The sequence below is a fragment of the Campylobacter concisus genome, from assembly GCF_003049735.1.
GTDB classification, from domain to species: domain Bacteria; phylum Campylobacterota; class Campylobacteria; order Campylobacterales; family Campylobacteraceae; genus Campylobacter_A; species Campylobacter_A concisus_AN.
In genome coordinates, this window is sequence record NZ_PIRM01000001.1 from 1 (window position 1) to 461373 (window position 461373).

General features: G+C 38.1%; 452 protein-coding genes, 9 tRNA genes, 6 rRNA genes, 1 other RNA gene and 3 pseudogenes (1 of these 471 only partly in view). 281 read left to right on the top strand and 190 right to left on the bottom strand.

Going from position 1 to position 461373, the window contains the following annotated elements; genetic code table 11:
- Positions 1–192: 192 nt before the first annotated feature.
- The gene (rpsO, locus tag CVS97_RS00005; protein WP_004317763.1) at positions 193–465 is read right to left on the bottom strand and encodes a 30S ribosomal protein S15; all 273 of its coding nucleotides are present in this window, start codon (positions 463–465) and stop codon (positions 193–195) included.
- A gap of 146 nt (positions 466–611) precedes the next feature.
- On the opposite strand from rpsO, the gene CVS97_RS00010 reads away from it, so the two are divergent.
- Genes CVS97_RS00010 through CVS97_RS00040 form a run of 7 tightly spaced genes read left to right on the top strand, consistent with a single transcriptional unit; the run spans position 612 to position 7116 of the window.
- Positions 612–1016, top strand: a complete 405-nt coding sequence (locus tag CVS97_RS00010; protein WP_054196916.1) for an RrF2 family transcriptional regulator — start codon at positions 612–614, stop codon at positions 1014–1016.
- A gap of 2 nt (positions 1017–1018) precedes the next feature.
- Positions 1019–3211 (top strand): flagellar biosynthesis protein FlhA, encoded by a 2193-nt coding sequence (gene flhA / locus CVS97_RS00015; protein ID WP_107784649.1) that lies wholly within the window; start codon positions 1019–1021, stop codon positions 3209–3211.
- Between the two features lie 9 nt (positions 3212–3220).
- Positions 3221–4246: a DHH family phosphoesterase gene (locus CVS97_RS00020; protein WP_107784650.1), complete on the top strand. Its 1026-nt coding sequence runs from the start codon at positions 3221–3223 to the stop codon at positions 4244–4246.
- The gene (locus CVS97_RS00025) at positions 4243–4470 is read left to right on the top strand and encodes a hypothetical protein (protein WP_103648273.1); all 228 of its coding nucleotides are present in this window, start codon (positions 4243–4245) and stop codon (positions 4468–4470) included. Before CVS97_RS00020 ends, CVS97_RS00025 begins: the two co-directional genes overlap by 4 nt.
- 9 nt (positions 4471–4479) lie before the next feature.
- Positions 4480–4890: a tetratricopeptide repeat protein gene (locus CVS97_RS00030; protein ID WP_107784651.1), complete on the top strand. Its 411-nt coding sequence runs from the start codon at positions 4480–4482 to the stop codon at positions 4888–4890.
- 16 nt (positions 4891–4906) lie between these two features.
- Positions 4907–5836, top strand: a complete 930-nt coding sequence (locus CVS97_RS00035; protein WP_107784652.1) for an aspartate carbamoyltransferase catalytic subunit — start codon at positions 4907–4909, stop codon at positions 5834–5836.
- A 2-nt stretch (positions 5837–5838) separates the two neighbouring features.
- The gene (locus CVS97_RS00040; RefSeq protein WP_107784653.1) at positions 5839–7116 is read left to right on the top strand and encodes a dihydroorotase; all 1278 of its coding nucleotides are present in this window, start codon (positions 5839–5841) and stop codon (positions 7114–7116) included.
- Positions 7117–7199: 83 nt separating this feature from the next.
- Here the strand turns inward: CVS97_RS00040 and CVS97_RS00045 are convergent, their stop codons facing one another.
- Genes CVS97_RS00045 through CVS97_RS00060 form a run of 4 tightly spaced genes read right to left on the bottom strand, consistent with a single transcriptional unit; the run spans position 7200 to position 10155 of the window.
- Positions 7200–8489, bottom strand: a complete 1290-nt coding sequence (locus CVS97_RS00045; RefSeq protein ID WP_087578991.1) for a M28 family peptidase — start codon at positions 8487–8489, stop codon at positions 7200–7202.
- 16 nt (positions 8490–8505) lie between these two features.
- Positions 8506–8763, bottom strand: coding sequence for a heavy-metal-associated domain-containing protein (locus CVS97_RS00050; protein WP_087578990.1), 258 nt, complete (start codon positions 8761–8763; stop codon positions 8506–8508).
- On the bottom strand, positions 8756–9079 hold the full coding sequence (locus CVS97_RS00055) for a hypothetical protein (RefSeq protein WP_021090140.1): 324 nt from the start codon (positions 9077–9079) through the stop codon (positions 8756–8758). The genes CVS97_RS00050 and CVS97_RS00055 overlap by 8 nt, the downstream gene beginning before the upstream one ends.
- The gene (locus CVS97_RS00060) at positions 9076–10155 is read right to left on the bottom strand and encodes a transglutaminase-like domain-containing protein (RefSeq protein ID WP_087578989.1); all 1080 of its coding nucleotides are present in this window, start codon (positions 10153–10155) and stop codon (positions 9076–9078) included. The genes CVS97_RS00055 and CVS97_RS00060 overlap by 4 nt, the downstream gene beginning before the upstream one ends.
- 93 nt (positions 10156–10248) lie before the next feature.
- Here CVS97_RS00060 and CVS97_RS09275 point away from each other — a divergent pair, with 93 nt between their 5' ends.
- From CVS97_RS09275 to CVS97_RS00075, 4 genes are all read left to right on the top strand, one after another.
- Positions 10249–10416, top strand: coding sequence for a hypothetical protein (locus tag CVS97_RS09275; RefSeq protein ID WP_002942642.1), 168 nt, complete (start codon positions 10249–10251; stop codon positions 10414–10416).
- A gap of 1 nt (position 10417) precedes the next feature.
- A complete protein-coding gene (gene cmoB, locus CVS97_RS00065) occupies positions 10418–11287 on the top strand; it encodes a tRNA 5-methoxyuridine(34)/uridine 5-oxyacetic acid(34) synthase CmoB (RefSeq protein ID WP_107784654.1) in 870 nt (289 codons plus the stop codon).
- Between the two features lie 8 nt (positions 11288–11295).
- Positions 11296–11829, top strand: a complete 534-nt coding sequence (locus CVS97_RS00070; protein WP_107696375.1) for a thioesterase — start codon at positions 11296–11298, stop codon at positions 11827–11829.
- 196 nt (positions 11830–12025) lie between these two features.
- Positions 12026–13312, top strand: coding sequence for a major outer membrane protein (locus CVS97_RS00075; RefSeq protein WP_107784655.1), 1287 nt, complete (start codon positions 12026–12028; stop codon positions 13310–13312).
- Between the two features lie 173 nt (positions 13313–13485).
- Here the strand turns inward: CVS97_RS00075 and CVS97_RS00080 are convergent, their stop codons facing one another.
- Complete coding sequence (locus CVS97_RS00080) at positions 13486–14088, bottom strand: MBL fold metallo-hydrolase (RefSeq protein ID WP_107784656.1); 603 nt, start codon at positions 14086–14088, stop codon at positions 13486–13488.
- 120 nt (positions 14089–14208) lie between these two features.
- Between CVS97_RS00080 and CVS97_RS00085 the strand changes: the two genes are divergently transcribed.
- Genes CVS97_RS00085 through kdsB form a run of 6 tightly spaced genes read left to right on the top strand, consistent with a single transcriptional unit; the run spans position 14209 to position 19535 of the window.
- Entirely contained in the window at positions 14209–14946 is a 738-nt protein-coding gene (locus tag CVS97_RS00085; RefSeq protein WP_072594604.1) for an NAD+ synthase, read from the top strand.
- A gap of 10 nt (positions 14947–14956) precedes the next feature.
- Positions 14957–16087 (top strand): DegT/DnrJ/EryC1/StrS family aminotransferase, encoded by a 1131-nt coding sequence (locus CVS97_RS00090; RefSeq protein ID WP_021091466.1) that lies wholly within the window; start codon positions 14957–14959, stop codon positions 16085–16087.
- Positions 16080–17000, top strand: coding sequence for a tetraacyldisaccharide 4'-kinase (locus tag CVS97_RS00095; protein WP_107784657.1), 921 nt, complete (start codon positions 16080–16082; stop codon positions 16998–17000). The genes CVS97_RS00090 and CVS97_RS00095 overlap by 8 nt, the downstream gene beginning before the upstream one ends.
- A gap of 50 nt (positions 17001–17050) precedes the next feature.
- Complete coding sequence (cutA, locus tag CVS97_RS09555; protein ID WP_107784658.1) at positions 17051–17365, top strand: divalent cation tolerance protein CutA; 315 nt, start codon at positions 17051–17053, stop codon at positions 17363–17365.
- Entirely contained in the window at positions 17362–18825 is a 1464-nt protein-coding gene (thrC, locus tag CVS97_RS00105; RefSeq protein ID WP_107784659.1) for a threonine synthase, read from the top strand. The genes cutA and thrC overlap by 4 nt, the downstream gene beginning before the upstream one ends.
- The gene (gene kdsB / locus CVS97_RS00110; RefSeq protein WP_107784660.1) at positions 18822–19535 is read left to right on the top strand and encodes a 3-deoxy-manno-octulosonate cytidylyltransferase; all 714 of its coding nucleotides are present in this window, start codon (positions 18822–18824) and stop codon (positions 19533–19535) included. The genes thrC and kdsB overlap by 4 nt, the downstream gene beginning before the upstream one ends.
- Before the next feature lie 105 nt (positions 19536–19640).
- Here kdsB and CVS97_RS09280 read toward each other — a convergent pair whose 3' ends face one another.
- Complete coding sequence (locus tag CVS97_RS09280; protein WP_021091517.1) at positions 19641–19814, bottom strand: hypothetical protein; 174 nt, start codon at positions 19812–19814, stop codon at positions 19641–19643.
- On the bottom strand, positions 19815–20060 hold the full coding sequence (locus tag CVS97_RS00115) for a DNA-binding protein (protein WP_072594609.1): 246 nt from the start codon (positions 20058–20060) through the stop codon (positions 19815–19817).
- 347 nt (positions 20061–20407) lie between these two features.
- Between CVS97_RS00115 and CVS97_RS00120 the strand changes: the two genes are divergently transcribed.
- The 4 genes from CVS97_RS00120 (at position 20408) to CVS97_RS00135 (ending at position 24204) form a co-directional block, all read left to right on the top strand.
- Positions 20408–21202, top strand: coding sequence for an HrcA family transcriptional regulator (locus CVS97_RS00120; protein WP_072594685.1), 795 nt, complete (start codon positions 20408–20410; stop codon positions 21200–21202).
- Positions 21199–21741, top strand: a complete 543-nt coding sequence (grpE, locus tag CVS97_RS00125; protein ID WP_072594610.1) for a nucleotide exchange factor GrpE — start codon at positions 21199–21201, stop codon at positions 21739–21741. The genes CVS97_RS00120 and grpE overlap by 4 nt, the downstream gene beginning before the upstream one ends.
- A 31-nt stretch (positions 21742–21772) precedes the next feature.
- Positions 21773–23647, top strand: a complete 1875-nt coding sequence (dnaK, locus tag CVS97_RS00130; protein WP_072594611.1) for a molecular chaperone DnaK — start codon at positions 21773–21775, stop codon at positions 23645–23647.
- A 125-nt stretch (positions 23648–23772) separates the two neighbouring features.
- On the top strand, positions 23773–24204 hold the full coding sequence (locus CVS97_RS00135) for a trehalose-6-phosphate synthase (protein WP_072594612.1): 432 nt from the start codon (positions 23773–23775) through the stop codon (positions 24202–24204).
- A 51-nt stretch (positions 24205–24255) separates the two neighbouring features.
- Here the strand turns inward: CVS97_RS00135 and ppk2 are convergent, their stop codons facing one another.
- The gene (ppk2, locus tag CVS97_RS00140; RefSeq protein ID WP_087578978.1) at positions 24256–25065 is read right to left on the bottom strand and encodes a polyphosphate kinase 2; all 810 of its coding nucleotides are present in this window, start codon (positions 25063–25065) and stop codon (positions 24256–24258) included.
- A gap of 105 nt (positions 25066–25170) precedes the next feature.
- Between ppk2 and dsbD the strand changes: the two genes are divergently transcribed.
- Positions 25171–26901 carry a protein-disulfide reductase DsbD gene (gene dsbD, locus CVS97_RS00145; protein ID WP_107784661.1) on the top strand — a complete coding sequence of 577 codons (1731 nt, stop codon included), beginning with the start codon at positions 25171–25173 and terminating at the stop codon, positions 26899–26901.
- Here the strand turns inward: dsbD and nth are convergent.
- On the bottom strand, positions 26894–27526 hold the full coding sequence (gene nth / locus CVS97_RS00150; RefSeq protein ID WP_107784662.1) for an endonuclease III: 633 nt from the start codon (positions 27524–27526) through the stop codon (positions 26894–26896). The two genes, dsbD and nth, sit on opposite strands and share 8 nt — an antisense overlap.
- Positions 27527–27621: 95 nt before the next feature.
- Between nth and CVS97_RS00155 the strand changes: the two genes are divergently transcribed.
- The 7 genes from CVS97_RS00155 (at position 27622) to CVS97_RS00185 (ending at position 34894) form a co-directional block, all read left to right on the top strand.
- On the top strand, positions 27622–28440 hold the full coding sequence (locus CVS97_RS00155) for a peptidylprolyl isomerase (RefSeq protein WP_103589547.1): 819 nt from the start codon (positions 27622–27624) through the stop codon (positions 28438–28440).
- A 15-nt stretch (positions 28441–28455) separates the two neighbouring features.
- Positions 28456–29520, top strand: a complete 1065-nt coding sequence (gene fbaA / locus CVS97_RS00160) for a class II fructose-bisphosphate aldolase (RefSeq protein WP_009294115.1) — start codon at positions 28456–28458, stop codon at positions 29518–29520.
- Positions 29521–29524: 4 nt separating this feature from the next.
- Entirely contained in the window at positions 29525–30838 is a 1314-nt protein-coding gene (locus tag CVS97_RS00165) for a MotA/TolQ/ExbB proton channel family protein (protein ID WP_107784663.1), read from the top strand.
- Positions 30835–31926: an OmpA family protein gene (locus CVS97_RS00170; protein ID WP_107784664.1), complete on the top strand. Its 1092-nt coding sequence runs from the start codon at positions 30835–30837 to the stop codon at positions 31924–31926. Before CVS97_RS00165 ends, CVS97_RS00170 begins: the two co-directional genes overlap by 4 nt.
- Positions 31919–32764, top strand: a complete 846-nt coding sequence (locus tag CVS97_RS00175) for a pyridoxal-phosphate dependent enzyme (protein ID WP_107784665.1) — start codon at positions 31919–31921, stop codon at positions 32762–32764. Before CVS97_RS00170 ends, CVS97_RS00175 begins: the two co-directional genes overlap by 8 nt.
- Positions 32761–34053: a histidinol dehydrogenase gene (gene hisD, locus CVS97_RS00180; protein ID WP_107784666.1), complete on the top strand. Its 1293-nt coding sequence runs from the start codon at positions 32761–32763 to the stop codon at positions 34051–34053. The genes CVS97_RS00175 and hisD overlap by 4 nt, the downstream gene beginning before the upstream one ends.
- 85 nt (positions 34054–34138) lie before the next feature.
- Positions 34139–34894, top strand: coding sequence for a flagellin (locus tag CVS97_RS00185; RefSeq protein ID WP_199905974.1), 756 nt, complete (start codon positions 34139–34141; stop codon positions 34892–34894).
- Between the two features lie 283 nt (positions 34895–35177).
- Here CVS97_RS00185 and CVS97_RS00190 read toward each other — a convergent pair whose 3' ends face one another.
- A complete protein-coding gene (locus tag CVS97_RS00190) occupies positions 35178–35912 on the bottom strand; it encodes a HugZ family heme oxygenase (RefSeq protein WP_180996909.1) in 735 nt (244 codons plus the stop codon).
- A 234-nt stretch (positions 35913–36146) separates the two neighbouring features.
- On the opposite strand from CVS97_RS00190, the gene CVS97_RS00195 reads away from it, so the two are divergent.
- Genes CVS97_RS00195 through CVS97_RS00215 form a run of 5 tightly spaced genes read left to right on the top strand, consistent with a single transcriptional unit; the run spans position 36147 to position 40462 of the window.
- Complete coding sequence (locus CVS97_RS00195) at positions 36147–37130, top strand: FecCD family ABC transporter permease (protein ID WP_087577710.1); 984 nt, start codon at positions 36147–36149, stop codon at positions 37128–37130.
- Entirely contained in the window at positions 37127–37894 is a 768-nt protein-coding gene (locus tag CVS97_RS00200) for an ABC transporter ATP-binding protein (RefSeq protein WP_107784667.1), read from the top strand. Before CVS97_RS00195 ends, CVS97_RS00200 begins: the two co-directional genes overlap by 4 nt.
- A gap of 19 nt (positions 37895–37913) precedes the next feature.
- Positions 37914–38723 (top strand): ABC transporter substrate-binding protein, encoded by an 810-nt coding sequence (locus CVS97_RS00205; protein ID WP_107784668.1) that lies wholly within the window; start codon positions 37914–37916, stop codon positions 38721–38723.
- Positions 38724–38729: 6 nt separating this feature from the next.
- Positions 38730–39947 (top strand): radical SAM protein, encoded by a 1218-nt coding sequence (locus CVS97_RS00210; protein WP_107784669.1) that lies wholly within the window; start codon positions 38730–38732, stop codon positions 39945–39947.
- Complete coding sequence (locus CVS97_RS00215; RefSeq protein WP_107784670.1) at positions 39944–40462, top strand: flavodoxin family protein; 519 nt, start codon at positions 39944–39946, stop codon at positions 40460–40462. The genes CVS97_RS00210 and CVS97_RS00215 overlap by 4 nt, the downstream gene beginning before the upstream one ends.
- Positions 40463–40752: 290 nt before the next feature.
- On the opposite strand, the gene rpoD is transcribed toward CVS97_RS00215, so the two are convergent.
- Together rpoD and CVS97_RS00225 are read right to left on the bottom strand one after the other, a co-directional pair.
- Positions 40753–42609 (bottom strand): RNA polymerase sigma factor RpoD, encoded by a 1857-nt coding sequence (rpoD, locus tag CVS97_RS00220; protein WP_021091519.1) that lies wholly within the window; start codon positions 42607–42609, stop codon positions 40753–40755.
- A gap of 152 nt (positions 42610–42761) precedes the next feature.
- Positions 42762–45701: a TonB-dependent receptor domain-containing protein gene (locus CVS97_RS00225; RefSeq protein ID WP_107784671.1), complete on the bottom strand. Its 2940-nt coding sequence runs from the start codon at positions 45699–45701 to the stop codon at positions 42762–42764.
- 189 nt (positions 45702–45890) lie between these two features.
- On the opposite strand from CVS97_RS00225, the gene CVS97_RS00230 reads away from it, so the two are divergent.
- Positions 45891–46700 (top strand): flagellar hook-basal body protein, encoded by an 810-nt coding sequence (locus CVS97_RS00230; RefSeq protein ID WP_107784672.1) that lies wholly within the window; start codon positions 45891–45893, stop codon positions 46698–46700.
- 15 nt (positions 46701–46715) lie between these two features.
- Positions 46716–47504, top strand: a complete 789-nt coding sequence (flgG, locus tag CVS97_RS00235) for a flagellar basal-body rod protein FlgG (protein ID WP_021091447.1) — start codon at positions 46716–46718, stop codon at positions 47502–47504.
- A 185-nt stretch (positions 47505–47689) separates the two neighbouring features.
- On the opposite strand, the gene CVS97_RS00245 is transcribed toward flgG, so the two are convergent.
- On the bottom strand, positions 47690–48136 hold the full coding sequence (locus CVS97_RS00245) for a tetratricopeptide repeat protein (protein ID WP_107784673.1): 447 nt from the start codon (positions 48134–48136) through the stop codon (positions 47690–47692).
- A gap of 103 nt (positions 48137–48239) precedes the next feature.
- Here CVS97_RS00245 and CVS97_RS00250 point away from each other — a divergent pair, with 103 nt between their 5' ends.
- The 8 genes from CVS97_RS00250 to CVS97_RS00280 all read left to right on the top strand — a co-directional run bounded on the left by CVS97_RS00250 (position 48240) and on the right by CVS97_RS00280 (position 53352).
- Positions 48240–48902, top strand: coding sequence for an AzlC family ABC transporter permease (locus tag CVS97_RS00250; RefSeq protein ID WP_107784674.1), 663 nt, complete (start codon positions 48240–48242; stop codon positions 48900–48902).
- Positions 48899–49234 carry a branched-chain amino acid transporter permease gene (locus CVS97_RS00255; RefSeq protein WP_107784675.1) on the top strand — a complete coding sequence of 112 codons (336 nt, stop codon included), beginning with the start codon at positions 48899–48901 and terminating at the stop codon, positions 49232–49234. Before CVS97_RS00250 ends, CVS97_RS00255 begins: the two co-directional genes overlap by 4 nt.
- A gap of 115 nt (positions 49235–49349) precedes the next feature.
- Complete coding sequence (locus tag CVS97_RS00260; RefSeq protein ID WP_413784179.1) at positions 49350–50366, top strand: type II asparaginase; 1017 nt, start codon at positions 49350–49352, stop codon at positions 50364–50366.
- Positions 50367–50474: 108 nt separating this feature from the next.
- Positions 50475–50867 carry a LysE family translocator gene (locus tag CVS97_RS09495; RefSeq protein WP_265094254.1) on the top strand — a complete coding sequence of 131 codons (393 nt, stop codon included), beginning with the start codon at positions 50475–50477 and terminating at the stop codon, positions 50865–50867.
- Complete coding sequence (locus tag CVS97_RS09500; RefSeq protein ID WP_265094255.1) at positions 50782–51060, top strand: LysE family translocator; 279 nt, start codon at positions 50782–50784, stop codon at positions 51058–51060. The genes CVS97_RS09495 and CVS97_RS09500 overlap by 86 nt, the downstream gene beginning before the upstream one ends.
- A gap of 74 nt (positions 51061–51134) precedes the next feature.
- The gene (locus CVS97_RS00270; protein ID WP_072594648.1) at positions 51135–51494 is read left to right on the top strand and encodes a DsrE/DsrF/TusD sulfur relay family protein; all 360 of its coding nucleotides are present in this window, start codon (positions 51135–51137) and stop codon (positions 51492–51494) included.
- Between the two features lie 19 nt (positions 51495–51513).
- The gene (locus CVS97_RS00275) at positions 51514–52410 is read left to right on the top strand and encodes a DUF4299 family protein (RefSeq protein WP_107784677.1); all 897 of its coding nucleotides are present in this window, start codon (positions 51514–51516) and stop codon (positions 52408–52410) included.
- A gap of 186 nt (positions 52411–52596) precedes the next feature.
- Positions 52597–53352: a hypothetical protein gene (locus CVS97_RS00280; RefSeq protein WP_234401415.1), complete on the top strand. Its 756-nt coding sequence runs from the start codon at positions 52597–52599 to the stop codon at positions 53350–53352.
- A gap of 116 nt (positions 53353–53468) precedes the next feature.
- Here CVS97_RS00280 and CVS97_RS00285 read toward each other — a convergent pair whose 3' ends face one another.
- Positions 53469–54428, bottom strand: coding sequence for an SLAC1 anion channel family protein (locus CVS97_RS00285; RefSeq protein WP_107784678.1), 960 nt, complete (start codon positions 54426–54428; stop codon positions 53469–53471).
- Positions 54429–54511: 83 nt separating this feature from the next.
- Between CVS97_RS00285 and CVS97_RS00290 the strand changes: the two genes are divergently transcribed.
- The 13 genes from CVS97_RS00290 (at position 54512) to glyS (ending at position 64539) form a co-directional block, all read left to right on the top strand.
- A complete protein-coding gene (locus CVS97_RS00290) occupies positions 54512–55156 on the top strand; it encodes a Crp/Fnr family transcriptional regulator (protein WP_107784679.1) in 645 nt (214 codons plus the stop codon).
- 84 nt (positions 55157–55240) lie between these two features.
- The gene (locus CVS97_RS00295) at positions 55241–56578 is read left to right on the top strand and encodes an NAD(P)/FAD-dependent oxidoreductase (protein WP_107784680.1); all 1338 of its coding nucleotides are present in this window, start codon (positions 55241–55243) and stop codon (positions 56576–56578) included.
- 11 nt (positions 56579–56589) lie between these two features.
- Positions 56590–56751: a DUF2892 domain-containing protein gene (locus tag CVS97_RS00300; RefSeq protein ID WP_107784681.1), complete on the top strand. Its 162-nt coding sequence runs from the start codon at positions 56590–56592 to the stop codon at positions 56749–56751.
- Positions 56752–56755: 4 nt separating this feature from the next.
- Positions 56756–56938 (top strand): DUF2892 domain-containing protein, encoded by a 183-nt coding sequence (locus CVS97_RS00305; RefSeq protein WP_072594653.1) that lies wholly within the window; start codon positions 56756–56758, stop codon positions 56936–56938.
- A 123-nt stretch (positions 56939–57061) separates the two neighbouring features.
- Positions 57062–57541, top strand: a complete 480-nt coding sequence (locus CVS97_RS00310) for a 3-isopropylmalate dehydratase small subunit (RefSeq protein ID WP_107785184.1) — start codon at positions 57062–57064, stop codon at positions 57539–57541.
- Between the two features lie 3 nt (positions 57542–57544).
- On the top strand, positions 57545–58612 hold the full coding sequence (gene leuB / locus CVS97_RS00315) for a 3-isopropylmalate dehydrogenase (RefSeq protein ID WP_107784682.1): 1068 nt from the start codon (positions 57545–57547) through the stop codon (positions 58610–58612).
- Positions 58609–58854, top strand: a complete 246-nt coding sequence (locus CVS97_RS00320) for a hypothetical protein (RefSeq protein ID WP_021091490.1) — start codon at positions 58609–58611, stop codon at positions 58852–58854. Before leuB ends, CVS97_RS00320 begins: the two co-directional genes overlap by 4 nt.
- Complete coding sequence (locus CVS97_RS00325; protein WP_103623912.1) at positions 58851–59267, top strand: CiaD-like domain-containing protein; 417 nt, start codon at positions 58851–58853, stop codon at positions 59265–59267. The genes CVS97_RS00320 and CVS97_RS00325 overlap by 4 nt, the downstream gene beginning before the upstream one ends.
- Positions 59227–60414, top strand: a complete 1188-nt coding sequence (locus CVS97_RS00330) for a CCA tRNA nucleotidyltransferase (protein ID WP_107784683.1) — start codon at positions 59227–59229, stop codon at positions 60412–60414. The genes CVS97_RS00325 and CVS97_RS00330 overlap by 41 nt, the downstream gene beginning before the upstream one ends.
- Positions 60415–60488: 74 nt before the next feature.
- Positions 60489–60968, top strand: a complete 480-nt coding sequence (locus CVS97_RS00335; protein ID WP_072594657.1) for a tRNA (cytidine(34)-2'-O)-methyltransferase — start codon at positions 60489–60491, stop codon at positions 60966–60968.
- Positions 60965–62368 carry an endonuclease/exonuclease/phosphatase family protein gene (locus CVS97_RS00340; RefSeq protein ID WP_107784684.1) on the top strand — a complete coding sequence of 468 codons (1404 nt, stop codon included), beginning with the start codon at positions 60965–60967 and terminating at the stop codon, positions 62366–62368. Before CVS97_RS00335 ends, CVS97_RS00340 begins: the two co-directional genes overlap by 4 nt.
- 3 nt (positions 62369–62371) lie before the next feature.
- Positions 62372–62524, top strand: a complete 153-nt coding sequence (locus CVS97_RS09215; RefSeq protein ID WP_021091457.1) for a hypothetical protein — start codon at positions 62372–62374, stop codon at positions 62522–62524.
- Entirely contained in the window at positions 62521–64539 is a 2019-nt protein-coding gene (glyS, locus tag CVS97_RS00345) for a glycine--tRNA ligase subunit beta (RefSeq protein ID WP_107784685.1), read from the top strand. The genes CVS97_RS09215 and glyS overlap by 4 nt, the downstream gene beginning before the upstream one ends.
- A gap of 44 nt (positions 64540–64583) precedes the next feature.
- Here the strand turns inward: glyS and CVS97_RS00350 are convergent, their stop codons facing one another.
- The 6 genes from CVS97_RS00350 to alaS all read right to left on the bottom strand — a co-directional run bounded on the left by CVS97_RS00350 (position 64584) and on the right by alaS (position 72048).
- Positions 64584–66155 (bottom strand): phosphoethanolamine transferase, encoded by a 1572-nt coding sequence (locus tag CVS97_RS00350; RefSeq protein WP_107784686.1) that lies wholly within the window; start codon positions 66153–66155, stop codon positions 64584–64586.
- Between the two features lie 76 nt (positions 66156–66231).
- A complete protein-coding gene (locus CVS97_RS00355; protein WP_107784687.1) occupies positions 66232–66519 on the bottom strand; it encodes a ComEA family DNA-binding protein in 288 nt (95 codons plus the stop codon).
- A 9-nt stretch (positions 66520–66528) separates the two neighbouring features.
- The gene (locus CVS97_RS00360) at positions 66529–68457 is read right to left on the bottom strand and encodes a transglycosylase domain-containing protein (RefSeq protein ID WP_107784688.1); all 1929 of its coding nucleotides are present in this window, start codon (positions 68455–68457) and stop codon (positions 66529–66531) included.
- Positions 68454–68996 carry a septum formation inhibitor Maf gene (maf, locus tag CVS97_RS00365; protein WP_107784689.1) on the bottom strand — a complete coding sequence of 181 codons (543 nt, stop codon included), beginning with the start codon at positions 68994–68996 and terminating at the stop codon, positions 68454–68456. Before maf ends, CVS97_RS00360 begins: the two co-directional genes overlap by 4 nt.
- On the bottom strand, positions 68993–69493 hold the full coding sequence (locus CVS97_RS00370) for a hypothetical protein (protein ID WP_054196863.1): 501 nt from the start codon (positions 69491–69493) through the stop codon (positions 68993–68995). Before CVS97_RS00370 ends, maf begins: the two co-directional genes overlap by 4 nt.
- Positions 69490–72048 (bottom strand): alanine--tRNA ligase, encoded by a 2559-nt coding sequence (alaS, locus tag CVS97_RS00375; RefSeq protein ID WP_107784690.1) that lies wholly within the window; start codon positions 72046–72048, stop codon positions 69490–69492. Before alaS ends, CVS97_RS00370 begins: the two co-directional genes overlap by 4 nt.
- A 167-nt stretch (positions 72049–72215) precedes the next feature.
- On the opposite strand from alaS, the gene CVS97_RS00380 reads away from it, so the two are divergent.
- The 3 genes from CVS97_RS00380 to CVS97_RS00390 are packed head-to-tail and all read left to right on the top strand — an operon-like array spanning position 72216 to position 74550.
- Positions 72216–73085, top strand: a complete 870-nt coding sequence (locus CVS97_RS00380; protein WP_054196861.1) for a Gfo/Idh/MocA family protein — start codon at positions 72216–72218, stop codon at positions 73083–73085.
- On the top strand, positions 73085–74038 hold the full coding sequence (hemH, locus tag CVS97_RS00385; protein WP_107784691.1) for a ferrochelatase: 954 nt from the start codon (positions 73085–73087) through the stop codon (positions 74036–74038). The genes CVS97_RS00380 and hemH overlap by 1 nt, the downstream gene beginning before the upstream one ends.
- A 50-nt stretch (positions 74039–74088) precedes the next feature.
- A complete protein-coding gene (locus tag CVS97_RS00390) occupies positions 74089–74550 on the top strand; it encodes a hypothetical protein (RefSeq protein WP_054196859.1) in 462 nt (153 codons plus the stop codon).
- Between the two features lie 53 nt (positions 74551–74603).
- On the opposite strand, the gene CVS97_RS00395 is transcribed toward CVS97_RS00390, so the two are convergent.
- Genes CVS97_RS00395 through CVS97_RS00410 form a run of 4 tightly spaced genes read right to left on the bottom strand, consistent with a single transcriptional unit; the run spans position 74604 to position 78244 of the window.
- Positions 74604–75071: a phosphatidylglycerophosphatase A gene (locus tag CVS97_RS00395; RefSeq protein ID WP_107784692.1), complete on the bottom strand. Its 468-nt coding sequence runs from the start codon at positions 75069–75071 to the stop codon at positions 74604–74606.
- Positions 75072–75079: 8 nt separating this feature from the next.
- Entirely contained in the window at positions 75080–76261 is a 1182-nt protein-coding gene (locus tag CVS97_RS00400; RefSeq protein WP_107784693.1) for a sulfate adenylyltransferase, read from the bottom strand.
- Positions 76239–77129 carry a response regulator gene (locus tag CVS97_RS00405; protein WP_072594670.1) on the bottom strand — a complete coding sequence of 297 codons (891 nt, stop codon included), beginning with the start codon at positions 77127–77129 and terminating at the stop codon, positions 76239–76241. Before CVS97_RS00405 ends, CVS97_RS00400 begins: the two co-directional genes overlap by 23 nt.
- Positions 77126–78244: a bifunctional 2-C-methyl-D-erythritol 4-phosphate cytidylyltransferase/2-C-methyl-D-erythritol 2,4-cyclodiphosphate synthase gene (locus CVS97_RS00410; protein ID WP_107770192.1), complete on the bottom strand. Its 1119-nt coding sequence runs from the start codon at positions 78242–78244 to the stop codon at positions 77126–77128. The genes CVS97_RS00405 and CVS97_RS00410 overlap by 4 nt, the downstream gene beginning before the upstream one ends.
- A gap of 148 nt (positions 78245–78392) precedes the next feature.
- Here CVS97_RS00410 and thiC point away from each other — a divergent pair, with 148 nt between their 5' ends.
- From thiC to CVS97_RS00440, 6 genes are all read left to right on the top strand, one after another.
- Entirely contained in the window at positions 78393–79691 is a 1299-nt protein-coding gene (thiC, locus tag CVS97_RS00415; RefSeq protein ID WP_107784694.1) for a phosphomethylpyrimidine synthase ThiC, read from the top strand.
- The gene (locus CVS97_RS00420; protein ID WP_087577746.1) at positions 79685–80785 is read left to right on the top strand and encodes an Mrp/NBP35 family ATP-binding protein; all 1101 of its coding nucleotides are present in this window, start codon (positions 79685–79687) and stop codon (positions 80783–80785) included. The genes thiC and CVS97_RS00420 overlap by 7 nt, the downstream gene beginning before the upstream one ends.
- Positions 80786–80923: 138 nt before the next feature.
- Positions 80924–81190 carry an ACT domain-containing protein gene (locus CVS97_RS00425; RefSeq protein ID WP_021091480.1) on the top strand — a complete coding sequence of 89 codons (267 nt, stop codon included), beginning with the start codon at positions 80924–80926 and terminating at the stop codon, positions 81188–81190.
- A gap of 9 nt (positions 81191–81199) precedes the next feature.
- Entirely contained in the window at positions 81200–82537 is a 1338-nt protein-coding gene (locus tag CVS97_RS00430; protein WP_107784695.1) for a PFL family protein, read from the top strand.
- Between the two features lie 104 nt (positions 82538–82641).
- Positions 82642–83331 carry a cytochrome-c oxidase gene (locus CVS97_RS00435; RefSeq protein WP_103599771.1) on the top strand — a complete coding sequence of 230 codons (690 nt, stop codon included), beginning with the start codon at positions 82642–82644 and terminating at the stop codon, positions 83329–83331.
- Positions 83332–83502: 171 nt separating this feature from the next.
- Positions 83503–83955: a hypothetical protein gene (locus CVS97_RS00440; protein ID WP_107784696.1), complete on the top strand. Its 453-nt coding sequence runs from the start codon at positions 83503–83505 to the stop codon at positions 83953–83955.
- An 84-nt stretch (positions 83956–84039) separates the two neighbouring features.
- Here the strand turns inward: CVS97_RS00440 and CVS97_RS00445 are convergent, their stop codons facing one another.
- Entirely contained in the window at positions 84040–84642 is a 603-nt protein-coding gene (locus CVS97_RS00445; RefSeq protein WP_103559747.1) for a YagU family protein, read from the bottom strand.
- A 153-nt stretch (positions 84643–84795) separates the two neighbouring features.
- Between CVS97_RS00445 and CVS97_RS00450 the strand changes: the two genes are divergently transcribed.
- Both CVS97_RS00450 and CVS97_RS00455 read left to right on the top strand, forming a co-directional pair.
- Positions 84796–85995 (top strand): 2,3,4,5-tetrahydropyridine-2,6-carboxylate N-succinyltransferase, encoded by a 1200-nt coding sequence (locus tag CVS97_RS00450; protein ID WP_107784697.1) that lies wholly within the window; start codon positions 84796–84798, stop codon positions 85993–85995.
- A gap of 11 nt (positions 85996–86006) precedes the next feature.
- Positions 86007–86501 (top strand): hypothetical protein, encoded by a 495-nt coding sequence (locus CVS97_RS00455; RefSeq protein ID WP_103618462.1) that lies wholly within the window; start codon positions 86007–86009, stop codon positions 86499–86501.
- A 179-nt stretch (positions 86502–86680) separates the two neighbouring features.
- On the opposite strand, the gene CVS97_RS09560 is transcribed toward CVS97_RS00455, so the two are convergent.
- The 7 genes from CVS97_RS09560 to CVS97_RS00485 form a co-directional block, all read right to left on the bottom strand.
- Entirely contained in the window at positions 86681–86785 is a 105-nt protein-coding gene (locus CVS97_RS09560) for a Fic family protein (protein ID WP_103559757.1), read from the bottom strand.
- A gap of 88 nt (positions 86786–86873) precedes the next feature.
- On the bottom strand, positions 86874–87071 hold the full coding sequence (locus CVS97_RS09220; RefSeq protein ID WP_141081831.1) for a hypothetical protein: 198 nt from the start codon (positions 87069–87071) through the stop codon (positions 86874–86876).
- Positions 87072–87152: 81 nt separating this feature from the next.
- Complete coding sequence (locus tag CVS97_RS09565; RefSeq protein ID WP_087577754.1) at positions 87153–87380, bottom strand: DUF4172 domain-containing protein; 228 nt, start codon at positions 87378–87380, stop codon at positions 87153–87155.
- Between the two features lie 136 nt (positions 87381–87516).
- Positions 87517–87939 (bottom strand): gamma-glutamyl phosphate reductase, encoded by a 423-nt coding sequence (locus CVS97_RS00470; protein WP_107784698.1) that lies wholly within the window; start codon positions 87937–87939, stop codon positions 87517–87519.
- A 1-nt stretch (position 87940) separates the two neighbouring features.
- A complete protein-coding gene (locus CVS97_RS00475) occupies positions 87941–88729 on the bottom strand; it encodes a peptidoglycan-binding protein (RefSeq protein ID WP_103604823.1) in 789 nt (262 codons plus the stop codon).
- Positions 88730–88876: 147 nt separating this feature from the next.
- Positions 88877–90688 (bottom strand): glutamine--fructose-6-phosphate transaminase (isomerizing), encoded by a 1812-nt coding sequence (gene glmS, locus CVS97_RS00480; protein WP_107784699.1) that lies wholly within the window; start codon positions 90686–90688, stop codon positions 88877–88879.
- A 3-nt stretch (positions 90689–90691) separates the two neighbouring features.
- Positions 90692–93187, bottom strand: a complete 2496-nt coding sequence (locus CVS97_RS00485) for an HD domain-containing protein (protein ID WP_107784700.1) — start codon at positions 93185–93187, stop codon at positions 90692–90694.
- Positions 93188–93297: 110 nt separating this feature from the next.
- On the opposite strand from CVS97_RS00485, the gene mqnE reads away from it, so the two are divergent.
- The 11 genes from mqnE to CVS97_RS09570 all read left to right on the top strand — a co-directional run bounded on the left by mqnE (position 93298) and on the right by CVS97_RS09570 (position 104332).
- Entirely contained in the window at positions 93298–94362 is a 1065-nt protein-coding gene (gene mqnE, locus CVS97_RS00490) for an aminofutalosine synthase MqnE (protein WP_107784701.1), read from the top strand.
- A 12-nt stretch (positions 94363–94374) separates the two neighbouring features.
- The gene (locus CVS97_RS00495) at positions 94375–95667 is read left to right on the top strand and encodes an NCS2 family permease (RefSeq protein WP_072594681.1); all 1293 of its coding nucleotides are present in this window, start codon (positions 94375–94377) and stop codon (positions 95665–95667) included.
- 12 nt (positions 95668–95679) lie between these two features.
- Positions 95680–96120: a phosphoribosyltransferase gene (locus CVS97_RS00500; RefSeq protein WP_054196841.1), complete on the top strand. Its 441-nt coding sequence runs from the start codon at positions 95680–95682 to the stop codon at positions 96118–96120.
- Positions 96121–96129: 9 nt separating this feature from the next.
- Positions 96130–97347: a glycosyltransferase family 39 protein gene (locus CVS97_RS00505; RefSeq protein ID WP_107784702.1), complete on the top strand. Its 1218-nt coding sequence runs from the start codon at positions 96130–96132 to the stop codon at positions 97345–97347.
- Positions 97348–98049 (top strand): Tfp pilus assembly protein FimT/FimU, encoded by a 702-nt coding sequence (locus CVS97_RS00510; protein WP_107784703.1) that lies wholly within the window; start codon positions 97348–97350, stop codon positions 98047–98049.
- Positions 98050–98413: 364 nt separating this feature from the next.
- Positions 98414–99924: ribosomal RNA gene (locus CVS97_RS00515) — 16S ribosomal RNA — on the top strand.
- Between the two features lie 94 nt (positions 99925–100018).
- Positions 100019–100095 (top strand) — tRNA-Ile (locus CVS97_RS00520).
- A gap of 12 nt (positions 100096–100107) precedes the next feature.
- Positions 100108–100183, top strand: a tRNA-Ala gene (locus CVS97_RS00525).
- A 327-nt stretch (positions 100184–100510) separates the two neighbouring features.
- Positions 100511–103414: ribosomal RNA gene (locus CVS97_RS00530) — 23S ribosomal RNA — on the top strand.
- A 133-nt stretch (positions 103415–103547) separates the two neighbouring features.
- Positions 103548–103666: ribosomal RNA gene (rrf, locus tag CVS97_RS00535) — 5S ribosomal RNA — on the top strand.
- The 16S, 23S and 5S rRNA genes sit together here with 2 tRNA genes alongside, the layout of an rRNA operon.
- A 219-nt stretch (positions 103667–103885) precedes the next feature.
- Positions 103886–104332 carry a helix-hairpin-helix domain-containing protein gene (locus CVS97_RS09570; RefSeq protein WP_107784704.1) on the top strand — a complete coding sequence of 149 codons (447 nt, stop codon included), beginning with the start codon at positions 103886–103888 and terminating at the stop codon, positions 104330–104332.
- Between the two features lie 376 nt (positions 104333–104708).
- Here the strand turns inward: CVS97_RS09570 and truA are convergent, their stop codons facing one another.
- From truA to glmU, 7 genes are read right to left on the bottom strand one after another with little or no spacing between them, the layout of a single operon-like run.
- Positions 104709–105440 carry a tRNA pseudouridine(38-40) synthase TruA gene (gene truA / locus CVS97_RS00545; protein ID WP_107784705.1) on the bottom strand — a complete coding sequence of 244 codons (732 nt, stop codon included), beginning with the start codon at positions 105438–105440 and terminating at the stop codon, positions 104709–104711.
- Positions 105440–106468, bottom strand: coding sequence for an LptF/LptG family permease (locus CVS97_RS00550; protein WP_107784706.1), 1029 nt, complete (start codon positions 106466–106468; stop codon positions 105440–105442). Before CVS97_RS00550 ends, truA begins: the two co-directional genes overlap by 1 nt.
- The gene (locus CVS97_RS00555; protein ID WP_107785185.1) at positions 106461–107249 is read right to left on the bottom strand and encodes a prepilin peptidase; all 789 of its coding nucleotides are present in this window, start codon (positions 107247–107249) and stop codon (positions 106461–106463) included. The genes CVS97_RS00550 and CVS97_RS00555 overlap by 8 nt, the downstream gene beginning before the upstream one ends.
- A 7-nt stretch (positions 107250–107256) precedes the next feature.
- Entirely contained in the window at positions 107257–107928 is a 672-nt protein-coding gene (uppS, locus tag CVS97_RS00560; protein ID WP_107784707.1) for a polyprenyl diphosphate synthase, read from the bottom strand.
- Between the two features lie 3 nt (positions 107929–107931).
- Positions 107932–108618 (bottom strand): hypothetical protein, encoded by a 687-nt coding sequence (locus CVS97_RS00565; RefSeq protein ID WP_107784708.1) that lies wholly within the window; start codon positions 108616–108618, stop codon positions 107932–107934.
- The gene (gene coaBC / locus CVS97_RS00570) at positions 108615–109787 is read right to left on the bottom strand and encodes a bifunctional phosphopantothenoylcysteine decarboxylase/phosphopantothenate--cysteine ligase CoaBC (protein WP_107784709.1); all 1173 of its coding nucleotides are present in this window, start codon (positions 109785–109787) and stop codon (positions 108615–108617) included. The genes CVS97_RS00565 and coaBC overlap by 4 nt, the downstream gene beginning before the upstream one ends.
- Positions 109774–111081, bottom strand: a complete 1308-nt coding sequence (glmU, locus tag CVS97_RS00575; protein WP_107784710.1) for a bifunctional UDP-N-acetylglucosamine diphosphorylase/glucosamine-1-phosphate N-acetyltransferase GlmU — start codon at positions 111079–111081, stop codon at positions 109774–109776. The genes coaBC and glmU overlap by 14 nt, the downstream gene beginning before the upstream one ends.
- 136 nt (positions 111082–111217) lie before the next feature.
- Here glmU and CVS97_RS00580 point away from each other — a divergent pair, with 136 nt between their 5' ends.
- From CVS97_RS00580 to CVS97_RS00615, 8 genes are read left to right on the top strand one after another with little or no spacing between them, the layout of a single operon-like run.
- Complete coding sequence (locus tag CVS97_RS00580; RefSeq protein ID WP_021091276.1) at positions 111218–111985, top strand: motility protein A; 768 nt, start codon at positions 111218–111220, stop codon at positions 111983–111985.
- A complete protein-coding gene (locus tag CVS97_RS00585; RefSeq protein WP_107784711.1) occupies positions 111985–112764 on the top strand; it encodes a flagellar motor protein MotB in 780 nt (259 codons plus the stop codon). Before CVS97_RS00580 ends, CVS97_RS00585 begins: the two co-directional genes overlap by 1 nt.
- Positions 112765–112775: 11 nt before the next feature.
- Entirely contained in the window at positions 112776–113498 is a 723-nt protein-coding gene (gene fliP, locus CVS97_RS00590) for a flagellar type III secretion system pore protein FliP (protein ID WP_374048483.1), read from the top strand.
- Complete coding sequence (locus tag CVS97_RS00595) at positions 113498–114763, top strand: TolC family protein (RefSeq protein ID WP_107784712.1); 1266 nt, start codon at positions 113498–113500, stop codon at positions 114761–114763. The genes fliP and CVS97_RS00595 overlap by 1 nt, the downstream gene beginning before the upstream one ends.
- On the top strand, positions 114760–115503 hold the full coding sequence (locus tag CVS97_RS00600) for an efflux RND transporter periplasmic adaptor subunit (RefSeq protein ID WP_107784713.1): 744 nt from the start codon (positions 114760–114762) through the stop codon (positions 115501–115503). Before CVS97_RS00595 ends, CVS97_RS00600 begins: the two co-directional genes overlap by 4 nt.
- Positions 115500–118526, top strand: a complete 3027-nt coding sequence (locus CVS97_RS00605; RefSeq protein ID WP_107784714.1) for an efflux RND transporter permease subunit — start codon at positions 115500–115502, stop codon at positions 118524–118526. The genes CVS97_RS00600 and CVS97_RS00605 overlap by 4 nt, the downstream gene beginning before the upstream one ends.
- Positions 118523–119758 carry a TolC family protein gene (locus CVS97_RS00610; RefSeq protein WP_107784715.1) on the top strand — a complete coding sequence of 412 codons (1236 nt, stop codon included), beginning with the start codon at positions 118523–118525 and terminating at the stop codon, positions 119756–119758. Before CVS97_RS00605 ends, CVS97_RS00610 begins: the two co-directional genes overlap by 4 nt.
- Positions 119751–120614, top strand: coding sequence for an EamA family transporter (locus tag CVS97_RS00615; protein WP_107784716.1), 864 nt, complete (start codon positions 119751–119753; stop codon positions 120612–120614). The genes CVS97_RS00610 and CVS97_RS00615 overlap by 8 nt, the downstream gene beginning before the upstream one ends.
- Here the strand turns inward: CVS97_RS00615 and CVS97_RS00620 are convergent.
- The 7 genes from CVS97_RS00620 to CVS97_RS00650 all read right to left on the bottom strand — a co-directional run bounded on the left by CVS97_RS00620 (position 120611) and on the right by CVS97_RS00650 (position 127356).
- On the bottom strand, positions 120611–121885 hold the full coding sequence (locus CVS97_RS00620) for a ComEC/Rec2 family competence protein (RefSeq protein ID WP_107784717.1): 1275 nt from the start codon (positions 121883–121885) through the stop codon (positions 120611–120613). The two genes, CVS97_RS00615 and CVS97_RS00620, sit on opposite strands and share 4 nt — an antisense overlap.
- Entirely contained in the window at positions 121885–123297 is a 1413-nt protein-coding gene (locus CVS97_RS00625) for a replicative DNA helicase (protein ID WP_107784718.1), read from the bottom strand. Before CVS97_RS00625 ends, CVS97_RS00620 begins: the two co-directional genes overlap by 1 nt.
- A 10-nt stretch (positions 123298–123307) precedes the next feature.
- Positions 123308–124366, bottom strand: coding sequence for a flavodoxin-dependent (E)-4-hydroxy-3-methylbut-2-enyl-diphosphate synthase (gene ispG / locus CVS97_RS00630; RefSeq protein ID WP_107784719.1), 1059 nt, complete (start codon positions 124364–124366; stop codon positions 123308–123310).
- A 240-nt stretch (positions 124367–124606) separates the two neighbouring features.
- Complete coding sequence (locus CVS97_RS00635; RefSeq protein WP_107784720.1) at positions 124607–126460, bottom strand: primosomal protein N'; 1854 nt, start codon at positions 126458–126460, stop codon at positions 124607–124609.
- Positions 126460–126876, bottom strand: a complete 417-nt coding sequence (locus CVS97_RS00640) for a type II secretion system protein (RefSeq protein WP_107784721.1) — start codon at positions 126874–126876, stop codon at positions 126460–126462. The genes CVS97_RS00635 and CVS97_RS00640 overlap by 1 nt, the downstream gene beginning before the upstream one ends.
- A complete protein-coding gene (locus CVS97_RS00645; protein ID WP_054196819.1) occupies positions 126873–127109 on the bottom strand; it encodes a hypothetical protein in 237 nt (78 codons plus the stop codon). The genes CVS97_RS00640 and CVS97_RS00645 overlap by 4 nt, the downstream gene beginning before the upstream one ends.
- Before the next feature lie 13 nt (positions 127110–127122).
- Positions 127123–127356, bottom strand: coding sequence for a cell division protein ZapB (locus CVS97_RS00650; RefSeq protein WP_021091279.1), 234 nt, complete (start codon positions 127354–127356; stop codon positions 127123–127125).
- A gap of 125 nt (positions 127357–127481) precedes the next feature.
- Here CVS97_RS00650 and uvrB point away from each other — a divergent pair, with 125 nt between their 5' ends.
- Positions 127482–129458 carry an excinuclease ABC subunit UvrB gene (gene uvrB / locus CVS97_RS00655; protein WP_107784722.1) on the top strand — a complete coding sequence of 659 codons (1977 nt, stop codon included), beginning with the start codon at positions 127482–127484 and terminating at the stop codon, positions 129456–129458.
- Positions 129459–130017: 559 nt separating this feature from the next.
- Here the strand turns inward: uvrB and CVS97_RS00660 are convergent.
- The 3 genes from CVS97_RS00660 to CVS97_RS00665 are packed head-to-tail and all read right to left on the bottom strand — an operon-like array spanning position 130018 to position 133707.
- On the bottom strand, positions 130018–131016 hold the full coding sequence (locus CVS97_RS00660) for an MFS transporter (RefSeq protein ID WP_199905986.1): 999 nt from the start codon (positions 131014–131016) through the stop codon (positions 130018–130020).
- Entirely contained in the window at positions 130985–131137 is a 153-nt protein-coding gene (locus CVS97_RS09285; protein ID WP_199905984.1) for a hypothetical protein, read from the bottom strand. The genes CVS97_RS00660 and CVS97_RS09285 overlap by 32 nt, the downstream gene beginning before the upstream one ends.
- 29 nt (positions 131138–131166) lie before the next feature.
- The gene (locus CVS97_RS00665) at positions 131167–133707 is read right to left on the bottom strand and encodes a tryptophanyl-tRNA synthetase (RefSeq protein WP_107784723.1); all 2541 of its coding nucleotides are present in this window, start codon (positions 133705–133707) and stop codon (positions 131167–131169) included.
- A gap of 168 nt (positions 133708–133875) precedes the next feature.
- On the opposite strand from CVS97_RS00665, the gene groES reads away from it, so the two are divergent.
- From groES to CVS97_RS00685, 4 genes are all read left to right on the top strand, one after another.
- Complete coding sequence (groES, locus tag CVS97_RS00670; protein ID WP_072594386.1) at positions 133876–134136, top strand: co-chaperone GroES; 261 nt, start codon at positions 133876–133878, stop codon at positions 134134–134136.
- Positions 134137–134144: 8 nt separating this feature from the next.
- Positions 134145–134453, top strand: a complete 309-nt coding sequence (locus CVS97_RS00675; protein ID WP_084042163.1) for a monooxygenase — start codon at positions 134145–134147, stop codon at positions 134451–134453.
- Positions 134454–134475: 22 nt separating this feature from the next.
- On the top strand, positions 134476–136110 hold the full coding sequence (groL, locus tag CVS97_RS00680; protein ID WP_002940160.1) for a chaperonin GroEL: 1635 nt from the start codon (positions 134476–134478) through the stop codon (positions 136108–136110).
- A gap of 133 nt (positions 136111–136243) precedes the next feature.
- Positions 136244–137611 carry a phosphomannomutase/phosphoglucomutase gene (locus CVS97_RS00685; protein WP_107784724.1) on the top strand — a complete coding sequence of 456 codons (1368 nt, stop codon included), beginning with the start codon at positions 136244–136246 and terminating at the stop codon, positions 137609–137611.
- A 394-nt stretch (positions 137612–138005) separates the two neighbouring features.
- Here the strand turns inward: CVS97_RS00685 and CVS97_RS00690 are convergent, their stop codons facing one another.
- From CVS97_RS00690 to CVS97_RS00705, 4 genes are all read right to left on the bottom strand, one after another.
- Positions 138006–138866 (bottom strand): cysteine ABC transporter substrate-binding protein, encoded by an 861-nt coding sequence (locus tag CVS97_RS00690; protein ID WP_072594383.1) that lies wholly within the window; start codon positions 138864–138866, stop codon positions 138006–138008.
- A 93-nt stretch (positions 138867–138959) separates the two neighbouring features.
- Positions 138960–139697, bottom strand: coding sequence for an amino acid ABC transporter ATP-binding protein (locus CVS97_RS00695; RefSeq protein ID WP_107784725.1), 738 nt, complete (start codon positions 139695–139697; stop codon positions 138960–138962).
- Between the two features lies 1 nt (position 139698).
- Entirely contained in the window at positions 139699–140367 is a 669-nt protein-coding gene (locus tag CVS97_RS00700) for an amino acid ABC transporter permease (RefSeq protein ID WP_107784726.1), read from the bottom strand.
- Entirely contained in the window at positions 140354–141007 is a 654-nt protein-coding gene (locus CVS97_RS00705; protein ID WP_107784727.1) for an amino acid ABC transporter permease, read from the bottom strand. Before CVS97_RS00705 ends, CVS97_RS00700 begins: the two co-directional genes overlap by 14 nt.
- Positions 141008–141117: 110 nt before the next feature.
- On the opposite strand from CVS97_RS00705, the gene CVS97_RS00710 reads away from it, so the two are divergent.
- From CVS97_RS00710 to CVS97_RS00725, 4 genes are read left to right on the top strand one after another with little or no spacing between them, the layout of a single operon-like run.
- Positions 141118–141363, top strand: coding sequence for a CBU_0592 family membrane protein (locus CVS97_RS00710; RefSeq protein WP_107784728.1), 246 nt, complete (start codon positions 141118–141120; stop codon positions 141361–141363).
- Complete coding sequence (locus CVS97_RS00715) at positions 141360–142328, top strand: agmatine deiminase family protein (RefSeq protein WP_107784729.1); 969 nt, start codon at positions 141360–141362, stop codon at positions 142326–142328. Before CVS97_RS00710 ends, CVS97_RS00715 begins: the two co-directional genes overlap by 4 nt.
- Positions 142329–142330: 2 nt before the next feature.
- Positions 142331–143257: a cation diffusion facilitator family transporter gene (locus CVS97_RS00720; protein WP_107784730.1), complete on the top strand. Its 927-nt coding sequence runs from the start codon at positions 142331–142333 to the stop codon at positions 143255–143257.
- Between the two features lies 1 nt (position 143258).
- Positions 143259–144131 (top strand): carbon-nitrogen hydrolase, encoded by an 873-nt coding sequence (locus tag CVS97_RS00725; RefSeq protein ID WP_107784731.1) that lies wholly within the window; start codon positions 143259–143261, stop codon positions 144129–144131.
- A 26-nt stretch (positions 144132–144157) separates the two neighbouring features.
- On the opposite strand, the gene CVS97_RS00730 is transcribed toward CVS97_RS00725, so the two are convergent.
- Genes CVS97_RS00730 through CVS97_RS00745 form a run of 4 tightly spaced genes read right to left on the bottom strand, consistent with a single transcriptional unit; the run spans position 144158 to position 147370 of the window.
- Positions 144158–144823, bottom strand: coding sequence for a phosphate ABC transporter ATP-binding protein (locus CVS97_RS00730; RefSeq protein ID WP_107784732.1), 666 nt, complete (start codon positions 144821–144823; stop codon positions 144158–144160).
- Complete coding sequence (locus CVS97_RS00735; RefSeq protein WP_107784733.1) at positions 144792–145649, bottom strand: PstA family ABC transporter permease; 858 nt, start codon at positions 145647–145649, stop codon at positions 144792–144794. The genes CVS97_RS00730 and CVS97_RS00735 overlap by 32 nt, the downstream gene beginning before the upstream one ends.
- Positions 145636–146493 carry a phosphate ABC transporter permease subunit PstC gene (pstC, locus tag CVS97_RS00740; RefSeq protein ID WP_107784734.1) on the bottom strand — a complete coding sequence of 286 codons (858 nt, stop codon included), beginning with the start codon at positions 146491–146493 and terminating at the stop codon, positions 145636–145638. Before pstC ends, CVS97_RS00735 begins: the two co-directional genes overlap by 14 nt.
- 4 nt (positions 146494–146497) lie before the next feature.
- A complete protein-coding gene (locus CVS97_RS00745) occupies positions 146498–147370 on the bottom strand; it encodes a phosphate ABC transporter substrate-binding protein (protein WP_107784735.1) in 873 nt (290 codons plus the stop codon).
- 314 nt (positions 147371–147684) lie between these two features.
- Between CVS97_RS00745 and CVS97_RS00750 the strand changes: the two genes are divergently transcribed.
- Together CVS97_RS00750 and CVS97_RS00755 are read left to right on the top strand one after the other, a co-directional pair.
- Positions 147685–148626: a TAXI family TRAP transporter solute-binding subunit gene (locus CVS97_RS00750; protein ID WP_107784736.1), complete on the top strand. Its 942-nt coding sequence runs from the start codon at positions 147685–147687 to the stop codon at positions 148624–148626.
- A gap of 88 nt (positions 148627–148714) precedes the next feature.
- On the top strand, positions 148715–150781 hold the full coding sequence (locus CVS97_RS00755; protein WP_107784737.1) for a TRAP transporter permease: 2067 nt from the start codon (positions 148715–148717) through the stop codon (positions 150779–150781).
- Positions 150782–150945: 164 nt separating this feature from the next.
- On the opposite strand, the gene CVS97_RS00760 is transcribed toward CVS97_RS00755, so the two are convergent.
- From CVS97_RS00760 to CVS97_RS00770, 3 genes are all read right to left on the bottom strand, one after another.
- A complete protein-coding gene (locus CVS97_RS00760; protein ID WP_021091236.1) occupies positions 150946–151431 on the bottom strand; it encodes a tetratricopeptide repeat protein in 486 nt (161 codons plus the stop codon).
- 70 nt (positions 151432–151501) lie between these two features.
- A complete protein-coding gene (locus tag CVS97_RS00765; protein WP_199905985.1) occupies positions 151502–152164 on the bottom strand; it encodes a M48 family metallopeptidase in 663 nt (220 codons plus the stop codon).
- A complete protein-coding gene (locus CVS97_RS00770; protein ID WP_107784739.1) occupies positions 152140–153459 on the bottom strand; it encodes an MATE family efflux transporter in 1320 nt (439 codons plus the stop codon). Before CVS97_RS00770 ends, CVS97_RS00765 begins: the two co-directional genes overlap by 25 nt.
- Before the next feature lie 103 nt (positions 153460–153562).
- Here CVS97_RS00770 and abc-f point away from each other — a divergent pair, with 103 nt between their 5' ends.
- From abc-f to CVS97_RS00795, 5 genes are all read left to right on the top strand, one after another.
- Entirely contained in the window at positions 153563–155494 is a 1932-nt protein-coding gene (gene abc-f / locus CVS97_RS00775) for a ribosomal protection-like ABC-F family protein (RefSeq protein ID WP_107784740.1), read from the top strand.
- 1 nt (position 155495) lies between these two features.
- Positions 155496–155930 (top strand): hypothetical protein, encoded by a 435-nt coding sequence (locus CVS97_RS00780; protein WP_103579881.1) that lies wholly within the window; start codon positions 155496–155498, stop codon positions 155928–155930.
- Between the two features lie 73 nt (positions 155931–156003).
- On the top strand, positions 156004–157518 hold the full coding sequence (locus CVS97_RS00785; protein WP_103579882.1) for a DKNYY domain-containing protein: 1515 nt from the start codon (positions 156004–156006) through the stop codon (positions 157516–157518).
- Positions 157515–158960, top strand: coding sequence for a DKNYY domain-containing protein (locus CVS97_RS00790; protein ID WP_103579883.1), 1446 nt, complete (start codon positions 157515–157517; stop codon positions 158958–158960). The genes CVS97_RS00785 and CVS97_RS00790 overlap by 4 nt, the downstream gene beginning before the upstream one ends.
- A 125-nt stretch (positions 158961–159085) precedes the next feature.
- A complete protein-coding gene (locus tag CVS97_RS00795; protein WP_107784741.1) occupies positions 159086–161026 on the top strand; it encodes a BCCT family transporter in 1941 nt (646 codons plus the stop codon).
- Positions 161027–161383: 357 nt separating this feature from the next.
- On the opposite strand, the gene modD is transcribed toward CVS97_RS00795, so the two are convergent.
- The 10 genes from modD to CVS97_RS00845 all read right to left on the bottom strand — a co-directional run bounded on the left by modD (position 161384) and on the right by CVS97_RS00845 (position 168530).
- A complete protein-coding gene (gene modD / locus CVS97_RS00800; RefSeq protein ID WP_107784742.1) occupies positions 161384–162217 on the bottom strand; it encodes a ModD protein in 834 nt (277 codons plus the stop codon).
- 1 nt (position 162218) lies between these two features.
- Complete coding sequence (locus CVS97_RS00805) at positions 162219–162476, bottom strand: helicase (RefSeq protein ID WP_103625175.1); 258 nt, start codon at positions 162474–162476, stop codon at positions 162219–162221.
- A 12-nt stretch (positions 162477–162488) separates the two neighbouring features.
- Entirely contained in the window at positions 162489–163952 is a 1464-nt protein-coding gene (locus CVS97_RS00810; RefSeq protein ID WP_234401430.1) for an alanine/glycine:cation symporter family protein, read from the bottom strand.
- Between the two features lie 14 nt (positions 163953–163966).
- A complete protein-coding gene (locus tag CVS97_RS00815; RefSeq protein ID WP_413784176.1) occupies positions 163967–166057 on the bottom strand; it encodes a heavy metal translocating P-type ATPase in 2091 nt (696 codons plus the stop codon).
- Entirely contained in the window at positions 166026–166349 is a 324-nt protein-coding gene (locus tag CVS97_RS00820; RefSeq protein ID WP_087577962.1) for an oxidoreductase, read from the bottom strand. Before CVS97_RS00820 ends, CVS97_RS00815 begins: the two co-directional genes overlap by 32 nt.
- Positions 166349–166663, bottom strand: coding sequence for a hypothetical protein (locus CVS97_RS00825; RefSeq protein ID WP_021091246.1), 315 nt, complete (start codon positions 166661–166663; stop codon positions 166349–166351). Before CVS97_RS00825 ends, CVS97_RS00820 begins: the two co-directional genes overlap by 1 nt.
- A gap of 9 nt (positions 166664–166672) precedes the next feature.
- Positions 166673–167023, bottom strand: coding sequence for a hypothetical protein (locus CVS97_RS00830; RefSeq protein WP_021091243.1), 351 nt, complete (start codon positions 167021–167023; stop codon positions 166673–166675).
- Entirely contained in the window at positions 167016–167666 is a 651-nt protein-coding gene (locus CVS97_RS00835) for a ferritin-like domain-containing protein (protein WP_107784743.1), read from the bottom strand. The genes CVS97_RS00830 and CVS97_RS00835 overlap by 8 nt, the downstream gene beginning before the upstream one ends.
- Positions 167659–167982, bottom strand: a complete 324-nt coding sequence (locus CVS97_RS00840; RefSeq protein ID WP_021091233.1) for an HMA2 domain-containing protein — start codon at positions 167980–167982, stop codon at positions 167659–167661. The genes CVS97_RS00835 and CVS97_RS00840 overlap by 8 nt, the downstream gene beginning before the upstream one ends.
- A 101-nt stretch (positions 167983–168083) precedes the next feature.
- Positions 168084–168530 carry a Fur family transcriptional regulator gene (locus CVS97_RS00845; RefSeq protein WP_054196789.1) on the bottom strand — a complete coding sequence of 149 codons (447 nt, stop codon included), beginning with the start codon at positions 168528–168530 and terminating at the stop codon, positions 168084–168086.
- A 150-nt stretch (positions 168531–168680) separates the two neighbouring features.
- On the opposite strand from CVS97_RS00845, the gene CVS97_RS00850 reads away from it, so the two are divergent.
- A complete protein-coding gene (locus tag CVS97_RS00850; protein WP_002942234.1) occupies positions 168681–168890 on the top strand; it encodes a hypothetical protein in 210 nt (69 codons plus the stop codon).
- A 91-nt stretch (positions 168891–168981) separates the two neighbouring features.
- Here the strand turns inward: CVS97_RS00850 and CVS97_RS00855 are convergent, their stop codons facing one another.
- Positions 168982–169644, bottom strand: a complete 663-nt coding sequence (locus CVS97_RS00855) for a lipid-binding SYLF domain-containing protein (RefSeq protein ID WP_107784744.1) — start codon at positions 169642–169644, stop codon at positions 168982–168984.
- 117 nt (positions 169645–169761) lie between these two features.
- On the opposite strand from CVS97_RS00855, the gene CVS97_RS00860 reads away from it, so the two are divergent.
- The gene (locus CVS97_RS00860) at positions 169762–170370 is read left to right on the top strand and encodes a trimeric intracellular cation channel family protein (RefSeq protein WP_054196787.1); all 609 of its coding nucleotides are present in this window, start codon (positions 169762–169764) and stop codon (positions 170368–170370) included.
- The gene (locus CVS97_RS00865) at positions 170367–171353 is read left to right on the top strand and encodes an SAM-dependent methyltransferase (protein ID WP_107784745.1); all 987 of its coding nucleotides are present in this window, start codon (positions 170367–170369) and stop codon (positions 171351–171353) included. Before CVS97_RS00860 ends, CVS97_RS00865 begins: the two co-directional genes overlap by 4 nt.
- Here CVS97_RS00865 and ybaK read toward each other — a convergent pair.
- Positions 171342–171824: a Cys-tRNA(Pro) deacylase gene (gene ybaK, locus CVS97_RS00870; RefSeq protein ID WP_107784746.1), complete on the bottom strand. Its 483-nt coding sequence runs from the start codon at positions 171822–171824 to the stop codon at positions 171342–171344. The genes CVS97_RS00865 and ybaK overlap by 12 nt on opposite strands.
- Before the next feature lie 58 nt (positions 171825–171882).
- On the opposite strand from ybaK, the gene fliL reads away from it, so the two are divergent.
- From fliL to CVS97_RS09370, 3 genes are all read left to right on the top strand, one after another.
- Positions 171883–172419 carry a flagellar basal body-associated protein FliL gene (gene fliL / locus CVS97_RS00875; protein ID WP_084042196.1) on the top strand — a complete coding sequence of 179 codons (537 nt, stop codon included), beginning with the start codon at positions 171883–171885 and terminating at the stop codon, positions 172417–172419.
- Entirely contained in the window at positions 172416–172760 is a 345-nt protein-coding gene (gene acpS / locus CVS97_RS00880) for a holo-ACP synthase (RefSeq protein WP_107784747.1), read from the top strand. Before fliL ends, acpS begins: the two co-directional genes overlap by 4 nt.
- Before the next feature lie 144 nt (positions 172761–172904).
- Positions 172905–173675 carry a hypothetical protein gene (locus tag CVS97_RS09370; RefSeq protein ID WP_107784748.1) on the top strand — a complete coding sequence of 257 codons (771 nt, stop codon included), beginning with the start codon at positions 172905–172907 and terminating at the stop codon, positions 173673–173675.
- A gap of 138 nt (positions 173676–173813) precedes the next feature.
- Here CVS97_RS09370 and radA read toward each other — a convergent pair whose 3' ends face one another.
- The 4 genes from radA to CVS97_RS00905 are packed head-to-tail and all read right to left on the bottom strand — an operon-like array spanning position 173814 to position 176982.
- Positions 173814–175154, bottom strand: coding sequence for a DNA repair protein RadA (radA, locus tag CVS97_RS00890; RefSeq protein ID WP_107784749.1), 1341 nt, complete (start codon positions 175152–175154; stop codon positions 173814–173816).
- Entirely contained in the window at positions 175129–175491 is a 363-nt protein-coding gene (locus CVS97_RS00895) for a VanZ family protein (protein ID WP_107784750.1), read from the bottom strand. Before CVS97_RS00895 ends, radA begins: the two co-directional genes overlap by 26 nt.
- A complete protein-coding gene (gene ftsY / locus CVS97_RS00900; protein ID WP_087580700.1) occupies positions 175484–176350 on the bottom strand; it encodes a signal recognition particle-docking protein FtsY in 867 nt (288 codons plus the stop codon). The genes CVS97_RS00895 and ftsY overlap by 8 nt, the downstream gene beginning before the upstream one ends.
- The gene (locus CVS97_RS00905; RefSeq protein ID WP_107784751.1) at positions 176350–176982 is read right to left on the bottom strand and encodes a TlpA family protein disulfide reductase; all 633 of its coding nucleotides are present in this window, start codon (positions 176980–176982) and stop codon (positions 176350–176352) included. The genes ftsY and CVS97_RS00905 overlap by 1 nt, the downstream gene beginning before the upstream one ends.
- A gap of 49 nt (positions 176983–177031) precedes the next feature.
- On the opposite strand from CVS97_RS00905, the gene CVS97_RS00910 reads away from it, so the two are divergent.
- From CVS97_RS00910 to CVS97_RS09575, 11 genes are all read left to right on the top strand, one after another.
- Positions 177032–177676, top strand: a complete 645-nt coding sequence (locus CVS97_RS00910; protein ID WP_107784752.1) for a 5-formyltetrahydrofolate cyclo-ligase — start codon at positions 177032–177034, stop codon at positions 177674–177676.
- Positions 177597–179150 (top strand): ribonuclease Y, encoded by a 1554-nt coding sequence (gene rny, locus CVS97_RS00915; protein ID WP_035167447.1) that lies wholly within the window; start codon positions 177597–177599, stop codon positions 179148–179150. The genes CVS97_RS00910 and rny overlap by 80 nt, the downstream gene beginning before the upstream one ends.
- A gap of 9 nt (positions 179151–179159) precedes the next feature.
- Positions 179160–179756 carry a lipid-binding SYLF domain-containing protein gene (locus tag CVS97_RS00920; protein WP_107784753.1) on the top strand — a complete coding sequence of 199 codons (597 nt, stop codon included), beginning with the start codon at positions 179160–179162 and terminating at the stop codon, positions 179754–179756.
- Positions 179756–180322, top strand: coding sequence for a DedA family protein (locus CVS97_RS00925; protein WP_107784754.1), 567 nt, complete (start codon positions 179756–179758; stop codon positions 180320–180322). Before CVS97_RS00920 ends, CVS97_RS00925 begins: the two co-directional genes overlap by 1 nt.
- Positions 180319–181659: a DUF945 family protein gene (locus CVS97_RS00930; RefSeq protein WP_107784755.1), complete on the top strand. Its 1341-nt coding sequence runs from the start codon at positions 180319–180321 to the stop codon at positions 181657–181659. Before CVS97_RS00925 ends, CVS97_RS00930 begins: the two co-directional genes overlap by 4 nt.
- Before the next feature lie 265 nt (positions 181660–181924).
- A 16S ribosomal RNA gene (locus tag CVS97_RS00935) occupies positions 181925–183435 on the top strand.
- Between the two features lie 94 nt (positions 183436–183529).
- Positions 183530–183606: transfer RNA gene (locus tag CVS97_RS00940), tRNA-Ile, on the top strand.
- Positions 183607–183618: 12 nt separating this feature from the next.
- Positions 183619–183694, top strand: a tRNA-Ala gene (locus tag CVS97_RS00945).
- A gap of 327 nt (positions 183695–184021) precedes the next feature.
- Positions 184022–186925 (top strand): 23S ribosomal RNA (locus CVS97_RS00950).
- 133 nt (positions 186926–187058) lie between these two features.
- Positions 187059–187177: ribosomal RNA gene (gene rrf, locus CVS97_RS00955) — 5S ribosomal RNA — on the top strand.
- A 219-nt stretch (positions 187178–187396) separates the two neighbouring features.
- Positions 187397–187843, top strand: coding sequence for a helix-hairpin-helix domain-containing protein (locus CVS97_RS09575; protein WP_107784704.1), 447 nt, complete (start codon positions 187397–187399; stop codon positions 187841–187843).
- Between the two features lie 148 nt (positions 187844–187991).
- Here CVS97_RS09575 and CVS97_RS00965 read toward each other — a convergent pair whose 3' ends face one another.
- The 3 genes from CVS97_RS00965 to CVS97_RS00975 all read right to left on the bottom strand — a co-directional run bounded on the left by CVS97_RS00965 (position 187992) and on the right by CVS97_RS00975 (position 189623).
- Positions 187992–188408, bottom strand: coding sequence for an Rrf2 family transcriptional regulator (locus tag CVS97_RS00965; protein ID WP_107784756.1), 417 nt, complete (start codon positions 188406–188408; stop codon positions 187992–187994).
- 115 nt (positions 188409–188523) lie between these two features.
- The gene (locus tag CVS97_RS00970; protein ID WP_107785187.1) at positions 188524–189159 is read right to left on the bottom strand and encodes an NAD(P)-dependent oxidoreductase; all 636 of its coding nucleotides are present in this window, start codon (positions 189157–189159) and stop codon (positions 188524–188526) included.
- Positions 189160–189248: 89 nt separating this feature from the next.
- The gene (locus CVS97_RS00975) at positions 189249–189623 is read right to left on the bottom strand and encodes a cupin domain-containing protein (protein ID WP_107784757.1); all 375 of its coding nucleotides are present in this window, start codon (positions 189621–189623) and stop codon (positions 189249–189251) included.
- 247 nt (positions 189624–189870) lie between these two features.
- Here CVS97_RS00975 and CVS97_RS00980 point away from each other — a divergent pair, with 247 nt between their 5' ends.
- From CVS97_RS00980 to CVS97_RS01005, 6 genes are all read left to right on the top strand, one after another.
- Positions 189871–190848 (top strand): cation diffusion facilitator family transporter, encoded by a 978-nt coding sequence (locus CVS97_RS00980; protein WP_234401418.1) that lies wholly within the window; start codon positions 189871–189873, stop codon positions 190846–190848.
- A 117-nt stretch (positions 190849–190965) separates the two neighbouring features.
- Positions 190966–192756 (top strand): translation elongation factor 4, encoded by a 1791-nt coding sequence (lepA, locus tag CVS97_RS00985; RefSeq protein ID WP_107784758.1) that lies wholly within the window; start codon positions 190966–190968, stop codon positions 192754–192756.
- Positions 192757–192944: 188 nt separating this feature from the next.
- On the top strand, positions 192945–193175 hold the full coding sequence (locus CVS97_RS00990) for a 2-hydroxymuconate tautomerase family protein (RefSeq protein ID WP_103582888.1): 231 nt from the start codon (positions 192945–192947) through the stop codon (positions 193173–193175).
- The gene (locus CVS97_RS00995; RefSeq protein ID WP_107784759.1) at positions 193169–193891 is read left to right on the top strand and encodes a hypothetical protein; all 723 of its coding nucleotides are present in this window, start codon (positions 193169–193171) and stop codon (positions 193889–193891) included. Before CVS97_RS00990 ends, CVS97_RS00995 begins: the two co-directional genes overlap by 7 nt.
- Positions 193892–193902: 11 nt before the next feature.
- Entirely contained in the window at positions 193903–194460 is a 558-nt protein-coding gene (locus CVS97_RS01000) for a YajG family lipoprotein (protein WP_107784760.1), read from the top strand.
- The gene (locus CVS97_RS01005; protein ID WP_107784761.1) at positions 194460–195029 is read left to right on the top strand and encodes a ComF family protein; all 570 of its coding nucleotides are present in this window, start codon (positions 194460–194462) and stop codon (positions 195027–195029) included. Before CVS97_RS01000 ends, CVS97_RS01005 begins: the two co-directional genes overlap by 1 nt.
- A 96-nt stretch (positions 195030–195125) precedes the next feature.
- On the opposite strand, the gene CVS97_RS01010 is transcribed toward CVS97_RS01005, so the two are convergent.
- The 11 genes from CVS97_RS01010 to murJ form a co-directional block, all read right to left on the bottom strand.
- Entirely contained in the window at positions 195126–195764 is a 639-nt protein-coding gene (locus CVS97_RS01010; protein ID WP_199905976.1) for a YggS family pyridoxal phosphate-dependent enzyme, read from the bottom strand.
- The gene (gene rseP, locus CVS97_RS01015) at positions 195761–196870 is read right to left on the bottom strand and encodes an RIP metalloprotease RseP (protein ID WP_107784762.1); all 1110 of its coding nucleotides are present in this window, start codon (positions 196868–196870) and stop codon (positions 195761–195763) included. The genes CVS97_RS01010 and rseP overlap by 4 nt, the downstream gene beginning before the upstream one ends.
- 68 nt (positions 196871–196938) lie before the next feature.
- Entirely contained in the window at positions 196939–197835 is an 897-nt protein-coding gene (locus CVS97_RS01020) for a hypothetical protein (protein ID WP_107784763.1), read from the bottom strand.
- Between the two features lie 2 nt (positions 197836–197837).
- On the bottom strand, positions 197838–198383 hold the full coding sequence (gene pgsA / locus CVS97_RS01025; protein ID WP_107784764.1) for a CDP-diacylglycerol--glycerol-3-phosphate 3-phosphatidyltransferase: 546 nt from the start codon (positions 198381–198383) through the stop codon (positions 197838–197840).
- A 34-nt stretch (positions 198384–198417) separates the two neighbouring features.
- Entirely contained in the window at positions 198418–199206 is a 789-nt protein-coding gene (locus tag CVS97_RS01030; protein ID WP_107784765.1) for an enoyl-ACP reductase, read from the bottom strand.
- The gene (gene dapA / locus CVS97_RS01035; RefSeq protein ID WP_035167707.1) at positions 199206–200075 is read right to left on the bottom strand and encodes a 4-hydroxy-tetrahydrodipicolinate synthase; all 870 of its coding nucleotides are present in this window, start codon (positions 200073–200075) and stop codon (positions 199206–199208) included. Before dapA ends, CVS97_RS01030 begins: the two co-directional genes overlap by 1 nt.
- Before the next feature lie 26 nt (positions 200076–200101).
- Positions 200102–201343, bottom strand: coding sequence for a M16 family metallopeptidase (locus CVS97_RS01040; RefSeq protein ID WP_107784766.1), 1242 nt, complete (start codon positions 201341–201343; stop codon positions 200102–200104).
- 11 nt (positions 201344–201354) lie between these two features.
- Positions 201355–202428, bottom strand: coding sequence for a quinone-dependent dihydroorotate dehydrogenase (locus CVS97_RS01045; protein ID WP_107785190.1), 1074 nt, complete (start codon positions 202426–202428; stop codon positions 201355–201357).
- Between the two features lie 53 nt (positions 202429–202481).
- Positions 202482–204206, bottom strand: a complete 1725-nt coding sequence (locus tag CVS97_RS01050) for an ABC transporter ATP-binding protein (RefSeq protein ID WP_107785191.1) — start codon at positions 204204–204206, stop codon at positions 202482–202484.
- Positions 204199–205593, bottom strand: coding sequence for a cysteine--tRNA ligase (cysS, locus tag CVS97_RS01055; protein ID WP_107784767.1), 1395 nt, complete (start codon positions 205591–205593; stop codon positions 204199–204201). Before cysS ends, CVS97_RS01050 begins: the two co-directional genes overlap by 8 nt.
- Positions 205580–206980 (bottom strand): murein biosynthesis integral membrane protein MurJ, encoded by a 1401-nt coding sequence (gene murJ / locus CVS97_RS01060; RefSeq protein ID WP_107784768.1) that lies wholly within the window; start codon positions 206978–206980, stop codon positions 205580–205582. The genes cysS and murJ overlap by 14 nt, the downstream gene beginning before the upstream one ends.
- Before the next feature lie 123 nt (positions 206981–207103).
- Between murJ and CVS97_RS01065 the strand changes: the two genes are divergently transcribed.
- The 7 genes from CVS97_RS01065 (at position 207104) to CVS97_RS01095 (ending at position 213566) form a co-directional block, all read left to right on the top strand.
- The gene (locus CVS97_RS01065) at positions 207104–209017 is read left to right on the top strand and encodes a flagellar assembly protein A (RefSeq protein ID WP_107784769.1); all 1914 of its coding nucleotides are present in this window, start codon (positions 207104–207106) and stop codon (positions 209015–209017) included.
- A 17-nt stretch (positions 209018–209034) separates the two neighbouring features.
- Positions 209035–209589 carry a Holliday junction branch migration protein RuvA gene (gene ruvA / locus CVS97_RS01070; RefSeq protein ID WP_107784770.1) on the top strand — a complete coding sequence of 185 codons (555 nt, stop codon included), beginning with the start codon at positions 209035–209037 and terminating at the stop codon, positions 209587–209589.
- 11 nt (positions 209590–209600) lie between these two features.
- A complete protein-coding gene (locus CVS97_RS01075; protein ID WP_107784771.1) occupies positions 209601–210641 on the top strand; it encodes a D-alanine--D-alanine ligase in 1041 nt (346 codons plus the stop codon).
- Between the two features lie 64 nt (positions 210642–210705).
- The gene (locus CVS97_RS01080) at positions 210706–210936 is read left to right on the top strand and encodes a type II toxin-antitoxin system Phd/YefM family antitoxin (protein ID WP_021091404.1); all 231 of its coding nucleotides are present in this window, start codon (positions 210706–210708) and stop codon (positions 210934–210936) included.
- The gene (locus CVS97_RS01085) at positions 210926–211708 is read left to right on the top strand and encodes an alpha/beta fold hydrolase (protein WP_107784772.1); all 783 of its coding nucleotides are present in this window, start codon (positions 210926–210928) and stop codon (positions 211706–211708) included. Before CVS97_RS01080 ends, CVS97_RS01085 begins: the two co-directional genes overlap by 11 nt.
- Positions 211705–213129: a Mur ligase family protein gene (locus tag CVS97_RS01090; RefSeq protein ID WP_107784773.1), complete on the top strand. Its 1425-nt coding sequence runs from the start codon at positions 211705–211707 to the stop codon at positions 213127–213129. The genes CVS97_RS01085 and CVS97_RS01090 overlap by 4 nt, the downstream gene beginning before the upstream one ends.
- Positions 213126–213566, top strand: a complete 441-nt coding sequence (locus tag CVS97_RS01095) for a hypothetical protein (protein ID WP_107784774.1) — start codon at positions 213126–213128, stop codon at positions 213564–213566. The genes CVS97_RS01090 and CVS97_RS01095 overlap by 4 nt, the downstream gene beginning before the upstream one ends.
- A gap of 11 nt (positions 213567–213577) precedes the next feature.
- Here CVS97_RS01095 and CVS97_RS01100 read toward each other — a convergent pair whose 3' ends face one another.
- Positions 213578–214591 carry a hypothetical protein gene (locus CVS97_RS01100; RefSeq protein ID WP_107784775.1) on the bottom strand — a complete coding sequence of 338 codons (1014 nt, stop codon included), beginning with the start codon at positions 214589–214591 and terminating at the stop codon, positions 213578–213580.
- A 61-nt stretch (positions 214592–214652) separates the two neighbouring features.
- Between CVS97_RS01100 and CVS97_RS01105 the strand changes: the two genes are divergently transcribed.
- From CVS97_RS01105 to rnpB, 4 genes are all read left to right on the top strand, one after another.
- Positions 214653–215474: a thiamine-phosphate kinase gene (locus CVS97_RS01105; RefSeq protein WP_107784776.1), complete on the top strand. Its 822-nt coding sequence runs from the start codon at positions 214653–214655 to the stop codon at positions 215472–215474.
- Positions 215452–216576, top strand: a complete 1125-nt coding sequence (truD, locus tag CVS97_RS01110; RefSeq protein WP_107784777.1) for a tRNA pseudouridine(13) synthase TruD — start codon at positions 215452–215454, stop codon at positions 216574–216576. The genes CVS97_RS01105 and truD overlap by 23 nt, the downstream gene beginning before the upstream one ends.
- 432 nt (positions 216577–217008) lie before the next feature.
- Positions 217009–217626 carry a Type 1 glutamine amidotransferase-like domain-containing protein gene (locus tag CVS97_RS01115; RefSeq protein WP_107784778.1) on the top strand — a complete coding sequence of 206 codons (618 nt, stop codon included), beginning with the start codon at positions 217009–217011 and terminating at the stop codon, positions 217624–217626.
- A 151-nt stretch (positions 217627–217777) separates the two neighbouring features.
- Positions 217778–218104: RNase P RNA component class A (gene rnpB, locus CVS97_RS01120), an RNA gene on the top strand.
- Between the two features lie 14 nt (positions 218105–218118).
- Here the strand turns inward: rnpB and CVS97_RS01125 are convergent.
- Genes CVS97_RS01125 through CVS97_RS01140 form a run of 4 tightly spaced genes read right to left on the bottom strand, consistent with a single transcriptional unit; the run spans position 218119 to position 220878 of the window.
- Complete coding sequence (locus CVS97_RS01125; protein ID WP_107697659.1) at positions 218119–218346, bottom strand: hypothetical protein; 228 nt, start codon at positions 218344–218346, stop codon at positions 218119–218121.
- Complete coding sequence (gene fliS, locus CVS97_RS01130) at positions 218339–218710, bottom strand: flagellar export chaperone FliS (protein WP_072594313.1); 372 nt, start codon at positions 218708–218710, stop codon at positions 218339–218341. The genes CVS97_RS01125 and fliS overlap by 8 nt, the downstream gene beginning before the upstream one ends.
- Positions 218711–218719: 9 nt before the next feature.
- Positions 218720–220480: a flagellar filament capping protein FliD gene (gene fliD, locus CVS97_RS01135; RefSeq protein WP_107784779.1), complete on the bottom strand. Its 1761-nt coding sequence runs from the start codon at positions 220478–220480 to the stop codon at positions 218720–218722.
- Between the two features lie 2 nt (positions 220481–220482).
- Positions 220483–220878, bottom strand: a complete 396-nt coding sequence (locus CVS97_RS01140; RefSeq protein ID WP_107784780.1) for a FlaG family protein — start codon at positions 220876–220878, stop codon at positions 220483–220485.
- A gap of 120 nt (positions 220879–220998) precedes the next feature.
- On the opposite strand from CVS97_RS01140, the gene CVS97_RS01145 reads away from it, so the two are divergent.
- The 14 genes from CVS97_RS01145 (at position 220999) to CVS97_RS01210 (ending at position 232478) form a co-directional block, all read left to right on the top strand.
- The gene (locus tag CVS97_RS01145) at positions 220999–221343 is read left to right on the top strand and encodes an ornithine carbamoyltransferase (protein WP_107784781.1); all 345 of its coding nucleotides are present in this window, start codon (positions 220999–221001) and stop codon (positions 221341–221343) included.
- Complete coding sequence (gene rsmD / locus CVS97_RS01150; RefSeq protein WP_107784782.1) at positions 221340–221906, top strand: 16S rRNA (guanine(966)-N(2))-methyltransferase RsmD; 567 nt, start codon at positions 221340–221342, stop codon at positions 221904–221906. The genes CVS97_RS01145 and rsmD overlap by 4 nt, the downstream gene beginning before the upstream one ends.
- 67 nt (positions 221907–221973) lie before the next feature.
- Positions 221974–223026 carry a flagellar basal body P-ring protein FlgI gene (locus CVS97_RS01155; RefSeq protein ID WP_107784783.1) on the top strand — a complete coding sequence of 351 codons (1053 nt, stop codon included), beginning with the start codon at positions 221974–221976 and terminating at the stop codon, positions 223024–223026.
- Positions 223026–223325, top strand: coding sequence for a rod-binding protein (locus CVS97_RS01160; RefSeq protein ID WP_054196705.1), 300 nt, complete (start codon positions 223026–223028; stop codon positions 223323–223325). The genes CVS97_RS01155 and CVS97_RS01160 overlap by 1 nt, the downstream gene beginning before the upstream one ends.
- Before the next feature lie 58 nt (positions 223326–223383).
- Positions 223384–223587, top strand: a complete 204-nt coding sequence (locus CVS97_RS01165) for a flagellar biosynthesis anti-sigma factor FlgM (RefSeq protein WP_199905977.1) — start codon at positions 223384–223386, stop codon at positions 223585–223587.
- A 13-nt stretch (positions 223588–223600) separates the two neighbouring features.
- Complete coding sequence (flgN, locus tag CVS97_RS01170; RefSeq protein ID WP_072594306.1) at positions 223601–224032, top strand: flagellar export chaperone FlgN; 432 nt, start codon at positions 223601–223603, stop codon at positions 224030–224032.
- A 3-nt stretch (positions 224033–224035) separates the two neighbouring features.
- On the top strand, positions 224036–225907 hold the full coding sequence (flgK, locus tag CVS97_RS01175; protein WP_084107861.1) for a flagellar hook-associated protein FlgK: 1872 nt from the start codon (positions 224036–224038) through the stop codon (positions 225905–225907).
- Complete coding sequence (locus CVS97_RS01180) at positions 225904–226671, top strand: TIGR02757 family protein (protein WP_107784784.1); 768 nt, start codon at positions 225904–225906, stop codon at positions 226669–226671. Before flgK ends, CVS97_RS01180 begins: the two co-directional genes overlap by 4 nt.
- A 66-nt stretch (positions 226672–226737) precedes the next feature.
- Positions 226738–227274, top strand: a complete 537-nt coding sequence (locus CVS97_RS01185) for a superoxide dismutase family protein (RefSeq protein ID WP_087577114.1) — start codon at positions 226738–226740, stop codon at positions 227272–227274.
- A gap of 154 nt (positions 227275–227428) precedes the next feature.
- Positions 227429–228190 (top strand): TSUP family transporter, encoded by a 762-nt coding sequence (locus tag CVS97_RS01190; RefSeq protein ID WP_087577113.1) that lies wholly within the window; start codon positions 227429–227431, stop codon positions 228188–228190.
- A 65-nt stretch (positions 228191–228255) separates the two neighbouring features.
- Positions 228256–228939, top strand: a complete 684-nt coding sequence (locus CVS97_RS01195; protein WP_107784785.1) for a F0F1 ATP synthase subunit A — start codon at positions 228256–228258, stop codon at positions 228937–228939.
- A gap of 162 nt (positions 228940–229101) precedes the next feature.
- Positions 229102–230523: an Asp-tRNA(Asn)/Glu-tRNA(Gln) amidotransferase subunit GatB gene (gene gatB / locus CVS97_RS01200; protein ID WP_107784786.1), complete on the top strand. Its 1422-nt coding sequence runs from the start codon at positions 229102–229104 to the stop codon at positions 230521–230523.
- Between the two features lie 12 nt (positions 230524–230535).
- A complete protein-coding gene (locus CVS97_RS01205) occupies positions 230536–231426 on the top strand; it encodes an NAD(P)H-dependent glycerol-3-phosphate dehydrogenase (RefSeq protein ID WP_107784787.1) in 891 nt (296 codons plus the stop codon).
- Positions 231423–232478 carry a glycoside hydrolase family 3 N-terminal domain-containing protein gene (locus tag CVS97_RS01210; protein WP_107784788.1) on the top strand — a complete coding sequence of 352 codons (1056 nt, stop codon included), beginning with the start codon at positions 231423–231425 and terminating at the stop codon, positions 232476–232478. Before CVS97_RS01205 ends, CVS97_RS01210 begins: the two co-directional genes overlap by 4 nt.
- Positions 232479–232556: 78 nt before the next feature.
- Here the strand turns inward: CVS97_RS01210 and CVS97_RS01215 are convergent, their stop codons facing one another.
- From CVS97_RS01215 to rarD (CVS97_RS01235), 5 genes are read right to left on the bottom strand one after another with little or no spacing between them, the layout of a single operon-like run.
- On the bottom strand, positions 232557–233762 hold the full coding sequence (locus CVS97_RS01215; protein ID WP_107784789.1) for an McrC family protein: 1206 nt from the start codon (positions 233760–233762) through the stop codon (positions 232557–232559).
- Entirely contained in the window at positions 233759–235633 is a 1875-nt protein-coding gene (locus tag CVS97_RS01220; protein ID WP_107784790.1) for an McrB family protein, read from the bottom strand. The genes CVS97_RS01215 and CVS97_RS01220 overlap by 4 nt, the downstream gene beginning before the upstream one ends.
- Before the next feature lie 54 nt (positions 235634–235687).
- The gene (locus tag CVS97_RS01225) at positions 235688–236140 is read right to left on the bottom strand and encodes an aryl-sulfate sulfotransferase (protein WP_107784791.1); all 453 of its coding nucleotides are present in this window, start codon (positions 236138–236140) and stop codon (positions 235688–235690) included.
- Positions 236133–237020, bottom strand: a complete 888-nt coding sequence (rarD, locus tag CVS97_RS01230; protein WP_107784792.1) for an EamA family transporter RarD — start codon at positions 237018–237020, stop codon at positions 236133–236135. Before rarD (CVS97_RS01230) ends, CVS97_RS01225 begins: the two co-directional genes overlap by 8 nt.
- Entirely contained in the window at positions 237004–237891 is an 888-nt protein-coding gene (rarD, locus tag CVS97_RS01235; RefSeq protein ID WP_021091407.1) for an EamA family transporter RarD, read from the bottom strand. The genes rarD (CVS97_RS01230) and rarD (CVS97_RS01235) overlap by 17 nt, the downstream gene beginning before the upstream one ends.
- 144 nt (positions 237892–238035) lie before the next feature.
- On the opposite strand from rarD (CVS97_RS01235), the gene CVS97_RS01240 reads away from it, so the two are divergent.
- The 12 genes from CVS97_RS01240 (at position 238036) to lpxD (ending at position 250561) form a co-directional block, all read left to right on the top strand.
- Complete coding sequence (locus CVS97_RS01240) at positions 238036–239376, top strand: class II 3-deoxy-7-phosphoheptulonate synthase (protein WP_107784793.1); 1341 nt, start codon at positions 238036–238038, stop codon at positions 239374–239376.
- A 23-nt stretch (positions 239377–239399) separates the two neighbouring features.
- On the top strand, positions 239400–240356 hold the full coding sequence (locus tag CVS97_RS01245; protein ID WP_107784794.1) for an NAD(P)/FAD-dependent oxidoreductase: 957 nt from the start codon (positions 239400–239402) through the stop codon (positions 240354–240356).
- A gap of 2 nt (positions 240357–240358) precedes the next feature.
- Entirely contained in the window at positions 240359–242611 is a 2253-nt protein-coding gene (locus tag CVS97_RS01250) for a vesicular transport factor Uso1p (protein ID WP_107784795.1), read from the top strand.
- Positions 242608–243315 carry a tRNA1(Val) (adenine(37)-N6)-methyltransferase gene (locus tag CVS97_RS01255; protein ID WP_085657285.1) on the top strand — a complete coding sequence of 236 codons (708 nt, stop codon included), beginning with the start codon at positions 242608–242610 and terminating at the stop codon, positions 243313–243315. Before CVS97_RS01250 ends, CVS97_RS01255 begins: the two co-directional genes overlap by 4 nt.
- Positions 243312–243677, top strand: coding sequence for a YkgJ family cysteine cluster protein (locus CVS97_RS01260; protein ID WP_085657286.1), 366 nt, complete (start codon positions 243312–243314; stop codon positions 243675–243677). The genes CVS97_RS01255 and CVS97_RS01260 overlap by 4 nt, the downstream gene beginning before the upstream one ends.
- Positions 243656–244921, top strand: a complete 1266-nt coding sequence (locus CVS97_RS01265; protein ID WP_085657287.1) for a tetratricopeptide repeat protein — start codon at positions 243656–243658, stop codon at positions 244919–244921. Before CVS97_RS01260 ends, CVS97_RS01265 begins: the two co-directional genes overlap by 22 nt.
- Positions 244918–245703 (top strand): indole-3-glycerol phosphate synthase TrpC, encoded by a 786-nt coding sequence (gene trpC, locus CVS97_RS01270; protein ID WP_107784796.1) that lies wholly within the window; start codon positions 244918–244920, stop codon positions 245701–245703. Before CVS97_RS01265 ends, trpC begins: the two co-directional genes overlap by 4 nt.
- A complete protein-coding gene (locus CVS97_RS01275) occupies positions 245703–246185 on the top strand; it encodes an HIT family protein (protein ID WP_021091390.1) in 483 nt (160 codons plus the stop codon). The genes trpC and CVS97_RS01275 overlap by 1 nt, the downstream gene beginning before the upstream one ends.
- The gene (gene mnmH / locus CVS97_RS01280) at positions 246172–247179 is read left to right on the top strand and encodes a tRNA 2-selenouridine(34) synthase MnmH (RefSeq protein WP_107784797.1); all 1008 of its coding nucleotides are present in this window, start codon (positions 246172–246174) and stop codon (positions 247177–247179) included. Before CVS97_RS01275 ends, mnmH begins: the two co-directional genes overlap by 14 nt.
- Positions 247180–247449: 270 nt before the next feature.
- Positions 247450–249144, top strand: a complete 1695-nt coding sequence (locus CVS97_RS01285; RefSeq protein ID WP_234401421.1) for an acetolactate synthase large subunit — start codon at positions 247450–247452, stop codon at positions 249142–249144.
- Between the two features lie 2 nt (positions 249145–249146).
- A complete protein-coding gene (ilvN, locus tag CVS97_RS01290) occupies positions 249147–249608 on the top strand; it encodes an acetolactate synthase small subunit (RefSeq protein ID WP_234401422.1) in 462 nt (153 codons plus the stop codon).
- Positions 249608–250561 (top strand): UDP-3-O-(3-hydroxymyristoyl)glucosamine N-acyltransferase, encoded by a 954-nt coding sequence (lpxD, locus tag CVS97_RS01295; protein ID WP_107784800.1) that lies wholly within the window; start codon positions 249608–249610, stop codon positions 250559–250561. Before ilvN ends, lpxD begins: the two co-directional genes overlap by 1 nt.
- Positions 250562–250686: 125 nt before the next feature.
- On the opposite strand, the gene CVS97_RS01300 is transcribed toward lpxD, so the two are convergent.
- Together CVS97_RS01300 and pta are read right to left on the bottom strand one after the other, a co-directional pair.
- Positions 250687–251883: an acetate kinase gene (locus CVS97_RS01300; protein WP_107784801.1), complete on the bottom strand. Its 1197-nt coding sequence runs from the start codon at positions 251881–251883 to the stop codon at positions 250687–250689.
- A gap of 1 nt (position 251884) precedes the next feature.
- Positions 251885–253252 carry a phosphate acetyltransferase gene (gene pta / locus CVS97_RS01305; RefSeq protein ID WP_107784802.1) on the bottom strand — a complete coding sequence of 456 codons (1368 nt, stop codon included), beginning with the start codon at positions 253250–253252 and terminating at the stop codon, positions 251885–251887.
- A 68-nt stretch (positions 253253–253320) separates the two neighbouring features.
- Here pta and flgH point away from each other — a divergent pair, with 68 nt between their 5' ends.
- The 16 genes from flgH to hypA all read left to right on the top strand — a co-directional run bounded on the left by flgH (position 253321) and on the right by hypA (position 268611).
- Positions 253321–254028, top strand: a complete 708-nt coding sequence (gene flgH / locus CVS97_RS01310) for a flagellar basal body L-ring protein FlgH (protein WP_072594280.1) — start codon at positions 253321–253323, stop codon at positions 254026–254028.
- A gap of 345 nt (positions 254029–254373) precedes the next feature.
- A complete protein-coding gene (locus CVS97_RS01315; RefSeq protein WP_107784803.1) occupies positions 254374–255519 on the top strand; it encodes a hydrogenase small subunit in 1146 nt (381 codons plus the stop codon).
- 9 nt (positions 255520–255528) lie between these two features.
- Positions 255529–257247 carry a nickel-dependent hydrogenase large subunit gene (locus CVS97_RS01320; protein WP_107784804.1) on the top strand — a complete coding sequence of 573 codons (1719 nt, stop codon included), beginning with the start codon at positions 255529–255531 and terminating at the stop codon, positions 257245–257247.
- Between the two features lie 9 nt (positions 257248–257256).
- Positions 257257–257937, top strand: coding sequence for a Ni/Fe-hydrogenase, b-type cytochrome subunit (gene cybH / locus CVS97_RS01325; protein ID WP_021091370.1), 681 nt, complete (start codon positions 257257–257259; stop codon positions 257935–257937).
- Positions 257937–258479, top strand: a complete 543-nt coding sequence (locus tag CVS97_RS01330; RefSeq protein ID WP_107784805.1) for a HyaD/HybD family hydrogenase maturation endopeptidase — start codon at positions 257937–257939, stop codon at positions 258477–258479. Before cybH ends, CVS97_RS01330 begins: the two co-directional genes overlap by 1 nt.
- Positions 258476–259948 (top strand): hypothetical protein, encoded by a 1473-nt coding sequence (locus CVS97_RS01335; RefSeq protein WP_107784806.1) that lies wholly within the window; start codon positions 258476–258478, stop codon positions 259946–259948. The genes CVS97_RS01330 and CVS97_RS01335 overlap by 4 nt, the downstream gene beginning before the upstream one ends.
- On the top strand, positions 259932–262157 hold the full coding sequence (gene hypF / locus CVS97_RS01340; RefSeq protein ID WP_107784807.1) for a carbamoyltransferase HypF: 2226 nt from the start codon (positions 259932–259934) through the stop codon (positions 262155–262157). The genes CVS97_RS01335 and hypF overlap by 17 nt, the downstream gene beginning before the upstream one ends.
- A gap of 45 nt (positions 262158–262202) precedes the next feature.
- Positions 262203–262616: a nickel-responsive transcriptional regulator NikR gene (nikR, locus tag CVS97_RS01345; protein ID WP_021091291.1), complete on the top strand. Its 414-nt coding sequence runs from the start codon at positions 262203–262205 to the stop codon at positions 262614–262616.
- A gap of 16 nt (positions 262617–262632) precedes the next feature.
- The gene (locus tag CVS97_RS01350; RefSeq protein WP_107784808.1) at positions 262633–263010 is read left to right on the top strand and encodes a Na+/H+ antiporter NhaA; all 378 of its coding nucleotides are present in this window, start codon (positions 262633–262635) and stop codon (positions 263008–263010) included.
- An 87-nt stretch (positions 263011–263097) separates the two neighbouring features.
- A complete protein-coding gene (locus tag CVS97_RS01355; RefSeq protein ID WP_107784809.1) occupies positions 263098–264357 on the top strand; it encodes a DUF2157 domain-containing protein in 1260 nt (419 codons plus the stop codon).
- Positions 264354–264959 (top strand): GDYXXLXY domain-containing protein, encoded by a 606-nt coding sequence (locus CVS97_RS01360; RefSeq protein WP_107784810.1) that lies wholly within the window; start codon positions 264354–264356, stop codon positions 264957–264959. Before CVS97_RS01355 ends, CVS97_RS01360 begins: the two co-directional genes overlap by 4 nt.
- A gap of 170 nt (positions 264960–265129) precedes the next feature.
- Complete coding sequence (gene hypB, locus CVS97_RS01365; protein ID WP_103606744.1) at positions 265130–265942, top strand: hydrogenase nickel incorporation protein HypB; 813 nt, start codon at positions 265130–265132, stop codon at positions 265940–265942.
- The gene (locus tag CVS97_RS01370; RefSeq protein ID WP_103559617.1) at positions 265942–266181 is read left to right on the top strand and encodes a HypC/HybG/HupF family hydrogenase formation chaperone; all 240 of its coding nucleotides are present in this window, start codon (positions 265942–265944) and stop codon (positions 266179–266181) included. Before hypB ends, CVS97_RS01370 begins: the two co-directional genes overlap by 1 nt.
- Positions 266181–267269: a hydrogenase formation protein HypD gene (hypD, locus tag CVS97_RS01375; protein ID WP_107784811.1), complete on the top strand. Its 1089-nt coding sequence runs from the start codon at positions 266181–266183 to the stop codon at positions 267267–267269. The genes CVS97_RS01370 and hypD overlap by 1 nt, the downstream gene beginning before the upstream one ends.
- A gap of 8 nt (positions 267270–267277) precedes the next feature.
- Positions 267278–268270, top strand: coding sequence for a hydrogenase expression/formation protein HypE (hypE, locus tag CVS97_RS01380; RefSeq protein ID WP_107784812.1), 993 nt, complete (start codon positions 267278–267280; stop codon positions 268268–268270).
- Positions 268270–268611, top strand: coding sequence for a hydrogenase maturation nickel metallochaperone HypA (hypA, locus tag CVS97_RS01385; protein WP_021089151.1), 342 nt, complete (start codon positions 268270–268272; stop codon positions 268609–268611). The genes hypE and hypA overlap by 1 nt, the downstream gene beginning before the upstream one ends.
- 136 nt (positions 268612–268747) lie before the next feature.
- On the opposite strand, the gene CVS97_RS01390 is transcribed toward hypA, so the two are convergent.
- Positions 268748–271213: an AsmA-like C-terminal domain-containing protein gene (locus CVS97_RS01390; RefSeq protein ID WP_107785193.1), complete on the bottom strand. Its 2466-nt coding sequence runs from the start codon at positions 271211–271213 to the stop codon at positions 268748–268750.
- Positions 271214–271286: 73 nt separating this feature from the next.
- On the opposite strand from CVS97_RS01390, the gene mltG reads away from it, so the two are divergent.
- The 16 genes from mltG to CVS97_RS01470 all read left to right on the top strand — a co-directional run bounded on the left by mltG (position 271287) and on the right by CVS97_RS01470 (position 293459).
- Positions 271287–272231 carry an endolytic transglycosylase MltG gene (gene mltG / locus CVS97_RS01395; RefSeq protein WP_107784813.1) on the top strand — a complete coding sequence of 315 codons (945 nt, stop codon included), beginning with the start codon at positions 271287–271289 and terminating at the stop codon, positions 272229–272231.
- Positions 272232–272314: 83 nt separating this feature from the next.
- Positions 272315–274489 carry an NADP-dependent isocitrate dehydrogenase gene (locus CVS97_RS01400; protein WP_107784814.1) on the top strand — a complete coding sequence of 725 codons (2175 nt, stop codon included), beginning with the start codon at positions 272315–272317 and terminating at the stop codon, positions 274487–274489.
- Positions 274490–274493: 4 nt separating this feature from the next.
- Positions 274494–275387, top strand: a complete 894-nt coding sequence (locus tag CVS97_RS01405; RefSeq protein WP_103582827.1) for a lactate/malate family dehydrogenase — start codon at positions 274494–274496, stop codon at positions 275385–275387.
- Between the two features lie 8 nt (positions 275388–275395).
- Positions 275396–275707 (top strand): 4Fe-4S dicluster domain-containing protein, encoded by a 312-nt coding sequence (locus CVS97_RS01410; protein WP_021091402.1) that lies wholly within the window; start codon positions 275396–275398, stop codon positions 275705–275707.
- A complete protein-coding gene (locus tag CVS97_RS01415; protein WP_107784815.1) occupies positions 275704–276834 on the top strand; it encodes a 2-oxoglutarate synthase subunit alpha in 1131 nt (376 codons plus the stop codon). Before CVS97_RS01410 ends, CVS97_RS01415 begins: the two co-directional genes overlap by 4 nt.
- Positions 276824–277669 (top strand): 2-oxoglutarate ferredoxin oxidoreductase subunit beta, encoded by an 846-nt coding sequence (locus CVS97_RS01420; protein WP_107784816.1) that lies wholly within the window; start codon positions 276824–276826, stop codon positions 277667–277669. The genes CVS97_RS01415 and CVS97_RS01420 overlap by 11 nt, the downstream gene beginning before the upstream one ends.
- Positions 277666–278217, top strand: coding sequence for a 2-oxoacid:acceptor oxidoreductase family protein (locus CVS97_RS01425; protein WP_107784817.1), 552 nt, complete (start codon positions 277666–277668; stop codon positions 278215–278217). Before CVS97_RS01420 ends, CVS97_RS01425 begins: the two co-directional genes overlap by 4 nt.
- A 281-nt stretch (positions 278218–278498) precedes the next feature.
- Entirely contained in the window at positions 278499–280700 is a 2202-nt protein-coding gene (locus CVS97_RS01430) for a TonB-dependent receptor (RefSeq protein WP_107784818.1), read from the top strand.
- A 90-nt stretch (positions 280701–280790) separates the two neighbouring features.
- A complete protein-coding gene (locus tag CVS97_RS01435) occupies positions 280791–281630 on the top strand; it encodes a methyltransferase domain-containing protein (RefSeq protein ID WP_107784819.1) in 840 nt (279 codons plus the stop codon).
- Positions 281623–282633, top strand: a complete 1011-nt coding sequence (locus CVS97_RS01440) for a FecCD family ABC transporter permease (protein ID WP_107784820.1) — start codon at positions 281623–281625, stop codon at positions 282631–282633. Before CVS97_RS01435 ends, CVS97_RS01440 begins: the two co-directional genes overlap by 8 nt.
- Positions 282630–283406 (top strand): ABC transporter ATP-binding protein, encoded by a 777-nt coding sequence (locus CVS97_RS01445; protein ID WP_107784821.1) that lies wholly within the window; start codon positions 282630–282632, stop codon positions 283404–283406. The genes CVS97_RS01440 and CVS97_RS01445 overlap by 4 nt, the downstream gene beginning before the upstream one ends.
- Before the next feature lie 11 nt (positions 283407–283417).
- Positions 283418–284431: an ABC transporter substrate-binding protein gene (locus CVS97_RS01450; protein ID WP_107784822.1), complete on the top strand. Its 1014-nt coding sequence runs from the start codon at positions 283418–283420 to the stop codon at positions 284429–284431.
- A gap of 397 nt (positions 284432–284828) precedes the next feature.
- Positions 284829–286691: an 8-methylmenaquinol:fumarate reductase flavoprotein subunit gene (sdhA, locus tag CVS97_RS01455; protein ID WP_107784823.1), complete on the top strand. Its 1863-nt coding sequence runs from the start codon at positions 284829–284831 to the stop codon at positions 286689–286691.
- 9 nt (positions 286692–286700) lie between these two features.
- Positions 286701–287666: an 8-methylmenaquinol:fumarate reductase iron-sulfur subunit gene (gene sdhB, locus CVS97_RS01460; RefSeq protein WP_107784824.1), complete on the top strand. Its 966-nt coding sequence runs from the start codon at positions 286701–286703 to the stop codon at positions 287664–287666.
- 2 nt (positions 287667–287668) lie between these two features.
- Positions 287669–288526, top strand: coding sequence for an 8-methylmenaquinol:fumarate reductase membrane anchor subunit (gene sdhE, locus CVS97_RS01465; protein ID WP_087585917.1), 858 nt, complete (start codon positions 287669–287671; stop codon positions 288524–288526).
- Positions 288527–288752: 226 nt separating this feature from the next.
- Positions 288753–293459 carry a hypothetical protein gene (locus CVS97_RS01470; RefSeq protein ID WP_107784825.1) on the top strand — a complete coding sequence of 1569 codons (4707 nt, stop codon included), beginning with the start codon at positions 288753–288755 and terminating at the stop codon, positions 293457–293459.
- Between the two features lie 58 nt (positions 293460–293517).
- Here the strand turns inward: CVS97_RS01470 and htpG are convergent, their stop codons facing one another.
- The gene (htpG, locus tag CVS97_RS01475; protein WP_107784826.1) at positions 293518–295374 is read right to left on the bottom strand and encodes a molecular chaperone HtpG; all 1857 of its coding nucleotides are present in this window, start codon (positions 295372–295374) and stop codon (positions 293518–293520) included.
- Positions 295375–295682: 308 nt separating this feature from the next.
- Between htpG and CVS97_RS09580 the strand changes: the two are divergent.
- Together CVS97_RS09580 and CVS97_RS09585 are read left to right on the top strand one after the other, a co-directional pair.
- Positions 295683–296516 (top strand): annotated as a pseudogene (locus tag CVS97_RS09580) (Cache 3/Cache 2 fusion domain-containing protein); the annotation flags it as partial.
- Positions 296517–296543: 27 nt separating this feature from the next.
- Positions 296544–297596: pseudogene (locus CVS97_RS09585) on the top strand (methyl-accepting chemotaxis protein); the annotation flags it as partial.
- 144 nt (positions 297597–297740) lie between these two features.
- On the opposite strand, the gene CVS97_RS01485 reads toward CVS97_RS09585, so the two are convergent.
- Genes CVS97_RS01485 through CVS97_RS01510 form a run of 6 tightly spaced genes read right to left on the bottom strand, consistent with a single transcriptional unit; the run spans position 297741 to position 302636 of the window.
- A complete protein-coding gene (locus CVS97_RS01485; protein ID WP_234401445.1) occupies positions 297741–298415 on the bottom strand; it encodes a lysophospholipid acyltransferase family protein in 675 nt (224 codons plus the stop codon).
- On the bottom strand, positions 298396–299691 hold the full coding sequence (locus CVS97_RS01490) for an SH3 domain-containing protein (protein WP_107784829.1): 1296 nt from the start codon (positions 299689–299691) through the stop codon (positions 298396–298398). Before CVS97_RS01490 ends, CVS97_RS01485 begins: the two co-directional genes overlap by 20 nt.
- Positions 299685–300350: a phosphoribosylformylglycinamidine synthase I gene (gene purQ / locus CVS97_RS01495; RefSeq protein WP_107784830.1), complete on the bottom strand. Its 666-nt coding sequence runs from the start codon at positions 300348–300350 to the stop codon at positions 299685–299687. Before purQ ends, CVS97_RS01490 begins: the two co-directional genes overlap by 7 nt.
- Positions 300347–300583, bottom strand: coding sequence for a phosphoribosylformylglycinamidine synthase subunit PurS (purS, locus tag CVS97_RS01500; protein WP_087577064.1), 237 nt, complete (start codon positions 300581–300583; stop codon positions 300347–300349). The genes purQ and purS overlap by 4 nt, the downstream gene beginning before the upstream one ends.
- Positions 300584–300591: 8 nt before the next feature.
- Positions 300592–301302 carry a phosphoribosylaminoimidazolesuccinocarboxamide synthase gene (purC, locus tag CVS97_RS01505; protein ID WP_107784831.1) on the bottom strand — a complete coding sequence of 237 codons (711 nt, stop codon included), beginning with the start codon at positions 301300–301302 and terminating at the stop codon, positions 300592–300594.
- 17 nt (positions 301303–301319) lie between these two features.
- Positions 301320–302636 (bottom strand): S41 family peptidase, encoded by a 1317-nt coding sequence (locus tag CVS97_RS01510; protein WP_413784180.1) that lies wholly within the window; start codon positions 302634–302636, stop codon positions 301320–301322.
- A 207-nt stretch (positions 302637–302843) separates the two neighbouring features.
- On the opposite strand from CVS97_RS01510, the gene CVS97_RS01515 reads away from it, so the two are divergent.
- Positions 302844–305417 carry an ATP-dependent Clp protease ATP-binding subunit gene (locus tag CVS97_RS01515; protein WP_107784833.1) on the top strand — a complete coding sequence of 858 codons (2574 nt, stop codon included), beginning with the start codon at positions 302844–302846 and terminating at the stop codon, positions 305415–305417.
- A 103-nt stretch (positions 305418–305520) separates the two neighbouring features.
- Here the strand turns inward: CVS97_RS01515 and CVS97_RS01520 are convergent, their stop codons facing one another.
- Positions 305521–307059: an inorganic phosphate transporter gene (locus tag CVS97_RS01520; RefSeq protein WP_085657334.1), complete on the bottom strand. Its 1539-nt coding sequence runs from the start codon at positions 307057–307059 to the stop codon at positions 305521–305523.
- Between the two features lie 129 nt (positions 307060–307188).
- Between CVS97_RS01520 and CVS97_RS01525 the strand changes: the two genes are divergently transcribed.
- The gene (locus tag CVS97_RS01525) at positions 307189–308091 is read left to right on the top strand and encodes a disulfide bond formation protein DsbA (RefSeq protein WP_107784834.1); all 903 of its coding nucleotides are present in this window, start codon (positions 307189–307191) and stop codon (positions 308089–308091) included.
- A 30-nt stretch (positions 308092–308121) separates the two neighbouring features.
- Complete coding sequence (locus tag CVS97_RS01530) at positions 308122–308553, top strand: GatB/YqeY domain-containing protein (protein WP_021091309.1); 432 nt, start codon at positions 308122–308124, stop codon at positions 308551–308553.
- Between the two features lie 507 nt (positions 308554–309060).
- On the opposite strand, the gene CVS97_RS01535 is transcribed toward CVS97_RS01530, so the two are convergent.
- From CVS97_RS01535 to CVS97_RS01555, 5 genes are read right to left on the bottom strand one after another with little or no spacing between them, the layout of a single operon-like run.
- On the bottom strand, positions 309061–309552 hold the full coding sequence (locus CVS97_RS01535; RefSeq protein WP_107784835.1) for a flagellar protein: 492 nt from the start codon (positions 309550–309552) through the stop codon (positions 309061–309063).
- A 4-nt stretch (positions 309553–309556) separates the two neighbouring features.
- Complete coding sequence (locus tag CVS97_RS01540) at positions 309557–310903, bottom strand: TolC family protein (protein WP_107784836.1); 1347 nt, start codon at positions 310901–310903, stop codon at positions 309557–309559.
- Position 310904: 1 nt separating this feature from the next.
- On the bottom strand, positions 310905–312833 hold the full coding sequence (locus CVS97_RS01545; protein WP_107784837.1) for a MacB family efflux pump subunit: 1929 nt from the start codon (positions 312831–312833) through the stop codon (positions 310905–310907).
- Complete coding sequence (locus CVS97_RS01550) at positions 312834–314027, bottom strand: efflux RND transporter periplasmic adaptor subunit (RefSeq protein WP_107784838.1); 1194 nt, start codon at positions 314025–314027, stop codon at positions 312834–312836.
- A 54-nt stretch (positions 314028–314081) separates the two neighbouring features.
- Positions 314082–316115 carry an ATP-dependent helicase gene (locus CVS97_RS01555; RefSeq protein WP_107784839.1) on the bottom strand — a complete coding sequence of 678 codons (2034 nt, stop codon included), beginning with the start codon at positions 316113–316115 and terminating at the stop codon, positions 314082–314084.
- A 65-nt stretch (positions 316116–316180) separates the two neighbouring features.
- Between CVS97_RS01555 and pbpC the strand changes: the two genes are divergently transcribed.
- From pbpC to CVS97_RS01595, 8 genes are all read left to right on the top strand, one after another.
- On the top strand, positions 316181–318349 hold the full coding sequence (gene pbpC / locus CVS97_RS01560) for a penicillin-binding protein 1C (protein WP_107784840.1): 2169 nt from the start codon (positions 316181–316183) through the stop codon (positions 318347–318349).
- 1 nt (position 318350) lies between these two features.
- Positions 318351–323471, top strand: coding sequence for an alpha-2-macroglobulin family protein (locus CVS97_RS01565; RefSeq protein WP_107784841.1), 5121 nt, complete (start codon positions 318351–318353; stop codon positions 323469–323471).
- Between the two features lie 120 nt (positions 323472–323591).
- Positions 323592–326351, top strand: coding sequence for a valine--tRNA ligase (locus CVS97_RS01570; protein WP_107784842.1), 2760 nt, complete (start codon positions 323592–323594; stop codon positions 326349–326351).
- Positions 326351–327307, top strand: coding sequence for a methionine ABC transporter ATP-binding protein (locus CVS97_RS01575; RefSeq protein ID WP_107686347.1), 957 nt, complete (start codon positions 326351–326353; stop codon positions 327305–327307). Before CVS97_RS01570 ends, CVS97_RS01575 begins: the two co-directional genes overlap by 1 nt.
- Positions 327307–327981 carry a methionine ABC transporter permease gene (locus tag CVS97_RS01580; RefSeq protein WP_021086223.1) on the top strand — a complete coding sequence of 225 codons (675 nt, stop codon included), beginning with the start codon at positions 327307–327309 and terminating at the stop codon, positions 327979–327981. The genes CVS97_RS01575 and CVS97_RS01580 overlap by 1 nt, the downstream gene beginning before the upstream one ends.
- 260 nt (positions 327982–328241) lie before the next feature.
- Entirely contained in the window at positions 328242–329024 is a 783-nt protein-coding gene (locus CVS97_RS01585) for a MetQ/NlpA family ABC transporter substrate-binding protein (RefSeq protein ID WP_107784843.1), read from the top strand.
- 75 nt (positions 329025–329099) lie between these two features.
- Positions 329100–329879: a MetQ/NlpA family ABC transporter substrate-binding protein gene (locus tag CVS97_RS01590; protein ID WP_107784844.1), complete on the top strand. Its 780-nt coding sequence runs from the start codon at positions 329100–329102 to the stop codon at positions 329877–329879.
- A 137-nt stretch (positions 329880–330016) separates the two neighbouring features.
- Entirely contained in the window at positions 330017–330607 is a 591-nt protein-coding gene (locus tag CVS97_RS01595; RefSeq protein ID WP_107784845.1) for a DedA family protein, read from the top strand.
- A 71-nt stretch (positions 330608–330678) separates the two neighbouring features.
- Here the strand turns inward: CVS97_RS01595 and murI are convergent, their stop codons facing one another.
- Positions 330679–331467 carry a glutamate racemase gene (gene murI / locus CVS97_RS01600; RefSeq protein WP_107784846.1) on the bottom strand — a complete coding sequence of 263 codons (789 nt, stop codon included), beginning with the start codon at positions 331465–331467 and terminating at the stop codon, positions 330679–330681.
- Between the two features lie 91 nt (positions 331468–331558).
- Here murI and CVS97_RS01605 point away from each other — a divergent pair, with 91 nt between their 5' ends.
- Together CVS97_RS01605 and murG are read left to right on the top strand one after the other, a co-directional pair.
- Positions 331559–332719, top strand: a complete 1161-nt coding sequence (locus CVS97_RS01605; protein WP_021091312.1) for an FtsW/RodA/SpoVE family cell cycle protein — start codon at positions 331559–331561, stop codon at positions 332717–332719.
- Entirely contained in the window at positions 332716–333738 is a 1023-nt protein-coding gene (gene murG, locus CVS97_RS01610) for an undecaprenyldiphospho-muramoylpentapeptide beta-N-acetylglucosaminyltransferase (protein ID WP_107784847.1), read from the top strand. Before CVS97_RS01605 ends, murG begins: the two co-directional genes overlap by 4 nt.
- Here murG and CVS97_RS01615 read toward each other — a convergent pair.
- Positions 333730–334464: an imidazole glycerol phosphate synthase gene (locus CVS97_RS01615; RefSeq protein ID WP_107784848.1), complete on the bottom strand. Its 735-nt coding sequence runs from the start codon at positions 334462–334464 to the stop codon at positions 333730–333732. The two genes, murG and CVS97_RS01615, sit on opposite strands and share 9 nt — an antisense overlap.
- 71 nt (positions 334465–334535) lie before the next feature.
- A tRNA-Arg gene (locus tag CVS97_RS01620) sits at positions 334536–334612 on the bottom strand.
- Positions 334613–334722: 110 nt separating this feature from the next.
- Between CVS97_RS01620 and CVS97_RS01625 the strand changes: the two genes are divergently transcribed.
- From CVS97_RS01625 to CVS97_RS01635, 3 genes are read left to right on the top strand one after another with little or no spacing between them, the layout of a single operon-like run.
- Positions 334723–334908 (top strand): hypothetical protein, encoded by a 186-nt coding sequence (locus tag CVS97_RS01625; RefSeq protein ID WP_107686353.1) that lies wholly within the window; start codon positions 334723–334725, stop codon positions 334906–334908.
- Positions 334909–334958: 50 nt separating this feature from the next.
- Positions 334959–335789 (top strand): adenylosuccinate lyase, encoded by an 831-nt coding sequence (locus CVS97_RS01630; RefSeq protein ID WP_107784849.1) that lies wholly within the window; start codon positions 334959–334961, stop codon positions 335787–335789.
- A gap of 37 nt (positions 335790–335826) precedes the next feature.
- Complete coding sequence (locus tag CVS97_RS01635; RefSeq protein ID WP_107784850.1) at positions 335827–336570, top strand: hypothetical protein; 744 nt, start codon at positions 335827–335829, stop codon at positions 336568–336570.
- On the opposite strand, the gene CVS97_RS01640 is transcribed toward CVS97_RS01635, so the two are convergent.
- The 6 genes from CVS97_RS01640 to CVS97_RS01665 are packed head-to-tail and all read right to left on the bottom strand — an operon-like array spanning position 336571 to position 342143.
- Positions 336571–337821 (bottom strand): RNA polymerase factor sigma-54, encoded by a 1251-nt coding sequence (locus tag CVS97_RS01640; RefSeq protein ID WP_199905964.1) that lies wholly within the window; start codon positions 337819–337821, stop codon positions 336571–336573.
- A gap of 3 nt (positions 337822–337824) precedes the next feature.
- Positions 337825–338553: an LPS export ABC transporter ATP-binding protein gene (gene lptB / locus CVS97_RS01645; protein ID WP_002940487.1), complete on the bottom strand. Its 729-nt coding sequence runs from the start codon at positions 338551–338553 to the stop codon at positions 337825–337827.
- Positions 338546–338944, bottom strand: a complete 399-nt coding sequence (tsaE, locus tag CVS97_RS01650) for a tRNA (adenosine(37)-N6)-threonylcarbamoyltransferase complex ATPase subunit type 1 TsaE (protein WP_103567517.1) — start codon at positions 338942–338944, stop codon at positions 338546–338548. Before tsaE ends, lptB begins: the two co-directional genes overlap by 8 nt.
- Positions 338944–339189, bottom strand: coding sequence for an RNA-binding S4 domain-containing protein (locus CVS97_RS01655; protein WP_002940508.1), 246 nt, complete (start codon positions 339187–339189; stop codon positions 338944–338946). Before CVS97_RS01655 ends, tsaE begins: the two co-directional genes overlap by 1 nt.
- A gap of 33 nt (positions 339190–339222) precedes the next feature.
- Positions 339223–340050: an alpha/beta hydrolase gene (locus CVS97_RS01660; RefSeq protein ID WP_107784852.1), complete on the bottom strand. Its 828-nt coding sequence runs from the start codon at positions 340048–340050 to the stop codon at positions 339223–339225.
- A complete protein-coding gene (locus CVS97_RS01665; RefSeq protein WP_159070893.1) occupies positions 340044–342143 on the bottom strand; it encodes a TonB-dependent receptor domain-containing protein in 2100 nt (699 codons plus the stop codon). The genes CVS97_RS01660 and CVS97_RS01665 overlap by 7 nt, the downstream gene beginning before the upstream one ends.
- A 201-nt stretch (positions 342144–342344) precedes the next feature.
- Here CVS97_RS01665 and CVS97_RS01670 point away from each other — a divergent pair, with 201 nt between their 5' ends.
- The 16 genes from CVS97_RS01670 (at position 342345) to CVS97_RS09590 (ending at position 357913) form a co-directional block, all read left to right on the top strand.
- Positions 342345–343568, top strand: coding sequence for an argininosuccinate synthase (locus tag CVS97_RS01670; RefSeq protein WP_107784853.1), 1224 nt, complete (start codon positions 342345–342347; stop codon positions 343566–343568).
- A gap of 25 nt (positions 343569–343593) precedes the next feature.
- On the top strand, positions 343594–344040 hold the full coding sequence (gene rplI, locus CVS97_RS01675) for a 50S ribosomal protein L9 (protein ID WP_054196623.1): 447 nt from the start codon (positions 343594–343596) through the stop codon (positions 344038–344040).
- Complete coding sequence (hslV, locus tag CVS97_RS01680) at positions 344041–344574, top strand: ATP-dependent protease subunit HslV (RefSeq protein ID WP_002940451.1); 534 nt, start codon at positions 344041–344043, stop codon at positions 344572–344574. It abuts the gene before it with no gap.
- A gap of 8 nt (positions 344575–344582) precedes the next feature.
- The gene (hslU, locus tag CVS97_RS01685) at positions 344583–345905 is read left to right on the top strand and encodes an HslU--HslV peptidase ATPase subunit (RefSeq protein ID WP_103648962.1); all 1323 of its coding nucleotides are present in this window, start codon (positions 344583–344585) and stop codon (positions 345903–345905) included.
- Complete coding sequence (era, locus tag CVS97_RS01690; protein WP_107784854.1) at positions 345902–346771, top strand: GTPase Era; 870 nt, start codon at positions 345902–345904, stop codon at positions 346769–346771. The genes hslU and era overlap by 4 nt, the downstream gene beginning before the upstream one ends.
- A 59-nt stretch (positions 346772–346830) precedes the next feature.
- Positions 346831–348351 carry a C4-dicarboxylate ABC transporter gene (locus CVS97_RS01695; RefSeq protein ID WP_107784855.1) on the top strand — a complete coding sequence of 507 codons (1521 nt, stop codon included), beginning with the start codon at positions 346831–346833 and terminating at the stop codon, positions 348349–348351.
- Positions 348348–348995 (top strand): pilus assembly protein PilO, encoded by a 648-nt coding sequence (locus CVS97_RS01700; RefSeq protein ID WP_107784856.1) that lies wholly within the window; start codon positions 348348–348350, stop codon positions 348993–348995. The genes CVS97_RS01695 and CVS97_RS01700 overlap by 4 nt, the downstream gene beginning before the upstream one ends.
- Positions 348995–349408 carry a hypothetical protein gene (locus CVS97_RS01705; protein ID WP_199905961.1) on the top strand — a complete coding sequence of 138 codons (414 nt, stop codon included), beginning with the start codon at positions 348995–348997 and terminating at the stop codon, positions 349406–349408. The genes CVS97_RS01700 and CVS97_RS01705 overlap by 1 nt, the downstream gene beginning before the upstream one ends.
- Complete coding sequence (gene mshL / locus CVS97_RS01710) at positions 349386–350906, top strand: pilus (MSHA type) biogenesis protein MshL (protein WP_085657363.1); 1521 nt, start codon at positions 349386–349388, stop codon at positions 350904–350906. Before CVS97_RS01705 ends, mshL begins: the two co-directional genes overlap by 23 nt.
- On the top strand, positions 350899–351726 hold the full coding sequence (locus tag CVS97_RS01715) for an ATP-binding protein (protein ID WP_054196616.1): 828 nt from the start codon (positions 350899–350901) through the stop codon (positions 351724–351726). The genes mshL and CVS97_RS01715 overlap by 8 nt, the downstream gene beginning before the upstream one ends.
- Positions 351719–352597: a transformation system protein gene (locus CVS97_RS01720; RefSeq protein WP_107784857.1), complete on the top strand. Its 879-nt coding sequence runs from the start codon at positions 351719–351721 to the stop codon at positions 352595–352597. Before CVS97_RS01715 ends, CVS97_RS01720 begins: the two co-directional genes overlap by 8 nt.
- Positions 352594–353133, top strand: coding sequence for a hypothetical protein (locus tag CVS97_RS01725; RefSeq protein ID WP_107784858.1), 540 nt, complete (start codon positions 352594–352596; stop codon positions 353131–353133). The genes CVS97_RS01720 and CVS97_RS01725 overlap by 4 nt, the downstream gene beginning before the upstream one ends.
- A gap of 9 nt (positions 353134–353142) precedes the next feature.
- Entirely contained in the window at positions 353143–354894 is a 1752-nt protein-coding gene (locus tag CVS97_RS01730) for a GspE/PulE family protein (protein WP_087580060.1), read from the top strand.
- Positions 354891–356129 (top strand): type II secretion system F family protein, encoded by a 1239-nt coding sequence (locus CVS97_RS01735; RefSeq protein ID WP_107784859.1) that lies wholly within the window; start codon positions 354891–354893, stop codon positions 356127–356129. The genes CVS97_RS01730 and CVS97_RS01735 overlap by 4 nt, the downstream gene beginning before the upstream one ends.
- A gap of 21 nt (positions 356130–356150) precedes the next feature.
- A complete protein-coding gene (locus tag CVS97_RS01740; RefSeq protein ID WP_072594212.1) occupies positions 356151–356651 on the top strand; it encodes a PAS domain-containing protein in 501 nt (166 codons plus the stop codon).
- 494 nt (positions 356652–357145) lie between these two features.
- A complete protein-coding gene (locus tag CVS97_RS09590; protein WP_413784181.1) occupies positions 357146–357913 on the top strand; it encodes a methyl-accepting chemotaxis protein in 768 nt (255 codons plus the stop codon).
- Between the two features lie 9 nt (positions 357914–357922).
- On the opposite strand, the gene CVS97_RS01750 is transcribed toward CVS97_RS09590, so the two are convergent.
- The 3 genes from CVS97_RS01750 to CVS97_RS01760 all read right to left on the bottom strand — a co-directional run bounded on the left by CVS97_RS01750 (position 357923) and on the right by CVS97_RS01760 (position 360018).
- A complete protein-coding gene (locus CVS97_RS01750) occupies positions 357923–358420 on the bottom strand; it encodes a SixA phosphatase family protein (RefSeq protein ID WP_107784861.1) in 498 nt (165 codons plus the stop codon).
- Positions 358420–359229 (bottom strand): ferritin-like domain-containing protein, encoded by an 810-nt coding sequence (locus CVS97_RS01755; RefSeq protein WP_107784862.1) that lies wholly within the window; start codon positions 359227–359229, stop codon positions 358420–358422. Before CVS97_RS01755 ends, CVS97_RS01750 begins: the two co-directional genes overlap by 1 nt.
- A 108-nt stretch (positions 359230–359337) precedes the next feature.
- Positions 359338–360018 carry an NlpC/P60 family protein gene (locus CVS97_RS01760; RefSeq protein WP_072594208.1) on the bottom strand — a complete coding sequence of 227 codons (681 nt, stop codon included), beginning with the start codon at positions 360016–360018 and terminating at the stop codon, positions 359338–359340.
- 139 nt (positions 360019–360157) lie between these two features.
- Here CVS97_RS01760 and murA point away from each other — a divergent pair, with 139 nt between their 5' ends.
- The 15 genes from murA (at position 360158) to CVS97_RS01835 (ending at position 373051) form a co-directional block, all read left to right on the top strand.
- Entirely contained in the window at positions 360158–361426 is a 1269-nt protein-coding gene (gene murA / locus CVS97_RS01765; RefSeq protein ID WP_107784863.1) for a UDP-N-acetylglucosamine 1-carboxyvinyltransferase, read from the top strand.
- 2 nt (positions 361427–361428) lie between these two features.
- The gene (locus CVS97_RS01770) at positions 361429–362589 is read left to right on the top strand and encodes a molybdopterin molybdotransferase MoeA (RefSeq protein ID WP_107784864.1); all 1161 of its coding nucleotides are present in this window, start codon (positions 361429–361431) and stop codon (positions 362587–362589) included.
- A gap of 51 nt (positions 362590–362640) precedes the next feature.
- A tRNA-Gly gene (locus CVS97_RS01775) sits at positions 362641–362715 on the top strand.
- 65 nt (positions 362716–362780) lie between these two features.
- A complete protein-coding gene (gene flgA, locus CVS97_RS01780; protein ID WP_107784865.1) occupies positions 362781–363587 on the top strand; it encodes a flagellar basal body P-ring formation chaperone FlgA in 807 nt (268 codons plus the stop codon).
- Positions 363584–364135 (top strand): UbiX family flavin prenyltransferase, encoded by a 552-nt coding sequence (locus CVS97_RS01785; protein WP_107784866.1) that lies wholly within the window; start codon positions 363584–363586, stop codon positions 364133–364135. Before flgA ends, CVS97_RS01785 begins: the two co-directional genes overlap by 4 nt.
- Positions 364132–364602 carry a pantetheine-phosphate adenylyltransferase gene (gene coaD / locus CVS97_RS01790; RefSeq protein ID WP_107784867.1) on the top strand — a complete coding sequence of 157 codons (471 nt, stop codon included), beginning with the start codon at positions 364132–364134 and terminating at the stop codon, positions 364600–364602. The genes CVS97_RS01785 and coaD overlap by 4 nt, the downstream gene beginning before the upstream one ends.
- Before the next feature lies 1 nt (position 364603).
- On the top strand, positions 364604–365191 hold the full coding sequence (gene tmk, locus CVS97_RS01795; protein ID WP_107784868.1) for a dTMP kinase: 588 nt from the start codon (positions 364604–364606) through the stop codon (positions 365189–365191).
- A gap of 29 nt (positions 365192–365220) precedes the next feature.
- Positions 365221–366447 (top strand): histidine--tRNA ligase, encoded by a 1227-nt coding sequence (gene hisS / locus CVS97_RS01800; protein WP_107784869.1) that lies wholly within the window; start codon positions 365221–365223, stop codon positions 366445–366447.
- Positions 366444–368279 (top strand): biosynthetic arginine decarboxylase, encoded by a 1836-nt coding sequence (gene speA, locus CVS97_RS01805; protein ID WP_107784870.1) that lies wholly within the window; start codon positions 366444–366446, stop codon positions 368277–368279. Before hisS ends, speA begins: the two co-directional genes overlap by 4 nt.
- 11 nt (positions 368280–368290) lie before the next feature.
- A complete protein-coding gene (locus tag CVS97_RS01810) occupies positions 368291–369469 on the top strand; it encodes a pyridoxal phosphate-dependent aminotransferase (protein ID WP_107784871.1) in 1179 nt (392 codons plus the stop codon).
- Positions 369469–369672 (top strand): sulfur carrier protein ThiS, encoded by a 204-nt coding sequence (thiS, locus tag CVS97_RS01815; protein ID WP_021092363.1) that lies wholly within the window; start codon positions 369469–369471, stop codon positions 369670–369672. The genes CVS97_RS01810 and thiS overlap by 1 nt, the downstream gene beginning before the upstream one ends.
- Before the next feature lie 7 nt (positions 369673–369679).
- Positions 369680–370531 carry a sulfur carrier protein ThiS adenylyltransferase ThiF gene (gene thiF, locus CVS97_RS01820; RefSeq protein WP_107784872.1) on the top strand — a complete coding sequence of 284 codons (852 nt, stop codon included), beginning with the start codon at positions 369680–369682 and terminating at the stop codon, positions 370529–370531.
- Entirely contained in the window at positions 370532–371296 is a 765-nt protein-coding gene (locus CVS97_RS01825) for a thiazole synthase (RefSeq protein ID WP_107784873.1), read from the top strand.
- Positions 371296–372450, top strand: coding sequence for a 2-iminoacetate synthase ThiH (gene thiH / locus CVS97_RS01830; protein WP_107784874.1), 1155 nt, complete (start codon positions 371296–371298; stop codon positions 372448–372450). The genes CVS97_RS01825 and thiH overlap by 1 nt, the downstream gene beginning before the upstream one ends.
- The gene (locus tag CVS97_RS01835; RefSeq protein WP_107784875.1) at positions 372443–373051 is read left to right on the top strand and encodes a thiamine phosphate synthase; all 609 of its coding nucleotides are present in this window, start codon (positions 372443–372445) and stop codon (positions 373049–373051) included. Before thiH ends, CVS97_RS01835 begins: the two co-directional genes overlap by 8 nt.
- Before the next feature lie 36 nt (positions 373052–373087).
- On the opposite strand, the gene CVS97_RS01840 is transcribed toward CVS97_RS01835, so the two are convergent.
- From CVS97_RS01840 to CVS97_RS01890, 11 genes are all read right to left on the bottom strand, one after another.
- Complete coding sequence (locus tag CVS97_RS01840; protein WP_107784876.1) at positions 373088–373657, bottom strand: nitrogen fixation protein NifR; 570 nt, start codon at positions 373655–373657, stop codon at positions 373088–373090.
- Entirely contained in the window at positions 373658–374197 is a 540-nt protein-coding gene (mog, locus tag CVS97_RS01845) for a molybdopterin adenylyltransferase (protein WP_107784877.1), read from the bottom strand.
- A gap of 10 nt (positions 374198–374207) precedes the next feature.
- Positions 374208–375884 carry an ATP-dependent metallopeptidase FtsH/Yme1/Tma family protein gene (locus tag CVS97_RS01850; protein WP_413784177.1) on the bottom strand — a complete coding sequence of 559 codons (1677 nt, stop codon included), beginning with the start codon at positions 375882–375884 and terminating at the stop codon, positions 374208–374210.
- A complete protein-coding gene (gene mtaB, locus CVS97_RS01855; protein ID WP_199905960.1) occupies positions 375847–377088 on the bottom strand; it encodes a tRNA (N(6)-L-threonylcarbamoyladenosine(37)-C(2))-methylthiotransferase MtaB in 1242 nt (413 codons plus the stop codon). The genes CVS97_RS01850 and mtaB overlap by 38 nt, the downstream gene beginning before the upstream one ends.
- Positions 377085–378674, bottom strand: a complete 1590-nt coding sequence (locus tag CVS97_RS01860) for a mechanosensitive ion channel domain-containing protein (protein ID WP_107784878.1) — start codon at positions 378672–378674, stop codon at positions 377085–377087. Before CVS97_RS01860 ends, mtaB begins: the two co-directional genes overlap by 4 nt.
- A complete protein-coding gene (aroB, locus tag CVS97_RS01865; RefSeq protein WP_107784879.1) occupies positions 378671–379708 on the bottom strand; it encodes a 3-dehydroquinate synthase in 1038 nt (345 codons plus the stop codon). The genes CVS97_RS01860 and aroB overlap by 4 nt, the downstream gene beginning before the upstream one ends.
- 2 nt (positions 379709–379710) lie before the next feature.
- Positions 379711–381129, bottom strand: a complete 1419-nt coding sequence (locus CVS97_RS01870; RefSeq protein ID WP_107784880.1) for a COG3400 family protein — start codon at positions 381127–381129, stop codon at positions 379711–379713.
- A gap of 92 nt (positions 381130–381221) precedes the next feature.
- On the bottom strand, positions 381222–381782 hold the full coding sequence (locus CVS97_RS01875) for an ABC-type transport auxiliary lipoprotein family protein (RefSeq protein WP_107784881.1): 561 nt from the start codon (positions 381780–381782) through the stop codon (positions 381222–381224).
- Entirely contained in the window at positions 381779–382711 is a 933-nt protein-coding gene (locus CVS97_RS01880; RefSeq protein ID WP_087577005.1) for an MlaD family protein, read from the bottom strand. Before CVS97_RS01880 ends, CVS97_RS01875 begins: the two co-directional genes overlap by 4 nt.
- Complete coding sequence (locus CVS97_RS01885) at positions 382712–383452, bottom strand: ABC transporter ATP-binding protein (RefSeq protein ID WP_107784882.1); 741 nt, start codon at positions 383450–383452, stop codon at positions 382712–382714.
- Positions 383449–384555: an MlaE family ABC transporter permease gene (locus CVS97_RS01890; RefSeq protein ID WP_107784883.1), complete on the bottom strand. Its 1107-nt coding sequence runs from the start codon at positions 384553–384555 to the stop codon at positions 383449–383451. Before CVS97_RS01890 ends, CVS97_RS01885 begins: the two co-directional genes overlap by 4 nt.
- A gap of 79 nt (positions 384556–384634) precedes the next feature.
- Between CVS97_RS01890 and tgt the strand changes: the two genes are divergently transcribed.
- Together tgt and CVS97_RS01900 are read left to right on the top strand one after the other, a co-directional pair.
- The gene (gene tgt, locus CVS97_RS01895) at positions 384635–385765 is read left to right on the top strand and encodes a tRNA guanosine(34) transglycosylase Tgt (protein ID WP_107784884.1); all 1131 of its coding nucleotides are present in this window, start codon (positions 384635–384637) and stop codon (positions 385763–385765) included.
- Positions 385755–386453, top strand: a complete 699-nt coding sequence (locus tag CVS97_RS01900; RefSeq protein ID WP_107784885.1) for a CorA family divalent cation transporter — start codon at positions 385755–385757, stop codon at positions 386451–386453. Before tgt ends, CVS97_RS01900 begins: the two co-directional genes overlap by 11 nt.
- A gap of 168 nt (positions 386454–386621) precedes the next feature.
- On the opposite strand, the gene rplS is transcribed toward CVS97_RS01900, so the two are convergent.
- From rplS to CVS97_RS01985, 17 genes are all read right to left on the bottom strand, one after another.
- Positions 386622–386978 carry a 50S ribosomal protein L19 gene (rplS, locus tag CVS97_RS01905; protein ID WP_021090978.1) on the bottom strand — a complete coding sequence of 119 codons (357 nt, stop codon included), beginning with the start codon at positions 386976–386978 and terminating at the stop codon, positions 386622–386624.
- 8 nt (positions 386979–386986) lie between these two features.
- Entirely contained in the window at positions 386987–387679 is a 693-nt protein-coding gene (gene trmD / locus CVS97_RS01910; RefSeq protein WP_107784886.1) for a tRNA (guanosine(37)-N1)-methyltransferase TrmD, read from the bottom strand.
- On the bottom strand, positions 387676–388206 hold the full coding sequence (gene rimM, locus CVS97_RS01915; RefSeq protein ID WP_107784887.1) for a ribosome maturation factor RimM: 531 nt from the start codon (positions 388204–388206) through the stop codon (positions 387676–387678). Before rimM ends, trmD begins: the two co-directional genes overlap by 4 nt.
- Positions 388199–388441, bottom strand: coding sequence for a KH domain-containing protein (locus CVS97_RS01920; RefSeq protein ID WP_072594183.1), 243 nt, complete (start codon positions 388439–388441; stop codon positions 388199–388201). The genes rimM and CVS97_RS01920 overlap by 8 nt, the downstream gene beginning before the upstream one ends.
- Complete coding sequence (gene rpsP / locus CVS97_RS01925) at positions 388441–388668, bottom strand: 30S ribosomal protein S16 (RefSeq protein WP_009293992.1); 228 nt, start codon at positions 388666–388668, stop codon at positions 388441–388443. Before rpsP ends, CVS97_RS01920 begins: the two co-directional genes overlap by 1 nt.
- Before the next feature lie 72 nt (positions 388669–388740).
- A complete protein-coding gene (ffh, locus tag CVS97_RS01930) occupies positions 388741–390081 on the bottom strand; it encodes a signal recognition particle protein (protein ID WP_107784888.1) in 1341 nt (446 codons plus the stop codon).
- 62 nt (positions 390082–390143) lie between these two features.
- Complete coding sequence (locus CVS97_RS01935; protein ID WP_107784889.1) at positions 390144–390902, bottom strand: RluA family pseudouridine synthase; 759 nt, start codon at positions 390900–390902, stop codon at positions 390144–390146.
- On the bottom strand, positions 390899–392035 hold the full coding sequence (gene waaA / locus CVS97_RS01940; protein ID WP_107784890.1) for a lipid IV(A) 3-deoxy-D-manno-octulosonic acid transferase: 1137 nt from the start codon (positions 392033–392035) through the stop codon (positions 390899–390901). The genes CVS97_RS01935 and waaA overlap by 4 nt, the downstream gene beginning before the upstream one ends.
- An 8-nt stretch (positions 392036–392043) precedes the next feature.
- The gene (locus CVS97_RS01945; RefSeq protein ID WP_107784891.1) at positions 392044–392751 is read right to left on the bottom strand and encodes a zinc ribbon domain-containing protein; all 708 of its coding nucleotides are present in this window, start codon (positions 392749–392751) and stop codon (positions 392044–392046) included.
- A 16-nt stretch (positions 392752–392767) separates the two neighbouring features.
- Entirely contained in the window at positions 392768–393490 is a 723-nt protein-coding gene (locus tag CVS97_RS01950; RefSeq protein ID WP_107784892.1) for a Nif3-like dinuclear metal center hexameric protein, read from the bottom strand.
- Positions 393491–393496: 6 nt separating this feature from the next.
- Complete coding sequence (gene glyQ, locus CVS97_RS01955; RefSeq protein ID WP_021090594.1) at positions 393497–394357, bottom strand: glycine--tRNA ligase subunit alpha; 861 nt, start codon at positions 394355–394357, stop codon at positions 393497–393499.
- 18 nt (positions 394358–394375) lie between these two features.
- Positions 394376–395914 (bottom strand): AbgT family transporter, encoded by a 1539-nt coding sequence (locus tag CVS97_RS01960; RefSeq protein ID WP_107784893.1) that lies wholly within the window; start codon positions 395912–395914, stop codon positions 394376–394378.
- 5 nt (positions 395915–395919) lie between these two features.
- Positions 395920–396339, bottom strand: coding sequence for a GyrI-like domain-containing protein (locus CVS97_RS01965; RefSeq protein ID WP_107784894.1), 420 nt, complete (start codon positions 396337–396339; stop codon positions 395920–395922).
- A gap of 3 nt (positions 396340–396342) precedes the next feature.
- Complete coding sequence (locus tag CVS97_RS01970; protein ID WP_107784895.1) at positions 396343–396816, bottom strand: DUF3972 domain-containing protein; 474 nt, start codon at positions 396814–396816, stop codon at positions 396343–396345.
- Positions 396817–396828: 12 nt separating this feature from the next.
- On the bottom strand, positions 396829–397323 hold the full coding sequence (gene purE, locus CVS97_RS01975; protein WP_107784896.1) for a 5-(carboxyamino)imidazole ribonucleotide mutase: 495 nt from the start codon (positions 397321–397323) through the stop codon (positions 396829–396831).
- Positions 397320–398579 carry a peptidase U32 family protein gene (locus tag CVS97_RS01980; RefSeq protein WP_107784897.1) on the bottom strand — a complete coding sequence of 420 codons (1260 nt, stop codon included), beginning with the start codon at positions 398577–398579 and terminating at the stop codon, positions 397320–397322. The genes purE and CVS97_RS01980 overlap by 4 nt, the downstream gene beginning before the upstream one ends.
- A complete protein-coding gene (locus CVS97_RS01985) occupies positions 398579–399337 on the bottom strand; it encodes a chemotaxis protein (RefSeq protein ID WP_107784898.1) in 759 nt (252 codons plus the stop codon). Before CVS97_RS01985 ends, CVS97_RS01980 begins: the two co-directional genes overlap by 1 nt.
- A gap of 135 nt (positions 399338–399472) precedes the next feature.
- Here CVS97_RS01985 and CVS97_RS01990 point away from each other — a divergent pair, with 135 nt between their 5' ends.
- The 3 genes from CVS97_RS01990 to CVS97_RS02000 all read left to right on the top strand — a co-directional run bounded on the left by CVS97_RS01990 (position 399473) and on the right by CVS97_RS02000 (position 403723).
- Positions 399473–400252, top strand: a complete 780-nt coding sequence (locus tag CVS97_RS01990) for a histidinol-phosphatase (protein ID WP_107784899.1) — start codon at positions 399473–399475, stop codon at positions 400250–400252.
- 88 nt (positions 400253–400340) lie between these two features.
- Positions 400341–401771, top strand: coding sequence for a type I glutamate--ammonia ligase (glnA, locus tag CVS97_RS01995; RefSeq protein ID WP_054196569.1), 1431 nt, complete (start codon positions 400341–400343; stop codon positions 401769–401771).
- A 314-nt stretch (positions 401772–402085) separates the two neighbouring features.
- On the top strand, positions 402086–403723 hold the full coding sequence (locus CVS97_RS02000) for a DNA polymerase III subunit gamma/tau (protein WP_084108030.1): 1638 nt from the start codon (positions 402086–402088) through the stop codon (positions 403721–403723).
- Here CVS97_RS02000 and ccoS read toward each other — a convergent pair.
- Together ccoS and CVS97_RS02010 are read right to left on the bottom strand one after the other, a co-directional pair.
- Positions 403720–403950 carry a cbb3-type cytochrome oxidase assembly protein CcoS gene (ccoS, locus tag CVS97_RS02005; RefSeq protein WP_107784900.1) on the bottom strand — a complete coding sequence of 77 codons (231 nt, stop codon included), beginning with the start codon at positions 403948–403950 and terminating at the stop codon, positions 403720–403722. The two genes, CVS97_RS02000 and ccoS, sit on opposite strands and share 4 nt — an antisense overlap.
- Positions 403950–406331 (bottom strand): heavy metal translocating P-type ATPase, encoded by a 2382-nt coding sequence (locus CVS97_RS02010; RefSeq protein ID WP_107784901.1) that lies wholly within the window; start codon positions 406329–406331, stop codon positions 403950–403952. Before CVS97_RS02010 ends, ccoS begins: the two co-directional genes overlap by 1 nt.
- 300 nt (positions 406332–406631) lie before the next feature.
- Here CVS97_RS02010 and rho point away from each other — a divergent pair, with 300 nt between their 5' ends.
- Positions 406632–407972, top strand: a complete 1341-nt coding sequence (gene rho, locus CVS97_RS02015; protein WP_107784902.1) for a transcription termination factor Rho — start codon at positions 406632–406634, stop codon at positions 407970–407972.
- Between the two features lie 133 nt (positions 407973–408105).
- Here rho and CVS97_RS02020 read toward each other — a convergent pair whose 3' ends face one another.
- Positions 408106–408318: a transcriptional regulator gene (locus tag CVS97_RS02020; protein WP_107784903.1), complete on the bottom strand. Its 213-nt coding sequence runs from the start codon at positions 408316–408318 to the stop codon at positions 408106–408108.
- Between the two features lie 160 nt (positions 408319–408478).
- Here CVS97_RS02020 and CVS97_RS02025 point away from each other — a divergent pair, with 160 nt between their 5' ends.
- Positions 408479–409078: an outer membrane beta-barrel protein gene (locus CVS97_RS02025; protein ID WP_107784904.1), complete on the top strand. Its 600-nt coding sequence runs from the start codon at positions 408479–408481 to the stop codon at positions 409076–409078.
- A 55-nt stretch (positions 409079–409133) separates the two neighbouring features.
- Here CVS97_RS02025 and CVS97_RS02030 read toward each other — a convergent pair.
- Both CVS97_RS02030 and nusA read right to left on the bottom strand, forming a co-directional pair.
- Positions 409134–409613 (bottom strand): annotated as a pseudogene (locus CVS97_RS02030) (N-acetyltransferase family protein).
- A complete protein-coding gene (gene nusA, locus CVS97_RS02035) occupies positions 409613–410716 on the bottom strand; it encodes a transcription termination factor NusA (protein ID WP_107784905.1) in 1104 nt (367 codons plus the stop codon). Before nusA ends, CVS97_RS02030 begins: the two are co-directional and overlap by 1 nt.
- Positions 410717–410888: 172 nt before the next feature.
- On the opposite strand from nusA, the gene CVS97_RS02040 reads away from it, so the two are divergent.
- The 8 genes from CVS97_RS02040 (at position 410889) to CVS97_RS09300 (ending at position 416175) form a co-directional block, all read left to right on the top strand.
- Positions 410889–411131: an HP0268 family nuclease gene (locus CVS97_RS02040; protein ID WP_002941786.1), complete on the top strand. Its 243-nt coding sequence runs from the start codon at positions 410889–410891 to the stop codon at positions 411129–411131.
- Entirely contained in the window at positions 411131–412432 is a 1302-nt protein-coding gene (gene miaB / locus CVS97_RS02045) for a tRNA (N6-isopentenyl adenosine(37)-C2)-methylthiotransferase MiaB (RefSeq protein WP_103641429.1), read from the top strand. Before CVS97_RS02040 ends, miaB begins: the two co-directional genes overlap by 1 nt.
- On the top strand, positions 412413–413192 hold the full coding sequence (locus tag CVS97_RS02050; protein ID WP_107784906.1) for a lysophospholipid acyltransferase family protein: 780 nt from the start codon (positions 412413–412415) through the stop codon (positions 413190–413192). Before miaB ends, CVS97_RS02050 begins: the two co-directional genes overlap by 20 nt.
- Entirely contained in the window at positions 413182–413628 is a 447-nt protein-coding gene (locus CVS97_RS02055; RefSeq protein WP_103582729.1) for a hypothetical protein, read from the top strand. Before CVS97_RS02050 ends, CVS97_RS02055 begins: the two co-directional genes overlap by 11 nt.
- A gap of 60 nt (positions 413629–413688) precedes the next feature.
- Positions 413689–414693, top strand: a complete 1005-nt coding sequence (locus tag CVS97_RS02060) for a hypothetical protein (RefSeq protein ID WP_107784907.1) — start codon at positions 413689–413691, stop codon at positions 414691–414693.
- Complete coding sequence (locus tag CVS97_RS02065) at positions 414690–415211, top strand: hypothetical protein (protein ID WP_107784908.1); 522 nt, start codon at positions 414690–414692, stop codon at positions 415209–415211. The genes CVS97_RS02060 and CVS97_RS02065 overlap by 4 nt, the downstream gene beginning before the upstream one ends.
- A complete protein-coding gene (locus tag CVS97_RS02070) occupies positions 415204–415740 on the top strand; it encodes a hypothetical protein (RefSeq protein WP_107784909.1) in 537 nt (178 codons plus the stop codon). Before CVS97_RS02065 ends, CVS97_RS02070 begins: the two co-directional genes overlap by 8 nt.
- 93 nt (positions 415741–415833) lie before the next feature.
- Complete coding sequence (locus tag CVS97_RS09300; protein WP_199905959.1) at positions 415834–416175, top strand: hypothetical protein; 342 nt, start codon at positions 415834–415836, stop codon at positions 416173–416175.
- A 292-nt stretch (positions 416176–416467) separates the two neighbouring features.
- Here the strand turns inward: CVS97_RS09300 and CVS97_RS02080 are convergent, their stop codons facing one another.
- The 4 genes from CVS97_RS02080 to CVS97_RS02095 are packed head-to-tail and all read right to left on the bottom strand — an operon-like array spanning position 416468 to position 419419.
- Positions 416468–417091: a tetratricopeptide repeat protein gene (locus CVS97_RS02080; RefSeq protein ID WP_107784910.1), complete on the bottom strand. Its 624-nt coding sequence runs from the start codon at positions 417089–417091 to the stop codon at positions 416468–416470.
- Positions 417092–417745 carry a tetratricopeptide repeat protein gene (locus CVS97_RS02085; protein WP_084041410.1) on the bottom strand — a complete coding sequence of 218 codons (654 nt, stop codon included), beginning with the start codon at positions 417743–417745 and terminating at the stop codon, positions 417092–417094. It lies immediately after the preceding gene.
- A 10-nt stretch (positions 417746–417755) separates the two neighbouring features.
- Complete coding sequence (locus CVS97_RS02090) at positions 417756–419096, bottom strand: dihydrolipoyl dehydrogenase family protein (RefSeq protein WP_107784911.1); 1341 nt, start codon at positions 419094–419096, stop codon at positions 417756–417758.
- Between the two features lie 2 nt (positions 419097–419098).
- The gene (locus tag CVS97_RS02095) at positions 419099–419419 is read right to left on the bottom strand and encodes a hypothetical protein (RefSeq protein WP_021090811.1); all 321 of its coding nucleotides are present in this window, start codon (positions 419417–419419) and stop codon (positions 419099–419101) included.
- A gap of 77 nt (positions 419420–419496) precedes the next feature.
- Here CVS97_RS02095 and CVS97_RS02105 point away from each other — a divergent pair, with 77 nt between their 5' ends.
- The gene (locus tag CVS97_RS02105; RefSeq protein WP_107695229.1) at positions 419497–420048 is read left to right on the top strand and encodes a tetratricopeptide repeat protein; all 552 of its coding nucleotides are present in this window, start codon (positions 419497–419499) and stop codon (positions 420046–420048) included.
- Between the two features lie 24 nt (positions 420049–420072).
- Here CVS97_RS02105 and prfB read toward each other — a convergent pair whose 3' ends face one another.
- Complete coding sequence (gene prfB / locus CVS97_RS02110; protein WP_107784912.1) at positions 420073–421173, bottom strand: peptide chain release factor 2; 1101 nt, start codon at positions 421171–421173, stop codon at positions 420073–420075.
- A gap of 120 nt (positions 421174–421293) precedes the next feature.
- Between prfB and panC the strand changes: the two genes are divergently transcribed.
- From panC to tilS, 3 genes are read left to right on the top strand one after another with little or no spacing between them, the layout of a single operon-like run.
- Positions 421294–422115: a pantoate--beta-alanine ligase gene (panC, locus tag CVS97_RS02115; protein ID WP_107784913.1), complete on the top strand. Its 822-nt coding sequence runs from the start codon at positions 421294–421296 to the stop codon at positions 422113–422115.
- Between the two features lie 2 nt (positions 422116–422117).
- Positions 422118–423428 carry a 30S ribosomal protein S12 methylthiotransferase RimO gene (gene rimO, locus CVS97_RS02120; RefSeq protein ID WP_107784914.1) on the top strand — a complete coding sequence of 437 codons (1311 nt, stop codon included), beginning with the start codon at positions 422118–422120 and terminating at the stop codon, positions 423426–423428.
- Positions 423425–424414 (top strand): tRNA lysidine(34) synthetase TilS, encoded by a 990-nt coding sequence (tilS, locus tag CVS97_RS02125; RefSeq protein WP_107784915.1) that lies wholly within the window; start codon positions 423425–423427, stop codon positions 424412–424414. Before rimO ends, tilS begins: the two co-directional genes overlap by 4 nt.
- A 49-nt stretch (positions 424415–424463) precedes the next feature.
- On the opposite strand, the gene CVS97_RS02130 is transcribed toward tilS, so the two are convergent.
- Complete coding sequence (locus CVS97_RS02130; RefSeq protein WP_072594149.1) at positions 424464–425390, bottom strand: ribose-phosphate pyrophosphokinase; 927 nt, start codon at positions 425388–425390, stop codon at positions 424464–424466.
- A gap of 121 nt (positions 425391–425511) precedes the next feature.
- Positions 425512–425916, bottom strand: a complete 405-nt coding sequence (locus CVS97_RS02135) for a hypothetical protein (RefSeq protein WP_107686429.1) — start codon at positions 425914–425916, stop codon at positions 425512–425514.
- 130 nt (positions 425917–426046) lie between these two features.
- On the opposite strand from CVS97_RS02135, the gene CVS97_RS02140 reads away from it, so the two are divergent.
- Positions 426047–426406, top strand: coding sequence for a DUF488 domain-containing protein (locus tag CVS97_RS02140; RefSeq protein WP_107784916.1), 360 nt, complete (start codon positions 426047–426049; stop codon positions 426404–426406).
- Positions 426407–426415: 9 nt separating this feature from the next.
- On the opposite strand, the gene CVS97_RS02145 is transcribed toward CVS97_RS02140, so the two are convergent.
- The 14 genes from CVS97_RS02145 to gmhB all read right to left on the bottom strand — a co-directional run bounded on the left by CVS97_RS02145 (position 426416) and on the right by gmhB (position 439520).
- Complete coding sequence (locus CVS97_RS02145) at positions 426416–427240, bottom strand: pyridoxamine kinase (RefSeq protein ID WP_107784917.1); 825 nt, start codon at positions 427238–427240, stop codon at positions 426416–426418.
- Positions 427241–428107, bottom strand: a complete 867-nt coding sequence (locus CVS97_RS02150; protein WP_107785198.1) for a radical SAM protein — start codon at positions 428105–428107, stop codon at positions 427241–427243.
- Positions 428108–428153: 46 nt separating this feature from the next.
- Positions 428154–429176 (bottom strand): uroporphyrinogen decarboxylase, encoded by a 1023-nt coding sequence (gene hemE, locus CVS97_RS02155; RefSeq protein ID WP_107784918.1) that lies wholly within the window; start codon positions 429174–429176, stop codon positions 428154–428156.
- 92 nt (positions 429177–429268) lie between these two features.
- Positions 429269–429775 (bottom strand): YqhA family protein, encoded by a 507-nt coding sequence (locus CVS97_RS02160; protein WP_087578735.1) that lies wholly within the window; start codon positions 429773–429775, stop codon positions 429269–429271.
- 16 nt (positions 429776–429791) lie between these two features.
- On the bottom strand, positions 429792–430817 hold the full coding sequence (locus tag CVS97_RS02165; protein WP_107784919.1) for an aspartate-semialdehyde dehydrogenase: 1026 nt from the start codon (positions 430815–430817) through the stop codon (positions 429792–429794).
- A 49-nt stretch (positions 430818–430866) separates the two neighbouring features.
- On the bottom strand, positions 430867–432021 hold the full coding sequence (locus tag CVS97_RS02170) for a sigma-54-dependent transcriptional regulator (protein ID WP_107784920.1): 1155 nt from the start codon (positions 432019–432021) through the stop codon (positions 430867–430869).
- A gap of 12 nt (positions 432022–432033) precedes the next feature.
- Positions 432034–432426, bottom strand: a complete 393-nt coding sequence (locus tag CVS97_RS02175; RefSeq protein WP_107784921.1) for a hypothetical protein — start codon at positions 432424–432426, stop codon at positions 432034–432036.
- On the bottom strand, positions 432402–432902 hold the full coding sequence (locus CVS97_RS02180; RefSeq protein WP_107784922.1) for an LPP20 family lipoprotein: 501 nt from the start codon (positions 432900–432902) through the stop codon (positions 432402–432404). The genes CVS97_RS02175 and CVS97_RS02180 overlap by 25 nt, the downstream gene beginning before the upstream one ends.
- Before the next feature lie 44 nt (positions 432903–432946).
- Positions 432947–435568, bottom strand: coding sequence for a DNA gyrase subunit A (gyrA, locus tag CVS97_RS02185; RefSeq protein ID WP_107784923.1), 2622 nt, complete (start codon positions 435566–435568; stop codon positions 432947–432949).
- A 98-nt stretch (positions 435569–435666) separates the two neighbouring features.
- Positions 435667–436062, bottom strand: a complete 396-nt coding sequence (locus tag CVS97_RS02190; RefSeq protein ID WP_107784924.1) for an SseB family protein — start codon at positions 436060–436062, stop codon at positions 435667–435669.
- A 1-nt stretch (position 436063) separates the two neighbouring features.
- Positions 436064–436633, bottom strand: a complete 570-nt coding sequence (gmhA, locus tag CVS97_RS02195; protein ID WP_107784925.1) for a D-sedoheptulose 7-phosphate isomerase — start codon at positions 436631–436633, stop codon at positions 436064–436066.
- Positions 436608–438026, bottom strand: a complete 1419-nt coding sequence (gene rfaE1 / locus CVS97_RS02200) for a D-glycero-beta-D-manno-heptose-7-phosphate kinase (RefSeq protein WP_107784926.1) — start codon at positions 438024–438026, stop codon at positions 436608–436610. Before rfaE1 ends, gmhA begins: the two co-directional genes overlap by 26 nt.
- Positions 438019–439008 (bottom strand): ADP-glyceromanno-heptose 6-epimerase, encoded by a 990-nt coding sequence (rfaD, locus tag CVS97_RS02205; RefSeq protein ID WP_107784927.1) that lies wholly within the window; start codon positions 439006–439008, stop codon positions 438019–438021. Before rfaD ends, rfaE1 begins: the two co-directional genes overlap by 8 nt.
- Positions 439005–439520 (bottom strand): D-glycero-beta-D-manno-heptose 1,7-bisphosphate 7-phosphatase, encoded by a 516-nt coding sequence (gene gmhB, locus CVS97_RS02210; protein ID WP_107784928.1) that lies wholly within the window; start codon positions 439518–439520, stop codon positions 439005–439007. Before gmhB ends, rfaD begins: the two co-directional genes overlap by 4 nt.
- A gap of 91 nt (positions 439521–439611) precedes the next feature.
- Here gmhB and CVS97_RS02215 point away from each other — a divergent pair, with 91 nt between their 5' ends.
- A complete protein-coding gene (locus CVS97_RS02215; protein WP_107784929.1) occupies positions 439612–439914 on the top strand; it encodes a c-type cytochrome in 303 nt (100 codons plus the stop codon).
- Positions 439915–440078: 164 nt separating this feature from the next.
- A complete protein-coding gene (locus tag CVS97_RS09595; protein ID WP_413784182.1) occupies positions 440079–440492 on the top strand; it encodes a tyrosine-type recombinase/integrase in 414 nt (137 codons plus the stop codon).
- A 28-nt stretch (positions 440493–440520) separates the two neighbouring features.
- Here CVS97_RS09595 and CVS97_RS02225 read toward each other — a convergent pair.
- From CVS97_RS02225 to flgL, 4 genes are all read right to left on the bottom strand, one after another.
- A tRNA-Met gene (locus CVS97_RS02225) sits at positions 440521–440595 on the bottom strand.
- A gap of 26 nt (positions 440596–440621) precedes the next feature.
- Positions 440622–440696 (bottom strand) — tRNA-Gln (locus tag CVS97_RS02230).
- A gap of 107 nt (positions 440697–440803) precedes the next feature.
- On the bottom strand, positions 440804–442984 hold the full coding sequence (locus CVS97_RS02235; protein ID WP_413784183.1) for a DNA translocase FtsK 4TM domain-containing protein: 2181 nt from the start codon (positions 442982–442984) through the stop codon (positions 440804–440806).
- A gap of 41 nt (positions 442985–443025) precedes the next feature.
- Entirely contained in the window at positions 443026–445341 is a 2316-nt protein-coding gene (gene flgL, locus CVS97_RS02240) for a flagellar hook-associated protein FlgL (protein WP_107784932.1), read from the bottom strand.
- A 139-nt stretch (positions 445342–445480) separates the two neighbouring features.
- On the opposite strand from flgL, the gene CVS97_RS02245 reads away from it, so the two are divergent.
- The 6 genes from CVS97_RS02245 (at position 445481) to CVS97_RS02275 (ending at position 449969) form a co-directional block, all read left to right on the top strand.
- Complete coding sequence (locus tag CVS97_RS02245) at positions 445481–446224, top strand: YaaA family protein (RefSeq protein WP_107784933.1); 744 nt, start codon at positions 445481–445483, stop codon at positions 446222–446224.
- Positions 446225–446348: 124 nt separating this feature from the next.
- Positions 446349–446651, top strand: coding sequence for an HU family DNA-binding protein (locus tag CVS97_RS02250; protein WP_012001719.1), 303 nt, complete (start codon positions 446349–446351; stop codon positions 446649–446651).
- A 70-nt stretch (positions 446652–446721) separates the two neighbouring features.
- Positions 446722–446808, top strand: a tRNA-Leu gene (locus tag CVS97_RS02255).
- A 1070-nt stretch (positions 446809–447878) separates the two neighbouring features.
- On the top strand, positions 447879–448133 hold the full coding sequence (locus CVS97_RS09600) for a helix-turn-helix transcriptional regulator (RefSeq protein ID WP_413784184.1): 255 nt from the start codon (positions 447879–447881) through the stop codon (positions 448131–448133).
- A gap of 128 nt (positions 448134–448261) precedes the next feature.
- Positions 448262–449383, top strand: coding sequence for an AAA family ATPase (locus tag CVS97_RS02270; protein WP_107784935.1), 1122 nt, complete (start codon positions 448262–448264; stop codon positions 449381–449383).
- Positions 449376–449969, top strand: coding sequence for a TOPRIM nucleotidyl transferase/hydrolase domain-containing protein (locus tag CVS97_RS02275; RefSeq protein WP_107784936.1), 594 nt, complete (start codon positions 449376–449378; stop codon positions 449967–449969). The genes CVS97_RS02270 and CVS97_RS02275 overlap by 8 nt, the downstream gene beginning before the upstream one ends.
- A 24-nt stretch (positions 449970–449993) precedes the next feature.
- Here CVS97_RS02275 and CVS97_RS02280 read toward each other — a convergent pair whose 3' ends face one another.
- A complete protein-coding gene (locus tag CVS97_RS02280; protein WP_107784937.1) occupies positions 449994–450377 on the bottom strand; it encodes a hypothetical protein in 384 nt (127 codons plus the stop codon).
- 154 nt (positions 450378–450531) lie between these two features.
- On the opposite strand from CVS97_RS02280, the gene CVS97_RS02285 reads away from it, so the two are divergent.
- The 8 genes from CVS97_RS02285 (at position 450532) to CVS97_RS02320 (ending at position 458967) form a co-directional block, all read left to right on the top strand.
- Positions 450532–452301, top strand: a complete 1770-nt coding sequence (locus CVS97_RS02285) for a response regulator (protein WP_107784938.1) — start codon at positions 450532–450534, stop codon at positions 452299–452301.
- Positions 452302–452399: 98 nt separating this feature from the next.
- The gene (locus CVS97_RS02290) at positions 452400–453305 is read left to right on the top strand and encodes an AEC family transporter (RefSeq protein WP_107784939.1); all 906 of its coding nucleotides are present in this window, start codon (positions 452400–452402) and stop codon (positions 453303–453305) included.
- A gap of 62 nt (positions 453306–453367) precedes the next feature.
- Positions 453368–453622: a pyruvate kinase gene (locus CVS97_RS02295; protein WP_054196512.1), complete on the top strand. Its 255-nt coding sequence runs from the start codon at positions 453368–453370 to the stop codon at positions 453620–453622.
- 9 nt (positions 453623–453631) lie between these two features.
- Positions 453632–454294, top strand: coding sequence for a response regulator transcription factor (locus CVS97_RS02300; protein ID WP_107784940.1), 663 nt, complete (start codon positions 453632–453634; stop codon positions 454292–454294).
- Complete coding sequence (locus tag CVS97_RS02305) at positions 454287–455456, top strand: sensor histidine kinase (RefSeq protein WP_107784941.1); 1170 nt, start codon at positions 454287–454289, stop codon at positions 455454–455456. Before CVS97_RS02300 ends, CVS97_RS02305 begins: the two co-directional genes overlap by 8 nt.
- A gap of 127 nt (positions 455457–455583) precedes the next feature.
- Positions 455584–457059: an aldehyde dehydrogenase family protein gene (locus CVS97_RS02310; RefSeq protein WP_107784942.1), complete on the top strand. Its 1476-nt coding sequence runs from the start codon at positions 455584–455586 to the stop codon at positions 457057–457059.
- A 178-nt stretch (positions 457060–457237) separates the two neighbouring features.
- Positions 457238–457939, top strand: coding sequence for a metallophosphoesterase (locus CVS97_RS02315; protein WP_107784943.1), 702 nt, complete (start codon positions 457238–457240; stop codon positions 457937–457939).
- A 2-nt stretch (positions 457940–457941) separates the two neighbouring features.
- Complete coding sequence (locus CVS97_RS02320) at positions 457942–458967, top strand: hypothetical protein (protein WP_107784944.1); 1026 nt, start codon at positions 457942–457944, stop codon at positions 458965–458967.
- Between the two features lie 90 nt (positions 458968–459057).
- Here CVS97_RS02320 and CVS97_RS02325 read toward each other — a convergent pair whose 3' ends face one another.
- On the bottom strand, positions 459058–459879 hold the full coding sequence (locus CVS97_RS02325) for a YihY family inner membrane protein (protein ID WP_107784945.1): 822 nt from the start codon (positions 459877–459879) through the stop codon (positions 459058–459060).
- A 3-nt stretch (positions 459880–459882) separates the two neighbouring features.
- Positions 459883–460605: a plasminogen-binding N-terminal domain-containing protein gene (locus tag CVS97_RS02330; protein ID WP_021090557.1), complete on the bottom strand. Its 723-nt coding sequence runs from the start codon at positions 460603–460605 to the stop codon at positions 459883–459885.
- Positions 460606–460718: 113 nt separating this feature from the next.
- Between CVS97_RS02330 and CVS97_RS02335 the strand changes: the two genes are divergently transcribed.
- Positions 460719–461373 carry the 5' portion of a peptidoglycan DD-metalloendopeptidase family protein gene (locus tag CVS97_RS02335; protein WP_107784946.1) on the top strand. Its footprint extends 515 nt past the window's final position, so 655 of the gene's 1170 nt are visible here — the first part of the coding sequence; its start codon is at positions 460719–460721; its stop codon lies off the right edge, out of view.

The window sequence follows — 461373 nt, forward strand, 5'->3', positions numbered from 1 at the left end:
ATATAGAGATTTAGCTTTTTATATAAAATGAAGAAATTAATTTTAATTTTGCTTTGTTTAAAAAGGTTAGTCATATTGTAAGTAGATAAATTAATACTAAAGATGGAAAAATTTTAAAATTGAGCTGTAAATTTTGAATAAAAAAATAGATAAAAGAAATTTAGCAAGGAGAGCAGATCGCTCTCCGATGGATTATTTATCTCTTAAGCCAAGCTCAGAGATTAGTTTTGAATATGTAGTGTAGTCTTTGTTTTTAAGATACTTTAAAAGTCTTTTTCTTTGACCAACTAGTTTTAAAAGACCTAAACGTGATGAAAAGTCTTTTTTGAAAATTTTAAGGTGTTCTGTAAGTTCAGTTATTCTAGCTGTTAAAAGAGCTATTTGAACCTCTGGAGAGCCTGTATCTCCCTCTTTTCTAGCGAATTTCGCAACTATTTGAGCTTTTTTAGCCGAATCCAAAGCCATAATGACCTCCTGATTGGTGAATTTTGGAAGAGCGATTATAGCATTTAAAACATAAAGTTAGATAAAACTACGCTTTTTGAAAATTAATGAAAAATGCAGTAAAAATTTAATAAAATTAGGGCTATTTAAAGACTTAAGGAAGATAAATGCTTTTTACAAAGGCAAGCGAATACGCTCTACTTTCACTTATTTTAATATCTCAAAAATCATCTCCAGTTGATGTTGATACGATCTCAAATGAACTTAAAATTTCAAAAAGCTTTTTAGCCAAAATTTTACAAAATCTTGCAAAAGATGGAATTTTAAAGTCGTTTAAAGGGGCAAATGGCGGTTTCGCACTAAATAACGAACCTGAAAATTTAAGCATAAAAAAGATAATAGAGTGCGCTGAAAAACGTGAACTTAACGTCTTTGAGTGCTCATCTTCTGCGGATGGCTGCCCGTCAAATAAAGCCTCAAGCTGTCAAATTTGGTCGATGTTTAGCGGCCTTCAAAGCAAGATCGACGAGATGCTTGATGCGATCAAGCTAAGTGACATCGTTAAGAAGTAAAGTTGGCAAAGCAAAAAAATAATATCTTAACTCTTGTTGCGCCGTTTCTTGCGCCAATTGTTAAGTTTAAAAGTCTTAGCATCGTTGGTGTCATTGTTGCCATCCTTGCTATCATCATCGTACCGCTTCCAAGCGCGGTGCTTGACTTTTTTCTGGCACTTTCTATTTCTATTTCTGTGCTTATAATTTTAATTTCGATTTATGTGCCAAAACCAACCGATCTTAGTACATTTCCGACACTAATTCTTATCGTTACGCTTTTTCGCCTCTCGCTAAATATCGCAACCACGCGTATGATCTTAAGCGAAGGTCACAACGGCCCAGAAGCGGTCAGCGAGATCATCTCAAGTTTTGGAAATTTCGTAGTTGGCGGCAACTTTGTCATCGGCACCATCGTCTTTTGTATCTTAGTTCTCATAAATTTCATGGTCGTAACAAAGGGCTCAACCCGTGTGAGCGAGGTGCAAGCACGTTTTACACTTGATGCGATGCCAGGTAAGCAAATGGCGATAGATGCGGACCTAAATGCTGGCCTGATTGACGAAAAAACAGCGCGTGAAAGACGTCAAGCTATCATCGGTGAGGCAAATTTCTATGGAGCGATGGATGGTTCGTCTAAATTTATAAAAGGTGACGCCGTCGCTGGCATCATCATCACTATCATTAATATCATCGGTGGCTTTGCTATCGGCTCGTTTCAGCACGGCCTTGATATGGCGACATCGGCTCAGTACTATACGATCCTAACTATCGGTGATGGCCTTGTTAGCCAGATCCCAGGGCTTATCACATCAACAGCAACCGCTATCATCATCACAAGGGCTAGCAAGGACGACGAGGACTTTGCAGAAGGCACACTAAATCAGCTCTTAGGGGATTATAAAACCTTGCTAATAGTTGGCTTTATACTATTTATGTTTGCCCTTGTGCCTGGGCTTCCGACTCTTTCTCTTGGCTTTATTGCAGTGCTATTTTTGGGACTTGGCTACATCATCAAGCAGGCCAAAGATGGAGGGCTAAATTTAAGCCTTGCACCAAAAGACAAAACAGCTTCTAAAAAAACTGGAGCCGCTACGCAAAGCGGAGCAGGTGCAGCTGCTAGTGGTGGGGCTGCTAAGGCGCCAAAGAAGAGCGACGAAGAGATCGCAAGAGAAGAAGAGACGAAGATAAATGATATCTTGAAGCTTGAAATTTTAGAGCTTGATCTAGGATATGGCCTACTAAAGCTAGCTGATGTGGATCTCATTGAGAGGATTCGTGCTATGAGGCGAAATATCGCTTCAAGTCTTGGCTTTTTGATGCCAAAGATAAGGATCCGCGACAACCTTCAACTACCGCCAAACGAATACCGCTTTAAGCTAAAAGGCATCGTGATCGGTCAGGGTGAAATTTATGCGGATAAATTTCTAGCGATGGATAGTGGACTAGTTAGCGAAGATATCGAGGGGATTCCGACAAAAGAGCCAGCTTTTGGGCTAGACGCTCTTTGGATCGATGCTAGCGTTAAAGAGGATGCCATACTTAGCGGCTACACGATAGTTGATCCTGCAAGCGTCATCTCAACGCATATGAGCGAGCTTATCAAGCAAAATGCGGCTGAGCTTCTAACTCGCCAAGAGACGCAAAATTTATTAGACAAACTAAAGATCGACTACCCAGTTGTGGTCGAGGATACGCTAAGGATCGCACCTATAAATTTGATCCAAAAGGTTTTAAAAGCGCTGCTTAAAGACAATATCCCGATCAAAGATCTGCTTAGCATACTTGAATCAATTAGCGATATCGCTGAGGTTAGCAAAAACCTAGATATGATCATCGAGCACGTGCGTGCAGCGCTCTCACGTGTCATCACCTCGCTTTATGTCGATGAGAAAGGCCAGCTAAATTTTTACATTTTAGATAGTGCTGCGCAGCAAAAGCTTATGGACGCGGTGCAGTATAAAGATGGTGCGTATCATCTTATGATAAATGTGGCTCAAACTTCATCGATCGTTCAGGCTCTAAGGCATGAAAAAGAGAAACGTCCGATGAGTCAGCATGGCGAAATGGTGCTTTGCGTGGAGCCAAGTCTAAGAAAATTTATAGCAAATATCTGTGCAAATTTTGCCATCGACATCGTGGTGCTAAGCTTTGCTGAGATCTCGGCAAATACGCCATTTGAAACGGTTGGCGTCATAGAAATAGAAAATTTATAAAGGAAAACGATGAAATTTTATCACCTCTCGCACACCGATCTTGACGGATACGGCGCGCAATACATAACAAATTTTTACTTCAAAGATGTGAAATTTCTAAACTCAAACTACGGCAGAGAGATAGATGATAAATTTGCTCAAATTTTAGCTGAGATAGATGCCTCAAATGACGATAAAAACGTCATCTTGATCACTGATCTAAATTTAACTATAGCTCAGTGCGAGAGCTTTACTGAGATGATAGAGGGTAAAAATATAAAGTTATTTTTGCTAGATCATCATCAAAGCGGTGCCGAGTGTGCGAGCGCTTACTCATGGTATTTTTTGGATAGTTCAAGGTGCGCCACAAAGATCACTTACGACTTTTTTGCGGGCATTTTTGGCAAAAACAAAGAGCTTGAAATTTTTAGTGACGTCGTAAATGCCGTGGATATCTGGCTAAAAGATGATAAAAATTTCGAGATGGGAAAGGTCTGCTTGGGGCTTGTGGCAAATGCTAAAGAGATAAATAAAGTGATGTTTGAAGCTGAAAATAACCTCTATATGGATCACATCCTAAAAGAAGCAAGCAAATTTTTTAACGAGAAAAACGACTATATCGGCCTTGATATGCAGGTGCATGCTATTAAGAAGTCATTTTTCAAAGAGGATAAAGACGATACGCTAAGCAATCTAATTTCAAACTATGTCGTAAAAAAACTTAGTGAAAATAAAGAGAAATTTAGCATAAACTATAAAGATCATAAAGGAATTTTAACCTACAATATCGGCAATGTTTCGGTTATCGGCAACGACTTTTTAGTGGCAAATCCTGAATTTGACTTCTTTATCGACGTGACAAATAAAAAAACGCTAAGTTTTCGCGCAAATGGCAAGCTTGATGTTAGCGCCATGGCAAAACACCTAGTTGGCGGTGGCGGACACGTGAATGCAAGCGGCGGACTATTTGCAAATTTCAAAGATGGCTTTAGCTATGAGCCGATCAAGGCGCAGATAGTTGATCTAATAACTAAAAAAACACAGGAGGAGATATGAAAGAAGAAGAGGTAAGCGTAGAGGAGCTTAGCTACGAGCTTAGCATGGTGCTTGAGGCGATGTTTTACTATGCTGGCGTGAAAAAGGACAAGCTTGAAGAGGCGGCAAATCTCTATGTCGAGTGCATCGATGATGCGCTAGAAAACTCTGATGCTAGTGGTAGCGACGAGGTCATAGAGATAGTTGAATATATGAAAAAATACCATCCAAAGTTATTTAAATAAGGAGAAAATATGAAGAAAATTTTAGTTTTAGCGGCGGCGCTTTTTGCGTTAAATGCTATGGCAAATGAAAATTTAGACAAGGCAAACGAGCTTTATGCAAAGAAAAATTTCAATGAAGCTTATCTTTATTTTAATAAGGCTTGTGGAGAGGGCGAGAAAAAAGCTTGCACGATGAATGCGATCATGCTATTTAACGGAGACGGCGTAGCAAAAGATAGAGTTCAGGCTGAGAAAATTTTTACAAAAATGTGTGACGAAAATGAGGGCATGGCGTGCGAAAAACTAGGCGAAATGATCGCTTATGGCCTTGTAAAAGATAAAGACGCAAACGAAGCAAAGAACGAAGAAAAAGCAAAGGCTTTATTTAAAAAAGCTTGTGATAACGGCTACCAACCAGCTTGCGACTTTGTGACAAAATAAATTTAAGAGGCTTAAAATGGGCTACAAACATAAAGATTTGATAGGAACTAGAGAGCTTAGCAAGGAAGAAATTTTATATTTTTTAGAGGCGGCGAAAGAGTTTAAGGAGCTAAATTTAAGCCAAGTGAAAAAAAATGACTATCTTCGTGGAAAGACCACGATCAACGCATTTTATGAAAACTCGACAAGAACTAGAACATCCTTTGAGATCGCAGCAAAGAGGCTTGGGGCTGATACGATAAATTTCAGCTCATCAAGCTCTAGCGTGACAAAGGGCGAGAGCCTAAATGACACTATGAATAACATGGCTGCTATGAGAACTGATATCATCGTGCTTCGTCACCCAAGCTCTGGAGCGGCGAAATTTGCAGCTGATAGGACAGAGGCTAGCGTCGTAAATGCAGGGGACGGCACAAATGAGCACCCAAGCCAAGCTCTGCTTGATCTTTTCACGCTAAGAGAGCATGGTAAAATTTTGGATAAAAACCTAAATGTAGCTATCATCGGCGACATCGCAAGAAGCCGCGTGGCAAGGTCTGACATCTGGGCGATGAAGAAATTTGGCATAAATTTAAAGCTCTTTGCACCAAAGATGATGATGCCAAAAGATGCTGAGGTCTTTGAGTCTAAAATTTGCAAAAATATGGAGGAGGCTTGCGAGGGCAGCGACGTCATCATCATGCTTCGCATCCAACTAGAGCGTGGCGGTGCTGACGTGGCATTTCCAAGCTCGAGGGAGTACTCGAAATTTTTTGGACTAAATAAAAATAGAATAAAACTAGCCAAACCTGATGCGATCGTGTTGCACCCAGGACCGATAAATAGGGGCGTGGAGTTAAATTCAGACGTGGCTGATGGCACACACTCAGTCATACTAAATCAAGTTGAAAACGGCGTTGCTATAAGAATGGCGATACTAAATACGCTTGCAAAAAATAGGGGCTAACGATGAAAATAGCAATAATTAACGGCACTATCGTAAATAGCGACGAGAAATTTAAGGCAAATATCCTAATAGAAAACGGCAAAATAGCCAAAATCGGAAGTGAGAAATTTGAGGCTGATAAGGTCATCGATGCTACAAATAAGCTCGTTATGCCAGGACTTATCGATATGCACGTGCATTTTCGCGATCCTGGCCAAGAGTATAAAGATGACATCATCTCAGGCTCACAAGCAGCCGTGGCTGGAGGAGTGACCACCTGCCTTTGCATGGCTAACACAAACCCAGTAAATGACAACGCTTCAATCACAAGAGCGATGATAGAAAAGGCTAAAAACTGCGGACTGATCGATCTTTTACCAATCGCAGCCATTAGCAAAGGGCTTGGTGGCAACGAGATCGTTGAAATGGGCGATCTTATAGATGCTGGCGCAGTTGCATTTAGTGACGATGGCCTACCAGTGACTAGCTCAAGCGTTATGAGGGCGGCACTTGAGTATTCAAGCATGTTTGGTAGCTTTTGTATAAGCCACTCAGAGGACTGCTCGCTTTGCAGGCAGGGCGTCATGCACGAGGGTAAGGTCTCAGCCATACTTGGACTTCGTGGCATGGCAAGAGAGAAAGAGGAGATCGCAGTGAGCCGTGACATGCTTCTTGCAAAGCTCACCAAAGCGCACATCCACATCGCTCACGTAAGCTCGGAGTACTCGCTAAAGATCATCGAAATGGGCAAAAAAGAGGGTATAAACATCACTTGCGAGGCGACACCTCACCACTTTAGCTTTAGCGACGATGAAATTTTGAAAAATGCCTACGATACAAATTTCAAAATGTCGCCGCCACTTCGTGAGATAAGCGACGTAAAAGCCGTGAGAGAGGCACTAAAAAGCGGTCTTATAGACGTTATCGCCACCGATCATGCCCCGCACCACACAGACGAAAAGATAGTGGAATTTGACAAGGCGCCATTTGGTATCATCGGACTTCAAACCCTTGTGCCACTCACTCTAAAGCTCGTAAATGAGAGCGTTATAAGTTTAGAGCGCATGGTGGAGCTAACCTCTACAAACGCAGCTAAGATACTAAATTTAAAAGATAAAGGCAGACTTGCAGAGGGCATGCTAGCTGACATCGCGGTGATAGACCCTGAGATCGAGTATGTTTATGATGAAAAGATAAACCGCTCAAAATCGATAAATTCTCCGCTTTTTGGTAAAAAGCTAAAAGGCGCAGCGACTACCACGATAAAAAGTGGTAAGATCGTTTATGAGTTTGGGAAATAATATAAATTTGCTCGTGCTTGCGGGAAAATCCTAAATCTTCAAAATCCAAAATTTGCTAGAAATTTCTAGCAAATTTTATTTTTTTATGAGTTGTATTTTTTAACGATACCGCGAACTACTTTTTCTATAAAAAGTGCAGATTCAATCTCGCAGCATTCTCTTGTTGAGTGAGGTGAGTGGATGTTTGGTCCTATCGAGCAAGCGCTAAGACCCGCTTTTTTCTCCAAAAGCACGCCGCACTCTAAACCAGCGTGAACGGCTGTTATCCTTGCATTTGGCTTATAAATTTTTAGCTCTTCTAGGATATCGTTTGCAAATTTATCATTTATAGGCTTCCAAGCAGGGTTTCTATCTTTCGCAATGACGCTAAAGCCAAGCGCTTTTGCAAGCTCAGAAATTTCAAATTCCATCCTGTTTAGCCCGTCTTTGCTCATTGACCTAGCAAAAAACTCCACTTCAAGCGTGCCATCATCTTTGATTTTTGCAAGTGAGAGGTTTACGCTATCTTGTGGTATGCCTAGCTCGCAGTTATAGGCTCTTACACCTTGTGAAAATGAATTGATTAGTGCTAAAATTTTCTCGCCATTTTCTAAAATTTCTTCACCAGTGCCAAGCTTTTTCACGCTTAAATTTTCACACTCACTCTTTAGCTCTTTATCGCTTAAAACTAGTGCAGTTGCGCCACTTGGGATAGAGTTGCTTCGCTCACCACCTTCAAATTTGACAAGCTTACAGCCATTTTTAGTCACAAATGCCGCCAAAACCTTGATCGCATTTGGGATATTTTTATGTATCTCGTTGCCAGAGTGTCCGCCAGGTAGACCGCTTACTTTTACTTCATAAAGCGTGCTCTCCTTTGTTTTTTTGCTATTAAGCGAGATAGTGGCAAATAAATTTACACCGCCAGCACAGCCGATAGTGACTCTATCGTCCTCTTCGCTATCTAAATTTAAAAGCTTATCTGCTTTTAACTCGCCATTAAAGCCAGTGGCCCCAATCATGCCGACTTCTTCGTTGTTTGTAAAGAGGCACTCAATGTCATCAAATTCGCTTATCATCTGCATCATGATAGCCACGCCGATACCATTATCTGCGCCAAGAGATGAGTTTTTGGCTCTCATGTAGCCATCATCGCCGTAAACTATCTCGATCTTTGGAGCATCGCCCATGCAGACCATATCGTAGTGGCTTTGCAAGCAAATTTTTGGTTTGCCTTTAAACGCATGAATGTTGCCAAAGCTATCGACTGCGACCTCACAGCCCTTATCTTTTGCATAGCTAGCTAGAAAATCACGCATCTTATCAGTCTCATAACTGCAGTGTGGTATCGCAGCAAGTGTCTCAAATTTCTTTAAAATTTCACTATTTGACATATTTGCCTCCATAAATTTATTTTATCTCGCCCTTGTAGCCAGTCGCATCGACTGCTTTTAAAAGCTCTTTTTCATCGACCTTGTCATCTGCTGTAACGACAGCTTTTCGCTCTTTTAGCGATACATCTGCCTTTTTTACGCCCTCAACGCTAAGAGCAGCCTTTCTAACAATCGCTGTGCAAAGCGGACAGTGCATGCTAGGTACTGAAATTTCTATCTTTTTATCAGCATAGCAACTAAGTGCAAGAAGGGTTAAAACTAAAATTTTACGCATAAATTTCTCCTAAAAGCTCTGGGTATGTAAGGAGTAAAAGCAAAATCACTCCAAAAAGTATATATATAAGTATCCATTTTTTCTTTTTGTAACTTAGGTTGCAGCTTTTTGGCTTGTAAAATAAAGCAATGCCTGAGATCACAAAGCAAATGACCGCCACGACGCTTAAAGGGACGCGGTATTCGTATAAATTTTGTGTCCAAGATAGAAATGAAAATGATGTGCCAAAAAGCAGAAAAAGAAGTGCTGGCAAACAGCACAAGGTAGCGCCGATAGCACTACCTATGGATGTTAGTATCAGCCAAAAGGCTCTCATTTTAGCTCTGTTGAGACGTAGTCGTAGCTAAATTCTTTTGGCGAATAGTAGTTTTGTGTGTTGCCATCAACCTCAGCGTATGGATAGCCGAAGTTGTTTAGTGGAGTTTGCTCTGGAGTTGGCTTTAAGATAAAGTCGCGGCCGTAGTTAAAGCCTATCCAGCACATCTCCCAGTTGCCAAAGCAGTAATCTCTCACAGCTTTGATCTTAGCATCGTCATTTGTTAGCTTCTCGCCCAGTCTTACCTTTGTGACATCTGCTGGGTCAACCGGTATCCAACCATAGCCTTTTAGGTAAAACTCGGCCCTGCAGTGCTGTCCGCCTGAAATTTTAGCTACGCCATCTTTTGCGCTACCCATTTGATCTGAAAATCTAGACTGACCAACTCTGATACCAAAAATTTCTCTTGCTGGAATGCCAACTGATCTGCAAAGTCCCACGAAAACTGAGTTTATGTCGGTGCATTTGCCAACTAGTTTTCCACTTTCTAGGATGGCTTTAACGTCGCCTGTGCCACATCCTAGGATGCTGTTATCACGCTGCATAGTGTTTGCAACCCACGTATAGATCGCTTTTGCGCGCTCTAAATCGCCCTTTAAATTTCCAACTATCTCTAGCGCTTTTGCTCTTACGACGCCGTCAGTTGGGATGTGTGAAGTTGGTTTTAAAAACTCTAAAACTGCAGGGTCGACCTTCTCGTTTGGATCGTAATTTACCTTGCTAAAGTCAGTGTTACGCTCTGTTGTTTGGATTTTAAACTGCACATTTAAGATAGGTCTTGGCTCATTTTCTTCAAAATCAGCATACATTGTAGGTATTAGCGTATCTGAAATATAGACGTTTTTAGCGGTTGTGTTTATGACGTAGTCTTGAGTTAGTTGCTGATAAGTGGTGCTTAGTGGAAGTGGCAACCAAATTCTTGAGCTTTTGCCCTTTTCAAGTAAGAAATGTTTGAAATTTACATCGAAATTTCTAACTACTGGATTTGCTGGTTCATCGCTAGCTAGAGTGACACTTGGAAGCAGACTTGCTGCACCTAAAAAACTACTGAATTTAAAAAAATCTCTTCTTTGCATAAAATGCCTTTTTTGCTTAATATTAGCCAAACTTGGCTCTAAAACTGCCTGCTATTCTAGCATAAAATTTTTATTTATGATAAAATCCGCCACATGAAAAAGATTATATTTTTAGGCTTTATAGCGCTATTTTGCAATGGTTGTCTTTATATGAACGAGCGTGGAGTTTCGACTCAATATTATAATGATTGTAAAGAGTATTATGACGCGACTGGCACCTACCAAAAAGAGTGTCCGCACAACATCGTTGACTGGAAATAGCGTGGATCTTAGTAAATTTAATGAGCAGCAAAAGCAAATTTATAATAGGATAGAAAATTTAGCAAATTTTGACTGCGAGCTTGAGCTAAAAGATAGTGTAAATGTGAAATTTAAAAATTTAGACCAAGCCAAAAAAGATGAAATTTATGACCTCGCCCTTAGCCTAAAGCCTTGGCGAAAAGGGCCATTTTTACTTGATGATATATATATAGATAGTGAGTGGCAAAGTTTTATTAAATTTAATATCCTCACCCCACACCTAAATTTAGCTGGCAAAAGCGTGGCTGATGTGGGTTGTAATAATGGCTATTATATGTTTAAGATGCTTGAATATGCCCCAAAAAGCATAACCGGCTTTGATCCTAGTGTGCATACATATTTGCAGTTTAAATTTTTAAACAAATTTATCCGCTCAAATATTGCTTATGAGCTTCTTGGCGTTGAGAACTTGCCTGAGTATGGAGCTAAATTTGATACGATTTTTTGTCTTGGAGTGATATATCACAGAAGTGATCCTATCAAGATGCTAAAAGAGCTAAAAACTGCGCTAAATCCTGGTGGTGAGCTATTTTTAGATACTATGTATATTGATATGGAGGGCGACTTTGCGCTAAGTCCAAAGGATAGATACTTAAAAATTCCAAATATCTATTTTGTGCCGACACTCTCGGCACTTCAAAACTGGTGCGAGAGAGCTAAATTTAGGGATTTTACCTTGCTTGATACAAAGGCTACTGATCTAAATGAGCAGCGAAAAACGCAGTGGATAGATGGCGAGAGTCTTGGAAATTTCTTAGACCCAGACGATAATACAAAGACCATCGAGGGCTACCCAGCGCCAAAAAGAGCATATGTTAGAGTTAAAATTTAAGGATAAAAATGGCAGAAGAAAATATCTATGATACAAAAGACGAATCGCAAATAATCTTACCAGAAGATGAAAACCCACTAAGAAATGAGATCAAAACCGCTCCACTTACAAAGCTAAATTTTAGCGGAACGGCATTTTTACTTGAAAAAAATCACGCAAAGACTAGGTTTTTTACTACGGATGATATGGTGTGCGATACTGAGGGACTTATTCATAGTGGGTTTATTTTTATGGGAGCAAATCATGCTGCACTTTTAGCTATTAATGAAGAATTTTGCGTTAGTATCGGAGCTAGGATAAATTTCTTTGGACCGCTAAAGCTCGGTGATGTAGTAGAATTTGACGCGCAAGCAAGATTTGAAGAGAGCAGAAAAAGGGAAGTAAAAGTGCTTGGATATGTTAAAGATATAAAAATTTTTGAAGGAATATTTCAACTTGTTACACTTGAAGAGCATATCTTCTTGGCTCAACAAAAAAATATCCAAAAAGAAGCTGCTATAAGGCAAAAAAAAGAGCGAGAAGAAGCTAAGGCAAATAGCTAAAAGTAAGTAAAAATTTTTGATTTTCTTATATTTAATCCCAAATAAAACAAAATTTTTAAAAAGACAATCTTTATCTCATTATCCTATTTTGGTAAATAATTGGTAACATTTTTTAAATTTTTAAGGAAAATTAAGCAATAAAATTAATTTTCTATGATAACATCCTTTCAAAACTTTTTATCAAAAGGAGATTTAGATGAAAATTACAAAAGTTAGCTTAGCTGCTTTGGTTGCTTTAGGTGCATTTTCAAGCGTTGCAAGTGCAACTCCACTTGAAGAAGCTATAAAAAATGTAGATCTTTCAGGATTTGCAAGATATCGTTATACAAATGATCACTTTAAAAATAGTGACAAATCAGATACACAAAAATCAAGCATAGGAAACCATGCTTTTAGAATGGTTACATCATTTAAAGCTGCTATCGATGATAACTTCTTTGGCGTTTTAACACTAAGATATGCCCCAGAAACAACTGATGGATCTGGTGATAATATTGGTCGTAAATTCAGTAATAAATACCAAGTGACATCTACTGGAAATGGTGCAGATAAAACAGATACAACTAGTTCATTCACAGTATATGAAATGTATCTAGGCTACAAAGTAGCTAATACTACCATTACAGCTGGTAAACAACTTATAAAAACTTTTTATGATGATGGCGAGCTAGCCGGTACTGGTCTAAAAGTAGTAAGTACTGATATACCAGGCCTTACTTTGACTGCTGCTGCTTATGATGCTTTAGCAAGTGACCAAGATAATGATGGTCCTTTGGTTGGCAGAATAGTAGAAGGCAAAGACGGTAGTAAATTTAATGATGCTCCAGGTAACCTTTACTATTTAGGTGTAGCTGGTAGCTATGATCCAGTATCATTTAAGGCTGCAATTGCTAACCTTCAAGAGATAGCAACACTCTATGGTGCTGAAGCTGGTGTTAGCTTTAATGTAACTGATGATGTAAACCTAAACCTAAAAGGTCAATTTGTCCATAACGACTCAGATCACAAAGATGTAGCCGATGCAAATTTCTGGGCTATCCAAGCTGGCACAAAACTATTTGGTGCTAAACTTAACGCTGGCTACTTAGACTTTGATGCTAAAAACAAAGATAATAATAAATGGTCATTTGTTTCAATTGAATCAAATGGTCAACTAATCAACCCAACTAAGATCTTAAATGGTGTAATGAGTGGTGGTAAGCAATACTACAATAACATCAAGGGTAATAACGACTACTGGTTTGTTAATGCTGGATATGATATAGATAAATTTGGTTTTGGTGCCGGATATACTCAAGGTAAAGGTTATAGCTGGGATCTTGGCAAAGAGAGAGCAAAAAGAAGTGAATGGTCTCTTGACACTAGCTACAAGTACAGCAAAAAACTTACATTCCTTTCTTGGTATGCAGCCGCTAAGGACAAGAAGGATGGCGTAAGCTTTAAGCAAGACCGTATAAGATTTGAAGCAAAATATAGCTTCTAAAATCTTTATCCGAGCGAGCTTTCGCTCGGATCTTTTCAAAATTTAAAATAGACCCCATACAAAATTTATCTATCTTTTTTGATTGACTCTTAGTTTTATAAAAATATAAATTTTTAATAGTGATTAAGTGTACTTTAGAAGCTTGAAATTTGAAATTAATACCACCGAAATTTTTAGCTATTTTTTACTATACCTATCCAATAACCAATATTGTTTTGCTCGGCCTTTAGTGTACTACTTTCTCCGTGCCCTGGATAAAGCGTGAAGTTACCTTTTAAATTTTTACATTTTCCTAGACTTTTTAACATTTCATTTTTATCTGAAAAAGGAAAATCCCAGCGTCCTATGCTCCCTCTAAATAAAAAATCCCCACTAAACATCGTGTCATCTATCTCTATCATCGAGCAGCCTGGTGTATGTCCTGGAAAATGATGAAATTTGATGCAAAAATCATCAATGTTAAAATTTTCATCATTATCAACCAAAACATCTGGAGTAAAAGTATTTTTCATATAACCAAAAATGTCACTCTCGCACATGAAAGCATCAAATTTATTAATATAAACTGGAATTTCTAGCTCATTTTTTAGCTCGCTCACGTCAAAGATATGATCAAAGTGCCCGTGAGTGCAAAGGATAGCTTTTAAATTTTTAGCATTTTGCAAAACCCATTCTTTTGCCCCGTCTCCTGGATCTATCACTAAAGATGAATTATTTTTTGTAACGATGTAACAATTAGTGTCAAAATCTCCAAAACTTTTGTGTATTACTCTCATTTTTTACCTTAAATTTATTATTTCTTAAAATTTTACATCTTTTTACTTAAACTTAAAGAAAAATTTTAAATTTAATGAGTATAATTTTTGCAAAAGGAAGCAAATCTAGGCAAAGGAAGAATGAAGGAGTATCAAAAGATCGAAGAAACTTTAGTTTTAAGCTTAAAAGATAAAACTAAAGATAAAAATTTGTTGTTGGGTGTTAGTGGAGGTATTGATTCTGCTGTAGTAGCGACTTTGTGTGCAAGAGCAAAACCAAATGAAACTCATGCACTCATCATGCCAACAGCATCATCAAACAGACAAAATATGGACGATGCCTTAAATTTATGCGAAAAACTAAACATAAAATATAAGGTTTTATCCATAGAGGGCATTTTAAATGCCTTTTACGAAACGATAGATGTAAATTTGAGCAATTTAAGAAAAGGGAATTTAGCAGCTAGAGTTAGAATGAGCTTGCTTTATGATTATTCATCTAGTATAAACGCTCTAGTTATCGGAACAAGCAACAAAAGTGAGCTTATGCTTGGATACGGTACGATATTTGGGGATTTAGCATGTGCGATAAATCCTATCGGAGAGCTTTACAAAAGTGAAATTTTTGAATTTGCAAAACATCTTGGGGTTGATAAAAATTTTATCAACAAAGCACCTTCGGCTGATTTGTGGGATGGTCAAAGTGACGAAGGTGACATAGGTTACAGTTATGCTGTTATTGATGAGATTTTAGAAAATTTAGAAAATAACAAGGAGCAAGTCATCAAAAAGTTCGGATTAAAAGCAGTATCGGATATAGAAAATAGAGTTGTTTCAAACAGGTTTAAACGACAAATGCCGTTGATAGTGAAAATTTAAAGGATTAAAGATGAGAGAGATTCCGTTTTATAGACCAACTATCACTGAGCGTGAAAGTGAGCTTATTGAGGAGGCTTTGCACTCTGAAAATACTACTAATATCGTTGCTAGATTTGAAGAGAAGTTAAAAGAGTATTTTGGTGCAAAATTTGTAGTTACCACAAATAATATCGCAGCCGCACATCACTTGGCACTAAGCGCGCTTGACACTAAACGCGGAGATAAGGTCATTTGCTCCATAAATGCTTTTCCTAGCATTGCACAAGCTGTTAGACATTTTGATGCTGAACCTATTTTTGTGGATGTTGATGAAGAAGATTTTAACATCTGCCCAGACGCCCTTGAGAAAGTGCTAAAAGAGCAAAATCATAAAAAATTAAAATGTGCTTTTATCTCTCATATCGCAGGTCAAAGTGCCAGGATGGACGAGATAACGGCTATTTGTGAGAAATACGGTGTAAAAATTTTAGATGATGCAAACCGCGGTATGGGACTAACATACAATGGTAAAAAGGTTGGTTCAGACTCCTTTTTGTCATGCTTTCAAACACATTCTCGTGTACAAAATCCTATATCAACGGTTGGATTTTTTACGACAAACGATGAGGAAATTTATAAAAGAGCAAAACTACTTCGCAACTATGCCCTTGTAAATGGCATTGATAAATTCGGTAGTTTGAGTTATATTTATGATGTCGTAGATATTGGCTTAAAGTATGATATAAACTCGATAAATGCAGCATTTTCTATTGCGCAACTAGAAAGAACAGATAAGCTCATACAAAGAAGACAAGAGATCGCAAAAATTTATGATAAAGAGCTTGGTGAGTGCCACAATATAACGATCCCTGTCAAAAAACGCGAGCACATTTATACTCAGTATATTATTAAGATAAATAAAAATCGTGATGGCTTTGCTAGAGAGCTTTTGGAACACGGCATTCACACATCATTGCACTACATACCGATACATTTACTAAGCTATTACAAAAACAAATACTCGCTTAAAGTAAATGATTTTCCAAATGCTTTAAAAAATTATCAGCAAGTGTTGTCACTGCCTATTTATCATAGTTTGAGTGACGAAGAGGTGCAATACATCTGCAGCAAAGTAAAAGAAATTTCTAAAACTCGTGTTTAAGAAATTAAATATTTTCTTGCATGCTTGGGCGAACGATTACTTCTTTCGCCCAAATTTCTTTCAAATTTTACTAGCATTTTTACTTTTGCCACTAAGTTTTATCTATTTTCTTATTGTTATTTTTAAGAAATTTACTGCTAGAAAAATAGACTTTGGCATAAAGATAATAAGTGTGGGAAATTTGACACTTGGAGGAAGTGGTAAGACCCCGCTTTGCGTGGCAATTGCTAAAAATTTCGAGGGAGCTTTTATCATTCTTAGAGGCTATAAAAGAAAGAGCAAAGGCATGCAGGTTGTCGCTCGTAATGGCGAAATTTTACTTGACGTAGTAGCAAGTGGCGATGAGGCGATGATATACGCCACAAGCCTTAAAAACGCAAATGTGATAGTAAGCGAAGATAGAAAAGTAGCTATAGGCTACGCTAAAAAGCATGGCGCAAAGTATATCTTACTGGATGATGGATTTTCTAAATTTGACATAGCCAAATTTGAGATCTTGGTGCGCCCAAACCCTGAGCCAAAGCTTAAGCTTTGCCTGCCAAGCGGAGCTTATAGGTATCCGTTTAGCTTTTATAAATTTGGCGATTTTATCGCTAGTGAAGGACAAACTCACTTTAGAAAGAGTGAAATTTTAAATAAAACCAAAAGCATGGTGCTAGTTACAGCCATAGCAAACCCAGCCCGCCTTGAAGCGTTTTTTAGCGAGTGCGTAGGGCAGGTCTTTTTTCCTGATCACTACGACTTTTCAAAAGATGAGCTAAGTGAAATTTTGCAAAGTTACAGTGCGACCTCGCTTTTGATGACGCAAAAGGACTATGTAAAGGCAAAGGATTTTGGGCTGAGGGTATCGCTTATAACGCTTGAAGTTACGCTAAGTGAAGAGTTTAAAAAGGTTTTGGCGCAACAAATTTAAGCCCATTTTGTTATAATGAGCCACTTTTGAAAAGGAAAATTTAGATCAAAATGAGAATTTTAATCACCTCAGTCGCAAAGAAAAAAGAGGCAAAAAAACTAAGTAAAAAGCTCGTGAAAAAGGGCCTTACAGCTTGCGTGAGTAGCTTTAGTGCAAAAAGCGTATATATCTGGCAAGGGAAGCTTTGTGATGAAAAAGAGCAAATTTTACTCATAAAAACGGACGTGAAATTTAAAAAAGTAGCTAAATTTATAAGAAAGTACCACAGCTACAAAACACCAGAAATTTTGGCACTTAAGCCAAAAGAGGTTTTTAAAAAATACGAAACTTGGATAAAAAAATCAACCAAAAAAGGTAAAAAATGAGACTAACACCAACAAGAAGTGTGAAAGATGAAAAGGTAAAAAATGTAAATTTAAGTACAGCCATGCTTAGCCCAAGCTCCGCTCACGGCGGACTTTACGCGCCAAAAAAGTTACCAAAGATCACAAAGGCAAAGTGGCAAGAGCTCTCAAGCATAAGCTACGAAAAGCTCGCACTTCACATCATCTCGCTATTTAAATTTGACGTGCCAGAGGCATTTTTCAAAAAGGCGGTCAAAAGATATGCGAGCTTTGATGATCCAAAGCATCCAGTCATTTTTAAAAAAATAGATAAAAATTTATACGTAAATGAGCTATATCACGGCCCAACTAGGGCATTTAAGGATATGGCGCTTCAGCCTTTTGGCTCGCTTCTTAGCCAGCTTGCAAAAGAGAGAGGCGAAAAATATCTCATCATGTGCGCAACGAGCGGTGACACAGGCCCTGCAACACTTCAAACCTTTGCAAATGACGAAAACATAAGGGTTGTTTGCCTCTATCCAGACGGCGGCACAAGCGAGGTTCAAAAACTGCAAATGCAGACCATGCAGGGTGAAAATTTAAAGGTTTTTGGTATAAAAGGCGACTTTGACGACGCTCAAAGAGCGCTAAAAACGCTACTTGCAAATGATAAATTTAAGGCTGAACTGAAGAAAAAGCGCCTTAAACTAAGCGCGGCAAACTCAGTAAATTTTGGCAGGATACTCTTTCAGATCATCTACCACGCCTACGCCTACGCAAATTTGCTAAAACAAAAGGCGCTTAAGGCAAACGAAAGCTTTGACATCATCGTACCAAGTGGAAATTTTGGTAATGCGCTTGGGGCGTACTACGCTAAAAAAATGGGCGCAAAGATCGGCAAGATCAAGATCGCTTCAAACGCAAACAACATTTTGACGCAGTTTTTTACCACCGGCGTTTACGACCTAAGGGATAAAAAGCTAGTTAAAACGATAAGCCCAGCTATGGATATCTTGATCAGCTCAAACGTCGAGCGCTTGCTATTTGATAAATTTGGCAGCGAAAGAAGCAACGAGTTCATGCAAAGCCTAGCTAAAAATAAATTTTATAAGCTTAGCAAGCAAGAGCTTGAAGCGCTAAAAGAGGACTTTGAGGCTAGCTGGTGCGACGACAAAGAGTGCGAGGCATACATCGCAAAGCTCGCAAAGGATGGCTACGCGATCGATCCACATACGGCAACTTGCTTTAAGATGGTAGAGGCTGGCCGCATAAACGTCATCACATCGACCGCACACTGGGTGAAATTTACGCCAAGTATGATCAAAGCGTGCCAGATCAAAGATACGAAAGACGAAAAAGATGCGCTGGCAAAGACTGCTAAAATCTTAAACGACAGCGTGCCAAGCTCGATAAATTCGCTATTTAGCGCGAAAATTTTACACAAAAATATCATAAAAGAGGACGAGATCGAAAAGTGCGTCCTAGAATGGATCGAGCGATGATAATCATCCCAGCTCGCCTTGCTTCAACAAGGTTTAGTAATAAAATTTTAAAAGAGATAAACGGCGTGCCGATGTTTGTGGCGACGGCTCTTAGAGTAAGTGGCGTGGACGATGTGGCGGTTGCTGTGGACGAGCCAAGCGTGCTGGAGATCGCTAAGGTTCACGGCATAAAAGCTGTGCTAACTAGCAAAGATCATCAAAGTGGAACTGATAGGATAAATGAAGCGGCGCAAATTTTGGGGCTAAGCGAGAGTGAGATCATCATAAATGTTCAGGCCGATGAACCATTTATCGAGCCTGAAAATATCGCCAAATTTAGGGCTTTTTGCGAGCAAAATAGGGAAAAAGCCTTTATGTTTTCTTGCTATAAAAAGATGGATGATGAGTTTGCGGATGATAAAAATTTAGTCAAAGTAGTGACTGATTTTGAGGGATATGCACTTTACTTTTCAAGATCAAGGATACCATTTAACAGAAGTGAGTGCAAAAGCTACAAGGCTCACCTTGGCATTTACGGATACAGCGTAAAGAGCCTAAAAGAGTTTTGTGCTCTTATGCCTTCAAGCCTTGAAAATACCGAAAAGCTCGAGCAGCTCCGTGCCCTAGAAAATGGCAAAAAGATAGCGATGCTAGAGGTTGAGAGCCAAAGTATCGGTATCGATAGTGAAGAGGACTACCAAAGAGCGCTAGCTAAATTTGGCAAGAAATAAGTCGGCAAATTCTCTTTAAATAAAGTCAATATTTAAGGAGAATTTATCTAAATTATTAATCTTTAAATGCAGCAAAAAATATTTTTCTGCTCAAATAATATAAAACTAATTTTTCTTGATTTTTATTTTTTTAATTCTGTCTTTAACAACGTAAAATTTTAAAATTGCACTCGAGTAAAAGTCTTTATAGAAACCTAAAAATTTAGGCTCTTTTTTAGTGCAGATAGCTGCAAACACACTCTCAAGGTCTATTCTCTCTTTTTGTGTCAAATTTTCCATCTATTTTCCTAATAACTTTCTCATCTTATTGATAACAAATAATATTTCATCGTCGTCAAGCTCACAAAGAAGTTTGCAAACTGCAGCAGCAGCTTGTGGCTTTGAGTTGCCAAGCCTCCAATCTTGATATGTTCTCATTGGTACACCAAGCTCTTCTGCCATTTTTGCTTGTGAAATTTTCTTACCGATATTTTTTGCCTCAACTGCATTGTGAAGCAAATTAAATATATCACTTGTTTCAATCATTAAATTATTATACGGATTATTTTATTAAATATACATAAAATAATATATAAATAATAGTAATACGTATAAATAAATTAAAAAATATTATATATTATACTATAAAACATTATATTAATACGTAATAACGTATAGAAATATTAAAAAGTAGAAGCAATATAAAAGACTTTTAAGTTTATTTACTTGTTTATTATAATTTTATTTTCGGAAAGGCTTATGCAATTAATATTAAAAAAGCTTAGTTATATAGACTAAATATATATAAATAAATTATTTTAACTTAAATACTTGACATTGATAAACTAAAGTTGTATAATCCGCTTAGCAATTAAAAAGAAAGAGTGCTAAAAGTGAGTAAAACAAATAAACGTGATTTGATACTAAATTCTATCATCGAGGCTTATTTGCAGGACAATATGCCTATTGGTTCAAATGAGCTTGGTTCTCGTATGAGCGCAGCTATTCCGGCTTCTACGATACGCGTTTATTTCAAAAAGCTTTCAGATGAGGGCGAGATTACAAAGCTTCACATTAGTGGCGGTCGGATCCCAACAATTGCAGCGATGAGAAGATATTGGAGTGAAATTTTTGCTATAAGCGATATAAATTTAGAGATAAATGATGCCGAAGGGCTGAAAAAGCTATGTGATGAATTTGAACTTTATTGTATGATTTTTGGCACAATCGATAATGAATTGCTAGAAATTTTAAATTTAAATGATAGATATACGATCTTAAATTTTGGCGAAGATGAGATCGTTATTAAATTTGATGCTAGGATGTATAAATTTTTAAGTAATCTTGTTGGAGTTAGTTTAAACAAGCTTGAGCTTATCTGCTCTCAAGTTGGCTTAAGCGAACTAAAAAGTAAAATAAGAGAGCTTAAAAGGACTAAAATTTACTTCCAAGAAAACGAAATTTTAGCCTTTGATATGTTTAAGGATAGACGTTTTAAGATGGTTTTTGACCCAAGTTTTAGCTTACAAATGGATGAGAAACTTACATTTTCTCCTATGTTTGATGAAAATTTTATGGGCCTCAAATTTAGTGCGAACTATCTTGGCAACGAAGCACAGATGATCTGTGCTGGCAGTATTTATACTGATTATGTGAAATTTATAAATCTAATAAAGGAGGCTGCGTGAGCGAAGAGGTAAAAGAGCAAAACCTACCTGAGGTTGAGCCTGTGCAAGAACTAGCTAATGATAGTGTAAATTTGGACGCACTTGGCGATATTTCAAAGGTTGAAAAACTTGAAAAAGAGCTCGGGGAGATAACTGATAAATATTATAGAGCAAATGCTGAGTTTGAAAATATCAAAAAGCGTTATGAAAAAGAAAAGACAGACGTTGCAAGCTATGCAAATGAGAAATTTGCTAGGGACTTGCTACCAGTCATCGATGCTCTTGAGATCGCTGCAAATTTTGATCCAGAGGATGATGAATTTGCTAAAAAGATCAAAGAGGGTATTTTGATAACTATAAATCAGTTTAAAAAATGCTTTGAAAAGCATGGCGTGAGCGAGATCGCAACTGATACCGAGTTTGATCCAAATGTACATAATGCTGTTTTAAGGGTCGATAGCGAGGAGAAGCAAAGCGGTCAGATCGTGCAAGCTTTACAAAAAGGCTATATGATAAATGGTAGGGTTTTGCGCCCAGCTATGGTCAGTGTGGCAAACTAAATTTAAAAAATAAATCTAATAAAGGAAAAATATGTCAAAAGTTATAGGTATAGACTTAGGTACAACAAACTCTTGTGTGAGCGTTTTTGAGCGCGGCGAGAGCAAGGTTATCCCAAATAAAGAGGGTAAAAACACAACTCCATCTGTTGTTGCTTTTACAGACAAAGGTGAAATTCTAGTAGGTGACGTTGCAAAACGTCAAGCAGTTACAAACCCTGAAAAAACGATATATTCTATCAAACGTATCATGGGTTTGATGAGCAATGAAAAAAATGCTGAAGAGGCAAAGGCTCGCTTGCCATATCATGTCGTAGATAGAAACGGCGCTTGCGCGGTTGAGATCGCTGGTAAGGTCTATACTCCGCAAGAAATTTCAGCAAAAATTCTCATCAAACTAAAAGAAGACGCTGAAGCATATCTTGGTGAAAAGGTAACAGACGCGGTTATCACCGTACCTGCATACTTTAACGATAGCCAAAGAAAAGCTACAAAAGAGGCTGGAACGATCGCAGGACTAAACGTGCTTCGTATCATCAACGAGCCAACAGCTGCGGCACTTGCTTATGGTCTTGATAAAAAAGAGGCTGAGAAAATTTTAGTTTATGACCTAGGTGGCGGTACATTCGACGTTACAGTGCTTGAAACTGGCGATAATATCGTTGAAGTTTTGGCAACCGGTGGTAACGCATTCTTAGGTGGTGATGACTTTGATAACAAGATCATCGACTGGCTAGTAAGTGAGTTTAAAAACGAAACTGGTATCGATCTAAAAGGCGATATCATGGCACTTCAACGCTTGAAAGAAGCAGCTGAAAATGCTAAAAAAGAGCTAAGCTCAGCTCAAGAGACTGAGATAAATTTACCATTTATCACAGCTGATGCGACTGGTCCAAAACACCTTGTTAAAAAGCTAACTCGTGCTAAATTTGAGGGCATGATCGACTCACTTGTGGGCGAGACTATCACTAAGATAAATGAGGTAACAAAAGACGCTGGTTTAAATAAAAGCGACATCAAAGAGGTCGTAATGGTCGGTGGCTCAACTCGTGTACCACTCGTTCAAGAAGAGGTTAAAAAGGCATTTGGTAAAGAGCTAAATAAGAGCGTTAATCCAGATGAGGTCGTAGCTATCGGTGCTGCTATCCAAGGCGCTGTTATAAAAGGCGACGTAAAAGATGTGCTACTTCTTGACGTAACTCCACTTAGCCTTGGTATCGAAACACTTGGCGGCGTGATGACAAAGATCATCGAAAAAGGTACAACCATACCAACTAAGAAAAGCCAAGTCTTCTCAACTGCTGAAGATAATCAAAGTGCGGTTACTATTATGGTTTTACAAGGTGAGCGTGAGTTTGCAAGAGATAATAAATCACTTGGAAATTTCAACCTCGAAGGCATCCCAGCAGCTCCAAGAGGCGTACCTCAAATAGAAGTTGAGTTTGACATCGACGCAAACGGAATTTTAACCGTTTCAGCAAAAGATAAAGCAACTGGCAAAGCTCAAAACATCACTATCTCTGGATCAAGCGGCTTAAGCGAAGAAGAGATAAACAATATGGTAAAAGATGCTGAGCTTCATAAAGAAGAGGACAAAAAACGCAAAGACGCAGTTGAGGCTAGAAATCAAGCTGACGCACTAGTTCATCAAACTGAAAAGAGCATGAGCGAGCTTGGCGAGAAGGTCCCAGCTGAGGATAGAAGCAACATCGAAGCTGCGCTAAACGATCTAAAAGAGGTCTTAAAAGATGAAAATTCTTCAAAAGAGCAAATCGATGCTAAAGTAGAAGCTCTAAGCAAAGCTAGCCATAAACTAGCAGAAGCTATGTATAAAAAAGATGAAAACGCTGGAGCAAACGGCGGAAATAATAAAAAAGACGACGATGTTATAGACGCTGAAGTCGAGTAAAACTCCTAGAGCAGGGCACTTGCCTTGCTCTTTTATAAATTTATCTTCATAAATTCTTAAAATTGATTCAAAATAAGTATTTTAAATAGTTAAAATTTATATAATGCCAAACAAAAAGGCAAAAAATGTACTTATTTTTTCTGATTACTCATTTAATTTGTGCCATTGTATTTATAGGATACGTATTTTTCGATGTTTGTATATATCCATTTGCTAAAAAAACGGTTGATACTAAAACCCTTGAAATAGTTAAAAAAGCCTACACAAAAGGTAGTGCAAAGGTTTTTGGCACGGCATTTTTATTGCTTTTAATAAGTGGCGCTTATATGGCAAAAGACTATTTTGGAGGCGAGCTTGGCTGGTGGCAAAGCAACTTTCAAAAGCTATTGCTTGTAAAAATTTTTGTTTTACTCATAATGTGCCTTGTAACTTTTATCTCTGTTTTTAATGTCATTATTTTAAAAAAGCCTGATCCATTTGGTAAATTTTCACATTTAATAGCTCTAGTGCTTTGCCTAATAATGGTCATTTTAGCAAAAGTAATGTGGTGGGCTTAAAAATTTAGCTAGCAAATCTAAGCAAATCGCCAGCTAGAAGTTAAAAATTCTTTAATCGATACTCTTTAACTTATCTTTATTTAGCCCTTCTTCTATGCGTTTTATCTCTTCACTTCCATCTCTTACGACGTTTTTGTCAAATTCTAAGTAATCATTTATCTTTTTTGGATATTCAACGTGACTTAGGATAAATTTAAAGACATTTAGCCTAGCTTCTTTTTTGTTATCGCTTGAGACGATGACCCATGGTGAAATGCTATTGTGAGAGGCAAGAAGCATCGAATATTTAGCGATAGAGTACTGATCCCAAAGTTCTTGTGCTTTTTGATCAACGGGTGAAATTTTAAATTGCTTTAATGGATCATTTTGCCTCTCTTTGAAGCGTTTTTTCTGCTCATCTTTTGTGATTGAAAGATAAATTTTAAAGAAAATTATGCCGGAGTTTATGATCATCTCTTCAAATTTTGGCACTTCACGTAAAAATTCCTTATGCTCTGCTTGCGTGCAAAAGCCCATCACTGGCTCAACGCCAGCTCTATTATACCAGCTCCTATCAAAGATCACGATCTCTCCGGCACTTGGCAGATGAGTCACATATCTTTGAAAATACCACTGCGTTTTTTCGACATCACTTGGCTTAGCAAGCGCTACTATACGGCAACCCCTTGGATTTAGATGCTCGGTTAAGCGTTTTATCGTTCCTCCTTTACCGGCTGCGTCGCGCCCTTCCATTAGCATGAGCACTCTAAGGCCTTTTTCTTTTACGTAATTTTGAAATTTTAAAAGTTCAATTTGAAGCAGCCTAAGCTCTTCCTCATAGCCAAGCTTCTCGCTTTTTTGGTGTTTTTTGTCTTTTGACATCTTTGCTCCTTTAAAATTTCACATATTTTCACGATTTTACAATAAAATAGAATAAATTTAAGAATTTAGACTAAAATCATCTTTTTTAATTTAGCAAGGATTAGTATGTTTTTAAAATTTCTTTTTTCGCTCATTTTGTTTGCAGGCTCGCTTTTTGCTGAGGTTTTAGATGTTAGCAAAGCCTTTGTTTTAACTCCAAGCGTTGATAGTCAAAATGTTGAAGTGAAGTTTAACTTTGGTGAAAATATCTATCTTTATAAGGAGAGTTTTGAGATTAAGCTAGCTGGCAAAAAGATAAATGAGCTATTAAATTTGCCAAGTAGTGAAAATACGGGAGAATACGAAATTTATCCAAAAGATTTTTCGATTTTTATCCCATTAAATTTGGTAAAAGAAAATCTTTCAAATGGCAAAGCAATACTTGACATTAACTATCAAGGCTGTGCTAAAAACGGCATTTGCTACCGTCCACAAAGCAGAATTTATGAGATAACTGACCAAGCTGGAAAATTTAGTATCGCCACTTTTAAAAAAGAGCAAAAAAGCGATACCGACAGCTTTGCTGAAGAATTTTCTAGCGAGCAAGATATCGCAAATGGGCTTGGAGATAAAAATTTTTTTATCTCACTTCTTACTTTTTTTGGTTATGGTCTTTTGCTTTCACTAACACCTTGCGTCTTTCCGATGATACCGATACTTTCAAGCATAATCGTCTCAAAAGGTGCTAATTTAAATGCAAAAAAAGGCTTTTTATTATCATTTATTTATGTTGTCGCGATGAGTTTAGCTTACGCATTAGCTGGAGTGGCGGCTAGTCTGCTTGGCTTTGGTGTCGCAGGAGCTTTGCAAAACATCTATGTGCTCGGCGCTTTTGCAGCCATTTTTGTTATTCTAAGCTTTAGCATGTTTGGATTTTATGATATAAAATTGCCAGCAAAATTTGAAAATTTGATAAGTAAAAAATCGCAAAATAGCTCAGGCTATGTTGGAATTTTTATTATGGGTTTTGCCTCAGCTCTCATTGTGTCGCCTTGCGTTGCAGCACCATTAGCGGGCGCACTTCTTTATATTGCCCAAAGCGGAAATGTCTTTTATGGTGGCGTTATGCTTTTTGTCATGGGGCTTGGCATGGGCGTGCCACTACTTATTATCGGGCTAAGCTCTGGAAAGCTCTTGCCAAAACCTGGTAGTTGGATGGATGAAGTGAAAAAATTCTTTGGTTTTTTAATGCTCATCATGGCAGTTTGGATCCTTGCGCGTGTGCTCGGAGAATTTTTTGAGCTATTAGGATATGGCATTATAGGCGTTTTTATGGCGGTTTATTTTGGGGCATTTGAAGTAGCAGAGCAAAGCTGGGCTAAGTTTAAAAAAGCGTTTTTTATCTTGGTTTTTATATATTCAGTTATGCTAATAGTTGGTTCATTTTTGGGCTCAAAGGAGGCTTTTTCTCCACTTTCTGGACTAAATTTGGCAAAAAGTGATAGTGCGTTAAAATTTAATTCCGTTAAAAATTTAGATGAACTAAATGAGGTAATAAAAAACTCAACCAAACCCGTTCTAGTAGATTTTTATGCTGATTGGTGTGTAAGCTGCAAAGAGATAGAAAAGATCACTTTTAAAGATAGTGATGTTATAGATGCTTTGACAAATTTTACACTTATTCGTATCGATGTAACAAATGGCGGACCACAAAATGATGAAATGCTAAGAAATTTTGGGCTTATTGATCCGCCTGCACTCTTGTTATTTAATGGTGGCAACGAGCTAAAATTTCTTAGAACTATCGGTTTTATAGATGCTAAAAATTTTCTAGCAAAGCTTGAGAAAATTAAATAATCTTGTCCTTGCTGTTACAAAGATCATTTAAAATACACTCATGGCAAAGCGGTTTTTTGGCTTTACAGGTGTAACGTCCAAAGAGCACCATGGCTTGATGAAGCTTGCCAAGATCTGTTTTAAAGGCATGGCTAAGATCAGCTTCAGTAGCTTCTGGCGTTTTTGCATAGCTAAGATCAAGCCTGTGTGCCACTCTAAAAACATGCGTATCAACAGCCATAACATTTGCATTTGTAGCTTCTAAAAGCACGACATGAGCGGTCTTTTGTCCAACTCCAGCAAGCGCTTTTAGCTTCTCTTCATCAAGTGGAATTTCTCCATTATAAAGCTCAACCACGCTGTTTGCCATTTTGATCAAATTTGCAGCCTTGTTATTAAAAAAGCTGCACGAGTTTATCATGAGTTTTAGACTTGCTAAATTTGCACTAGCTAGCTCATAGACATCTTTATACGCTTCAAATAAAGCTGGAGTTATTAAATTTACTCTTTTGTCGGTGCACTGGGCTGAGAGCATGACACAGACAAGTAGCTCATATAAATTTCTAAATTTAAGCTCGCTTTTGGCGTCTTTAAACTCTTCTAGAAGTCTTCTTTTTATCTCTAAAATATCTTTTTTTGTTCTCATTTTCGTATTTTATCTTATTTTCTTAAGTTAAATGAAAAGTTATCGCTTTATTTGATATAATCTTGCCCATAAAATCAATTTTTTAAAGGATTTATATGAAAAAATTTTTGTTTCCAGCAGTTTTAAGTTTAGCGGCAGCTGTTACTCTAAATGCAGCAGTAGTTGCAACAGTTGATGGTGATGCTATAAGCGATAGCGATATTTCAAGCCTTTTATCGGCAGCTATGCCAGGATTTGACGCTAGCAAGCTTCAACCAAATGAGAAAAAACGTATAATCGACGATCTAATAAATAGAAAACTTCTTTTAAAAGATGCTAAGTCAAGCGGTATCGAAAAAGATGTAGAGTACATCAAAGCTGTAAAAGCAGCACAAGAAGGTATCGCAGTTGAGCTTTATATGAGAAAGCTTTTTGACGGTATCAAAGTAAGTGATAACGAGCTAAAAGATTTTTACAATAAAAACAAAGCAAGTATGAACGAGCCAGCTCAAGCAAAAGCAAGACATATCCTAGTTGAAGATGAAAAAACAGCAAACGACATCATCGCTCAACTTAAAAATTTAAAAGGTGAGGCGCTAACTAAGAAATTTGCAGAGCTTGCAAGCCAAAAATCAATCGACAAAGGCTCAGCTGCACATGGTGGCGCACTTGGCTGGTTTGGTCAAAGCCAAATGGTAAAACCTTTTGCAGACGCAGCATTTTCAATGGCCAATGGCACAGTTTCAACTAAACCAGTTAAAACTCAGTTTGGTTACCATGTTATCTTAAAAGAAGATGGTAAAGCTGCTGGTACTGTAAGCTTTGAGCAAGCAAAACCAGAGATCGAGCAAGCTGTAAAAATGGAGAAATTCCAAGCTGCTGTTAGACAAAAAAGTGAAGCTCTACGCCAAAAAGCAAAGATAGAATACAAATAAAATTTGGAGGATAAAATGGGCGTTTTAGATATCGTAAAACCTGGTGTTTTAAGCGGAGATGATGTAACAAAACTTTATGCTTATGCCAAAGAGCAAGGTTTTGCAATACCTGCTGTAAATGTCGTAGGCAGCGACTCGGTAAATGCTGTTTTAGAAGCGGCAAAGGTTGCTAACTCGCCTGTTATCGTTCAGTTTAGTAATGGCGGTGCAGGTTTTTACGCTGGTAAAGCCTGCGAAAATGCAGCCGTTCTTGGTGCGATCGCTGGAGCAAAGCATGTTCATTTACTAGCCAAGGCTTATGGCGTGCCAGTCATTTTACACACTGACCATGCTGCTAGAAAGCTTTTGCCTTGGATAGATGAGCTAGTAAAAGCAAGTCATGAGTATAAAAAAACTCACGGCGTGCCACTTTTTAGCTCTCACATGCTTGATCTTAGCGAAGAGAATATCAACGAAAATTTAAGCACGTGCGAGAAGTATCTAAAAGAGCTTAGCGAGCTTGGCATTAGCCTAGAGATCGAGCTTGGCGTCACTGGTGGTGAAGAGGACGGCGTAGATAACACAAGCGTTGATAACGCACTTCTTTACACTCAGCCAGAGGACGTCGCGCTTGCTTATGAAAGACTAAGCAAGATAAGCGATAAATTTAGCATCGCGGCTAGTTTTGGCAATGTCCATGGTGTCTATAAACCAGGCAATGTCGTGCTAAGGCCAGAAATTCTTAAAAACTCACAAGCCTATGTGGCAAAGAAATTTAATACAAAAAGCGACAAGCCAGTAAATTTTGTATTTCATGGCGGTAGTGGCAGCGAGCTAAAAGATATCAAAAATGCTGTAAGCTACGGTGTTATCAAGATGAACATTGACACCGATACTCAGTGGGCTTTCTGGGACGGCGTGCGTGAGTATGAGGCTAAAAATAGAGCATACTTGCAAGGTCAGATCGGCAACCCAGAGGGCGACGATAAGCCAAATAAAAAATACTACGACCCAAGGAAATGGCTAAGAAGTGGCGAGGAGAGCATGGTTAAGCGTCTTCAGACTGCTTTTAGCGACTTAAACTGCCTAAATAGGAACTAATCCTATGCAAAATCAAAATGATTTTAGTGAGCTAAGCGTACCAAAAGAGCGCCAAGCTCACTCTTTCTTTGTCTTTTTTAAAGTTATCTTTATTCCTTTAGTTATCTACATTTTGGCAATACTAGCGTATCTTGGCGTTATAAATTTTCAGATGAAGCTTCACACCATCGTGATGATGGGCGTTATACTCTTTGTTGCTTTTATATTTTCTCGCCACAGCGCCTTGGTCGCTTACTCAAATTTCTTAGCAAATGCTAAAGACTACAAGATAAGGCTAAAAGAATTTATCATCGCTCACCTTTTTGAAATTTCAAGCGTCAAAAAGGCAAACGCTAAATTTGAAGATTTTTTTGAGAGCTATACAAGAAATTTTAGAAATGACAACCTAGCAAATATCGGTCAAGCAGTCTTTCCTATGCTTGGAATTTTGGGCACATTTATCAGTATCGCTATCTCCATGCCAAGCTTTAGCTCAAGCACCGCAAACGGCTTAGAAAAAGAGATCGCTATACTGCTAAACGGCGTGGCTACAGCATTTTATGTATCGATATACGGCATATTTTTAGCACTTTGGTGGATGTTTTTTGAAAAGATTGGCATTAGTAAATTTGAGAGATTTTACAGCGAGCAAAAAGAGCTAAGCCGTGAGTTTTTCTGGCAGGAAAATGAGCTAAATGCAAATTTCATGAAAGCAAGTGTAGGCTACTTTAAAGACAGTAATGACGCCTTTAAAATGGTGCTTGATGATAAATTTGTAAAAGAGCTAAGCGAGCAGACAAATGAGAAATTTAACAGCTTAAAAGAGCTTTGCGAGGTTGAAAAAAATATCATCAATCAAAGCAAGGCAGAGCTTAGCGCAAGTCTAAAAATGCTAAATGAATCTGGGCTAAAACAAGATGAATTTGTAAAAATCCACTCCGATATATTAAAGGCAGTTGGCGCATTTTCTAATGCCTTTAAAGATATGGAGGTTAAAATTTTAACCGAGCATGCAAAGCTTGGCGAAATTTTTAGTAGAAATTTAAACGCCACAAAAGAGAGCCAGCTTAAATTTGAGCAGACCATAAAGAGCTTTGACAAGGTTTTAAGGGAATTTTCTTACTCGCTCATGAAAGAACAAAATGACGCACTAAAGGAATTTAGAGCCTCGCTCGTGGAGAGTGCGACGATATTTAAAGCCGCGTATGAGCAAGAGGGCAGGAGCTTGGAGCGTGAAAAAGAGCGTGAGAGCCTCATTGCTGAGCTTAAGAAGAACATAGACGAGATCGATAAAGAAGCAAATTCTGTAATAGAAAAAATCGAAAATCTAGTGCAATGAAAATAAACAAAAATAACGAGGATCAATCGAGCTTTTGGGTTTCGTACGCAGACTTGATGGCGGGTCTGCTCTTTGTTTTTATGCTACTAATCGGCGCTGTCGTCGTAAAATACGTCCTAACTCAAAACACCCTTGAAAATAAAGAGCAAGCCATCATCACAGCACTAGCAAATTTAAAAGATGCCCAGGGTAAAAATTTCACCCTTGAAGAGCTAAATGACGCCCTAAAAAGCGAGCTTTCAAAGATAAGCGACGAAAATATAAATTTGAAAAAATCAAATGAAATTTTTGTTATCCAAATAGACGCTCTAAAAGAAAAACTAGCCCAGCTCATAGAGGAAAACAAGGACGCAAACGCGAGCATAAAAGAGCTAAATGCTAGCGTTTTTGATCTAAATCAAAAGATGATCGTGCTAAATGATGAAATTTCATCAAAAGATAGAGCACTTAGTGACGCAAACGAAAGCAGTGAGAAAAATTTAGCTAAGATCGCCTTTTTGCTCGAGCAAGTGAGCCAAAGAGAGGCTAGATATGACGAGCTTTTAAGGGATCTAAACGTCACTCGTGATAGAGTGAAAAATTTAACCGGTATCAGAGTAAAAGTGATCTCAGCTCTAAAGGATAGGCTGGGATCTAGCATCGAGATCGATCCAAACTCGGGTGCGTTAAAGCTTAGCTCCTCAGTACTTTTTGATAAAGGAAGTGCGGTCTTAAAAGAAGAGGTCAAAGAGGAGCTAAAGGCCACGCTTAGTAAATATTTCGACGTGCTTTTAAATGATAAGGATATCGCGTCAAACATTGATCAAATTATAATTGAGGGCTTTACGGACAGCGATGGAAGCTATATTTATAACCTAGAGCTTTCACAAAAAAGAGCTTACGCGGTGATGGAATTTATAAATTCATTTAGCGATGATGCGCGCCTTAGAAAGCTACTCGTGGCAAGCGGACGAAGCTACAACGAGCTAGTTTTTAAAGACGGAGCCGAAGACAAAGACGCTTCAAGACGCATCGAGATCAAATTTTCACTCTCAAACAAAGAGGCTATCAACGAGATAGAGAAATTTTTGGAGTTTAAGGGTGATTGAGCGGGTTGTTCTTAGGGGGCGAGAGTTATGGCTTTTAAGAGATGATCTGCTAGGCGAGTTTAACGGTAACAAAGCAAGAAAACTAGAGTATTTTCTAAAGGCTGATCTAAGCGGCATCCAGGCCATCGTGTCTCACGGCTCAAGCCAGTCAAATGCGATGTATAGTCTAAGTCTTTTTGCCAAGCTAAAGGGGCTTAAATTTTACTACGTCGTCTCTCATCTAAGCTCAAATTTAAAGCAAACTCCAGTTGGAAATTTCAAATTTGCACTTGAAAATGGTATGGAAATTTTTGTAAAAGAGGAACGTGATAAATTTGCCAAAGAGCTGGCAAAGAGCCAAAATGCGCTCTTTATAAATGAAGGTGTGGCACAGAGCGAGGCCGAGCTTGGCTTTATCACGCAAGCAAATGAGATAAATGAGTGGAGCAAAAAAAGTGGCATAAGGCCTGATATATTTTTGCCATCTGGCACAGGCACTAGTGCATGCTATCTGGCAAAGCATACCGATCTTAGGGTTTTTACAACTCCTTGCGTGGGGGATGGAGACTATCTAAAAAAGCAAATTTATGAGCTAGATAAAGATAGCAAAGTGCAAATTTTAAATCCGCCAAAGAAGTATCATTTTGGAAATTTATACAAAGAGCTTTATGAAATTTGGCTAGAGGTTTGCAAAAGCGGCGTGGAATTTGACCTAGTGTATGACCCTGTTGGCTTCATCACGCTTTTTGCAAATTTAAATAAGCTTGGGGATCAAATTTTATACATCCATCAGGGTGGAATTTTAGGTAACATTACACAAAGACAAAGATATGAGAGAAAATTAAAGGAGCATAAATGAAATTTTTTCATAGTAGTGACGCTGATTTTGAGAGTAAATTTTTACAGCTGGTTAAACGAAGTGATAATGACATGAGTGCTGTAATGCCGGTGGTTGCTGGAATAATAGATGAGATAAGAAAAGATGGCGATAGTGCACTTTTTGCGCAGATAGCTAAATTTGATAAATTTAGCGTTATAAGTAAAAACGACATAATAATCGACGTTAAAGAGATGGAGGCCGCCTATAATTCGCTAGACAATGCTTTAAGAGTAGCTTTAAATTTAGCTCACGATAGGATAAAAAGCTATCATGAACGCACAAAGCCAAGCGACTGGACATATAAAGATGAGCATGATATCTTGCTTGGTGCAAAATACACAGCGGTTGACCGCGCAGGCCTTTATATCCCAGGTGGCAAAGCGGCTTATCCTAGCTCGCTTCTTATGAATGCGATCCCAGCGATCGTAGCCGGCGTAAAAGAGATTGTAGTGTGCACTCCAGCGCCAAATGGCAAGGTAAATACCTTGCTTCTTGCGGCAATGCACCTTTGTGGCATAAAGACAGCCTTTAAAATAGGAGGTGCAAGTGCTATTGCGGCGATGGCATACGGAACTGCAACGGTGCCAAAAGTAGATGTCATCACAGGACCTGGCAATATATACGTAGCGACTGCTAAAAAGCTAGTTTATGGCGACGTAAATATTGATATGATCGCTGGTCCAAGCGAGATAGGCGTCATCGCTGATGACAGTGCTGATCCTCGTCACATAGCTATCGATATGCTCTCTCAAGCTGAGCACGACGAGATCGCAAGCGCCTTTTTGATAACGCCAGTAGAAGCTTTCGCAAGGGCAGTACAAAGACACATCGAAGATGAGCTAAAGACACTAAAACGTGAGCCGATCGCAAGTGCAAGCATAAGAAATAAAGCTGCAATAATAGTGGCAAAAGATTTGAAAGAGTGTTTTGCCCTCATGAATGAGCTTGCTGTTGAGCACCTAGAGATCGCTACAAACGATGCTTTAAGTTATATCGATGATGTGACTCATGCGGGCGCTATATTTTTTGGACACTTTACGCCTGAAGCGATGGGAGATTATATCGCTGGACCAAATCACACATTACCAACTGGCGGAAGTGCGAGATTTTACTCGCCGCTTGGAGTTGAAAATTTCATGAAGCGAAGTTCGATCATTTCAGTGAGTAGAAAAGGTATCATGCATCTTGGCAAATCATGCATGCAGCTAGCTGAAGCTGAGGGGCTAACCGCTCATAAAAAATCAGTCGCAGTGAGGCTAGAAGAGTAAAGAAAAAATGGATTTTATAGAGATTTTGCAACTTTTTATAGAATTTATAGTAGAATCCATAGCGAATTATTAAAAAGGAGTTGTTATGAAGTTAGGAACTTATACTGCAAACCAGGCTTCAGGAAACTATTATTTAGATCAAGCAAAAAATAGCGAAAAGAAAGCGCTAAATGCTATCTCTGCAAACAGCGAGATCAAAGCTTCAGGTGCAAATTTACAAATCGCAGAGAGTTTGCTTTCACAAACAAATGTCTTGAACGAAGGTTTGGCAAATGCAAACGATATGATCGGTATGCTTCAAATCGCTGACTCAACGCTTTTAAATTTAAGTAAAAGCACAGATAGAATAGGCGAACTTTCAAGTAAGCTTACAAATCCTGCTCTCTCAGCAAATGAGCAAAAAGGCATAAAGGGCGAAATCAACGCACTAAGAAATGCTATGAATGATAGCGTAAAAGAGGCTAAATTTAACGGTAAAAACGTATTTGATGCTGAGCTTGGATTTTTCACAGGTGAGAGCACAAAAAATATAAATTTGGGCACAAATGCTCTTTTAGATGTAAAAGATGATGGATCAAATACAGGTGAAATTTTAAAAAATATAAATTCACTTCGCTCAGAGATCGGATCAACACAAAATGCTGTATTTAGAGGTATAAATGCTCTAGCCGCAAGAAGCGTGGCAAATGCTAATAGTGTAGAGAACCTTGATAGTAGTGATATCACAAAGAGCTTGGAAGAAAATTTACAAGCAAATTTAAAGCTACATGCTGCGAGCTTAGCTAAAGCTCATGATACTACGAGTTTGGCTGCAAAACTAGATAAACTTCTAGCTGAATAAATTTTTACCGGTCTTGCGCCGGTAAATTCTTTTTTAGTTTCTAATAAATTTTTTATAATGATCCTATCTTGTTTGGATGAAATATGTTTATAGTTTAGATTATAGGTATAGGCATATTGAGGAATTTCGATGCTAGATTTTCTCGAGTTCGGGCAAACCTAAACCATTTTTATGATAACAAGCAAAAATATTACTATTTATATCATTTAAATTTTTATAGTAAGACTAAAAAGAAATTTTAAGAGGTATAAATTTGTAAGACCAAATGGTCTTACAAAAGTAATTATTTTTTAGTGTGAGGGTTGTTTACTCTGCCACTATCGACAACTTGGAGTCCTACTGTGTCATATGCTGCGCCAAAGCCTTTTACATATCTACCTTTTGTTGGGGTGAGTTTTACTATATAGAAGTCTTTCATCTCTTTAATAAATGCAAGTGCTGATTCATTTGCAAAGGCACTCTCAAATTTTGATATAAATTCATCTCTTGCGCTGTCGCTCATAAACTCAGCTTTAGCTTCAAAGCTTACTCTTACACGAGCAAATAGACTTTTTGCGTCTTTTTCATCCTGAATAAAAAGGAGTGAAATTTTATCCGGGTTTTGTTTTATTGAGTGGTAGTGATCTGCTACTGATGATATACAGATATAAAACTCATCGTTTTCTTTTATGAAAGGTGAATACGACGAAACCGCTTGTCCGTCAAGAATGCTTGAGATCACAACAGTCTTAAAGCTATTTATAAATTTCATCATTCCACCTTGCACACTAGAGCTGTTTGTGTCACCCTTGATGCTCATATAAAGCTCGATGATCGACTCTCTAAAACCATCTCCGCCTGCTTTGCTTAAAAATGGTACAAATGTTTTTGCCTGATCACATGTTATTTCCATGCCATCTTCGTTTATATCGGTCATTTTGACATTTGTAGGCTCAGCTACACCGCTAAATTTCTTACAAAACTCGATCACTATATCCAAATGATCCTTATTCATGTGGTTTAATGCTCTTTGTTTCAAAACTGTTCTCCTTATAAAAATAAAATTAAAAATCGCAAAATCATACTAAAGAAAACTTAAAATTGATTAAAATTATCATTAATATTTTTAAAGCGAGAATTAAGCTTATTTTTTTAAAATTACGAGTTAAAAATAATATTTTAGAAAATTTATATCTTTTATTTAAAAATTATATTTTCTGCTTATTTTTATGCTTTTTTGTTGTCTTTAGCCATTTGTATTAAAAGGAAATTTATGCAGGGTAGTACCAAACTTGCCGTTTTGCTTATTGTGCTCATTGTTTTGCTCTCTTTTATCTCGCTTAGTATAGGCGGTTCTGATATAAGCATGAGTGAGATTTTAAATTTTATATTTAATAACAAAATAGACGAGATGAAAGAGACCATCTTGTTTGATATTAGACTACCAAGACTTGTAATGGCTCTGCTTATAGGTATGCTTTTGGCTAGCTCGGGTGTTGTAACGCAAAGCGTCTTTTTAAATCCGCTTGCAGACCCATATATCATCGGTATAGCCGCATCTGCGACATTTGGAGCAGTAGTAGCATATCTTCTTGGCTTATCTGAAATTTATTATGGTATCTTTGCTTTTTTGTCTTCTAGTTTGCTTACCCTTGCTATTTTTGGAGTTTACAACCGTAGTCGCTCTATTGCTACACTTCTTATAATTGGTATCGCTTTTTCATCATTTCTAGGGGCATTTACGAGTTTTGCGACATATCTTATTGGCGAGGATAGTTTTAAGATAGTGGCATGGATGATGGGTTATTTAGGTTCTGCTTCATGGCAAAAGGTCGGTATCATCGCTGTTCCACTTATCTTTTGTATGATATATTTTTATCTAAAACGCTTTGAGTTAACGATACTTTTAAGCGGGGAAGACGAGGCAAAAAGTCTTGGTATAGATGTCGATGCACTTAAAAAGCGTCTACTTGTTATAGCTTCGCTCACGGTCGCTTTTTCAGTCGCATTTACCGGTATGATAGGCTTTGTTGGGCTTATCATTCCACACTCTTTTAGAATGCTTTTAAATACTTCAAACAACGCTATTTTGTTACCACTTTCTACTCTTGGAGGAGGAGCGTTTTTGCTAGCTTGTGACGTGGTGGGAAAGAGTGTTTTAAGTCCGGTTGAAGTGCCAGTTGGCGTTATTAGTGCGTTTTTTGGAGCGCCATTTTTTCTATTTTTAGCACTTTATCTAAAAAGGAGTGTGCATTGAGCGTAGAAGTGTCAAACTTAAGCTTTTCATATGCGCAAACAAGTGTGCTAAAAAATATAAGCTTTACTGCTAAAAGTGGAAAATTTATAGGTCTTTTGGGCTCTAATGGATGTGGCAAATCAACACTTTTAAAATGTATCTTAAATTTGCTTTCTCCAAGCGCTGGAAGTGTCAAAATTTTAGAAAAAGATGTACAAAGCTATAGCACAAAGGAGCTTGCGAGAACGACTAGTTTTGTACCTCAAAAAAGCGCACTTACGATGCCATTAAGCGTTTTTGAGCTTGTTTTGATGGGTAGATATGCTCATCTAAAAAGCTCTTTTAGTGGTTATAGCTCTCATGATATTGCACTAGTTGATGAGGCTTTGCATACTTTTGGGCTGGCTAAATTTAAAGACCGAGTGGCAAACTCACTAAGTGGTGGCGAATTTGCTAGAGCTTTGCTTGCTCGTGCAATAGTTAGCGAGCCTAAAGTTTTACTTCTTGATGAGCCTACATCAGCCCTTGATCTAAGCCATGCTATAGAGATGTTAAAGCTTTGCTCGCGTCTTATTCGTGAGCTAAATTTAGTCACTATAGCTGTGCTTCATGATCTAAATTTAGCCTCACTGATATGTGATGAAATTTTAATGCTAAAAGGTGGTGTGATAGCTCACAAAGGGAGTGTCAGAGAGCTTTATAATCCAGAAATTTTAGATGAAATTTACGGTCTTAAGGCAGATATCATATATAAAAATGATATGCCATTTGTTTTACCAAAATGATAATTTTAAAGGAGATTTCATGAAAAAATTATTTTTAGTTTTTGCTTTTTTGCTTGGTTTTGGCGGTGTTAGCCTAAGTGCTAAAAATATCGTTGTGCTCGATCCTGCAGTGGTTGAGATGATGTATATGTTAGAGGCTGAAGATCAGATCGCAGCTATTTCTACTCTTGAGTTTGGCAAGATTTGGCCTGAGGATAAGACTGAAAAGCTAAAGAGCGTTGGCACTTATACAAAGCCAAATTTAGAGCGTATAGTCGAGCTAAAGCCTGATCTTGTAGTTACTAGCTTTCACTCTGATGGTGTAAACGCCGACCTTGCTAAATTTGGCATAAAGACACTTACGATGCAGGCAAATAGTGTAGATGATATTTGCAAAAATATAGAAAAAATGGGCGATATCACGGGAAAAAAAGAGCGTGCCAGCGAGCTTGTGGCTAAGATAAAGCAGGATTTTTTAAAATTTCAAAACTCAAATTTAAGCGGTAAGAAAATTTTAGGCGTTTATGCAGCTACCCCACTAGTTGCTTTTAACGATGCTAGTTTACCTGGTGATATGTTTGCTAAATTTGGTATGAAAAACGTAGCAGGTGGCCTAGCTGGAGCGATGCCGATCGTTCAAAGTGAATTTATCCTAGCGCAAAATCCAGACTTCATAATAGTTGTAGGCATGAAAGATGGCAGTGATTTTTTATCGCAAAATCCAGTGCTAAAAGCAACTAGTGCAGCCAAGAACTCTAAAATTTTAAACGTCCCATCAAGTCTTGTCTTGCGCGGTACGCCTCGCATAAATGAGGCCGCAAATGAGCTATTTAACATGCTTAATAAGTGAGTATAAATGTTTAACAAACGTATAAAAGGTCATAGCGTAGCTCCTTCAAAAAGACCTGATATGGTGAGTGAAGATGAGCTATGGGAATTTTTAGAGAGTGCACCAGATGAAAATGAAGGAGTGATCTACATTCATGTGCCGTTTTGTGATAACATCTGCTCGTTTTGCTCGATGAATAGGACAAAGCTTGAGGATGAGCTTGATGAGTATATAAAATTTCTACTAAGCGAGATAGAAAAATACTCCGCCACGAACTACTTAAAAAGCAAGAAAATAGGTAGTGTATATTTTGGTGGCGGCACCCCAACGATATTAAAAGAGAGACACTTAGAGCAAGTGATAAACGCACTTAAGGGTAGTTTCAACATCCTGCCTGAGTGCGAATTTAGCTTAGAAAGTACGCTTCATAACCTAAATATAAGCAAGCTTCGCCTTTTAAACGAGCTTGGCGTAAATCGATACAGTATCGGCGTGCAAACATTTAGTGAGGCTGGCAGAAAGCTGCTAAATCGCACACATAGTTCAGATGGAGCCGTAAAACATCTACGTGATCTGCGTGAGAAATTTAGTGGAATGCTTTGTGTTGATATTATATATAACTATCCTAATGAAAGCATAGATGAGGTGGTAAGAGATGCTAAGCTAGTGCGTGAGCTTGGCATTGACAGTGCGAGTTTTTATTCGCTTCAGTTTTTAGATGGCTCGGTACTTAGTAAGACCATAAGCGAGGATTACTATGACGTAGAAGTCGATAAGAGCTTGCACCACGCATTTTTAGACGAAATTTTAAGTCAAGGCGACTATGAAATTTTAGAGTATACAAAGGTGGCCAAAAAGGGTAGGGACCAATATAAATATATAAGACTATCTCACACGGGCGCTGATGTCTTGCCTCTTGGAAAAGGCGCTGGCGGTAGGCTAGGGGAGTTTGGTATCTATAACATGAGTCAAAAGATGAAAGTTATGGGTCGCATGACTGCTAGGCAGATGGAGTTTGATAGATTTGTAAATCTTTTTCAGTATCCACAAATAAGCCTTGAGCATGTTTTTAAATTTGTGAGCCAGACGTGTGCCAATGAGCTTATGGATCTTTTTAAAAAATGTGAGGAAAGTGGATATCTAAAAATCGAAAACGACTCTTTAAATTTTACAAAAGATGGCGTATTTTGGGGAAATTCTATCGCAAATGCAGTGATGGAAATTTCTAAGAAGGAGTTTTTATGAAAAGTATTGTGGTATATACATCAAAAAGTGGAAATACAAAAAAGATAGCAGAGGCTATTGCTGGTGAGCTTGGCTGTGAGGCGATAAATTTTGCCAATGCGGGCGAGATAAATTTGAGTGAGTTTGATTTTATCGCGCTTGGATACTATATAGATCAGGGCTCACCGGAGAAGGAATTTAAAAAATTTATCTCTCAAAGTGTAAAAAATAAAAAAGTAGGCTTTTTTATAACCCTTGGTGCTGATGTGCCAAGTGCGCATGCCACGCAGGCTATAGATCAAGGCAAAGAGCTATTTATGCAAAATGGCAATGAAATTTTGCGCACGTTTATCTGTCAAGGTGCGATTGCCACTGAAGTAATAGAGCAACTAAAAAAACTTGGTAAAGCTATGCCTGATGATCCGAGATTTGCTCTAACGCCTGAGCGACTAGAGCGATGGGAGCGAGCCAAAACGCACCCAGATGAGACTGATGTGAAAGCCGCAAAGGAAGCATTTAGAGGGGTTAAAATTTAAACTCATTTTGTGCCTATTTTTGCTCTAAAATTTTTAATGATCCTGTAAATTTTTATTTTCATTAGTGAGTGTGATGTGATTATGAGATGATAATCCATTCTCGCTAGTGAATAGAAAGCTAAAATTTACTACAACAATATGCTTTAAAAGTCAACTAGCTTTGTAGATTTTAGCTTTGTTGCTTTTGCAACTAAAATTTATGTGGGAGATATTTGCTTTAATGTGAGTATAAAATTTTGATTTTAGCTTCTAGCTCAAATTTGTGGGAAATTTGAGCTAGATTAAGGCTTTTAGCCTTCGATGTAGTTTTTGAGTTTTCTACCAACTTTTGGGTGTTTTAGTTTTTTGATAGCTGAGCTTTCTATCTGGCGAACACGCTCGCGAGTGACATTTAGAGCCTTACCGATCTCTTCAAGTGTGCGGTCGCTCTCATCCTCAAGCAAGCCAAATCTCATCGAAATAACTGCTTTTTCGCGCTCATTTAGCTGTGAAAGCACATCGTCGATCTGCTCTCTAAGGTCACTTTTTAAAATTTGCTCTATCGGAGAAAGTGAGCTTTTATCCTCGACAAAATCTCCAAATTTTCCATCCTCTTCGTTTGCGATCGGAGCTTCGAGGCTGATAGGCTCTTTTGTTATTTTGATGACTTGCTTTACCTTATCAACGCTTAGCCCAACCTCTTTTGCGATAACACTTACATCAGGCTCTTTTCCCTCTTCTTGGAGGTATTTGCGGTTTATTTTATTGATACGATTTATCGTCTCTATCATATGGATAGGTATCCTAATCGTCCTTGCCTGATCGGCGATCGCACGCGAGATAGCCTGGCGGATCCACCATGTGGCGTAGGTTGAAAATTTATAACCTTTTCTGTATTCAAATTTATCAACCGCTTTCATAAGGCCGATGTTGCCCTCTTGGATGAGATCTAAAAATGGTAAGCCCCTGTTTGTATAGCGTTTTGCGATACTTACAACTAGACGGAGGTTTGACTTAGCCATTCTAGCTTTTGCCTCGTCAGAAATTTTCTTACCACGTTTGATCTGCTCTAGAATTTCTTTTAGCCTTGTTGGCTCAAGATCAAAACCTTGCTTGCTCGCCTCTTTTGTAGTAAATAGCTTTTTGATCTCGACATAAGTTGATACCATTGTGGCTTCTGGCACGCGAGCTGCGATCTCCTCCTTGCTAAGCTTGATGATATCTTTTAGTATGCTTTTGTGATTTTTTTTAAGCTCGTCGCTAAACATTGGTAAGCGATACTCCAAGCGTTTTAGCTCTCTATCAAATTCATCGTCGCTTTTTAGCGCTGTCTCCATTGATTTTACGATCTCGCTAATTAACTTGCTTGTTGGGCCAAGATCCATTAGCTTCTCTTTTAAAATTTTCTTTTTAAATGCAAGAGTCATCTTTGAAGCCGTATCGTCGCTCTCAACTTTATCTTGTTTGTTTGCGGTCTTTAGCCACTCTTTTTTTGCCTTTTCGAGGGCCTTAAAACTCTCTATAACTTTTTCAGCACGTTTATCGTTTTTGGCTGATTTTTTAGGAGCTTCATTTTCTTCGTTCTCTTCATCTTCTTCATCTATATCGTCTTCGCTATCTTCATTCTCTTCGTTTTCACTCTCATCCTCAAAGCTCTTAAAAAGCTCTTTTACACGGCGTTCTCTATTGATGAGCGGCTCTTTATAGTCAAGTATGAAGTCAATCAAAAATGGCACAGAACAAAATGCGTCAATAATGATATCTTCGCCAAGCTCGATTCTTTTGCTGATCTCTACCTCTTCATCTTTTGTAAGAAGCGCGATCTGACCCATCTCTCTTAGATACATCCTCACTGGACTATCAGATCTTGACCACTCTAAAAGGTCGCTCTCGCCAGAAAGATCGAGATCCTCGTCGATATCTTGATCACTTTTTTGAGCATTTTCTTGGCGTTTTTTAGCATCGGCTAAATTTCTAAGCTTTGCAGCTTCAGCAGATGTGATGAGCTGGACTTTATTTGTTTTTGCTAGTTGTTCTATCTTTTTTACTATCGTAGCAGTCGGAGCTTTGTCTAATAATTTTACTAATTTTTCGTATGTCAAAAAGCCTTTTGCATTTTCAGCGAAAAGCTCTTCTATCTGAGAAAAAGAGTCTTTTGCGGCGCTCATAAATTTCCTTTCAAATCGTGTAATTGTGATTTAAGTATTGTTTAAAAGAAAGTGGATTATACCCAAATTTTTTAAAAAGTGCATCAAAACAGTGAAATTTTATCTATACAAAGCTACCGCAAAAGTCTAAAATTGCGGTAGCTATAAAATTATTAAAACGTCATTTCAAATGTTAGCTTGAAATTTCTACCAGGTGAGTAAAATCTAGCAAGGCCCCTGCCAGTTTCTTTATTTACCATATTATTTGTGCCAAAAGTCCTTATACTTCTTGCACTATCCCAGCTTGTGTATTTTTTATCTGTTATGTTATACACACCTGCTGTAAATGTGAAATTTTTCATCGGTCTGTAAAATGCTACAAAATCAAATAGACTGTATGTATTACTGACATATCTAACATACGTATTTTTTGCATCTGGATCGTCTTTGGCATAGATATTGTAAGTATCTTCTGGACGTTTTGCTTTTACGTGTGTCATATATAGATTTGCTCCAAATTTATTATTTTTGGTGTGATATCCGACGTTATAGACAAATTTTGCTGGCTGAATGGCATTCATTGGAGCGTCTAGCTTGCCGCTCTCATCTACTGACATTCTACCTTTTTGATATAGGTATTTATAGCCGACATTAAAGCCACTTAGTCCACTATAAACTTGCTCTAGGTCTAGATTTGCACTTAGCTCAACACCTCTTACGCGAGCCTTTGCTCTATTTACGTTTTGATATTTTTCTACTGGCATTCTACTACCGGCGTTACCGTATGTTAGCGTACCACGACCGATGTACTTTAGATCGATGAAATTTTTATAGTCAGTTTGAAAGAGATTTATCGTAAAAAAGCTAGGCGAGTTATGAAGAGTTACAGCAAATTCTTTTGTTTTTGCGATCTCAGGCTGAAGGGCTAAATTTGGAAATATCGTAAAATCAGGATGCTGAAAAGTAAAATAAATTTCATCAGATGTTGGAGCTCTAAAGCCATTTGCGTATTTTGCCTGAAGTCTTATGTGTTCAAATGGGTCAAAATTTGTCGCAAGTGAATACGAATGGTGTGTAAAATCTCTCTTTTGACTTGCTAGATATAGTGCATTTTCTTCAGCGTTTTTGGTTTTTATCCTTTTTGCTTCTTCTGGGCTAGTACCAGGTGGTATGGTAAAAGGTATAAAAACACCAGCAAAAAGATCAGTTGGTAACTTTGGTGTTTTGCCTGGTATGTAGCTTGGATTGTGTGTTATTTTGTCAAATCTATAGTTTAAATCAACGCTTAAAATTTCAGTCAAAGATATATCATCACCTAGATAAAATGCCTTTGTCTTCGTCTCAACAGGTATCAAAAAGCTAAATTTATCATCCTCATGTCTACAAAGCGTACTGTACTCATTTCCGCCGTGAGGCATACATTTGTCTGGTTGCCAGTTTTGAGATAAGCCTGTGCCTTTGTTTGCCATGCCAAAGAAATATTTCGCCCACCATGCCTTATTATACGCCTCATAGCCTTGCCTATTTACCATGCTTTTATCTGTTTGATTATAAAGCCCACCGTATTTTAAGGCGTGATCCATTTTAAATAGACTAAATTCCTTTGTTGCATCTAAATTTAGCTGTTTTGTATCTGTATTTAGATCCCTGTCTTTCCAGTTATTTTCAATGTATCCTGGAGCTCTTGGCAAAAGTAGTTCCTCAAATCTATTTTTTGGAGTAAGTTCTGCATATTTTCCATTGCCATCTGGCATATTTTGTGGAGTTAGATCGTAGGTTTCATATTTTTTAGTTGTTTTATTAAAAAGTGTTAAAGGTTTGGAACAATCATACTGGTTGCAATCAACAAGAAGTTTATCTACTCCACGATGTGTTCTTCCATAGAATGTTTCGTCTACTTCGTTTCCATGACTATCAAACACGATATCTTGAGGAAAAGTGAAGCCAGCTCCAGGCCAAGGCTCTTTTTCTACTTGTCTCATTTCTAAGTCACCACCATATTTATCTACCAGTTTACCTTCGTTATTTAACTTTAATCCTGATGGATTTAGCAGGCCCTGACAGTCGTTTTTATCGCAGTACTCATCAGTCCTTGCTTTTAGCTGGATCTTTTGTTTTGAGTAGGTTAGCTTCATGCTATCCCAAAGTGGATTTTCATCGTAGTTTTCGTATGTGTAAAAGATATTTTCGCGCTTATTTTTGTCATTTACGTGCCTTGTGTCGGTGCTATAGACTATGTCATTTGTATTACCACTTTGAAAAAGAGCAAATTTATACGACCAGTCAGTTCCCATTGTCTCTTTTGTGCTTCTGTCGATACCCACACTAAAGCGGTTTGTCTCATTAAAATTTACACCAAATTTAAATAGTCTACTGTCTGTTCTAATGGTGTAAGGATCTGGCTTTTCTCTCTCTTTGCCTAGTACGCTATCATCGTATGTTTTGTATCCCCAGTTTTTCATCTCATGACCATCTCTTTTTGTAGTGATAAAGAGTATGTCAAACCATTTTGCCCTCGCAGCCATCGTATGAGAAAATAGTTTTTCATCGTTGGCTGATGATTTTTGTGCTTTAAAGCCGTAAAACCAGTCTTTTTCTGTAAGATAGTCTCTGGCATCTTTTGTTTCAAACATTACAGAGCCACCAAGTGCACCTGAGCCGGTTTTTATACTATCTGCTCCTTTTGTGATATTAACTTGCTGGATGTTTTCTATCTCTACGCCATTTCTTGTATTGTTAAAATTTCCATATCCTTCAAAGAGATCCTTAAATCCCTGTGATGAAAGTGTTTCAGCTTGATTAAGTCCATCGATACTGATAGCTACGCGGTTTTCATCAACACCTCTTATAGCATATCCGCTAGAACCAAAGCGACCAGTCTCAACTACGCTGACACCAGTGTCATAGCGCACCATATCTCTAGTATCGCTTACTTGTTGTTTAGTAAGCTCACTTGCTGTCTTTTTTACTTCACTAATCTTTTTATTTTTTACATTTTCTTCTTCCGCCGTTACCTCTACTCCGCCAAGTTCAACTTCTTTTATATTCTCACTTTCTTGGGCCAACAAATTTAAGCCAGCACAAAGCAAAACAACTAGTGAAGTCTTTTTCATAATAATATGTATCCTTTTTTGTATTTTTATTGTTTTTAATAGTCATTATCTATATTGAAGTCGCGAATCTTAACATTAAATAAATAAATTATTTATTAAACTTTATGAAATATTTAATAATTAAAAAATTAAAATTTTGGAACAGCTATTGCTTTAGAATCATGACAATAATGAATTTTAGGAAATTGTATGCAAAATGGTTATTATCAAGCCACTGCTGGCATGGTAACGCAGTTTAACAGACTAAATGTCATCTCAAACAACCTTGCAAACGTAAATACGATCGGCTACAAGCGAAACGATGTGGTCATCGGTGACTTTGCAAGAATTTTTAAAGAGACACAAGATGAGCTCCCGCTTAAAAATCACACAAAAGATGGAGCTAAATTTTTAAATAGAACGCTTGATCGTGTACCTCAAGTGAGCGAAGAGTATACCGACTTTAGTGCTGGTGGTTTTAAGTACAGCTCAAACACGCTTGACTTTGCGATAAAAAGAGATGACGCATTTTTCTTAGTTGATACTCCAAATGGCGTAAAACTTAGTAAAAATGGCTCTTTTAGCCTTGATGGCGACGGCTACATCGTCACAAAAGAGGGTTACAAGGTGTTACCAAGTGGTTACGAGGCACAAAATCCAGGTCAAAGAGGTATCCAAGTACCACAAGGAGAGGTACTAACTGTTGATAAAAATGGAAATTTATACTCAAATAACAATCAATTTTCTAAATTTTTTATCGCCCAACCAAGGGAAATAAGAGACCTTAAAAAGGTCGGAGATAATCTCTTTGAGAGTAGAAATTTTGATGACATCACAGAGCTTGAAGAAGCTGATAGCGTGATGCAAGGATATGCCCAGATGTCAAACGTAAATCCAGTTTTAGAAATGGTGGGTCTAATAGAAACCCAGCGCTTAGTTGATATGTATCAAAAGGTTATGACAAGCCACATGAACGATCTTAACCAAGATGCTGTTCAAAAACTAGCCCTAAAAGCTTAATAAAAGGATAAAACTATGATGAGATCACTTTACACTGCGGCCACTGGTATGATAGCTCAGCAGACGCAGATAGACGTAACCTCACACAACATTGCAAATGTAAATACTTATGGATACAAGAAAAATAGGGCTGAATTTGCTGATCTTATGTATCAAGTCATGGAGTATGCAGGAACGGCTACAAGCCAGACTACCACAAGCCCAACAGGCATCGAAGTGGGTCTTGGTGTACGCCCAACAGCGATAAATAAAATTTTCTCTCAGGGCTATTTTAAAGAGACCAGCAACAACCTAGATATGGTAATAGCTGGCAATGGATTTTTTCAGATTCAGCTGCCTGATGGCACGACAGCCTATACTAGAAATGGCGCATTTAAGCTTGATGCAAACGGCACGATCGTAAATAGCGATGGCTATCAGCTCATCCCTCAGATCACAGTCCCTGCAAATGCGACGCAAATTTCTATCGGCACAGATGGCACTGTATCAGTACTCCAAGCAGGTGAGAGAGAGATGGCTCAGATAGGTCAGATCGAGCTAGCAAACTTTATAAACCCAGCTGGCCTTCACTCAATGGGCGATAACAACTATCTAGAAACAAGCGCTAGCGGTAATGTTGTAGTAGGCGTGGCAGGACTTGACGGACTTGGTACGATCAGACAAGGATTTGTCGAGATGAGTAACGTCCAGCTGGTCGAAGAGATGACCGATCTTATCACTGGTCAGCGCGCATACGAGGCAAACTCAAAGGCGATAACCACGAGTGACTCGATGCTTGAAATAGTAAATGGGCTTAAAAGGTAGGTAGTATGAACGCGACTCTAGCTATCGTTGGGCTTATACTACTTTCTTTTACGCTTGAGGTATTTTGCTTTTTAAATAAAACATCAAAAGGCAAGGACTCGATAAAATAGACTCATTAATTTGGGCGAAATTAAAATTTGGCACATCTCGTCTAAAATTTCTACTTTTAGGAGCAAGAATGAAAGTTACTGAGAAATTTTTAAGCTACTGCAAGCTTCTTCCAAATCTAGCTCGCAGGCTTTTTTATAGTAGTTTTTTGCTCTATTCTTATCTTTTGGTATACCAGCATCTCCGGTTTCGTAGATAAGTGCAAGAGTGTAGCAAGCAAATGCATTTTTTAGTTCGCAAGCTTTATTATAAAGCTTAAGCCCTTCTTCTTTTTCCTGCGCTAGAGCATCTTTTTGTAGATATATATTTCCTAAAAATAGACAGCTATGTGGATTGCCTAGCTCACAGGCCTTGTTTGCCATAGCTGCCATTTTATCGCGCTCATTTTTGTCAAGGTAGATATATATAAGATCGGTGCAGCTTTCTACGTTATTTAAAGCGCATTCATTTTCAAGCTTGGCGGTATCTAAATTTTTACTCCAAGAAAAAAGAATACAAAATAAAATTAGAATTACCTTTTTCATCTTTTGGTTCCATAAATTTTTATTATTTTATAAAATTAGCTCCATTTTTACTCTAAATTTTTCAAATTTTGCTAACATTTCGGCTTTTTATGAAGGTAAAAATTTGACATTTAACTACGTTTTTAAACTATCCACTCCTGTCTTTATGGGCTATTTTCCGCTTGGTGTCGCCTTTGGGATACTGGCTAAAAGCATGGGTGTTAGCGCCTTTATCGCCGTCGCTCTTAGCACGCTAGCTTACGGCGGCGCAGCGCAGTTTATGATGCTCTCGCTCTTTAGCGTTGGCACGAGCTACGTTGAGGTTTTTATCGTGAGCTATCTGGTAAATTTACGCCATACTTTTTATGGAATTTCACTTTTAAAAGAGTATAGCGGGATCAAATTTAGGCTTTTAAACATCGCTTTGCTAACGGATGAGACCTTTGCGATATTTAAAAATTTAGGGCTAAAAGATGCGAGTGATCGAAGCTTTGTCTTTACTTGGCTAAATATCCTTTCTTGGTCTTACTGGGCGGCTGGAACGCTTCTTGGTGCGATATTTGGCGATCTTATAAAAGCCGATACAAAGGGGCTTGAGTTTAGTTTGACAGCACTTTTTATAGTTATTGTGATTGAAATGTTTAAAAATGATAAAAACTATCGCGTGCTCTTTGCGGCGACATTTTTTGGTGTGCTTGGAGTGAGCCTATTTCCAGCTAAATTTGTGCTTGTTGGCTCAATGGCGCTTTGTTTTATATTTTTGCTTTTGTTCAAGGATAAAATTTGATAAGTGTAAGCTCAAGCGAGATGGTACTTTTTGTAGCGGTGCTTTTAAGTGCTCTAGCTACTTTTATAACGAGGGCAACGCCGTTTTATGTACTGAAAAACTATAAGCCAAACCCTTACTTAGACGCCATTGAGAAGCATATGGGTATGATGATAATGGTCGTTTTGGTCTGCTACGGCTTAAAAGATACGAAATTTAGCGAGTTTCCTTATGGCTTAAGCGAGATAGTAGCAGTTTTTACAGCTATTTTGATGCATTTAAAATTTAAAAATACCCTTCTTAGCATAGTTATTTCAACCGGAATTTATATGTTTTTGATAAGAATTTTTTAAATAAATATAAAATTTGGAAGTTAATAATTTTTTTAAATAAATGGCATTATAATGACTTTGCAAATTTTAATGCAAAGGAGCTAAAATGCGTTTAATCTTTAAGGCGGTGTTACTCATGATTTTAGGTGCTACTTTAGCGGTTGCTAAGCCAACCATCTACATCCTAGCTACTGGTGGAACGATAGCAGGAAGCGGCTCAGGATCGCTTGATTCGAGCTATACTTCTGGAACCGTTACGGTCGATAAACTAATCGCAGCCGTGCCAGATATAAACAAGATCGCTACCATAAAAGGTGAGCAAATTTCAAATATCGGTTCACAAGATATGAACAATGAAGTTTGGCTAAAGCTTGCAAATAGAATCAACGAGCTTCTAAACAGCGGCAAAGCTGATGGTATCGTCGTTACTCACGGCACAGATACTATGGAAGAGACGGCTTACTTTCTAAATTTAGTAGTTAAAAGCGACAAGCCAGTTGTCCTTGTAGGTGCGATGAGAAATAGCGGCTCACTAAGCGCAGACGGCCCACTAAATTTATTTAACGCTGTAAACGTTGCTATTAGCAAAGATAGCGTAGGAAAAGGCGTTGTAGTGACTATGAATGATGAAATTCACGCCGGTAGAGAGGTGACAAAGACCAACACAACAGGCGTTGATACATTTAAATCACCAAATAGCGGCAAAATCGGCACAGTCTTTTATGGCAACGTAAAATACTATATGAATCCGATCAGAAAACACACAGCAAAATCAGCATTTGACCTAGAGGGCGTAAAAGAACTTCCAAGAGTTGATATCATCTACTCTCATGCAAATGATAACCCTGACTTTGTAAAAATAGCTGTTAAAAACGGCGCAAAAGGTATAATTAGCGCTGGTCTTGGCAACGGCAACCCTTACTTTAGCGTGCTAGAGGCTCTTGGCGAGGCTTCAAAAGCTGGCATAGTGGTAGTTCGCGACTCACGTGTAGGAAGCGGCGAAACAACTATGAACGGCGAGGTAGACGACGCAAAATACGGCTTTTTAACAAGCGATAATCTAAACGCTCAAAAAGCCAGAGTGCTTTTAATGCTTGCGCTTACAAAAACAAGCGACAAAGCCAAAATTCAAGAGTATTTTTTGACTCACTAAAAAAGAGGCGGCTTGGTCCGCCTTTTAAATTTAAGCTATAAATTTGATCGCTGGATCAGATCTATAGCTTAAATTTTTATATTTGTTAGCTAAATTTCAAGGCTTTTTATGGACTTCTTACTCTTTTTCGCCACGCTTGCTCCTATCTCGCTAATGCCAGGCATCAACATGACCTATGCGATGAGTATCGGTATGAGCTTTGGCTATAAGCACTCGCTTATTATGATGACCGGACAGCTTCTTTCGCTTGCTTTCGTGGCATTTTGCTGTATGCTTGGCGTGGGCGCGGTGCTTCATCATTTTGCACCCGCATTTAAGGCGCTAAACATCATCGCAGGGCTTTATATGCTCTATCTTGGCGCGATGCTTCTTTTTGGCAAGGGCGAGCTTCTTAAATTTACCAAGCAAAAAGCAGATGTTTATAAACGGCCTCATCGTTTGCTTCACAAATCCAAAGGCATGGATATTTTTCTCGGCTTTACTGCCTACATTTTTGGATAAAGACGATCCCTTTAGTCTAACTCGTATGTGCGCGATCGCGGCAACGCTCGTTTTCATCGAGTTTTGCTCGCTAAATATCTACGCACTCGGCGGAGCTATGCTAAAGAAATTTTTACAAACGCACCTAAGGCTACTTGAAATTTGCACCGCCATTATCGTCTGCACGATCGGAGTACTTTTACTTTTTAGATAAATTTAGCTTCTTTTTATATAGCTTGGCTAAAATTTGCTCGGTTTGCGCTACATTTTTGGCAAAAGGAGAAAAAGATGAAAAAATTTCTATTTATACTTACAAATCAACCATACAACGGTACCGACAATGCTTACAACGCATTAAGGCTAGCTAAAACGCTAAAAGAAAAAGGCGAAGAGGTTAGAATTTTTCTAATGAACGACGCGGTCGATCTTGCGCGAAATAGCACCAAAAAGCCGGAAAACTACGACGTAGATCTAGTAGCGATGTTAAAAGAGCTTTACGCTAGCGGCGCTATGTTAAAGGTTTGCGGTAGCTGCCAAACGAGGTGCGGTTTGCATGCTGGAGAGCCTTATTTCGAGGCTGAGGTGAAAGGCAGCATGGATATCTTGTCCGAGTGGGTTAGGCAGTGCGATCAAGCGATGACGTTTTAGAGTAGGCGAAAGAGAATTTATGAGCGTAACATTTAAGGTAAAAAATAAAAAGAAGCTTTTGGGCAGATATGAAAAGGCGCTAAGCGAGCGTGAAATTTCAGAGTTTATAGATGGATTTTGCTTTTTTAATAGCCAAAACGACGAGCCGAGCGAGCTTTCGCTAAACGAAAACGTGATGATTGCTGGCGTATGGCAAAAGAGCGCTCGTGGCTTTGAGCTAAGCTATGAAGACGGTAAATATATCGTTCGAGTCTGTACTCCAAGCGGCGTTGGCGACTGGCAGACGGCGATTTTGTTTCTTTCTAAAATTTCAGCCAAAACCGGCTCGAAAATAGAGCGCGACAATGAAGAAATTTACGATAGCGAGCAAATTTTAAAATTTGATTATGAAGCCGACATAATGTGGGGACTCGAAGCTCTAAAGGAGGCAAAAGAGAAAAATCAAACGCTTTATATCTCTGGCCTGGAGCGCGACGTGGCGTTTGACGCGGTTATGATAGATGAAATTTTTGCAAGTGCTAGCCCTGCGGCTAAATTTGATGAGATGATGAGACATGTGCAGTATCTTGACGCTTATAGTGCAAGAGAGAATTTATACGAAGATAAAGACGGAAATGAAATTTTTGGCGCGTATACGCTTAGTGAAAATTTACCGACTATCTTGCCTTACGCTCCCTCTCCTTCGTGGCAAGCGCAAGAAGTTCTAGGAGAGAGAAAGGTCTCGCGCTGGATACTTACGCTAGTAGTCGGCGTAGACGATAAGGACGCGCACGTGCTCGGCGAATGCGAATATGGCGCTTTTATGGTAAATCTGCCAAAAGAAAAATATCGCTTCATAGACGCCGCAAATATACTGGTTGAGCCGCTTAGCGAAGAAGAGATGAGAGAAATTTTTAAAAAGGTAAATGAGGCTTAGGCTTAAGTTAATAAACTGCCGAAATGAAAATTCGCCTCAGGCTTGCTTAAAAATTTAAGTCGGTTTTAAGTGTGGATTTAAACTAGTAAAAGCTAGGATTTTACCGGTATTGCCGCTTTTGGGGCTAAATTAGGCGAAATTCAATCTAAAATAATTTATGATTGCTTGGTTTAAAAAAGGATAAAAGTGAAAATTTTAAAAGCTATTTTCGCGGCAGCATCGGCGGTTTGCTATCTAAACTCGGCCGTTTTACCCGAAAGCGACTGGAGCAAAAGAGAGCTAAAAGGCGAGGTTAAGAGCATGACGGCTACGGAGTACGAATACTCAATGGATGGCTCCGGCACGCTAGAAAATACGCGCGTGAAGCGAACGGAATTTAACGAAAACGGCTATATAGTGCAAGAAACCGAGCATATAAACGGTGCGCCGAACAGCTCGGTTTTGTTTGAGTACGGCAAAGACGGGTTAGTGCGCAAAAAATATCAAGATAGCGCCGTTTATCTCTACGAATACGAATTTGACGGCGAAAATTTAGTCGCGACGGCCAAAGAGCAGCATGTGGAGGATAGATTTTACCCCCGCACGGAGAAAATTACCTACGGCAAGGACGGCAAAATGATCGCTCGGGCGGCGTATTCCGGCGGGACGCTAGTGACGGACGATAGCTACGTCTACGACGAAAAGGGCGTTTTAACGCGGATAGAAAATAATATGGAGCCGCGTCACGGCATAGAGATAAGCTTCGAGCGCAAACCAAACGGCGAATACGAAAAAATCACGCAAGCCCCAAACTCAAAATGGGTTTATTACTACGCCGCAAACGGCGACGAGATGGAGTATACGTCGGTAAATTACTTCGGCTCTGAGGCAAAAATCTGGCAAATCTTGCAGTTTAAAGACATAATGAGGGACGAGCGGGGAAATTTGACGCGTAAAACCTAGGTCAAATTTAAGCCCGCGGACAAATACTACGAAAACGGCGACATAACGGAAATCGGCCTATATAAAAAGCTTGAAATCAGCTACGAATACTACTAAAGTGAATTTTTGAGCTAAGGCTATTTTTCCGAAAAAATTTCGCCGTTTATTATAGATTTAATCGTTAAAAACCCGACTACCAAAATCGAAGCGACTAGAGCCGCAAAAGCGCCGATGCCTAAAACTAAATAAAAATCGCTTTGCGTAATTTCGTAAGCTTTTAAAAACGCTATGGAGCTAGCGGCCGTCGGGAAGGTAAAAGCCCACCATGATAGGGCGAATTTGAGTTTAATAAATCTTTTATACGAAAAAAGTATAAGCGCCGCGAAAAATACGTTGATATTAAGCAGTATCGCCGCAAAAGCGTCGAATCGCTCGGTTAGTTTTACGTATCCCAAAAACGCCATAGCCGGCGGCGCTAGCGTAATGACTAGCGTCGGGACGAATTTATCGGCTAACTTATCGAAAAAGACTAATCTGTAAAATATAACGGCAAATAAAATAATCCAGAAAAATAGCCCCAAACTAAAATAATACCAGATCGCTTGAGATTTTTCGGCTATTATCGGGATTAGCAAGTTGCCCACTACGGGGATAAACCATGCCGGATTTAGCGTCGCGATATCGAATTTTTCGTCGATCCAAAAAGAAATTACGTAAAGCGTAAAAATCGTTTGCAAGCCTAAAGTCGCGTAAAAAAGCGAGTAGTATAGTCGCGGCGCGTCTTTGTAGGCTAGAGCTAAAAGAAAAAGCGAGATGATAAATCCGCCGAAAAAATTTATCTTTATAGGGTGCGAAAATTCGGCCTTTATCTCTTCTTTAAATTTTAAAAACTTAAAGAAGTAAAACGCCGAAAGTAGGCAAAATACCGTGCAGTCTAGCGCTCTAAGCGCCGAGAATATCTCGCCGGGTAAATCAAATATCTCGCTTAGTTTCTTATAGGCCGCGCAAAGCCCTCCAAGCCCCATAGTGCCGGCAAAAAGCATAATCGGCAGCGATTTTATTTTGCTTTGCGAGTCGTTTTTCTTAACATCGTGCATTGTTTTTCTTTTCGTATTAAATTTTTATGCAATATTACCTATAATAAGGTTAAATTTTTGTAACGAAGTCACGAAAGGGCAAAATGCTAAGCAAAGAGTTAAAAGAAATTTTGCGCGAGAGGTTTACGAATAATTTCGATCTAGCAAGCGAGGATCTAAATGCGATCTTTGCTAACGCGTATCTAAAAACCGTAAAAAAGGGCGATATATTTTACTCCGGAAACGATTGCTTCGGATTTATCCTTATACTAAAAGGCGTTTTAAGGGCGTTCGTATCGTCTAGCGCAAAGGAAATAACGATATTTAGACTAACTAAAGACGAGAGTTGCGTGCTGTGCGATACGTGTTCTATAAATTCGCTAGAAAATAAAGTAAGCGTCGAAATCGAGCAAGATAGCGAGATCATCGTTATTCCGGCGCGAATTTACAAACCTCTTAAAGAAAAATATCCGAGCATTTTAAATTTTACCCTAAAAATCGTAGCCGATCGGTTTGCCAGAACCATAAACGTTATGGAGCAGGCTTTGTTTTCGCCGCTTTCGGCGCGGATTATGAATTTTTTATCCCAAAGCATCGAAAATCTAAACGAAAATTTTATAAAAATAACTCACGAAGAGCTGGCGAATCATCTAGGAAGCGCTAGAGAGGCGGTATCTAGGGTGCTAAAAGAGCTTGAGAGAAGCGGGCAAATAACGCAAAGCCGCGGCGAAATAAGGCTAGTTTCTTAAAATTCTCGTTTTAAGGTAACTTTGTTACGGAGAGAGCGGCCTTTTTTAGGTAGCATTTCATAAACTCGTTTAAAAGGAGAATTTATGAAAGGACTGCAAAGAAGAGACGCTTTAAAGCTAATGGGGGTCGCGGGACTAGCCGCGAGTATGAGCGGTTGCTCGGCAACGGGCGGCGAAAACGACGATATAAATTCTAAAATCGTCATAATGGGCGCGGGACTTAGCGGTATCGCGTTGGCGGCTAAACTTAGAAGAGATATGCCTAACGCCAAGGTAATTCTTGTGGATAAAGACGAGAAATTTTACTACCAGCCGGGCTTTACGCTAATCGCCGTCGGAATTTACGAAGCTAGCGACGTCGTTTATGAAAAAGCGGATTATATCCCGCAAGGAGCCGAGTGGATACGCAAAAACGTATCGGAGATAAAGCCCGAAGCCAATCTACTCGTCCTAGACGATGGGAGCGAGCTGGGATATGATTATCTAATCGTAGCAAGCGGTGTGGAATACGACTTTGAAGCCGTTAAGGGGCTGAGCTTAGAGGATATTAACGATACGAGCGGCAACATATCCTCCGTCTACACTCTACAAGGCGCCGTAAAGAGCAACGAGTTGATGAAAAAATTCTCTCAAAACGGCGGCGCGGCGGTATTTTGCGATCAAAAAACCCCGATGAAATGCAGCGGCGCTAATAAAAAAGTAACATGCATGAGCGAAGATAGGCTGAGGTTGGCCGGTAACCGCGATAAAGGCAGCGTTAATCTTTACGTCGGAGGCGGCAAGCTTTTCGGCGATCCGACTTATGCCGCGGCGATGACTCAAATAATGATAAAAAGAAAGATAAAATTTAATCTTCGCCACCAAATCGTAGCCGTCGATAAAAGCTCAAATACAGCTACTTTCGAGTTTTGGACGGCGTATAGGCAAAACGGCGAAGATAAAATCGCGTCTGAGCTAATCGACGTAAAATACGACTGGCTTCACTTGCCACCTAAGCAAAAAGGAAGCGAAATTTTAGCTCGCGCCGGCCTAGCCAAAGAGGGCGACAAGCTAAATTTTCTAGCCGTCGACAAATACAGTCTGCAAAGTACAAAATTTAAAAATATATTCGGTATCGGCGATATTTGTGGATTTGCGTCCGGCAAAACGGGGGCTAGTGTTAGGAAAATGTATCCGATCTTGGCTAAAAATTTAGCCGATACGATAAAAGGACGAGAACCTAGCGAGAAATTTACCGGATATACGGCTTGCCCTTTTATTACCAAATACGGCAAGGCCATAATGGTAGAGTTCGACTGGGAGGGAACGGCTCCGACGTTAGAGTGCTTCGGCGCTACCAGAGAGAGCTACATGAGTTGGCTGGTTAAAATTTACGGATTTAAACCTATGGTTATGAACGGAATGCTAAAAGCTTTAGCTTAAAGGAGATAAAAATGAGCGTTTTAGATAAAACTATACGTTTGATTATAGCGGCGACTTGGTTTTTTATTTTCGGATTTATTTGCGACTGCTGGTTGTGGACGGTCGGACTAATTCCACTTTTAACGGGATATTACGGTTACTGCCCGCTTTATAAAATTTTTAAAAAAAGGTAAAAATATGGTAAGCGTAAAAAGTAGAATTATTAGGGTCGTACTGGGGCTAATTTTTACGGTAGCGGTTTGGTATTTTTACGAGAGCTACTGGGCGTTAATCGGGTTAATCCCGATTATCGTCGGCGTTACGGGTTTTTGCCCGGCGTGTAAATTCTTGGGCAGGTGTTCTTTAAATTTAAAAAAATAAAAGGGGCGTTTAACGCCCTTTGCCTTGCCCTTTAGCCGTTTGGGCCGCAAATTTTATTCGCCGTTTGATGAATTATTTAGCTACTTTTGGCTAAAATCTCGAAAATTTAAAAAAGGCGAAACGATGAATAAAGTTTGGAAATTCGGCAACAATATCGATACCGATATAATTATCGCCGCCAGATACTTAAATACTTCCGACGAAAATATCCTAGCAAAACATATAATGGAGGACGCCGATCCTAATTTTAGCGCCAAGATAGATAAGGGCGACATTATCGTAGCGGGCGAAAATTTCGGCTGCGGTAGCTCTCGCGAGCACGCTCCTATCGCACTTAAAGCTGCTGGCATTGGTGCGGTGATAGCTAAAAGCTATGCGAGAATTTTTTATAGAAATAGCTTTAATACGGGACTTTTGATACTGGAAATCAAAGAAACGGACGAGATAAACGAGGGCGACGAACTAAAAATAGACGTAGATAACGGCGCGATCGTAAATCTAACCAGCGGCAAAGAGTATAAATTTAGCCCTATACCGCCGTTTATGCAAGAGCTTCTAAACGCCGGCGGACTTATAGAATACGCAAAAGTAAAGTTGGATTAAATAATGAGAGAATATAAAATTTGTGTTATAAAAGGCGATGGTATCGGTCCTGAGATCATAGATGAGGCGATAAAAATTTTAGATGTCGTTAGCGCTGAGTTTGGGATAAAATTTGAGTACGACTACAAGCTTATGGGTGGTGCAGCTTATGATGTATTTGGTGTGCCTTTGCCAGATGAGACGCTTAACTCTGCTCTAAACTCTGATGCTGTGCTTTTTGGGGCGATCGGTGGCGAGAAGTGGGATAATTTGCCAAGACATCTAAGGCCAGAGAGTGGGCTTTTAAAGATTAGAAAAGAGCTTGAAGCTTATGCAAATTTACGCCCAGCCATCGTTTTTGATGAGCTAGTGGATGCTAGCACGCTAAAGCCAGAGGTTTTAAGAGGAGTCGATTTTGTCGTGGTTCGTGAGCTAACAGGCGGACTTTATTTTGGGCAGCCACGTGAAAAAGGCGAAGATAGAGCGTTTAATACGATGGTTTATTCTAAATTTGAGATCGAGCGTATAGCAAAGATCGCTTTTGAAACAGCAATGCTTCGCAAGAAAAAGGTATGTATGGTCGATAAGGCAAATGTGCTTGAGACAAGCCAGCTTTGGCGTGAGGTGACTAGCGAAGTGGCTAAAAATTACCCTGAAGTAGAGCTTAGCTTTATGTATGTCGATAACGCAGCGATGCAGCTAGTAAGAGCCCCAGCAAATTTTGATGTCATACTTACTGAAAATTTATTCGGCGACATCTTAAGCGATGAGGCGAGTATGGTCTGTGGCTCGATAGGACTTTTGCCAAGTGCTAGTATGGGCGGTAAAGTGGGAATTTATGAACCAATTCACGGCTCAGCTCCAGACATCGCAGGGCAGGGTATAGCAAATCCAATTGCAACAATTTTAAGTGCAGCGATGATGCTAAGATACGCATTTAGTGAAAATGAAGCCGCAGATGCGATAGAAAATGCTGTGAAAGAGGCGCTTGCAAAAGGTTACAGAACAAAAGATATCGCCGCTTTTAATGCAGTTGAAATTTGCTCAACTAGCGAGATAGGCGATGTTATCGCAGGATTTATCAAAAAATGAAAAACACAATCACTGAAGCACTGATCTACGAAGCTCAGGGGCTAAAAGATGATGCACTTGAAATTTATAAAAATATCTTAAAGCAAGATCCATCAAACAAAGATGCCCTTAGCGCGATAAACCGTCTGAGCGGACTTCGCAAAGAGCGAGCGATAAAAAACGAGCAGATGAAAGAGTTTTTTATAGCGATGAAAAGTGATGAAGAGATAAATGAATTTAAAAGGTGGTTGATAAGATTATGAAGCTTGATGATATCGCTAGAATGGCAATCAGTGAGGTTAGCGCTGAGCTTGAGAAAATAGAAGCATTGCAAAGTAAAAAGCAAGAAGAGCTCGAGCGTGAGAATCTAAAAAAAGAGCTTTTGGCCATAGAGAATAATGAAAATGCGCTAAATAACGAGCTAAAAGTTGAGGCAAATTTACAAAATGAGCAAGCATTTGAGGTAAAAGAGGAGCCAGTAAGTCCAATAAAAAATAGAGAGGTGAGCGAAGAGAAAATTTTCTTAGCAAACCTTGCTGAACGCATAGAAGTGCTTTTTGAAGGGCTTAAACAAACTAGTGAACAAAATCTTGCTTCAAGGCTTGAACTAACGACAAAATTTTTAGAATTTACCCTTGCAAATATCGAAAATAGACTCCAAAATCTCTCAAAATAAGCCATTAGACGGCTCAAAAAATGAGATAAAAATCAAAAATAAAATTTATAAAAATAGCGAGCTAGACTTTTTTAGATCGCTATTTGCCCCATTTACTTCACGTGTCTATCTAGTTGGTGGCTGCGTGAGAGATGCATTTTTGGGGCGAGAAATTTATGATTATGACATCGAGGTTTATGATATTGAGCCTACTAAATTTAATGAGCTAATGGCTAGCATAGGTGCTAGCGGAGTTGGCAAAAGCTACTTCATCTATAAATACAAAAACTACGACATTGGGCTTCCAAGAAGCGAGAGCAAAACTGGAAATTCACACAAAGACTTTGCAGTAAGCTATATTAACGATCCCAAAATGGCGAGCCTTAGGCGAGATTTTACGATAAATGCCATGATGATGAATATCTTTAATGGAGAAATTTTAGACTTTCATGGCGGCAAAAAGGACCTTGAAAGCAAAACACTAAGACACATCGATAGTGAGAAATTTAAAGAAGATCCGCTAAGGGTGCTACGTGGCGTGCAGTTTAGCGCGAGGCTTGATTTTAGCATAGCTGATGAGACGCTAGCTCTTATGAAAAGCCTTAGTTTGGAGCATCTAAGCAGAGATAGGATAAATACTGAGCTTATTAAATTTTTTCGCGCAAAGCATCTAGAAAAAGGAGCTTACTATCTCTTTGAGCTTGGACTTTTTAAAGAAATTTTTGGTATGCAAATTTCTATGGACGATGGGTTTTTAAGCGATCTTAAGAGTGCTAGAGAATTTGTGGATGATGAGAGGCTATTTTTGTATCTTTTGTTTGGCAAATTTGAGCTTGACGCAAAGGAAATTTTAGAGAAAATATGTCTACCAAAGAGCTATTTTTCTATCTTAAAGCAGCCTTATTTTAAGGACATGCCAAGCGATAAAGAGCTAATGCAAATAGCTCTAAATATGCCTATAAAATCATGGTTTGGAGCTTATAATAAAGAGCGGATAGAGCGTGCCAAGAAGCTTGGAATTTATGAGATGAAATTTGACGCGAAAGTTGATGTGGCAGAAATTTTATCAGCTGGTTTTAAAAACGAAGAGATCGCAAAAGAGATAAAACGTAGGCAAGAGTTTGAAATTTCAAAATATCTAAGCGAGCATAAGCCTAGAAAAGAGTAGTCTTTAAAACTCTTAAAAGCCCATTTTGGCTAAAATAGGCTAGTTTATAACACTTTTTAAGGCAAAGAAAGCTTATGTTTAACATAGTCTTAGTTCATCCTCAGATACCGCAAAATACTGGAGCTATCGGTAGAATGTGCGTTAATGCAAATTTAAAGCTACATATCGTTAAACCCACCGTGTTTGATCTGAGTGAAAAGGCTGTTAGACGAGCAGGGCTTGACTACTGGAAAATTTTAAATCCAAAAATTTGGGATAGTTTGGAAGAATTTTTAGAAGCAAACTTAAGCCACAAGGATAGATTTTTCTTCGCTACCACAAAGACAAATAGGCTTTACTATGAGGCTAGGTTTAAACCAGGAGATTTTATATTTTTTGGTGGTGAGAGTACTGGGCTGCCAAGAGAATTTATGGATATAAATTTTAAAAACGCCATAACCATACCAATGGGGAAAGAGGGCAGGAGCTTAAATTTAGCTATGAGTGCTGGCATTATCGCTTATGAGGCGATCAGGCAAAATATCACTGAATTTGACTTTAGGAGTGAGATTTGAGAGTAGTTTTTGCTTTGTTTTTTACCATTTTGGTGGCATTTGCGAGTGAAATTAGCATCGCAACTTATAATGTGCAAAATTTATTTGATTGCAAAGATGATGGTAGCGAGTATCTTGATTTTAAAGTAGGCGTATCAAAGTGGGACTGCGAGGCGGCTGATTCAAAACTACAAAGAACAAGACAAGTCATAAATGCACTAAATACAGACATTATCGCACTTCAAGAGATCGAAAATGAGCAGGTTTTAAAAGCTCTGGTAAGTGATAGCGAGTATAAATTCGTTAGTTTTACAAAGGAGAAAAATTCGCCTGTTGGGCTCGGGCTTATTTCAAAGTTGCAGCCAAGTAGCAGTGAAATTTTTAAAGTTCCAAACGTAAAGACGAGAAATATTCTAAAGGTTGTTTTTGAGGTAGAAGGTAAGAAATTTAGCATATTTGTAAATCACTTTCCAACTTATAAAAATGGCATAAATATGCAAAAAAAGGCTGAAAAAACGTTAAGAACGGCTCTGGGTAAAGAGAAAAATGCAATAATTTTGGGTGATTTTAACTCGCCCTTTGGACAAAAATCCATCCTAAATGGCATCATTGCAACGAGAAATTTTTATGATCTTTATAAAGAGCTTGAGCCAAAAGATAGATATTCTCACGCAGTACATGGCAAAAAAAGAGCGATCGATCATGTTTTACTTTCGCCTAGTTTTATGGAAAATGGCGATCTAAGCTATGTTGGTGGTAGTTTTGAAGTCTTTAAACCAAGCTTTGCAGTCGATGAAAAAGGCTTTGCAAAGAGCGACCTTTACTCAGATCACTTTGCGTTAAAGTTTAAAATTTCAACTGATCCAAGCCCAGCAAAAAAGAGCTTTGTAAGTAAAATTTTTAAAAAAGATGAAAACAAAGCTAACAAAAAAACAAGTGAGCAAAACTATAAGACGGCTGATGTGGATACGCTTTTTGATCACCCAGAGGCAGTGCCAGCAGTGATTGAAAAAGCGGTTGTTATCTTAAAAGATAAGCATGGCTTTATCTTCTCGAAAAATCACCGTGGAATTTATGTTTATGATCCTAAAAATAGCGTTATTGTAGGCGAAGAGCTAGATATTTTAGTAAGGCGAATGAAAATTTATAAAGATGCGCTTGAAGTCAGCTCTTATGAGATCATAAATGAGCATGGCACAAAAGATATTAGCGAAAATTTACTAGATGTATCGCAACTAAGTGAAGCTAGAAGTGGCGATGTCTTTGCTAAAATTTCGGGCAGACTAGAGAGGGGCTATCTGCATACACCATACGGTAAGATCAGGGTTTATAGCAAGAAAAAGCTAAAAGATGGCGAGTATAATTTTGAAAATGCGAGAGTTAAAATTTATAAGAGAGAAAACCAAATCGTTGTGGAGTAGAGAGTGCAAATTTTAGATATTTTTATGATTACGGCATTTGTTTTATTTCTTATTTTTATGATAAGAGGCGTCATTTTGCAGTCACAAGAGAAGGAGAGAGCAAGAAAAATGGTAAGAGAAAAAAGAGAAAATTTTAATAAAAAGAGTGAAATATGAAAGAGTTATTATTAGAAATTGGAGTTGAGGAGCTTCCAGCGATACCCTTTTTAAGGGAGCTGCCAAATATCAATGCTAAATGGCAGGCTGTGCTTGAAAAATATAATCTTGTAAGTCCTTTTAAATTTTATTATACGCCGCGTCGTTTGGTCTTTTTTCATGAGAAATTTCCACAATCTCAGCCTGACAGCGTGGCTAGCTTTATCGGTGCACCAAAGCAAGTTGCGCTAAAAGACGGAGTCTTTACGAAAGCTGCGCTTAGCTTTACAAATAAATGCGGTATAGACGAGAGTGAGCTTAAATTTAAAGAGATAGACGGCAAAGAGGTGCTCTACTACGAAAAAGAGGTAAAAGGCGAGCCGGTTGCTAGGATAATGGGCGACATGGTTGAAGAGTTTTTAAAGAGTCTTAACTTTGGCAAGTCTATGCGCTGGGGCAACGGCGAGTTTGAGTTTATTCGCCCGATAAGATCGTTTTTGTGTTTACTTGGCGATGAGGTTATAAAATTTAATAAATTTGGCGTAGAGAGCAGTGATTCAACCTATCCGCACAGAAGTATTAGCTATGACAAGATAAAAATTTCAAACATAAAAGAGTATTTTGAAGGCTCAAAGAGCCGTGGTGTCGTGCTTGAGGCAGATGAGAGAGAAAAAATAATTCTTGATGAGTTTGAAAAAATTAGCCAAAAAAGTGGGCTAAAGATCGAGATCGATAAAGACTTGTTAGCTGAAGTCGTGGCGATCACCGAGTATCCGACAGCACTTCTTGGCTCGTTTGAAGAGGAATTTTTGGAGGTACCAAGCGAGGTTATCATCACTTCAATGAAGGAAAATCAGCGCTACTTCCCAGTCTTTAAAGATGGCAAGCTCGCAAATGGCTTTGTAGTTGTTAGCAACGCCATAACGCAGGAGCATTCGCTAATCATCAAAGGTAACGAAAAGGTGCTAAGAGCAAGGCTAAGTGATGCAATGTTCTTTTGGCAAAGCGACCTAGCGCACGAATTTGGCCCAGAAAAACTAAAAAATATAACCTATCTAAAAGAGCTTGGAAGTATCTATGAAAAAGAGCTTAGAGAGTTAAAAGTGGCTAAAAAACTTGCTAGCAACTACGATGAGCTACTTAAAAAAGAGGTTGGCGAGTACGCGGCTAAGCTAGAGCGAGCTGTGATGCTAAGCAAGGCCGATCTTACAACGCAGATGGTTTATGAGTTTACCGAGCTTCAAGGCATCATGGGTGCTTACTACGCAAAGGCAAAAAATGAGGATGAAAACGTCGTTTTAGCTATAAAAGAGCAGTATTTGCCAGATGGTGAGGAGGCGCAGTGCCCAAGCAAGGTATTTAGCTCGGTTGTGGCGCTTTCAAATAAGCTTGATACACTAATGGGACTTTTTAGTATCGGTAAAATTCCAAGTGGCACCAAAGACCCATACGCTCTAAGGCGTGCGGCAAATGGCGTGATAAAGATCGTTTTGGCGCATAATTTGAAATTTAACGTAAAAGAAATTTTAGAAGATATCGCAAAAGACTACAAGAAATTTGACATTGAAGTGCTTATAAATTTCATCCTTGATAGGCTTTACACTTTCTTTGACGCAAATGCTTCTATCGTAAAAGCGTGCATAAAAAGCGGCGAAAAGGATATCTTGGAGCTAACAAAGATGATAGAAACACTTGCTAAAATTTCTAGCGAGCCAAGCTTTAGAGAGAATTTCTCTACATTTAAGCGCCTTGCAAACATTATAAAAGATGATAAATTTAGCAAGGTTGATGAGAGTCTCTTTGAGATAGATGCTGAAAAAACCCTAGATGATGCATTTAAAGCGGTCGATAAGCGCCTAGCGTATGAGCCAAGACTAAAAGCGCTATTTGCTCTAAAACCGCAGATCGATGAGTTTTTTGATAAAGTTATGATAAACGTTGAAAACGAGAAGGTACGAAACAACCGCGTCGCAATAATCGGTCAAATTTATAGCGAGATACTAAAAGTAGCTGATATAAAAGAGATCAGCTTTTAAATTTGTGCCAGCTTTAGGCTTTGCCTAGGCTGGCTTTAAATTTACTACCTAAAAATATCAAATTCTGGCTCATAAGTCTTAGTTTTTATTCCAAAATATCCAAGAACTGAGCTAAATATAAAATCATGCGAAAAGCTTTCGTTTCTTTTACTTTTTAGTCTTTTCAAAAGCTCACTATCGCTTGAAAAGATGATGGCTGGGATGTGTTTTTGTTCATCTGGAGCGATAGAGTAAGGTAGACCATGCAAATATATGCCATTTTCACCTAGGCTCTCTCCGTGATCTGAGAAAAAGAACATGGCTACTTCAAATTTATCTTTTCTTGCTTCAAGGGCATTTATCAGCTCGCTTTGTAGATAGTCCTCGTATAAAATAGTGTTATCATAGGTGTTTGCTATCTCATCTGGCGTGCATTTATTTAGCTCGACAGTATCACAAGTTGGGGTAAATTCTTTAAATTTGCTTGGGTAGCCTTTGTAGTAGATAGGGCCGTGCGAGCCTTGCAGATGTAGCACGATAAAGGTGGTGGAATTTACATCTTTGATGACCTTTTTGGCCTCATCAAATATCACTTCATCAAAGCCTTCTGCTCTATGATCTGAAGTATGGTTTTGATCAAGATTGTCGCAAACGCCCTTGCAGCCGCCGCTATTGTTGCCAAAAAAGTATGTTTTTATTCCAAGTTTGTTGATGATATCAACTAAATTTTCACGAGCTTTTGCTTCGCGGTTGCTAAAATTTTCTCGCTTTAAGTCTGAAAATAAGCAAGGCACGCTAGTCTCCGTGGCTGTTCCACATGAGTAGAAATTTGTAAAACTTACCACACCTTTTTGTTTAGTAAATTTATTCGTATCATTTTTGGCGTAGCCATTTAGTGAGTAGTTTCTGCTTCTTTGCGTCTCGCCAACTATCAAAACTAAAATTTTCTTTTTATCATCAGCTAGTACCGCATCATCTGCTACATAGGTAAAAGGTAGTGGTTTTTGTATGATCGATTTTACTAGTTTTATAGCTGAGTAGATGGGATAGTATGGGAGCAATGCGGTTCTTAAATTCGAGTGTTCTCTAAAAAATGGTATAAAAATTTTAGACGTTAATGAAAATATAATAGCTGTCACAACTATAGAAAATGAGATAATTTTTGCTCTTAATTTAAGCTCATTTTTGAAACTACCATAGTTAATCTTTACAAATGCTACATATACGCAAGGTAAGATGGTTGTAATAATTATCCAAAAAACTAAACCTGTGCTAAAGTAACTAAAGGCTTCTTTGGTATCGGTGTGTAGGACGTTTAATAACATATTTTTATCTATAATAACACCATATGCTTGCATAAAGTAAGCAGATATGCCACTTGCTAAAATCAAAATAATTGTAACTGGCTTTAGTAAAAAAGGTACAAATAAAATACAAAAAATACTAGCGAAAACTAAGATAAAGACAATTGCAAATATAAGAAAAAAGAATATAGAAAAAGAGAATTGATTATTTTGTAGAAAGCCTGAAAGAACGCCTTCGTATAAAAATATATAATTTATAAAAAATATGTAAGCAGTAAATAAAATCAGAAACTTTAAAAAACTGATACTTTTAAATTTATTAATATTTAGCATCTTTCTAACCTTTGTAAAAAGCCATAATAATAGTACTCAAATGTAAATGGCTAGAAATTTCAAATAAAAAATAAGATTATTTTTTCTTGCCTTTGGAGTTTTTTGCTTCAGTTTTTTTGACTTTTGCATTCTCTTTTATGTTAAGTTTTTCTTTAACTTTTTGCATATCGTTAAAGCCGATGCCTTGAACTTTCTCAAGTTCATCGATGCTTTTAAATTTATGGGCTTTTCTGTATTTTATAATGTTTAACGCCTGGCCTTTACTTAGCCCAAGTTCCATCAACTCATTTTTGCTGGCTGTATTTAGATTAGCGCCATATGCAATACTTGCGACTACTAAACAAAGTAAAATTTTAATCCTCATCTTATCTTCCTAAAATAATAATCCATCATTTTCTTGATCTTGTATGATGTCATTTGCCGGTATATTTTGAGGTAGTGGCGAGTCGTTTGTGTAGTATTCGTCACTGCCACCATAATAGCCTTTATAAACACCGTCTGGCTGCTCAAATGCACGTCTTAAAGTAGGATAAAGCTTAATGTAGCCTTCCATAAATTTCTTAAACACAGGTGCGGCTGTTCTACCACCGCCTTCAATCTTTTTCATAGGGCTATTATCGTCATTTCCGTACCAGATTATCGCTTCGATATCAGGCGAGTAACCACAAAACCAAGCATCGATGTTATTATTTGTTGTGCCGGTTTTGCCTGCTATTTGGATACCGTTTATTTTAGCGTTGCGTCCAGTACCGTTATTTACGACATTCTGAAGAAGTGTCGTCATCAAAAATGCTTGTTCTGGTTTTAGCACCTGCTTTCTTTGTGGTTCATAGTCCATCGAAGCCCCAAAGCCATTTTCTATATGCTTAATAAGTGTTGGCTCAACCATCTCGCCCTCATTTGGGAACATCGAGTAAAATTTTGCAAAATCAAGTGGCGAAATCCCAAAACTTCCAAGTGCGATAGATAAATTTTCTGGGATATCGTTAAAGCCCATATCAGTAAGCTGTTTACGAACTGAGCTAAGACCAAGGTCGTTTAGCAAATTTATGGTTGCGAGGTTACGCGACTGGGTTAAGGCTGATTTTATAGTGATATAGCCTTGAAAGCCACCACTATAATTCTTTGGCGTCCACTCTTTGCCATTTCCCATATCAAATGTCCTGGCAATATCAGCCACTTGAGAAACAACCGAGTAGCCACTATCAAGTGCTATTTGATAGATAAATGGCTTAAAGCTAGATCCTGGCTGGCGCTTGCTTTGAGTGGCACGGTTATAGCTACTTTTTGCGTAGTCAATACCGCCAATTAGTGCCAAAATTTGACCACTTTGTGGATGAGTGACTACTATAGCTCCATTTAGGATTTCTGCATTTGCTTTTTTATCGCGCTTTAAAATTTCATTGTAGCCATATACTAGAGCTTCTTGAGCGATCTTTTGAACATTTAGATCAACTGTGCTTTGTATCTTATAGCCACCAGTCTTTATATCGTCAAATTTCTTTGAAGCCTCTTTTATTATCTCATCGACTACATAAGGGGCTTTATTTCTTGTGAGTGTGTCATCAAAGACCGCTGGCTCTTCAAGCACGCCCTTGCGGTACTCGTCCTCATTTATCCAGCCGATGCTATACATTCTCTCAAGCACTCTGTTTGCACGGCTAAGCGATAGGTCAAGGTGCTTTGTAGGATCATAGGTGCTTGGCGCCTTTGGCAAGCCAACTAGCATGGCGACCTCTTTTATGCTTAGCTCATTAAGCTCTTTTCTAAAATATCCTTCAGCTGCTGTTTTTATGCCGTAGTAGCCATGTCCAAAATAGACGTGATTTAGGTATCTTTCGATGATATCTTCTTTGCTAAGCTCGCTTTCAAGCTTCATGGCAAGCACGATTTCCTTTATCTTTCTTGTAAATTTCTTCTCGCGGCTTAGAGCCAAATTTTTAATGAGCTGTTGTGTTAGTGTTGAAGCTCCCTCGACTAGTTTTCTGGCCTTGATATCTTTTATGGCAGCTCTTGCCATAGCTTCTACGTTTATGCCGCCGTGCTCAAAGTAGCTCGTATCCTCAATAGCCACAAGTGCTTCGATGACACGCGGCGGGATGTCGTTATATTTTACGTAAATTCTATTTTCTTCAAAGATATTCGCGATGAGTTCGTTGTTTCTATCAAAAATTTGTGTTGTAAGCTTTGGTTTATAATCAATAATAGCGTAAGCATCAAATCTAACTTGTGAATAAAAATATAAAAATGCTCCGCCAAGCGAAATGGCAACTATAAAGATAAATGCCAAGATATATTTCATAAAAATGCCTTTAATATTTTTAAATTTAGCCCCATGGCGGTGCTAGTTTCGCCGTGTTGGGAGATGATATATTTCCTATTAAAATTTTCTATCGTCATGGCTCCAGCCTTGCCTTGCCACTCATTATTTTTTATGTATTCATTAAGGTCATGCTCGTCAAATTTTTTAAATTTATACGTAGTCCTACTTACGTTTATAAGCTCAAATTCGCCTAAAAATATCATCGCCGTATAGACGCTGCATTCGTTGCCACTTTGTAAATTTAGCATAGCAAACGCCTCATTCTCGTCCTTTGCTTTACCTAAAATTTTATCTCCACACGCTACACAGCTATCTGCAAAGAGTAAATTTTTAAGAGCTATATTTTCTTTTAAAAATTGCTCTTTTTTGGCTTTTACGACGTTTTGGACATAAATTTCAGGCTTTACTTTTTTTTCTATCTTGCTCTCGTCAAACTGGAAAGAAATTTGAGTGAAATTTATGCCAGCATCTTTTAATAAATTTGCCCTTGTTGGCGAGCTTGAAGCGAGTGTTATCATAAAAACACCTTATAGCTTATGCCAAGATAAATGGCTGCTAGCGAAGCTAATAAATTTAGCGGTGTGAAGTAATAAATTATAACGATCAAACTCTCATTTAGCTCGATCATTTCATGCGATCTTAGTGCTTTTAAGGCCTTTTTATATCTATAAAATATATAACTTAAATTTAATAACAAAAATAGTTCTATTGCGCATTTTGTTGCTACCATTGCACTTGCCATAGGATTTGTCAAATTTGCATCATAAAATCCAAAAATTATAACTATGCTTGTCGCTATCACGCAAAGGATTAGTATGAAAATCGCAATGCCAAAGCGTCTTATAATGTGAAGTAAGATGTGATAGCGTTCCTTGTCTTCAAATTTATTTTTTATAAAGTAACTTCCAACAAGCACAAGACCGGCTTGTAGCCCCACAAAAAGAGCTACAAAGCATACATGCAAAAATAGTACTACTTGGTCAAATTTTATAAAAGCTATATCGTAATGACTCATTTTTCTAAGGCTTGCCTTGCGTACTCAAGTGAATCTTTTATCGCATCTTCTATCATTGATGCATCTTTGCCACCGGCTGTTGCAAAGTCATCTTTGCCACCGCCATTGCCACCTAGGATTTGTGCTGCAAATTTTACCCAAGCACCAGCTTTTAAAGGAGCATTTTTAACGCCAGCTGCAAGAGAAATTTTGCCACTCTCATCGGCTTGGATTAGCAAAATAGCAGCACTTTCATACTCATTTTTAAACTCATCTATCAAGGTTTTTATATCTCCACCATCTACGCTTGTGACGCAAAGCTTGGTTTTATTTATATCTAAATAGACTAATTCATGAGAATTTTTAGCATTTTTTAGTTTATCCTTTAAAACTCTTAGCTCATTTTTTAGCTTTTTGACCGCATTTAGTGGCTCGGTGCTTTTTAGCTCATCTTTTAGCTCATCAATCTCGGCTCTAAATGACTTTGCTAAATTTAGCGCAGCTCTTGAGCAAACAGCCTCGATACGCCTAACGCCAGCGCTTACGCCACTCTCTTTTGTGATGAAAAACGATCCGATCTCATCTATATTTTTAACGTGTGTACCGCCACAAAGCTCTTTGCTGACATCGCCAAAGCTAACGACTCTCACATCATCAGCATATTTTTCATTAAATAGTGCGATAGCTCCACTATTTTTAGCATCTTCAAGTTTCATAAGTTCTGTTTTTGAGTTAGCACCATTTAGTATCCACTCATTTACTAGATTTTCGACCTTTGAAATTTCTTCACTAGTAAGTGCTTTTGGATGTGAGAAGTCAAACCTTAGCCTATCTGCTTCTACACTTGAGCCAGCTTGAGCGATATGCGTGCCAAGCACGTTTCTAAGAGCTGCATGAAGCAAGTGTGTGGCGCTGTGGTGACGTGCGATCTCTACTCTATCGCTGCCAACTTCAAGCTCTACTTCATCACCAACTTTTAGCGCCGCATTAGTTTTTACTAAAGATAAATTTAGTCCATAAAATTTTTGTGTATCAAGTACATTTGCTTTGCCCACTATCTTACCGCTATCACCGCACTGACCGCCACTTTGAGCGTAAAATGGAGTGACATCAAACATCACCCAGCCCTCTTTGCCAGCATCTAGGCTATCTACATTTTTAAATTCTTCATCAAGTAGGGCTAGAATTTTACTTTTACTCTTAAGCTCTTCGTAGCCTATAAATTTATTCTCGCCAAATTTCTCAAGTAGCTCTTTAAAATCACCCTTCGCACTCTTGTCGCCACTGCCTTTCCAAGCAGCTTTTGCGCGTGCTTTTTGCTCGCTCATAAGCTCATCAAACCTTGCCTCATCGACTTTTAAGCCTTTTTCTCTAAGCATATCAGCTGTTAGGTCAAGTGGGAAGCCAAATGTGTCATAAAGCTTAAACGCAGCCTCTCCGCTAAAAATTTCTTTTGTATTTTTAAGCTCGCTCTCAAATAGCTCCAAACCACTAGCGATTGTTGCCAAAAATCTCTCTTCTTCAAGCTTGATCTGCTCTTTTACAGCCGCTTTTTTCTCATTTAAATAGGTGTAGTGCTCGCCCATAAGCTCGCAAACTTTATCAACAAGCTTATACATAAATGGCTCTTTTATGCCTAGCAAGTATCCATGGCGGATCGCACGGCGTAAGATACGGCGAAGCACGTAGCCACGGCCTTCTTTGTCAAATGTCGTGCCCTGAGCTAGCAAAAATGTGACTGAACGGATGTGATCGCTTATGACGCGGTAGCTAGCGCCACTTTCATAGATGTATGGTTTGCCACAAAGCTTTGCTACTTCGCTAATTAGTGGCATAAAAAGTGTGCTGTCGTAGTTGCTAAATTTACCTTGCAAGATAGCAGTAACGCGCTCAAGTCCCATACCAGTATCGATGCTTGGCTTTGGTAATGGGCTTAGTTTGCCATCACTACTTCTTTCATACTGCATGAAAACAAGGTTCCATATCTCTAAAAATCTATCTCCATCGCCACCCATGTAGTCTTCTGGTGTGTTAAAGTGTTCAGCCCCTTGATCGTAAAAAATTTCACTGCAAGGGCCGCATGGTCCAGTATCGCCCATCTGCCAGAAGTTATCGTGGTCACCAAAGCGGTAAATTCTCTCTTTTGCGATGTGAGTGCTCCAAATTTCAAATGCTTCATCGTCGCTTTCATGAACGGTTACATAAAGTTTGTCTTTTGGTAGTTTTAGTACTTCTGTTACAAATTCCCAAGCGTAAGCGATCGCCTCTTTTTTGAAGTATTCGCCAAAGCTAAAATTTCCTAGCATCTCAAAAAATGTGTGATGGCGCGCTGTGTAGCCGACGTTGTCAAGGTCGTTGTGCTTACCACCAGCTCTTATGCAGGTCTGACAGCTAGTGCGAATAGGTGGTGTTGGGCGTGGCACTTCGCCTGTGAAAATACTCTTAAACGGCACCATGCCAGCGTTTGTGAAAAGTAGTGTTGCATCGTTTGGCACGAGTGGTGCTGAAGCTACTACTTCGTGACCTTTTGATTTAAAAAAATCAAGATATGCCTTTCTTATATCTAAATTTTGCATTTTCATCCTCGTTAGTTTTAAATTTTGCTCGATTTTAGCTAAAAATCGTTTGTAAATTTATAAAAAAATACAAAATTAATTTTTGCTTAATATATTTTATAAATTTATTTGTTTAAAAGCGATTTGCAATTAAAATAGCCTAAAAATTTATAACTAAAAGGTCTTTAGTGAAACTCAAAATTGGCATTGTTGGATACAATCTGGTTGGCAAGCGGCACTATATGGAGCTGAGGCGTTCTGACAAATTTGAAGTTTGTGGAGTTTTTGATAAAGAAAATAGAGATGATGCTTGCAGAGCTCCGTTTTTTGATGAGTTTAAAAAATTTATAGAAGTAGCCCAGCCACAAGCTGTCGTACTTTGTTTGCCTCAACATGAGATCGTAGAGGCTTTTTGTCAGTGTGCAAAATATTGCCAAAATATCTTGATTTCAAGGCCAATATTTAAAAGTGTAAGCGAGCTAAAAGAGATAAAATATGCGTCGGTAGTAAATAAAGTCAGAGTTTGCACTGGCGTTGATGAGCGCTTTAACCCAACCATCGTTTCATTAAAAAAGGCACTTTTAAAAGAAGAAGAAATTTATAGCATTTCAATTGCGCATTTTAAACCACTTTGTGAGGGAAATATTATAAATGAGCTTTCGCTTTGCGATATAGACCTCGCAAAAAATTTAGTAGATAGTGAAATTTGCAGCTTTTTTTATACTCAAGCAAATAAAACAAATACCAAAATATGCGACAATGTTGGAATAAACATTAAAATGAAAAATCAAATTTTGGTGAGTATTACTGATTCTTTTTGTGGATCTTTAGAGCGTTTTAAAATAGAAGTAAATGCCAAAGAAGGTGTTTATTTTGGCGATCTTATCGATTATAAGCTTCATAGGGTTAATGAAAATGGACAGATGAATTTAAAAACCGATCCTATAAATAACGAGATAAAAGCTCAATACGATGCTTTTTATGATCTTTGTCAAAGCGGCGAAAGTAGCGAGCTTTCAAGCATTGATGATGCGATAAAAATCAAAGAGCTATTTTGATGAAAAAGGCACTTTTGCTTTTGAATATGGGTGGGGCAAATAGCCTTGCTGATGTAGAAATTTTTCTGAAAAATATGTTTAATGACCCTTATATTTTGGGTATAAAGAATAAATTTTTAAGAAAATTTGTAGCTTTTATGATCACAAAAGGTAGGCTAAAAACGGCTAAGCATAACTACGAACAAATAGGTGGTAAATCACCTATTTGCGAGCTTACAGCTAAGCTTTGCGATAAAATTTCAAGCTTACAAAATGAGTTTGATGCAGTTGATTTTGCGATGAACTATACTTCACCATTTGCAAAAGATGTGCTTAAAAAATACGAAAATTTTGATGAGATAGTGCTTTTGCCACTTTATCCTCATCATTCACAAACTACAATAACTTCGAGTTTAGATGATTTTAAAGAAGCAAAAGATGAGTTAGGAGTAAAGGCTAAAATTTTGCTTTGTGGACCATTTTATGATGATGAAATTTACAACAAAATCATAATCTCGCACATAAATGAAGCCATAAATAATATAGATGTAAGCGATGTGGAGCTTATCTTTTCGGCTCATTCGTTGCCTCAAAAAATTATCAATAAAGGCGATGTCTACGAAAAACATATAAATGAGCATGTGCAAATTTTAAGCAAAATGATAAAAGATAGCGGATTAAACTTCAAAGAGATAAATTTAGCCTACCAATCGCGCCTTGGCCCTGTAAAATGGCTAGAGCCCTCACTAAATGAAATTTTGGCAAAGTGCAAGAGTAAAAAGGCCCTTATCTATCCACTCTCTTTTTGTATAGATAACTCTGAGACCATTTTTGAGCTAGTTATTGAGTATGCAAAGATCGCAAAAGAGCTAAATTTTAGCTTCTACAAGGTTGTTTGGTGCCCAAATTTTAGTGATGAGTTTGCTGGTTTTATCTTACAAAAAGCAAAAACAGCCAAAGAGATTAACTTTTAGGAATAAATCTTGCTTATAAAATATATCTCAATACAGTAAAAAGGAGATATATGAAAGTACAAAATAACGACATAATCGATTATTTATTGCAATCAGGCTCAAGCAAAACTAAGGATAAAAAAAATAGTTTTGATGAAATTTTAAGCCTTGCTATGGATAAGATCGCAAGCGATGCAAAAATTTCAGACAAGATTGAACAGTTTAAAAAAAGACTTACTGAAATCGGTGCAGTTGGTTTTATAAGCGAGCTAAATTCTAACAAGATAGAAGAGAAAATAGCCCAAAAGAAAAAGGAGCTAACAGAACTTCTAGGCATAGATGATCCCGCAAAAACACAGGATCAAAAAAATGAGCTGCTTAAGATAATGGATAAAATTTTAAGTGATTATCGCAAAGAGCTAAATGTAGCACTTGCTAATCAAGCTCTGCTAGAGAAGCAAAAAAATCTTAATAGTAAGAGTAGTAGCTCAGTTAATTTAAGTTCTGTTTTAAATGAGCTAGGACTTGCTTAAAATTTATATAAAAGATATTTTAGCCTATATAACTTTGCCAAAAATCTATATTTTTACGGCAAAGTTATGCCAAATTTTATAGTAGCCCCGTATATTATTGCGCTAATTATTCCAGCAAAAAAACCAGCCACCATATCATCGCCCATTACGCCAAGGCCACCTTTTACATTGCGGTCGATCCTGCCTATTATCGAAGGCTTTTTAATATCAAGTACTCTAAAAAGTACAAGCGAGAGTATGAGTTGAGAGATCGTAGCTCCGCTAATGGCAATAGCAAGCCAAACTCCAGCAACTTCGTCTATAACGATAAAACTTTCATCGTGAGAATTTACCTTTTTTTCAAAATCATCTATAACGCTAATACTTATCAAAAAGAGCAAAATACTAGCTAGAAAAAGCGTGGTTGATGATAAAAAATAAAGCACAAAATAAGCTACAACAGCGCCAGCGATAGAACCCCAAGTGCCAGGCGCTTTTGGTAAAAGTCCAAATCCAAAAAAAGTTAAAAATAGTTTTTGCATAAATTTCCTTAAGTCATCGATGATGTTTGATAAAGCTTCATAAGCTCTTCGTAAAAGTCACGGTCAGTTTTGTTTTCAAGCAGTCCTGAATTTACAAAAAGGTCATCGCAAAGCTTTTGCACGTCTTTGAAGCGATTTGTAAAGAGTTTGCTTAAAACTAGTGCAGAAATTTCTGGCCTCACAAGAATGGCTGGTGGCATAATGCCGTTAAATAGCAGCTCCTTGATAACATCTGGATGATATTTGATCTGATGGTGTTGTCCGTGCGGGCAACTTTTGGTACTAACTAGCGTCTTGCATTTGTTGCAATAAACTAGCTCTGGCAGCACGATTACCTCTAAATTTAGGTCGTTTTTATAAATATCAAGAATCGTATGAGCTTCATTGTGATCAAAAAACATTCCAATTCCTAAGTGGTTTTGCCCGATGACTAGCTTATTTGCCCCAAATCTTGAAGCAGCGATACACTCAAGTGTTGGGTTTGCATGTGAGCTAAAAAGAGTCGTATTTTTTAGAGCAAAGACAAAGACCTTTTTTGTCGGCAAATAATTTTGTATAAAATAATCTAGTACTTGTTTTCTAATCTCGTAATCAACGTGCTTTTCTTCACGTGTTCGTATTAAAAAAATGATTACTAAATCAGCCTTGTCAATAGTCATTCTAACAAGGCGCTCGTGAGCTCTATTAAATGGATCAGCCGTTAAAAAGACAGCCGTTATCTTTTTAGCGCCATCTTCTTTTATTAGATCGTTTAGTGCATTTTTGCTTATTTGCATACTTTTATCATAAAGCTCAAATTCGCCACTAATGCCGTATTTACCTAAATTTAGCTCTTTATCATTGCTGGCTTCGTTTGCTAAAAATATATTTTTAGCTCTCATGCTCTCGTCAAATTTAAAAACCTTAGCAACATTGATGTGTCCAACGATCTTACCATCAAGACTTAGATTTACCTTTTGTCCAGGAGTAAGCTTGCTGGCAATATTTTGATTTAGCTCGCCAAATGGAGCAAATCCAAAAGAATACGGCATCGGCTCGCCATTAAAATAGCCTTTTTTACTCACCTCTTTTATTTGCTCATCATCCATAAGCGAGTCGTAATCTGAGAGAATTTTATTTTTTATTAGCTCCAAAGCACCAAAAACTTCGGTATTTATAGAAATTTCACTATTTTTTCTTGCTGACGTCATATTTCTTTCTCTTTTCCCAAAGTGATTTTCTAGAAATTCCAAGCTTTTTGCTAAGTTCTGTGTCAGGAAATTTATCTTGATAATTAACGATTATGTATTTTATATATTCATCGATCGTAACGATCTCATCGATATTGAAATTTTTATCGCGTCCTGAAAGTTCAAGCTCGTCAAATGGTGCTTTTTGTGCAAAATCGCTAGTTGAGATCGCGACCTTTTTCTTTTTGCAAATTTCTAAAATTTTCTCTTTTTCTTCTTGTTTTAGCTCCTCTAAATTTGTCATATAGATTAGCTCGTCACCATTTTTGGCTAGTGCCTTTTCAAGCTCAGAGAAACAGGCTTTGCCTAAAAATAAAAATGGCAATTTGCAAGCTTTTACGTAGCTAAAAATAAATTTATCGCTGTATCCGCTTTTGCTTGATTTTAAAAGCAGTGGAAATTTTATCTTTTTTGCCTCAAAGCTAGAAATTTCATACTCTTTTAAAGCGTAATTTACGTAGCTTTCATAGTTTTTGATCTCGTTTTTGAAATTTCTAAATTCCTCAAAATGCTTTATCTTTCTAACTAGCTCTTCTATCATAAATGGCTTTTGGATGTAATCAACTGCACCTGCCTGAATCGGTTTTAGCACAGTGTCACTGTTGATATAAGCGATTAGTAAGATGATGATAGAGCTTTTAAATTTCTCTATGACTGGGTAGAAGTCTTGCCCTGGGAGTGTGGTAGAAAGTAACACTACATCAAAATTTTCAAACTTCAATGCCTCTTTTACGCTTTTAGCGATCTCGCAGTCGTAGCCAAAATCAGCTAGTTTACTGGCCATCGAGCCAGCTAGGTAAATTTCATTTTCTACTATTAAAATTTTCATATTTGCTTCCAGTTGTAAAATTTAAGGCTTGCACTTGCCATGACAGCGATCCCTTCGCATCTGCCTACAAAGCCAAGCCCTTCAGTAGTCGTTGCTTTTACGTTTATGCGGCTCTGGCTTAAATTTAGAGCTTTTGCTATGTTTGCCTCCATTTTTGACTTTAGCTTTGAAATTTTTGGTTTTTGCGCCATTATCGTGATATCAGCGTTTGTTAGCACAAAGCCCACACTTTGCACCCTTTTGTAAGCTTCCTCAAGCAAGTAAATGGAGCTAATATCTTTAAATTTAGCATCTGTATCAGGGAAAAGCTCGCCTATATCGCCAAGTCCAGCAGCTCCCAAGATAGCGTCAGTCAGTGCATGAAGCGCCACGTCGCCGTCACTGTGAGCTTTTAGCCCAAACTCATAGTCGATCTTCTCGCCACAAAGAATCAAAGGACGACCTTTTTCAAACTCATGCACATCAAAGCCGTTTCCCACAAAGACTTCATTTTCTGGCTCTTTTAAAGCAGAAATTTTGGCAAGATCCTCTTTGTAAGTGATCTTTCTTGCCATCTCATCACCTAAAATTTGCCATACGCTTGCGCCAATGGCTCTCATAGCCGAGCTATCATCTGTGTAAATTTCACCGCTGCTAAGAGCTTTTTTAAGAAGTGCTGTGCGAGAGAGTTGTGGTGTTTGGATAAGCTTCACCTTATCTCTATCAACCACATTTTCGCCAAGATAAGCGGTGTCTGCGATCTTTAGCGCTGGAACTACACAATCAGCCTGAGATGCAGCTTCGATAATCTTATGAAAAAGCTCGCTTGAGATACAAGGGCGAGCGATGTCACTAACTAAGACAAATTCACTATTGATTAGCTCAAGTGCGTTTTTTAGGCTATCTTGTCTAGTTTCGCCACCTTCAACAAATTTATAATTTGGAGCAAATTTTGACATATATTTGCACTCTTTGCTAACGACAATGATCTCTTTAAATGTGTAAAAGTTACTCAAATTTTTAGTGGCAAATAGCCAAAGTGGATCGCTTCCTATTCGAAGCCATTGCTTCTTTACTGGTAGCTCAAAACGGCTAGAATTTCCTGCTCCAAGCATTATAAGTGATATATCAAGCAAGATAACTCCTTTGAAAATTGTTACAGAATTATACATCTCAAAACTTCAAAATTTCTTTTTAAAAAAGTAAATTTTTAAAAGCTTATTTAGTTAGTTTAAATCAAAAAAGGACTAAAATGAGGTTTTTAAAAATTTAAAAAGGCCTTATATGAGAGATAAGACGCAGATGTATTATGCTAGGCGCGGCGAGATAACGCAAGAGATGAGCTATGTGGCAAGGATCGAAGGGCTTGGTGAAAATTTGGTGATGGATGAGGTTGCAAAAGGTAGCATCATCATCCCATCAAATATAAATCATAAAAATTTAAAGCCAATGGGCATAGGCAGAAAGCTAAAGACAAAGGTTAATGCAAATATCGGCAATTCAAGCTTAAGTAGCGACATTTGCGCTGAGCTTAGAAAGCTTGAAATTTGCCTAGAATTTGGCGCTGATACGGTTATGGATCTAAGTACGGACGGCGATTTGGACGCTATTAGAAGTGCGATCATCGAGCATTCAAGCGTGCCAGTTGGCACAGTGCCTATGTATGAAATTTTAAAAGAGGCAAAAGAGGTTACAAATATCACAAATGAGCTCATTTTAGAGATACTTGAAAAACAAGCAAAGCAAGGAGTTAGTTACTTTACGATACATGCTGGATTTTTGCGTGAGTTTTTGCCACTTGTTAAAAAGCGAAAAATGGGCATAGTAAGCCGTGGTGGCAGTTTAAGCGCAAGCTACATGTCAAAGCTAAATAGACAAAACCCATTTTATGAAATTTTTGATGAAGTTTTAGAAATTTGCGCTAAATATGATGTCTCGCTCTCGCTTGGCGACGGACTTCGCCCAGGCTGCCTTTATGACGCAACAGACGAGGCACAGCTTAGTGAGCTAAAGGTGCTTGGAGAGCTTACGCTTCGTGCGTGGGAAAAAGATGTGCAAGTGATGATTGAGGGCCCTGGTCATGTGCCATTAAATCAAATTGAGTATAATATGAAAATCGAACAAGAGCTCTGTCATGACGCCCCATTTTACGTGCTTGGGCCGCTTGTCTCAGACATAGGTGCAGGATACGATCATATCACGTCAGCGATAGGCGGCACAATGGCAGCATATCACGGCGCTAGCATGCTTTGCTACGTGACACAAAAAGAGCACCTTGGCTTGCCAAATGAAAATGACGTAAGAGAGGGCATCGTAGCTCACAAGATAGCAGCTCATGCCGCAGACGTCGCACTTGGCAAGGCGGGAGCGATAGAAAAGGATCATGAGATGAGTGATGCGAGATATGCGTTTGATTGGAACAAGCAGTTTGAGCTTAGCTTTGATCCAAAAAAGGCTAGAGAACTTCACGATGAAAGCTTGCCAGAAGACGCGTTTAAGAGCGCTCATTTTTGTTCGATGTGCGGACCAAAATTTTGTGCATATAAAATTTCAAAAGATCTAGAAAAAGGAGAAAAATGTTAAATAAAGAAGAGGTCTTAAATAGGCTAAAAGGTGTTATCTATCCCGGTTTTGAAAAAGATATAGTTAGCTTTGGCTTTGTAAAAAATGTAGAAATCGGCGATAAAATTTTAATCGAAGTCGAGATAGTTAGCTCAAGCCCAGAAGTGGCAAATGAGCTAAAAACGGACATCAAACGTGTCATGGGCTCAAATGAGTACGTGCTAAATTTGATCCAGCCAAAGATACCTGAGGAGAAAAGTAACACTCAAAGTGGTAAAAACATCGCGCCTCAAGTTAAAAATTTCGTAATGGTAAGCTCTGGAAAAGGTGGCGTTGGTAAATCAACCACAACGCTAAATTTAGCCATCTCAATGGCAAAACTAGGCAAAAAAGTGGGAATTTTGGACGCTGACATCTACGGACCAAATATCCCAAGAATGCTTGGCGAAGTAAATACTCAGCCACAAGTCGTTGGCAACAAGCTAAAGCCGATACTTAGCCATGGTGTCGAGATGATGAGTATGGGCGTTTTGATGGAAGAGGGCATGAGCCTCATCTGGCGTGGCTCGATGATAATGAAAGCTATCGAGCAGCTACTAAAAGACGTGCTTTGGAGTGAGCTTGATGTCTTGTTTCTTGATATGCCTCCAGGAACGGGCGACGCGCAACTAACTCTAGCTCAAAGCGTGCCAGTAACAGCAGGTGTATGCGTCACAACGCCACAAGTTGTAGCGCTTGACGATAGCAAACGTGCGCTTGATATGTTTGAGAAACTTCATATCCCAATTGCTGGCGTTATCGAAAATATGAGCGGTTTCATCTGCCCAGATAATGGCAAAGAGTACGACATCTTTGGTAAAGGCACTACTGAAGAGGTAGCAAAAGCTTACAACACGCAAATTTTGGCTGAAATCCCTATCGAGCCAGCTGTTCGTGTGGGTGGCGATAATGGTAAGCCAGTTAGCTTTTACGAGCCAAACTCAGTCACTGCAAAACGCTATGAGAGTGCGGCTGCAAGGCTTTGGGAAGTGATAGAAAATATAAATAGTGATGGCGGAGCTGATAACTCAGCGATCCAGCCAGTAAATGACGGCAAGAGTGCTTGCTCGAAGTAAAATTTACAAAAGATAAAATTTAGAGCAAATTTTAAAATTTGCCAGTTTGAAGTTGGCTACCAAAATTTAGCTTTGCTTGATGCTTGGCTTAAATTTTGGAGCCAAAATGCAATCATTTAAAATTTAATAGGAGAAAACATGAAAGCGATCGTAACCGTAGTCGGAAAAGATAGAGTCGGCATCGTTGCTGGCGTCTCAGCAAAGCTTAGTGAGCTAGGGCTAAATATAGATGATATCTCACAGACTATTTTAGATGAGTTTTTTACGATGATGGCAGTGGTTTCAAGTGATGAAAATAAAGACTTTACGGCCTTAAGAGCAGAACTTAACGAGCTTGGAGAGAGCCTAAAGGTAAAGATAAATATCCAAAGTTCTGCTATCTTTGATGCGATGCATACAATCTAAGGAAAAACAATGGACATCAAAAATGTAACCGAAACAATCTCGATGATCGAAGAGCAAAATTTTGACATCAGAACGATCACGATGGGCATTAGTTTGCTTGACTGCATCGATCCTGATATAAACAAAGTTTGCGACAAAATTTATGCAAAAATTACCACTAAAGCCAAAGACCTAGTCAAAGTAGGCAACGAAATTTCTGCTGAGCTAGGCATACCAATCGTCAATAAAAGAGTGAGCGTGACGCCTATCTCTATAATCGGCGCCGCAACGGACGCAAAAGACTACGTAATGATCGCAAAGACGCTTGATAGAGCGGCTATTGAGGTTGGTATTGATTTTATAGGTGGTTTTTCAGCTTTAGTTCAAAAGGGATATCAAAAGGGCGATGAAATTTTGATAAATTCTATCCCACAAGCACTTTCCCAGACTTCAAAAGTATGCGCAAGTGTCAATGTTGGCTCAACGAAAACTGGCATAAATATGAGCGCGGTGCGTGATATGGGACGCATCATAAAAGAGACGGCGGCAGCTTCGGAGATGGGGTGCGCGAAGCTTGTTGTCTTTGCAAACGCAGTCGAGGACAATCCTTTCATGGCTGGTGCATTTCACGGCGTGGGCGAGGCTGATGTGGTGATAAATGTGGGCGTTTCTGGTCCAGGAGTAGTAAAAAGAGCCCTTGAAAAGGTGCGTGGCGAGAGTTTTGACGTAGTGGCTGAGACTGTTAAAAAAACGGCATTTAAGATCACGCGTATCGGCCAGCTAGTTGGCCAGATGGCGAGCGAGCGCCTTGGGGTGAAATTTGGTATCGTTGATCTCTCTCTTGCTCCAACACCTGCCGTGGGCGACTCGGTAGCTCGCGTGCTTGAGGAGATGGGGCTTGAGGCTGTTGGTACGCATGGCACGACAGCGGCACTTGCTCTGCTAAATGACGCTGTCAAAAAAGGTGGTGTCATGGCGTGCAATCAAGTGGGCGGCTTAAGCGGTGCATTTATCCCGGTCTCAGAAGATGAAGGCATGATAGCTGCGGTGCGCGCGGGATCGCTAAATTTAGAAAAGCTTGAAGCGATGACGGCGATATGCTCGGTTGGTCTTGATATGATCGCCATACCTGCGGACACGCCAAGCGAGAGTATAGCTGCGATGATCGCTGATGAGGCGGCTATCGGCGTGATAAATCAAAAAACAACGGCCGTTCGAATTATACCTCTTGGACGTGAGGGCGATATGATCGAGTTTGGAGGCCTTTTAGGAAGAGCACCTGTGATGAAGATAAACAAAGCCTCTAGTGCCGACTTCATCGCTCGTGGCGGACAAATTCCAGCTCCAATTCATAGTTTTAAAAACTAATCTTCGAAGTCCGCTTTAAATTTGCGGACTTTTTCTTAAATTTATCCTAATCTTTTTAACTGCTTTTAGTTAAAATAATAAAAATTTTAAGCCAAGGAGCTAAAATGAAAATTTTATCACTGCTTACGGCGCTACTTTTTGGAGCGGTATGTGGCTTTGCAAATGATGGCAAAGTAAGAAGTATCGACATCTACGTCACGCCATACTACTCAGCAAATGCTGGCAAGGTGGAGTACGTAAAGGTCTATGACAAGATAGATGAGCTTTTAAAAAGTGGCAAAGAAGAGGACTTTAAAAAGGCTGAAAAGATCGTGCAAGACGCCCCACAAATGGTCTCTCCGATAACTCTTTTTGTCCTTTCAGCTCGCGCATACGATCTTGGACTTCGCGATGATGCGGTATTTTGGTTTTATGCGGCAAAAAATCGCGCGATCTTGCTAAGAGGCGTTATAGACATGGAGGGCGAGAAATTTACTGACGTGGTGGCCGCGATAGGGGCGTTTATGAAGCTTGTTGGCGACGTGGTCAATCCTTATGCATTTTGCGATATCAAAAAGCAACAAGAGATCGCTGATAAAGCGCTTGGATGGACTAAGAAAAATGCCTATGAAGCGATGTTCTCGCCAGAATTTAGCTCGCCTCACGAAGATAGAAAAGCAGCCCTTGCAAAAGGCATAGAAAAGCTAGAAGCCCGCAATAAAAAAGAGAAAGATTACTTTTTAGATAAAGATAATCTTGCTAACTTTAAAGCTATGCGCAAGCAAAATGGCACTGATGAGAAATTTTGCTTCTAAATAGCGAGAAAAACTGAAAATTTGCTTGTAAATTTAACTTTTGCTTTATGCTAAAAGGGCAAATTTACAAGTTATCTTCATTCTAGATGATAAATTTTAGCTCATTACAAATCTGCTTAAATTTCGCTCTTTTTCGTAAGAGTAGCAAAACCATAAAAATGAGAATAAAAAATGACTTTGAAATTTGGCGAACTTGAAAAAGTTGCAACAGATGGGGGTTTTATATGGTATGCCCAGACGTGGCTAAAAAGCGAAATTTTTGGGCAGGTACTCTTTTGCCTTATCTCGGCAAATGGAGCAGATGTGGACGATGAGACTACTTTGCTAGCAGAGCGCATCGTCGGCGATATTGACCGGTATGTAAAAGAGGCACTTATCTTTTTAAAAGATGAGCTTAGGCGAGGATACTTTTTGAGCAAGGACGAGCTTAGAGCGCTTGATGTACCAGTTTGCGAACTGCCTTTTAGCTCACCTCAATGCACCTTTTATGCGCAAGATAAGCAGTGGCTGATGAGATTTGCTGAGGGTGCGCTTGATATTTGCGAACCTTTCGGTATTGGGGTGATTTTTGAAGGTGAAAAGCCACTTCGTTTAGAAAATTTAGAGCTTAGCCAGGAGTGCTAATCGCGGATAAATTTTGCTTTTAAATGGTGAGATAAATTTAGTTGCTGTTTTAGGTTTTTAGCCCAAAACAGCAAAAATTTGCATTTATGCGTTGCAGCAGCAATAATCACTTGGATCTTTTTCTTTTGTTATCCTAGCTCTTAGGTCGTGACGGATGATCTCTATCGACCAGAACCATATCATGTGGCCGACAAATTCAGATACATGCTCGTACCAAGGGAGTGTCCAAAGTGGTGGAGTAAGCCCTAAAATAGGTAATGTGATCACGTGAACAGCGATATTTACAATAATGCCAACTAGTAAGCCTTGCCATATTGTAATCTTTGGAAATTTTTCAGCCAAAACACAATAAGCAACCGCAAAAACGATCGAAAACAATATATGCGTCATCATTACGTAGTTAAACGCATGCCCTGCAAACTCGTAAATAGCGGCATTTGGATCGGCTACGCCCAAATAATCTCTCAAAAACACATAAGGCGGATTTAAGAAATTTCTAGAGCAGTCGATCGCATCAGCTGCTCTGATGGCACTCTCTGGTCCGCAAGCAGCGTTAAACATATCCATCGGACTTCTTGGAGGAAGTGGAAATTCCGCTCCCCATTTGACAAAGGCTGAGACAACGCCAGCGATAAGGCCGATTAACGCAGCCAGAGCAAATCTAGGTTTTGTTACTAAATTTGACATTTAAACTCCTTCTTTAAATTTGCGAAATCTTATTGCAATTTACTTTATGATAAGATTAATCATTATTAAAAATATTTAAAATTTTAATGGACTTAAAATCATAAAATTTTTAGCCATTTTTGGCTAGACTAAGAAAAATTTAAAGGAGAATAGATGTCTAAAGAGTTTAAAGATGCAAATGAATTTAAGGAATTTTTTGAAGAATTTAGAAAAAAAGATGGCTACAAAGATCCGCTTGCTTTTGGTATCGCTAGGATCGATCGTGGACAAAAAAATACAGACAAAATTTTGCAAGCGACATTCGCTGTTGTAAATTACAAAGAGAGCTTTTTAAGCGCTGCTGCTTATATCTATGCTTTACAAAAATGTGATGTTAAGGTTGATTTTAACGGCTCTGAATTTGTAGCTGATCTTACGCCAAAAGTGGTGAAAAAAGCTAGCAAGCTCTTTAGTGTCTTTGAAAAAGAGATAAGCTCTCATAAAAATGTACAAAATTTACATGCCGTAAAAATGGCATTTGATGACGATCTTGAACTAAATGAGAATAAATTTAAGCTTGTGTTTTTGTTTGATGATGCAAAACCACTTAGCGTGGAAGCTGTTTATCTCAAGCTTTACTTGATCTCACTTGGTAAAGTCGCACCTAGAACGATCATGCTTGATGGAGCTTTTGGTGTGTTACCAAATGTTGCATGGACCAGCCAAAATACGCCAATAGAGCTTGAATGGTTAAGAGAAAATGAAATTTCTCTAAAGATGTTTGGCGAATATCCAGCGATCGTTAGCGTCGATAAATTCCCAAGATTTTTAAGCCATATCATCCCAGCTGATAACACGAGAATTTTAGACTCAGCCAAGGTTCGCATGGGCGCTGCCGTGCATCCTGGCACAGTCGTTATGCCAGGTGCTGCCTACATCAACTTTAACGCAGGTACAACCGGTGGGGTGATGGTTGAAGGCAGAGTCAGCAGCTCTGTCGTAGTGGGCGAGGGCAGTGACGTAGGTGGCGGAGCTAGCATACTTGGCGTGCTAAGTGGCACAAACGGCAACCCTGTAAGCATCGGCAAACACTGCTTGCTTGGCGCAAACTCAGTCACAGGCATACCTCTTGGCGATAACTGCATCGTGGATGCTGGCATAGCAGTGCTTGAGGGCACAAAGGTCTATATATCAGCTAGCGAGCGCGAAAAGTTAGCTAAGCTAAATCCAGAGTTTAAATTTGAAGCTGAAATTTACAAAGCACTTGAGCTTGGCGGGCTAAATGGACTTCATTTTAGACAAAATAGCCAAACAGGTCAGATCACTGCAAGTGCGAGCAAAAGGGCGATCAAGCTAAATGAGGCACTTCATTAAAAGGAGCTAGCATGAAAGTTGGCATTTTGATGTTTGACAAGCTAAATCTACTAAGCTTTGCCAAAATTTATGATTTTTTACATAAATTTGAGGATTTTAATATCAAGACTTACGCACTAAAGCCTGAGGTTGTCGATGAATTTGGCGTCAGGCTTCATCCAGAAATTTATGCTGAGAGCCTTTATGGTGTGGATATCTTAGTCGTGCCAGATGGTGTTGGAGCACTTGGATTAAGATACGATGAGATATTTTTAAGCTGGGTTAAAAGCTCAGCGAGTGCGAAATTTAAGATAGGTTTTGACCTTGGCGTATTAATCCTTGGTGGGGCCGGATTTTTAGAAGACAGAGAGGCTTGTATAAGAGGCGGATACAAAAACGCACTTAGTGACTACTGCGATGTTAATGATGCTAAAATGTGCGAAAGTAGGGGTGTCATAAGCGTTAGTGAATTTGATGATAGAATCAAAGAACAGCTGGCAACGATACTAGGTAAAGATAAATTTTAATGGCTTTGACTCTTAAATTACGATAGAAATTTTATATTTTTAGTAAGCTTATAGCTTGTTTATAGCGCTATTTACCGCTTGTAGGTGTGCTACATTATCCACTCTGTGAAATCAAAATTTAAATTATTTCCAAGCTTTGTTATCTGCTCTAAAATTTCATAATAATTTTTTCTATTTGCTTAAATAATGCTAGAGATAGAAAATGGCTTAACACCATCTTCTCTTAAAAAGTAGTGCGCCAAAGCCCTTGTTATGCGTCCATTACCGTCATCATAAGGATGGATAAAAAACTAAAGATGTGCAATAAAACTTTTTAGATATGCGTTTTCAAGGCTTTTGTTGATAAAATTTTAAAAGTTCTCATCTCATCTTCTATACCTCTACTGGCAAGGCTTCATAGTGGATTTGCACATTTTCTGGAGAGCCTGAGACGACGCTCATCTCATCATCTCTAAACTTGGCTCGTTTTATCTTGTAAGTTTTGCTTTGGATATATTCAAACAAGGTATTGTGCCAGCCATGTAGCCGCTCGAGGTTCATATAGTCTTTGTTTAAATTTACTTCAAACATTAGCGAGACTAGATTAACACTGTGTCTAGTCGCATGAGTATCAGCTAGCCAGTCAAAATTTTCATCTAGCCTCTTTTTTATCTACGAGCGAATGCTTGATCTTTTAAGCCTTTCGCCCCCTATGAGAGATGAACTTATTATTTCATCTTCAAGTGCACTAATTTGCACCTTTAAAAGATCGTCTCTGCTGATATTGCTTGTTAGCTCTTTTAAATTTTTATGGTCTTGCTCTAGCTTATTTGTAAGGGTGTCTATTACTCTTTTGTCGAAAGAAAAATTTGGGTAGTTGGGATGTTGTCGTATCCACAGGTTTTGTAATTTTTAATCAATGCACTGAACTTATTTATAGCAGTAAAATTTGGTATATGTATTGTTTTTGATTTGCTATTTGTAGAAGTCGTTTTTTTGTTAGAAAAGAGCCAGTTAAAGTTAAGGCTAGATAAGATTATCTACCTAGCCTATAGTCTCTTCTAGCATCCTTATAACCACGTCTATATCCACGCTCAAAACCATCATCATAGTCGTCATCGTTATAGTAGCCTCCGCGGTAACCACGCTGAAATCTATCATATCTTTCGTACTCATTTCGATAGTATGGGCGGTAGTTAGGCGGATATGGCGCATAGTTTGGATCAACAGGATAGTAGCCATTTGTACGGCAACTATCCTCATCGAATTTTTCTATTCCATTACGAAATTTATAGCTTTCTATTTTTTTATCAAAGCTATCAATGCTTCTTATGTCGCCATAAAATTTAGCCATTTCTCTTTGATTTATAAGATTGCAAAGTCTAGTTTCAACTTTTTTTTCATAACTCATAGCAAGCAAAAAAGTCAATGAACAAAATAAAATGGCTAAAAATTTCATATTAATCTCCTACTTTTAGACTTCCGCCTTTGCCAAGACCGCCTTTTACATTTTGTGCTTTGTAATCTTTTAGAGCAATAACTAATTGATTCATTGAATCAAGGAAAGCATTTACAAGTGTTTTTCCCTCAGGTGTTCTTGAATATACGCCAAGTCCCGCGCCAAGAGAAGCGCCAGCACCGCCGCCCATGCCAAAGAAGTCAGTGCTAGAAGCTGAGCCAATAGCTGCTGCTAATTGAACACCTGAACGATTTTCTATAAGAACCAATGTGGTTTGTGTCTCTTTTGTTGAAAAACCACCAGCTATAGCACCTGCTACACTACCAAAAAGTGCTTCAACAAGAGCACCTGCACCGCCCGTATCTTCGTTACTAAAGAAAATTTCAGGGCGAATAGTATAATCAGCTGCTACCATTTTACCTTTACCAAAGCCGGAACCACCACGTAGTTCGCCTGATCTATCAAGTGCACGCTCTTGCATCATATTATCCATCATAGCGCCACGTTCAACTATAACAAAACAACCAGTTTGTTGCGCAAGAAGACGCAAAACCGGAATAGTTGATGTGAGCTTGTAGTTGTGTGTTAAATATGAATACCAATCAGAATTTTGGTCTTCATAAAACGCAAGTGTTCCAAGAGTGCTACTGCATTTTTCTATTTTTGTGTTAGCATTATTGTTATTGCTTCCAGCAGCACTACCAGTTACACCGTTGCTATTGCCAGTTGCACAACCGCTTAAAAGTAAAACTCCAAGGCCTACGCTTAGTAAAGATGAACTTAACTTCATTTTTATCCTTAATATTTAAGTTGGTCTTAGCATTATATATAAGCAAATATTATAAAAATATTAATATAAAATTTATGTTTAATAACATAAATGCAAAATTATTTTTCACAAAAATTTAAGCAGCCAGCAAGATGCCAGCCACATAAATTACTCAACAGTTACGCTTTTTGCAAGATTCCTTGGCATATCGACGTTGTTGCCAAGTCTAACAGAAATTTCAAGTGCAAGTAGCTGAAGCACTAGCATCATCTCAAAAAATTCGCTCATATAGTGATCTTGAACGCTTGTTTTTACGTAGTCATCGCTTAGCTCAAACTCAAGTGGACTTATAGCTAGGATGTAAGCATCTCTTGCGGCAAGCTCTTCTACATTGCTCTTTGTCTTTTCATAGAGTAAATTTTGAGGCATAAGCGCTATGGTAAATAGTTTCTCATCTGCAAGTGCGATAGGGCCGTGTTTCATCTCACCTGATGGATAGCCCTCGGCGTGAAGATATGAAATTTCTTTAAGCTTTAGCGCACCTTCAAGTGCTAGCGGATAGAAGATATCTCTACCGATAAAGAAGAAGCCATGACCGTGTAAATAGTGCTTGCTTAGGCGGTGAAGCTTCTCTTGAAGAGAGTTATTGATATTTAAAATTTGTGGAATGTGAAGAAGCGTTTTGATCTCGTGATCAAGCTCTTTTTTACTGATAGAATCTTTCGCTGCTGCCATTTGAAGCACAAGCATCCAAAGTACGATGATCTGCGTTGCAAAGGCCTTTGTACTCGCAACACCTTTTTCGATACCAGCACGAGTTAGAAGAGTATTGTCAGCTAGTCTAACGATAGATGAGTTATCGACATTGCAAATCGCAAGCGTTCTAAGCCCAGCTTCTTTAGCTATCCTAAGTGCTTCAAGAGTGTCAGCTGTCTCGCCACTTTGTGAGATTACGATGAAGAGTGAGTTTTTGTTTAGATAAGGCTTTCTATATCTAAATTCGCTTGCCACTTCGACCTTTGTTCTAACTTTAGCAAGCCTTTCAAAAAGATAGCTTGCAGTTAGTGCTGCATGGTAGCTCGTACCGCACGCACAAAGCACGATATCATCGATATCTTTTAGATATTCATCGTCTAAATTTTCAAGGGTAACTTTGTGGTTTTTGACTCTGCCCATGATGGTTTCAGATACGACCGCACCTTGCTCGTAAATTTCTTTCTCCATGAAAAATGTATATCCCTCTTTTTGGGCATAGCTCTTATCTTTTGGTAAAGCATTAAACGTTATGCTCGCCTTTTTGCCGTGTTTAAAAACGGCAATCTCGTCCAAGCTCACGTAGCCGTAGTTGTTATCATCAAGATATGCCACTTCTGTTGCATTGCCGATAAGTGGAGCATCAGATGAGGCAAAATATAACTCTTTTTTATCGCTTTTACCTATCGCCATAGGAGCGGCATCTTTTGCAAAAAATATCTTACCAGGTGCAGTTTTGGTAATAAGTAGCGTAGCGTATGCACCTTTTAGCTTTGCGATAGTCGCCTCATAAGCTTTAAATGGATCTTTTTTCTCTTTTAAAATTTCTTCAAAAAGGTGCACGATCACCTCAGTATCGGTTTGGCTGACAAATTTCACGCCCTTTGCTTCAAGCTCATCTTTAAGCTCTTTGTAGTTTTCGATGATGCCATTGTGAACGACAAATGAGTGCTCGCCAAGGTGCGGGTGAGCGTTTATCTCAGTTGGTTTGCCATGCGTCGCCCAGCGTGTGTGACCTATCGCCACGCCAAAGCCCTCTGATGTAAAGTCCTTTGTCTTTAGGGCTAAATTTTCAAGCTTGCCAACAGCTTTGAAAAAGTCGATCTTGCCATCACTCATCACAGCCATACCAGCACTGTCATATCCGCGATACTCAAGCTCTTTTAGACCGCTTAAAATGACCTCTTTTTTCTCTTTATCTCCGATGTATCCTACGATTCCACACATGTTTTACTCGCTTATTAATAAATTTAATATCTCTTCGCCTTTACTCTCAAGTCGCTCGTTTTTCTCGATCAAAAAGAGATTTCTCGTTCTATTTTTGACCGTTTGGATTCTAGCACTCGTGACTTGAAAATGAAGCCTGTCAAAAACACTCATCACATAAGCCATTAACCCACGCTGATCTTTTGCATTGATGCTAAGTTTGGCGTAATCTTTTGAGTGATTTAGCTCGAAGTTTATCTCATCTTTGTTAATGTTTGGTTTCAAAGGCTCTTTTAGAACCTCACTATTTAGGGATTTTAGAGCTAAATTTTTAGTATTTTCAAGCTCCTCTTTTTTAACATTTTGGTTAAAGTCAAGCCTGATATAAAATTTCTTCTCAAATAGCTCAAAAATTTCCATGTATGCAAGGTCAAATTTAGCAAATTCATAGAGTAGGGCACTTAAATTTAGACTCTTTTTTGTATAGATCTGAATGCTTAAATTTTTAGAGTTATTTATAAAAATTTCTGTCGTATCTAAGCTATCTGCAGCTTTGCTTAAATTTATGATCTCACTCGCACTATATTTTATAAGGACAAGATTTGATGTGATTTTAAAAATTTTTTCTTGCAAACTTGGTTCAAGCGCCAAAAACTCACTATTTCGTTTTATAGACTGCTCTTTTTTTACGCGCCTTGTCGCTTCATCAAGTAAATTTTCATCGCTAAATGCACTAAGAGAAATTTTATAAAGCTCTCTTAAAAGCTTTGCTGTGTAGGCATTATAGAGCCTCTCATTTGTGGCGTTTATCACGCAGTAGCTAAGGATGTAAAGCAGTTTTAAAACCTGCTTGTCGCCAAGCTTTGAGATAAAAGCAAATATAACGCGTTGTGAATAAATGTCCTCTCTGTTTGAGACGTTGCTCATTAGCGTGTGGTATTTTATCAGGATGACGCCGATATTTACGGCTTTTTGGCTTAAATTTAGCTTGTTTGCGTAGGCTCTAAAGATATTAGCACCGATATTTGCGTGATCTTTGCCAAGCCCCTTGCCAACGTCGTGCATTAAAGTCACGATCTTTAGCATCGTCTTGCCCTCCAAGCAAAGCTCGGTATAGAGATTTTTTATAAATTTATCTTTTATATTTTCAAGAAATTTTACACTTAAAATACTATGCTCATCGACCGTAAATTCGTGATAGCCGTCGTACTGAGCTAGCTGACTGATGTGCTCCATTGGTTTTATTAAAATTTGTATCATTTGCGCATCGAGCAATGATTTTAAAATTGCGTAGGAATTTTTTCTTAAAAATATCTTTTTAAACTCGCTTATAGCGTGCTCTAAGCCACTTTTTGTGATGATGGCTCGCTTGATGTAAAAGATCGCGCTTATATCAAATTTATAATCCACATCTTTTAGTTCCAAAAGCTCATTTATGAGATCCTCGATGAGAGCTGGCTTTTTATGAAGTGGCACGTAAATAACGCCATTTATCTCGTAAAAGCCATTTTTTAGCCTTGCAAATTTTCTCTGATCAAAATTTAGCTCACTTTTGAAAAATGGCCTGCAAAGAGAAGCGACGATAAACCTCGAATAAATGGCGATATTATTCATTGAGCTTAGCATTTTTTGGCTGATGACGCTTTCATTGTCTTGAAGCTTTTTAGACTTTGTTTGCATGAAATTTGTCGTGATCTCAACACTTGAAGCGCTAAAAGTATCAGAATTTTGCGTTAAATTTAAGGTGGTTAGTAGGCTTAGTAAAAAGTCCACATTTAGGTTAAAGCTAGCGATCTCTTTTTCATTCATCACTTTTAGGGCTTGTGATCTAACTGAAATGTCGCTATCTAGGCAGTTTAGTATGCAGTTTAGGTGATAAATTTCATCTATCCCGCCAAAGCCACTTTTTAGATTTGGCTCTTGGGCTAAGTAGCTGATGCTAGAAAACGGCAAAAACGCCTTTAAATGGTAGTTTAAAAAGGCTTTTTTATCAAATTCTTTTAATTTTACGATCTCGCTTTTTACTAAGCGGTAGAGGCTTTTTGAACCACAGATATATCGGACTTGCGATGTTTCGCTTTTAAATTTGAGATCGTCTTTGTAATTTGTAAAAATTTCATCTAACTCAACGCTTTTTATATAAAAATTTATTCCAGAGCTACTTAAAATTTCGCTAAATTCTTTTAAGAAATTCTTTATGTTGTAGCCTTTTAAATTTTTATAAACTAGTAAAATTTCAAGCTCGCTATTTGCGCTAAGCAAGGTTTGGGCGTATTTTCCAGTAGCTAAAACACTAAAGGCAAAGCTGTCATTTTGCGGAATAAAATCATCAAAAAAATCTCGCATAGTTTCATTTAAATAAGATTTTATAAAATCATCATATTCTTTGGCTAAAAAATTTGCAAAATTTCTACCCTGATTTTTTTGAAAATGTTTTGGCAAATTTGCCTTAAAATCAAGAAATTTCTCTTTGATTTTTAAATAATTGTCGCTATTTTTGGTACTTTTATCAGCCAGCATTTAATGTTTCCATTGTTAAAAATATCTTGGCAAATGTTACATAATTTTTGCAAAAACAAAGCTTTATTTGCTTATAATAAAGCCTTAAGTTCAGCTTTAGGACGATAAAGATAATGAATCTATTACAAAAACTAGAAAGTGGCGAGAGATTAAGCAAGCAAGAGGCTTTTTCGCTTTATGAGCTTGATCTTTTTACGTTAGCTAAATTTGCCGATAAAAAACGTAGAAAACTGCACGGCAACAAGGTCTTTTTTAATGTAAACCGCCATATCAATCCAACAAATATCTGCGCTGATATTTGTAAATTTTGCGCATTTTCAGCTCACAGAAAAAATCCAAATCCATACTTAATGAGCCACGAAGAAATTTTAAAGATCGTTGATGAGAGCGTAAGCCACGGCGTAAAAGAGATACACATCGTATCAGCCCACAACGCAAAAAGTGGCTGGCAGTGGTACTTAGAAATTTTTAAAAAGATAAAGGCAGCTCATCCAGAGCTTCATGTAAAGGCGATGACGGCAGCTGAGATTGACTTTTTATCAAGACATTACGGCTTAAGCTATGAAGAAGTGATAGAAAAGATGCTTGAATACGGCGTCGATAGCATGCCAGGCGGTGGGGCTGAAATTTTTGACGAAGAGGTCAGGGCTAAAATTTGCAAAGGCAAAGTAAGTAGCGAAAACTGGCTCAAAATCCACAAAATGTGGCATGATAAGGGTAAGCAAAGCAACGCGACAATGCTTTTTGGGCATATAGAAAGTCGCGATAATAGGATCGATCATATGCTAAGGATCAGGGACTTGCAAGATGAAACTGGCGGATTTAACGCATTTATCCCGCTAGTTTATCAAAGAGAAAATAACTACTTAAAAGATGTGAAATTTTTAGGATCAGCTGAAATTTTAAAGACCATAGCGATATCTCGCTTGGTGCTTGATAACGTCCCACACATAAAGGCTTATTGGGCTACTTCGACACTAAATCTAGCCATGATAGCTCAGGAATTTGGTGCTGATGATCTTGATGGCACGATAGAAAAAGAGAGCATCCAAAGTGCAGCTGGCGCAAATAGCGCAAACGGTGTTACACTAAAGACATTTTGCGATCTCATAAAGACATCTGGTTTTACGCCGGTTGAGCGTGATAGCTTATATAACGAACTTAAAATTTACTAAAAGGAGCTTGGGGTGAAATTTTTTGACTTAGCACAAAACAAAACGAGTGTGAAGCAGGAATTTGGAGCGGGACTTACGACGTTTTTGGCGATGATGTATATCGTTCCGGTAAATGCGATCATTATGAGCAAAACTGGCATGCCTTATGAGGCATTAATCACGGCAACTGCGCTAATTACCATCTTTTCTACTATATTAAATGGTCTTTGGGCGAACACACCAGTTGCGATGAGCGTTGGTATGGGGCTTAACGCTTATTTTACATTTGGTCTTTGCATCGGTATGAAAGTGCCTTGGCAAACGGCTCTTGGCGTTGTTTTTCTAAGCGGCGTGATATTTGTCGTTTTATCTTTTACAAATTTTAGGATGTGGATAATAAGATCCATCCCGCTTGACCTACGAAGAGCGATAAGTGCGGGCATAGGCACATTTATCAGCTTTGTTGCATTTCAGCAAATGGGCTTTATCGTAAATAGTGACGCAGTTTTGGTTGGCATAGGAAATTTCAAAGATCCAAATGTGCTTCTTGGTGTTTTGGGACTATTTTTAGTTATTTGCTTTTGGGCGTGGAAGATAAAGGGCGCGTTTATACTAGCTGTGCTTGCTACTTCAGTGATAGCTTGGGTGCTTGGTATCGCTCCTCATCCAACAGAAATTTTCTCAACTCCAGCCTCTATCTCTCCGATATTTTTAGAGCTTGATATAAAAGGTGCGCTTAGCCTAGCCTTGCTGCCAGTTGTTATCACATTTTTTGTGACCGATCTTTTTGACTCGATAGGCACATTAGCTGGTGTAGGAACGAGGGCTGGAATTTTTGACGAAAATAAAAAAGATGGTGTCGTAAAACTTGAAAAAACTCTTGAAGCTGACGCTATTGCTACGGCGGCTGGCTCGCTTGTAGGCGTAAGTACGACCACATCGTTTGTAGAGAGTGCTAGCGGTGTAGAAGAGGGCGGTAGAACTGGTCTAACGGCTGTATTTTGTGGACTTTTGTTTATACTTACGCTCTTTATGTTGCCACTTTTTAAAGCGATCCCTGGCAATGCCATTTATCCGATCCTTGTAATGGTTGGCGTGCTTATGTTTGCCGAGCTTGCTAGTATAAATTTCAAAGATCCAGCCATAGCTGTAGCGACATTTTTCATAGTTGTGCTCATCCCGCTTACTTACTCGATCACAAACGGCCTTGCATTTGGATTTATGTCATACGTAATAGTTAAGCTCATAAAGAGAGAATTTAGCGATATAAATTTAGGCGTAGTCGTGCTAGCGCTCATTAGTTTTATCGTATTTTTAGTGCATTGATAAGGAAGAAAGATGATATTTTATAGCTATGATGAATTTGCTGTTGATACTAAAAAGATGGCAAAACAGATAAAAGATGAGTTTGATCCAGAGGTGATACTAGCTGTGGCAAGAGGTGGTCTAACGCTTGGCCACTCGCTAGCTGTTGCGCTTAATAATAGAAATTTATTTACCCTAAATTCTATCCATTATGAAGATACAAACAAGCTTGATACGATTAATATCTTTAACGTGCCAGATCTTAGCAAATACACTAAAATTTTGCTCGTCGATGACATCATCGATAGTGGCGAGAGCATGGTCGAGATAAAAAGAGAGCTGCTTAAGCGTTATCCAAATTTAGATATCAAAATAGCGACCGTCTTTTATAAAGAGAAAGCTCTGCTTTTGCCAGAATTTAAGGTAAAAGAGGCTCACGATTGGATCGAGTTTTTTTGGGATATACATATTTAAGGAAAATTTTTGCTAGATAAATTTAGAGAATTTGTTGGACATCACGTCGCTTTTAGCGTATTTTTGATATGTTTGATTGATTGTATATTTTTACTTTATACGGCAAATTCTCTTAGTATAAGTTATAGTGAAGCTGAAATTTTTTTAAACAAACAAAATTTTCTTAGCCATGTTTTAAACTTAAGCGTTCAAATTTTTGGTCAAACAGATATTGCTCTAAGATCTGTGATGATCGCGTTTCATATTCTAAGCGTTATTTTAATGTATAAGATAAGCAAATTTTACATTAAATTAGAGTTTGACAGACTTATTGCGGTATTGCTTTTTATCTTACTTCCTGGCACGCTAGCTTCAGCTCTTATCGTCAATAATGCTGGGCTTTGCGTTATGCTGGCGCTCCTATGTATATACTTTTTTCATATTAAAAATAAAATTTTATTTGTAACATTTTTTTGTCTTTCTTTTTTTATAGATGGCGATTTTTTGATATTTTACGTAGGATTTTTTATATTTTCACTTTATAAAAGAAAGCCGCCACTTGCTTGGCTAAGTGCTATTTTATTTTTACTAACACTTTACTTTTTTGGCTTTGATACAAATGGTAGGCCAAGTGGGCATTTCATTGATACTTTTGGTATCTTTGCCGCTGTTTTTTCGCCGTTTATTTTTATCTTTTTTGTCTATACGATTTATAGAATTTGGGTTAAGGAAAAGAAGGATCTTTTGTGGTTTATTGCGATTTGCTCATTTTGCTTTTGTATGATAGTCTCAGTGCGCCAAAGGCTGGAACTTGAGCAGTTTTTGCCATTTTGCGTGATCGCAACGCCACTTATGGTAAGAGTATTTTTTAATTCGTATCGTGTAAGATTGCCAAAATTTAGAAAAGGCTATAAAATTTGTACGACCTTAGTGATGCTTTTTTTAGCCTTAAACTGGTCGATGATCGTATTTAATCAAATTTTTTACCTATTTTTAGATAACCCAACAAAGCATTTTGTCTATAAATTTGATATTGTAAAAGAGCTTGCTGCTAAATTAAAAGAAGTAGAAATTAAGGATTTATATACTGATAATAAAAAGCTTGCATTAAGGCTTAAATTTTATGGTATAGATGTAAGAGATGAGTCTAAAAATTTATTAGTAAGCGCCGATCTAGATAGAAAATCAAAATTTTGCATAGAAAAAATGGGAAAAGTAATTGCAAATTTTGATGTAAGAGGCAGGTAGATGAATAGAAACAAGGGTTTTACTGTTATAGAGCTTATCTTTGTAATCATTGCCGTTGGCATACTTGCAGCAATGATCATACCAAGGCTAGAAATAAACGGAGCCAGAGAGGCAGCTACACAGATGCTAACGCATATAAGGTACGCCCAGCACCTTGCCATGCAAGATGATAAATTTGTACATTCAGAAAATGAAAAATTTTGGTTTAAAATGAGATGGGGGATAGCTATTAATGACACTAGTTTGCAAGAGTGCTCTGTAGATGAGCCTGGGGTTAAATCTTGGAAATATAGTATTTTTTATGATAAAAGAGGTAGTGGTAATAAATTTAGTGGTAATCTAAATTCCAAAGAAGAGGTTGCCATCGATACACAAAAATCAAACAAATTCTTAAGTGCGGGCTGGAGAGGCATTCCTCAGTCCTATTGCAATAAAATTAATATAGATTTAAATATCGAGAAAAAATATGGCATAAAATCAGTTAAATTTGTCGGTAGTTGCGGAAAAGGCAAAATGCAAACTATTGATTTTGACGAATTAGGTAGGCCCATGAGAGTGGTGAGTGTTACTAACAATAAAGGAGCAAAAAGACCTTATTCAAGACTATTGAAAGGTGATTGCAAGATAATTTTAACAGATAAAAATAACAATGTAGCCTCTATAAATATAGAAAAAAGAAGTGGATACGCATATATAAACTAAACCCTATAAACCTAATAATAAAAATACACAATTTAAAATTTTTAAGCACCTAAAAAATTTTTCTAAAATTCCCTAATTATTTCAACTATATTTAAGTATTGCTCGTATATAATTCCAGCTCACGAAACGAGAAACCACCTTTAACTTCATTGGTTAATAAAGCCTTTTCTTTTTATCGTTGTTCTTTTAACTTACAATTGTTAAACTATTAGTCAATCTTTGAAATCTAAACAAGTGATCGATTGAGCCAGTCTATTATTTTATAATTTATAATAGATTAGACAAACTAATAAATAAAACTAAAAGTTTTTTTGATTAAAAACTTCATAATAAAATCCTATTAAATAAATTTTGATAGGTAATTAATATGGAGAGTTTGATCCTGGCTCAGAGTGAACGCTGGCGGCGTGCCTAATACATGCAAGTCGAACGGACAAGTAAGAGCTTGCTCTTATGAGTTAGTGGCGCACGGGTGAGTAATGTATAGCTAATCTGCCCTACACTAGAGGACAACAGTTGGAAACGGCTGCTAATACTCTATACTCCTGTCTTACATAAGTTAGATAGGGAAAGTTTTTCGGTGTAGGATGAGGCTATATTGTATCAGCTAGTTGGTGAGGTAATGGCTCACCAAGGCTATGACGCATAACTGGTCTGAGAGGATGATCAGTCACACTGGAACTGAGACACGGTCCAGACTCCTACGGGAGGCAGCAGTAGGGAATATTGCTCAATGGGGGAAACCCTGAAGCAGCAACGCCGCGTGGAGGATGACACTTTTCGGAGCGTAAACTCCTTTTGTTAGGGAAGAACAATGACGGTACCTAACGAATAAGCACCGGCTAACTCCGTGCCAGCAGCCGCGGTAATACGGAGGGTGCAAGCGTTACTCGGAATCACTGGGCGTAAAGGACGCGTAGGCGGATTATCAAGTCTCTTGTGAAATCCTATGGCTTAACCATAGAACTGCTTGGGAAACTGGTAATCTAGAGTGAGGGAGAGGCAGATGGAATTGGTGGTGTAGGGGTAAAATCCGTAGAGATCACCAGGAATACCCATTGCGAAGGCGATCTGCTGGAACTCAACTGACGCTAATGCGTGAAAGCGTGGGGAGCAAACAGGATTAGATACCCTGGTAGTCCACGCCCTAAACGATGTATACTAGTTGTTGCTAAGCTAGTCTTGGCAGTAATGCACCTAACGGATTAAGTATACCGCCTGGGGAGTACGGTCGCAAGATTAAAACTCAAAGGAATAGACGGGGACCCGCACAAGCGGTGGAGCATGTGGTTTAATTCGAAGATACGCGAAGAACCTTACCCGGACTTGATATCTAACAAATCATCTAGAGATAGAAGAGTGTCTGCTTGCAGAAATGTTAAGACAGGTGCTGCACGGCTGTCGTCAGCTCGTGTCGTGAGATGTTGGGTTAAGTCCCGCAACGAGCGCAACCCACGTCATTAGTTGCTAACAGTTCGGCTGAGCACTCTAATGAGACTGCCTTCGTAAGGAGGAGGAAGGTGTGGACGACGTCAAGTCATCATGGCCCTTATGTCCGGGGCGACACACGTGCTACAATGGCATATACAATGAGAAGCAATATCGCGAGATGGAGCAAATCTATAAAATATGTCCCAGTTCGGATTGGAGTCTGCAACTCGACTCCATGAAGCCGGAATCGCTAGTAATCGTAGATCAGCCATGCTACGGTGAATACGTTCCCGGGTCTTGTACTCACCGCCCGTCACACCATGGGAGTTGATTTCACTCGAAGCCGGAATACTAAATTAGTTACCGTCCACAGTGGAATCAGCGACTGGGGTGAAGTCGTAACAAGGTAACCGTAGGAGAACCTGCGGTTGGATCACCTCCTTTCTAGAGTACATATAGATATTCTCTCACAAGATATCTATAAGAAAGATATTCTCAATCATCCTTGTTTAGTTTTGAAAGATTGATAGACCTATAGGGGCCTATAGCTCAGCTGGTTAGAGTGCACCCCTGATAAGGGTGAGGTCACAAGTTCAAGTCTTGTTAGGCCCACCAGAGAATTTAATTGGGGAATTAGCTCAGCTGGGAGAGCGCCTGCTTTGCACGCAGGAGGTCAGCGGTTCGATCCCGCTATTCTCCACCATAAAATAGTTTAACTATATTAAGTCTAATTAGAGAGCTTAAAAATTTAAACTTTCTAATTAGACTTTTGTCTAAATGTTCTTTTAATTAATATTGTTAATAGTCACAAGCAAGTTTTAAAAACAATTTTACAGGACTTGTTAAAGATTTAAATTTCTATTCTCTTTGTATTTAATGCAAAAGTTTGACATCACAATCTATTTAGGATTTAAAACTTATCTAAATAGTAGTCAATGCTTTCCGTCTTGAGAGCTAGAATTTAAATATAGTAACATAAAGTTATCTTTAACAAGGAAGTGATGCGAATTAGAATAATCTAATATAGAAAAGGTAAGCTACAAAGAGCAAGTGGTGGATGCCTTGGCTAGTAGAGGCGATGAAAGACGTGCCAGGCTGCGATAAGTCTCGGGGAGCCGTCAAGGGGCTTTGATCCGGGAATTTCTGAATGGGGCAACCCAGTTAAGCGCGAGCTTAACTACCTAATATGGAGCGAACGAGGGGAATTGAAACATCTTAGTACCCTCAGGAAAAGAAATCAAAAGAGATTACGCTAGTAGCGGCGAGCGAACGCGTAAGAGGGCAAACCGTTAGTTTACTAACGGGGTTGTAGGACTGCAATATAGACTAAACTTAGCTAATAGAATAATTTGGAAAGATTAAGCATAGAGGGTGATACTCCCGTATATGAAAGCTTTGTTTTACTTAGCAGTATCCTGAGTAGGGCGGAACACGTGATATTCTGTCTGAAGCTGGGTAGACCACTATCCAACCCTAAATACTACTACTAGACCGATAGTGCACAAGTACCGTGAGGGAAAGGTGAAAAGAACTGAGGTGATCAGAGTGAAATAGAACCTGAAACCATTTGCTTACAATCATTCAGAGCCCTATGATTTATCAGGGTGATGGACTGCCTTTTGCATAATGAGCCTGCGAGTTGTGATGTCTGGCAAGGTTAAGGAAACCCGGAGCCGTAGCGAAAGCAAGTCTTAATAGGGCGTTTAGTCAGACGTTGCAGACCCGAAACGATGTGATCTATCCATGAGCAGGTTGAAACCGGTGTAAGAGCCGGTGGAGGACCGAACCCGCTAGCGTTGAAAAGCTATGGGATGACTTGTGGATAGGGGTGAAAGGCCAATCAAACATCGTGATAGCTGGTTCTCTCCGAAATATATTTAGGTATAGCGTCATGTAGTAACACTAGGGGGTAGAGCACTGAATGGGCTAGGGCATACACCAATGTACCAAACCCTATCAAACTCCGAATACCTAGTGTGTAATCATGGCAGTCAGGCGGCGAGTGATAAAATCCGTCGTCGAGAGGGGAACAACCCAGACTAACAGCTAAGGTCCCTAAATCTCATTTAAGTGGAAAACGATGTGGAGTTACTTAAACAACCAGGAGGTTGGCTTAGAAGCAGCCATCCTTTAAAGAAAGCGTAATAGCTCACTGGTCTAGTGATTCTGCGCGGAAAATATAACGGGGCTAAAATGAGTACCGAAGCTTTAGACTTAGTTTTACTAAGTGGTAGGAGAGCGTTGTATTTGCGTTGAAGGTATACCGGTAAGGAGTGCTGGAGCGAATACAAGTGAGCATGCAGGCATGAGTAGCGATAATTGGGGTGAGAATCCCCAACGCCGTAAACCCAAGGTTTCCTACGCGATGCTCGTCATCGTAGGGTTAGCCGGGTCCTAAGCAAAGTCCGAAAGGGGTATGCGATGGAAAATTGGTTAATATTCCAATGCCAACTATAATGTGCGATGGAAGGACGCTTAGAGTTAAGCAAGCTAGCGGATGGTAGTGCTAGTCGAAAGGTGTAGGTTAAGATCCAGGCAAATCCGGATCTTTTTAAGCCGAGACCCCACAGGCGTTTGAAGTTCTTCGGAACGGATAGCGAATTGCCGATACTGTCGAGCCAAGAAAAGTTTCTAAGTTTAGTTATAGTTGCCCGTACCGTAAACCGACACAGGTGGGTGGGATGAGTATTCTAAGGCGCGTGGAAGAACTCTCTTCAAGGAACTCTGCAAAATAGCACCGTATCTTCGGTATAAGGTGTGCCTAACTTTGTGAAGGATTTACTCCGTAAGCATTGAAGGTTACAACAAAGAGTCCCTCCCGACTGTTTACCAAAAACACAGCACTCTGCTAACTCGTAAGAGGATGTATAGGGTGTGACGCCTGCCCGGTGCTCGAAGGTTAATTGATGACGTTAGCTTTGCGAAGCGTTTGATCGAAGCCCGAGTAAACGGCGGCCGTAACTATAACGGTCCTAAGGTAGCGAAATTCCTTGTCGATTAAATATCGACCTGCATGAATGGCGTAACGAGATGGGAGCTGTCTCGAAGAGGGATCCAGTGAAATTGTAGTGGAGGTGAAAATTCCTCCTACCCGCGGCAAGACGGAAAGACCCCGTGGACCTTTACTACAGCTTGACACTGCTATTGGGATAAAAATGTGCAGGATAGGTGGGAGGCTTTGATCCATAGACGCCAGTTTATGGTGAGCCATTGTTGAGATACCACTCTTTTTTATTCTGATAGCTAACTAGCTTGAGTTATCCTCAAGTAGGACAATGTCTGGTGGGTAGTTTGACTGGGGCGGTCGCCTCCCAAAATGTAACGGAGGCTTACAAAGGTTGGCTCAGAACGGTTGGAAATCGTTCGTAGAGTATAAAGGCATAAGCCAGCTTAACTGCGAGACATACACGTCAAGCAGAGACGAAAGTCGGTCTTAGTGATCCGGTGGTTCTGTGTGGAAGGGCCATCGCTCAAAGGATAAAAGGTACCCCGGGGATAACAGGCTGATCTCCCCCAAGAGCTCACATCGACGGGGAGGTTTGGCACCTCGATGTCGGCTCATCGCATCCTGGGGCTGGAGCAGGTCCCAAGGGTATGGCTGTTCGCCATTTAAAGCGGTACGCGAGCTGGGTTCAGAACGTCGTGAGACAGTTCGGTCCCTATCTGCCGTGGGCGCAAGAAGATTGAGGAGAGTTGACCCTAGTACGAGAGGACCGGGTCGAACCAACCACTGGTGTACGAGTTGTTCTGCCAAGAGCACCGCTCGGTAGCTATGTTGGGATGTGATAACTGCTGAAAGCATCTAAGCAGGAAGCCAACTCCAAGATGAATCTTCTTTTAAGAGCTCATATAGACTATGTGTTTGATAGGCTGGGTGTGTAATGGATGAAAGTCCTTTAGCTGACCAGTACTAATAGCTCGTCTGCTTATCTTTTTATAAGCATCACTTCCTTGTTAAGGATAAAAACTTAATAAGATATGTTTTTGCAAAACTTTGTTTATGACTTTTAACTTTATCAAGTAGTGTTAAATAAGAGATTTATCTAATATATCTTTTATTTAACACTGCCCGTGACTATACAGACGAGGAAACGCCTTGCTCCATCTCGAACCAAGAAGCTAAGCTCGTCCTGGCTGATGATACTCTCCCTTACTGGGATGTTGGAAAAGTAGGTCGTTGCGGGCTTTGTTAATTTTAATCTTCTTTATCTAAGCAATCTTCTTTTAATATTATTTCTTAATTTATAACAAAATATCAAATCTTACATTTATTTATTTTTTAAATAATCAGACTTTTTATCTCTATGTTTATAAATATCTTTTAGTTTATGCTTTTATACAAGTGTTGACTAAAAACACCAAATATGATAGACTCCAAACCCAAATTTACCCAAAAAGGACAAAAATGAAAAAGATTATATTCTCACTATTAGCAGCAGCTTCTACATTACTAGCAGCCATAAATTTAAACACCGCCACAAAAGAAGAGTTAATGAGTTTAGATGGTATAGGATCTTCAAAGGCAGATGCAATAATAGAGTATAGAAAAGCAAATAAATTTAACTCAATAGAAGATATAAAAAATGTAAATGGTATAGGCGATAAGACATTTGAAAATTTAAAATCAGATATATCAGTATCAGGCACTACAAAAATAGACGACACAAAATCTAAAATAAAATCTAAAAAAGATGAGATAAAAGAAAAGGTAAGCAAAAAGAGTGATGAAGTAAAAGAGAAAAAAGATAGTGCTAAAGATGATAGTATAAAAGAGATAAAAGATAAGAAAGAAAGCCTAAAAGATAAAGCAGAGAAAAAGAGTAAAGCTAAAAAAGAGAAGAGCAAAGAGTAATAAATCTAGAAATTTATAAAAATTCTTACATAAAGTATATAAAAATAGTTAGGAGCGCATAGCGTTCCTAATAAATAAAATAGATTGGTTTTTTATATATCAGCCTACTTTTTAAATTCTATAACTTAGTTTGCCTGTTTTTTAAATTTTATAAATTAATAAGTTCATCTAATAGATCTTGTAAAGTAATACTCCTTAAACTATCCTCTAAAGCTTCTTGTGCTTTTAGGAGGGGAGGGGTTAAGGATTTTAGGGTGTTAGTTATAGGTGAGAGGGGACTTTAGGTGGGGCAATGTGCAAACTAGTTATAAATTCTGATTTATAAGATTCTCTATTTAATATTTTAAATAAGCTTACTATTGAATATTTTAAATACCTAGTTAAATTTATAAAAAACTCTATTTAGGTAAAGTCCTTCAGCTGGAGCTGGGATACGAGTTAGGGCAGAGCATCCATTAAGTGAAGCATTGATGAGCTCAGCACCATTTTTGATACTTAAGGCTTTAAGTAGATTTGCAACCATGAGCCGTACTTGAGCGCGTAAAAAGCCATTCGCTTTAAAAACTATGATAGTTTGGTTTTTGTATTCATAACAAAATGCCTTAAAAATTTCTCGCACTGGACTTTTTGTATCACTTCCTGTTTTCATATAGGAGCTAAAATCATGCTCGCCAACAAAATTAGATAAAATTTCATTTGCTTTTTTGATATCAAATTTTGGCAAAAAGACTTTATAGTTTGAGCTAAAAACATCAAATTCTCCATGATCTATAATGTATCTATAAGACCTTGCTACGGCATCAAACCTTGCTTGAAAATTTTCATCAACCAAATTTATATGTTTTATATGAATATTTGGATGCGCATGGCGGTTGATTAGCTCTTTTAAGTGCTCTAAATTTTTAAAATGATCGCCACAAATTACGCTTGAGCTTTGATTGATCGCATGGACGTTTTTGTCTGTACGTGAGCTAGAGACTATTTTTTCAAATATTCCAACGTGAGCTAGAGCGCATGAAAGCTCATCTTCTACGCCATTTTCATGTGGCTGAGTTTGCGAGCCTTGAAATTTGGAGCCATCGTAGCTATAAATTAGTTGGATTTTCATTAGTATCTTCGCATGATCTTGGCTTTAAAAAGCAAAATTCCTGTCAACAAAAAGACAAAAAATATGAGTGGAATCGCAAAAGCTGGCTTTGATGAAAATAGCATTATGAGTGTAAAATACCCAAATAAAACGCCAAATGTCCCAACATAAACCATGCCCTTTTCATATCTATAAGTAACGATGCCAAAGCTTATGGCAAAAAGTGTACTGGCAAGTGGAAATAGCGCAACAAGCACATATGTGCTAAGGTCTTTTCTTCTTTTTTCACTACTATTTGCCTCCGTCCAGTACTCTTTTATACTGCCTATATCGCTTATCTCTTCACTTTGGGCAGTCCTTATTTTCATGGATTTGAAGTTGCTTTGATGATAAATTTCATCTTTTATGTCATACATTTTTCCATCTACTAAAGAGAGTTCGATGCTTTGATTTGTATTAGTGATCTTTGCATTTTTAGCAGTGATTAAGCGTTGGGAGTCTTTAATGTAAGGATTAAACATCACAATATCTTTATAAGTAGTGCCGTTGTTATCTTGCATTTCACTGCCCACATAGACCATCCAGTCAGAGAATTTTTGTCCAAACTGAGTTGGCTTTAAATTTAGCTTTGCGACAGTCTTTTTATAATCAATAAAATTTGCATTTAGCTGTGCGGCTATTGGTATCATTATGGTAGCAATTACAAGTAGAGCAGTGCTTAAAAATGCTGAAAATATTAAGAAAAATTTAGCAATCTTATTTGGTGAGCCACCAAGCGTAAAAATAACGATACTTTCATTCTCTTTTGATAATCTAAAAAGAGTCATCGCAAGTGATACAAAAAATGCGATAGGCACGACAAAAAGTAGTACGCGTGGAAGCATAAATGAGTAGAGTTTAAAAAGCTCACCAAAGCTGATCTCAATGTAAGAAGTGATGCGCGCGATCTGGATGAAAAACACGATCGACATGATCAAAAAAAGCGTACTAAATAGCGACGCAAAAGTCCCTAGGAAGTTAAACAAAAGATATCTGTTCACTCTACTCATAAATAAACCTTAAAATTTCTAAAATTTGCTCTTTAAAAGCGTATGTAATAAGTAATCCAAGACTTAAAAACGGCACAAAAGCCAGCTCGTAGCTCTTTTTGTGAACGAGCGCATAGACTGGAAGTGTAAGAAGCGCTGCAAGATAGATCGCCACTAGAGCCAGTTTGACTGACAAGATAGCTCCGATGATCGCTGCTATAAAGATATCTGCGCTACCCATCGCTTCTTTTTTTATGGCAAGGCTTACGACAAATCTAAGCGCCCAAAAGATAAATGCAAAAAGGAATAAATTTAAAATCTGGGCAAAATTTCCTTTAAATATAAAAAGCATCAGAGCGTAGATAAATGCGAAAAATAGCGCCGCAAAAAGAAGCGGATCTGGCACAGCTTTATATCTTATGTCTATGACGCTAAGAGCTAGTAGCATAATAAAGCAAAGCCCTAAAAATAGCGCATAAAGCAAGGTTTCTACGCTTAAAATTTCGCCGCACTCTTTAAAAAAACAGATCAGAAAAAGTATCCCAGAAACTAGCTCGATTGCTGGATAGATGAGGCTTATTTTTTGCTTACAAAAGGCGCATTTGCCGCCTAAAAATAGCCACGAAAAAATTGGAACATTGTGATAAAAATTTAGCTTATGATCGCAGTTTGGGCAATGAGAAGCTGGAAAATTTATGCTCTCATTTCGTGGCAAGCGATATATCAGCACATTTGAAAATGAGCCCACGCAGATGCCAAAAACAAAAGCAAAAACGGCAAAAAAGATGACTAAATTATCCATTATCTCGCTAAACTCCGCCAAATCTTCGCTCTATGTTTTTAAATTTGCTAACGATATTTGCAAGCTCATTCTTGCCAAAGTCGGGCCAAAGTGTCGGTGTAAAAAATAGCTCTGCGTAGCTTGCCTGCCAGAGCATGAAATTTGAAAGCCTACTCTCACCACCAGTTCTAATGAGAAGATCCACCGGCTCGCTCTCATCAAGTGCTGCATTTAGGCTCGCATCGTTTATCTCGCAGCCTTCTAAAGTTAGCTTTTTCACAGCTCTAATGATCTCATCTTTTGAGCCGTAGTTTATCGCTAAATTTAATAATAAATTTTTATTCTCTCTTGTAGCGTTTTTGGTGATCTCTATCTCGTTTTTTAGCTCATCGCTAAATGGTGAAATATCGCCGATTGTGTTAAATTTGATCCCATTTTTTATAAAGTCAGCACGCTTTAAAATGAGAAATTTCTTAAGCAAATTCATCAAAAACTCGACCTCTTTTTGTGGTCTTTTCCAGTTTTCAGTACTAAATGCGTAAAGACTTAAAATTTTCACGCCATTATCGATACAAAATTCGCACATATCGCTTACTACATTTGCTCCGGCTTCGTGCCCATTTGTCCGTAAAAATCCACGTTTTTTAGCCCAGCGTCCATTTCCATCCATGATAATAGCAAGGTGGTTTAATTCATTCAATCTTTAGCCTTTTATATCAATAATTTGTTCTTTTTTGCTCCAAAGAGCACTTACATTTTGCACTGTTATGTTGGCGCTAAATTCACTTTTTAACAAGCTAGCTACATTATTAAATGGAGTGGCGATCTCGTATAAAACTTCATCTTTAAATTTAAAAATAAGTGGAGCAAAATTTGAAAATATTAAAAAAATTTTCATATCACTCTCCTCTTTTTTTAGCTGAAAAACGCCGTTTATGCCATTATAAATAAATGGTATATGCACGACATTTTCTTGCAGAGCAAAGAGTATTTTTGCTAGCACTTTCATCTCGTCTTTTGTTTTAGCTTCACTTAAACTTTTAAATAAATAGTCATAAAACCACGATAAATTCTCATTTTCTATCAAATTTTCGATAAGATTTAGCCCATCAGCCAAGATATCTTCGTCTAAAATTCTTGGCTTTTCGTATAAATTTTTTATGACGATATTTTCGCCCTGGCTTTGCACCTCGCCCCAGTATCTCGAGCCTACGTTTAGCTCTTTTGCGCTTTTTGTGTTTAAATTTCTATTTGCGAAATTTAAAATGTATCTGTTAAAACCGATCTTTTGGCTTACCAAGATACTAAGCGGAAGTGACGAATTTATAGCTACTAACGGTGAATTTGCATTTTTTGCTATTTTTTGAATGCGAGAAATTTTCTCTATCATAAATTTGCCGCTAGCTCCACGATATGTCTTGCGATCTCGTCTTTTGTGGCAAGCGGCAGCAAAGTTTCACTATTTTTCGTGATGAAATTTACCTCATTTTGCTCGCTTGCAAAGCCATTTTTCTCACCCAAGATATTTAGACAAACTGCGTCAAGCCCCTTTTGCTCTAGCATTGCTCTAGCGTTTTTGTGTGCGTTCTCACTTGAGATTTCAAGCTTAAAGCCGATCTTTTTACATTTAAACTCTTTTAAGCTTTGCAAAATATCGACATTTCTCTTTAGACTTAAGCTTAAATTTTCGCCAACGTCCTCTTTTTTTATCTTGCCATCAATTTTTGTCGGTACAAAATCACTCACCGCAGCACACATTACAAGCAAATTTGCACTCTCACACTCGCTCTTGCAAAGCTCTAAAAGCTCACTGCTTGAGCTAAATTTAAGGCACTCAAACGGCTCGTTACTAGTTTCAAAGCTAGCAAGCAGTTTTACCTCCGCACCTGCGTAGAAAAAGGCTCTAGCCAAGGCTCTTGCCATCTTGCCACTTGAGAAATTTGTAATGGCTCTAACATCATCTATCTTTTCAGTCGTTGCGCCACCAGTGATCACTACTTTTTTACCTGCAAAAAGAGGCCTACTAAGCCTTTTAATGGCGGCTTCTACTATCACCTCAGGACTCGCAAGACCACCCTTGCCAACGTCACCACAAGCTAGAGTTTTTAAAACCGGCTCAACCACTAAAGCACCGTTTTTCTTTAAAATTTCAAGCGAATTTTGCGTAGCGAAGTGCTCGATCATATTGTTATTTGCAGCCGGAGCTACAACTAAAGGCACGTGTGAGGCGGCGATTAGTGTTTGCATGAAGACATTATCACAGATACCAGCTGTTAGTTTATTTATCGTATTTACAGAGGCTGGAGCGATGAGAACTAGATCCATTTTAGAGTAGGCTATGTGATTTACGCCATCTTGCCAGTTTTGTGTTTGTGAGCTTAAAATTTTATGCTCACTTAGCGCCTCAAAGCCGCTTACACTGCAAAATTCAAGTGCTCCGTCACTTAAAGCCACATAAACATCAGCGCCTTGCTTTTTAAGCAGTGATAAAATTTCGAATGCCTTGTAAAAGGCGATACTGCCGCAAACGGCTATTAAAATCTTCTTATTTTTTAACATCGTCTTTGCCAAAGAATTTCTCAAAAAAGCCGCTTTTGTTCTCTTGTCGAGTTCTGCTAATCGCCAATGCACCGCTTTCAACATCTTTTGTGATAGTGCTTCCTGCTGCGATGATGACGTTATCAGCGATATTTACAGGGGCAACTAGTTGCGTATCTGAGCCAACAAAAACGTTTTTGCCGATTTTGGTTTTGTATTTTGCCTTGCCGTCGTAGTTGCATGTGATAGTGCCACATCCGATATTTGTGCCACTTTCTATCTCGCAGTCGCCAAGATAGCTCAAATGCCCAGCTTTTACGCCGCTCAAAACGCCTTTTTTTATCTCGACGAAATTTCCTATATGTGTGTCAGAAATTTCAGAATTTGGCCTTATATGAGCTAGTGGGCCGATGTCTGAGTTTTTGATGATGCTACTTTCGATCACTGATGAGCTTTTGATGATGCTCTCTGTGATGACGCACTCGCCAAGGATGCTTACGTTTTCTTCTAGCACGCATTCGCCTTCAAATTTAGCTCTGCTGTCTATGAAAATGCTCTCAGGCATGCGCATCAAAACGCCAGCTTTCATCAAATTTTGCTTGATCTCATCTTGCATTATTTTTTCAGCGATACTAAGCTGAAATTTATCATTTATGCCCATGAAATTTTGTTCATTAACATTTACTGCAACGCACTTTAAGCCCTTTTCATTTGCTATTTTTATGGCATCAGTTAGGTAGTACTCTTTTTGCGCGTTTTGGTTGCTTATGAGCGGTAAAATTTGCTCTAGCGCTTCGCGCTTAAAGCAGTAGCAGCCAGCATTTACGCTTTTTATCGCAAGCTGCGCTTCGCTAGCATCTTTTTGCTCGACGATACCTTCAACTTTGCCGTTTTTTATGATGACTCTGCCGTAGCCAAAAGGATTTGCTGCTTCAAATGAGCTCATAACCACGTCCGCTTCAGCATTTGCTAGACGCATTAGATCGGTTGATTTTACAAGAGGCATATCGCCACAAGTTACAAGCACCTTTTCGCCACTTAAATTTACGCTTTTTATCGCTCCAGCAGTACCTGGGAAATTTGTATGATCTTGCTCAAAAATTTTAGTTTGAGGGAAAATTTCTTTTATTTTTTGACTAATTAACTCTTTTTCGTAGTGAAGCACGACGCTAACGTCATTTGTGATCGCATAAGCTTGCTTTAAGATGTGAATGATCATTGGCTCACCGCAAAGTTCAAATAGGACTTTTGGACGTTTTGATTTCATTCTGGTGCCAAGACCAGCCGCTAAAATTATGATTGAAGTATTGTTCATTTTTAAGCCTTTTAACGTTAAAAATTTCGCAGATTGTAGCAAAAAATGCCAAACATTTTTTTTAATTTAACGATTGTTTCAACAAAAAGCTAATAAAATAGCAATTCTTAAGAATTTATAAATAAAGTGAGCTTAAATGGATTTAGGAACCGTCGTCGGCTGGGTTTTGACCCTGGTGCTTTTGTTTGGATCAATGGCGATAGGCGTTGGTATAGGACCATACATCGATATTCCTTCTGTGATGATCGTTTTTGGTGGTACTATCGGCGTTATGATGGTTGGCTTCAAGATGGAGACGCTTAAAGGAATTGGTAAATTTTATGGCATTGCTGTTAAGCCATCAGTCGTAGTAAATTTACCTGAGACTATAAAAAAAATAGTCGATTATTCAACTAAAGCTAGACGTGATGGTATCTTATCGCTCGAAAGCGAAGTAAATAATGAGACAAATCAGTTTTTAAAAAGAGGCCTCTCAATGGCGGTCGATGGCAATGAGCCAGATGCGATTAGAGCGCTTTTAGAGATTGATATCGATCAAACTAGCACAAGACATTCAAATAATATTAAAATTTTTGAGCAAGTCGGCGGTTTTGCGGGTGCTATGGGTATGATCGGAACGCTAATCGGTCTTGTTGCGATGCTTCTTAACATGTCAGATCCTAGTGCGATCGGTCCATCAATGGCGGTTGCCTTGCTTACGACACTTTATGGTGCGATGATAGGTAACATCATAGGTGCGCCTGTGGCAAATATCCTCTCTATTCGCGATGCTGATGAAGCACTTGAAAAACAAGTCGTACTTGAGGGAATCATGTCGATACAAGCAGGTGATAATCCAAGAACGCTTGAAGCTAAACTCTTAGCATTTTTACCACCAAAAGATAGAAAAAGTCAGTTTGAATAATGGGTAAGTTAATAAAACCAGAAGAGTGTCCAAAATGTATGCCTGAGTGGCTAGCTGCTTTTGGCGACCTCATGTCACTTTTGCTTTGTTTTTTCGTTTTATTGCTTTCTATGGCGACAATGGATGCTAAAAAGATGGAGGCTGCCGTTGGCTCACTAGCTGGTGCTTTAAGTGTGCTTGAAGGTGGCGCTAGACCTGAAAATCAGATAGAAAAAGAGACGGATCCAGAAAATACTCGTGCAAAAAAGGTAAGCAAGCAAAAGGGCTCACAAAGTGAGCTAAATATGAATGTTAAAAAGATAAATGAGCTGCTAGCTGCTAGTGGAGCGCCCGAGATTACGATGGAAGAGAGTGAAGATGGCTTTATCGTAAGGCTTCCAGCAGCTATGCTTTTTGATAAGGATAGTGCTGAAATTTCTGGCGAAGATGCGAAGCTATTTTTAAAACGAATAGGCATGATTGTGGCGAAAATGCCTAATGATGTAAAAGCCGATATTATCGGCCATACAGATAATATAGAACCAAGCAAAGACTCAGCTTATAAAAATAACTGGCAGCTCTCAACTGCAAGGGCTTTAAGCGTAGTTGAAGAGTTAATTAACGATGGCGTGCCACAAAATAGAATAATAGCTTCTGGCAAAGCTTCGTTTGATCCGATCGCTAGCAACGGTACAGAAGAGGGTAGAGCTAAGAATAATAGAGTAGAAATTCACTTCATATCGCTTGAGCCAAAAAATAAAGAGGCTACTAAGAAAAGTATCCTTGATATGAGGAATTAGTCGTGAAAGCACTGCTTGCTTTAGCGGTTTTACTTTGCACGGTTTTTGGGGCTGATCCTGCGCTACCAACTATAAATTTAAGTCTAAATTCTCCAACAAATGCCGAGCAACTTGTAAATTCTCTAAACGTTTTACTAATCCTCACCGCACTTGCACTCGCTCCTTCGCTCATTTTTATGATGACAAGTTTTTTAAGGCTTGTTATCGTATTTTCATTTTTACGCCAAGCGATGGGCACGCAACAAGTGCCTCCTTCAACAGTGCTTATCTCGCTTGCGATGGTTCTTACCTTTTTTATCATGGAACCAGTTGGGCAAAAGAGCTATAATGATGGCATAAAGCCTTATATAGCTGAGCAGATAGGTTATGAAGAGATGCTTGATAAAAGCTTAAAGCCATTTAAAGAATTTATGGTAAAAAACACAAGAGAAAAAGACCTTGCACTTTTTTTTAGGATTAGAAATTTACAAAATCCAGCAAATATCGAAGAAATACCGCTAAGTATCGCAATGTCAGCTTTCATGATAAGTGAGCTAAAGACATCTTTTGAGATAGCATTTTTGCTCTATTTGCCATTTCTTGTCATCGACATGGTCGTAAGCTCAGTGCTAATGGCTATGGGTATGATGATGCTTCCTCCTGTCATGATCTCACTACCATTTAAACTGCTCATATTCGTGCTTGTTGATGGCTGGAATTTACTAATAGGAAATCTTGTAAAAAGCTTTCACTAATGAAAAAATTTTTATTCATTTTTTTGCCGGTATTTTTGCTTGGTTCAAATTTAAGCGTGATCGCAAACAAGGCAACGCAAAATGAAATTTCAAAGATCAAAGAGCTTGAGTTAAAAAGAGCAAATTTAAGCGATGAAGCTACGTTAAGCTCATATATGCCAAGCCTTAGCCTAGAGGGCTCATACGGCAAAAATGCAAGCACTTTTCCAAGTGTAGTCGCTAAAGAGTCAGCCGGTGTGCTAGCTAGGATTGATTTTTTGCTTTATGACGGCGGAGCGAGAGAGGCTAGGCTAAAGATGAGCCAGCTTTTAAAAAACAAAGCCGCCATAGCAAGTGATGAAGCCAAAAACTACCTTGCACTTAAGGCTGTAAATTTATACTTTAATGCAGCTGCACTTGAAAATATAATCACAGCCAAGCAGGCTCAAGCAAATTTTTTAAAAGGCGTTTTAGACAAGCTTGAAAAGGCAAACGTTGCAGGCCTTGCCGCAAAAGATGAGCTTGAAAATGTAAGGGCTAAATATTACTTAGCAAATAGCACGCAGCTTGAATATAAAAACAAAATGGAGCAAATCTTAAATGAGATAAATTTGCTAACTGGTGAGCAAATTTTGCCAGTAGCTGGAGCAAAGATGGCTGATATTAGTTCAAATTTAGCTTCAAAGAATGCTGAGCTTGATAGACTAAGCCAAGATGTATTTTTAGGCGAGGCAAAGCTTATCGAGGCAAAGGCTGGTTTTTTACCCCAAATAATGCTTTATGACACATATGGATTTTATAAAAATAATTACGATATCGATCTAGGCAGGCTTAGCTCTTACCGCTCATACGTGGATAAATACTTAAAAGAAGATACTCATGGTAATAAATTTGGTATCGCTTTTAAATGGAAAATTTTTGATTTTTTCGCCACTAGTAAGATGAGTCAGGCTCAAAAGATCGCGCTTGATGAGGCAAGGCTAAATTTGGAGTACAAAAAGCGTGAAAATGAGACAAAGCTTAAAAATTTGCAAAGTGAAATCGTGGTGCTTACTTCAAAAATCGCTTCACTAAATGAATATGTAAGAGCAAGCGATTTGGCATTAAAAGCTAGCTATGAAAAGTATAACTCTGGGCTTTTGGGATATAGCGATCTGCTTGAGGCACTCTCTCAAAAATTTGATGCCATTAGCCTTTTTGAGAGTGCAAAAGATGAGCTTGAGATTAAAAAAGCGGAGTTCTTTTTTGAAAATGGTGAGAGCATTTTAGAGAGGATTAGAGATTGAAAAAGCTGATAATTTTGATGATATTTGGTATTTTTTCATTTGCTAGTGAAGAAATTTTTGCTGACTTTGAAGTCTATGCCAAGCAAAGCTCAAAGCTTGCATTTGAGAGCAGTGGTAAAGTGGATAAAATTTTTGTAGATGTTTCAAGTCATGTTAAAAAGGGCGACGCTTTAGCTAGCCTTGATCAAAGCAGCTTAGAAATCGCTCTTAAAAAGGCAAAAAATGATCTTGAGCTGGCAAAAAATGCTAGTGAATTTGCAAAAAATACTTTAAGTAAATTTACTCAAGTAAGGGATGTCACTTCAAAGCAAGAGTTTGACGAGGTAAAGTATAAATTTGACGAAGCGATACTTCGGGTTCAAAGTGCACAAATCGCCATTTTAAATGCGCAAGATCGCCTTAAAAAAGCTGTTTTAAAAGCTCCATTTGATGGCGTTATCGCTAGTAAAAACATTGAGCTTGGAGAGGGTATTTCGCCACTTAGTCCAGCTTTTGTTTTAAATTCAAATGAGGCAAAAATTTTAATAGCGATCGATGAAAAATATGTAGATTTGGTAAAGATTGGCGATACATTTAAATTTAAACTTGACGCAACAAGCAATGAAAAAGAGGTAAAAATCGCTCTCATCTATCCAGAGATCAAGCGAGAGACTAGAAAATTTTACGCCGAAGCTTACGATGTGGGGATGAAGCCAGGCATGTTTGGTCAAGGAAAAGTGATAATCGGCGAAAATAAATGATAAAAACAGCCATAAATCGCCCCATAACTACGCTTATGATTTTTTTAAGCCTCGTTGTCTTTGGTATCTACTCGCTAAAGACGATGAATGTAAATTTATACCCGCAAGTAAATATCCCAATCGTTAAGATCACGACCTACGCAAATGGCGATATGAACTACATCAAGACAAAGATCACGCAAAAGATCGAGGATGAGGTCTCAAGCATCGAGGGAATAAAAAAGCTTTACTCAACTAGCTTTGACAACCTAAGCGTGGTAAGCATCGAATTTGAGCTAAACAAAGACCTAGAGAGCGCCACAAACGACGTCCGCGACAAGATGCAAAAAGCACGCCTAAACGCAAACTACGAGATAGAAAAGCTAAATGGTCTCTCGTCATCTGTCTTTAGCCTCTTTATCACAAGGCTTGATGGTAATGAAACCAAGCTCATGCAAGAGATCGATGACGTGGCAAAGCCATTTTTAGAGCGCATAAGCGGCGTTTCAAAGGTCAAGACAAATGGCTTTTTAGAGCCAGCGGTGAAAATTTTACTAGATAGATTTAAGCTTGATAAAAACGCCCTTAGTGCAAACGAAGTGGCAAATTTGATAAAGGTTGAAAATTTAAAAGCACCTCTTGGTAAGATAGAAAATGAGCAGATCCAAATGGCGATCAAGTCAAATTTCAGCGCCAAAAGCATAGATGAGATAAGAAATTTAACGATCAAGCAAGGGGTTTTTTTAAAAGATATCGCAAGCGTTGATCTTGCTTACAAAGACGCAAATGAAGCAGCGATAATGGATAAAAAAAGTGGCGTCTTGCTTGGCCTTGAGCTAGCTCCAGACGCAAACGCTCTAACCGTGATCGCTCTAGCTAAGTCAAAGCTAGATCAGTTTAAAAGCCTACTTGGTGGCGAATACGACGTAAAAATAGCTTATGATAAGAGCGAAGTGATACAAAAACACATCGATCAAACCGCCTTTGATATGATCCTTGGCGTCTTGCTAACCATCGTGATCGTATATCTGTTTTTAAGAAATTTCTCGATCACTATCATCTCAGTCGTAGCGATACCAACTAGCATCGTAGCGACATTTTTCATCATAAATGCCCTAGGATACGACATAAACCGCTTAAGCCTCATAGCGCTGACCCTTGGTATCGGAATTTTCATCGATGATGCGATAGTTGTCACTGAAAATATCGCTAGCAAGCTAAAAGATGAGCCAAATGCCCTAAAAGCAAGCTTTGCAGGTATAAAAGAGATAGCATTTAGCGTCTTTGCGATCTCGCTCGTGCTGCTTTGCGTCTTCGTGCCTATCGCCTTTATGAGCGGCATCGTTGGCAAGTACTTTAACTCCTTTGCGATGAGCGTGGCAGCTGGCATCGTCATCTCATTTTTTGTGAGCATATTTCTCGTGCCAATGCTTAGTGCAAGGTTTGTAAATGCTAAACAAAGTGGCTTTTTTCTAAAAAGTGAGCCATTTTTTGAGGCACTTGAAAATGGCTATGAGAAAATTTTAGCTTTAGCGCTTAAATTTAAGCTCATATTTTTAGCTATAACGATTGCGGTTGTTGTTTGCTCGTTTGGGCTGGCTAAATTTGTAGGCGGTGACTTCATGCCAAGCGAGGATAACTCGGAGTTTAACATCTACTTTAAGCTCGATCCCTCACTTAGCCTGCAAGCTAGCAAAGAGAAGCTAAAAGATAAAATTTCACTCATAAATGCCGATCCTCAGGTAGCTTACGCCTACTTCATCCTTGGCTACACAGACGCCAAGCAGCCTTATCTTGTAAAGGCTTACGTTAGACTAAAGGAGCTAAAAGATAGAGCTAATCACGAGCGGCAAAACGCTATCATGCAAAGTTTTCGTGACAGACTAAAGAGCGATGATATGAGCGTCATCGTGGCTGATCTGCCAGTGGTTGAAGGTGGCGATGTGCAGCCAGTTAAGCTTACTATCACCTCTGAAAATGGCAAAGAGCTAGAGAAATTTGTACCAAAGATTAGCAAAATGCTAAAAGAGATAAATGACGCAACGGACGTAAATTCTCCTGAAGAAGATCTGCTAAAGCGTGTGCAAATTTCTATTGATGAAGATAAGGCAAAGAGGCTAAATTTAGACAAAGCCAGCGTTGCAAGCGCCGTTTATAGCGCATTTAGCCAGAACGAGGTCTCTGTTTTTGAAAACGAAAATGGCAAAGAGTATGAGCTTTATATGCGTCTTGATGATAAATTTAGAAGCGATACAGATGATATCTTAAAGACTAAAATAAGAAGCAACGAGGGCTTTTTCGTGACACTTGGCGATGTGGCGACGATTAGTTTTGAGCAAAAGCCAGCTAGTATTTCGAGGTTTAATAGAGCTGATGAGATCAAATTTCTAGCAAATACCAAAAATAACGCTCCGCTAAATAGCGTGGCAAATGAAATTTCAAAGAAGCTTGATGAAATTTTGCCAGCAAATTTCAAGTATAAATTTCTAGGATTTGTTGAGCTGATGGATGATACGAACGCCTCTTTTATCTTTACGGTGAGCGCTAGTGCGGTACTTATTTATATGGTGCTTGCTGCACTTTACGAGAGCTTTTTGCTGCCATTTCTCATCATGCTTGCCATGCCGCTTGCCTTTTGTGGCGTGGTGATTGGCCTTTTTATAAGCGGCAATCCATTTAGCCTTTTTGTCATGGTTGGCGTCATATTGCTCTTTGGCATGGTCGGTAAAAACGCCATTTTGGTGGTTGATTTTGCAAACCACTTTGCAAATAGCGGCATAGAGGCAAACGAAGCTGTGAAAATGGCTGCAAAAAAGCGCCTAAGGGCTGTTTTGATGACCACTTTTGCGATGATATTTGCTATGCTGCCACTTGCACTTAGCAGGGGTGCTGGCTTTGAGGCAAACTCACCTATGGCTATAAGCATCATCTTTGGGCTCATTAGCTCGACCTTACTTAGCCTGCTTGTCGTGCCAGTGCTTTTTGCATGGGTTTATAATCTTGATAAATTTATAAGAAAATTTTATGAAAGGGAGAGAATTTGAAGAAGATTTTAGCGGTTTTGCTCTTTGCTTTGCCTCTTTGGGCTGGAAATTTACTAGAGATCATCGCTCTAGCGCAAAGTGCAAGGCTTGAGAGTTTGAAAGAATTTAATAAAAATGAATATATAAATAAAAATAAGAGTAAAAAGCTAAATTTATCCCTTGATGGTAGATATACCTTTGTGCCTGATGAGATAAAGGGTGGATATATGACAAAGGCAGGCTCGATCACGGCAAAGGTTGAGTATCTTATCTTTGACGGCGGTGCGAGCGAGGCTGCTGATAAAATTTTAGACCACAAGGGCGTGGAGAAAATTTACAAAGATGAAGAGCTGATGAATCTCACTGCTTTTCAGGTCGCAAAGGTCTATTTTAACGCCGTTGCACTAAATTCGCTTATAAATTTAGAGACAAAATTTGTAGATAGCTTTGCTAAGGCTGCGGCTGAAAATGAGTTTTGGTTTGAGTATGGTGAGATCGATAAGAGTGAATTTGATGCGATAAATTTCACGTTAAATAAAAAAAGAGCTGAGCTTGACGAGCTTGGGCTTAAGCTAGCCGAGCTAAACTCAAGGATAAATTTGCTCTCAAACGGCGAGATCGGCTTTAATGCTGGCTCAAAGATAATGATGCCAGATTTTAGCAAAGATGATATAAGTGCAAAACTTGGGGCGATGGAGCAAGAAAAATTTATAAAAGAGCAAGAAAATGAGAAGCAAAAGAGTAAATTTGCTCCAAAAATTTACTTAAAAGATACGCAAAGTGTGAATAATAACAGCTTTAAAAAAGGTGAGAGGACGACTTCGCAGATGATAGGTGCTTACGCTGATGCGAACAAGCCTAGAGTGGAGTTTGAGTGGAAGCTGCCTGATAGCTTAAGTCTTAGCAAGCAAAGTCAAGTTAAACGCATTGAAGAGCAAAAGGCGGCACTTGATCTAAGCGATGAAGAAAATAGGATAATCACTCGCCTAAAAGAGCTAGAAAGCACGATCAAAGGCTTAAATGCAAAGTTAAATTTGCAAGATTTGAAGCAAGATAAGCTTGATAGTGATTTTATTGATTTGTTAAATGGCTATCTTGATGGCGAGATAAAATATGAAGAATTTTTGTTTGTGAGTGAGAAAAATTTTAGTGATAGGGCAAATTTTATACTTGATGGCGATTTGCTTGAGCTAAATAAGCTTGAGTATTTTTTTGAATGTGCAAGAAAAATAAATGAGGTGATAATTGAATAAACTGATCTTTGTAACCATTTTGTGGGCGTTTAGCTTTAGTTTGATAGGTGAGTTTTTAGCTGGCAAGGTTGATAGCTATTTGGCTGTTTTTATTCGGGTTGTGCTTGCGAGCTTAGTCTTTTTGCCATTTACAAAATTTCGTGGTATCAGTCCAAAGCTAGCATTTGGCATAATGGCGATCGGAGCGGTGCAAATAGGGTTTATGTATCTATTTTATTACAATTCATTTTTGTATCTAAGCGTGCCAGAAGTCGCACTTTTTACCATTTTTACGCCGTTTTATGTGACGCTCATCTACGACGCATTTAGCTTTAAATTTAGACCACTTTATCTATTTAGCGTTGGTGTTGCGGTTTTTGGAGCTTTGGTTATAAAATACGGCGCTATAAACGATGGTGTATTAAAAGGCTTTTTGCTAGTGCAAGCGGCAAATATCTGCTTTGGAGCAGGGCAGAGCGCATATAAGGCACTTTTAGAAAAATTTGACGTCGATCAAAAAAATGTCTTTGGCTACTTTCACTTTGGGGCATTTTTTGTAGCTGTCGTTGCGCTTCTTACCCTTGGCAATCCAGCCAAATTTTCACTTACTTCAACTCAAATTTTAGTGCTTCTCTGGCTTGGAGTGGTCGCTAGTGGGCTAGGGTATTTTATGTGGAACAAAGGTGCTTGCGAAGTTGATAGTGGCGTGCTTGCTATCATGAATAACGCTCTCATTCCAGCTGCCATCATCGTAAATTTAGTCTTTTGGCAAAAGGATACAGACTTAACTAGGCTAATTTTAGGCGCTGTCATAATGTATATATCTTTGATAATTCATAACAAGATAATGAAATTTTATGGTATGAAGATCGCTTAGGCGTAAATTTTATAGCCAGCAACGAAAAAGCATAAAAGCCCAAGTAGTGGCAAGATGTAGAATATGGATCTAAATTTTATAGCTAGAAGCGAAGCGATATTATAAAAGATAAAAATAATAGCTGGCACGAAAATTTTAGTCGAGCTTAGTCTAAAATTTAAAACATTATTTAGCAATCCATCAAAAATGTCGCCATACGAAGCCATATGAAGTATGGCGCTTAATGGATAAAAAACGCTAAAGATGTAGTTGATAGCAAGGACGCTAAGCTGCTGTAAGCTAATGAGCGGAAAGAAATAAAGCACGCAAATTTCCATTGCAAAGCAAACATATAAATTTAAAAGTATAAGATGAATGAAAGGTAAAAATTTATCTTTTAGGTGTTTAAAATATAAAAATATGTAAAAAACGCCCATAAGTGAAAAGTAAAAACCTACACTAAAAAGTAGCTGCGGAAAGAGCGATATGCTAACAAGCGCTACTATAAAAAGTGTCTTGAAGTTTAAAATTTTAACACCTTTTAACGTGCAATAAAATCCTAAAATGCTCATTAAGAACGCTCGCAAAAAGCTTGGTATAAAGCCTATTATAAAAAAGTAAAATGACAAGACTATAAAAACGATAATAGCTAGATCAAAGTTGTAGTTTCTAAAAGGTAAAAACCTCGCATATAAAAATTTTAAAAGCGGCCTAAATACAAAAAATATAACCGCACTTATGAAACCTAAATGATAGCCACTTATGGCTATAAGATGCGCTATACCAAGGTGCGAGACGTCATCTCTTAGCTTGCCGTCAATGCTTGTGCCTAAAAATAGAGCCGAGTAGAGTTGTGAAATTTTGCTATTTTCATGCTGGGCGTAGATTATTGATTGTAGTTTTTGGTTGATATTTAGCGTGGCTTTTTGTGGCAGTTTTTCGCGTGAAAAGCTAGGCATGTAAAAGGAGGAAGCAAGATAGTCTTTAAAACTAACGTCTAAATTTATGACGCTTAGAAATATATTATCTCCGGCTTTAAAGTCATCTGTTTTAGCCCCAAGCGTATAAAATGAAAACTCATCAGTCTTAAGCTTTAAAATTTGCCTTTTCTTGCCGTCATCTCCAAGCTTTTCGTAGCTAGAAATCACGGTTGCTGTTAGCTCTTGTTCGCCTTTGTCCATAAAAATTTGATATTTATGATAGTTAATAGCTAAATTTACAGAAAAAATACAAAGGCAAAACAGACAAAATATAGTAAAAATTTCTCTATTTTTTAAAGCTTTAAAACGCATCAGCCTTCAAATGAAACATCAGATACTGGCATTGCAGACATATCTTCAAACCTTGAGTGTTGCTTTTGAAAGAGCACATCAACTGAACCAGTTTCGCCATTTCTATTTTTGCCAACGATGATCTCAGCCTTTTCTTGAAGCTTATTAAAGACGTGATTGCTCTTGTACTCTTTGCCCTCGGCACTTGCGCGTTTTTCTTTCTCTTTTTCTTCTTGTTCTAGATAAAACTCATCTCTATAAACAAAAAGAATGATGTCAGCATCTTGCTCGATTGCGCCTGATTCTCTTAGATCGCTTAGCATAGGGCGCTTGTTTGCGCGAGATTCTAGGCTTCTATTTAGCTGAGAAAGGGCGATGATTGGCATATCTAGCTCGCGTGCTAAAAGCTTTAATCCACGAGAAATTTCAGCTATTTGGACATGACGATCAGCGTAGTTATTTGTACTCATCATAAGACCGATGTAGTCAATCACACAAAGTGAAATTTCAGGATGCATAGCCTTTAGTTTTCGCATTTGTGTTCTTACTTGATGGATATTTACATAGCCACTATCATGCACAAAAAGCTTGCTAGCAGCAAACTCCTCGCAAGCATCGCTAAATCTAGCCAACGCTTCATCATCCATCTTTGCAGTCATTATATCTTGAAGTGGGATAGAGGTCTTGCTTGCTAGCATTCTCATCATTATTTGCTCAGCTGGCATCTCGAGTGAGAAAAAAACAACTCCAGTATTATTTTTTAAAACCTGACTCATAAAATTTAAACAAAGCGTCGTTTTTCCCATGCCTGGACGAGCTGCGACGATGATGAGGTCTCCATTTTTAAAGCCCTTTATCATCTCATTTAGCTTTTTAAATCCAGTATCAAGTCCAACGATATCTTTTTCGCCAAGTAAAGCTTGAGCATTAATATGATCCATCATTTTCATGATGATCTCTTTGCCTTCTTTTATAACTCCAGTGCTTCCACCTTCTATCAAAGAGTAAAATTCCTGGCTAAGATCATCGACCATATCGCGGCTTGGCTTGTCTTCATTTACTTTGCTTGGTATATTGTGAGCGATCTTTACAAGACTTCGTTTTATAGATTTTTCTCTTAGTTCGTTTGCGTATTTTTGAATGTCTATTAGGGAGTTTGTGCCCAAAATATCTAGTATTAGCTCTTCGTCGTATTTTTCGCCAAGTCTATTTTTTAAAAATGGCATAGTTATAGGATCATCGCTATTTAGGCATGCTACCATTGCATCGTATATTTGCGAATGCCCTTTTAGATAAAAATCCTTTGCCTTAACAATGTCAAAAATTTCACCTAAAATATCGTTGTTTTGCAAAATGGAGCTTAGTATAGCTCGCTCCATATCAATGTCGTAAAGGTGGGTAAATTCTATCTCGTTAACTCTTTGCTTTGCCACAACTTTTCCTTTAGTCCCTACTTTTTATCTCGTCATCGATCTCTTGTAAAAATCTATCCACAAGCTCGCTCTCAGGCAGTCTTGCGACCACTTCGCCGTGACGCATGATCATGCCATTGCCTTTTCCAAATGCTATGGCAACATCTGCGCCCTTTGCCTCGCCGATCGCATTTACCACGCAGCCCATGACTGAAACGTTTAGCGGCTCTTTTATACCTTTTGTTTTTTCTTCTACGAGCTTTACTGCCGCCATTAGATCAGCTTGCAAACGCCCACAAGTTGGGCATGAGATGATATTTAGTCCCTCTTTTTGGCGGCCGCTATCTTTTAAGATCGCTTTTGCGACTTTTATCTCCTCTTCAAGCTCGCCAGTTATGCTAACTCTCATCGTATCGCCTATACCCTCAAGCAAAAGCCCGCCAAGTGCGATCGCGGACTTGATAGTCGCGTGAAAAGTGGTACCTGCCTCTGTTACACCAAGATGAAACGGATAGTTTGTCTTTGGTCGAAGCGCTCTATAAGCTTGCATCGTGCGCTCTACGTCGCTTGATTTGAGCGAAATTTTAATGTCCGTAAAGTCAAAATCCTCAAGAAGCTTGATGTTATACATAGCACTCTCCACCATCGCCTCCACCGTGCGGCCGTAGCGATCCTCAAACTGCTTTTCAAGCGAGCCAGAATTTACGCCTATGCGGATAGGCAGATTTCTCTGCTTGCAGGCATCAACGACTGCTTTTATATTTTTAGTGGAGCCGATGTTGCCGGGATTTATGCGGATAGCATCGACAAATTCGCTAACGATGAGTGCGTAGGTGTGGTTAAAATGAATGTCTGCAACGACTGGAATAGGTGAGCCTGCAACGATCTGCTTTAGCACGCTGGCATCCTCTTTGTCAAAAACTGCGCAGCGCACGATATCACAGCCGGCAAAATATAGCCTTTGTATCTGCTCAAGCGTGCCTTTTACGTCTTTTGTCTTTGAAAATGTCATCGACTGCACGGAGATCGGTGCGTCACCGCCTATTAAAACATTGCGAATTTTTATCTGTTTTGTTGGGTATCGTTGCAAAATTTTGCCTTTAAATTTTTATTGGGGATTATAAAGAAAAATGGCTTTTAAAAGGCTTGAAAATTTATTTTTAATAGTTTATAAAAATTAGTATTTTTATTGGATGTAGTTTCTAAAATTTTACTTACTCTTTATAGCCAACTTATCAAATTTCATAATGCTTTCATAAGCCTTAGGTTTCTCTATTATCTATTTTAAAATTTACCATGTCTTTGTTGGATGGTTTTTAGACTAGCATTTTTAACTAAAATTTACCGGGTCTATATCAATATCGCTAAGTTCACTTTTGCAGAGATTTGCAGCTTTTAAAAGAGGTATATGAGAGTTTGAGCGGAGTAAAATTTCATATCTAAATTTGCTTCCAAGATACTCTATCTGGCACTTTCCGTATCCTATGATCTCAAGCTCATCGCTTTTTAAAGGTTCTATTCTTTGTACAAATTCATTCATTGTATTTTTTACTATGTGTTCATCTTTATGTGAGATGATAATGCGAAGAAGCCTGGTAAATGGCGGATAAAGCTCTTTTCTATAATTTATCTCATCTTTTAAAAATGCGTCATAATCACTGATGTAGCTCTCAAAAAATTCTCTTTGTTTGCTTTGAATGATAACTCTACCAACCCCGTTTCTACCAGCTCTTCCAGCTACTTGCATGGCAAGAGCGAGCGTTCGCTCCCTGGCTTTATAATCAGGAAAATTTAAAAGTTCGTCAAATCCCATGATGACAGCAAGCTCGACGTTGTGGTAGTCATGCCCTTTGCTTAGCATTTGCGTACCAAGTAAGATATCTATCTTGCCGTCGTTAAATTCTTTTAAAGCCTTTACAAGCTTGTTTTGTGTCGTTATCTCATCTCTGTCAAATTTAGCGATTCTGGCGTTTGCAAACTCGTTTTGCAGTCTCTCAAGTAGCTCGCTAGTACCAATTTTTTTGGCCTCTATCATCTCGCTACCGCACTGATGGCAGGTCTTTGGCACTGCCATTTTATGCTCGCAGTATTGGCACTTTAGCACGTTTTGCTTTTTATAGTAGCTCATGCCGATGCTACAAAAAGGGCACTTTAGCGTTTCACCGCAGTTTTTGCAGACTAGATATTTAAAATTTGCCCTTGTTGGCAGGCAGATGACAGCTTGCCTTTTATTCGCGAGTGTTTTTGAAATTTCATCTTTTAAAATTTCACTAATTCCCGTCTCGCTCTCATCGAAAATGTAATTTTTTTGCGAATCAAAATATGTCCCTTTTAAGCGAAAATGCTCCTGCTTGTAAAAGCTAGTAAGGCTTGGCGTGGCACTTCCAAGCCCCACTTGTAGATCAAATTTACTAGTTAAAAAGAGGGCGAGATCTCTTGCGTTGTAGTGTGGCTTTGAGCCTGTATTTTTATAGCTATCGTCGTGTTCTTCGTCGATGATGATAAGTTTTAGTTTTTCAAGTGGTAAAAATAAAGCCGACCTCGCACCTGCAACGAGCCTAACTTTCCCATTTTTTATATCTTTTAAAATTTGCTCTTTTTTCTTTGATGTTATCTTTGAGTGCCAGACTGCTACTGCCTCGCCAAAGAAGCTCTCAAGGCGTTTTTGCATTTGTGGCGTGAGTGAAATTTCAGGCATTAAAAATAGCGCTTGGCTGCCTGCGTTTAAAATTTCTCTGATCTTAGCGATGTAAATCTCACTTTTTCCGCTTCCAGTGTCGCCAAAGATGAGTGAAATTTTACGTTTATTTATAAAATCCAAAGCCTCTTGCTGTTTTTCGCTTAGTTTGGGTGCCACATTAAAATTTTGATTTTCATAAAATTTATCTGCTGCAATAATGTTATTTGGTTCAAATAAATTTAGGCTGACGCCAAGCTCGCATGTGTAATATTTTGAGATAAATATTGCTAATTCGCTTTGCATTGAAGTTAGATTAATCGGTAGAATTTCTAAAATTTTGCTTGTTTTAAACTCTGGTTTGTCAGTCTCGTTTACGATAAAAGCAGTAAGAATTTTGCCTTTTAAAGAAGCCTTTACGCCTTGAAATTTTTCTAGTTTTTGATCGCTTTCATAAGTGAGTGGGGCTAAATTTAGCCCATAAAATGCGAGTATGTAATAATGCATTACTGAAGTGATTTGCAAATTTCATTTTCATCACTGCAACCAAAATCGCCAGTATTTTTGTCGTATTTGAAATTTGCTACTTTGCCATCTAGCCTAAATGTATATTTGTCATCGTTTATTCTGTGCCAGCCATTTTTGCTACCGCTATCTTTTATCGGTATATTTATAACATTTTTAAAGAGTTTGCTTGGATCGCCATCGTCTAGCTTTTGTGGAAATTCTGGCTTTGCTTGCAAGATGTTGTCATTGTATTTTAGTGAAATTCCGCTTCTTATGGCAGCAAGTTGAGTTTTGGCATTTGAGACGGTAGCATCACTTCTAGAAAAAAATAGCCTAGGTATAGCGACTGTGCTTAAAATACCTAGTATAACTACTATAAATATTAGCTCAAGCAAGGTGTAAGCTCGTCTTTTCATCTCTCTTCTCGCTTTAATATCTCATCAACATTGCCAGTTAAATTTTTTACTGCCTTTATCACAGCATAATTCTCATAACATTTTTCTATAAAGGCGTTTAAAAGCTCTTTTGGCTCGATAAATTGGCGTCCGCCCATTAAATTTTGCCAGTCATCTTCAAAGAATTTAGCAAAATCATCATCAAGCGTGATCGTGTAGTCGCGAGATGATATCGTGAGCGTAATTTTTTTCATATTTTAACCAAGCTTATCTGCCAAGGACAGCTTCGATTTTTCTCATTACATCGTCAGCTTCAGTATTTTTCTTGTCAAGATCCTCTTCTAAACGCATGATTTGATTGCTTTTTGCCTCATTTTGTGCTTTTAAAGTTACGATCTCATTACGCAACTCTTCGTTCGTTTTGCAAAGTTCGTCATATTTTGTGATCAGGTCATTTACTTTATCGCTTAGTGTGGTTAAGATCGCATTATCTTCAAACATAAAAGTTCCTTTAAAATAATAATTAGGCTCGTATTCTAACACGCAGAGGCTAAATTCTTATTAAAATTCTCATTTGACAAAGCACTATCTTTGCTATAAAATTCACCCAAATTTAAAGGCAATCAATGAGTAAATTTGAAATTTCATCTAAATTTAGCCCAAGCAGTGACCAAGCAAGAGCGATAAAAGAGATAGTAAAAAGCATAAAATCAGGCAATAAGTACCAAACTCTTCTAGGCGTGACAGGATCTGGCAAGACCTTTACCATGGCAAACGTCATACGTGAGCTAAACATGCCAACGCTTATCATGACGCATAACAAATCCTTAGCCGCGCAGCTTTATAGCGAATTTAAGGGCTTTTTCCCAAAAAATCATGTCGAGTACTTCATAAGCTACTACGACTACTACCAGCCAGAGGCCTACATCCCAAGAAGTGACCTATATATAGAAAAGGATAGCTCGGTAAATGAGGAGCTTGAGCGCCTGCGCCTCTCTGCGACGGCTAGCTTGCTAAGCTTTGATGATGTCATCTGCGTGGCTTCAGTCTCTGCAAACTACGGACTTGGTAATCCAAGCGAGTATAAGGGGATGGTGGCATATCTTAGCGTGGGTGAGAAGATAAGTCAAAGAAAGCTTTTAGAGCAGCTTGTGGATATGGGCTATAAGCGCAATGACAACTATTTTGATAGGGGTGACTTTCGCGTAAATGGCGATGTGGTGGACGTTTATCCAGCTTACTATAACGACGAAGCCCTAAGGATCGAGTTTTTTGGCGATGAGATCGATGCGATGTATCATTTTGACGTGCTTGATAACAAGAGGCTAAAGGACATCTCTAAATTTACGCTTTATGCGACAAGCCAGTTCATCGTGGGCGCTGATAGGCTAAAGATCGCGATGAAAGAGATCGAAGAGGAGCTAGATATTCGTTTAAAAGAGTTTAACGAGCAAGGCAAGTTAGTCGAGGCGCAGAGGCTAAAGCAAAGGGTAGAGTTTGACCTTGAGATGATGGCAAGTACAGGTATGTGCAAGGGCATCGAAAACTACGCGCGCCACCTAACCGGACAAAAGCCTGGAGAGACGCCGTACTCGATGTTTGACTACTTTGAGATAAGTGGCAAAGACTATCTGGTTATCGTCGATGAGAGCCACGTGAGTTTGCCGCAGTTTAGAGGTATGTACGCGGGTGATAGGAGCCGTAAAGAGGTGCTTGTGGAGTATGGATTTCGCTTGCCATCAGCTCTTGATAACAGGCCGCTTAAATTTGACGAGTTTATAAGCAAAAAGGCGAAATTTCTCTTTGTCTCAGCCACGCCAAACGAATACGAGCTTGGCATCAGCCAGGGGCATGTTTATGAGCAAATTTTGCGTCCTACCGGGCTGCTTGATCCTTTGATTGAGATAAAAGATAGTGACAATCAAGTTGAGGCGCTGTTTGACGAGGCAAAGGCGGTCATCGCAAGAGGTGAGCGTGTGCTGGTTACGGTACTAACTAAAAAGATGGCCGAGGAGCTAAGCCGCTACTACATCGAGCTTGGCATAAAGGTCAAGTATATGCACTCAGACATCGACGCGATCGAGCGAAATGAGATCATTAGAGGGCTTAGAAGTGGCGAATTTGACATGCTAATAGGCATAAATTTGCTTCGTGAGGGGCTTGACCTGCCTGAAGTGAGCCTGATAGCGATAATGGACGCCGATAAAGAGGGCTTTTTGCGCTCGACCACGAGCCTTATACAGACGATGGGGCGCGCGGCTAGAAATGTAAATGGCAAGGTATTAATGTTTGCCAAAAAGGTAACAAAATCCATGAAAGAGGCCATCGATACGACGACTGCTAGGCGTAAATTTCAAGATGAATACAACAAAGCTCACGGCATTACACCACACTCTGCAAGTAGAAATATCGAAGAGAGCTTGCATGTCGAAGATGATGGTGAAATTTACAAGCGTGGTAAAAATTTAGAGAAGATGCCAGCAAGCGAGCGAGCCGCGATAGTAAAAGAGCTAAGAAAGCAGATGCTTGAAGCGGCGGCGCAGCTGGAGTTTGAGAAGGCGGCGGCGTTAAGAGACGAAATAGCGAAGATGAGAAAATTATAAGCGTTGTCTTTTGTGTATCTTTAAATGAGCTTGCTAAAATTTTGCTCGACAGACCATGTGTCTAGTCTGCGCAAATTTTAACCTCACAACATTTAGATATACAATAAAATATTGCCGTCAAGTGCCATGGATCAGCTCTTTTACGTCGTAAAATTTTTACCTAGGTTTAGCAAAAAATACTGCATCTTGGGTTTAAAATTACTAAACAAAACAAAAAATTCTTGTCTTGGTGGCTTAAATTTATTTGCTTTATCTTCAGTCGAAAATTTCTTCGTAGCATTTAAAATCATCACAAGATACTTTGCCTTGATGCTTTATTAATCAAAATTTAAATTTTCTATTTGTCTAGTCTGCGCAAATTTTAACCGCGCAACATTTAAATATATCACAAAATACCGCCGCCCAAAAGCCATGGCTCGGCTCTTTTACGTCTTAAAATTTCGCTTATTTCCCCGCAGCGAAGTCTCGTTGCGAGTAGGGCAAAATAAATAGAAATTAAAATTTACTCGTAAATTTCCTTACGTAATTTTTATATAAAAATGAAGTAGGGGATATAAATTTAAGTTCTACTAACTGACTTTAAAAAATAGCTCGATGTTGCACAAATAAGTGATACTGTGGCAATAAAGTAAAACGAGTGCGTTAGGCTAAAGATGTCGGCGATCTTGCCGATGACCGTTGCGAATATGCCACCGATCGTGATACTAAGGCCAAGCGTTACGCCTGAGGCTAGGCCGATTTGATTTGGCAAATAAAGCTGCGCAAGGGCGATTGAGGGGCTAAAAGATAGGCTGATGCAGGCGCTCACACACATAGAGGCTGCGAGAAATAGCGCATAGCTGTCGATAAAGAGCATTAGCACGACTAGTGGCGCGGCGATACTTAGGCTTATTTTGATAAGCCTAACTAGGCCGTATCTATCCGCTAGCGCTCCGCCAAATAGCGTAGAGATCGCACCTGCAGCAAAAAATAGGCTTAAATTTACATTTGCAGCTTCTTTGCTAAGGCCAAAAATTTTGATGAGGTATATGCTAAAAAATGCTGAAAAGCCAAAAGCGACGATCGAGCGTGAAAATATATACAGAGAAAGCCTTAAAAACGCGCCCAGATCGTCTTTTAGGACGCTTGTTTTTTGTGAAATTTGCTTTTTGTGATTGCCTTCTAGCGCTTTTATAAATTTGCCCTTTTTAAGGTATAAAAGTGTCAGAAAAATTTGAGGGATTATAAAGACCAGCGTCCCTTTTAGGCCAAAATTTCCCACAAAAACGGCGACTAAAATGGGTCCAACCGCAAAGCCCACATTGCCACCAAATGAAAATATACTTATGCTTTTGGCTCTATTTTTGGTGTTTGAGGCGTAGTTTACGATCCTTGCAGCGCTTGGATGAAAGAGCGCGGCGCCGATACCGCTTATCATCACGCAAACCAAGATGAGGTAGTAGTTTGTGACAAAGCCAGTGAGGCTTATGCCCCCGCCAGCAAGTAGTAGCCCAAGCGGGATGATGTATGGCAGCTCTTTTTGTCTCTTAGGCGGCCGATAAGTGGTTGGATGAGCAATTTGTGGCGGTCACAAGCGAGGCGGCTGTGGCATAGTCGTAGTGGTAGCTTGCGATGAAAAATGGCAGCATCGCGCCAAGGGCACTTTGGTTTATGTCGCTACAAAATTGCCCAAGCCCCATTAGATACTTTAAATCCTCTGCCTTTTTATCTAAAATAGCCCCTTTAAAAGCCCTTTTAAATTTTGCTTTTCGCTGCTTGCGTCATCATCTTTGCCAAGCTTTTTATCTAAAAATCTACCTATCTCTTTTTTGACCTTATTTTCGAGATATTGTGATCTGACGTCGTATTTTAGCTTATCTGTCGTGCCTGAAATTTGCACGTTTAGATCGGTCTTTTCTAGCCTGCAAACAAGCGGTGCGTTAAGCATTTTTGTCGCGGTATTATAAGTGCCGTTTGCAACCTTTATGTCGCTTTTTGGTGAGCTTAAATTTACGTTAAAAACTACATTATCGCCTTTTATATCGCCATAAATTTTGCCGTCTTTGTAAATCTCTTTTGTGATGTCCTTGCCAGTGAAGGTTTTGATGCTGTTTGTGAGATTTGTGCTGGCTAGGTGACCCTCTTTTAGTAAGATGTCAAATTTGCCGAGCTTTTGCTTTGTTTCGTAGTCAAATTTAGCATCGCCGTTGCCGTCATAAAGATGCTCTAGCCCCAAAGTCTGCGTTAGCCCTTTAACCTCAAAGTTTTTTAGCGCCGCATCAAGCGCGCCGCCTTTGTAGTTTGCCTCGAGTTTACCCTTAAATAGATCATCTGAAGTGGCTTTTACTACAAGGTCGTCCACTTTGCCATTTGCCTTTATGAGGGCTGCAAATTTACCGTGAAGCTCGCGACCAGCTAAAAATGCAAGCTTATTTAGCTCTGAAACTACCGCTTGAAGCTTTAAGTTTAGCGTGTTTTTGCCCGCGTCAAAGCTGCCGTCTATGCCCTTTATATCAGCTAGCGAGCTAAGAAAGTCGCCACTAAATTTTGCCATGTCGCCTTTGTAGTCTAGGCTCAAATTTGAGCTAAATTTCTCATTTTCAGGGAATTTTTTATCAAGCATTTTGCTAAGCGCTGCGGCGTTAAATTTACCATCATTTAAAGCGATCGTTGCGGTAACGCTTGGGCTTTTACTAAAGATATTTTGCCCCTTTGCTTGGACATTTGTCTTAGCATTTGCCAGCCTGTCGTTGCCGCTAAGTGCCAAGATCTCTCCTAACTGCGCCTCTTTTAGGCTAAGATCAAGATTTTCATTTTTTATGGTGACGTTTAGCTTGCCAGCAAAGGCATCGCCGCCTAAATTTAGCTCATCTATCTTGCTCTCTTTAACCTTCACGTCGCCCGCAAGCGCCATCTTTGAGCCAACCTCAAAGCCGCTAACCGCTTTAAATTTCTCATGGTCGCTAATGAGCAGAGCAAATTTGCTAAAAATTTGACTGTTTTTTAGGCCAAAAACGCCCTTTACATCCTTTAGCTCGCCAAGGTCGCTAAGCACGCTTGCGTCAAAATTTACAAGCTCACCTTTTGCGGTGGCGCCGCCTTTCAGCTCAAATTTAGCCGCGTTTTTAAGCTTTGCAAGACCATTATTTATAAGGCCATTTTTTATCTCAAATTTAGCCTCGCCTGCAAGCTTTTTTAGCTCGTCAAAGCCGCTAAAATTTGCGTTTAAATTTATCTCTCCGTCTGCGTAGCTAGGCTGCAAGGCAAGCGCTAGAAGCTTTTTTAGCTTTATGCTGGCCGCATTTAGGGCTAAGTTTTTACTATCAAAATTTGCATTTATCTTGCCACCAAGCCCGTTTATCTCAGCTTTTAGGTTTTTAAGGACATTTTCTTGCATTGTAATTTCGCCGTTTGCATCCACAGCGCCGCTTAGTTGTTGATTTATGAGCTTGCCAAAAAGGGCAAGATCAGGCACGTTTAGCGAAAAGTCGCTCTTTAAATTTTTGCTAGCTAGATCATAAGTCGTCTCATTTGCTTTTAAAGTGGCTTCAGGTGCGATGATGAGGGCTTTTGCCACTACTTTTTCATTTGCAAATTTAGCATTTACGCCGCCTTTAAAGCTTATATCTTTTACCAAATTTAGCCCAAATTCGTTTTTAAGAATTTCTTTGTTTATCACTGCACCACTTGCTAAAATTTGAGCGTTAATGATTGGCTCATTTTTCTCATCAACCCCTTGCATGTTGCTCGTTAGATCAAGCTTGCCACTAGCTAAATTTGGCTTTTGTGCAAGGGCTGATATCTCGGAAAGTTCGATATTTTTAGCGTCAAGATTTAGAGCTTTTGGCAGGTAGTCTTTTAAAATTGCATTTAAATTTATGTTTGAGCCAAGCGCCGTGCCAGTTGCCACTAGCTTGAAGTCGCTAAATTTACCAGCCACGTTTGCTTTAAGCGCTACATCTCTTTTTAACCCAAGCTCGTTAGCCTTTGCCTTGTCGGCATTTATATCTATGTTTAAATTCATGCTTTGAGTAAACAAGGAGAGGTCGCCATTTGCTTTTAAATTTATGGCATTCATCACGGTTGCTTCTAAATTCAGCGTGCTAAATCCTAGGCTAAAATCTTTAAATTTGACATCAATACCACGAGCGAGTGCCTCTTTTTCTATTTTGTTGGCTATAAATTTATTGCCAAAAGAGCTAAAGATAAAGCCAAAAATGCAAAGGATTATCAGCGCCAAAGCCACTACTAAATAGGCTATTTTTTTCATAAATTTCCTTTATATTAGTTTTATATATCATAAATCTTTAGTGCAAGTGACTAAAGTTTTAATAAAATTTAACTATAAATTATTGACTTTTTTAGAAAAAAGTGCTAGGATCTCATCACTCAAAAATAAAGAGTGCTAAAAAAGACAATTAAACCAAAAGGATGAACAATGAACTTTCAACCATTAGGCAAGCGTGTTCTAGTCGAACGCGTAGAGGAGACAAAGACCACAGCTTCGGGCATTATTATACCTGATAACGCAAAAGAAAAACCTTTAAGCGGTGAGGTAAAAGCAGTTGGTGCTGAAGTAGAGGGCGTAAAAGTTGGTGATAAAGTTGTATTTGCAAAATACGGTGGCACTGAGATAAATTTAGATGATAAAACATATCTTGTTTTAAACATTGATGATGTTTTAGGTGTTTTAAAATAAGGCTGCAGATGGCTGCGATTATGTATGTTGATTTTCCGCAAGAAGGTCTTTTTGGAGACGAGATGTCAAAAGCTTTTGAGGATTTGGCTAAAAGTATCAACCAAGAACCCGGTATGATATGGAAAATTTGGACTGAGAATAAACAAACAAAAGAAGCCGGCGGAATTTATCTTTTTGACAATAAGGAGAATGCGGAAAAATATCTGAAAATGCACAGTGAAAGACTAGCTAAAAACGGCTATTCAAATATTCGCGGTAAAATTTTTGATATTAATATGCCTTTGTCAATGATAAATAAGGCTGATTTTTTAAAATAAATTAAAACCGAAAGGAAAAACAATGGCAAAAGAAATTTTTTACTCTGATGATGCAAGAAACCGCCTATACGAGGGCGTAAAAAAACTAAATGACGCTGTAAAAGTGACAATGGGACCAAGAGGCAGAAATGTCCTTATCCAAAAGAGCTTTGGTGCTCCAAACATCACAAAAGACGGCGTTAGTGTGGCTAAAGAGGTTGAGCTAAAAGATACTATCGAAAACATGGGTGCAAGCCTAGTTAGAGAAGTAGCAAGCAAGACAAACGACCAAGCAGGTGACGGCACTACAACAGCAACCGTGCTAGCTCACGCTATATTTAAAGAGGGCCTTAGAAACGTAACTGCTGGCGCAAATCCTATCGAAGTAAAACGCGGTATGGATAAAGAAGTAGCAGCTCTTATAGATGCACTAAAAAATATCTCTAAAAAAGTATCAGGCTCAAAAGAGATCGCTCAGATCGCTACTATCTCTGCTAACTCAGATGAGAGCATCGGTAAACTAATCGCTGATGCGATGGAAAAAGTCGGTAAAGATGGCGTCATAACAGTAGAAGAGGCAAAATCTATCCAAGACGAGCTAAGCGTTGTTGAGGGTATGCAGTTTGACCGCGGATACCTAAGCCCATACTTCATCACAAACCCTGAAAAGATGCAAGTTGAGCTAAGCAATCCATTTATATTGCTATTTGACAAGAAGATCACAAATTTAAAAGACCTGCTTCCAGTGCTTGAGCAAGTACAAAAGAGTGGCAAACCACTTCTAATCATCGCTGAAGATATCGAGGGCGAGGCGCTTGCAACGCTTGTTGTAAATAAACTTCGCGGCGTACTAAACATCTCAGCTGTAAAAGCTCCTGGTTTTGGCGACAGAAGAAAAGCGATGCTTGAAGATATCGCTATTTTAACAGGTGGCGAAGTTATCAGTGAAGAGCTAGGCAGAACACTTGAAAGCGCTACTATAAATGACCTTGGACAAGCTTCAAGCGTAGTTATCGACAAAGATAACACAACTATCGTAAATGGTGCAGGCGAGAAGTCAGCAATAGACGCTAGAATAACTCAGATCAAAGCTCAAATCGCAGAAACTACAAGCGACTATGACAAAGAAAAACTACAAGAGCGTCTTGCAAAACTAAGCGGCGGCGTGGCAGTTATCAAAGTAGGTGCTGCGACTGAAACTGAGATGAAAGAGAAAAAAGACCGCGTTGATGATGCTCTAAGCGCTACTCGTGCAGCTGTTGAAGAGGGTATTGTAGTAGGTGGCGGTTCAGCTCTTATCCTTGCTTCAAAGAGTGTAAATCTAAATTTACAAGGTGATGAGGCAATCGGCGCTGAGATCGTCAGAAGAGCGCTTCGTGCTCCACTTCGCCAAATCGCTGAGAACGCTGGTTTTGACGCAGGCGTAGTAGCAAACGCAGTTGAGACAAGCAAAGATGCAAATTTTGGCTTTAACGCTGCAACTGGCGAATATGTAAATATGTTTGAAGCTGGCATCATCGATCCAGTGAAAGTTGAGAGAGTTGCGCTTCAAAATGCTGTTAGCGTGGCTAGTTTGTTGCTAACGACTGAGGCAACTATCAGCGAGATAAAAGAAGAAAAAGCAATGCCTGCAATGCCTGACATGGGCGGAATGGGTGGTATGGGCGGCATGATGTAGCAGCCCTTTTCGAGCTAGAGCCTTCTAGCTCGAATTTATATTTAAACTTTAACCTCACTAAATTTATAAAATTATTTACTCCTTTTTAAATTTATTCTTGTATCATTTTGCTTTCTTTTATGGAGAATTTACAATGAAATATGATGAAATTTTTAGAGAATATGACATCCGCGGTATTTTTGAAAAGGACTTGACAGAAGATAGCGTCAAGGCTATAGGGCTTGCTTTGGGTAAGAAATTTAACGAATTTGGCGTGAAAACTTTAAGTGTTGGTTTTGATGCAAGGCTAAGTGCTAGCACGCTTTTTAGGTATCTGCTAAGTGGTCTAAACAAGGCTGGTGGCTTTAAAATTTATAACATCGGCTTGCTTCCAACTCCTGTTGGCTACTTTAGCGTTTATGCTGATTATTTTGACGCAAACATCATGATCACGGGCTCTCACAACCCAAAAGATTATAACGGCTTTAAGATCACTATCAAAAAAGATAGTTTTTTTGGCAAAGATCTGCAAATTTTAAAAGATAAGGTGAATGAGATAATCGCCTCTGGTGAGCAGATTGCAGACGATGAAAGCTGTGAGAAATTTAATATCTTAGAAAAATACGTTGAGTTTTTTGTACAAGAATTTAGTGAGCTTAAAAATTTCAAAAAGCCCTTTGTTATTGACTGTGCAAATGGCGCTGTTGGCGTAAGCTTGGTGCCCATCGTCAAAGCACTTGGGCTAAATGCAAAAATTTTATATGAAGATCCAGACGGAAATTTCCCAAATCACCACCCAGATCCAAGTGAAAAAGAGAATTTAAAAGAGCTATTTTCGCTCATCGAAAAGAAAGAATTTGACCTTGGATTTGGCTTTGACGGAGATGGCGACAGGATCGCAGTTATAACGCCAAAAAGAGATATAAAAGGCGATGAGCTAGCCTATCTTTATGCTCTAAATATGAAACATCCAAAGGTACTTGGTGAGGTTAAATGCTCGCAAAACATGTACGATGAGATCGCAAAGATCGGCGAAGTTTTCATGGGAAAAACAGGACACAGCAATATAAAAAAGATGATGAAAGAGCTAAATGTCGATCTTGCGGCTGAAGTTAGCGGTCATATCTTTTTTAAAGAGCGCTATTTTGGCTTTGACGACGCACTTTATGCGATGATGAGGGTGCTTGAGCTGGTTCACAAGGGTTTTGATCTTGATGGTGAGCTTGATAAGATGCCGCTTGTCTTTAGCACTGATGAGATCAAGGTAAAGACGACTGATGAGGCTAAATTTAAGATAGTTGCCAAGCTAAAAGAGTGCATAAAAAACGAGAGTTGCGACCTGCCAAAGATAAAAAATATCATTGATATTGATGGCATAAGGATTCAGTTTGAAAATGGCTGGGCACTGGTGCGCGCATCAAATACAACGCCAGTTATCGTCACTAGATTTGAAGCAAAGAGTAAGGAATTTTTAGAAGAGATCGAGCAAAAAGTGACAAATTTGCTTAAGAGCTTAATGTAACCAATAAAAGCATTTTGGGTTAAATTTACTCCAAAATGCTCTTTAAAATTTTTGTTTAAACATTTAAAAACTAAGTTGTATCTTTCTCACCTAGCTTTCGTGGATTTTTTGGAAACTTTGCATACATACCATCCATCTAGAATTTAAATTTATAAAATAACATGCGGCTTAACTTTTTTGAACCTTCATGTGGATAATGCAATTTAAATCCGCAAGTAGTCTATCTATAGCTCATTATTTTGCAAGGGGTCGTCTACTAGTTTGCTACTCAGGTATGTAAGATATCCGCCCTTTATGGATTTTATGCAGTGTAACCTACCGGCAAAAATTTTTACAAACGTATTTGTTAAATTTAAAAAAAGAGAGATGGCGTAAAAATTTACGCCATTAAATTTTAGAGTTTGCCACCTTCAACGACAAGTGATTCTGGATTTACGCTATCACCATAGATTGGTTTTAGTGTAGCATCATAGTCTTTGTGGAAGAAATTTTCTTTTCCGAGCTCAATGATCTCATTGTTTAGCCAGTCAAGTAAAACTTTGTTACCTTTTTTAACAGCTGGTGCTATCACGTCCACATCACCAAGTGCCTCAACGCCTACAACAAAGCCTGGAGTTTCTTTCGCCCAGGCAAAAAGTAGTGCGTTATCATGTGCTAGTGCAGCACCTCTTTTATCAACCAAAGCCGCAAATGTTTCAGTATTTTGGTCGTATTTTGCAAGCTTAATGTCAGGATAATTTTTTGTAAAAAACGCGTCCGCAGTCGTGCCCTTATTTACGATTAGGGTTTTATCTTTTAGCTCATCGATGCTCTTTATCACTGCACCTTCAGGGCTTACGATGCCAAGCGAAACCTTCATGTATGGAAGCGCAAAATCAACAACTTGTGCGCGCTCAGGTGTCTTTGTAAAATTTGCAAGCGTAATATCTACTTTATCAGCTACTAAAACTTCAACTCTACCAGCAGCCTCGACTAGCTCAAATTTTACCTTGCTCTCATCGCCTAGTAGGTCTTTTGCGATACGTTTTGCAAAGTAAATATCATAGCCTTGGTTTTTGCCGTCTTTATCGACATAGCCAAATGGTGGTTTGTCGCTGAAAACGCCAATTCTTACAAATCCACGCTCTTTGATCTTTGCGATCGCATCAGCTTCGTTTGAAGCAGCTTTTGCCGTGTCGGCACCTTTGTCATTACCACAACCCGTTAGAAAGACGGTAGCGATTAATGCTAATAAGAAAAATTTAAATTTTCTCACTCTTTCTCCTTGTAAAAAAGTTAAATAAATAAGAGCGTTAAAATTTCGCTCTAAACGCATTTTGAAAAAACGGCAAATTATCTCTTATTTTTTCTAAAACGAGAATAAATTTAGAAATTTCTTAGCGCGATCGCTCTTTGGGTTGGTAAAAAATTCCTCTGGTTTGCTGATCTCCACGATCGCCCCAGCATCCATAAATACGATCTTGTTTGCAACTGCTCTTGCAAAGCTCATCTCGTGTGTGACTATTAGCATCGTCATGCCATCTTTGGCTAAATTTAGTATCACATCAAGCACTTCTCTAACGATCTCTGGATCAAGCGCAGCCGTAACCTCGTCAAATAGCATAATTTCAGGGTTTAAACAAAGGCTTCTTACTATTGCTATGCGCTGCTTTTGGCCGCCACTTAGCTCCTTTGGATAGGCAAATTTCTTATCAAGTAGCCCAACCTTGCTTAACCACATATCAGCGGTCTTTTCGGCCTCGACCCTATCTCTTTTTTGCACCTTTAAAGGCCCAAGAAGGACGTTGTCTATGACGTTCATATGATCAAACAGCTCATAGCTTTGAAAGACCATGCCGACTTTTTGGCGGATCCTTTGCCAATCATTAAATTTAGCATCAATTGCTTCACCATCGATTATTATCTCACCGCTTGCGATACTCTCAAGGCCGTTTATGCACCTAAGAGTTGTGCTTTTGCCACAGCCTGATGGGCCAAGAAGCACGACCACCTCACCACTTTTTACCTCTAAATTTATATCTTTTAAGGCGTGAAGCTCTCCATAAAATTTGTTTATTTTTTTAAGTTCTAATATGTTTTCGCTCATTTTAACTCCATTTTTCTTCTAGTTTTTTTGATAGTTTTGAGACTGGATAGCAGATCACAAAATATAAAAAGAATATGAGCGCGTATATCCAAAATGGTGCCATAGGATTTGTAAATACATTTCGCTCGATGATCTGCTGACCGACCTTGACTACCTCTACAACGCCAATTAGCACGACGATAGAGGTCGTTTTTATCATACGGCTTAGTAAATTTACAGCCCCAGGCACTAGCCTTCTCGTGGCAAGTGGGATGATGACGTGAGAGTAAATTTGAAATTTACTAAGCCCAAGCGAGGCGGCTGATTCAAATTGATGTTTTGGTATCGATGTTATTGCACCACGCACGATGTCCATCATTTCAAAAATTCCCCACAAGCTAAAGACGATGAGTGAGGCTGTAAATGCTGAAATGTGAATATCAAACGCCTTACTAACACCAAAATAAAATAAAAATAGCCAAACGATCTGAGGCATTATACGAACGATTTCTAGGCAAATTTTTAAAATAAAATAGATAAATTTATTTTTCATGCTCATAAGTACGCCAAGCACTAAACCACCGATTATAGAGATAAATATAGAGATAAATGAAATTTCTGTGCTAACGACTAGACCGTCAAAGAGCCTTAGTAAATTTTGCGTATCAAATAATATACTAACTCCTTGCATTTCTCACCCTTTTTTCGACATAGCTAAGTACCAGCGAGACTGGCAAGATGATGATGAGATAGCTAATTACTAGCATAAAAAGTGCCTCATCTGTTTTGTAATAAAGCCCGATAAGATCCTTTGCGACGTAAACTAGATCAGCAAGTGCCACGATACTAACGATGCTTGTTTCTTTTAGTAAAAAGATAATATTTGCACTAATGCTTGGCACCGCTACACTAAATGCTTGAGGCAAGATAACATATCTTAAGAGCTGATTTTTGCTAAGTGCGATGCTTAGTCCCGCTTCTATCTGTGACCTTCTCACCGCCTCAAAGCCAAGCCTAAAGCTCTCGCTCATATAGCTACCACCAAGAAAGCTAAGACCAGCGACCGCACAGGCAAAGCCACTCATTGACACTCCAAGCTTTGGCAAGCCATAATATAAAAAGAAAAGCTGTATAAGAAGTGGCGTATTTCTTGAGAGCTCGACGTAGCAGTCAATCACTTTTGATAGAAATTTTAGCTTGTAAAATTTTACAGCCATACAAAAAATACCGATCAAAATAGAAAAAATGATCCCTAAAAAGGCGATCTCACAGGTAAGCACTCCGGCCTTAGCATAAAGCGGATAAAATTTCTCAATAAACTCAAAATCCATAAAACTTTAATCCAATCTGAAAAATGGAGTTATTTTATCTTATAATCATAAATTTAAAACTAATTAGATATGATCTTGCATTAAATTTAAGCTTGCAAAAAGGATAAAATTTGATCGATCTTTTTCAGATCATCGGCTTTTTAGGGATGATTTGCATCGTGATGGGCTACTTTTTACTTCAGATCGGCCGCCTAAATAGCCTCGATCTAGCCTATCAGATAATAAATTTAGTAGGTGCGGTGCTACTTATAATCTCGCTTTTTGTGCACTTTAACCTCGGTTCATTTTTGATAGAGGTCTTTTGGATATTCATCACGATTTATGGAATTTATAAAATTTATAAGGAGAGAGCGTGAGAGCTTACGCAGAGTGGGAAGAGCAGGAGCTTTTGTTTTTATCGCTGCCACATAGTAAGAGCGACTGGGAGCCCTATTTAGAGGAGATTTTGGCGAGCTATGAGGAGCTAGTGGCTGCTATTACGCCCTTTGAAAAGGTGGTACTAATCTGCCCAGATGAGACAAATTTTGCTAGGTTTAAGAAATTTAAAAATGTTGAGTTTGTAAAGCTTGATACTGATGATACTTGGATCAGAGACTACGGCATGATCGATGTTTGCACCAAGGACGGCGTAAAGAGCTACGACTTTAAATTTAACGCTTGGGGCGGTAAATTTAAGAGCTCAAAAGATGATGCGATAAATTTGGAGCTAGCTAAAATTTACAAAACTAAGCTTGAGCCAGTTGATATGATACTAGAGGGTGGGAGTGTTGAGTTTAACGGAGATGGCGTACTTTTAACCACCTCAAAATGCTTGCTAAATGAAAATAGAAACAAATCGCTTAGCAAAGAGCAGATCGAAGAAAAACTAAAAAATTTATTTGGCTTAAAACGTATCATCTGGCTTGAAAATGGCTTTATAAGAGGCGATGATACAGATAGTCACATCGACACTTTAGCGCGTTTTATCACGCCTGATACGATAGCTTACGCATCTTGCGAAGACAAGAGTGATGAGCACTTTGATGAGCTTAAAAAGATGGAGGATGAGCTTAAAAAAACTGGCTTTAAGCTACTTGCTCTGCCGCTTCCTAAGCCTAAATTTTATGAGGGCAAAAGGCTTGGCTGCACCTATGCAAATTTCATCTTTATAAATGGTGCCTTGATCGTGCCAGCATATAACGACGAAAACGATGAAAAGGTGCTAAATTTACTAGCCAAGGCACTGCCAGATAGAAAGATCATCGGTGTAAATTCGCTAGTTTTTGTGCGTCAAAATGGCTCGCTTCACTGCTCAAGCCAAAATAGATATAAAAGGTCTTAGTCTTGTCAAGTCCGTTTGATTATGAGTTTAACCGTATAAATAAGCAGGAGTGCACTCAGGGCGAAAACAAGGCAGTTATCGCAGCTGGAGCTTGCGCCTTTTTGCTCGCACTTGTGAAATTTACAGCTGGGCTTTTTAGCGGCTCGGTCGCTGTGCTTGGCTCGGCGATTGACTCGATGCTTGATTTTATAGTCTCGCTTTTAAATTTATTTGCGCTTAGAAAGTCAAGAAAACAAGCTGATGAGAGATTTAACTTTGGCTACACAAAGCTGGAGGCCTTGGCAGCGCTATTTGAGTGCGTCATCATCGTTGTGGCCGCTGGATATATTTTTTATGAGAGTATTAAAAAATTTAGCGAGCCAAATTTAGAGATAGACCTTGGCTTAAGCCTTGGCGTGATGGTCTTTTCGGTCGTAGTAACGCTATGTTTGGTGCTATTTTTAAACCAAATTTCTAAAAAAAGTGGCAATCTTATCATAAAAGCAGACGCACTGCACTATAAGATCGACCTTTTTAGCAACCTTGCAGTCATTATTTCTCTTCTTATCATTAAATTTAGCGGATTTGTGATGATAGATGCGATCTTTGGTATCGTGATAAGTGGCTACATCGCTCAAAGCGCTATAAGCCTTGGCAAAGACGCCCTTGGTATCTTGCTAGATCATGCAGCAAGTCCTGAGGTCACAGAGGGGATCATCAAGATGATAAAGGCAAAGCAGAGAATTTCAGACTTTCACTATCTAAACACAAGACAGAGCGCAAATACCATATTTTTAACGCTGCATTTAGTTTTTGACAAAGATATCTCGCTTTACGATGCACACGAGGTGGCCGACTCGCTTGAAGCTGAGATAAGAGAGAAATTTAGGGATTATTCGTGGCAGATAACCACGCATTTAGACCCATATAACGACAAAGAAGGGAGATGAGATGAAAGTAGCACTACTTCAACAAGAATTTAAAGGGACAAAAGAGGCGACTATCGCAAAGACGCTTGAGCTAATCGCCGAGGCAAAAAAAGGTGGCGTTGATCTAGCTGTCTGCCAAGAGCTGCACCAGACGCAATACTTTTGCCAAAGCGAGGATACAAATTTCTTTGATCACGCAAACGACTGGCAAGAGGACGTCGCTTTTTGGGGCAAGGTAGCAAAAGAAAATGGCGTAGTTTTAGTCACTTCGCTTTTTGAAAAGAGGGCTAACGGACTTTATCACAACACCGCCTTTGTCTTCGAGCGTGACGGCAGCGTGGCTGGCAAATACCGAAAAATGCACATCCCTGATGATCCTGGATTTTACGAGAAATTTTACTTCACGCCTGGCGATATTGGCTTTGAGCCTATTGAAACCAGCCTTGGCAAGCTTGGTGTTTTGGTGTGTTGGGATCAGTGGTATCCAGAGGCAGCAAGGCTGATGGCGCTAAAAGGGGCAAAAATTCTCATCTATCCAACGGCTATTGGCTGGTTTGATGGCGATAGTGATGATGAAAAATCAAGACAGCTTGAAGCGTGGGTGGCGGTGCAAAGAGGTCACAGCGTTGCAAATGGCCTGCCGGTTGTTGCGGTAAATCGTGTGGGCTTTGAAAAAGATGATAGCGGCGTGATGGATGGGATAAAATTTTGGGGAAATAGCTTTGTTTTTGGGCCACAAGGCGAGCAGCTTTTCCGCGCAAATAGCACAGATGAGCTTTGCAAGATCGTTGAGATAGACATGAAAAGAAGCGAAGAAGTGCGTAGAATTTGGCCATTTTTAAGAGACCGCAGGATCGATGCCTACTCAAATATCACAAAGAGGTTTATCGACTAAATTTAGAGCTAGAAATTCTAGCTCTTTTAAAATGTAAATTTCTTATCTACGATGCGAACTATTCTGCCGCCAAGCCTTTTTGCCTGCTCTTCATTGTGCGTGGTGATGATGATCGTATATTTTTGCGACAAGCTTTTTAAAAGCTCCTCTATAATCAAGATATTTTTCATATCAAGCGACGAACAAGGCTCATCAAGCATAAGCACTTCAGGCTTTGTGGTTAGCATCCTTGCGATGCAAAGTCTTTGCTTTTGACCGCCGGAAAGTTTGCTAGCTGGCATGTCAAGGTCACTGATCTCATCAAGTAAATTTACGCTTTTAAGCAGCTCCTCTACTCTTTTTTGCTTATCTTTTATGCTGCCTTCATAAAATTCCATCGCATAGGTCAAATTTCTTTCTACACTAAATGGAAAGAGCGTGGCGTCTTGAAAGAGTATGGCTAGCTTTCGCCTTAGCCAAATTTCGTCTTTGGTTTTGATATTTTCACCTTTAAATAATATCTCTCCGCTATATCTGCCGCCCTTTTGCTCCAAAAAGCCATTTAGCGCTGATAGAAATGTCGATTTGCCACATCCTGAGCTGCCCATTAGACAGATGATCTCGTTTTGAGCGATGTTTAAATTTAGATCTTTTAAAATTTCATTATCTTGATAAAAAATACTAAGATCTTTTATGTTTAAAATATCTGGCAATTTTCTCTCCTATATCAAATAAAACTACGGCTGAAAGCAGGTGCAAAATGATCAATATAAAAATGAGCACAAGCGCCGTGGCGTAGGCATTTTGCGTTGCGACTGACTGGCTTAGGAGCATGTGCAGGTGAAAAGGCAGTGCCATAACTGGCGAGAGCAGGCCTTCTGCCTTTGCCATAAAAACGACCCCTGTTAAAAGTAGCGGTGCGGTAGCCCCTATGGCGTAGCTGCCAGCAAGTATCAAGATAGATATGATATTTTTTCTAATAGTTGGCAAAACTAGCTTTCTAGCCATGAAATTTTTATCAACGCCAAGTGCAAAGCTATCTCTTAACATCTTTTCATCTATCTGCGAGATCACCTTTTCTGTGCTAACTTCCACAAATGGAAAGACCATCAAAGCAAGCGTAATGCTAGCTGTTAGCAGGCTCTTTGGGATATCAAGGCTAACTATAAAAAGCCCATAAACAAACATCCCAAGCAAGATAGAGGGTATGGAGGCCATCGTTTGGATGATAAATTTAAGTCCAAGCTTGATCGTGCCAGAGGTGCAGTAAATTTGCCTATAAATGGCGCAGCTAACGCCAAGAAGTGCAGAAAATATCATAGATAGTAGCATCAGCAAAAATGAGCCTATGATAGCGTCTCTTATGCCGCCACTCTCACCTAAATTTAAACCTTGCGGATTTTTGATTAGAAAGTCTAAATTTATCTGAGAGATGCCATTTGCAAAGATGAAATAAAATATCCAAAATATCACCGCAACCACTATAAATACGCAAAGATAAGCGTAAAATTTGACTAGATGATCTTTAAAAGCGTTCATTGTTTTTCTCGAATTTAAAGATAAAAATATTTAGCAAAAATATAAAAACAAGCAGGACAAATCCGCTTGCAATAAGGGCGTGATAGTGTAGGCTACCAGCCTCGCTCATACCCATTTCAAGAGCTATTAGAGATGGTATGGTCTGAGCTTTTGAGAGTAGGTGCGGAAAAAGCGGGGTGTTGCCTATGACCATCATCACAGCCATCGTCTCGCCAGCTGCCCTTGAAAATGCTAGTATAAAGCCTGAAATGCTAGCTTTTATAGATTTCCTAAAAATTATTTTTCTTATAAAATATCCTGTGCTTACGCCAAGCGCGTCTGAGTTTGTTTTGAAATTTTGCTTTAGCAAATCGACACTTTGGAGCAAATGCGAGGTAAAAAAGGGCAGTATCATGACGCTAAGGATGAGGCTAGCTGCCAAAACTGACTCGCCAGCGGACATTTTTAGCCCTGACTCTAAAATTTTTACAACCGTGTAAAGCGCAAAAAATCCATATATGATAGAGGGTATGCCAGCTAGTATTCGTATCATCCAGTCTAGCACGTGCCTAAGCCAGGCGCTCGCAAAAAAGCATATAAATATAGTAACGCCAAGCGAGATAAAAAATGAAAATATGCAAGCTAAAAACGCAACTGCAAAATTTGCGACTAGGATATTAAATAGTCCAAAGCTAAAAGGCTCTGTGCTAACGTCCCAGTCGCCATTTAGTAAGAAGTCAAAAATGCTTACTTTTGCAAAAAAACTCGTGGAATTTAGCAGTAAAAACCCCACGAGTAAAAGCAAAAGCATGGCGGATAAAAGTGTGAAAAGATATATCGCGCCTTTAAAAATTTGCCCCGTCATTGGACTATTTTACTGGTATAAATCCCATTTTTTCGATAGTCTTTTGACCTTCGGCTGAATTTAACACATCAACAAAAATTTGCTCGCTCTTGCTTAGATCGCCACTTTTTACGATGATGAGCGGGCGAGAGATGTAGTATTTGCCATCAACTATATTTTTAACAGTTGGCTCCACACCGTCAACATTTAGTGGTATTAGCTTGCCTTTGTTTTGGTTTGTGATACCAAAAGATGCGTAGCCAATAGCGTTTTTATTTTCGATTATTTTTGAGACAAGCGCGCCCATTGATGGTGATTGGATGACGTTTTTACTAACTTTGACATCTTTCATTATCTTTTTTTGAAATACCTCGTGAGCACCGCCACCAAGATCCCTTGTAACTACGACAATTTCGTCATTTGGTAGGGATTTGTCAAGGTCACTCCACTTTTTATATTCGCCTGAGAAAATTTTTACGATCTCATCTTTGTTTAAATTTCCGCCTTTTAGCTTTATCACCTCATTTTCTGGATTTACAGCTACGCAAAGTGCATCTATGCCAAGCGTGTAGGCTTTCATATCTTTGATCTTAGCTTTTTCGCTATCTTTTACGTCGCGAGCTAGCATGCCAAAGTCAGCGACATGATCAAGAACGGCTTTTACGCCAGCACCAGAGCCACCAGCTGAGACAAAAATGGTGATATTTTTGTTTGGCAAAGAGCTATCTACCTTGTCCCAAGTCTCGTACTTTTCGATAAAGTCAGTTGAAATTTTAGCGATGACTGGAGCTAGAGTAGATGAGCCACTAAAGCTAACTTGCGTTTTTTCATCCGCACCAGAAGCAAAATTTAAAGATAAAAGCAGCATAGAAGCAGCCAACATAAGTGATTTTTTCATAAAAACCTCCAAAATTTGATTGTTATTAACATTTGTAAAAGCTATTGGTTATGTTGTAAATTTGCAACAGTTTTTCTAAAACTTAGAACTTTGCCGTCATTATACAATAAAAATAACATTTAAGTTGTGATCTGATTAAAATCAAATTGACCTATAAATAAATATAAATTTATTCTTAAGAAAATATTTTTTTAAGTCTTGATTGTGTAGAATGGTTGCAACTTTACAAAAATGGCATAAAAATATCATAACAAAAAGATACAAAGCTAAATTTATAGAATAAAATAGCCTTAAATTTTTTGAAAGGATTTTAGATGAAAACTACTTCTTTGGCACTTGCTGGCTTGCTTTTGGCAACTACTCTTTCAGCAAAAGAATTTATCAGTATCGGTACTGGCGGTATGACAGGTACGTACTATCCGATAGGTGGAGCGATCTGCCGCTTAGCAAACAAAAACACTGATGTAAAATGCTCAGTCCAATCAACTGGCGGCTCGGTTTATAACGTAAATAACGTCCTTAAAAAAGAGCTTACATTCGGCTTTGTTCAAAGTGACGTCGTCTATGATAAATTTAACGGCACTGGCAAATTTGACGGAGCAAAAGATGAAAATTTACGCTCAGTAGTTGCTATCTATCCAGAGCTTCTTGCATTTGTCGTGGCAAAAGATAGTGGTCTTACAAGCGATCTTTCTTCATTTGCAGGCAAAAAATACAATGTCGGTAACCCAGGCAGCGGCAACGAAGTGAGTACACTTGAAGTCTTCAAAGCAAAAGGCTTTGACGTCTCAAAACTAGGCTACCGCGGCGTTTTAACAGTTGGCGAATGCCCACACGCACTAAAAGATAAAAAAATAGACGGATATAGCTTTGTCGTCGGCCACCCAACTGCAAATATCACTGACGCTGCGACATCTTTGCCTATTGATATCCTAAACATCGAAGGTAGCGAGATCGACAAACTTCTTGCAGAGAAGCCATACTTTGCAAAAGGTGTGATCCCAAAAGGCTCATATGACGGCGTAGATCACGATGTAAATACTATCGGCGTAAAAGCTGTTTTGGTAACCAATAAAGATACAAAAGATGAGGCTGTAAAAGCTGTGATAAAAGCTATTTTAGACAACTTTGATGAGTATAAAACTCTTCACCCAGCACTAAAATCAGTAAATAAAGAAGATCTCGTCCAAGGTCTTTCAGCTCCGCTTCACCCAGCTGCAGAGGCTGCGTTTAAAGAGGCTGGTATCTTAAAATAGTTCAAATTTCCAGGGGCTTTTGCCTCTGGATAAAATTTAAATATGCAAATTCTTTTAAATTTATATATTTAAATTTTAAAGGAGAGAGATGAACGAAGTCAAAGACAACGAAGAACAATTTGTCGAGGTAAAAACAAGGGAGATAAATAGCAGTTTTTACAACTATTTCATTGCGATTGTATGCTTTTCTTGGTCAGTTTTTCAGCTTTATATAGCTTATTTTCCGCTAAACACTAACATTTCGCGCTCTATTCACCTAGCCTTTGCGGTTGGGCTTGTATTTTTGCTCTATCCAGTCACTTTTCATAAAAAGGCCCACTCAAGTTTGCCGTTTTATGACCTAGTTTTTTGCGTGGTAGGCGTTGTTGCCGTGCTTTATCCAGCGGTTTATTTTTACGAGCTAGCTGATAGGACAGGGGACTACATCACTCAAGATATCGTCATATCGTTTTTAGCGATCATTGTTTTGCTTGAAGCCGGCAGGCGTGTCATGGGACCAGCGCTTCCTATCATTTGTATATTATTTTTGATATATGATCACTTTGGCCCTTATATGCCAGACATCATCGCTCACCAAGGCGCTAGCTTTGAAAAGATCGCAGGTCATATGTTTTTAACGACCGAAGGTATCTTTGGTGTGCCTATCGGAGTTAGCGTTAGCTTTATCTATCTTTTTGTTCTTTTTGGCTCATTGCTTGAGAGGGCAGGAGCTGGGCAATATTTCATAAATTTAGCTTTCTCTCTTCTTGGCAAATATAGAGGCGGTCCAGCTAAAGCTTCAGTCATCGCAAGTGGTCTAACTGGCATGGTTTCAGGCAGCTCCACAGCAAATGTTGTAACCGTTGGTACATTTACCATACCACTTATGAAAAAAGCTGGTCTTTCGCGCACAAAAGCTGGAGCCATCGAGGTTGCAGCTGGCGTAAATGGCCAGCTTATGCCTCCGATCATGGGCGCAGCTGCTTTTATTATCGCTGAGTTTTTAGGCATGACATATACAAATGTCATGATGGCAGCGGTTATCCCAGCGTTTGCTTGTTATTTGTCACTATTTTTTATCGTTCATTTGGAGAGCGTCAAGCTTGGTTTAAAAGGTATAAACCAAAGCGAGTTTCACTCAAGATTTAAAATTTTTGTAAGCGGACTTCACTATATAACTCCGATTTTAATTTTGCTTTATACACTATTAATCGCAAAAGAGTCAGCTATCGCTGCGGCGTTTAATGCGATTGGATTTTTATTTTTAATAATGATCTTTCAAGAGCCAGTTAAAAAACTAGCAAGTGGCGAAAAAGTTGGAATAAATGATGTATTAATAGGCTTTGAAGATATATTTTGGGCGATGGTCGCAGCCGCAAAAAGTATGACAACGATCGCCATTGCAACCGCACTTGCAGGTATCATCGTGGGTTCTATCTCTCTAACTGGCCTTGGCCAAGTACTTTCAGATCTAGTTGAGCTACTTGCTGGTGATAATATAGTTATGATATTGCTTCTTACTGCGATGATGTCACTTATACTAGGAATGGGCCTTCCAACGACGGCAAACTACATCGTAGTTTCAAGCCTTGTGGCACCTGTTATTTTATTTTTGGCGCACAAAAATGGCTTTTTAATCCCAGCCATTGCTGTGCATCTTTTTGTCTTTTACTTTGGAATTTTAGCTGATGACACGCCACCAGTTGGTATCGCGGCTTATGCGGCAGCTGGTATTGCTAAAGCAAATCCTATAACCGTTGGCGTTCAAGGATTCTTTTACGATCTAAGAACGGCGATCTTGCCATTTGCCTTTTTCTTTAACAACAAACTTATGCTAATAGAAAGCGTAAATGAGGGCGACCCGCTTGATTCAAAAGGAATAATCTGGATGAGTAATCCGCTTGAAATTTTACTTGTCTTTGGTATGGCGATCGTGGGAATGTTTGCTTTTTCAAGCTTACTTCAAGGCTACTATGTCACAAAGCTTAGGATCTGGGAGCGTATTCTTTTGATCCCTGTTGTGCCACTAGCTCTTGTACCAAATATATGTGTGAAATTTAATCTTATACCAAACGAATACACTGCTTATATCGTAGCTGCTGTACTTTATGGGTTTGTTTTTATGACTCAATGGGGTATTAAAGACAAACCACTTGATCAAATAAAAATAATCTAATCTTAGGCAAGAGTACTCTTGCCTAAATTTCTAATATAAATTTTTAGAGCTACTTTTGTATTTTGAGTAATTCCTATTTAAAATAAGTGTGTTTTTGATTTTTTGTTTAAGGATATTGGTGTAATAAATTAAATAAGAAATTTTTAGGCTCGTAAGCCTAAAAATTATAGTTGTTTTGAGCGTCTTAGATCGCCTGCAAATTCGCAAGACATCTTATCGCCTAATTCGCAGCCTTTTACTAAAAATTCGTAAGCTTTTTTAAATTCTTTAGCTTCTATCAAGATAGAACCTACCATCTCGCAAGAATATCCATCATTCTTATCACAAGCTTTGTTAAAAAGTTCTCTTGCTTTTTGTGGCTCAGTGTTTAGATAAAGTCCACCAGCTGCCGAGCAACCTTCAACCTCGCCAGCTTCGCAAGCTTTGTTATAGTACTCTAAAGCCTTGCTTGGATTAGGTAGAGCTGTTTTTCCTAGTTGGTAAATCGCTCCAACTTTTACGCAAGATTTTACGTCATTTGCCAAACATCCTGCTTCAAATTTAGCCAAAGCTTCTTTGAAATTTGAACCAGCATACGCTTTTAAGCCATCTTCAAAATCGCCTGCGAAAGCACAAGCAGCTAAAAGCGATACAAGAATCATTTTTTTCATTTAAATTTCCTTTTGTAAAATTTCTCGCAATTTTATCATATTAAATTTACACTTACTTGATGAAAAATAATTACACTTTTAAAATTTGCTCTTGCTTTCTATAATCAGGCATGATTTTTTCTATAAAATCGTAAAAACTTTTTTGATGATGTGGATAGAGCAGGTGTGTTAGCTCGTGAAGAACGACGTAGCGCACAGCTGAGAGCGGCTTTTCTATGAGTCTTAGGCTTAGGTTTATGTAGCCTTTTTTGTGATTGCAGCTGCCCCAGCGAGTTTTGCTATTTCGTATGACTATACGCTTGATTGGTTTGTTTATAAAAGGCTGAAAATGGCTTATAAGCTCTAAAAATAGCTCTTTTGCCCTTACTTTTTTAAAACGCTCAAGGCTTTTTAAATTTGGCGTAAAGACAAACTCGCCATCAAAAAATGGCTCTTTAAAATTTTCATCAAATTTTATCTTATAAATTTGTCCAAGAAATTTCATCTCATCATCTTTTGGTAAATTTAAAAGAGCTTTTTTGTAAGTATTTTCAAGCCAAATTTTATGCATCTCAAGAAAGCTAAGAGCCATCTTTTGTGTGCTGTAAAATGGCATAGATAGCGTGATCTTAGCGTCCTTGCCAACTCTTAGACGCATGGATTTTACATTTGTTTTAAAATTTATTAAAACGCTTAGCCCATAAAAGTCTAAATTTATGCTCTTTTGCTTTAAACTAGGCGTTTTTCTTGCCATTTTTTGCTTCTCCAACGCCACGTATTTGCAAGGCCTCTTAGCCATTCATCAGCACAAAATCCTATCCAAACGCCGATAATTCCCCAGCCAAGATAGATACCTAAAAAATATCCAAGTGGCAGTGAAAGCCCCCACATGAAGATAAGGCCAGTCGCAAGAGGAAATTTTGCATCACCGCTTGCACGAAGGGCGTTTACGATGACTATGTTAAAGGTTCTGCCAGCTTCAAGAAATATCGAAAGTGTAAAAAGCGGTAGCATGATCGCACGTAAATTTTCGTTTAAATTCAGTGCGTCCATGATTTGATACTTTAGCGCATAAGCTATAAGCACGACTACAAGCGTTATAAAAACTCCAAGTCTTAGCGCCCTAAATGTCCTTGTGTAGGCCTCGTTAAACTCGCTTGCTCCAACTAAATGCCCAACGATGACCTCGTTTGCCACACTGATGCTCGCTCCACAAAGCAAGATAAGAAGCGTGATCTGAAAGTAAATGGTCTGCACGCTAAGGCTAGCCTCGCCCATGCTTGCCACAAAGCCAAAAGCGACCATGTATTGCGCCATCCAGAGTAAATTTTCGCCTGCGCTTGGAAGGCCAATTGAGAGGATTTTCTTTAAAATTTCAAATGGCACGACAAGTAGCTTTTTAAAATAAATTTTAACTTTTGCTTTTTGACTTAGCATATAAGCTAGCACAAAAATGCCTACTAATCTGCCAACAAGTGTCGAGATAGCGACACCTTGTAGTCCTAAATTTGGCAGATCAAACCAGCCAAAAAGGGAGATAGCATTGCCTAAAATCGTAATTACGTTCATTAAAACCGAAGTTAGCATAACAGCAGTTGCTAGATTATAAACACGAAGCACCGCAGCTAGTACCATGCCGATACCATCAAAAAGTAGGGCAAAGCCAAGGATATGAAGATATGAGAAGCTATCATTTATAAGCTCTTTTGGCACGTTTAGTAAATTTAAGATATTGTAGCCAAAGACGTAGATAATGATAGCTGAGAAGATACCAAAGAGCGTATTTGACGTGATGCTTGCGTGTATAACGCTTGATGCAAGATCGTTCTTTTTAGCTCCTAGTGCTTGGGCGACGACAACTGAACAGCCAATGCTTAGGAAGTTAAAAATGGTCATAAAAAGATCCATCACTTGATTGCCAGCACCCATTGCACCAACTAGATGCACACTTACTTTTGTCACCATGTAGGTGTTGATGATGAGCGTAATGAAGTGTAAAAACATATCCAAAAATATCGGAACTACGAGTTTTCTCATAGATAAGTTCATTAAATTTTCCTTAATTATTTTAAAAATTTTGGCGATTATAGCCAAAATTAGGTTTTAGCTCCCTTTTGATATAATCGCGAGAAATTTAAAAAATGAGATAAAAATGGCATTAATCGACCTGATAGACGTAAGTAAAAAATTTGGCGCAAATGAGATTTTAAACGCTGTAAATTTTAGTGTAAATGAAAATGAAAAAATAGCGATCATCGGTAAAAATGGCAGCGGTAAAAGCACGCTTATGAAGATCATCTCTGGCGAGGTGGCAGTAGATAGTGGTAGACGCATAGTGCAAAACTTAATAAGCGTCGAGATGCTAGCTCAAACTCCAAATTTTAACGCAACTTTTACCGTAAGGCAGGCACTAAATAACGAGCTAAAAGAGATATTTGATGCGATAAGCGAATATGAAAAGAGCGGTGTTTTGCTAGCAAATGACCCTGAAAACAAAGAAATTTTAAAAGAACAAGAGAGACTTTTAAAATTTATAGAGGCAAAGGATGGCTGGAATATCGAGCACAAGATCGAGCGAATTTTGCAAGAATTTAAACTAAAAGAGTATGAAAACAGGCCTATTTGCTCGCTAAGTGGCGGCGAGATCAGACGCGTGGCACTGGGTGCTCTCATCCTTAAAAAGCCTGATGTCTTGCTACTTGACGAGCCGACAAACCACCTTGATGTTTACATGGTCAAATTTCTTGAAGATATGCTAAAGGGCTCAAATCAAAGCATAGTTTTTATAAGCCACGATAGGTATTTTATCGATGCGCTGGCAACTAGGTGCGTTGAGGTCGAGGAGGCTGGGCTTAGAAGCTTTGATGGTGGATATGCAAACTATCTAACAAAAAAAGAGGAAATTTTAGCAAGCCTTGCAAAGTCGCATGAAACGCTACTAAAGCAGCTAAAAGCTGAAGAGGAGTGGCTAAGGCGCGGAGTAAAAGCTAGACTAAAACGAAATGAAGGCAGAAAAGAGCGAGTGCTCGCCATGCGCGAAGAGGCTAAGAAAAATCCAGGTGTGATAAGGCGCGTGAGGCTTGAGCTGGAGCGTGCGAGTAAAAATTTCAACCAAACGCAGAGCCAAAACCGCAAAAAAATGCTCTTTGAGTTTAAAAATTTAAGCAAAAGTATAGACGGCAAGGTGCTTTTTGAAAAATTTGACGCAAGGGTCTTACAGGGCGAGAGGATCGCCATAGTCGGACGAAACGGTAGCGGTAAAAGCACGCTGCTTAAAATTTTGCTAGGGCTTGAAAAGCCAAGTAGCGGCGAGATAAAAAGAGGCGAGGTAAGTATTGGCTACTTTGATCAAGCTAGAAATGTCCTTGATGATGACAAGAGTCTAATAGAGACATTTTGTCCAAATGGCGGCGATCACGTGCTGATTCGTGGGCGAAATATGCACGTCTATGGCTATCTTAAAAATTTCCTCTTTCCAAAGGAATTTTTAGATAAAAAGATAGGCGTTTTAAGTGGCGGCGAGAAAAACCGTGTCGCACTTGCGATGCTTTTTACTAAAACTTACGATGTGCTGGTGCTTGACGAGCCGACAAACGACCTTGATATCGCAACTATCAACATCTTAGAGGACTACTTGCAAAGCTTTGAGGGAGCTATCTTGCTAGTTAGCCACGATAGATATTTTGTCGATAAGATGGCAAACAAACTTTGGGCATTTGAGGGCTCAAAGATAAATGTCTTGCATGAAGAGTATAGCGTCTATTTGGAGCTTGAAGATGAGCTAAAAGAGCTTGATAAATTTGAAAAAGAGCTCTCAAATAGCCAAAATGAAGCCAAACAAAAGAGCAAAACCGGCGTAAAGCTAAGCTACAAACAAACACAAATTTTAAATACATATCCAGATAAAATTTCAACCCTTGAAGCAAGAGTGACCGAGCTAAACGAGGGGCTTAGCGATCCAAAAATTTATCAAGAAGTGGGACTAACTAAGCTTTATGAAGAGCTTGAAAGTGCAAAAGCTGAGCTTGAAAGCCTAGAAAATGAGTATTTTGAAGTGCTTGAGATCGCCGAGGAGCTAGAGTAGCTTGAAAAAGATCGGTAGGATAAGCGCGCTAAATACGAGAGTTGTTAGACAAAATTCTGTTGTAAGCCTTAGCATTATCGTTGATAAAATGAGGTTTAGTGAGACATTTTCGCCTAAAATATATAAATATGAAGTGGGCGATCTAGTCCAGATAAAATATAAGAGGGTTGGATTTTTAAATAAGATAGAGACCATTAGGCTAATCGCAAAAAGCAGCGAAGAGTCAGGGTTTTTTGCAAGGATTACAAATTTGATCTTCATGCTTGGTTGTTTTTATTTTTGCTTTATTGCGTTAGTTTTTATTTATTATGGGGTTACGTTGGAATTTAATATTATTAGGCTTACTATTACATTAGCAGCCGCTTGTTTTTTGTTTTTGATGGGTAAATTTGCATATCTTAAGTTTTTGATATTTAGATATTTTATATTTGGATAGAACTTTGAAATTTAAATATATGAAAGGTTTGCGGCTTGATGAGGTCGCTAAATTTGTTTGAAATGGGGCTAAAATGCTAAAAAAACATCCGCTAATCTCTGTAGTGATAGCTATTGTTGTGATATTTTTTGCTACCTACTTTTTTATCTTTGGGTTAGTTTCTATTTTAGATGACGACATTGGCGATAGTAAAGAGTTAAATAATAGCTTTTTTTACGTCAAAGATGACAAAGTCTATGCTATGGTGCCAAGTGGCGGTAAATTTGAGCTAATAGGCGTGAGGGCCAGCAAATTTAGATACATTGACACCGGCAAATACGACAACAGAAACGTTGGCTCTAGCGATGAGGCGGTATATTGTGGCAATCTCGTGATGAGCGGGCTTGATCCAAATGGCGTTAGAGCGCTTGGCAATGGCTATTTTGGTGATGGCAAGATAACATATTTTTGCGATAGCGTAAGCGAGACGAACCTCGAAATATCCGCACTTAAAGAGTTTTGGGACATCGTCTCACATAAAATGTTTGATACGCCAAAAGCGCAAACTCATATCTATAAATTTAGACAGGTTGATAACGCTAATTTAGCTGCGATCTTGGGCTTTGGCTATGCAAGCGACGGAGTAAAGGTCTATCATGAGGGCAAAGAGCTAGAGGGCGCAAATGCCAGCAAAATGCGATACATCGAGCAGGCATCTGGCAGAAAGAGCGTGCATTTTACGACTGACGGAGAAAATGTCTATTATGACAGCACAAAACTAGGGATCAAATTTAGCCCGCAAATGCGTGATATCGGCGAGATATGGCGCATTCACTATCTTTATGAGCCAAATTCTGGCATGGTCTATGCAAACGATCACGAATTTGACCCACAATTTGCCCCATACGAGCCACTTTTTAACCTAAAAGATGAGCACTCCTATCATGCTCTTTTTCGTGGCAAAGGCGGTATCTATCACTGGGAGCGAAAGTGGCAGTGGTATAACAGCATAGATGAGGGCGAGTTTGTAAGAGATGGAGACGATCCTTTTAAAGGCGAGATAACGCCGCTATATGGTGATGTGGTGATAAGTGATGGCAAGACATATTTTCTAAAAACCTATGAAATTTGGCACAACACGAAAAATGATCACAGCCTAAGCTCACGCCACACTTGCATCGTAAGGCTTGATACAAAAGAGCAGTGGCGAAAGATAGGGCTTGTAAGAAACGATGGCTACGGAGCGGTTTATGCAAACGGAGATAAGACATATTATTTTGATAACGTCGGCTACGGCTGGCATTTTAACAGCAGCGTTTATGATATAAACGACCTTGGCGTGGTTGAAATTCTCACTCGTCCTTATGGCCCAAATGTTAAGAATTTAAAACTTGATGAGATAGTAAAAATGGTAGATCAAGGCGCTATGACGCCAGCTGATGGTGAGGTGGTGATCGATGCGATAAGCGACTTTGATGATTACTCGCAAAAATATGCCTACTGGATATTTCTTGCCATTGCATTTGTGGCCTCGGTAGTTGGCGCTATTTTTAAAAATAAAAAGCAAGCAAACAAGCTTAAAAAAAGGGTAGATGATTATAGATTATGAGAAAAATTGCGACTAAGATACTTTATCTTTTTGTCATTTTGACACTATTTTTTGTTTTGGCTATGCTTTATCTGTGGCGTGAGGGCGAGTATCAAAGAGGCTTTGCAAACATTGATAGTAGCGAGTTTTACCGCTCGCCTGAGGGTAAAATTTATGTTCAAATTTCAGGCAGTGGCAAGTATGAGCTAAAAGGAGTTGATGAGGCTAGTTTTAGGGTCTTAAAGCTAAAACACGCATATGATTACTCAAATGTGGCGGCTGATAAAAACAGCGTCTATTGCTCTAGAGAAATTTTGCCTGGGCTTGATCCAAACAGCACCAAAGTGCTTGGCAATGGCTATCTAAGTGATGGCAAGATAAGCTATTATTGCAGCTCTAGAAGTGAGAAAAAGGCGGGATTTAATGAATTTATCGCCGTCATGAAAAGCGTCGCTCACATCTTTATAAAAAGCTATGATGATAGCCCTTATTTTTACAGGACAAAAAGGGTTGAAAGCACAAATTTAGAGCCTATCTTTGACGCTGGCTTTGCAAGAGATGGGGGCACGCTTTACTACAAGGGCGAAAAGCTTGACGCACAGCCTAGCGGGCTAAGATACATCACGGCAGAAAATGGCGCTCCTAGCGGATATTACACAGACAGCAAAAGCCTATTTTTAGGCTTTTATAAGCTTGATACAAGCTACACAGATGAGACGCGCCGGATATGCTATGACCAAAAGCATGATATAGAATATCTTTTTGAGCCAAAAAGTGGGGCGGCGTTTGCAAATGAGCTCAAATTTAGCACCCAAAATATGCCTTATAGTGCCATTTATAGCGTGGATAACGTGCATTCGTTTTGGCCTCTTTTTGCCAGCAAAGATGGAATTTACTTTTGGGATAGCACGAAAAACGAGCAGGCTAAAATTTCAGACTACCAGCTAAAAGGCGAGCTAAAAAGGCTCTATGCTGACGTTTTTGTAGATGAGAGCTCAGCGTATTTCTTACAGCAAGGCGAAGAGTGGCGTCGCTCAAAGCACGGCAGGCACTTAGAGGCGCAAACAGTCTCTTTATATAAATTTGCCCCAAGCAGCTCTTGGCGTGAGATAGGGCTAGTAAAAGATGGCGAGTATGGCGCAGTATATGCAAACGGCGAGAAGGTCTATTTTTTTAGCAAGATAAAGCCATTTTACGGCATAAAGCATAGCGTTTATGAGGTGGCGGGTCCTAGCGTCATAGAAATTTTAACAAGAGCGTCTAAAGAGCTTAGCGCAAAAGATATCAGCGAGATGATAAAGCGCGGTGAGCTAGTGGAGGCAAGCGGCGAAGAGGTTGCAAGATCGAGGATAGAGTATGACTCGCCAAAGATCATTTTGTATATCACATTTGGCATCGCTTTTGTCGTCATAGTGCTAACAACTCTTGCAAAACCAAAGAGAGATGAAAGAGACTTGAGATAAATTTCGAAGTGGCTATTTTTGGTGGCTAGAGCTTAAAATTTCATAAAAATTTAAAGAGAAAATTTGGCCTATTTACTCTTTTTTGTTATTTTAAGGCAAAACTGAAATTTATAAAAAGGAGAAAAATGTTTAAATTTCAAAGGTCAAAATTTAACAATTCAGTATTTATCCCATCGCTTATTGTCATATTTTTAATAGCGGCATTTGCAGCGATATTTCCAAATTTCTCAAATGAGTTTTTTAAGGGTATGCAAAACTACATCGCGGCCAAATTTGGCTGGTTTTATATCCTAGTTGTTGCCGTCATACTGCTAAGCGTCATCATTCTTGGCTTTAGTAAGCTTGGCGAGATCAAGCTAGGAGCTGATCACGTAAAGCCAGAGCACAAAAATATTTCGTGGTTTTCTATGCTTTTTGCCGCTGGCATGGGCATAGGTCTAGTATTTTTTGGTGTGGCCGAGCCGCTCATGCACTATCTAAACCCACCAGTTGGCGACGCGCAAACTATCGCAGCGCAAAAGCTTGCGTTGAATATCACATTTTTTCACTGGGGCATGAGCGCATGGTCAGTTTATGCTATCGTAGCGCTAATTCTAGCCTTTTTCTCGTATAGACACGGCTTGCCACTAACGCTTAGATCGGCGTTTTATCCGATCATCGGAGATAAAATTTATGGCAAGATAGGTAGCGCCATCGATACATTTGCCGTCGTGGCGACCCTTTTTGGCGTGGCGACATCGCTAGGATACGGCGTGCTTCAGGTAAATGCTGGCCTTACGCACGTTTTTGGCCTGCCAACTATGCATATCACGCTTTTAATAGTGCTTTGCCTAGCTGCGACCATCTCAGCGGCAAGTGGCGTGGATAAGGGCATTAAGATCTTATCAAACGCAAATATCGCGCTAGCTATTTGTTTTATGTTTTTGATACTATTTTTGGGCGATACGACACAGCTTTTAAAGTCGTTTGTGCAAAACAGCGGCGACTACATCTCTACGCTCATCTCAAATACATTTAACCTCTACGCCTACGAGAGGCAAAACGAGAGCTGGCTTGGCGGCTGGACGCTGCTATACTGGGCTTGGTGGCTATCTTGGTCGCCGTTTGTGGGGCTTTTTATAGCTAAAATTTCAAAAGGCAGAACGATCAGAGAATTTGTGATCGGCGTGCTTCTCGTGCCAACTGGCTTTACCTTTGCTTGGATGAGCTTTTTTGGTAACTCAGCGATTGCGCTTGTTCAAAATGGCTTTAGCGAGCTAGCAACGACTGTAAATTCCGACTCAGCCTCAGCACTTTTTATGTTTTTAGAAAAATTTAGCTTCTCAGGTGTGCTAAGCACGATCGCAGTCTTTATGATCGTCATATTTTTCGTCACTTCCGCCGACTCTGCGGCGATCGTTATGAACATGCTCTGCTCAAACGGCAAAGACGATACGCCAGTTTGGCAAAAGGTCTTTTGGGGCGTTGCAGTTGGCGTCGTGGCGGCATTTTTGATGCTAGCTGGCGGTCTTGGCTCGCTTCAAGCGCTTACTATCACCACGGCGCTGCCATTTGCGATCGTGCTACTTGGCGCTATTTACGGGCTATTTAAGGCTTTGCGCGTGGATCTAACCAAAAAAGAGACAAATAACTTTAGTAACATGCCTCTTAGTGATCTTTCAAAGCCGTGGCAAGAGCGCCTAAGTGCGATCATCACGCTTCCAGGCAAGAAAGATGGCAAGAAATTTTTAAACGAAGTCGCACTAAAAGCGTTTAATGAGCTAAAAGAGGAATTTGCTAAAAACGGCCTTGAAGCAAAGGTCACAAATGGTGAAAATTTTGTAAATTTAAACGTTGGACTTGGCGATGAGATGGACTTTAGATATGGCGTCTATCTCACCAAAAGCCAGAGCCCAGACTACACCAGAGAGCTTGACGGCGATGATCTTTACTATAGAGCTGAAGTCTATCTAAAAGAGGGCGGTCAGGACTACGACGTGCTTGGCTGGAGCGAAGCCACGCTGATAAACGACGTCATCGAGCAATACCGCAAACACATGCAGTTTTTACATGTTGTTAGAGAGTAAATTTGAGTGAAATTTGCCTGGAATTTGAAAATTTCTAGGCAAATTCTAAATTTTACTCACTCGTTATCGTTTGTTACTGAATTTAAAAGCGTGATATACTTGTTTGTAAATTTTAAAATTTGATTGAGTTTTATGCACGTGGTGTAAAGCAAGATATGAGTGTCCTTATTTTTTAGAGAAAACAAATTAGAAAATTTAACTTTATTGGTTTGTATTTTTGCTTGTAGCTATGAGATAAATTTGAAATAAAAAATGTTAATTTTTTGTTGCGTATCGTTCAAATTCCAGAGCCAAAATGCATTTTCTGTAAATTTTTAACTTTGATAGATGTTTTGCTGTATCGGTCATTGTAAAAATTTATAAAATCTCAAGTCTGGTGCTGATATCAGCAACGCCTTTTGAATACATCGCTGATGTTACTATCGCATCGGCATTTGCGTAATCTTTTGCATTTGATAAATTTATACCACCGGCTGCTAGGATAATGGTATTTGGCGAAATCTCATCTCTTAAAGAGAGTACATTTTCGATGAGCTCTGGACTAAATTTATCGCACTGCACGACGTCGCAATTTGCTTTTAAAAGCTTGCTTACTTCGTCTAAATTTTCAGCTTCAATGCATACTTTTCGCTCAGCCATTTTTGCTTTAAACTCTGGCAAATGCGATAAAAATTTATCAAAGCTACCGTAGGCTTTCATGTGGTTTTTAAAAAATAAAATACTATCGCTAAGCCCAAGCCTATGGATGCCACCACCGCCTTCAAGTACGGCTTTTACGCAAAATTTCTTAGCAAACGGAAAACTCTTTCTAGTTGCCAACACTTCACATTTTTTATTGACGCACTTTGTGGCATTTACCATTTTGTTTGTATAAGTTGCGATGGCACTGGCATATTCTAGTGCGACTTGAGCTAGTTTCCAAGCTTTATGCACATCTTTGTAGCTGCCATAAATTTTTATGATTACATCGCCAGCCTTGCAAATTTGAGAATTTTGCACAAAAATTTTACTCTCGCACCCAAGTAGCTTTGCAACACTTGCGGCTACATCAACGCAGCTAACGCAAATTTCATCACGTGAATAAATTTCAAGTAAGGCATTTTTATCGATATTTTGAAGCGACGTAGTAAGATCAAAGTAAGGTATATCTTCGTTTATATAGCTTAGAATTTCTGCGTCGCTAAGTATCATTTTATGCCTTTTTTGCCTCATTTTTTGCTTTTATTATCATTTTTTTAAAGATTCCATTGTCATAAAGCCCAGCATGATAAAGAGCAAAGCAAGTAAATGCAATGCCTGAAACTGTGTGTAATTTTTTCATACCTCTGCCATTCATGCAAAGTGCCGTTAAGCAAACTGTCGCTAAAGTAACGCCCATACCGACCTTTGCTACCTTTCTGTGAGTATTTATGTCAAGTAGTTTGCCACTTATTTTTGTATCGTTTTTCAAATTCTTCTCCATTTAGTTTTTATTCCAGCAACTTGTATTTTTGATGCCAAGACTTTCTGGGTCAAATTCTGGATTTATCCCAGCTTTTCTTTGAGCTTCGTAGTCTTTGACTGCTATTATCACTACTTTTGAAAGTAAGAATATAGCGATAATATTAATAGTTGCCATTGCAGCCATTGTGATATCAGCGATATTCCAAGCGAGCTTTAAATTCATCTGAGCACCAATAAATATCATAACGACAGCTGTTATCTTAAATAGCAATGTAAACTTGTGGTTTTTGGTTAAAAATTTCATATTTGCCTGAGCGTAGTAGTAGTTGCCAATAAGCGAAGTGATGGCAAAAAGTACAACTGCAAGAGTAGTAAAATGAACTCCAAATTCACCAAAATACTCTTTCATTGCGGCTTGAACGAGAGGAAGGGCGGTTAGCACCTCGCCACTTGATCCAGTTTGCTTTGTAAGATATGCCTGTGAAAATAGTACGATCATACCAGAAGCGATACATATAGTCATGTCTATAAAGACTGCCATTGCTTGAACTAGGCCTTGTTTTACTGGGTGGCTAGTATGTGCTGCGGCTGCTGCGTTTGGAGCTGAGCCCATGCCAGCTTCGTTTGAGAAAAGGCCTCTTTTGATGCCTATTACGATCACGCTGCCGGCAAATCCACCAAATATCGCTTTAAAATCAAAGGCATTTTCTAAAATCATCTTAACAACATCAGGAATTTCTTTGAAATTTAAAACGATAGCAATAAGTGCTAGCGAGATGTAGGCAAGTGCCATGAAAGGCACGATATATGAGCTTACTTTACCGATGATGTGACTTTTGCTAAAAAACATAACCGCCGCAAATGCTGTAAGGATAAGGCCGATGCCAACAGGTAGGCCACTTTGTGCAAAGCTAACGTTGCTACCAGCTTTGTCATAGTAAATTTCAAAAGCTGATGTCATGGTGTAGCTTTGAAGGCCGTTAAAGCCGTATGCGTAGGTGATGATGAGAATCACCGCAAAAAGCGAAGCCAACCACTTTATGCCAAGGCCATTTTTGATGTAATAAGCTGGACCACCTTTAAATCCAAAAACGTCTTTTGTCTTATAAATTTGTGCTAGCGTACTCTCTATAAAAGCTGAAGCTGATCCTAAAAATGCCATCAAGCACATCCAAAAAAGAGCACCAGGACCGCCCGCAACAATGGCAGCTGAAATTCCAGCGATATTGCCTATGCCAACGCGTGAAGCAGTCGAGATCATAAGTGCTTGAAATGGTGTTAAATGGTGCTTATTATACTTGTCCTTTTTTTCTACTAAGACTCTGCAAGCCTCAAAAAACATCCTAAACTGCACAAAACGAGTCAAATAACTAAAATAAATTCCCGTAGCCACAAGAATAATGACTAAAAAATATCCATATAAAAAGTCGTTGGCTACGTCCATTTTGCCGTTTAAAAAATTTAAGAAACTATCAAGCACCATCTACCCTTTCAAATTTATTTTGATTTGAATTTTACGCCCTTCATTGAATTTAATAAAAGCCAAATCGTTGTGCCATTATGAAGCATGGCAGTTGCTATTGGATTTAACATACCAAGTGTCGCAGCGCTTAGTATAGCTGTGTTTACGCCAACTGTTGAGCGGAAATTTGAGCTAATTAAATCCATTGTTTTATTTGCAAGCTCTTTTACGAGAGCTACGCTCATGATGTCGTCTTTTAAAAGACTTATGTCAGCCGTCGCTTTAGCTATATCAGCACCTTTGTGCATGCTTATGCCCACATTTGCCTTAGTTAGACTTGGAGCATCATTTATGCCATCTCCCACAAAGGCTACTTTTTTGCCCTCACTCTTTAGCTCTTCGATGATAGCTGCTTTATCTGTTGGTAAGCACTCTGCATAGACCCTATCAAGTCCAAGCTCACGTGCTACTTCTTCAGCCTTGCTTTTGATGTCGCCGCTTAGCATGACGACCTCTTTTACGCCAAGGCTTCTTAGCTTTTTAACCATATCTTTTGCGTTTTCTCTCATATCATCTTTCATAGCGATGACGCCAACTAGCTCTTTATCATATCCTACATAGAGTAAGGTTAGTCCGCTATTTAATGCTTTGCTTATTAAAGCTTCATGAGCTTTAAAGCTTATCATCTCGTCATCTTCTAAAAAGTGTCTACTGCCGATAACCACCTCTTTGCCGTGCATCGCAGTTTTTACGCCGTGAGCTACGATAAATTCAACTTCATCGTGATGAATATGGTGGAAACCACGCTTATTTGCAGCTTCAACTATTGCTTCGGCTACTGGATGAAAGTAGTGCTCTTCGGCACTTGCAGTTAAATTTAATATATCATTTTGAGAAAAGCCCTCTTTAAATGAGTAAATTTCAACTACGCTTAGGCGCCCATGTGTCAGAGTGCCGGTCTTATCAAATACAAAAGTATCAACTGAGCTTAAAGCTTCGATCGCCTTTGCGCCTTTTACAAGAATGCCGTTTCTACCAGCTTTTGAAATACTTGATTTAAAAGCAACTGGTGTAGCAAGCTTTAATGCACAAGAGTAGTCCGCTTGAAGTACGCTAGCAACGCTATTCATATTTTTATTTATAATGTATGAAAGTCCAGCAAGCGAGAGTGTAACAGGCACAAGTTTATCGGCTAGTTTTAATGCTTTTACACCAATGGCTGATTTTTCATTGAGTGAAGTTTGTATGTACTCTTTGATCCTAGCTGTTGCTGTATCACTACCTACATTTTCAGCCCAAATTTTTATCCTACCTTCATCGACAACAGTGCCACTTATAACACGGTCGCCTCTAGCTTTTGGTATAGGTTCAGCCTCTCCAGTCATTGAGACTTGATTTACATCGGCGTTACCTTCAACGATATAACCATCAACGCCTATCGTCTCACCAGCTCCGACTACTACGATGTCGCCTTTTTTTAAATTTTCGGTTTTTACTTTTTCAAGCGTCTTTTCACCATTTAAATTTCTCTCGACCCAGACTTCTTCAATATTTGGTTTTGCTAGCTCTTTGATGAGATCATCACTTCTGTGACTAGCACTTTCTTCCATATATTCGCCGATATTTATCATCAAATTTGTGCTATTTGCTGCTAAATGATCGCCCATTGCTAGGCTAGTGCCAATAGCTGTTGCTTCAAGCACTTTTGAAGTAACGCCCTCATGCCTTAGCTCTTTTGCACCTTCTATTAAATTTGGTGCTGTGGCGTAAAGAGTCACGGCTGATTTTAGAGTTTTATTGCTCATAAATGGCGTTATACCAAGTGCGGCAGCAGCCTTATAGATATTTGCCTTGCTTGGCAAATTTGGATCTTTTGCCTTTGTTGGAAATTCATAGCTCTTTATAAAGTTTAAAATTTTATCGTAGTTTTTATTGTATTCAACGATAATACTTTTTGCGTATTTATTTACACGAACACTTAGTGCATCAGTTCGCTCTGAGATCGCAGCCTCGATAGCGCTGACGTCGCTTCTAGCGTTTAGGCTCTCGCAAATAAACCTCGCTCTATTTTTACTCTTGTGAGCTAGAGTGATCTTATTTTTGTGAGTCAAGTTCTGCTTTGACATCTTCAAAACGCTCTTTTAGTTCTTCTATGCCAGCATTTATAAGCTCGCCACCTTTGATAATCGCTTTAAATACGCACTCTTGTGCTTTTGGATTAGTCAGTACATAAGCTGCGATACCACCTAGAACTAGACCTTTTACAAAGCCAGCAGCATTAAAATTTTCAGGTACAAATGGTAAATTTTGAGCTGCATTGTTTATTGCATTATCGATTGCGCTTGGTTGAGTAGCTGCTGCATTGTTAGCCGCAGTTTCACTTGCTACGTTTTCTTCATTGATGTAAGGGTTATTCATTATTTACTCTCCAATTTTATTAGTTTTTCTGCTATCAAAAGACCGCCAATGCCAGCTGCTGTAAAAGCTGCTGCATTTAGATATTTTTTTTGTGCTATTAAATTTGAAGCATGAATACCAACAGCACCTACAAAACCACCAGTTACAGCGTATTTCGCTATCTTTTTAGCAACATCTTTTTTAGTTGCTCTATTATTTAGATAGTCGCTAAAGCCAAGTGCAGCTGCACCCATGCCAGCGATTAAAGCACCGCTGATGAAGTGATCAAATGGAAGTCTTGTGCTTGAAAGTGTAAAAAGACTATTTTCTTGCATTCTCTATCCTTAAGCTATATCGTTTGGTGTGATAGCTTTTGGAGCGGCTGGCTTTTTAGCGCGTGGTTTTCTTGTTTTCTTTACCACTTTTTCAGCCTCTTTTTCTACTTTTTTAGCACCGCGTTTTGCTTTTTTCTCTTCTTTTACTATAAAGTCTTTTGCATCTTTTGCAACGCTTTTACCTTTTTTGTAAAGATCTTTTGCGGCTTCTTTGCCTTTATCAAAGCCATCTTGGGCGTACTCTTTGATCTTATCTCTTTTATTCCAAGCAGCTATTGCTAAACCGCCTACTGCTAAACCTGCTAAAAATGGTAATGCCATTTTAAATCCTTTCTTTGTTTGATTTTGTAAATTATTCATTTTCTTCATCCTTATTAAAATTTTTACTAACTACTGAAATGCCTAATGCCCCAAGCGCAAGTCCGCTAAAAAACGAGAAATTTGGATTATTAGTTATCTTTGCTAACTCGCTTTTATCAGCCTTGCCACTTGCGATATTTTGCAAGCTTTTAGTTATCTCATTAAAGTCATTTTGATAGTTTTCTAAAATATTTGTTATGCCATTTTGCTCAAAATTTTGTGAAATTTCATTTAAATTTAGCTCATTTTTTATTTCACAGCTACTATAAATTTCTTTTAAGCATTGCTTTAAAGAGGCGATGTATTCGTTATTTGAAGTAGCCCAAAGTCTAAAAAATAGATCTTTTAGCTCTTCATCATCTAAGCTTTCACAAAATTTTTCATACATTTTATTTAGCTCTAACTCATAGTTTAAAGCTTGTATCAGCGCATCTTCTTTATTTTTTGCCGGCAAAAATATAGCTTCATTTTCGCAAGCAAGCTCATAATCATGTGTGCTCGCAAATTTTTCTATTAAGATGATCGCATTTTTTCTGATATTTGCGATCTCGTTAAAAACATCACCAAACGAAGCTAAATTTTCATATAAGCTAAGTGCGTTCTTTTCGCTGGTATATGATGCATTTAAAAGTTCATTAAGCATATTTCACTTCTTTTGCAACTTCATTTACTCTAGTTGAAATCTCTTCTAAATTTTGCCCTTTTAAAAGATCTTCCCAAAGATTTTTTGGAAAAATTTCATGATCGTATTCGATCGTTACAGAGCCGATTAGCTTGTTAAATTTTACATTTTTTATACCATTTATCTGAGCTATCACATCATCTAGGCTAGCTAAATTTACGCTGCTACTTAGCTCTTTTATCTTTGGGCTAACTCTTACTCTTAGTCTGCCGTTTGTGTGAGCTATCATTGAAAAATAGCTTGCAACTTGTGCTAAAGTTTGTGTTTTTATATCCATTTTCATCCTTTTTTTAATTGTGTATTATCTATTTCACAGCTTAAATAAATCTGAAATTTTTTTGTTTTTCATTATCAAAAAGTAAAATGAAATGATAAAATTTAATTTCCATTTTTCTCTTGGCAATCACTACAAATACCATAAAGTATCATTGTATGCGACTGTTCACTAAAATTTTTTTCTTTGCAAATTTGCTCTTGTCTTTGCTCTATCATCTCATCTTCAAAATCAACTATCTTTTCACAAATTTCACATATCAAATGATCGTGCGAGGATTTTAAATTTAGTTCAAATTTTTTTACTCCATTTTCTTCAAAACAATTTGCAAGATGATGCATTTCGAGAAAATTTAAAAACGAGTAAATTGATGTCATTGAAATTTCATTCTTGTGGATTTTGTAAATTTCTGAAGAAATTTCTTGAGCACTTAGATGAGAGTTGCTAATGAAAAGTACATGCAAAATTTGTTCTTTTAACTCTGAGCTTTTCTGCCCAAAGGCTTCTAAAAATTCTTTAAAATGCTTATAAAATAGTTCAAAATTATCCACAAAAACCTAACTAAAATGATAATGAATATAAGGATTTTACAACTTTACTTATAAAAAAAGCATAAAATTTCTTACGAATTTCAAGTAAAGTATTTTATAAGATTGTTTTGGTATAGTGTCGCATTTTTTAAATCAAAATTAAGGAATAAAATGACTTACGACGAGCTTGAATTAGACGCCGTTTTGTTAGAGGTTTTAGAAAATAGAGGCAGCTTTGATTCTATGGACGATGAGGAGCTTTATGAGCTTATCGAACAAGTTGCACAATATACAGATGGCGATTACGAAGAAGCGTTTGAGTATATGACTCAATTTTCTCCAATCCCTAAAAAACGCTTTGTTTCACTATTTATGGTTTAGCAAAAAGCTAAGCCATAACTTCTATAAAATTAATCAAAAAAGTAAAAATAAAAAGAGCTCTTGACCCACTTAATGAGCCAAGAAATTTGAGCTATAAGAAGTATTTTGAGATTATTTCTTTAAATTTTAGTGTGTATTTACTAGCTTTTGGGCTATTGTTGTAGATATTCTCAAAATCATACATTCGCTCATAGTAATCATTTGTATCTTGTATATTTATTTTAAGCCTTGCCACATCTAAGCTAACGCCTATAAAGGCACCACTTGTCTTGCCACGCTCCTCAGCAAATGCTGAAATTTCAGGCAAATCACTTGTGATCGCTACCTCATTACCAACGCCACCAGTTGCTTCTGCTTTTAGGCTGATCGTATCTTTTGCATTAAATAAATTTGCATAAGCTTCTGAATTTTTAAATAAGATGATCATGTCAGCTGAGCTGTAACCAAGTTGTAAGCCTATGCTTCCAGATGTGTAATTTACAAAAAATGGACTTGACCATTCACCATCATCGTTTTTAGCGATAAATACGCCTTTACCTGTTGAGCCAGTTACAACAGCGCCTGCTTTTGTCACATCAGGGATTATGGCGATCGCTTTTATGCCTTCAAATTTAGTGTTTGGCTTTAAATTTCTTGCACCAAAAGCATTTAAAATATTTATTGCATTTTTTAGCTTTTGATTTTGGACCACATCAGCATTTAAGTGTGGCGTGAAAAATAAACCAGCAAGAAATATGATTAATAGTTTTTTCATTAAAATTCCTTCCTTAAATTTTTCGTTATTATAGCCTAAAATAAACTAATGGTAAAAATATTATTAATGATTTTTTATGAGAGTTCATTATAAAATGCGACCTTTTAAGGGAAAAATATGAGTTTAATACTTTTTGTCGAATACGTCGGTATCGCATCAGCTGCACTTAGCGGGTTTTTATTTGCAGTAAAAAAGGAGTGCGACTGGCTTGGAGTCTTTTTGTCTGCATTTTTGACCGCACTTGGTGGCGGTATCATGCGTGATATGCTTGTTGGTAGGGCGGTTTATTCATTTACGCACTATATGCCAGTAAGCGTTGTTATTTTTATGTTGATTGTTTCAAGAGTGGCAAATTTACACATAAAAAGAGAAGGCTTGGAGCGAAAATTTGTATTCATCTTCGCCGATGCGATCGATGTTATCTGCTTTTCGATCGTTGGTGCGATGGTTGCTATTGAGTACAACTACAACATCTTTGGCGTGATGATGATCGCCTTTTTTAACGGCGTTGGCGGCGGTATCTTAAGAGATATATTGCTAAATGAAATTCCATGGTTTTTACGCACTGGACTTTACGGCACGATAAGCCTTGGTGTGGGGCTTGCTTACTTTGTGCTATATCATCTAGGTCTTACCAATATATTTTTTACCATGCTCTTGCTCGCTGCTGGCATTACAGTTAGGATGTTTGCATTTTATAGAGGCTGGAAGCTACCTGATCTATGAAATTTAGCGAGTTTTTTGATATCTGGGTCAATGAAAACTACTATAAATTTGGCGTAGATATCGGTAAAAAGGGCGATTTTTATACAAATGTAAGCGTTGGCTATCTTTTTGGTGCTTGCCTTGCGAACTACTTTTTAAAGCTGCTTAAAAACGGCGAAATTTCTAGCTCTTGCAAGGTCGTGGAGATCGGTGCGAACTCAGGCGATATGCTAGCTGACTTTGCGCAAGGAATTTTTACACTTGAGCCAGAAATTTTGCCAAATTTGGAGTTTATAATCATCGAACCTCATGAAATTTTACGCAAAAAACAGCTTGAAACCTTTAAAAATCGCTTTGGTGACGAGGTTAGAGTAGGGCACTATGAAAATTTGGACGAGTGCTCGTTTGATGAAATTTTTGTCATCTCAAATGAGCTACTTGACGCATTTGGTTGCGAGGTGATAGACGGACAAAATATACTTTTTGTGGATGATGATCTAAAATTTCACTGGCAAAAGGCGGATCAAAATTTACTAGCTCTTGCAAAAAAATTTGGCATAAAAAAGGGCGAGATATCAACTAGCTACGCTAAATTTGCGCTCCAGCTTGCAAATGCGGCAAAAAAGGTGAGATTTTTAAGCTTTGACTACGGCGAATTTGAGCCAAAAAATGAATTTAGTTTAAGGATTTTTAAAGACCATCAAGTATTTTCTTTATTTGAAATTTCAGATCTTGAGCCATATTTTAAAAGATCGGATCTAACATATAGCCTTTGCTTTAAGCAAGTAAAAGAGGCTTTTAGTGAGGCTGGCTTTAAGATGCTTAAATTTAAAAAACAAAACGAAGCTTTAGTTTGCGATCTTGGTGTGGATGAAATTTTATCTTTAGTACTTGAAAAAGGTAGCAAGCAAGCCTATGAAAATGCAGCCAAACAGGCGAAATTTCTACTCTCGCCCGAGTTTTTAGGCGAGAAGTTTAAATTTATAGAGTTTTTAAAGAGCTAGCCTAGCGATATTGACAAAACTTGCCTCGCAAGCCTTTAAAAGATCATTTGGTGCTATTTTTATCTGTTTGCCTCTTACTCCAGCACTTACTAACACGTATTCTTGCTCTTTTGCACGTTCATCGATAAATGTTGCAAAGTGTTTTTTCATAGCAAGCGGTGAGCAGCCGCCCCTGATGTAGCCAGTGATCTTTTCTAAGTCTTTTAAATTTATAAGCTCGCAGCGTTTGGCACCACACGCGTGAGCAAGTGCTTTTAGATCAAGCTCCAAATCGCCCTGCAAGCAAGCAACAACGAAATTTTTAGGCTCACACTCACAAACGATAGTTTTATAAATTTGCTTTATATCTTGCTTAGTGCTAGCTGCTACGTGGAGGGCTGAAAGATCGTTTAAATCGACCTCATACTCTAAAATTTCATAATTAATTTTTAGCTTGTCTAAAGCTCTAGCAGCATTTGTCTTATGTATCATTTTTTCTCATTTTTGCGAATTTTTTGTATAATTATAGCCAAAACTTAAAGGAGGAAAGATGGCTGAAGAAGTTGAAGAGAAAAAGGCAAAAAAAGGTGGCAATGGTGCATTAATGATAATTATCATTGCGATATTTGTTTTGCTGCTAGTTATTGGAGGGCTAGTCGCGTTTTTGATGCTTAGTTCTGACGAGCCAAAAGAGGCAAATATGATGCAAGCACCAGCTCAGACTCAAACGCAGTCCATGCCAGCTCAAAACAAGGCAAAGCATGGTAGCAACGACTATTCAAATATGGGGCCGATATATCCGCTTGATCAGTTTATTGTAAATTTGCTTAGCGAAAATGGCTCAAGATTTCTTAAAACAAAGATCGATATGGAGCAAAGCGATGAGTTGCTAACTCCTGAGCTTGATAAGAAAAAAGCACTTTTAAGAGATATTATTATCAGAACACTTTCATCAAAAACCTACGAAGAAGTAAGCACTGCAAAGGGCAAGGATAGGCTAAAAGACGAGATCGTCGGCAAGCTAAATGAAGTGCTAAATGATGGCTACATCAAAAACATATTTTTTACTGATTTTGTGGTGCAATGATAGGCATTGATATCGTTAAGATAGATAGAATTTCAAAACTTAAGGCTCGTTATGGCGAGCTTTTTTTAAAAAAATTTCTTAGTGATGACGAGATCACGCTAGCAAAAAACGATGCGACTTTGGCTGGATTTTGGGCGGCCAAAGAAGCAGCTAGCAAAGCCCTTGGTGTGGGCATCAGCAAAGAGTGTGGCTTTTTGGACATTGAGCTTAGCAAAGACGCAAAAAACGCACCAAAGATAAAATTTAGCACAAAAATTTATACAAATTTTAATATCAAAGAAGCAAGCCTTAGCATAACTCACGATGGCGGATTTGCCGTAGCTGCAGTGATGATTGTCTAAAATTTATGCATTTTTACAAAGCTTTTTAATATCTTTTAACTACTTCTGATAAATTTAAAAAACGTATTTTTATAAAATTTTTTAAAGAAAAGACGATATCTTTAATTAAGATTTAATGGAGCTAAAGAAACTAAGGATAGTAAAATGCAAATTTCTAATAATCTCCCAACTTCTAACTATCTCTCAAGAGAGAACATAGCAAGAGAGATGGGCTTTAAATTTAATGATATAAACGAGATACTTAGTAACGATATGGGTCATGGCATGGCATTTCCTAAGTATATGAGCCTAGACGATAAAGCTAAAGCAAGAGAATACGACAGATATGAGCACTCACTCACTGGCTTCGTAAAAGGTGAAGGAGATGCGAGAGTAAGCATACTTGGCAAGCTAATGGGCTATGACGACTCTTTTTCAAAAGATGAGATAGATGAGCTAAAGAAATTTATAGATGATAGTAGTGCTTTAGGGCTTGAGAGAGCTTTTGGTGACTCAGAGACTTTATCCGTTAATGAATTTATAAAAAGATATACCAGAAAGCATGGTTTCTCTGACTTTACCTTTGGTGGAACAAAAACAGCCGAGTTACTTGATAGCGATATGAGCGTTGATGAGTTTAAAGCTAATTGGACTAAATTTGCACTAAAAAAGCGCTTTGGTTTAGAGCTTGATGAGGAGCTAGCAAAAGAGACTATAAATTCCATCAATGATCTTGAAACACAAAACGAAGAAGATAAAAAAGAGAAGAAATTTACACCTATACAAGTTACTAAAAAATCTCACACCTATAAGCTTGAAGCCGATGAGAGATTTAAAGAGCTTTATAAATTTATAAAGAGTGAATTTGATAGTGGCAAGAGCATGTTTGAAATTTTAGAAAAAGTGACAAAGCTTAAAGTGGATAAGAGGGCATAGGTATTTTATAAGCAAAGAATGGAATTTTTATAATTTAAATTTCAAAGAAAAAAGCATAGATATCCTAAGACTTATGCAAAAGATAAAAATATGGTTTAGCCAGCAAAGTATTGATATTAAGTCGCTAGCAAGATAAATTTACATCCACTCAAGCACTTGCGTGATATCTTTGGCGTAAAAGCACTTTAGACCCTGCGTGTCAAGCGGCTTGTTTGGGATGATCGCATTTTTAAATTTCTGCATTTTTGCCTCTTTTAGGCGCTGATCTAGGTTGAAAATTTCTCTTATTTCGCCGTTTAGGCTTAGCTCACCGATGAATACACTATCCTTGCTAATAGGGCGGTTTTTGAAGCTACTGATTATCGCTGCAATGACGGCTAGATCGGCCGCAGTTTCGCTTATCTTAACTCCACCTGAAACGTTTATGAAGACGTCGTAGTGCCCAAGTGGAATTTCTAGCTTTCGCTCAAGAAGTGCTAGCAGCATATCTAGGCGGTTTCTCTCAAAGCCAGTCGAGCTTCGTTTTGGATAGGCGCTTTCGCAAACAAGTGCCTGAATTTCGATGCTAAGTGCCCTTGAGCCTTCCATTATGATGGTGATCGCACTGCCACTCATCGCTCCGCCACGTGTGAAAAATTTACTAGAAACCTCATTTGCGCTCACCAGTCCATGCTGACTCATCTCAAAGATGCCAACCTCGCTTGTTGAGCCAAAGCGGTTTTTAAACCCACGCAAAATTCTTAGCTCTCTGCTCGCGTCACCCTCAAAATAAAGCACCACATCGACCATATGCTCAAGTACCCTTGGTCCTGCGATCGAACCCTCTTTGGTGATGTGACCTATGATAAAAACGCAGATATTTTGGCTCTTTGCAAGCCTCATCAGCTCAAATGTGATCTCACGAACCTGCGTGATAGAGCCAGGGGCGGAGCTTATATTTTGGCTATAAAGTGTTTGAATAGAGTCGATTACTAGCACTTTGTAGTCGCTCTTTTGCACTTCAAGCAGGATATCTTCTAGACAAATTTCAGTTAGTAGGTATAAATTTTTATCCACCGCATTTAATCTGTCGGCTCTCATTTTTATCTGGCTTTGACTCTCTTCGCCACTTACATAGAGCGTTTTTTTACCGTCTTTTGCTAAATTTGAGCCAATTTTTAGAAGCAGGGTTGATTTGCCAATTCCTGGACTACCGCCTATTAAAACGAGTGAGCCTTCGACAACGCCACCACCAAGAACGAGGTCTAGCTCGCTATCTTTGGTGCTAAATCTCGTGAAATTTTGAATTTCTACCTCGTCGATACTTACAGCCTTGCTAGGCACTCCGGTGCTTTTTGCTATCTCTTTGCTTATCTTTATCTCTTGCTGACTAAGCTCGACAAAGCTATCCCAAGCCCCACATTGTGGGCATTTGCCTAGCCATTTACTCTGCTGATTTCCGCACGCTTGACATTCAAAAACTGGCTTTGTTTTTGCCATAAATTATCCTTTTTAAAATTTCAACTACTATCACTCCAAAAGCCGCTCCTATCATGTCAGTCACGATGTCAAGTAGGCTAAAGCTCCTGTTTGGTAAAAATGCTTGAACGAGCTCTATTTGCACACCGAAGGCTAAAAGTAGGGCTAAATTTTTAAAAATTTTAAACTCATAGCCAAGATAGAGCAGGATGTATAGGACGCAAAAAGCTAAAAAATGATTTGCTTTATCCCACGAATTTTCGATGATCATGGGACTTTTTGGAGTAAATGCAAGAAAATCAATCGCCAAAAGAGCGATAAAAAAGCAAATTTTACTAAGAAATTTTACCCTACTCAAAAATGGCGTCCATCAGCTCGTCTAAAAACTCGTCTGGGTTAAATTTGATGATATCGTCCATGCTCTCACCAACGCCTATATAAAATATAGGTAGCTCAAGCTCTCTTGCCACACCAAATAGCGCTCCGCCCTTTGCAGTGCCGTCAAGCTTTGTGATGATGACGCCATCAAGAGAGACGATCTCGTTAAATGCTTTTGCCTGCGCGACACCAGCGTTGCCCTGTGTGCCATCAAGGATGAGGATCTTGCGGTGAGGCGCCTTTTCGTAGGCTTTTTTGCTGATACGAACGATCTTATCAAGCTCGTTTGCTAAATTTGTCTGGTTTTGAAGTCTACCAGCTGTGTCAAGGATGACTCGGTCGATACCTTTTGCAAGGGCTGAGCTGATCGTATCGTAAGCAACAGCCGAAGGATCATGTCCTTGCTGTGTGGCGACTATTGGCACATTTAGTCTAATTGACCATTGGCGTAGCTGCTCGATCGCTCCAGCTCTAAATGTATCACAAGCACCCAAAATGACGCTTTTACCGTTATTTTTATATAAATTTGCAAGCTTTGCGATTGTGGTCGTCTTGCCAGCGCCATTTACGCCAAGGATGAGATCGACAAATGGCTTATCAGGCTCGATCACACGTTCGTTTTCGTAGATGAAATAGCTACTCATAACGCGCCTAAGATCAGCTCTGCTCACTTCATCTTGTGGCGGTAAGTAGTATAAAATTTCTTCCACGATCTCGTAAGCTACGTCGGCCTCAAGTAAAATTTCTTCTAAGCTTTCTTTGTCTATCTTTTTTGACTTCTTCGCTGAGCTTATCGCTCCAAAAGTCTTCTCAAGGCCTTTTTTTAGAAAATCAAGCATTATTTTGTTGCCCTATTTATGTCGTTTTCAAGCATCTCTTCAGGTACAAGACCGATGTAGCCCTGAACGTAGTCGCCATTTGCTTTAAAAAGTGCTGACGCAGGCAAGCCTTTTATACCGCCCATCGCTTTTTCAAATAAAAAATTTCCCTCGCCGACTGCGACTTCGTATTTTATTTTATATTTTTGAGCAAAATCTTTTACTTCATCTTCACTTTTGTCTTCAAGTAGCACACCAACGATATCTAGCTCGTTTTTAAATTTCTCGCTTAGGTTGTTTAAGTGTGGGATCTCAGCCTTGCAAGGAGGGCACCAAGTGGCAAAAAATACGTAAAGAGTTGCTTTTTTACCATCTTTTACGTCAAAGCCATTACTTCTTTTTGTAATCTGCATAGTTGCTCCACTTAGCAGCTTTAGATTTATCTCTTTTATCTCGTTGTCTTGGGTACTTTCACTCATTTTTGGAGTGAGTGAGTCTTTGCTTAAATTTTCATCTTTGCTAGCATTTTTATCTAAAATTTTGCCCTGCGTTTGTTCGCTTGTATTTTGCTCTTTTTTTTGCTTGTTATCGTCGCCGCATCCAAAAAATGCAAAAATGCAAAGTGATGTTATAATTGCTCGTTTTAATGTCATAAATTTCCTTTTGAATAAGATTTCAGGATTATACAAGAAAGAGCATAAAATGAGCGTTAATTTAGAAAAAAATGAATTTAGAAAAAATGCAAGAGCAAATTTGATGAAACTTACTAAATTTAAGGCCAAATGCTCGCACTATAAAGCTACGAAAACTCTTTTAAAATTGATAAATTTTACAAATTCTAAGAAAGTATTGTTTTATTTGCCACTTAACTACGAAGTCGATGTGCTTAAAATAAGGCGAAATTTATCACATAAATGTGAAATTTTTGCCCCTTTTATGGTAGGTCTTAGCTTAAAGATGGTAAGATTGCGACTGCCATTTATAACTTATAAATTTAACGTCAGACAGCCATCTGGCAAAAAAATGGATAATGTTAGACTTGATATGGCGGTAGTTCCAGCGATTGGGGTTGATGGAGCTATGGCTAGGATAGGGCACGGAAAAGGATTTTATGATAGATTTTTTGACTCTTTGCCCATTAAGCCAAAACGGATAGTTTTTCTTGAAATAAAAGACTTTTACACCAAAGATGTGCTTTCAAATGCACAAGACGCGGTAGCAGACTTTTATATAACCCCAAATAAAAATTATATAAAAAGAGGAATAAATGATAGAGGTTTTAATAGGCTTAGGAGCCGGTGTGGCGGGCGTTGGAGCAGGGTATCTATACGCCAAAAAGATAAATGATGCAAACTACAACATCTTCTTAGAACAAGCAAAAGCAAAAGCAAAAGCAATAGAATACGAAGCTGAACTAACGCTTAAAAATTCTAAAATTTCAGTACAAGAGGCTGAATTTGAGGCTAAAAAAAGATACGACGATAAGACTACAAAGCTTCAAAAAGAGTATGCAAGTAAATTTGATGAACTAACCAAAAAAGAGAAAATTTTGCTAAATGAGCAAGAGCTCTTAAACGAAAGTAAAGAGCTTTTTGAAAAAGATAAGCAAGATGCAAAGATAACTTACGAAGAGGGCTTAAATTTAAAAGCGACTTATCAAAACAAAGTAGAAGAGGCGATAAGAGTGCTTGAGCACGCTGCTGGCTTAACGGAAGAAGAGGCAAAAGAGGTCGTGCTTAAAAAGGTCGAAGAGAAGTCACGTGCGGATATCGCTCACATCGTTAGAAAATATGAAGAAGAGGCTAAAAGAGAGGCTAAAAAGAGAGTTAATTACATCTTGGCGCAGGCTACGTCAAGATTTGCTGGAGAATTTGCGGCTGAGCGTCTGATAAATGTCGTAAATATCAAAAACGATGAGCTAAAAGGTAGGATCATTGGTAAAGAGGGACGTAATATCAAGACCCTTGAAATGGTGCTTGGCGTTGATATCATCATCGACGACACGCCTCACGCGATCATACTAAGTAGCTTCAACCTTTACAGACGTGCTATTGCAACAAGAGTGATCGAGCTTTTGGTAGAGGATGGAAGAATCCAGCCTGCGAGGATAGAAGATCTTCACAAGAAAGTGACTGAAGAATTTGAGCAAAGTATACAAGAAGAGGGCGAAAATATCGTCATGGATCTTGGTCTAAATAAAATTCATCCAGAGATCGTAAAACTAATAGGCAAGCTTAAATTTAGAGCAAGCTACGGACAAAATGCCCTTGCGCACAGCCTTGAAGTAGCTCACCTTGCTGGCATCATTGCAGCTGAGTGTGGCGGAGATGAGAAGCTTGCAAAAAGAGCTGGCATACTTCACGATATCGGTAAGGCGCTAACTCACGAGTATGAGGGTAGTCACGTTGATCTTGGAGCTGAAATTTGTAAACGCTATAAAGAGCATCCAGTAGTTATCAATGCCATTTATGCCCATCATGGACACGAAGAAGCAACAAGTATAGAAAGTGCAGCTGTTTGCGCAGCTGACGCACTAAGTGCAGCTCGTCCAGGTGCAAGGCGTGAGGTGCTTGAGAGCTTCTTAAAGCGTGTCGAAGAGATCGAAAACATCGCAAAAAGCAAAGATGGTATCAAGCAAGCTTATGCGATCAACGCTGGCCGCGAAATTCGTGTCATCGCAAATGCTAAACTCATAAACGACGACGAGGCCGTGCTTGTAGCAAAAGAGATAGCTCAAGAGATTGAGAGCAAGGTGCAGTATCCTGGTGAGATAAAGGTAAGTGTCATCAGAGAGACTCGTGCTGTTGATTTTGCAAAATAACGGCAGAATATGAAATTTCTTTTTTCAATTTTATTATTTTTCTCACTTGGCTTTGCCAGTGAGGAGCTCGTGCTGGACTCGGCTAACTCGTTTATAACAACGATGAGAGGCGCTAGAAACGCTCCTATAAAAGAGCTAATCGAGCAGTCAAAAGCGACTATCATCTTTCCAAGTGTTAAAAAGGTCGGTTTTGTAGTTGGTGGTATGGGTGGAGATGGCATCATGGTTGTTGGTAACATTAACTCGCCAAGTGAAATTTTACCAGTTAGCATAAGTGGCGGCAGCATCGGTATACAGCTTGGTTATGAAGATAGTTCACTTGTGCTTTTTATATTTAAAGATAGCATTATCCACGATATTAAAGATGCCAAGATTACGCTTGACACGAAGCTTTCAGTAGCTTTTGGTGACATTGGACGCAATTACAGTAAAGTAAGCGATTTTAAATTTTCAAGTGATATTTACGCATATGCCGCAAATGATGGTTTTTTTGCGGGAGCTAGCTTTGGTGGAGCAGTCATCAGTGCAAGGGAAGAAATTTTAAAGCAAAGTGGCTATGCCTATGAACAGCTAATAGCCTCAGCATCTAAACTTTTAGGATATTAATGCAAGATATCATAAACTCAGTTTCAACATACGGCTATATTGTATTGTTTTTTTATAGTCTTGGTGGCGGTATGGTTGCATTAATCGCCGCTGGAATTTTAAGTTTTGCCGGTAAGATGGATATCACTCTTAGTATAATTGTCGCTGCTGTGGCAAATACAATCGGCGATACGCTAATTTTTTATGTCGCAAGATTTAATAAAGACTCACTTATGCCTTATATCAAAAATCATAAAAGAAAGCTTGCTTATGCAGGAATTTTGGCCAAAAAACACGGCGATAAGATAATATTTATCAAAAAATTTATCTACGGAGTTAAAACTTTGGTCCCTATCGCGCTTGGACTTACGAAATACTCTTTTTATAAATTTAGCATTATAAATTTGATCTCGTCAGTGCTTTGGGCGATCATTATTGGGTTTGCTAGCTTTAAAGCGGGCGATTATTTTGTAGGTGCAAGCGACTATCTTGGCGAGCATGGATATATTATGCCTCTTGCTATGGTTTGTTTGTTGCTTGGAATTTGGTTTTTTTTACAACATATTACAAAAAGGAGAAAAGCATGAAAAAGGTGATATCTGCTTTAATCGTAGTTATCGTGGTAGCCATTGGAGCGGTTTATTTTGCTTCAAATGAGGTAGAGAAAAACTATCAAAGGATAGTGAATGATCTAAATAATATTAAGGGCTTTAAAATTTCTAATAACAATTACAAAAAAGGTTTTTTTGGTTCAAAAGGATCATTTGATTTTAGTGTTTCAAAAGATCTTTTGGAAAATATATTTGGTAAAAATGTAAATGAGGATTTGGTTTTTAAAGTAGAAAATGAAATTTCTCATACAGTGCTTGCTTTTATAGATGGCTTTGAAATAGACTCAAAAATTTCTATCCAAAACGATATGATTAAAAACATTATCGCAACATTCATGGGTTCAAATGTTATTGCAACGACTAAAACAAAAGTTAGCCTAACTGGCGATAAAGATGTGGATATCAAATTTAGCAATATTGAATTTAACGATAAGCAGAAAACTGCCGTTAATACAAAAGATATAAAGATTGGTATGACGCTTGATTCAAAAGATAGTATAAACAGCTTAAAGGTTGAAGCAGATAAGATTGTTTTGAAAGATTTTAGTGAGTACAACAAAGTTGATCTAAATATCGAAGGATTTTATATCGACTCAAGCTATAAAGAGCCAGTTAAGATTTCAAAAATTTTAGAGAGTCAGCTTGTGCCTTATTTAGCAAAAGTTAAATTTAAAAGGGTGTCTTTCGCATCTAATGATGTAAGTAATATTTTGATAGATGACTTTAAGTATGACTCAAAATTTGAAATCTCAAATGATCTTGGAAGATCAGACGATGTTATAAAAATAGGTATAGTAGCAGTTGATAAAGTAAAATATACAGATTTTGTCTTTGATAGCAAAATCGCAAATATCAATGTGCCTGCATTAAATAATGTATTAGACAAGCTTAATAATTTAAATAATGAAGAAAATTATAATGTTTTAGCTGGATTAAATTTTGATGAGACAATAGATCAAATCTTAGAAAAGAATCCAAGTATAAAAATAGATACATTAAGCTTTAAAAAAGGAGATAAGACTTTAAAGCTAAATTTGGATGCAGCAGTAAATGGCTTTAAAAAGGGAACAAATCAGTCAGAAATTTTTGATAAATTATCTCTTAGTGGAAAAATAAGTGTCGATGAAAGTCTGACGAATTTTTTTGATACACTAGTGCCAGAAGTAGCTTTTGTTGAGCCTACTTTGATATCTGCTGGATATTTTAAAGAAGAGGACAAAAAAGTAATAAGTGAATTTAAATATGATCCAAACAAAAAAGATATTATATTTAATGGAAAAGTTGGACTTCAAAATTTCTTTATGGGTTTTTAAAAAATTAGCCTGATTTTTATCTGTATTTAAGCATCACTTCTATATACTTCACTTTCTGTTTTGCAAAACGCAGAGCAGAAAGTTCTTTTAACTTACAATTGTTAAACTATTAGTCAATCTTTGAAATCTAAACAAGTGATCGATTGAGCCAGTCTATTATTTTATAATTTATAATAGATTAGACAAACTAATAAATAAAACTAAAAGTTTTTTTGATTAAAAACTTCATAATAAAATCCTATTAAATAAATTTTGATAGGTAATTAATATGGAGAGTTTGATCCTGGCTCAGAGTGAACGCTGGCGGCGTGCCTAATACATGCAAGTCGAACGGACAAGTAAGAGCTTGCTCTTATGAGTTAGTGGCGCACGGGTGAGTAATGTATAGCTAATCTGCCCTACACTAGAGGACAACAGTTGGAAACGGCTGCTAATACTCTATACTCCTGTCTTACATAAGTTAGATAGGGAAAGTTTTTCGGTGTAGGATGAGGCTATATTGTATCAGCTAGTTGGTGAGGTAATGGCTCACCAAGGCTATGACGCATAACTGGTCTGAGAGGATGATCAGTCACACTGGAACTGAGACACGGTCCAGACTCCTACGGGAGGCAGCAGTAGGGAATATTGCTCAATGGGGGAAACCCTGAAGCAGCAACGCCGCGTGGAGGATGACACTTTTCGGAGCGTAAACTCCTTTTGTTAGGGAAGAACAATGACGGTACCTAACGAATAAGCACCGGCTAACTCCGTGCCAGCAGCCGCGGTAATACGGAGGGTGCAAGCGTTACTCGGAATCACTGGGCGTAAAGGACGCGTAGGCGGATTATCAAGTCTCTTGTGAAATCCTATGGCTTAACCATAGAACTGCTTGGGAAACTGGTAATCTAGAGTGAGGGAGAGGCAGATGGAATTGGTGGTGTAGGGGTAAAATCCGTAGAGATCACCAGGAATACCCATTGCGAAGGCGATCTGCTGGAACTCAACTGACGCTAATGCGTGAAAGCGTGGGGAGCAAACAGGATTAGATACCCTGGTAGTCCACGCCCTAAACGATGTATACTAGTTGTTGCTAAGCTAGTCTTGGCAGTAATGCACCTAACGGATTAAGTATACCGCCTGGGGAGTACGGTCGCAAGATTAAAACTCAAAGGAATAGACGGGGACCCGCACAAGCGGTGGAGCATGTGGTTTAATTCGAAGATACGCGAAGAACCTTACCCGGACTTGATATCTAACAAATCATCTAGAGATAGAAGAGTGTCTGCTTGCAGAAATGTTAAGACAGGTGCTGCACGGCTGTCGTCAGCTCGTGTCGTGAGATGTTGGGTTAAGTCCCGCAACGAGCGCAACCCACGTCATTAGTTGCTAACAGTTCGGCTGAGCACTCTAATGAGACTGCCTTCGTAAGGAGGAGGAAGGTGTGGACGACGTCAAGTCATCATGGCCCTTATGTCCGGGGCGACACACGTGCTACAATGGCATATACAATGAGAAGCAATATCGCGAGATGGAGCAAATCTATAAAATATGTCCCAGTTCGGATTGGAGTCTGCAACTCGACTCCATGAAGCCGGAATCGCTAGTAATCGTAGATCAGCCATGCTACGGTGAATACGTTCCCGGGTCTTGTACTCACCGCCCGTCACACCATGGGAGTTGATTTCACTCGAAGCCGGAATACTAAATTAGTTACCGTCCACAGTGGAATCAGCGACTGGGGTGAAGTCGTAACAAGGTAACCGTAGGAGAACCTGCGGTTGGATCACCTCCTTTCTAGAGTACATATAGATATTCTCTCACAAGATATCTATAAGAAAGATATTCTCAATCATCCTTGTTTAGTTTTGAAAGATTGATAGACCTATAGGGGCCTATAGCTCAGCTGGTTAGAGTGCACCCCTGATAAGGGTGAGGTCACAAGTTCAAGTCTTGTTAGGCCCACCAGAGAATTTAATTGGGGAATTAGCTCAGCTGGGAGAGCGCCTGCTTTGCACGCAGGAGGTCAGCGGTTCGATCCCGCTATTCTCCACCATAAAATAGTTTAACTATATTAAGTCTAATTAGAGAGCTTAAAAATTTAAACTTTCTAATTAGACTTTTGTCTAAATGTTCTTTTAATTAATATTGTTAATAGTCACAAGCAAGTTTTAAAAACAATTTTACAGGACTTGTTAAAGATTTAAATTTCTATTCTCTTTGTATTTAATGCAAAAGTTTGACATCACAATCTATTTAGGATTTAAAACTTATCTAAATAGTAGTCAATGCTTTCCGTCTTGAGAGCTAGAATTTAAATATAGTAACATAAAGTTATCTTTAACAAGGAAGTGATGCGAATTAGAATAATCTAATATAGAAAAGGTAAGCTACAAAGAGCAAGTGGTGGATGCCTTGGCTAGTAGAGGCGATGAAAGACGTGCCAGGCTGCGATAAGTCTCGGGGAGCCGTCAAGGGGCTTTGATCCGGGAATTTCTGAATGGGGCAACCCAGTTAAGCGCGAGCTTAACTACCTAATATGGAGCGAACGAGGGGAATTGAAACATCTTAGTACCCTCAGGAAAAGAAATCAAAAGAGATTACGCTAGTAGCGGCGAGCGAACGCGTAAGAGGGCAAACCGTTAGTTTACTAACGGGGTTGTAGGACTGCAATATAGACTAAACTTAGCTAATAGAATAATTTGGAAAGATTAAGCATAGAGGGTGATACTCCCGTATATGAAAGCTTTGTTTTACTTAGCAGTATCCTGAGTAGGGCGGAACACGTGATATTCTGTCTGAAGCTGGGTAGACCACTATCCAACCCTAAATACTACTACTAGACCGATAGTGCACAAGTACCGTGAGGGAAAGGTGAAAAGAACTGAGGTGATCAGAGTGAAATAGAACCTGAAACCATTTGCTTACAATCATTCAGAGCCCTATGATTTATCAGGGTGATGGACTGCCTTTTGCATAATGAGCCTGCGAGTTGTGATGTCTGGCAAGGTTAAGGAAACCCGGAGCCGTAGCGAAAGCAAGTCTTAATAGGGCGTTTAGTCAGACGTTGCAGACCCGAAACGATGTGATCTATCCATGAGCAGGTTGAAACCGGTGTAAGAGCCGGTGGAGGACCGAACCCGCTAGCGTTGAAAAGCTATGGGATGACTTGTGGATAGGGGTGAAAGGCCAATCAAACATCGTGATAGCTGGTTCTCTCCGAAATATATTTAGGTATAGCGTCATGTAGTAACACTAGGGGGTAGAGCACTGAATGGGCTAGGGCATACACCAATGTACCAAACCCTATCAAACTCCGAATACCTAGTGTGTAATCATGGCAGTCAGGCGGCGAGTGATAAAATCCGTCGTCGAGAGGGGAACAACCCAGACTAACAGCTAAGGTCCCTAAATCTCATTTAAGTGGAAAACGATGTGGAGTTACTTAAACAACCAGGAGGTTGGCTTAGAAGCAGCCATCCTTTAAAGAAAGCGTAATAGCTCACTGGTCTAGTGATTCTGCGCGGAAAATATAACGGGGCTAAAATGAGTACCGAAGCTTTAGACTTAGTTTTACTAAGTGGTAGGAGAGCGTTGTATTTGCGTTGAAGGTATACCGGTAAGGAGTGCTGGAGCGAATACAAGTGAGCATGCAGGCATGAGTAGCGATAATTGGGGTGAGAATCCCCAACGCCGTAAACCCAAGGTTTCCTACGCGATGCTCGTCATCGTAGGGTTAGCCGGGTCCTAAGCAAAGTCCGAAAGGGGTATGCGATGGAAAATTGGTTAATATTCCAATGCCAACTATAATGTGCGATGGAAGGACGCTTAGAGTTAAGCAAGCTAGCGGATGGTAGTGCTAGTCGAAAGGTGTAGGTTAAGATCCAGGCAAATCCGGATCTTTTTAAGCCGAGACCCCACAGGCGTTTGAAGTTCTTCGGAACGGATAGCGAATTGCCGATACTGTCGAGCCAAGAAAAGTTTCTAAGTTTAGTTATAGTTGCCCGTACCGTAAACCGACACAGGTGGGTGGGATGAGTATTCTAAGGCGCGTGGAAGAACTCTCTTCAAGGAACTCTGCAAAATAGCACCGTATCTTCGGTATAAGGTGTGCCTAACTTTGTGAAGGATTTACTCCGTAAGCATTGAAGGTTACAACAAAGAGTCCCTCCCGACTGTTTACCAAAAACACAGCACTCTGCTAACTCGTAAGAGGATGTATAGGGTGTGACGCCTGCCCGGTGCTCGAAGGTTAATTGATGACGTTAGCTTTGCGAAGCGTTTGATCGAAGCCCGAGTAAACGGCGGCCGTAACTATAACGGTCCTAAGGTAGCGAAATTCCTTGTCGATTAAATATCGACCTGCATGAATGGCGTAACGAGATGGGAGCTGTCTCGAAGAGGGATCCAGTGAAATTGTAGTGGAGGTGAAAATTCCTCCTACCCGCGGCAAGACGGAAAGACCCCGTGGACCTTTACTACAGCTTGACACTGCTATTGGGATAAAAATGTGCAGGATAGGTGGGAGGCTTTGATCCATAGACGCCAGTTTATGGTGAGCCATTGTTGAGATACCACTCTTTTTTATTCTGATAGCTAACTAGCTTGAGTTATCCTCAAGTAGGACAATGTCTGGTGGGTAGTTTGACTGGGGCGGTCGCCTCCCAAAATGTAACGGAGGCTTACAAAGGTTGGCTCAGAACGGTTGGAAATCGTTCGTAGAGTATAAAGGCATAAGCCAGCTTAACTGCGAGACATACACGTCAAGCAGAGACGAAAGTCGGTCTTAGTGATCCGGTGGTTCTGTGTGGAAGGGCCATCGCTCAAAGGATAAAAGGTACCCCGGGGATAACAGGCTGATCTCCCCCAAGAGCTCACATCGACGGGGAGGTTTGGCACCTCGATGTCGGCTCATCGCATCCTGGGGCTGGAGCAGGTCCCAAGGGTATGGCTGTTCGCCATTTAAAGCGGTACGCGAGCTGGGTTCAGAACGTCGTGAGACAGTTCGGTCCCTATCTGCCGTGGGCGCAAGAAGATTGAGGAGAGTTGACCCTAGTACGAGAGGACCGGGTCGAACCAACCACTGGTGTACGAGTTGTTCTGCCAAGAGCACCGCTCGGTAGCTATGTTGGGATGTGATAACTGCTGAAAGCATCTAAGCAGGAAGCCAACTCCAAGATGAATCTTCTTTTAAGAGCTCATATAGACTATGTGTTTGATAGGCTGGGTGTGTAATGGATGAAAGTCCTTTAGCTGACCAGTACTAATAGCTCGTCTGCTTATCTTTTTATAAGCATCACTTCCTTGTTAAGGATAAAAACTTAATAAGATATGTTTTTGCAAAACTTTGTTTATGACTTTTAACTTTATCAAGTAGTGTTAAATAAGAGATTTATCTAATATATCTTTTATTTAACACTGCCCGTGACTATACAGACGAGGAAACGCCTTGCTCCATCTCGAACCAAGAAGCTAAGCTCGTCCTGGCTGATGATACTCTCCCTTACTGGGATGTTGGAAAAGTAGGTCGTTGCGGGCTTTGTTAATTTTAATCTTCTTTATCTAAGCAATCTTCTTTTAATATTATTTCTTAATTTATAACAAAATATCAAATCTTACATTTATTTATTTTTTAAATAATCAGACTTTTTATCTCTATGTTTATAAATATCTTTTAGTTTATGCTTTTATACAAGTGTTGACTAAAAACACCAAATATGATAGACTCCAAACCCAAATTTACCCAAAAAGGACAAAAATGAAAAAGATTATATTCTCACTATTAGCAGCAGCTTCTACATTACTAGCAGCCATAAATTTAAACACCGCCACAAAAGAAGAGTTAATGAGTTTAGATGGTATAGGATCTTCAAAGGCAGATGCAATAATAGAGTATAGAAAAGCAAATAAATTTAACTCAATAGAAGATATAAAAAATGTAAATGGTATAGGCGATAAGACATTTGAAAATTTAAAATCAGATATATCAGTATCAGGCACTACAAAAATAGACGACACAAAATCTAAAATAAAATCTAAAAAAGATGAGATAAAAGAAAAGGTAAGCAAAAAGAGTGATGAAGTAAAAGAGAAAAAAGATAGTGCTAAAGATGATAGTATAAAAGAGATAAAAGATAAGAAAGAAAGCCTAAAAGATAAAGCAGAGAAAAAGAGTAAAGCTAAAAAAGAGAAGAGCAAAGAGTAATAAATCTAGAAATTTATAAAAATTCTTACATAAAGTATATAAAAATAGTTAGGAGCGCATAGCGTTCCTAATAAATAAAATAGATTGGTTTTTTATATATCAGCCTACTTTTTAAATTCTATAACTTAGTTTGCCTGTTTTTTAAATTTTATAAATTAATAAGTTCATCTAATAGATCTTGTAAAGTAATACTCCTTAAACTATCCTCTAAAGCTTCTTGTGCTTTTAAAAAGTGACCAGTTAAGAGTCCCTCGATCTTGCTACCAAGCGGGCAGGCTTTGGGCGAGTCAGAGTGGATCTTAAAAAGTTTTTCTTTATCATTTACTGCGTTAAAAATTTGAAGGAGGGTTATATCTTTTGGCTCTTTCGCAAGACTCACACCACCAACTCCAGCTACGACATTCACGAGTCCTGCAGCCTTTAGAGTGCCAAGCAGACGCCTAACTATGACAGGATTTGTGTTTATACTACCTGCTATAAATTCGCTCGTGACTTTCTCGCCTTTGAAAAAACAAGCTGCTAAAACTACATGGATCGCGGTTGAAAACTTGATCCCTACTTGCATAACTGTCCTTGAAATTTTTTCTGATTATACTTTAAATTTTTACTAAAAGCAGTTTATTTTCAGTTTAGATTTGACAAGCCGACTTTTTGTGCCAGCTATGTCAAATCTATAATTTTTATGCTCGCTCGCCAACTGCTGTGAAGCGTTTTTGTATAATTTTTTTGTTTTTTAGCTCGTCTATGATCGCAAGCGCAAGGTCTGCATAGCTTATATAGCTCTCATTTTTTGAGTTTAAGATGAGATTATCTCCACCAAGCACGTATTTACCAGTACGAGCACCATTTGGGTCATAGTCGCCTGCTGGGCTTACGTATGTCCAAAGCAAATTGCTCCTATCTTTTAGCTCAAAATAAGACTCCGCGGTCGCCTTTGCCACGCCCATATATGCAGCCGGGAAGTCTGGCGTATCCATGACCATAGTGCCGTTGTCATCAACAAATAACGTGCCAGCGCCGCCAACTACGATGAGTCTTGTGCTAGTGCCTTCTAGTAAATTTACTAGGTGAGCGGCCACTTTTTTGTGAAGCGGGAAAGTCTCTTCGCTCCATGCTGCAAATGCGCTGATAACCGCGTCAAAGCCAGCTAGATCGGCCTTTGTAAGCTCGAAAATATCTTTATAAACAACCTTAACGATTTCGTTTTTATACTCTTTGTTTCTAACGATCGCTGTGACATCGTAACCTTGTTTTAGCGCTTCTTTTACTAAATTTGCACCGCTTTTGCCGTTTGCACCTATGATTGCTATTTTTATTATTTCTTCTTTAAATTTGATTTGTTTGATCGCACAGTCGATAGACATTTTAAATTTACACTCGCACTTTGTGCCTAGCCTCGCTAAATTTACAGCCAGCTTGGCTTTACGTCATCAACTATCACGCCGTCACTCATGGTGTATTGCTCTAGGCTACCGCGTTTTGTCTGGATACAGATCATTTTGATGCCGTTTTTGCCAGCTCTAAAGCACCTTTTGCCCTCTGGATCTATGCGCACCGCGTCTCCTTTGCTTACTTTTAGCACCTCACCGTCGATGAAAAGCTCACCCTCACCATCTAGAATGATGTAAAGTTCCTCGTTTTGCTTATGTGCATGGACAAATGGCACGCTCACATTTGCCGGAAGCTCGTTTATAGATACCTCACAGCCAGTTAAATTTAAAGCCTCTTTTAGCTCGACTCTTGGCTCGTTTGCGATCTTTGCAACTTGATAATTTTTCATTTTGTTCTCCTTGTCTTTGTGTTGTAATATTTTTATTTACAACTGATGAGCGAAGTATAATATTTTTTTGTTGTAATGTCAAGAGTTACAACAAAATTTTTATCATTTTTAAAATTCAATCTTTAAGCGGCACTAAAGCAGATACAGGGCATATTTATACAGTTTTTAGCTTGCTTAGCCTCTAGTCAGGTGGCGCCAGAGCTAGCTAGGGACACTTAAATTTAATAGTAAAAGGTGGTCATTTTAGATGCAAGAGACTTACTCTCACCACTCTCACGCCGAGCATGGCGGTATGCACATTCACACGAGCAATAAAACTGTTTTAAGAAATTCATTTTTTCTAATTTTCACATTCATGGTGGTCGAGGCGGTCTTTGGCTTCGTTTCAAACTCGCTTGCGCTTATTAGCGACGCATTTCACATGCTCTCAGACGCTGCGGCTCTCTTTTTGTCGCTGGTTGCTTTTAAGATCGCAGAAAAAAGGGCAAATTTACAAAAGACCTTTGGCTACAAAAGGGTCGAGATCATCGCTGCTTTTATAAACGCCATAGCTCTTGTCACACTTGCTATTTTTGTCATAGTTGAGGCGATTGTGAGATTTTTTAATGAGCCACAGATCGAGTCAAAAACGATGCTTTTTGTTAGTATTTTGGGGCTTGTGGTAAATTTAGTCGTAGCTATTTATATGCATAAAAGCGCTGATACAAAAGAAAATTTAAATATGAAAGGTGCTTATCTACACGTGCTTGGTGATACGCTTGGCTCAGTTGGCGCCATCGTTGCAGCGCTTCTTGTAATGAAATTTAACTTCACGCAGGCCGATAGCATCGCAAGTATCTTTGTCTCGCTACTCATCATAAAAAGCGGCGCTAGCTTGCTAAAAGATAGCTTTAATATCCTGATCGAAGCCGTGCCGCTTAAGCTTGATACGGATGAAATTTTAGGCGTTATAAAGGGTGTAGATGGCGTTAAAATCGTGCATGACCTGCATATCTGGGCGATAAATGCTGGCACGAATGCGCTCATAGCCCACGTGGTGGTGGATGATGCGCTAAGCGTGGCTGAAATTTCAAAGATGATAAAGCGCATAGAACACGAGCTTTCTCACGCAGGCATCGGTCACGTCACGCTTCAGTTTGAGAGCGAGAGCCTTGGGCACAAAGCTGGTCTCATCTGTGAGCTAAATGACGATGAAGGACATGAGCACTTTGGACATTGTCATTAAAATTTTTAAGAATAGAGCCAAGCTCTAGTGGTGGGCTTATGAAAAAATATATTTATTGGCATTTAAATCAACTTTAGGCAAAATAAAGCCCAAAATTTAGTAAAAAGTAAAACTTATATGAAAAACATCAGAAATTTTAGCATCATCGCTCATATAGACCACGGCAAAAGTACGCTTGCTGACCGCCTTATTCAGGAGTGTGGCGCCGTCAGTGACCGTGAGATGAGCAGCCAGATTATGGATACGATGGATATCGAAAAAGAGCGTGGCATCACGATAAAAGCCCAGTCTGTGCGCCTAAACTACGCACTAAATGGCGAAAATTTTGTTCTAAATTTGATAGACACCCCAGGACACGTCGACTTTAGCTACGAGGTGAGCCGCTCGCTAGCTAGCTGCGAGGGTGCGCTGCTAGTAGTGGACGCTAGTCAAGGTGTGGAGGCACAAACCATCGCAAACGTCTATATCGCGCTAGAAAACAACTTAGAGATTATCCCAGTGATAAATAAGATTGACCTACCTGCGGCTGATCCTGCTAGAGTAAAAGACGAGATCGAGCATATCATCGGACTTGACTGCTCGGGAGCGATCGAAGTGAGCGCAAAAACAGGCGTTGGCATAAAAGAGCTGCTTGAAGCGATCATCACGAGAATTCCAGCGCCAAATGGTGATGTAAATAAGCCAACAAAGGCGCTCATTTATGATAGTTGGTTTGACAACTACCTTGGAGCACTTGCACTTGTGCGTGTTTATGATGGTGAAATTTCAAAAAATGATGAAATTTTGGTTATGGGCACAGGTAAAAAACACATCGTGCTTGACCTCATGTATCCAAATCCTATCGCGCCGATTAAGACCAAAACGCTTAGCGCTGGCGAAGTTGGTATCGTTGTTTTAGGACTTAAAAATGTTAGCGACGTGCAAGTTGGAGATACGATAACGCAGTCAAGAAATCCCCTAAAAGAGCCAGTTGGTGGCTTTGAGAGGGCTAAACCATTTGTTTTTGCAGGACTTTATCCGATAGAAACTGATAAATTTGAAGATCTGCGTGACGCGCTGGATAAGCTAAAGCTAAATGATAGCTCGATAAGTTACGAGCCAGAGACCTCGGTCGCACTTGGATTTGGCTTTAGGGTTGGCTTTTTAGGTCTTCTTCATATGGAGGTAGTTAAAGAGAGGCTGGAGCGTGAGTTTGACCTTGATCTCATCGCCACAGCGCCAACTGTGACTTATGAAGTCATCCAAACTGATGGGCTAAATTTAAAGATACAAAACCCAAGCCAGTTGCCGCCTGTAAATAAAATAGACTCGATCCTTGAGCCATACGTGAAAGCGACTATCATCACACCAAGTGAGTTTTTGGGCAACATTATCACGCTTTTAAACAACCGCCGTGGCATACAAACAAAGATGGACTACATCACGACTGACCGCGTTTTGCTTGAGTACGACATACCGATGAACGAGATTGTGATGGACTTTTATGACAAGCTAAAATCAAGTACTAAAGGCTACGCGAGTTTTGACTACGAGCCTAGCGACTACCGCGTGGGCGATCTAGTAAAGCTTGATGTAAAAGTGGCTGGCGAGACGGTCGATGCACTATCTATCATCGTGCCTGAGAGTAAGGCGCAGACAAAGGGCAGGGACTTTGTAAAGGCGATGAAAGAGATCGTGCCACGTCAGCTCTTTGAAGTGGCGATACAAGCTAGCATCGGCAATAAAATCATAGCTAGAGAAACCGTAAAATCAATGGGTAAAAACGTCACAGCTAAGTGCTACGGCGGCGACATCACGCGTAAGAGAAAGTTGCTTGAAAAGCAAAAAGAGGGTAAGAAACGCATGAAGGCGATAGGTAAGGTGAATTTGCCGCAGGAGGCGTTTTTATCCGTCCTAAAAATAGACTAATGCGTTGTCTCGCTTTGTCATACTTTGTTGTGTCTAAAATTTACTCGGTCATTACCTATCATGGTAACTCCCGTCGTAAATTTCACCCACGTCTCGTTTGACTTTGCGATACCGCCGCAGCAAGGATATTGTTTTGGTGGATAGGTTTTGATTAAAATTTAAGTACTAAATTTATAAAAAGGAGTGCTATGCCGTTTGTGAAAATTTGCGTGACAAAAGAGGGTGATAGCCCAAGTGTGGAGCAAAAAGAGAAGATGATAAGCGGAGTCACTAAACTAATAAGCGAAATTTTAGGAAGAAATGCTCAAAATACTGTTGTTATCATTGACGAGATAGACACTAATAATTACGGTATAGCAGGAGAGAGTGTGAGAAATCTTCGTAAAAAACAAAACGAGCAAAAGGAAGTGAAATGCTAAGAGCGACATTATTAGCAGTTTTTGCAGCTGTCTTTCTAACTGGCTGCGTGGCTAAAGCTAGCCTTTGTCTATCGTGTGAGGGAATAGATGGTGTGCAAAGTGCGAGCATAAACAGCGAAGATAAGATGTATTTTGAAGAGGTTATGAGGATACCGGCTGACTGCAGCGCTTGTAAAGGCAGAGGCGATGGTCTTTTTATAAATGGTGTCAAATATAAAAGTGATGTAGCAATAAACTGCTGCTTGGAAAAAAATATGATCGATACTAATGTTGGGCTAAAAAAGGTTTATTTCCACAGGATCGTCGATGCTAGAAGTAGCGCAAGATCGATATATTACACAGGTGTTGAAGGAAATACTGCAGTTTTTAACTCAAATCCACGCCTTGAAGTGCTTTTTTACATGTTTTTGCAACGTGAGTTAAATTCTCGTGGAATCGTTGTTGTCGATACTCAAACATCACCTTATACGTACAGGCTTGATTTTAGATTTGACGAGCTTAGAGGAAGCTATTCGGGAAGTTCAGAAATTTTAAATGGACATCTAAATGGGCTTCTTATTCTTTCAAATATAAATTTCAAAAAAACGTTACCAATCTCGACTAGACACCATGTGGAGAAGCTAGAGGTTTCAGAGTCTGGTCAGTTTGACTTTTTTATCGCACTTTTAGTTAAACAAGCTGCGATAAAAGTAGCCGATGAGATCACTAAACTTTAAAAGGAAAAACGATGAATAAATTTAAATTTTTAGCTATTTTTGGACTTTTTGTTTTATTTTTAACTGGTTGTGCACCAAGTCAAAGTGTTGTCGCATTTGATCCATATAAGGCTGCTGCGAGCCAGCAAAATAGCGGTTTTGAGGCCTACATAAGCGCAGTGCATGATAACCGCAAAAATAAAAGTACCATTGCTACGATCACTGATAGCAAAGGTACCGTAAAAGAATATGTCGTGCTTCAAAACGATCTTGCTACTTATTTTAGTGATTCGCTCAAAAAAGAGCTTATGGCGCGCGGTGCAAATGTAAATGGTATGGGCGGCGTCGTAGTTGAAATTTTTATCAACGAATTTGAAGCAAATATGAGTGGATACGGCACTGATAATACAAAAGGTAATATTAAGATTACACTTAAGATCCAAAAAGGCGATCAAAGCATCGTTAAAAACATTTCAAATAATCAAACCAAATTTGAGTTGATTCCCACAGGTGGAGCATTTAAATCATTTTTGACTGAAATAATAAATGACGCTATCAAACGCACAGCAATTGCTATTTTAAATAGCTAATGTTTTGTGCGTTTTGCAAGAGCTTTACGCTAAATACATTTTGTAAAATTTGCTCACAAATTTTAAGCGAGCCAAGCCCGATAGTAAGAGAACTAGAGGGCTTTAAAATTTATAGCTTTTACGGCTACTCTGAAATAAAAGAACTCATCCACTCCAAGCACCAAATGCACGGATATTTTATATATAAAAACTTAGCCAAATTTGCATTTAATCAATTTGCTAAAAGCTTTAGCTTACCGGAGAAAGTCTATGCTCTGCCGATAGATGATAGAGTGCATCACGGCTATTCGCACACGGCTATTTTGGCAAATGCGCTAAGGGCTAAAAATCTAAAGCCCATATTTCACGCACTGCATGCAACCAGCAAGATCAGCTATAGTGGTAAGGATTTGCAATTTAGACAAAATAACCCAAGAAATTTTAAAATCCTAAAAAAGATCACTGCGCCAGTTATTTTAGTAGATGACATCGTAACCACTGGCACAACGATACTTGAGGCTAAAAACACTCTAGAAAAAGCTGGCGTAAAAGTACTTTTTGCTCTAGTTTTGGCTGATGCTAAATATTAAATTTAATTTTTTTCTTAAGTCTCTTTGGGCAGAAATTTACATAGTTCCAGCAGTGATCTATTTCGTTAGCAGTAAGAGCATGCAAAAGCAATAAATTTATAGATAAAGCATAGTGCCAAGGCGAATCATATTTGAGCCACATTTTATCGCTAGCTCGAAGTCACTACTCATACCCATCGAGCAGATAGTCGCACCTTTTGGCTTTAGGCTCTCGTAAATTTTATAAGTTAGCTCAAAGCTCTTTTGAATCTCTTTTAGCTCATCCACATGCGCTCCGATACTCATCACACCTTTTAAATTTATATTTTTGCACTCGCTTTGTATGCGTTCATAAATTTCAGCCGCATTTGCCACGCTCACACCTTGCTTTGTATCCTCCTCAGCCGAGTTTATCTGAAGCAGAGTATCGAGCCGATAACTAAGCCTTTTATCGACCTCTACGGCTCTTTCAAAGCTATCGCAGCTTTGCCAAAGCACAGGTTTTAGGCTTATCATTTGATTGATTTTGTTATTTTGCAAGCGGCCGATCATATGCCATTTGATGTCAGTGAAATCTTGTAGCTCTAGCTCTTTTTTGGCCAGCTCTTGGACTCTGTTTTCGCCAAAATTTCTCTGCCCTTGTGCATAAAGCTCCCTTACCTCAGTGCATGTGACGTTTTTGCTAACGGCTATTAGCGTCACGTCTTTGCTTAAATTTTCGATCTTTTCAAGTAGCTCACTTAAAACTATCATCATAAACCTCCGCTTAGTTTCCTGATATCATTAAAGGTCGCAAGAACCATTATGCAAAGTAGCAGTACCCAGCCGCAGTATGTGAGTAAGGCAAGTACCCGCTCATTTACCTCGCGTCTAAAGATCAGCTCGTAAAGGTTAAAAAGTATGTGTCCGCCATCAAGCGCTGGGACTGGAAATAAATTGAAAACGCCTAAATTCACAGAGATGAGAGCTGTGATGAGAAGTAGCACGCTGATGCTGATCTGAGCGGCTTTTGAGGTGACATCGGCGATCTGCAAGATACCGCCGACCTCTTTTAGTGGCACAGCTCCACTTACTATCTTAGTGACGCTTTTAAAGATGAGTTTTGAAGCCTCGATAGTCTCGCCTAAGGCAAATTTAAGGCTCTCTAAACCTGTGTGATAAATTTTTATCACTTCGCCGTTTGATCTAATACCGATTAGTGGTTGCTGTACCTTTTCATTAAATAAATTTATCGTCTCGCCTATCTTTGGTGTTAAATTTATAGTTAGTGACGAACCGTTGCGGTCTATCAAAATGGTGCTTGGCTCAAGTTTTACGTTTTTACTGATCTCGTCCCACTCGGTTATTTTTACGCCATTTATCTCTAAAATTTTATCGTTTATTGCTATGCCAGCGCTCGCGGCTGCTGAACCTTCAACTATATATCCAACTATTGGCGCACGTTTTTCAACACCGATAAATCCAAGCAAAATGTATATAAAAAACGCCAAGATAAAGTTAAAAAATGGTCCTGCAAAGAGAATGTAAATGCGCTTTAGCGGACTTAGCACGTTGTAGCTGTCCGCGTCGTAGTTTTTGGCTTTTGGGTCGGTGTCGTCTTGTCCTTTTAGCTGCACATATCCTCCAAGTGGGATAGCGCTTAGGCAGTAGTCGGTGCCGCCAACGTTTTTGGTGTAAATTTTCTCGCCAAAGCCGATGCTAAAGGTATTTACTTTGACGCCTAGCGATCTTGCTGCCAAAAAATGGCCAAGCTCGTGAAAAAATATGAGAAAACTAATGGCTAAAACGGTCACTAAAAAATAAAACGAATACGCATAAAGCCCAAGGCAAAGCAGGGCTAGCGTGAAGAAAATACCTTTCAAAACTTACCTTTTTTGAAAAAATTGATGAGATTTTAGCCAAAGTTTATAAATTTACTCTCAAATGGTTTTTAGCTAAAAATTTCCCTTAGCCAAGATGTGACTTTACCTTTATTTAGACCTTTGCTTGCGCTTATATTGGTCTTGTCTTTGTTGTCTATGTCAAAATTTATATGAAAATAGGACTTCGCTTGATCGATAAATGGCTTTAGATTTAAAATATCAGGGCAGGGCAAAACGTCGCTTGGCAACTCTTGCAAAAAGCTCATGCCGCCATCGTTAAAATTTATTCTAGCCCTTGGCACAGCGTCGTTTCTAAGCTCTATCTCAAATGTATGGTCATTTATAAAAGGGGCAAAAAGGCGAATTTCTAAGTGAAATTTACCGGCTAGCTCATCATGGCTTAGTCCTTGGTTGCTAAACCAGTAGCCAAAATTTACAGCATTTAGTGAGATATTAAAATCATAAGGATCAGCAGGGCTTACGCCTATACTGCGCAAAAGCTCATATATGGGTAGCTTTGTTTGCAAGCCACCATAATAGTCATAAAGCTTGGCAAGTAGCGGATGTGTGCGACCAGCCTTCTCTTGTAAGCGTAAAATTTCAAAGATGTATCTGTGCGCAAACGAGCGGTGTGATATTGAGCGAGTAGCTTGCATGCTTAGATAGTCAAAAATTTCTGGGCTTTTTGAAAAGCTCATCGCACTCCAAATGCCACGCAAAGTCTCTATGTCGTTATCAAACGTATCAAATTTATCTGCATGGGTTTTGTCGTATTCTAAAGCGCAGCTTGATAAAAATTCATTTAGCTCAGGGCTGATCACAGCGCCAATTTTTTCTAAATTTTTAGCATCGTGATAAAAATTTGTGTTGACGATCTTTTGATTTAGCTTTTTAGCTTGTTTTTGCAGAGCTGGCTCTAAATTTGCAGTGCGTTTTAGAATTATCTCTTTTAATTCGTAGCTCAAATTTAGCTCTTTTTCATCGCTTTTATGTAGGCAAAAATGTACTCAAATCCAGAATAAAGCGTAAGCGCAACAGCCATCCATAGCAAAAGCTCTCCGCCTGGCCAGCTCATCAGTAAAAATCCAACCGCAAACATCTGCGAGACTGTTTTTACTTTGCCTGCCATCGAGGCCGCGACCTCTACGCCGTCACTTGCCATCACGACACGAAAGCCAGTTATGAAAAATTCTCTTATCAAGATAAGATAGACAGCCCAAGCGCTAGCCCTTCCAAGCATCATGAGGCCTAAAAATGCAGCAAGAATTAGCATCTTGTCTGCCAATGGATCAAGGATCGCTCCAAGCTTAGTTTTTTGATCCCAGCTCCTTGCGATGTAACCGTCAAAAAAGTCAGTTACCGAGGCGATCACAAAAATAAGAGCTGCAAAGTAGTTTATCCAGCTCATGTGAATTTGCGTAAAAATTCCTGGCGCATTTACGAGCATAAAAAACATAAGTGGAGCCAGAAGTATCCTAAAAAACGCTAAAGAATTTGGTAAATTTAAACTCACAAATGTGCCTTTATGCCTGTAAATTTCAAATTTCTCATTTAAATGTCGTGCCGCCGTCGATCACAAATGTATGCCCAGTCACCCAGCTAGCCTTAGACGAGCATAAAAATAGACACGCTCCGGCTAGGTCTGTCGGCTGTCCCATGCGGTTTAGTGGGCTAAGCTTTGCTGTCATATCGCGCACCTCTTCGTAGTTTGTAAAGGCTCTTAGTGCATCTGTCTCGATAGGGCCGCCGCTTACGACGTTTACACGGATATTTTTCTCGCCAAGCTCGGTTGCAGCGTATCTTGCCATAGCTTCAACGGCTGCTTTTGCTGTGCCGTGACCTGCGTAGTTTTCGATATATACCAAATTTCCAGTCGATGATAGGCTGATGATGCTACCACCACCCACTTTTTCCATGCGTTTTGCAGCTTCTTGAGTGCCTACGACAAAGGCATTTACTGTTGCTGTAAAGATATTGTTTATGCCTCTTGGTTTTAGCTTCATAAATTTAGTGTATCCACCAGCTACTGCACGACCTGATATAATTGCATTTGATATAAAAAAATCAATCCTATCAAAGTCCTCGTCTATCTTTAAAAATAGTTCTTTATAAGTTTCTGGCTCTAGGATATTTAGCGCATATGCTCTGGCTTTTATCTTAAAATTTGCCTCAAGCTCTCTTGCTTGCTCATTTGCAAGTTCTTCGTTTGAGTTATAGGTAAATGCTATGTTTACGCCAGCTTTTGCAAATTCTTCGACTATGGCTCTGCCAATGCCTCTAGTGCCGCCACTGATAACTAGCGTTTTACCTTTAAATTCGTTTAGTGTGTCCTTCATTAAAAACCCTTTATTTCGTAATTTTTTATTACTTCTTCTATCTTTTTGAAATTTTCTTTACTTGGTTTGCAAAGTGGCAAGCGATACTCCAAAGAGTCGATGAGTCCAGCTAGATACATCGCTGCTTTGATCGGTATTGGATTGCTTTCGCAAAAGAGCGTTTTATTTATAGTATATAGATTGTCGTTTATTAGTTTTGCTTTTTTGTACTCTTCGTTCATTGCAAGGTGTGTAAGCTGTGAAATTTGATCTGGTAAGAGGTTTGCAGTAACTGAGATAACGCCTTTGCCACCATTTGATATGATAGGATAGTTGATCGCATCTTCACCGCTAATGACTACTAAATTCGGCTCGTGAGCTAGTAGATCTACACATCTATCGATACTGCCTGTAGCCTCTTTGATGCCGTAGATATTTTTGCACTCTTTAAAAAGTCTAAAAACGGTCGCTGGCAAGATATCCACGCCAACTCTGCCAGGAACATTGTAAAGAAGCACAGGGATTTCAATGCTATTTGCAATGGCTTTGTAGTGCTCGTAAAGCCCTTCTTGTGTTGGTTTATTGTAGTAGGGCGCAACTGATAGGATGCCATCAGCGCCATGAGCTTGAGCAAATTTTGCGATACCAATAGCTTCGTGAGTCGCGTTACTGCCAGCACCAGCTAGTACTTTTACATTTGTGCCTTTACATGCATCTACGGCTATTTCGATACAAATTCTATGCTCATCATGCGTCAGTGTTGCACTCTCGCCAGTGGTTCCAACTGGCACAACAACATCTATGCCGTGTTTTATCTGTCTTTTTATTAGCTTTTCAAAACTAACTTCATCTACTTTTTGATTTTTAAATGGCGTAATGAGTGCGGTCATCGCACCTTGAAGCGAATTTTCCACGTTTATTCCTTTTTTAATATTATTGTTGTGCTGGTTTTTTCATTAAAATATCTATTTGCTATATCTTTTAAAAGTTTTACATCAATTTTATCGATATTTTTTTCAAGCTCGTAAAGAGGCTTTATGTCGCCTCTAGCAAGGTATGAGCCATATAAATTTGCAACCTTGCTTGCACTCTCAAATGAGTAAATAAAATCAGTTTTTATCAAATTCTTAACTCTTAAAACATCATCTTTATCGATTGGCTTATTTTTTAAATCATCTATGATCTTTAAAATTTCAGCCTCAACCACGTTTGCTTCGACATCTGGGTTGCAAACTGCTAAAAATATAAATAAATTTTCATCAACACAGCTCATATTATAAGCATAAATTTGGTTTACAAGCATTAGCTCATCGACTAGGTGCTGCTGCAAAATAGAGCTTTTGCCAGTGGCTAGATACTCGCTTATCGCGTTTAGCCCCACTTGATCAGCGTGTTTAAAATTTGGGATTTTGTAAGCAATCGCTAGCATTTGTGTTTGGCTATCTTTGTAGATGATAGCTCTTCTTGCGCCGTCTTGTTCAGGTTCTTTACAGTGAGATTTTGGGATGGCTCTTTTGTTTTTTATACCGCTAAAATTTTTCTTAGCCAGTTTAAATGCCTCATCCTTGCCGATGTCGCCACTTATCATCAAAATCGCATTTTTGGGCTGATAATACGTAGCGTGAAATTCTTTTATGTCGGAGATATTCCAGTTTTCGATATCTTTTATAAAGCCTATCGGTGTCCAGTGATATGGATGATAGATAAATGCGTGGTTGTAGAGTCTAAAGTAGAGGTACCCCATAGGGTTATTATCTGTTCGCCACCTGCGTTCTTCATGCACCACGTCTCGCTCTGGCTGAAATTCTTTATCTTTTAGGCTTAAATTTTTCATAAGCTCAGCAAAAAGACCAAGCGTTTTGTCTAAATTTTCATTTGACGCTTTTATAAAGTAGTGGGTATAATCAAAGCCTGTACTTGCGTTATTTACGCCGCCAAAGCCTTTTACTATTTCGTCAAATTCACCAGCTCGTAAATTTTTGGTTGATTTAAAATTTAGATGCTCTAACATGTGAGCGATGCCGCTTTTGCCCATCACTTCGTTTCTTGATCCAACTTTATAAAAGACATCGACGCTTATCACTTTTGAGCCAGGATTTACTGGTACGTGATAAATTTCTAGTCCGTTTTCTAGTTTTGTTTTATTAAATTTTATCAATCTTTTGCCTTTTATTTTTTAACATCTATGCCGACCGCTTCGCTAATAGAGGCAAAGCCATCTCTTTTTAAAAGTTCTAAAATTTCTAAATTTATATCTCTTGCGATCATTGGCCCTTTAAAGATAAAGCTTGTAAAAATTTGCACTAAATTTGCTCCCATTTTTATGCGCTCATATGCCTCTGCGCCGCTATCTATGCCGCCACATGCTATAAGCGTCGTCTTGCCGTAAAGCTCATCTGCCACAGCTTTAAATATCTCTTTTGACTTTTGAGCGACTACTTTGCCACTTAGTCCACCAAAATCCTTCAAATTTGACGAGTGAGAGAGTGAATAATCAACGCTTGTATTTGAGACAAGCACGCCACTAGCGCCGTTTTCTACCGCGCAGCTACAAAGCTTGATCGCATCTTCGTGGCTCATATCAGGAGCGATTTTAAAGATAATTGGTTTTTTAGTAAGTGGCAAAATGACGCTAAAAAGTTCTTTTATGAAGCTCTCATCTTGCAAGGCTCTTAAATTTGGCGTGTTTGGTGATGAGACGTTTATGACAAAGGTGTCGCAAATTTCGCTAAATTCTTTTACTAAAATTTTATAGTCTTTTATTGCATCTTCGTTTGGTGTAACCTTGTTTTTACCGATATTTGCCCAGATAGGTAAAGTATAAGGATAAAGTTTTTTGACTCTATTTTTGATAGCCTCGCAGCCATCGTTGTTAAAACCCATCGCATTTTGGATACTCTCTTCATCTATGAGTCTAAAAAGCCTTGGTTTGTCGTTGCCGGGCTGTGGCTTTGGTGTAAATGTACCAAATTCTAAATACCCAAATCCAAGGGCTGTTAGTGCCTCAAACATCGTGGCGTTTTTATCAAAGCCACCTGCTATGCCAACTGGGTTGTGATAAGTGCTTGAAAATAAATTTTGTTTTAGCGCATTGTCATCGACCACGCACTTATTTGCTACAAAGCTTAATGATCCTGGAAAAATTTTATTTGCTCCGATCATTGCAAGTTCTGCGATTTTATGGGCAGTTTCAGGATCGAATTTAAAAAATATAGATTTTAAAGTTTCGTAGTTTAAGCTCATTTTAACCTCTTTAAAATGCCTAAAAATTTGTGCAAATCTTAGCAAAAATCGCCTTAAACTAAGGCTTTGCCTTTAAGTTTTGCATAAATTTCATTTCTCTTGCTAAGTTCTTCATCGCTTCCGATATCAACTATCTTTCCATCACTTAAAACCGCGATCTTATCAGCACTTTCAACTGTGCTTAGACGGTGAGCGATGACAAAGATGATCTTTTTGTTTCTTAGGTTGTTTATAGCCTTTGTGATCTCTTTTTCACTCTCGTTATCAAGCGCTGAAGTGGCCTCGTCAAAGATAAGAATTTGTGGGTTTTGATAAAGTGCCCTTGCTATTGCGATGCGTTGTCTTTGACCGCCTGAAAGGTTTGTGCCAAATTCGTTTAAGATAGTGTTTATGCCGTTATCTAGTTTGTTTACAAACTCATAAGCATTTGCCATTTTTAGTGCATTTATCACGGCTTCTTCGTTAAATTCTCTGCCGTAAGCCACGTTTTTAGCGATTGTATCGTTAAAGATATAGACACGCTGCGTTACAAGTCCGATGTTTTGGCGAAGTGAGTGGATTTTGATATCTTTTAAATTTGTATTATTTATTAAAATTTCTCCGCTATTTACGTCGTAAAATCTCATGAGCAGATTCATGAGCGAGGTTTTTCCGCCACCACTTGAGCCAACAAGGGCTATAAATTCTGACTTACGAGCCTCTAAATTTATCCCTTTTAAAACCTCTTTGTCACCGTAGTTTAGGCAGACACCCTTAAATTTGATTAGGTTTATCTCTTCGCTTAATTCTTTTTCACCATCTTTTATCTCACTCACTTTATCCATCAAGAAAAAGGTTCTCTCACTTGCGGCGATCGCATCCTGCATTTTATTGTATATATTTACGATACGTTTTAGTGGGGTGTAGAGCATAAAAAGCGCGGTTAAAAACGAGAAAAATGCACCCATATTTATATTTCCGTCGATGACGTCTTTGCCTCCTACGATAATAACGGCTGCGACACCAATAGAGCCTATCGTTTCCATAAGCGGACTTACTAATTGCTCAATTTTTACGGTTTTAAGATTTAGCTTGAAAAATTTGTTATTTTCTTCAACAAAACGTGAATGCTCGTATTTTTGGGCATTATTTGCTTTAATTATCTCGATATTTGTAAAAATTTCACTCAAGGCTGAAGTGATATCGGATGTCTTTTCTTGCGACTGCTTTGAAATTTTTTTCATCTTTTTAGCAAGGCGCGAGATCGGATAAATGGCTACTGGCATGACCACAAGTGCAAAAAACGCCAATTTAGGGCTTTGATATATGACTACACAAAGCAGGCCTATGATAGTTACAAGCTCTCTAATAAGCTCAGGTATGAAACTTGAAACAATAGATCTTATGCGCTCTATGTCGTTCGTGGTTCTGCTTATTAGCTCGCCTGTTCTAAAATCATTAAAAAATTTTATGTCCAAATTTAGTAAATTTTCGACCATCTTTTCACGAAATCTTCTAATCGTATCTTGGCCGATATATGCCGTAAAATAAGCCTGCATAAATGTGCCTATATTTTTTAACAGATAAATAGCGATGATCGCACATGGTAACAAATAAAGCAGTGTTTCGTTTTTTTCAACGAAAATTTTATTAAGTACTGGCTCCACCAAATACGCACTGACCGCTGTTCCGCCACTTGCAAGCCCCATGCCAATGAAGGCTAGGATAAAGTGTGGAATGTAGTCTTTAAAATATGGGCCAAAGCGTTTTAGCACATCTTTTAAGCCAAAGTTAGTCATTATTTTTCTCCCAAACTGCGCCATTTGGTGTATCCATGATAGAGATATTCATCTTTTCTAGCTCATCTCTTATCTCATCAGCCATTGCAAAATTTTTCTCTTTTTTAGCTACCGCGCGCTCATCAAGAAGTCTTTGGATGTGCTCTTTTTGCTCGTCACTTACGCCAAACTGAAAATACTCAACATAATTTGTGCTAGCAATGCCTAAAATTTCACTTATAAGCTCCAAATTCGCCACTACTTCGGCCTTGTAGGCTTTATCTTTTGGGCTATTATCAAGCTTTTCGTTTGCTGTTTTTACAAACTCATCAACGCTTGCAAGCGCCTTTGAAGCGTTTAGATCATCGCTTAGCGCCTCAAGTAGCTCACTTTTAAAGCTCTCATTTATTGCACCTGCTTGCACGCCATCAACCCTTTTTTTGAGGCGATAAATTTTATCAAGTCTCTTTTTTGAAGCTACTAGATCTTCATCTGAATAGTTAAAATGAGCTCTGTAATGGCTTGTAAGCAAGTAATATCTAAGCACTTCGCCATGAACATTTTTTATGGCGTCCTTTACGAAAAAGCTGTTATTTAGACTCTTACTCATCTTTTCGTTATTTACTTTTATAAAGCCATTATGCATCCAGTATTTGCTCAAATTTTTATGATAGGCGCATCTGCACTGACTTGCTTCATTTTCATGGTGTGGGAAGAGTAAGTCAATGCCACCAGCGTGGATGTCGATCTCAAATTTATCATTTTCTTTGTCACTTAAAAATTCTCTTATCATCGCTACGCACTCGGTGTGCCAGCCAGGGCGACCCTTGCCAAATGGGCTCTCGTACCATTTCTCATCAAATTTCCAAAGCACAAAGTCTTTTTCGTCTCTTTTCTCGCCAAAACTTGCCACACGCGCGATTAGATCGGTATTGTTATCCTTGCCGCTAATGCTAAAATATCCACTATCCTTGCTCGTATCAAAGTAAATTCCATCGCTCGTTTTATACGCGAAGCCTCTATCCATAAGTATCTTGATGTAGCTAATGATCGCCTCCAAACACTGCGTAGCCTTTGGCTTAAAGTCTGGATCAAGCACGTTTAAAGCGTTCATGTCGCTCTCATAATGCGCTATATACTTGTTTGTGATCTCCTCTAGGCTTTGGCCAGTTTGCCCCATTTTATTTAAAATTTTATCGTCGATATCGGTGTAGTTTCTTGCAAATTTGACCTTGTAGCCAAGCGCTTTTAAGACCCTTCTTAAAAGATCAAAGCTAACGGCTGACTTTGCATGCCCCAAATGCGCGTCGTCATAGACCGTTGGACCGCATAGGTAGATGCTAACTTCACCATCTTTAATAGGGCTAAACTCAACCTTTTCTCTTTTAGAAGTATCAAAAATTCGCATTAAATATATCCTTTAAAAATGTTAAACCAAAATAGAGCAAAACCGCCAAAATAGCGATGGCGGCTATAAATTTAGGCTCGATTATAGCTAAAAATCGCTTAGCTCCAAAGGCTCTTATATATAAAATAAGCTGTAAAAATCCCCCAAGTGAGCTTGCAAATGCAAGGCCAGCTGCTCCAAATTTCTGCATCAAAATGACTGCTAGGATCAAATTTATCACAAGGCAGATGATGGAAATTTTGGCTGCCTCTTTTTGCTTCATATTTGCATAAAGCCAAAGTGAGAAAATTTTAGCCAGACCAAATGGCGTAAGCCCCACCAAATAGGCGCTTAGCACCTTGGCACACTCGGTCGTATTTGCCCTTACGAAATTTCCTCTCTCAAACAAGAGCCAGATGATAAATTCGCTTAGAACAATGCCTGTGATCGTAGCGGCTAGCAGAGCGCTAAGGAGCAGATAAAAGCTCTTTTTCGTCCAAACTAGGGCGTTTATTTCATCTTTTTGCTTTAAAAGTCTGGTAATCTTTGGGAATAGCGCCTGAGAGAGCGCGATCGCAAAGATGGCAAGTGGGAGCTGAAAAATTCTATTTGCATAAAAAAGGTAGCTTATCGAGCCACTTACCAAAAAGCTAGCTAGCCAAGTGTCCATAAATGCGCTTATCTGCATAGCACTTGAGCCAAGTAGGCCGTGATAGAAATTTATAAAAAAGCCTTTACTCTGCGCTCTTTTGCCTTTAAAATATCCGCTTAGACCGCCCCAAAAAATTTTATTTAAGGCGTTAAATTTCATAGCAACTAGATGCACCAAAACCTGCAAAACACCTCCTGCAACGACACCAAAGCTAAGATAAAGTGCGACCACGCTCTCGCTCTTGCCACGAGCTAAAAGTAGTGAAGCGATCATGGCTAAATTTAGCAGCGCAGTAGAAAATGCAGTCGTTGCAAAGTGCCCTTTATACTGAAGCAGTGCACCCATGAAAGTGACGATATAAACAAGGGCTAGATAGTAGAAATTTATACGCACAAGCGGCACTGCATCTGTGATATTTTGCTCGCTTAAACCGCTTGCGATGATCTTTATAAAGTAAGGCGTAAATAAATTTACAAGAAGCGTTAATGCGCCTATAAAAAGTAGAAATTTGATGAAAATTTCAGCTTGAAAAATCGCTTTTTTCTTGCTATTTGTAAAATTTGGCAAAAATGCCTGTGTAAAGGCACCTTCTCCAAAGATACGGCGAAATAAATTTGGTATTTTAAAAGCGATAAAAAAAAGATCACTAAATATGCCAGCTCCAAGGATAGAAGCTGTTAAAAGGTCTCTTATAAGTCCAAGAATTCTTGAAACCATAATGCCAACTGAGTTTGAAAAAAAACCTTTTATAAACATCGCTCACCTAAATTAAATTTGAAAACGCAATAGTAACAAAAGATGCTTTAAAGCTTACATAACCCAAATTTAATAAAATTTTAGCGATAATAAGAGCCAAATTTTATGTGAAATGGATCAATTTTGAGCGAGAACGTGCAAGAAAACGAGAGATTTTTACCGCCAACGCAAATTCAAACTTCAACGCCTTATATATCGCTTAAAGAACTAAGCAAACAATACAGCGTACCGGTAGAATTTATAGATTTTAAAATTTTAGACATTTTGACTTATTATAAAAATAAAGATAATGAAGAGCCAGTTTTTGTCCCTGAAGAAAATTTAGACTTTTTTGATGATAATACTTTTTATCTTGACGAGACGCTAGAGATCGAGCAGGTCTATGATGTGGAATTTTTTGATGTTAGGCTAAATGCTGTGCCAAAGCTTCCAAAGATAGAGATTGGTGTAAATTCAACGGTTACAAAAGTAGTCGCAAAGGTAAAAGCCACAAAAGATTGTGAATACGAACAGCATTACGAAGATAAACTTTTTGAATATATCGCCAAACAGCTTATGAAAGCTCAAATTTTAATAGGTATAAGGATCGGCAAACTAAAAGACGAGCTAAAACAAATCGCCTCGGTTGTGCATGTAAAGGGCGAACTTGATAAAGACTACATACTAAACATAACACAAGGTATAAATCCAAAAAAAGCTACCGATGCAAAGATACTTTACTACTACAAAGATAAACTTGATGCGATAAAAGAGGAAGATAAGGTTGATTACGCTGATAGAGGTTTTGTTTTTGGCGTGGCACAAGATGAAGTAATAATGGAAGAGAAAAAGTCTCACGAAGGGCAAAATGGCCGTGATGCGAGAGGTAAATTATTAGCAGTAGAAAAGCCAAAAGAAGATACTGGCAAAGAGATAAGTATAAGCGAAAATATAGAGAGAGTAGAAAATGACGATAGCATAATATACATCGCTAAAAAATCAGGATATGTAGTTGAGAAAAATGGCTCATTTGACATTGAAGAGCGTATAGAGATAAATGAAGCAAATTTTAAAACAACTGGCTCTATTCAAGCAGGCACTGATACAAATGTGACTTTGGTGGTTAGGGAAACTGATACTATAAAAGACGCCATCGGCACTGGCATCATCGTGGAAGCTGACGAGATCGAGGTTAAAGGAAATGTCGGCGCAAATGCGATGGTTAAAGCAAATGAAGTAATAATCGGCGGTCAAACACACCAAAAGGCTAAAATTTATGCAAAGAATGCAAAAATTTCTATCCATATCGGTAAGGTTGAAGCTGAAAATGTCGAGATAGATAGGCTAGAAGGCGGAAATGTCGTAGCAAAAAGGGTTAAGATAAATAGCGTCGTTGGTGGCTCTATAACCGCTCAAAATATCCAAATAAATACGCTTGGCTCAAACTGCACTATCACAGCTTCACACTTAATAGACGTAAGATATCTAAGAGGCACTGACAATAAATTTATAATCGATACTAGCAAAATGCCTGAGAGTGCTGAGGCTACGCAAGAGCAATTAAATAAGATCGAAAATACAAAAGCAGAGCTTGCCTCTCTTCTAAAAAATATTGAAACAAAGAAAAATGTCATAAATGAAAATAAAGACTCGATTTATACCATAAAAGCAAAGGTAGAAGAGCTCTCAAAAGCTAAAGTGATACCGCCAGTTACCTTTATGAAAAAGCTAAAAGAGTATCAAGGTTTAGTCAATGAATACAACACTTTGCTAAAAATTTTTAAAGATAAAAAAGATTTGTTAGCTACTCTAAAAGATGAGCTTGAGATCATGCAAAATGGAATATTTTCTGCAAAAGTGATAAATAGAGGCAACTGGGTTGAACTAAATGAGATTAGATTTGTTATCGTTGATCCTCCACAAAATGTCACTTATATCTCAAAGCAAAATGAAACCGCTCATGCTATTACTTTAGAGAAGATCGGCGATGGCGATGAGGCTGAGTATAAGATCAAAAAGTCAAATAGATTAGAAGACTACACAGATACAAATTTTTAAGAATAAAAGGTTAAATGATGATAAAAGCGATCGAAGGTGTCGTCAGCAAAAAAGATCCCGCATTTGTGATACTTAAAACAAATAGTGGCGTAAGCTATGGAATTTTTATCTCACTTTTTTGCTCAGCCAAGCTTAGCAAGGGCGAAAAAGTCGAGCTTGCCATAACGCAGATCATAAGAGAGGACGCAAATTTACTTTACGGCTTTTTGGATGCAAATGAGCAAAAGATGTTTGAGATGCTAATAAAGCTAAATGGCATCGGAGCTAGTACGGCTATGGCAGTTTGCTCAAGTCTTAGCTCGCAAGCATTTACAAACGCCATAATAAGCGGCGATGCAGATACTTTTAAAAGTGTGCCAGGTATCGGACCAAAGACTGCTAGACGCATTATAGCTGAGCTAAGTGATGCAAAACTAATAAGTGATGAGAGTGTGCCAAGCTATCAAAATGAGGCACTTTTAGCACTTGAAGCGCTTGGCTTTAAGCGTGAGAAGATAGTGAAAATTTTGCCTGAGTGCAAGAGTGAAAATACGAGTGATCTTATAAAAGAAGCATTAAAGAAATTAGGATAAGGATTAAAAAGATGAATTTAGGTGTGGTATTTGGAGCAAAGAGCTATGAACATGAGATAAGCATAGTTAGTGCGATAGTTTTAAAAAATGTCCTAAAACAAGAGCTAAAATTTATATTTTGCGACGCAAATAGAGATTTTTATCTTATCGAAGAGAAAGATATGAGAGCAAATTTCTTTAGCTCAGGCAAGTACAAAAATTCAAAAAAGCTCATTTTATCTAAAGGTGGATTTTTCATACACTCTCTCTTTGGCGATAAAAAAGTAGAGTGCGATGTCATTATAAATTTGATCCACGGCATGGACGGCGAAGATGGCAAGATAGCGGCACTTTTTGACTTTTACGGCATAAAATATATAGGTCCAAGGCTTGAAGTAAGTGCGCTTAGCTACAATAAAGAATTAACCAAATTTCTAGCGCAAAAAGCTGGCGTAAAGGCGCTTGACTATGAGATGCTAACTCGTCAAAGTGAGCCAAAATTTCACTATCCTATTATTTTAAAGCCAGCAAGACTTGGAAGTAGCATCGGCGTAAATATAGTGCATGACGCCAGTGAGCTAGCTTATGCAAAAGACGTGGCATTTGAGTTTGATAAAGATGTGCTTGTCGAGCCTTTTATAAAGGGAGTAAAAGAGTACAACCTCGCAGGCTGTAAGATAGATGGAAAGATAAAATTTTCTATCATCGAAGAGCCAAAAAAGAAAGAATTTCTTGACTATGAGCAGAAATATCTTAGCTTTTCAAATGAAAACAAGGTAAAAGAGGCTGAAATTTCTGAAGAGTTAAAGCAAAATCTTAAATTTAATTTTTCAAAAATTTATGATTGTGGATTTGACGGAGCGATCATTAGATGCGACTTTTTTGTGATAGATGATGAGGTCTATCTAAATGAGATAAATCCAAATCCAGGAAGCCTTGCAAACTATCTATTTGAGGATTTTGAGAGTACTTTAAATGCTCTTGCAAACTCACTTCCAAGAGAGCGTAATATAAAAATCGATTATAGCTTCATAAACTCGATCACTTCAGTAAAAGGTCGCGGGAAAATTTAGACCATTTAGTAGATTATAAAGTAGTTTGTGATATTTTACGTAAAATTTTACACAAAGAGCGACAATGGTAACTTTTACAAAAGATGAAATTTATACAGCAACTGAAGTGGTTAGAAATTTTAGTTCAGTGCTCTCTCGTGTGGGAGCTAATGAATTAAAAAGAGCGGTTATTGTAAAAAATAATAAATTTGAAGCAGTGCTTTTAAATATGGAAGAGTATGAACGCCTTTGCGAGGCAGTAAGCGTGCTTGAGAGCATTTATACTGCAAAAAAAAGAGAGAACGATGGCGAGTAGGGCGGTAAAGTACGGCTCAAATGAGTATGAGATCAGCTACGAAGTAGTAAATCCAAAATGCAAAAAAATAGTGCTTTTTTTGCACGGCTGGGGCGCAAACAAAGAGATAATGAAAAAGGCTTTTGGGCGCTATCTAAGCGAGTTTTGCCATGTTTATATCGATATGCCAGGCTTTGGTAAAAGCTCCATTACTGATCCGTTAAAAACAAGTGATTACGCAAAAATCGTTGAAATTTTCTGTGATGAGCTTGGCATAAAGCCAGATATCATCGTAGGACATAGCTTTGGCGGCAAGGCTGCAACGCTTCTAAAACCGCAATATCTTGTGCTTTTGAGCTCAGCTGGCATAATTGTCAAAAAGCCATTTATCGTGCGCGCAAAGATCGCTATTTTTAAAATTTTTAAGCTTTTTGGATTTGGAAAATTTTATAAACTCTTTGCCACAAAAGATGTAAGCGGTATGAGTAGAGTGATGTATGAGACCCTAAAAAACGTAGTTGATGAGGATTTTACAAAGCATTTTGCCAGCTTTGGTGGCAAGGCTTTGATATTCTGGGGCGAAAATGACAAGGCAACGCCTATAACAAGCGGAGAGAGTATACATAAGCTCATTAAAAATAGTTCATTTTTTCCGCTTAATGGTGATCATTTTTTCTTTTTACTTCACGCTAAATTTATAAGTGACGAGATAGAAAAAGGGATAAAATTTGAGCCAAATGAAGCAAAAAATGTCGTGCTTGACGATGAGAGCGGTATCGAGGAGATAAGATGAATATTTTTTTAAGCATAAGCACAGTTTTATTTATCTTTGCACTCGCTTTTTATGTAATCACTTGCTTTCAGTGGTTTTCATATAGGCCTGAGCGCGTGCTCTTTCACTTCACAAAGCCTGCTTGGCACGTCTTTTTCTTTATTGTGCCGTTGGTGCTTTTTTACACGACTGGCAAGTGGTTTTTTATCTATTTTTACTTTGCTCTTTTGCCAGCCCTTTATCTTTGGCACAAAAAACTTGATAAAAAGCTAGTCTTTACCGCCAGGATCAAGCACTTTTTTGCGATCCTTGCTTGCGCTATCATCTTAAACTACGCTCTAAATTTTATCATTCACAAGGTATTTTTAGCTCCGATGCCACTTTTTGTCTTGGTTGTGAGCCTATTCTTTAGTGAAATTTTAGAAAAGATCAAATTTCAAGGCTTTAAAAACAAGGCGCTTAAAAAACTGGGTGCAAATAAAGATCTAAAAATCATCTTGATCACAGCAAGCTACGGCAAAACGAGTATCAAAAATTTCTTATTTGAAATTTTAAAAGATAGCTTTGACTGCTATAAAACACCACGCAGCGTAAATACAATAGCTGGCATCATCAAAGATATTAATGAAAACTTAAGCGAGCAAACGCAAATTTACATCGCAGAAGCAGGCGCTAGGCTAAAGGGCGACATCCTAGAGATCACAAAATTTCTAAATCCGCAAATCGTCATCGTAGGCGAGATCGGCGCGCAACACATTGAGTATTTTAAAACGCTTGATAATATCCGAGCCACCAAGCTAGAAGCACTTCAAAGCACTCGTTTGCAAATGGCATTTTTACATAGTTCGACAAAAAAAGAGCCAAGCCAAAATATAGAAATTTATGATGAAAGTCTAAAAGATATCAATGCAAATTTAGATGGAATTTCGTTTACGCTTGGTGACAAGAGCTACGCCTCGCCGCTACTTGGCAAATTTAACGCTACAAATTTAGCCGTTTGCATCAAGGTGGCAAAATACCTAAAAATGAGCGATGAGGCGGTAGATAGAGCGCTATCTAAGATGAAAAACGTAGAGCACCGCCTAAGCAAGATCGAGGCTGGTGGCAAGCTGATAATCGATGATAGCTTTAATGGAAATTTTTCAGGCATGAGCGCAAGCTACGAGCTTGTAAGCACCTACGCTGGCAGAAAAGTGCTGCTAACACCAGGCATTGTCGAGAGTGATGCGGAGCAAAATGCAAATTTAGCCAAGGTGATAAATGAAATTTTTGACCTTGTTATCATCACAAGCTCACTAAATGCTGAAGTTTTACTAAAGTACATCATAAAGCCAAAGATCATCATCTTAAAGGATAAAAATAAAATGCAAGAAATTCTAGCTCAAAATACGCGTGCTGGCGATCTTATACTATTTTCAAACGACGCACCGAGCTTTATATGAAAAAGATAGTTTTTTTAATCCTAGCTTTAAATTTAGTATTTAGCTTTGATATTGATGATTATGACAGAGGCATTGAGGCGCTAAATGCCGGAGATTACGTAGCTGCGTATGAAATTTTCTATGATGGCTGTGAGCAAAAAGATGTGCTTTCGTGCGAAGCTTTGGGCGATATGTTTGTAAATGAAGAGATAAATGAGCAAATGGATAGTGATCTAAAAAAGCACTCAAATATCGAGCTTGGCGTGAGTTATTATATGAAAAGTTGCGACCTTGGCTACCAAAATGCTTGTGATGATGTGATGAGCTTAAGGGATGATTTAAACATAAGCCTTCCAGCTGGTGTTTATGAAAACGCCAAAGCAAGGTACGATGAGATAAGACAAGAAGACGAAAAAGAAGAAGCCTTAAGCGAGCAAAATGCGACTTTGCAAAAATAAATTCTCTAGTTTTAGACTAGATTTGCTTTTAGTATATGCTCTTTTAGGCTTGCTGGAATTTTGCTATTTTCAAGCTCAATCAGTTCGCTAACTCTTAAAATATAAAAATCCTGCAAACTTCTGTTTGCAAATTTTTCAAGCTTTTTTGAAAGCGTGTCAAACATATAAAACTCAGCTTCATTGCTAGCTAGTAAAAAATCAGCCCCACTATCAAACGCATTAAAGATGGTCTTACTTGCAAGTGCAAATGCAAGCTTTTCGTTTACTTTTAAAAGTTCAAATCCACAAGGAATTTTGATATTTAGATTTATAAAATTTGCTCTAAATTTATCTAAATTTACAGGGATTTTATCGCTTACGGCTATTTTGAACTCTTTAAATTTATCCAAACTCTTTATCTTTTCAAGCTCGTTTTTTGAGGTTTTATCCTCTTTTATTCCTAAAATTTCTTTAAAAAACCTAATTGCTTCGGTATAAATTTCGCTTCCGCTAAAGATAAAATCATCAATCTTGCAAGCTATTAAAATACCATTTTCATTGTTGATAAGCCTCATGATCTCATCATTTTTTTCTTTCTTATAAAGATGATGAGCCAGTATGATAGTAGCTGCACCTATAAAATTTGGCTCGTAGTCTCTCACAAAATCAGCATAAAAATATGGCTTTAAGCTTGCATAAAATTCTTTGCCTGCTTGATCACAAAATTTCTCAAATGGTTTAAATTTCTTCCAAAAGTCATCATCATTTATCTCAAGATCTAAAACCGCTCGTTTTTCATCAAGTGGCGAAATCACAAGCTCGCCTGCAAATTTTTCATATAAATTTACTAATGGTTCAGCAGTGCTCACTACGACATCATTTACTTTCACAAAGCCGGTTATTGGTTGAAAATACGGATCAATTTTTTTAACATGCAAAAATAGTTCATCAAGGTTTGCGTAGTCTAAAATTTCTAAAAAATATGGTTTAAAATACGACAAAATATCCTTTTTTGCATTAAATCTAAAAATTTCTATTTTTTGCATTTGGCTCCTTTTTTGGCTTATTTTATCCTAAAATTAAAAGGAGTTTCATTATAATGGCTCGATGGATAAAGAAAATTTCACGATTGAATGCTTTGGTAACGCTTATATTGGCGATGATGCGGCTGTGCTTGGCAAGCAGGTCTTTAGCAAGGACATCTTTGCTGAAAACTCGCACTTTAAGCATGGCTGGCTAAGCCTTGAAGAGATCGGCTACAAGGCGATGATCGTAAATTTTTCAGATACGATCGTGATGAATGCTAGGCCAAAATTTGCGCTTCTTGGACTTAGTTTGCCAAAGAATTTTTCGCCACAGCAAATCAAAGAGCTAAGCGCTGGCATAAACAGAGCGTGCGAGGAGTTTGGCGTAAAGATAATCGGTGGTGACACGATAAGTAGCAAAATTTTAAATATAAGCGTTAGTGTAATTGGCGAGCTAAATGGTAAAGCTGTGCTTAGAAAAAATGCAAGATACGGTGATCTGGTAGCTTTTACTGGCGAGCTTGGAGGTAGTAAAAAGGGGCTAAATTCACTTCTAAGGCTAGCTCAAATTTCAAAAAATTCACGTTTTAAAAAGCCTACTTTAAGAGATAAATTTTTCTACAAAGCAGCTCATCTTGTAAACTCAGCTATGGATATCTCAGATGGGCTAAATGCCGATCTTGCTAAGCTTTTAAAGGCTAGCAAAAAGGGTGCTAAATTTACAAAAAAGCTAAGTAAATTTGAGCTTAGTAGCGGCGAAGAGTATGAAATTTTATTTACTTTTAGTCCTAAAAATTTAAACGCCATCAAAAGGATCGCCGCAAAAACACGGACAAAGATTAGCATCTTTGCAAAAATTTCAAATAAAAGGTTAAAACAAAATGCAAGAAACCACCACTTTTAAGCCACTTTATGCACTCACTCATGCACCTATTGAGGCTTATTTTTCTAAAAATTCAGATGATTTTGTCGTGCGTGAGATACCACTTTACGAGTTTAGCGGTGACGGTGAGCACTTAATCGTTGAAATTTCTAAAAAAGATATGACGACACAAGAGGCCTTGCATGTCTTAAGCGAGGTTACAGGAGCTAAGATGCGTGATTTTGGCTACGCTGGGCTAAAGGACAAGCAAGGTATGACGACTCAGTTTATCTCTATGCCACGTAAATTTGAGAGCAATTTAGCGAATTTTAGTCACGAAAAGATTAAAATTTTAAGCCTAAATGCGCATAAAAATAAGCTTTGCATCGGACATCTAAAGGGAAATAGCTTTTTTATCCGCTTAAAAAAGGTGCTACCAAGTAATGCCAAAAAGCTAGAGCAAGCATTTATTAGTATTGACAAAATGGGCTATGCAAACTACTTTGGCTATCAGCGTTTTGGTAAATTTGGCGACAATGCCGAAACTGGCCTGGAGCTACTTAAAAACGGGACAATAAACGGCAAAAAGAGCAAAAATGTAAAGCTAAACGACTTTTTGATCTCGGCATATCAGAGCGATCTTTTTAACCGTTGGCTTAGCAAACGCGTGGAGATTTCGAGATTTGCGCAGGATTTTAGTCTCTCTGAGCTAGCTCAAATTTACCCGTATCTGAGCGGCGAAAATTTGAAAAATTTAAAATCTCAAAAGAGATTTTTTAAGCTAATTGAGGGCGAAGTTTTGGGCCACTACCCGCACGGCAAGTGCTTTTTGTGCGAAGATTTGGACGCGGAGGGCACGCGCTTTGACGCTAGAGATATCACTAGCTGCGGGCTGATCCCGGGCGCGAAGGCGTATGAGGCACAGGGTGCGGCGAGAATGATAGAGGATCAAATTTTCGCGCAGGCAAATGAATACAAAGCTAAAATGACGGGATCTAGGCGCTTTGCGTGGTGCTACTTGGAGGATACAAACTATAAATACAACGAGGAAAAAGCGCACTTTACGATAAATTTTACGCTGCAAAAAGGAAGCTACGCAACTGTTGTGCTAGAAGAAATCTTGCATAAAAATATCTTTGAGTAGGGCGGCGGCTTGTCTTGCGAGCGCTTTTAAATGATTTTTGCGTCTATGCCGGTAACTGCAAGCAGAGTATAAATTTTGCTCCGCGATAGGCTGTATACCTTATCTTGGGACGAAATTTATTTCTTTTGTTTAGCTACGAGCATAGTGGCACATAAAACATTTAAAACCATCTCACAAGACTTTGCCTTAACTTTCAAGTTTAAATTTTGTAAGTCAAAATCCGCCTAGCCTAACGCTCTTTAAAAGTTGTGAGCGAAGCGGTGCAAAAACTTTACCTTGTCGTTTTAAGCTCAAATTTGCGCACTAAGACCCGTACCTTAACATCACTAAATTTTACCCGTGGAGCAAGACGCAAGCGACGTGAAACACGAGCGTTTTTGGGCTCGGTTAGATATAATGGGTTTGCAAATTTATATTTTAAAAGGATTAAAAATGGCAAATATTTTTCTTTGCTCTTATTTCGCGGAGGTTGCGAGCAAGATTGATGAAGTGGTAAATTTTCAAGGTAAAGATATTGTTTTTATCGATACGGCAGCAAAATTTGAAGAAGTGAATTTTTACGTAGACGAAGCGGCGGAGATTTTAGAAAATTTTGGTGCGAGGCTAAGACACCTTGACGTCTCTTGCGCCAAGGATTCGGCAGCGCTAGTATCTAGCCAAGATGAGCCATCTTGTGAAGATAAAATTTTATCTACCATTAGTCAGTGCGACATCATTTACGTTAGCTGCGGAAATACATTTTATCTGCTTAACGAGCTGCGAAAATCGTGTGCCGCCCAAGCTATAAAAAACGCAGTGAAAGCGGGTAAAATTTATATCGGTGAGTCAGCAGGGGCGATCGTGGCCGCACCAGATATAAGATATGCTACGCTTATGGATGAAAATAGCCCAAATATGAGCGATTTTACAGGGTTAAATTTGGTGGATTTTTACGTCGTACCGCACTTTGGCTGCGAGCCTTTTGCAGAGGCCACGCACGAGATAATGGAGAAATTTGGGGACTTGTACGATTTACGACCTATAAACAATGCTGAGTTTATCGCGCTTTGAGATAAAATTTTATACGTTCTTTGATGAAACATACGCTAAATATTTACTCAAAGCACTCTATCTGCCTGCAAATTTACCTTTTAAATAAGAGAACATAAAGTTTAAAGTTTTAAAAGCTAGAAATTTAAGCCAAAGCCGCTATAATTTCGCTCTGGCACGGTAAGCGATCGCTTTTGATTTTTGAAAAAGAGGAAAGTCCGAGCTGCGATAAGACAAGGTTCCATCTAACGGATGGCTAGGGAAACTTAAGGGATAGTGTAACAGAAAGTAGACTTCCGCTTCGGCGGTAAAGGTGAAACGGCGGAGTAAGAGCCCACCGGCACGCTTGGTAACTTGCGTGGCCATATAAACCCAACCTGCAGCAAGAAGGGATGGTTTTGGTCTTATATTAAAACCCTTCGCTAGAGCTTGTTTGTAAAAGCAAGCGTAGATAAATGATCGCTCAAGACAGAACTCGGCTTAACGCCGTGCCTTTAAATTTATAAAAATTGATTAGTTTGTTACGTATTTTTGAGCTTTTTGTAGTTTTATAAGCTCATTTTGAATATGTGAAGACTTGCTTTTTAAAAGCTCTATTGCACCGCCGATTAATGCTTGTGCTTCTTGCGCTAGAGCTAGGCTAGTAAACATATCCTCACTAAAATTTTCTGACAAAGCAGCTATTTTGCTAGTATCTTCGTTTATCAATGCTAATTTAAACTCATTAATCCAGCTATTCACCTGAAGTTACCTCTCTCCATGCTTCTGATAGTTGCTTTACGACATTGGTTACTTCATTTAAAGCCGCGACATCATTTTGTATATTTGCCATAGCAAGAAGCTGCATCTGTCTTGTATAAAGGCCGCTAAGATAGTGAGCTACGTCGCCTTGAGAATAATCAAGCGAATTTAAAAGCTCAACAAAAATAGCGTTTGTCCTATTAATATAATAAACTTTTTTCTCTATATCTCCAGCTTCTATCGCCTTTTTGGTACGAAATATAAATTTTAAAATTCCGTCATAAAGCATTTCTATTAATTTAGTTGGGGACTCAATGCCCCCAAAACTAGACTGTGCGTATGCACTATATGCACTTTGATTCATCTTTCTCTCTTATTTTCTACTATTTATCTCTGCATCTATTATTGATTTTAGTGTTGAGAACTGATTTTCTAAGCTTGCGATGATAGCGTTGTACTTTATAAAGCGCTCTTGCATTGTTGTATATTTCTCATCTAAAAGCTTTTGTGTGCTCTCTTTATTTTTTGTGATCGACTCGTTTTCGTCTTTTAGCTGATTTTGCATAGCGATCATTGTGCCTTTTTTACCAACGACACCATCAAGCATTTTAGCTAGCTTTGTAAATAGCCCATCTGTTTTTTTAGTTACTGAATTTACAGTTGCTTCGCTCATGCCTAGAGTCGTTAGAGCAGGAGCTTTACCTTTTACTTCGATATTTTCACCATCGCTTCTTTTTAAGACGATTCTTTTGCCACTGTTATCAAGACTGGCTGTAACTCCAGTTATGCCAGCGTCATTTATGGCTTGTTGAAGTTTTAGTGCATTTTCTTCGGCTGTGGCTGTGGCTGTAGTTGAGAATGTAACTGACTTACCGTTTATTGTAAGATCACCAGCTTTTATGTCTAATGCTCCAGCACTAACAGTCGATGCTCCCATATAGCTTATTGGCTCGATCTTACTTGATCCCATGAAAAATTTCTGAATCTCTTCAGGATCTTTGCTAAGAGCTGCGTTAAATTTATTTAGATCAAGCTGAAGCTGACCGTCTTTATCAGGCACTATGCCATATTTACTTAATGCTTTACCTTCGCTGTCTTGTCCATTTACAAGACGACCAATGTTTGATCTTAAGCTTGAAATTTCGCTAACACCTTGGAAAGTGCCAGCTCCCTTTTCCTCGTCATATTTTGTGGCTATACCAAGGTTCATGGTCATTAGGTTGTAGTCTTTGATAAATTCTTCAACCGCTTTTATTACCTCTTTTGTATCCTGAGAGACGCTTACGTTTGTTTTACCAGTTTCATTTAATGTAATAGAAATTCCCGGTCTTAAGTCGTTGAAGGTATTTTTGCTTCTTTTTACATTTACTCCGTTATATGTAAATTCCGCATCTTGTGCTTTCAAAATTCTATTCTTTTCAAAATTTGATGTCATCTTTGGTGTGCCATCAGGATTTGTTAGTAGAGTGCCATTTGCATCTTTATCTTGAAACTGCGTACTATCCCAGCCCAGCTTATCTAAAACACCAGCCGTATCATTTGAAAATTTAATAGTCTGCGTTGCACCAGTATTGCCTGATTGAAGCATGATTTGATTTGGCTTATCTCCGCCAACATTTAAAATTCTAGCTTGCAATTTACCACGACTAATATCATTTATCTTGTCTACAATATCTTGATATGTGGTTGATCTAGTTACGCTAATAGAAAATTTTTGTCCATCGATCTCAACATCAAAAGAGCCGTTGCTTGTCGCACCTACTAAGTTTGAAGCGTTTTTGAAATTTGAGCTTTGAAATGTATCTTTTTGAGCAAGTTTTTGCACATCTATACTAAAATTTTGAACGCTAACGCCATTTGCTGCTGAGGCTGTTACGCTTTTGCCAGCATTGTTTGTAGTTCTTTTTAGATAAAGTGCCTCTCCGCCAAGTGTTTTGCCACTTACGTTTACGTTGCTAACTAGAGTTTTTAGCGCTGCAAGGTCTTTTTGCTTTAGATCATTTCTTTCTAGCCTTTTTGTTAAAGGTTTGATCTGTCCTGCTTCATCTGCTTCTTTTAGCTTTTTGATAAGATCGTCATTTAGCCCGCTATTTTTTGTACCGATTCCTAAATTTGTTACGTTACCTACTGCCATTTTTAACTCTCCTTGTCAAAAAGTATTCCGATACTTTCCTTGAAATACTCGCTTATTCTTATAGCTTCTTTGCTTGGAAGTTGTGTTATCTCTTCGCCAGTTTTAGCATCTTTTACTTGCACAACCATTAAATTTAGCTTCTCATTGTAAGCAAATCTTACATTAGTATCGAGCTGCTGCATTTGATAGTTTAATCTGTCAGTAACTTCTCTTGTTCTTTTGGCAAACTCTTCGTTGCTAAGTCCGTCTAGCTCGTTAATGTCTTTTGTTTCGTTATTTTTATCAGCACTTAATTTAACATCAGAATGCTCGATAGGTCTGCTATCTATTTGACGTTGAGCGGATGTGCTCATGCTCGTATCTAGTACCTGATTTGCTGCTACCTTAAAGATTTCCATAGTTTTACTCCTTAAAACTTACGTTAGTTTCTACATCGGTAAAATTTTAAAATCCTTTAGTGTTTATATAAATTTTTGATTATTTAGGCTAAAATCGAGCAAAAATTTATAGGAAGAGATATGAAAATTTCATTTGAGTGCGAGTGTATTTTACTTCAAAAGACACTGCTGCTTTTTTGTGGAAATTTAGCTGCTCATCATAAGGATTGTGATTTTGTAGTGAGTGACCGCGAGATTGCGACAAAAAAACCGCTATTTATAATAGGTAAAAATGCTCATCTTTCTCATCCTTTTACCAAGACAACACTTCTTGATACGCTTGAAGAATTTTACTCAGCTATGCAAATTTCAAAAGCAAATGAGCTAAATGAAGCTAAAAATGAAAAGAGCTTAGAAGAGAAAATTTCACTTTTGATAGATAAATTTAAAGCTGATCTGCTTGAAATTTTAAGGGCAAATCAGTGAAGCTTTACACTAAAATCTCAAGTGGTAAATTTAAAGGCAAAAGGCTTGAGCTGCCAAGCCTAAGCACGACTAGAAGCACAAAAAGCATCGTAAAAGAGTCTTTTTTTAATGTCATTAGAGATGAAATTTACTCACTTACATTTATAGAGGGTTTTGGTGGAAGTGGCGTGATGGCAAGCGAGGCCGTTAGTAATGGAGTACGTGAGGCTATCGCTATCGAAAAAGATAGAGCCGCTTTTAAGATCACGCAAAGCAACCTTGCAAGCCTAGAGTGCTCGAATTTAAAAGCGATAAATGGCGATACCTTTTCTGTCTTGCCCGATATTATAAATTCTCAAAGTGGTAAGGTCTTGCTCTACCTTGATCCACCGTTTGACATAAGAGCTGGCTTTGATGGCATCTACGAAAAACTTGTAAATTTAATCTCACAGCTAAAAAAAGAGAAAATTTATATGATAGTTTTTGAACACAACAGCAACTTTAAATTTAGTGATGAAATTTCTACATATAAACTTGTAAAATTTAAAAAATTTGGAGCTACTTCGCTCTCTTACTTCCAATAAATTTTTATAGTAAATTTGGAACATCTTTTGCTTTAAAACCTAAAATAGCTAAATTTTAGGAAAAAATATGAAAAAAATTTTATCTTTTGTAGCAGCTTCAGTGATAGCTACTTCAGCCTTTGCTACGCAGATAAAAGAGCTTGCAAACATCGTTGGCGTAAGGGATAACCAGCTAATAGGCTACGGCCTTGTTGTCGGACTAAACGGCACAGGTGATGGCTCAACGTCAAAATTTACTATCCAGTCTCTATCAAACATGCTTCAGGGTGTAAACGTAAAGATAAATCCAGATGATATCAAGTCCAAAAATGCAGCTGCTGTTATGGTAACAGCCAAGCTTCCAGCGTTTGCAAGACATGGCGACAAGCTTGATGTTGTGATCTCATCTATTGGCGATGCAAAAAGCTTGCAAGGTGGCACCCTTCTCATGACGCCACTAAAAGGCGTTGATGGTGATATTTACGCTTTGGCTCAGGGTGCTTTAAGCATCGGCGGAAAAAGCATGGGTAGATCAGGTGGCAACCACCCAACCGTTGGCTCTATTCTAAATGGAGCTTTGGTTGAGCGAGAAGTTACTTATGACATTTACAATCAAGATAGCATAAGACTAAGCCTAAAAGATACAAATTTTAAAACCGCTCTTGATATCCAAAATGCTATAAATGCAAATATCTCTGATGATGCTGCAAAGGCGATCGATCCAAGAACGGTTATCGTTAAAAAACCAGATGATGTTAGCATTATCGAGCTTGCAAGTGCTGTGCTAGATCTTGATGTGGAGTATAAGCCAGATGAAAAGATAGTGGTTGATGAAAGAACTGGCACGATAGTAAGTGGCATAAATGCCGTAGTTAGTCCAGTTGTCTTAACGCATGGTGCAATCACAATAAAAATAGAGCCAAATAGCTACGATGAAGCAGCGCAAAACGATGTAAATATAGGAAGCGATACATCTGTCGCACCTAGCCAAAATTTACTTAAAATTTCAGGCGAAAAAACAACCGTTGCAAATGTAACAAGAGCGCTAAACAAGCTTGGGGCAACACCAAGTGATATCATATCGATACTTGAAAATTTAAAGCGAGTTGGTGCGATACAAGTTGATTTGGAGATAATATAATGCAAATAGACAACACATTAGCGCTAAATTCATACAATGAAATTTCTACAAATAAGATAAAAAATGCAAATGCCAAGCAAGACGCGCTTTTGAAAGAGCAAACCGATGCGTTTGAGGCATATATGGTAAAGGCTGTGCTTGATATTGCTTTAAAAGAAGATGAGCACAACTCGCTATATCCAAAAGCTGCTGGTAGCGATATCTATAGGTCAATGTATAACGATGCAATGAGTAAAGCATTGAGTGGAAATCTTGGTTTTTCAGAACTTTTGTACGATTTTTTAAAGAGAGACTCTTAAGTAAATTTATATTCTGCCGATGTAGTGATATAAATATTTTATTTTAAGAGGTATGAATATGATAAGGCCTTTGAACCAAAGACCAAATTTTCAGGCAAATGCGCTAAATAAAAATAGTGATGCCAAGGTCGAAACTCAGAGTAAAGAAGTAAGAACAAACGAAAACGCAAAGCTAAAAGAGATAACTGATGCCATAGAAAATGGTACTTATCAGGTTGATATCTCAAAAACGGCTAGGGCTGTGGCTGATGCGTTGCTGTAATTAAGGAATTTAAATGATAAAAAAGCTTTTGGACGAGGCTATAGGCGAGCTTGATGAGCTCATAAATTTAACCATACAAGATATCGCAAATATAAAAGAAGCTAAGCACTCAAGTGTTGATGAGAGTGTAAAGAAAAAAAATGCCTTAGTTCGTGCATTTGAAGATACAAAAAGAGCACTAGATAAAGAGCTTTTAAAGGTATCAAAAGAGAGCGGTACGACTACACTTGCTAGTGTTTTAGACGATGAAGTGAAGTCAAAGCTTGTTCTTATGCGTTCAAAGCTTGAAAATTTACATAAAGTTAATAAAGAATATGCAAGACATGTTGTTGCTGTTAAAGAATTTTTTGACTCACTTAATGAAAAAATTTTTGGAACTAAAACAAGTGAATACGGCCAAGATGGAAACAGCATAGATAATAATTTTTATAAATCAAGGGTTTAAAAAATGGCTAATATCTTTATGTCATTAGGCACGGGTGTTTCAGGACTAAATGCAGCCCAGCTTCAAATAAGTACAACCGGAAATAATATCGCAAATGCCGATAGTAACTACTATACAAGGCAGCGTGTTGTCCAGTCTGCTTCTCCAGCGATGAATACAGTACCTGGTGGAGTTGGCACAGGCACACAAGTAGATACTATAACAAGACTTCATGATGAGTTTGCCTACTCAAGACTAAAATATTCATCGTCAAATTTAGAAAATACAGCCTATAAACAAAGAATTTTGCAAGAAGCTACAAAATATTTTCCTGACCTAAAAGATAATGGAATGGTGAAGGATATTCAGGAGTATTTTTCCGCGTGGAATAACTTTGCTTCAAACCCTAATGCAGGTGCTCAGAAAGTAAATTTGATAAATAAAGCAAGTGTATTGACTGCAAGTATTAACCGCTCATCAAAGATGCTTTATGATATGCATGAAAAGATTGATGAAACGATAAAAATAAATATAAATGAGATAAATTCTCTAGGCAGACAAATAGCAAACATTAATAAGCAAATCCAAAGAATAGAATCAGGCGCAGACGCTGGTATAAAAATAAATGCAAATGATCTTCGTGATAAACGTGATGAGCTTGAGCTTGCTATGTCAAAGCTGGTAAATACAGCAGTTTATAAAAGCGATCTAAAGAGCAATTCTAGGGTAGATACAGGAATAACAGATCAAGGAAAATACTACAATCTAAATATTGGTGGTGTAAGTATCGTTGATGGTGTAAATTTTCATGAAATTTCTATGAGTTCAACCGAAAGTGGAAGATATACAAAAATTTATTATGAAAGAGAAGATGGCAGAAGAATCCCAATGGAAGAAAAGATCACAGGCGGTAAAATCGGTGCTGCGCTTGATCTTAGGGGTCGAAACTACGAGCCAGATAATGATAAATTTAGCGACGGAACGATCCAAAAATACATTGATAATTTAAATACATTTAGTAAAACCTTGATAACAAGTACAAATAATATCTATGCCGAATCCGCAGTTGAAATTTCTAACTCAGATCCGATAAGTTATTTAGAAGGCGATAAGACGTTGATGAATCATGATAATAGTATAAGAAACGGAAGTTTTGAAGCTATTGTTTATGATAACAAAGGCAATGTCGTGGCCAGAAAAACTATAAATGTAAATGGCACGACGACAATGAATGATACAAGATATGGCAACTCTATTGTCAAAGACTTTAACTCAAACTCAGATGACAATAAAGATAATAATATGCTAAATGACGTTGATGACTTTTTTGAGGCGTCATATTTTTATGATAAAAATACTAAAAAAGGCACATTTTCTCTCATTCCAAAACAAGCTCAAGGGCTTTATAGCATATCGATAGTCGATCACGGCACAAATTTCCCAGGTGCTGTTGGCATAAATAGATTTTTTTCAGGTACTGACTCAAATAGTATCGGCATAAATCAAAATTTTACCCAAGACCACACAAAGCTTCGTGCCTACTCAAAGCCAGTTATCGGAAATAATGAAGTTGCAAATAAAATGATCCAGCTTCAGTATCAAAAGCAGACCTTTTACTCAAGTGGCATAGCGCTTGATAGAGATGAGACGATCGAGGGATATTACCGCTATCTTACGACTGACATGGCGAGTGATACAGAGGCGAATAATACGATCCACGATACAAATACGTCTTTGCAAAAGACAGCTGAAGAGGAATTTCAATCAACAAGTGGCGTAGACACCAATGAAGAGCTTACAAATTTGATCCGCTTTCAAGCAAGTTACGGCGCAGCTGCAAAGATCATCACGACCGTTGATCAAATGCTTGACACGCTTCTTTCATTAAAACAATGAGCGAGCTAAAGAGCCTTTTAGACTCGCACGTACTTAGTAAAAATACAAATCTGGGGCTGTTTGAAGCCCCAGATCCACTTCAAGTAGCTACTAAATTTAAAGAGCCAAACATAGCGCTCATTTGTGCGTTATTTGCTTATGGCAACGCAAAAATGATAGTGAAATTTCTAAATTCGCTTGATTTTGGTTTGCTTGATGAGAGTGAGCAAAATATCAAAAAAAATTTATCAAATTTCAAATACCGCTTTCAAAATGAAAATGATGTAAGAGAAATTTTTATCACTCTCTCACGTCTTAAAAAAGAGGGTGATATAGAAGAAATTTTACGCCAAGGTCTTGCAAAAAATGGCGAAATGATAGATGGCGTAAATGAGCTTATTAAATTTATTTACGGGCTAAATTCTTACCGCTCTGACGGATATGAGTTTTTCTTTGGTAAGAGTTTTGACAAAGAGCCACAAAGCCCATATAAACGCTATAACATGTATCTTCGCTGGATGGTAAGGGGTAGCGACATCGACCTTGGGCTATTTAAAAATTTACCAAAAGATAAACTTTTGATGCCGCTTGATGTTCATACGCATAGAGTTTCTTTAAATTTAGGACTTATAAACAGAAAGAGCTACGATTTCAAAGCAGTCATGGATCTTACAAAAAAACTTAGAGAATTTGACGAGTTTGATCCGATAAAATACGACTTTGCACTTTATAGAATAGGGCAGAGCAAAGAGCTAGAAACTATCGTAAAAAATCTTAATCAATAAAAATTATTGCTAAATTTTTAAATTTAGGGTAGACTTGCCGTACAATTTTATCCACAAGGAGCTTGTATGAAAAAAATCGTTTTACTAAGTGCAGTTTTAGGAACTTTGCTTTTTGCTCACGAAGGTCATCACTTTGATGCAAAATCTGGTGAACATCTAGTTATACCTGTTAATGAGCTAAGCGAGAAGGGCGATAAGAGTGTCGGCGAAGTAGTAGCTGTTAAGACAAACTACGGCGTTGCATTTTTTCCAAATTTAAAAGGACTTACTGCAGGGCTACACGGCTTTCACATCCATGAAAATGCTGACTGTGGTGCGACTGAAAAAGGCCTTGGTATGAAAGCAGGCGGCCACTGGGATCCAGCCGGCACAAAAATGCACTCTTTTGCATGGGATGATAAGGGTCACAAAGGCGATTTACCGGCACTTTACGTAGATGCTGAGGGTAATGCGAACTATCCAGTACTAGCCCCAAAGATAAAAAGTCTTGACGAGCTAAAAGGTCACTCATTAATGGTTCATGTTGGTGGCGATAATCATAGCGACAACCCAAAAGCACTTGGCGGTGGCGGTGCTAGAATGCTTTGTGGCGTTATTAAGTAGTCACTTTAATAAACGAGTCTTTGAGCTAGATCCAAAGGCTCGTTAAAATTTATAAATTTTAAAAATCCCTCATTTCAAATATAAAAAATTTACAAAAAGATAAGTACAAATAAAATACAATCTGCTTTTATTTCAATTATCAAAAGAGCAAAAAATGGAATTTGATCTACTTAGCTATGTCGTTTTTTTTGTAGCTGCGTTTTTAGGTGGTTTTATCGATTCTATCGCTGGTGGAGGTGGGCTTATAACGCTTCCAGCTATTATGGCGATGGGCGTGCCACCACACCTTGCACTTGGCACAAATAAGCTTCAAGGTGTCTTTGGTAGCTTTACAGCGACTCTAAATTTCACAAAACGGGGATTAATTAATTATAAAGAGTGCTTTGTAGGTATCGTTTTTACTTTCATTGGAGCTATCATTGGAGCGGTGGTTATCTTATTTTTAAATACAAATTTTTTAAAGATAATTATCCCATTTTTACTGATTGCTATTTTTATCTACACGCTTTTTATGCCAAAAGTCGGTGAAAATGATAGAGCTGCAAAGATGAATGAAAAGCTATTTTATGTAGTTTTTGGACTAATGCTTGGCTTTTATGATGGTTTTTTTGGTCCAGGAACAGGATCTTTTTGGACATTTGCGATAGTGGCATTAATTGGGCTAAATTTAAAAAAGGCTGTCGCTCATACAAAACTCTTAAATTTTACTAGCAATATCGTTGCTCTTGGCATTTTTATAGCCGGCGGACAGATGCTTTGGGCTGTTGGACTTTTGATGGCAGTTGGTCAAATTTTAGGCGCATATTTTGGATCAAATCTTGTCATTAAAAAAGAGGTAAAATTTATTAGAACAATGTTTCTAGTGGTAGTTGCAGTGACTATTTGTAAATTGATTTTCGATTATTTCAGAGTTTAAAATTAAAAATGTTTTAACAATAATTTTGTTACAATCACGCAAAATTCTAAATCCAAGGTAAATTAATGAAAGATTTGTTTCTATTTTCAAATTTCCTAAATAGCTCCCACGCCTTTATCTATGCGTTTCACTTTCTATTTGTAGCTTTGATTGTTATCATAGTTGCTTATATAGCAAGGAGTAAGATGCAGCTTGTACCAAGAGGTCTTCAAAATATAGTTGAAGCTTATTTGGAGGGCGTTATATCTATGGGAAGAGATACTTTAGGTAGTGAAAAACTAGCAAGGAAATATCTTCCACTTGTTGCAACTATCGGTTTTATCGTATTTTTTTCAAATATTGTAGGTATTATTCCTGGATTTGAGTCGCCAACATCAAGTCTAAATTTAACCCTAGTTTTGGCTTTAGTTGTATTTGTTTATTACAACTTTGAGGGCATTAGAGAAAATGGATTTTTTAAATACTTTGGACACTTTATGGGGCCGAATAAATTTCTAGCTCCTATTATGTTTCCAGTTGAAGTGATCTCGCATCTTTCACGTGTAGTTTCGCTATCATTTCGTCTTTTTGGTAATATCAAGGGAGATGATCTATTCTTGCTAGCGATGCTTACACTTGCACCTTGGTTTGCTCCGCTTCCAGCTTTTGCGCTTCTAACGCTTATGGCTGTTTTGCAAACATTTATCTTTATGATGCTAACTTACGTTTATCTAGCTGGTGCCGTTGCTATTAGTGAGCACGAGCATTAAAATTTAAAGCCATATTTTTATATGGCTTTTTCCTTTTTAAAACTATTTAAATTTTAAATCACCTTCTTTATTTTCCAGTCAAAACGCTCATTTTTAGATATTTTAAAAGAAAGTATCGCTAAAATACGCCTTAAAAATTTGTATAAATTTAAAGGTAAAAATATGTTTGAAGTCGTTATCGGTTTAGAAGTTCATACTCAGCTTAATACAAAAACTAAAATTTTCTGCTCTTGCTCGACTAGCTTTGGTGACGAGGCAAACACTCATGTTTGTCCGACCTGCTTAGCTTTGCCTGGAGCACTGCCTGTTCTAAACAAAGAAGCTGTTAAAAAGGCGATTAGTTTTGGTACGGCGATAAACGCTAAAATCAATAAAAAATCAGTATTTAATAGAAAAAACTATTTTTACCCAGATCTTCCAAAGGCCTATCAAATTTCACAGTTTGAAATCCCTATCGTTGAAGGTGGCGAACTTATTATAGATGTTAATGGCACTAAAAAACGCATCGGCGTAACCAGAGCCCACCTTGAAGAGGACGCTGGAAAGAACATCCATGAAGAAACCGAGAGTTTGGTTGATCTAAATAGAGCCGGTACGCCACTTCTTGAGATAGTTAGCGAGCCAGATCTTAGAAGTAGTGATGAAGCGGTTGCTTATCTTAAAAAACTACACTCAATCCTTCGATTTTTAAATATAAGTGACGCAAATATGCAAGAGGGCAGCTTTCGCTGCGACGCAAACGTCTCTATCCGCCCAAAAGGTGATACGAAGCTTTACACGAGAGTTGAGATAAAAAACCTAAACTCATTTAAATTTATCCAAAAAGCTATCGACTACGAAGTAGAGCGTCAAAGTGCAGCTTGGGAAGATGGCAAATACGACGAAGAGGTCTATCAAGAGACGAGGCTGTTTGACACGACAAATTTAGTGACAAGATCTATGCGTGGCAAAGAGGATAGCGCGGAGTATAGGTACTTTCCTGATCCAGACTTGCTGCCAGTTGAGATCCCAGAAGATATGTATAATGAAGCGATAAAAATTCCAGAGCTTGCTGAGCAAAAGGTCGCAAGATATGTTAGCGAGCTAGGCGTAAAAGAGAGTGATGCACTAAATTTAACTCAAAGCGTTGAGATGGCTAGATATTTTGAAGAGCTGATCGCCGCTGGAATTGCTCCAAAGCTTGCTACTACGTGGCTTATAGTCGAGTTGCTTGGTCGCTTAAATAACGGCGTAACGATCGAGACAAGCCCAGTTAATAGTACTAAAATGATAAATTTACTAAAACGCATAGAAGATGGAACGATAAGCGGCAAGGCTGCAAAAGAGGTTCTGGACTACCTAATGGAAAATGATGCGGACGTTGATGGTGTCATCGAAAAGCTTGGCTTAAAACAAGTGAGTGACGACTCAGCGATCATCGCGATCATAGATCAAATTTTGGCTGCAAATACCGACAAAGTCGAAGAGTATAAAAACGGCAAAGATAAGATGTTTGGCTTCTTTGTCGGTCAGGTGATGAAAGAGGGCAAGGGTGCCTTTAACCCAGGCAAGGTCAATGAGCTTTTAAAGGCCAAAATAGGCTAAAAAAGGGCTAAAATGAGCATAGCAGTCATCGGAGCTGGCAAGTGGGGCAGTGCGCTATTTCACGCATTTAGTGAAAATAACGAGTGTGTCATCAGCTCAAGAACACCAAGAGAGATGTTAAATTTTGTAAGCTTAGAAGAGGCTTTGGAGTGCGAATATCTAGTCTGCACGATCCCAACGCAAGCTACAAATTTATGGCTAAAGCAAAACTACAAAAACAAAGGTCAAAAGATCCTAGTCGCCAGCAAGGGCATAGACACGGCAAATCTCAAATTTTTAAATGAAATTTATGAAGACTTTGTGGATAGAGAAAATTTGGCTTTTCTCTCTGGGCCGACCTTTGCAAAAGAGATCATGCAGAAGCTTCCTTGCGCTTTGGTGGTAAATTCTAAAAATGAAAATTTAGCTTTAAAATTTGCTTCATTTTTCCCAAGCTACATGAAAGCCTACACCTCAGATGATGTGATAGGCGCTGAAGTATGTGGGGCATATAAAAACGTGATCGCCATAGCTGGCGGCATCTGTGACGGCCTTGGCCTTGGCAACAACGCAAGGGCGAGCCTTATTTCACGTGGGCTTGTCGAGATGGCTAGATTTGGCAAATTTTTTGGCGCAAAAGATGAGACATTTATGGGGCTAAGCGGTGCAGGGGATCTGTTTTTAACTGCCTCATCGATACTTTCACGCAACTACCGCGTAGGTCTTGGTATTGCAAGGCACGAGAGATTAGAAAAAATTTTAAATGAGCTTGGCGAAGTGGCCGAGGGCGTCGATACCGCAAGAGCTATTAGTAAGATCGCCAAAGAAAAGGGCATATATGTGCCGATCGCTAGCGAGGTTGAAAATATGCTAAATGGCAAAGATGTTTTTGAAAGCGTTAAATCGCTTTTGGGAAGAAGATGAGAGCTTTAAAATTTATACTTTTTGTGGCCATTTTTGCTCTGGAGCTTAATGGCGTAGAAGTGAGCCTAAGAGCTAAGGTCTCGCAGATGATAATGGTTGGCTTTAATGGAGCTAGCACAAAAGATGCTGCATTTCGCGCGATGTTAAGCGATGCTGGATACGAGAGATTTGGCGGAGTGATGCTACTTGGTAGAAACGTGACTAGCAAAGCCCAGCTAAAAGCTAGCATAAAAGCGATCAAAGAGAAAAATCCCAAAATTTTCATCGCTATCGATGAAGAGGGCGGCAACGTGAGCCGCATGAAGGATAAGAGCTTTGATGGCCCATATCCTAGCGCATACGAGGTCGCAAGCACACTTGATATCAAAAGCGCATACGATCTCTACTCAAAAATGGCTATAAATTTAAAAGAGTGCGGCATAAATTTAAATTTCGCCCCAGTGGTCGATCTGCACGACGAAAACTCTCCGATCATCGCTGCTAAGCAAAGGGCGTTTAGCGAGTATGCAAGCAAGGTTGTGATCTACGCCGATGCTTTTATGGACGCATTTAAAGAGCAGGGCATCCTAACAACACTTAAGCACTTCCCAGGACATGGCAGCTCAAAAGAGGACTCGCATAAAAACAAGAGTGAGATCACGCTAAGCAAAGATGCGCTACTACCATACAAAGACGCTATAAACACAGGTAGAGCGCAGATCATCATGGTAGGGCACCTTTTTGTAAAAGGTATCGACGAGGACAATCCGGCCACACTTTCTAAAAAAATAATAACTGATCTCTTGCGAAATGAGCTTAAATTTAATGGCGTGGTCATCAGCGATGATATGCTGATGAAAGGCGTTGGCGACGAAGCTTTAGCACAAAAAGTGGTGAAATTTATAAACGCTGGTGGCGATATCTTGCTCTTTAGCGAGTTCAAGATAAATAACCAAAGAACGGCCGATCTAGTCGCTCAAATCATAGTCGATGCAGTAAACGAGAAAAAGATCAGCAAAGAGCGAATCGATGCTTCATATAAGAGGATAATGGCTCTAAAAGCGAAGCTTTAATGGTTATCCTGATGAGTTGCAATCCACTTATTAAGAAATAGAAATTTAGTGGAATTTTAAGAAACTTTAAAAAGTATTTTAGACTAGTAAATTTCTATCAATCTCGTCTTTTTCTAAATCAAAGTATAAAACATTAAGCCACATATTGTTTTCATATTTAAATTTCATAGCTTTTTGGTCAACGCCGCTTATTCTTGGGTATACGAGATAAAGCCTGCCGCACTCGTATTTCTTACCATAAGCATATAGCTGATATAAGTCGGCTTGTGAGATATCATCTCTTGACTTGACGATCTTCCATTTTGTGTCGGCTATATAATTTTGGTTTTTATATCTTAAAAATATATCTGGTTTTAACCCGAAGTCTCTTCTTGGTTCTTCAATAAGATATTTTCCTCGATGCTGCAATATGGCACCGGGAAGCTTTTTCTTTATAAAATTTCCAACATAGCTTTCAAAAAGCGTATTCATATCAAATAGCAAGGCAAAAGCCACATCGCTACCTCTATACGGACTAAACGACTTATTTTGTAAAAATATCTTACTCCATAAAAGCGCTTGCTCATAGTGTTTTGTTTGGCGATTTAGTTTTAAGCGGTTAAAGTCCGCGTTTATATCGGAGCTAGATGAAATTTCGTCAAAGATAAATAAATATTCCCTAATAAGCCGTTGATTTTTGCTTGATTTTGAGCGTCTGTATAAAAACTCGAGTGCGCTTTTTATGAGGTGATTTTCGGCTCTATCTATGGAAAATTCCTGATAGCAAACGTAAAATCTCTCTTTATGCACGATATTTTTACGTATTTGCTCTGATATTTTTAGCTTTCCTTTTAAAAATTTTAGATTATCTTCTAGCTCCACATAGTCGCTTTTTATGCCTATTTTTATGAGTTTCGATACTTCATCTAAGAACATCGATATAAAAATTTCAAGAAGCGGTAGATTCAAGCTTTTTAAATTCGCAATGTTTATATTTTTAAATGGATGGTTTTTTAAAGTTTTTAACATTCTCAGTAAAATCCTTTTAGAATTTTCTACTGCTTCTTTATTGCTGCCATTGTCGTTATCGTGGATCTTTGGAAGTATCTCAAGACTATCGCCACTTTTTGTCTGGATGATACCGACATAGTTTTGAGCTTGTAAAAAATCGCTCTTTTTGTCTCTGCCGGGCTTTAAAAATTCTACTGCGGCAAAATTTTCTCTAGTAAATGCATCTACGGCGTTAAATAGGTCTTGGTCGTCTTCTGGGCGAAATTTTTCAAACTCTATTAAGTATTTAGTCATTGCTCTTGCGTTTTGTTTTGTTTGTAAATTTTTATATAACTTTGAGGGTTGTTGAAAGTTTCTTGGTTGTTTATCTCGTATAGGACTTTATCGTCTATATCGTCGATCTTTGATCCAAATAATTCTTTTGCAACCATATTTTTCTTGACTTTAACAAACTGAAGGTCTTCGTTTTTCTGATTATCTCCTAGAACTAGCCTGATTTTCTCCCAATCGTCGTAAAAATACTCTTGTAGTAGCGGTAAAATTTTGTTTTTAAAGACATTTGCAAGCGTTTCCATGTCTGACACATTTATAAAATAAGCATGTCCTATCGTGTGGTCTCTGTCGTAAATATATTCTATACGCTCGTTTATCATTTTTAGCATTTTGCCTATATTTATATCTTCGATATTTATTTTGTTTAGTTCGTCATATTCTGGCATCATCTCCACAAATTCAAACCTTCTTCTAAGTGCCGTATCCATAAGGGCTATGCTGCGATCTGCTGTATTCATCGTGCCTATTATGTATAGATTTGACGGTACTCCAAATTTCTCTTTTGAATATGGCAGCTCGACCTTTATCTCATCATCTGCACTGAGTCTTTTCGATGGCTCTATGAGCGTTATAAGCTCGCCAAAAATTTTGGATATATTTCCGCGGTTGATCTCGTCGATGATTAATACTCGTTTTTTTGTTTTTATGCTTGATTTTTCCATATAGTATTCAACTAAATACGTGAACAAATTTGTATAACCATTTACTATATATTTTTCGAGTATTTCTGGATTTTTTTCTGCTGCACTCCTATTTTTAATATCTTCTATTGTAATAGACCCATTTTTTAATAATCTTACTAATTCTTCTATTAAATAGATTGGGACAGGAATTTCTCCTTCTATATTTTTTTTCTTTAGTTTTATGAGTTCACTTCCAACATAAGAGATTGTATATCCTTCTATCGTATCTCCTACATTAAAAATTGCATTTTTGCAAATATCTTTAAAAACTCCATTTGTTATTTTGTATTCTAATCCCTTATCTTGGTTAAAAATAGGTTTTATACCCTCAACAAATTCCTCATATCCATAGCTTTGATGAAATGTTACGAATTTTATTTGTCCGCTTTCAATATACCTTTTAAATTTAGACATATCATCTGACGCATTGCCTTCTATAATTTCTAGTGCTTTACGAACAACGTTATATGTTTTTCCAGTTCCAGGAGGACCGTATAAAATTTGATTAAGGGGATAAGTTAATTTTTTGTCATCATTTGTCATTTCATATCCTTTGTTATCACTATTATTTTGTCTGTTGTTTTCTATGTTTTTATAAAATTTGTCATATGCCAGCTTATATACATTTGTTAGTGCATTAAGTAAGCTTGTGTAGTCAAGAGTTGTAAAAGTATATATATTTTCTATGGTAAAGTATATATACTTTTCCCATGCAAGTTTATCAAGTTTGAAACCAGATATATGTATCTTTTTGCATTCTGACTCTAGGAAGTTATATATTTCATCTTTTAGATTTTCTTCTGTATCGCTTAGTTTTGTGTCAGTTAGTCCTATAGATACATAAAAATTACTTGGTTCTGCTAAAACGGCAAAATAAACAACCAAATGAGACTCATTCTTAAAAGGTTGATATCTATTCCATATATATCTTGCAATAGTTTTACCATCTGCTTTTAGCCAATTTCCATTACGCTCACTTATAAAATTTTTAAAAGTATTATCTGTAAATTTGATCAAATTTTCACGAAAATTACTTAATTTGTCACGTGTTATTTTTTCGTATTTGCTGTATTTTGTACCCTGAACGTATCTATTTGTAAAATATTTAAACCCATCTAAAATTTCATTTTTTAAATTATCGCTTATCATATTTCTATCCTTAGTTTTTGTTATTTTATATCTTTTAGCCTTTTGGTTGTCTTTTTACAACCCATCAAATTCTCTCTTTAGTTCCTCTCTTAACTCCTCTGCTCTATCTTCGCCGTCTTTGAAATTTGCCCTTACAAAGCCATCAAGCTTGTCCAAGATCGCAAAGAGTTCGCTCTCCCAGCTTAAATTCTCTTGCTTTGATAAAGTTTCTAATTTTTCTCTTATTTGCTCTAAGGCATCTAATGCTTGATCTTTTTCAGACTCACTATTTAGCGCATCTTCAAATAAAATATCTTGCCTTAAGGCGTTTATTTTTTTAAATATTACGTTGCAAAATTTTGGATATTTTTCAGCATTGTTTAAATTTTCTAAAACCTCCTGTGCGGCTTTTTGATAAGCTGGCACCGCTCCCTCTTCGTCGAGCTTTCTGGTTAGTTTTTGTATCTGAAAATATAAAATAAGCGCTGCAAAAAACGCAAGCAGCAAATAAATCGTCACATTATTCATTTTTACTCCTTTTTCTAAATTTATCTATGCTAATTATCGCGAGTGCCAGCCAGATCATGCAAAACGAGATGACCTTGTAGCCGTCCAAATTTTCGCCGTAAATGAAGACTGCACAAAGGATCGCGATGGTCGGCGAGATGTATTGCAAGTAGCCAATCGTTGTTAAATTTATCCTTGTTGCAGCTGCGTTAAATGCGACAAGTGGCACGATGGTTACGATACTTGAAGCGATCATTAAAAGTGAGTTTTCATTTAGCCCAAAGTGGCTTTTACCTAAAAATGCTATGTAAAGGACGTAAGCAAGTGCAAATGGGAACATAAAAAATGTCTCTATAAAAAGCCCGTTAAATGCGCTAATCTTTGCCATCTTTCTAACTGCCGCGTAAAATCCAAATGAAAGCGGCAAGATGATGGAAACTAATGGTAATCCGCCTTGGGCATAAATTTGTACGCTAATGGCTAAAACGACTATACAAATGGCTAAAATTCCGCTTTTATTTAGCCTTTCTTTAAAGATGATAACACCAAGAAGCATGCTTATTAGTGGATTTATAAAATAGCCCAGGCTTGTGTCTAAAATTTTGCCATTGCTAACTGCATATACATAAACGCCCCAGTTTGTGGTGATAAATATACCACTCAAAAATAAGGTTTTTAGCGAACGAATATCTTTAAGTAAAGTAAAAATTTCGCCCATTTTGCCACTAAAATAAAGCACTCCAGCCATTAAGAAAAATGACCAAATGACTCTGTGGGCTAAAATTTCATAAGCATCGATATCTTTGCTAAAGAGGTTGAAATAAACCGCCAAAAACCCCCACATAAAAAAGGCGCTAAGCGCGAGAATAACGCCTTTTTGGCTCTCATTTAGTCTTGGTATTTTTGTCGCCTTTTATAGAATTTATACTATCTATCATCAAAAGTGTGACCGAGATGGCTAGGCAGATCATTAAAAAGTATGAGCTTTTCTCCAGTCTCTCGCCGATAGCAAATGAGACAAAAAGCATCATTATAGGCTCAAAATATGTAAGCAAACCTAGTACATTTATCGGCACGAGCGTGCTTGAGAGGATCTGGGCGATGAGGGCTATGCCGCTGATAGCACCAAGCAAGATGAGCAGATAGTAGATGTTTGGATTTTGGCTCATCACGTAGTTCATATCGGCTGTGAGCGCAAAATAAAATGAGAATAAAAACATAAAAATTATCTCTATAACAAAGCTTGAGAAATTTGCAAGGTTGTAGTACTTTCTAATGGCAAAATAGACTGGATAAAGGCAAAAAACTACAGCGCTCTCCCACGAGATGCCGCCGCTTAGTATAGCTGTGCTAAAGACGCCAAGGGCTGCAAAAAATATCGAGGCTAGCTTTGTTTTAGAGAGGTGCTCTTTAAAAAATATCCGTCCAAAAAGGACCATGACTATTGGCATGATGAGGTAGCCGATAGAGACTTTTAGCGCTGATCCGTTGCTTGGAGCCCAGAGATAGAGCCACATCTGAAATGAGACAATGAGCGAGGTAGCTAGTAAAACTAGTAAAATTTTAGGTTTTAGCTTTATTTTTAGAAGTAAAAATTTGAAATTTCGCTGCTGTTTTAACAAAAAAATGGCTGCGATGACAAAAGGCATGGCAAAGATCATGCGGTATCCAACAAGAGCTTGCGTGCTGATGGGGTTCATGAGCACTGACATGTAGTAGATGCAGTTAAACAAAACAGATGCCAAAAGCGAATAAAATATGCCTTTTATCATGAAAAAATTCTGCTCCTTTTTGGGTAAATTTAAAGTAGCGATTGTAGGCAAAATATCTTTAATAGCCCATTAATGGCTTTTATTTTTTTAAGTTTGCCGTGATATAATCAGCGTTTAATTAAGGCAAAAAAGATAGGAAAATAAATGACTTGGAACCGCGATAGCTGGAGAGAATTTAATATCTTGCAACAGCCAAATTATCCAGATTTAAAAGAACTTAAAGAGGTTGAAGAAAAGTTAAAAGGACTTCCTCCTTTGGTGTTTGCTGGTGAGGCAAGAAGTTTAAAAGAAGAGCTTGCAAAAGTTTGTAACGGTGAAGCATTTTTGCTTCAAGGTGGCGACTGCGCTGAGAGTTTTACAAATTTTAATGCAAACAACATCAGAGATATGTTTAAAGTCCTACTTCAAATGGCGATAGTTTTGACATTTGCAGGTGGCTGTCCAGTGGTCAAAGTGGGCCGCGTGGCAGGGCAGTTTGCAAAGCCAAGAAGTAGTGATTATGAAGAGATAAATGGCGCTAAACTCCCAAGCTATAGAGGCGACATCATAAATGGCTTTGAATTTGATGAAAAAGCTAGAGTACCTGACCCTAAACGCATGATCGAGGCGTATTATCAAAGTGCATCTACGATGAACTTACTTAGGGCCTTTTCAAGAGGTGGTTTGGCCGACCTTCATCAAGTACATAAGTGGAATTTAGGCTTTGTTAAAAAGCCAGAGATCGGCGAGAAATACGCAAAACTAGCTGATGAGCTAACAAAGACGCTTTCATTTATGGCAGCTTGTGGCATCACTTCAGCAAATACGCCAGTCATAAATCAAACCGCGGTTTATACATCTCACGAGGCACTTTTACTGCCTTATGAGGAGGCTTTAACTAGAGTTGATAGTCTTAGTGGTGAGTGGTACGACTGCTCGGCTCATATGCTTTGGATAGGTGAAAGAACGCGTGGTATAAATGACGCTCACGTGCATTTTTTAAGCGGTGTGAAAAATCCTATCGGCGTAAAGATCGGACCAAGTGCAAAGGCTGAGGACGTCGTCGCGCTTGCAAATAAGCTAAATCCAGAAAATGAAGCTGGCAGACTAAATGTGATAATCAGAATGGGTGCAGATAAGATAGGCGAAAATTTACCAAAAATTTTAAGAGAGCTAAAGCGAGAAGGGCTAAATATCGTTTATAGTATCGATCCGATGCATGGCAACACTGTAAAAACCTCAAATAACTACAAAACCAGAGAATTTGACAAGATAATAAGCGAAGTTAGAAGCTTTTTTGAAATTCACAAAGCTGAGGGCACAAGGGCTGGCGGCGTACATCTTGAGATGACAGGACAAGACGTGACTGAGTGCACGGGTGGGGCATTAAATATCACTGAAAGCTCGCTTGAGCAAAGGTATGAAACACAATGTGATCCAAGGCTAAATGCTGATCAGGCACTTGAGCTTGCGTTTTTGATGGCTGATCTAGTTAAAAAAGCTTAAAATTATAAAATTTGGAGAAAAAGATGGTAAATTTTTATGATCTAATCGTTGTTGGTGGCGGACCCTGTGGAATTGCTAGCGTAGTTGAGGCAAAAAGAAATGGCTTAAACAACGTTTTGCTTCTTGAAAAAGGCGATAATCACAGCCAAACGATAAGAAAATTTTATAAAGATAATAAACGCGTAGATAAAGAGTATAAAGGGCAAGATAGTACGATACATGGCGTAGTTTCATTTGAGGATGGCACGAAAGAGAGCACGCTTGATTATTTTGACAAGCTGCTTGATACTGAAAGGATTGAAGCTTTTTTTAATTCTGAAGTAGAGAGCGTGAAAAAAGATGGAGAAATTTTTAAAGTAACTACCTCAAAAGCCGTATATGAAGCTAAAAATGTGATGATTTCTATCGGTAAAATGGGACGACCAAATAAGCCTGATTATAAAATCCCGCCTTCACTAAACTCGGTTGTAAATTTTAACCTTGATAGCTGTACAAACGGCGAAAAGGTGCTTGTCGTAGGTGGCGGAAACTCAGCAGTTGAGTATGCGATCGAGCTTTGCCAATACAATAAAACCACAATCGCTTATAGAAAAGATAATTTTAGCCGCGTAAATGAGACAAATTTAAGCGCACTTTGGGAGTTAGAAAAGCACGGCAAGATAAAAGTTAGGCTAAATCACGATATAAAAGAGATAGATAACGAATCAGGCAAAGTTAGAGTGCATTATGAAAATGGCAAGATCCGCGTTTATGACAGAGTTGTCTATGCAATAGGTGGCTCAAGTCCGGTTGATTTTTTACAAAAATGTCAGATAAAAATCGATGAAAAGGGCACTCCAATAGTTGATAGTAACTACCAAAGTAGCGTGCCAGGACTTTATGTGGGTGGTGACATCGTGCTAAAAAATGGTGGCTCAATAGTCGTTGCTCTAAATCACGCTCATCACGTCATAAAAGACATTTTAAAGGGCAAGGCATAAGCTTGATAAATAAAATTTTACTAGCTATTTTTTGTTTGATAGTTGGCTTTTGCCTATCGTTTTTTAAATCCCCAAAAGAAGATGAGACACCAAAAGATACTAATCAAACGATTTATTCTATAAATTTTGATAATTTGCCAGAAGAAGAGAAACAAAAATACATCAGTAAAGATGATCTTTACGAATATGGCGGATATATAACTCCAAAAAGCTATATCCAAAATTTTACTGAAACGAACGATCAAAATTTATCAAATGATGTAAATGAACTTCAAGAACAAGTTCGTGAGCTAAGCAAAAAAAATAAAATTTTAGCTACTGATAATGTTGATATCAGCGAGAAAAATTTGGACTTTATAAGCAAAATTTCAGAGATGAAAAAAAATATCGAAAATGAAAAAAATGAGATAGTTGAGAAAAACCAAAAGACGCTTGGCGAGCTTGAAACACAACACTTTGAAAACATACAAACTCTTACAAAACGGCTAAATGAAGCTCAAGCTGATATGATTGAGAGCTCAAAAGCCTATGAAAAAAAGATAATAGACCTTGAAAATGCGATAAATGAGGCAAAAAATGGCGATGAAAGTAAGGTAAAAGATATCGAAGCAAATTTTGCTAAATTTAAAGAGGCAGCTGAGGCAAATTACACAGCTTTAAAAGAGCAAAATATAGAGCTAAATACGACACTGGCTCAAAAAGAAGCACTAATAAAAGAGTATGAAAATACTCAAAATGAAAAAGATAAAAACGAAAAAAAAGAAATTTTGCTTTTAAAAGAGGAGATTGAGCGAGCAAAAAGTGATGCTAAGACACAAAAATTTAGCTATGAAAAAGAGATAAATGCACTAACTGATGGCTTTGAAACGCAAAAGAGTGTTATGGAGGATGAGCTTTCAAAAAAAGCAAATAAGATAATTGATCTTGAGGAAGCACTTGAGTCAAGCAAGACCGCCTTAAAAGATAGAATTTATGAACTTGATGAGATAAAGAAAAATTTAAACTCAAAAGATTTGGCAGTTGAAAACTATAATGGTAAAAATTTAGAGCTAAACGCCTCTCTTGCAGCACTTCATAAAAGTTTTAATGATCTAAAAGAAAAAAATCTTAAAAGCGAGCAGGAAAATAAACTCGCAAATGAAAATATAAGCTTGCTTAAAAAAGAGCTTGAGCGAGTAAATTTGATAAATAAAAAGCTAGAGAAGCAAAATTTAGATACAAATACAAGTTTAAGTGAGCTAAATAAAAAGCTAAATTTAAGTGAAGAGAGCTTTAAAAATGCACGAGATGAGCTAAAGACGCTTGATGCAAAGACGAATAAATTTTTAAAAACTTTGTTTGAGCAAAATCAAACTATCTCTTTGCAGACTCAAAAGCTTGGTTTGAATGACAGCGAGTTAAAAAATTTAAGTGCAAAGATAAATTTAAAAGATGAAAAGATAAAAGAGCTGGAAAATAATCTCACACAAACAAGTCAAATGCTAGCAGCAAAGCAAAGTGAGCTAGAAGCTCAAAAAAGGACGCTAAAGATCGATATGCAAAACTATGAAATTTTGCGTCAGCAAATAAATATTTTGCAAAAGAAGATAGCTGATACATCAGCTCTTTTTGCCGATAGCAATAAAAGTGGTGGTAAAAATTTACTAAGCTTACAAAATGAGCTTGAAAGCGCAAAACATAAGTTAAATGAGAGCAATAAGACGATTGAAAGGTTAAATTCTAAAATAAACGAACTTAGCTCATCTAGCGTAAAAGGAAGTCCGGTAAATGCCAAAATCATCGAACTTCAAAAAGATATCGAGCAAAATTTAAATAGACAAGATGAGCTCGAAAATGAAAATGTAAATTTAAAAAATATTTTGCAAGCTACGACAAAACCTGAAACTCCAACAAAGCTAGTTTTGATCTCTAGTCTTGAGTGTGATGACATGGATGCAAAAGATAAGATTAGCGTGATGTGCAAGAATAGAGTGAGCGAATTTTTGCAAAGATTTAACTCAAACTACCTTTATGAGATAATTCCGATCGTAGATAAGAAAAATTTTGTCATCCCATCAAATGTGGCTCAAAGTATCAAAAAAGACGATCTTGGCAGGCTAAATAACTATGTAAATTATGGCGTTGGTAAAGAGCGCGCAAAGGCAGCAGCCGAGCTTATAAAAGAAGAATTTGGCGATTTTGCAAGGATCAGCTTTAGCTCCGAAGTGATCGTAAAAGATGTCACGCGTGGCTTTATCATCAAGGTTTATAGATGATCTTGGCTCAGCTAAAAAGTGGCTATCGCTACAACAGCGATACGCTGGTACTTTATGATTTTATAAGCTCAAGTTTGAAAAATTTTTCAGGCAGAATTTTAGACGTTGGCGCAGGGTGCGGGATACTTGGGCTTTTGCTTAAACGCGACTTTAAAAATTCCAGTCTAAGCTTGCTTGATATCTTGCAGATAAATGGTGAAATTTCTAAATTTAATGCCAGTAAGAACGGCTTGGAGGCAGAAATTATAAATGCTAATTTTGCAGATTTTAAAGATAGCGAGAAATTTGACCTCATCGTATCAAATCCGCCATTTTATCACGAGGGTGCAAAACAAAGCAAAGATGAGCATATAAAGGCTAGCAGATACACAAGCTCTTTGGGCCTAAAAGACTTTATAAAAGGTATAAGTGTAAATTTAAAACCTCACAAAAGGGCGTTTTTTTGCTATGCGCCTGATGATCTTAGCCAGATCGTAATGTATCTAAAAGAGTTTAAGCTAAATTTAGTAAGCCTAAAATTTATTTATACAAAGGCTGATAAGCCAGCAAATTTGGCCTTGTTTGAAGTAAGAAATAATTCAAACTCAAAGCTAAAAATTTTGCCACCTTTAGTGATGAGTGAAAATGGCTCGCATACAAAAGAGGCGATTGAAATTTTTAAAAAAGCTGATACAAACAGCGTTGATTATCAGGAGCTAACGTGAGAGTACAAGGCTTTAACTATGAGTTTGATGCCAGCTTTTGCGAGAGCTGTGGTGGTAAGTGTTGCACGGGAGAGAGCGGATATATCTGGATAAATGAAGAAGAAATTTCAAAATTTTGTACTGCATTTCATATGAGTAAAGATGAGTTTGAAAAGCAGTTTTTAATAAGAGTTGGGCTAAGGTGTAGCATAAAAGAGAAGCCTTATGAAGATGGCTTTGCTTGTGTATTTTTTGATGAAAAAAATAAAAACTGCTCAGTTTATGAGCTAAGGCCACAGCAGTGTAGGACTTTTCCGTTTTGGAATTATTTTAAAAAAAATTTCAAGGAGCTAAAAGCAGAATGTATTGGCGTAAAATTTTAGTATTTTTTATGAGCGTATTTTTTAACTCGCAGCTACTTTTGGCTGACGATAATAAAAGTATAAATTTACGTCTAATGCAGGCTTTATTGTTTCAAGATAGCGGAGATGTGAATGCTAGCATTCAAGCTTACTCAAACATTTTTAAAGATACAAATCAAAAAGCTTATTTAAAAGAGGCGATCAAACTCGCCTTTGCTACAAAAAATGAAAATTTAGACGCTTTGATAAGTGAAGGCGAAAAAAGCTTAAAAGACGACAGCGATTTTATTCGTATAAAGGTGGCAAATTTAGTAAATCTTTCAAAGCTAAATGAGGCTAAAAGTTTAATGCAAGAGCTTGCTACAAAAGAGCCAAATGCCCAAAATTTACTCATGCTTGGCACAATTTGTATGATGCAAAATGAAACAACGACTGCACTAAAATACTTTGAAGAGGCATACTCACTAAAGCAAGAAGAAGAAAATTTGCTCCGTATCGTTGATATTTTGATAAATCGCATGGATAAGATAAAAGACGCTACAAAATATCTTGAAAAATTTAGAGATGAACAAGGCTGCACGCTAAAGACTTGCGAGCTTTTGGCTGAAATTTACTCCCAGCAAAGAAATTTCCCAAAGGTGATCGAACTCTTTGAAGAGCTTTATGAGCTAAATCACGATACTTCGTATATTGATAAGATCGTGCAGTTTTTTATCTATGATAAAAATTACAAAGCAGCAATTGAAATTTTAAAAAAATATAGCTACAACGATATAGCGCTCATGGATCTTTATGCGGCAACTAGTAATTTTGGTGACGCATACATACTTGCTGTTAAAATTTATAACGATAGCAGGGATTTAAATTTTTTAGCAAAAGCCGCGATTTACGAATACGAGATGAATAAAGATAGTTTGAATGAACAAAAAATGGCTGAAATTTTAGATAAATTTGAAGCTAGCGTGCCAAAGCTAGAAAATGATATGTTTTTTAACTATTATGGCTACTTGCTGATAGATCATGATATAGATCCTAGAAAGGGTATAGAGCTTGTGCAAAAGGCACTTGCCATCTCACCTGAGTCGCCTTATTATGAGGATTCGCTAGCGTGGGGATATTTTAAGCTTGGTGAGTGCAAAAAGGCAAAAAGCATTATGCAGCACGCGATGAAAGATGTTGATTTTAGGACTTCAAAAGAGGCAAAAGAGCATTTGCACCTAATAGAGCGCTGTATAATAAATCTAAACAAAAGGCTTAAAAAATGATACTTGATGAGATAATAAAAAAAACTAAAGATGATCTTGAAAAAAGAAAGGCAGACTTCCCTGAGGAGTGGCTTGGTCGCTCGCTCGCGTACAATCCATACGTGCCAAGAGATGTTTTAAATGCACTTAGAGCAAGCCAAAACGAGCCGATAAAAATCATAGCCGAGATCAAAAAAGCAAGCCCAAGTAAGGGCGTGATAAGAGAGGATTTTGAGCCTATAAAGATCGCTCAGGAATACGAGCCATACGCAAATGCCTTTAGTATCTTGACTGAACCACATTGGTTTAAAGGCAACATCGAGTATATCACGCAAGTTCGTCGCTATGCCTCAAGGCCGATCCTTAGAAAAGACTTTATTATTGATAAGTATCAAATTCTTGAAGCTCTTGTTTATGGAGCGGATTTTATCTTGCTTATCGCAAAAGCACTAACTCAAAATGAGCTAAAAGAGCTTTTAGACTACGCTCATCATTTAGGGCTTGAAGTTTTGGTTGAAACTCACGACGCGAGTGATGTGAAAAAGGCTATCTTTGCAGGAGCAAATATAATAGGTATAAATCACAGAAATTTAGATGATTTTACGATGGATATGAACCTTTGTGAGAAGCTCATACCGCTTTTACCAAATGGCAAGATAATAGTCGCTGAAAGCGGTCTTTACCAGCATGAACAGCTTAGAGAGCTAAGTAAAATAGGCGTAGATGCTTTCTTGATAGGAGAGCATTTTATGAGACAAGATGATATAAAAAATGCCGTCAAAAAGATAAAGGAGGGCGAGTGATGCAGCACCTTTGTGCTCCTTGGAGAAGCGAATACTTTAGCGCTAAAAAAGATAGTTGTGTTTTTTGTGATGTTATAAACTCAGATGATGATGATAAAAATGGCGTACTTTTTCGAGCCAAACATTGTTTTGGGATTATGAATTTATATCCGTACTCTCCAGGTCATTTTATGATAATACCAAATCAGCATACCGACAAGATCGAAGAGCTTGATGAGCAGACTTGGTTTGAGATGAGTAAATTTGTAAGGCTTGGAGTTGAAATTTTAAAAAAAGAGCTTTATGCTAATGGCGTAAATATAGGTATGAATTTAGGCAAGGCTGCAGGAGCTGGCATAGCTGAGCACGTGCATTATCACCTTGTGCCAAGGTGGAGCGGAGATACAAATTTTATAACCACCATCTCTGATGTGAGAGTAAATGGCACGCCATTTCATCCGCTTTTTGAGAAATTAAAAAAGGCATTTAGTGCCGTTATTTGAGCTTGATGCAGAGCAGTGGCTAGAGAAAAGAAGCTCTTTTGAAATTTTAATAGACGCAAGATCGCCACATGAATTTTTATATTCACACATAAAAGATGCCATAAATTTATATGCTTTAAATGATGCGGAACATAAAGAGGTAGGCACGATCTATAAAAGCGATAGATCCCTAGCAAAGAGTCTTGGTGCAAAGTATATCTGCAAAAATTTACAAAATATCATTGATGAGGTTTATAAAAGAGCCAAGGTTGGTTCAGCTATTGGCATCTACTGCGCTAAAGGTGGGCTTAGATCAAATTCTGTTGGCTATGTGCTAAGCATGATAGGATATAGAGTTTTTAGGCTTAGTGGTGGCTATAAAGCTTATAGAAATCACGTTTTAGAATTTCTAAATCGACCTTTGAGCACAAAATTTATCACTCTTTTTGGAAATACTGGCTGCTACAAAAGTAAGCTCATAAGGGCTTTAAGTCCATCAATAGACCTTGAAGCGATGGCAAATCATTTAGGCTCAGTCTTTGGCGCGATAAATGGCGCGCAGCCAAGCCAAAAAAGCTTTGAAGATGCGTTGTTTGAAAAGCTCATAACGCTAAAAGATAAAATTTGCTTTATTGAGGGTGAGAGCAGAAGGATAGGCTCATTAAGTTTGCCAAAAAGTCTTTATGAGGCGATGCGTAGTGGCATAAATGTCGAAGTAAGTGCAAGTTTAGAAAAAAGAATTTCTTGCATAGTAGATGACTATAAAAGTGTGGATAAAGCCTTTTTTGACGAGTGTATGAAGAAAATTTCGCCATTTATCGATAAAAAAGCTAGAGATGAAGCTGTGGCTAAATTTAATGAAAATGACATTGCTAAAGTAGCTGAAATTTTACTCACAAAATACTACGATAAAGTCTATAAGAAAAATGAAAATATTAATATTTTTATAAATTCTGATGACTTTGACGAAGCCGTTAAAAAGCTAAATGATATAAAAAATGAAGCAAAATTTTAGGCTTATTTTAATTAAAAAATTAAGCCAAAAATTTATACAAATGAATTTTGTCTCTTAAAATTTTATAGTCTTTGCTCACTTAAATTTATCAATTTTACTAAAAATAATATGTTTAATTTTATGTAAAATATTTTGTACTATTTTTCTAAGATGGTAAAAAATTTTTCAAGAAAATCAAAGTAACACCTAAAATTCGCTAGAAAGTTAAAATGGATTTAAAATGCTTTGGGATATAATTTGCGATAAATTTATCAAAAGGCTAAAGTGATGATAAAACAAATTTCTGGTTCACAGATGATAAGCGAGGCCTTGCACGAAGAGGGCGTTGAGATAGTTTTTGGCTATCCTGGCGGTGCAGCTTTAAATATCTACGACGAAACATATAAGCAGACTTATTTCAAACACGTTTTGGTTCGCCACGAGCAAGCAGCCGTTCACGCGGCCGATGGATACGCTAGGGTTAGTGGTAAAGTTGGCGTTGCTTTTGTGACAAGTGGCCCTGGCTTTACAAATGCAGTCACTGGCCTTGCAACAGCTTATAGCGATAGTATTCCGATCGTGCTTATAAGCGGCCAGGTGCCAACATTTATGATCGGTACAGATGCTTTTCAAGAGATCGATGCGGTTGGCATTTCACGCCCCTGTGTTAAGCATAACTTTTTAGTTAATAGCGTCGAAGAGCTACCTCGTATCATAAAAGAGGCCTTTTATATCGCAAGATCAGGCCGCCCAGGACCAGTTCATATCGATATCCCAAAAAATATCACATCAAGACTTGGAGATTTTGTATATCCAAAAGAAATTTCTATTCCAAGTTACAAACCGACCTATAAGGGCAACTCAAAACAGATAAAAAAAGCAGCAGTTGCGATAAATGAAGCTAAAAGGCCGCTTCTATACATCGGTGGTGGTGCAGTCGCATCAAATGCAAGCGAGATCATACGTAAATTTATGAAAAAAACTGGCATTCCAGCAGTTGAGACACTGATGGCTCTTGGTGTACTTGACGCAAAAGATGAGCTAAATTTAGGCATGGCAGGCATGCATGGTAGCTACGCTTCAAATATGGCACTTAGTGAGTGCGACCTTCTCATCTCGCTTGGAGCTAGATTTTGTGACAGGATCACTGGCAGGACGGATGAGTTTGCCAAACATGCAAAGATAATTCACATAGATATCGATCCAAGCTCCATCTCAAAGATCATAAACGCTCACTATCCGATAGTTGGTGATCTTACAAACGTGCTAACTGAGCTTTACGAAGAAGTCAATGCAAAGCCTGAAAACTACGCACCTTGGAGAGAAATTTTAGATAGATATTCTAAACTAAATCCACTTGGCTACACAGATAGCGACAAGGTCTTAAAGCCACAATGGGTCATCAAAGAGACCGCAAAGATAGCAGGAGCTAATGCGATAATCTCAACAGATGTCGGACAGCACCAAATGTGGGTGGCGCAGTTTTATCCGTTTAACCGAGCAAGACAGCTTGTCACAAGTGGTGGACTTGGCACAATGGGATACGGCCTCCCTGCAGCGATTGGCGCAAAATGTGCAAAACCAGACAATCTTGTTATAAATTTTACAGGCGATGGCTCAATACTTATGAATATCCAAGAATTAATGACTGCTCATGAGATAAATATGCCCGTTATAAACATCATTTTAAATAACAATTTCTTGGGCATGGTGCGCCAGTGGCAGACATTTTTCTATGAAAAACGCTACTCATCAACTGATCTTAGCTTGCAGCCTGATTTTGTAAAGATTGCTGAAGGATTTGGCGGTGTTGGCTTTGTTTGTAAGAGTAAGGATGAGTTTAGAAAGGCTCTAAAAGAAGCGATCGATAGTAAAAAATCAGCGATGATTGACGTTAGGATTGACCGCTTTGAGGACGTGCTTCCTATGGTTCCAGCAGGGGCTGCGATTTATAATATGATATTAAAGAGCAAGGAAGAAAAATGAGTATCAGAAGAACGATTTCGGTTATAGTTTTAAATGAACACGGCGTTTTGGCTAGAATTTCTGGGCTTTTTGCGGGCAGAGGTTACAATATTGACACGCTCACCGTTGCTCCAATACCTGAGAGCAACTTCTCAAGACTAAGTATCGTAACAAGTGGCGATGAGAGAGTTTTAGAGCAGATCGTAAAACAGCTTCACAAGCTCATACCAACGTATAAAGTCATAGAAAGTGGCGAATTTGTCGAAAAAGAGATGGCTCTTGTGAAAATTCCGCTTGGTGAAAATTTTGCCGGTCTTGAGGCGATACTAAAGTCGTATAATGGTATCGTTACAAATACAAATGAAAACTACATCGTTGTCATGGTGGCTGACGATGCGAGTAGGATAGATAACTTTTTAAAATCGATAAAGAAATTTAACCCAGTTGACGTCGTACGCGGCGGATCTGTGATAATGGATATATGATGAAACTAAGTGAAATAGCCTTAAAAGTAAATGCTACTTTTGGCGGAGAAGATATAGAAATTTTTGCTCTAAATTCTTTAAAAAATGCAAATAAAGCTGAGCTAACATACTGTGATGGCGAGAAGAATGCAAAATTTATAAGTACGTCAAACGCTGGAGCAATTTTGGTGACAAAATCGCTTTTAGGCTTGGTGCCAGCTGGCATGGTCGCACTTGTCTGCGATAACCCACACCTTGCATTTGCCTTGCTTAGTAAAGATTATGCTAAGCCGCTTTTTTGTGAGCCAAAGCCATCAAATATCGCCAAGAGCGCAAAGATAATGCCAAATGTCTACATAGGCTCAAATGTGAGCATTGGTGAAAATACGATAGTCATGGCTGGAGCATTTTTGGGCGATAATGTAACTATCGGCAAAAACTGCATCATTCATCCAAATGTCGTCATCTACAATGACTGCGTCATCGGTAACGAGTGCCATCTGCTGGCAAACTGCGTTATAGGCAGCGATGGCTTTGGCTATGCGCATACAAAAACTGGCGAGCATGTGAAAATTTATCACAATGGCAATGTAGTTTTAGGCGATTTTGTCGAGATCGGTGCTTGCACGACGATAGATCGTGGTGTTTTTGAAAGCACGATGATCGCAAACTACACAAAGATAGACAATCTCGTTCAAATAGGCCACAACTGCGAGCTTGGAAATGGCTGCCTAATAGTCTCACAAACTGGCCTTGCTGGCTCAACAGTGCTAGGCAGAAACGTTGTAATGGGCGGACAAAGCGGCTCAGCTGGTCACGTGAGTGTCGGAGACTTTGCGCAGATCGCAGCACGTGGAGGCGTTAGCAAAGACCTACCTGGTGGCAAAAAATACGCTGGAGCTTATCCGATAATGGAGCTTTCAGATCAGTTTAAACTCCAAGCAAAAATTTTGAGATTTTTTAAGAAAAATTGATTGCAAGCTTTTGCGAGCTTAAAATCGCAAAAGCTTTTTATCTAGTAGTATAAAAATAATGCTAATTCTATTTTAAAACGAATTAGGCTTAAAATTTATATATCAAGTCTGGCTTAAACATCTATTTATTTGGCTTTGCTCTCTTTTATTACTCTAGCCGTTTCTATCGCGATTTCTAGCTCTTCGTTTGTTGGGATGATGAATGTTTTTATCTTAGCGTCATCCCCGTCTATACATCTCTCGCCTCGCATGTCTTGGAAATTTAGATCGTGATTTATGTGAATGCCAAGATGTTTTAATTCATCACAAATTTTTTGCCTTGTATTTGGTGCATTTTCGCCGATACCGCCAGTAAATATAAGTGCATCAACGCGTCCTAAAATGGCGTAATATGAGCCAATATATTTTTTCACTCGGTAGCAAAACATCTCAAATGCAAGCTTTGCTCGCTCATCGTTTTGCATCTTGGCTACGACCTCTCTCATGTCACTTGAGCCACAAATTCCAAAAAGTCCGCTTTTTTTGTTTAAAAAGTTATCGATCTCGTTCCACTTTAAAACGCCGATATTTAGCAGGTAAATGACCACGGCTGGGTCCATATCGCCGCTTCTTGTACCCATTATGAGTCCTTCAAGTGGGCTAAGCCCCATCGAGGTATCGATACTTTTGCCGTTTTGCACCGCACATGCTGAGGCGCCGTTACCTAGATGAAGTGAGATAGCGTTAAATTTATCAAACTCTATGCCAAGCATTTTTGCCGCTTGCTTGCAGACATATCTGTGCGAAGTGCCGTGAAAGCCGTATTTTCTGATGTGATGAGTCTTGCAAACGTCATAAGGTAGAGCGTAGCGGTAGGCGTACTCTGGCATGCTTTGATGAAATACCGTGTCAAAAACGACCACGTGAGGCACATTTTTGCTCTCTTTCATTGCGTTTTTAATGCCAGCAAGATGCCCTGGGTTGTGAAGTGGGGCAAGCGGGCTTATCTCCTCGATCTTTTTTATGACGCTCTCATCAACGATCATTGAACTAAAAAAGCTCTCGCCGCCGTGAACTATCCTGTGTCCGATACCATCAAGCTCGCTTAGATCGTGCAAGGTGTGTGATGTGACAAAGAGTTCGTTCATCGCCTCAAGTCCGTCATGATGGTCTTTTATGAAGCGTTTTATCTCGTAGGTTTCGCCATTTGCTTTTAGTACCGCTCTTGAGCTGGAGCTACCGATTTGCTCGACTAGACCGCTTGCTAGACTGGTTTTGGTATCCATTGCAAAAAGTTGAAATTTTATTGAGCTACTACCCGAGTTTAAAACCAAAATTCTCATATTATTCTCCTGCTTGTATGGCGCTGATTAAGATAGTATTTACCACGTCTTCAACGAGGCAGCCGCGACTTAGGTCGTTAACTGGCTTTTTTAGCCCTTGAAGGATCGGACCCACAGCTAGGGCGTTTGCGCTTCGCTGAACTGCTTTATAGCAGATGTTTCCGCAGTTTAAATTTGGAAAGATAAAGACATTTGCATGCCCAGCCACATCAGAGTTTGGCATTTTTTTGCCAGCGACACTTGGCTCGATAGCTGCATCAAACTGAATTGGCGCTGCGATTTTTAAATTTGCATCAAGCTTGCTCACCTTTTTGGCAGCCTCTTTTATAAATTCTACATCAGGCCCGCTACCACTATCAGCCGTAGAGTAGCTTAGCATGGCTATCTTTGGGTTAAGACCAAAGGCGCTTGCCGTTTGAGCGCTGCTTAGCGTTATGCTAGCTAGCTCATCTGCACTTGGATTTAGCGTGACGGCGCAGTCGGCAAAAAGCAAAATTTCTTCTTCAAGCGCCATAAAAAATGCCCCGCTTACCACACTTACATTTGGCTTTGTTTTTATGATCTGCAAAGCTGGGCGGATCGTATCAGCCGTGCTCATCGTAGCGCCGCTTACCAAGGCATCGGCTAAGCCTTCATGAATTAGCATCGTAGCAAAGTAAATTTTATCTTTTGCAAGCGCATTTGCCTTGGCTTCGTCCACGCCTTTATGTTTTCTAAGCTCATAAATTTTCTTTGCAAATTCCTTTGTTAGCTCGTTTTGTGCTGGGTCGATCACTTTGGCTTTGCTTAAATTTAGCCCCAAAGCGGCCGCTTTTTTCGAAATTTCATCTTCAAGTCCTAGCAATATGATATTTGCCGCATCTTTTTCTAATACGATGTGGGCCGCTTTTAAAATTCTCTCATCGTCACTCTCTGGCAAAATAACTGTTTTGTTTGCAGTTTTGGCTCTTTTTAGAAGCAGGCTTTGAAATTTAAATGGTGTGATTATGTCAGCCTTGTAGCTCAAAATTTCATCAAAATCATCGGTTATTAGAAGCTTTGAGTTTAGATTTAGTGCTTTTAGCTCGCTTGCGTTTTTGTCAAAAATTGGAGCGTTTAAATTTCTTGCTAGTTTTAAATTTAGCTCGCTTTTGCCAAAGACACTAAAGCTCTCACAGCCAAGAACTATGACAAAGTCGCTTTTGGCTTTTAACTCTTCAAATTTATCTATAAATTTTAGAAAAAATTCTTTTTCATTTGAATTTATTAAGTTATTTTTATCGTTTTCATCTGGGATTATCTTAAAAATCTCAACTTTTTTGAATTTTGTAGCTATAATTTCTTGCAGATGTGCTAAATTTTTGTCTGTAAAAACGTAACAACTTTTCATTTGCGACCTTTTTAGGAACTTAAATTGCTTAATTCTAGCACAAAGATACTTATTTTAAGGCATTTTTTATGAACCATAAAACGATTTGGCTCGTCTTATCTGCGGGCATTATTTGCACTGGCTGCACACCAAGTGCTGATCCTCATATCAATATGAAACCCCCAGTTTATGTCGAGCAACTCCCTTCAAAAGATAGTGGAACCGGACAAAGTAACGCCGGTAGCCTCTTTGGTAAGGGCGAGAATCCGCTATTTTCAGATAGAAAGGCGATGAATGTAAATGATATTGTGACTATCGTTATCTCAGAAAATGCAAGCCAAACTTCAACTGGTAGTAAAAGTACAAATAAGGATAGTACCATCTCGCTTGGTGGCGGTGTATTTACGGCTGGAGCTGCTCCACTTTCAAATATAGCTGATAATCTAAATAAATACGGCGATATTGGCTTTAAAGCAGGTGGTGGCAATAAATTTACAGGAAGTGGCACGAGCAACAGAAGCGAGAAATTTACCGCAACCATTTCAGCCAGGATCATAAAAATACTAAATAACGGCAATTACTTTATCGAGGGTAGCCGGGAGCTACTTATAAATGGCGAAAAGCAGATCATGCAAGTAAGTGGTGTCATCAGACCTTACGACATCTCGCAAAACAACGAAATCGACTCAAAATACATAGCTGATGCTAAAATTTTATATAAAACAGAGGGTGAGCTAGACAAATCTACCAAAAAACCTTGGGGTACAAGGCTCATGGAAGCTATCTGGCCATTTTAATGCAACTTTAAAAGCCTAAAATTTAATCAATTTGGGCTTTTAAAAATTTTTATCTCAAAAATTTCTCTCGCCTTAAATATACTAAATTTTTAAAAATTTTTAAAAATTATAATTGATATTTACTTTCAGAATAATATGCTTAAAATATTGAAAATTCATCAAAACAAAATAAAATTTCTCAAAATATTATTTTTTATATTTTGAAAATATATCGCAAAAAAGGGATTTTAAATTTTTTAGTTAAAATTCATTTAATTATAAATATTAATTTTATAAAATAATTTTTTACTTCTTTAAACAAAGATATTATTAATAAAAGTAAAATTTTCAAGCAAAGGAGCTTATATGAATAATGACTTGCGTCAAAAGATAGATAGACGCTTAAGTGAGCTTAGTACGTTGCCTAAGATGAAAAGCGACTCGAGTATTGCGCAGCTTTTAAAAGATAAAGGCTTTACGAGGCGTGATTTTATGAAGTGGGCTGGTGCGATGACAGCTTTTATGGCTCTACCAAGTGCGATGACACCGATGGTTGCTCGTGCTGCTGAGCTTAGCGATAGGCTTCCTGTGATATGGCTTCATATGGCAGAATGCACAGGCTGTAGCGAGAGCTTACTAAGAACCGATGCTCCAAGCATAGATAGTCTTATATTTGACTACATAAGCCTTGAATACCACGAAACTATCATGGCAGCTTCTGGTTGGCAGGCTGAAGAAAATTTAGAGAGCGCGATCGAAAAATACAAAGGCAGATACATCCTACTAGTTGAGGGTGGTATCCCAACTGGTGCGACTGAAAATTTCTTGACAGTTGGACCTCATGGCACAACAGGTAAAACTCATGCTGTAAATGCTTCAAAAGACGCAGCTGCTATCTTTGCGATCGGCACCTGTTCTAGCTTTGGTGGCATTCAAGCTGCAAGGCCAAATCCATCAAATTCAGTGGGACTTTCAAAGGTAACTGATAAACCAGTTATTAATGTTGCGGGCTGTCCACCAAGTGAGAAAAATATCGTTGGCAACGTGCTTCACTTCTTACTTTTTGGCACACTTCCAGCACTTGACGTTTATAATAGACCAAAATGGGCTTATGGTTTAAGAATTCACGATCTTTGCGAAAGACGTGGTCACTTTGACGCTGGCGAGTTTGTCCAAAACTTTGGCGATGAAGGTGCAAAAAATGGCTACTGCTTATACAAAGTAGGTTGTAAAGGTCCATATACATTTAATAACTGCTCACGCGAGAGATTTAACCAGCACACATCATGGCCAGTTCAAGCAGGTCACGGCTGTATAGGCTGCTCAGAGCCAGACTTCTGGGATACGATGGGACCATTTGAAGAGCCTATGGCAGATAGACTCTTTGATACTGTTTTAGGTCTTGGAGCTGATAATGTCAGCGATAAAGTTGGCATTGGAATTTTAGCTCTTACAGGCATTGGCATAGCAGCTCACGCTGTTATAGCTTCTATGAGTAAAGATAAAGAATAAGGCGAAAAAATGAGTGAAAAAAGAATAGTAATAGACCCTATAACACGTATCGAGGGACACTTAAGAATAGAAGTTGTCGTAGATGAAAATAATGTCGTAAAAGAGGCTTACTCTGGCTCAACTCTTTGGCGTGGCTTAGAGCAGATCGTAAAAGGCAGAGACCCAAGAGATGCTGGCTTTTTCATGCAAAGAATTTGTGGCGTTTGTACATACTCACACTACCGAGCAGGCATCATCGCGGTTGAAAATGCTCTTGGCATCAAGCCTCCGCTAAATGCAGAGCTAACTAGAACGCTTATGAACGCAGCTTTATATCTTCATGATCACATCGTGCACTTTTATCAACTTCACGGCATGGACTGGGCAGATGTGGTCTCTGCACTAAGCGCAGATGTGCATAAAGCTAGCGAAGAGGCGTTTAAATATACTGATCTTCCGTTTGCCACGGGAGCTGACAAGCTAAAAGAGGTAAAAGAGAGGGTTGAAGCCTTTGTTAAAAAGGGCAACCTTGGACCATTTGCTAACGCATACTGGGGACATAGCACATATAAATTTACGCCAGAGCAAAATTTAATCGTCCTCTCTCACTACTTAGAGTGCTTAAGGATTCAAAGAACAGCGGCTCAGATGATGGCTATCTTTGGTGCGAAAAACCCACATCCACAAAGCCTAACAGTAGGTGGTGTGACCTGCGTGATGGACCTTATGGATCCAGCTAGAATGGGCGAATATATGAGCAAATTTGCCGAGATTAAAGAATTTGTAGATAGAGCTTACTATCCAGATATCTTGATGGCAGCTAAAGCTTATGGTAATGAGCCAAGCGTTCTAAACGATGTTGGTGTGGCAAATTTACTTTGCTACGATGAGTTTTTAATAGGCAAAAATGATCATCTATTTAAAGGTGGCTATATCTTAAATGGCGATCTTAGCAAGGTTTATGATATCGATGAAAATAAAATCACCGAAGAAGCTACTAGGTCTTGGTATAAAAACGACAAAGCGCTTCATCCATACGACGGTGAGACTGAGGCAAACTACACAGGTCTTATTGACGGTGAGAGCATAGATGCCGAGGGTAAACTAGCTCACAGTAAGCTTTTTGATACAAAAGGCAAATATAGCTGGATCAAAGCACCAAGATATGATGGCTTGCCTATGCAAGTAGGACCGATTGCTAGCATCGTCATAAACTACGCTAGAGGCAACGAGAGAGTTAAAAAAGTAGTTGATGAATTTTTAGCAAAGAGTGGCTTGCCATTAAGTGTGGTTTTCTCAACTCTAGGCAGAACCGCTACTCGTATGCTTGAGGCAAAAGTAGTTGCAGAGCATACAATGGATGCATTTAATGCTTTAATCGAAAATTTAAAATCAGATCAAGAGACCTGCGCAAAATATGTAATCGATAACAAAAAAGAGTACAAAGGAAATTTCCAAGGCAATGCTCCAAGAGGTGCGCTTAGCCACTGGTGTCGCATAAAAGATGGCGTTATCACAAACTGGCAAGCAGTCGTGCCAAGCACTTGGAACGCCTCTCCAAAAGACGCACAAAATCAAATGGGCAGCTACGAAGCGTGCTTAGTTGGTTTAAAGATCGCTGATCTTTCAAAGCCACTTGAGATAATACGAAAAATTCACTCTTATGATCCTTGTATCGCATGCGCTGTGCATGTTATGGATACAAAGGGAAATGATTTGAGTACTTATAAGATAAATCCAAATTTGTAAGGAGAGAATATGTCACATAAAAATGCTGACAGGATCAGCGAATACGAATTCTCCATCGGCGTTAGGCTGACACACTGGATTAGATTTGCAGCGATCACACTTTTAGTTGTGAGTGGCTACTATATCTCGTACGTTTTTGTGAGTCCAGAGATCACGAGCGAGCCTACAAATTTTATGCAAGCAAAGTGGCGTATGGCTCACCAGATCGCTGGTTTTGTGCTAATAGCGGCGTTTATCTTTAAATTTTATCTATTTGTCTTTGATAAACATAGCAAAAAAGAGTGGATGAGCGTGGTTGATTTTCTAAATCCAAAAATTTGGATCGCGCAGATTAAGTATTATCTTTTTATGGGGCCACATCCGCATTTAAGGGGCGTTTATAATCCTTTGCAGTTTGCCTCATACTTTTTCTTTTATCTTATTTTGACTCTTATTTGCCTAAGTGGTCTTGTGCTTTATGTTCATGTTTATCATGAGGGACTTGGCGGAGCGCTTTATGAGCCAGCTAGGTTTTTTGAAGAGCTTATGGGCGGACTAGCAAATGTCAGAACGATACATAGAATTTGCATGTGGGTCATTATGATATTTGTGCCGATTCATGTTTATATGGCGGTATTTAACGCTGTTAAAGGCAAAAATGGAGCGATGGACGCCATCGTTAGTGGTTATAAATTTGTAAAAGAACACTGATGAGAGTGCTAGTTCTTGGTATTGGCAACGTGATGTTTGCTGATGAGGGCATAGGTGTTCATTTTGTAAATTTGATGGCTAAAAACTATAAATTTATAAGTTCTATAAACGAGCTTACTCTAATGGACGGGGGCACTTTAGCCCTCGCTCTAACTCACATCATAAGCGAATTTGACTATCTTATCGTCGTTGATTGCATTAGCGCAAACGGTGCAAGCGTGGGCGATGTTTATTTTTTTGACTTTCTAAACGTACCAAATTTTATCAGCTGGGACGGCTCGGCTCACGAGATAGAGATGCTTCAGACCCTTCATCTAATGGAGCTTGCAGGCGATAGGCCTACGACTAAAATTTTAGGTATCGTGCCTAGCCGCATAGAATCATCAAATTTTAGTCTCTCAGATGAGGTTATAAACGCTTCTATAATTTTAGAAAAAACGCTGCTTGATCACTTAAAAGAGCTTGATTTTGAGTGTGAAAAGGTGGCAAATTTTACCCTAAACGATATCGTTGATGAATACGCTAAAAAAGGTTTAAAATGATACTTGCTTTTAAATTTACTTGCCACAAGGACGCTTCGTTTCTAGCGCCATTTTTACACTTGCTTGCTGGCGATCTAGCTCATAGTCTAAAGTGCAAAGATGATGAAATTTGTCTAAAGGTAAGTGGAGATGCCAGTGAGCTTGAGAGCGTGGCAAATAAAGCAAGCGCGCTCTTGCCATTTAGTCTTTTTATAAAGCACAGTGAGGTCTTGGCTACAAGTGAGCTTGACGAAGATAGCAAGATAAATGAGATAAAATTTGGCGGTCTAACTCCGACTCAAGCGAGTACCTTTTTAGCCAGCGAAAGGGCTATCTTAAATGAAAGTGGCGTGCTTGCTTGGAGTAAATTTGATGGCGAGATAACGCTTGGTAATTTTAATGAAAAGCTCAAAGCTTGCCTAAATTTATTAAAAAACGGCAAGGGCGTTTGTGTAGAGCAAGATAAAAAATTATATGAAATTTCTCTTGGCGTAAATTTTGATGCAAATTTCTTGATGCCTGTAAATTTAAAACAGCTACCAAAAATTTTTATTGCTGATGATAGAGCTTTGACATTTCTGGCTAGTTTTGAAAAGCCACTTTTAGCACTAAAGACGACAGCCATTTATAGGCAAAATCACGAGGATGCACCGTTATTTTTTGACGTGATGGCACCAAATGATCTTTTTCTTTATGCCATTTGCGAGCAGCTAAATAAAGAGGGCTTTAGCTTTTTAAGCGTTAAAGTAAAGGAGCAAAAAAATGCTCTTTCAAGACTAACTTTGCTTGAAAGTAGCGCAGTTTTAAGCCCATTTTTCTATACAAAAGATGAGGAATTCGAGCTTAGTAATTTTGGCGATATAGCTTTGGGATTAAAATTTAGCAAATTTAGTGATGATGAAATTTGCCTGCTTTCAAAATCAAGCAAAACGCAGCTTCTATTTTTGCCAAAATTTAGTAGCTTTGAAGAAATTTATAAGCTCATAAGAGCCGAGGAGGGCGGCGAAAGGCTACTTGAAAATTTTAGCAAAGAGCGCGCCTTGCCGAGCGGTAAATTTAGCTCAAATGCTAGCTTTTTCTCGCTATTTTGCATAGCTGGGCGCATACTTGGCTTAGGCGATGACTTTAAAAAAGCAGGGGAGAATTTGCTATTAATGGCAGCTGATTTTAGCGGTCAAAAGGGCGTTAGGATCGATTACAAGATGAAAGATGACTTTGGTTTAGACGGGGTTAAGTTTGTAAAAAGTATCATTTCGTTTGTCCTTGCTGGCGCTGGAGAGAAGAACATCAGCTTTGGTTGCACCGAGTCTTTGGCGCATTTTTTGAGCGATTTTAGCTATGAAAAACGAGATAAATTTAACATCAAAAATGTTACTTTAAGCGGGGATTTATTTTATAATAAGGTAGTTAGCAACTTGATAAAAAAGCACCTAAACCCAAATATAAAAACAAATTTTGACCCCGGATTTGGCGTTGAGATCAAGCTTTAGATATGAGATCAAAGGCTTAGTCCAAGGTGTGGGCTTTAGACCTTTTGTCTATACTTTGGCGCATAATTTTAAGCTTGTTGGTGAAATTTACAACGATGACGAGGGCGTGAAGCTAAATTTTAGTGGCGAAGAGGCCAGCTTTTTGGCTTTTGAAAAAGAGCTTTATGAGAAGCTGCCAGCCCTTGCTAGGATTGATGAACTAAAGAAATTTAAGATAGATAAAATTTATGAAAAGCTTGAGATCATCGCTTCAAAAAGAGCTACCAAGCAAGCGCCAATTTTGCCTGATTACGCGCTTTGCGATGACTGCTTACGCGAGTTTTATGACCCCACAAATCCACGCTACAAATACCCATTTATAAACTGCACCAACTGTGGACCGAGATTTTCTATCATCAAAGCATTGCCTTATGATAGGGTAAATACGACGATGAACGAGTTTAAAATGTGTAAATTTTGTGAGAGCGAATACAAAGATCCGCTTAACCGCCGCTACCACGCAGAGCCGATCTCTTGCCCAAACTGCGGACCAAGGCTCTATCTAAAAGATAAATTTGGCAAAGTCTTGGCTAGTGGGAACGAAGCAGCTAAAGAGGCGGCTAGGCTCATAAACGAAGGCAAAATTTTAGCCATTAAAGGGCTTGGCGGCTTTCATCTAGTCTGCGACGCGACAAATGAAGCCGCAGTTTGCGAACTAAGAGCTAGAAAACACCGCCCAAGCAAGCCCTTTGCTCTGATGAGTAAAAATTTAGAGAATGCTAGAAAAATAGCGCAAATTTCAGAGGCGGAGGCAAAGCTTCTTAGCTCAAATTTAAAGCCGATCGTCTTACTTGAAGCAAAAAACGGCTCAAATATCGCAAAAAGTGTTGCGCCAAATTTAAACAAGCTTGGCATCATGCTCGCATTTAGTGGCATACATCTTTTGTTATTTGACTATTTAGAACACGACATCATCGCAACTAGCGCAAATATCTCAGGCGAAGTTGTGATAAAAGACGAGAGCGAGCTAAGAGAAAAACTAGGTGATGTCATAGATTTTTACCTTGATCACGACCGAGAAATTTACTCTCCAAGTGACGATAGTATCGCATTTTGTGTTGGTGATGAGACAATTTTCACAAGAACGAGCCGTGGACTAAATCCAAATTTCATTCATACAAATTTCAAGCAAAAAGGGACATTTTTAGCCCTTGGAGCGGAGCTAAAAAGTTCGTTTTGTATCTACAAAGACGGACTTTTGATGTTTAGTCCATATATCGGCGATCTAAAAAACGTGGCGACTTTTGATAGATTTAAAGATATTTTTACCCTTTTTGAAACGACTTATAACCTAAAAATCGAGAAGGTCATAGCCGATCTGCATCCAAATTTTTTAAATACAAAATGGGCAAAGGATCAGGGCTTCGAGCTAGTTCATTTGCAGCACCACTACGCGCATCTGCTAAGCGTGATCTTTGAAAATGATCTAGCAGATAAAAAGCACCTTGGCTTTTGCTTTGATGGCACTGGATACGGGGAAGATGGCAAAATTTGGGGTGGCGAGGTCTTTAGGCTAGATAAAAAGAGTTACGAGCGAGTTTATCATTTTGATGAATTTAGCCTATTTGGGGGCGAAAACAGCATCAAAAATATTTATCTAATCGCATATTCTATTATTTTAAAATACTCTCTTGAGGACGAAGCTGGTAAATTTTTAGTAAATTTTGATGAAAAAATGCTTGCAAATTTTAAAAAAATGGAGCAAAAAGGATTAAACTTAGTAAAGACTAGCTCGGTTGGTAGGATATTTGACGCATTTGGGGCGATTATTTGTGGACTTTTTCACTCGAGTTTTGAGGGCGAGAGTGGTATGAGGCTTGAAGCACTTTATGATAAAAATTTAGATGCGTGTTATAAATTTAGCCTAGATGATGGAGTGATTGGCTTTAAAGAAGCTTTTAAAAGTGCTTTAAAAGATGAGCCAAGAGTGGCTGCAACGGCATTTATAAATGGCTTGGCTGATATTATTTTTGAAATTTCAAAAAAAGAAAAAATAGAAATTTTACTAAGCGGTGGAGTTTTTCAAAATAAGACTTTACTCGAACTTATTTACAAAAAATTTATTAAAGTAAATTTGAAATTTTATATCAATAAAAAATTCTGTAGCAACGATTCTAACGTAAATTTAGGGCAAATTTATTATTATTTATCCACATTTTCTAATAAGTGATGTATAATGATTATAAACGGTAATCAAACGAGAAAGGAGCAGAAAATGGATAGCGTTATACGTTTTAGTGTTTCTTTACCTAGTCAGTTACTAGACGAACTAGATAAAAAGGTTAGCGAACAAGGCTATGCTTCTAGGAGCGAATTTACGAGGGATTTGATACGCGAAAAGATCGTAAGTGATAGCTGGAAGGACGCTAGTGAGGAGTTGATCGGGGTTTTGACGCTCATTTATATGCATCATCACAACGATTTGGTGAATAAAAAGATGGATATAGAGCATAGCTCTGATGTGAAAATCATCTGCACAAACCATGTTCATGTCGATCACCATAACTGCTTAGAAACGATTTCAATAAGAGGCGAGGCTGGCAAAATTGAACGCTTTGCTGAAAGGATCGCCGGCTTAAAGGGCGTAAAATTTTCTAAACTCACAAGGGCAGCTATTCCTAGGTTTTAGTTTTTTAAGGGTCTTTATGGGTTTTAGGAATTTTTGGGATTTTTTTATAGGTGAAGCTAGCGGTGGTATCTTTCTTATCGCTGCTGCTTTAGTGGCATTTATCTTTGAAAATATTTTTTTAAGCAGTTTTTATAACTCATTTTTACAAATCGATACAAGGCTAAATTTTGGCAGATCGCCGATACAAAAGCCCCTTATCCTTTTTGTAAATGATAGTTTGATGGCCGTTTTTTTCTTTTTACTTGGGTTTAGACTTAAGCGAGAAATTTTTAAAGCGAAGCTTAGGAGTCTGGCCCAAGCTACCTTGCTAAAAATTTTTATCATCGGTAGCATTTTAGCTTCTGTATTTTTTTATATTTTAAATCACAATTATATTTTTTTGTTGAAAGACTAAGGCAGTGTCAATGGACATAAATACGGCATTTAAGACACTGGCTAGAAATTTGGTGTTTTGTATATCTTATAAAAGAGAGTGTGAATAATGAACTTTTTAAATAGAATTTTTCTAACAAAAGAGCTGGATCGGTGGCAAAGTGACGGCATAGTCGATAAAGAGACCGCTATAAAAATAGCAAATTTATATGACATCGACCCTGACGCTCATAGTGACAAGATAAGTTTTGTCCTAAAGCTCGTAGCATATCTATTTTTTGCACTAGCCTTTTTTACGCTCGTTGGTGCAAACTGGGAAGAGATACCAAGACTAGGACGTTTAGCACTTGTGTTGTTTGTGCTTGGGCTTGTAAATTTTGGTGGAATTTACTATCTCACAAAGGGAAAGGAAAATCTATCAACAGCGATGTTTTTTCTTGGAAATTTCTGCTTTGGTGCGGCGATTGCTCTTATTGCTCAAATTTATAACATTAGCGATGAGCCAAGTGGCGGTATCTTGCTTTGGAGTATCGGAGCGTTTGCGGTTTCTTTTGCTAGTAAAAAAGGTATATTGGTAGCCCAAAGCCTTATCTTTGCGACAGTTTGGTTTTTTATGATAGCTTATCAGGGTGATTTTGGCTTTGGCTTTATCATTTTTATAGCACTTGGCGCATATACGCTTTACAAAGACGACTCAAAATGGCTTGCTTTTGTGCTTTTTATAGATATTTTTATATACATCATTTCATTTTGCGGCTACATTAGTGGTCTTAGAGCGATATTTGATTATGGATTTTTGTTTGGACTTCCGATGGTTGCGATCGTATCGCTATCTTATGCGCTTTTACTTATTAGCATTTCGCCGCTACTAGATAAATTTAGAGTAGGGCTTGGCGCATTTACGAAAGAATTTGGTAAAAATTTTGGCGTTTTTGTGTTGTTATTTTGTCTATTTTTATTTGAAGAAAGAAATTTATTTGAGGCTGGAGATGAAGAGCTTTGGTTTGTAAAGTCGTTTTTTAAAAGCAACTTTGGCTTTGTCTTTATCTTATTTAGTGTTGCTTATTTTGCACTATTTTTTAAAGAAAAAAATAAGAGCGGCTTGCTGCTTGGGGCGCTGCTCGTGTCGTTGCCATTTGTCTTTAGCTACGGGCCTGGATATGCAAATATATTTTTCTCGCTTGCAAATATCATAACAGCTGCGGTTCTTATCAAAAAGGGTGAGTTAAAACTCGGTCTTTGTATGATATTTTTGGTTGCAGCCGTGAGGTATTTCCAACTCATAGGTGATTATATCGGTGCTACGGCGCTATTTATTGTGTTTGCTTTCATAGTGCTAGTTGTGGCTAGAAAAGGACGTAAAAAATGAAGATAAAAGTATTAATAGTAGCTGTAGTTTTTCAAATTTTGCTTATTGGCATTATGCTTGGCTACGCACTTATGCCACTTTATTTTGGACAAGAGGTAAGAGTAAGGGTAAATCTTTACGATCCAAGAGATCTTTTTCGCGGAAACTATGTTGATTTAAACTATGAATTTTCAAATTTTCATTCAAGAAATTTTGACGAAAATGATAAAGATGACCGCTATATCGACCAATATGATGAGAGAGTAAGAGATGGGGCTAGGGTTTATGCTGTTTTAAAACCAGATGTTAATGGCACCTACAGCTTTGCTAAATTTAGTATAAGCAAGCCAGATAATGGAGTGTTTTTAGCTGGTAGATATGATGGCTACTCGCTTGTAAAATACGGCATAGAGCACTTTTATATGTCGCCTGATAGTGCAGCTAGTACCGAAGATGAAATGAGAGAAGAAGACGTTCATGCATATGCGGTTTTGATGGTGATGGATAATGGCAAGGCTAGACTAAAGGATCTAATAATCCAAAAGAATGCCCAAAAAAATAGTAAAAAACTACTTGGTGATGAAAATTTTGATAAGTTGGATGAGATTAGGCAAAAAGAGTAAAGTAAATTTAGTCAAAATTCTTTTGCAAATTTCATTTATATTTTTAAATTTAAATAAAAATTTAAATAAATTAATTAATTTTGATCTATTTGCAAAAACTCCTAAATTTTAATTTTATTTTTAAATTTAAGAGTTAAAATCTCCATAAATTAATAAAAAAGGATGAAAAAATGTGTAAAGATTGCGGTTGTTCAATGGGTAATCACGCCCACACTCACACTCACACTGATGGCACCACTCACTCGCACCCACACACTCATGATGGACATACAGATCACGCTCATGACGCACATGAGCATAGCCATGAGGCTCACGCACATCCAGTGCTAAACGAGAGTAAAACCATAGACGTGATAGAGAAAATTCTCTCAGAAAACGACAAAGAGGCCGCTCACAACAGAGCGCATCTTGATGAGAAAAAGATACTTTGTGTAAATTTGATGAGTAGCCCAGGCGCTGGCAAGACGACGCTTTTAGAAGCTACGATAAAGGCTGGTAAGTTTAAAATAGGCGTTGTTGAGGGCGATCTTGAGACAAATCAAGATGCTGATCGCATAGTAAAAGCTGGCGCAAAGGCTCATCAGATAAGCACAGGTCAGACCTGTCACTTAGACGCATTTATGGTACATGAAGGGCTTCATCATCTGCCACTAAACGAGCTTGATCTAGTCTTTATAGAAAATGTTGGAAATTTAGTCTGTCCTGCAAGCTACGACGTTGGCTCACATTTTAACGCTGTGCTTCTTTCGGTACCAGAGGGCGATGACAAGGTGAGCAAATATCCAGTGATGTTTAGGGCTGCTGACGTGCTTCTCATCACAAAAGCATCGCTTGCGCCACACTTTGACTTTGACATCGAGCGAGTGAAAAACGACGCTAGAAAGCTAAATCCAAAGGTTGACATCTTTGTTGTAGATAGCAAAACAGGTGAGGGCATCGATAAGTGGATAAGTTATTTGGAATTTAAAAAAGAGCTAAGATAATGTGTCTCTCAATCCCTTCAAAAGTAATAGAAATAGATGAAAATAACGTTGCTACCGTTGAGACTTTGGGCGTTACTAGAAAGGTAAGCCTAGATCTCATCTCTGAAGAGGTAAAAGTTGGCGAATACGTGCTAATCCACGTTGGATACGCCATGCAAAAGATCGATACGCAGTTTGCGCTTGAGAGCTTGGAGGTCTATCAAAAGATCGCTGATGATATGGATGCGGGGAAAATTTGATGGATCTTATCAATGACTTTCGCGATAAAAATTTAATCCTAGCCCTTTCAAAACTTATCCAAAAAGAGAGCACAAAGCCCCTAAATATCATGGAAATTTGTGGCGGTCACACGCATAGCATTATGAAATTTGCACTGCCAAGCTTAGTAGGAGAGCATATAAATTTCGTCCACGGCCCAGGCTGTCCAGTCTGCGTGATGCCAAAAAGCCGCATAGATGAGGCCTGTAAGCTAGCTAGTATGGATAATGTGATCTTTTGCACGCTAGCTGACATGCTAAGAGTGCCTGGCTCAAAGACAAGCTTGCAAAAGCTTCGCGGCGAAGGACACGACATAAGGGCACTTTACACTCCACTTGATGCGCTAAATATAGCTAAGCAAAATCCAGAAAAAAAGGTCATATTTTTTGCGATCGGCTTTGAGACAACGACTCCGATGAGTGCAAATTTGGTTGAAAAAGTGGTGCAAGAGGGCATTAAAAATTTATACTTTCATATAAATCACGTAACTGTTCCAGCCCCAGTTAGAGCCATAATGAGCGATGAAAACGTGAGGATAGACGCATTTTTGGGTCCAAGTCACGTAAGCGTCATTACTGGAAGTAAAATTTATAAAGAGCTAGCAAGCGAATTTAAAAGACCTATCGCCATTAGCGGTTTTGAGCCGCTTGACATCATGGCAAGTGTGCTAAATTTAGTCCGTCAGCAAAACGCAGGCACTTATGAAGTCTATAACGAGTACGCAAGGGCTGTCAAAGAAGAGGGCAACGTCAAGGCAAAAGAGCTCATAGCTAAGTACTTTGAGCCGTGCGACTTTGTTTGGAGAGGCCTTGGCGAGATAGCGCAAAGCGGCATGAAGCTAAGAGATGAGTTTGCCTATCTTGACGCCAGAGTGCAGTTTGACTGCAGCGTAGAGAGCGCTAGTGAGAGCAAGGCTTGCATTTGTGGGCAAATTTTAAGAGGGCTAGCAAAGCCGACTGATTGTAAGGTCTTTGGCAAGGTCTGCAACCCACAAAATCCGATAGGATCGTGCATGGTCTCAAGCGAGGGCGCTTGTGCGGCATATTTTAAATACGCAAGAGTTGGTTAAGGAATTTAATGAAAAAGATAATGCTAAGCCACGGCGGCGGCGGCGAGGAGATGAACTCGCTTATAAACGAGACGATATTTAAAATTTTCGATAACGAAATTTTAAGGCAGAGCAACGACTCGGCGATATTAAATTTAAACGGCAAGATCGCATTTAGCTCTGATAGCTTTGTGATAACTCCCATTTTTTTCAACGGTGGCGACATCGGCAAGATCGCAGCTTGCGGCACGATAAACGACCTTACGATGGTTGGAGCAAGCGCAAAATACCTAAGCTGCTCGCTCATCATCGAAGAGGGGCTTAGTATAGAAGAGCTTGAAACGGTACTTGGCTCGCTTGCAAAAACTTGCAAAGAGAGCGGTGTAAGCGTAGTTTGTGGCGATACAAAGGTCGTGCCAAAGGGCAAATGCGATAAAATTTTCATAAACACAGCAGGCATCGGCGAGATAGTTTGCGAAGGCGTGGAGCTTAAAAATTTAAAAGCTGGGGCAAAAATTCTCATCTCTGGAGATGTTGGCAGGCACGGCGGTGTGGTGCTAGCTGCAAGAGAGGAATTTGAGCTTGGACTTGATCTAAAAAGTGACTGCAAGAGCTTAAAAGAGGTTGCTTTGAGGCTATTTGAGGCTGGTATAAAACCGCAGTGCATGCGTGATGCGACAAGAGGCGGACTAAGTGCAGTGCTAAATGAATGGACTAAATTTGCTAAATTTGACATCTTGGTTTTTGAAGAAAATATCAAGGTCGCAGACGAAGTGATGGGCGTTTGTGAGCTATTTGGTTTTGAGCCTTATGAGCTTGCAAATGAGGGCACTTTTGTGATGGCTGTTGATGAGAGTCAGGCCGAGGACGCGCTTAATATTTTAAGAGAATTTGACAAAAATGCGATGATAATAGGCGAGGTAATGGAAGCAAAAAACGAGCGTGTCATTATCGAAAACGCCTATAAATCAAGAAGATTTCTCGAGCCGCCAAAGGGCGAGCTACTACCAAGGATCTGCTAATGCACGAGCTTAGTATCGTTCAAAATTTAGTTAGCCTTTGCGAGAAAAATGCCGCCAAAGAAAATGCCAAAGAGATAAGCAAGATCGAGATAAAGGTTGGCCGTTTAAGCGGAGTGGAGCCTCATTATCTAGAGAGTGCCTTTGACGTTTATAAGGCTGGTACGATCTGCGAAAACGCCGAGCTTGTCATAAATTTACAAGGCATTGTGATCGAGTGTTTGGATTGTGGATTTGGCGGGGAGCTTAGCGAAAATGACTTCACCTGCCCAAAGTGTAAAAGCCAAAATTTAAAGGTGACTGACGGCGAGGATATGTATCTCATGCGCCTTGAGATGAAGTAAATTTAAATCGCAGTTTAATTTAATCAAGCCTTGCCAGCAAGCAAAACAATAGCTATAACTTGTCTAGACTACTAATATGGCACTATAAAAATTCTCTTTTATGATTTTGCCCCCTTAAAAGCATAAAACTACTTCTTTATTCAAATATCAAAAACGGAGCCTGAATCACGTTTCTTATTATCTTTAGTGGCGAGAGCAGGGCGTCTTGCAATATCTGCGTCGAGTATTCAGGCTTATCGGTAGTGCCTCGTATGGCGATGACTGTTGAGAGCGAGCGGTCCTTGCCAAGAATTATTTGATTTACCAGTGGAATTTTATCAATGATACTGCTAGCGTCTTTTAGTAGCTTTAGCTCAAGGTCGATATTTATCTTTTTACTCTTTAGATCGATCGTGCCACGCCCACCGATATCAGCGCTTGTGCCTATCATTTCAATCGCTAAAAACTCGATCATATCACCATTTCTAGTGAGTAAAATTTTACCATTTTTAACAGTAAAGCCCTTGTCATTAAAATCAGGTGTTTTAAAGCTAAGAAGCGATGGAATCGAGTTTAAAAAGCTAAGCAGTCTTTGATAAAAGATATAATCCTTTAAAAAAGTATCAAAAAATCTCACCTCTGCCTTGAAATTCTTAGAGTTTTCTCCAAGCATTTTTAGGCGAAATTTACCACCCTCAAAGCTCTTGATGCCAAAAAGATCGTTGATAAATTCTCCGCTTATGTCGGTTGCGTCTAAATTTATACTCTTTTCATCATTAAAATAGCCAAGTCTACCTTGCTGAGCTAGGCCATTTAGCGAGGTGCTTTTGCCCTTTTTCTCGGCACTAAAGCTAGCAAATGGCAAGGTCTTGTTTAGATCCCTTAAAATGATATCGCCATTTTTTGCTAAAAGCTCAAGCGGCGTGCTTTGTTCGCTGGTTTTGTTATCATCAAGCACTAGCAAATTTAGATCTTTAGTTTTTACGTTTATGGCTTTTTCTTTTATGTCCAGGCTTAGCTTTTTACTTGCACTATCTACCTTCACACCAGCTTTTGAGACTAAAATTTTAAGATCATCGTTTTCATATTTTGAGCCATTTTTATCTAAAAACGGCAAGTCAAAGTTTACCTCTTTGGCAAAAATTTCAAGATCAGTAAAATCCTTGCTTTTTATACTAAGTTCATCAAAACCACGCACACCGTTTTGCTTTAAAACAGGCGAGCTCTCTATGAAAAATTTACTATTTTTTGTTGATATTTTACTTTCACTGCCAAAGCTCATATCAAGCTCAAATGGCTCTATCTTAAGCAAAGTTTCACCAGCCTTGCTAAAGTCCAAAAATGCGTTAAATGGCTCATTTTTAAAGGCTAAAATTTCATCATTTTTCTCTTTTAGATCAAAGCTTTCTATCACGCCTTTTATCTCGCCAGTACTTTTTTGTAAATTTATATCAGCCTTAGTATTTGCTTTAAAAAACTCAAGCCCAAAGCCAGTAGCATCGATGCTTAAATTTGTCGTATTTATGAGCTTTACGAGAGCATTTTTGGTATTAAATTTACTCCCAGCAATCTCTAAAACCGCATCACTTAGCTTAAATTCTCCATTTGCAATGACGCTTTTTTCATCAAAATTTTCTAAGCTTTTCTCATCAAGCTTTATCAAAATTTTTAAGCTAGCATCCATTTTTCCGCTAAGCTGCCTTACTGGCACGATGATTTTATAAGCTTTTAATATCTTATTTATAGTTTCATCATAAATTGATTTTGTCTTTATAAAAAGCTCTAAATTTGCGCTTTTTTCATCAAAGATATTATTTATCGTAACATTTGAGCCATCAAGTTTTTTGCCCTTGTAAATAGGTGAAATAAGATCAAATTTAAGCTTTGAGTTTTTAAGCGTGATATTTGCCTCGCCTACATTTACGGCTGGCAAGCCTTTTTCAAATTTAACGAGCAAATTTTTAGTATTTGCGGTGGCATTTAGATCATTTAGATAAAAGTCATTTTTAGCTAGATCCACCTTGCCGTTTATCTCTTTTAACTCGTAATCATCAGCAATGATGTATCCATATATCCAGTTTTTAACTTCACTATTTAGCTCTATGCGTCTGTCAAGCTCATCAATGAAGTTTTTAATGCTTCCAGCCTCGACATCATAAGCCTTGTAAGTTAAAAATGTATCTTTTAGGGCAAAATTTAGCTTACCGTGCAGCTCATGAGAGGTGAAATTTCCTTCAAATTTATAGTCATTTTTATCAAAATCTGCACTCCCTTCGCCGCTAATGCTCACGTTAAAATCCTTAAAGCTTAAATTTCTAACGCTAAAAAGATCTATTCCGTATTGCTGTTCGTTTTGGAATTTAATATCCACATTTAAATAAGGGCTATCAACAAAAAATATATCATCTAAAAATAGAATTTTTAGTTTAAAATCATCTCCTATTTGCACATTTTCAAGTGAAATTTCTTGAAAAATCGTATCTATAAAATCTACGCTTTTACTAAGATTTAAAAGGCGCTCATCGCTGCTTTTTTGCTTACTCTCTTTCTTAAAATTTGGGAGCTTTATCTGCTTTGCTCTTGCAATTATTTTTTTATCTAATTTTATATATAATTGCTCCAATTTTACGCCGTAAAACTCGAAATCGTTAATTTTTATGCCGTATTTTAAAAGTAAGATAAATGAAAGAATCAAGATGATAAAAAATTTTATAAAAAAGCCATATTTAGACATTTTTTTTGATATCGTAGCCATCATTTTCCTAAGTATTTTTGTCTATTTGGCACGCCCTATAAACACAAGCAAGGTCGTTTTTATACCAAAGGGAAGTGTGGGCGAGATTATATCTTATTTAGCTAATCGCAACTTTAACTTAAGCGTGATAGACAAATACGCCATACTTTTTATCGGCTCTCCGCAATCTGGCTGGATAGAGATCGGCCAAGATAAAATTTCAAGGGTTGATTTTTTAAAAAAACTCGCAAAGTCAAAAGCGGCTTTAACCGAGATAACGCTAATACCAGGCGAAACGACTATCGTTTTTTTAAACCAGATCGCCGCCCAGCTAGGGCTTGATTCAGTTAAGCTAAATAGCGAATATAACGCTCTTGCTCCAGTGAGTGATGGCTTTTTGATGCCAAATACATACAAAATCCCAATAGGTATCAGCGAAAGGCACCTTGCTTTTTATCTTGTAAATTCATCAAGAAAGGCTCAAAGCGATATCAGCAATAAAATTTTTGGCGAATACAACGAGAAAAAATGGTTTAAAATTTTAACGATCGCTTCGATCATTCAAAAGGAAGCTGCAAATGATGCTGAAATGCCACTTGTCGCCTCAGTCATTTATAACCGCCTAAATAAGGGCATGAGGTTGCAGATGGACGGCACACTAAACTACGGAATTTATTCACACGATGTGATCACGGCTGAGCGCATAAGAAGCGATATGAGCGAGTTTAATACCTATCTAAACGATGGTATCCCGCCAAGTCCGGTCTGCTGCGTCTCGATAAGCGCGATCAAAGCGGCGATAAACCCTGCAAAGAGCGATTATTTATACTTTGTGCTTGATAGAAAGGCGAAAAAACACATTTTTTCAAAAACCTTAAGCGAGCACAACCAAAATATAGGAAAATAGAGCTAGAATTTGCGGCAAATGCCTAAAATACAACGAGATTTAATAAAGAAAGTGATAAATTTTAAAAAACTAAAAGGGCTAAAATGAGTGACATTATCTGGACCAAAACTGACGAAGCACCGCTTTTTGCAAGCTACTCTCTTTTTCCTATCGTAAAGAGCTTTTTATCTCGTGCTGGCATTAGCATAACAAGGGCTGATATTAGCCTAGCTGGGAGAATTTTATCTCTTTTTAGCAAAGAGCTTGGACTAAATAAGGCCGATGAGCTAGAACTTTTGGGCGAACTGACCGCTCACAAAGAGGCAAATATCATAAAACTGCCAAACATCTCAGCTACGCTCGTTCAGCTAAAAGCGGCTATTGATGAGCTAAGAAGCAAGGGCATAAATGTGCCTTTTTATCCAGATGAAATCATCACAGACTACGACGAAGAGGTTGCTAAAAAATACCAAAAAGTGCTTGGCAGCGCGGTTAATCCAGTTCTTAGACAAGGAAACTCAGATAGAAGAGTCTTGCCACCAGTTAAAGAATTTGCCAAAAAACATCCACATAGCAACGGTGACTGGGATAAGGCAAATAAGACAAAAATTTGCTACATGCAAAAGGGCGATTTTTATGAGAATGAGCGCTCTATTATTGCTAGTAAAGATGAGAAATTTTATATAAATTTTGTGAGCACGGATGGCAAAAAAGAGCTTTTAAAAGAGCTTGCCATCCAAAGCGGCGAAATAGTTGATGCCACATATTTAAGTGTAGATGAGCTAGATAAATTTTATGTAAGCTGTTTTGAAGAGGCAAAAAAAGAGAATTTGACCTTGAGCCTGCACCTAAAATGTACGATGATGAAGGTTAGCGATCCAGTCATCTTTGCTCACGCGATAAAAAGTTATTTTAAAGAGGCTTTTGAGCTATTTGGTGAAGAGTTTAAAACTCATAGCGTGGAGGCAAAAAACGGCTTAAAAGATATGTTTTCTAAAATTTCAACTCTTAAAAATAAAGATGAAATTTTGGCTAAATTTGATGAAATTTTTAGCAAAAAGGCAAAAATTTGGGCATTAAATGAAAGTGCTAGCAACTTTGATGTGCCAAATGACGTTATCATCGATGCCTCCGTGCCTGCGCTTATTAGAAATTCTGGCAAGGTAAAAGATAGAAGTGGCGAGCTAAATTTCTCGCTTTGTATGATCCCAGATAGAACATACGCTAGGGTTTATGAGGCTTGTGTAGCGGACTTTAAGGAGCATGGCGCGCTTGATGTGAGCAAGATCGGTAGCGTAGCAAACGTGGGGCTCATGGCTAAAAAGGCTGAGGAGTACGGCAGCCACGATAAGACTTTCATCGCAAAAGAAGATGGAGAATTTGTAGTTTTTGATGAGGCTGGTGAGAGTGTCTTTAAATTTAGCGTCAAAAAGGGCGACATTTTTAGGATGACTCAGGCAAAGGATGATGCGATAAATGCGTGGTTCGAGCTTGCTTTAAAAAGAGGCGAAATCTCAAAAGATGAGCTTATATTTTGGCTAGATAGTAGCCGTGTTCACGATAGAAATTTGATAGCTAAATTTGAAAAATTTAGAGAGAAATTTGCTAGCGCTGGCGTAAAATTTGAAATTTTAAACTACGAGCAAGCGACTGCAAAAACGCTTAGCTTGATAAGAGCTGGCAAAGATGTCATAGGCGTCACTGGTAACGTTTTAAGAGATTATTTAACCGATCTTTTCCCGATCTTTGAGCTAGGTGGCAGCTCAAAAATGCTCTCAGTCGTGCCGCTACTTGCTGGTGGAGCGATGTTTGAGACGGGCGCTGGTGGAACGGCTCCAGCGCTTGTAAAAGAGCTAAAAGAGAAAAACCATCTACTTTGGGATAGCCTCGGCGAGTTTTTAGCGCTTAGTGCTTCGCTCGAGCATTTAGCGTTTGCTAAGCAAAAAAAAGAGGCAAAAGAGCTAAGTGATGCGCTAAATAGAGCGGTTGCTAGCTATTTGGACGAAAACAAAACGCCAAACGCCACTCTTGATACCAGAGAATCGCACTTTTATTTGGCACTTTTTTGGGCAAGAGAAATGGCAAAAAGTGGTGGAATTTTAAGTAAAATTTTTGAAAATTTAGCAGACGAGCTAGAGAAAAATGAGAGTGAAATTTTAAAAGATATAAGACAAGATGATGGCGCAAGCGTGGAATTTGGCGGATATTATTTGCCAGATGAAACAAAAGCAAATGAGGTCATGAGACCAAGTAAAATTTTAAATCAAATAATAGGATGAGAAAATGAAAATAAGTATAGTTGGAGCTGGAAACGTCGGTGCGAGCATAGCTTATGCGCTTTGCATGAGAGAAGTTTGCGATGAGATCGCGCTTGTGGATATATTTGGTGATGTGGCACGTGCAAAAGCGATCGATCTAGCGCAGTCAAGCTGCGTTTTTAATGCTAAAACTACCGTTTGCGGTGGCGATGACTTTATGCTAATAGAGGGCAGTGATATCGTAGTGGTAACTGCTGGAAGCCCAAGAAAAGAGGGTCAAACAAGAGAGGACTTGCTCCTTAAAAATGCCGTAGTCGTAAAACAAACAGCTCAAAATATCGCAAAATTTGCACCAAATGCGGTGATAATCGTCGTGACAAATCCGCTTGATGTGATGGTCTGGACGGCTCATAAATTTAGTGGTTTTAGCAAAAATAAAGTGATCGGCATGGCTGGTGAGCTTGATGGGGCAAGATGCAGATATGAGCTAGCGCTTCTAAAAGACAAGGACGCAAAAGGGCTAAAGACAAAGATAATTGGCGCTCACAACGACGAGATGATCGTATCTGCTAGTAACATTAGCGAAAATTTAAACGAAAATGAGCTAGCAACTCTTAAAAAAGAGACAAGCACAGGTGGCGCAAAGATCGTTAAACTCCTTGGCACTTCAGCTTACTACGCACCAGCAGCTGCAGTTGTGAAAATGTGTGAAGCGATCATGGGCAAGAGTGATGAAATTTTAAGTGCTAGCGTGCTTCTTGATGATGAGCTAAGTTGCGGCAGGCTAGTAAGGCTTGGACGCGAGGGCTTAAAAGAAATTTTAGAGCTAAATATAAATGAAAGTGAGCAAGAGCAGCTAAGTAAAAGCGAAGCTGATATTAGAAAAAACATTAAATTTTTAAAAGAAAATTTGGATTAGGAATATAGATGATAATAAAAGAAAATGTACCTGTTTGGGTCGATGAGAGCAGGTGTAAAGCCTGTGATGTCTGCGTGAGCTACTGCCCAGCAGGCGTGCTAGCGATGAGGCTTGAGCCAAAAGCAGTGCTTGGTAAGATGATAGAGGTCGTCTATGCTGACTCATGTATAGGCTGTCGCGACTGCGAGCTTCACTGTCCTGATTTTGCTATTTATGTGGCTGAAAAAGGCTTTAAATTTGCAAAGCTAACGCCTGAGAGCAAAGAGCGAGCTGCAGCCGTAAAGGCAAATAAATTTGCAAAGCTTGGAGAGAGCGCATGAGAGAGATAGTATCAACTGGAAATGCCCTAGTAGCAAGGGCTGCGGTCGAGTGCGGCTGTAACTTCTTTGGCGGATATCCGATCACTCCAAGTAGCGAGATCGCACACGAGCTAAGCGTGCTTTTGCCAAAACATGGCGGCACATTTATACAAATGGAAGATGAGATAGCTGGAATTTCAGTTTCTCTTGGCGCAAGTGCGAGTGGTGCTAAGGCAATGACTGCTAGCTCAGGACCTGGAATTTCACTAAAGGCTGAGCAAATTGGCCTTGGCTTTATCGCTGAGATACCGCTTGTCATCGTAAACGTAATGCGCGGTGGCCCTTCAACTGGCTTGCCAACCCGCGTCGCACAAGGCGATATCTTGCAGGCCAAAAACCCAACTCACGGCGATGTAAATATGATAGTACTAGCGCCTAGCAGCCTAGAGGAGTGCTATACGCAGACAGTTCGAGCGTTTAACCTTGCAGCTAGGTTTATGACGCCAGTTATGCTGCTACTTGATGAGACGATAGGACACATGCAAGCAAGGGTGCGTTTGCCAGAGATTAGCGAGCTAGAAATTTATAAAAGAAAAGAATTTAGCGGCGAGCCAAAAGAGTATAAACCTTATGAGGCCGCACCAGATGAGCCAGCCACGCTAAATCCTTTCTTTAAAGGCTATCACTACCATATCACTGGGCTTCATCATGGTGCTACTGGCTTTCCAACAGAAGATGGAAAGATCGTTGAATACTCTATGAATAGGCTATTTAATAAGATAAATTTACACGTAGATGAGTGCGAGAAATATGAAGAGTTTATGCTTGATGACGCTGAAATTTGTATCATCGCCTTTGGTAGTGTGGCTCTCTCAGCCAAGCAAGCGATATTAAATTTACGTGAAAAAGGGCTAAAAGTAGGGCTGTTTAAGCCACTCACACTTTTTCCAGCTCCAGCTAAAAAGCTAAAAGAGATATCAAATAAATTTAATAAAATTTTAGTCTGCGAGCTAAATTTAGGTCAGTATAGTGGCGAAATTTCAAAAATCATATTAAGAGATGACTTTGCAAAACTGCTAAAAGCAAACGGCAGACCGATAAGTCCAAGCGAGATCGAGGCAAAGATAGGAGAAATTTATGGCTTTTAATTATGATAAATATTTACGAACAGATAAAATGCCTACTCTTTGGTGCTGGGGTTGCGGCGACGGCGTCATACTAAAGGCGCTCATCCGAGCTATCGATACCATGGGCTGGGACATGAATGACGTTTGCGTAGTCTCAGGCATAGGCTGTTCTGGCCGCTTTAGTGGATACCTCGACTGCAATACCATTCACACAACTCACGGCAGAGCCGTAGCCTACGCCACTGGCGTAAAGATGGCAAATCCAGATAAACACGTCATCGTGGTAACTGGCGATGGCGACGGGCTAGCGATCGGAGGCAATCACACGATACACGGATGCCGCCGAAATATCGGGCTAAATCACATCTTAATCAACAACTTCATCTACGCGCTAACCAACTCGCAAACCAGCCCAACCACGCCAAAGGGCATGTGGACGGTCACAGCACAATACGGCAATATCGATCCTAGCTTTGACGCCTGTAAGCTCGCAACCGCCGCAGGTGCTAGCTTTGTCGCGCGTGGTAGCGTCATCGAGCCAGAGAAGCTCACAAAGCTCTTTGTAGAGGGCTTTAGCCACGATGGATACAGCTTTTTTGATGTATTTTCAAACTGCCATATAAATTTAGGTCGCAAGAACAAAATGGGTGAGGCGGTGAAAAATTTAGAGTGGATAAAGGGCCGCACGACGAGCAAGGTCAAATTTGATATGTTAAGCGATGAAGAAAAAAAGGGCATTTTCCCACTTGGCGTGCTTCATAAAGATGAAGAAAAGATCGAATACACCAAAGCTTACGACAAGGTAAGAAAGGCTGCTATGAGCGGAGAGAAGATAAATTTTGAGGAGCTAGCATGAAGTCACAATTAAGATTTGTCGGCGTTGGCGGGCAGGGCGTCATATTAGCAGGCGAGATCCTCTCAGCTGCTAAGATAAAAGCAGGCGGATACGGCGTCAAGGCATCTACCTACACATCTCAGGTACGTGGCGGTCCAACGAAGGTCGATATTATCCTTGATGGGAAGGAAATTTTATATCCTTATGCAAACGAGGGCGAGATAGACTTTATGCTTGCCACTGCGCAGATAAGCTACGATGCCTTTAAAAGTGGTGTGAAAGAGGGCGGTGCGATCGTAGTTGAGCCAAATTTGGTAAAAGTAAGCGACGAGGATAAAAGTCACTGGAAAATTTATGAAATTCCTATTATTTCTATCGCAAAAGACGAGGTTGGTAACGTCATCACTCAAAGCGTCGTCGCTCTTGGCGTGGCGGTGGCTATGAGTAAATGTATGGATGAAAATTTAGTGCGTGAAGAGATGCTAGCAAGCGTGCCTGAAAAGGTTAAAGAGGCAAATGCCAAAGCTTACGAGCTAGGTCTAAAATACGCAAAAGAGCTTTTAAAATAAATTTTGGCTAATTTTTAGCCAAAATTTCTACTATAAACAGAAAAATCAATTATTACTTTTCTTAAAATTTTAAGCATAACTTGTCGATATAAAAGATTATATTTATAGTATTTATTTATCTTATCAAAGCTATGAAATTTTTAAAAAATAGTCCTTATAATGCCTTATTTTAGCTTTCTTAAATAAAATATATTTTTAAATATTTAATAAATTAATAAATTATATTTAAGATTTGTTTTAGTAACATTTCAGATGTAAAATTTTTGTAAAAGGGGTGAAAATTGAGTTACAAAATCTCAGTTGCAACATGTGCTGCACTCTTGATGTGCAGTGGTTTTTTAAGTCAAGTTTTTGCTGTGCAAACGACAAAGCTTGAGGGCGTTGAAGTAAATTCAGTCGGTGACAACATCAGCGAGAGCGGCATCGATGAAGGAATTTTAAACAAAAGAGTGGCAAGCGGTCCTTTGGCTGACAAAAAAGTTATAGATATGCCTTATCAAGTAAATACGATCTCAAAAGAGGTTCTTGATAACCAAGGTGTTCAAGGTTTTGAAGAAGCAGTTAGATACTTCCCTTCAGCACAAATTCAATATCGTGGTGGAGCTGAGATCGGTCGTCCACAAACTCGTGGTTTTCAAGGTAGTGTAATCGGTAATGTCTTTTGGGATGGCTTTTATGCTGCATCAACTACAGCTATACCTATGGCTATGTTTGAGAGCCTTCAAGTGCAAAATGGACTTGCTGGCTCACTTTATGGTGCTGGTGCGCCTACAGGGTATTTTAGTTACTCTCGTAAGCGCCCAGTTTCACTTCAAAACATCATCTGGACTGATTACAGCTCAAGATCAAATTTAGGCGTAGGTCTTGATACTTCAAATAAATTTGAAAAAGTTGGATATAGAGGCGTCTTTTACTACTCAGGTGGTGAAAAGAATGCCAAAGATAGTAAATTCTCTCGTCGCTTAGCCTCACTTGGACTTGATTTTTACCTTACAGAGAATTTAACACTTGAGACAAACTTTAGCCATTACGAGCATGAAAATTCTGGAATGCCAGGTGGATTTAGTATGCCAGTATCAAACGGAGTGGCAAAATTTGATGTGCCAAGCCCTGTAAAAGATACTAAAAGGGGACTTGGTCAGACTTTTGGGGGTAATTATCTAAAAACTCAAACAGCTAGTGTAAAGTTAAAATACGCTCCAACAGATAACTGGTATTTTGAAGGTGGCTATCAGTGGCAAAATGCTTTAAGAAATATGTATGGTCCTAGTAATACTTTTTTAAATAGTGACGGCAAATTTAATGTAAAAGAAGATTATACTCGTAGCGGTGCTTCTGGTAAATTTCAAGTCCATAGTTGGTTCGCCAAAGCTAACACCAGTTTTGAAACAGGAAGCATAGTACATAACGTAGGTTTAGCAACTAATGGATATAGATTTAAAATCTATTCTGGAAAAACTACTGGTGACAAAAAAGATTACGGTAATTCTTATTTAAGCAACCCAGTAGTGTTTAATGATACTCATGTAAATAGAGGTGATGGTTTATATAAATCAAGATACTCTGATACTAAAAACGTAGTATTGGTAGATGATATAGCTTTAAACGATAAATTTAGCACTATCTTATCTTTCTCAAATTCATGGTTTCAAAGCAATGTCATAAATAAAAATACTGGCAAAAAGACAAAAACTTATGATAAAAACGGACAAAGTTATGCGGTCAGTTTTGTTTATAAGCCTATTGAAAATTTAAATCTTTATACAACTTACGCAGACAGTATCTCAGATGAACAATCGTCATACACATTTCCAAACTCACATCCAAGACGAGGAGAAATGATCGTAATAGAACCTATCAGAAGCAAACAATATGAGATCGGTGCGAAAACTAGACTAGGTGAGCTTGATCTATCAGCTGCGATCTTTGAGATCAAACGTCCAGTAGCATATCTAGTTGGTAGTGGAGCAAGTGCTGATTTTAAAGTTCAAGGCACACAAAGAAACCGCGGCTTTGAGCTAACTACTGGTGGAAAACTTGTTGATACATTAAGTATGTATGGTGGCTTTACACTTCTTGATGCTAAGATAAAAAATGCTAAAGACGGCGTGTCTGAGGGTAAAACAGTTATCGGTGAGCCAAAAATTCAAGCAAATGTCTTGTTTGACTATGCTGTGCCAAACACAAACAAACTTGCATTTACAACAAATTTTCACTACACAGGCAAGCGCTACATCGACAATGCCAACGCTCATAGCGTAAATGGCTACTTTACAACCGATCTTGGTGCTAGATACACTACAAAAGCTTGGCTAGGCAAAGAGACAACTATAAGATTTAACATAAATAACCTCTTTGATAAAAAATACTGGGCAGGAATGTTCCCGTCTGACGTAGATGGTGGAGGCAATGGAAGACCTACAACTTCGCTTTTCTTAGGACAAAGCAGAACCTTCATGCTTTCAGCTCAAGTTCAATTCTAAAACCAAAACTAAAGCCAAATTTATTTTGGCTTTAGGCTCTTTAAATTTGCCCTTTTTGTAGGGCAGATTTAAATAACCAAAGGGAGAGAGATGCAAGGGCTGGTTGATTATCAAGCGATTTTGGAGAGAGTGTTTTTGCCTACTTTACAAAAAGTAAAAGGCAAAGATGGCGGCGTAAATTGGGATGATTTCGCAGATATGTATAACGAGATGACTGGCATGGAGACAGCCTCTACACTAAATTTACTCTCAAATCTGCCTATCACAAAAGATGACAGCGTGCTTGATGTGGGGTGTGGTCCAGCAAGGCTTAGCGTGCCACTTGCAAAGCTAGCAAAGAGCGTTAGCGCGCTAGATCCGTTTGCAAAAATGCTTGAATATGCCAAAAAAAATGCAAAAGAGGCTGGGGTAAAAAATATAAATTTCATCCAAAAAGACTGGAGTGATGAGCAGAGTTTAAAGGATTTACCAAAACATGACATCGTGCTAGCATCACGCTCAGTTGGGCTTTTTGATATAAAAAAGCTTTGCAGATTTGCTAAAAAATATGTCGTGATGACCTCATTTTTGCCAGATCATCCAAGCCTAAAAGATATCTGGCAAGACTTCTTAAAAGGGATAAAAGATGAAAACGAGGCAGGACTAAGTGACAGGAGATTTGGATATAACTTTATCTTTAATATCGCCTACGACATGGGAGCAAATCCAAATTTAAAGATAATAGACACCACTTACGAGAGGGATTTTGCTAGCCTTGAAGAGGCGTTTGACCACTTTAAATTTGTCGGCAAGATCGCGCCCGAAAAAGAAGAAATTTACAAACGAAACGTAGAAAAGTATCTTACTAAAACAAATGACGGCTTTAAATTTAAAAGAGAAACCAAGAGCTATCTTATCTGGTGGGACGTGCGGGAGATAAAATTTGAGTAGCCAAAAGATCATTTTTGCATTATTTGCGCTACTTTTGTTGGTGCTCTTTTTTTCTCTAGGCATCGGACGCTACGAGATAAGTTACGCTCAAATTTTTGAGTTTATAAGATCAGCTATTTTAAACGAGCAATCAAGCGACGAGCAAGGATATACGGTCTTTACGCTCATTCGTTTGCCAAGGGTGCTTTTTGCCATCTTAGTTGGTGCAGCGCTTGCTAGCTCTGGAGCTGTCTATCAAGGTCTTTTTAAAAATCCTTTAGTCTCGCCTGACATCCTTGGCGTCTCAAGTGGCGCAGCTGTGGGAGCAAGCGTGGCTATCATCTTAAATTTCAACTACATAGGCGTGCAGCTTAGCGCCTTTGGCTGCGGTCTTTTTGCTGTTTTTGCTGTCGTTTTTATAAGCAGCGTCATCGCAAAGGGCAGGCTAAATTTACTCGTGATGGTGCTAACTGGCATCGTCATCTCATCTCTTTTTGGAGCGCTTAGCTCGCTCATAAAATTTCTAGCTGACAGCGATGATAAATTGCCAGAAGTTACTTTTTGGCTGATGGGAAGCCTTGCAAGAAGCGGCGGATATAAAAATTTGGCTCTGCTTTTTTGCGTAGTTATGATCTGTCTTGTGCCACTTTTTATGCTTCGCTACAAGCTAAATACGCTTAGTTTTGGCGAAGAAGAGGCTAGGGCGATGGGGCTAAATGTGAAATTTTACAACATCATAATCATCATCGCCTCGACACTTCTAACCGCTACTTGCGTATCATTTTGCGGTATCGTGGGCTGGGTGGGGCTTGTCATCCCTCACATCATGCGCTTTGTCGTGGGAGCAAATTTCATCACGCTCTTTCCAGCTTCGCTGCTTGGCGGAGGGCTATTTTTGCTTATAGTCGATACCACTTCACGCAGTCTAATGGCAAGTGAGATCCCACTTGGCGTCATCACTTCGCTAGTTGGCGCGCCTCTTTTTGTCTATCTGCTCTATAAGAGCAAAAAGGGTTTTGCGTGAAATTTGAGATAAAAAATTTAAGCTGCGGCTACGATAAAAAGGTCGTTATAGAAAATTTCAATGCAAATTTACAAGATGGCGACATCTTTTGCCTGCTTGGTAGCAACGGCGTTGGCAAAACGACGACGTTTAAGACGATACTTGGCTTTTTAAAGCCACTTGGGGGAGAAATTTTAATAGACGGCAAAGACGCGCTAAAGATGAGCGAGAAAGAGCGAGCAAGCTTTATAAGCTACGTCCCGCAAGCTCACACTCCGCCATTTGCTTTTAGCGTTTTTGATGTGGTGATGATGAGTGCAAATGCAAGACTTGGTATATTTGAGCGGCCTAGCAAAAAGGATGAAAAGATAGCGCTAGATGCGCTAAAGACGCTAAATTTAGAGAGCTTTAAAGATAAAATTTACACCGATCTAAGTGGTGGCGAGCGGCAAATGGTGCTGATAGCTAGAGCATTAGCACAACGCTCAAAGGTGATGCTACTTGACGAGCCAACGGCAAATTTAGACTTTGGCAATCAAATGCGAGTTTTAAAAGAGATAAAAAAGCTTGCAAAGCAAGGCTATATCATCATCCTCACCTCTCATCAACCAGAGCAGGTCTTTTATCTAAATGCAAAGGTCGCGATGCTTGGACGAGATAAAAACTACATCTACGGCGAGGCTAGCAAGGCTATGAGTAGCGAAAATTTAAAGAAAATTTACGGCGTAGATATACGAGTGGTGAAAAATATCATCGATGAGCGCGAGCATTACTCTTGCGTGATGGTGGATTGAAAGGAGAAGATATGTTTAAGAAAATTTTACTTTTAGTTTTTCTGCTTGTTAGTTTGCAAGCAAGAGTGGTGTTTGATAGCGACAATAAAAAGGTAGAAGTGCCTGACGTGATCGAGCGTGCGACGCCTTTAATAGGGGCATTTGTGCAGGTTTCTGCGATGCTTGGCAACGAGGATCATATAATTAGTGGTGCGCCAAAACTACCTCCACTTATGTCAAAAATTTTCCCAAAAATAAAGAGCAACGATAACAAAAGTGGCATGCTAAGCAGCAGCGTCGAGACTATCATCGCGTCAAAAACGCAAGTTGTTTTTGGGCCAATTGGTATGATGTTTGATGAAAACAGCAAAGCTCAGTTAGAGAGCGCTGGCATCGCAGTTGTGAAGATAGATAAATTTCAAAGCATCAAAGAGATACAAGATAGCTTTAGCAAGATCGCTGAAATTTGGGGCAAAAAGAGTGTAAAAAGGGCGCGTGAGTTTAATGACTATTTTAACGACAACATAAAATTTGTAAGCCAAAAAACGGCAAATTTAACGCCAAAAAAGAGAGTTTTGGTGCTTAACTATAGCTCTGGAAACTTTAATACCATTAGCTCAAAGGATATCGGCGCAGAGTATATTAGCATGGCTGGTGGTATAAATTTAAGCTCAGAGCTAAGTGATGGGGATTTTAAAATTTCAAAATCAATAAACGAAGAGCAAGTCATCATCTTTAACCCAGACATAATCATCACAAATTCACAAAAAAGCGCTGATGCTATCGCTAAAAACGCATCATTTACCAAGCTAAAAGCTGTGCAAAATGGAAAAATTTTTGTAGTGCCAAGTGGCGTTTATCTTTGGAGCGTAAGAAGTGCTGAAGGTGCGCTTTATCCGCTTTGGCTGGCTAAGACATTTTATCCAGAGCAATTTAGCGATCTAAATTTAGAGCAAAAAACAAAAGAGTTTTACGAGAGATTTTATAACTACAAGCTAAGTGATAGCGAGCTAAAAGAAATTTTGCACCCAAAGGGTGAATTTTGATAATAGGACAAAAATAAGGTTATTTATTATACTTAATATATTTATTTAAGTATAAAAGTAAATTTATCTTTCTAATATCCTAAAAAAGAGCTTCTAAAGCTTAAAAACTCAAAAATAAAAATAAACTTCAAATCGGTAGAAATTTTTATATATCTTATAAAATTTTCTACCATTAAATTTATATAAACCGCCTCAAAAAGCCTATTTTATCCTTTTTGATTTTAATATCAGCTCTCATTTCTTAATCTAAAATAAATCTTTATGTTTCTTTTAAGTAAATTTAATGTAATGTTTCATTATTAATTATTTAATTAATGTAGTCGTTTTAAAAAATATTAAGAAATGAACTGGCGGTGCGTTTTAAACGCTAAAAATTTACTAAGATAGGAAGTTATCAATGAGTGAAAAATTTACCAGAAGAGAATTTCTACAAAGTGCCTGTATCAGCGTAGGTGCGCTGGCTACAACGGCTGGTGCGACCAATGTTTTTGCTGGTGAGTTGCCAAAGGGCAATGAAAGTGGCTTGCCATCTGTTGATGTGCTAATAATCGGCTCTGGTGGTGCCGGACTTCGTGCGGCAACAGCCGTTCGCAAGCAATATCCAAACTCAACCGTCGTTGTCGCTACAAAGATGATGCCATCTCGCAATGCAACCTGTATGGCGGAGGGCGGAATAAACGGCGTTACCGACTTTAGTAATGGTGATAGCTTCAAGCTTCACGCTTATGACACAGTTAAAGGTGCGGCTTATCTTGCCGATCAAGATGCAGTTGTGAAATTTTGTGAGGCAGCAGGCGCGGTCATCCACGAGCTAGACCACAATGGCATGCTCTTTTCTCGTATAGATAATGGCGACGTATCCCGTAAAGATAATGGCGATGTTGCGTTTCGCTTCATGGGTGGTGCTAGTAAAAAACGCTGTAACTACGCAGCTGATAAAACTGGCCACGTTTTGATGCACGCCTGTCTTGACGACGCTATCACAGCTGGCGTTAAATTTCTAATGGATCATGAGCTACTTGAGATCGGTCTTGAGGATGGCAAGGTTGAAGGCGTCGTTCTTCGCAACATCCAAGATGGTCAAATTTACCCAGTTCTTTGCAAATCTCTTGTCATCGCAACTGGCGGATACACTAGAATTTTCTATAACCGCACATCAGTTCCATTTATAGCAACTGGTGATGGCATCGCTGCTGCGCTTAAAGCAGGTCTTAGTTTTGAAGACCCTGAGATGCTTCAGTTTCACCCAACTGGCGTTCAAAATGGCGGCACACTAATCACTGAAGCTGCTCGCGGTGAAGGTGGATACTTGTTAAACAACAAGGGCGAGCGCTTTATGAAAAACTATCACGAAAAGATGGAGCTAGCTCCTCGTGACGTCGTTGCTCGTGCGATCGAGACAGAAATTCGCGAAGGTAGAGGCTTTGGTGAGGGCATGAGCGCTTACGTGCTTTGTGACGTTCGCCACCTTGGCAAAGATACTATTATGAAAAAGCTTCCAAAAATTCGCCATACTGCCATGCTTTTCCAAAATATCGATCTAATCGAGCAACCAGTGCCCATCCGTCCAACAGCTCACTACTCAATGGGCGGTATAGAGGTAGCTAAATTTGATGATATGAGTACAAAAATCCCTGGAATTTATGTAGGTGGCGAGGCTTCATGTGTATCTATCCACGGTGCAAACCGCCTTGGTGGAAATAGCCTAACTGACGCAGTTGTAACTGGCGATCTAGCTGGCAAAGGTGCTGGCGCTTACGCTCAAAATGCAAAATTTGCAAGCGGTAAGAAAACTTCTGAGCTAGCAAAAATGTGGCAAGATAAATTTAAAGCCATAGCAACAGGCGATGGCGGAGTGAACGATATGTACGCACTTCGTGAAGAGCTTGGTAAAAATAACTGGGATCTAATGGGTATCTTTAGAACTGGTGCAAAACTTGATCAGCTCTCTAAAAACCTAGAAGCTATCCAAGCAAAATATGACACCCTTAAAGTGCCAAATCAAAACCCAGTCATGAACACAGCATTTACTGACTATGTCGAGCTTGGCAACCTTATACTTCTTTCTCGTGCAGCATGTCTTGCAGCGCAAAATCGTCTTGAGAGCCGTGGCGCTCACACAAGAGAGGACTATCCAAAAAGAGATGATGTAAATTTCTTAAAACACAGCATAGTCACACTAAAAGACGGCAAGCTTGAACTTAGCTACAAAGACGTTGTGACAGGCATATTTTCACTTGATGGCAAGAAGCCAGAGTAAGGAGCTAGGATGAAAATTATTATCGACCGTTTTGACGGAACTAAAAAATATGAATCAACTTATGAGCTAACAAATGAAGAGATCAAAGGCAAAACTCTTTTAACAGTGCTTCTTGATATCAAACAAAAAAAGGATGCGACGTTAAATTTCACAGCATCTTGCCGCTCAGCGATATGTGGAGCGTGTGCTGTTAGAGTAAATGGTTACTCATATCTAGCCTGTGATACAAAGATGAACGAGCTTTTGGCGGAGTATGACAATCCAGAGAGCATAAGAATTTCTCCACTTGGAAATTTCAGGGTCATCTCTGATCTTATGGTTGATTGGGAGCCAAGTATCGAAAATTTACGCAAAATCAAGCCTAGCATCACTGCTAAGTCAGAATTTAGTGCAGAAAAAGGCTGTAAGCAAAGTCAAAAAGAGTACGAAAAAGTAGCACTTGAATGGGACTGCATACTTTGCGGAGCGTGCGCTAGCGAGTGTAATAAACTTGAAGCTGATGCGAGCGATTATATGCAGACATTTGTCTTTGTGCATGCTTATAGAGCGGCATTTGACTCACGTAGTAAAGATCCTATGCCGCATCTAAAACCAGCTATCGATAATGGCCTTTGGATGTGTGTAAAATGCCAAGAGTGCGCTGATCGCTGTCCAAAAGGCATAAGCGCATGCAAAGATATAACTGATCTTCGCATTATGGCTATACAAAAAGGTTTTGATGATGGCATGGGGCCAGATCACGCTGAGGCATTCTTAACTGATCTAGTTGATGGCTCAGGCAGACTAAATGAGATCAAGCTTGCACTTCGCTCTGAGGGAGTGTTTAGAAATATGGGCAAAATGGATATCGCTGCAAATTTAATGCTTGCAGGTAAGATGAATCCACTTCATATTTTCGGCGAAGAGGACATAGAAGGACATGATGATCTAGTAAAAATGATAAATGCGGCTCGCAAAGCTGCTAGTAAGGAGTAATTATGCAAAACGAATTCGCTTTTTTTCCAGGATGCGTACTCTCTCAAGCAGCTAAAGAGGCTAAGATGTCGCTTGAGGCTATCGCTCCGATACTTGGCTGGAAGCTTCACGAGATAAAGGGCTGGAGCTGCTGTGGGGCTCAACAAGCACAAGACGTAGATCCTATCGCTACGCTTGTGGCAAATGCTAGAAACATAGCGCTTGCAGAGCAGATGAATATGCCGATGCTTACGACATGCTCAACTTGTATGCTAACTCTAACAAGAGCTAAAACTACACTTGATAAGGGTGCAAAGGACCGCATAAATACTTTTTTGGCTGAGGGCAATATGAAATATAATGGCTCAACCGAGATCACAAGCCTTCTTTGGGTGCTTTATCAAAACGTAGAAACGCTAAGAGCAAAGGTTGTTAAACCACTTAGTGGGCTAAAAGTAGCGCTATTTTACGGCTGCCACAGCCTAAGACCTGAAAAAGATCTTCACAATAGAGAAAGCTCAGTCAATCCAAAGAGCTTTGAAACTGTTGTAGGCGCACTTGGCGCTACTATTGTACCATTTGAGAAAAGACTTGACTGCTGCGGATTTCACGCTAGTTATCCAGCCGGCACATCTGTAAGAAAAATGTCAAGCCAGATCGTAAATAACGCTGATGAAAACGGCGCTGACGTAGTTGTCACACCATGCCCACTTTGTCAAATGCAACTTGACATCTACCAAGAGAGATATCAAGATGAAAACCATTCAAACGTGAGAAAGCCAATCATTCACCTATCTCAGCTTGTAGGTCTTGCACTTGGACTATCTGTTGAAGATCTTGGACTTGATCTAAACATCATCGACGCTACCAAGATAGCGTAAATTTTATCCCACGTCTTTTGGCGTGGGAAATTCTTAAAATTTATTTTTCTATTACAAACAAAGCAAATTTGGCATTTTATAAAAATTTTAATTTATTTTTTAATATAAAAATGGGTCAAAAATAATAAAATTTATTATACAAATTCTTTTATTTATATAAAATATTTTTTAGCTATAATCGCGTGAAATTTTAAATGGATTGATTATTAAATTTAAAGGACTAAATATGCAAAACGTTGGTATAGTCGCAAAAATAAGTGGAAAAGTATTTGTAAAACGCAATGGAAAGTTGATCGCACTAAAACAGGGAGATGAGATATTTTTAGGCGACGAGATCATAACACAAAGTAGTGGTGATACAGTCGTTATAAATTTCTATCACGCTTCGCCTATTGCGCTACTTGAGCCCCAAACTATCGTCATCACAAAAGAGCTATCAAAAGCAAATTTTAATACGCAAGGCAGCGAAGCCCAGATAGAAGAAGATAAGAGAAATTTTCTTGTTGAGAATGAAGAAACAAAAAACAAAAGCGAAGACGACAGCTCTCATAACGCAAGTCATAGTTCTCATGGCTCAAACCACGGTAGTAGCTTTGCAAGCATAAATGGTTTAAATTTTGATACACAAGGTCATATCTCAAATATTATTAGTGTTGATGGTGGTGCGGTTGTACTGCCAGTCATATTAAAAGAGTCGGCATTGGCACATAGGTCTATTAGCGGTGCGGTAGCAGCGGTAGAGCAAAAAGAGAGCGCTCCGGTTATTGCAGCACCAAGTGTTAGAATTTTAAAAGACATTGATGGTGACGGCTATATAAATATTGCAGAAGCAGGCGGTGATCCAAATCATACAAATATAGCAGTTGCTTTTAATAATGACTTTAAGCCAAATGATAAAGTGACATTAGAAGTCATAAACAACGGTGTAAAGACCATACTTGTTTATAAGGTTGATCAAGCTGGTACAAGCGTGATAAATATAAATAATCCAAGTGAAATTTTACCTATTGTGCCAAATGCTACGAACCCAGAGCAAAAAGAATTTATCATTCCAAGTGTCACTGTCGCTCCAAATGCTACATTTAGTGTAAATTCTAGTATCGCCCTGGCAAATGGCACTAGCTCATCTGTGGCAAATGTAGCCACAAGTGTTGACACTATTACTCCTGCTCTTGCTTTTACAAAGATAGTTTTGGGTAAAGATTTAAACCGAGATGGCGTCATAGATGCAAGCGAAAATAGCTTTAATCCAGCAATTAGCACACCAAGTGATGATGCAAAGGTCATCTTATCACCAAATATGAAAATAGGCGACAAGATAAAACTAACTACCACTGATCCTGACGGAACTTTACATGAAAAAGTGCTGGTTAAAACATCTGGTAATATGCTTGTAGATAAAGAGAGCGGTGAGAGCTATCCGCTTATAAGTGAAAGTGGTGGAAATGTCGGTTTTAATGTAGCAAATGCGGTTAAAATTTCATCTTCAACTCCAACAAATGTAAATATCCAAATGATAAGTAAGTCGGGTAATCCAGGTGCAACTGAAACCGTAACCATAGCAAACAATAACAACCCAATCGCTGTTTTTACGCTTGATGAGAATAAAGATGGCATGATAAATTTGGCCGAGCTCGCAAAAAGTGGTAGCGCGGCCTTAATGATAGATATTTATGTGCCAAACAATGCTACAGCTGGCGACAAGATCCGTATCAAAGTTGATGATCCAGCTAGCACACCAACAAGCGTAACAAAGACATATACCATCTCATCTGACGGACTTACTGCTACGCTTGATGGTGGAACGGAGATTATCCCTATAGAAAATGGCAAGATAACAATTGCTGATCCAACAAACTCGAGCGATCCAAGCATAAAAAGACTAAGTACGACGATCATTGATGGTACGACTGGCACTCCAAAAGCTTCAAGTGTAAGTGAAATTTCAAGCGATACAGTTGCACCTATTAAATCCCCACATATACAGTTTGCAAAAGATAACGATAAAGATGGTGTTCTAACCAGTAAGGAGAGCGGCTTTAGCCCTGATGGTGTAAAGACACCGATAAAGATAAAAATTCCAAACGATGCAAAAGATGGTGATAAATTTGAGATAGATATCGCAGGAAGTGATGGTAAAACAGATAAAATCACTATTAAAATTTCTCAAAACGCATCTGGTGTATATAGTGCCACGAGAGATGATGGTGTGCCTATTAGTGTAAATAATGGTACCATAGAGACCACCACAAGGCTTTATGGGCTTACGACAAATTTTACAACTACATTTACTGACAAAGCTGGCAATAAAGCAGCCCCAGTCACAGACAAGATAACTCTAGATAATAGCATAAAGGTGCAGTTTGCAAGGGATAATGATGGTGATGGACTGATAGATAGTATCACAACTCCTTCTGGCTCGTCATCAACTCAAAGCGATCTTGATATCTACCTACCTAATAATACAAAACCAGGAAGCAGCATAAACGTCACGATATCAACTCCTACCATACCATCTGTTACAACAACTGTCAAATATACCATAAGTGACGATGGATTAACAGCCATACCAAGTGATGGTTCAGCACCGCTTCCAATAGCTGGTGGTAAATTTAGCATACCAGATGTTCCTATTTCTATGGATCATTCTACGCCGGTTAGAGCGACTATCACAACACCTGGCGAGGCTACGACGACTGATGGTGTCCGTGGTAGATTATTTGACTTTGGAATTTTAGAGTATATTGACGATGTAAAGCTTGCTACGCAGATAGATGGAGGAGTTATAAATATCGCAAAATACTTAAGAGCAGGAGATAATGAAAAAGTTATTCAGAAAAATAACTTTGATAATGAGAGCAAAACTATAAAAGAGTACAATATTTCTCTTACTAACGATGAGCAGCCAAATATAGTCTTTGGTGTAGACCGTGCTCCTGGAACCAAGCTTCGTTTAGCTCTTGAAGATGATCATGGTAATGCTAAAATTTTACCAAACGGACAAAACTATATAGATCTAGTTGTAGGTGCGGACAAGCGTGTAAATATGGACTTTGAAGCGCTTGGGATAAAGCTAGATGAAAGATATTCAAATATTAGAGCGACTGTTTTAAAGAGTGATGAAACAAAAGATGATGATCTCTTGGTTCGAGTCAATCTTGATGCTACTCCAGATGCGATAGGCACACCAAATGCCACGTCTAATGTTACTAGTGTAGATATTTCAGGCAGTATCGGAACCGACTCAAATGGTAACAACACTCTTAATAAAAATACCATAAATAAAGTCGATCTTTATGATTTGCTAAATTCTGTTCACAAAAGCTCGTCTCTTGATAATGCACATAGCTATTCTGAAAATTTTGCCCTATCAGCCAATAGTACCGGGGCAAATTTTATGATAAAAAATTCTGACGCTGCAGGAAACGTATCTATTAGCACTGTTACATTTATTGGCAATAGCGGTCTTGATGCTGATATGTGGTTTTACAACTACGTAGATCCGTCATGGAGAGCTAGAGTTGGTAATAATTCTGGTGTTTATAGTACGCGAGGAGGTAAGTCTATTTATAAAGACTATATGGAAATTTATTCCCCAAGTGCCTCTACTACCTATGATGTTGTGCAGTTTGCTTCAGGAACACACTATAAGACTTTGTCTAATCAAGGAAATATGCATGCGGAGGACCTAGCTAGAGTTGGTAGACATGGAGATAGTGCCTTATACGATGCGTCTAATCCATATGCACCAAAGAAATTTAGAAATGGTGTCGATACTGCTGCTGGCACTGGTAATAACATAGGCTTTGCAAATGGTGTTTTAAAAGGTAGACCCGGCAACTATACTCTTGGTGAGTCAAATCCTGTTGGTTCTGATCTTGTTATGAAGATGAATGGCTGGATATATGTAAGTGCACCTGGAATATACTCTGTAAGAGCAGCAGACTTGCATAACTATGCAGAGCTTACTATAAATGGAACGACACAAAAATTTGGAAGTCCAACAACGTATATAAACCCAGCTACAGAAGCATCATATGGTAAAAACGGTCAGTGGTGGAGTAGGGATTTTACATTTGACAAAGCTGGTTTTTATAAACTTGATATGGAGTATATGGATGGAACTGGTGAGATGAACTTATCTTTATATATGCTTCCAAAAAGTGTAGCAAACACTTATGGCCCCCAAGATCCATATCCCTCATCTATGCTAGTTGGAGCACAAGGTAGTGGTACGCATCTCTTTAGTAATAATTACGTTGAAGCACTTATTCAAAATGGACATCTAAAAAAGATAGGGACTACAAATTCTTACGAACTAAGTGACGCTAGTAAATACGGCGAATCAAATTTTGGCGATCTAGTATATCTAAGACAAGAGGGCGATATAAAAGGTGGCAACCTAGATGATGCCTTTGTTTATAGTAAGGGTAGAATGATAGATGGCAGAGGCGGCGTGGACACTCTGATAGTCGTTGATGATGTGGATTTTTCAAATTTAGATAACGTTAAAAAGATAAATAACTTTGAAAAGATCCAGCTAGGAAGTGCCGATCAGGCGGTATCTATAAAATTTAGCCCAGATGGTGTCTTTGATATTGTTGATAGCAGAAACACAAGGGATGCAAGCAATAGTGTAGCTAGTGAGAGCGTAAATACAGTGCTAAAAGTCATAGGTGACAGCAAAGACCTAGTTCAGCTTACACATGACTTTGTAAAAGCTACAAAAGCTGATGTTGCTACGCTAAATAGAAAACATAGTGTTATAGGTGACATATACAACAAAGTAGATGTTACAAGTGATGGTGATGCAGTAAATCAAGTCTATAAAGCGACATTTACTCGCCAAGAAACCATCAATGGAAATACAATAAACACAAGACACACTGTTTTTCTTGAGATACAAGATGGCGTACAGGTCGATTTATTATAAGAAATTTAAATTTATAGAAGTAGGTTAAAGCCCAAAATTTCTCTTGGGCTTTATAAATTTAGATAGCTTTTATCATCACTTTCGTTAATAGCTCTGAAAATTTAGCAGGATTTTCTAGGCTCATGCCCTCATTTAGCCTTGCCATATCAAGAAGTAAAGGCGCGATGTCGTAAATCATAGCCTCATTCTTCTCAAGTTTGGCAAAAATTTCATGATCAGCGTTGATCTCCAAGATCGGTTTAACTTTTGGAGCGTTTGCGCTTTGTCCCATTTGTTTTAGCATCTCTTGCATAGCATAATCGGGATCGTTTTTATCATAAATTAGCACCGCAGCGGAGCTTGAGAGTCTTGAGCTTAGTCTTACATCTTTTACCTCGTCTTTTAAAATTTCTTTCATTTTAACAAGCGTGTTTGCAACCTTGCTCTCATCAACCTTCTCATCACTTTTGATCTCGTCATTTATATCAGCGTGTGAGACTGATTTTAGAGGTGTTTTGTCAAATTCATTAACCATTGGCATGACGATCGTGTCGATCTCTTCGTCCATAATGAGCACCTCAATATCATTTTTCTTAAAGCTCTCAAGAAGCGGAGAATTTCTTAGCATATTTTCGTTATTGCCACTGATGTAGTAGATCGACTTTTGATCCTCTTTCATCGCTTCTTTGTACTCTTTTAGGCTGATTAGTCCATCTCTTTTTGAGCTTTTAAATAGACAAAGATCTAAAATTTGCTCTTTTTCAGCGTTAAAGCCGTAAAGTCCCTCTTTTAAAACCTTGCCAAATAGTTTGTAAAATTTTATGTATTTTTCGTGGTCGTTATCTTTTAGCTTTGTAAGCTCGCTTAAAATTTTCTTCACGCTTTGCTCTTTTACCGTTCGCATGATCGCATTTTCTTGTAAAATTTCACGGCTAACGTTTAGTGGCAAGTCCTCAACATCGATTACGCCTTTGATAAATCTAAGATACGGCGGCAAAAGCTCTTTTGCATCATCAGTTATAAAAACCCTCTTCACATATAGCTTTACGCCACTTTGATAATCAACCCTAAATAGATCAAACGGCTCGGTGCTTGGCACATAAAATAGCGTTGAGTACTCGATCTTACCCTCAGCCTTTGTGTGTATGTAAAGGAGCGGATCGCTGCTATCGTGAGAAATTTGCTTATAAAAGTCGTTGTAGTCTTGCTCTTTTAGGCTGGCTTTATTTAGCCTCCAAAGCGCATTTGCCTTGTTTATTTGCTCGTTTTTAGTCTCATAAGTGCCCTCTTTTTCGCCTTCTTTTGGAGCGACATAGCTTTGTTTATCCATAAATATAGGATAAGGAATGTGGTTTGAATACTTCTTAACTATCTCTTCAATACGCCAAGAATTTGCAAACTCATCGTCGTTTAGATACAAAATGATATCAGTACCAAAACTCTCTTTGCTGGCCTCTTCTATCTCGTAGCTTTTTGCATCAGATGTCCATTTGTAGGCCTTATCGACAAGTGCTTTTTGACTGATGACTTCGATCTTGTTTGCTACCATAAAAGCTGAGTAAAAGCCAACGCCAAATTGGCCTATTAGTGAACTATCTTTTTTTGCATCGCCGCTTAAATTTTTCATAAAGCCTTTTGTGCCGCTTCTTGCTATCGTGCCCAAATTTGCGATAAGCTCATCTTTATCCATACCGATGCCGTTATCACTAATAGTTAGTGTTTTGGCTTTTTCATCGATTTTGATATCGATCCTTGGGGTATAGTTTAGATTTTTATATTTTTCATCAGTTAAACAAAGATAGTTTAGCTTATCTAGTGCGTCGTTTGAGTTTGAAATGAGCTCTCTTAAAAATATCTCTTTGTTTGAGTAAAGAGAGTGAATCATTAAATTTAGAAGGTCATTAACCTCGGTTTGAAATTCAAATTTATCTGCCATTTTGATTTCCTTTTTTTAAATTTTTGGCAGATTATAACACAAAGTGATAAAAATATACTTAACCTTGATAGTATTACTATCAAGATTTTTAAATTAATTTTTTAAAATAATTTCAAAAAAGTTATAATTTATAAATAAAATAATAATGATAATTTATTAATTATTATTAATTATGCATTCTTGTATAAAGTTTATTTAAAATAGTGCTATAATCAAGGCTAAAATTTTTGGAAAAAGGAGACAAAATGAATTTACGAAGCATTTTGGTAAAAGTTTCAGCAACGATTGCTACGGTTTTGGCAGTATCTATGACATGTTTTGTCATATATACATCAAATATTTTAGAGCGCGAGATAAAAGATGGTGTGCTTACGACAGTAGAACAAAACGTCCAGCTTGCTATGAATACGGTTAAATTATTTGAAAAAGATAATGTAAGTAGTGCAGAGCTAATAATGAGTGTTTTTAAAGAGATGATCGGAAAAATTTCAACCAATCACCAGATGAGTAAGACTGGTAAATACGAAGCGATAGAACTAATATCTCAAAATGGTATTTTAAACAATAACTACGATATTCTAGATAAATTTAATAACGCTACAAAAGGCGGAATTTCAACCATTTTTGCAAAATCAGGTGATAATTTTTTAAGAGTTAGTACATCAGTGACGAAGGCTGATGGTAGCAGAGCTGTTGGTACAATGCTTGACAAAAGCGGTCAAGCCTATAAAAATATCATGAATAAAGATAGGTATATAGGTGTTGTAAATTTATTTGGACGCAACTATATGAGCGTTTATGATCCTATTATTGAAAATAACGAGGTAATAGGAATTTTATTTGTTGGTTATGATCCTACCGAGGGATTAAACAATATGAAAAAGACTTTTTCTGAGATGAAACTTGGTAAGCATGGATATTTTTCTCTTTACAATACTAAAACTGGTAAATTTGACTTTCATCCAACTAAGGCAGATCAAGAGCTAAGTAGTGAATTAAAAACTACTATGGATAATATTGTTAAAAAAGGAAAGGGCATTGAGCCTATTATAATTGATGGGGTTGACTGCATAGTTGCTTTTGAGTCATTTGATAAACTAGACTGGATGGTTTTAGGTTCAGCTGTTACTGATGATTTTTTAACACCACTAAAAGTAGTTAGTAAAAATTTCATCATAGCAAGTATCATAGCTACCTTACTTTTGATAGCTGTTTCAATGCTCTTGCTTAAGAAGATGGTTGCAAATCCTATTGATAGACTAGGAACAAATTTAAATGCAATAACATCTGATTTTACAATTAAAATTCCTATTTATGGTAAAGATGAGATAGCTAAGATAAGTAGAGATATAAATGATTTTATTGAAAGAATAAGGGTATTAATAAGTGATACAAAGCACCTTTCAAGCGAAAATAGCTCTGTTGCAAATGAGCTTAGTTCTACATCTCTTCAGACAGGCAAACGTGTAGAAAAATCAACTGAAATAGTAGAAGAGACAAATCAAAGATGTAAAGTAATGCAAGAAAATATGAAAGAATCTTTAGCAGTAGCTCAGGCCGGCAAAGACGATCTTCAAAAAGCAAGCACGAATATAAAAACGGCAACTGAAGCCATAAGATCGCTATCGGCACAGATTATTGACTCTGCTAATGTTGAAAATCAAATGGCTGATAAGATTGATCAGCTTAGTCGTGATGCCGAGCAGGTAAAATCAGTCCTTGTTGTTATCAATGATATAGCTGATCAAACAAATTTACTTGCTCTTAACGCAGCTATCGAGGCTGCAAGAGCAGGTGAGCACGGACGAGGCTTTGCCGTCGTTGCTGATGAAGTTAGACAGCTGGCTGAGAGGACTCAAAAGAGTTTAACTGAGATAAATGCAACTATCAATGTTATTGTTCAAGCGATTAATGATAGCAGTGAGCAAATGGGTATCAACTCTAAACAGATCCAAGAGTTAACTCATGTGGCAAGCGACGTTGAAAAAACTATAAATGTTATGAGTGAGACAATGAATAATGCCATAGTAATGTCTGATAAGACTATGCAAGACTACATCGTAACTGGCAAAAATGTAAATGAAATCATGGAAGGCATCTCAAATATCAACCAAATTTCATCTGAAAATGCTAGAAGCGTCGAAGAGATAGCTTCAGCGGCAGAACATCTAAACAAGATGACAGATGCATTAAATTCAAAACTTAGTGTTTTTAGGACTTGAGAGCTTACCTCTTAAGCTAATATTTTAGGTCTAGCTCTTGCTAGACCTTTTTAAATTTATTGATAAAAATTTCTAGTATATAAAATCAAATTTTTATAGATAATGATATAGAGCAGAGGGCTTTGCAAATTTGTAAAGCCAAATTTATTTTCTATTTTCGTCTAGGACTTTTTGCATACTCTCTCTAGTCGTCTCTAGCCAGTTTTCTTTTGAAGTATCGACTAGATCAAGGCAAAAGAGCTTGATATCTGCTTTTTTAAAGCTAAATTCTTTCACTTTCATAGCATCGCTTCCTACGATAACGATAGGCTGGACTTTTAAATTTAGTTTTTCAACTAATAATTTTGCGCCACCCTTAAAAGGCAAAAGTTTATTGGTTTGAGATCTAGTTCCTTCGGGAAATATCGCTAAAACGCGGCCATTTTCAACCCTATCTTTTGCTTCGCTTAAAAGCTTTATAAGAGAGTGTTTATTTTCACGTTCAACCGCTATCATTTTTGGCAAGCTTAAAATTTTACCAATTATAGGAATTTTACCGATCTGTGCCTTTGCGATCCAGCAGACATTTTTTGGGTGAAGCTCTTCGATGACTATGATATCAAGCATGCTTTGGTGGTTTATAAGTAAGATATTTGCCTCGTCACTAAAATTGCCTATTACTTCAAGTTTATATCCACCAAAAAACCTTTGCGATCTTCCCCAAAATTTTCTTATGGCTCTATTTTTGTCATTAAATAGCCACATAAAAAAGACGACTAAAACAACGCTGATAACAAACTCAATAGCAAAAAATAAAGCTCTAATTTTTGACAAGATTATCCTTTTTTACCCAGCCAATCTTACCATCAGCAAATAAAATTTTTGAGTAATCACCTTTTGTGTCTAAAATTTCTACATTTTCATTTTTATGAGATGTGTAAAAAACGGTTGAATTTTTAGTTGGAAGGATAGTAACGCTCACATCTGGCTTAAGTACTGCTTTGCCAAAAGGGTTGTAGGTATAAATTCCAAGTGCGATAAAAACAGCCGCCACAAAAAAGTAGCTAAGCCTTCTGCGCCAAATAGCTAATAATATAAAAATTACCGCACAAGAGTATATCGTGATATCTTTATAGGTGCTAAACTCGCTTTGTTTTGGGTTTAGTCCGATTTGTGTGCTGACATCGTCATCTTCGACACTCACTGGTAAAGAAAAGCTTTCAAATTTAGCCTTTTTTAGGTTGTAGTAGTTAAAGTCAAGCGATTTTTTATTTGGCTTAAATACTGCAAAATAATATGCGCTTTGTGAGTTAAAGTCGCCATTTATCGTATCTACGCCTTGCTTTAAGATTGTCTTATTTTCTATATTAAAAGCGCTTAGATCTACGTTGTTGCCATAAATTTCTACAACCATGATATTGTTTATATCATCAAATTTTGTTGTCTTAAATTTCTTAACTTCAAGATTATCAGCCACGATATGGTTGTAGTTCTCATCGCTTCTAAGCTCTTTTAGCTTTGGCAAGAAGATATTTATGCTAGAGTTTTGATAGTTTTCGCCATTTCTTTTTAGGGTTAAGCCAACTTTTAAAGTCTTTGCGTCAATGCTTGTTGCCTCAAGATAAAAAGTACCTACATATTTGTTGTCTTCGCTTTTTACCCATTGAAAATTTTTCTTATTTAACCATTTGATATTTGTTTCATCAAGCTGTGTCTCAAACTCAAACTCAAAGTCATTTTGTGTATCAGCCACTATCTCAACACTAAAAATTTCTCCTATAACAACATTTTTTGGTACGTTTGTGGCTTTTAAAAGAAGCTCTTTTACTTTGATCTTGTCATATACTTGATTGTCTGGGACACTAATATCTGGCTCATTTGTTGGCACGATGTTTCGCATCTGCTCTGGAGTGATACGCTCTGGCTGTGGTGATACAAATTTTCTTGAAAAATCTTGTTCTTTTGGCGGTTTTTGAGTTTTTGGATTTGAAGTAGGGCTATTTACAAATTTATCCTCCCTAGCTTCGTCCATCATGTCAAAAACGCTTACTTCGTCGGTATTTACAGCAAATAAATTTAGTACGAGCAGGGAAATAAAAAGAAAATGTTTTACCAAACTAGACCTTTTAGCATCTTCATACCATCATCTGTACCTAAAATTTTCTCACAAGCGCGCTCTGGGTGAGGCATAAGACCAAAAATCTTTTTGCCCTCATCGCAAATTCCAGCTATATTGTCGACTGAGCCGTTTGGATTTATTTCGTTGCCTTTAGCATCACAGTATTTTAGTAGTACTTGATCGTTGTCATAAAGGCTTTTTAGAGTGTTTTCATCAGTATAATAGTTGCCCTCGCCATGAGCGATAGGGATATTAACCACCTCATTTTTGGCTAAATTTGCTAAGAATTTATTGTTATTTGAGATTACCTTTAGGTGGTGATATTTTGAGACGAAATTTAAATTTTCATTTCTTCTCATCGCACCCTTTAAGAGTCCAAGCTCAAGTAGCATCTGAAAACCATTGCAAATTCCTAAGATATAGCCGCCTTTTTTTGCATGCTTTTTTACAGCTTGCATAGCTGGGCTAAATTTAGCTATCGCAGCCGTTCTTAGATAGTCGCCGTAGCTAAAACCACCAGGCAAAACGACTAGATCAGCATCGATCTTATCTTCTTTGTGCCAGATGATCTGTGTTTGGCATCCAAGTAATTTAAATGCGTGAGCTGTGTCTTCTTCGCAGTTTGTGCCAGGAAAAAGTATGATCGCTACTTTCATAGCACGATCTCATAGTCTTCGATGACGGTATTTGCTAAAAGCTCTTCACACATCACTTTTAGCTGCTCATTTGCTTTGTTTTTATCGCTCTCATCGATATCTAAAACGATTTGTTTGCCTATTCTGACATTTGATACACCGCTAAATCCAAGAGAATTTAAAGCATGCTCCACTGCTTTGCCAGCAGGGTCAAGGACCCCACTTCTTAATGCTATATTTACAACAGCTTTCATCTTTGTCCTTAAGAAAGAATTCTTCTTAAAACTTCTTCGTAAGCGACTTTTACGCTACCAAGGTCTTGTCTAAATCTATCTTTATCAAGTTTTTCATTAGTTTTAGCATCCCAGAATCTACAACTATCAGGGCTTATCTCATCAGCTAAAATGATATTGCCATCTTTGTCGATACCAAATTCTATTTTAAAATCAACTAATTTTAGATCTCTTTCGGCAAAAAATTTAAATAATATAGAGTTGATCTCTCTTGCTGTGTGTCTTAGAGTTTGAAGATCTTTTTCGCTCTTTACTAATCCCATAATGATACAGTGCTCATCTGTTACTAATGGATCGTGCAAATCATCGTTTTTGTAGTAAAACTCAACAAGAGCAAAAGGTAAAACTGTGCCTTCTTTTATGCCAAGCCTTTTGCTTAGTGAGCCAGTTGCGATATTTCTAATAACAACTTCAAGAGGTATGATCTCGCATTTTTTGACTACTTGCTCAGTGTCGCTGATAGTCTCAACTAAGTCAGTTACGATGCCTTTACTCTCCAAAAGCTTAAAAAGCTGTGTTGAAATTTTATTATTTAATGCGCCTTTTCCAGCTTCGTTGCCTCTTTTTTGAGCATCAAATGCTGTTAGATCGTCTTTAAATTCAGCCACAAGCAAATTTGCATCGTCTGTGGCATACATTTTTTTACCTTTTCCCTCGTAAATAAGCTCTCTTTTTTGCATGGATATCTCCTTTTAATTTATTGTTTTATTTTTAAAATTTTGATCGTGTCAATTGCTGTTTTTAATTGAATATCTTCATCAACTTTTTTTTGCGTGATTATCTTTTTATCATCTTTTGCTTCAGTTTTATTGCCCTCGCTTGTAGGATTTATCTTGTTTAGCTCGCTTTTTAGGTGCGCTTTTAGCTCACTTTCTTTGATGCTAAACGCACTATCGTCGCTTTGTGGTACTTTGCCAGGATGCACGACTACATCAGGTGTTACGCCAACTGCTTGGATGGTTCTGCCACTTGGTAAGTAGTATCTTGCAATGGTTAGCCTTAATGCTTCTGTATCGTCTATTGGAAGGATTACTTGAACGCTTCCTTTGCCAAAGGTATTTTCGCCGATTATTACAGCACGTTTATGGTCTTGAAGTGAGCCACTTACGATCTCGCTAGCACTAGCACTTCCGCCATTTACCAGTGCAACAAGCGGTAGTTTTGAAAGAGTTTTACTAGCAGTTGCTTTATACTCTACATTTTCAGATGCGTCGCGACCTTTTTGAGAGACGATGACGCCGTTATCTACAAAAAGATCAACTAGGTCAACAGCTTGATTTAAAAGTCCGCCAGGGTTGTTTCTAAGATCAAGTATGATGCCACTTGCTTTTGGATACTCTTTGATCGCTTCTTTTACCTTTGTAACAACATTTTTGTCAAAATTTGTGACACGCACATAAAGAATGTTGTCATTTTCTATCATTTTTGCATAGACAGACTCAACCTTTATAAGATCTCTTATGATCTTTACATCAAATGGTTTTTGCTCACCTTTTCGCAAAATTGTGATAGTTATTGGAGTTTTTGGCTTGCCACGCATTTTATTTACAGCTTCATCTATCGTTGTGCCGATAGTTGAGTTGCCATCTATTCTTAAAATAATGTCGCCTGATTTTATACCTGCTTTATCAGCTGGGGTATCTTCTATCGGTGAAATAACGGTTAGTGCGCTATCTTTCATGCCAACTGTTATGCCAAGGCCACCAAATTCTCCACTTGTTTGCACCTGCATATCTTTGTAAGCTTTTTCATTTAAAAAGCTTGAATGAGCATCTAAATTTTGCATTAAACCAGCAATGGCTTTATCGATGATCTCTTTAAATTTAATATCATCAACATAGTATTTTTCAACGGTTGAAATTGTTTTTGTAAGCTTTGAAAGTGCTTCAAGCTTCGCACTTGCTTCGTCTTCACTCTTTGCAAAAAGTGCATTCACTGCTACGCTTGAGATAAGCAAAGCACCTGTAATTTTTAGTGCAAAAAATCTACTGAATTTATTCAAAATTTCTCCTATAATTTTTGGCTCAATTCTATTAGCTTTTGGCTAAAAAAAGTATAAATTTAAGCTTATATTTTTGCTTTTGGATAGTTTTTGATACAAATTTATAACAGTAAATTTTAGCAATTAAATAAAAAGAGTGACAAGCATTATAAAAATACTTGACAATATAAGACTAAAGTTATATAATGGCGACCATATAAAATAATCCAAGGAGATTTAATGGCTGATATAACAGAAAATTTAACAGCTCAGATGCAAGAAACTCTTGAAAAAGGTATTAGTTTAGCGATATTTTCTAAAAATCCGCAAGTTATTCCACTTCATATTTTTTGGGCTTTACTTGCAGATAGTAATTCTATTTTAAACCAAGTGTTTAATAAAATGAATGTAAGTAAAGACGCCGTCGAGCTTGAAGTAAAAAGTAAAATTTCTTCACTTCCAAGTAGCTCAAACGTTACAAAAGATAACGTTTCAGTTTCAAGAGAGCTTATAAATTCTCTTGAAAATGCAAAAGCTTTGATGGTAAGCATGGGCGATAGCTACATAGCTGTTGATACATGGATCATCTCGGCTCTTGAGCTTAGTGAGATCAAACAAATTTTAAGCAAATTTTGCGATATCTTAGAGATCAAAAAGAACCTTGAGAGCATAAGAGGTGGTAAAAAGATAGATAGCCAAACTGGCGATGATACCCTTGATAGTTTAGAGAAATTTGGTATCGATCTAACGCAAAAAGCGCTAAATAAAGAGCTTGATCCAGTCATCGGGCGTGATGAAGAGATCACTAGGATGATGCAAATTTTAATAAGAAAGAGCAAAAATAACCCTATCTTGCTTGGTGAGCCAGGTGTTGGTAAAACAGCCATCGTTGAAGGGCTAGCTCAAAAGATAGTGGCTCGTGATGTGCCAACAAGCCTTGCAAACAAGCGTGTAATCGCGCTTGATATGAGCGCAGTTGTAGCTGGCGCAAAGTATAGAGGCGAGTTTGAAGATAGACTAAAAGCTGTCATTGACGAGGTTAAAAAGGCTGGCAACATCATACTTTTTATAGATGAAATTCACACCATAGTTGGAGCTGGTGCGAGCGAGGGCGGAATGGACGCTGCAAATATCCTAAAACCAGCTCTTGCGCGTGGAGAGCTTCACGCTGTTGGTGCGACAACGCTAAAAGAGTATAGAAAATACTTTGAAAAAGATGCAGCGCTTCAAAGACGTTTTCAGCCTATAGACGTTAAAGAGCCAAGTGTAAATGAGGCACTTCAAATTTTACGTGGTATAAAAGAGCGCCTAGAAGTTCACCACGGCATCACAATAACAGATAGCGCGCTAGTTGCCGCTGCAAGGCTAAGCGACCGCTACATAGCAAACCGCTTCTTGCCAGATAAGGCGATAGACCTTATAGACGAGGCAGCAGCTGAGCTAAAGATGCAAATAGAAAGCGAGCCATACGAGCTTTCAAAGATAAAACGCGAGATTGTAACGCTTCAAGTAGAAAAAGAAGCGCTAAAGATGGAGGATGCGGATAAAAATAAAGAAAGACTTGGCGAGATCGAAAAAGAGATAGCTGATCTAAATGAGAAAAAGCTAGCGCTTGATACTAAATTTGAAAATGAAAAGGCTGTTTTTGGCGGAATTTCAAAAGCAACAAAAGAGATCGATAGCTTAAAATCACAAGCTGAGATAGCAAAAAGAAATGGCGATCTTCAAAAGGCTGCTGAGATAGAATACGGCAAAATAGCAGACGCTAAAAAGCACAAACACGAGCTTGAAGAAAAATGGGAGAGCATGAAAAAAGAGGGCGTGCTTCTTAAAAATCAAGTCGATGAAGAGCTTGTGGCTGAAATTTTAAGCAAATGGACTGGAATTTCAGTTAAGAAGATGCTAACAAGTGAAAAAGAGAAGTATCTGCACATCGAAGAGCATCTAAGAGAGAGCGTTGTCGGTCAAGATGACGCATTACACGCACTTGCGCGTGCTGTTAAGAGAAACAAAGCTGGACTAAATGAGGGTCAAAGGCCGATTGGTTCGTTTTTATTCCTTGGACCAACAGGCGTTGGTAAAACCCAGTCTGCTAAAGCTTTGGCTAAATTTTTATTTGACGATGAGAAGGCGCTTATCCGCTTTGATATGAGCGAATATATGGAAAAACATAGCGTGAGCAGGCTTCTTGGTGCGCCTCCAGGATATGTAGGCTACGATGAGGGCGGTCAGCTAACAGAGGCAGTTCGCAGAAGACCTTACTCAGTCATACTTTTTGACGAGGTTGAAAAGGCTCACAAAGATGTATTTAACATACTTTTGGGAATTTTAGATGACGGACGTGCGACTGATAACAAAGGTGTAACGGTTGATTTTAAAAATACGATCATCATTTTAACCTCAAACATCGCTTCAAATTTCATAATGGAGCTAAAGGGCGAAGATCGTGACGTGGCTGTTAAAAACGAGCTTAAAAACTACTTTAAGCCTGAGTTTTTAAATAGGCTTGATGATACTATCATCTTTAATCCTCTAAATGAACAAGGACTAATCTCTATAGTTGAGATCATGTTTAAAGAGCTTGAAAAAACTCTTCACAACCGCGGTATCAAGGCAGTTTTAAGCGAAGAGGCTAAGAAATTTATCGCAAAAGCTGGCTTTGACATAGTTTATGGCGCAAGACCTCTTAGAAGAGCGCTTTATGAGCTAGTTGAAGATAAGATCGCTGATATGATCTTAAAAGATGAGCTTGAAAGTGGCGATGAGATTACCATTGATAGCGATGGCGAGAAGATCATCATTAAGAAAAAATAACTTCAAAATTACTTGGCAGGTTGGATTAACTTGCCAAGCTCTCATATAAAATTTATACAAAAAATATCTAAAAATAGGGCGGTTTAGCTATTTAAAAATATGACTAAACGCCTAAAAATTTAGCAAGAGCAAAATAAAATATAGCTGATGATATTGCAGCTGCAGGAAGCGTGATGAGCCAAGCTAGGATGATAGGTCTTACCATTTTCCAGTTGGCGTTTTTATTTACGATGCCAATGCCCAAAACCGCGCCTATTAGGATATGCGTAGAGCTAACTGGTATGCCAAGCTTTGTAGCTAGAAGTATGACGATACTTGAGGCAAGCTCGGCACTAAAGCCAGTTGTCGGCAAAATTTCAGCTAGTTTTGAGCCGATGGTGGTGATGACCTCTTTGCCTAAAAACCAAAGTCCAACGACAAGCGAGATGCCAAAGGTTACCATTGCGATACTAGGTATCGGCGAGCTTTCGTTTATAGAGCCAGTTTTTAGTACGTCGAGTACGGCTGCAAATGGTCCAACTGCATTTGCGATATCGTTTGCACCATGTGAAAATGCAAAAGATGAAGCGGTAAAAATTTGAAACCATGAGAAAATTCTATTGATGCTCTTTTCGCTATCGTTTTTGCTCATGACGTTTATGATAGCAAGGCTTGCAAGATACGCTAGAGCCCCAATCACAAAGATGATCCAGACGGTTTGGATGATACTAAAGGCTAAATTTATATGCTCTAGCCCTTTAAAAAGCATCATCGATGAGATGACCATTGCTGCAAATCCAGCGATGATCGGGATGTGCTTTTTCATCGCTTTAAAAGTATCTATCTCTTTTTCACTATCTTTCATGATGCGAATTTTTGAGCGATACTCGCTGTATTCAGTGGTTTCGATCTCGTCCTCATCGATAACTGCAATCTTTGAAAGAGTAGCTATTTGCTCCTCAGCCGGCTTTGTTTTTAGTGCTTTTACAAAGCTTTCTTTATAAGCTTTTCGTTCAGCTTTTAGAGCTTTTAGATTCATTTTAAGTTCATGTGTTGGCTCAATAATCTTGCTTTTTACGTAGCCAAATATTATGTAAGACATCACGCCGCCAAGCAGTGGGGAGATAACCCAACTAACGGCTATTCTACCGATCTCGCTCCATGAGACCATGCTAAATGGTTCTGGATCTTTTATCATAAATCCCATAGCAAGTCCTGCGCCAACGATGCCGCCAACGATCGAGTGAGTGGTCGAGACTGGCAGACCTTTTTTAGATGCATAAAATAGCCAAAGCCCAGAGCTAAGAAGGGCTGAAATCATGATGATGACAAATTTCATCGGATTTAGATCGCTTGGGAATTTTACGATCTCGTTTCTAATCGTATTTGTAACCTCAGATCCTGCAAATATCGCACCACTAAGCTCAAAAATGGCTGCGATGATGAGAGCTTGCTTAAGCGTAAGAGTCTTAGCGCCAACACTTGTGCCAAAGCTGTTTGCAACGTCATTTCCACCGATATTAAAGGCCATAAAAAGACCAAACATACCGGCGATCAAGAATAAAAAGTAGTTATTTGTCGGAATGTATTGATAGCCCCAAACAAAAAATCCAACGCTACAAATTGCAAAAATAACAAATGCCAATAAGTTATCTCGAAGCAATCAAGCCCCCTTGTAAGGTTTTTGATAGGGATTATATCTTGAAAAATATTAAAGTTTTTAGAATTTTTCAACTTTAAATGATACTAAATTATCATATGTTAGAATCTGCAAAAAATTTAAGGATAAATTTTGGTTATAGCGATCGATCTTGGCTCAAACACATTTCGCGTAGCACTTGTCAAAAAAGAGCAAAATGGCTTTAGCAATGAGCAAATTTATGAAAATATAGTAGGAGCTGCCAGAGGGCTAAATGAAAGTGGCAAGATAGCAGATGAGTCCAGAAATAGGCTCTTTGAAGCGATAACAGAGGCTAAAAATAAATTTGATTTTGATAAATTTAAATACGCAGCAGTCGCGACTGAGGCTTTTAGGGTAGCGTCAAATAGCGAGGAAATTTTTAGCGAGATAAGAGAGAAATTTGGCATAAATTTTCATATCATCAGTGGCAAAGCAGAAGCAAAGCTTACATTTTTGGGTGTTCAAAATGCTTTTAAAAAGCTTGGAATCAATGAAAAATTTAGCGTCATTGACATCGGTGGAGCAAGCTCAGAGATCGGTGAAGATGGAAATTTTATGAGTTTTAAATTTGGCATTATTACATTTTTTGAGAAATTTAAAACACTTGATTTAATGCAAGAAAATGCAAAAATTTATACAAAAGATGCAAGAGAATTTTTAAATAGCTTAAAAAATAAATTTATCGTGCTGACTTCTGGTGTACCAACTACTATCGCAGCGCTACGACTAGGACTTAACTATGAGAACTATGATCCAAAAAAAATAAACGGATATGAGCTTAGAGATGATGATCTTGCTTGGTTTGTAGATGAACTTTTAAAGATGGATGATAAGAGCGCTGATTTGGCGGTTGGAAGAAACAGAAAGTATCCGCTCATCACCGGAACCTTGCTTTTAGAGGAGCTTTTAAGTGGGCAAGAAGCAAAATTTTTAGTTATTGACGATGGGCTTAGAGAGGGTGTTGGTGTTGCCTATCTGCAAGGAAAATTTCAAGAAATTATCACAAATTTTTAGTTAATATTTCAAAAATTTAAAGGAGAGGAAATGAGTATAAGAGAGCAAATTTTAGCTGATATAAAAGAGGCTATGAAAGCAAAAGATGAGTTTAAAAGAGATACGTTAAGAACGCTAAATGCAGCACTTAAGCAAGTTGAAGTAGATCAAAGGATCGAGATGACCGACGAGGTCGTGCTTCCACTACTTCAAAAAGAGATCAAAAAGAGGGCTGACTCAGTTGAGCTTTATATAAAAGGCGCTAGGGAGGATTTGGCTAAAAAAGAGCAGGGCGAGATTGAGCTTATTAAGGCATATTTGCCAGCACAGCTAAGTGATGAAGAGCTTAAAGAAAAAATAAAAAAGATTATTGAAAGAGTCGGTAAAAATTTAGGCGCTGTAATGAAAATGGCAAAAGATGAGATCGGGGCAAGTGCTGAAGCAAAACGCATAAGTATGATCGCAAAAGAGCTTTTGGCTTAAAATCTACAATCTTATAAAACTTCTAATTTTGAAAACCTACTTCTAAATGTTGTAAGTTTTCAAAAAATCAAATACGACTTTCATTTTAAAAAGATAATTTTAAAGCATAATACTTATATGAATATGTTAAAAGGTAAAATACAAGCTTTTTTATATATTTGTATTGAAAACTATAATTTTCAAATTGTTATTTTAATTTTCTTATTTTTTCTTTTATATGAATTTAAATGTTGATTTATAGGTTTATTTTGGATTTTATCTTTTGTATGATTATAATTTATCCATTAAATTTGACATAAAAATATTTGTAAGAAAATTAGTTAAATTTTACACTTTTCAAAAAATGTGAAATTTGTATTTATCTTATATATAACTTAAAATTTGATCTACCCTATTTTGAAAAAGTGAGCAAGGGCTATCTTTGGAGTTTGTGGTTCTTGCTTTTAAGCGCAGAGCACTAACCTTGCAAAAACTGCGATAAATGTACATAAAGCGCTCGCTCAAGAATTAAATTTTATCGTCAAAAAATGTGCGGATATCCAGTGTGTAGTTTTTAGGCATAAAGATCGGCGAGTCTAAAATTTCAAGCAAGCCATCATCAAATGAGAGAAATTCCACTACTCTTTTGCGCCTATTATCAGTTTTTATGCTCATATCGGCTAGATGCACTACCTTTACGATCTGCATTTTATCTGCCGTCCATTCAGAAAAAGCTAGAAATTTAGAGTCCTCTGAAAACAAAAAGCAAGCAGTCGCCCTTTCGCTAAGTAAAATTTGAAACGCATCGTCATCTTTAACTAAATTTTGATCAAAATTTGATAGTCTTTTTTCGTGGTTTGAAGGCTCATTTTTTAATTTTAGACAGTGCTTGCTATTTATAAAAAGTCGTAGCTCGCCAAGGGTTGGAGCGCCCATAGCGACCTCACAGCCTTCAAATTTGGCGCTAAATTTGCCATCACTACTACACGCATTTGCCTCATAGTCCCAAGCCGAGCTCATAAATTTACCTATTAAATTTGCCTGCCATGGCTTTGTAGATATTTAGCTCGTCTTGTAAAAGCGTGTATTTTGCTTTTAATAGCCCTATTTTGGCTTCTAGCTCGCTATTTTTAGCCTCTAAAAACTGCTTTAGCTCGACCTTGCCGTAGGAGTATTTTAGTTCGTAAATTTTTGAAATTTCCTCATAGTTTTTTATCTGTTCTTGGTAGTTAGCAAGCAACGCTTCGTCGTTTAGGTAGCTTTTATAAAATGCGTCTATCTCGTTTAATGCGCTATTTAGAGTGCTTATGTAGTTTAGCTTTGCAAGCTCGAAATTTGCCTCGCTTACTTTTAAATTTGACTTTAGCTTAGAGTAGTTTAAAAACGGTAAATTTAAAGCGATGTTGCCATTTAGAAATTTAAGATTAAACGCTTCGTCTTTTTTGTCGGTACTGCTTTTGAGGCTAGCTCCTAGCGTGATGCTTGGATAAAACTCTTTTTGACTAGCTTTATAGTTTAGGATGCTCACTTCTATGCGGTAAATAGCCGCTCTTAGATCAGGCCTGTTTGCTATGGCGCTTGTTGGCACTTCTAGATCAACGCCCGCTCTTTTTACAGGACTTAGCGTAAGGCCTTCAAATTTAAGCTCAAATTCTGGCCTCTCATTTAACAAAAACCTAAGCGTTTTTTTAGCAGTCACAAGCTCTTTTTTGGTATTTTCTATCTTGTTTTGAGCGCTTAAAAGCTGTGAGTTTATCTGTTTTAGGCTTAGAGCTTCCTCTTTGCCAAGCTCAAATTTAAACCTAACTATCTCATTTAGTTCATTATAAATTTCTAAAATTTGCTCATAAGTTTTAATGCTCTCATTTAGATATAAAATCTGAAAATAGGCGTCTGTTACGGAGTTTATCACGCTTAGTTTGCTAGCTTCCAGATCAAATTTAGTAGCATCTGCTTCAAACTTCGCTGCATCTTTGCTATTTGCAAGCTTTTGCCAAAGATCAAGCTCGTAGCTAAGCCCTATGCTTGAGCCAAAGCTTCTACTAGAAGCGCCGCCCTCTTTTATATTTTTGTTGCTTGATACCTCAATACCAGCGTTAAAGGTTGGGATTAAATTTGCTTCCAAAATACCAGCTTGAGCGAGGGCTTTATTTACATTTATAGCTGCTTTTGCAAGGTCGGTGTTGTTTTTAAGTGCTAGATCAATGAGCTCATTAAGATAGCTTTGGTGATACTCTTTCCACCAAGAAGTGTCTAAATTTAGTTCCTGACTAGCGTTATCTTCAAGTAAAATTTGCTTGTAATTTTCATCTATATTTTTAACAGTGCAGCCGCTTAAAACGAGCACTAAAGCTAAGCTTAGAAATTTCATATTACTCCCTTGAAAGCGCATCTATTGGATTTAGTTTTGAGGCATTTTTAGCTGGCATGTAGCCAAAGATGATGCCAATCGCCATCGACATAACAAGCGCTAGCACGATCGAACCATTTGAAAAGATCATGCTAAAGCCATCTAAAAAGTTATTAAATATGTAGCCGATCGCGTAAGAAAAGGCTATACCAATAGCTCCGCCGATAAGGCAAAGTAGCACCGCCTCTATCAAAAACTGCTGTAAGATGTTGCTCTGCCTAGCTCCGATCGCCATTTTTATACCTATCTCTTTGGTGCGCTCTGTAACTGAGACTAGCATGATATTCATCACGCCTATACCACCAACTACGAGCGAGACGACGGCGATACTTGAGATGAGAAGGCGCATCGTCGAGATGGTCTCTTCGATAGTTTGCTTGATGCTATCAGAATTTCTTGTAAAGAAGTCTTTTTTGCCGTGTTTTATCGTTAAAAGATCAGTTAGGCTCTTTTCTGCGATTTGAGCATTTACGCTTTCATTTACTTTTACGGTTATTGAGCTAATAAATTTATCGCCCGTTATCTTGTTTATCACAGTCGTATATGGAGCATAAATTTTAAGTGAGCTAGCATCGCCGATTTTAAACTCATCTTTTTGTAAAACACCTATAATGCGAAGTGGCTTTTTGTTAAAAAGAATGATCTTACCGATAGGGTCTTCGTTTTTAAATATACTGTTTTTGGTGTTTTGGTCTATTAATGTGACAGAATCTGAGTTTAAAACCTCCTCATCATCGTAAATTCTTCCCTTTTCTAGTTTTAGTCCATTTACGTCAAAGCTCCCTACTCCACCGCCTTTTAGTGTCGCTGTTAAGGAGATATTTTCATACGTTAGTACGCCTGAAGTACTTGTATTTGGAGTGACTGAGTCCAGAAATGACTGCTTTGAGAGCATATTCGCATCACTTATAGAGAGCGTTTTTACCCTGCCTGAGAGCATATCGCCAAAGCCTTTTCCTGGCATGATATCGATCGTATTTGTGCCGATCTTTCTGATACCAGCTAAAATTTGCTCCTGTGAGCCTTTGCCAAGAGCTACGACGCTAATGACTGCAGTGATGCCAATAATAATGCCAAGCATCGTTAAAAGTGATCTTAATTTATGAGCTAGCATCGCATTTACCGACATTTTAAAGCTTTCAATTAGCTGATCTTTATAGTAGGTAAATTTGCTTTTTTCTGGCTGGCTCTGCTTTGTAGCCTCGTAAATTTCGCTATTTTTTACATTGTCGCTTACGATGTTGCCATCTTTTATCTCGATCACACGGCTTGCGTACTCGGCGATCTTTGGATCGTGCGTAACGATGATGATGGTGTGACCTTTTTTATAAAGATCCACTAAAATTTCCATCACTCTTAGCCCACTTTTACTATCAAGCGCACCAGTTGGCTCATCAGCCAAGATGATCTCGCCACCATTCATAAGTGCCCTTGCTATGGAGACCCTTTGCTGTTGTCCGCCTGAGAGTTTATTTGGTAAATTTTTAGCCTTTTCGCTAAGGCCAAGTGAGTCTAAGATCTCCATTCCTCTTTTTTCTCGGTCGCTCTTATTTGCCCCTGCGTAAATGCTAGGAAGTGCGACATTTTCAAGGGCGTTCATCGTGCTAAGAAGGTTATATCTTTGAAAGATAAAGCCAAATTTATCTCGTCTAAGCTTAGCAAGTGCGTCGCTATCAAATTTTGATATATCTTTGCCCTCTAGCAAGTACTGCCCGCCACTTGGGCTATCTAAGCAGCCAAGGATGTTCATAAGCGTTGATTTGCCAGAGCCAGACTGACCGATAATGGCTATAAATTCGCCCTTTTTTATCTCTAAATTTATGCCATGAAGAATTTCTATCTCATTATCGCCAAGCTTAAAGCTTTTTGTGATATTTTTTAGGCTTATCACTTAAAACTTCTTATTTTCTTTTTCGATCATCTTGGCTATCTCGCTTGCTGAGCCTTGTGATGTGATGATCTCGTCGCCATCGTTCACACCGCTAATGATCTGCGTATCAAGGTTGTCTTTTATGCCAGTTTTGACCGCTGTTTTTACCGCTTTGCCATCTTTTAAAATATAGACAAAAGTGCCGTTTTCATCTCTTTTGATGCCGATGCTTGGTACGATGATAGCGTCCTTTACATTTGCTATTAAAAGCTCATTTTGTGTTGTCATGCCTATTCTTAAAATTTTATCTTTATTTTCAACTATGCTTTGAGCATAATAATAAACAGCTGAGTTGCTTGAAGTGCTTGAGCTTGTAGATTTGCTACTACTGCTAGAGCCGTAGCTACCATCGCTTAATGTCGTTAAGCCAGGGTCAATTGAGCTAACCGTTGTTTGAAATTTTTTCGTTGGCTCAGATAGGATCGAGTACTCAACTGGTGTGCCAACCTTTATCTTTGTGATGTCGCCTTCAGCTATTTGCATCTTCATCTTGACATAGCTAAGATCTGCGATCTTTACGATAGTTGGCGTAGTTTGGTTGGCATTTACGGTCTGACCCTCCTCTACTTGCACGCTTACTATTATTCCATCTCTTGGAGCGATGATCTTTGTGTAGCTTAAATTTATCTTGGCCGTACTTAACTCGATATTTGTCTGCTTTATCTGAGCCTCGAGCTCCTTTATCTTGGCACTATTTGCGCTAAAAGTATTTTTTGCGCTTTCAAATTCTTGTTTTGAAGTGGCGTTTTTGGCAAAAAGTGCATTTTCTCTATCAAACTGCGTTTTAGAGATATTTAGAGCCACTTTTGCGCTTTCAAGCTGAGCTTTGTAGATGGCAAGCTGAGCTTCTTTATTGTCTATGCTATTTTGCTGGGTCGAGCTATCGATACTTGCGATCATATCGCCTTTTTTGACCTGATCTCCAAGCTTAACGTAGAGTTTTTTTATCTGGCCACTCACCTGAGCACCCACATCAACTAGCTCGGTAGCGAAAATTTCTCCAGTCGCATCGACCTTTTTGCTAAATGAACCTTTCTTTGCCTTTTTGGTGATAAATTCCACCTTTTCATCTTTTATCTTGAAAAAATTATCATAGATAAAATATCCACCGACGCCTAAAATAAGCAGGATTATTAAAATTTTAGATTTTTTCATCGCTTCTCTTTGTAAAAAATTGGTCAATTTTACTTAATAAGATTAAAATTCTCTTTAAACTTCCTCTTTTGCCATGCCAGCCTCTATCAAAAACCTACTTGGCTGATAATTCACCTTCTTTATCTTGTCGTATTTTGCATAACTAAGATATAGCTCGTCTTTAGCCCTTGTTACTGCTACGTAAAAGAGCCGCCTCTCTTCTTCTAGGCTGCCGCCCATACTCATTAGCTTTAAATTTGGAAAACGGTTTTGCGCGAGATCGACGATAAAGACTTGGTCAAACTCAAGCCCCTTGCTCGCATGCACGCTAAGTAAGCTAACGCCCTGCCCTTCGCTCATCTCGTTGCTTCCAAGGGCTAAGAAGTTATAAAATTTACTGATATCTTGATACTTTTTAGCTAGCTCGCTTAGCACCACGCTCTTTGCCATTATGCGCTCTTTGACCTCTTCTTTGAGTGCTAGATCAACATTGCCGTTTTTTAGAGTTGCTCTTTTTGTGCTGAGATTTTCAACGATTAACGAATAAATTTTACTAGTTTTTATCTCATTTATCATCGTGGCTGGCTTTGAGATATTTCTCATACCCTTTAAAAAGTTGTAAATTTCATATAAAAACTGCGCCCCACTCTCGCTTAGCTTTTGTAGTTTTAGCACAGGATGACCTAGAAATTTATCACTAAAGCCAAGTTTAGAAAACCTTGAAACTTCGGCAAATTCATCAAGATCGTCAAAAAGACCAAGCTGGTAGTTTCGCCTTTTGTTTGATGAGATATTTACACTCTCGTCTGGCTCAACTATCCCTTTTATCAAATTTCCATGTCCAAGCTTAAGCAGCGCATCAAAAATTTCTTTGCTAACTGCGCTGCCAACGCCCTTTGCGTATTCGCAGATGTGGATAAATGCCATTATATCTTTTGGATTGACATAAATTCCCATGATGTCAATGAGTGCCTTGATCTCGCGGCTCTCAAAAAAGCTCACCCCACCCTTTCGCTTTGAGCCGATGCCTCGCTCTTTTAGCGCGACCTCGATGCCGTCAGCTGATGAGTTATTTCTAAAAATTATGGCGATATTTTCTCTATTAAATGGCGAGAGCGAGATGATATCAGCGATGTTTTGATACTGATCAAAAAGCTCGTTATAGACAAGTAGCCTTGGAGGCTTGAAATTTCCCTCGCGACTAACTGTGAGGTGCTTTTCATAGAGCCTTGGATTGTTATTGATGACCTTATTTGCAAGGGCAAGTATGCTCGAGCTTGAGCGGTAATTTACATTTAAAGCGTAGATGTTTGCGCTTGGGAAGCGATCTTTAAATGAGCCAATGATCTCGATATTTGCGCCGTTAAATGCATAAATGCTCTGGTCAAAATCGCCCACGCAAAAGAGACTCTTTGTCTTAAATGCGTCTATTAGGCTGCCTTGAAGGGTGTTTGTATCTTGATACTCGTCGATCAAAATTTCATCATAAGCTAAATTTGCTCCATTTTTTAGCTCGTCGCGCATTTTTATGAGAAGATCATTAAAATCAGCGTAGGCAAATTTAGCCTTTTCAGCCTCAAACTCCTCTAAAACATCTTCATAAATTTCGGCATAAACGCCCTGCTCTTCGCTCTTATCGCTTATCCACTTGCCAAAAGTAGTGCCTTGCTCGCTATTTTGAAAGAGCGAGTAAAGGTCATATAGATAAGCCCCGCCATAAGGCTTGACATCGCTTAAATGGTAAAATTTACGCCTCTCAACAAGACTTTTTAAAAGCGTCTTTAGCTCGCTTGGCTGCTTTAGCGTGACGCCTTTATCAAGGCTTTTTAAAAGCGAAAATGAGACCGAGTGGAAGGTACCTGCGGTGATTTTAGAAGTGATTTGTTTATCAAAATACCTATTTAAGCGCTCTATCATCTCGCTAGCTGCTTTGTTTGTAAATGTTAGAAGTAAAATTTTCTCTGGTTTTACGCCTAAATTTAGTAGATGAGCGATGCGAGCGACTATGGTGCTAGTCTTGCCAGTGCCAGCTGAAGCGATGATGAGATTGTGTCCAAATGGCGCAGTTGCGGCGGTATATTGTTCTTTGTTTAACCTAGATAAGGGCATTGTTTCCTCTTTTTTAAAAAGGCCTAATTATAGCTACTTAAACTTTAACAGCTATAATCACGCCGATGAAAAAGTTTAAATTTCTAAAATTCCTTGCCCTATTTTTGGCTTTAGTGGTCGCTATTTTTTTGATACTTGATCAAATTTATCCACTAAATTTAGATCCGCTTAAAAAAGACGAAGCCAAAATTTTGCTTGATAAAAATGGCGAGATCATAAATATGAAGCTTAGTAGCGATGGAATTTGGAGATTTCACGAGCAAAGCTTCCCAAACTCACTAAAACAATGCGTCGTTCTCTTTGAAGATAGATACTTTTACTACCATATTGGCGTAAATTTTGCCTCCATTTTTAGAGCATTTTTTCACAATCTAAAAAGCGACAACCGCATAGGCGCTAGCACTATCACGATGCAAGTAGCTAGGATGCTTGAGCCAAGTGATAGGAGCTATAAAAATAAGATAAGAGAAATTTTTAGAGCATTTCAGCTCGAGTTTCACTTTAGCAAGGATGAAATTTTAAATTTTTATCTAAATTTAGCCCCATATGGCGGCAATATCGAGGGTGCAAAGGCAGCAAGCTTCTTTTACTTTGGCAAGGAGCTAAACGAGCTTAGCTACGCTCAGGCCGCACTTTTAAGCACGATCCCTAAAAATCCAAATAAGAATAGGCTTGACCGCGTTTCAAACATAAATGCCCTAAAAAACAGGGTCATAAAGATGCTTTATAAGGCAAATTTAATCGATCTTAGCGCATTTAAAAGAGCCCAAGCTGAGCCATTTAAAAATGTAAGGATAAGAGCTGTCGTAAATGCCAGCGACTACGCAAATGTTGCTTTTAAAAACCAAATTTCAAAGGCGAGTTTGGATCTAAATTTACAAAAAGATATGCTTAAAATTTTAAAAGATGCGATGTTTTCGCTAAAGGCGAAAAATGCAAACAACGCCGCAGCCGTGGTCATTGATAATAAAAAAATGAGCGTCGTTGCCTTCATAGGCTCACACGATGAGCACGCACGTGATGGCAAAAACTCAGCTCTAAATATGAAGCGAAACACCGGTAGCACACTAAAGCCTTTTATCTACTCACTTGCGCTTGATAGTGGGCTTATAACGCCAAATTCTCAGTTAATAGACACGCAAATTTATATAAAAGAGTATGCTCCAAAGAATTTTAGTAATTATTTTTTAGGTATCGTAAGCGCAAAAGATGCTCTAAATTTCAGCCTAAATATCCCAGTTATAAATTTAAACTTAAAACTAAAAGACAATTCGCTTTACGAACTACTTGAAAAGGTAAATTTAGTAGATGAAAATAAGGAGTATTATGGAGCTTCTATAACGCTTGGAAGTGCTGAAATGAGCCTGCTTGATCTTGCTCATCTTTATACTATCTATGCAAATGACGGCATTTATAGGCCACTTGAGTTTGCAGGAAAAAACTACAAAAATGAAGAGAAAAATGTAACTCTCATCTCGCCTCAAAGTGCTTATTTAACCGCTAAAATGCTAAGCGAAGCCTCAAGATCGTATCTAAAAAACGCTTGGCAATACGCCCAAAATACGCCAAAAATAGCCTTTAAAACAGGCACGAGTGCAAACTCACGCGATCTTTACGCCATAGGCGTTGATGAAAATTACACAATTGCTATTTGGATTGGAAATTTTAATGCCAGCAAAACTGATAAATTAACAGGACTAAATGACGTATCGAAGAGCCTTTTTGATATGTTTAAGATAATCGCTCAAAAAGAGAAATTAAGATTTATAAGTGAGCCAGATGGCATAGAAAAGCTACCAACCTGCCTTGATGCCTTTAACTATGAAAAGTGTAAGAAAATGGCGCTTGATGATAGGATAAAGGGTGTAGATTTAAAGGATAAATGCGAAAGTTTAAGGGGTGAAGAGCTTGATTTTTTGGTTAAAAATGAGCTTTTGGATAAAGACGAGATACAAAAAAGTCCTTGTGCTGAAATTTTTAAAGATAAAAAGCCAGTTTTTGCCTATCCATATGACAATGAAGAGATAGTGACAGATGAAAATATTACACAAGTTATGGTAAAATGCTACGCGTTTTTAGGCGATGAAATTTACCTAAAGATAGATGATTTGAACTTTTCTAAGATAGAAAATGCAAGCGAAAAAAAGTTTGATCTAACTATTGGCGAGCACAGCATAAAATGCCTTGATCAAAACTCAAATCAAAGTGAAATAACAATAAAACTAAGGAGATAAAATGTGGCAAAAAGTAGCACTTCTAGCACTTTTGGGAATGACAAATTTATATGCTTTGAGCCTAAATGGTACTGCCGAGATAAAATCGCCCCTAAGTGTAGAATTTGGACTAGAAGATAAAGTAAGCAAAAATCTTGTTGGAACACTAAGCGATAAAAAGATCATCTCATGCCAGCCAGCACTAAATGGCATAGTAAAATTTAGAGATCAAAGTTTGCTGCTTTTTACAAAAGATATGCATGCAGGCATAGAGTATAGCTGCAAGCTGGAAAATGGTAGCATGGCTAGATTTACCACAGAAGAGTTTAATCTAGCAAATATAGAAAAACTAAGCGATAGTGCGTATATACTTAAATTTAACGACGAAGTGGATATAAGTACGATAAAAACTATCACAGTAAAAGGTGCAAATTTTAATGTAACTGAGTTAACTAGCACTAGCTTTGAGCTTAATCTTGATAAAAATATAAGCGAGCCCATTTTTGATCTAGGTGAGAATTTTGAGAGTAAATTTAAGGCCAAACTTGTAGGTGAGACGAGAGTAAAATTTACAAACGAAGCAAAAGAAGAGAATGTAAATATAAACGCCAAAGCTAAAAGCCTTGAGATACCTGAAATTTATCCAGTAAGCCTTGATAATGGTATCTTGGGATTTAGAATTTATCTAAAAAATTGGCTTGATGACGACATCAACCTAAAGAAATTTATAAACATAAAAGATGTGAAAAACTTTAGCATTAGTGATGTTACATATAATGGTAGCGACGAAGAGAACTCGGAGTTTAATGAGTATTATTACTACATTGATATTACAAGCGATGAGTTTAAGCCACAAAGCAAATATCAAATCACTATTAAACCTGGATTTGGTGATGATAGAAATGTCGTAAGAGAGGCAAGAAACTACGAAGTAACAGCAAGTAATTTTATGCCTTTTGCAAATTTTATAAACAATGAGCCATACATATCAAGTGTCGGTGAGATCGGTATCAGAAGTGCAAATTTAGCTGAGCTAAATGTAAGTGTGGAAAGGCTTGCTGAACAAAATTTTAGATTTTTTTTAAATTTTAACTACGATAGCGAAAATCTAAGTAGCTTTAGTACTCAAGTAGCACAAAAGAGCTATAAGCTTGATGGTGCTTTAAATGAGATCGCGCTTAACAAAATAAAACTTGACTTTGCAGGTTCAGGGGACGGTGTATATAAGATAAATTTAAACTACGGCAAAAACAAGAGCGTCTCAAAAGTGGTTTACTTAAGCGACATTGCCGTAAACGTCAAACTCGGCAAAGATGAAATTTTTGTCTTTGCAAACCGCCTTGGTGAAAATACAATGCTGCCAAATGCAAATGTTAAAATTTATGGTGTAAAGAACGAGGAGGTTGCTGTTGGTGCTACAAATGATGAGGGTGTATTTAAATTTAATAAAAAAGATATCCACAAAATAGCCTCATCAGTCGTGGTTTCACTTGGCAAAGAGCAAAATTTCTTAATCATACAAGAAAATGAAGCACTAAATGATGCTCAATTTATCAGCCAAAATCCAAGTGATACCATCGATGCCTATACGCATTTTGCGTCAAACATTATAAGGCCGAATGAGAGCTTACAGGGGGCAATTTATCTAAGAGATAGAGATTTTAAACCGCTTAAAAATATGCCAGTTAAGATCAAATTTATAGATCCGCAAGGAAAAAGTAGTAGTGAAATTTCACAAAATACAAATGATGCTGGCATGATAAATTTCGAAAAAGAGATATTAAGTGATCTAAGCGGTAGATTTAACATGCAAGTTATTTACGCTAGCAAAGTGATATCAAGCGTACCATTTTATGTCGAGAGCTTTGTGCCAAACAGGATCAAAAATGAAATTGTCCTTGAGTCGGAAAAATTTTTCAAAAACGATCTTTTAAGGGCCAATCTAAGAAGCAACTACCTTTTTGGCGGTGCGACTAGTGAGCTTGATGGAAATTTACAAGTAGACTTTTTTGATGATGAATACAAAAATAGTGAATACAAAGAGTATAAATTTAAAAACGATACAATAAAAGCAAGCTCATATCCAGGCTATGTTAGTGATTTTACACTTTCAAAAGATGGCAAATCAAGCCATATTATAGACCTTAGTTTTAGTACTAAAAACGCACCTTCTATCATAAAAGGTGTTATAAATTTCAACGTAAATGACGATGGCAAGAACGTAAGCGAGGCAAAAAGCTTTACACTTTATCCATATAAAGATATGGTCGGAATAGCCGCTAGTACGACATTTGCTGAGCCAAACGAGGATGTAAAACTAAGAACAGTCGTACTTGAGATGGCAAGTCAAAAGGCTGTCAAAGCAAATTTAAAATTTGATGTAAAACGTGTTTCATGGCAGTATCAAAGGGACGCAAACGGCTATATAAAATGGATACGAACACTAGAAGATATCGATAGTTTTTATAAAAGTAGCGGTGAGTTTGGGTATAAATTTACACAAAGCGGTTCATATGTGATCACTGCGACAAATTTAGTAAGTGGAGCAAGTACGAGCCTTGATATCGATGTTAGCGGATATAACTATTCAACTCTTGCACCTACAAAAGAGCTTAGCAGGTCTCAGATCAAGCTAAACAAAAGCGTTTATAAAAGAGGCGATGAGCTAAGTGCAGACATCAGTTCAGCCATAAAAGAAGGTATAGCTCTTGTCACGCTTGAGGATGCAGGTGTTAAGGCCTACAAGGTGGTTAAGATCAAAAACAACTCAGCAAATGTTAAATTTAAGCTTGATTTTGACTTTAACGGTCTTTATGTAAGTGTAAACATCTACCGCATGACTGATGCTGGGCTAACTCCGTTTAGAACATACGGCAAAGTCTATGCAAATGGTGACAAATCTTCAAGAAAGATTGATCTTAGTCTTGATGCACCAAAAGCCGCAAAAAGCGATGAAAATATAAAAATTTCACTAAAAACAAAGCCAAAAGCTTACGTAAATTTATTTATCACAGATGTTGGCGTGCTTGACATCACTTCACAAAAGCCGGCTGATCCACTTAAATTTTTTGACAAAATTTTACCAGATGGCGTCTTTGACTACGACATTTATAATAGACTCACAAATTACAAGGTCGAAGGTAAAATACTAAATTTTGGTGGTGACATGACGGCGATGGCCATGGAGGCCAAGATGGCAAAACATGCAAGCCCGGTCGATAGTAAAAATGTAAAAACTTTTGCAAATTTGATAAGCCTTCAAGCAGACGACAAGGGTGAAATTTCATACGAGTTTAAAACACCAAATGGTTTTAACTCGGCTGTCAGAGTGGACGTTGTGGCAAATGATGAAAATGGCATGAACGCAGTAAATAGTGAAATTCTTATAAAAGATGAAGTTATTATTAAGCCAAGTGTCGTAGTTTATCTCTTAAAAGGCGATGAACTAAATGCAAATTTAAGGCTCATAAATACAACAAATGAGGATAAAAATTTAACCATAAAAGTGGCTAGCAGTAAAAATTTAAGCATCAAGACAAAAGAAAATGCAAACTTAAAGCCACTTGAAAACAAGGCCTTTACGTTTAAAATTTCAGCTCTTGAGGCTGGTGCGGCCGAGTATAACGTGACTATAAGCGACAAAAACAGCTCAAAAACTGTCCAAAGCTTACTTGATGTAGTGAGTCCTTATACTATCAGCACCTATGCAAAAAGTAGTGTCTTTAATAAAGAGAACATGATCTCACTTCCAAAAGGCTTTCATAATGTTAGTATAGATGCGTCAAGCTCTGTCTCAAGTGTGCTTTTGGCGGCTTCTAAAAATTTAGTTGAGTATCCTTACGGATGTGCAGAGCAAAGAAGTTCAAGACTGCTTGCACTTTTAAATTTAAAGCCAAAAGACGAGCTTGAAAAAAATGATCAAAAGAGGTTTATCACTCACGGTATGAGTGAGCTTGTCAAGATGCAAAAGCCAGATGGTAGCTTTGGCTACTGGAGCGATCTAGGCTACACAAATGCATTTGCAAATATCTTTACAACTGATGTATTGTTAGACCTTGAAGAGGCTGGATATGAGCTAAATAAAAATGTAAAGCAAAGAGCATTAAATTCGCTCTTAAAATATACAAACACAGACATTGAAGCCCTATATGCTATTTATGTAAGCTCCCGCGCAAATGTTGCTGATAAATCAGTGCTAAATAAAATTTATGACCACAAAGCTTACAATACGACCGCACTTAATAAATATCTAATGGCAGCGGCTCTAAAGCTAAACGGCTTAAATGATGAAGCAAAGGTGGCGCTAAAAGATATCAAAAAAGCTCAGATAGCTGATTACAGCAGGGATTATTCTAGCTTTGGCTCAAAGATGAGAGACAATGCATTTATCTTGTATCTGCACGCAAAATATTTTGAGAAAAACGACTACTCAGATGATCTTGCAAATTTCTTGATCACAAATTTAAATGAGCTTAGCTCAACACAAGAGCGTGCATTTACCCTTAGAGCACTAAATGCTTACTTTGGCAAAGATGTTGGCGAGAAAAATAATAAATTTAAACTTAGCTACAATGGCGAAAGCAAAGAATTTGATGGCCTTTTAAGCGTATCATTTACAGCAAAAGATGGAAATTTTACCATCACTCCACTTGGTGAAAACAAGCTATATGCCACTATTTTAAGCTACGCTTATGTGCCACTTGAGATCAAGCACAAAATAGAGCCAAAAGAGCTTGATGTTTATAGAACGTTTGTCGATGAAAAAGGCAAAGAGCTAGGTCTTGACAGCCTAAGAGTAAATGATGTTGTCTATTCAAAAATAGTGATAAATTCTAAAGCTATGGTTAAAAATGGTGTAATAAACGAGATCGTAAGCAGCTGCTTTGAGCCAATAAATGAAAATTTAAGTGGCTTTAATAAGAATCTTAAAGATAGCATTGAGCTTGAATATCAGAGCATAAAAGATGATCGCGTTTTAAGTTTTTATACATTAGATAGTGACAAGAGAGAGGCTGTGCTTTACACACCTTATCGTGTAAGACTTGGCGGCAAATGCTCACTTGGCGCAGTCACAACTGAAAATATGTATAACGAAAGACAAAACGACTACGACCTAGCTCAGCGAAGCTTTACTGTCAAATAAGCCATATAAATTTCGGGGCGTTTAACCGCCCCAAGCCCATATTTCCCCACTTTTGCAAAGATTTTTTTAAACAAATTTTAGATAACATTAAGCATTTTTTAAACGAAAGAGGATACAAAAGTGGCAGAATTTTACAATGCAAAAGAGATAGAAGATAAATTTTATAAAATTTGGGAAGAACGCGGATACTTCGAGATAGACGCGAACAAAGATATCCAAAAAGATGGACGTAAATTTTGCATTATGATGCCACCTCCAAATGTGACTGGCTCGCTTCACATCGGACACGCCCTAACCTTCACGCTCCAAGACATCATGACTCGTTACAAGAGGATGGACGGCTACAAGACGCTTTGGCAGCCAGGACTTGATCACGCTGGTATCGCTACTCAAAACGTCATTGAAAAGCAGCTCCTAGCACAAGGGATCAAAAAAGAAGAGCTTGGACGTGAGAAATTTGTAGAAAAAGTGTGGGAATGGAAGGAAAAAAGCGGCGGCATGATCGTGTATCAGATGCGCAAGCTCGGTATCACTCCGGCTTGGTCTCGCCAGAGATTTACTATGGATGAGGGTTTAAGAAAAGCTGTAAAAAAAGCCTTTGTAAATTTATACGACAAAGGACTGATCGTTCAGAAAAACTACATGATAAACTGGTGTACGCATGATGGCGCTCTTTCTGACATCGAGGTCGAGCATAAGGAGAACAAAGGCAAGCTTTATCATTTGAGATACTACTTTGCAGATGGACAAAATTTAGAAAACTATCAAGCAGAAGTATCGCATGATGAATTTGCTGGTTGCGATGCGAGTTCGAATGAAGCGTACTCTTCGTGCGTTGTAGTGAAGAACGAGCAGCAGTCTCCAGCAAAGGCGCATGCGAGACAAGGCGCTTATATAGTAGTTGCGACTACTCGTCCTGAAACATATTTTGGCGACACCGCTGTAATGGTAAATCCAAACGACGAGCGCTATAAAAATTTAATCGGCAAAAAAGTGGTGCTACCTATCATAAATAGAGAGATCGAGATCATCGCCGACGAGCACGTTGATATGGAGTTTGGAACAGGTCTTGTTAAAGTCACACCTGCGCATGATCAAAACGACTATGAAGTTGGCAAAAGGCACGACCTTGAGTTTATTACTGTATTTGACGAAAAGGGCATTTTAAACGACAAGTGCGACAAATTTGCAGGACTTGAGAGGCTTGAGGCTAGAGACATCGTCATGGCCGAGCTTGAAAAACTTGGCAATGTCGAAAAGATCGAGGACTACGAAAACCAAGTAGGCTACTGCTACCGCTGCAAAAACGTCGTCGAGCCATATATCTCAAAGCAGTGGTTTGTCAAAAAAGAGATCGCAGATGAAGCGATACAAAAGGTCTCAGAGGGTCTTGCTAAATTTTATCCGCCGCACTGGATAAACAGCTTTAACGCGTGGATGAGAGAGCTAAGAGACTGGTGTATCTCACGTCAGCTTTGGTGGGGGCATCAAATTCCTGTATTTTACTGCGATGATTGCGGTTATATGTGGGCTGACGAGGGTGAGCCGTGCGAGTGTAAAAAGTGTAAAAGTAAAAACATTCACCAAGATCCAGACGTGCTAGATACATGGTTTAGCTCTGGTCTTTGGCCATTTAGCACACTTGGCTGGGGCAATGAAAATGAGCTTAAAAATGAAAAATGGTTTGAGGGAGACCTCACCGAGTTTTATCCAAACAACCTACTAATCACTGGCTTTGATATATTATTTTTCTGGGTTGCTAGGATGATGTTTCAGGGTGAAAATGCCCTTGGCAAGTTGCCATTTGACGATATTTATCTGCACGCGCTTGTAAAGGATGAATTCGGCAGAAAGATGAGCAAGAGTCTTGGTAACGTCATCGATCCGCTTGATAGCATAAATGAGTATAGCGCCGATATATTGCGCTTTACGCTAACTCTTCTAGCCGTTCAAGGACGCGACATCAAGCTAAGTGATGCCAAGATGAAGCAGGTAAGAAATTTCACCAACAAGCTTTATAACGCAAGCAAATATCTTATGCTAAATGAGAGTAAATTTGAGAATTTAGAGGACATCAAGCTTCAAACAAAGCTTGGAATTTATATGAATAGCCGCTTTAACGAGTGCGTGAGAGAGGTGCGCGAAAATATTGACGCTTACCGCTTCAATGACGCTGCAAACACACTTTATAAATTCTTTTGGGATGAGTTTTGCGACTGGGGTATCGAGCTTAGCAAGGCTGATAAAGCGAGTGTAAAAGAGCTTGGAAGCATATTTAAAGAGGCGATGAAGCTGCTAAATCCTTTTATGCCGTTTCTCTCAGAGTATCTATTCCAAGAGCTTAGCGGCACACAGCTTGAAAACGCAAAATCAATAATGGTGATGAGCTACCCAGAGGTAAAAGAGCGAAATTTAGAAGTTGAGAAGAAATTTGAGCTAGTTATCGAAGCGATCGTGGCTATTCGTCGTGCAAAAGCGACCATCGATCTTGGCAACTCAAAGATAGCAAAAGCCTTTGTTAAATTTAATGAAAAAATCGACCTTGACGAGGTCAAAGAGTATATCAAGCTGCTTGCAAAATGCGAGCAAATCGGCTTTGTAGATGATAAGATCGAAAACTCAATAAGAGACGTGAGCGAAAATTTAGAAGCATTTGTCACACTTGAAGGGCTTGATATGAGCGGCATCATCACAAGGCTAAGGTCTCAAAAGACAAAGCTTGAAAAAGAGATAGCTAAGCTTTCAGGCATGTTAAATAACCAAAATTTCGTGGCAAATGCGCCAAAAGAAGTTATAGAGACAAACAAAGAGGCGCTAGAGAGCGCTGAGGCTAAATTTAAAAAAGTATGTGAAGAATTAGAAGCTCTTGGAGAAAAATAGTGATAAAGATAGAAAATTTAAGCAAATTTTATGGTGATACGCAGATCCTTTTTGATATAAATTTAGAGGTTAAAAAGGGTGAAATTTTTGCTATCGTGGGACACAGCGGTGCTGGCAAATCAACGCTTTTAAGATGCATAAATGGACTCGAGAGCTATCAAGGTGGCAGCCTAAAAGTCTTTGATAAAGAGATAAAAAATTTAGATGAGACGCAGCAGAGACATTTAAGGCGAGATGTTGGGATGATATTTCAGCATTTTGCTTTGATGGCTAGAAAAAACGTCTTTGAAAACGTCGCTACTCCGCTTAAATTTTGGGGTTATAAAAGCGATGAAACTGAAAAAAGAGTGAGAGAGCTTTTAAATTTAGTCGGTCTTGAAAGCAAGGCAAAAAGCTATCCAAGCGAGCTAAGCGGTGGGCAAAAACAGCGTGTCGCTATCGCTAGAGCGCTTGCTTTAAATCCTAAAATTTTACTAAGCGACGAGGCGACTTCGGCTCTTGATCCAAACACTACAAATCAAATTTTAGAGCTGCTTGAAAAGATAAACAAAGAGCTAGATATCAGCGTCGTCATCGTCACGCACGAGATGGAGGTTGTAAAATCGATCGCAAAACGAGCGATCTTGCTAGAAGGCGGCAAGATCATAGGCTCTGGAAGCATTGAGGAGCTATTTTTAAAGCCAGATGAGAAGATGAAAGAGTTTTTGGGCGAGGTTGAAATTTTGCCAAGCACTGGCACGAATATTAGGCTATTTTTTCCAAAAGAAGTGGCTCAAAATAGCGTGATCACACATATGGCTAGAAGCCTAAATATCGACTTTAACATAGTCTGGGGCAAGCTTGAGAAGCTAAACGAAAATGTTCTTGGCTCGCTTGTCATAAACATAGATGAAAAAGATAAAGAAAACGTGCTTAACTACATCAAGCAAAGTGGCGTTTTATGGGAGGTTGCTTGATGTTTGGTATTGATTTTTCTAAATTTCCAGATGTGTTTTCGAGGATACTGTTACCGGCTATCGGCGAGACACTATATATGAGCATAGTCTCTACTCTGCTCGCCTTTGCCATAGGCCTCATACCTGCGGTTTTGCTCATACTTTCAGATAAAGATGGACTAAAGCCAAACAAGCAGCTTTATTTTGTGCTTGATATCGTTATAAACGTGCTTAGAAGCTTTCCATTTATTATCCTCATCATTGTGCTCTTTCCAGTTACAAAAATGATCGTAGGCACAAGTATTGGCACCACAGCTGCGATCGTTCCGCTAACTATTGGCGCGGCTCCGTTTGTAGCAAGGCTCATTGAAAATGCTCTAAAAGAGGTTGATAAAGGCATAATTGAAGCTGCCCAAAGCTTTGGTAGTTCGAAATTTCAGATCATCTTTCGCGTGATGTTTGTAGAGGCACTTCCTGGTATCATCTCGGCATTTACGCTAACGCTTATCGTAAATATCGGCTTTTCAGCGATGGCTGGTGCAGTTGGCGGTGGTGGACTAGGGTCTGTTGCTATAAATTACGGATATCAGAGATTTCGCCCAGATATCATGCTCTACACCGTGGTTATTCTTATCATTATGGTTCAAATTTTTCAAGTTTTAGGTAACTACTTATATAAAATTTCTAAAAAATAGGTCTTTGTTTTTATCTGATTTTAAGCTTTTTTCCTTAAAATTGCCCGAATTAATTTTTAGCTGAAAGGATAAAAGATGAAATCAGATATGTGCCACATGTGCCGCCTAGTAAAAAACGCGTTGTCGAAAGACTAATCTCTAAGCACAAAATTTCTTTTTAAGTGCTTAGAACTAGCTTAAGCGCTTAAAAAGAAATTTAATCCTCTAGCTTAAATTTATCCTTTTTTTGGTGCTTGGCAAATTTTAAAAAAGGATAATAAATGAAAAAACTACTTCTTACCTCTTTAGTTGCTTTTGGTCTTAGTGTAAGTGCAAATGCAGCTGATAAATCAAAAACAATAATCGTTGGTGCTACACCTATCCCTCATGCTGAAATTTTAGAGGTTGTAAAGCCTATTTTGGTAAAAGATGGCTATACGCTTGAGATTAAAGAATTTAACGACTACACCACGCCAAATCTTGCAACAGAAGATGGCGATTTAGATGCAAATTTCTTTCAACACCTTCCATATTTGGACGAATTTAACAAAAACAAAGGCACTCACCTTGTAAAAACAGTTGGCGTGCACCTCGAGCCAATGGGCGTTTATTCTAAAAAGATAAAAGACATCAAAGATCTAAAAGATGGTTCGACCGTATCTATCCCAAATGATCCGACGAATGAAAGCCGTGCTTTAGATATTCTTGCAAATGCTGGACTTATTAAGCTAAACAATAATCCGCTAAAAACTCCGCTTGATATAGTTGATAACCCTAAAAAACTTAAATTTGAAGAGATAGAGACTGCACAAGTACCAAGAACGCTTGATGACGTTACTATCGCGGTTATTAACACAAACTATGCTCTAAATGCCAATCTCAATCCAGTAAAAGACGCACTTGTGCTTGAAAGCAAAAATAGCCCGTATGTAAACTACGTTGTAGTAAAGTCTGGCAACGAAAATAGCCCTAAAATAAAGGCTCTTGATAAGGCTATAAACTCATCAGAAGTTAAGAAATTTATCGAGATCAAATACAACGGCGCGATTCTTCCAGCATTTTAATTAAAAATTTAAATAAGCGACGTGGAAGCTTTTACCTTTTTAGCGTCGCTTAAACCAAATAAAAAAGGAAAAACAATGAAATTTATCAAACTTTTAACCGCATCTTTAGTTGCTCTAAGCCTTCATGCAGCCGACAAAGACCATACCATAGTTGTTGGCGTCTCGCCAGTACCACACGCTGAAATTTTAGAATTTGTAAAGCCAAAGCTAAAAGATAAAGGCTACGACCTTGTTATCTCTGAAATTTCAGACTACTCTATCCCAAATGTCGCCACAGAAGATGGCAGTTTGGATGCAAATTTCTTTCAGCATTTACCATATCTTGAGGAGCAAAACAAGGCTAGAGGCTTGCATCTTGTAAGCGTTGCAAATGTCCATGTCGAGCCACTTGGCTTTTACTCTAAAAAGATAAAAAATATAAAAGAGTTAAAAGATGGTGCAAAAGTTGCGATCGCTTATGATCCATCAAATGGCAATAGAGCGCTTAGAATTTTAGAAAAAGCTGGCCTTATCGAGATCGATAAAAACGTAAAAGTTGCAACTATAAATGACATAACTAAAAATCCTAAGAATTTACAATTTGTAGAGCTTGAAGGTGCTCAGATACCAAGAACGCTTGATGATGTCGATATCGCTGCTATTAGCACAAATTTCGTCCTTGATCTTGGTATGAGCGTGGCAAAAGACGCACTTTTGCTTGAAGACGCCAACAGTCCTTATGCTAACATCATCGTCACAAAGGCTGGCAACGAAAATAACCCTAAAATCAAAGCTTTAGTTGATGCGGTACTTAGCCCTGATACTAAAAATTTCATCATTACTCGCTATAAAGGCGAGGTTATACCTGCATTTTAAAAACGGGGCGAGCTTTCGCCCTATTTTGTTTCTAATTTCATTTTGTTTTATAAGCTATAAACTCTCTTTATTTTTGTCAAAAAGCTTAAGCTATGCTTTGCTAAAATGGCTCACTTTAAAATTTTTCAGGAATTTAAATGCTGCATGATGTTATTGATTTTATAGTTGCGAGCGTAAGTAGCTGGGGTTATGCTGGCATATTTGTGATGATGTTTTTAGAAAGCTCGTTTTTTCCATTTCCAAGCGAGGTCGCAATGATACCGGCTGGCTATTTGGCACATAAAGGTGAAATGAGTTTAATTTTGGCCTTTCTTGCAGGTACGCTCGGTAGCTTACTTGGAGCTATTTTTAACTATTATCTTTGCTACTTTTTTGGTCGCGAGATCGTTTTAAAATACGGCAAATTTGTGGGAATCACTCATGAAAAAATGGATAAATTTGAGGCATTTTTCAATAAACACGGCGAAATTTCTACATTTAACTCACGTCTGATTCCTGGCATTCGTCAATACATCAGCCTACCAGCTGGACTTGCTAAGATGAATATTTTTAGATTTTGCCTATTTACCACGCTTGGTGCTGGGATTTGGTGTGCTGTTTTGCTTGGAGTTGGCTATTTTTTAGGCTCAAATCCTGATAAACAGACACTTTTAATAATCACGATCTCTCTTTTAGCTGTAGTTGCAGTAATAAGCGTGGTCTATATAATAAAGCAAAGAAAATGCTAAATACATATAAAAATATGTAAAATTTAATGTATTTTTCTAAAATTTTACTCAAGGTTTTAGCTAAATTTAGCCTAGCAAATCTCTCTCATCTTCTCTAATCTAGCTAAATTTCTTGAAATTTTATCTAGCTCAAATTTACTGAATACTTCATTGCCAGAATAAAAAAATCTAACTTTTGTGGCTTTATTTAAAGTAGAAATTTTTAGTCCAAGCTCGCTTATAAGGCGGTTTATTGTCCCTTCGTTGCCATCAATTATGCTTATATTTGACGGCAAAATTTCTCTTAGGCTATCTTTAAAATAGTTAAAGTGCGTGCAGCCAAGCACCAAAAAACCAAATTTACTTAGATCAAATTTGGCTAACTCTTCTTTTAGATATGATTTCACATTCTCGGTGTAAAATTCCCCATTTTCAGCAAAATTTACAAGGCGTGGTAGAGCGAGCAGCTCAGTCTTATCTTTTGCGTGTAAATTTGCGATCAGCCCTTTTAGTTTTGCACCATTTACGGTGACTGGTGTGGCTATGACTAGCGTTTTTAAGGCATCATTATGGCTTAAGTCATGCGCCTTTTTTACGGCTGGCTCCATGCCGATTATAGGTACATTTAAATTTGCTCTAAGCTCTTTTATCGCTACGCTTGTTGCCGTGTTACAAGCTACTACAACGGCGTTTGCACCATTCTCTATGAGAAATTTCACCGCATCAAAGCTAAATTTTAATATCTCATCCCTGCTCTTTTGTCCGTATGGGACATTTTTCACGTCTGCGTAATATAAAAATTCATGCTCACTAAGCTTGCTTAAAGCTTCATTTAAGACGCTCAGCCCGCCAAGTCCTGAGTCAAATATACCTATCTTCATGCCCTTCCTTAAAGCCTGCAATTATAGCAAATAATATCTTTGTAAGCCGTTTTTTATTATACTTTGGCACTTTTTAAACTTGGAGTTAAATTTGGCAGTTGATAAGATCATTTTCTATCTTTGTTCGACTTTGATCGCTATAAGCATTATTTTTTCACTATCTTTGCCAGTTTTTACGGTTTTATTTTTTAATTACGACGAATTTCACTTTTTTATTCGCCAGTTCATTGTTGGTTGTATCGGAATTTTCATTATGTGGTGGCTCTCTAGACTCAATCCTGAAAAGACGCTTGTTTGGATAGGGTTTGGCCTTCTTATATCTTGCGGTATCGCCATGGGGCTAATGCATGCATTGCCAGCTTCAATGGTAACTGACGCTGGTGGTGCTAGACGTTGGATTAGGCTACCTGGCTTTTCGCTAGCTCCAGTCGAGTTTTTTAAAATCGGTTTTGTCTACTTCTTAGCTTGGAGTTTTACTAGAAAATTTAGTGAGGGCAAAAGAACCTTGCTAGATGAGATTAAGATACTTATGCCTTATATTATTCTTTTTGGTGTTGCTATCTTTCTTATCGCTGTTATGCAAAATGACCTTGGTCAAGTGGTCGTGCTGGCACTTACATTTGTGACAATGGCACTTTTTGCAGGAGCAAGTGCGAGACTTTTTAGCATCGGTATCTTAGGAGCTGCTTTTGTTATGACAGTAGCGATAATCAGCTCTGAACATAGAATTTTACGTATAAAGTCATGGTGGGGCACGATACAAAATATGGTGCTTTCTTTCTTACCTGACAGCGTTGCAGATGTATTAAGAGTAGCTGATGCACCAGAGCCATATCAAATTTCTCACTCATTAAATGCTATAAAACATGGCGAATTTTTCGGCGAAGGGCTTGGCGCTGGTATCTTTAAGCTCGGCTTTTTAAGTGAGGTACATACTGACTTTGTATTAGCTGGTATCGCTGAAGAGGTTGGTGTATTTGGTATTTTGTGTATCGTAGCTATATTTATAACGCTACTTTATAGAATTTTTAGAATTTCAGCTAGAAGCGAAAATAAGGTCTATCATTTATTTACGCTTGGTGTCGGGCTTATATTATCGTTTTCATTTTTAATGAATAGCTATGGCATCACATCGATCACGCCTATCAAAGGTATTGCTGTGCCATTTCTTAGTTATGGCGGTAGCTCCGTGCTTGCGATTTGTATTGGTATCGGTATGGTTTTGATGGTTAGTAAAAGGGCAAAATTATGATTGTTATTTGTGGTGGAGGAACTGGTGGGCATTTAGCGATCGCAAGAAGCTTTTGCGAGGAGCTAAATAGACGAGATATTAAGCCCATTTTTATTGGTTCAACTAGTGGTCAAGATAAATTTTGGTTTGAAAATGATGAGAATTTTTTAGAAAAATTTTTCTTGCCAAGTAGTGGCGTGGTAAATAAGAGAGGCTTTGCTAAACTAAAATCACTAACAAATATCGTAAATCTTGCTTTAAAATGTAGAAAAATTTTTAAGCAAAATGGCGTTAAGGCAGTCATTAGCGTTGGTGGCTATTCAGCAGCTCCAGCAGCCATTGCGGCCATTATCTCAAAAGTGCCACTTTTTATCCACGAACAAAATGCTGTAATGGGCAAATTAAATAAAATTTTAAGGCCTTATGCGAAAGGCTTTTTTAGCTCTTATGATGAAGTTTCGCCCTACCCTTATCCCGTAGCAAAGAAATTTTTCGATAGTGCAAGAGTGAGAGAGGAGCTAAAGACTATTTTGTTTTTGGGCGGCTCGCAAGGCGCAAAAGCGATAAATGAACTAGCTATAAATTTAGCTCCATATCTTAAAGAAAAGGGCATAAATATAATTCATCAATGTGGTAAAAACGGCTTTGATGAACTTAAAAAAAGATATGATGAACTTGGCTTTAATGAAACGAATTTAGAAATTTTTGAATTTAGTAAAGAGATAGAAAATAATATGAGCAAGGCTGACCTTGCCATATCAAGAGCAGGAGCTAGCTCGCTTTGGGAGCTTTGTGCAAATTCTTTGCCATCTATCTTTGTGCCATTTCCTTATGCTGCTGGTAATCATCAGTTTTATAACGCTAAATTTTTAAAAGATAAAGGCATTGCTGAAATTTGCTTGCAAAATGGAGAAATTTTAGACAAAGACGAAGTTATAAGAATGATAGAAAATTTTGATCTAAACAAAAGCAGTAAAGCTCTAAAAGAGATCCTTTTGCCAAATGGAGCAAAAGAGATAATTGATAAAATTTTAAACTAGCTCCTCGCCTATCGCACAAGCTTTTAGTTCTTTTAGCTCAAAGATCAAGTAATGATAAATAAGCTCATTTGTATTTAAAATTTTTGCACTAAAGACCGGTTTTATCATAGTTATTATCTTGTCAGTTATACCCGCGATCTCTACCAGTAAAAGCTCATCTTTGCGTTGTTTCGCTGCCTTAATACAATTATAAAAGAACGTATAAATTATCTTAAAATTTTGTAAAATAACATTTGAAACTATCCTAGAATGAATATGCAAAACATTATGTATACGCTCTTGTAGAGTATTTAGCTCTGCAAGTATTGATTTTATTTGAGTAGTATCTGTTGTCCTAGAAAAGAGATTTTTTGCTTTATTTTTGTTTTGTATTTGATACTCTGCTACTAAAATTTCTATTATATTTAAAATGGCAACATAGCTTTCTTGCAAATTTTCATTTGCCTTAAAGCTTACACCGTTTTTCTCAATTTTATAATTTAAGCTTCTCTTTATCTGCTCCAAATAAGTACTAATATTTTCATAATAGTCCTCTGTGTTGAAGACACTTTTAAAGAAATCGCTTTCACCTTTTAAATTTGCAAGCTTTTTTTTAAGTTCATCAGCGTTTTTATTAAACTCAACAACCCCAACTGCCAACCCGATCTCGTGCTCACTATTTTGTTCTAATGCTGTCAAACTTTCTTTTAGTACCAAAATTTGTTTTTGAATATTTTGAAAATCCATTTTTTCTCTTTTAATTTTTTTGCTTATTTTACTATAAAAATTATGAAGTTTGTCATTAAGAATTAAAAAGATGGTGCGCCCGAGAGAATTCGAATCTCTGACCTTTTGAACCGCAATCAAATGCTCTATCCAGCTGAGCTACGAGCGCACAAGAAAGTTAAGTCGAGATATTAGCCAAACTTTCCTTAAAGAAAAATTGTATTCATTTTAATTTTATAACTGTTTTAGTAAAATCCAATAAAAATAAAAGGAGCAAAGATGAATGATTTTTTCGATAGTTTAAAAGAGATAAAAAAAGAACTTACTAAAGAGCAAGGTGAGATCAAAAAAACTCAAAAAGAAGCCGTTTCTCATACAAAAGAAGAGGCGATCTCATATAAAGAAAATAAGCTAAAAAACGAATTTGCAGATTACATTAAAGGCCAAGATATAAGAAAAATATAAATTTGGAATGCTTATTGCTAAAACATGTAATATTTTATGTGGAGTAGGCAATGAAAGTTACGCAAACATTAGAATCTCTAAGTATTTTAACTGATAATGACACTTTGTTTCGTGAGCTTAGAGATATGATAAGCAGAAATTTTACAAAAATTTTATCTAATAAAAATAAGGTTATTTCGTTTTACGAAGAGAGCGAGATCCCGCAACGCAAGTGCTTTTTAAAATTTATAAAAAAACTTTATGAAAAGCAAAGTGATGATAAACTCGATATTCGTTTTGCAAACTATAAAACCATAAAACTTGGCTTTGTTCAAAAAAATACCCTAACTCCAGTCATTAGCCTAAATGTAAATTTTGTAAAAAATGAAGCCAAATTTGAACTAAAAGATGCACTTTGCAGAGATTTTGCTAGCTACATCAGCGAGAGTCTGGTAAAAAGCAATGTTACTTTTAGCAAAAATGATGATTTTTTAAACATCACCATCTCAAACGACAACGACATAAACACATTAAACAAACTGCTCTACAAAAGAAGCTATCCAAAATTTAGCGTAAATTTTATCTATGATGAAGAAGGCTACAAAGCCTTTAAACAAGGCATAAAAATAAAAAGCTCATCTAAATTTGTAAGCAGATTTTCTGTGCTTGCAAATTTACTTGAGGAAAATTTTGAGATTTTAGGTTGCAAAAAAGATGATGACTTTGAAACTATCAGGCAAAGCTATCTTTCACTCGTAAATATCTATCACCCAGATAGGCACGCCAACAAAAATCCTCTCATACAAGAAGAATACGCAAAGAAATTTAAAAATATTCAATCTGCTTATGAGAGCCTAAAACCATACTTTAAAAATCAAGAAAATTTTGTGATGGTTGGCTAGAGCACGGCTTACCATAGAGCTATTAAAGAGAGCAAAAATGAATGGTGAAATGTTTAATATATGCGCCATTATTATTGCTGCAAAGCAGGCCATAAAGTCAAATTCTCCTATCCTGTATAATGGCACTAGCTACGAAAATAGTATAAATTTTCACTTTCTCTCAGATCATAGGGCAAATGGCGTAAATGAGTGGTTTGAGCATGCATTAAAACTTGGATTAAGCGATGTAAGACTTACTGCAAATTTAACTGGCTCATCAGATGAACGGTTATTGCTTAGCTTTTCAAACTCTACCGCAAAATCGATCATCTGCATTTTTAAAGAGCACATGAGCTGCTTCGTACCCTACTGGAAATACAACAAAAATCAAAGAGACTGGGACATAATATATAAAGAATTTGGTTGTAAAAAAGATGTAAATTTAGAAAATTTTAGCGACAACACAGAGGCTTTTATGGACACACTTACCAAGATAGCGGCCTTTGCAGATGAGATAGAGTGTGAGAATTTTGGTAAGTGTTTTTGCAGGGCTTTAAAATCACTTGGATCTTTAAACAATGATGATCAAAAGATATTTAATACACCGCTTATGCCAAAGAAAAATTTAGCCCTTTTTGCTGTGGCAAGATTGGCTGATGTCTTTGGCGGTATGGGCTCTTGGAACGACGATGCAGCGAGCATGGCACAATATAAAAAACGTGGCAAAGAGTACGAAGAGCTTAGTAACGAGCTTTTTACGCAGATGCGTAAGGCCATACTTTTTGCTGTAAATGAGTGGTAGTTAGCCGTTTATCTGATAGACTCTTTTTCGCTGACTTGAACTGCCGATGTTTAGAATTTTGCGGTATTTTGTAATGGTTCGGCGAACGATTTGGATGTTAAATTTAGCTTGTATGAGCTCTTGAATTTTTAGATCAGAAAGTGGTTTTTTGTGGTCTTCGCCTTTAATGAGCTCTAGTAAAAATTCCTTTATTGCAGCGTTTGAGATCTCATCGTCAAAGCCAGTTGAAAAGAAATTTTTAAGTGCGACCGTACCTCTTGAGCAGCTTAAATATTTATTCGCAATCGCCCTTGATATGGTTGATGGGTTACGCCCAAGCTCGTCTGCTAGGTCTTTTAGCTTCATAGGCTTTATATCGCCACCCAAAAAGTAGTCGTACTGATACTCAACTATCATGAGCCCTATCTTATAAAGCGTCGCTTTTCTCATCTCAAGGGCGTCTATGAGCTCGCTCGCCTCTTTTATGCGTGAGCTTACAAAAGCCTCTTTCTCGTCTAATCCCTCGGTATCGACCAAAATTTCTGGATAGTACTCGTCATTTATCTGTACACTTATGCCACTGCTTGTGCTTAGCACGAAGATATCAGGCACCGCCTCTTTTTCATCTTCAAGAAATTCAATGGCCGGGGGATTTTTAAATTTCTTTATGATTTTTAGCGCGTCGTCGTAAAATTTAAGCTTTCTAAGCTTTTCTATATTTTCAAAATTTAAGATGATCTTTTTCGCGCACTCTATGATCTCATCACTCGCCTCTGCCTCGCTTAGCTGAAACAAAAAGCTCTCTTTGACATCCTTTGCGCCCACGCCACAGGGCTCAAGATGGGTAAATCTCGCCCTAACCCGCTCTACTTCGCCCTCATTAAAGCCCGCAAAAATTTCATCATCATAAGAAAAATAGCCCTCATCGTCCAAACACTCGATGATCTTATATGCGATATCTTGAGACTTTTGCGTGGGGAAAAGTGGCGGATTGATTTGACCAATTAGCTTTTCATAGAGGCTTTCTTTGTAAATGCTTAAAGCCTCGATACTCTCGCTAACCGAGTTTTTGCTAACCTGCTCGAAAAAATTTCGTTTTTTTTCGCTTTTTTCTAAATTTTTATGTTCGATCGTGGCAAATGGATTGTCTTTTATAAAAGGCTCAAGCGTCTCTTTTAGCTCATCAAGCCCGCTTTGAAGGATAGGAAGCCAACTTCGTAGCGTTTGGTTTAGTTTTATCTTTGGCGCTAAAGTTTGCTTTTGCCTTAGCATCATCTACTCAAGTAGCTTAAATTCTTCGCCAAGATAGTGCGTTCTTACGAGCTTGTTGTTTGCCACTTCACTAGCACTACCACTTGCTAGAAGTGAGCCATCTTTGATGACATAAGCTCTGTCGCAAATGGCTAGCGTCTCACGGACGTTGTGATCAGTTATCAAAACGCCGATGCCTAGCTTTTTAAGGTCTCTAACGATGCTTTGGATGTCGCTAACTGCGATAGGATCGACGCCTGCAAATGGTTCATCAAGCAGCAAAAATTTTGGCTTTATGATGAGACTTCTAGCGATCTCACAGCGTCTGCGCTCGCCACCACTTAGGCTAACGCCCTTTCTTAGGCGGATAGGCTCGATATTTAGCATATTTAGCATCTCATTTACTCTTTTAGAGATATCTTCTTTGCTTTGATTTAGTATTTCAGCCCCAAGGAGCAAATTTTCTTCTACGCTTAGCTCTTTAAATATGCTTGATTCTTGCGGCAAATAGCCAATACCAAGGTGCGCTCTTTTGTGAAGCGGGACGTTTGTGATCTTTTCGTCATTTAAAAAGACATCTCCGCTAGTTGGCGAGATGAGCCCGCAGATCATATAAAAAGTGGTCGTCTTTCCGGCACCATTTGGCCCAAGAAGCCCCACAACTTCGCCACTATTTACCTCTAAAGATATACCTTTTATGATCTCACTTTTTTTAATCGTCTTTTTTAGATCTTTTACTTCTAGTTTATGCACTTATAACCTCGTATTTTCTGCCATTTTTGCTAGGAGAAATTTTTACTAATGTATAGCTCTCGCCGTTTTTCTTTAGAGCTTTTTCTAAATTTTCATCGCCCCACTCTACTAGATGAAGCCCTTCTTCAAATAAATTTTCAAAAAGGCCATTTTTTGCCATCCCGTCAAATCCGATCTGGTAAATGTCGTAGTGGTAGATATCTTTACCATAAATTTGCATTAAAGAAAATGTCGGCGACGTCACGCTCTCGTCTATCCCGTGAGCCTTGATGATCGCCTTTACAAGCGTCGTTTTGCCACTTGCTAGATCGCCGCTTAGTAGCACCACGCCACTTTTTGGAAGCACCCGCACAAGCCCATCAAGCTCATTTTCTAAAAGCTCAAAAACCATCAAAGCTCTTTTACATATTCGCTTTGAGCGCTTTTTGGTATGCTTTTTGTAGTCGGGATCGCTAGCACCTCATATCTCGCCTCACGAGCTAGAAATTTGATAGTGATAACGTCGCCGATCTTAACATCTTTTGCCGCTTTTGCCTGCACGCCGTTGATGCTCACAACGCCGCTTTTGCACATATCTTCGCTAACGGCACGCCTTTTGGTAATATTTACTACGTTTAAAAATTTATCTACTCTCATGCGGCGGATTTTAACAAAAATAGCCTTAAATTTTTAATCCTTCAGATATTTTAAAAGCTCTTTTAAATTTAGAGGTATGACGCTGCCGTGCGTCTCATTTTTAAAAAGCTCAAAGTGAGAATTTACGCCACTTTGTTTTAAAATCCCAGCCAAATCGCTCGCCTTTAAAATGCCAGCTTTGTCTGTTTTACCCTTTCTCTTTTCAAGCTCGCCAACGCTAAGAAAGACAAATTTAGCCTTTAGTTTCTCTTTAAATTTACCCTCGCTCACATTTTGCTTTAAAATTTCAGACCCACCCCACCAAAGAGATGGCGAAGCGATAAAGAAATTTGAAAATACGCCCTCATTTTTAAGCAAAGCATAAAGTGTAAAAAGCCCGCCAAAAGAGTGTCCATAAAGGCTCTTTTGGCTGTCTTGCACGTTAAATTTCTGATCGATTAATGGCACTAAATTTTTAGTTAAAAAGTGGTAAAACGCATCAGCGCCACCACCATTGCTAAATTCCTCGCCATCTGCCTTTGGCGTGAGATCTTTTGTGCGTTTTTCTACCTCATAGCTTTTGTCTGTGTCATATCCTATGCCTATTATTAGCGGTGCGGAAGAGCCCTCAAATTCATTTAAGAGCATGTTAAACTGGGCATTTGCATCAAGCAAGAAAAGCACATTTTTAAACTCACTTTGTCCCTTTAGCTTGGCTGTGAAAATTTTATAAATTTCATCATTTGCGCTCATTTTAAAGGTTGAAATTTCAAATTTACTAGCAGCTTTTTGGCTAAGTGGCTCAGGTGTCTGGCTAGGTCCTGCATGTAAAGTCTGCGTTATACCAAGTGTAAAAAGCAAAAATTTAAACGCTCTTACCATTTTGCAGCGACCTTAAACCAAAATCTCCTGCCCTCTTGTGGATACCAGTAGTAATTGCCGTCGTCTGCTAGCGCCTCATCGTATCTTACTTTATCAAAGATATTGTAGGCATTTAGGCTAAGTGTTAGGTGCTTGTTTGCGTCCCAGCTTACGCCTGTATCAAATGTGAGTAAATTTTTATTATTTTCACTCACCTTATTGCCAGGGCCAAATTTCACACTAGTAAGCTTACTCTCATAGTTTGTGGTGAAGAATGTTTTTACACTCTTAATTGGTTTATAAGCAAGTGTTGCATGAAATGCATGCTCTGGGGTTGCTGTTAGGCTTTTTGCATCAAGTCTGCCAAGATTTGTCTCACTAAATTTCATAGGGCCGTTTGGTGTGTTTATCGTTGGGTTGCCGGTTTTTATCTTTGACTTATTATAGGTGTAATTTGAGCTTAGATTTAAGTTTGAAAGGATGTCATAGTCGCCACTTAGCTCCACTCCCCAAACGGTCGCACCTTCAATGTTAAAGTAAGTTCCCCAACCAGGGCAATTAACACTTGGCGCACCTGAGCAAGTACCAAAGGCTGGAATTCTATTTACATTACTGCCGTCGGTATCTAGGATCTTGTCTTTAAATTCATTTTTAAAAAACATTACCGAGCCTCTAAAATCAGCCTGATTGTCATAATATGCACCAACTTCGTAAGTTATACTTTTTTCTGGCTTTAGATCTTTGTTTCCAAAATCAACTATTTTCCAAGCATTTTGAATAGTGCCTACTTCTGGGGAGATTTGATTGACATTTGGCGTTTTATAGCCAGTTGCTACGCCGCCTTTTAAGCTTAGCGTATCTGTAGCGTTATAGACTAGGTAAGCTCTTGGCGAGAGGTGATTGCCAAAGAATTCGTTGTGCGTGAGTCTTGAGCCAAGCGTTAAAAATAGCTTCTCATCTAAAATTTGCCACTCATCCTCGATAAATCCCGCATGCTCACTCATCGAGTAGCTTTTTGGATTTTTAAGACCATTCCTTGAGGCATTTGAGACGATGAAGGTCGTGCCGACATTTTGCTTGCTAAAGTCATAACCAAAAGTGAGTGTATGCGCGCCAAAAAACGTTGTAAATTTAGAATTAAAGTTGTGATTTTTGGCTTTTGCAGGTATGAGGCTGTCAAAAAGACTCGTTCTTTGTGTCTCATCATAAATGTAGCTGATATCGGCATTTAGGTTATCAAATTCGCCAAGATAGCCCACGCCATAGCTCTTTTTCTCATAGTCATAGGCGTTTAGAAGTCTGTTTGTTCTAGTAGTGGCTGACTTTCCAATAGTTCTTGAGTAATCATGCCTTTCATTTGAGCCAAGGATGAAAAATTTATTGTGCTCGTCTGGTGTGATCCAAAGTTTTGCGCTTAAATTTCTCTTATCGCTCTTTTGATATCCGCCTTTATAGTTGTCCTCATCTCTTAGTTTTTTATAGCCCCAAAGCTGGAGTGCAAAAAGGTCTTTATAAAGAGGTAAATTTAGATAAAAGTCGCCTTGTCTGCCATCACCTATGCCTTTGTGCGTGTTTATCGTGGTTGAGATGCCGACGTTGCCGCTAAATTTTGAAAAATCTTTTTTAGTGATGATATTTATCACGCCACCAACTGCGTCGCTACCATAAAGCGAGCTCATAGGACCACGGATGACCTCTATACGCTCGATCGCCTCGGCTGGTGGGATGAAATTTGAGTTCATATCCCCTGCTCCACCCTTTGGGTTTGCGCTACTTGAATTTACCCTTTTGCCATCAATTAAAACTAGCGTTTGAGAGCTTTCCATACCGCGTATCGAGATACCGCTAGCTGGACCATCCTCGCCACCAACGACATTTACGCCTGGGACTTTTTGAGCGATTGAGTGAAGCGAAGTAAAGCTATCTTTTGTAAGCTCATCGCCACTTATCACGCTTATGCTCGCAGGAGCCTCTTTGATCTGCTGCGAAAAGCCACTCGCACTTACTACAACACCATCAAGCCTTGTTTCGTTATTGTCTTTATGCTCTGCTCCAAAGAGCGAATTTGCCACGCAAGCGCTAAGGCAGATGGCAATAAATTTTGTTTTTCTCACGACTATCCTTTTAAAATTTAATTTGAAAAAGTTTGAAATTTAACAAAGTATCTTTTAAAACAATATTAATTATCATAATTTTAAATAGTAATCTTTTTTATAAAATTTTCTAAGAAAAAACTTACATTATTTATTAAATTAGTTTATTAAAAATTAATCAATTTAGGCTAAAATACGACCATTTTAACAAAAGGAAGAGCTATGAAAAAAGACGTAAAAAAAGTGGTTTTAGCATACTCTGGCGGACTTGACACAAGTATCATTTTAAAATGGCTTCAAGATGAATATAACTGCGAAGTAGTCACATTTACAGCTGACATTGGCCAAGGCGAGGAGCTAGAGCCTGCACGCAAAAAAGCCTTAGCACTTGGTGTAAAGCCTGAAAATATTTTTATTGAAGATTTAAGAGAAGAATTTGTACGTGATTATGTGTTTCCAATGTTTAGAGCAAATGCAGTCTACGAGGGCGAGTATCTACTTGGCACATCGATAGCGCGCCCACTAATAGCAAAACGCCAAAGTGAGATCGCAAGACTTGTTGGTGCTGATGGTGTGAGCCACGGAGCAACAGGCAAAGGCAACGACCAAGTTCGCTTTGAGCTTGGATACTACGCGCTTGGCGACAACCTAACTATTACAGCTCCATGGCGCGAGTGGGATCTAAATAGTCGTGAAAAACTTTTGGCATACGCTGAGAAAAACGGCATAGATATCACCAAAAAACCAGGCAAAAGCCCATACTCAATGGACGCAAATTTACTTCACATAAGCTACGAAGGCTTAGTGCTTGAAGACCCAAGCCACGCACCAGAAGATGATATGTGGAGATGGACAGTAAGCCCAAAAGATGCCCCAGATAAGAGCGAGATTATCGAGATAGGCTATGAAAAAGGCGATCCAATGAGCATAAACGGCAAAAAAATGAGCCCAGCTGAAATTTTAACCGAGTTAAACCGCCTTGGCGCAAAACACGGCATCGGCAGACTTGACATCGTAGAAAACCGCTCAGTTGGTATGAAGAGCCGCGGCTGCTACGAAACTCCTGGTGGCACGATAATGCTAAAAGCTCACAGAGCGATCGAGAGCATCACACTTGACCGCGGTGCAGCTCACTTAAAAGATGAGATCATGCCAAAATATGCCGAGCTAATCTACAACGGCTACTGGTGGTCACCTGAGCGAAATATGCTTCAAGCTCTCATCGACAAGAGCCAAGAGCACGTAAATGGCTCTGTTAAAGTTGAGCTTTATAAAGGCAACGTGACTATCCTTGGCAGAAGCAGTAAAAATGATAATCTATTTAGCGAGGCATACTGCACATTTGAAGAAGATAGCGTTTATAATCAAAAAGATGCAGCTGGTTTTATCAAACTAAATGCACTTCGTTTCATCATCGCACGCAAAAATGGGCGAAAATTTTACTAAAAAATAAAATTGAAAAAGGAAAGAAATGAAAGTATTATTAATAAAAGATGTAAAGGCGCTTGGTAAAGCTGGCGAGATAAAAGAGGTAAAAGACGGCTATGGCAATAACTTCTTAATCGGCAAAGGCTTTGCAAAAGCAGCTACTCCAGACGTTCTTCGCCAATATGAAGCAGCCCAAAAAAGAAAGGCCGAAGAGCTAAAATATGAGATCGCAAATTTAGAAAAGCTAAAAGAAGAGCTTGAAAAAGTGACAGTTGTCATCAAAAAAACTCTTGGCGCAAATGGCTCGCTTTTTGGCTCAGTTTCAAAAGAAGAGATCGCAGCAGAGCTTGAAAAAACTCATCATTTAGTTGTCGAAAAAAAAGCGATCGACATGGATACACATCTAAAAGCAGTCGGCCTTTATGACGTTCATGTAAAGCTTGGACACTCGATAAATGCGAGCTTGAAGGTTGATGTGCAAGGAGAGTAGATGTTTCATGCGACAACCATCTTAGCCTACAAAGGCAAAAATAAAGCGGTCATCGGCGGCGACGGGCAGGTGAGCTTTGGCAACACCGTCTTAAAAGGAAATGCCGTAAAAATTCGTAAAATTCATAACGGTAAAGTCCTAGCTGGCTTTGCTGGTAGCACTGCTGATGCGTTTAACCTTTTTGATATGTTTGAGAAAAATTTGGAGCATACAAAGGGCGATTTGCTAAAGGCGGTTATAGAATTTAGCAAAGAGTGGCGCAAAGACAAGTATTTAAGAAAGCTTGAGGCGATGATGCTTGTGCTTGATAGGGATAAAATTTTCTTACTTAGTGGCACTGGGGATGTTGTAGAACCAGAAGATGGCAAGATAGCAGCTATCGGAAGTGGTGGCAACTACGCCCTTTCAGCAGCCCGTGCCTTAGATAAATTTGCCGATATAGACGAAGAGGAGCTAGTTAAAGAGAGCCTCAAGATCGCCGGCGAAATTTGCATCTATACAAATACAAACATCAAAACTTATGTTTTAGAATAAGAGAGAAAATGAACTTAACACCAAGAGAAATTGTTAAATTTTTAGATGACTATGTGATCGGTCAAAAGGACGCCAAAAAGATTATAGCGATCGCACTTCGCAACCGCTACCGCCGCATGAAGCTTGAAAAGAGCTTGCAAGATGACATCATGCCAAAAAATATCTTGATGATCGGCTCAACTGGCGTTGGTAAAACTGAGATCGCAAGGCGTCTTTCAAAGATGATGGGACTGCCATTTATCAAGGTCGAGGCTAGCAAATATACCGAGGTTGGCTTTGTTGGCCGTGATGTTGAGAGTATGGTAAGAGACCTTGCTATGGCATCATATAATCTCGTAAAAAACGAGCAAAGTGAAAAAAATCAAGATAAAATCAACGCCTACATCGAAGAAAAGATCGTCTCAAAGCTACTGCCACCACTTCCAAAAGGTGCTAGCGAAGAGAAGCAAGCAGAGTACGCAAAGAGCTATGAAAAGATGCTAAATAGGCTAAGAAACGGCGAGCTTGACGAGCTAAGTATCGAGATCGAGGTACAGCAAAATCCGCTTGAGGCTGGCTCAAACGTGCCACCTGACATGGCGCAGATGCAAGAGAGCTTTATAAAGATAATTGGCATCGGCGGTAAAAACATCAAAAAAGAGATGAAGGTAAAAGACGCTAAAAAAGCCCTTCAAAGCGAGGCAAATGATAAAATTTTAGACCTTGAGAGCGTAAAAACTGAAGCTTTAAGAAGAGCTGAAAACGAGGGCATCATCTTTATAGACGAGATCGATAAGGTAGCCGTTGGCTCAGGTAGCTCAAACAGACAAGATCCTAGCAAAGAAGGCGTGCAAAGAGACTTGCTGCCTATCGTTGAGGGCTCAAATGTAAATACTAAATTTGGAAATTTAAAGACAGATCACATTTTATTTATCGCAGCTGGCGCTTTTCACATAAGCAAACCAAGTGATCTCATCCCAGAGCTACAAGGCCGTTTTCCACTAAGGGTCGAGCTTGATAGCCTTGATGAGGACGCACTTTATCAAATTTTAACCCAGCCAAAAAATTCGCTTTTAAAACAATACATCGCCCTACTCTCAACCGAAAATGTCGAGCTAGAATTTGACGATGAAGCGATAAGAGAGATAGCAAGGATCGCTCACGCAGCAAATGAAAAGATGGAAGATATCGGCGCTAGACGCCTTCACACCGTGATCGAGCGCGTGATAGAAGATGTCAGCTTTGAGGCTAGCGAGAAGAGCGGCGAGAAGATAAATGTGACAAAAGAGCTCGTAAAAGAGCGCCTAAAAGACGTGGTTGAGGATCAAGACCTAGCGAGGTATATACTTTGAAATCAGGCTTTGTTAGCATCATAGGACGCACAAATGCTGGCAAAAGCTCATTTTTAAATGCGCTACTAAACGAAAAGATTGCCATCGTTTCACACAAGCAAAATGCAACTCGCAGAAAGATAAATGGCATCGTGATGAATAGTGAAGATCAGATCATCTTCACCGACACGCCAGGACTTCATGAGAGCAACAAGGCAATAAATCAACTGCTAATTAGCCAAGCTATAAAATCGATGGGAGACTGCGATCTCATCGTATTTTTAGCACCTATCCATGATGATACAAGTGACTATGAAAAATTTCTAGCTCTAAATCCTGAAAAACCACATATCTTAGTGCTAACAAAAGCCGATGAGAGCTCAAATGCTAAAGTCTTAGAAAAAATTACCCAGTACCAGAAATTTCAAGATAAATTTACAGCTCTGCTTACTTTTAGCACCAAGCAGCCTACCTATAAAAAGCCGCTTCTTGATGAAATTTGCAAGCTTTTGCCAGAGCATGAATATTTTTACGATCCAGAATTTCTCACGCCGACAAATGAAAAAGAAATTTTTAGAGAATTTATACTTGAAGCGATCTATGAAAATTTAAGTGATGAGATCCCATATCTTAGCGATGCGATCATAAAAAGCGTAAAAGAAAAAACAGGCATAACTGAAATTTATGCGAGCATCATCACTGAGCGCGAAATTCACAAAAGTATGATCATCGGTAAGAATGGTGAAACGATAAAACGAATAGGAATTTTTGCAAGAAAGTTAATACAAAATTTAACCGGATCAAAGGTCTTTTTGAAACTCGATGTAATCGTTAAAAAAGGCTGGAGTAAAGAAGAAAAGAGCCTTAATAAAATAATTGGATATTGATTTTTTGTTGTAAAAATATTAAAATACAGCCTAATTAGAGCATTATGAGGTAAATTTTTATGTTAAAGCTTAGAAAAATTAACGATAATCCAATCGTTACACTAGATCCTTATGAATATGAAGGTTTTAGATTTTCTAATAGCAATGTCGATACACTAAGTCTTTCAAAGAATATTTTAAAGCGAGACTTTTTTATATCTTATATCGAGTACAAAGATATAATAACAGCTACCATAAATATCTCAAGAACAATAGATGATGAGGATATTGAAAATAATATCTCGATCAAAATTTACGAAGAGCTCTCTCTTGATCCTGCGATTGACTATAAAATAGTTTATTTTGAAAGCAATGTTGAAAAAGAAGATAGAATTTTTAATGTTTTTATTGCTACAAACGAAACTATAAATAAAATTTTTAAAAATATTTCTAAAAGAGTACCTTTTATAGATTATGTCGTTGTAGAGCCACTCTTATATAGTGCTATATATAAAAAAGGCTTGCTTCCTAGCACTCAGAGTGATTGTTTTTTGACATTTAGGGCCGATGAAGCATTTATAAGCATTTATGTAAATGGAGAATACCTTACATCAAGAGGTTTAAGATACACACTAAATTATCTAAAAGATAAATTTATAGAGCAAAGTGGCGAAAGAGTAAGTCTAGAAAGCTTTTTGGATATACTAAAGACAAGAGGGCTTTTAGATAGCAATGAAGAAGGCTTTAGCTACGATCTAAATACTGTTTTTGAGGACTATATATTTTACGTAAATGACACGATAAATGTTGTCAATAGAATCTATAGCATAAATATAAAAAATATCTATATTGACTGCGACTATAAAATAGAGCGTTTAGAAAAATTTATCAATACAAAGCTTGGCACAAATGCTACGAAATTAAATACAAGCACTGTAATAAATTCTAAAAATTTAGCTATCAGCGAACGATATAACATGATGGCTTTATATGCAAATTTTTACAAAAAAGAGGCCTTTAATGCCGATTTTAACTTCTCAAATTTACTTAGGCCTGATCCGTTCACAAAGAGAAAAAGCGGTAAATTTATACTGACATGTGCCGCTGCTTTTTGCCTAAGCATGTCCTATCCTCTTTATAATTATATAGCTGGCAGTATTTTAGAGGCAGATTCGCAAAGACTAAGCGATGAGCTTGATGTTCTTAATGCACAAGCAGCACAAATAAGAAATACTCTTGAAATACTAAAAAAAGAGCAAAATGATATAAAAGGATTAACTGATAAAGAGGAAGAGAAGTTAAATTTTAGAAAAGGATTGCTTCAAGAAATTGAAAACAAAAAAGATCACTACGTAATGAAAGGTTTAAATCTTTTTGAAATTACCGATATGATAAATAACAATAGCGTTTTTATAACAAATATTAAAAATAACGATAAAAATTTAACTGTAACGGTTGTTAGCGATAATGAAAAAAGGATTACGCAGCTAATAAAAGATATCAGCAAGATGCCTAAATATTCAGTAAATACAAAAAAAATTAAAGAAGATAAGCAAAATAACGAGTATGAAAGTAATATAAGTATAGAGATTAGACAATGAGACAAGACGTTTTAAGTAAAATAGATAAGTATTTTGACGCAAAAAAACAAAGCGAAACAAATATAATTTTTTTGGGTTCAGCTTTAATTATTATTTATATTGTTTATATGCTTTGCTTTGATCCGTCGCAAGATTTTTATGATGAAAGATTTAATTCGCATACTAAAATTAGCAATGATCTTTCAAGAACAAGAGATTATTTAAGATCGACCAGCTCACCTAGCGGGGATAAAAATTTTAAAATAAATGAAGAGTCCAAAATACTTGAAACGCTTAAAGGCAAATACTCTAGTGTTTTAAAATTTAATGCTCATTTTGATTCAAAGCTAAAAGAACTATCGTTTTTATTATTTAACGATCAAAATTGGGCAAATTTTTTAGACAACATCGTATCTTTAGCAAAGCAAAATAATATAAAAATTTTAGAATTAAAAAGCGATATAAAAGAGCCAAATTTCCAAAAGATTGAGCAAATTTTAAATATTGACTTGACATTTTTGGGAGGTTTTAAAGATATGCTTTCATATATAAATGGCCTTGAAGAATCAAAGCTAGTAGTTGATCTTCATAAAATGGATGTAAATTCTACCCAAAAAGAGTTTGGCGCTAAGATCTCGATATCTGTTTGGGGGATGAAATACTAATGAAAATAAAAATTTTATTGGCTTTTTTATTTTTAAATATTGCTTTTGCTAATCAGCTTCAAGAGGAAATGGACTCTTATGATAAAATTTTTGAAAAAATAAAGGAAAAAAGAAGCGGTCTTAGCGATATTGAGCTTTCGAGCATAAAAAATCCTTTTAAACAAGAACCTATCAAGACGATAACAGATCAAAATTCATCAATTACTCCTCAGGCTTCAAAAGGACTTAGTTTAAAAGCAATTTTATTAAACAAAGCAAATATTGATTCCAAGTGGTATGCTGTCGGTGATATTGTTGATGGTTACAAAATAGCCAACATTACTAGAAATAGTGTTTTTTTAGTAAAAGGCGATGAAAAACAAGAGCTAATTTTAAAAAATGGAAGTAAAAATGTTGAGATTAAAATTAAATAAAATATTAATAATAGGTGCACTCATTTGCTTAAATATGAATTATGCTAGTGCTAATGAGAGTAGTTGTTTAAGCAAGAATTTTAATATGAAAATTTCAGATGATGTTGCACTAGTAGATGTGTTAAATCAGCTTTCAGAGATGTGTAACTTTAGTATTGTTGCAAAGGATACTTATAGTAAAACAGAGCTAAAAGATAAAGTTTTTGGCGTTAATATCAGAAATATGAGTCTTAGCGAAGTTTTTGACCTACTTTTAAGTGAGAAAAATTTAAGCTACGAGTTTTCAAATAATGTATTAAAAATTTCATCTTTAAAAACTCAAATTTTTAAACTAGACTATATAACTTCTATTAGAGAAGGAACTGCGGTCACCCAAGCTTCAGTGGATGCTACTCCATCTGAAATTTCTAGTGGTTCAAGTAGTAGCGATAATTCCCAAGATGATAGTTCTCAAGGCTCAAGCAACCTTATAAAAACTACTGAAAGGTTTGACTTTTGGGAAAAACTAGATGCTGAGCTTAAAGCTATTTTAAATAATAGTAGCGAACATATTACAGCACCTGATCCTATTATAAACCAAAATGCGGGACTTATCACTGTTACGGCCACTCCTTCTCAACTTAAGCGTGTCGAGAAATATATAGATGAAATGCAAAAAAGACTAAAAAAACAAGTAATTATTGATGTTTCTATTATTTCAGTTGAGTTAAATAATGAATACAAGCAAGGCGTTGATTGGAGTAAATTTGAACTTGGATTTAATACATACATTGGTAATTCAAGAAACAATCCGAGCTCAAGTGCAACTTGGACAAATAAAGGCAATAGCCTAAGTGATGGATTTGGACGTACATTAAATATTGCAGCTAATTTAAATTTCAGCCTTGATGGAATGATAAATTTTCTTGAAACAAATGGAAAGACAAAGGTTATATCAAGCCCAAAAGTAACAACACTTAATAATCAACAAGCTCTAATCTCAGTTGGCGATAACATAAACTACCGTGTTCAACAAAAGACTGACAATGGAAACAGCAATAGCGATAGGTTGACAACCACTTACAAACAATACTCTGTTTTTATAGGCATATTATTAAATTTATTACCAGAAGTCTCTGATAATAATAAAATCATGCTTCGAATCAATCCATCGCTTAGTAACTTTAAATATGCTGAAGACGACACAAGACAAAATGCGTTAAGAGAGATTGCTCCAGATACGGTGCAAAAGAAGCTATCAACTGTTGTTCAAGTTGATAGCGGTGATACTATTATTCTTGGTGGATTAATAGGCCAGACAAAGGGTAAAAATAATACTTCTGTACCTCTTCTTTCTGATATCCCGCTTATAGGTGGTGTCTTTAAAAGCACAAGAGACAATATAAAGACAACAGAACTTATCTTTGTCATCACTCCTCATGTAGTTGATTTTGACAAAAAAAAGCCACTTAATCAATCATTAAAAGACTTAGGTTTTTCTAAAACGATCTATGAATAACAAGAATATTTATACAGATATAAAAGATATCTTTATCAACGAAGACGAAGTAGCTGATTTTGTTAACCTAGATAATTCAATCACTTGTTACAATAAGATCGTCTCGGCTCTAAAAAAGCCATTAAAGCTTATACTTTTTTATGGCAAGCCTGGTAGTGGAAAGACTTTTTTGCTAAACAAGATAGCCTCTGATCTTCAAAAGGATAAAAAATTAATTTTTTTCCCACATCCTTTTTTTAGCGAGGCTACATTTATAGAAGCTCTTTGTGAAGATATATACGGAAATAAACTTGATAATATAAATAATTTTGAAAGTTTTGTTGCACACTACTCAAAAGAATTTAAAAATAAAGATGAAATTTTACAAAACCAAATAGTTGTCATCTTGGATGAAGCACAACTTTATCCTACTGAATTGATCGAAAAAATAAGGCTTATGGCCGATACAAGATTATTTAAATTTCTATTTACGATTCATAAAACTGAAAATGAAGATGTGTTAGCAAAAGACTATTTTCAAACTAGAATTTGGGAGAGTATAGAGCTTGGAAGTGCAAACACGAATGAAATCATAGTTTATTTACAAAGAAAAATAGGACAAAAAGGCTACGATAAATACCTAAATTTTCAGAAAAAAGACTATGACAAAGCCTATGAGCTTTGTTGCGGAAATTTACGCACACTAAATAAAATTATGTATAAATTTTATGAAATTTGTGAATATTATGAACAAAATCAGCCATCAAAGTTAAGTAGCGAGGACGCAAATATTAAAATTTTGACAATGTCTGCACTTGATACAGGAATAATTCATGCTTGAATTACAAGAAATTCAAAGACTAGAAAAGCTCTATGAAGAGTACGAAAAAAAGAATAAAAATAGCTTTTTAAAATTGTTATCACATAAAAAGCTAGGTCTTTTAATAATTACGATCTTGCTAATTGCTTTTATCTTTGGTGCTTTTTTATTTTTCTCAAATGCTAAAAACAAAAAAGAGACAACCAATACTCCAGCTTTAGTTGAGAAAAATTTGACAATACAAACAGATATAAAAGAAAAAAATATAACCTTTACTGAAACTAATGTCAGCAAAAATATTTTAGAAGATGGCAAACAAAAAAGTGAGCAGGCAAAAGAGAGGTTTGAATCAGATAAGAAACAAGATGAGCTCGCTGAGAAAATAGCTAAAAAGCTAGAACAATCCATAAAGCTAAATGAAGATAATAAAGAGCAGGCATCAGACAAAAAACAAAGAAGTGGTGGTGGTTGGTTAAAGCTAAATTTACCAACTGAAAATGAAAATATACAAAATGAACAGTCTCTATCAAATGAAGAGATAATAGAACTAGAACCAAAGGCAAAGCCAAAAATTGATATTCAAATTTCAAGTGAAAACAATGAAATTTCTATGCTAAAAGAAAATTTTAATAAAAGCAAAAATCCAGAAATCGCCCTTAAAATAGCAAGAAAATGCTATCAAGATAAAAGATATAGCGACACTATAAAATGGGCACTGTCGGCAAATAATTTAGATAGTAGCATTGAGGAGTCTTGGATCATGTTTGCTAAGGCAAAATATATGCTAAAGCAAAAAGATGATGCCTTGCGCGCATTAGAAGAATATAATAAAAATAAAAATAAGCCAGAAATAAATGAGCTAATAAATAAGATAAAAAGCGATACGTTGTGAAATTTTTGCTTATTATATTTTTATCATTAAATGCCTTTGCACTTGGGGTGGCCGACATAAAAAGTTATTTTGAAAAAGCTGAATATCCTAAAATTTGTAATCAAAAAATACAAGATCTTTTAAAAGATTCACAAAATGAAGAATTTCTTAATATCTTTGGCATATCTTGCTTAAAAACAAATGATATAGATAGGCTCGCTCTTCCAGCAAGCAAACTATCAAAAACGCAAAGCTCAAGAGAGAATGCAGCATATTTTGCAGATATATTGCTTAAAAAAAAGCTATTGCTTCATGCTATCTTGGATGGGGCTGATATAAGCTATATTAGACTTCCAAAGAGCGATTACATTCTTTCATTTATATTTGATAAATTTGTCAAAAAAGAATACGTTGAGGAGCTTGGTGTATTTATTTTTGAAGAGCCAAATTCAGACACAAGATATGAGCTTAGTGCAATCGTTGGCTCAAATTTTGTAAAAATGATTTTAAAAATTTTTAAAAATGACGATCTTACTTCGCAGATTGAGTATAGATAAAGAGAAGAGATGAATAATTTAGAAAATTTAACGCTAAAAACATTAGAGCAACTTAATAAACTAAATGATGAGCAAATTTTAAAGATTATAGAGATAAAAAAGATAAATAAAAAAAGTCTTTTGGCTATTTTGCTTGAAGAAAATATGCTAGAAGAAGAGATTTTTTTTGAAATTCTATCTGATATTTATAGAAGAGGACACACTGACATTGATGAAATTTCAACTAGCCTTCAGATAGATCAAAAGCGCTTCATTCAATATGTATGTGATAAATTTAAAATCACATTTTTTGATCTTGATGATATAGATATCGACTACCGTATCAGTGAAAAGCTAAGCACCTCGCAGCTAAAATCATATAACGCCATCCCTGTAAAAGAAGACGAGATAAGCGTTTATGTAGCTTTTAAAAATCCTTTTGATGTAATCATTCAGGATAAAGTTCAAAATTTATTTAACAGAAAGCTATTAAAAGTAGCTTGCGCCGATCCAGCCCAGATAGAAAAATATATAAATAAAATAGCTCTTAATGAAAGTATAAAAGACGTCATTACAGAGATCAGAAAAGAGCTTTCAAGCTCCAGTAGCCAAGGGCAAAGCACAGAAAGTTCTGGAATTTTAAAGCTAATTGAGATAATTTTAAAAACATCTATTCAAAGCAGAGCAAGCGATATTCACATTGAGCCAACCGAGACAAATTGCATAGTAAGAAGCAGAATAGATGGCATGCTAAGTGAGACATTTATATTTGATAAAGATATCTATCCACCGATGGTAAGCCGAATGAAGCTACTTTCAAATATGGATATCGCGGAGCGCCGCCGCCCACAAGATGGTAGATTTTCAGCTCAAATTTTAGATAAAGAGTACGATTTTCGTATCTCTACGCTACCTATCTTAAATGGCGAAAGCATAGTTTTAAGAATTTTGGACAAATCAAAAGTTATCATAAACATTGAAGACCTTGGTATGCATCCAGATAACTTTGCTAAGTTTAAAAAGAGCATGAAAGCACCTTATGGCATTATCCTGGTTACTGGTCCGACAGGATCTGGAAAAACGACTACACTTTACGGTGCATTAAATGATATAAAAAGTGTAAAAACTAAGATTATTACCGTTGAAGATCCGGTCGAGTATCAGCTAAATATGATCCAACAAGTACATGTAAATGAGAAGGCTGGGCTTACTTTTATATCAGCTCTTCGCTCTATTTTAAGGCAAGATCCAGATATTATCATGATAGGTGAGATCAGAGATCAAGAGACGCTTAGGATCGCGATTCAAGCGGCACTAACTGGTCACTTGGTTTTTTCTACACTTCATACAAACGACGCTATTAGCGCTTTACCTCGTATGGTTGATATGGGTATTGAGCCATATCTAGTAAGTGGCGCACTAGTTTGCATCGAGGCTCAAAGGCTTGTAAGAAAGCTTTGTCCGTATTGCAAACAAAAAGTCACGCTATCTCAAAAAGCTCTTGACGAGATTAAGAAATTTCTTCCTGAAGATTATCAATTTTATAAAAGCGTAGGTTGCCAACACTGCTCACAAACTGGATATCTAGGGCGTGAAATGATAAGCGAAATATTATCTATCAGCGATCATATAGCAAGTATCGTAGCAAACAACGCTTCAAAAGAAGAGCTTAAAAAGGCCGCCTATGACGAAGGCTTTATAGATATGTTCCATGATGGCGTTATACGCGCAGCAAATGGTGTAACAACAATCGAAGAAGTATATAGAGTTGCCAAGATATGAAATTTTACGAAATAGAATATATAAAAGATGGCAAACGCCAAAAGATGAGCCTAAAGGCCAATAGCAAAAATGATGTAAAAAATTGTGCAAATATTCAAGGCATGATAGTAAAGATCAAAGAAACTCAGGTCTCAAGTATCAACAATGATTTTTTGGACTTGCAAGAAAAATTTAACAAAATATTCTCTTCTTCAAAAGTAAAAATTCCAGCTCTAGTTGCTACCATAAGGCAACTTAGCGTTATGACTAATGCTGGTATATCAATACATGATGGCATAAAAGAGACAGCAAATGCTACTGAGGATAAAAGGCTAAAAATAATATTTCAAACATTAGACGAAGACCTAAATCAAGGTGCTAGCTTAACTCAAGGTATAGAAAATTTTCAAGAAGAGCTAGGCGATGTCACTGTCGCTATGGTAAGGCTTGGAGAGAGTACTGGTAATATGGCCGATGCATTATCAAAGCTAGCTGCTATCTTGCAAGAAGTCTGGGATAACCAGCAAAAATTTAAAAAAGCCATAAGGTATCCAATAACCATAATATGCTCTATAATTTTGGCTTTTATTGTGCTTATGACATCAGTTGTTCCACAATTTCGAGAAATTTTTAGCCAGCTTAATGCCGACCTCCCCCTTCCTACTAAAATTTTACTAAACATTGAATACATAATGAGCAATTACGGCATATATATAATAGTTGTTCTTATTGCATTTGCTTTTTTGCTAAAAAAGCAATATTCAAATGATGAAAATTTTAGGGATAAGGTCGATAAATATCTACTAAAAGTCTATCTTGTGGGCAAAATAATATTTTTTGCAAATATGAGTAGGTTTAATCTAATCTTTACGGAGCTTGTTCGTGCAGGACTTCCTATCGCTGACGCACTAGATACTGCCGTTGTAACTGTTTCAAATCAAGACATAAAAAATAAACTAACTGCTGTAAAAGTGCTGGTTGGCCGTGGCATAAGCTTAACCGAGGCCTTTAGGCAAACTGGACTTTATGAGGGTATGCTTATACAAATGATAGGTGCTGGCGAACAAAGTGGTAGCTTAGATGACATGACACAAAAGGTTACTGATTATTATAGAGTGAAATTTAATGATATTATTGATAATATTTCAAACTATATTGAGCCGATACTACTAATATTTATCGCAGCTATGGTGCTTTTGCTCGCCCTTGGTATATTTATGCCAATGTGGGATATGGCAAAAGCTGTTAAAAATTAAATCAACATTTAAAGGAGTAAAATGCCTATAGAAAGAGAATATGGCGTTGATGAGAACGCATTTTTAGTTTCAAAAACAGATACAAAAGGAAGGATCACTTATTGCAACGAGCCTTTTTTAAATATCGTAGGAGTAAAACAAGGTGATCTCTTGGGAAAACCGCACAATATAATAAGGCACACTGATATGCCAAGAGTTATTTTCAAGCTACTTTGGGAACGCATACAAAATAAAGAGGAAATTTTTGCCTTTATTAAAAACAAAACTCTCAATGGTGGATTTTACTGGGTATTTGGCAATATCACAGCCTCGCTTGATCAGCAAGATAATATCGTTGGATACTATTCTGTTAGACGTAAGCCAAATGCAAAAGCAATAGAGATCATAAAACCACTTTATGCAAAATTACTTGAGCTAGAACGAGATGGCGGTATTGAAGCATCTAAAAAATATTTATTAAAATTTTTGGAAGAAAAATCAACAAGCTATGATGAATTTATAAACAACTTGCAAAGGTTCTAGATATGTTTAAGAAAAAATCAAATGCAATAAATGAGATTTTAAGTGTTGTCAAATCGGCAAGCAATGGCATACTAGAGCCTCGCATTGTAAATGTTGGAGAAAAGGACGAGATGTATGAAGTCGCCCTTGGCATAAATGATTTGCTAGATCAAGTTGAGGCGCTTCAACGTGAAATTTCAACCTCAGTCCAAGCTGCACAAAACTCAAAAACATATAGAAATATATTTGTAGAAGGGTTTAGGGGTTTATTTAAACGAAATGCCATATCTATGAGCAAGGGTGTCACAGGTATAAAAGACGGCCAAAAAAGCAAGGTTAGAGGTCTTCTATCAAGCGAGCTTGACAAACTTGGAAACGGTATAAATGGTATAAATTATGTAAGAGATGATCTAAATGAAAGTATCAAAAATTTAAGCCAAACAGCAACAGATGCTAGACAAACTGCACAAATAGCAAGAGAAAATATGTCAAACATCGTCGAGCTTAGTCAAAACATGGGAGAGCTTGATGGTCTAGTACAAAGCTGCTCAAATGCTACTGGCATGCTAAGCACTAGGGCTTCTGAAATAAGCTCTGTTTTAAATTTAATAAAAGATATTGCCGATCAGACAAATCTACTTGCTCTTAACGCCGCCATTGAAGCTGCTCGTGCAGGAGAGCACGGACGTGGTTTTGCGGTAGTTGCTGATGAGGTAAGAAAGTTAGCCGAAAATACACAAAAAGCCGCAAGCGATATAGAGGTCAATATAAAAACACTTCAGCAAGAGGTAAATGATATCGATGAAAATTCTAAAAAAATCGATGAAATTTCTAAATTAACGACACAAAATGTAGAAAATTTCAAAAAGGTATTGAGCGAGTTTAATGCGAACGCACAAAATACTGCTCAAACATCAAAATATGTCGAAAATAAAACCTTTGCCATAATTGCAAAAATTTCGCAAATCGCTTATAAAACCAAAGTGTACTCTGATCTTATAAACGAACAAGGATATAGTGAAGAAATATGTGATTTAGCGCAAAGCCTGCTAGATTGGTATGAGAACGAGAGTATAAGCGAACACAAGCAAAATAAAAATTTTGATAAGTCAAAAGAGCTTACATCGTCGCTAAATAATGAAATCAAACTCTTGCTCGAGAAGTCAGCCTCTGGCTACAACGAACAAAATTTGAATTATTTTGTTGATAAATCTAAGAAAATAGAAGATCTAAGCGAGCAAATTTTTACTTCGTATAACGAAATTTTTAAAGATAAAAACTAAAGTATTAAATTATCTTTGATGTTTCTTTGGGTGGTCAAAAAACAGAGCTTTTGCACTGCCCTCTTTTAGTTCTTTAAATTCAGACTCAAACTCTATGCAAAAAATGCCTGAAGTTGGTATATTGTCGATCGATGAGTCGCTTAGGTATTCGCAAATTTCAGTTATACTTGGATTGTGCGTGATGATGAAAATTTCATCTAAATTTTCATCCAAATTTCTTACGAACTCCAAAAGATCCTCAAAGCTTATGTCGTAAAGCTCGTCTTTTATCTCTATGGATTTTTCTTTAAATTTTAAAGTTTTAGCGATGATTTTTGCTGTTTGCTCGCACCTTTTAGCGCTGCTTGAAAAGATAGCCCCTGGCATCACATCATACATTTTTAGTCTATTTGCCATAAATTTAGCGTCTTCTTTGCCTTTTTGACTAAGCTCCCTTAAGGAATCTTTAGCTCCGTCCTTATTCTCATCAACCGCTTTTGAATGTCTTATGAAATAAATTTTACTCACTATCTCTCCTTTGAGAAATTCTTTATCAAGCAAAGCTCTTCTTTGCTAAATCCAGCTTTTAAGCGATCTTGCTCATTGATCTCTCTAACATTTTTAAATGAATTTGGATACAAACTTAAGATAATGTCAAAGTAGCTATTTTTATCAATACCCTCTTTTTTACAAGCAAATTTAAACCACTTATCGCCTTTATAAACATGAGAGACCTCCTCCTTTAAGATGACTTTTAGGCACTCAATGAGCTCTTCGTTTCCGCCCTCACCTTCAAGCCTTTTTATAATATGAGCGTTTGCATCAAGCCCATTTGCCTCCATATATCTTGGCAGTAGCGCCATACGGCTAGTTAGACTATCTGAAGTCTTTTGAAGTGCGATAAAAAGCCCATCATGTACACTTAGCTCGCCGTATCTACCACCTTGTTTTAAGAGCAAATTCTCTATCATACAAAAGTGTCTGATCTCATCTTCAGCTACTTCTAGCCAGTCTTCATAAAATTCTCTTGGCAAATTTCTAAATCTATAACAAGCATCAAGCGCGATGTCAATAGCGCTAAATTCAATATGAGCTACCGAATGGATAAAATTTAAATTTTTATCCTTTGGCTTTACTTTTTTGTTTAGCTCTTTCATGCTAACTACTTCACAAAATTTTGCATAGCTAGGCGTTATTAGCTCATTTGGCTTAGAGCTTTCACAAAAATTTATATTAAAATCTCGTTTAAATTTCTCATAAAATAGTTCAAACTTTAAAAATTTAAGCCCAATCTCGCCTTCATTTAAAATTTCCCAAATTTCATCAAAAAAATTCATATTTTCTCTTTATTTAAATCTGTATTTACAAGTGTAAATTTATATAAACAATGCTTAAAATTTGAGCCTAGTATTTGTTTTAAAAGATTTTTAGTAAAAATTTCTGATTTATTTTGCTTTGCCATATCCAGCAAATCTATTTGCTGCCAAGCAACTTGAATTTGAACACCTTACAAGGTAGCTATTTATCTCTTGATTTCCTTTTAGATGCACATTTTTTTGTTTTAGATTCATATAGCTATGAATTATCTTTCCGCCAGAATTATGTATAAATTTTACTGTCTCATCGCCAAGAACAGCCGTAACTATGCCAACATGAGTGATATTTTTCTTATCTTTATTTTTCTGGACGCCCTTGCCAAGAGTATTTGAGAAAAATACAAGATCACCTATTTTTGGATTTTTATGAGTAATTAAATTTTTACTTTCATAAAAATTATAGATCGCTTTTGACTTTCTACCGCCATTATCGTAGTAGCGATTTATTGTCTTTTCATCAAAATACATATTTTGATACTTTGCATTTACGATAGAAACGAATCCTGAGCAATCACCGCCAGCTCTTGTATTTAGGTATTTTTTAAAAAAAGAACCAAATTTTTTATCTTCTCTATCATTATCTTCATCTATGATTTCACCAATCATTTGCTCGCTAAAATCAACACTTGAAGTTACGGTTTGATTTGTTTCATTTTGCGGAGTTGTCGGTTGATTAGAGGTAAAAGAACAACCTGTAAAAAATATAATGCTAAGTATAAAAAAGATTTTTTTATTTATTGAATTTGACATATTTATATCCAAAATTTTAGTGTTTGCAATTTTAACTTTTAAACGTAAATGAACCGGAAATAGTGCTTTGCTTTCTTTATTCTAAGTTAAAAAGCAATATAATATCGGCAAAAAACATATTTTCTTAAGGCAAAAAACAATGATGCACTATTTAAAGATAAAAGGAAATGCCAAATTAAGTGGCGAAGTAAAAATAAGCGGTGCCAAAAATGCTGCTCTACCGATCATCGCCCTAACCTTACTTGCAAAAAAAAGTGTAAATTTAACAAATATCCCAAATGTCGCTGATATAAAAACGCTTTGCCAACTACTAACTAACCTAGGAGCAAAGTGCGAATTTAAAAATAAAAACTCACTAAGCATAGACACAAGTGGTGTAAGCTCAACTACTGCAAATTATGATATCGTTAGAAAGATGCGCGCTTCTATCTTAACGCTTGGACCGCTTCTTGCACGCTTTGGCCACTGTGAAGTGAGCCTACCTGGAGGATGTGCGATTGGACAAAGACCTATCGATCTGCATCTAAATGCGCTTGAAAAAATGGGAGCAAATATCGAAATAAAGCAAGGCTACGTCGTTGCAACAGCACCAAATGGACTAAAAGGCGCAAAAATCGTTTTTGATAAAATCACCGTAACTGGTAGCGAAAATATCATCATGGCTGCAGCTCTAGCGCACGGCACGACAGAGATTTTTAACGTAGCACTTGAGCCTGAAGTGGTGCAAATTTGTGAAATTTTGGCTAAGAGTGGCGTTAAAATAGAAGGCATCGGCACAAGTGAGCTAAAGATAACCGGAAGCGGCCAAAAATTGCTTGAAATTTGCGATATTGAAGTAATTCCTGATAGGATCGAAGCTGGCACATACCTTTGTGCTGGAGCTATAACAAATAGCAAAATTTCAGTCACAAAGGCAAATGCAGCCCATATGACGGCTATTTTAAATAAATTTGAAGAGATGGGCTTTGGTATAGAGATAGATGGCGACAAGATCACGATATTGCCAGCAAAAGAGATAAAACCAGTGGAGATAAGAACCACCGAGTATCCGGGCTTTCCAACAGATATGCAAGCTCAATTTATGGCGCTTTGTCTTGCAGCAAATGGCGTTAGCACGATAGATGAGAGACTTTTTGAAAACCGCTTTATGCATGTTAGTGAGCTTGCTAGAATGGGAGCAGATATTAAATTAAATGGACACATCGCAAGTGTTTATGCGCCAGCTAAGCTAAATGCAGCCGATGTGATGGCGACAGATCTTAGAGCCAGCTCAGCGCTGATACTAGCTGCTCTTATAGCAAATGGCGAAAGCTTGGTACATAGAATTTATCACCTTGATAGAGGATATGAAAATTTAGAGGAAAAATTTCAAGGCCTTGGTGCAAATATTATTAGGCTTGAGGAGTAAAAATGCTGCTAAATGACGCATTAGATGCGCTTAAATCTAAATTCAAATTAAAAATAGATAGCGAAATTTTACCTATCAGCATGACTCTTGGTAAAACATTGGCAAATGATGTAGTGGCGGTAAAAGACTTGCCATGTTTTGATAACTCTGCACTTGATGGCTTTGCTGTAAAATTTGAAGATAAAGACAAGCCATATAAAATAGTTGCAAGTGCCTTTGCAGGCGATAAAGAGCAGCTAAGCATTGGCAAAAATGAGTGTGTTAAGATAATGACTGGTGCGAAGATGCCAAAGGGTGCAGATACTATCATAAAGATTGAAGATTGTGTAGTTGATGGAAATTTTATAAAAGCACCAAATAATCTTAAAAAAGGTGATGGGTATCGCTTTAAAGGCGAAGAGGTAAAGATTGGTGAAATTTTGCTAAAAAGTGGCGATGTTTTAAACACTAGAGGCATAATGATGCTAGCAGCACAGGGCATAAGTTTTATAAATGTTAAAAAACAGCCTAGTGTTGGAATTTATTCAAGTGGAAACGAGATCATCGAGCCTTGGCAAAGAGCGAGCGAGGATGAAATTTACAATGCAAATGCCTTTGGCATCGCTGCACTTTTAAGTTCTATTGGACAAGATAGCTCATATCTTGGCATCATAAAAGATGAGCTAAGTGCTGTCAAACAGGCATTTTTAAATGATACAAATTACGACATTATTATATGCTCTGGCGGAGCAAGTGCTGGGGAGGCTGACTTTATGAAAATAGCTCTAAGCGAGCTTGGATACAATGAAATTTTTTCACATATTGATATAAGACCTGGCAAACCTTGCAAGGCTTATGAAAAAGATGGCAAACTTATCTTTATCCTTCCTGGAAATCCAATGGCAGCTTATGTTTGCATGATGATGCTTGTTTTGCCTCTTTTAAGAGAGGATTGCTTTGTGATGCAAAATGCTATAAATGCGCAAAATTTAAAGGTAAAATCAGGCAGGATCAATGCAATTTTTGGAAATATTGAAAATAATAAATTTATAGCAACAAATGGTGGAAAATACGGCTCTGGCATGATAGATCATATTTTAAAAAGCACTTTTATGTTTTTAACTAGCCCAGATCAAAGCGAAATTTTGCAAAATAGTGAAATTTCTCTTATAAAACTTCCATAAAATCTTGACAAATGAAAAACAATCTGATAGAATGCGGACTTCATTTTAACTGCGGGAATAGCTCAGGGGTAGAGCACAACCTTGCCAAGGTTGGGGTCGCGAGTTCGAATCTCGTTTCCCGCTCCATCTTTTTTATACTCTTTTTTTTATTTTCCACAAAACTCTTTGCAAATGAAGTCAGCATCTATCCGATGTATTGCATTCTAAACGATCAAATTTCACTTAGTACTTTTGGCTTTGAAGGCGAAGACAATGAAATTTTAAACTTAGAGGGCAAAAGAGCAGCCAAGATAGATAGCAAAAAACTCTATGAAATTCTAACAGCAAATTTTAAAACATATAATGACAAAAGCGGTGGAAGCGTTGCTTTTGTAAAAAACTGCTCTATCATGGATGAGATTCAAATGCAATTTTTAAGATCAATTAGTGATGAATATCCTGGTATCAGCATAAGTGATCTTAGCATCAGTCCACAAAATAAACTTCCAGCAAATTTCAAAGAGCTCATCCTAAAAAATATCTTTTTAGGTGATCAAAATAGTCAAAAAGGCGTCTTTAGAGCCTCATTTGAGGACGTTGATCTAAGCTTAAAGAGCCTTTATTTTAAATTTAGTTTTAATGCTAAAATGCCAGTTTTTATCGCTATAAATTCAATGAATACAAACCACATTTTAAGCCTGCTTGACTACCAACCAACGATGATTGAGTTTGGCAAATGGCCAAAAGATGCACTTTCTAGCTCAAATAGCTTAGCTCTTATAACAAAAGTGCAGATAAAAAGCGGTGAAATTTTAACGAAGCGTCAGTTTAACGCCATAAATTTAGTAAAAAAAGGTCAAATGCTAAATGCAGTTTTGAGCGAGGATGGCGTTAAGATAATAGCTGAAGTAAAGGCACTTGAGGATGGAAATTTAGGTGATATGATAAAGATAAGAACAAAAGATAATAAAATTTTACAGGCCACAGTTTCAGGTAAAGATGAGGCGGTAATAAGATGAAAAAGATAGTATTTGCAGCCACTGGAGCAAGCGGGGCTGGACTCTTTTTAAAGCTTGTCAAGGCTGCCAAAGATAATTGCGAGGCGCACGTCATAGTTAGTAAAAATGCCATGAAAGTTTTAGAGGCTGAAGAAAATTTGAAGCTAAATTTAAATGATCTTGGCGTGAAAATTTATGATGATCAAGACCTTATCGCAGGCCCAGCGTCAGGCTCGTTTGGCACGAATGCTATGATCATAGCGCCCTGCTCTACCAACACACTAGCAAAAGTTGCAAACGGCATAAGCGACACGCTAATCACAAGAGCCGCAAATGTCGCGCTAAAAGAGAAGCAAAGGCTAGTTTTTGGCGTTAGAGAGATGCCGTTTTCCACTATCGCGCTTTCTCAAATGCAGCTTCTCTCATCTCTTGGTGCTATCATCGCTCCACCAGTTTTGGGATACTACGCAGGTATAAAGAGCCTTAAAGATATGGAAAATTTCATCATCGGCAAGTGGCTTGATGCCTTAAAAATCGAAAATAATCTTTACAAAAGGTGGCAAATTTGAAAAAATCTTGCATCTATCCAGGAACTTTTGATCCGATCACAAACGGCCATTTGGACGTTATCGTAAGAGCTACAAAAATTTTTGACAAAGTGATTGTCGCAGTTGCAAAAAATGACAGCAAACAGCCGATGTTCGCACATGAAAAACGCATAGAGATGGCAAAAGGAGCAGTTTGCGAGCTAAAAAACGTAAGCGTTCTTGGCTTTGATAACTTGCTTGTTGATTTTGCTAAATCGCACGGCATAAACACCGTCATCAGGGGACTCCGCGCGGTTAGTGACTTTGAGTATGAGTTACAAATAGGCTACGCAAACGCTGCACTTTGGGACGAATTTGAGACGGTTTATCTTATGCCAAGCTTAAATAACGCCTTCATTTCAAGCTCGATCGTCCGCTCAGTCTTGCGCCACGACGGCGATGTGAGCAACCTAGTGCCAGCAAAAATTCTAAAAAATTTAAAGGCGTAAAATGTATGTTTTGTTTGAGGGTATTGACGGCGTTGGCAAGAGCACGCAGATAGAAATTTTAGCCTCTAAATTTAGTGATGCCATCGTCACAAAAGAGCCAGGTGGCACGCAGCTTGGTGAAAATTTACGAGAAATCTTACTAAGCTCAAGCATAAAAATAGGCAAAAGGGCTGAAATTTTACTCTTTTTAGCTGATAGGGCTGAGCATTTTGAAAAGCTGGTTGCTCCAAATTTAGGTAAACTGATTTTAAGCGATAGAGGCTTTATCTCAGGCATCGCCTACGCTTTAGCAAATGATGAAAACTTAGATGAAAGCGTGCTTTTAGAGCTTAATAAATTTGCACTAAATGATAAATTTGCAGACAAGATCATCTTTTTTGAAGCAAGCCATGAGCTTATAAGCACGCGCTTAAAAGCAAGAGGCACAAGCGATAAGATCGAAGCTCGCGGACTAGAGTATCTTTTAAAAGTGCAAAGTTTGATGAAGCAAATTCTCATTAAAAATGGCTTTGAAACGCTTTTTATAGATGCATCTAAAAGCATAGAGCTAATTTCAAAAGAGATAGAAAATTTTATAAATTTTAAGTAAAATCACAAAAAAATAAAAAGGATAATGCGATGATAACGGCACTTCGTGGCATGAAAGATATGCTTCCAGCTCGCGCTAAACTTTACGCACGGATAATCAAAACCTGCGAGGAAGTCGCAAAAAACTATGGATATGAGCAAATTTTGACCCCGCACCTCGAGGAGACGGCACTTTTTAAAAGAAGTGTCGGCGAGAGCAGTGACATTGTTGGCAAAGAGATGTATCAGTTTGAAGACAAAGGTGGCAACGACGTTTGCTTGCGACCTGAGGGCACAGCTGGCGTGGTCAGAGCCTTTATCGAGGCAAAACTTGACAGGGCAAATGTGACAAAGCGCTGCTTTTATCACGGCTCGATGTTTCGCTACGAGCGCCCACAAAAAGGCCGCTTAAGAGAGTTTCACCAGTTTGGCTGTGAGTGTTTTGGTGAGGGCAGCGTCTATGAGGATGCGAGCATTATCTTGATGGTGAGCGAAATTTTTAACAGACTAAACATAAAAACAACCCTAAAAATAAACTCCCTTGGCGACGAGAGCTCGATGAAGTCTTACAAAGAAAAGCTCGTTAAATTTTTAGATGAAAATGACGACAGAATTTGCGAGGACTGTAAAAGACGCAAGCTTTTAAATCCTATCCGCGTGCTTGACTGCAAGGTTGAGAGCTGCCAAGAAATTTACAAAAACGCCCCAGTTATCACTGATAGCTTAAGCTGCGAGGCGCAGGCTGATTTTGCAAAACTGCAAGAAATTTTAACGGCAAATGGCGTTAAATTTGAGATAGACACAAAACTCGTTCGTGGGCTAGACTACTACTGCAAGACGGCGTTTGAGTTTATCAGCAATGAGATCGGCTCTCAAAGTGCAGTCGCCGGTGGCGGCAGATACGACAGGCTGGTTGAGTATCTTGGCGGTAGAGCAAGTTATGGCGTTGGCTTTGCGATGGGTGTTGAGAGGATAATGGAAATTTTAGGTGAAGCTGGAGATGAGCGAAACGGAGTTTATCTTTGTGCGCTTGATGCGACGAATTTAGACTTTGTCTATGCGCTTGGCTCAAAGCTTCGCAAAAAATATCCGGTTGAAATTTCTTATGAAGCCAAAAAACTTCAAAAACATCTGCAAAATGCTGACAATAAAAATGCAAAAATTTTCCTTTGCGTGGGCGAAAATGAGATGAAAGAGAATAAAATTTGGTATAAAAATTTAGAGACCAAAGACGAAAAAACGATAAATTTAGATGAGCTTGAAAAGGAGCTGGGATGAATGATTTTGGACTTAGCATTTGGGGCAATTCAAATTTTGTTATAGAAGATGGCAAAGTCTGTATAAATGCAGCCAGCAAACCAGCGATCATAGACATCGTAAAAGAGATAAGAGACGACGGATATAGAGGGCCACTACTGCTTCGCTTTCCGCACCTTATCCAAAAGCAGATCGAGCAGATCCACGCAAGCTTTGCAAAAGCAAAGAAAGAATTTGCCTACAAAGGCAGCTTTAATGCGGTATTTCCACTTAAGGTCAATCAATATCCTGGCTTTGTAAAAAATTTAGTGCGCCTTGGCAAGCCCTACAACTACGGCCTTGAAGCTGGCAGTAAAGCTGAGCTACTTTTAACCATGGCTTACAATAACGAAAAAGCTCCCATAACCGTAAATGGCTTTAAAGATAAAGAGATGATAAATATAGGCTTTATCGCCGCTGAGATGGGACACAACATCACGCTAACGATCGAGGGTCTAAACGAGCTTGAAGCGATAATCGCCATCGCAAAGGAGCGCTTTAAACCAAAACCAAAGATCGGACTTAGAGTGAGACTACACTCGACAGGATCGGGTCTTTGGGCAAAGAGTGGCGGCATACACTCTAAATTTGGCCTAACATCAACCGAACTGATAGAAGCTGTAAAGATGCTAAAAAAAGCAAATTTACTTGAAAACTTCACAATGATACACTTTCATATCGGCTCTCAAATAAGCGAGATCCACCCGCTCAAAAAAGCACTCATCGAGGCTGGCAACATCTACGCTGAGCTTAGAAAAATGGGTGCCTCAAATTTAAAAGCGATAAATTTAGGTGGCGGTCTTGCGATCGAGTACTCGCAGTTTAAAGAAGAAAGCAGCAGAAACTACACACTAAACGAATATGCAAACGACGTTGTTTATATGCTTAAAACTATAAGCGAGCAAAAAAAGGAGATCGAGCCAGATATTTTCATAGAGTCAGGTCGCTACATCGCCGCTTCTCATGCACTTCTAGTCGCCCCTGTGCTTGAGCTATTTTCTCAAGAATACACCGAAGAGAAGCTAAATTTAAAGAAAAACAATCCAAATTTAATAACCGAGCTAGTCGATCTTTATAAATCAATCAAACCTTCAAACGCACTAGAATACCTGCACGACGCTATCCATCACACAGAGAGCGTTTTAACACTTTTTGACCTTGGATATGTTGATCTTCAAGATAGATCAAACGCCGAGGTGCTTTTAAGGCTCATCAGCAAAAAAGCTGTCGTGATGCTTGGTAACAAGAGCAACTCAAGCGATCTAACTAAAATTCAAAAAGAGGTTCAAGAGAGATACTTGCTAAATTTCTCTATTTTTCAAAGCTTGCCTGACTTTTGGGGGCTAAAGCAAAATTTTCCTATCATGCCACTTGACAGGCTCGATGAGCGCCCTACTTTGCCAGCTTCGATTTGGGATATCACATGCGATAGCGATGGTGAAATCAGCTATGATGACGAGAAAAACCCACTACTTTTGCACGACGTGGACGTGGAGAAGGAGGATTATTTCTTGGGATTTTTCCTAGTTGGCGCATATCAAGAGGTGATCGGCATGAAACACAACCTCTTTACCCATCCGACAGAGGCCACGATAGAGCTTTCAAATGATGGCTACAAGATCACAAATTTATTAGAGAGCCAGTCTATTTTAGACATTATGGAAGACATGGACTATGATATCTACGAGATCCAAGACACTCTAAACGAGCGCTTAGTGAAATCAACTCTGATAAACGAAACACAAAAGAAGCAAATTTTGGGCGAGCTTTATCTATTTTTAAATGACAATAGCTACCTAAAAACAATCAATTAAAAAGGAAAACAATGCAACTAGCAAATAGAATGCAAACATTAAGCGAATCAATCACAATCGCGATCAGCACAAAAGCCAAAGAGATGAAGGCTGCTGGTATCGATGTGATCTCGCTTTCAGCTGGTGAGCCTGACTTTATGACTCCAAAAAAGATAAGAGAAACTGTAAAAAACGCACTAGATAACGATAATAAAAGCGGCAAATACACGCCAGTACCAGGCCTGCCTGAGGTCATAGAGGCCATTAGAGCAAAGTTAAAAAGAGATAACGGACTTGACTACAAAGCAAATCAAATCGTCACAAATATCGGCGCAAAACACTCACTTTTTAATGTATTTCAAGCGCTTATCAACCCAGGAGACGAGGTCATCATCCCCTCTCCATACTGGGTGAGCTACCCTGAGATCGTTAAATTTTGCGGCGGCGTGCCTGTGTTTATCGAGGCAGACGAGAGTACAAATTTTAAAATCACAGCCGAACAGCTAAAAAAAGCGATCACGCCAAAAACAAAGGTCTTTTCGCTAAATCATCCAACAAACCCAACTGGAGCTGTATATACGAAAGAGGAGATCGCGGCATTTGGCGAGGTTTTAAAGGGCACTGACATCATCGTTACAAGCGATGAAATTTATGAAAAAGTGATCTACGGCAAGAAATTTCACGCAGTAGCCTCGGTGAGCGAGGATCTTTTTAAAAGAACGGTTACGATAAACGGCCTAAGCAAATGTGGAGCGATGCCTGGCTGGAGATTTGGCTATATCGCAAGCTCGATGGACTGGCTAATTGCTGGCATTAAAAAGCTTCAAAGCCAAAGCACAAGCAACATCAGCTCGATCGTGCAAATAGGCGCTATCCCGTCACTTCTTGGCGAAACTGATGAAGACATCGAAAACATGAGAAAAGAGTATGAAAAAAGACGCGATGTGGCAGTTGAAATGATAAACGCTATCCCTGGATTAAGCGTAGTTAAGCCTGATGGCGCGTTTTATCTATTTGTAAAATGCAAAGACGTAGATAGCGACTCACTTAGATTTTGTAAAAAGATGCTTGAAGAGGCAAATGTAGCCACTGTGCCAGGCGTTGGCTTTGGCATGGAGGGATACTTTAGAATTTCTTTTGCAACTGACATCGAGAGCATAAAAAAAGCGATCGAGAGGATCGCAAATTTTGTAAAAAGCTACAAAATTTAATGATCAAATTTAGAGTAAATGGTAAAATTTTCGAGCTTGAAAACGATATAAATGTTTATGATTTTTTAGCTCAAAATGGCTATGAGCTTAAATTTATAGCCCTTGAGCGAGACGGAGAAATTTTGCCAAAAAAGCTTTGGCGTGAGCGTTTTATGAGCGAGGGCAAAGCTTATGAGATCGTCACTTTAGTTGGCGGTGGATGAGGAGAAAATGATAGAGATAGTATTAAACGGCGCAAAATTTAAGGTGCCAGTAAAAAGCCTTGGCGAGCTAAAAGAGCTTGCGCTTGGCGATAAAGAGAGTGAAATTTATAAATTTTTAGAGAAATTTAACGCGACAAAGCCAGATATTTTTATCGTTGATGGCTTTGCTATAAAAGAAGATAGCGAGCTAAAAGATGGCTCAAACGTCGTATTTATAAGGCGTGGCGTGATGCCTGAGCGTGAAGTTTTACGCTCGATGATCGCCTCACGAAACAGCCCTGAACTAAATTTAGCCCTAAGTAAAGCAGTGATTGGCGTAGCTGGACTTGGCGGCCTTGGCTCAAATATCGCGCTAAGCCTAGCTAGAGTTGGCGTAAAAAAGCTAGTGCTTGCCGACTTTGACGTCGTTGAGCCAAGCAACCTAAACCGCCAGCAGTATTTCGTCCGCCACATCGGCTTAAAAAAGACGCAGGCGCTTAAAGAGCTGATAAACGACGTCAATCCCTTTGTCGAGGTCGAAACTCACGATATATTTTTAGATGAAAAAAACGTGGCTAGCGTCTTTGGCGAGTGTGAAATTTTATGCGAAGCATTTGACAATGTAGCTGGCAAGGCGATGATACTAAACGAAGCTGGAGCTAGCCTAAAAGATAAAAAGATCATCGGCGCCTCTGGTATGGCTGGACACTTTAGCTCAAATCTCATAAAAACCATAAAATTTGCCAAAAATGTCTATCTTTGTGGCGACCTCACAAACGAGGCGAAGATCGGTCAAGGGCTCATGGCACCGCGCGTTGCGATCTGCGCAAACCACGAGGCAAATTTAGCCATTAGGCTACTTATGGGCTTGGAGGCGTAAGTGCAAAGTGATAGTTTGATCCTTGGCGGTAAGGAGTTTCAAAGCCGCTTTATCCTTGGCTCTGGCAAGTATTCGCACGAGCTCATCGACTCAGCCATAAACGAAGCTAGAGCGCAAATTCTAACCCTTGCTCTTAGGCGCATAAACGAGAGCAAAGAGCGAAATATACTTGACTTTATTCCAAAAGGCGTGACGCTTTTGCCAAACACAAGTGGCGCTAGAAATGCCAAAGAGGCCGTTCGTATCGCCCAGCTTGCACGTGAGCTTGGATGCGGCGAGCTTGTTAAGATAGAGATCATAACTGACTCTAAATTTCTCTTTCCAGACAACGCCGAAACGATAAAAGCGTGCGAAGCCTTAGCAAATGACGGCTTTGTGCCGATGCCATATATGTTTCCTGATCTAAACGCTGCAAGAGCGATGCTAAGTGCAGGAGCTAGTTGCATAATGCCTCTAGCTGCGCCCATTGGCTCAAATCAGGGGCTAGTTTTTAAAGATATCATTGAGATTTTGATAAACGAGCTTGATACGCAGATCATCGTAGATGCGGGCATAGGCAGGCCATCACAAGCGTGCGAAGCGATGGAGATGGGAGCGGCTGCTATCATGGCAAACACCGCTATCGCTTCATCTAAAAATATCCCGCTCATGGCAAGAGCCTTTAAAGAGGCGATCATCGCTGGTCGCAACGCCTATCTAGCAGGCCTTGGCGCAAAGAGCAAAAGCGCAAACGCCTCATCGCCGCTCACTGGATTTTTAGACTGATGAAATTTACAAGAACCAATCACATGCAGCTGCTGCCTCACATGCAGGATGTTGGTAGCGAGATCATGGATGAAATTTTAAAAGAGCGTGCAAACTACAAGCCAGAAATTTACACCGAAGCTGACGTAAAAGCAGCTCTTAATGCAAAGCACTGCTCGCTTGAAAATTTGAAAGCCCTACTCTCGCCTGCTGCAGCGCCATTTTTAGAGCAAATAGCCCAGCTTGCTCAGGCAAAAACAAGGGCAAATTTTGGCTCAAACATCACGCTTTTTACCCCGCTTTACATAGCAAACTACTGCGATAATCTCTGCGTTTATTGCGGTTTTAATGCTAAAAATAATATAAAAAGAGCAAAGCTAAGCGACGAGGAGATCATAAGGGAGCTAAGAGAAATTTCAAAGAGTGGCTTAGAAGAAATTTTGATCCTAACTGGCGAGAGCGAGACCAACTCAAGTGTCGCTTACATCGCAAACGCCTGCGCTTTGGCAAAGAAATTTTTTAAAGTCGTTGGGGTTGAAATTTACCCGCTAAACTCTGAGGGCTACGCCCTGCTTCATAAAAGTGGCGCAGACTATGTGACCGTCTTTCAAGAGACCTATAATCCCACAAAATACGAAAAAATCCATCTTGGTGGCAACAAAAGGATCTTCCCATACCGATTAAACGCGCAAGAGCGAGCGCTTCTTGGAGGCATGAGAGGAGTTGGCTTTGCAGCACTTCTTGGCATAGATGACTTTAGACTTGACGCCTTTTCGACTGCACTTCATGCGAGCCTCATTCAAAAAAAGTATCCGCACGCCGAGATCGCATTTTCATGCCCAAGGCTTCGCCCTATCATCAACAACGACCGCATCAATCCACGCGACGTGGGCGAGCGCGAGCTTTTGCAAGTGATCTGCGCTTATAGAATTTTCATGCCAACAGCTAGCATAACGATCTCAACCAGAGAAAAGGCTAAATTTCGCGACAACGCCGTAAAGATCGCCACAAATAAGATAAGCGCTGGCGTAAAAGTGAGTATCGGCGCTCACGGAGAAGAGAAAAAGGGCGACGAGCAGTTTGAGATAAGTGATAGCAGAAGCGTGGATGAGATAAAAGCAATGATAAAAGCAAACGGCCTAGAGCCCTTGATGAGCGAGTATGTCTATGTTTAAAATTCTCTGCGTGGCTGATTTTGAAAGCTATGAGGGCGATGACTTTTTAAAGAGGATACAGCTACTTTGCAAGGCTGGCGTGGATGAAATTTTGCTTCGTGCAAAGGGGCTAAACGAGGCTGATTTTTATGATCTTGCTAGGGTTGTGGCTCAAATTTGTGAAAACTACCGCAAGAAATTTATCATTAATCAATTTTTTGACGTAGCTTACAAGCTAAAGAGCGACTTTTGGCTCACTTCGGCGCAGCTTGAATTTTTTAAAAATCACGGCGTTTTTTTAGATGAATTTAGAAAAACAGCTAAAATTTACGCCCCAGCTCACGACCTAGAGCAGGCTAAAATTTCAGCCTCTATCGCTGACGTGCTCGTTGCTTCTCATATATTTGCCACCTCTTGCAAGGCGGGCTTAGAGCCAAAAGGGCTAAATTTTATAAGTGAGCTAAAAAGCTTTGATAAAGAAATTTACGCACTTGGCGGACTAGATAGCGGGAACTACAAAGAGGTCATAAAAGCTGGAGCAAACGGCATTTGCTTCATGAGCCTAGCAATGAACGGCGATATGGAGCTTATAAAAAAGATAGTAGAGAGCAAAAACGGCTAAATTTAGTATAAATTACATAAAATAATACGTAAAATTTTACTCATTTTTGCTAGCGATATATGTTTTTATATCAAACATAAGTAGCGTCACAAGCGATGGCAGCATATAGGAGTTTAGCACTAAAAGCAGCGACTTTGTCAAATTTGACTTTATTAAAGTCTCTATGTCAAGGCTGCTGTTGTAGTTAAAAAAATATAGCAAGGCAAACTCGCCAACAAGAACTATGCGAGAGATCTTTAGCAAGATGTCATTTCCCAGTCTTGCAAATTTATCATCGACCACAAGCGACAAAGTGATCCAGCCAAGTAGCCAAATTGAGCAGGCTAAAGCATAAACAGTAATGCTTTCATCAAATTTTTCAAGTAGTAAAAATACCAAAGGTTGCAAAAATACAAGGCTAGCGACAAACCAAAGAAGTGAGCTAAAGGCTAGCAGGCAAACACAGCCAAAGATAGAAATGGCAGAGATAAAGCCAAAAACCTCTAACCCAAGATAGTAGGCCAGCGCATAGGATAAAAAAGAAAAAACAAGCCAAATTTTAATAATAAATCGCCACCTATTTGCAAAGGCAGTGGCTTTTAAATTTAGGCTATCTGTCAAACTCATTTACGAGATTTTCTTTTGTTTTGGGCGGAAAACTTTCATCACACTTTCATCAGTTTCTATAAATGCACCACCTATTAGATCGATACAATATGGCACCGCTGGAAAAATTGGCTCCAAGCACTCTTTTATCGCCTTTGGCTGTCCTGGTAAATTTATGATGAGCGCGTGGCCTCTTATGCCTGCTGTTTGGCGTGATAGGATCGCTGTTGGGACGTATTTTAAGCTAGTCGCTCTCATTAGCTCGCCAAAGCCTGGCATCATCTTCTCACAAACTGCCTCTGTTGCCTCTGGAGTAACATCTCTAAGAGCTGGTCCAGTACCACCGGTCGTTAGCACAAGATCGCAATCAAGCACATCTACCATGTGTATGAGCTTCTCTTTTATTAGCTCAAACTCATCTGGTATAACTTCGCAAAAATACTCTTTTTCGCTCACTATCCAGCTATCAAGCACTTCACGTATGGCTGGGCCGGACTTATCTTCGTAAATGCCGCCACTTGCACGATCTGATAATGTTAAAATTCCTATCTTTGCTTTCATCTTTTACCTTTTAATAGTTTTCATTTAAAATTTTCGCCAGCATCTCTTTGTCTACGCTCTCGTATGCTAGCAGATGTGAGCTTATCTTTGCGATTTGCTCATTTGTGCCTTTTAAAAAGGATGTGATTTCCTCTTTTGCTTGCTTTAAAATTTCTTCTACATCGTTTGGATTTGGCACAAAAGAGCTTCCCATGCCATATTCATAAACCATCTTTGAAGCGATCTCTTTGGCTAAATTTAGATCACTACTTGAGTTTGAAAAGATGTCGTTTTCATCTATCTCAAGCTTGCACATACCAGCGATGAGCACCTTGATACGAGATATCATCTGCGACTTTGACTCGATCTCTTGCTCTGTGGCCATAAACCTATCTTCTATAAGAGAAATTTTTTCAAATTTCACATCAAACCAATAAGCACTTAGTGCCTTTGCTCCTTGATAGATGGCTTGAATTTTCTTCTCGTTTTCGCTATAGCTTAGCACCTTTTTCTTACCGAGCAAGACCTTGTTTAAAACAGCCTCAAAGTCCCTCATCTTAAGCACACTCTCGCCGTTTCTTAGGGCATTTATCGCAGCTTCATTCACAAGCGTGCTAAGTGCCGCACCTGAAAAGCCAACGCTCATTTTAGCGATATCCTCAGCCGCCACTTCGCAGTTTTTATCTTTTAGATATGTGTTTAAGATCGCTACTCTATCGTTAAAATCAGGCATAGAAAGAAAAATTCTCCTATCAAAACGCCCTGATCTAAGTAGCGCCTCATCGATCATCTCGATCCTATTTGTGGCAGCTATAACGATGACGCCCGAGTTATCTTCAAAGCCGTCCATCTCAGTTAGCAGCTGATTTAGCGTGGCTTCTCGCTCGTCGTTTCTAGTCCCACCCCTGCTCTTACCAACAGCATCTATCTCGTCGATAAAGATGATTGACGGCGCATAGGACTTGGCTCTACTAAAAAGCTCTCGTACTCTCTTTGCGCCCATGCCGACATAAATTTGCACAAAGCTTGCACCATTTTGATAAAAAAATGGCACATTTGCCTCACCAGCAACTGCCTTTGCCACAAGCGTCTTACCAACGCCTGGAGGGCCGATCATTAGCACGCCTTTTGGCATTTTGATACCAAAATTTCTATATTTTTGTGGATTTTTTAGAAAATCAACTATCTCACTAAGCTCGCTTTTGACCTCGCTAATGCCAGCCACATCGCTAAATCTAACATTTGAGATGACTGGCATAGTGTTTTGATTTAGCACGCTTTCTATCTCAAAAGCGCCATCTTTTTTGCTAAGCAAGCTCTCCTCTTTTTTTCTGATACTTCTAAAGATATAAGCATACCAAAGTACAAAGCAGACAAAGATGATAAATCCCCAGATCATGCCAGGAGTGATGTATTGCTTAGTCTTTTCAACAGGCACTTTTTTAATAAGCTCTTTTAGATCGATGCCCTCTTTTATAATAGAAAAACGATTGTTTTGTGCATAAAGCACGACTTCATCATCATCGATTACAGCGCGGTCTATAAAATTTCCATCCATTAGTTGCATATATTGCGAATATGTGATATTTCGTGGCTCTTTGCTAACGGCAAATATCAGTACGCTGATTAATGCGACAGCTGCGATTATTAGGATATTTTTTTTATTAAATTTAAATTTTTGCATAATTGGCATCTGGCTTAACTTCATATTCGCTTACCTCCACCCACTCTTTTGTTATATCTTTTTGGCTTAAAATTTTAGCTTTGTTGTAAAACTGATCAAAGCCCTCGTAAAACTCACCATTTTTTTGCTCGACTAAAATTTTCAAAGCTCCGTTATGTTTTTTTCTAAAATTTTCATTATTTTGCAAAGCTATGCCTTGTAAAATTTTTAGCCTACTTTTTGCTACATCACCGCTAACATCGCTTTTTAGCGTAGCTGAGTGCGTATCACGCCTTGGCGAATAGACAAAAGCGTGCAGATGTGTGATAGGAAATTTCTTAAAATTTTCCACCGCCTCTGCCCAAATTTCCTCACTCTCACCCGGATGTCCCACGATGTAGTCCGTACCAAGCGCAAAGCCAAGAGAGCTAAGCTCATTAAAAAGCTCCAAATCGCTAAATGCGTTATTTCGTCTTCGCATGATCTTTAGCATCGCCTGACTCGTGTGCTGAAGTGCGATGTGCAGATGACGCTCCAGCCACTCTTCTTTTAAAATTTCTCTAAAGCTCTCATCTATCTGGCTTGGCTCGATACTTCCAAGCCTAATGCGTCTAATGCCAGAAATTTTACCCAAGTTTGCTAAAAGCTTACCAAGAGAGCTATTTGTATCTTTGCCGTAACTGCCTATATTTGTGCCAGTTAGTACGAGTTCATTATAGCCGTTTTGGGCTAAAATTCTTGCCTCTTTTAATATCATAGCCTCATCCATGCTTCTAGCCTTACCACGAACTGAAGGGATTATGCAGTAGCTGCAGTTAAAATTGCAACCTTCCTGAATTTTTATAAAAGCCTTGGTGTGATTTTCATAATTTGTAACTATATTTTTATCAACTGAGTTTAAATTTCCAAGCTCAAAAAATGGTTTTTCCTGCTTTAAAAGCTCATTTAGATCACTCTTTTTACTAGCTCCAAGCACTCCGTAAATTCCACTATTAAATAGCTCCTTACCCTTGCTAACCGCACCACACCCAGTTAGCACCACCTTCGCTCCACGCCTTTTTACACCGTTTATATAGTTTCTGACACCGCTATCGGCAGAATTTGTGACTGTACAAGAGTTTATCACGACAATATCAGCAGCATCTTCATCATTTGTGATCTCGTAGTCTTTGATGTAGCTTTTTAAAAGCTCGGTATCATAGATGTTTGTGCGACACCCAAATGTTTTAAAAAATATCTTTTGCATCAAATATTTTCGCTCTCTTGCTCACCGTGTGCGGTATGATCGCTTGGATTTTCTTTTTTACCTACAAACATGGTTTGCGTTGGATAAGCGATCTTTATATCATCTTGAGCCAAAAAAGCCTCGATGATCTCAGCACTTATCGTGCTTCTAAGTGCCAACGTGGCATAGGAATTTGACATAAACCAGCATGAGACATTTATACCATAAGGCTCAAAAAATGTATAAATTCTTGGCTCGACATTTGGATTTTTGATGCTGTATTGGCTTCTTAGTTTATTCATCTGGCGTTTTGCGATATCAGTGTAGCCTTTTGAGTATTTTTTAACGACATTTCTTGCTAGATAGACAGCCTTTTTATGGTTACTATCAAAGCTTATCATGATATCTATACCGTCCCAAACGGTCTTCATACCATAATGAGCATAGTTTGCGATGAGATCGGTAAAGATATAGTTATTTGGTACAAAGATAATTCTACCTGCACGGCGGTTTGTCTTATAAGTCGAGTAGCTAACATCCTCAAAAACGGTCAGCCTAAGTAAAGAGATATCGATCACATCACCTACAAATTCACTACCATCATGAAGTACCCTGATCCTATCACCCACATGTATAGAGCCGCCAAACATGATCACCATCCAGCCAAGCATACTCATAAACATATCTTTCATCGCAATGGCGATACCAGCTGAAGCAAAACCTAGCACGGTTACTAGATATGTGACGTTTTCGATATATGAAAAAAGTAAGATTATGATGATAACGGTGATATTTAAAACGTTTAAAAATTTGTTTACCGTGTAAAATCTCTCATTATCAGTAATCGTTCTTTTAACGATAAATTTAGCAATAAATGTTAGCCCGATCGTCAAAAGGATGATGATAGCTGTATAGCCCATACTTAAAAACTGAGCTTTTATGTCAGAGGTGGTTAAATTTATAGCCTCATCAGCTCTTTTTTCATAGACATTATAAGTTGTATCAGCGATCTGTTTTGCCGCTTTAAAGTCGCCTATTTCTTGTTTTACCAAGTTTAGGCTTTCCCTATTTTGCTCATTTTCTTCGATCAAATTTAGTCTATTTAGTAAATTTTCTTTTGTTTCAAGCTTTTCTAAAAGCGTATCGAGCTCTTTTATATGCCTTTGATACTCGATCTTATCACTCTTTATCTTTTTGATATACGAAAAGCCAGATATAAGTGCAACAGGACTTGTTATCCTTGGTGGAGTATCCATTTCAGGAGCTGCTAGCATATTTGAAAATGGCGTTTTTTCATACTCTTTTAGTAAATTTATCTGCTCTTTTAGAGTTTGGATTCTCTTTATGATATCACTGCCTCTTCTTGAGCTTTTATCTAGCTTTTTTAGTTCATTTTCATTTTTTTCAAGCTCATCAATAAGCCTTTGATAAGTGTTATAGTTAGCATATCTTGTGATCCAGATATTGTTTTTTAGCGAATTGTCTAAGCTTGAAATTTCTTTTCTAAGCTCACTATTTTGTAAAATTTGTGAACTATTTGACTCAACGCTAGCATTTTCTTCTGCGTAAAGAGCAAAGCAGCAAAGCAATAAAATAAAGATCTTTTTCATTTAAATTCTCTTAAAATTTCTAAAATATCCTCTTTTTTGACGTCATTTTTAATGATCGCACTGCCGATTTTATCTGCAATGATGAAATTTATCTTATCATCTTTTGTCTTTTTATCCATAAAGAATGCCTCGTAAAATGCATATTCATTTTCTATTTTGTAGCTTACTGGAAGGCCAAATTTTACCAAAACCTGTTTGATATCCTCTACCTGCGCCTCACTCATGAGCCCTAGTCTTACGCTTAAGCGATTTGCCATATTCATGCCTATCGCCACCGCTTCGCCGTGCAAAAACTCTTTATAATTTGTTTCATTTTCGATGACATGAGCAAAAGTATGACCGTAGTTTAGAATGGCCCTTAATCCTTTTTCTTTCTCATCTTGTTCAACCACTTTTGCTTTTAAATTTATAGACTTTTCGACTAGCTTGGCTAAATTTTCATCGTCTAAATTTATGCTTTTTAACCAATCAAACATCTCTTTGTCAAAGGTTATCGCCATTTTTAAAGCCTCAGTCACGCCAGCTGCAAATTCTCTCTTTGGCAATGTCTTTAAGAAATTTATCTCGCAAAAAACTGCCTTTGGCTGATAAAAAGAGCCTATTAAATTTTTGCCAAATTTGTTATTCACACCCGTTTTTCCGCCCACACTCGCATCGACTTGCGCTAGAAGCGTAGTTGGGATATTTATGAAATTTATCCCCCTTTCATAGATGCTCGCCGCAAAGCCAGTCATATCGCTTATGACGCCACCACCAAAGGCAATTAGTGTAGATGAGCGATCAAATTTACTCACAAAAAGCTGCTCTAAAATTTGCTCTATCGTTTCAAGGTTTTTATACTCTTCGCCGTCAGGCACACTTATAATAAATTTCTCATCGCATTTTAAAACACTAAGTAGCTTTTCAAGATGAAGGCCCGCTACTTTAGCGTTTGTAACGATGCCAACCTTGCCTTTTAGCTCTAGTCTCTCAAGCTCGTTTATATAAATTTTATAGCTTGACGCCTTTTCTTTAAGGTTTAAGTTTATCTGCATTTTTACTCACTTATTGGCACAAAAAGCTGTGCGTTTTGGCTTAGTTTTTTATAAAGCCTATTTAAATTTGTCGATAAAAAGGCAAATGTCCCACCATTTGCCACGCTTTTGCTAAACATCACAAAATGAAGCAGATCTTTTGTATTTTTTAGTTTTACAAGCGGATTTTTAAGATTGTGATTTTCTATCTTTATGCGTTTAGAAAATAGCGCGCTAATGCTCTCAAAATGCTCTCTTAACGCTTCATCATCGCTGTGTTTATTGTCAAAATAGTAAAATTTCATCTCCAAATCAAGCTGTGCACAGCAGTCTGTTATCACAGCTGATTGATTCTCCACTTCTTGACTTTGATCGCCTAGTATCACACCCTCTTTTATATTTGAGAGCAAAATTTTGCCCGTTTTTAGCACTGGAAGTTTTAGCTCGTAAAATAGCTTTTTAAATTTAAAAAAGTATTTATCGTCGCTTAAGATTAGGCCGATATCGTGCTTTAACACATCATGTTTTATAGATTTGTTATCACTATTAAAATAATCCATCAAAACAATGATATTTTTCTCTTTTATCGCTTTTAAAGTATCTAAATTTTCACCTAAAGTTGGATTTATCACTCTAAAAAAAAGGCGTTTATTATTTAGCTTTGAATGCAAATACAAGCTATCCTTTATGAGCTTGCTAACACGTTCTTTACCCATTGAGATCATATCGATCAGCACATAGATGTTGCTACCAAACGGGCTTGGAAACTGCCCACTTTCACGCTTGATCGAGCGGTAAACATTTTGAAGCACATTTGGATCACCAACGATTAGCAGTATATCACTTGGCTGTATCATTACATTTGGCTTTGGCAAGATTATCTCGCTACCTCGATATATGAGGGCTATTCGCCACTTTTTTTGAGCTACTGAGCTGATGTGACGATACATATAAGAGCTACCTATTGGCACCTTAACTTCCATGATCTCACCCTCACTAAGCCCGATATTATCAGCTAAAACTGGTAGATCTGGCAAATAGTCCATAAGCCTTGATGCTGCAATATCTCTGATATCAACCACGCTTAAGTGTTTATCGCTTACAAATATTTCTTTACATTTTTCATCAAGCTCCCATGAGCTCATAAAAACAGTCTCGGTCTTTGTGCTGATCTGTCTTAAATTTTCATAAACAGCAACCGCCTCATTTCTATCATCGCAAACTATACAAAACTGACTAAAATAGCCATCGCTTACGCTTTTTAGCTTTGAGAGGCTAGTTGGATCAAACTGGTAAAATGTAAAATTTTCATAATTTGATTTTTGACTGTAATCCTCACTTGAAACAACGATATAGTGATGTAAATTTGATTTTGTTTCAAGCAATCTGTTTAAAAAATTTCTTGCGAAAGTTCCATCTGCGATTATTAAAATTTTCTTCATCAATTCTCCGTATTTTAAAGCTCACATTATAACAAAAGGTCTTTAAAATAAGCTATTTTGGCTATAAATTTAAAATTTACAGCCAAGAAAATTTAAGAGATTATTTCAGAGATTAGTGTATCGATTGCTAAATTTGTAGCCTTATTTATAGTATCAAAAATAGTACTTGAGCTTGGATCTGGACAAAAAATTTCTTTTGTGATCATGCCTGATTTTAGCGAAGTGTTTGCATTAAACAGCTCATAAGCTAGCGAAACTTCGGCCTTGTCGCCTCTTATTTGAAGAGAGATGATGCTTACTTTTAGTCTAAGATCTTTTGCATTTGGTGAAAATATCGGCTTAGCAGCACAATTTGAATAAAGCCCTTTTACAAGCGATTTATAAACCATTTCGCTTGGCTCAGAGACAAATTTAGCATCTGTTAGATATCTGATTTTATTATTTTCAGCTACGATCAAAATTTTTCTAGTATCGACCATATCAAGAGCGCTTACATTTTCGATGAAGACATTTTTTAGCTCTTTTTGCTTGTTTTCAGCCGAGCAAGCCTTGTTCGAATAGTGAATTTCATACATCGTTGCAACTGGTACATCTGTCTTTAGGGAGCAGCCAAGAAAGAAAAAAGTAGCTGCTATACATATCAAATTTCTCATTTTTTATCTCCTTTGTCATTTGGCACTGGATTTGTGAAGAAAAACTCGTAAGGATTGTCTTCAAGCCTTTGAAGCGCGCCTCTAAATTCGCGAAGCGTCTTGTCAAATCCATTTAAAAAATCACTCGCTTCTCTTAATAACGGCCCAACTGTATTTCTAAGGTCGTATTCACCATCTTTAGCCTTTTTAGTGATAAGCTCTTGCAGCGAATTATATCCAGTGATGGCCGAATTTGCCGATACAAAAACTTGGTTCGCATTTGAGATTAGTCTGTTTAAATTTTTAACCAGTTCTTTTGTATCGGTTTTGTTTAAAGTGTCTGTAAAATTTTTCACATTTTTAACGATACTATCAACCTCGCTTAATCCCTCTTCGTCTGTTAAAACTTGTGTAAATTTATCAATATTTTTAAGGACTGACTCTACGTGAGCAATATTTTCAGGCGAGAAAAAGTTATCGACTTTATCAAGTGTTTGATTTATCTTTAAGGTGATGTTTTCAGCGTTGTTTCCAAGCTTTGAAAAGAGGCTCTCTTCAAGCTGCAAAATAGGCTTTTGACCTGATGTAAAGTCTTTTGTTCCACGGCTTATATTTATACTAGCAACACCGCTAATAGCCTGAACTTCTATACTTGCCACGCTATCGGCCTTTATCGGCAGATCTTCTCTAATTTTCATTGTGATGTTTATAAGAGCGTTTTTATCATCGACAAAATTTATATCACTAACACTTCCAGCTGGCACACCGATAAATTTAACCGTAGAATCGACCTTTAGACCGCTTGGTAGCTCAGTCGTGTGGATGTAGTACTCTTTAAAATCAACCTTTGTATTATTTTTGCTAGTCATCCACCAAATAAATATCGCAAATGCTGTAAGGCAAGCCATAAAAAACATGCCAACAATAGTATAAGAATTTCTATTTTCCATCTACTTTTTCCTCATTTTAAATAGCTCTTCAAGTGGGTTGTTTTTAAGATATTCAAGCTCTTTTATATTTCCCTCAAAAGCTATTTTTTTGTTATCTATTATCAAAAATCTATCCAAAATATCAAAAATACTATCAGCATCATGAGTCACCATGACAACAGTCACGCCGATGCTATCACGAAGCTCTTTTATGAGTGCATCCATCTGGCGTGAGCTAACTGGATCGAGGCCGCTGTTTGGCTCATCTAAAAATAGCACCCTAGGGCTTAGCACCAAGGCTCTTGCTAGCGCGGCACGCTTTTTCATACCGCCACTTAGCTCGCTTGGATAAAGCATAGATACCTCTTTTTTTAGCCCTACTTTTTGTATCCAAAACATCGCTATCTCATCGATCTGACGTTTGTTAAATTTAGAGTACTCATGAAGCAAAACGCCCACATTATCAAGGATCGTCATCGAGCTATAAAGTGCGCCAAACTGAAACATCGTCCCACTTTTTAGCTTAATCTCTTGCTGCTCCTCTTGACTACCTTTCCACATATTGACACCGTCAAAAAATATATCGCCCTCGCTTGGCTTTTTTAGATATATCATCGTCTTCATAAGCGTCGTTTTACCAGCGCCACTACCGCCTAAAAAGCCGTAAATTTCTGCCTCTTTTACGCTCCAGCTTACATTATCGTGCATTATCTTATCGCCATAACTTGTCGTTATGTTTTTTCCAACTATTATCTCGTTCATATCTTTAGCCACATAAAAATTATCGCGAAAAACGCATCAAGCGCGATAACCCAAAATATCGCATTTACGACGCTAACTGTTGTCATTGCTCCAAGGCTTTGGGCATTTTGACTCACACCAAATCCCCTCATGCAGCCAATTATTGCTATTACTGCGCCAAAAAATGGAGCTTTTATCATGCCAACAGCAAAGTGCCTAAGCTCAACCATCTCGCGAAATCTATTTAGATAGTCGCTAAAGCTGATATCAAGTATCGTTTGGCAAATAATCATCTGCCCTAAGATACTTATCGCGTCAGCTATAAAGATAATGACAGGCACGCAAAGTACCATGGCAATGATGCGTGGCAGCACCAAGAAGTTAAATGGCTCAAAGCCCATCGTCTTCATCGCGTCTATCTCTTCGGTTAGCTTCATAGCGCCAATTTGAGCAGTAAAACTAGAGGCTGATCTACCCGCGATGACGATAGCAGCGATGAGTGGGGCCACCTCTCTAAGCGTTAGCATACCCATGATCTCTACTATAAATATACTTGCCCCAAAGCTTGCAAGCATCGCACTGCCAAGATAGGCAAGCACAACACCTATCAAAAAAGCGGTGAGGGATACGATAAAAACGGCATTTACGCCGCCATCTTTTATATAGTTACTAAATTCCCTAAATCTAAGACTGGCTGGATTAAATAAAATTTTTACGCTTTTTATTAAAAATTCGCCCAAGAACGTGCCAAACTCAGCTAAATTCACAAAACCTTCACAAATTTTTTCACCGAGTCGTGAGAAGAAATTTAGACTATTGTGCGGCGGCATATAGTTAAAATCAATCTTTTCATCATTTAAAAGATCACCCATCGCCTTTATCTTCTCATCATTTGTAATGATCTCAAATTTCTTACCATTTAGTGCATTTCTTAAAAGGATTAAAATAGCATAATCAATACTTTTTAGCTCGCTAAAGTCAAATTTAATACTGCCACTAAGTTTTTGGATTTTTTTAAAAATGCTTTGTAAATTTTTTGCGTCTTTATAGCTAAACTCACCTATAAATTTTATAGTCTGAGCGCCATTTGCCACTACAAAAATGACATCATTTTTATTTTGCAAAAAGTTCCTTTGCCTTAAAATTTCTGGATTATATTATAAATTTTGTTAAAATAAAAAATCAAAAATTTTAAGGATTTAGATGAAATTTGAAGTTATAAAAAAAGATGGAAATGCAAGGCGTGGTATCCTAACAACTGCCCATAGCGTTATACAAACGCCAGTTTTCATGCCAGTTGGCACGGTTGGTGCGGTTAAAAGCTTAGACGCCTTTGATATGAGTGAAATTTTAGACGCAAAGATAATCTTAGCGAACACCTACCACATGTATCTGCGCCCCGGAAGCAAGGTCGTGCGCGAGTTTGGCGGGCTTCATGGATTTTCTAAGTTTGAGCGCTCTTTTTTAACAGATAGCGGTGGATTTCAGGCATTTTCGCTTAGGTCAAACACTAAAAACGATGATGGTGGGATAAAATTTAAAAGCCACATCGACGGCAGCACGCACTATTTTACGCCAAAGTCCGTTCTTGATACGCAATACGATCTAGGTAGCGACATTATGATGATACTTGATGATTTGGTTGCCCTACCTGCTGAGCCAAAGAGGATCGATCTAAGCATAAAGCGAACGATAAAATGGGCAAAAGAGGCGATTGATTATCATAAATTTATGCAAAGTAAAGGCGTTGGCTTAGAGCAAAACATCTTTGGCATCGTTCAAGGAGGCACTGATTATGAGGCACGTAAATTTTGCGCCGAAGCTTTAAATGAGCTGTCATTTGATGGCCTTGCAATAGGAGGACTAAGCGTTGGCGAGAGCAACGAGGCGATGTATGACACTGTTGAGGCGGTTATGCCATTTATGGATGAGCTAAGGCCGCGTTATCTAATGGGCGTTGGCACGCCAGAGGATCTCGTAGAAAACGTGGAGCGAGGCGTTGATATGTTTGACTGCGTCATGCCAACAAGAAACGCAAGAAACGGCACGCTCTTTACTAGCTTTGGCAAGATAAATATAAAATCAGCTAAATTTATAAACGACCACGCGCCAATTGACCCGCAGTGTCAGTGCTATACCTGCAAACGCTACTCCAGAGGCTATCTAAATCACCTTTTTAAGGCAAGAGAGCTCACATTTTTTAGGCTAGCAAGCCTTCACAACCTGCACTACTATCTAAATTTGATGAAAGAGATGAGAGAGGCAATAGAAAGAGGCGAATTTGCCAAATTTAAGAAAAATTTTTATGCTAAAAGGGTAAAAAATGAGCTATAAAAGTTCAGTTTGTGGATATTTTTATGGCGATGAATACGACTATATTTTGCTTGTTTCTTTCACACAAAAGCAAAGCTATAAATTTTTATTTAAAAATGGCAAAATTTACAAAGAAGATTTTGATCACGAATGCGATAAAAACGAGTTTGAAGCGGCTCTTAAAAAACTATGTAATGAATATGCAAACAAAATTTTAGAACATCAAGAAGAACTAAACGAGTATGAAAAAATTTACGCTAGTCGAAAAAACTTTAATAAATTTATCAAAAGACACCACTTTTTAAAATATGAGATTAGAAAATTTCAAAACAAGATATCTCATTTTTATGAAACCCTTTCGATTTGTCAAAGTGAGCAACAAAATTTAAAAAAAGAGCTTAAAAATAGTACTCATGAGGCAAATGTTTTTAGAACAATGGCCAATGAATATGCCTGCAGAATCGATGATATTTATACATTTATACAAAGTATAAAAAATGACAAAATCAATCAAAACATTTACATTTTAACAATGATATCAGCTGTAATGCTACCATTAAATCTGATAACTGGGTTTTTTGGCATGAATACACAAGGCTTGCCATTTAATGAAACTAAAAATGCCACTATAATAGTTGTATCAATAATGCTTGGAGTAATTCTTTGTTGTACTTCTTTTTTGTTTTGGTACACGAATAAGAAAAAGTAGAAAATAAATAAATTTAGTATATATTTTAAATTTTTATAGCCTAGTGGTAAAAACAATAAAAATAAATAGATTTTTATTAATATTAAAAAAGATAAAAATATTTAAGAAAAAAAATGGATTTAAAGAAAAGTTAAAAGTCCTGAATAGACATCAGGACAGATAGTAAAATTATTTTCTAAGTTCGCGGATCTTAGCAGCTTTGCCACGAAGGTCACGTAGATAGAATAATTTAGCCCTTCTAACACGACCTTTTCTAAGAACCTTTATCTCTTCGATAGAATCACTAAAAATTGGGAAAATTCTCTCAACGCCAACACTATTAGCGCCAATTTTTCTAATGATAAATGTTTCGCCGGTACCGCTACCACGTCTAGCTATACAAATACCTTCAAAATTTTGAATTCTAGTTTTATCGCCTTCGTGGATACGAGTAGCAACACGCAATGTATCTCCTGCACGGAAGTCAGGAATATTTTTACTAGCAATTTGAGCATTTTCAAATGCTTCAATGTATTTATTTCTCATGTTTTTCCTTATTTATGTGGCTTAAGCTTTTGATATAAATCAGGGCGAAAGAACCTTGTTTTGCAGTGAGCCATCTTATTTTTTAAAGTGTGGATTTTAGCATGGTTACCCTTTAAAAACTCTGAAACCACAAAGATTGATCTAAAATTATCAGGCTTTGTAAAAGATGGAGCTTCAAGCAAATTATCCTCAAAACTCTCAACTTCAAGGCTCATATCGTTTCCTAAAACTCCAGGTATATTTCTTGATATTGCGTCGCTCATACAAAGTGCAGGCAGCTCTCCACCAGTTAAAATAAAATCACCTATACAAAAAACTTCGTCCGCCCAAAGCTCAACAACTCTCTCATCCAGCCCTTCATATCTACTGCAAACAAAACAAATGTGATCTTTTTTAGAAAGCCTCTTTGCATCATTTTGACTAAATTTTTTGCCAGCTGGCGTTAAAAATATCACATGAGCATTTTTATCTTTTTCTTTTAGAAATTTGATCGACTCATCCAAAGGCTGTGGAAACATCAAAAGCCCTGCTCCGCCTCCGATCATATAATCATCAACTTTATTATGCTTATCTTTGGTAAAATTTCTTGGATTTATAAAATTAATTTCGATAAATTTATTGCTAATCGCACGTTTCAAAATAGAATCACAAAAATAAGGTTTAACTAAATTTTCAAAAAGTGTAATAAACGTAAATGTCATGAATTTTCTAAAATGGCTCTAGCGCCTTTTACCAAAATCTCTCCACTATCCAAATTTACGCTTTCGATAAAATGCTCCAAATATGGAACGTAAAAATTCTTTGGTTTACCACCCAAGGTAAGCTCTTCATCAGTTTTTATGTATAAAAGTGAATTTGCAAAATTATCTTGGATATCTTCTACAATACCCAAAATTTCACCACTTTCTATAACTTTTAATCCAATAATATCAAACTGAAAAAATTCATCTTTTTTTAGTTTACATTTTTTTCTAGTAAGCTCTTTTGTGGTATATATAGTTCTATTTACAAGCGTTTTAGCAAGATCTAAGTTATCAAAATTTTCAAACAAAACCAGCTCTTTTTGTCTATTGTAGTCTTTTATGGTCAGCTGATCATTGTTTTTGTCAAAAAAAGTTGCACCTTTTTTAAACTGTTCTGGGAAGTCGCTCTTATTGTGAAGCTTTAAGTAGCCATTTAAACCAACACATCTTCCGATGGTAGCGACTTCAACAATATCACTATTCAATAGCTTTTACCGTTACTCTATAGCTTGTATTATCTTTGGCTTTACAACCAATAATAACGGTCTTTATAGCGTTTATCATTTTGCCATCTTTACCGATAAGTTTTCCTGTATCAACCTTATCGGCACTTATAATTATCTCAGCAAAATTTTCACCAAGTTCCTGACGATCAACACTTACTTTATCAGGAAAATCAGCAATCAACTTGGCATATTCGTATAAAAAATTTTTAACCATTATTTTGTAATTTGTGCAACTCTATCGCTAAGTTTAGCACCAACGCTTTTCCAGTAATCTAATCTCTCTTTGTTGAAATTTATAACATTTGGCTCAACCATAGGATTGTAATAGCCAATACTTTCTATCCAGCCACTATCACGTCTTTTCCTGCTATCTGTAACAACTATACGATAAAAAGGTCTTTTCTTACGTCCCATTCTTGTTAGTCTTACTACTGTTGCCATATTATATTTCTCCTCTTGTTTTTAAATAAAGCTTAAATTTGGATAACAAATATCCAAATTTAAACCCTTTTATCAAACAGGTCTTTTAAAATTTACTTGAGAAAGCATATTTGTAAGTCCTTTTGCTCCACCTTTTCCTGAAAATTTCTTAGCAAGTTTTGAGGCATTTTCAAACTGCTTTAAAAATCGATTTACCTCTATCTGAGAAAGTCCAGAACCAGCCGATAAACGTCTTTTTCTACTATTATTCAAAAGTTCAGGATTTTCACGCTCTTTTTGCGTCATAGAGTTTATCATAGCCTTAATATGTAAAATTTCTTTTGAATTATCAAGATCTATATCTTTTATTTGATTTGCAATATTTGAAAGACCAGGTATCATCCCCATCAAAGACTTCATACTACCAAGCTTTTTAACGCTTTCCATTTGATCTAAAAAGTCATTAAAGTTAAACTGACCTTTTTTTATCTTTTGATTTAGGCGTTTTGCCTCTTTTTCATCGATAATAGTCGATGTTTTCTCTACCAAAGTAGCTAAGTCACCCTCACCCATTATACGGCTTACAATGCGGTCTGGTATAAAACTCTCGATATCAGCTACTTTCTCGCCGGTGCCGACAAATCTAAGTGGAATATTTAGCTGTTTTGCAATACTAATAGCTACGCCACCTTTTGAGTCAGAGTCAAATTTAGAAAGGATAACTCCAGAAATTCCTAAAATTTCATTAAAACTTGTAGCTGTTTTTACGGCATCTTGTCCACTCATAGCGTCAGCTACGTAGAAAATTTCATGTGGATTTATCGCATTTTTTACATCTTTTATCTCTTGCATCAACTTTTCATCGATCGCGAGACGACCTGCGGTATCCACTAAAAGCACATCATAAAGACCACTTTTTGCTTTTTCTAGCGCTTCTTTTGCTACTTTTATAGGATTATTTTCGTTTTCTATATAAAAAAGATCGATCTCGTTTGCAACGCAGAGCTGTCTTAGCTGCTCAACCGCCGCTAATCTTTGCAAGTCACAAGCCGCAACTAAAACTTTTTTCTTTCTTAGTTTTAGGTAGTTTGCAAGCTTGATAGTTGTCGTTGTTTTACCGCTACCTTGCAAACCAGCCATCAAAACAATGGTCGGTGCAACTGGCGCATAGACAAAGCCTTGGTTGCCAGGAGCTGTTAAGATAGTCGTTAAATTTGACTTTATCGCATCTAAGAAATTCTTTTGGCCTACGCCAGTTTGCTTTAGTTCGCTTTCGATAGACGCGAGTAGATCTTTGGTGACTTTATGGTGAACATCAGCTTTTAAAAGAGCTTTTTTAAGCACATCAAGTGCGTTTTTTAGAGCTTTTTCGTCATCTACAAAACGTATCTTGCTAACGGCTAATCTAAAAGACTCGCTAATTTGTTCGAACACTAATCACCTTTCTAAGTTGTTATTAAAGGGCGTATATTACTAAATAATTTCTTTATTGCTCTTTAAATTTCAAATTTATTAGACAGCTCAAATCCAAGAGAGTTAAATTCTTTTGGGATTGGCGCTTTAAATTTATAGTTTAAAAGAGCGATAGAATAAGCATGCAAGAACATTCTATTTGCCCTATTTTTGCCGTATTTCTCATCGCCAACAATAGGTAAATTTAAGCTAGCCAAATGCACTCTTATCTGGTGCGTTCTGCCTGTTTTTATGGCGACTTTTACCAGCGTTTTTTTGCCAACAACCATGAGAGGCAAAATTTCACTGATCGCTTCTTTACCGTCTTTTGATATCTTTGAAATGGCGCCATTTTTATTTTTTATCGTTAAGATAGGCTCATTTACAACCACTTCTTCACTCATAATGCCCCTAACTGCGGCCACATAAATTTTCTCAACCTTCATCTTTTTAAACTCATTTATGGCAAGGCTAGCAAATTCGTCATTTTTTACAAGAAGCAGTACGCCGCTTGTATCCTTATCGAGTCTGTGAAGGAGTGGAAATTTACACATTTGGCTGATTTTTTCGCTAGTTATGACAGCTGGTTTGCTAATGGCTATTAAATTTTCATCTTCAAAAATAACACTTGGCTTTGGCATCTCCTCGACGCTAAATTTAGTATTTTCACTCATCAAAGCACGAGCTATCATCACCTTTTGCCCTTTGGCATAAACTAGGCCGCTGTCAATTAGCTCCTTTGCCTCGTTGTTTGAGATATTTTTTTGTTTGGCTAAAATTTTATACGCTTTTTCTTCACTCATAAAGTGCTCCTTATGTCTTCTATGATCGCATCAGCGCTTGCTTGCACAGCTATTCTGCTCTTTTTGGCGCCACTATCTATTATGCCGCCTATCTCGCTAGCCTTTGCGATATAGATGTTTTCAACTAGGCTAAATAACGCCTTTTGGTTAAATATAAACTCTCCACTAATTACCACTGGATTAAATTGCGCACACTCGATTGGGTTATGCCCGCCGATATTTGGCACAAAACTACCTCCAAGCACGACTATATCGCTAATAGCATAAACATTTACAAGCTCGCCTAAAGTGTCAAGCAAATTTACCTTTGCTTTAAAATTATGTGTTTTACTAAATTTAGCAAAGCTAACATCATGCTTTTTAGCGTACTCGCTTGCTATCTTTTCAACATCTGCAAATCTCTCAGGATGGCGTGGTGCGATAATTAAAAGATCGTTTTCTTTTAAATTTAAATTTTCTAAAATCATCTCTTCTTCGCCCGCATGCGTGCTTGCTAGTACGATCACTCTAGCTTTTGGCTTTTCATAAATTTTACTCACACTTGGCAAAAACGCAGCTTTTATGTTGCCAACGACCTCTATTTTGCCTGCTCCAAGCGACTTTAGCCTCTCTTTATCAAGCTCACTTTGGGTGTAAATTTTGTCTATAAATTTAAAAAGATATCTATAAAAAAAGCCAAATTTTAAATAACTTTTATAGCTTCTATCTGAAATTCTAGCGTTTATCAGTATCACACGGCTGCCTTTTAGCTTTGCCATGAAAACTAGCATAAGCCAAAGCTCTGCCTCAAAAATGACTAAAATTTTGCTCTTTTTTAGCCAAAATGGTAAGAAAATTTCAAATGGTAAAAATCTAGTGTTAGAGCAAATTTTGCTTGCCGCTTCAAAGCCTGTATTTGTCACCACACTTATAGCTTTACTATCAAATTTTTGCATCAAAGGTTTGAGTGCTTGCACCTCGCCAAATGAACAAGCTTGAAAATGCACATCTGCATCTTGAAATTTAGGATTATTAAATAGAAAAAAACGTGCCGGAACCGACTTGTGATATTTTTTTTTAAAACTTAAAAAAAATAAAAAGATAGCCCCAAATAGATAGAGTATTGAGGCTAGAAAGTAATATATTATTATCACGAAATGTGTTATTGCTCTTGTTTATACAAAATTCTGCCACAATGTGGACATGTAACGATATCTTCGCCCTTGATAACAGCAGAGAAAGTTTTGTCATTTATCTGCATAAAACAACCATAACAAGCTTGTTTTTTTACAGGAACAACAGCTGTGTTATGAGCCCATTTTCTAATTTTTTCATAAAATGCGAGAATTTTTTGATTCATAGTGGCGATAAGCTTGTCTTTTTTAGCATAAACTTCTTTACGTTCTTTTTCGATATTTTCAAGCTCAGATGAAGTTTTGCTTTTTATATTTTTTAAATTCTCTTCAAGTTCAGCTTTTTTTGCACCAAGCTCATCTTTTTGACTATTTTTACTATCTATTAGCTTCTCAAGTCTAGCAATCTCTTCATTTGCAGCCTCAAGTTGCTCTTTTGCAATATCCTCTTCAAGACTTAGAGCTTTTATCTCCTTTTCGCTTTTTGCACTTGAGCTTTTTTTAGCTACATCTTTTATCTTTGCACTAAACTCAGCAATATGAGCATTTGTGCCTGATTTTTGAGACTTTAAGTCATTTACCTCTTCATCTAGTCTTTCTATATTAACCGTTATGGTTTCGCACTCTTCTTCTATATTTTTATAAGCCTTTTCTATATCCTGAATGCGTGGTATAAAGCCATCTATTTGTTTATCAAGGTCAGATAATTCAACTAATTGTTGTAAGTATTTATTCATAATGTTTCCTTTTTTGTTAGCAATATGTAAATGGATTTTTGGAATTGCGTATTATAACTTCAATTTTCAGATTTTGCAAATATTTTGCTAAAAAATCACCAAAATAACGTTCACTTTCATAGTGATTTATATCGATTAAATTTAGCCCGTTTTCCTTTGCATAAAGAGCTTGGTGATATTTTAGATCGCCTGTTAAAAAGGCGTCTGCTTTGACATCTTGGATGAGATCTCCGCCACTTCCTGTACAGATACAAATTTTAGAAATTTCATCTTTTGCATAAGTCACTCTTAAATTTTCTAGCCCAAGTTTTTCTTTTACAAATTTGCAAAGCTCGCTAAATTTCATCTTCACATCAGAGTAGATCAAAAAGCTCTCTTTGCTTGAAATTTCAAGCCCCAAAACCTGCGTCACAAATTTTTCATTTAAAAAAGCAAGGTCGGCATTTGTATGAAGCGAGATGAGCGAGATATTTTTTATCATCATCTCTCTTATGAGTGAGCTTGGATAAAGGCTGTAGTCTAGGCTTTTTAACCCCTTAAAAATGAGCGGATGGTGAGTGATAATAAGCGAATTTGGCAAGACATTTTGCAAAAGTTCGCTATCTAAATCAAGACTCATATAAATTCGCTCAAATTCGCTATCAAATGAGCCAACTTGTAGGCCACTATTGTCCCAAGACTCTTGGCTCGCAAATGGGCAAATTTCATCTAAAATTTTATAAATTTCAGCTATTTTCATCAAATTTTACTTTTGTTCCAGGCTCTCTTTATAAGTTAGCGCACACTCTTTGGCCAGCTCGCGGATTTTTAGGATGTAGTCTTGCCTTTGTGTAACACTTATCGCCCCACGCGCATCAAGGACGTTAAATGTGTGAGCCGCAAGCATGCAGTAGTCGTAAGCTGGCAGTGAAATTTTAGCCTCTAAGCAGCGTTTGCACTCGTTAAATGCGTTTTCAAACTGGTTAAAAAGCATATCTACATTTGCTACTTCAAAGTTATATTTACTCCACTCGTACTCACCTTGTTTGTGAACGTCGGCATAGGTTACGATGTTTCCATCCCTGTCGTCCCAAACGATGTCGTAGACGCTATTTACATCTTGTAGATACATGGCCAAACGCTCAAGACCGTATGTTATTTCACCAGAGATCAGCTCGCATGCGATACCGCCCACTTGTTGAAAATACGTAAACTGAGTCACTTCCATGCCATCTAGCCAGACCTCCCAGCCTAGCCCCCAAGCGCCCAGAGTCGGACTCTCCCAGTTATCCTCGACAAAGCGTATATCATGATCTTTTAAATTTAACCCAAGTTTTTCAAGGCTTTTTAGATAAAGCTCTTGGATATTTTCTGGGCTTGGTTTTATGAGTACTTGAAACTGATAATAAGCTCCTAGGCGGTTTGGGTTTTCGCCGTATCTGCCATCAGTCGGACGGCGGCTTGGAGCTACATATGCAGTCGCCCACGGCTTTGGTCCGAGGCTCCTTAAAAAAGTCGCCTGATGATAGGTGCCCGCGCCCGCTGGCATATCGTATGGCTGAAGTATAACGCAACCTTGCTCCTGCCAATAGTTTTGAAGGGTTAGTATTATTTGTGAAAATGTCATTGCTTTCCTTTTAAAATTTTACTTTACATAGTGTATAACTGCGCCAGGTCCTAGTGGTAGATCAAAAATGTACCAAAATGACATTAGCGCTGTCCAAGAAATCAAAAATGCAACCGTATAAGGAAGCATAATAGAAACTACTGATCCGATTTTTAACTCTTTATTGTATTTTTGCATAAAAGCTACTATCAAAACAAAAAATGGCATCAAAGGCGTTATGATATTTGTAGTAGAGTCGCCTATTCTAAAAGCAGCCTGTGTAAGTTCTGGCGAGAGTCCAAGGTTCATAAACATTGGTACAAAAATCGGAGCCATCATAGCCCACTTTGCAGAATCAACAGCTATAAATAAATTTATAAAAGCGATCAAGAAAATAAAAACTATAATAAGGCTAAGTCCAGTTAATCCGACTTCTTTTAGAAAAATAGAACCTTTAATAGAAAGCACTAGCCCAATATTTGAGGTATTAAAAAGATATGTAAACTGAGCTGCAAAAAATATCAAAACCAAAAATCCTGATAGCTCAGAGATAGATTGTTCCATAAATTTTATGGCATCATTACTGCTTTTTATACTCCTGGCGCCTACACCGTAAGCTACGCCTACCACTATAAAAAGTAACATCATAAAAACGACAATAGAATGCATAAAAGTAGATTTCATAAAGCTTTCATTGCCTTTTGCTCCAAATAAAGAGCCAGAAGGCAAAATAGCCACAAGCAATAAAATCACAAAAACAATCAACGCTATTAGTGAAAATTTTAAGCCACGTTTTTGCTCTGCACTTATCTCACTATGCTCTTGTAAGCTAAAATCACCCAAAAAATCAAATTTGCCAAGCCTAGGCTCTACGATTTTATCTGTTACAAACCAGCCAACAAATACGATCAAAAATGTCGAAGCGATCATAAAATACCAATTTGCAGTTGCTAACACTACATAATCTGGATTTAACACGCTAGCTGCTTGCATAGAAAATGCCGCAAACATAGGGTCGTTTGTACCGATTAATAAATTTGCCGACCAGCCACCACTAACACCAGCAAAAGCAGCAGCTAATCCAGCAATTGGATGACGACCAAATCCAGCAAATAAAATAGCTCCAAGCGGAATTAGCACAACATAGCCAACCGAGGAAGCAACATTTGACATTACGCCAAGGAAAATAACGATTGGAGTTACCCATATTTTGGAAGATTTTAAGGCAATCTTTGTCATAAGTGCCGACAAAAGTCCAGACTTGTCTGCAATACCAATACCTAGAATAATCGCAAAAACTACTCCCAAAGGATAAAAATTAGTAAAATTTTTAAGCACAGACGAAACAAAAGATCTAAGACTATCAGCAGAAAGCAAATTTATAACATTTGCATTAAGCTGTGATATTTGTCCGTCTTTGATAGCCTGATAGCTTACACCAACGCCCATCTTTTCTAACACAAACGATATTATTATCGTAATAATCGAAAGATATATAAAAAGCATAGTTGGATTCGGTAATTTGTTACCAAAATTTTCAATAAAACTTAAGATTGAACTATTATTTTTTTTATTCATTTTTTCTAACCTAAAATAGATATAAAAATTTTTATCTCGTCGCTGCCGTAAAGCTCAAAATCTGTTTCATAGGCTCTTTTTAGCTCACTACTTTCAAAATACTTCCAAATTTTACCCCAAAATTTTCCTACGTTTTGCGGCTCTCTTGCAAAAGTAAAAACGGCATATTTGCCACTTTTTATCCCTAGAATTTCATCACTTTTGTGGCTTGATCTTGTGCCGATGAAGTTATCGTAATATCCATTCAGATCGCTTTCATAGTTGCAGTAAACGCTATAAATTTCACTTTTGCCATCATAGTACTCACTCATAAATTTAGACCATAAAGCTGGAATTTTACCCTTGCTGCCTATTTCATCTTCATTTTTAGTGCGAGTTTTTACTCCGTAAATTTCAAAGCTATCTTCTAAATTTATAATCTTCATAAACTACTTTTGTCCGTTAAAATTTTCAACCGCTTGGTTCCACATGAGCTTATATTTTCGCTTTAAAAATTCAACTTCATCTTGTAAAATTTTAAGCTGTTTTGTAAGCGTTTCGACCGTTTTTCTATCTTCGTCATAGAGCTCTTGCATCGAAATGAGCGCCTCTTTTAAAAATTTATTCTCATTTCTTAAGGTTTCAAGCGTCTCATCTTTTGCGTCAAGCACCTTTTCGTGTAAATTTAATATCGTTCCAATCGTCTTTTCAACAAAGCTGATACCATCTTGGCCTTGCGGTTGCATAGATAAATTTTGCGAAACACTAGGCACCACGCTCATCGTTCCTTCGCTCGCTTCTATCAAAATTTCTCCATTTTCCTCTTTGGTTTTCAAAACGCCACGATTTATCATATCTTCGATAACTTCACGCTCCAAGTGCACAAGTTTGCAAAATTCATCAACACCAAGATAGGTCTGCACCGCTTCTCCTTTTTACAGTATCACTTCAACCTTTAAAGAGTCTTCCTCTAAAGCCTTTACCTTCGCCTCTCTATCGGCTTTTAGAGCACTTGCTAGACTATCATCTTCAAGAGCTAAAATTTGCACTGCCAAATAGGCTGCATTTATCGCGCCAGCCTTGCCGATAGCTAAGGTCGCCACTGGCATGCCACTTGGCATTTGTACGGTTGAGTAAAGTGCATCAACGCCACTTAGAGCCGAGCCGGCCATTGGTATGCCTATTACTGGTTTTGTTGTGTTTGCAGCGATCGCTCCAGCCAAGTGAGCTGCCATACCGGCAGCTGCAATGAAGACTTTTGCGCCTTTTTTTTCTGCATTTGCGACATACTCGCTTGTTCTTTTTGGACTTCTGTGGGCTGAGCTGATTATTAGTTCATATTTTACGCCAAATTTTTCAAGAGTTTTTGCCGCCTCGCTAACGATCTCATAGTCACTCTTACTTCCCATTATAATAGAAACAAATTTCATATTTTCTCCCTTAAAAAGCTAAATTTTGGTAGCTTAATACCAAGGCTTATCTCATTTTCATTGCCGCTATGAATTTCACTCATAACTTTACCTTTTTTGGTGATGAGCTGCTTAAATTTAATAAATTTCTTGCCATCTTGTGAATAAACCTTTGAGATTTCATTCTCGCTATCATCTATGTGTGAGCCGATAGGCGCCACGATCTCGTAGCTATTGCCTGGGAAAATTTTATATTTACACTTAAAAAATTCGCCATCTTCGCTTATTGCATTTACCTGATGTGTGCCCTCTTCTAGGCTACTAATGTGATTTTGCGTATCGGTTCGTTCATAAGGTCTATGCACCAAGTATCCGTCCGTAAAGCCGCGATTTTTTAGTGTATTTATCTCGTTTTCATAAATTTGTGCGTCAAATTTATCATCCATGACATCATCTATCGCCATTTTATAGGCTCTTGCTGTGCAGGCTGCATAATACTCACTCTTCGTGCGACCTTCTATTTTTAAGCTATCTATCACACCACTATTAACGATCTCTTTGATGTGAGAGATGAGACAAAGATCTTTTGAGTTCATAATGTGAGTGCCGTTTTCATCCTCTTCTAAGCGGAAAAGCACCCCACTCTCTTCGTTTTTGGCATAGAGTTCGTATTTAAACCTGCAGTCGTTCGCACAGCTACCGCGATTTGACATGCGTCCGCTTTGCACTGAACTTACTAAGCACCTGCCAGAGTAGGCAAAGCACATCGAGCCATGTACAAAAATTTCAATATCAAGAGTTGGAATTTCTTCTTTGATTTTTATAACATCTTTTAAGTTCATCTCACGTGCTACGACGATACGTTTTGCGCCCATGTCGTGATAAATTTTTGCATCAAGCACATTCATAACGTTTGCCTGAGTTGAGAGGTGTATCTCGATATCAGGGGCAATAGCCTTTGCTAAACTCATGACTCCTGGAGTTGCGATAATAAAGGCATCTGGCTTCATAGCCGAGATAGTCTCTAAATGGCGTTTTAGTGGCTCGATCTGCGAGTTAAAAGGAAAAGCATTTATGGTTGCATAAAATTTCTTTCCCTTTGCATGTGTATAGTCTATCGCCTCTTTAAATGTTTCAAGGTTAAATTCCCTCGCCGATCTAGTCCTTAGTGAAAAGCTAGCCACCGATCCATAAACGGCGTCAGCCCCGTATTCAAGGGCGATTTTAAGTTTTGTTAAATTTCCAGCTGGAGATAAAAGCTCAGGCCTTTTTAGCACTATTTTTTACCCAAGCTTTCTATCAATGCTTCAATGTCATCGTTGCTGACTAAGTTTTCAGTCGTTGTATCACCTGCGATGTGAACAGCTGAGCCAACACGTTTTTCATCGTCTATTTTACCTTCAAACAAGGTATTCATATATTTGCTTAGAGCTCTCATAACGTTGATAACACGCTCAATCTTTTGTCTATGAATGTCTTGATACTGCATCATATCCATAGCCATCATTATCTCATCTTGTCCCATTTGTAAATTTCCGATGATGTTATCAATCGTGCCAAGAAGTGCGTTGTTTTTCTCCAAAGCTTCGCTAAATGCGGCAATATTTGGAAATTTCTGGCTTAGTGTCGTAAATAGTTCTATGTTTGAGTTTATTGTGTCTTTTAGGCTATTTGAGTCACTCTCAGCGTCCATAAAAAAGTTATTTATCGTCTCAAGCTTATCAAACATCTGAGTAGCTTTCTCTTCGCTATCTCTTGTTACGTCATCAAGCTGATGCACCATTTTGTGATCTTCCGTTGGTGGTGGTGGTGGCCAAACGCCATCTGCACTCACTCTATAGTTTTCTGCATTCTTTGAATTACTTTCTGATTTTGACTGTGGCTCATCTTTAGTATCAATTGCTTCTGCAACTTCTGTTACCTCGTCCGTATCCTCTTTGACGTCCGCAACCTCTTGGCCAGCATCTTCTTTAGTATCATCTAACTCATCATCTAGCCCACCTGCCATAAGTGCGTCAAGTTCCTCTTGGGTCATAAAAGCTCCTAATAAAATTTGGCTTGATTATATAGGATTTAAATAAAAAGTAAGTTTAAAGGCAATGCTTTTATCTTTAAATTTATAAATTTTTAGATAGCATTTTTAAAAATAAACGACCTTAAAAGGCTAAAAATGACCGTCGATCTTCACAACCATACGCCACTTTGCAAGCACGCAGTTGGCGAGCCAAGAGAGTATGTACAAAACGCAATAAAAGCTGGCACAAAATACTTTGGCTTTAGCGATCACGCACCGATGAACTACGATGAATCTTACAGAATGAGCTTTGATGAAATGCAAGGCTATGAAGATGAAATTTTACATTTAAGAGATGAATTTAGCGGTGAGATAGAAATTTTGCTTGGCTATGAGATGGATTTTTTAGATGGATTTATGGATGAACGAGTTTTTGCTAGAAAGGTTGATTATCTGATAGGCTCTGTGCATTTTTTTAATGGCTGGGCATTTGACAATCCAGAATTTATCGGTGGCTACGAGGGCAAAGACTTGGATCAAATTTGGCAAGAGTATTTTGATCATGTAGAAAGATCGGCCAAGCTTGGCAAATTTGACATTATGGGGCATATTGATCTTTTAAAACTTTTTAAATTTTTGCCAAAAAAGGATGTTAGGATTTTAGCTAAAAATGCAGTAAATGCGATAAAAGAAGCAGATTTAGTTGTTGAGATAAATGCTGCTGGCTTTAGAAAACCTATCGGCGAGCAATATCCAAGCGTAAATTTACTTGAACTAATAGCCGAAAAAGATATAACCATCACCTTTGGCTCAGATGCTCACGCAAAAGAAGATATCGGTAAAAATGGTGAAATTTGCGAGCAAATAGCTAGAGATTTAGGTTATTCAAAATGTGCAATATTTAAAAACAGAGATAGAGAATTAGTAAAATTTTAGATTGGGTTCAAATAAAATATAAATTTAATCTTAAATATTAGGTTTTATGATAGAATACGAAAAATTTAAAAATTAAAAGGAGAAAAAAGTGGGAAAATTTGTCCAAAATATAGATCATTTTTTTGATTTTTGTAAAGAAAATGAAGTCAAATTTGTAGATTTTAGATTTACTGATTTAGGTGGTGCTTGGCATAGCATTAGCTACAACATAAAAGCTGTTACAAAAGAAAATTTTATAAATGGCATCCCAATGGACGCTAGCTCTATGCATGGCTGGCAACCAATTGATAAGAGCGACATGATAATGAAGCCAGAAGCTACAACTGCATTTTTAGACCCATTTACTTCTGATATTACAGTTGTTGTTTTTTGCGATATTTACGACATCTATAAAGGCCAAATTTATGAAAAATGCCCTCGCTCAATAGCTAAAAGAGCAATGCAATATGTAAAAGATAGCGGTCTTGGTGATGAGGCATACTTTGGCCCTGAGAATGAATTTTTTGTCTTTGATAACGTCAAAATCATCGATAGTCCAAACTGTGCGATGTATCAAGTAGATAGCGAAGAAGGCGAGTGGAACGATGCTACTGACTTCAAAGATAGCTACAACACAGGTCATCGCCCACGCAGAAAAGGTGGCTACTTGATGACTCAGCCGATAGATAGCATGGTAGATCTAAGAGCCGAGATGATGCAAGTTCTAGAGCAAGTTGGTCTTGAAGTATTTTTGGGTCACCACGAAGTCGCTCAAGGACAAGGTGAGATCGGCGTAAAATTTGGTAACTTAGTCGAAGCTGCCGATAATGTTCAAATTTACAAATACGTTGTTCGCATGGTCGCTCACCTAAACGGCAAGACAGTTACATTTATGCCAAAACCACTTTATGGCGACAACGGAAGCGGCATGCACGTTCATCAATCAGTCTGGAAAGATGGTAAAAATTTATTCTATAAAGAGGGCAACTACGCAAATTTAAGTGATTTTGCAAGATACTACATCGGTGGCGTTTTAAAACACGCAAGAAGCGTTGCAGCCTTTACTAACCCAAGCACAAATAGCTACAAACGCCTAATCCCTGGCTTTGAAGCACCGTCTATCCTAACATACTCTAGCCAAAACCGCTCAGCAAGTATCCGCATACCTTATGGTTCAGGTGAAAAGTCAGTTAGAGCAGAGATGAGATTTCCAGATAGCACAGCAAACCCTTATCTAGCCTTCTCAGCGATGCTAATGGCAGGACTTGACGGCGTCAAAAACAAATACGAGCCAGTTGGTCCGATGGATGAAAATTTATTTAAACTTCACCTAGATGAGATCAGAGAGCGTGGCATAGAGCAGCTTCCACACACACTTCGTGGCAGTTTAGAAGCGCTAATTCGCGATAATGAATACTTAAAACCAATAATGACCGATCTTTTCATAGACACCTATCAACATTTCAAATTTGAAACTCAAGTTTGGCCTTACGAAGCGCGCCCAACCGCTTATGAGTTTAAAACTTGTTTCTCTTGCTAATCTAAATTTTGCCTTGGCACACATGCCAAGGCTTTTTATACCAAACACGATTAATACAAAAATACAAAATATTTAACATAAAATTTTATGTATTTTTATTATAAATTTTAAATCTAATCGGCTATGGATCATTATAAAAAGGGATATTTTTTATTTTTTTGCAAATGTACTAGAACTTTTATGCAAATCTATAAAAATTTATCCGCCCTCATTAAACTAAAATAAAAAATTTTAAAGCCAATTAAATATATAAATAATCATAAATTTATGCCTTTTTTTATAAAATCCTTGAACTTTATAAAAAGGATACCGCATTGCAAGCACTAGCTTTAAAATATCGCCCTAAAAATTTTGATGAACTTATCGGTCAAGAAGCAGTTAGTAAAAGTCTTATACACGCACTTGACGAGGGTCGTATAAGCCACGCATATCTATTTTCTGGGCTTAGAGGCAGTGGTAAAACTTCAAGTGCCAGGATATTTTCAAAAGCTTTAGTGTGCGAAAAAGGACCCACTTCAAAACCATGTGAAGTATGCCCACAATGCATCATGGCAAATGAGTCAAGGCATATGGACATCATCGAAATGGACGCAGCTAGCCACAGAAAGATAGATGACATAAGAGAGTTGATAGAACAAACAAAATATGCTCCAGCAATGGCAAGATATAAAATTTTTATAATCGATGAAGTGCATATGCTAACCAAAGAGGCATTTAATGCTCTTTTAAAAACGCTTGAAGAGCCACCAAGCTATGTAAAATTTATCCTGGCGACAACTGATCCATTAAAACTCCCAACAACGGTGCTTTCAAGAACGCAGCATTTCAGATTTAAGCAAATAAGCAGATACAGCATCATTAAACATCTTGAGTTTATTTTAAGTAAAGAAGGCATTAGCTACGAAAAAGAGGCACTTGAAATTTTAGCAAGAAGTGGCGGAGGATCGTTAAGAGATACTTTGACACTTCTTGATCAAGCTATCATTTACGGGGCAAATAATGTCACAGCAAATGGCGTAGCATCGATGTTAGGACTTCTTGATCCAGAAAAGATCGAAGAGATAATAACTCATGTTTTAAATCACGATAAAAATGCTATCAGAGTGCTTGTAAGCGAACTTGAAAGCTATGATCCAGAGATGATAATAGATGAAATTTTGGCAAATTTAAAGCAAAAATTTATAGAAAACGACTCAAAAATTTCACTACTTGTTTATGAGAGATTTTTTAGGATTTTGGCACAAGCTAAAGGTATGCTAAATGTAAGTAGCGATAATGGCTTTGTACTAATGCTAATGCTTTTTATGATGATAGAAGCTCTAAATTTACAAGATATCGATGACGCTATAAATGAAGTGATCTCAAAAAATAGCGAAAATTCCACTCAAATCACAGAAGTCATCACTCAAAAAAGCCAAGTAGCTCCTGCTAAAATGCAAGGTCCATACGAACTCTTCTTAACAAAAATTTATGATAGGAATTACGATCTTGGCGAGTTTTTTAAAGAATTTGTAGAATTTAGCTTCTTTAATAATAATGAGCTTGGACTGATAGTAAATGCAAAAGATGAAAATCTTGAATATTTTAAGAAAAATTGGAAAATTTTAAATGAGATATTGCGTACGCTTTTTGGACAAAATGCGAAGATAGTAAATGCAAAGAGCGATGAGCAAAAAGCACAAACTAAGATGCCTAAAGCCTCTTTAGAAAATAATGAAAAAAGCGAATTAGACGAGCTTGATGAGGAAATTTCAAGACTAAATGCAAATAACATTGAAACTAAAAATGAGCCAAAAACTGAGATAAAAAGCGAGCTACAAAACGAGAAAAATAACTTTTCTTTGATGCTAAATAAAGAGCCAAAAACACCAGAAGAGCTTCAAAGGCAAAGAGAACAAGGGGTTCTAAAAGAGGCCAATAGACTTTTTGGCGAGCCAACGATTGAGAGCTAAATTTTATCTTTATTAGACCCTGCTCTTTTTTTTAGAGCTTCTTTTTTGCGAAGCTCTAGCTCATAAGCTTCATTTAGCGCATCTTCATCGTCCAAATTTGCTCCGTCTAAAAATTTTCGGTAGTCCTCAAATTGCTTATTTTTTATCCCCCAAAGCACGCCAAAAAGCAAAAATGCTCCCATCAAAACTGAGATAAAAACCAGCATCGCAAGTGTCGCGCTATCCATTATTTTTCCTTAAATTTTCTAGCAATATAAAGCGAGTTTAATATAACACTTAGCGAGCTAAGCGACATAAAAAGCGCAGCAAATAGCGGAATGACGTAGCCACATACAGCAAATGGCAGAGCAAGAACATTATAAAGAAGGCAAAAGAGCAAATTTTGCTTTATCGTTTTGTAAGTAAATTTTGAGATTTTTATGGCCTTTGCTAGACTTTTTAAACTATCATCAAGTAGCACTACATCGCTTCTTTCTAAGCTTATCGCCGCCCCACTTCCCATACAAATGGCAACATGAGCAAGGCTAAGTGCTGCTGCGTCGTTTATGCCGTCCCCTACCATTAGCACCTTTTTGTCCTGCTCTTTTAGTTCGCTTATAAATTTAGCTTTCGTTTCAGGCAACATCTCTGCTCTAAACTCACTCACGCCAAGCTCATCTACCACGTTTTTTACCACTTTTTGCACGTCGCCACTTAAGATACACACTTTCATGCCAGCATTCTTTAGCTCGTCTATCAAGGCCTTTGCTTCAGGTTTTATGCTATCTTTTAGGTAAAATTTCGCCACTAGCTCACCATTAAGCCCCACAAAAAAGCTCACATTTTCTTCAGCTTCATCAAAGCTAATACCATTTTCAACTAAAAATCGTTTGCTTCCTGCATAAAATTTTTTACCTGAAATTTCAGCCTCAACACCCTTTGCCACGCTTAAATTTGTATTTTTAAGCTCTATTTTCCTTGCGCCTTTTTGCTTTAGAAATTTAGCCACTGCCACGCTTATTTGATGATTTGATATAAGAGCTAGCGAATAAATTTCATCTAAACTTATGCTCTCTTTTATGAAAAAATCACTAACTTCAAATTCTGCCTTTGTAAGCGTGCCAGTCTTATCAAATACCGCTACATCGCACTTTGCAAGGCTTTCAAAAAATTTAGCCTCCTTAAAAAGCACTCTATTTTTAAAGGCCACACCAAGGGCACAGACACTACTAACTGGCGTGGCAAGCGCAAGCGCACAAGGGCAAGCGATCACGATAACACTAACAGCCGTGACAATAGCTTCTGAAAAGCCAAATTTAAAGTACCAAAACCAAAATGTAAAAAATGCTAAAGTTAGCACGCTAAGAGAAAATTTAGAAGCGATTTTATTGACTACTAGCTCGATATTTGGCTTTTTTAGCTCAGCAGTTTGGAGCAAATTTATAAGCTGATTTAGATAAGAATTTTTAAAAATTTTCTTTGCTTCATAGATGATTTGTCCATTTTGACAAATGACGCCACTTTTCACCTCTTGCCCCACTCCCAAGGTTACAGGCAGGCTCTCCCCCGTTAGACTTGAGCTATCCACACTTGCCTCACCACTAAGCACTACTCCATCAAGTAGCGCCCTCTCGCCTGATCTTAGCACGATCTTTTCGCCCAAATTTACATCTCTTGGCTCTTTTAAAACATCCTTACAATCTTCTAAAATACACACTTTTGCAAGCAGCATATCATTTAAGAAATTTGAAGTCTCAAGTGCCTTTTTCTTGCCCAAAATTTCTAAAAATTTACCGATAAAAACAAAGGTGATGATCATCGCAACCGAGTCAAAATAGCTCTCGCCACTCCTCGTAAACATCGCATAAATCGAGTAGATATATGTTATGCTAGCTCCGGTGATAACAAGCAGATCCATATTTGGCGAAGCGTTTTTTATGGCTATCTTTGCCCCTTTGAAAAACTCGCTACCAGTATAAAAAAGCACAGGCGTTGCTAATACAAACTGCGCAAAGCTTAATATATCTTTTATGTCGCCTCTTATGCCACTAAAATACCCACTATACTGAGCAATGGCCAGCCACATAATGTTCATCGTGGCAAATATACCAATTAATGCTTTTGTGTAAAAATTTCTTCTTTTTTTAGCTAGTTCGTCCTCTTTTTGACTCGTAGCATATGGCTTTGGGACGTAGCCAACGGCATAAATTTTTTCAATTATTTGCTCTACCAAAAGCTCCTGCTCATCAAAAACAATGACCGCTTTTTGATTAAGCGAGTTGATATTTACCTCCAAGACGCCAGGCAAGCTAAAAAGTGCCTTTTCAAGTAGCCAGATGCAAGCTGAGCAAGTGATGCCATCGATTAAAAATGAAATTTGACTAAAGTCGCCCTCTTTTGTCACAAGCTCGCTAAAATTTGCCGCTAAATTTTTGATATTTGTACCGTTGCTCGCCGGTGTAAGTGTATTTTTACCAAGACGTTCATAAAACTCACTAAGCCCATTTTCATTTAAAATTTCATAAACACCTTTGCAACCAACACAGCAAAATTTAAGTCCGCTTTCATTTGAGATCATCACGTTTTCATCAAATTTTAATCTACAATGAGCACATCTACTTTGTGGCATTTTTACTTTCTTTTATCTAAAATTTTTACCAATATTATTGCATCACATGCCTATTGCGTACCATAATTTAAATACATAAATTTGAAGCAGACAAACTGCAAAAATAGGCACAAATTTCTTATTTTGTTACCGTTATAAAATGGCGAGATTATAGCAAATCAACCATTTTTGAGCAAAAATTTTATTTTATACCATTTCTTGACAACAAAGTTTTATTTTTATAAAATGCCAAAACTTTCAAAAACTTCTTTTTGAAACTTAGAAATTCTGCAAAATTATCCCCGCATTTAAAGAGGAAATATGGAAAATAACCAAACCGAGCAAAGTGCTGCTCAAAGCGCAAAAACTACAAAAAAACATCAAGCATCAAGAACACACATACCAGTAGACGGACATAAAATCGAAGAGCTAAGAACGCTTAGTTTAGATGAGCTAGTGCAGATCGCAAATAGCGTTGGCGTCGAAAATCCACGCGAATTTCGTAGGCAGGACTTAATATTTGAGATACTAAAAACCCAGACAAAACAAGGCGGCTTTATACTATTTACTGGAATTTTAGAGATCACAAACGAGGGTTATGGCTTTTTAAGGGCTGTTGATGCGAATTTAAGCGATAGCTCAAACGACGCATACGTTTCAAACTCACAGATCCGCAAATTTGCACTTCGTGTGGGCGACATCATCACCGGCCAAGTAAGAGAGCCAAAAGATCAAGAAAAATACTACGCTCTTTTAAAGATAGAAGCGGTAAATTATATGCCTCTAGCAGACGCAAAAGAGAGGCCACTCTTTGACAACCTAACTCCACTTTTTCCAACTGAAAAGCTAAATTTAGAGTATGATCCGATGAAGCTAACGGGCCGCGTACTTGACCTTTTCACGCCTATTGGTAAGGGTCAGCGTGGTCTCATCGTCGCACCTCCAAGAAGTGGTAAAACTGAGCTTATGAAAGAGCTAGCTCACGGCATCGCCAAAAACCACCCAGAAGCCCAGCTCATGGTGCTTCTAGTCGATGAGAGGCCAGAAGAAGTTACAGATATGCAGCGCTGCGTAAAAGGCGAGGTATTTAGCTCGACATTTGACCTGCCAGCGCTTAACCACGTCCGCGTGGCGGAGCTAGTCATCGAAAAGGCAAAACGTCTAGTTGAGATGGGCAAAGACGTCATCATCTTGCTTGATAGCATAACCCGTCTAGCACGTGCCTACAACACAGTGACCCCACCAAGTGGCAAGGTGCTAACAGGCGGCGTGGACGCAAACGCACTTCACAAGCCAAAACGCTTCTTTGGCGCAGCTAGAAACATCGAGCACGGCGGCTCACTAACCATCATCGCAACCGCACTAATCGACACTGGTTCACGCATGGATGAAGTGATATTTGAAGAGTTTAAAGGTACTGGAAACAGCGAGATCGTGCTTGACCGCAATATCTCAGACCGCAGAATTTACCCAGCTATCAACGTACTAAAATCAGGCACCAGAAAAGAAGAGCTACTTCAAAAACCTGACGAGCTTCAAAAAATTTGGGCTATCCGATCTGCGATCGCTACAATGGACGATGTCGAAGCGCTTAAATTCTTATACGCAAAAATGCTAAAAACAAAAGACAACAAAGAGCTTCTCTCTATCCTAAACGAGTAAATTTAACTGAGCTTGAGGCGCTTGCTTTGAGCTCAAATTTTTTCACTTAAAATATAAACTCCAGCTTTTCTAGCCAAAAATATCTTAGAAATTTTAAATTTTCAAGCACTTGTAATTATAAGAGAGATTGCGATTATTTACTAAATTTTTCTATGTCTTGATTGATTAAATTTTCATATTCGCAAAGCTCGTTGCAAGTCTTTTTGCCCTGTTCGATAAGCTCATCAAATTTAAATCCAAGCATCACGATACGATAAAGGTTTGGTTTGTGTTTTCGCCAGTTGTAAAGCGTTGCGACATCAACGTCTAAATGATAAGCCATATCACGTTTTGTCATCTTAGCCACTTTACACTCCTTCTTTTTGAGTGATTTTATAAATTTTATTCTGATAAGAAAACAATTGAATTATTTTATGTTTTTTATATATTTAATTGAATATTTAGACTTTATTTAATCCAATAAAATTTAGAATACCAGTCAAACATTTTTTAAATAAGAAGTAAAAATGAAAAATGTAGTCTTAAAAGTTGCTTTAGACTTAAGCCTAGCTAATGCCGCTGCTTTAGCACAAGGAGCGTTTATTGGAGTCGAAGGAGATTACTCTTTTAATTCAAAATTAACAGCAAAAAGCGACAATGACACAACAAAAGTGAAAAAAGCTCAACCAGGTATTGGACTAAAAGCTGGCTATGATTTTGATAGTTTTAAAGTATATGGAGCTTACATTTACGACTTCCAAGCAAAGAAATCACTTGGCGATGAAGATGGTACAGTAATAAAATGGAGTACACATAAATTTCTAGTAGGCGCAGACTATACACCAGAATTGACAAAAGACATAAAGCTAGTTTTTGGTGGATACACTGGCTACTCAAAGCTTAAAATGGATGTATTTGACACTCATGATGGCTCGGAAAAAGCTAATACAAATGGCTGGATACTAGATGCAAGAATTGGTACAGAATACCCTATCAACAAAAACAATGCAGTTAAGTTTGGTGTAAAAGCAGATAGAACAAAATATAGCTCTATAGCAAAATATGATAATGCAAAAATAAAAGAGACAAATGTAGGTCTTTATTTAGGATATACATATAAATTTTAATCACTCGCAAGCTCAAATTTCAAAGCAAAATTTGAGCTTTTTATTTAAAAAAGAACTATAAATTTAAAAGTTTTTCTAAATTTTCACCGTCCAAGCGGTAGTTTCTCCACTCATGAGATTGATTTTTAGCACCCATGCTTTCATAAAATTTAATACTTGGCTCATTCCAGTTTAGGCAGCACCACTCAAGCCTTTTTAAATTTTCATCCTTGCAAATTTGAGCTAAAAATTTAAAAAATGTCTTGCCTATACCTTGATTTCTAAACTCTTTTTTGACGTAAATATCCTCAAGATAGATCCCACCAAGCCCCAAAAATGTAGAAAATGTGTAAAAATAGATAGCATAGCCAATCACCTTACCCTCACTCTCGCAGACAAGGGCTTTTGCGTGGTTTTTATTAAAGATAGAGTCTGCAAAAATTTCATTTGTAAAAGTGACTTGGTCACTCAAATTCTCATAGCTGGCAAGCTCTCTTACAAGCTCTCAAATTACATCTATATCGGCTCTAGTCGCTTTTCTTATTTGAAATTTCATTAGTTATCGCCAAAAAGTGCTTTTAAGTCTTTGATTGGCTCATTATTTTCTGCATTGCTACTAGTTTTTGAGCCAAGCTCATTTAGCTCGATCTCATAGCCAGTTAGCATGCTTGCTAGGCGGATATTTATGCCGTTTTTGCCGATCGCCTTGCTCTTTTGTTCGCTTGCAAGCGTTACGATTGCCTTATTTTCTTCGATCTTTACAGATGTGATGATCGCAGGCGCCATAGCGCGAGCCACCAAGATCGCTGGCTCTGTGGTGTATTCGATTGCGTCGATACTCTCACCATGAAGCTCTTTGCTTACGGCATTTATCCTAACACCCTTTGTACCGACCGTTGCGCCGACTGGATCGATGTTTGGAGTGGTTGAGATTAGCGCTACTTTAGCTCTTTCGCCAGGGATCCTCGCACTTCCTTGAATGATGATACCGCCATCTTTTATCTCAGGCACCTCTGAAGTTAGCAGCGCTTCAAGAAATTTAGGTGAAGTCCTTGAAAGTTCGACCTTTATGCCTAAATTTTTATCTGTAAAAACTTTTCTAATGACCGCTTTTACCACGTCGCCTACTTTAAATTTTTCGCCTTTTATGCGGTTTTTACGTGGCAAGATGGCACGAAGCTCGTCTATCTCGATAAATGTGTTTTCATCGTTATCGACCCTTACAACTGGGCCAAAGACCATGTGACCGCTCATTTCATTATATTTTTGTAAAATTTTCTCTTCAACTAGGCGCTGGATGTGATACTCAAGCTCCTTATGAAGCGTTTGAGCTGCGGTTCTGCCAAGGTTATCAAGGCTTAGCTCATATGTGAGCTCATCTCCGATCTCTACGCCACTATCTATCTTTTTAGCATCTTTTAAGCTTAAGAAGTGCTCATTGTCTTCAGCAAGCCTCTCATCGTCGTTTGCTACGATTGAAATTTTTTGATAAAGCTTTAAATTTTTATTAGCATCGATGCTCACGTCATACTCATAATTTTCTCCATAAACCCTTTTTGCAGTATTTATCAAGGCTCTTATAACACGCTCTTTTACATCTTCTATCTCTAAATTTTTCTCATTTGCAATTGACTCGATGATATCTGAAATTCTTTCCATTTTTTCTCCATTGTAACGATAAATTTCGGGGATTTTTCGTGAAGTTTTGAAATTATACATAAGCCATACTTTTAATAACTTTAAGCTTATTATTAACTTTTATTTAATCCTTTTTTTATGATGTTTTGGATATATTGACCGATTAAAATTTAAGATTTTGAAAGGATTAAAAATGGAGCTAAAACTTGCAAGAGCTGAATTAGACGCAAAACCAAAAACGATTTCACTAGAAAAGATAGAGGCAGCTGTCGAAAAAGAGGGTCAGAAAATTTTCTATTTTGATAAAGAAAACACACACAAACAACTAATCGCCTTAGTCGAGCATTTTGAAGAAAAAGGGCTAAGCGTTTATCACAGAACCGTAAAATACGGGCTAGATGATAGCGATTATATGTATGAAGTGCATATACTTTAATGAGTAAAAAACTCTTTATCCAAACTTTAGGTTGTGCTATGAATGTTCGTGATAGCGAGCATATCATAGCCGAGCTCTCACAAAAAGAAGACTACTCCTTAACACAAAATATAGAAGAAGCTGATTTAATCCTTATAAATACCTGCTCAGTTCGTGAAAAGCCAGTTCATAAGCTCTTTAGCGAGGTTGGCGCCTTTGAAAAAGCCAAAAAAAGAGGAGCTAAAATAGGAGTTTGTGGCTGCACTGCAAGCCATTTGGGTAGCGAAATTTTTAAGCGCGCGCCTTACGTCGATTTTGTTCTTGGCGCAAGAAATGTCAGCAAGATCACAAAGGCGGTAAATACGCCTAAATTTATCTCAACCGACATCAACCACGACGAGAGCGAATACGCATTTGGCGAATTTAGAGGCTCGCCATACAAAAGCCACATCAATATCTCGATCGGTTGCGATAAAAAATGCACCTACTGCATCGTCCCACATACTAGAGGCGATGAAATTTCCATCCCCTCAAGCCTTATCTTAAAAGAGGTAGAAAAGGCTGCAAAAAGCGGTGCAAAAGAGATATTTTTACTAGGGCAAAATGTCAATAACTACGGCAAAAGATTTTCAGGCGTGCAAGAAAATATCGATTTTAGCGACCTTTTAGTAAAGATAAGCGAGATAGAGGGCGTTGAGAGGATAAGATTTACAAGCCCTCACCCGCTTCATATGGATGATAAATTTCTTGAAATTTTCACTAATAACCCAAAAATTTGCAAGTCAATGCACATGCCACTTCAAAGCGGAAATACCAAAGTTTTACGCGAGATGAAGCGCGGATACACGAAAGAGTGGTTTTTAGACCGTGCGCTAAGACTTAGAAAGATGTGTCCAGATGTGAGCATCTCAACTGATATCATCGTCGCATTTCCAGGCGAGAGTGATAGCGAGTTTGAAGATACGATGGACGTGCTTGAGCAAGTTAGATTTGAGCAAATTTTTAGTTTTAAGTATTCGCCTCGTCCGCTTACAAAGGCAGCTACTTTTACAAATCAAATAGATGATAAAACCGCTTCAGAAAGGCTTACTCGCCTACAAAATCGCCACAATGAAATTTTAGACGAGATCGTGGCGGCACAAAAAGATAAAATTTTTGATGTATATTTTGAAGAGCTAAGAGCAAATGGCGGCGTTGCTGGGCGAAGTTTTAATAACTTTTTAGTTCAAGTTGATGGCAGCGAAGAGCTTCTTGGCACTACACAAAAAATCAAGATCACAAACCCAAAACGAATGGTTTTGTATGGCGAGCTGCAAATTTAAAAGTGCCCTTGAAAAGCTCGCCCTAAGCGTTGGCGTCTTTTTCATCTACATTTTGATGTGGCTCATTTTTTTAACCTGCAAAAAGAGCTACACTCCAAATTTCTTACCACAAAATGGCTGCGTTGTCGTCTTTTGGCACGGCAGGCTTAGCTTTATGAGCTTTGCTTACAGACGCTGGTGGAGCAGTCAAAATAGAAAACAAGGCAAGGTGATAATCAGCGACCACAAAGATGGCGAGCTAATCACCAGAATAATCAAATTGTTTGGCATCGGCACCATTAGAGGCAGCAGCTCAAAAGGCGGCGCAAGAGCACTGATAGAAGCTTTAAGAGAGATAAAGCAAGGCCACGACGTCATCATCACGCCAGATGGTCCAAGAGGACCAAGGCACAGCGTGGCAGACGGAGCTGCGGTGATCGCACAAAAGTCATCTTGCGAAATTTATGCTCTAAATTTTGAAGCAAGCTCGTTTTGGGAGTTTAAAAGCTGGGATAATATGATACTTCCAAAGCCATTTTCAACTATAGATTTTAGCCTCTCAGCTCCTTTTAGTGTGGAAAATTTGGAGCAAAAAGATGCAAAAGAGAAGATACAGAATGAGCTTTGGCAAGCCTCACAAAATGATGGTGGCAAAAGCGTGGAGCAAAACCAAGAGGATTTTAGATCAAATTTAAAAATTTGGTGGAAAAAGTATGCGCATAAAAATCCACAAATCAGCGACGAGATAAGAGAAATTTTGGATGAAATTTATGAAAAATAAACTATCTATTTTTATAGCCATCTTTCTAATTGTTTTATTCGGACTATTTTTTTATAGCGACAACTCCTACAAACTCGCCCTTGAAGCAAAATTTTTATACGAAAACAAAGAATACGAAAAGGCCTTAAATTTAAGCCAAAAAGCACTTGATATAGATATTTATAACAAAATGGCAAATACTGTGCTAAATCAAAGCAAGGCTGCTATCAAATTTAGCTCATACATAAAAAATGGCAAAGAGTATCTTGAGCGTATCAAAAAAATGAGCCAAAGTAGCGTCAGCAAGGCTGATAGTGAGCGCATTAAGATGATGTGTGATGTGATGATAGAGGATTTTGACGACCTTAAAAACTCGGCCCTACTTGATAATGAACTAAAAAATGAAGCTTTAAATACAAAAGAGATTTTCGTTAAGCTTAAAAACGAGCTGTTTTAAACTTATTTAATCCCTTTTTAGCTACCATAACGAAAATTATGCACTAAATTTAGGAGATTTATGTCTTTTAGCGTTAAAAAGCTTTTTTCTAACCTTTTTTTAAGCGTCGTGTTGGAGGGCAATGAGTGCATATTCTTCGGTCAGGTCTTTAGAAATGGCAAACTTTTAAAAACCATAAACGCCAAATTTACAGATATAAATATCGATAATATCGATGAGAAAATCATAAAATACATAGAAGAGCAAGAAAAAGCATATTTTGGCGTATATGTCTCAGTTTTTTTTAACGACGACTCGCAAGGCGCGCTTCCTAGTGTTAGCTTCGATGAATACAAAAAATTTAATATAAATGCTAAAAATCTTACAAGCCTTATCATGCAGAATAGTTGGAGTATTTATGCAAATTTAAACGCTATAAAAAAATATAAAAATTTATTTGGACAAGATAGTGTAGATCTCATCTACTCACCTATTGCCCTACTCTTTCACGAGCTTTTAAAACGCGGAATTTCTCCAAAAACTACACTTTATCTTTATATCCATGCACATTCGTTTACGCTTGCGATCTTTAAAGATAAACAAATGAAGTTATCCACTTTTTTAAATATGGCTGGCGTTGAAGAAACCAACCAGGAAGCTGAAAGCCTAAAAGAAGAAGATATAACAGATATTGACAACTTAATCATTAAAGAAGAAAATGACGCAACATCGCTTGATGATTTTAAAAGTTTAGATGATTTTTTAAGTGATGATAAACCAAAAGAATTTGAAGATCTAAATTATGAACTAAATATGCCAGTTTCTACAAATGTAGAAAAATCGGTTGCTATTTTTGGGTATGACATGAAGATGTTTGATTACATCGTAAAGGCTGTAAAAGAATTTTACGAAAATCCTCTCTACGGCGGCGATTTTATTGAACAAATAATTGTTTTTGAAAACACAAAAACAAGTGCAACCTTTTTGCAATATCTGCAATCTGAGCTTTTAGTGGAGACTTCGGTGTATCCAGTGAATACAAATCATATTATGAATGAAATCATGCAAGAAGAGATAATATTATGAGATTTAGCTTTATTGCTCCGGAACCAAGACCACTTATATCTATCTTTAGCAAAATTTGGCTAAGCCTTATAAGCTTTGTGTTTGTGGCTCTTTTGGCAACAAATTTCTTTATACTTTACAAAAATTATTCAATTGAAAAAAATATAAATTTTTTATCAAATGAGCAAAAAGAACTTAGTCAAAAAATAGTCACAACAGATGAAATTTCAGCTAAACTCGCCGTACAAATAGAATCTGCAAATGATATTTTCACATCAAATTCTATTCTCAAGCAAAGCTTGCACAATCTTTTTGATCTAGTGCCTGACAGTATAACGCTTGAAGAGGTTTTTATGGATAAAAACTCACTCATCATTCGTGGTATAACGCCGACAAAAGATGTATTTAATCAGCTTCTAGCTTCACCTTTAAGATCTATTTTTACGACTTCAAATACTAGCTTTTATCAAAGTAAAAACGGCTGGTACGGCTTTATAAGCACAAACAAAATTGGTAATTCTGAGGGATATAATGAGTAAAAAAGATACGAGCTTAGAAAAAATAGATCCCGTCAAGCTTTTACTTTTTATATTTGCTTTTATTATAGTTTGTTTCATTATGATATTTGGCTTTATCGTACCAAATATAAAAGAATTTAAAAGCCTAACTAGACAAAATTATTCACAGACCTCATCTTATACAAAAGTAAAAAATGAATTTGAAGCTAATTTTAAAGCCCTTGAAGCAACCAAACAAAAAGATGGAGCTATCATTTCAGCTTTTGAAACTAAATTTGATAAAGATAAATTTATAGAATTTGCCTCTAAATTTTTCAGTGAAGTAAGACTTAGTAAAATAGAAGAAAGTGATAATAACGCTAGTGAGAAATTTTTCAGATTTCGCCTAAATGTAACTAGCTCTCTAAGGACACCACAAAAATTTTATGACTTTTTAGATGCGCTTAGTAGCTATGACAGTATCGTAAAGACCGAATTTCCTATCGTCATGAAAGGCGAAAAGGATAAAATCCATACTACTTTTAATATAAAAGTTTTTGGATTGAAGTAAAATTTTAGATTTCATTTAATAAAAAGCTACAAACAGATAACATTTCTCTCAAGTTCTTAGTTATAGAAATCATATTTTTATAGACATAAATTTATGTATTTCATCGGTATTGATATAAGCTCAACATCTACAAAAGTAGCAATACTAGATAATCAAGATAATTTTTGTGATCTATTTTTGTTATCAAGTAGTTTTAGTGTCATAAAAATAGTACGCGATATAAAAGAAATTTTAGAACAAAAAGGCTATCAATATGCCTCGATCGTAGCTACTGAATATAGAGCAGAAGCGGATGTAGTAGCTTTTGAAAGCTGTACAGGAACTACAAATTTTAAAAATAATATGAGTACACAAGGTAACCTTGTAGAAAATATCGCCAAACGTTACTTAAAGACGCCCCTCTTCTGTAATGTACAAAAACGACGCAATATCTGATGCTATTAAAAATTTGTAGATGAATATAAAGCAGATAGTGCAACAGATATCGTTTTAAGCGGCTGTCACACTTATGCAATAGAAACAAACAAGATAAAAGAAGCTAGTAAAGAAGCTGGTGCAAGCTATATGAGCCTTGAGGACTGACTACCCCCAAACAAGATGTTGTCCGGATTTGCACACATTTGAAGGCATTTTTAGAATTTCTCGAATAAAACATCAAATTTTAAAAGACTCAAAAAAGAGCCTTTGTTGATTTATTGCGAATTTTTAGAATAGTATTTTGCTAGTATTACTTTTTATCCACGCATTTGCCAAGCTGACAAGCTCTTTTGTAAAGTGCGTCTGCTTTTGCTTCATCGCCGCTTAGCTTTGCAAGCAAAAAGCATGACTGAGCATACTCAAGCTCGCAGCTCTTAGCCAAAAGCCTTAGCACTCTAGCCTCAGCCTTGTTTCTATCTATCTTATGAGTTTTTAAATTTTCGCTTTCGATGTAAGACTTTAGCCCCATTGCTTCGTTATAGCAGCCAACGCCATCACCGCTATCACAAGCTAGTTTATATAGTCTTAAGGCTTTTTCCATATCTTTTTGCTCATCAACAAGCCCTTGCTCATAAATTTGACCCAAATTAGAACAAGCCGTCGCAAGACCAGCATTGCAAGCCTTTTCGTAGTAGCCTTTTGCTTTTACAAAGTCCTTTTCGTTACTAAAATTTACGGCTAAATTGTTGCAGTCGATGCTATTTCCACTTTCACAATTTTGTATCATCTTCTCTTTTTCAAGCTCAAGACGCTCTGCCCTCGCCTCTTCATCACTTTGCCAAAAGCCAAAGCTTACCATCTTTTGCCACGACCAGCAACCACCAAGCATAAAGCCCATAGCCAAAATAAGACCAAAATTTAAGACCTTTTTCACTTACATTCCTAGCTTTGTACCTAGTCTTTTCATCTGCGGGCATGCCTTGCTTAGCCCACGAAAGCAAGCAACTTTATAAATTCCATAAGCCCTTTTTTCGTCTTTATTGACACCAAGACCAAGCTCGTACATCGCTCCGATATTGGCACAACTTGGCAAATCGCCAGCATTGCATGCATTTGTATAAGCTTGCATTGCTAAGTAATAATCTAGCTTAACGATCTCGCCTTTTCTATAAGCATTGCCTAAATGATAGCAAGCTTGCATGCCTCCGCCATTGCAACTTTCTTTATAAATTGAAATTGCCTTTTTTGGATTTTTTTTAACTCCAAGTCCAAGCTCATAAAGAGTGCCCAAATTTGCACAACCGACTTGCACCTTAGCATCGCAAGCTTTTTTATAATTTGTTAAAGCATTTTCATATTCTTTTAAAAGCTCGTAATTTACACCCAAATCGTTGCAAGCTTCCGCATCGCCTTCTTCGCATTTTGGTATTAAAATTTCGATCGCATTTCTTGAAATTTGCTCTTTATTTTGCACTATTTTTTCATCCTTTGGTTGCTGCCACGAATCATCTTGTTTTTGTCCTACACCAATCACGTTTAAGCAGCCAGTGAAAAATAAAGCCGATAAAAGCAATAAATATTTTTTCATTCTTTTCCTTTTAAAATTGTCCAAATAAGTCATTTAGTGCTTCACTGATGCTTGGATGAGTAAAAATTTGATTTTTAAAGAAATTTGCGTTTGCTTTTAAATTCATCGCAATTGCGATTTCATTTATCAGCTCATTTGCATAGATGCAGTGAAAGCTAGCACCCAAAATTTCTCCACTTTGCGCGTCAACGATAGCTTTTAACATACCTACATCATGATTTAGTACTTTTGCGCCTGGTACTGTTGCCATGCTAAGCTTTAGCTCTTTAAAATTTAGCCCAAGCTTGCTAGCTTCTTTTGCATTTACGCCGACTCTTGCTAGTGGAGTGTCGGTAAATAGCACATTTGCATGAATACTTCTATTTTTGGTATTTCTCTTTTTATCACCAAAAATTTGTGAATAAACTATCCTAAAATCATCTAAGCTCGTATAAGTAAAAAGCTCTCCGCCGCGCACGTCGCCTACCGCATAGATGTTTGGCACATTTGTTTGAAGATTTTCATTTGTCTTTATAAAGCCTTTTTCATTTAGCTCAACACCAGCAGCTTTTAAATTTAAATCATCCACATTTGCCACTCTGCCAAGCGCTATCAAAAATGCATCGGCTCTAAGGCATCTTTGCTCACCATTTTGCTTGAAATTTAATACATTTTCTTTAATGCACTCTATCTCGCAACCCTCTAAAATTTCAACACCTTGGACTCTAAGAGCTTCTTTTACGCTATTAGCTATATCATCATCTTCGTTTTTAAGTAGTTTTGAACGTCCTACGATAGTCACTTTTGAGCCAAAATTTGCAAACATTGATGCAAACTCTATACCGATAAAACCACTACCGATAATGACAAAATGCTTTGGTAAATTTTTTAGATCAAGCAGCGTTTGGCTTGAAAATACATTTGAATTTGCGACCTCAAAAGGAGTATCTGCCTCTTTTGAGCCACTATTTATGATAATAAAATCGCCCTCTATTATCTTTTTCTCACCACTTGGCGTTGTTACAAGTACGCTATTTTCACTAGCAAATGAGCCAACACCATCGATCACATCGATATTTTCTTTATCATTTAGCATTGCGTAGTTTTTAGTATTCAAAGCTGAGATTAGTTTATTTTTATTTTCCACACTAAGTGTGTAATATTCGCTTTCAACGCTATTATTTACAAATTTTGCCTCTTTAGCGGCTGTTATTAGACGTTTGGTTGGTATGCAGCCAACATTTATGCAAGTGCCTCCATACATCTTTGGCGATCTCTCTACAAGAGCTACTTTTTTGCCAAGTGCGGCAGCTTTAACCGCTAGCGTTTTGCCAGCTTTTCCAAAACCAATAATTACAATATCATATTTCATTTTCAGTCCCTTATCTTTCCCATTACATAATAAGTTGTTTCATTTATCTTTTTTAGCTCCATTTTATATTTATTAGCCCAGTTTTTTATAATCTCATCAACTCGCTCTTTTATTTCATTAACGGTAGCTACATTTTTTATCTTTAGTCTATCTTCACTTCCACTCATCGCCACAAAACAAAGGTGTGGCTTTAAATGATCATTTAGTTCGATTATGCTCTTTGGCAAAAGACCATCAGTATTGTTTAAAATTCTACACATTTGAGCAGTGGTCGTTTCATTGACGTTATAGCCAAGCTGGATTAAAAGTGCATTATGATCCATATCGTTCCTTTTGCTTAAAATTTGCAGGCATTATAAGATAAAATTGGATAAAATCGCCTAAATTTTCAAGGACAAATATGAAAAAATTTATCATTTTTGTGTTTAGTGTTTTGCTATTTTGGGGATGTTCATTAGATCAAATTTCACAAAATTTTGGCCTTAGTGAGCCACCACTTGATCCAGAGGTCGAGCAAATAGCAGACGCTATATATCTATACAATGAAGGTAACTATCCAAAAGCTTGCAAGAGATTTTACGACTATGCAAAAGATGGAAATGTTCTAGCCATGCAGCAAACTGGCATTTGCTTTCGTGACGGCAAAGGCTTTAGCAAGGATATCTTAAGGGCACTTTTTTGGTTTGAAACAGCTGGCAGATACGGCAATATAGACGGACTAAGAAGTGCTGGATATATCTACGAGTACGGCCTTGGAGTCAATAAAAATTTAGAAAAAGCGATATATTTTTACGAAAAAGCCACAAGCCTTGGCTCAAGCGAGGCCAGCTATGATCTAGGGCTTATCTATCTAGGTAAAAATAACTATAAAAAAGCGAGAATTTATCTTGATGAGGCTTGCTTTAAAGGCAAAGAAGAAGCCTGCACAAAGCTAAAAGAGATGAAATTTTAGCTCCCATCTCTTTTTGTAAATTTATTACGCTTCAGCCTTTTGAGCGATCAAGACGCCTTCTATCATCTTTTTGATGTCACCATCAAGTATCGCGTCAGTTTGCGAAAATGCCTCGCCGCTGCGGTTATCTTTTACCTGCTGATATGGGAAAAGCACATATGATCTTATCTGATGCCCCCAGCCGATCTCGCTCTTTTCTACGCTGTTGCTCGCTTCTTGTTGTTTCATCAGCTCAAGCTCGTAAAGACGAGATTTTAACATTTTCATCGCTGTAGCTCTATTTTTGTGCTGGCTACGGTCGTTTTGGCACTGTACGACGATGCCAGTTGGTATATGTGTGATGCGAATGGCTGATTCAGTTTTATTTACATGCTGACCGCCTGCACCGCTTGCTCTATAAGTGTCTATCTTTAGATCTTTTTCCTCGATCTCGATCTCTATATCATCATCTACTTCAGGGCTTACCATGACACTTGAAAAGCTCGTATGACGGCGCCCTGCGCTATCAAATGGGCTTGTGCGAACGAGTCTGTGGATACCATTTTCTGCTTTGAAGTAACCATAAGCATTTTCGCCTTTTACGATAAAGCTCACATCCTTTAGCCCAGCCTCATCACCCTCTTGAAAGTCAAGAGTCTCGACCTTAAAGCCTTCGCGCTCGCAAAATCTAAGATACATCCTATAAAGCATGCTCGCCCAGTCGTTACTCTCAGTGCCGCCAGCTCCAGGATGGATCGATACGATCGCATTTTTGCCATCATCTTCGCCACTTAAAAGCATAGAAATTTCAAGATTTACTATCTTTTCATCTAAATTTTTAGCGTCATCAAAAAGAGAATTTATAGTCTCTTCGTCATTTTCAGAATTTGCTAGCTCAAAAAGCTCCTTTGCATCACTTACTGCCTGATTAGCGTCATTAAATTTTGCAAGCATGTTTGAAATTTTTGTCTTTTCTTTATTTAGCGCCCCAGCCTTAGCGATATCTTGCCAAAAATCAGGATCTTGCTCAGTGGCCTCGATCTCTTTTAGTCTAGCCTTGATCTCTTCAGGCTTTACGATAGAGCCTATGTTTTCAACTTTTGTTTGTAGCTTCTTTAAAAGCTCGTTGTATTCGTAACTATCCAAGTTTTTCTCCAAAAATTTTTGCCGATTTTAGCCAAAAGTTGCTTACATTTTTAAATTTACGCCCTTTTAATCCTTTTTTGTTACAATGCCAAGTTAAAATTTCAAACAAAAAGAGTCAAAATGCAAATCATAAGAACTATAAAAGAACTTGAAAATTTCGTCTCTAGCACAAGTGCAAAGATCGGTTTTGTGCCGACCATGGGCGCACTTCATGACGGACACGTTAGCCTTATTAAAAAATGCGTGAGCGAAAATGAGATAAGTATCGTCTCAACATTCGTTAATCCAACTCAATTTTTACCAGGCGAAGATCTGGACAAATACCCAAGAAACGAACAAAACGACATTAAAATTTGCGAGCAAAACGGCGTTAGCGCTATTTTTATCCCAGATGCCAATGAGCTTTACTTTGAAGATGAGCCTCTAATCATCGCTCCAAAGAAATTTTCAGCCATCTTAGAGGGCAAAACTAGACCTGGGCACTTTGATGGCGTACTAAGGGTGCTAAACAAGCTATTTCGCCTAACTCGTGCAAATAGCGTTTACATGGGCAAAAAAGATACACAACAACTAATCATAGTGCAAAACATGATAAAGACATTTTTTCTAAATGTCAGCCTAGTGGCTTGCGATATCGTTAGAGAGCCAGACGGACTTGCACTTTCAAGTAGAAACGTCTATATCTGCGACGAAGATAAATGTAACGCTCTAAGGCTTTCAAGATCGCTAAATAAAGCACAAAATTTGATCCAAAATGGCGAGGAAGACACAAGCGAGATCAAAACAAAGATGCTTGAAGTGCTAGAGCCGTTAAAGGTTGATTATGTCGCTATTACGGATAGAAATTTAAATGAAATTTCCAAAATAGAAAAAAATAACACCATCATTTTAGTAGCAGCTTACGTTGGTAAAACTAGGCTAATAGACAACATCTGGATCTAAAAATGCCAAAACTTCACTTAATTTCACTTGGCTGTAACAAAAATTTAGTTGATTCTGAGATCATGCTTGGCAGATTGCAAAACTACGATATCACAGACGATATCAGTGATGCTGACGTTATCATCGTAAATACCTGCGGCTTTATCAAATCTGCCAAAGAAGAGAGCATACAAACCATACTTGAGATGCATGAAGCTCGTAAAAATGGCTCCTTGCTAGTAGTGACTGGCTGTCTTATGCAGCGCTACAAAGATGAGCTTATAAAAGAGCTGCCAGAGGTCGATCTCTTTACCGGTGTGGCTGACTATGACAAGATCGATGAGATCATCTTAAAAAAGCAAAATTTATTTAGCCCGCAAACTTATCTGCAAGCAAATGAAGAGCGTGTGATAACTGGCTCAAACTACCACGCCTACATCAAAATTTCAGAGGGCTGTAACCAAAAATGTAGTTTTTGTGCCATTCCAACTTTTAAAGGCAAACTAAAATCACGCTCGCTTGAAAACATCGTAAACGAGGTCAAAAATCTAGTCAAAAAAGGCTACTACGACTTTAGCTTTTTATCTCAAGACTCGAGCTCATATATGCGCGATCAAGGCGTTAGCGACGGGCTTATAAATTTAATAGACGAGATAGAAAAGATAAAGGGCGTAAGGAGTGCCAGGATACTTTATCTCTATCCAAGCACGACCAGCAAGGAGCTAATTGAGCGTATCATCGCCTCGCCTGTCTTTCACAACTACTTTGACATGCCGATCCAACACATCAGCGAAGACATGCTAAAGATAATGAAGCGTGGAAGTGGCGCTAAAAAAATCAAAGAGCTTTTAAATTTAATGAGAAATGCCGAGAATTCATTCTTACGAACTGGTATCATCGTTGGTCATCCAGGAGAGAGCGAGGAGGATTTTGAGGAGCTTTGCGAATTTTTAGAAGAGTTTAAATTTGATAGAATTTCAGCCTTTGCCTACTCAAAAGAGGAGGACACTGCATCTTTTGAAATGGAGCAAATCCCAGCTAAAATCATCTCAAAAAGACTAAACAAGATAGAAAAGATCACTAAAAAATCGATAAATGAGAGCTTGCAAAAAGAGATTGGCAAGCAAATTTATGCTCCTCTTGAGGGCGAAAGTAGCGAGGGCGAGATGTTTTACGCAGCCAAAAAAGACATCTGGGATAAAGATATAGACGGCGAAATTTTAATAAACGAGAGCGATGTAAAAGAACTTGAGATCGGCTCACTCTATCTTTGCGAGGTCACTGACGTGGTCGATCAAAAACTAATCGCTAAAATCATCAAAAAAGCAAAATGATAAGCCAAAATGTGCGAGAAAAGCTAAACCCAGGTGCAAACCTACTAGCCTTCTCGCACGGCATAGACAGCACCGCACTTTTTTACATTTTAGAAGAAGCTGGGATCAAATTTGATCTAGCGATGGTTGATTACAATGTTCGAGAGCAAAGTAAAAGTGAGATAGAAAGCGCAAAAGATCTCGCAGATAAATTTGGTAAAAGAATTTATACCAAAAGTATTTTTTTAGATAAGTCAAATTTTGAAAAAAATGCGCGCGAGGTAAGATATGAGTTTTTTGGAGAAATTTGCCAAAAATTTGACTATGAAAATTTGATCCTAGCGCATCAGTTTGACGATAAATTTGAGTGGTTTTTGATGCAGCTTAGTAAGGGTGCTGGGCTAAAAGAGCTCTTTGGCATGAGCGAGCTTGAAAAGAGAAAGCACTTTTGGCTAGTTAGGCCGCTTTTAAATTTACGCAAAAAAGAGCTTCAAAACTATCTTGATGAGAGAAATTTACGCTATTTTATCGATGAGACAAATTTAAAAGGTGAGTTTAAAAGAAGCTTCATGAGGCTAAATTTTAGTGAGCCATTTTTGGATAGATATTTTATTGGCGTGCAAAAGAGCTTTGAGTTTTTAGAAGCCGATAGACAAATTTTAATGCCAAATATCACAAAAATAAGTGATAAAATTTTTATTATAAAAAATGATAGTAATGTGATACGAGGCATTGATATGGCGGCAAAAGAGCTAAATGTGCTTCTAAGCAAAGCGCAAAAAGAAGAGCTAAGTGCAAATTTAGCAAAGCAAACAAGCGTGGTACTAAGCGGCAAGATCGCTGTCGGATACGCAGACACTTACCTTTTAGTAACTCCATTTTGCAAAGCCATAATGCCAAAAATTTTTAAAGAGAAGGCTAGAATTTTAAAAATTCCAGCTATAAATAGAGGCTATCTTTTTGCTATAAATTTTGATTTATCAAAATTAGATTCTAATAAATATTGAAAGATTTGGCTTTTGCCTGAAACAACTCCAAAGCAAAAGCCAAGATTAATTAAAATAAGCTATTTACGCTTTCATTGTGATATACACGGCGTATCACTTCTCCAAACAAGGAAGCTGCACTTAGCACTTTTATACAAGGAAGCTCCTCTGCTAAAGGTATCGTATCTGTTACCACTAGCTCATCTAAAAAGCCTAGTCTTAGCCTATCATAAGCTGGTCCGCTAAGGACTGGATGCGTACAAAATGCCATAACACTAGTTGCGCCACGCTCTTTAAAAATTTCAGCTGCTTTTACGATCGTGCCAGCTGTATCGATCATATCATCGACTAAAATAACATCTTTACCATTTACGTCACCGATTATATTCATCACTTCGCTCTCGTTTGCTTTTTCGCGGCGCTTATCTACGATAACCATGTCAAGATTTAGATTTTTAGCCAAAGCTCTAGCACGAGCAACACCGCCTACATCAGGACTTGCAACGATTGGATTTGGTAAATTTTTTGCTCTTACATAGTCATTAAAAATGATGCTTCCATAAAGGTTATCAACCGGAATATCAAAAAATCCTTGAATTTGTCCTGCGTGAAGATCCATAGTAACGACTCTATCGATACCTGCTGTTTGCATCATGTTTGCCACTAGTTTTGCAGTGATCGGCACTCTAGGAGCTGCTTTTCTATCTTGTCTGGCGTAGCCAAAATACGGCACGATCGCTGTTATCGAGCTTGCGCTACTGCGTCTTAAAGCGTCAGTTAAGATAAGTAGCTCCATTAAATTTGTATTTGTCGGTGCACATGTTGGCTGAATGACAAAAACATCTTTTCCGCGCACGCTCTCTCCGATTTGCACACTGATCTCTCCATCGCTAAATCTTTTTATACTTGCCTCGCTAAGAGGAAGTGAAAGATATTGCGAAATTTTCTTTGAAAGCTCAATATTCGCCGTTCCTGAGAAAATTTTATAGCCTCTCATAATGATAACCTTTTTAGTGATTTTTATGTTGGGATTTTATCGAAACGAGCTTTAATTTAAATTTATTATTTTGTGAGGTTTTATTTTCATCTTTGCTTTAGAGCTATTTCTAGCTCTAAAATTAGTTTTTATCGCCACAGTCAAAAATTTGTGCTTTTATTCTATAAGATGCCGCAAACTGACTGCCTCTAGGGCAAATATCAAGATTTTGTCCATAGTAGCAAAGCGGTGATTCATTTACAATATAAAGTACGACTCTCTTGTGAAGTCCAACGATCTCAATTGCCTCATTTTTTAGATCATTCATTGCGCCTTGTCTAAGCCCTTCAATAGTTGGATTCATTCTGCCATTTGCCTCGTCACTTCCCTCTGCTTCGCCTAAAACTTTACAGTTATAAGGTGTAGAATTTACCATTGCTATACCTTTTGAATCTGGCAATAATGGCTTTGGCGTAAATTGTGGCGCTACACAACCAGAAAATAAAAATAAGATAGTGCAAAAAACTATCAAATTTGAAATTTTCATTTAACCTCCTTAAATAAATTTTGGCATTATTCTATTTCAAAAAAAAAAAAAAACGCAAGGTAAATTTTAAAAAATTATAAGTTAATCTAAAAAATTTATTCATTAACCTTACAGCATTACAATTACAAACATGTTTAAAGCTTATAGAATTTATGATTTTATCAAAGATGATAGTTTGGATATGAAGGCGGCTTTTGTTGATAGACTCTATCCAAGAGGCATAAGAAAAGAGATATTTTCAAATTTCCTTTGGTTAAAAGATATCACACCAAGCACTACTTTAAGAGAGTGGTTTCATGAAGATAGAGAAGCTAGATTTGATGAGTTTTGTGAGAAATTTGAGCTCGAGCTTGATAATGAAAAAGCACAATCTTGCTTTAAAATGCTAAAAAAACTAGAAAAAGAGCATGGCGATATAGCACTTCTAACAGCTAGTAAAGATATAAATCTTTGCCATATCGTTGTGTTATTAAAAATTTTAAATAAGTAGTTTGCCCGCCTATTTTGCAAGAGTGCCAAGCATCTTTTCAAACTGCACACCATACCATGTGCGGCTCTTATCTTTTAGCGTGATTTTAATGCTACTAAGCACAAAGTTTGCCGCCTTTTTGATAGAAGTTTGCATGCTTTCACCATTTATAAGTGAGCCAAAAAGCACAGAAGCAAATATATCTCCAGTCCCACTCGTGTGAAATGGCAAAAATTCGTGAAAATACTCTACCTTCTCTTTTGTCTTTGCGTCGTAAGCTATGATGCCGCATTCATTTTGCTTGTATCTAATGCCCTTTAACACAATCTTTCTAACTCCAAAGCTAGCCAAGCTTTCAAGCAACTCTAAAATATAATCTTGCGTATAGTCACTGCCTAAAAACGGCATCCCGCACATAAAGCTTGCCTCTGTTATGTTTGGCGTGATAACGTGAGCCTTTGTGCAAAGATCACGCATTTTCATAACAAATTTTTCATCAAATCCATGATAGAGCTTGCCATTGTCGCCCATGCAAGGATCTACAAGTATTAGTGAAGCAGAGTCATTAAACTCATTAAAAATTTTCTCTATCAGCTCAAGCTGACTAAAGCTACCTAAAAATCCGGTATAAATTCCATCAAATGCGATATTTTCTTTGTGCCATACTTGTGTTATCTCGTCAAATTCATCAGTCAGATCACGAAATGTGAAATTTTTAAAGCCAGTATGAGTCGAAAGTAGCGCAGTAGGCAATATACACGCCTCAATGCCTTGAGTGCTAATTATCGGAAGTGCGACAGTAAGGGAACATTTGCCAACGCACGAGATATCTTGTATTGTAAGGATTCTTTTCATTTATGCTCTTAGTTTATAAAATTTTACCCCAGCAACATCGGCTAGATAAACCACATCTTGTTGCAAGAGCTTGTTTAAAATTTGCTTTGAGTGTTCTGAGAAATTTTCTTCAATATTTGCAATAGTTTGCGGACGACGCCTTAGCATTTCTAGAATTTCATCTTCACTAAAGTTATACTTTTGCTCTATTTTGTGAGCTTTAGCTATATTAACCGGTACGCCACTTATCTGCTTAGCTAGCTCCTCTAGTTTTTTGGCGTCTACACCCTTTACATTATAGGCTGGCGGACGATCTATCGTGCCAATATCCACTCGGTGCGGAGCTATCTCATTTATCGCAGCATTGAGTGCTATAAATTCCTCTTCTTTGTCGTTAAATCCAGCCACGACTAAAATTTCAAGCACAAGCTCGCCCTTAAATTCCTTACGAAATTTAGCCATAGCTTTTATGAGATCGCTAACTTCTACGCCGCTTTTGTTGCGGTCTATCTTTTTAAAAGTACTTTGCACCGCACTATCAAGGCTAAATTTCGCTATATCAAGCCCATGTAGTGCTTCACAAATTTTTGGATCACGCACGCCTGAGCCATTACTCAAAATGAGTGTTTTTGCGCTACCTTTTAGTTCATTTACTTTTGCTATCAGCTCTTTTAAGTATGGGTAAAGAGTTGGTTCGCCATTTGCCGTAAGTGTGATGACATCGATGTTTTGATGAGTTTTTAATGCTTCTTTTAAATCGTTTATGATCTCATCAACGCTTGGCGGATTTTCTATTGTTTCAACAGTCTTTGCGCCACTTAGCTCGCAATAAACACAGTCAAAATTACATGATTTTTGTTTAGGGCTTAGATCTATACCAAGGCTCATGCCAAAACGGCGAGAATTTATCGGTCCAAAGACGATGCAAGGCTTGCTACCTTGCACTTTTTGTCTGTACCTGTTTTATAAAATATTTTGCATTCTCAACTGGCACATCAGGCAAAATTCCATGCCCAAGATTGAAAATATGAGGCACACCTTTCATCGTGCTTAAAATTTTATCCACACCTTCATCTATCGCCTTTTTGCTATAAAGCCTTGTTGGCTCCATATTACCCTGAAGGACGTATCTTGGGCTAAGTTTTTCTTTGGCTAGCTCAATCGGTGTACTCCAATCAACGCCAAAAACATCAAATTTACCTGAAATTTTATCCAGATAGCCACTTATTCCTTTTGGGAAAACAATGACCGGAATTTCTGGAAATTCAGCTTTTACGCTATCAACTATTTTATTTATATAGCTAAATCCAAACTCAAAATATGCCTGCTCTTCAAGCGCAGCCGCCCAGCTGTCAAAAATTTGCACGGCATTTACGCCTGCTCTTATCTGCTCTTTGACGTAAAGGATGAGAGCTTGCGTCACTTTTTCTAAAATTTGATGCAAAAATTCTGGATTTTGATAGAGCATTTTTTTGCAGACCGCATAAGTTTTACTGCCACCACCCTCGATCATATATGTAGCTATCGTCCAAGGTGCGCCGCAAAAGCCAATTAGTGCCTTATCTTTGGCTAAATTTTCTCTTGTGAGCTTTATCGTGTCATAGACATATGCTAAATTTTTAGTCGATTTTTCGATACTAAGTGCGTCAAGTGCGGCTTTATCACGTAATGGGTCACTAAAAACTGGACCCTCACCCTTTTCAAAATGTAGATCCATGCCCATTTCAAGAGGCACGACAAGGATGTCACTAAATAAAATCGCTGCATCAACGCCAAGAATTTCAACTGGTTGAAGTGTGACTTCACTAGCCTTTTTGTAGTCTTTGCAAAGTGACAAAAAATCCCCTGCTTGCGCGCGTACTCGCATATACTCTGGCAGATATCTACCAGCTTGGCGCATCATCCAAACAGGCGTATAAGGGGTAGGTTTTTTAAGGCAGGCGTCTATGAAAATCATTAAATTTCCTTTAAAATTTTAAAGGGATATTACCTAAAAATAGCTAAAGAAAAGATGTAGGACAAATTTTAAGCGTTAAAACGCTTAAAATTTTAGTGATCTCCCTTGTGAAGAAAGTAAAGTCCAAGACAAAGTGCAAGGATAGAAGCCGCAAGATATGCCATCTCAAGCGGAGTTGTGAAGTTTGCGTGAAGCACCCTTTGGAAGAAATTTACGATTAAAACCATGACGATCACTTTGCCAAGCTTGTCTTTTAGCTCATCAAGTGAATGCACTTCAAGTACCTTGCTCTGCTTTGACTGTTTTAGCTGTGTGATCTCTGAGATGAAAAGCTCGTAAATTCCGAAGCTAAATATATAAAGAACAAGCGCCATCAAGTATAGATCGATCGCTCCAACGATCTCGCCAACGACTTCTGAGTGAAAATTTTCAACGTGAAAATCTGCAGCAAAGAAATATTTATAAACTTCTAAAAGTACCTTGCCGACGTCATAGCTTGCGATGATGAAAAGCACGATCGCGCCTAAAAGTCCAAAAACTACTGGAAAAAGTGTAAAGCTGTTGCTAGCAAGCAAAATTTTTTCAAATATCTTACGCAATAAAAATCCTTTTTATTTACTCTTGCATCGCGATCCACTTTTGCGCGATCCTGACAGCATTTGTAGCAGCTCCCACACGGATCTGATCGGCACTACACCAAAGGTGAAGCACATTAGGTCTGTAATTATCAACTCTGATCCTACCGACATAAGTATCATTTGTGTCGCTTGAAATAATAGGCATCGGATACTCTTTATTTGCTGGATTATCGACTACGACGACGCTTGGAGCTTTGCTTAAAATTTCTCTTGCTGCATCTGCACTTACATCTTTGTCAAAGTGGATAGTGATAGCCTCTGAGTGGCTTCTAAGCACTGGCACACGCACACAGGTAGCGCTAACTTCTATATCTTTGTGAAGAATTTTTTGCGTTTCATTGACCATCTTCATCTCTTCTTTTGTGTAGTCATTGTCCAAAAAGATGTCGATGTGAGGGATCACATTTAGTGCTAGGCGGTGCGCAAATACCTTTGGCTCGCACTCATCAAGCTTAAACTCAAAGAATTTTTGCATCTGAACGACAAGCTCTTCCATACCCTCTTTGCCAGCACCACTTGCTGCTTGGTATGTAGAAACGTCGACTCTATTGATACTAAAAGCGTCGTTTAGTGGTTTTAAAATTTGCACCATTTGGATAGTCGAGCAGTTTGGATTTGCGATAATGCCGCGGTTTTTCCACATAGCAATGTCACTTGGATTACACTCTGGCACAACAAGAGGGATATCTTTATCCATCCTAAAATGGCTGGTGTTATCGATGACTACTGCGCCACTATCAGCTGCAAATTTGGCAAATTTCTCTGAGACTGAACCGCCCGCACTAAAAAAAGCAATATCTATCTCGTGCTCGCTAAAAACCTTTTCAGTTAGCTCTTTTACTTTGTAATATTTGCCATTAAATTCGATCTCGCTACCAGCACTTTTTGCGCTAGCAAGTGGCAAAAGCTCTCCAACTGGAAAATCAACCTCTTCCATAACTCTAAAAAGCTCTTCGCCGACCGCTCCAGTAGCACCAACGACTGCTACGTTAAATTTTCTCATCTGCTCTCCTTATCTTTTTTAATTTTCGTAATTTTACTTAAATTTATGGCTATTTTTTGCTTCTGGCTTGTAAAAATAGATCATTTGGCAAAATTTCATCACCCTCGCTTAGTATCGCCGCTCTTTGCACGACTGAAATGAGCTCTCTTATGTTGCCTGGATAGTCGTAGCTCAAAAGCTCTTCTTTTGCCGCTTTTGAGAAATTTTTAGCCTCAAAGCCATACTCTTTGCAGCATTTTTCTAAAGCATCCTGCGCGATAGGTAAAATTTCGTCTTTTCGCTCGCGAAGTGGCGGTATAAAAAGTGGGATCGTGTTTAGGCGATAAAAAAGATCCTCTCTAAATCTGCCCTCTTTCATAGCAAGCTCTAAATTTGCGTTTGTAGCGCAGATGATGCGAACGTCTATCTTTTCGCTCTTTGTAGCGCCAAGTCTTGTTATCTCTCGCTCCTGCAAGGCACGAAGCAATTTTGGCTGTAAATTTATAGGCATCTCGCCGATCTCATCTAAAAATAGCGTTCCGCCATTTGCTAGCTCAAACTGCCCTTTTTTGGTAGTCGCAGCGTCAGTAAATGCACCCTTTTCAAAGCCAAAAAGCTCACTTTCTATCAAATTTTCAGGGATCGCCGCCATATTTAAAGCAACAAATGCCGCATCTTTTCTAGGTGAGTTTGCGTGGATAAATTTAGCAAAGATCTCCTTGCCAACGCCACTTTCACCACTAAGCATTATTGAAGCATCAGTCCTTGCAGCTTTTAGCGCGATATTTAGTGTCGCTTCAAGAGCTTTTGAAGTGGCTAAAAAGCCGTTATTTTCACTTTTTGTTTCTATTTTTTTTATGGTTTTTGGAGTCTTTTGCTTTAGTGTCCGCACCCTTTTTATCGCCTCGTAAAGCGTTGAGACGTCAAATGGCTTTGTTAAAAAGTCCTTCACGCCGAGCCTAACACTCTCGATCGCCTTGTTGAGTGTGGCGTTTCCAGTCATTATGATGACGTCAAATTTGCCGTTTAACTCTTTAATAAACTCAAGTCCGTCCATCTTTGGCATGTTTATGTCGGTGATGATTAGATCAGTGTCGTCGCTTAGCTTTTTTAGAGCTTCAACTGCGCTCTTGTAACTCTTGATGTTTAACTCTTCATACTCGCCAAGTGCGATCTCAAGCGACTTTCGCATATTGATGTCATCTTCTACTATGACGATATTCATTTGATCTCTTTTTTATTGAAGTGTGCCGATGATAGCGGATTTTGGCTTAAATTCCACCATAAATCTAACTGGCAAAATTTTCAAATTTGAAGCGTTTGAGATCTGCACATTTTTGACATTAAGCTCATTTTTTATCATCACTTTTTTTAAGGCAAAGCAGTCAAAAATTTCATCTTTATGTAAATTTAAAAAGCCAAGGGCTGTGGTATTTTCATCTTTAAAAGCGTCTATCTGGCAAAGAAATTTTGGTTTTGGATTTGGTGTTAAAGTCATCGCCTTTGAAAATGAAATTTCTTCAAAGGCAACTATTTGATTTTTCGTATCGACCTTCGCCCAGAAGATAAATTCTTCCAAGCAAAAGGCAAAATTTAAAAGTATCGTTAGTAAGAAAAGACTTCTCGCCACTTATCTTCGTCTATCTTAAGCTCCATATTTACCTTATAAAGCCCGTCTTTGAAATTTTCATTCACGATCCTTGCGTTTTTGACAAGACCTTGAACCTTTGAAGTGATAGATGAGTCGTTTAGCATCGCGTCTCTTACGGTGTCTTCAGCGTTAATCTTTACGCCATAAAGCTTGCCAGCAAGCTGCGAATAAGCATCCGCCATCGCCGCTCTTTTTGCAAGAGTGACTGATTGAGCGTATGAGAGCGAATTTAGCGGAGCTATGCCCTCGCCTGTGGCTCTAAAAGTGGTCTCTTTTGGAGCACTATCATATATCATCTTCTCTTTTTTCATCACCTCTCTAAGATCGTCTTTATCGACCTTTTGGATGACTACGTTGCGGTTTGATGTGCTAGTTGGCTCGCCCATAAAGCCGTTAAATGAGCAACCACCAAAAATAGCGATCATTAAAGCAAAAGATAAAATTTTAACCTTCATAAACAACCTTTTTTATGCTTTTATTTAAAATTTAATAGCAAAATTTATTCCAAAAGCCCCATATCTTCGTTTGGTGCTTCTTCCTCATCCTCGCCATCATCTGCCTTAGGGCATCTTGCGATACTTACAACATCATCGCCATCGACATTTACGACGATCACACCGCTTGTATTACGTCCTGCTTTTCGGATGGTTTGCATATCAACTCTGATCATCTTGCCGCTTGATGTCAGAGCCATTAGATCTTGCTCTTCATCAACCATCACAACGCCCACTAGATCGCCTGTTCTGCTTGTTAGTTTCATGCAGATGACGCCTTTGCCTCCGCGGTTTGTCAAGCGGTACTCATCAGCGGTTGTGCGCTTGCCGATACCTTTTTGAGATATGCTTAAAATTTCTTGATCATTGCTTTCAATTACTGCTGCACCTACGACCTCATCGCCTGGCTCTTTAAATTTGATACCAGTTACGCCGCGTGCGGTTCTTCCCATTTGGCGAACCTTGCTGATCTTAAATTTAAGGCACATACCCTTTTTAGTAACAACAAATAGCATTGTCTCATCACCTGAGTTTGCGTCCTCTTCGACATTTACATTATCTTCATCGATCTCATTTTGAAGCTCTTCAACTTCAAGCACCTCTGTCTCTACGCTTAGCTCATTTTCAGGGTCAGTCACTGGCATATCATCATATGTTTGAGCGATGAGCGCAGTTACTAGCTCGTCGTTCTCATCAAGGCTGATCGCTCTTACGCCAACTGAGCGAATGTTTTTAAACTCGCTTAAATTTGTGCGTTTTACGATGCCGTTTTTAGTAAAGAACGCTAACGATTTACTCTCGTCAAAGTCGGTCGTTGGGATGATCGCTTTGATCTTCTCATCAGGCTGCAACTGGATCAAATTTACAACTGCTTTGCCTTTTGCTGTGCGGCTTCCCTCTGGGATCTTATAGACTTTTAGCCAGTAGAGCTGTCCGCGGTCAGTCACAAACATAAGCGTATCATGGGTATTTGAAGTAAAGAAGCTCTCTATAAAGTCATCATCGTATGTCGTGACCGCTACTTTGCCCTTACCGCCACGCTTTTGCTTCTCGTACTGCTTGCTTGGCACACGCTTGATGTAACCTCGGTGGGTTATAGTTACGACCATATTTTCATTTGGTATGAGATCTTCGATATCGATATCATCGTAGTCATCAACAATCTCAGTAACTCTTGGTACTTTAAATTTATTTTTGATTTCAAGAAGCTCTTCTTTGATCAAATTTTCAAGCAATGTCTCGCTCTTTAAAATTTCATCAAGTCTTGCAATCTCAGCCATAAGCTCGGCTAGCTCGGCCTCTAGTTTTTCTCTCTCTAGGCCTGTAAGCTTGCTTAGACGCATATCAAGGATAGCGTTTGCTTGAAGCTCTGAGAGGTTAAATTTACTCATCAAGCCTTCTCTAGCAACCGCTGTATCAGCACTATTTCTAATAAGCTCTATCACCTCGTCGATGTTATCAAGTGCGATCTTTAGACCCTCTAAGATGTGGGCTCTTGCGCGCGCTTTTTCAAGCTCAAATATCGTTCTTCTAATGATGACCGTTTTTCTGTGATTTAAAAATAGCTTAAGTAGCTCAATAAGGTTAAATACCTTTGGCTCTTTGTTATTAATAGCAAGCATAATAACGCCAAAAGTGCTCTCCATCGTGGTTGATTTAAAGAGATTATTTAGCACGATATCGCTCATAGCGTCACGTTTTAACTCGATGACGACGCGGATGCCGTCTTTGTCAGACTCATCTCTAACCTCGCTGATGCCATCTATCTGCTTATCTTTTACGAGCTCAGCGATTTGCTCAATAAGCCTTGCTTTATTTGTTTGATATGGTAGCTCGTCAATTACTATGACGTCTTTATTTGGCTTTTTTTCTATGTGAGTTTTGGCTCTTAGTTTGACTCTACCACGACCTGTACGGTAGGCCTCTATTATGCCTTTTTTGCCAAAGATGATACCACCAGTTGGAAAGTCTGGGCCTTTGATAAATTCCATTATCTCTTCAAGTGTCGCTTCTTTATTTTCAAGAAGGAGTAAAAGACCATCTATTAGCTCATCAAGGCTGTGTGGTGGGATATTTGTCGCCATACCAACAGCGATACCGCTTGAGCCGTTTAATAATAAATTTGGCACACGGCTTGGAAGTACATCTGGTTCGACCTCTCTATCGTCATAGTTTGGCACAAAATCAACCGTATCTTTGTCGATATCTTTTAAAAGCTCTTCGGTAAGCATTGTCATTCTAGCTTCAGTATAACGCATCGCAGCAGCGCTGTCGCCGTCTATTGAGCCAAAGTTTCCTTGTCCGTCAACGACTGGATAACGCATAGAAAATTTCTGAGCCATACGAACAAGCGCGTCATAAACTGCCGTATCACCGTGTGGATGGTACTTACCGATGACTTCACCGACGATACGAGCTGACTTCATGTAAGCGCTTCTGCTGCCAACGCCAAGGTTATCCATAGCGTATAAAATTCTTCTGTGAACTGGCTTTAATCCATCTCTAGCGTCAGGCAAAGCACGTCCGACGATGACGCTCATGGAGTAGTCAAGATAGCTAGTTTTTATAGACTCTTCGATATCAACAGATGCGATATCTTGGGTTAATTCAAGTAGATTGTCTTTCATTTTTTTCCTTAAATTTAGCTTGGCTGATTTTAGCTTAAAATTAATAAAAACTTGCTAAATAGCAAATCAGTGACTTTGGCAATAGTGCGATAAAAATTTTAGTCTAAAATTCTTGCTATCTGCTCTTTTTTAAGAATAAAATCATAGCTAAATGCATCTATCACAACTCCAGCGTAGCTGCTCTCTTTTAGCATCGCAAGATACTCTTTTAGCCCTATCTCAATGCTCTCTTGCTCGCTATCATTTCGCCAAAGCTTCATCGCCTCTTTGCTAGTAAATGCCGGAAAATAGCTAAGCTTCTCACCCTCATCTTCAAGCAGGATAAATTTGATATTTGAGCCCTCCTCCTCATAAACGACGCCACCATCAGGCTTTGCGAGCGCTTGGTTTAAAAGCACCGGAGCAAAAAAGCTAGCTTTTTTTAAAGCCGCTATCAAATTTATCTCATTTTGCTGGCAAGGATCACTTAAAAATTTATCCATCGCTTCTTGCATTTTAGCTCCTAAAAGCCTCATCTACGGCCTGGCAGATCGTGTGAATAAAAAATATGTGCGACTCTTGTATCCTTGCGGTATCGCTTGAGCTAACGACTAAATTTAGATCACACCCCTCATTCATCGCACCACCGCCTTTACCGCTAAGCCCAAGCACTGATGCGCCCATTTTCTTGGCACTTTTTATAGCTTCAAGGACGTTTTTGCTATTGCCACTAGTTGAGATCGCCACGAGCAAGTCGCCTGACTGAGCTAAGGCCTCAAACTGGCGTGAGAAAACGTAGTCAAAGCCGTAGTCGTTGCCAATGGCTGTAAGTGCCGAAGTATCGGTGGTTAGCGCGATGCCTGGTAGTGGCTGGCGCTCGCTTTTATATCTACCAGTTAGCTCGGCTGCAAAGTGTTGAGCGTCCGCCGCAGAGCCGCCGTTGCCACATATCAGCACCTTTTTGCCATTTTTTAGCGTATCAGCCACCATCTGGCAAGCACGCTCTAGGCTATCAAGCAAATTTACATGCTCGCTAAAGGTCTTTTGGTGAGCCTCGAGCTCATTTTTTATCATTGTTTTTAGCATCTTTTATCCTTTTTATTATCCCTGTTGTGCTTTTGCCCTCGACAAAATCAATCAGCCTGACCTCTTTTACGATCTCACTGCCAACGACCTCTTTGCCCTTGTAATCAGCCCCTTTTACAAGCACGTCAGGCTTTATCTTTGTTATCAAATTTAATGGCGTATCCTCATCAAATATCACGACATAATCGACAAATCCAAGCCCGCTTAGCACGCAGGCTCTATCATCTTGCGAGTTTATAGGCCTAGCCTCACCTTTTAGCCTCTTAACTGAAGCGTCTGAATTTAGCCCAACTACCAAAAGATCGCCAAGCTCCCTTGCGCGCGCTAGGTATTTTACGTGTCCAGCGTGCAAGATATCAAAGCAGCCGTTTGTGAAAACGACCTTTTTCTTGCCCTTTTGGCTCAAAATTTCCTCTAACTCCTCAACGCTTTTAAGCTTGTGCTCGAAATTTGCTCCAAATGAGCTATTTAGCAGCTGCTCGATCTCACTAAAACTAGCTGTTGCGCTGCCTATCTTTGCCACGACGACGGCTGCTGCGAGGTTTGCTATCTTTATCGCCTCTTTTATATCAGCTCCGTTTGCTAGCATGTAGCCAAGTGTAGCAAGCACCGTATCTCCAGCGCCAGTGACGTCAAAGACCTCTTTTGCTTTAGCGGCAAAGATGTGCAGCCTATCGTCGTATAGCGCGATGCCCTCTTCTGAGATCGTGATGATCGAATAGGTCAAATTTAGCTCATCTTTTAGCTGTTTTATCGCCTTTTCAAGCTCGGCCTTATCTTTTATATTTAAATTTGTAGCCTCACTCGCCTCTTTTTTATTTGGTGTTAGAAGGGTTGCGTTTTTGTATTTTGAGTAGTCGCTACCTTTTGGATCGATAAGCACTGGGATATTTAGCCTCACGCACTCGTTTATGATCTCTTGGCAGACCTTTTCGCTAAGCACGCCTTTGCCGTAGTCACTTAGCAAGACGGCCTTAAAATTTGCAAGGTTTTCTTTGACTTTCAAGACGAGCTCATCTTCTAAATTTATCTTGACAACGCTCTCTTTATCGATCCTGACAACTTGCTGGTGCGATGCCATGATACGGCTTTTTATCGAGCTTTCGCGTCCTTTTTCGGTGAGTATGAGCTCATCTTTTACGTTTAGCTCAGCGAGCCTCTCTTTTATCTTTTTGCCGGCCTCATCATCTCCTAAGACGCTAGCCACGCTCACATTTGCGCCAAGAGAGAGTAAATTTCTCACCACGTTGCCAGCACCACCAAGCGTGTAGGTTTCGTTATTTATCTTTACTACCTGGACCGGCGCTTCTGGCGAGATACGGTCGCAGCTACCCCAGATGTAGTGATCTAGCATGAGATCGCCAACGACTAAAATTTTAACTTTTTTAGCCATTTAGCTCTTCCTTATAAATTCTCTTTATCTCTGGCAAGTAGTCTTTTATCGCCTCTTCTAAGCTCCAAGTTGCACTAAAGCCAAATGCCTCACGAGCTGGTGCTACGTCGGCCTCGGTGTGAAACTGATATGAGCCGATAAATGGGTTTTTGATGTATTCGTTGCCTAAATTTACGCCAATCTCTCGCTGCAAGATGTCAGCGATATCTTGAAAGCTCCTTGCCTTGCCAGTAGCTGCGTTATAGACACCACTTGGCGCATCAAGTGCTTTTATGTTTGCGTCAATGATATCTTTTATGTAAACAAAGTCACGTTTGATCTGGTCGCTGCCCTCAAAGAGTCTTGGGGTCTTGCCAGCTAAAATTTGCAAGCCAAACTGAAGCACCATCGAGGCAGTTTTGTTTTTGAAAAACTCGCCCTTGCCAAAGACATTAAAATACCTCAGTCCAACCACGCTCACGCCGCGCTTTGCGTAAATTTTATTGATATTATCCATGCTTAGCTTGCTAAAACCATAAACGTTATTTGGCGCTTCGCACTCACCAACGGTTTGTGGGCTCTTTGCGTTGCCATAAGTGGCACCTGAGCTAGCGTAAATCATCTTTGCCCCCAAACTCTCGCAGATATCGAGCAAATTTACAAAGGCATTTACATTTGTTTTTATTAGCTCGTCTTGCTCTTTTACGGTCGTATCTGAGATCGCTGCCTCGTGGTAGATGACGTCTGGGCGAAAGCTCTTTATCTTTTCAAGCGTGCTAGAATCGTTGATGTCGCCGGCGTAAATTTCGCCCCTAAAGCCTAGTAAATTTTTAAAATGGCCAAAGCTTTTTAGGTTGCCGTTGCTAAATGTCTCGTCGTTTCTAAATTTATCCACGACAAGCACGTGAGCGTCTTTGTAATTTTCATCAAAATAATGCGCCAAGGCTGAGCCGATAAAGCCAGCACCGCCAGTTATAACTATTTTTTTTCCATTTAAATTCATAGTGATTTTTCCTTTTTTAGCTTATTTAAAACATCTCTTACATTTTTAAAATTTATGCCATTAAGTAAGAAATTTCTGCCCACACCTGCTCTTTTGCCAGCCTCGACGTCGCTTGGCTTATCGCCTATCATGAGCGAGTTTTCAAGGTCGATGTTAAACTCATCTTTTGCATCAAGTATCATTTTTGGATTTGGCTTTCTGCAAGCGCAATCCGCCTCTGGGGCATGTGGGCAAAAGTAGACTTTGGTGATAAAAATTTGCTCTTTTTTGAAAATTTCAAGCATAAATTTATTTAGAGTATCAAACTGCTCCTGCGTATAGTAGCCTCTTCCGATACCTGATTGATTTGTCACGATAAAGAGTTTATAGCCAGCCCCAGCAAATTCTCTTAACGCATCAAAAATGCCATCGATAAATTTAAAGTCTTTTATCTCGTAAACATATCCAGCATCTTCGTTTATTACGCCGTCTCGATCCAGAAAAAGTGCTTTAATAGGCTCATTTTTATTCATTTGGTGATTATAGCCAAAATATTTTAACTAGCTTCTTGCGAATTTACCTTTTTGTACTATAATGCACAAACTTTTTTACAAAGGATGAAAAATGAAAAAATTACTAATTGTTTCTAGCGTTGCAGCTCTACTTTCAACTGCTGCCTTTGCTGCAGATGGTGCTGCTATCTACAAAAAATGCATCGCCTGTCATGGTGCAAAAGCTGAAAAAATATTTAATAATAAAGTTCCAGCTTTAACATCTCTTGATGCAGCAGCTATCGAAGAGGCACTAAAGGGTTATAAAACAGGAGCAAATAAATTTGGTCTTGGCGCTATGATGAAACCAATCGCTACTCCAATGAGTGACGAAGATGCAAAAGCAGTAGCTGAATACATCCAAACTTTAAAATAATAATTAGGGGCATTCGCCCCTCCTACATTTTAAATTTATACTAATAATCCATAAAACAATACTAGGTGGGAATTTCTCTTTTTATATTTAAAAGTTATGAAACCTATTTTTTACTAATCTTTCTTTTTACATATTAAAACAAAACTATTCTAGTCTTCAAAGCCATAAAGCAACGCTTAGAAATAGCTAAGAGCGTAAGTAAAATAGAGGCACGCAAACTCTTTACTGAAATAAGAGACGACCAAGTGCTTCGTATGGCTTACTACTGGGTATCTCAAGGGGCTTATGATAACTGCAAAGACCTACCCTTAAACAAGTGCCCTATAACTCATCTAAACCACGATACAGCAAATCGTATGTGGTGGGCTGTAAAAAACCATCTAGGATATAAGGGAGAAAACAACACTCACGGACTATACGTATTACGCCATACAGTGGCTTCTAGGTTAGTGAGTTTGAAGGGATTTAATGCTCATAAACTGATGGCTTTTATGGGTCATGCAGATATTAAAAGTAGTTTACACTACGTTCATCTCAATGTTGATGATATACGTGATGGTGTGGGGGTTGGTGCTTAGTAAAAAGATGGTAAAAGTAATGGGCATTTGGTTGCGGAGGACGGATTTGAACCGCCGACCTTCGGGTTATGAGCCCGACGAGCTACCACTGCTCTACTCCGCGATAAGTATTATTTTGGATTTAAAAAGTGGATGGGGTAAGAGGATTCGAACCTCTGAATGACTGGACCAAAACCAGTTGCCTTACCGCTTGGCGATACCCCAATGTTTTTAAGAGTTGTAATTATATAGATTTTAATGTACTTTGTCAAGACTTTTTAGAATTTTAATAAAAATTAAAATTCTAAAATTAAAATAATTTATGACTTTAGCTATAAAATTTCTCTTTGGCCTTTTGCATTCACTGGACTTAAAACACCCATTTTTTCCATTTGCTCTATTATGTTTGCAGCTTTGTTGTAACCTATTTTTAAACGTCTTTGCAGATAACTTATCGACGTTTTTTGCTCACTTAAAATGATCTCTTTGGCCTCTTCGTAAAGCTCGTCAAGCTCATCTTCTCCTAGAGTACCAGCGGCCACACTTCCGCTTGTGCCTTCTTCTATTAAAAATTTCTCATCATAAACTACATCTTGTTGCTCTTTTAAGAAATTTACAACCGTTTCTATCTCTTTTTCGCTAGCAAATGGTGCGTGAAGTCTTATCACACCAGGACTTCCAGGAGGCGTAAACAGCATATCTCCGCGCCCAAGCAAGCTCTCAGCCCCCATTTGATCAAGGATGACCTTGCTATCGATTCTCTGCCCTACCCTATAGCTTATCCTGCTTGGTAAATTTGCCTTTATAAGGCCAGTCACGACATCGACACTTGGGCGCTGGGTTGCCACTATCAAGTGTATGCCACTAGCCCTTGCCATCTGCGCTAGGCGGCCGATATAAAGCTCCACATCCTTGCCACTAGTCATCATAAGATCGGCTAGCTCATCGATAATCACAACGATGTATGGGAACTGCTCGCCGCCTTCCTCTTTCATCTTTTCATTGTAGCTCTCTATATTTTTCGTACGAGTTTGGCTCATTATCTTATATCTTCGCTCCATCTCAGCGACCATATTGGCAAGTGCAATGATCGCCTTTTTGGCCTCTGTGATAACCGGAGTCAAAAGGTGTGGGATGTCGTTATATATGCTAAATTCAAGCATTTTTGGATCGATCATCATTAGGCGCAAAGTTTGCGGGCTATTTCTATAAAGCAAGCTTAAAAGCATCGCATTTATACCCACACTTTTGCCAGATCCTGTAGTTCCAGCGATTAGCAAATGAGGTAGTTTTTTAAGGTCGGTCACAAAAGGGGCACCAACGATATCCTTACCAAGAGCCATGGTTAGCGGACTGCTCGCATTTTTAAAGACTTCGCTCTCTAAAATTTCTTTTAGATATATAGTTTCTAAATTTTGATTTGGTACCTCGATGCCTACCACATCTTTACCAGGGATCGGCGCTTGGATACGGATCGTTTGAGCCTTTAGTGCCATCGCTAGGTCATCTTGCAAAGTAAGGATTTTACTTACCTTGATATGTGGGGCTGGACGAAACTCAAATGTCGTGACGATAGGCCCAGTATAAGTTCTAACCACATCTCCGTCTATTTTAAACTTACGGAGCTTATCAAGCAAATTAGAAATTTGTTGATCGATTTCCGTTTCATTGACACTATGCGAGCGTTTTGGCGGATCGTTTAAAAATTTAAGCGGTGGCAAGACAAAATTCTTTGGCTTTTCCACATTTCCTCGCTCTATTTGATCAAGCAACTTCTTGTTCTCAGCCACTTCGTTTAAAATTTCAACTCCGTTTATAGTTGAGGCTCTGCTCTCTTTTTCTGGCTCAGACTCTAGCTCTTCATCTAAATTCTGTTCATCATCATTTAGCACCTGAGCTTCTATAAGCTCTTCTTCTTTTATATCATTATTCTTTTGTCTTTTGCGTTCGATTTTTGGAAGTTGTTTTTGTTTTAACTCTTTTAAATTTCTCTCTTCATGGACTTTTATCTCTTTATCTACAAAAGCCTTTCTTAAAACAATGATAAAATTTTCCCTAAAAGCAAGCCCAAGTGAGATAATAAACATCATAAGTATAGCAACAGCAGTGCCGATAGAGCCGATCACCTCTTTTAAAGCACTAACTATAAAATTCCCAATTATACCGCCATTTATGCTCGAAGCACTCAAGGCTTGAAACATCAAAAAAGCTACAAAAAAGAGGAAAATTCCTACTAAAAACTGAGCAAAATCAAAGTCAAATTTCTTAAAATTTTTATAGACAAAATAGCCCAAAATGATCAATAAAAATGGATAAACATACGCGATAAGTCCAAAATATTTGATATTTAAGATACCAAGGCTTTGTCCAAGCGAGCCAACAAAATCAGCAGTTGGAGCAGCTGTAGCGATACCAAAATATATAAAAATGCAAACAAAAATTGTAAATAAGATATGTCGTAAAATTTTAGATCCTTTATAAAAAAGGCTTATTATAGCACGCTTGAGTTTAATTTTAAAAAATCAGCAAGCTAGGCGGCCTGCTGATTTAAATTTTAATTTAAATAATTTAGCAAGCTTAGTTGATTTATCTTTGCACTTGCTTGTAGGGTTGCTTGATAAGATAGTGAAAGCTGCGTAAATTTCAGATATGACTCCGCATAGTCTGCGTCAATTACATCATTTTTAACAGTTTGCACATTCACTTTCATTACTTCGGCTCGCTCTTTTGTAGCTGTTAAAAGCCTTGATTGAGAGCCGATCTTTGTAAGCTCTTTATTTGCATGATCTATTAAATGATCAAGCCTTTGTAATGCGCCTTGCATGCCAGTATTTCGTGGGTCATTACTATTTGCATCAGCTCTATAATATCCCTTTCTAACAGCTTCGATCATATTATCAAGGTCTTGAAAAACGCTCGTACTTGGCTCATCAATAGTTAAAGCATTATTTTCATTAAAGCTAAAGACAGAACCCTTTCCTTGAGGGTGGCCAGCATTACCAGCCGTATCTCTACCAGTGCTATCGCCATCAAATTTATCGCTATTTTTTGCATCATGCATAGTTACTTCTATGTTTGTTACTGATTTTGTCTTATCGGTTAAAACCATTCTGCCTTTATCATCTAAAGTTGTCTCTACCGCGCCCTTTGTTTTTGATAAAGCCTCTTTATAGGCATTATAGTTTTGATCTCTTTTTACTTTTTCTATATCTGTATCAAAATTTGCGTTTTCTGCATGTGGAGGGTTTGGAATATTATCGCTTGCTGCCATAGCAACGATATCCATGAGCTGCCTATAAGTAAAATCACTAGCATAAGTTCTATAACTTCCAAACTCATCTGAGTTATAGACTGTTAAAGTCCTAGGTGCAGAAGGCGTACCACCTGGTGGTGTAGATGTTATTTCAAATTGCACTGGAGTATTTGTGCCTCCCGCTGTACCCATTTTTACCTTTATGTCATATTTTGTGCCAGTGATTGACTTTACTTGTAAATTTATCTCTTGGTTGTCGATATTAAAAAGCTCTCTCTTTCTAGCATCGACATCTTTTGGATATAAATTTCTATCGTAACTCTCTTTTGTACCAGAGACTTCACTTAGCTTTGTCTGATCTGTTGCATATTCGCCCGTTCTTCTAGCTACTTGAGGTAAATTTGCGATTAGCTCATTATCTTTTCTTTCAAATCTAACCTTATCATAGTCAAATGCATTTGTCGCATTTCCATCTTTATCGGTATATTTGCTCTTTACAAATTCAGTGATATGAACTGTTTTTGGAACATTATTTGCCATTGTTTCAAGATCTTCAAGAGAATTTACCGCATCAAGCGCGTTATTTTGAGCGATTGCGCCGCGATTTGGTGCTACTGATGTGGCTGCAACCATATGAAAGTCAATAGTTTGATTACCTTTAGTAAGATCTTTTATATTAAATTGTCCATCGTTGTTTATGCTTACATCAACAACCTTTGTTGTTTTTGTATTACCAAATTCCATGCCGATTTTTTCCATAAGCCCAGCCATTGTTGTATTTGCACTCATCTTAAATTTACTAGTAAATGTCGTACCATCTGGCTTTTTGCCTTGCATGAAAAAATACGTGTCTGGAAAATTTACATTTGAATTATCTAAAAAATCATAATCCGGATTTATTGTGCCATTGTAAGAGCCATCACTTCTAACCACTGAATCACTAGCGTAATTTAGCCCAATCATATTTTTTATCTTGCTGTTATCGTTTAGAAATTTTGGCGCATAAGAGATATCGGTTCTAGTTTGATCAGCTAAACGAACATTTGTAGTCAAAATTTTACTGTAATCGCCATCTTTTCCTAAAAATAGATCATATCCTGGGATATTGTAAGGAAGCTCAACCTGAGCGCCAGCTGATGTTTTCATATAATCACGGTTGCCTTGATATTTTCCTGCACCATCTATTGGCTTTGTATCAACAGCGCTTCCAGAAAACAAAAACTGCCCATTAACCGAAGTGTTTGCAATATTCACAAGGTGATTTTTTATGCCTTGAAGGTCATTTGCCAAAGCCTCTAGCGATGTCTTACTATGCACACTGCTAGCTGCTTGGACTACTTTTGTCTTAAAATTTTCAAGCTGTTTTTCAAACTCTTGCAATGCATTATCTGTATTTTTTGAGAAATTTACAGATTTACCAGTAGCATCAACTACTTGAGTGAGAGTAGTCGCTTCATAATCAAGCCTCATTGCATCATTATAAGTCGCAGCACCATCGTATGGATCTTGAATTTTCAAACCATTTGAGAGCTGCTTGTAGCTTTTATTTACACCAGTCATATTTTTTTGGTAGTCATGCAAAGTCTGACTAAAACGTAGTTGGTTTGTTATTCTCATAATTTTTTCCTAAATTTTTATTCACTCTAAGCAAAAATGATTCCGCTTGTTTTTATATCGGTAAAAATTTGATTTTTTTTAGCACAAAAAGTTTATTGTATAATCCAACAAAAATTTATATATAAAATAGGTAAGAAAAATGGCATTAAAAATTCTCTTTTCTCCAAGCGAAAGTAAAATTTCTCTAAATACGAATAATAAATTTAATGGTAAGGATTTGATATTTCCCAAGCTTTTTGACAAAAGAGTTGAGATTTTAAACAAATACGATGAATTTTTAAAAAACGCAAATTTAGACGAGATAAAAAAGCTTTTTGGACTAAAAGAGCTTGAAGAGAGTAAACAGCTGCGAGAAAGCCTATCTCAAAAAGGCAGCATAAAAGCTATCTTAAGATATGATGGAGTAGCTTATAAACATCTAAACTATCGTGGTTTAGACAATGAGGCGCAAAAATATATAGATAATAATGTTTTAATATTTTCAAATTTATTTGGGCCTATCTTGGCAAAAGATGAGATACCAGAATACAAACTAAAACAAGGTGAAAAGCTAGATGGCTTTGAAATTTCAAAATTTTATGAAAAAAATTTTAGTAAAGCGGTTGATGAGTTTTTAAAAGATGACGATATTTTGGATCTCAGAGCTAAATTTTACGAAAAATTTTACACCATAAAAAAAGAATACATAACTTTTTGTTTTGTAAAAAATAAAAAAATAGTGAGTCATCACGCAAAAGCGTATAGAGGCGAAGTCTTGCGCCAGATAGCAAATAAACTTATAAAAAATAAAGATGAACTAATGAGCTTAAATTTTAAAAATTTAAAGCTTATTGATATGAAGTTTGGTCTAAAGACCGAGCTTATGTTTGAAATTTGCGAGTAAATTTTTAAAAAAATTGCATTTTTTGTTAAAAAAACGTAAAAAAGAGCTAAATTTAGGGAAAAAGTATTGTATTTTTTTTTAAAAGAGTGTAATATAGCCACATAACTTCTTAAAAGGATGGTTCATGAAAAAAGCTGAATTTATTCAAGCTGTTGCCGATAAGGCTGGTCTTTCAAAAAAAGATACTCTAAAAGTTGTTGATGCTACTTTGGAGACAATCCAAGCAGTTCTTGAAAAAGGCGATACAATTAGCTTTATAGGCTTTGGTACTTTCGGTACTGCTGACAGAGCTGCAAGAAAAGCTAGAGTTCCTGGAACTAAAAAAGTTATCGATGTTCCTGCTAGCAAAGCAGTTAAATTCAAAGTTGGCAAAAAACTTAAAGAAGCAGTTGCTGCTGGTGCTGCTAAAAAAGGTAAAAAGAAATAATTTTCTTTTTCGGGGAGCAACTCTCCCCTTTTTCCTCTCATACAAAAATTAATTTTCAATCTTAACTTTAGCCCGAGTGGTGAAATTGGTAGACGCGCCAGACTCAAAATCTGGTAAGGGCAACCTTGTGTCGGTTCGAGTCCGACCTCGGGCACCATTATACAATATCTTAAAAATCCAAAGACATACAAAAATATATAAAAGAACCTATAAAAAGGGATTTTATGTATATTTTAAAACATATAAAGATATACAACGATATATATAAAAATCCTTGCAAGTAATTATTTTTTACGGAATAATAACGGAGTAAGAGAAAAACATCAAAAGGAACTCCGTAAAAAATGCCAAAACCACTAAGCGATATGGAGATAAGAGCGCTAAAGCCAAAAGATAAAAATTTATAAAAAGTGTGATGGTAAAGGGCTATATATTTTTGTTAATCCAGACGGCCGTAAATATTTTGCTCTCGAATACAAAAGCCCGGCCGATAATAAAATCAAAAGGCTAAATTTAGGAGACCCCTCCCGAGTTTAGTTTGGCCATGGTAAGCAAGGAGAGATTTAAGCTAGAGCAAAAGGTAAGAGACAGCATCGACGTCAAACGTGAGAGCTAGATAAACGAGTAGGCTAATTTTAAAAAGCTCGCGCAAAGATAGCTTGAAATAAAAGCCGCTAGCGTAGAGCCAAATACCCTATATAGATATAAAAGGCTGCTTGAGATGATGAAGCGGTCTATTCGCTTTTAAATCAAATTTGGCAATCAGCCTACTATATCGCGCCGCATTCGTGCTCCTTAACCTCTCCGAACTCTTTTCAAGAACTTAACAGAGTTTTGAAGCTTCATTTTTCGCCCTTTTTAATATAATTGCCTAATTGATATTTGAATTATATTAAATTTTTCTAAGTATTAGAGAAAGGGATAAAAACGGATGCTTTTGATGAGCAAATGCAAGAATTATATCATTATTACGGCACTGCAAACGATAATCAGCCATCTAAGAAACTTGCGTTAAGTAGCAATTCGGCAATAGCAGCTTGGGGAAAAGATAGAAAAATACCAACAAAATACTTATTAAAAATTAGTATAAAAAAACAGTAGTCAATAAAATTTGGACCATGCCGATCTCTATTTCATCCGCAAAACAACCTCCGTTAAGGTAAGCACTGGAGGCAGCAACAATCTAGAGGGCGTGAGGAGCTACCAAACGGGCGAGCTGATGCAGATATTGCCAAGGCCTTCTTTAAAGTCTCACCGGGTAAGAACCTAGGCAGCATGGAGGTGGACGGCGAGAGCATGACGCCGATACTAAGAAGCGGGGATTGGGTTATTTTCTGCGAAGACGGGAGGGTTAGCGGTAACGGGCTTTACGTGGTAAATTTTAGCGATCGGCTCATGGTAAAGATCCTGCAACTCACGCTGCGCGACATACTTAAAATCGTTTCGGTTAATCCGAATTTTAAAGCTACGAGATCAATCTAAACGAGACCCAGGAGCATTTTAAAATCGTGGGTAAAGTGGCAAAGAGTATAGTTTAAATTTTATGACATAAACGCGAAAAGCGGTTATATTATGATATAATTTCATAAAATTATATATAGGGATTAAAAATGATAGCTAGTTTTGAAGTTTGCGGATATGCATCCATATCTCAAAACATTAAGATAAACTTCACTGCAAAACAAAATCAAAGACTAAAAAACACAAAATACGAAAGTAATTACTTTTCGGATACTAGATTAGCTAAAAGCGCGGTTTTATTCGGCAAGAATGCTACAGGCAAAACGAATATATTAAAAGCCTTAGAAAGCATACTTCGCATAATAGAAAACGGATTAAACATAGAAAAAGAATCTCAGTTTATAAATTCCGACATAGGTTATACCGAATACAAGATAACTATTACGGACAATAAAAAAGACAGTTACGTGTATGAGATTAAGTTTGATAAAGAGCGGATAATAAGCGAAAATTTAACAAAAAACGAAGTTTTGATTTATCGATTCAATAAGGACAGTTTAACATTTCCGATAGCTACCGAATATGAAAAGATACTATCCGTCGTTTCGCGAGATACCGTCTTAAACAAAATAAAAGACAACAACGTCAAAGAGCTACGCGGTTTTCAGGGTGCAGTAAAGGTATATGGATATAATAAAAATATAAACACGTTCGATATTATAGCTAGTCAAGATAGGGTGATTCCTTTTGATCTATTTGAGAAAGATTTTTTTACAGAACATAAAGATACCGTATTAAATATATTAGAGATCGTAGACGATAGCATTACTGATTTTGATTTTATAGATATAAAAGACGATAGATTTTCTTTGATTTTAAAAAGAGATCATAAAAGCTTCGCGTTTGAAAAAGAGAGCTCGGGCGTAAAAAAAATAATAGAGCTTATGATGGGGCTGGTATATGCGATAGATAGCGTAGACTCCGTGCCAGAGTCGGTTATGATAATAGACGAGCTAGATAGCTCTATTAGCACCATCTCTCTAATTAGGCTATTAAACGGGGTAATTAACTCATCGTCAAATACTAAAGGACAATTTATATTAAGCTCTCATAATCCGCTAATCTTTGATACCGATATGCTTGCTCCGTCTCAAATTTACATAGTAGGCAAAGAAAATACCGCCACAACGTTAAAAGCGTTAAGCGAATTTGAGCTAAGAAATGATAAGAAAAAAGCATACATGGACTATTTAAGAGGCGATTATGAATAAACGAAAGATAGTTATAAAATTCATCGTCGAAGGTCAAACGGAGGAGTATTATTTAAAACATTTTAGAAGCGAGCACTTAGGCGACGAGTTCGTTTTTAACATAACAAACGTTAAAAATGGAAACTATAAGAGTTTTATAAAAATAATAGAGCAATATAGGGGAACTCCTATTCCTATTTTTGTAGTAGCCGATTTAGACAGAGCCACCGACGATAAAACAGAGTTGGGGCATTTAAAAAAGCTATGCACTAGCCTTAGCTATGTAAATAAATATAGTAATATATTTTTAACATATAAAGATTTTGAGACATTTTTATCGGCTCATTTTAAAAATAACGCCAATGTATGTAGTGTTTTGGGCGTCAATAGATGCAATATAAAAAATAATCAAAATATATACGAATCCATAAAAAACAAAGGCGGCTCATATGAAAATACGACCACAAATTTAAGTAAAAACAATATTTGCTACCATAAATCAAATTTTATATTTCCAAAAGAACTAAATACTGCTAAAATTGCTGCTAAACAATCGTCTTTAATATGTTTAAAAGAATATTGCGAATTCATAAAAAAACATAGATAATTACCGTAAATATTATTAAACACACTAATCCCCAAAACTATACCCGTTATCGCTCACGGCCTGCGCTACGGCTTGCGGGGTGGCTTGCGAGCCGTATAAATTTATGTCTATTTTTTTATTATCGGTGATTTGATTTTGGCTTATTTGCGATCTCATCTCGCGGCGATCTTGCGCGACTTGATCCACGGATCCGGCCGTAGTTTGTTCGCCGATCGCGCCGAAGACGTTTTTTTCGCCTACGCTTAAGCCCGTTTTTCCGCTTATCCATTTTCCCAGCTTAGAGTCGGCCATGAAATTAAATATATCTTTTATCATGCCTATTATCCACTGAAGCGGCTTAGTTACGAAATCTATAACCGCCGCAAAGACCTTTCCTACCGTCCGACCGGCATCGGCAAAACCCGCCAAGCTCTCCTTGGTGGCTTCGCTTTGGGAGAAGAACGAGCTAAAACAATCGACCATTTATGCTTACATATTAATCCGACCTCGGGCACCATTATACGCCTAAATACTTTCTAAATTTATCCGATATTATCTGCAACATCTTTAAAAAGGATTTTGGATGAATATTGCATCGTTAAAACATAACTTTATAAATTTAAAAGATTTAAAAAATCCTACAGATATGCTCCATGCCTTTAAGGATAAACAAGGTTTGGAGATAAATAACGAACAAATTTCAAGTCTAAAAGAAAGTATAAAAACAGGCAAAGTTATAAATGTCACTGATGCTGAGATAAAAGAGCAAAATAGACATAAAATCCTACAAAAAGTAGAAGAAATTTTAAATAACTACCCAAAAAATCTCATCTACAGTAACAATAAAATCCACTCTGATGAACTTTCTAGAGGCTATCATTTTAGTGAAAATTCCTACTTTAAAAATATAAAAGCTTCAGATAGCAGCAGCATGCTATCTACACTAAAAAGTGGCTACCTAGAAAATACAAAATTTAAAAATTTAAACGATTACGCCTATTCAAACACTCTAAAAACAAAATATGGAGAAGTAGAAGTATTTTTAGATATTTACGGCGATAACGATAAACTTGGCACTACAAAATTGGAAAACAATAGCTATCTTTTTAGCTTTGATGGCAACAATGACGGCGTGCTAGATCAAAAAGATATACTCTTTGATAAGCTAAAAGTAAGAGGTTATGACAAAGACGGAAATGAAAAAATAGCAAGTTTAAGCGATGTAATGCCAAGGGTTGATCTTAGGCAGTTTATCAGCACAAATGTCATAAATCACAACCAAATAAAAAGAGAAGAGCTAAATCGTAAAGCAACGATCACAAATAATCCCGATCTTTACGTAGATACAAAAAATATTGATTATAGGCACTCTTACTACGCCTCAGATCCAAATACTTTGTTCGCTGCAGAAAACAGATATGAAAAGATAGAGAAAAATGATATAAATAATTTCTTTAAAAAATATGCCCAAAATGACGGCTGGGTCGATCTAAGACACAATAACATCTTTGGCAAAGATAGCTCTTTTAAAAATTTTGCCTATCTTAAAGTGGGTTTTGATGATACTGCAAGATTAAGTGAATTTAATCCGATCATTGAGTCAAGCAAAGATTACAAAAAAGATGAAAATTTCTCATATACAAAATTTCAAAAAGATAGTTTTATGAAATTTTACAAAGATTATAACGCTGAGTTTGACGCATATAATAAAATGATAGAAAATCTTGGCAATAATTTAAAGAAATTTGAAGAAAATGCAGACGCTTATATATCAAAGCTTGAGAAGACAAAATCAGCCAAAATGATCGCGATGGAAAATGAATTTAAGCAAGCAACTGGACTTGAGTTTAGTGTCTCAAATTTAAAAAAAGTAAAAAAGGCTTTTATAACAAATGAAGCCACAGCTGCCGCATCTTTGCAAGATAGCGATAGCGTCATAGCTATGAAGCTAAACAAAGATGGCACCATAAGGCTAAAATTTGATAGTGGTAGAGAGATAGACGTAAAAGAGCTTTATAACGATACTGGCAAGCTAAATACATCAAGCGAGCTAAAAACTAGCATAAATTTAGAGGCAAAAGAGATGAATAATGTGCAGCTAAATAGCTTGGATTTTAAAGATATTGGCTTCATGCAAGGTGATAAAATCGTAAGCCTAAAAGATGCTGGAGCGATCGCTATTGCCAATCTATCTAATAAATTTGAGAGTAAATTTTTAATCAGTCTAAATAATGGCAAAAGCATATCTACAAGAGAAATTTATAATATCAGCTATCTTGAGAATGATTTAAAGAGTAAAGAAAAGATAGATGAGAGAGATAAATTTTATAAAAAGGTTGATATTAAGGCATAAATTTTGAGAGCAAATTTTAAAAAAGGTTTATTGTAATTTAATCTTATGGGTCCTATAATCAATTTTCCGTAAAAATTTAGATTTATAAAGAGAATGCTATGAACTTCACTCCACTTTTTGCAATTTTTTTCATAATCGCAACTGGTTTTTTTGCTAAAAAAGTCGGCATTGTTGAGCAAAAGCACTCGATCCCTTTTGTGGATTTTGTCCTTTGTTTTGCAATGCCTGCGCTAATATTTGACAAAATTTATCACGTAAACGTCGATGTTTCGCTTATAAATACAATTTTAATTGGCTTTGGCTCAACAGCTATCAGTGCTGTCATGGCATTGGTGCTTGGCAAGATCTTTAAATTTACTAAAGTAACAACTGTTAGTATGGTCATGTTAAGCCTTTTTGGTAATACCCTATTTGTCGGTATGCCTGTCATTCAAGGCTTCTTTGGCGATGCGATGGTAAATGAAGTCATCTTTTACGATCAAATAGCCACTGGTATCCCACTTTCGATCCTTGGGCCACTTATCCTCTCTTTTGCTGCACCAGAGAAGGTTTCACTATTTCAAAATACGATGAAAATTTTAAAATTTCCACCATTTATCGCGCTTATTATGGCTCTTATCTTAAAAGAAGTCCCTTTGCCTGAGTTTATCTTTGCTCCACTTAGGATGTTTGAAGGTAGCGTTACTCCGGTGGCACTTTTTGCGATTGGTGTTGGTCTTAACTTTAGCAGTATCACAAGCACATACAAAGGTGTTAGCGTCGTGCTTTTATGTAAGATGATCTTGCCAGCTATCGTATTTTTCATCATATTAAAATTTTCAGGTATCCAGATGAACAAAACTTGGGTCGTTGGTCTCTTTCAATGTGCAATGCCAACATCAGCCCTTGCAAGTGCGATGGTCATAAAAGCTGGGCTTGATAGCTCGCTAGCCATCTCATCAGTGGCCATAGGCGTGCTTTTTTCATTTATCACGCTTCCAGTTATATATTTTGTATTTGCGTAAATTCACACTCACTTAACACTAAAGAGATAGTATTTCATCATATTTCATTTAAAGGAGACGTTATGAAGAAATTACTACTAGTTGCACTTGGTGCTATGTTTATGCTTGGTGGTCTTGCAAATGCTACTGAAATGATGAAAAAAGATGACATGGGCAAAGACGAGATGATGAAGAAAGAGCAGATGATGAAAGATGACATGGGCAAAAAACCCATGATAAAAAAAGATGAAATGAAAAAAGATGACATGGGCATGAAAGACGAAATGAAAAAAGACGACATGGGTATGAAAAAAGACGAAATGAAAAAAGGCATGTAAAGGTGCTTAATGGTTAGAATTTTGCTCGTTGAAGATGATGAAATTTTACTTGATCTCATCAGTGAGTATCTAAGCGAAAATGGCTATGATGTCACCACTTCAGATAACGCCAAAGAGGCGCTTGATCTTGCATATGAGCAAAATTTCGACCTGCTTATACTTGACGTCAAACTCCCACAAGGGGACGGCTTTTCACTTCTTTCTTCCTTAAGAGAGCTAGGTGTTAGTGCACCTAGCATCTTTACCACGTCACTAAACACCATCGACGATCTTGAAAAAGGCTACAAAAGTGGCTGCGACGACTATCTAAAAAAGCCATTTGAGCTAAAAGAGCTACTCATACGTATACAAGCGCTTCTAAAGAGAAATTTCTCACATCACAGTGGCGATGCGATCAAAATTTCAAGCGAATTTAGCTTTCATCCACAGAGTAAGACACTAAGCAAAGATGGCAAAAATGTAAATATCTCTAGTAAAGAGAGTGACCTACTCGCGCTATTTTTGCAAAACAAAGGCAAAATTTTAACCAAAGATGAAATTTTTAATAAAATTTGGAAATTTGACGAGGAGCCAAGCGAGCTTAGCCTTCGTGTCTATATCAAAAATTTACGCCAAATTTTAGGCAAAGATGCCATATTAAACAGGCGTGGGGACGGCTATGTATATGTCTGAAAAGACACAAATTTTATTTAAAATTTTATCCCTTTATCTTGTTAGCACTGTGCTATTTTTAGGATATTTTTTCATACATGACTATAAAAACAAAAAAGAAACGCTCATTTTAAACGAGGTGAAGTCTTTAAAAGAGATAAAAATGGGCATTTACATGAAAGCTAGAATGAATGGACTTGACTCAATTTCAAGTCTAACAAAAGAAAAAGGCGTGCATGCTTGCATCGTGCTAAAAAATGGTGAGAAAATTTATAAAGACTTTGACTGTCAAAAGATAGACAAAAGCAAAAATGTAAATTTGATCGGCGGCAAGGTCGCGATATTTGAAAAGATCCAGTACATGGACGACAACACCACAGATGAGCTCTCACACGCAGATATTTTTATAGTTGGTAAAGATATCAAGGCTGAAATTTTATCTTTACAAATTTCAACCACGCTAAAGGCGCTCTTTTTCTTTTTTGCTCTGCTCTTTGTCGCCTTTTACCTAGCAAAACTAAGCCTAAGACCGCTTTATGAAAAGATAGATACGCTAAACCGCTTTATAAAAGACTCAACACACGAGATAAACACGCCTCTAAGCGTCATCTCCATGAGCATAGAAACGGCCGATCTTGAAAACCTAAATGAGCGAAATTTAAAGCGTTTTAATAATATCAGCCTTGCCGCAAAGAGCCTAAATAACATTTATGACGCGCTCGTTCATCTAAGCTTTAACCTAGACAAGCCTGGCAAAAAAGAGCTCATAGACCTAAATTTACTAACTACGCAAAGACTAAACTATTTCTCGCCATTTTTTGCCAAACGTGGCCTTAAGATAGACGTCAGCCTAAAGCCAAGCTTTATAAATGCAGATCTTGGGGATGTGAGCAAAATTTTAGACAACCTTCTTAGCAACGCCTCCAAATATGCAGCGCCAAATTCAAAAGTACGCATCACTTTAGAGCCAAATTTCTTTAGCATAAGCAATCTTGGGCACGGTATCAGCAAAGAGGATCAGATAAAAATTTTTGATCGCTACACGAGATTTAACGACGATCAAGGCGGCTTTGGCATAGGGCTAAATTTAGTTAAAGAGTGTTGCAAGAAAAATGATATCGTCGTAAAATGCCAAAGCAAACCTGATGGCGAGACTACGTTTTCTCTCTCTTGGCAGAGTTAAATTTTAAAATAATCCTACTCTAAACAATAAAATTTATTAAAAAAGAGAATTTATGTCCAAAATTTATTTTTGATAAATTTTATTAATATTATAATCCTTTTACAAAATCTTAATCAAGGAGAAAAGTATGAAACTACTAGAAAAATATGGGCTTTTCATAAATGGTGAGTGGCGTGATGCAAAAGACGGCGCTACACTTGATGCAAAAAATCCAGCAAACGGCGAGCACCTTGCAAAGATCGCTGATGCTACCGAAGAAGATGTAAATGACGCAGTTCGTGCTGCACGTGAGGCTTTTAAGAAATTTAAACATACCACAGTTAGCGAGCGTGCAAAGCTACTAAACAAGATCGCTGATATCATCGATGAGCACAAAGAGCACTTGGCAAAAGTCGAGAGCATGGATAATGGCAAGCCGATCCGCGAGACGCTAAATGTCGATATCCCTTTTGCGGCAGAGCATTTTAGGTACTTTGCTGGCGTTATCATGGGCGAAGAAGGCAGCGCAAACGTCCTTGACGAGAAACAACTCTCTATCGTTTTGCGTGAGCCAATAGGTGTTGTGGGTCAGATCGTACCTTGGAATTTTCCATTTTTAATGGCAGCTTGGAAGCTAGCTCCGGTTATCGCAGCGGGCGATGCGAGCGTGTTTAAGCCTTCAAGCGAGACAAGTCTAAGCGTGCTTGAGCTATTTAGACTGATAGATAAAATTTTGCCAAAAGGTTTAATAAACATCATAACCGGCAGAGGTAGCAAGAGTGGCGAGTGGATCAAAAACCACCCAGGCCTTGACAAACTAGCATTTACTGGCTCAACCGAGATCGGCCGCGACATCGCCATAGCAGCAGCCAGACGCATCATACCAGCCACACTTGAGCTTGGCGGTAAGAGCGCAAATATCTTCTTTAGCGACGCAAATTTAGACAAGGCACTTGATGGTCTTCAGCTTGGAATTTTATTTAACCAAGGTCAAGTTTGCTGCGCAGGATCTAGAATTTTCGTAGAAGAGAGCTTTTATGACAAATTTATAGAGGCTGCGGTTAAGAAATTTAGCACTATAAAAGTTGGCGATCCGCTAGATCCTAGCACTCAAATGGGCTCTCAGATCAATAAAAAACAAGCTGAGCAAATTCTAAACTACGTCGATATCGGCAAAAAAGAAGGTGCAAAAGTAGCAGTCGGCGGCAAAGCCTACACTAAAAATGGTTGCGACAAGGGCGCATTTGTCGAGCCAACACTGCTAGTTGATGTGACAAATGATATGAGAGTGGCACAGGAAGAAATTTTTGGTCCAGTTGGCGTTGTCATTAAATTTAAAGATGAAGCCGAACTTATCAAAATGGTAAATGATAGCGAATACGGCCTAGGTGGCGGAATTTTCACGCAAGACATCACAAAAGCACTTCGCGTGGCAAGGTCTATGGAGACTGGCAGAGTCTGGATCAACACCTATAACCAAATCCCAGCAGGTAGCCCATTTGGCGGTTATAAAAACTCAGGTATCGGCCGCGAAACTCACAAGATCATCCTTGAGCACTACACTCAGATGAAAAACATTATGATTGACCTAACCGGTAAGGTTAGCGGCTTTTACGCACAATGATTTTAGGGAGCTTAGACTCCCTTCTACTTTAAATTCTTTAAATTTTAAATATCTTTTACTAGGTTTTAACTTTATATATCGCTAGCATTACGCCAATATAGTACAGCTATACAAAAGTGTTTTCTTAACACTACATTTTTAAGCTTAATAGACTAAAATTTGGCACAAAGGAGAAAAATTGAGCGAGCAAATTTATATCATAGGCGATGTTCACGGCTGTTTTAACACACTTTTAGAGCTTATCAAGCAGTTTCCAGACAAAGAAAAATCACAAATTTGCTTTGTCGGAGATGTGATAGATCGGGGGCTTTTTAGTTGCGATGTAGTCGAGCTTATCATACAAAATAACTATAAAATGGTAATGGGAAATCATGAGCGCAGGCTGCTAAGTAATAAACTTGAATTTCTAAACAACAAAGTGCCATTTGACAGGAGCTGGTTCTTTGGAAACGGCGGAGAAGAGACATATAGATCATACCTTGGACAAAGTGTGAAGTTTAAGCAAAGGCATGTGGATTTTTTAGAAACAAGGCCAGTTTATCTGGAGTTTAAAGAGTGTAAAAACCAAAATGGCGAGCATTTGGTCGTTTCGCACTCGGCTGTTGGCAAATTTTGGACTTTAAGAGATGATGATAGCTCAAGAGATGAGTTTAGAAGGCATGTACTATCAGGCAGAGGCGATATGATACAAATTGAAGGCATATTTAATGTCTACGGACATACGCCAGTGCGCGAGGCTAAGCTCTATACAAATAGCGCAAATATCGATACGGGATGTGTTTTTAATGAAGAAGGATATGACAAGCTAAGTGCCTTAGAATTTCCATCGATGAAAATTTATACGCAAAAAAATGTTGAAAATTTTAATAAACAAGGATAAAAATGTGGTTTCCTAAAAAGAGCTCTAGCTTTGCAAGCAGAGTTGATAAATTTTGGAGCGAGTTTGGTAAAAATTTAGACGCCATCAAACAAAATTTAGAAGATAAAAATTTTGAAGCTGCAAGCAAAATGACCGAGGAAGCGCTAAATTTATGTTTAGTCGATCCAACTTTTATGATAGGCCTTATTGATGGAAAGATCGATCTAGTACTCACTCCAGAAGGACTTAAACATAGGCTTTTGTGGCTTAAATTTATAAAATCGCGCATGCCAAAAGAGTATGAGGCAAAGCTTACTTGCACACTTGGCAAACCACGTGCACCACGAAACGTCGCTACTATACAAATGTATGGCGTAAGCGTTGATGCAAATGAAATCATGGTCTATGCAAATTTTAACGACAAAAGCGTAGATATGTGCCTATATAACGAGACTCTAAGTAAGCTTAAAAGCGAAGATGAAAATAAGGCATATACATTATCACTCATACTTTGTGACAACGTAGTTGGTGAGATGATCATGATAAATATGCTTGGAGAGTTTGAAATAATAGATAAGCCAAGAGAAAAAGGCGTGCCACTGATCGACTTTGCCGATCTTATAGATGAAAAATTTGGTAAAGAAGCCTCAAACGAGCCGCTTAAGAATTTTATAGTCTATGAGCTAGAACCTCGCTCAAACAAGCTACGTGACGACGTTTTCACAGGATATACATCTCTTAGCGAGCTACTAAACGAATACTACGACGGCGCAAGCGATACCTATAACGAAGCTTTTGAGCTTGGCATAAATTTTTGCTTTTTAGCCATATCTCACGGTGGCGACATACAGTTTGGCGTTGATAGCAAAAACAAAATTTCAGATGCGCTAAAAGAGAGTGAAATTTGCGAGATCATAGGTGAAGCAAATGGCGAGATGCGATCTTACATAGATCTTATCTGCTTTGACAAAGACGAGCTAGAGAAAAAGACTAAAGAATTTAGCAAAGAACTTGGAGTAAAGATAGAAATTTGCGAGTTTAAACGCTGATTTTACATAATATTCTACATAAAATAATACAAATCACACTAGCTGGTAAATTTATAAAAATATATTGCCAGCTGGTGTGAACTATTAAATTTATCTTTTAAATTTTGAGCTGTTTGAGAGATAAGCACAAAGCTTTAGCCCATATAAAAAGATGATCCACGAGATGTATATCCAGACAAAGAAGAAAAGCACAGCTGAAAACGAGCCATAAACGCTTAGATAGGTTTTATTATAAAGGACATAATAGACAAAGGCCGACTTGCCAATATACCAAACAAGCGAAGCGGCAAATGAGCTAAAAAATGCGCTTTTAAACTTTATCTCGTCATTTACTGAGATGAGATATGTGATGCAAAATATCGCCCAGATGATGAGATATGGGAATATGCTTAAAAAATTTATCGAGTTTGTGATTACGTTTGAGTTTAGCATCTCTTGAATGAGGCTTGAGAGATAAAAACTACCAGCAAGACCAAGTGGCGCGAGCGTGATAAGAGTCCAATACGAGCTAAGTGCCGACCAAAAACCCCTAGCCTTACTTGCACATGTCACTTTTAAAACTACATATTCGTAGTCACTAAAAAACATAGCCGATGTAAATATCATCGCTACAAAGCCAACTAAGCCTAAATTTCCGCTATTTTGTAAGAAATTTTGCAAATAGCTCGAGATGATCTCTTGATTACTTGGCAAAAGAGCCGAAAATATAAAGTCCTGAATCTTGGCGTAATAATCCTCAAAACTAGGCAGCTTTGTAAAGATAGAAAACGATATAAGAAGTATCGGAATGATCGATAAAATCGTATGAAAACTAAGGCTTGAGGCATAGTGGAAGAGCTCTTTGTCCTTAAGCGTTGGGAGCAAATTTAAAAACTCCTTTAAATTTTGCTTACTTAAGGACAAACGGCTCATTTATCAGTTATCTTCTTCGAAAAGTTTTTCGTAGTGAGCGTCGTAGTTGTTGATATGCTCGCTATTTAGCTTCCAAAAGACGGTGTCTATGTCGCTAACTCTTGTATAAAATGGCAGCTGATAGTACTCAACCTCACCACTTTTAAATTCTTTTAGCACTTTAAAGCTTTGGCAATCAGCAAAAACGCTTCTGCCATCCATCGCTACGAAAATTAAACCAGCTGCACTTTGAGCGCACATTTTTCTAAAGTCATCTCTGCTTGGATTTGGCTTGTATTCGTAGCTTAGATACGCTCCTATAATATCTGGGTGAATAAATATCATATTTGGAAACGCAGATGTGATCTCTTCGTAAATTTCTTTATTTGGTACGATGATTAATGAGCGGTTATAAAGATAGTTTAGCACGACCATATCGCCATTTGCAGGTGCAATGCCTGGAAGCGGGAGCGCCTTTTGCTCAAGCAGATCAAACACCTCAAATCTAATCTTAGCAAAGCCAGAATTTTTTGAGATAACACTAACTCTTGCGATGATAGAGCTATCAGTATCAAATTTATGAAGTACGACACCACTTGAGCCGATTAAAATTTCTGGACTATCAACTATCGTCGCTGTGCCATCACTATCGACGCTAATTATAGGAGTTCTATACTCATTTAAAGAAAAATCGGCCCCAAAAGCAAAGCCAAAAACTAGCGATAAAATCACAAATATACGTTTCAAAAATATCTCCTAAGTTTAAATTTTTAGAGCGATTATAGCCTAAAATGCTTTATCTTTTGCAAAATTAAAGCAAGTTTTAGTTAAAATCCCACCAGCTTTTTAAAAGGACATTAATGCCTCGTATTTTTATAATTTTTGCAATATTATCTATAAATTTATACGCTATAAAGCCAAGTGTCGACGAGCTTAGCTGGCCAAATGGAAGTAACTTCTTAAATTTCTTAGAGACAAACAAAATCCCACTTTCACTTTACTATAACTTAGCAACCGAAGATCAAGAGCTAACAGAAGAGATCATCGCTGGCACAAAGTATCAAATTTATAAAGACGACAACGGCAATACCAAACAAGTGCTAATCCCTGTTAGCGACGAGCTTCAAATGCATATTTTTAGAGATGACAATGATAAATTTAAGCTCGAATTTCTTCCCATCTCTTATCAAAGCGAAGATAAATTTTTAGCCTTAAAGGTGGACAAATCAGTCTCTGAAGACATTTTTGACTACACTGGCTCTGGCACGCTAGCTCTTGGCTTTAAAGAAATTTTTAAAGGAAGTGGCATTGATTTTAAAAAGATAAACAAAGGCGATACGATTGCTATCGTTTATAATCAAAAAATACGCATGGGCCGCTCTTTTGGCACTCCAGAAATTTATGCTGCGATGATAGAAACAAAAAATAAACGATATGTTATGTATAAATTTGAAGATAAATTTTATGATAAAAACGGCAAGAAAAATGATAAATTTTTACTAGTTCGCCCTCTTG

Bases quoted from the DNA above. Each gene is read 5' to 3' on its own strand.
- CVS97_RS00440 (WP_107784696.1), top strand. From the start codon at position 83,503: ATGACTTTGAAATTTGGCGAACTTGAAAAAGTTGCAACAGATGGGGGT.
- CVS97_RS00425 (WP_021091480.1), top strand. From the start codon at position 80,924: ATGAAAGCGATCGTAACCGTAGTCGGAAAAGATAGAGTCGGCATCGTT.
- CVS97_RS01700 (WP_107784856.1), top strand. From the start codon at position 348,348: ATGAGACAAGACGTTTTAAGTAAAATAGATAAGTATTTTGACGCAAAA.
- CVS97_RS00010 (WP_054196916.1), top strand. From the start codon at position 612: ATGCTTTTTACAAAGGCAAGCGAATACGCTCTACTTTCACTTATTTTA.
- CVS97_RS01695 (WP_107784855.1), top strand. From the start codon at position 346,831: ATGTTAAAGCTTAGAAAAATTAACGATAATCCAATCGTTACACTAGAT.
- CVS97_RS01330 (WP_107784805.1), top strand. From the start codon at position 257,937: ATGAGAGTGCTAGTTCTTGGTATTGGCAACGTGATGTTTGCTGATGAG.
- CVS97_RS02145 (WP_107784917.1), bottom strand. From the start codon at position 427,240: ATGAAAAGAATCCTTACAATACAAGATATCTCGTGCGTTGGCAAATGT.
- CVS97_RS00295 (WP_107784680.1), top strand. From the start codon at position 55,241: ATGAAAGGACTGCAAAGAAGAGACGCTTTAAAGCTAATGGGGGTCGCG.
- fliD (WP_107784779.1), bottom strand. From the start codon at position 220,480: ATGGCAGTAGGTAACGTAACAAATTTAGGAATCGGTACAAAAAATAGC.
- CVS97_RS01275 (WP_021091390.1), top strand. From the start codon at position 245,703: ATGCAGCACCTTTGTGCTCCTTGGAGAAGCGAATACTTTAGCGCTAAA.
- CVS97_RS00335 (WP_072594657.1), top strand. From the start codon at position 60,489: ATGTTTAACATAGTCTTAGTTCATCCTCAGATACCGCAAAATACTGGA.
- CVS97_RS00290 (WP_107784679.1), top strand. From the start codon at position 54,512: ATGCTAAGCAAAGAGTTAAAAGAAATTTTGCGCGAGAGGTTTACGAAT.
- CVS97_RS00450 (WP_107784697.1), top strand. From the start codon at position 84,796: ATGTCTAAAGAGTTTAAAGATGCAAATGAATTTAAGGAATTTTTTGAA.
- CVS97_RS02275 (WP_107784936.1), top strand. From the start codon at position 449,376: ATGAATAAACGAAAGATAGTTATAAAATTCATCGTCGAAGGTCAAACG.
- speA (WP_107784870.1), top strand. From the start codon at position 366,444: ATGAATGATTTTGGACTTAGCATTTGGGGCAATTCAAATTTTGTTATA.
- rimO (WP_107784914.1), top strand. From the start codon at position 422,118: ATGCCAAAACTTCACTTAATTTCACTTGGCTGTAACAAAAATTTAGTT.
- CVS97_RS00045 (WP_087578991.1), bottom strand. From the start codon at position 8,489: ATGTCAAATAGTGAAATTTTAAAGAAATTTGAGACACTTGCTGCGATA.
- CVS97_RS01220 (WP_107784790.1), bottom strand. From the start codon at position 235,633: ATGATAAGCGATAATTTAAAAAATGAAATTTTAGATGGGTTTAAATAT.
- CVS97_RS00695 (WP_107784725.1), bottom strand. From the start codon at position 139,697: ATGAGCGAAAACATATTAGAACTTAAAAAAATAAACAAATTTTATGGA.
- CVS97_RS00400 (WP_107784693.1), bottom strand. From the start codon at position 76,261: ATGACGTCAGCAAGAAAAAATAGTGAAATTTCTATAAATACCGAAGTT.
- CVS97_RS01615 (WP_107784848.1), bottom strand. From the start codon at position 334,464: ATGGATTTTCAAAATATTCAAAAACAAATTTTGGTACTAAAAGAAAGT.
- cybH (WP_021091370.1), top strand. From the start codon at position 257,257: ATGTCACATAAAAATGCTGACAGGATCAGCGAATACGAATTCTCCATC.
- murG (WP_107784847.1), top strand. From the start codon at position 332,716: ATGATTGTTATTTGTGGTGGAGGAACTGGTGGGCATTTAGCGATCGCA.
- gyrA (WP_107784923.1), bottom strand. From the start codon at position 435,568: ATGAAAGACAATCTACTTGAATTAACCCAAGATATCGCATCTGTTGAT.
- alaS (WP_107784690.1), bottom strand. From the start codon at position 72,048: ATGCAAAATTTAGATATAAGAAAGGCATATCTTGATTTTTTTAAATCA.
- CVS97_RS00825 (WP_021091246.1), bottom strand. From the start codon at position 166,663: ATGCAAGAAAATAGTCTTTTTACACTTTCAAGCACAAGACTTCCATTT.
- CVS97_RS00080 (WP_107784656.1), bottom strand. From the start codon at position 14,088: ATGAGAGTAATACACAAAAGTTTTGGAGATTTTGACACTAATTGTTAC.
- sdhA (WP_107784823.1), top strand. From the start codon at position 284,829: ATGAGTGAAAAATTTACCAGAAGAGAATTTCTACAAAGTGCCTGTATC.
- hemE (WP_107784918.1), bottom strand. From the start codon at position 429,176: ATGATTTTCATAGACGCCTGCCTTAAAAAACCTACCCCTTATACGCCT.
- CVS97_RS01835 (WP_107784875.1), top strand. From the start codon at position 372,443: ATGTTTAAAATTCTCTGCGTGGCTGATTTTGAAAGCTATGAGGGCGAT.
- CVS97_RS01660 (WP_107784852.1), bottom strand. From the start codon at position 340,050: ATGGTAAGAGCGTTTAAATTTTTGCTTTTTACACTTGGTATAACGCAG.
- glmS (WP_107784699.1), bottom strand. From the start codon at position 90,688: ATGTGTGGAATCGTAGGATACATCGGAGATAAAGAGAAAAAAGAGGTC.
- cutA (WP_107784658.1), top strand. From the start codon at position 17,051: ATGAGAATTTTAATCACCTCAGTCGCAAAGAAAAAAGAGGCAAAAAAA.
- CVS97_RS00745 (WP_107784735.1), bottom strand. From the start codon at position 147,370: ATGAAAAAATCACTTATGTTGGCTGCTTCTATGCTGCTTTTATCTTTA.
- CVS97_RS01670 (WP_107784853.1), top strand. From the start codon at position 342,345: ATGAAAAAAGACGTAAAAAAAGTGGTTTTAGCATACTCTGGCGGACTT.
- CVS97_RS00650 (WP_021091279.1), bottom strand. From the start codon at position 127,356: ATGTTTGAAGATAATGCGATCTTAACCACACTAAGCGATAAAGTAAAT.
- rpoD (WP_021091519.1), bottom strand. From the start codon at position 42,609: ATGAGCGCCGCAAAAGACTCTTTTTCTCAGATAGAAGAGCTTTTCGCT.
- CVS97_RS00470 (WP_107784698.1), bottom strand. From the start codon at position 87,939: ATGAAATTTTTAGCCATTTTATTTTGTTCATTGACTTTTTTGCTTGCT.
- fbaA (WP_009294115.1), top strand. From the start codon at position 28,456: ATGGGCGTTTTAGATATCGTAAAACCTGGTGTTTTAAGCGGAGATGAT.
- CVS97_RS01755 (WP_107784862.1), bottom strand. From the start codon at position 359,229: ATGAATTTTTTTGATGAAATTTGGGAAATTTTAAATGAAGGCGAGATT.
- thiH (WP_107784874.1), top strand. From the start codon at position 371,296: ATGAAATTTACAAGAACCAATCACATGCAGCTGCTGCCTCACATGCAG.
- CVS97_RS01005 (WP_107784761.1), top strand. From the start codon at position 194,460: ATGTTTTGTGCGTTTTGCAAGAGCTTTACGCTAAATACATTTTGTAAA.
- CVS97_RS09500 (WP_265094255.1), top strand. From the start codon at position 50,782: ATGTTTATAAACGGCCTCATCGTTTGCTTCACAAATCCAAAGGCATGG.
- CVS97_RS01900 (WP_107784885.1), top strand. From the start codon at position 385,755: ATGAGCTATAAAAGTTCAGTTTGTGGATATTTTTATGGCGATGAATAC.
- CVS97_RS01085 (WP_107784772.1), top strand. From the start codon at position 210,926: ATGGCGAGTAGGGCGGTAAAGTACGGCTCAAATGAGTATGAGATCAGC.
- purE (WP_107784896.1), bottom strand. From the start codon at position 397,323: ATGAAATTTGTTTCTATTATAATGGGAAGTAAGAGTGACTATGAGATC.
- CVS97_RS01100 (WP_107784775.1), bottom strand. From the start codon at position 214,591: ATGCAAAAAATAGAAATTTTTAGATTTAATGCAAAAAAGGATATTTTG.
- fliS (WP_072594313.1), bottom strand. From the start codon at position 218,710: ATGAATCAAAGTGCATATAGTGCATACGCACAGTCTAGTTTTGGGGGC.
- CVS97_RS02130 (WP_072594149.1), bottom strand. From the start codon at position 425,390: ATGAGAGGCTATAAAATTTTCTCAGGAACGGCGAATATTGAGCTTTCA.
- CVS97_RS01185 (WP_087577114.1), top strand. From the start codon at position 226,738: ATGAAAAAAATCGTTTTACTAAGTGCAGTTTTAGGAACTTTGCTTTTT.
- hisD (WP_107784666.1), top strand. From the start codon at position 32,761: ATGAAATTTTTTCATAGTAGTGACGCTGATTTTGAGAGTAAATTTTTA.
- CVS97_RS00830 (WP_021091243.1), bottom strand. From the start codon at position 167,023: ATGAATAATTTACAAAATCAAACAAAGAAAGGATTTAAAATGGCATTA.
- CVS97_RS01225 (WP_107784791.1), bottom strand. From the start codon at position 236,140: ATGAATAATGTGACGATTTATTTGCTGCTTGCGTTTTTTGCAGCGCTT.
- CVS97_RS00455 (WP_103618462.1), top strand. From the start codon at position 86,007: ATGAAAGTTGGCATTTTGATGTTTGACAAGCTAAATCTACTAAGCTTT.
- CVS97_RS02025 (WP_107784904.1), top strand. From the start codon at position 408,479: ATGAAAAATGTAGTCTTAAAAGTTGCTTTAGACTTAAGCCTAGCTAAT.
- CVS97_RS01425 (WP_107784817.1), top strand. From the start codon at position 277,666: ATGAAGTCACAATTAAGATTTGTCGGCGTTGGCGGGCAGGGCGTCATA.
- murI (WP_107784846.1), bottom strand. From the start codon at position 331,467: ATGAAGATAGGTATATTTGACTCAGGACTTGGCGGGCTGAGCGTCTTA.
- CVS97_RS00965 (WP_107784756.1), bottom strand. From the start codon at position 188,408: ATGCAAGTAGGGATCAAGTTTTCAACCGCGATCCATGTAGTTTTAGCA.
- CVS97_RS00420 (WP_087577746.1), top strand. From the start codon at position 79,685: ATGTTAAATAAAGAAGAGGTCTTAAATAGGCTAAAAGGTGTTATCTAT.
- CVS97_RS01140 (WP_107784780.1), bottom strand. From the start codon at position 220,878: ATGGAAATCTTTAAGGTAGCAGCAAATCAGGTACTAGATACGAGCATG.
- CVS97_RS00550 (WP_107784706.1), bottom strand. From the start codon at position 106,468: ATGAGTAGAGTGAACAGATATCTTTTGTTTAACTTCCTAGGGACTTTT.
- hslU (WP_103648962.1), top strand. From the start codon at position 344,583: ATGAACTTAACACCAAGAGAAATTGTTAAATTTTTAGATGACTATGTG.
- CVS97_RS00205 (WP_107784668.1), top strand. From the start codon at position 37,914: ATGAAAAAATTATTTTTAGTTTTTGCTTTTTTGCTTGGTTTTGGCGGT.
- CVS97_RS01770 (WP_107784864.1), top strand. From the start codon at position 361,429: ATGCTGCTAAATGACGCATTAGATGCGCTTAAATCTAAATTCAAATTA.
- CVS97_RS01405 (WP_103582827.1), top strand. From the start codon at position 274,494: ATGAAAATAAGTATAGTTGGAGCTGGAAACGTCGGTGCGAGCATAGCT.
- CVS97_RS02070 (WP_107784909.1), top strand. From the start codon at position 415,204: ATGAGTAAAAAAGATACGAGCTTAGAAAAAATAGATCCCGTCAAGCTT.
- CVS97_RS01155 (WP_107784783.1), top strand. From the start codon at position 221,974: ATGAAAAAAATTTTATCTTTTGTAGCAGCTTCAGTGATAGCTACTTCA.
- CVS97_RS00270 (WP_072594648.1), top strand. From the start codon at position 51,135: ATGAAAAAATTTCTATTTATACTTACAAATCAACCATACAACGGTACC.
- CVS97_RS00050 (WP_087578990.1), bottom strand. From the start codon at position 8,763: ATGCGTAAAATTTTAGTTTTAACCCTTCTTGCACTTAGTTGCTATGCT.
- rplI (WP_054196623.1), top strand. From the start codon at position 343,594: ATGAAAGTATTATTAATAAAAGATGTAAAGGCGCTTGGTAAAGCTGGC.
- CVS97_RS01740 (WP_072594212.1), top strand. From the start codon at position 356,151: ATGCCTATAGAAAGAGAATATGGCGTTGATGAGAACGCATTTTTAGTT.
- CVS97_RS00325 (WP_103623912.1), top strand. From the start codon at position 58,851: ATGAAGCTTGATGATATCGCTAGAATGGCAATCAGTGAGGTTAGCGCT.
- CVS97_RS09370 (WP_107784748.1), top strand. From the start codon at position 172,905: ATGCAAATTTCTAATAATCTCCCAACTTCTAACTATCTCTCAAGAGAG.
- CVS97_RS01010 (WP_199905976.1), bottom strand. From the start codon at position 195,764: ATGATGATAGTTTTAAGTGAGCTACTTGAAAAGATCGAAAATTTAAGC.
- CVS97_RS01950 (WP_107784892.1), bottom strand. From the start codon at position 393,490: ATGAAAATAGCTGAAATTTATAAAATTTTAGATGAAATTTGCCCATTT.
- ccoS (WP_107784900.1), bottom strand. From the start codon at position 403,950: ATGGATAGCGCGACACTTGCGATGCTGGTTTTTATCTCAGTTTTGATG.
- flgK (WP_084107861.1), top strand. From the start codon at position 224,036: ATGGCTAATATCTTTATGTCATTAGGCACGGGTGTTTCAGGACTAAAT.
- CVS97_RS01870 (WP_107784880.1), bottom strand. From the start codon at position 381,129: ATGAAGAAAATTTTAATAATCGCAGATGGAACTTTCGCAAGAAATTTT.
- CVS97_RS01990 (WP_107784899.1), top strand. From the start codon at position 399,473: ATGACCGTCGATCTTCACAACCATACGCCACTTTGCAAGCACGCAGTT.
- CVS97_RS01320 (WP_107784804.1), top strand. From the start codon at position 255,529: ATGAGTGAAAAAAGAATAGTAATAGACCCTATAACACGTATCGAGGGA.
- CVS97_RS09570 (WP_107784704.1), top strand. From the start codon at position 103,886: ATGAAAAAGATTATATTCTCACTATTAGCAGCAGCTTCTACATTACTA.
- CVS97_RS01625 (WP_107686353.1), top strand. From the start codon at position 334,723: ATGAATGATTTTTTCGATAGTTTAAAAGAGATAAAAAAAGAACTTACT.
- glyQ (WP_021090594.1), bottom strand. From the start codon at position 394,357: ATGACATTTTCACAAATAATACTAACCCTTCAAAACTATTGGCAGGAG.
- CVS97_RS00430 (WP_107784695.1), top strand. From the start codon at position 81,200: ATGGACATCAAAAATGTAACCGAAACAATCTCGATGATCGAAGAGCAA.
- CVS97_RS00635 (WP_107784720.1), bottom strand. From the start codon at position 126,460: ATGCATTATTACATACTCGCATTTTATGGGCTAAATTTAGCCCCACTC.
- CVS97_RS01885 (WP_107784882.1), bottom strand. From the start codon at position 383,452: ATGAACGAGATAATAGTTGGAAAAAACATAACGACAAGTTATGGCGAT.
- tsaE (WP_103567517.1), bottom strand. From the start codon at position 338,944: ATGGTTTTTGAGCTTTTAGAAAATGAGCTTGATGGGCTTGTGCGGGTG.
- CVS97_RS00790 (WP_103579883.1), top strand. From the start codon at position 157,515: ATGAGAAAAATTGCGACTAAGATACTTTATCTTTTTGTCATTTTGACA.
- htpG (WP_107784826.1), bottom strand. From the start codon at position 295,374: ATGGCAGATAAATTTGAATTTCAAACCGAGGTTAATGACCTTCTAAAT.
- CVS97_RS00275 (WP_107784677.1), top strand. From the start codon at position 51,514: ATGAGCGTAACATTTAAGGTAAAAAATAAAAAGAAGCTTTTGGGCAGA.
- dnaK (WP_072594611.1), top strand. From the start codon at position 21,773: ATGTCAAAAGTTATAGGTATAGACTTAGGTACAACAAACTCTTGTGTG.
- CVS97_RS02055 (WP_103582729.1), top strand. From the start codon at position 413,182: ATGAAAAATAAACTATCTATTTTTATAGCCATCTTTCTAATTGTTTTA.
- CVS97_RS02270 (WP_107784935.1), top strand. From the start codon at position 448,262: ATGATAGCTAGTTTTGAAGTTTGCGGATATGCATCCATATCTCAAAAC.
- purS (WP_087577064.1), bottom strand. From the start codon at position 300,583: ATGAAAGCTGTTGTAAATATAGCATTAAGAAGTGGGGTCCTTGACCCT.
- CVS97_RS09495 (WP_265094254.1), top strand. From the start codon at position 50,475: ATGGACTTCTTACTCTTTTTCGCCACGCTTGCTCCTATCTCGCTAATG.
- gatB (WP_107784786.1), top strand. From the start codon at position 229,102: ATGTTTGAAGTCGTTATCGGTTTAGAAGTTCATACTCAGCTTAATACA.
- sdhE (WP_087585917.1), top strand. From the start codon at position 287,669: ATGCAAAACGAATTCGCTTTTTTTCCAGGATGCGTACTCTCTCAAGCA.
- CVS97_RS00070 (WP_107696375.1), top strand. From the start codon at position 11,296: ATGGCAGAAGAAAATATCTATGATACAAAAGACGAATCGCAAATAATC.
- CVS97_RS00580 (WP_021091276.1), top strand. From the start codon at position 111,218: ATGGATTTAGGAACCGTCGTCGGCTGGGTTTTGACCCTGGTGCTTTTG.
- CVS97_RS00210 (WP_107784669.1), top strand. From the start codon at position 38,730: ATGTTTAACAAACGTATAAAAGGTCATAGCGTAGCTCCTTCAAAAAGA.
- CVS97_RS00855 (WP_107784744.1), bottom strand. From the start codon at position 169,644: ATGAAAAAACTATTAATCATATTTCTTGCTGGTTTATTTTTCACGCCA.
- CVS97_RS01935 (WP_107784889.1), bottom strand. From the start codon at position 390,902: ATGAGTGAAGAAAAAGCGTATAAAATTTTAGCCAAACAAAAAAATATC.
- CVS97_RS01535 (WP_107784835.1), bottom strand. From the start codon at position 309,552: ATGAGCTCGGCTTGGGACTATGAGGCAAATGCGTGTAGTAGTGATGGC.
- CVS97_RS00765 (WP_199905985.1), bottom strand. From the start codon at position 152,164: ATGGCAAGAAAAACGCCTAGTTTAAAGCAAAAGAGCATAAATTTAGAC.
- purC (WP_107784831.1), bottom strand. From the start codon at position 301,302: ATGCAAAAAAGAGAGCTTATTTACGAGGGAAAAGGTAAAAAAATGTAT.
- rpsO (WP_004317763.1), bottom strand. From the start codon at position 465: ATGGCTTTGGATTCGGCTAAAAAAGCTCAAATAGTTGCGAAATTCGCT.
- hypE (WP_107784812.1), top strand. From the start codon at position 267,278: ATGAAAAAGATAATGCTAAGCCACGGCGGCGGCGGCGAGGAGATGAAC.
- CVS97_RS01090 (WP_107784773.1), top strand. From the start codon at position 211,705: ATGAATATTTTTTTAAGCATAAGCACAGTTTTATTTATCTTTGCACTC.
- CVS97_RS01115 (WP_107784778.1), top strand. From the start codon at position 217,009: ATGGCAAATATTTTTCTTTGCTCTTATTTCGCGGAGGTTGCGAGCAAG.
- CVS97_RS01760 (WP_072594208.1), bottom strand. From the start codon at position 360,018: ATGTCAAATTCAATAAATAAAAAAATCTTTTTTATACTTAGCATTATA.
- CVS97_RS01555 (WP_107784839.1), bottom strand. From the start codon at position 316,115: ATGCCCTTATCTAGGTTAAACAAAGAACAATATACCGCCGCAACTGCG.
- CVS97_RS00165 (WP_107784663.1), top strand. From the start codon at position 29,525: ATGCAAAATCAAAATGATTTTAGTGAGCTAAGCGTACCAAAAGAGCGC.
- CVS97_RS00445 (WP_103559747.1), bottom strand. From the start codon at position 84,642: ATGTCAAATTTAGTAACAAAACCTAGATTTGCTCTGGCTGCGTTAATC.
- CVS97_RS02190 (WP_107784924.1), bottom strand. From the start codon at position 436,062: ATGCAAGAAGCGATGGATAAATTTTTAAGTGATCCTTGCCAGCAAAAT.
- CVS97_RS01470 (WP_107784825.1), top strand. From the start codon at position 288,753: ATGCAAAACGTTGGTATAGTCGCAAAAATAAGTGGAAAAGTATTTGTA.
- lepA (WP_107784758.1), top strand. From the start codon at position 190,966: ATGAAAAACATCAGAAATTTTAGCATCATCGCTCATATAGACCACGGC.
- CVS97_RS01550 (WP_107784838.1), bottom strand. From the start codon at position 314,027: ATGAAAAAATCTAAAATTTTAATAATCCTGCTTATTTTAGGCGTCGGT.
- radA (WP_107784749.1), bottom strand. From the start codon at position 175,154: ATGGCAAAAACAAAGCCAGTTTTTGAATGTCAAGCGTGCGGAAATCAG.
- CVS97_RS02060 (WP_107784907.1), top strand. From the start codon at position 413,689: ATGTCTTTTAGCGTTAAAAAGCTTTTTTCTAACCTTTTTTTAAGCGTC.
- hisS (WP_107784869.1), top strand. From the start codon at position 365,221: ATGATAACGGCACTTCGTGGCATGAAAGATATGCTTCCAGCTCGCGCT.
- CVS97_RS01515 (WP_107784833.1), top strand. From the start codon at position 302,844: ATGGCTGATATAACAGAAAATTTAACAGCTCAGATGCAAGAAACTCTT.
- CVS97_RS00390 (WP_054196859.1), top strand. From the start codon at position 74,089: ATGAAAGTACAAAATAACGACATAATCGATTATTTATTGCAATCAGGC.
- CVS97_RS00230 (WP_107784672.1), top strand. From the start codon at position 45,891: ATGCAAAATGGTTATTATCAAGCCACTGCTGGCATGGTAACGCAGTTT.
- CVS97_RS01245 (WP_107784794.1), top strand. From the start codon at position 239,400: ATGGTAAATTTTTATGATCTAATCGTTGTTGGTGGCGGACCCTGTGGA.
- pbpC (WP_107784840.1), top strand. From the start codon at position 316,181: ATGAAAAAGTTTAAATTTCTAAAATTCCTTGCCCTATTTTTGGCTTTA.
- abc-f (WP_107784740.1), top strand. From the start codon at position 153,563: ATGGCATTAATCGACCTGATAGACGTAAGTAAAAAATTTGGCGCAAAT.
- CVS97_RS00310 (WP_107785184.1), top strand. From the start codon at position 57,062: ATGAATAAAGTTTGGAAATTCGGCAACAATATCGATACCGATATAATT.
- CVS97_RS00865 (WP_107784745.1), top strand. From the start codon at position 170,367: ATGAAATTTAGCGAGTTTTTTGATATCTGGGTCAATGAAAACTACTAT.
- CVS97_RS02150 (WP_107785198.1), bottom strand. From the start codon at position 428,107: ATGAGCCTTGGTATAGATCTAAGCCCTAAACAAAAATCATGTAATTTT.
- CVS97_RS00685 (WP_107784724.1), top strand. From the start codon at position 136,244: ATGAAATATGATGAAATTTTTAGAGAATATGACATCCGCGGTATTTTT.
- hemH (WP_107784691.1), top strand. From the start codon at position 73,085: ATGAAAAAGGCACTTTTGCTTTTGAATATGGGTGGGGCAAATAGCCTT.
- modD (WP_107784742.1), bottom strand. From the start codon at position 162,217: ATGATACTTAGCGACGCAGAAATTCTAAGCTATATAAACGAAGATATA.
- CVS97_RS00770 (WP_107784739.1), bottom strand. From the start codon at position 153,459: ATGAACTTATCTATGAGAAAACTCGTAGTTCCGATATTTTTGGATATG.
- ftsY (WP_087580700.1), bottom strand. From the start codon at position 176,350: ATGCTTGATTTTCTAAAAAAAGGCCTTGAGAAGACTTTTGGAGCGATA.
- panC (WP_107784913.1), top strand. From the start codon at position 421,294: ATGCAAATCATAAGAACTATAAAAGAACTTGAAAATTTCGTCTCTAGC.
- CVS97_RS01400 (WP_107784814.1), top strand. From the start codon at position 272,315: ATGAGTGACATTATCTGGACCAAAACTGACGAAGCACCGCTTTTTGCA.
- CVS97_RS01435 (WP_107784819.1), top strand. From the start codon at position 280,791: ATGCAAGGGCTGGTTGATTATCAAGCGATTTTGGAGAGAGTGTTTTTG.
- CVS97_RS01965 (WP_107784894.1), bottom strand. From the start codon at position 396,339: ATGAAGATTATAAATTTAGAAGATAGCTTTGAAATTTACGGAGTAAAA.
- thiF (WP_107784872.1), top strand. From the start codon at position 369,680: ATGATAGAGATAGTATTAAACGGCGCAAAATTTAAGGTGCCAGTAAAA.
- CVS97_RS01945 (WP_107784891.1), bottom strand. From the start codon at position 392,751: ATGAATAAATACTTACAACAATTAGTTGAATTATCTGACCTTGATAAA.
- kdsB (WP_107784660.1), top strand. From the start codon at position 18,822: ATGATAATCATCCCAGCTCGCCTTGCTTCAACAAGGTTTAGTAATAAA.
- CVS97_RS00055 (WP_021090140.1), bottom strand. From the start codon at position 9,079: ATGAGAGCCTTTTGGCTGATACTAACATCCATAGGTAGTGCTATCGGC.
- CVS97_RS00060 (WP_087578989.1), bottom strand. From the start codon at position 10,155: ATGCAAAGAAGAGATTTTTTTAAATTCAGTAGTTTTTTAGGTGCAGCA.
- tgt (WP_107784884.1), top strand. From the start codon at position 384,635: ATGAAATTTGAAGTTATAAAAAAAGATGGAAATGCAAGGCGTGGTATC.
- pstC (WP_107784734.1), bottom strand. From the start codon at position 146,493: ATGACGGGGCAAATTTTTAAAGGCGCGATATATCTTTTCACACTTTTA.
- thrC (WP_107784659.1), top strand. From the start codon at position 17,362: ATGAGACTAACACCAACAAGAAGTGTGAAAGATGAAAAGGTAAAAAAT.
- mshL (WP_085657363.1), top strand. From the start codon at position 349,386: ATGTTGAGATTAAAATTAAATAAAATATTAATAATAGGTGCACTCATT.
- acpS (WP_107784747.1), top strand. From the start codon at position 172,416: ATGATAGGCATTGATATCGTTAAGATAGATAGAATTTCAAAACTTAAG.
- CVS97_RS00245 (WP_107784673.1), bottom strand. From the start codon at position 48,136: ATGAAAAAGGTAATTCTAATTTTATTTTGTATTCTTTTTTCTTGGAGT.
- CVS97_RS00020 (WP_107784650.1), top strand. From the start codon at position 3,221: ATGAAATTTTATCACCTCTCGCACACCGATCTTGACGGATACGGCGCG.
- flgH (WP_072594280.1), top strand. From the start codon at position 253,321: ATGAACCATAAAACGATTTGGCTCGTCTTATCTGCGGGCATTATTTGC.
- CVS97_RS02305 (WP_107784941.1), top strand. From the start codon at position 454,287: ATGTCTGAAAAGACACAAATTTTATTTAAAATTTTATCCCTTTATCTT.
- ppk2 (WP_087578978.1), bottom strand. From the start codon at position 25,065: ATGTCAAAAGACAAAAAACACCAAAAAAGCGAGAAGCTTGGCTATGAG.
- CVS97_RS00035 (WP_107784652.1), top strand. From the start codon at position 4,907: ATGGGCTACAAACATAAAGATTTGATAGGAACTAGAGAGCTTAGCAAG.
- CVS97_RS02245 (WP_107784933.1), top strand. From the start codon at position 445,481: ATGGCATTAAAAATTCTCTTTTCTCCAAGCGAAAGTAAAATTTCTCTA.
- CVS97_RS02215 (WP_107784929.1), top strand. From the start codon at position 439,612: ATGAAAAAATTACTAATTGTTTCTAGCGTTGCAGCTCTACTTTCAACT.
- CVS97_RS00075 (WP_107784655.1), top strand. From the start codon at position 12,026: ATGAAAATTACAAAAGTTAGCTTAGCTGCTTTGGTTGCTTTAGGTGCA.
- CVS97_RS00195 (WP_087577710.1), top strand. From the start codon at position 36,147: ATGCAGGGTAGTACCAAACTTGCCGTTTTGCTTATTGTGCTCATTGTT.
- fliL (WP_084042196.1), top strand. From the start codon at position 171,883: ATGGCTGAAGAAGTTGAAGAGAAAAAGGCAAAAAAAGGTGGCAATGGT.
- CVS97_RS00585 (WP_107784711.1), top strand. From the start codon at position 111,985: ATGGGTAAGTTAATAAAACCAGAAGAGTGTCCAAAATGTATGCCTGAG.
- CVS97_RS00395 (WP_107784692.1), bottom strand. From the start codon at position 75,071: ATGCAAAAACTATTTTTAACTTTTTTTGGATTTGGACTTTTACCAAAA.
- CVS97_RS01960 (WP_107784893.1), bottom strand. From the start codon at position 395,914: ATGAATAAAAAAAATAATAGTTCAATCTTAAGTTTTATTGAAAATTTT.
- CVS97_RS02165 (WP_107784919.1), bottom strand. From the start codon at position 430,817: ATGAGAAAATTTAACGTAGCAGTCGTTGGTGCTACTGGAGCGGTCGGC.
- CVS97_RS00300 (WP_107784681.1), top strand. From the start codon at position 56,590: ATGAGCGTTTTAGATAAAACTATACGTTTGATTATAGCGGCGACTTGG.
- CVS97_RS00025 (WP_103648273.1), top strand. From the start codon at position 4,243: ATGAAAGAAGAAGAGGTAAGCGTAGAGGAGCTTAGCTACGAGCTTAGC.
- CVS97_RS00475 (WP_103604823.1), bottom strand. From the start codon at position 88,729: ATGAAGTTAAGTTCATCTTTACTAAGCGTAGGCCTTGGAGTTTTACTT.
- CVS97_RS02090 (WP_107784911.1), bottom strand. From the start codon at position 419,096: ATGAAATATGATATTGTAATTATTGGTTTTGGAAAAGCTGGCAAAACG.
- CVS97_RS02295 (WP_054196512.1), top strand. From the start codon at position 453,368: ATGAAGAAATTACTACTAGTTGCACTTGGTGCTATGTTTATGCTTGGT.
- CVS97_RS02140 (WP_107784916.1), top strand. From the start codon at position 426,047: ATGTTTAAAGCTTATAGAATTTATGATTTTATCAAAGATGATAGTTTG.
- dsbD (WP_107784661.1), top strand. From the start codon at position 25,171: ATGTTTTTAAAATTTCTTTTTTCGCTCATTTTGTTTGCAGGCTCGCTT.
- CVS97_RS02105 (WP_107695229.1), top strand. From the start codon at position 419,497: ATGAAAAAATTTATCATTTTTGTGTTTAGTGTTTTGCTATTTTGGGGA.
- gmhB (WP_107784928.1), bottom strand. From the start codon at position 439,520: ATGAATAAAAATGAGCCTATTAAAGCACTTTTTCTGGATCGAGACGGC.
- CVS97_RS01840 (WP_107784876.1), bottom strand. From the start codon at position 373,657: ATGAGTTTGACAGATAGCCTAAATTTAAAAGCCACTGCCTTTGCAAAT.
- CVS97_RS00645 (WP_054196819.1), bottom strand. From the start codon at position 127,109: ATGAAAAAAATTACGCTCACGATATCATCTCGCGACTACACGATCACG.
- CVS97_RS01160 (WP_054196705.1), top strand. From the start codon at position 223,026: ATGCAAATAGACAACACATTAGCGCTAAATTCATACAATGAAATTTCT.
- rfaD (WP_107784927.1), bottom strand. From the start codon at position 439,008: ATGAATTTAAATGGAAAAAAAATAGTTATAACTGGCGGTGCTGGCTTT.
- CVS97_RS00910 (WP_107784752.1), top strand. From the start codon at position 177,032: ATGAGCGTTAATTTAGAAAAAAATGAATTTAGAAAAAATGCAAGAGCA.
- CVS97_RS01030 (WP_107784765.1), bottom strand. From the start codon at position 199,206: ATGAAGGACACACTAAACGAATTTAAAGGTAAAACGCTAGTTATCAGT.
- ybaK (WP_107784746.1), bottom strand. From the start codon at position 171,824: ATGATACATAAGACAAATGCTGCTAGAGCTTTAGACAAGCTAAAAATT.
- CVS97_RS00500 (WP_054196841.1), top strand. From the start codon at position 95,680: ATGATATTTTATAGCTATGATGAATTTGCTGTTGATACTAAAAAGATG.
- leuB (WP_107784682.1), top strand. From the start codon at position 57,545: ATGAGAGAATATAAAATTTGTGTTATAAAAGGCGATGGTATCGGTCCT.
- CVS97_RS01165 (WP_199905977.1), top strand. From the start codon at position 223,384: ATGATAAGGCCTTTGAACCAAAGACCAAATTTTCAGGCAAATGCGCTA.
- CVS97_RS01640 (WP_199905964.1), bottom strand. From the start codon at position 337,821: ATGCTAAGGCAAAAGCAAACTTTAGCGCCAAAGATAAAACTAAACCAA.
- CVS97_RS00760 (WP_021091236.1), bottom strand. From the start codon at position 151,431: ATGAAAAAAATGATTCTTGTATCGCTTTTAGCTGCTTGTGCTTTCGCA.
- flgA (WP_107784865.1), top strand. From the start codon at position 362,781: ATGTATTGCATTCTAAACGATCAAATTTCACTTAGTACTTTTGGCTTT.
- CVS97_RS00485 (WP_107784700.1), bottom strand. From the start codon at position 93,187: ATGCTGGCTGATAAAAGTACCAAAAATAGCGACAATTATTTAAAAATC.
- CVS97_RS00755 (WP_107784737.1), top strand. From the start codon at position 148,715: ATGAACGAAGTCAAAGACAACGAAGAACAATTTGTCGAGGTAAAAACA.
- miaB (WP_103641429.1), top strand. From the start codon at position 411,131: ATGAGTAAAAAACTCTTTATCCAAACTTTAGGTTGTGCTATGAATGTT.
- mltG (WP_107784813.1), top strand. From the start codon at position 271,287: ATGATAAAAAATTTTATAAAAAAGCCATATTTAGACATTTTTTTTGAT.
- CVS97_RS01595 (WP_107784845.1), top strand. From the start codon at position 330,017: ATGCTGCATGATGTTATTGATTTTATAGTTGCGAGCGTAAGTAGCTGG.
- CVS97_RS01420 (WP_107784816.1), top strand. From the start codon at position 276,824: ATGGCTTTTAATTATGATAAATATTTACGAACAGATAAAATGCCTACT.
- CVS97_RS00215 (WP_107784670.1), top strand. From the start codon at position 39,944: ATGAAAAGTATTGTGGTATATACATCAAAAAGTGGAAATACAAAAAAG.
- CVS97_RS00840 (WP_021091233.1), bottom strand. From the start codon at position 167,982: ATGGATATAAAAACACAAACTTTAGCACAAGTTGCAAGCTATTTTTCA.
- CVS97_RS01630 (WP_107784849.1), top strand. From the start codon at position 334,959: ATGAAAGTTACGCAAACATTAGAATCTCTAAGTATTTTAACTGATAAT.
- flgG (WP_021091447.1), top strand. From the start codon at position 46,716: ATGATGAGATCACTTTACACTGCGGCCACTGGTATGATAGCTCAGCAG.
- CVS97_RS00185 (WP_199905974.1), top strand. From the start codon at position 34,139: ATGAAGTTAGGAACTTATACTGCAAACCAGGCTTCAGGAAACTATTAT.
- CVS97_RS01705 (WP_199905961.1), top strand. From the start codon at position 348,995: ATGAAAATAAAAATTTTATTGGCTTTTTTATTTTTAAATATTGCTTTT.
- CVS97_RS01350 (WP_107784808.1), top strand. From the start codon at position 262,633: ATGGGTTTTAGGAATTTTTGGGATTTTTTTATAGGTGAAGCTAGCGGT.
- CVS97_RS00085 (WP_072594604.1), top strand. From the start codon at position 14,209: ATGAAGGAGTATCAAAAGATCGAAGAAACTTTAGTTTTAAGCTTAAAA.
- rny (WP_035167447.1), top strand. From the start codon at position 177,597: ATGATAGAGGTTTTAATAGGCTTAGGAGCCGGTGTGGCGGGCGTTGGA.
- CVS97_RS00700 (WP_107784726.1), bottom strand. From the start codon at position 140,367: ATGCAAGGAGTTAGTATATTATTTGATACGCAAAATTTACTAAGGCTC.
- lpxD (WP_107784800.1), top strand. From the start codon at position 249,608: ATGAAACTAAGTGAAATAGCCTTAAAAGTAAATGCTACTTTTGGCGGA.
- CVS97_RS00115 (WP_072594609.1), bottom strand. From the start codon at position 20,060: ATGATTGAAACAAGTGATATATTTAATTTGCTTCACAATGCAGTTGAG.
- CVS97_RS01415 (WP_107784815.1), top strand. From the start codon at position 275,704: ATGAGAGAGATAGTATCAACTGGAAATGCCCTAGTAGCAAGGGCTGCG.
- CVS97_RS09590 (WP_413784181.1), top strand. From the start codon at position 357,146: ATGGGAGAGCTTGATGGTCTAGTACAAAGCTGCTCAAATGCTACTGGC.
- CVS97_RS00620 (WP_107784717.1), bottom strand. From the start codon at position 121,885: ATGCGTTTTAAAGCTTTAAAAAATAGAGAAATTTTTACTATATTTTGT.
- CVS97_RS01985 (WP_107784898.1), bottom strand. From the start codon at position 399,337: ATGACCCAAGAGGAACTTGACGCACTTATGGCAGGTGGGCTAGATGAT.
- CVS97_RS00850 (WP_002942234.1), top strand. From the start codon at position 168,681: ATGACTTACGACGAGCTTGAATTAGACGCCGTTTTGTTAGAGGTTTTA.
- CVS97_RS00990 (WP_103582888.1), top strand. From the start codon at position 192,945: ATGCCGTTTGTGAAAATTTGCGTGACAAAAGAGGGTGATAGCCCAAGT.
- CVS97_RS02300 (WP_107784940.1), top strand. From the start codon at position 453,632: ATGGTTAGAATTTTGCTCGTTGAAGATGATGAAATTTTACTTGATCTC.
- CVS97_RS01105 (WP_107784776.1), top strand. From the start codon at position 214,653: ATGGATAAAGAAAATTTCACGATTGAATGCTTTGGTAACGCTTATATT.
- CVS97_RS01080 (WP_021091404.1), top strand. From the start codon at position 210,706: ATGGTAACTTTTACAAAAGATGAAATTTATACAGCAACTGAAGTGGTT.
- CVS97_RS01145 (WP_107784781.1), top strand. From the start codon at position 220,999: ATGAAAATTTCATTTGAGTGCGAGTGTATTTTACTTCAAAAGACACTG.
- CVS97_RS00405 (WP_072594670.1), bottom strand. From the start codon at position 77,129: ATGAAAATTTTAATAGTAGAAAATGAAATTTACCTAGCTGGCTCGATG.
- CVS97_RS01300 (WP_107784801.1), bottom strand. From the start codon at position 251,883: ATGAGAATTTTGGTTTTAAACTCGGGTAGTAGCTCAATAAAATTTCAA.
- CVS97_RS00920 (WP_107784753.1), top strand. From the start codon at position 179,160: ATGAAATTTCTTTTTTCAATTTTATTATTTTTCTCACTTGGCTTTGCC.
- CVS97_RS01240 (WP_107784793.1), top strand. From the start codon at position 238,036: ATGACTTGGAACCGCGATAGCTGGAGAGAATTTAATATCTTGCAACAG.
- hypD (WP_107784811.1), top strand. From the start codon at position 266,181: ATGGATCTTATCAATGACTTTCGCGATAAAAATTTAATCCTAGCCCTT.
- CVS97_RS01045 (WP_107785190.1), bottom strand. From the start codon at position 202,428: ATGAGCTTAAACTACGAAACTTTAAAATCTATATTTTTTAAATTCGAT.
- CVS97_RS01655 (WP_002940508.1), bottom strand. From the start codon at position 339,189: ATGAGAGTAGATAAATTTTTAAACGTAGTAAATATTACCAAAAGGCGT.
- murJ (WP_107784768.1), bottom strand. From the start codon at position 206,980: ATGTTTATAAAAGGTTTTTTTTCAAACTCAGTTGGCATTATGGTTTCA.
- CVS97_RS00510 (WP_107784703.1), top strand. From the start codon at position 97,348: ATGAATAGAAACAAGGGTTTTACTGTTATAGAGCTTATCTTTGTAATC.
- truD (WP_107784777.1), top strand. From the start codon at position 215,452: ATGCAAGAAACCACCACTTTTAAGCCACTTTATGCACTCACTCATGCA.
- CVS97_RS01360 (WP_107784810.1), top strand. From the start codon at position 264,354: ATGAAGATAAAAGTATTAATAGTAGCTGTAGTTTTTCAAATTTTGCTT.
- flgL (WP_107784932.1), bottom strand. From the start codon at position 445,341: ATGAGAATAACAAACCAACTACGTTTTAGTCAGACTTTGCATGACTAC.
- CVS97_RS01210 (WP_107784788.1), top strand. From the start codon at position 231,423: ATGAGAGCTTTAAAATTTATACTTTTTGTGGCCATTTTTGCTCTGGAG.
- CVS97_RS02095 (WP_021090811.1), bottom strand. From the start codon at position 419,419: ATGGATCATAATGCACTTTTAATCCAGCTTGGCTATAACGTCAATGAA.
- trmD (WP_107784886.1), bottom strand. From the start codon at position 387,679: ATGACATTTACGTTTATTACACTTTTTGAAAATTTAGTTAAACCTTAT.
- CVS97_RS01180 (WP_107784784.1), top strand. From the start codon at position 225,904: ATGAGCGAGCTAAAGAGCCTTTTAGACTCGCACGTACTTAGTAAAAAT.
- cysS (WP_107784767.1), bottom strand. From the start codon at position 205,593: ATGCGAATTTTTGATACTTCTAAAAGAGAAAAGGTTGAGTTTAGCCCT.
- mog (WP_107784877.1), bottom strand. From the start codon at position 374,197: ATGAAAGCAAAGATAGGAATTTTAACATTATCAGATCGTGCAAGTGGC.
- CVS97_RS00155 (WP_103589547.1), top strand. From the start codon at position 27,622: ATGAAAAAATTTTTGTTTCCAGCAGTTTTAAGTTTAGCGGCAGCTGTT.
- CVS97_RS00725 (WP_107784731.1), top strand. From the start codon at position 143,259: ATGAAAGTAGCACTACTTCAACAAGAATTTAAAGGGACAAAAGAGGCG.
- coaBC (WP_107784709.1), bottom strand. From the start codon at position 109,787: ATGTTAAAAAATAAGAAGATTTTAATAGCCGTTTGCGGCAGTATCGCC.
- CVS97_RS00435 (WP_103599771.1), top strand. From the start codon at position 82,642: ATGAAAATTTTATCACTGCTTACGGCGCTACTTTTTGGAGCGGTATGT.
- CVS97_RS00555 (WP_107785185.1), bottom strand. From the start codon at position 107,249: ATGGATAATTTAGTCATCTTTTTTGCCGTTTTTGCTTTTGTTTTTGGC.
- tmk (WP_107784868.1), top strand. From the start codon at position 364,604: ATGTATGTTTTGTTTGAGGGTATTGACGGCGTTGGCAAGAGCACGCAG.
- CVS97_RS00090 (WP_021091466.1), top strand. From the start codon at position 14,957: ATGAGAGAGATTCCGTTTTATAGACCAACTATCACTGAGCGTGAAAGT.
- CVS97_RS01190 (WP_087577113.1), top strand. From the start codon at position 227,429: ATGGAATTTGATCTACTTAGCTATGTCGTTTTTTTTGTAGCTGCGTTT.
- CVS97_RS01255 (WP_085657285.1), top strand. From the start codon at position 242,608: ATGATCTTGGCTCAGCTAAAAAGTGGCTATCGCTACAACAGCGATACG.
- CVS97_RS00665 (WP_107784723.1), bottom strand. From the start codon at position 133,707: ATGAAAAAAATAGCCTATTTAGTAGTGGCTTTGGCGCTGATAATCCTT.
- hypA (WP_021089151.1), top strand. From the start codon at position 268,270: ATGCACGAGCTTAGTATCGTTCAAAATTTAGTTAGCCTTTGCGAGAAA.
- nusA (WP_107784905.1), bottom strand. From the start codon at position 410,716: ATGGAAAGAATTTCAGATATCATCGAGTCAATTGCAAATGAGAAAAAT.
- CVS97_RS09280 (WP_021091517.1), bottom strand. From the start codon at position 19,814: ATGGAAAATTTGACACAAAAAGAGAGAATAGACCTTGAGAGTGTGTTT.
- groES (WP_072594386.1), top strand. From the start codon at position 133,876: ATGAACTTTCAACCATTAGGCAAGCGTGTTCTAGTCGAACGCGTAGAG.
- CVS97_RS01370 (WP_103559617.1), top strand. From the start codon at position 265,942: ATGTGTCTCTCAATCCCTTCAAAAGTAATAGAAATAGATGAAAATAAC.
- CVS97_RS00030 (WP_107784651.1), top strand. From the start codon at position 4,480: ATGAAGAAAATTTTAGTTTTAGCGGCGGCGCTTTTTGCGTTAAATGCT.
- CVS97_RS00170 (WP_107784664.1), top strand. From the start codon at position 30,835: ATGAAAATAAACAAAAATAACGAGGATCAATCGAGCTTTTGGGTTTCG.
- CVS97_RS01215 (WP_107784789.1), bottom strand. From the start codon at position 233,762: ATGACTAAATACTTAATAGAGTTTGAAAAATTTCGCCCAGAAGACGAC.
- nth (WP_107784662.1), bottom strand. From the start codon at position 27,526: ATGAGAACAAAAAAAGATATTTTAGAGATAAAAAGAAGACTTCTAGAA.
- CVS97_RS01335 (WP_107784806.1), top strand. From the start codon at position 258,476: ATGATACTTGCTTTTAAATTTACTTGCCACAAGGACGCTTCGTTTCTA.
- CVS97_RS00305 (WP_072594653.1), top strand. From the start codon at position 56,756: ATGGTAAGCGTAAAAAGTAGAATTATTAGGGTCGTACTGGGGCTAATT.
- CVS97_RS00225 (WP_107784671.1), bottom strand. From the start codon at position 45,701: ATGAAAAAGACTTCACTAGTTGTTTTGCTTTGTGCTGGCTTAAATTTG.
- CVS97_RS01735 (WP_107784859.1), top strand. From the start codon at position 354,891: ATGAAATTTTACGAAATAGAATATATAAAAGATGGCAAACGCCAAAAG.
- CVS97_RS02065 (WP_107784908.1), top strand. From the start codon at position 414,690: ATGAGATTTAGCTTTATTGCTCCGGAACCAAGACCACTTATATCTATC.
- CVS97_RS01860 (WP_107784878.1), bottom strand. From the start codon at position 378,674: ATGAAAAAGATCTTTATTTTATTGCTTTGCTGCTTTGCTCTTTACGCA.
- CVS97_RS01540 (WP_107784836.1), bottom strand. From the start codon at position 310,903: ATGAAATTTCTAAGCTTAGCTTTAGTGCTCGTTTTAAGCGGCTGCACT.
- sdhB (WP_107784824.1), top strand. From the start codon at position 286,701: ATGAAAATTATTATCGACCGTTTTGACGGAACTAAAAAATATGAATCA.
- CVS97_RS00785 (WP_103579882.1), top strand. From the start codon at position 156,004: ATGCTAAAAAAACATCCGCTAATCTCTGTAGTGATAGCTATTGTTGTG.
- glmU (WP_107784710.1), bottom strand. From the start codon at position 111,081: ATGAACAATACTTCAATCATAATTTTAGCGGCTGGTCTTGGCACCAGA.
- CVS97_RS00815 (WP_413784176.1), bottom strand. From the start codon at position 166,057: ATGTCAAAGCAGAACTTGACTCACAAAAATAAGATCACTCTAGCTCAC.
- CVS97_RS00360 (WP_107784688.1), bottom strand. From the start codon at position 68,457: ATGAAATATATCTTGGCATTTATCTTTATAGTTGCCATTTCGCTTGGC.
- aroB (WP_107784879.1), bottom strand. From the start codon at position 379,708: ATGCAGATAAACTTAAACCTTAAAGAAAAGGCGTCAAGCTATAAAATT.
- CVS97_RS09285 (WP_199905984.1), bottom strand. From the start codon at position 131,137: ATGGGGCTTGGGCAATTTTGTAGCGACATAAACCAAAGTGCCCTTGGC.
- CVS97_RS00135 (WP_072594612.1), top strand. From the start codon at position 23,773: ATGTACTTATTTTTTCTGATTACTCATTTAATTTGTGCCATTGTATTT.
- CVS97_RS02180 (WP_107784922.1), bottom strand. From the start codon at position 432,902: ATGAAGGTTAAAATTTTATCTTTTGCTTTAATGATCGCTATTTTTGGT.
- rplS (WP_021090978.1), bottom strand. From the start codon at position 386,978: ATGAGAAATAAATACATTGAAGCATTTGAAAATGCTCAAATTGCTAGT.
- CVS97_RS02085 (WP_084041410.1), bottom strand. From the start codon at position 417,745: ATGAAAAAATATTTATTGCTTTTATCGGCTTTATTTTTCACTGGCTGC.
- CVS97_RS01590 (WP_107784844.1), top strand. From the start codon at position 329,100: ATGAAATTTATCAAACTTTTAACCGCATCTTTAGTTGCTCTAAGCCTT.
- CVS97_RS01530 (WP_021091309.1), top strand. From the start codon at position 308,122: ATGAGTATAAGAGAGCAAATTTTAGCTGATATAAAAGAGGCTATGAAA.
- CVS97_RS00640 (WP_107784721.1), bottom strand. From the start codon at position 126,876: ATGAAAAGACGAGCTTACACCTTGCTTGAGCTAATATTTATAGTAGTT.
- CVS97_RS00980 (WP_234401418.1), top strand. From the start codon at position 189,871: ATGCAAGAGACTTACTCTCACCACTCTCACGCCGAGCATGGCGGTATG.
- uvrB (WP_107784722.1), top strand. From the start codon at position 127,482: ATGAGTAAATTTGAAATTTCATCTAAATTTAGCCCAAGCAGTGACCAA.
- hypB (WP_103606744.1), top strand. From the start codon at position 265,130: ATGTGTAAAGATTGCGGTTGTTCAATGGGTAATCACGCCCACACTCAC.
- CVS97_RS01715 (WP_054196616.1), top strand. From the start codon at position 350,899: ATGAATAACAAGAATATTTATACAGATATAAAAGATATCTTTATCAAC.
- CVS97_RS01095 (WP_107784774.1), top strand. From the start codon at position 213,126: ATGAAAAAGATAGTTTTTTTAATCCTAGCTTTAAATTTAGTATTTAGC.
- CVS97_RS02010 (WP_107784901.1), bottom strand. From the start codon at position 406,331: ATGCCACAAAGTAGATGTGCTCATTGTAGATTAAAATTTGATGAAAAC.
- CVS97_RS01075 (WP_107784771.1), top strand. From the start codon at position 209,601: ATGAATTTAGGTGTGGTATTTGGAGCAAAGAGCTATGAACATGAGATA.
- gmhA (WP_107784925.1), bottom strand. From the start codon at position 436,633: ATGCTAAAAACAATGATAAAAAATGAGCTCGAGGCTCACCAAAAGACC.
- CVS97_RS00675 (WP_084042163.1), top strand. From the start codon at position 134,145: ATGGCTGCGATTATGTATGTTGATTTTCCGCAAGAAGGTCTTTTTGGA.
- CVS97_RS02325 (WP_107784945.1), bottom strand. From the start codon at position 459,879: ATGAGCCGTTTGTCCTTAAGTAAGCAAAATTTAAAGGAGTTTTTAAAT.
- purQ (WP_107784830.1), bottom strand. From the start codon at position 300,350: ATGAAAGTAGCGATCATACTTTTTCCTGGCACAAACTGCGAAGAAGAC.
- CVS97_RS00605 (WP_107784714.1), top strand. From the start codon at position 115,500: ATGATAAAAACAGCCATAAATCGCCCCATAACTACGCTTATGATTTTT.
- rho (WP_107784902.1), top strand. From the start codon at position 406,632: ATGGAAAATAACCAAACCGAGCAAAGTGCTGCTCAAAGCGCAAAAACT.
- CVS97_RS00595 (WP_107784712.1), top strand. From the start codon at position 113,498: ATGAAAAAATTTTTATTCATTTTTTTGCCGGTATTTTTGCTTGGTTCA.
- CVS97_RS00370 (WP_054196863.1), bottom strand. From the start codon at position 69,493: ATGAGTCATTACGATATAGCTTTTATAAAATTTGACCAAGTAGTACTA.
- CVS97_RS00975 (WP_107784757.1), bottom strand. From the start codon at position 189,623: ATGAAAAATTATCAAGTTGCAAAGATCGCAAACGAGCCAAGAGTCGAG.
- CVS97_RS02135 (WP_107686429.1), bottom strand. From the start codon at position 425,916: ATGAAAATTTCAAATTTGATAGTTTTTTGCACTATCTTATTTTTATTT.
- CVS97_RS00565 (WP_107784708.1), bottom strand. From the start codon at position 108,618: ATGATAGAGAAAATTTCTCGCATTCAAAAAATAGCAAAAAATGCAAAT.
- CVS97_RS00925 (WP_107784754.1), top strand. From the start codon at position 179,756: ATGCAAGATATCATAAACTCAGTTTCAACATACGGCTATATTGTATTG.
- CVS97_RS09300 (WP_199905959.1), top strand. From the start codon at position 415,834: ATGTATTTCATCGGTATTGATATAAGCTCAACATCTACAAAAGTAGCA.
- CVS97_RS01810 (WP_107784871.1), top strand. From the start codon at position 368,291: ATGCAACTAGCAAATAGAATGCAAACATTAAGCGAATCAATCACAATC.
- CVS97_RS02170 (WP_107784920.1), bottom strand. From the start codon at position 432,021: ATGAATATCGTCATAGTAGAAGATGACATCAATATGCGAAAGTCGCTT.
- CVS97_RS01920 (WP_072594183.1), bottom strand. From the start codon at position 388,441: ATGGTTAAAAATTTTTTATACGAATATGCCAAGTTGATTGCTGATTTT.
- CVS97_RS01265 (WP_085657287.1), top strand. From the start codon at position 243,656: ATGTATTGGCGTAAAATTTTAGTATTTTTTATGAGCGTATTTTTTAAC.
- CVS97_RS02320 (WP_107784944.1), top strand. From the start codon at position 457,942: ATGTGGTTTCCTAAAAAGAGCTCTAGCTTTGCAAGCAGAGTTGATAAA.
- CVS97_RS01730 (WP_087580060.1), top strand. From the start codon at position 353,143: ATGAATAATTTAGAAAATTTAACGCTAAAAACATTAGAGCAACTTAAT.
- CVS97_RS01850 (WP_413784177.1), bottom strand. From the start codon at position 375,884: ATGAAGTTAAGCCAGATGCCAATTATGCAAAAATTTAAATTTAATAAA.
- CVS97_RS01785 (WP_107784866.1), top strand. From the start codon at position 363,584: ATGAAAAAGATAGTATTTGCAGCCACTGGAGCAAGCGGGGCTGGACTC.
- CVS97_RS01195 (WP_107784785.1), top strand. From the start codon at position 228,256: ATGAAAGATTTGTTTCTATTTTCAAATTTCCTAAATAGCTCCCACGCC.
- CVS97_RS02285 (WP_107784938.1), top strand. From the start codon at position 450,532: ATGAATATTGCATCGTTAAAACATAACTTTATAAATTTAAAAGATTTA.
- truA (WP_107784705.1), bottom strand. From the start codon at position 105,440: ATGAAAATCCAACTAATTTATAGCTACGATGGCTCCAAATTTCAAGGC.
- CVS97_RS00285 (WP_107784678.1), bottom strand. From the start codon at position 54,428: ATGCACGATGTTAAGAAAAACGACTCGCAAAGCAAAATAAAATCGCTG.
- CVS97_RS01585 (WP_107784843.1), top strand. From the start codon at position 328,242: ATGAAAAAACTACTTCTTACCTCTTTAGTTGCTTTTGGTCTTAGTGTA.
- CVS97_RS09575 (WP_107784704.1), top strand. From the start codon at position 187,397: ATGAAAAAGATTATATTCTCACTATTAGCAGCAGCTTCTACATTACTA.
- flgN (WP_072594306.1), top strand. From the start codon at position 223,601: ATGATAAAAAAGCTTTTGGACGAGGCTATAGGCGAGCTTGATGAGCTC.
- CVS97_RS00750 (WP_107784736.1), top strand. From the start codon at position 147,685: ATGAAAACTACTTCTTTGGCACTTGCTGGCTTGCTTTTGGCAACTACT.
- rarD (WP_021091407.1), bottom strand. From the start codon at position 237,891: ATGATAAAAGGCATATTTTATTCGCTTTTGGCATCTGTTTTGTTTAAC.
- glyS (WP_107784685.1), top strand. From the start codon at position 62,521: ATGAAAGAGTTATTATTAGAAATTGGAGTTGAGGAGCTTCCAGCGATA.
- CVS97_RS01450 (WP_107784822.1), top strand. From the start codon at position 283,418: ATGTTTAAGAAAATTTTACTTTTAGTTTTTCTGCTTGTTAGTTTGCAA.
- CVS97_RS00835 (WP_107784743.1), bottom strand. From the start codon at position 167,666: ATGCTTAATGAACTTTTAAATGCATCATATACCAGCGAAAAGAACGCA.
- CVS97_RS01875 (WP_107784881.1), bottom strand. From the start codon at position 381,782: ATGAGAAATTTGATATGTATAGCAGCTACTTTTTTCTTTCTTGGCTGC.
- CVS97_RS09220 (WP_141081831.1), bottom strand. From the start codon at position 87,071: ATGTTTGAAGTAAATTTAAACAAAGACTATATGAACCTCGAGCGGCTA.
- nikR (WP_021091291.1), top strand. From the start codon at position 262,203: ATGGATAGCGTTATACGTTTTAGTGTTTCTTTACCTAGTCAGTTACTA.
- CVS97_RS00040 (WP_107784653.1), top strand. From the start codon at position 5,839: ATGAAAATAGCAATAATTAACGGCACTATCGTAAATAGCGACGAGAAA.
- rpsP (WP_009293992.1), bottom strand. From the start codon at position 388,668: ATGGCAACAGTAGTAAGACTAACAAGAATGGGACGTAAGAAAAGACCT.
- CVS97_RS01315 (WP_107784803.1), top strand. From the start codon at position 254,374: ATGAATAATGACTTGCGTCAAAAGATAGATAGACGCTTAAGTGAGCTT.
- CVS97_RS01000 (WP_107784760.1), top strand. From the start codon at position 193,903: ATGAATAAATTTAAATTTTTAGCTATTTTTGGACTTTTTGTTTTATTT.
- CVS97_RS00905 (WP_107784751.1), bottom strand. From the start codon at position 176,982: ATGACATTAAAACGAGCAATTATAACATCACTTTGCATTTTTGCATTT.
- CVS97_RS00350 (WP_107784686.1), bottom strand. From the start codon at position 66,155: ATGCTAAATATTAATAAATTTAAAAGTATCAGTTTTTTAAAGTTTCTG.
- CVS97_RS01720 (WP_107784857.1), top strand. From the start codon at position 351,719: ATGCTTGAATTACAAGAAATTCAAAGACTAGAAAAGCTCTATGAAGAG.
- CVS97_RS01410 (WP_021091402.1), top strand. From the start codon at position 275,396: ATGATAATAAAAGAAAATGTACCTGTTTGGGTCGATGAGAGCAGGTGT.
- murA (WP_107784863.1), top strand. From the start codon at position 360,158: ATGATGCACTATTTAAAGATAAAAGGAAATGCCAAATTAAGTGGCGAA.
- tilS (WP_107784915.1), top strand. From the start codon at position 423,425: ATGATAAGCCAAAATGTGCGAGAAAAGCTAAACCCAGGTGCAAACCTA.
- CVS97_RS00820 (WP_087577962.1), bottom strand. From the start codon at position 166,349: ATGAATAACCCTTACATCAATGAAGAAAACGTAGCAAGTGAAACTGCG.
- CVS97_RS02290 (WP_107784939.1), top strand. From the start codon at position 452,400: ATGAACTTCACTCCACTTTTTGCAATTTTTTTCATAATCGCAACTGGT.
- CVS97_RS02040 (WP_002941786.1), top strand. From the start codon at position 410,889: ATGGAGCTAAAACTTGCAAGAGCTGAATTAGACGCAAAACCAAAAACG.
- CVS97_RS00860 (WP_054196787.1), top strand. From the start codon at position 169,762: ATGAGTTTAATACTTTTTGTCGAATACGTCGGTATCGCATCAGCTGCA.
- rfaE1 (WP_107784926.1), bottom strand. From the start codon at position 438,026: ATGGCTAAAAAAGTTAAAATTTTAGTCGTTGGCGATCTCATGCTAGAT.
- CVS97_RS09275 (WP_002942642.1), top strand. From the start codon at position 10,249: ATGAAAAAGATTATATTTTTAGGCTTTATAGCGCTATTTTGCAATGGT.
- thiS (WP_021092363.1), top strand. From the start codon at position 369,469: ATGATCAAATTTAGAGTAAATGGTAAAATTTTCGAGCTTGAAAACGAT.
- thiC (WP_107784694.1), top strand. From the start codon at position 78,393: ATGAGAGATAAGACGCAGATGTATTATGCTAGGCGCGGCGAGATAACG.
- trpC (WP_107784796.1), top strand. From the start codon at position 244,918: ATGATACTTGATGAGATAATAAAAAAAACTAAAGATGATCTTGAAAAA.
- dapA (WP_035167707.1), bottom strand. From the start codon at position 200,075: ATGACCGCACTCATTACGCCATTTAAAAATCAAAAAGTAGATGAAGTT.
- ruvA (WP_107784770.1), top strand. From the start codon at position 209,035: ATGATAAAAGCGATCGAAGGTGTCGTCAGCAAAAAAGATCCCGCATTT.
- CVS97_RS00320 (WP_021091490.1), top strand. From the start codon at position 58,609: ATGAAAAACACAATCACTGAAGCACTGATCTACGAAGCTCAGGGGCTA.
- groL (WP_002940160.1), top strand. From the start codon at position 134,476: ATGGCAAAAGAAATTTTTTACTCTGATGATGCAAGAAACCGCCTATAC.
- CVS97_RS01635 (WP_107784850.1), top strand. From the start codon at position 335,827: ATGAATGGTGAAATGTTTAATATATGCGCCATTATTATTGCTGCAAAG.
- CVS97_RS00260 (WP_413784179.1), top strand. From the start codon at position 49,350: ATGATTTTAGGTGCTACTTTAGCGGTTGCTAAGCCAACCATCTACATC.
- CVS97_RS00355 (WP_107784687.1), bottom strand. From the start codon at position 66,519: ATGAGGATTAAAATTTTACTTTGTTTAGTAGTCGCAAGTATTGCATAT.
- CVS97_RS00795 (WP_107784741.1), top strand. From the start codon at position 159,086: ATGTTTAAATTTCAAAGGTCAAAATTTAACAATTCAGTATTTATCCCA.
- CVS97_RS01880 (WP_087577005.1), bottom strand. From the start codon at position 382,711: ATGGAAAATAGAAATTCTTATACTATTGTTGGCATGTTTTTTATGGCT.
- CVS97_RS00930 (WP_107784755.1), top strand. From the start codon at position 180,319: ATGAAAAAGGTGATATCTGCTTTAATCGTAGTTATCGTGGTAGCCATT.
- CVS97_RS01580 (WP_021086223.1), top strand. From the start codon at position 327,307: ATGTTTGGTATTGATTTTTCTAAATTTCCAGATGTGTTTTCGAGGATA.
- CVS97_RS02250 (WP_012001719.1), top strand. From the start codon at position 446,349: ATGAAAAAAGCTGAATTTATTCAAGCTGTTGCCGATAAGGCTGGTCTT.
- CVS97_RS00705 (WP_107784727.1), bottom strand. From the start codon at position 141,007: ATGGATTTTGAGTTTATTGAGAAATTTTATCCGCTTTATGCTAAGGCC.
- CVS97_RS01355 (WP_107784809.1), top strand. From the start codon at position 263,098: ATGAACTTTTTAAATAGAATTTTTCTAACAAAAGAGCTGGATCGGTGG.
- CVS97_RS02050 (WP_107784906.1), top strand. From the start codon at position 412,413: ATGGCGAGCTGCAAATTTAAAAGTGCCCTTGAAAAGCTCGCCCTAAGC.
- maf (WP_107784689.1), bottom strand. From the start codon at position 68,996: ATGATAACACTCGCTTCAAGCTCGCCAACAAGGGCAAATTTATTAAAA.
- CVS97_RS01205 (WP_107784787.1), top strand. From the start codon at position 230,536: ATGAGCATAGCAGTCATCGGAGCTGGCAAGTGGGGCAGTGCGCTATTT.
- CVS97_RS02310 (WP_107784942.1), top strand. From the start codon at position 455,584: ATGAAACTACTAGAAAAATATGGGCTTTTCATAAATGGTGAGTGGCGT.
- CVS97_RS00735 (WP_107784733.1), bottom strand. From the start codon at position 145,649: ATGAACGCTTTTAAAGATCATCTAGTCAAATTTTACGCTTATCTTTGC.
- CVS97_RS01050 (WP_107785191.1), bottom strand. From the start codon at position 204,206: ATGACTAACTTTGGCTTAAAAGATGTGCTAAAACGCTTTGGCCCATAT.
- CVS97_RS00810 (WP_234401430.1), bottom strand. From the start codon at position 163,952: ATGGTGCTTGATAGTTTCTTAAATTTTTTAAACGGCAAAATGGACGTA.
- CVS97_RS00995 (WP_107784759.1), top strand. From the start codon at position 193,169: ATGCTAAGAGCGACATTATTAGCAGTTTTTGCAGCTGTCTTTCTAACT.
- pta (WP_107784802.1), bottom strand. From the start codon at position 253,252: ATGAAAAGTTGTTACGTTTTTACAGACAAAAATTTAGCACATCTGCAA.
- CVS97_RS01565 (WP_107784841.1), top strand. From the start codon at position 318,351: ATGTGGCAAAAAGTAGCACTTCTAGCACTTTTGGGAATGACAAATTTA.
- hslV (WP_002940451.1), top strand. From the start codon at position 344,041: ATGTTTCATGCGACAACCATCTTAGCCTACAAAGGCAAAAATAAAGCG.